This is a genomic window from Bradyrhizobium sp. USDA 4504, assembly GCF_054063995.1.
In genome coordinates this window covers 8,239,597-8,686,891 of record NZ_JBSSGV010000001.1, presented here as the reverse complement: position 1 = coordinate 8,686,891, position 447,295 = coordinate 8,239,597, and the positions used below count along the sequence as shown (strand labels likewise).

427 protein-coding genes, 3 tRNA genes, 1 other RNA gene, 8 pseudogenes and 2 riboswitches (2 of these 441 running past the window's edge) are annotated in these 447,295 nt (G+C 64.6%); of the genes and pseudogenes, 193 read left to right on the top strand and 246 right to left on the bottom strand.

Features of this window, described 5'->3' with window-relative positions:
- Positions 1–2,317 carry the 3' portion of a molybdopterin-dependent oxidoreductase gene (locus tag ACVMB1_RS40830; RefSeq protein ID WP_076827963.1) on the top strand. Its footprint begins 365 nt before the window's first position, so the window shows 2,317 of its 2,682 coding nt (coding positions 366–2,682); its start codon lies off the left edge, out of view; it ends in the stop codon at positions 2,315–2,317.
- Positions 2,314–3,237, top strand: coding sequence for an FAD binding domain-containing protein (locus ACVMB1_RS40825; protein WP_076827965.1), 924 nt, complete (start codon positions 2,314–2,316; stop codon positions 3,235–3,237). Before ACVMB1_RS40830 ends, ACVMB1_RS40825 begins: the two co-directional genes overlap by 4 nt.
- Positions 3,238–3,301: 64 nt before the next feature.
- Here the strand turns inward: ACVMB1_RS40825 and ACVMB1_RS40820 are convergent, their stop codons facing one another.
- The 4 genes from ACVMB1_RS40820 to ACVMB1_RS40805 all read right to left on the bottom strand — a co-directional run bounded on the left by ACVMB1_RS40820 (position 3,302) and on the right by ACVMB1_RS40805 (position 8,092).
- Complete coding sequence (locus ACVMB1_RS40820; RefSeq protein ID WP_229192665.1) at positions 3,302–5,017, bottom strand: adenylate/guanylate cyclase domain-containing protein; 1,716 nt, start codon at positions 5,015–5,017, stop codon at positions 3,302–3,304.
- Positions 5,018–5,240: 223 nt separating this feature from the next.
- Complete coding sequence (locus ACVMB1_RS40815; RefSeq protein ID WP_028333127.1) at positions 5,241–5,858, bottom strand: LysE family translocator; 618 nt, start codon at positions 5,856–5,858, stop codon at positions 5,241–5,243.
- 244 nt (positions 5,859–6,102) lie between these two features.
- On the bottom strand, positions 6,103–6,645 hold the full coding sequence (locus ACVMB1_RS40810) for a hypothetical protein (RefSeq protein WP_063790109.1): 543 nt from the start codon (positions 6,643–6,645) through the stop codon (positions 6,103–6,105).
- A 7-nt stretch (positions 6,646–6,652) separates the two neighbouring features.
- Positions 6,653–8,092 (bottom strand): LVIVD repeat-containing protein, encoded by a 1,440-nt coding sequence (locus tag ACVMB1_RS40805; protein ID WP_076827967.1) that lies wholly within the window; start codon positions 8,090–8,092, stop codon positions 6,653–6,655.
- 120 nt (positions 8,093–8,212) lie between these two features.
- Here ACVMB1_RS40805 and ACVMB1_RS40800 point away from each other — a divergent pair, with 120 nt between their 5' ends.
- Genes ACVMB1_RS40800 through ACVMB1_RS40785 form a run of 4 tightly spaced genes read left to right on the top strand, consistent with a single transcriptional unit; the run spans position 8,213 to position 9,992 of the window.
- On the top strand, positions 8,213–8,527 hold the full coding sequence (locus ACVMB1_RS40800; RefSeq protein WP_076827969.1) for an ArsR/SmtB family transcription factor: 315 nt from the start codon (positions 8,213–8,215) through the stop codon (positions 8,525–8,527).
- Positions 8,520–8,984 (top strand): SRPBCC family protein, encoded by a 465-nt coding sequence (locus ACVMB1_RS40795; RefSeq protein ID WP_076827971.1) that lies wholly within the window; start codon positions 8,520–8,522, stop codon positions 8,982–8,984. Before ACVMB1_RS40800 ends, ACVMB1_RS40795 begins: the two co-directional genes overlap by 8 nt.
- Complete coding sequence (locus tag ACVMB1_RS40790; protein ID WP_057018077.1) at positions 8,977–9,444, top strand: SRPBCC family protein; 468 nt, start codon at positions 8,977–8,979, stop codon at positions 9,442–9,444. The genes ACVMB1_RS40795 and ACVMB1_RS40790 overlap by 8 nt, the downstream gene beginning before the upstream one ends.
- Positions 9,445–9,476: 32 nt before the next feature.
- Positions 9,477–9,992, top strand: a complete 516-nt coding sequence (locus tag ACVMB1_RS40785) for an SRPBCC family protein (RefSeq protein ID WP_057018078.1) — start codon at positions 9,477–9,479, stop codon at positions 9,990–9,992.
- Positions 9,993–10,176: 184 nt separating this feature from the next.
- Here the strand turns inward: ACVMB1_RS40785 and ACVMB1_RS40780 are convergent, their stop codons facing one another.
- The 5 genes from ACVMB1_RS40780 to ACVMB1_RS40760 form a co-directional block, all read right to left on the bottom strand.
- Complete coding sequence (locus tag ACVMB1_RS40780; RefSeq protein ID WP_076827973.1) at positions 10,177–11,787, bottom strand: acyl-CoA synthetase; 1,611 nt, start codon at positions 11,785–11,787, stop codon at positions 10,177–10,179.
- Positions 11,788–12,058: 271 nt separating this feature from the next.
- Entirely contained in the window at positions 12,059–13,579 is a 1,521-nt protein-coding gene (locus tag ACVMB1_RS40775) for an FAD-dependent oxidoreductase (protein WP_076827975.1), read from the bottom strand.
- A gap of 27 nt (positions 13,580–13,606) precedes the next feature.
- A complete protein-coding gene (gene folE, locus ACVMB1_RS40770) occupies positions 13,607–14,224 on the bottom strand; it encodes a GTP cyclohydrolase I FolE (RefSeq protein ID WP_028333118.1) in 618 nt (205 codons plus the stop codon).
- A 119-nt stretch (positions 14,225–14,343) separates the two neighbouring features.
- Positions 14,344–14,799 (bottom strand): GatB/YqeY domain-containing protein, encoded by a 456-nt coding sequence (locus ACVMB1_RS40765; protein ID WP_028333117.1) that lies wholly within the window; start codon positions 14,797–14,799, stop codon positions 14,344–14,346.
- 58 nt (positions 14,800–14,857) lie between these two features.
- A complete protein-coding gene (locus ACVMB1_RS40760; RefSeq protein ID WP_141340933.1) occupies positions 14,858–15,559 on the bottom strand; it encodes an alpha/beta fold hydrolase in 702 nt (233 codons plus the stop codon).
- Between the two features lie 160 nt (positions 15,560–15,719).
- Here ACVMB1_RS40760 and carA point away from each other — a divergent pair, with 160 nt between their 5' ends.
- The 5 genes from carA (at position 15,720) to ACVMB1_RS40735 (ending at position 21,159) form a co-directional block, all read left to right on the top strand.
- Positions 15,720–16,913: a glutamine-hydrolyzing carbamoyl-phosphate synthase small subunit gene (gene carA / locus ACVMB1_RS40755; RefSeq protein ID WP_076827979.1), complete on the top strand. Its 1,194-nt coding sequence runs from the start codon at positions 15,720–15,722 to the stop codon at positions 16,911–16,913.
- Positions 16,914–17,017: 104 nt separating this feature from the next.
- A complete protein-coding gene (locus ACVMB1_RS40750; RefSeq protein WP_076827980.1) occupies positions 17,018–17,515 on the top strand; it encodes a PaaI family thioesterase in 498 nt (165 codons plus the stop codon).
- Positions 17,516–17,665: 150 nt separating this feature from the next.
- Positions 17,666–18,766, top strand: a complete 1,101-nt coding sequence (locus ACVMB1_RS40745; protein WP_158074194.1) for a mandelate racemase/muconate lactonizing enzyme family protein — start codon at positions 17,666–17,668, stop codon at positions 18,764–18,766.
- Positions 18,767–18,832: 66 nt separating this feature from the next.
- Entirely contained in the window at positions 18,833–19,354 is a 522-nt protein-coding gene (locus ACVMB1_RS40740) for a cupin domain-containing protein (RefSeq protein ID WP_076827984.1), read from the top strand.
- Between the two features lie 341 nt (positions 19,355–19,695).
- The gene (locus ACVMB1_RS40735; RefSeq protein ID WP_076827986.1) at positions 19,696–21,159 is read left to right on the top strand and encodes a DUF1254 domain-containing protein; all 1,464 of its coding nucleotides are present in this window, start codon (positions 19,696–19,698) and stop codon (positions 21,157–21,159) included.
- Positions 21,160–21,265: 106 nt separating this feature from the next.
- Here the strand turns inward: ACVMB1_RS40735 and ACVMB1_RS40730 are convergent, their stop codons facing one another.
- Positions 21,266–21,793: a Dps family protein gene (locus ACVMB1_RS40730; RefSeq protein WP_057017033.1), complete on the bottom strand. Its 528-nt coding sequence runs from the start codon at positions 21,791–21,793 to the stop codon at positions 21,266–21,268.
- Between the two features lie 123 nt (positions 21,794–21,916).
- Between ACVMB1_RS40730 and ACVMB1_RS40725 the strand changes: the two genes are divergently transcribed.
- The 5 genes from ACVMB1_RS40725 (at position 21,917) to ACVMB1_RS40705 (ending at position 27,965) form a co-directional block, all read left to right on the top strand.
- The gene (locus ACVMB1_RS40725; protein ID WP_057017034.1) at positions 21,917–22,606 is read left to right on the top strand and encodes a class I SAM-dependent methyltransferase; all 690 of its coding nucleotides are present in this window, start codon (positions 21,917–21,919) and stop codon (positions 22,604–22,606) included.
- Between the two features lie 77 nt (positions 22,607–22,683).
- Positions 22,684–22,759: transfer RNA gene (locus ACVMB1_RS40720), tRNA-OTHER, on the top strand.
- Between the two features lie 321 nt (positions 22,760–23,080).
- The gene (gene carB, locus ACVMB1_RS40715) at positions 23,081–26,545 is read left to right on the top strand and encodes a carbamoyl-phosphate synthase large subunit (protein WP_076827988.1); all 3,465 of its coding nucleotides are present in this window, start codon (positions 23,081–23,083) and stop codon (positions 26,543–26,545) included.
- 197 nt (positions 26,546–26,742) lie between these two features.
- Positions 26,743–27,216: a transcription elongation factor GreA gene (gene greA / locus ACVMB1_RS40710; protein ID WP_018269816.1), complete on the top strand. Its 474-nt coding sequence runs from the start codon at positions 26,743–26,745 to the stop codon at positions 27,214–27,216.
- 353 nt (positions 27,217–27,569) lie between these two features.
- Complete coding sequence (locus tag ACVMB1_RS40705; RefSeq protein ID WP_456849747.1) at positions 27,570–27,965, top strand: DoxX family protein; 396 nt, start codon at positions 27,570–27,572, stop codon at positions 27,963–27,965.
- 125 nt (positions 27,966–28,090) lie between these two features.
- On the opposite strand, the gene ACVMB1_RS40700 is transcribed toward ACVMB1_RS40705, so the two are convergent.
- Positions 28,091–28,570, bottom strand: coding sequence for an Lrp/AsnC family transcriptional regulator (locus ACVMB1_RS40700; RefSeq protein WP_016845095.1), 480 nt, complete (start codon positions 28,568–28,570; stop codon positions 28,091–28,093).
- 282 nt (positions 28,571–28,852) lie between these two features.
- On the opposite strand from ACVMB1_RS40700, the gene trxB reads away from it, so the two are divergent.
- The 3 genes from trxB (at position 28,853) to ACVMB1_RS40685 (ending at position 32,186) form a co-directional block, all read left to right on the top strand.
- Positions 28,853–29,818, top strand: a complete 966-nt coding sequence (gene trxB, locus ACVMB1_RS40695) for a thioredoxin-disulfide reductase (RefSeq protein ID WP_057017037.1) — start codon at positions 28,853–28,855, stop codon at positions 29,816–29,818.
- Between the two features lie 2 nt (positions 29,819–29,820).
- Positions 29,821–30,741, top strand: a complete 921-nt coding sequence (locus tag ACVMB1_RS40690) for a LysR family transcriptional regulator (protein WP_026192264.1) — start codon at positions 29,821–29,823, stop codon at positions 30,739–30,741.
- Positions 30,742–31,271: 530 nt separating this feature from the next.
- Complete coding sequence (locus tag ACVMB1_RS40685; protein WP_076827990.1) at positions 31,272–32,186, top strand: 4-hydroxy-tetrahydrodipicolinate synthase family protein; 915 nt, start codon at positions 31,272–31,274, stop codon at positions 32,184–32,186.
- 163 nt (positions 32,187–32,349) lie between these two features.
- Here ACVMB1_RS40685 and ACVMB1_RS40680 read toward each other — a convergent pair whose 3' ends face one another.
- Positions 32,350–34,743, bottom strand: coding sequence for a heavy metal translocating P-type ATPase (locus ACVMB1_RS40680; RefSeq protein WP_057017025.1), 2,394 nt, complete (start codon positions 34,741–34,743; stop codon positions 32,350–32,352).
- Positions 34,744–34,808: 65 nt separating this feature from the next.
- Here ACVMB1_RS40680 and ACVMB1_RS40675 point away from each other — a divergent pair, with 65 nt between their 5' ends.
- Positions 34,809–35,084 (top strand): metal-sensitive transcriptional regulator, encoded by a 276-nt coding sequence (locus tag ACVMB1_RS40675; protein ID WP_018269815.1) that lies wholly within the window; start codon positions 34,809–34,811, stop codon positions 35,082–35,084.
- 240 nt (positions 35,085–35,324) lie between these two features.
- Here ACVMB1_RS40675 and ychF read toward each other — a convergent pair whose 3' ends face one another.
- The 4 genes from ychF to ACVMB1_RS40655 all read right to left on the bottom strand — a co-directional run bounded on the left by ychF (position 35,325) and on the right by ACVMB1_RS40655 (position 38,408).
- Positions 35,325–36,422: a redox-regulated ATPase YchF gene (gene ychF / locus ACVMB1_RS40670; RefSeq protein WP_456849745.1), complete on the bottom strand. Its 1,098-nt coding sequence runs from the start codon at positions 36,420–36,422 to the stop codon at positions 35,325–35,327.
- Positions 36,423–36,481: 59 nt separating this feature from the next.
- Positions 36,482–37,096 carry an aminoacyl-tRNA hydrolase gene (gene pth / locus ACVMB1_RS40665; protein ID WP_076825517.1) on the bottom strand — a complete coding sequence of 205 codons (615 nt, stop codon included), beginning with the start codon at positions 37,094–37,096 and terminating at the stop codon, positions 36,482–36,484.
- Between the two features lie 55 nt (positions 37,097–37,151).
- A complete protein-coding gene (locus ACVMB1_RS40660; RefSeq protein WP_141340935.1) occupies positions 37,152–37,874 on the bottom strand; it encodes a 50S ribosomal protein L25/general stress protein Ctc in 723 nt (240 codons plus the stop codon).
- 273 nt (positions 37,875–38,147) lie between these two features.
- Positions 38,148–38,408 (bottom strand): accessory factor UbiK family protein, encoded by a 261-nt coding sequence (locus tag ACVMB1_RS40655; protein WP_028333099.1) that lies wholly within the window; start codon positions 38,406–38,408, stop codon positions 38,148–38,150.
- 177 nt (positions 38,409–38,585) lie between these two features.
- Between ACVMB1_RS40655 and ACVMB1_RS40650 the strand changes: the two genes are divergently transcribed.
- From ACVMB1_RS40650 to ACVMB1_RS40620, 7 genes are all read left to right on the top strand, one after another.
- Positions 38,586–39,320: a dienelactone hydrolase family protein gene (locus tag ACVMB1_RS40650; protein WP_057016608.1), complete on the top strand. Its 735-nt coding sequence runs from the start codon at positions 38,586–38,588 to the stop codon at positions 39,318–39,320.
- 15 nt (positions 39,321–39,335) lie between these two features.
- Positions 39,336–40,178, top strand: coding sequence for a prolipoprotein diacylglyceryl transferase (lgt, locus tag ACVMB1_RS40645; protein WP_057016609.1), 843 nt, complete (start codon positions 39,336–39,338; stop codon positions 40,176–40,178).
- A 99-nt stretch (positions 40,179–40,277) separates the two neighbouring features.
- Positions 40,278–41,336, top strand: coding sequence for a class I SAM-dependent methyltransferase (locus ACVMB1_RS40640; RefSeq protein ID WP_076825587.1), 1,059 nt, complete (start codon positions 40,278–40,280; stop codon positions 41,334–41,336).
- Positions 41,333–42,100, top strand: coding sequence for a peptidoglycan editing factor PgeF (gene pgeF, locus ACVMB1_RS40635; protein WP_076825521.1), 768 nt, complete (start codon positions 41,333–41,335; stop codon positions 42,098–42,100). Before ACVMB1_RS40640 ends, pgeF begins: the two co-directional genes overlap by 4 nt.
- 136 nt (positions 42,101–42,236) lie before the next feature.
- Entirely contained in the window at positions 42,237–43,169 is a 933-nt protein-coding gene (locus tag ACVMB1_RS40630) for a MerR family transcriptional regulator (RefSeq protein ID WP_076825522.1), read from the top strand.
- A gap of 102 nt (positions 43,170–43,271) precedes the next feature.
- Positions 43,272–43,892, top strand: a complete 621-nt coding sequence (locus ACVMB1_RS40625; RefSeq protein WP_076825524.1) for a hypothetical protein — start codon at positions 43,272–43,274, stop codon at positions 43,890–43,892.
- A gap of 179 nt (positions 43,893–44,071) precedes the next feature.
- The gene (locus ACVMB1_RS40620) at positions 44,072–45,025 is read left to right on the top strand and encodes a ribose-phosphate pyrophosphokinase (RefSeq protein WP_028344316.1); all 954 of its coding nucleotides are present in this window, start codon (positions 44,072–44,074) and stop codon (positions 45,023–45,025) included.
- A 100-nt stretch (positions 45,026–45,125) separates the two neighbouring features.
- Here ACVMB1_RS40620 and ACVMB1_RS40615 read toward each other — a convergent pair whose 3' ends face one another.
- The 3 genes from ACVMB1_RS40615 to ACVMB1_RS40605 all read right to left on the bottom strand — a co-directional run bounded on the left by ACVMB1_RS40615 (position 45,126) and on the right by ACVMB1_RS40605 (position 47,692).
- Positions 45,126–46,082 (bottom strand): DDE-type integrase/transposase/recombinase, encoded by a 957-nt coding sequence (locus ACVMB1_RS40615; protein WP_141342031.1) that lies wholly within the window; start codon positions 46,080–46,082, stop codon positions 45,126–45,128.
- A gap of 117 nt (positions 46,083–46,199) precedes the next feature.
- Positions 46,200–47,006: an SDR family NAD(P)-dependent oxidoreductase gene (locus ACVMB1_RS40610; protein WP_076825526.1), complete on the bottom strand. Its 807-nt coding sequence runs from the start codon at positions 47,004–47,006 to the stop codon at positions 46,200–46,202.
- 104 nt (positions 47,007–47,110) lie between these two features.
- Entirely contained in the window at positions 47,111–47,692 is a 582-nt protein-coding gene (locus tag ACVMB1_RS40605; RefSeq protein ID WP_057016614.1) for a 6,7-dimethyl-8-ribityllumazine synthase, read from the bottom strand.
- Positions 47,693–47,770: 78 nt separating this feature from the next.
- Positions 47,771–47,924, bottom strand: a riboswitch (FMN riboswitch).
- Positions 47,925–48,365: 441 nt separating this feature from the next.
- On the opposite strand from ACVMB1_RS40605, the gene ACVMB1_RS40600 reads away from it, so the two are divergent.
- A complete protein-coding gene (locus ACVMB1_RS40600) occupies positions 48,366–48,866 on the top strand; it encodes a type III secretion system chaperone family protein (RefSeq protein ID WP_016844492.1) in 501 nt (166 codons plus the stop codon).
- 179 nt (positions 48,867–49,045) lie between these two features.
- Entirely contained in the window at positions 49,046–49,876 is an 831-nt protein-coding gene (gene proC / locus ACVMB1_RS40595) for a pyrroline-5-carboxylate reductase (protein WP_076825528.1), read from the top strand.
- A 123-nt stretch (positions 49,877–49,999) separates the two neighbouring features.
- On the opposite strand, the gene ACVMB1_RS40590 is transcribed toward proC, so the two are convergent.
- The 4 genes from ACVMB1_RS40590 to ACVMB1_RS40575 form a co-directional block, all read right to left on the bottom strand.
- Positions 50,000–50,410 carry a thioesterase family protein gene (locus ACVMB1_RS40590; RefSeq protein ID WP_057016658.1) on the bottom strand — a complete coding sequence of 137 codons (411 nt, stop codon included), beginning with the start codon at positions 50,408–50,410 and terminating at the stop codon, positions 50,000–50,002.
- Positions 50,411–50,525: 115 nt separating this feature from the next.
- On the bottom strand, positions 50,526–50,729 hold the full coding sequence (locus tag ACVMB1_RS40585) for a tautomerase family protein (protein ID WP_018269806.1): 204 nt from the start codon (positions 50,727–50,729) through the stop codon (positions 50,526–50,528).
- A 119-nt stretch (positions 50,730–50,848) separates the two neighbouring features.
- Positions 50,849–52,363, bottom strand: a complete 1,515-nt coding sequence (gene hisS / locus ACVMB1_RS40580; RefSeq protein WP_076825529.1) for a histidine--tRNA ligase — start codon at positions 52,361–52,363, stop codon at positions 50,849–50,851.
- A 273-nt stretch (positions 52,364–52,636) separates the two neighbouring features.
- The gene (locus tag ACVMB1_RS40575; RefSeq protein ID WP_076825532.1) at positions 52,637–53,716 is read right to left on the bottom strand and encodes a branched-chain amino acid aminotransferase; all 1,080 of its coding nucleotides are present in this window, start codon (positions 53,714–53,716) and stop codon (positions 52,637–52,639) included.
- A gap of 330 nt (positions 53,717–54,046) precedes the next feature.
- Here ACVMB1_RS40575 and ACVMB1_RS40570 point away from each other — a divergent pair, with 330 nt between their 5' ends.
- The 3 genes from ACVMB1_RS40570 (at position 54,047) to ACVMB1_RS40560 (ending at position 56,818) form a co-directional block, all read left to right on the top strand.
- On the top strand, positions 54,047–54,595 hold the full coding sequence (locus ACVMB1_RS40570) for a MarR family winged helix-turn-helix transcriptional regulator (protein ID WP_038375766.1): 549 nt from the start codon (positions 54,047–54,049) through the stop codon (positions 54,593–54,595).
- A 19-nt stretch (positions 54,596–54,614) separates the two neighbouring features.
- Positions 54,615–55,319, top strand: coding sequence for a response regulator (locus ACVMB1_RS40565; protein ID WP_038377300.1), 705 nt, complete (start codon positions 54,615–54,617; stop codon positions 55,317–55,319).
- Positions 55,320–55,432: 113 nt separating this feature from the next.
- Positions 55,433–56,818 (top strand): ATP-binding protein, encoded by a 1,386-nt coding sequence (locus ACVMB1_RS40560; protein ID WP_057016618.1) that lies wholly within the window; start codon positions 55,433–55,435, stop codon positions 56,816–56,818.
- A 1-nt stretch (position 56,819) separates the two neighbouring features.
- On the opposite strand, the gene ACVMB1_RS40555 is transcribed toward ACVMB1_RS40560, so the two are convergent.
- From ACVMB1_RS40555 to ACVMB1_RS40545, 3 genes are all read right to left on the bottom strand, one after another.
- Entirely contained in the window at positions 56,820–58,955 is a 2,136-nt protein-coding gene (locus ACVMB1_RS40555; protein ID WP_244558687.1) for a TonB-dependent siderophore receptor, read from the bottom strand.
- 720 nt (positions 58,956–59,675) lie between these two features.
- Complete coding sequence (locus ACVMB1_RS40550) at positions 59,676–60,206, bottom strand: DUF3617 domain-containing protein (protein ID WP_057016619.1); 531 nt, start codon at positions 60,204–60,206, stop codon at positions 59,676–59,678.
- A gap of 43 nt (positions 60,207–60,249) precedes the next feature.
- Entirely contained in the window at positions 60,250–60,549 is a 300-nt protein-coding gene (locus ACVMB1_RS40545; RefSeq protein WP_028341043.1) for a hypothetical protein, read from the bottom strand.
- Positions 60,550–60,715: 166 nt separating this feature from the next.
- On the opposite strand from ACVMB1_RS40545, the pseudogene ACVMB1_RS40540 reads away from it, so the two are divergent.
- The 4 genes and pseudogenes from ACVMB1_RS40540 to ACVMB1_RS40525 all read left to right on the top strand — a co-directional run bounded on the left by ACVMB1_RS40540 (position 60,716) and on the right by ACVMB1_RS40525 (position 63,562).
- Positions 60,716–61,193, top strand: a pseudogene (locus ACVMB1_RS40540) (hypothetical protein).
- 113 nt (positions 61,194–61,306) lie between these two features.
- Positions 61,307–61,993 (top strand): ribonuclease T2 family protein, encoded by a 687-nt coding sequence (locus ACVMB1_RS40535; RefSeq protein WP_076825537.1) that lies wholly within the window; start codon positions 61,307–61,309, stop codon positions 61,991–61,993.
- A gap of 234 nt (positions 61,994–62,227) precedes the next feature.
- Entirely contained in the window at positions 62,228–63,088 is an 861-nt protein-coding gene (locus ACVMB1_RS40530; RefSeq protein ID WP_076825539.1) for a 23S rRNA (adenine(2030)-N(6))-methyltransferase RlmJ, read from the top strand.
- Between the two features lie 261 nt (positions 63,089–63,349).
- A complete protein-coding gene (locus ACVMB1_RS40525; protein WP_016844477.1) occupies positions 63,350–63,562 on the top strand; it encodes a cold-shock protein in 213 nt (70 codons plus the stop codon).
- Positions 63,563–63,835: 273 nt separating this feature from the next.
- Here the strand turns inward: ACVMB1_RS40525 and ACVMB1_RS40520 are convergent, their stop codons facing one another.
- Positions 63,836–64,459, bottom strand: a complete 624-nt coding sequence (locus ACVMB1_RS40520; RefSeq protein WP_016844476.1) for an outer membrane protein — start codon at positions 64,457–64,459, stop codon at positions 63,836–63,838.
- A gap of 266 nt (positions 64,460–64,725) precedes the next feature.
- On the opposite strand from ACVMB1_RS40520, the gene uvrC reads away from it, so the two are divergent.
- From uvrC to ACVMB1_RS40485, 7 genes are all read left to right on the top strand, one after another.
- On the top strand, positions 64,726–66,837 hold the full coding sequence (gene uvrC, locus ACVMB1_RS40515; protein WP_076825541.1) for an excinuclease ABC subunit UvrC: 2,112 nt from the start codon (positions 64,726–64,728) through the stop codon (positions 66,835–66,837).
- Between the two features lie 194 nt (positions 66,838–67,031).
- Complete coding sequence (pgsA, locus tag ACVMB1_RS40510; protein WP_057016624.1) at positions 67,032–67,646, top strand: CDP-diacylglycerol--glycerol-3-phosphate 3-phosphatidyltransferase; 615 nt, start codon at positions 67,032–67,034, stop codon at positions 67,644–67,646.
- Entirely contained in the window at positions 67,643–67,894 is a 252-nt protein-coding gene (gene moaD / locus ACVMB1_RS40505; protein WP_028333074.1) for a molybdopterin converting factor subunit 1, read from the top strand. The genes pgsA and moaD overlap by 4 nt, the downstream gene beginning before the upstream one ends.
- A gap of 67 nt (positions 67,895–67,961) precedes the next feature.
- The gene (locus tag ACVMB1_RS40500; RefSeq protein WP_076825543.1) at positions 67,962–68,429 is read left to right on the top strand and encodes a molybdenum cofactor biosynthesis protein MoaE; all 468 of its coding nucleotides are present in this window, start codon (positions 67,962–67,964) and stop codon (positions 68,427–68,429) included.
- Complete coding sequence (prmB, locus tag ACVMB1_RS40495) at positions 68,429–69,388, top strand: 50S ribosomal protein L3 N(5)-glutamine methyltransferase (RefSeq protein WP_076825545.1); 960 nt, start codon at positions 68,429–68,431, stop codon at positions 69,386–69,388. Before ACVMB1_RS40500 ends, prmB begins: the two co-directional genes overlap by 1 nt.
- 164 nt (positions 69,389–69,552) lie before the next feature.
- Entirely contained in the window at positions 69,553–70,965 is a 1,413-nt protein-coding gene (locus tag ACVMB1_RS40490) for an EAL domain-containing protein (protein WP_141342025.1), read from the top strand.
- A 15-nt stretch (positions 70,966–70,980) separates the two neighbouring features.
- Positions 70,981–71,835, top strand: a complete 855-nt coding sequence (locus ACVMB1_RS40485; protein WP_076825548.1) for a TIGR01459 family HAD-type hydrolase — start codon at positions 70,981–70,983, stop codon at positions 71,833–71,835.
- Positions 71,836–72,283: 448 nt separating this feature from the next.
- Here the strand turns inward: ACVMB1_RS40485 and ACVMB1_RS40480 are convergent, their stop codons facing one another.
- Entirely contained in the window at positions 72,284–72,679 is a 396-nt protein-coding gene (locus ACVMB1_RS40480; protein WP_016844467.1) for a response regulator, read from the bottom strand.
- 214 nt (positions 72,680–72,893) lie between these two features.
- On the opposite strand from ACVMB1_RS40480, the gene ACVMB1_RS40475 reads away from it, so the two are divergent.
- From ACVMB1_RS40475 to arfB, 8 genes are all read left to right on the top strand, one after another.
- Positions 72,894–73,865 carry a bifunctional riboflavin kinase/FAD synthetase gene (locus ACVMB1_RS40475; RefSeq protein WP_076825550.1) on the top strand — a complete coding sequence of 324 codons (972 nt, stop codon included), beginning with the start codon at positions 72,894–72,896 and terminating at the stop codon, positions 73,863–73,865.
- A complete protein-coding gene (locus ACVMB1_RS40470; RefSeq protein WP_200844658.1) occupies positions 73,862–74,413 on the top strand; it encodes a sugar O-acetyltransferase in 552 nt (183 codons plus the stop codon). The genes ACVMB1_RS40475 and ACVMB1_RS40470 overlap by 4 nt, the downstream gene beginning before the upstream one ends.
- 210 nt (positions 74,414–74,623) lie before the next feature.
- Complete coding sequence (gene ileS / locus ACVMB1_RS40465) at positions 74,624–77,638, top strand: isoleucine--tRNA ligase (protein ID WP_076825553.1); 3,015 nt, start codon at positions 74,624–74,626, stop codon at positions 77,636–77,638.
- A 149-nt stretch (positions 77,639–77,787) separates the two neighbouring features.
- Entirely contained in the window at positions 77,788–78,285 is a 498-nt protein-coding gene (gene lspA, locus ACVMB1_RS40460) for a signal peptidase II (protein WP_057016631.1), read from the top strand.
- 102 nt (positions 78,286–78,387) lie between these two features.
- The gene (locus ACVMB1_RS40455) at positions 78,388–79,119 is read left to right on the top strand and encodes a hypothetical protein (RefSeq protein ID WP_076825555.1); all 732 of its coding nucleotides are present in this window, start codon (positions 78,388–78,390) and stop codon (positions 79,117–79,119) included.
- A 151-nt stretch (positions 79,120–79,270) separates the two neighbouring features.
- Complete coding sequence (locus ACVMB1_RS40450) at positions 79,271–80,662, top strand: M16 family metallopeptidase (RefSeq protein ID WP_194295318.1); 1,392 nt, start codon at positions 79,271–79,273, stop codon at positions 80,660–80,662.
- On the top strand, positions 80,659–82,023 hold the full coding sequence (locus ACVMB1_RS40445; protein WP_194295319.1) for a M16 family metallopeptidase: 1,365 nt from the start codon (positions 80,659–80,661) through the stop codon (positions 82,021–82,023). The genes ACVMB1_RS40450 and ACVMB1_RS40445 overlap by 4 nt, the downstream gene beginning before the upstream one ends.
- 191 nt (positions 82,024–82,214) lie before the next feature.
- Positions 82,215–82,634: an alternative ribosome rescue aminoacyl-tRNA hydrolase ArfB gene (arfB, locus tag ACVMB1_RS40440; RefSeq protein WP_076825557.1), complete on the top strand. Its 420-nt coding sequence runs from the start codon at positions 82,215–82,217 to the stop codon at positions 82,632–82,634.
- Between the two features lie 264 nt (positions 82,635–82,898).
- Here arfB and ACVMB1_RS40435 read toward each other — a convergent pair whose 3' ends face one another.
- Positions 82,899–83,198: a hypothetical protein gene (locus tag ACVMB1_RS40435; RefSeq protein ID WP_057016634.1), complete on the bottom strand. Its 300-nt coding sequence runs from the start codon at positions 83,196–83,198 to the stop codon at positions 82,899–82,901.
- Between the two features lie 390 nt (positions 83,199–83,588).
- On the opposite strand from ACVMB1_RS40435, the gene ACVMB1_RS40430 reads away from it, so the two are divergent.
- From ACVMB1_RS40430 to ACVMB1_RS40415, 4 genes are read left to right on the top strand one after another with little or no spacing between them, the layout of a single operon-like run.
- Entirely contained in the window at positions 83,589–83,909 is a 321-nt protein-coding gene (locus ACVMB1_RS40430) for a c-type cytochrome (protein ID WP_076825591.1), read from the top strand.
- A complete protein-coding gene (locus ACVMB1_RS40425; protein ID WP_057016635.1) occupies positions 83,910–84,305 on the top strand; it encodes a VOC family protein in 396 nt (131 codons plus the stop codon).
- A 53-nt stretch (positions 84,306–84,358) separates the two neighbouring features.
- The gene (locus ACVMB1_RS40420; protein ID WP_076825559.1) at positions 84,359–84,907 is read left to right on the top strand and encodes a Twin-arginine translocation pathway signal; all 549 of its coding nucleotides are present in this window, start codon (positions 84,359–84,361) and stop codon (positions 84,905–84,907) included.
- Between the two features lie 17 nt (positions 84,908–84,924).
- Positions 84,925–86,493, top strand: a complete 1,569-nt coding sequence (locus ACVMB1_RS40415; RefSeq protein WP_076825561.1) for a GMC family oxidoreductase — start codon at positions 84,925–84,927, stop codon at positions 86,491–86,493.
- Between the two features lie 307 nt (positions 86,494–86,800).
- Here ACVMB1_RS40415 and ACVMB1_RS40410 read toward each other — a convergent pair whose 3' ends face one another.
- A complete protein-coding gene (locus ACVMB1_RS40410; RefSeq protein WP_016848007.1) occupies positions 86,801–87,121 on the bottom strand; it encodes a ribbon-helix-helix domain-containing protein in 321 nt (106 codons plus the stop codon).
- A gap of 233 nt (positions 87,122–87,354) precedes the next feature.
- Between ACVMB1_RS40410 and mutL the strand changes: the two genes are divergently transcribed.
- Positions 87,355–89,172: a DNA mismatch repair endonuclease MutL gene (gene mutL / locus ACVMB1_RS40405; RefSeq protein WP_076825563.1), complete on the top strand. Its 1,818-nt coding sequence runs from the start codon at positions 87,355–87,357 to the stop codon at positions 89,170–89,172.
- A 123-nt stretch (positions 89,173–89,295) separates the two neighbouring features.
- On the top strand, positions 89,296–90,471 hold the full coding sequence (locus ACVMB1_RS40400; RefSeq protein ID WP_057015551.1) for an IS481 family transposase: 1,176 nt from the start codon (positions 89,296–89,298) through the stop codon (positions 90,469–90,471).
- Positions 90,472–90,581: 110 nt separating this feature from the next.
- Here the strand turns inward: ACVMB1_RS40400 and rsmD are convergent, their stop codons facing one another.
- Both rsmD and ACVMB1_RS40390 read right to left on the bottom strand, forming a co-directional pair.
- Positions 90,582–91,136: a 16S rRNA (guanine(966)-N(2))-methyltransferase RsmD gene (rsmD, locus tag ACVMB1_RS40395; protein ID WP_076825565.1), complete on the bottom strand. Its 555-nt coding sequence runs from the start codon at positions 91,134–91,136 to the stop codon at positions 90,582–90,584.
- Positions 91,137–91,142: 6 nt separating this feature from the next.
- Positions 91,143–93,185: a pseudouridine synthase gene (locus ACVMB1_RS40390; RefSeq protein ID WP_456849743.1), complete on the bottom strand. Its 2,043-nt coding sequence runs from the start codon at positions 93,183–93,185 to the stop codon at positions 91,143–91,145.
- Positions 93,186–93,325: 140 nt separating this feature from the next.
- Here ACVMB1_RS40390 and ACVMB1_RS40385 point away from each other — a divergent pair, with 140 nt between their 5' ends.
- Complete coding sequence (locus ACVMB1_RS40385; protein WP_225163883.1) at positions 93,326–93,772, top strand: nucleoside deaminase; 447 nt, start codon at positions 93,326–93,328, stop codon at positions 93,770–93,772.
- Positions 93,773–93,977: 205 nt separating this feature from the next.
- Here ACVMB1_RS40385 and ACVMB1_RS40380 read toward each other — a convergent pair whose 3' ends face one another.
- On the bottom strand, positions 93,978–94,883 hold the full coding sequence (locus ACVMB1_RS40380; protein WP_076825569.1) for an alpha/beta fold hydrolase: 906 nt from the start codon (positions 94,881–94,883) through the stop codon (positions 93,978–93,980).
- A gap of 122 nt (positions 94,884–95,005) precedes the next feature.
- Between ACVMB1_RS40380 and ACVMB1_RS40375 the strand changes: the two genes are divergently transcribed.
- A complete protein-coding gene (locus tag ACVMB1_RS40375; protein WP_038388024.1) occupies positions 95,006–96,238 on the top strand; it encodes an acyl-CoA dehydrogenase family protein in 1,233 nt (410 codons plus the stop codon).
- Positions 96,239–96,373: 135 nt separating this feature from the next.
- Here ACVMB1_RS40375 and ACVMB1_RS40370 read toward each other — a convergent pair whose 3' ends face one another.
- Both ACVMB1_RS40370 and purD read right to left on the bottom strand, forming a co-directional pair.
- The gene (locus ACVMB1_RS40370) at positions 96,374–97,699 is read right to left on the bottom strand and encodes an adenylate/guanylate cyclase domain-containing protein (RefSeq protein WP_076825570.1); all 1,326 of its coding nucleotides are present in this window, start codon (positions 97,697–97,699) and stop codon (positions 96,374–96,376) included.
- A 46-nt stretch (positions 97,700–97,745) separates the two neighbouring features.
- Positions 97,746–99,023, bottom strand: coding sequence for a phosphoribosylamine--glycine ligase (purD, locus tag ACVMB1_RS40365; protein WP_057016645.1), 1,278 nt, complete (start codon positions 99,021–99,023; stop codon positions 97,746–97,748).
- Positions 99,024–99,188: 165 nt separating this feature from the next.
- On the opposite strand from purD, the gene xseA reads away from it, so the two are divergent.
- Positions 99,189–100,811, top strand: a complete 1,623-nt coding sequence (gene xseA, locus ACVMB1_RS40360) for an exodeoxyribonuclease VII large subunit (protein ID WP_076825572.1) — start codon at positions 99,189–99,191, stop codon at positions 100,809–100,811.
- A 16-nt stretch (positions 100,812–100,827) separates the two neighbouring features.
- Here the strand turns inward: xseA and ACVMB1_RS40355 are convergent, their stop codons facing one another.
- A complete protein-coding gene (locus ACVMB1_RS40355; protein ID WP_371852100.1) occupies positions 100,828–101,625 on the bottom strand; it encodes a dienelactone hydrolase family protein in 798 nt (265 codons plus the stop codon).
- Positions 101,626–101,844: 219 nt separating this feature from the next.
- Between ACVMB1_RS40355 and ACVMB1_RS40350 the strand changes: the two genes are divergently transcribed.
- Positions 101,845–102,072 (top strand): DUF2093 domain-containing protein, encoded by a 228-nt coding sequence (locus tag ACVMB1_RS40350; protein WP_016848019.1) that lies wholly within the window; start codon positions 101,845–101,847, stop codon positions 102,070–102,072.
- A gap of 14 nt (positions 102,073–102,086) precedes the next feature.
- On the opposite strand, the gene lpxK is transcribed toward ACVMB1_RS40350, so the two are convergent.
- The 6 genes from lpxK to ACVMB1_RS40320 form a co-directional block, all read right to left on the bottom strand.
- Positions 102,087–103,109 (bottom strand): tetraacyldisaccharide 4'-kinase, encoded by a 1,023-nt coding sequence (gene lpxK / locus ACVMB1_RS40345; RefSeq protein WP_076825575.1) that lies wholly within the window; start codon positions 103,107–103,109, stop codon positions 102,087–102,089.
- A complete protein-coding gene (locus tag ACVMB1_RS40340; RefSeq protein WP_141343023.1) occupies positions 103,102–104,436 on the bottom strand; it encodes a 3-deoxy-D-manno-octulosonic acid transferase in 1,335 nt (444 codons plus the stop codon). Before ACVMB1_RS40340 ends, lpxK begins: the two co-directional genes overlap by 8 nt.
- The gene (locus tag ACVMB1_RS40335; RefSeq protein ID WP_050384219.1) at positions 104,399–105,112 is read right to left on the bottom strand and encodes a lysophospholipid acyltransferase family protein; all 714 of its coding nucleotides are present in this window, start codon (positions 105,110–105,112) and stop codon (positions 104,399–104,401) included. Before ACVMB1_RS40335 ends, ACVMB1_RS40340 begins: the two co-directional genes overlap by 38 nt.
- On the bottom strand, positions 105,109–105,357 hold the full coding sequence (locus ACVMB1_RS40330; RefSeq protein WP_016848023.1) for a DUF4170 domain-containing protein: 249 nt from the start codon (positions 105,355–105,357) through the stop codon (positions 105,109–105,111). The genes ACVMB1_RS40335 and ACVMB1_RS40330 overlap by 4 nt, the downstream gene beginning before the upstream one ends.
- Positions 105,358–105,501: 144 nt before the next feature.
- Positions 105,502–106,311 (bottom strand): 3'(2'),5'-bisphosphate nucleotidase CysQ, encoded by an 810-nt coding sequence (locus ACVMB1_RS40325; RefSeq protein ID WP_076825579.1) that lies wholly within the window; start codon positions 106,309–106,311, stop codon positions 105,502–105,504.
- Complete coding sequence (locus ACVMB1_RS40320) at positions 106,298–107,686, bottom strand: TldD/PmbA family protein (RefSeq protein WP_076825581.1); 1,389 nt, start codon at positions 107,684–107,686, stop codon at positions 106,298–106,300. The genes ACVMB1_RS40325 and ACVMB1_RS40320 overlap by 14 nt, the downstream gene beginning before the upstream one ends.
- A gap of 274 nt (positions 107,687–107,960) precedes the next feature.
- On the opposite strand from ACVMB1_RS40320, the gene ACVMB1_RS40315 reads away from it, so the two are divergent.
- Positions 107,961–108,485 carry a DUF6101 family protein gene (locus tag ACVMB1_RS40315; RefSeq protein WP_057016649.1) on the top strand — a complete coding sequence of 175 codons (525 nt, stop codon included), beginning with the start codon at positions 107,961–107,963 and terminating at the stop codon, positions 108,483–108,485.
- Positions 108,486–108,710: 225 nt separating this feature from the next.
- On the opposite strand, the gene ubiA is transcribed toward ACVMB1_RS40315, so the two are convergent.
- Together ubiA and ACVMB1_RS40305 are read right to left on the bottom strand one after the other, a co-directional pair.
- Positions 108,711–109,643: a 4-hydroxybenzoate octaprenyltransferase gene (gene ubiA / locus ACVMB1_RS40310; RefSeq protein ID WP_057016651.1), complete on the bottom strand. Its 933-nt coding sequence runs from the start codon at positions 109,641–109,643 to the stop codon at positions 108,711–108,713.
- Positions 109,644–109,653: 10 nt separating this feature from the next.
- Positions 109,654–110,388: a hypothetical protein gene (locus ACVMB1_RS40305; protein ID WP_057016652.1), complete on the bottom strand. Its 735-nt coding sequence runs from the start codon at positions 110,386–110,388 to the stop codon at positions 109,654–109,656.
- A 449-nt stretch (positions 110,389–110,837) separates the two neighbouring features.
- Here ACVMB1_RS40305 and ACVMB1_RS40300 point away from each other — a divergent pair, with 449 nt between their 5' ends.
- The 7 genes from ACVMB1_RS40300 (at position 110,838) to ACVMB1_RS40270 (ending at position 118,448) form a co-directional block, all read left to right on the top strand.
- On the top strand, positions 110,838–111,614 hold the full coding sequence (locus ACVMB1_RS40300) for a 16S rRNA (uracil(1498)-N(3))-methyltransferase (RefSeq protein ID WP_076825582.1): 777 nt from the start codon (positions 110,838–110,840) through the stop codon (positions 111,612–111,614).
- Positions 111,615–111,937: 323 nt separating this feature from the next.
- Entirely contained in the window at positions 111,938–113,104 is a 1,167-nt protein-coding gene (locus tag ACVMB1_RS40295) for an ATP phosphoribosyltransferase regulatory subunit (RefSeq protein WP_076825593.1), read from the top strand.
- Positions 113,101–114,078: an ATP phosphoribosyltransferase gene (gene hisG / locus ACVMB1_RS40290; RefSeq protein ID WP_076825584.1), complete on the top strand. Its 978-nt coding sequence runs from the start codon at positions 113,101–113,103 to the stop codon at positions 114,076–114,078. The genes ACVMB1_RS40295 and hisG overlap by 4 nt, the downstream gene beginning before the upstream one ends.
- Before the next feature lie 141 nt (positions 114,079–114,219).
- Entirely contained in the window at positions 114,220–115,266 is a 1,047-nt protein-coding gene (locus ACVMB1_RS40285; protein WP_057016655.1) for a glycosyltransferase family 2 protein, read from the top strand.
- Positions 115,263–116,105, top strand: coding sequence for a ChbG/HpnK family deacetylase (locus ACVMB1_RS40280; RefSeq protein ID WP_076825586.1), 843 nt, complete (start codon positions 115,263–115,265; stop codon positions 116,103–116,105). Before ACVMB1_RS40285 ends, ACVMB1_RS40280 begins: the two co-directional genes overlap by 4 nt.
- A gap of 129 nt (positions 116,106–116,234) precedes the next feature.
- Positions 116,235–117,086, top strand: coding sequence for a DUF2076 domain-containing protein (locus tag ACVMB1_RS40275; RefSeq protein ID WP_076825594.1), 852 nt, complete (start codon positions 116,235–116,237; stop codon positions 117,084–117,086).
- Positions 117,087–117,284: 198 nt separating this feature from the next.
- The gene (locus ACVMB1_RS40270) at positions 117,285–118,448 is read left to right on the top strand and encodes an IS4 family transposase (protein WP_229193596.1); all 1,164 of its coding nucleotides are present in this window, start codon (positions 117,285–117,287) and stop codon (positions 118,446–118,448) included.
- Positions 118,449–118,644: 196 nt separating this feature from the next.
- Here ACVMB1_RS40270 and ACVMB1_RS40265 read toward each other — a convergent pair whose 3' ends face one another.
- Positions 118,645–119,448 carry a L,D-transpeptidase gene (locus ACVMB1_RS40265; protein ID WP_076827521.1) on the bottom strand — a complete coding sequence of 268 codons (804 nt, stop codon included), beginning with the start codon at positions 119,446–119,448 and terminating at the stop codon, positions 118,645–118,647.
- Positions 119,449–119,758: 310 nt separating this feature from the next.
- Here ACVMB1_RS40265 and ACVMB1_RS40260 point away from each other — a divergent pair, with 310 nt between their 5' ends.
- A complete protein-coding gene (locus tag ACVMB1_RS40260; protein WP_076827745.1) occupies positions 119,759–120,535 on the top strand; it encodes a protein phosphatase CheZ in 777 nt (258 codons plus the stop codon).
- A gap of 50 nt (positions 120,536–120,585) precedes the next feature.
- Positions 120,586–121,116, top strand: a complete 531-nt coding sequence (locus ACVMB1_RS40255; RefSeq protein WP_244558798.1) for a potassium channel family protein — start codon at positions 120,586–120,588, stop codon at positions 121,114–121,116.
- Between the two features lie 901 nt (positions 121,117–122,017).
- Here the strand turns inward: ACVMB1_RS40255 and ACVMB1_RS40250 are convergent.
- Entirely contained in the window at positions 122,018–122,461 is a 444-nt protein-coding gene (locus ACVMB1_RS40250) for a hypothetical protein (protein ID WP_083715002.1), read from the bottom strand.
- A 313-nt stretch (positions 122,462–122,774) separates the two neighbouring features.
- On the opposite strand from ACVMB1_RS40250, the gene ACVMB1_RS40245 reads away from it, so the two are divergent.
- The 3 genes from ACVMB1_RS40245 to ACVMB1_RS40235 all read left to right on the top strand — a co-directional run bounded on the left by ACVMB1_RS40245 (position 122,775) and on the right by ACVMB1_RS40235 (position 124,123).
- Positions 122,775–122,960: a hypothetical protein gene (locus ACVMB1_RS40245; RefSeq protein ID WP_141339601.1), complete on the top strand. Its 186-nt coding sequence runs from the start codon at positions 122,775–122,777 to the stop codon at positions 122,958–122,960.
- A 215-nt stretch (positions 122,961–123,175) separates the two neighbouring features.
- Positions 123,176–123,655, top strand: a complete 480-nt coding sequence (locus ACVMB1_RS40240) for a hypothetical protein (protein WP_244558799.1) — start codon at positions 123,176–123,178, stop codon at positions 123,653–123,655.
- A 189-nt stretch (positions 123,656–123,844) separates the two neighbouring features.
- A complete protein-coding gene (locus ACVMB1_RS40235; RefSeq protein ID WP_141339615.1) occupies positions 123,845–124,123 on the top strand; it encodes a hypothetical protein in 279 nt (92 codons plus the stop codon).
- 230 nt (positions 124,124–124,353) lie between these two features.
- On the opposite strand, the gene ACVMB1_RS40230 is transcribed toward ACVMB1_RS40235, so the two are convergent.
- Positions 124,354–124,872, bottom strand: coding sequence for a hypothetical protein (locus ACVMB1_RS40230; RefSeq protein ID WP_026192247.1), 519 nt, complete (start codon positions 124,870–124,872; stop codon positions 124,354–124,356).
- A 318-nt stretch (positions 124,873–125,190) separates the two neighbouring features.
- On the opposite strand from ACVMB1_RS40230, the gene ACVMB1_RS40225 reads away from it, so the two are divergent.
- The 3 genes from ACVMB1_RS40225 to ACVMB1_RS40215 all read left to right on the top strand — a co-directional run bounded on the left by ACVMB1_RS40225 (position 125,191) and on the right by ACVMB1_RS40215 (position 127,690).
- The gene (locus ACVMB1_RS40225; protein ID WP_018269780.1) at positions 125,191–125,487 is read left to right on the top strand and encodes a co-chaperone GroES; all 297 of its coding nucleotides are present in this window, start codon (positions 125,191–125,193) and stop codon (positions 125,485–125,487) included.
- A 175-nt stretch (positions 125,488–125,662) separates the two neighbouring features.
- Positions 125,663–127,309, top strand: coding sequence for a chaperonin GroEL (gene groL / locus ACVMB1_RS40220; protein ID WP_038388056.1), 1,647 nt, complete (start codon positions 125,663–125,665; stop codon positions 127,307–127,309).
- Between the two features lie 90 nt (positions 127,310–127,399).
- Positions 127,400–127,690, top strand: a complete 291-nt coding sequence (locus ACVMB1_RS40215; RefSeq protein ID WP_076827527.1) for a hypothetical protein — start codon at positions 127,400–127,402, stop codon at positions 127,688–127,690.
- A gap of 31 nt (positions 127,691–127,721) precedes the next feature.
- Here ACVMB1_RS40215 and ACVMB1_RS40210 read toward each other — a convergent pair whose 3' ends face one another.
- The gene (locus tag ACVMB1_RS40210; protein WP_076827529.1) at positions 127,722–128,090 is read right to left on the bottom strand and encodes an antibiotic biosynthesis monooxygenase family protein; all 369 of its coding nucleotides are present in this window, start codon (positions 128,088–128,090) and stop codon (positions 127,722–127,724) included.
- Positions 128,091–128,188: 98 nt separating this feature from the next.
- Here ACVMB1_RS40210 and ACVMB1_RS40205 point away from each other — a divergent pair, with 98 nt between their 5' ends.
- Entirely contained in the window at positions 128,189–128,665 is a 477-nt protein-coding gene (locus ACVMB1_RS40205; protein ID WP_057018090.1) for a MarR family winged helix-turn-helix transcriptional regulator, read from the top strand.
- A 108-nt stretch (positions 128,666–128,773) separates the two neighbouring features.
- Entirely contained in the window at positions 128,774–129,973 is a 1,200-nt protein-coding gene (locus ACVMB1_RS40200) for a hypothetical protein (protein WP_076827531.1), read from the top strand.
- An 18-nt stretch (positions 129,974–129,991) separates the two neighbouring features.
- Here the strand turns inward: ACVMB1_RS40200 and ACVMB1_RS40195 are convergent, their stop codons facing one another.
- Positions 129,992–130,189: a hypothetical protein gene (locus ACVMB1_RS40195; RefSeq protein WP_076827533.1), complete on the bottom strand. Its 198-nt coding sequence runs from the start codon at positions 130,187–130,189 to the stop codon at positions 129,992–129,994.
- A gap of 248 nt (positions 130,190–130,437) precedes the next feature.
- Between ACVMB1_RS40195 and ACVMB1_RS40190 the strand changes: the two genes are divergently transcribed.
- Complete coding sequence (locus tag ACVMB1_RS40190) at positions 130,438–130,902, top strand: ester cyclase (RefSeq protein ID WP_076827536.1); 465 nt, start codon at positions 130,438–130,440, stop codon at positions 130,900–130,902.
- A gap of 193 nt (positions 130,903–131,095) precedes the next feature.
- On the opposite strand, the gene ACVMB1_RS40185 is transcribed toward ACVMB1_RS40190, so the two are convergent.
- Together ACVMB1_RS40185 and ACVMB1_RS40180 are read right to left on the bottom strand one after the other, a co-directional pair.
- Positions 131,096–131,563, bottom strand: a complete 468-nt coding sequence (locus tag ACVMB1_RS40185; protein WP_076827538.1) for a PaaI family thioesterase — start codon at positions 131,561–131,563, stop codon at positions 131,096–131,098.
- A gap of 19 nt (positions 131,564–131,582) precedes the next feature.
- Positions 131,583–132,158 (bottom strand): bifunctional transcriptional activator/DNA repair enzyme AdaA, encoded by a 576-nt coding sequence (locus ACVMB1_RS40180; RefSeq protein WP_076827540.1) that lies wholly within the window; start codon positions 132,156–132,158, stop codon positions 131,583–131,585.
- Positions 132,159–132,364: 206 nt separating this feature from the next.
- Between ACVMB1_RS40180 and ACVMB1_RS40175 the strand changes: the two genes are divergently transcribed.
- A complete protein-coding gene (locus tag ACVMB1_RS40175; RefSeq protein WP_076827542.1) occupies positions 132,365–133,039 on the top strand; it encodes a hypothetical protein in 675 nt (224 codons plus the stop codon).
- Positions 133,040–133,099: 60 nt separating this feature from the next.
- Here ACVMB1_RS40175 and ACVMB1_RS40170 read toward each other — a convergent pair whose 3' ends face one another.
- Both ACVMB1_RS40170 and ACVMB1_RS40165 read right to left on the bottom strand, forming a co-directional pair.
- Positions 133,100–133,516: an META domain-containing protein gene (locus ACVMB1_RS40170; protein WP_076827544.1), complete on the bottom strand. Its 417-nt coding sequence runs from the start codon at positions 133,514–133,516 to the stop codon at positions 133,100–133,102.
- Positions 133,517–133,672: 156 nt separating this feature from the next.
- Positions 133,673–135,343, bottom strand: a complete 1,671-nt coding sequence (locus tag ACVMB1_RS40165; RefSeq protein WP_038380167.1) for an L-lactate permease — start codon at positions 135,341–135,343, stop codon at positions 133,673–133,675.
- A gap of 310 nt (positions 135,344–135,653) precedes the next feature.
- Between ACVMB1_RS40165 and ACVMB1_RS40160 the strand changes: the two genes are divergently transcribed.
- The gene (locus tag ACVMB1_RS40160; protein ID WP_057018098.1) at positions 135,654–137,399 is read left to right on the top strand and encodes an ABC transporter ATP-binding protein/permease; all 1,746 of its coding nucleotides are present in this window, start codon (positions 135,654–135,656) and stop codon (positions 137,397–137,399) included.
- 172 nt (positions 137,400–137,571) lie between these two features.
- Here ACVMB1_RS40160 and ACVMB1_RS40155 read toward each other — a convergent pair whose 3' ends face one another.
- The 5 genes from ACVMB1_RS40155 to ACVMB1_RS40135 all read right to left on the bottom strand — a co-directional run bounded on the left by ACVMB1_RS40155 (position 137,572) and on the right by ACVMB1_RS40135 (position 142,964).
- The gene (locus tag ACVMB1_RS40155; protein WP_057018099.1) at positions 137,572–138,567 is read right to left on the bottom strand and encodes a TorF family putative porin; all 996 of its coding nucleotides are present in this window, start codon (positions 138,565–138,567) and stop codon (positions 137,572–137,574) included.
- Positions 138,568–139,065: 498 nt separating this feature from the next.
- Entirely contained in the window at positions 139,066–139,476 is a 411-nt protein-coding gene (locus ACVMB1_RS40150; RefSeq protein ID WP_076827546.1) for a histone, read from the bottom strand.
- A 214-nt stretch (positions 139,477–139,690) separates the two neighbouring features.
- Positions 139,691–141,007, bottom strand: a complete 1,317-nt coding sequence (gene glcF, locus ACVMB1_RS40145; RefSeq protein ID WP_076827548.1) for a glycolate oxidase subunit GlcF — start codon at positions 141,005–141,007, stop codon at positions 139,691–139,693.
- Positions 141,004–142,242 (bottom strand): FAD-binding protein, encoded by a 1,239-nt coding sequence (locus ACVMB1_RS40140; RefSeq protein ID WP_076827749.1) that lies wholly within the window; start codon positions 142,240–142,242, stop codon positions 141,004–141,006. Before ACVMB1_RS40140 ends, glcF begins: the two co-directional genes overlap by 4 nt.
- 32 nt (positions 142,243–142,274) lie before the next feature.
- The gene (locus ACVMB1_RS40135) at positions 142,275–142,964 is read right to left on the bottom strand and encodes an ArsR/SmtB family transcription factor (protein ID WP_244558800.1); all 690 of its coding nucleotides are present in this window, start codon (positions 142,962–142,964) and stop codon (positions 142,275–142,277) included.
- 196 nt (positions 142,965–143,160) lie between these two features.
- On the opposite strand from ACVMB1_RS40135, the gene ACVMB1_RS40130 reads away from it, so the two are divergent.
- Positions 143,161–143,643, top strand: a complete 483-nt coding sequence (locus ACVMB1_RS40130) for a putative quinol monooxygenase (RefSeq protein ID WP_225162242.1) — start codon at positions 143,161–143,163, stop codon at positions 143,641–143,643.
- A gap of 143 nt (positions 143,644–143,786) precedes the next feature.
- Here ACVMB1_RS40130 and ACVMB1_RS40125 read toward each other — a convergent pair whose 3' ends face one another.
- A complete protein-coding gene (locus ACVMB1_RS40125) occupies positions 143,787–144,932 on the bottom strand; it encodes an acyltransferase family protein (protein WP_244558801.1) in 1,146 nt (381 codons plus the stop codon).
- A 320-nt stretch (positions 144,933–145,252) separates the two neighbouring features.
- Between ACVMB1_RS40125 and ACVMB1_RS40120 the strand changes: the two genes are divergently transcribed.
- A complete protein-coding gene (locus ACVMB1_RS40120) occupies positions 145,253–145,666 on the top strand; it encodes a hypothetical protein (protein ID WP_076827552.1) in 414 nt (137 codons plus the stop codon).
- Between the two features lie 285 nt (positions 145,667–145,951).
- Here ACVMB1_RS40120 and ACVMB1_RS40115 read toward each other — a convergent pair whose 3' ends face one another.
- Complete coding sequence (locus ACVMB1_RS40115) at positions 145,952–147,445, bottom strand: FAD-linked oxidase C-terminal domain-containing protein (RefSeq protein ID WP_076827554.1); 1,494 nt, start codon at positions 147,443–147,445, stop codon at positions 145,952–145,954.
- 235 nt (positions 147,446–147,680) lie between these two features.
- Between ACVMB1_RS40115 and cycA the strand changes: the two genes are divergently transcribed.
- Entirely contained in the window at positions 147,681–148,073 is a 393-nt protein-coding gene (cycA, locus tag ACVMB1_RS40110) for a cytochrome c-550 CycA (protein ID WP_018269764.1), read from the top strand.
- 90 nt (positions 148,074–148,163) lie between these two features.
- Here cycA and poxB read toward each other — a convergent pair whose 3' ends face one another.
- Both poxB and ACVMB1_RS40100 read right to left on the bottom strand, forming a co-directional pair.
- Positions 148,164–149,900, bottom strand: a complete 1,737-nt coding sequence (gene poxB / locus ACVMB1_RS40105) for a ubiquinone-dependent pyruvate dehydrogenase (RefSeq protein WP_057018106.1) — start codon at positions 149,898–149,900, stop codon at positions 148,164–148,166.
- A 111-nt stretch (positions 149,901–150,011) separates the two neighbouring features.
- A complete protein-coding gene (locus ACVMB1_RS40100) occupies positions 150,012–150,974 on the bottom strand; it encodes an alpha/beta fold hydrolase (RefSeq protein WP_057018107.1) in 963 nt (320 codons plus the stop codon).
- A gap of 359 nt (positions 150,975–151,333) precedes the next feature.
- On the opposite strand from ACVMB1_RS40100, the gene ACVMB1_RS40095 reads away from it, so the two are divergent.
- Positions 151,334–151,510: a hypothetical protein gene (locus tag ACVMB1_RS40095; protein WP_018269760.1), complete on the top strand. Its 177-nt coding sequence runs from the start codon at positions 151,334–151,336 to the stop codon at positions 151,508–151,510.
- Positions 151,511–151,607: 97 nt separating this feature from the next.
- Here the strand turns inward: ACVMB1_RS40095 and ACVMB1_RS40090 are convergent, their stop codons facing one another.
- The gene (locus ACVMB1_RS40090) at positions 151,608–152,276 is read right to left on the bottom strand and encodes a tetratricopeptide repeat protein (RefSeq protein WP_057018108.1); all 669 of its coding nucleotides are present in this window, start codon (positions 152,274–152,276) and stop codon (positions 151,608–151,610) included.
- A 123-nt stretch (positions 152,277–152,399) separates the two neighbouring features.
- On the bottom strand, positions 152,400–152,525 hold the full coding sequence (gene ykgO, locus ACVMB1_RS40085; protein WP_002718645.1) for a type B 50S ribosomal protein L36: 126 nt from the start codon (positions 152,523–152,525) through the stop codon (positions 152,400–152,402).
- A gap of 469 nt (positions 152,526–152,994) precedes the next feature.
- On the opposite strand from ykgO, the gene ACVMB1_RS40080 reads away from it, so the two are divergent.
- The 4 genes from ACVMB1_RS40080 to ACVMB1_RS40065 are packed head-to-tail and all read left to right on the top strand — an operon-like array spanning position 152,995 to position 155,974.
- Positions 152,995–153,879 (top strand): amidohydrolase family protein, encoded by an 885-nt coding sequence (locus tag ACVMB1_RS40080; protein WP_076827560.1) that lies wholly within the window; start codon positions 152,995–152,997, stop codon positions 153,877–153,879.
- Positions 153,880–153,915: 36 nt separating this feature from the next.
- A complete protein-coding gene (locus tag ACVMB1_RS40075) occupies positions 153,916–154,755 on the top strand; it encodes a dienelactone hydrolase family protein (RefSeq protein ID WP_057018110.1) in 840 nt (279 codons plus the stop codon).
- On the top strand, positions 154,752–155,495 hold the full coding sequence (locus ACVMB1_RS40070) for a haloacid dehalogenase type II (RefSeq protein WP_076827564.1): 744 nt from the start codon (positions 154,752–154,754) through the stop codon (positions 155,493–155,495). The genes ACVMB1_RS40075 and ACVMB1_RS40070 overlap by 4 nt, the downstream gene beginning before the upstream one ends.
- 5 nt (positions 155,496–155,500) lie before the next feature.
- Positions 155,501–155,974, top strand: a complete 474-nt coding sequence (locus ACVMB1_RS40065; RefSeq protein WP_050384246.1) for a YbaK/EbsC family protein — start codon at positions 155,501–155,503, stop codon at positions 155,972–155,974.
- Here ACVMB1_RS40065 and ACVMB1_RS40060 read toward each other — a convergent pair.
- From ACVMB1_RS40060 to ACVMB1_RS40045, 4 genes are all read right to left on the bottom strand, one after another.
- Positions 155,971–156,351, bottom strand: coding sequence for a hypothetical protein (locus tag ACVMB1_RS40060; RefSeq protein ID WP_168856521.1), 381 nt, complete (start codon positions 156,349–156,351; stop codon positions 155,971–155,973). The genes ACVMB1_RS40065 and ACVMB1_RS40060 overlap by 4 nt on opposite strands.
- Before the next feature lie 141 nt (positions 156,352–156,492).
- Positions 156,493–157,482: a tripartite tricarboxylate transporter substrate binding protein gene (locus ACVMB1_RS40055; RefSeq protein WP_076827566.1), complete on the bottom strand. Its 990-nt coding sequence runs from the start codon at positions 157,480–157,482 to the stop codon at positions 156,493–156,495.
- A 448-nt stretch (positions 157,483–157,930) separates the two neighbouring features.
- Positions 157,931–160,366 (bottom strand): Nal1-like putative serine protease, encoded by a 2,436-nt coding sequence (locus tag ACVMB1_RS40050; protein ID WP_456849740.1) that lies wholly within the window; start codon positions 160,364–160,366, stop codon positions 157,931–157,933.
- A gap of 172 nt (positions 160,367–160,538) precedes the next feature.
- Complete coding sequence (locus ACVMB1_RS40045; protein WP_016846155.1) at positions 160,539–161,453, bottom strand: LysR family transcriptional regulator; 915 nt, start codon at positions 161,451–161,453, stop codon at positions 160,539–160,541.
- A 116-nt stretch (positions 161,454–161,569) separates the two neighbouring features.
- Between ACVMB1_RS40045 and ACVMB1_RS40040 the strand changes: the two genes are divergently transcribed.
- From ACVMB1_RS40040 to ACVMB1_RS40010, 7 genes are all read left to right on the top strand, one after another.
- Positions 161,570–162,322: an SDR family NAD(P)-dependent oxidoreductase gene (locus ACVMB1_RS40040; RefSeq protein ID WP_076827570.1), complete on the top strand. Its 753-nt coding sequence runs from the start codon at positions 161,570–161,572 to the stop codon at positions 162,320–162,322.
- A gap of 75 nt (positions 162,323–162,397) precedes the next feature.
- A complete protein-coding gene (locus ACVMB1_RS40035; protein WP_057015482.1) occupies positions 162,398–163,096 on the top strand; it encodes a pirin family protein in 699 nt (232 codons plus the stop codon).
- A 149-nt stretch (positions 163,097–163,245) separates the two neighbouring features.
- Entirely contained in the window at positions 163,246–163,845 is a 600-nt protein-coding gene (gene wrbA, locus ACVMB1_RS40030) for an NAD(P)H:quinone oxidoreductase (RefSeq protein ID WP_076827573.1), read from the top strand.
- A 238-nt stretch (positions 163,846–164,083) separates the two neighbouring features.
- Positions 164,084–165,700 carry a B12-binding domain-containing radical SAM protein gene (locus ACVMB1_RS40025; protein ID WP_076827575.1) on the top strand — a complete coding sequence of 539 codons (1,617 nt, stop codon included), beginning with the start codon at positions 164,084–164,086 and terminating at the stop codon, positions 165,698–165,700.
- Positions 165,701–165,832: 132 nt separating this feature from the next.
- Positions 165,833–166,780 (top strand): DUF5996 family protein, encoded by a 948-nt coding sequence (locus ACVMB1_RS40020; RefSeq protein ID WP_456849738.1) that lies wholly within the window; start codon positions 165,833–165,835, stop codon positions 166,778–166,780.
- A 231-nt stretch (positions 166,781–167,011) separates the two neighbouring features.
- Positions 167,012–168,118, top strand: a complete 1,107-nt coding sequence (locus tag ACVMB1_RS40015; RefSeq protein WP_076827578.1) for a glycoside hydrolase family 5 protein — start codon at positions 167,012–167,014, stop codon at positions 168,116–168,118.
- 123 nt (positions 168,119–168,241) lie between these two features.
- Positions 168,242–169,729, top strand: coding sequence for a hypothetical protein (locus ACVMB1_RS40010; RefSeq protein WP_076827580.1), 1,488 nt, complete (start codon positions 168,242–168,244; stop codon positions 169,727–169,729).
- 48 nt (positions 169,730–169,777) lie between these two features.
- Here the strand turns inward: ACVMB1_RS40010 and ACVMB1_RS40005 are convergent, their stop codons facing one another.
- The gene (locus tag ACVMB1_RS40005) at positions 169,778–170,377 is read right to left on the bottom strand and encodes a 3-keto-disaccharide hydrolase (RefSeq protein ID WP_057015457.1); all 600 of its coding nucleotides are present in this window, start codon (positions 170,375–170,377) and stop codon (positions 169,778–169,780) included.
- Positions 170,378–170,629: 252 nt separating this feature from the next.
- Here ACVMB1_RS40005 and ACVMB1_RS40000 point away from each other — a divergent pair, with 252 nt between their 5' ends.
- The 3 genes from ACVMB1_RS40000 (at position 170,630) to ACVMB1_RS39990 (ending at position 171,777) form a co-directional block, all read left to right on the top strand.
- A complete protein-coding gene (locus ACVMB1_RS40000; protein WP_057015484.1) occupies positions 170,630–171,067 on the top strand; it encodes a cupin domain-containing protein in 438 nt (145 codons plus the stop codon).
- 72 nt (positions 171,068–171,139) lie between these two features.
- Complete coding sequence (locus ACVMB1_RS39995; RefSeq protein ID WP_076827582.1) at positions 171,140–171,379, top strand: DUF2171 domain-containing protein; 240 nt, start codon at positions 171,140–171,142, stop codon at positions 171,377–171,379.
- Between the two features lie 56 nt (positions 171,380–171,435).
- Positions 171,436–171,777: a hypothetical protein gene (locus tag ACVMB1_RS39990; RefSeq protein ID WP_076827584.1), complete on the top strand. Its 342-nt coding sequence runs from the start codon at positions 171,436–171,438 to the stop codon at positions 171,775–171,777.
- Here the strand turns inward: ACVMB1_RS39990 and ACVMB1_RS39985 are convergent.
- Positions 171,751–175,866 carry a bifunctional diguanylate cyclase/phosphodiesterase gene (locus ACVMB1_RS39985; protein ID WP_076827586.1) on the bottom strand — a complete coding sequence of 1,372 codons (4,116 nt, stop codon included), beginning with the start codon at positions 175,864–175,866 and terminating at the stop codon, positions 171,751–171,753. The genes ACVMB1_RS39990 and ACVMB1_RS39985 overlap by 27 nt on opposite strands.
- Positions 175,867–176,269: 403 nt before the next feature.
- On the opposite strand from ACVMB1_RS39985, the gene ACVMB1_RS39980 reads away from it, so the two are divergent.
- The 5 genes from ACVMB1_RS39980 (at position 176,270) to ACVMB1_RS39960 (ending at position 181,049) form a co-directional block, all read left to right on the top strand.
- Complete coding sequence (locus ACVMB1_RS39980; protein ID WP_057015461.1) at positions 176,270–177,322, top strand: Ldh family oxidoreductase; 1,053 nt, start codon at positions 176,270–176,272, stop codon at positions 177,320–177,322.
- Positions 177,323–177,346: 24 nt separating this feature from the next.
- Entirely contained in the window at positions 177,347–178,711 is a 1,365-nt protein-coding gene (locus ACVMB1_RS39975) for an LLM class flavin-dependent oxidoreductase (RefSeq protein ID WP_456849736.1), read from the top strand.
- Positions 178,712–178,723: 12 nt separating this feature from the next.
- Positions 178,724–179,509 carry a fumarylacetoacetate hydrolase family protein gene (locus tag ACVMB1_RS39970; RefSeq protein ID WP_076827590.1) on the top strand — a complete coding sequence of 262 codons (786 nt, stop codon included), beginning with the start codon at positions 178,724–178,726 and terminating at the stop codon, positions 179,507–179,509.
- A 483-nt stretch (positions 179,510–179,992) separates the two neighbouring features.
- Positions 179,993–180,868 (top strand): serine hydrolase domain-containing protein, encoded by an 876-nt coding sequence (locus tag ACVMB1_RS39965; RefSeq protein ID WP_244558803.1) that lies wholly within the window; start codon positions 179,993–179,995, stop codon positions 180,866–180,868.
- A complete protein-coding gene (locus tag ACVMB1_RS39960; RefSeq protein WP_244558804.1) occupies positions 180,804–181,049 on the top strand; it encodes a hypothetical protein in 246 nt (81 codons plus the stop codon). Before ACVMB1_RS39965 ends, ACVMB1_RS39960 begins: the two co-directional genes overlap by 65 nt.
- Before the next feature lie 54 nt (positions 181,050–181,103).
- Here ACVMB1_RS39960 and ACVMB1_RS39955 read toward each other — a convergent pair whose 3' ends face one another.
- On the bottom strand, positions 181,104–182,024 hold the full coding sequence (locus tag ACVMB1_RS39955) for a LysR family transcriptional regulator (protein WP_076827592.1): 921 nt from the start codon (positions 182,022–182,024) through the stop codon (positions 181,104–181,106).
- 131 nt (positions 182,025–182,155) lie between these two features.
- Between ACVMB1_RS39955 and ACVMB1_RS39950 the strand changes: the two genes are divergently transcribed.
- Both ACVMB1_RS39950 and ACVMB1_RS39945 read left to right on the top strand, forming a co-directional pair.
- Positions 182,156–182,569 carry a hypothetical protein gene (locus ACVMB1_RS39950; protein ID WP_244558805.1) on the top strand — a complete coding sequence of 138 codons (414 nt, stop codon included), beginning with the start codon at positions 182,156–182,158 and terminating at the stop codon, positions 182,567–182,569.
- Between the two features lie 57 nt (positions 182,570–182,626).
- On the top strand, positions 182,627–183,127 hold the full coding sequence (locus ACVMB1_RS39945; RefSeq protein WP_076827596.1) for a hypothetical protein: 501 nt from the start codon (positions 182,627–182,629) through the stop codon (positions 183,125–183,127).
- A gap of 299 nt (positions 183,128–183,426) precedes the next feature.
- Here ACVMB1_RS39945 and ACVMB1_RS39940 read toward each other — a convergent pair whose 3' ends face one another.
- Positions 183,427–183,882 (bottom strand): Lrp/AsnC family transcriptional regulator, encoded by a 456-nt coding sequence (locus ACVMB1_RS39940; protein ID WP_057015467.1) that lies wholly within the window; start codon positions 183,880–183,882, stop codon positions 183,427–183,429.
- 157 nt (positions 183,883–184,039) lie between these two features.
- On the opposite strand from ACVMB1_RS39940, the gene ACVMB1_RS39935 reads away from it, so the two are divergent.
- Positions 184,040–187,516 carry an indolepyruvate ferredoxin oxidoreductase family protein gene (locus ACVMB1_RS39935; protein WP_141339599.1) on the top strand — a complete coding sequence of 1,159 codons (3,477 nt, stop codon included), beginning with the start codon at positions 184,040–184,042 and terminating at the stop codon, positions 187,514–187,516.
- On the opposite strand, the gene mctP is transcribed toward ACVMB1_RS39935, so the two are convergent.
- The 4 genes from mctP to ACVMB1_RS39915 all read right to left on the bottom strand — a co-directional run bounded on the left by mctP (position 187,487) and on the right by ACVMB1_RS39915 (position 191,503).
- Positions 187,487–188,977: a monocarboxylate uptake permease MctP gene (mctP, locus tag ACVMB1_RS39930; protein WP_076827599.1), complete on the bottom strand. Its 1,491-nt coding sequence runs from the start codon at positions 188,975–188,977 to the stop codon at positions 187,487–187,489. The genes ACVMB1_RS39935 and mctP overlap by 30 nt on opposite strands.
- Positions 188,978–188,987: 10 nt before the next feature.
- Positions 188,988–189,173 (bottom strand): DUF3311 domain-containing protein, encoded by a 186-nt coding sequence (locus ACVMB1_RS39925; protein ID WP_076827601.1) that lies wholly within the window; start codon positions 189,171–189,173, stop codon positions 188,988–188,990.
- Between the two features lie 145 nt (positions 189,174–189,318).
- Positions 189,319–190,290: a tripartite tricarboxylate transporter substrate binding protein gene (locus ACVMB1_RS39920; RefSeq protein WP_076827603.1), complete on the bottom strand. Its 972-nt coding sequence runs from the start codon at positions 190,288–190,290 to the stop codon at positions 189,319–189,321.
- A gap of 301 nt (positions 190,291–190,591) precedes the next feature.
- Positions 190,592–191,503: a LysR family transcriptional regulator gene (locus ACVMB1_RS39915; protein ID WP_057015472.1), complete on the bottom strand. Its 912-nt coding sequence runs from the start codon at positions 191,501–191,503 to the stop codon at positions 190,592–190,594.
- A 142-nt stretch (positions 191,504–191,645) separates the two neighbouring features.
- On the opposite strand from ACVMB1_RS39915, the gene ACVMB1_RS39910 reads away from it, so the two are divergent.
- The 3 genes from ACVMB1_RS39910 to ACVMB1_RS39900 all read left to right on the top strand — a co-directional run bounded on the left by ACVMB1_RS39910 (position 191,646) and on the right by ACVMB1_RS39900 (position 195,249).
- Positions 191,646–192,794 carry an HlyD family secretion protein gene (locus ACVMB1_RS39910; RefSeq protein ID WP_076827751.1) on the top strand — a complete coding sequence of 383 codons (1,149 nt, stop codon included), beginning with the start codon at positions 191,646–191,648 and terminating at the stop codon, positions 192,792–192,794.
- A 352-nt stretch (positions 192,795–193,146) separates the two neighbouring features.
- Complete coding sequence (locus ACVMB1_RS39905) at positions 193,147–194,763, top strand: MDR family MFS transporter (protein WP_456849733.1); 1,617 nt, start codon at positions 193,147–193,149, stop codon at positions 194,761–194,763.
- 27 nt (positions 194,764–194,790) lie between these two features.
- Positions 194,791–195,249 carry a carboxymuconolactone decarboxylase family protein gene (locus ACVMB1_RS39900; protein ID WP_057015474.1) on the top strand — a complete coding sequence of 153 codons (459 nt, stop codon included), beginning with the start codon at positions 194,791–194,793 and terminating at the stop codon, positions 195,247–195,249.
- Between the two features lie 257 nt (positions 195,250–195,506).
- Here the strand turns inward: ACVMB1_RS39900 and ACVMB1_RS39895 are convergent, their stop codons facing one another.
- The 7 genes from ACVMB1_RS39895 to ACVMB1_RS39865 form a co-directional block, all read right to left on the bottom strand.
- Positions 195,507–196,367 (bottom strand): D-amino-acid transaminase, encoded by an 861-nt coding sequence (locus ACVMB1_RS39895; protein ID WP_057015475.1) that lies wholly within the window; start codon positions 196,365–196,367, stop codon positions 195,507–195,509.
- Positions 196,368–196,533: 166 nt separating this feature from the next.
- Positions 196,534–197,265, bottom strand: a complete 732-nt coding sequence (locus ACVMB1_RS39890; RefSeq protein ID WP_057015476.1) for an amino acid ABC transporter ATP-binding protein — start codon at positions 197,263–197,265, stop codon at positions 196,534–196,536.
- Positions 197,266–197,456: 191 nt separating this feature from the next.
- Entirely contained in the window at positions 197,457–198,149 is a 693-nt protein-coding gene (locus ACVMB1_RS39885; protein WP_057015486.1) for an amino acid ABC transporter permease, read from the bottom strand.
- Positions 198,150–198,151: 2 nt separating this feature from the next.
- Positions 198,152–198,883 carry an amino acid ABC transporter permease gene (locus tag ACVMB1_RS39880; RefSeq protein WP_050385176.1) on the bottom strand — a complete coding sequence of 244 codons (732 nt, stop codon included), beginning with the start codon at positions 198,881–198,883 and terminating at the stop codon, positions 198,152–198,154.
- Between the two features lie 151 nt (positions 198,884–199,034).
- Complete coding sequence (locus tag ACVMB1_RS39875) at positions 199,035–199,952, bottom strand: amino acid ABC transporter substrate-binding protein (RefSeq protein WP_057015477.1); 918 nt, start codon at positions 199,950–199,952, stop codon at positions 199,035–199,037.
- A gap of 30 nt (positions 199,953–199,982) precedes the next feature.
- The gene (locus tag ACVMB1_RS39870) at positions 199,983–200,846 is read right to left on the bottom strand and encodes an alpha/beta fold hydrolase (RefSeq protein WP_200844555.1); all 864 of its coding nucleotides are present in this window, start codon (positions 200,844–200,846) and stop codon (positions 199,983–199,985) included.
- Positions 200,843–201,259, bottom strand: a complete 417-nt coding sequence (locus tag ACVMB1_RS39865; RefSeq protein WP_076827607.1) for a hypothetical protein — start codon at positions 201,257–201,259, stop codon at positions 200,843–200,845. Before ACVMB1_RS39865 ends, ACVMB1_RS39870 begins: the two co-directional genes overlap by 4 nt.
- Positions 201,260–201,646: 387 nt before the next feature.
- Between ACVMB1_RS39865 and ACVMB1_RS39860 the strand changes: the two genes are divergently transcribed.
- The 3 genes from ACVMB1_RS39860 (at position 201,647) to ACVMB1_RS39850 (ending at position 204,765) form a co-directional block, all read left to right on the top strand.
- A complete protein-coding gene (locus ACVMB1_RS39860; protein WP_076827755.1) occupies positions 201,647–202,609 on the top strand; it encodes a Bug family tripartite tricarboxylate transporter substrate binding protein in 963 nt (320 codons plus the stop codon).
- A 155-nt stretch (positions 202,610–202,764) separates the two neighbouring features.
- Complete coding sequence (locus tag ACVMB1_RS39855; RefSeq protein ID WP_028332964.1) at positions 202,765–203,250, top strand: tripartite tricarboxylate transporter TctB family protein; 486 nt, start codon at positions 202,765–202,767, stop codon at positions 203,248–203,250.
- A 6-nt stretch (positions 203,251–203,256) separates the two neighbouring features.
- Positions 203,257–204,765, top strand: coding sequence for a tripartite tricarboxylate transporter permease (locus ACVMB1_RS39850; protein WP_028341157.1), 1,509 nt, complete (start codon positions 203,257–203,259; stop codon positions 204,763–204,765).
- 158 nt (positions 204,766–204,923) lie between these two features.
- On the opposite strand, the gene ACVMB1_RS39845 is transcribed toward ACVMB1_RS39850, so the two are convergent.
- From ACVMB1_RS39845 to ACVMB1_RS39835, 3 genes are all read right to left on the bottom strand, one after another.
- Positions 204,924–205,769 (bottom strand): IclR family transcriptional regulator, encoded by an 846-nt coding sequence (locus ACVMB1_RS39845; RefSeq protein WP_057015479.1) that lies wholly within the window; start codon positions 205,767–205,769, stop codon positions 204,924–204,926.
- Between the two features lie 247 nt (positions 205,770–206,016).
- A complete protein-coding gene (locus tag ACVMB1_RS39840) occupies positions 206,017–207,303 on the bottom strand; it encodes an MFS transporter (RefSeq protein WP_076827609.1) in 1,287 nt (428 codons plus the stop codon).
- A gap of 233 nt (positions 207,304–207,536) precedes the next feature.
- Positions 207,537–208,922: a M20 family metallopeptidase gene (locus tag ACVMB1_RS39835; RefSeq protein WP_076827757.1), complete on the bottom strand. Its 1,386-nt coding sequence runs from the start codon at positions 208,920–208,922 to the stop codon at positions 207,537–207,539.
- A 238-nt stretch (positions 208,923–209,160) separates the two neighbouring features.
- On the opposite strand from ACVMB1_RS39835, the gene ACVMB1_RS39830 reads away from it, so the two are divergent.
- Entirely contained in the window at positions 209,161–210,546 is a 1,386-nt protein-coding gene (locus ACVMB1_RS39830) for an LLM class flavin-dependent oxidoreductase (protein WP_076827611.1), read from the top strand.
- 246 nt (positions 210,547–210,792) lie between these two features.
- Here ACVMB1_RS39830 and ACVMB1_RS39825 read toward each other — a convergent pair whose 3' ends face one another.
- The 3 genes from ACVMB1_RS39825 to ACVMB1_RS39815 form a co-directional block, all read right to left on the bottom strand.
- Entirely contained in the window at positions 210,793–212,457 is a 1,665-nt protein-coding gene (locus ACVMB1_RS39825; RefSeq protein WP_141339597.1) for a thiamine pyrophosphate-binding protein, read from the bottom strand.
- A 130-nt stretch (positions 212,458–212,587) separates the two neighbouring features.
- On the bottom strand, positions 212,588–213,103 hold the full coding sequence (locus ACVMB1_RS39820) for a GFA family protein (RefSeq protein WP_076827615.1): 516 nt from the start codon (positions 213,101–213,103) through the stop codon (positions 212,588–212,590).
- Positions 213,104–213,165: 62 nt separating this feature from the next.
- Entirely contained in the window at positions 213,166–214,293 is a 1,128-nt protein-coding gene (locus ACVMB1_RS39815; RefSeq protein WP_076827617.1) for an alkene reductase, read from the bottom strand.
- 161 nt (positions 214,294–214,454) lie between these two features.
- On the opposite strand from ACVMB1_RS39815, the gene ACVMB1_RS39810 reads away from it, so the two are divergent.
- The gene (locus ACVMB1_RS39810) at positions 214,455–214,838 is read left to right on the top strand and encodes a winged helix-turn-helix domain-containing protein (protein WP_016846469.1); all 384 of its coding nucleotides are present in this window, start codon (positions 214,455–214,457) and stop codon (positions 214,836–214,838) included.
- A gap of 287 nt (positions 214,839–215,125) precedes the next feature.
- On the opposite strand, the gene ACVMB1_RS39805 is transcribed toward ACVMB1_RS39810, so the two are convergent.
- Complete coding sequence (locus ACVMB1_RS39805; RefSeq protein ID WP_057017888.1) at positions 215,126–216,622, bottom strand: aldehyde dehydrogenase family protein; 1,497 nt, start codon at positions 216,620–216,622, stop codon at positions 215,126–215,128.
- Between the two features lie 192 nt (positions 216,623–216,814).
- Between ACVMB1_RS39805 and ACVMB1_RS39800 the strand changes: the two genes are divergently transcribed.
- The gene (locus tag ACVMB1_RS39800) at positions 216,815–217,666 is read left to right on the top strand and encodes an SDR family NAD(P)-dependent oxidoreductase (RefSeq protein WP_076827619.1); all 852 of its coding nucleotides are present in this window, start codon (positions 216,815–216,817) and stop codon (positions 217,664–217,666) included.
- A 277-nt stretch (positions 217,667–217,943) separates the two neighbouring features.
- Here ACVMB1_RS39800 and ACVMB1_RS39795 read toward each other — a convergent pair whose 3' ends face one another.
- The 8 genes from ACVMB1_RS39795 to ACVMB1_RS39760 all read right to left on the bottom strand — a co-directional run bounded on the left by ACVMB1_RS39795 (position 217,944) and on the right by ACVMB1_RS39760 (position 224,837).
- A complete protein-coding gene (locus ACVMB1_RS39795; protein WP_024581255.1) occupies positions 217,944–218,150 on the bottom strand; it encodes a hypothetical protein in 207 nt (68 codons plus the stop codon).
- 82 nt (positions 218,151–218,232) lie between these two features.
- Positions 218,233–219,228, bottom strand: coding sequence for a nitroreductase family protein (locus tag ACVMB1_RS39790; protein WP_076827621.1), 996 nt, complete (start codon positions 219,226–219,228; stop codon positions 218,233–218,235).
- On the bottom strand, positions 219,225–220,346 hold the full coding sequence (locus tag ACVMB1_RS39785) for a GNAT family N-acetyltransferase (protein ID WP_076827623.1): 1,122 nt from the start codon (positions 220,344–220,346) through the stop codon (positions 219,225–219,227). The genes ACVMB1_RS39790 and ACVMB1_RS39785 overlap by 4 nt, the downstream gene beginning before the upstream one ends.
- A complete protein-coding gene (locus ACVMB1_RS39780) occupies positions 220,343–221,542 on the bottom strand; it encodes a hypothetical protein (RefSeq protein ID WP_076827625.1) in 1,200 nt (399 codons plus the stop codon). Before ACVMB1_RS39780 ends, ACVMB1_RS39785 begins: the two co-directional genes overlap by 4 nt.
- Positions 221,539–222,414: a HesA/MoeB/ThiF family protein gene (locus ACVMB1_RS39775; RefSeq protein WP_076827627.1), complete on the bottom strand. Its 876-nt coding sequence runs from the start codon at positions 222,412–222,414 to the stop codon at positions 221,539–221,541. Before ACVMB1_RS39775 ends, ACVMB1_RS39780 begins: the two co-directional genes overlap by 4 nt.
- A complete protein-coding gene (locus tag ACVMB1_RS39770; protein WP_200844554.1) occupies positions 222,411–223,478 on the bottom strand; it encodes a hypothetical protein in 1,068 nt (355 codons plus the stop codon). Before ACVMB1_RS39770 ends, ACVMB1_RS39775 begins: the two co-directional genes overlap by 4 nt.
- 304 nt (positions 223,479–223,782) lie before the next feature.
- On the bottom strand, positions 223,783–224,058 hold the full coding sequence (locus ACVMB1_RS39765; RefSeq protein WP_038384293.1) for a YiaA/YiaB family inner membrane protein: 276 nt from the start codon (positions 224,056–224,058) through the stop codon (positions 223,783–223,785).
- 83 nt (positions 224,059–224,141) lie between these two features.
- Entirely contained in the window at positions 224,142–224,837 is a 696-nt protein-coding gene (locus ACVMB1_RS39760; protein ID WP_456849731.1) for a PspA/IM30 family protein, read from the bottom strand.
- A gap of 112 nt (positions 224,838–224,949) precedes the next feature.
- Here ACVMB1_RS39760 and ACVMB1_RS39755 point away from each other — a divergent pair, with 112 nt between their 5' ends.
- From ACVMB1_RS39755 to ACVMB1_RS39745, 3 genes are all read left to right on the top strand, one after another.
- Positions 224,950–225,558 carry a TetR/AcrR family transcriptional regulator gene (locus tag ACVMB1_RS39755; protein ID WP_076827761.1) on the top strand — a complete coding sequence of 203 codons (609 nt, stop codon included), beginning with the start codon at positions 224,950–224,952 and terminating at the stop codon, positions 225,556–225,558.
- A 298-nt stretch (positions 225,559–225,856) separates the two neighbouring features.
- Positions 225,857–226,066, top strand: a complete 210-nt coding sequence (locus tag ACVMB1_RS39750) for a cold-shock protein (protein ID WP_028341292.1) — start codon at positions 225,857–225,859, stop codon at positions 226,064–226,066.
- A 190-nt stretch (positions 226,067–226,256) separates the two neighbouring features.
- Positions 226,257–227,432, top strand: a complete 1,176-nt coding sequence (locus ACVMB1_RS39745; RefSeq protein WP_371852130.1) for an acyl-CoA desaturase — start codon at positions 226,257–226,259, stop codon at positions 227,430–227,432.
- 26 nt (positions 227,433–227,458) lie between these two features.
- On the opposite strand, the gene ACVMB1_RS39740 is transcribed toward ACVMB1_RS39745, so the two are convergent.
- On the bottom strand, positions 227,459–227,830 hold the full coding sequence (locus ACVMB1_RS39740; protein ID WP_076827631.1) for a cupin domain-containing protein: 372 nt from the start codon (positions 227,828–227,830) through the stop codon (positions 227,459–227,461).
- Between the two features lie 189 nt (positions 227,831–228,019).
- On the opposite strand from ACVMB1_RS39740, the gene ACVMB1_RS39735 reads away from it, so the two are divergent.
- Positions 228,020–228,415: a hypothetical protein gene (locus tag ACVMB1_RS39735; RefSeq protein ID WP_244558806.1), complete on the top strand. Its 396-nt coding sequence runs from the start codon at positions 228,020–228,022 to the stop codon at positions 228,413–228,415.
- A gap of 50 nt (positions 228,416–228,465) precedes the next feature.
- Here ACVMB1_RS39735 and ACVMB1_RS39730 read toward each other — a convergent pair.
- A pseudogene (locus ACVMB1_RS39730) lies at positions 228,466–229,289 on the bottom strand (amino acid kinase family protein).
- 14 nt (positions 229,290–229,303) lie between these two features.
- Positions 229,304–230,117: pseudogene (locus ACVMB1_RS39725) on the bottom strand (amino acid kinase family protein).
- Positions 230,118–230,562: 445 nt separating this feature from the next.
- On the opposite strand from ACVMB1_RS39725, the gene ACVMB1_RS39720 reads away from it, so the two are divergent.
- Positions 230,563–232,563 carry a hypothetical protein gene (locus ACVMB1_RS39720; protein ID WP_245311534.1) on the top strand — a complete coding sequence of 667 codons (2,001 nt, stop codon included), beginning with the start codon at positions 230,563–230,565 and terminating at the stop codon, positions 232,561–232,563.
- A gap of 68 nt (positions 232,564–232,631) precedes the next feature.
- On the opposite strand, the gene ACVMB1_RS39715 is transcribed toward ACVMB1_RS39720, so the two are convergent.
- A complete protein-coding gene (locus ACVMB1_RS39715; protein ID WP_076827633.1) occupies positions 232,632–233,609 on the bottom strand; it encodes a zinc-dependent alcohol dehydrogenase family protein in 978 nt (325 codons plus the stop codon).
- Between the two features lie 126 nt (positions 233,610–233,735).
- Here ACVMB1_RS39715 and ACVMB1_RS39710 point away from each other — a divergent pair, with 126 nt between their 5' ends.
- Together ACVMB1_RS39710 and ACVMB1_RS39705 are read left to right on the top strand one after the other, a co-directional pair.
- A complete protein-coding gene (locus ACVMB1_RS39710) occupies positions 233,736–234,311 on the top strand; it encodes a TetR/AcrR family transcriptional regulator (protein ID WP_076827635.1) in 576 nt (191 codons plus the stop codon).
- Between the two features lie 142 nt (positions 234,312–234,453).
- The gene (locus ACVMB1_RS39705; RefSeq protein WP_057017927.1) at positions 234,454–234,810 is read left to right on the top strand and encodes a hypothetical protein; all 357 of its coding nucleotides are present in this window, start codon (positions 234,454–234,456) and stop codon (positions 234,808–234,810) included.
- Positions 234,811–234,842: 32 nt separating this feature from the next.
- On the opposite strand, the gene ACVMB1_RS39700 is transcribed toward ACVMB1_RS39705, so the two are convergent.
- From ACVMB1_RS39700 to ACVMB1_RS39680, 5 genes are all read right to left on the bottom strand, one after another.
- Positions 234,843–236,918, bottom strand: a complete 2,076-nt coding sequence (locus ACVMB1_RS39700) for an FAD-binding oxidoreductase (protein WP_076827636.1) — start codon at positions 236,916–236,918, stop codon at positions 234,843–234,845.
- 61 nt (positions 236,919–236,979) lie between these two features.
- A complete protein-coding gene (locus tag ACVMB1_RS39695) occupies positions 236,980–237,594 on the bottom strand; it encodes a glutathione S-transferase family protein (RefSeq protein WP_076827638.1) in 615 nt (204 codons plus the stop codon).
- Between the two features lie 199 nt (positions 237,595–237,793).
- On the bottom strand, positions 237,794–238,207 hold the full coding sequence (locus ACVMB1_RS39690) for a Rieske (2Fe-2S) protein (protein WP_141339593.1): 414 nt from the start codon (positions 238,205–238,207) through the stop codon (positions 237,794–237,796).
- 7 nt (positions 238,208–238,214) lie between these two features.
- Positions 238,215–239,327 (bottom strand): amidohydrolase family protein, encoded by a 1,113-nt coding sequence (locus ACVMB1_RS39685; RefSeq protein ID WP_076827642.1) that lies wholly within the window; start codon positions 239,325–239,327, stop codon positions 238,215–238,217.
- Positions 239,328–239,400: 73 nt separating this feature from the next.
- Positions 239,401–240,465: an amidohydrolase family protein gene (locus tag ACVMB1_RS39680; RefSeq protein ID WP_076827767.1), complete on the bottom strand. Its 1,065-nt coding sequence runs from the start codon at positions 240,463–240,465 to the stop codon at positions 239,401–239,403.
- Positions 240,466–240,701: 236 nt separating this feature from the next.
- Here ACVMB1_RS39680 and ACVMB1_RS39675 point away from each other — a divergent pair, with 236 nt between their 5' ends.
- On the top strand, positions 240,702–241,181 hold the full coding sequence (locus tag ACVMB1_RS39675; protein WP_076827643.1) for a hypothetical protein: 480 nt from the start codon (positions 240,702–240,704) through the stop codon (positions 241,179–241,181).
- A 6-nt stretch (positions 241,182–241,187) separates the two neighbouring features.
- Here ACVMB1_RS39675 and ACVMB1_RS39670 read toward each other — a convergent pair whose 3' ends face one another.
- Complete coding sequence (locus ACVMB1_RS39670) at positions 241,188–241,901, bottom strand: DJ-1/PfpI family protein (RefSeq protein WP_057017904.1); 714 nt, start codon at positions 241,899–241,901, stop codon at positions 241,188–241,190.
- Positions 241,902–241,965: 64 nt separating this feature from the next.
- Here ACVMB1_RS39670 and ACVMB1_RS39665 point away from each other — a divergent pair, with 64 nt between their 5' ends.
- Positions 241,966–242,961 carry a GlxA family transcriptional regulator gene (locus ACVMB1_RS39665; RefSeq protein ID WP_076827769.1) on the top strand — a complete coding sequence of 332 codons (996 nt, stop codon included), beginning with the start codon at positions 241,966–241,968 and terminating at the stop codon, positions 242,959–242,961.
- A 56-nt stretch (positions 242,962–243,017) separates the two neighbouring features.
- Here the strand turns inward: ACVMB1_RS39665 and ACVMB1_RS39660 are convergent, their stop codons facing one another.
- Both ACVMB1_RS39660 and ACVMB1_RS39655 read right to left on the bottom strand, forming a co-directional pair.
- Entirely contained in the window at positions 243,018–243,566 is a 549-nt protein-coding gene (locus ACVMB1_RS39660) for a carboxymuconolactone decarboxylase family protein (RefSeq protein ID WP_076827645.1), read from the bottom strand.
- A gap of 190 nt (positions 243,567–243,756) precedes the next feature.
- The gene (locus ACVMB1_RS39655) at positions 243,757–244,674 is read right to left on the bottom strand and encodes a LysR family transcriptional regulator (RefSeq protein WP_076827647.1); all 918 of its coding nucleotides are present in this window, start codon (positions 244,672–244,674) and stop codon (positions 243,757–243,759) included.
- A 114-nt stretch (positions 244,675–244,788) separates the two neighbouring features.
- Here ACVMB1_RS39655 and ACVMB1_RS39650 point away from each other — a divergent pair, with 114 nt between their 5' ends.
- The 3 genes from ACVMB1_RS39650 to rnk all read left to right on the top strand — a co-directional run bounded on the left by ACVMB1_RS39650 (position 244,789) and on the right by rnk (position 246,604).
- The gene (locus ACVMB1_RS39650; protein ID WP_076827649.1) at positions 244,789–245,355 is read left to right on the top strand and encodes a chromate transporter; all 567 of its coding nucleotides are present in this window, start codon (positions 244,789–244,791) and stop codon (positions 245,353–245,355) included.
- Positions 245,352–245,882, top strand: coding sequence for a chromate transporter (locus ACVMB1_RS39645; protein WP_076827650.1), 531 nt, complete (start codon positions 245,352–245,354; stop codon positions 245,880–245,882). Before ACVMB1_RS39650 ends, ACVMB1_RS39645 begins: the two co-directional genes overlap by 4 nt.
- A 299-nt stretch (positions 245,883–246,181) precedes the next feature.
- On the top strand, positions 246,182–246,604 hold the full coding sequence (rnk, locus tag ACVMB1_RS39640; protein WP_076827652.1) for a nucleoside diphosphate kinase regulator: 423 nt from the start codon (positions 246,182–246,184) through the stop codon (positions 246,602–246,604).
- 5 nt (positions 246,605–246,609) lie between these two features.
- Here rnk and ACVMB1_RS39635 read toward each other — a convergent pair whose 3' ends face one another.
- Both ACVMB1_RS39635 and ACVMB1_RS39630 read right to left on the bottom strand, forming a co-directional pair.
- Positions 246,610–246,804, bottom strand: a complete 195-nt coding sequence (locus ACVMB1_RS39635; RefSeq protein ID WP_076827654.1) for a hypothetical protein — start codon at positions 246,802–246,804, stop codon at positions 246,610–246,612.
- 141 nt (positions 246,805–246,945) lie between these two features.
- Positions 246,946–248,010: a ketopantoate reductase family protein gene (locus ACVMB1_RS39630; RefSeq protein ID WP_028332920.1), complete on the bottom strand. Its 1,065-nt coding sequence runs from the start codon at positions 248,008–248,010 to the stop codon at positions 246,946–246,948.
- Between the two features lie 245 nt (positions 248,011–248,255).
- Between ACVMB1_RS39630 and ACVMB1_RS39625 the strand changes: the two genes are divergently transcribed.
- The 6 genes from ACVMB1_RS39625 to ACVMB1_RS39600 all read left to right on the top strand — a co-directional run bounded on the left by ACVMB1_RS39625 (position 248,256) and on the right by ACVMB1_RS39600 (position 254,952).
- Positions 248,256–249,482, top strand: coding sequence for a TetR/AcrR family transcriptional regulator (locus tag ACVMB1_RS39625; protein ID WP_076827656.1), 1,227 nt, complete (start codon positions 248,256–248,258; stop codon positions 249,480–249,482).
- 391 nt (positions 249,483–249,873) lie between these two features.
- On the top strand, positions 249,874–251,112 hold the full coding sequence (locus tag ACVMB1_RS39620; RefSeq protein WP_057017914.1) for a branched-chain amino acid ABC transporter substrate-binding protein: 1,239 nt from the start codon (positions 249,874–249,876) through the stop codon (positions 251,110–251,112).
- 162 nt (positions 251,113–251,274) lie between these two features.
- Entirely contained in the window at positions 251,275–252,222 is a 948-nt protein-coding gene (locus ACVMB1_RS39615) for a branched-chain amino acid ABC transporter permease (RefSeq protein ID WP_016847025.1), read from the top strand.
- Entirely contained in the window at positions 252,219–253,511 is a 1,293-nt protein-coding gene (locus ACVMB1_RS39610) for a branched-chain amino acid ABC transporter permease (protein WP_076827658.1), read from the top strand. Before ACVMB1_RS39615 ends, ACVMB1_RS39610 begins: the two co-directional genes overlap by 4 nt.
- Complete coding sequence (locus ACVMB1_RS39605) at positions 253,508–254,257, top strand: ABC transporter ATP-binding protein (protein WP_028332917.1); 750 nt, start codon at positions 253,508–253,510, stop codon at positions 254,255–254,257. Before ACVMB1_RS39610 ends, ACVMB1_RS39605 begins: the two co-directional genes overlap by 4 nt.
- Positions 254,257–254,952, top strand: a complete 696-nt coding sequence (locus ACVMB1_RS39600) for an ABC transporter ATP-binding protein (RefSeq protein WP_076827659.1) — start codon at positions 254,257–254,259, stop codon at positions 254,950–254,952. The genes ACVMB1_RS39605 and ACVMB1_RS39600 overlap by 1 nt, the downstream gene beginning before the upstream one ends.
- A 291-nt stretch (positions 254,953–255,243) precedes the next feature.
- On the opposite strand, the gene ACVMB1_RS39595 is transcribed toward ACVMB1_RS39600, so the two are convergent.
- Positions 255,244–256,290: an AraC family transcriptional regulator gene (locus ACVMB1_RS39595; protein ID WP_246786772.1), complete on the bottom strand. Its 1,047-nt coding sequence runs from the start codon at positions 256,288–256,290 to the stop codon at positions 255,244–255,246.
- A gap of 316 nt (positions 256,291–256,606) precedes the next feature.
- On the opposite strand from ACVMB1_RS39595, the gene ACVMB1_RS39590 reads away from it, so the two are divergent.
- A complete protein-coding gene (locus ACVMB1_RS39590; protein ID WP_076827661.1) occupies positions 256,607–256,897 on the top strand; it encodes a hypothetical protein in 291 nt (96 codons plus the stop codon).
- A 17-nt stretch (positions 256,898–256,914) separates the two neighbouring features.
- Here ACVMB1_RS39590 and uca read toward each other — a convergent pair whose 3' ends face one another.
- The 7 genes from uca to ACVMB1_RS39555 all read right to left on the bottom strand — a co-directional run bounded on the left by uca (position 256,915) and on the right by ACVMB1_RS39555 (position 267,019).
- Complete coding sequence (uca, locus tag ACVMB1_RS39585) at positions 256,915–260,457, bottom strand: urea carboxylase (protein ID WP_141339591.1); 3,543 nt, start codon at positions 260,455–260,457, stop codon at positions 256,915–256,917.
- 3 nt (positions 260,458–260,460) lie between these two features.
- On the bottom strand, positions 260,461–261,099 hold the full coding sequence (locus ACVMB1_RS39580; RefSeq protein ID WP_141339589.1) for an urea amidolyase associated protein UAAP2: 639 nt from the start codon (positions 261,097–261,099) through the stop codon (positions 260,461–260,463).
- The gene (locus ACVMB1_RS39575) at positions 261,096–261,941 is read right to left on the bottom strand and encodes an urea amidolyase associated protein UAAP1 (RefSeq protein WP_076827665.1); all 846 of its coding nucleotides are present in this window, start codon (positions 261,939–261,941) and stop codon (positions 261,096–261,098) included. The genes ACVMB1_RS39580 and ACVMB1_RS39575 overlap by 4 nt, the downstream gene beginning before the upstream one ends.
- Positions 261,938–262,771, bottom strand: coding sequence for an ABC transporter ATP-binding protein (locus ACVMB1_RS39570; protein ID WP_057017920.1), 834 nt, complete (start codon positions 262,769–262,771; stop codon positions 261,938–261,940). The genes ACVMB1_RS39575 and ACVMB1_RS39570 overlap by 4 nt, the downstream gene beginning before the upstream one ends.
- Positions 262,768–263,586: an ABC transporter permease gene (locus ACVMB1_RS39565; protein ID WP_076827666.1), complete on the bottom strand. Its 819-nt coding sequence runs from the start codon at positions 263,584–263,586 to the stop codon at positions 262,768–262,770. The genes ACVMB1_RS39570 and ACVMB1_RS39565 overlap by 4 nt, the downstream gene beginning before the upstream one ends.
- A 46-nt stretch (positions 263,587–263,632) precedes the next feature.
- Positions 263,633–264,706, bottom strand: a complete 1,074-nt coding sequence (locus ACVMB1_RS39560; protein ID WP_057017922.1) for a putative urea ABC transporter substrate-binding protein — start codon at positions 264,704–264,706, stop codon at positions 263,633–263,635.
- Positions 264,707–264,784: 78 nt separating this feature from the next.
- A riboswitch (guanidine-I (ykkC/yxkD leader) is annotated at positions 264,785–264,895 on the bottom strand.
- A gap of 333 nt (positions 264,896–265,228) precedes the next feature.
- Positions 265,229–267,019 (bottom strand): peptidoglycan-binding protein, encoded by a 1,791-nt coding sequence (locus ACVMB1_RS39555; RefSeq protein ID WP_246786771.1) that lies wholly within the window; start codon positions 267,017–267,019, stop codon positions 265,229–265,231.
- A 544-nt stretch (positions 267,020–267,563) separates the two neighbouring features.
- Here ACVMB1_RS39555 and ACVMB1_RS39550 point away from each other — a divergent pair.
- The gene (locus ACVMB1_RS39550; protein WP_229193406.1) at positions 267,564–267,989 is read left to right on the top strand and encodes a hypothetical protein; all 426 of its coding nucleotides are present in this window, start codon (positions 267,564–267,566) and stop codon (positions 267,987–267,989) included.
- Between the two features lie 235 nt (positions 267,990–268,224).
- On the opposite strand, the gene ACVMB1_RS39545 is transcribed toward ACVMB1_RS39550, so the two are convergent.
- Complete coding sequence (locus tag ACVMB1_RS39545; protein WP_076827668.1) at positions 268,225–269,139, bottom strand: LysR substrate-binding domain-containing protein; 915 nt, start codon at positions 269,137–269,139, stop codon at positions 268,225–268,227.
- Between the two features lie 116 nt (positions 269,140–269,255).
- Between ACVMB1_RS39545 and ACVMB1_RS39540 the strand changes: the two genes are divergently transcribed.
- Complete coding sequence (locus ACVMB1_RS39540; protein ID WP_229193408.1) at positions 269,256–269,825, top strand: GNAT family N-acetyltransferase; 570 nt, start codon at positions 269,256–269,258, stop codon at positions 269,823–269,825.
- A gap of 507 nt (positions 269,826–270,332) precedes the next feature.
- Here ACVMB1_RS39540 and ACVMB1_RS39535 read toward each other — a convergent pair.
- Positions 270,333–270,407, bottom strand: a tRNA-Val gene (locus tag ACVMB1_RS39535).
- Positions 270,408–270,485: 78 nt separating this feature from the next.
- Positions 270,486–270,845, bottom strand: coding sequence for a cell cycle two-component system response regulator CpdR (gene cpdR / locus ACVMB1_RS39530; protein WP_016843340.1), 360 nt, complete (start codon positions 270,843–270,845; stop codon positions 270,486–270,488).
- A 305-nt stretch (positions 270,846–271,150) separates the two neighbouring features.
- Between cpdR and ACVMB1_RS39525 the strand changes: the two genes are divergently transcribed.
- From ACVMB1_RS39525 to ACVMB1_RS39515, 3 genes are all read left to right on the top strand, one after another.
- Positions 271,151–272,038, top strand: a complete 888-nt coding sequence (locus ACVMB1_RS39525) for an N-formylglutamate amidohydrolase (RefSeq protein WP_076827777.1) — start codon at positions 271,151–271,153, stop codon at positions 272,036–272,038.
- 570 nt (positions 272,039–272,608) lie between these two features.
- The gene (hisN, locus tag ACVMB1_RS39520) at positions 272,609–273,388 is read left to right on the top strand and encodes a histidinol-phosphatase (RefSeq protein ID WP_076827670.1); all 780 of its coding nucleotides are present in this window, start codon (positions 272,609–272,611) and stop codon (positions 273,386–273,388) included.
- 82 nt (positions 273,389–273,470) lie between these two features.
- Positions 273,471–274,439 (top strand): tripartite tricarboxylate transporter substrate binding protein, encoded by a 969-nt coding sequence (locus ACVMB1_RS39515; protein ID WP_076827779.1) that lies wholly within the window; start codon positions 273,471–273,473, stop codon positions 274,437–274,439.
- Between the two features lie 8 nt (positions 274,440–274,447).
- Here the strand turns inward: ACVMB1_RS39515 and ACVMB1_RS39510 are convergent, their stop codons facing one another.
- Positions 274,448–275,341 (bottom strand): LysR family transcriptional regulator, encoded by an 894-nt coding sequence (locus tag ACVMB1_RS39510; RefSeq protein WP_076827672.1) that lies wholly within the window; start codon positions 275,339–275,341, stop codon positions 274,448–274,450.
- 92 nt (positions 275,342–275,433) lie between these two features.
- On the opposite strand from ACVMB1_RS39510, the gene ACVMB1_RS39505 reads away from it, so the two are divergent.
- On the top strand, positions 275,434–276,186 hold the full coding sequence (locus ACVMB1_RS39505) for a sulfite exporter TauE/SafE family protein (protein WP_141339587.1): 753 nt from the start codon (positions 275,434–275,436) through the stop codon (positions 276,184–276,186).
- A 30-nt stretch (positions 276,187–276,216) separates the two neighbouring features.
- Here ACVMB1_RS39505 and ACVMB1_RS39500 read toward each other — a convergent pair whose 3' ends face one another.
- The gene (locus ACVMB1_RS39500; RefSeq protein WP_076827676.1) at positions 276,217–276,852 is read right to left on the bottom strand and encodes a LysE family translocator; all 636 of its coding nucleotides are present in this window, start codon (positions 276,850–276,852) and stop codon (positions 276,217–276,219) included.
- Between the two features lie 238 nt (positions 276,853–277,090).
- Here ACVMB1_RS39500 and ACVMB1_RS39495 point away from each other — a divergent pair, with 238 nt between their 5' ends.
- On the top strand, positions 277,091–278,890 hold the full coding sequence (locus ACVMB1_RS39495) for an adenylate/guanylate cyclase domain-containing protein (RefSeq protein WP_076827678.1): 1,800 nt from the start codon (positions 277,091–277,093) through the stop codon (positions 278,888–278,890).
- Positions 278,891–278,950: 60 nt separating this feature from the next.
- A complete protein-coding gene (locus ACVMB1_RS39490; protein ID WP_076827680.1) occupies positions 278,951–279,610 on the top strand; it encodes a hypothetical protein in 660 nt (219 codons plus the stop codon).
- A gap of 63 nt (positions 279,611–279,673) precedes the next feature.
- Here the strand turns inward: ACVMB1_RS39490 and ACVMB1_RS39485 are convergent, their stop codons facing one another.
- Positions 279,674–280,621, bottom strand: coding sequence for an alpha/beta fold hydrolase (locus ACVMB1_RS39485; protein ID WP_057016251.1), 948 nt, complete (start codon positions 280,619–280,621; stop codon positions 279,674–279,676).
- Between the two features lie 221 nt (positions 280,622–280,842).
- Between ACVMB1_RS39485 and ACVMB1_RS39480 the strand changes: the two genes are divergently transcribed.
- Complete coding sequence (locus tag ACVMB1_RS39480) at positions 280,843–281,319, top strand: Hsp20 family protein (RefSeq protein WP_076827682.1); 477 nt, start codon at positions 280,843–280,845, stop codon at positions 281,317–281,319.
- An 82-nt stretch (positions 281,320–281,401) separates the two neighbouring features.
- Here the strand turns inward: ACVMB1_RS39480 and ACVMB1_RS39475 are convergent, their stop codons facing one another.
- Positions 281,402–282,235: a hypothetical protein gene (locus tag ACVMB1_RS39475; RefSeq protein WP_076827684.1), complete on the bottom strand. Its 834-nt coding sequence runs from the start codon at positions 282,233–282,235 to the stop codon at positions 281,402–281,404.
- 470 nt (positions 282,236–282,705) lie between these two features.
- Between ACVMB1_RS39475 and gltB the strand changes: the two genes are divergently transcribed.
- Both gltB and ACVMB1_RS39465 read left to right on the top strand, forming a co-directional pair.
- Complete coding sequence (gene gltB / locus ACVMB1_RS39470) at positions 282,706–287,442, top strand: glutamate synthase large subunit (RefSeq protein WP_076827686.1); 4,737 nt, start codon at positions 282,706–282,708, stop codon at positions 287,440–287,442.
- A 136-nt stretch (positions 287,443–287,578) separates the two neighbouring features.
- Positions 287,579–289,036 carry a glutamate synthase subunit beta gene (locus ACVMB1_RS39465; protein ID WP_076827688.1) on the top strand — a complete coding sequence of 486 codons (1,458 nt, stop codon included), beginning with the start codon at positions 287,579–287,581 and terminating at the stop codon, positions 289,034–289,036.
- A gap of 176 nt (positions 289,037–289,212) precedes the next feature.
- Here the strand turns inward: ACVMB1_RS39465 and ACVMB1_RS39460 are convergent, their stop codons facing one another.
- Positions 289,213–290,901, bottom strand: coding sequence for an outer membrane beta-barrel protein (locus ACVMB1_RS39460; RefSeq protein ID WP_141342901.1), 1,689 nt, complete (start codon positions 290,899–290,901; stop codon positions 289,213–289,215).
- 260 nt (positions 290,902–291,161) lie between these two features.
- Between ACVMB1_RS39460 and ACVMB1_RS39455 the strand changes: the two genes are divergently transcribed.
- Positions 291,162–292,169 (top strand): KpsF/GutQ family sugar-phosphate isomerase, encoded by a 1,008-nt coding sequence (locus ACVMB1_RS39455; protein WP_057016246.1) that lies wholly within the window; start codon positions 291,162–291,164, stop codon positions 292,167–292,169.
- 100 nt (positions 292,170–292,269) lie between these two features.
- Here ACVMB1_RS39455 and ACVMB1_RS39450 read toward each other — a convergent pair whose 3' ends face one another.
- Positions 292,270–292,809: a carboxymuconolactone decarboxylase family protein gene (locus ACVMB1_RS39450; protein ID WP_076827692.1), complete on the bottom strand. Its 540-nt coding sequence runs from the start codon at positions 292,807–292,809 to the stop codon at positions 292,270–292,272.
- Between the two features lie 87 nt (positions 292,810–292,896).
- On the opposite strand from ACVMB1_RS39450, the gene ACVMB1_RS39445 reads away from it, so the two are divergent.
- A complete protein-coding gene (locus ACVMB1_RS39445) occupies positions 292,897–293,232 on the top strand; it encodes a winged helix-turn-helix transcriptional regulator (RefSeq protein WP_076827694.1) in 336 nt (111 codons plus the stop codon).
- Between the two features lie 189 nt (positions 293,233–293,421).
- Here the strand turns inward: ACVMB1_RS39445 and ACVMB1_RS39440 are convergent, their stop codons facing one another.
- From ACVMB1_RS39440 to hemH, 3 genes are all read right to left on the bottom strand, one after another.
- On the bottom strand, positions 293,422–293,868 hold the full coding sequence (locus ACVMB1_RS39440) for an NfeD family protein (protein ID WP_456849728.1): 447 nt from the start codon (positions 293,866–293,868) through the stop codon (positions 293,422–293,424).
- 41 nt (positions 293,869–293,909) lie between these two features.
- On the bottom strand, positions 293,910–294,914 hold the full coding sequence (locus tag ACVMB1_RS39435) for an SPFH domain-containing protein (RefSeq protein ID WP_076827695.1): 1,005 nt from the start codon (positions 294,912–294,914) through the stop codon (positions 293,910–293,912).
- Between the two features lie 198 nt (positions 294,915–295,112).
- Positions 295,113–296,150, bottom strand: a complete 1,038-nt coding sequence (hemH, locus tag ACVMB1_RS39430; protein WP_057016241.1) for a ferrochelatase — start codon at positions 296,148–296,150, stop codon at positions 295,113–295,115.
- 114 nt (positions 296,151–296,264) lie between these two features.
- Here hemH and ACVMB1_RS39425 point away from each other — a divergent pair, with 114 nt between their 5' ends.
- Positions 296,265–296,663 (top strand): MAPEG family protein, encoded by a 399-nt coding sequence (locus tag ACVMB1_RS39425; RefSeq protein WP_016842609.1) that lies wholly within the window; start codon positions 296,265–296,267, stop codon positions 296,661–296,663.
- A gap of 158 nt (positions 296,664–296,821) precedes the next feature.
- Here ACVMB1_RS39425 and ACVMB1_RS39420 read toward each other — a convergent pair whose 3' ends face one another.
- Genes ACVMB1_RS39420 through ACVMB1_RS39410 form a run of 3 tightly spaced genes read right to left on the bottom strand, consistent with a single transcriptional unit; the run spans position 296,822 to position 300,673 of the window.
- Positions 296,822–297,937, bottom strand: a complete 1,116-nt coding sequence (locus ACVMB1_RS39420; RefSeq protein WP_194295350.1) for a nickel/cobalt transporter — start codon at positions 297,935–297,937, stop codon at positions 296,822–296,824.
- Positions 297,934–298,572 carry a DUF1007 family protein gene (locus ACVMB1_RS39415; protein WP_076827781.1) on the bottom strand — a complete coding sequence of 213 codons (639 nt, stop codon included), beginning with the start codon at positions 298,570–298,572 and terminating at the stop codon, positions 297,934–297,936. The genes ACVMB1_RS39420 and ACVMB1_RS39415 overlap by 4 nt, the downstream gene beginning before the upstream one ends.
- 13 nt (positions 298,573–298,585) lie before the next feature.
- Complete coding sequence (locus ACVMB1_RS39410; protein ID WP_076827699.1) at positions 298,586–300,673, bottom strand: M3 family metallopeptidase; 2,088 nt, start codon at positions 300,671–300,673, stop codon at positions 298,586–298,588.
- Positions 300,674–300,803: 130 nt separating this feature from the next.
- Between ACVMB1_RS39410 and ACVMB1_RS39405 the strand changes: the two genes are divergently transcribed.
- The 6 genes from ACVMB1_RS39405 to ACVMB1_RS39380 all read left to right on the top strand — a co-directional run bounded on the left by ACVMB1_RS39405 (position 300,804) and on the right by ACVMB1_RS39380 (position 305,769).
- Complete coding sequence (locus ACVMB1_RS39405; protein WP_028332864.1) at positions 300,804–301,064, top strand: hypothetical protein; 261 nt, start codon at positions 300,804–300,806, stop codon at positions 301,062–301,064.
- A gap of 671 nt (positions 301,065–301,735) precedes the next feature.
- Entirely contained in the window at positions 301,736–302,878 is a 1,143-nt protein-coding gene (locus ACVMB1_RS39400) for a type III PLP-dependent enzyme (protein WP_057016239.1), read from the top strand.
- A 130-nt stretch (positions 302,879–303,008) separates the two neighbouring features.
- Complete coding sequence (locus ACVMB1_RS39395) at positions 303,009–303,626, top strand: GNAT family N-acetyltransferase (protein ID WP_076827701.1); 618 nt, start codon at positions 303,009–303,011, stop codon at positions 303,624–303,626.
- Positions 303,627–303,637: 11 nt separating this feature from the next.
- A complete protein-coding gene (locus ACVMB1_RS39390) occupies positions 303,638–303,805 on the top strand; it encodes a hypothetical protein (RefSeq protein WP_194295351.1) in 168 nt (55 codons plus the stop codon).
- Positions 303,806–303,896: 91 nt separating this feature from the next.
- Complete coding sequence (locus ACVMB1_RS39385; protein WP_076827703.1) at positions 303,897–304,286, top strand: RidA family protein; 390 nt, start codon at positions 303,897–303,899, stop codon at positions 304,284–304,286.
- Positions 304,287–304,326: 40 nt separating this feature from the next.
- Positions 304,327–305,769: a homospermidine synthase gene (locus tag ACVMB1_RS39380; protein ID WP_028341360.1), complete on the top strand. Its 1,443-nt coding sequence runs from the start codon at positions 304,327–304,329 to the stop codon at positions 305,767–305,769.
- A 126-nt stretch (positions 305,770–305,895) separates the two neighbouring features.
- On the opposite strand, the gene ACVMB1_RS39375 is transcribed toward ACVMB1_RS39380, so the two are convergent.
- The 13 genes and pseudogenes from ACVMB1_RS39375 to ACVMB1_RS39315 form a co-directional block, all read right to left on the bottom strand.
- On the bottom strand, positions 305,896–306,636 hold the full coding sequence (locus tag ACVMB1_RS39375) for an acetoacetate decarboxylase (RefSeq protein ID WP_076827705.1): 741 nt from the start codon (positions 306,634–306,636) through the stop codon (positions 305,896–305,898).
- Between the two features lie 119 nt (positions 306,637–306,755).
- Positions 306,756–307,088, bottom strand: coding sequence for a hypothetical protein (locus tag ACVMB1_RS39370; protein ID WP_168857865.1), 333 nt, complete (start codon positions 307,086–307,088; stop codon positions 306,756–306,758).
- 81 nt (positions 307,089–307,169) lie between these two features.
- Positions 307,170–307,886: an MgtC/SapB family protein gene (locus ACVMB1_RS39365; RefSeq protein ID WP_038384367.1), complete on the bottom strand. Its 717-nt coding sequence runs from the start codon at positions 307,884–307,886 to the stop codon at positions 307,170–307,172.
- Positions 307,887–307,984: 98 nt separating this feature from the next.
- On the bottom strand, positions 307,985–309,004 hold the full coding sequence (locus ACVMB1_RS39360; protein WP_076827707.1) for a WD40 repeat domain-containing protein: 1,020 nt from the start codon (positions 309,002–309,004) through the stop codon (positions 307,985–307,987).
- The gene (locus tag ACVMB1_RS39355; protein WP_076827709.1) at positions 309,004–310,062 is read right to left on the bottom strand and encodes a CobW family GTP-binding protein; all 1,059 of its coding nucleotides are present in this window, start codon (positions 310,060–310,062) and stop codon (positions 309,004–309,006) included. The genes ACVMB1_RS39360 and ACVMB1_RS39355 overlap by 1 nt, the downstream gene beginning before the upstream one ends.
- Before the next feature lie 109 nt (positions 310,063–310,171).
- Positions 310,172–311,044 (bottom strand): metal ABC transporter substrate-binding protein, encoded by an 873-nt coding sequence (locus tag ACVMB1_RS39350; RefSeq protein WP_456849726.1) that lies wholly within the window; start codon positions 311,042–311,044, stop codon positions 310,172–310,174.
- A 5-nt stretch (positions 311,045–311,049) separates the two neighbouring features.
- Positions 311,050–311,919, bottom strand: coding sequence for a metal ABC transporter permease (locus tag ACVMB1_RS39345; protein WP_016842589.1), 870 nt, complete (start codon positions 311,917–311,919; stop codon positions 311,050–311,052).
- 5 nt (positions 311,920–311,924) lie between these two features.
- Positions 311,925–312,680, bottom strand: coding sequence for a metal ABC transporter ATP-binding protein (locus ACVMB1_RS39340; RefSeq protein WP_028332852.1), 756 nt, complete (start codon positions 312,678–312,680; stop codon positions 311,925–311,927).
- 5 nt (positions 312,681–312,685) lie between these two features.
- Positions 312,686–312,877, bottom strand: a complete 192-nt coding sequence (locus tag ACVMB1_RS39335; protein WP_057016232.1) for a hypothetical protein — start codon at positions 312,875–312,877, stop codon at positions 312,686–312,688.
- Positions 312,878–314,172: 1,295 nt separating this feature from the next.
- Positions 314,173–314,956, bottom strand: a pseudogene (locus ACVMB1_RS39330) (LysR family transcriptional regulator).
- Positions 314,957–315,127: 171 nt separating this feature from the next.
- A complete protein-coding gene (locus ACVMB1_RS39325) occupies positions 315,128–315,868 on the bottom strand; it encodes a class I SAM-dependent methyltransferase (protein ID WP_057016230.1) in 741 nt (246 codons plus the stop codon).
- A 24-nt stretch (positions 315,869–315,892) separates the two neighbouring features.
- A complete protein-coding gene (locus tag ACVMB1_RS39320) occupies positions 315,893–317,380 on the bottom strand; it encodes a glycoside hydrolase family 71/99 protein (RefSeq protein ID WP_141343173.1) in 1,488 nt (495 codons plus the stop codon).
- Between the two features lie 446 nt (positions 317,381–317,826).
- A complete protein-coding gene (locus ACVMB1_RS39315; protein ID WP_076827714.1) occupies positions 317,827–318,744 on the bottom strand; it encodes a LysR family transcriptional regulator in 918 nt (305 codons plus the stop codon).
- A 252-nt stretch (positions 318,745–318,996) separates the two neighbouring features.
- Between ACVMB1_RS39315 and ACVMB1_RS39310 the strand changes: the two genes are divergently transcribed.
- Both ACVMB1_RS39310 and ACVMB1_RS39305 read left to right on the top strand, forming a co-directional pair.
- Positions 318,997–320,310, top strand: coding sequence for an MFS transporter (locus ACVMB1_RS39310; RefSeq protein ID WP_076827716.1), 1,314 nt, complete (start codon positions 318,997–318,999; stop codon positions 320,308–320,310).
- 21 nt (positions 320,311–320,331) lie between these two features.
- Positions 320,332–321,405 (top strand): tartrate dehydrogenase, encoded by a 1,074-nt coding sequence (locus tag ACVMB1_RS39305; protein WP_076827718.1) that lies wholly within the window; start codon positions 320,332–320,334, stop codon positions 321,403–321,405.
- A 238-nt stretch (positions 321,406–321,643) separates the two neighbouring features.
- Here the strand turns inward: ACVMB1_RS39305 and ACVMB1_RS39300 are convergent, their stop codons facing one another.
- The 8 genes from ACVMB1_RS39300 to ACVMB1_RS39265 form a co-directional block, all read right to left on the bottom strand.
- Positions 321,644–322,408 carry a serine O-acetyltransferase gene (locus ACVMB1_RS39300; protein ID WP_057016225.1) on the bottom strand — a complete coding sequence of 255 codons (765 nt, stop codon included), beginning with the start codon at positions 322,406–322,408 and terminating at the stop codon, positions 321,644–321,646.
- A 153-nt stretch (positions 322,409–322,561) separates the two neighbouring features.
- Positions 322,562–323,053, bottom strand: coding sequence for a DUF2852 domain-containing protein (locus ACVMB1_RS39295; RefSeq protein ID WP_076827785.1), 492 nt, complete (start codon positions 323,051–323,053; stop codon positions 322,562–322,564).
- A gap of 130 nt (positions 323,054–323,183) precedes the next feature.
- The gene (locus ACVMB1_RS39290) at positions 323,184–323,897 is read right to left on the bottom strand and encodes a TetR/AcrR family transcriptional regulator (RefSeq protein WP_050385230.1); all 714 of its coding nucleotides are present in this window, start codon (positions 323,895–323,897) and stop codon (positions 323,184–323,186) included.
- A gap of 258 nt (positions 323,898–324,155) precedes the next feature.
- A complete protein-coding gene (locus ACVMB1_RS39285; protein ID WP_057016224.1) occupies positions 324,156–324,521 on the bottom strand; it encodes a YciI family protein in 366 nt (121 codons plus the stop codon).
- Between the two features lie 87 nt (positions 324,522–324,608).
- Positions 324,609–325,034, bottom strand: a complete 426-nt coding sequence (locus tag ACVMB1_RS39280; protein ID WP_028332843.1) for a YciI family protein — start codon at positions 325,032–325,034, stop codon at positions 324,609–324,611.
- Positions 325,035–325,189: 155 nt separating this feature from the next.
- Complete coding sequence (locus ACVMB1_RS39275) at positions 325,190–325,606, bottom strand: YciI family protein (RefSeq protein ID WP_057016223.1); 417 nt, start codon at positions 325,604–325,606, stop codon at positions 325,190–325,192.
- Between the two features lie 136 nt (positions 325,607–325,742).
- Positions 325,743–326,114 (bottom strand): nuclear transport factor 2 family protein, encoded by a 372-nt coding sequence (locus ACVMB1_RS39270; RefSeq protein ID WP_076827720.1) that lies wholly within the window; start codon positions 326,112–326,114, stop codon positions 325,743–325,745.
- Between the two features lie 144 nt (positions 326,115–326,258).
- Entirely contained in the window at positions 326,259–326,924 is a 666-nt protein-coding gene (locus ACVMB1_RS39265) for a glutathione S-transferase family protein (RefSeq protein WP_076827721.1), read from the bottom strand.
- 512 nt (positions 326,925–327,436) lie between these two features.
- Between ACVMB1_RS39265 and ACVMB1_RS39260 the strand changes: the two genes are divergently transcribed.
- Both ACVMB1_RS39260 and ACVMB1_RS39255 read left to right on the top strand, forming a co-directional pair.
- On the top strand, positions 327,437–329,107 hold the full coding sequence (locus tag ACVMB1_RS39260; RefSeq protein ID WP_076827723.1) for a methyl-accepting chemotaxis protein: 1,671 nt from the start codon (positions 327,437–327,439) through the stop codon (positions 329,105–329,107).
- A gap of 286 nt (positions 329,108–329,393) precedes the next feature.
- Positions 329,394–330,182, top strand: coding sequence for an SDR family NAD(P)-dependent oxidoreductase (locus ACVMB1_RS39255; protein WP_028341382.1), 789 nt, complete (start codon positions 329,394–329,396; stop codon positions 330,180–330,182).
- Positions 330,183–330,391: 209 nt separating this feature from the next.
- Here ACVMB1_RS39255 and ACVMB1_RS39250 read toward each other — a convergent pair whose 3' ends face one another.
- Both ACVMB1_RS39250 and cobS read right to left on the bottom strand, forming a co-directional pair.
- Positions 330,392–330,958, bottom strand: a complete 567-nt coding sequence (locus tag ACVMB1_RS39250; RefSeq protein WP_057016219.1) for a histidine phosphatase family protein — start codon at positions 330,956–330,958, stop codon at positions 330,392–330,394.
- Positions 330,959–331,028: 70 nt separating this feature from the next.
- Positions 331,029–331,781: an adenosylcobinamide-GDP ribazoletransferase gene (gene cobS, locus ACVMB1_RS39245; RefSeq protein ID WP_076827725.1), complete on the bottom strand. Its 753-nt coding sequence runs from the start codon at positions 331,779–331,781 to the stop codon at positions 331,029–331,031.
- A gap of 178 nt (positions 331,782–331,959) precedes the next feature.
- On the opposite strand from cobS, the gene cobT reads away from it, so the two are divergent.
- The 3 genes from cobT to ACVMB1_RS39230 all read left to right on the top strand — a co-directional run bounded on the left by cobT (position 331,960) and on the right by ACVMB1_RS39230 (position 333,979).
- Complete coding sequence (gene cobT, locus ACVMB1_RS39240; protein WP_076827727.1) at positions 331,960–332,973, top strand: nicotinate-nucleotide--dimethylbenzimidazole phosphoribosyltransferase; 1,014 nt, start codon at positions 331,960–331,962, stop codon at positions 332,971–332,973.
- Positions 332,974–333,151: 178 nt separating this feature from the next.
- Entirely contained in the window at positions 333,152–333,478 is a 327-nt protein-coding gene (locus tag ACVMB1_RS39235; RefSeq protein ID WP_076827729.1) for a hypothetical protein, read from the top strand.
- A 78-nt stretch (positions 333,479–333,556) separates the two neighbouring features.
- Positions 333,557–333,979: a S49 family peptidase domain-containing protein gene (locus ACVMB1_RS39230; protein WP_057016263.1), complete on the top strand. Its 423-nt coding sequence runs from the start codon at positions 333,557–333,559 to the stop codon at positions 333,977–333,979.
- A gap of 187 nt (positions 333,980–334,166) precedes the next feature.
- Here ACVMB1_RS39230 and ACVMB1_RS39225 read toward each other — a convergent pair whose 3' ends face one another.
- The 5 genes from ACVMB1_RS39225 to ACVMB1_RS39205 all read right to left on the bottom strand — a co-directional run bounded on the left by ACVMB1_RS39225 (position 334,167) and on the right by ACVMB1_RS39205 (position 337,805).
- Complete coding sequence (locus ACVMB1_RS39225) at positions 334,167–334,577, bottom strand: VOC family protein (protein WP_028343957.1); 411 nt, start codon at positions 334,575–334,577, stop codon at positions 334,167–334,169.
- 118 nt (positions 334,578–334,695) lie between these two features.
- Positions 334,696–335,232, bottom strand: coding sequence for an SRPBCC family protein (locus ACVMB1_RS39220; RefSeq protein ID WP_076827731.1), 537 nt, complete (start codon positions 335,230–335,232; stop codon positions 334,696–334,698).
- 33 nt (positions 335,233–335,265) lie between these two features.
- The gene (locus ACVMB1_RS39215; RefSeq protein WP_076827733.1) at positions 335,266–335,676 is read right to left on the bottom strand and encodes a DoxX family protein; all 411 of its coding nucleotides are present in this window, start codon (positions 335,674–335,676) and stop codon (positions 335,266–335,268) included.
- Positions 335,677–336,162: 486 nt separating this feature from the next.
- A complete protein-coding gene (locus tag ACVMB1_RS39210) occupies positions 336,163–337,440 on the bottom strand; it encodes an RNA polymerase sigma factor (protein WP_076827735.1) in 1,278 nt (425 codons plus the stop codon).
- Positions 337,437–337,805 carry a YciI family protein gene (locus tag ACVMB1_RS39205; RefSeq protein ID WP_028332829.1) on the bottom strand — a complete coding sequence of 123 codons (369 nt, stop codon included), beginning with the start codon at positions 337,803–337,805 and terminating at the stop codon, positions 337,437–337,439. Before ACVMB1_RS39205 ends, ACVMB1_RS39210 begins: the two co-directional genes overlap by 4 nt.
- A gap of 528 nt (positions 337,806–338,333) precedes the next feature.
- Between ACVMB1_RS39205 and ACVMB1_RS39200 the strand changes: the two genes are divergently transcribed.
- Positions 338,334–339,299: a 2-hydroxyacid dehydrogenase gene (locus tag ACVMB1_RS39200; protein ID WP_076827737.1), complete on the top strand. Its 966-nt coding sequence runs from the start codon at positions 338,334–338,336 to the stop codon at positions 339,297–339,299.
- A gap of 108 nt (positions 339,300–339,407) precedes the next feature.
- Here ACVMB1_RS39200 and ACVMB1_RS39195 read toward each other — a convergent pair whose 3' ends face one another.
- Complete coding sequence (locus ACVMB1_RS39195) at positions 339,408–340,055, bottom strand: dihydrofolate reductase family protein (protein WP_076827738.1); 648 nt, start codon at positions 340,053–340,055, stop codon at positions 339,408–339,410.
- A gap of 90 nt (positions 340,056–340,145) precedes the next feature.
- Entirely contained in the window at positions 340,146–340,805 is a 660-nt protein-coding gene (locus tag ACVMB1_RS39190; RefSeq protein ID WP_141342872.1) for a TetR/AcrR family transcriptional regulator, read from the bottom strand.
- Between the two features lie 95 nt (positions 340,806–340,900).
- On the opposite strand from ACVMB1_RS39190, the gene ACVMB1_RS39185 reads away from it, so the two are divergent.
- Positions 340,901–341,545 carry a glutathione binding-like protein gene (locus ACVMB1_RS39185; protein WP_076827742.1) on the top strand — a complete coding sequence of 215 codons (645 nt, stop codon included), beginning with the start codon at positions 340,901–340,903 and terminating at the stop codon, positions 341,543–341,545.
- A gap of 278 nt (positions 341,546–341,823) precedes the next feature.
- Here the strand turns inward: ACVMB1_RS39185 and ACVMB1_RS39180 are convergent, their stop codons facing one another.
- The 10 genes from ACVMB1_RS39180 to ACVMB1_RS39135 all read right to left on the bottom strand — a co-directional run bounded on the left by ACVMB1_RS39180 (position 341,824) and on the right by ACVMB1_RS39135 (position 350,172).
- Positions 341,824–342,987: an IS4 family transposase gene (locus tag ACVMB1_RS39180; protein ID WP_229193596.1), complete on the bottom strand. Its 1,164-nt coding sequence runs from the start codon at positions 342,985–342,987 to the stop codon at positions 341,824–341,826.
- A gap of 79 nt (positions 342,988–343,066) precedes the next feature.
- A complete protein-coding gene (locus ACVMB1_RS39175; RefSeq protein WP_143270701.1) occupies positions 343,067–343,498 on the bottom strand; it encodes a hypothetical protein in 432 nt (143 codons plus the stop codon).
- 208 nt (positions 343,499–343,706) lie between these two features.
- Positions 343,707–344,174, bottom strand: coding sequence for a nuclear transport factor 2 family protein (locus ACVMB1_RS39170; protein WP_076825036.1), 468 nt, complete (start codon positions 344,172–344,174; stop codon positions 343,707–343,709).
- A 181-nt stretch (positions 344,175–344,355) separates the two neighbouring features.
- On the bottom strand, positions 344,356–344,805 hold the full coding sequence (gene ybgC / locus ACVMB1_RS39165; protein ID WP_076825034.1) for a tol-pal system-associated acyl-CoA thioesterase: 450 nt from the start codon (positions 344,803–344,805) through the stop codon (positions 344,356–344,358).
- Between the two features lie 100 nt (positions 344,806–344,905).
- The gene (locus ACVMB1_RS39160; RefSeq protein WP_076825032.1) at positions 344,906–345,523 is read right to left on the bottom strand and encodes a hypothetical protein; all 618 of its coding nucleotides are present in this window, start codon (positions 345,521–345,523) and stop codon (positions 344,906–344,908) included.
- Between the two features lie 189 nt (positions 345,524–345,712).
- Positions 345,713–346,630 carry a metallophosphoesterase gene (locus ACVMB1_RS39155; protein WP_141341961.1) on the bottom strand — a complete coding sequence of 306 codons (918 nt, stop codon included), beginning with the start codon at positions 346,628–346,630 and terminating at the stop codon, positions 345,713–345,715.
- Positions 346,631–346,868: 238 nt separating this feature from the next.
- On the bottom strand, positions 346,869–347,918 hold the full coding sequence (gene ruvB, locus ACVMB1_RS39150; RefSeq protein WP_057016206.1) for a Holliday junction branch migration DNA helicase RuvB: 1,050 nt from the start codon (positions 347,916–347,918) through the stop codon (positions 346,869–346,871).
- Between the two features lie 193 nt (positions 347,919–348,111).
- Positions 348,112–348,729 (bottom strand): Holliday junction branch migration protein RuvA, encoded by a 618-nt coding sequence (gene ruvA / locus ACVMB1_RS39145; RefSeq protein ID WP_038386561.1) that lies wholly within the window; start codon positions 348,727–348,729, stop codon positions 348,112–348,114.
- Positions 348,726–349,253, bottom strand: coding sequence for a crossover junction endodeoxyribonuclease RuvC (gene ruvC, locus ACVMB1_RS39140; protein WP_076825026.1), 528 nt, complete (start codon positions 349,251–349,253; stop codon positions 348,726–348,728). The genes ruvA and ruvC overlap by 4 nt, the downstream gene beginning before the upstream one ends.
- Positions 349,254–349,425: 172 nt before the next feature.
- Positions 349,426–350,172 carry a YebC/PmpR family DNA-binding transcriptional regulator gene (locus ACVMB1_RS39135; protein ID WP_028332817.1) on the bottom strand — a complete coding sequence of 249 codons (747 nt, stop codon included), beginning with the start codon at positions 350,170–350,172 and terminating at the stop codon, positions 349,426–349,428.
- A 212-nt stretch (positions 350,173–350,384) separates the two neighbouring features.
- Between ACVMB1_RS39135 and ACVMB1_RS39130 the strand changes: the two genes are divergently transcribed.
- Together ACVMB1_RS39130 and ACVMB1_RS39125 are read left to right on the top strand one after the other, a co-directional pair.
- Complete coding sequence (locus ACVMB1_RS39130) at positions 350,385–352,151, top strand: methyl-accepting chemotaxis protein (protein ID WP_076825024.1); 1,767 nt, start codon at positions 350,385–350,387, stop codon at positions 352,149–352,151.
- Positions 352,152–352,348: 197 nt separating this feature from the next.
- Entirely contained in the window at positions 352,349–353,773 is a 1,425-nt protein-coding gene (locus ACVMB1_RS39125; RefSeq protein WP_456849724.1) for a methyl-accepting chemotaxis protein, read from the top strand.
- A gap of 97 nt (positions 353,774–353,870) precedes the next feature.
- On the opposite strand, the gene ACVMB1_RS39120 is transcribed toward ACVMB1_RS39125, so the two are convergent.
- The 5 genes from ACVMB1_RS39120 to ACVMB1_RS39100 form a co-directional block, all read right to left on the bottom strand.
- Positions 353,871–354,695: a TIGR00282 family metallophosphoesterase gene (locus ACVMB1_RS39120; RefSeq protein ID WP_076825021.1), complete on the bottom strand. Its 825-nt coding sequence runs from the start codon at positions 354,693–354,695 to the stop codon at positions 353,871–353,873.
- Between the two features lie 2 nt (positions 354,696–354,697).
- A complete protein-coding gene (locus ACVMB1_RS39115; protein WP_057016202.1) occupies positions 354,698–355,276 on the bottom strand; it encodes a 5-formyltetrahydrofolate cyclo-ligase in 579 nt (192 codons plus the stop codon).
- A gap of 171 nt (positions 355,277–355,447) precedes the next feature.
- Positions 355,448–355,608: non-coding RNA, 6S RNA (gene ssrS / locus ACVMB1_RS39110), on the bottom strand.
- A 265-nt stretch (positions 355,609–355,873) separates the two neighbouring features.
- Entirely contained in the window at positions 355,874–356,257 is a 384-nt protein-coding gene (locus tag ACVMB1_RS39105; protein WP_028332812.1) for a cell division protein ZapA, read from the bottom strand.
- A complete protein-coding gene (locus ACVMB1_RS39100) occupies positions 356,254–356,574 on the bottom strand; it encodes a DUF4164 domain-containing protein (RefSeq protein WP_018269681.1) in 321 nt (106 codons plus the stop codon). The genes ACVMB1_RS39105 and ACVMB1_RS39100 overlap by 4 nt, the downstream gene beginning before the upstream one ends.
- Before the next feature lie 334 nt (positions 356,575–356,908).
- Between ACVMB1_RS39100 and tkt the strand changes: the two genes are divergently transcribed.
- The 8 genes from tkt to ACVMB1_RS39060 all read left to right on the top strand — a co-directional run bounded on the left by tkt (position 356,909) and on the right by ACVMB1_RS39060 (position 366,779).
- Positions 356,909–358,891, top strand: a complete 1,983-nt coding sequence (tkt, locus tag ACVMB1_RS39095) for a transketolase (RefSeq protein WP_076825019.1) — start codon at positions 356,909–356,911, stop codon at positions 358,889–358,891.
- A 160-nt stretch (positions 358,892–359,051) separates the two neighbouring features.
- Positions 359,052–360,059, top strand: coding sequence for a type I glyceraldehyde-3-phosphate dehydrogenase (gene gap / locus ACVMB1_RS39090; RefSeq protein WP_016842563.1), 1,008 nt, complete (start codon positions 359,052–359,054; stop codon positions 360,057–360,059).
- Between the two features lie 179 nt (positions 360,060–360,238).
- Entirely contained in the window at positions 360,239–361,435 is a 1,197-nt protein-coding gene (locus ACVMB1_RS39085) for a phosphoglycerate kinase (RefSeq protein WP_141341967.1), read from the top strand.
- 131 nt (positions 361,436–361,566) lie between these two features.
- Positions 361,567–362,634, top strand: coding sequence for a class II fructose-bisphosphate aldolase (gene fba / locus ACVMB1_RS39080; RefSeq protein ID WP_057016199.1), 1,068 nt, complete (start codon positions 361,567–361,569; stop codon positions 362,632–362,634).
- Between the two features lie 316 nt (positions 362,635–362,950).
- Complete coding sequence (locus tag ACVMB1_RS39075) at positions 362,951–363,976, top strand: class I fructose-bisphosphate aldolase (RefSeq protein ID WP_076825042.1); 1,026 nt, start codon at positions 362,951–362,953, stop codon at positions 363,974–363,976.
- The gene (locus ACVMB1_RS39070) at positions 363,977–364,666 is read left to right on the top strand and encodes a thiamine phosphate synthase (RefSeq protein WP_076825016.1); all 690 of its coding nucleotides are present in this window, start codon (positions 363,977–363,979) and stop codon (positions 364,664–364,666) included.
- 7 nt (positions 364,667–364,673) lie between these two features.
- Positions 364,674–365,756, top strand: coding sequence for a tetratricopeptide repeat protein (locus ACVMB1_RS39065; RefSeq protein ID WP_076825015.1), 1,083 nt, complete (start codon positions 364,674–364,676; stop codon positions 365,754–365,756).
- 228 nt (positions 365,757–365,984) lie between these two features.
- Entirely contained in the window at positions 365,985–366,779 is a 795-nt protein-coding gene (locus ACVMB1_RS39060; protein WP_076825014.1) for an inositol monophosphatase family protein, read from the top strand.
- Positions 366,780–366,793: 14 nt separating this feature from the next.
- On the opposite strand, the gene ACVMB1_RS39055 is transcribed toward ACVMB1_RS39060, so the two are convergent.
- The 3 genes from ACVMB1_RS39055 to ACVMB1_RS39045 form a co-directional block, all read right to left on the bottom strand.
- On the bottom strand, positions 366,794–367,933 hold the full coding sequence (locus tag ACVMB1_RS39055) for an AAA family ATPase (protein WP_141341970.1): 1,140 nt from the start codon (positions 367,931–367,933) through the stop codon (positions 366,794–366,796).
- Positions 367,934–368,049: 116 nt separating this feature from the next.
- Positions 368,050–371,205, bottom strand: coding sequence for a multidrug efflux RND transporter permease subunit (locus tag ACVMB1_RS39050; protein ID WP_057016195.1), 3,156 nt, complete (start codon positions 371,203–371,205; stop codon positions 368,050–368,052).
- A 6-nt stretch (positions 371,206–371,211) separates the two neighbouring features.
- Positions 371,212–372,417 carry an efflux RND transporter periplasmic adaptor subunit gene (locus ACVMB1_RS39045; RefSeq protein ID WP_141341973.1) on the bottom strand — a complete coding sequence of 402 codons (1,206 nt, stop codon included), beginning with the start codon at positions 372,415–372,417 and terminating at the stop codon, positions 371,212–371,214.
- 541 nt (positions 372,418–372,958) lie between these two features.
- Between ACVMB1_RS39045 and ACVMB1_RS39040 the strand changes: the two genes are divergently transcribed.
- The 3 genes from ACVMB1_RS39040 (at position 372,959) to ACVMB1_RS39030 (ending at position 375,761) form a co-directional block, all read left to right on the top strand.
- Positions 372,959–373,945 (top strand): hypothetical protein, encoded by a 987-nt coding sequence (locus tag ACVMB1_RS39040; RefSeq protein ID WP_057016194.1) that lies wholly within the window; start codon positions 372,959–372,961, stop codon positions 373,943–373,945.
- A 27-nt stretch (positions 373,946–373,972) separates the two neighbouring features.
- Positions 373,973–375,001: a peptidoglycan -binding protein gene (locus tag ACVMB1_RS39035; RefSeq protein ID WP_057016193.1), complete on the top strand. Its 1,029-nt coding sequence runs from the start codon at positions 373,973–373,975 to the stop codon at positions 374,999–375,001.
- A 484-nt stretch (positions 375,002–375,485) separates the two neighbouring features.
- On the top strand, positions 375,486–375,761 hold the full coding sequence (locus tag ACVMB1_RS39030; protein WP_141341976.1) for a hypothetical protein: 276 nt from the start codon (positions 375,486–375,488) through the stop codon (positions 375,759–375,761).
- A gap of 113 nt (positions 375,762–375,874) precedes the next feature.
- Here the strand turns inward: ACVMB1_RS39030 and ACVMB1_RS39025 are convergent, their stop codons facing one another.
- Complete coding sequence (locus tag ACVMB1_RS39025; RefSeq protein ID WP_076825009.1) at positions 375,875–376,195, bottom strand: PilZ domain-containing protein; 321 nt, start codon at positions 376,193–376,195, stop codon at positions 375,875–375,877.
- 321 nt (positions 376,196–376,516) lie between these two features.
- Between ACVMB1_RS39025 and ACVMB1_RS39020 the strand changes: the two genes are divergently transcribed.
- The 3 genes from ACVMB1_RS39020 (at position 376,517) to ACVMB1_RS39010 (ending at position 380,253) form a co-directional block, all read left to right on the top strand.
- Positions 376,517–378,031 carry an AMP-binding protein gene (locus tag ACVMB1_RS39020; RefSeq protein ID WP_076825041.1) on the top strand — a complete coding sequence of 505 codons (1,515 nt, stop codon included), beginning with the start codon at positions 376,517–376,519 and terminating at the stop codon, positions 378,029–378,031.
- Positions 378,032–378,175: 144 nt separating this feature from the next.
- Entirely contained in the window at positions 378,176–379,147 is a 972-nt protein-coding gene (locus ACVMB1_RS39015) for a S1C family serine protease (protein WP_057016190.1), read from the top strand.
- Between the two features lie 23 nt (positions 379,148–379,170).
- Entirely contained in the window at positions 379,171–380,253 is a 1,083-nt protein-coding gene (locus ACVMB1_RS39010; RefSeq protein ID WP_076825001.1) for a carboxylesterase family protein, read from the top strand.
- Positions 380,254–380,367: 114 nt separating this feature from the next.
- Here ACVMB1_RS39010 and ACVMB1_RS39005 read toward each other — a convergent pair.
- A pseudogene (locus tag ACVMB1_RS39005) lies at positions 380,368–381,269 on the bottom strand (SDR family oxidoreductase).
- A 56-nt stretch (positions 381,270–381,325) separates the two neighbouring features.
- Positions 381,326–382,066: an SDR family oxidoreductase gene (locus tag ACVMB1_RS39000; RefSeq protein ID WP_076824999.1), complete on the bottom strand. Its 741-nt coding sequence runs from the start codon at positions 382,064–382,066 to the stop codon at positions 381,326–381,328.
- Positions 382,067–382,186: 120 nt separating this feature from the next.
- Between ACVMB1_RS39000 and ACVMB1_RS38995 the strand changes: the two genes are divergently transcribed.
- Together ACVMB1_RS38995 and ACVMB1_RS38990 are read left to right on the top strand one after the other, a co-directional pair.
- Positions 382,187–383,071, top strand: coding sequence for a LysR family transcriptional regulator (locus ACVMB1_RS38995; RefSeq protein ID WP_456849722.1), 885 nt, complete (start codon positions 382,187–382,189; stop codon positions 383,069–383,071).
- A 63-nt stretch (positions 383,072–383,134) separates the two neighbouring features.
- On the top strand, positions 383,135–383,341 hold the full coding sequence (locus ACVMB1_RS38990; RefSeq protein WP_016841536.1) for a hypothetical protein: 207 nt from the start codon (positions 383,135–383,137) through the stop codon (positions 383,339–383,341).
- A 73-nt stretch (positions 383,342–383,414) separates the two neighbouring features.
- Here the strand turns inward: ACVMB1_RS38990 and ACVMB1_RS38985 are convergent, their stop codons facing one another.
- The 6 genes from ACVMB1_RS38985 to ACVMB1_RS38960 form a co-directional block, all read right to left on the bottom strand.
- Positions 383,415–384,092 (bottom strand): DsbA family protein, encoded by a 678-nt coding sequence (locus ACVMB1_RS38985; RefSeq protein ID WP_194295311.1) that lies wholly within the window; start codon positions 384,090–384,092, stop codon positions 383,415–383,417.
- A 36-nt stretch (positions 384,093–384,128) separates the two neighbouring features.
- Positions 384,129–384,866 carry a sulfite exporter TauE/SafE family protein gene (locus ACVMB1_RS38980; protein ID WP_051003131.1) on the bottom strand — a complete coding sequence of 246 codons (738 nt, stop codon included), beginning with the start codon at positions 384,864–384,866 and terminating at the stop codon, positions 384,129–384,131.
- Positions 384,867–385,082: 216 nt separating this feature from the next.
- Positions 385,083–385,805, bottom strand: a complete 723-nt coding sequence (locus ACVMB1_RS38975; protein ID WP_057016186.1) for an LrgB family protein — start codon at positions 385,803–385,805, stop codon at positions 385,083–385,085.
- Complete coding sequence (locus tag ACVMB1_RS38970) at positions 385,802–386,188, bottom strand: CidA/LrgA family protein (protein ID WP_057016185.1); 387 nt, start codon at positions 386,186–386,188, stop codon at positions 385,802–385,804. Before ACVMB1_RS38970 ends, ACVMB1_RS38975 begins: the two co-directional genes overlap by 4 nt.
- A gap of 403 nt (positions 386,189–386,591) precedes the next feature.
- Complete coding sequence (locus ACVMB1_RS38965) at positions 386,592–387,038, bottom strand: PaaI family thioesterase (protein ID WP_076824994.1); 447 nt, start codon at positions 387,036–387,038, stop codon at positions 386,592–386,594.
- A gap of 5 nt (positions 387,039–387,043) precedes the next feature.
- Positions 387,044–387,478, bottom strand: coding sequence for an acyl-CoA thioesterase (locus ACVMB1_RS38960; protein WP_057016296.1), 435 nt, complete (start codon positions 387,476–387,478; stop codon positions 387,044–387,046).
- Positions 387,479–387,685: 207 nt separating this feature from the next.
- On the opposite strand from ACVMB1_RS38960, the gene ACVMB1_RS38955 reads away from it, so the two are divergent.
- Positions 387,686–388,243 carry a TetR/AcrR family transcriptional regulator gene (locus tag ACVMB1_RS38955; RefSeq protein WP_028342569.1) on the top strand — a complete coding sequence of 186 codons (558 nt, stop codon included), beginning with the start codon at positions 387,686–387,688 and terminating at the stop codon, positions 388,241–388,243.
- Between the two features lie 81 nt (positions 388,244–388,324).
- Here ACVMB1_RS38955 and ACVMB1_RS38950 read toward each other — a convergent pair whose 3' ends face one another.
- Positions 388,325–388,810, bottom strand: coding sequence for a hypothetical protein (locus tag ACVMB1_RS38950; protein ID WP_076824984.1), 486 nt, complete (start codon positions 388,808–388,810; stop codon positions 388,325–388,327).
- Positions 388,811–389,018: 208 nt separating this feature from the next.
- Between ACVMB1_RS38950 and ACVMB1_RS38945 the strand changes: the two genes are divergently transcribed.
- The 3 genes from ACVMB1_RS38945 to ACVMB1_RS38935 all read left to right on the top strand — a co-directional run bounded on the left by ACVMB1_RS38945 (position 389,019) and on the right by ACVMB1_RS38935 (position 391,654).
- Positions 389,019–389,300, top strand: coding sequence for a PsiF family protein (locus ACVMB1_RS38945; protein ID WP_076824983.1), 282 nt, complete (start codon positions 389,019–389,021; stop codon positions 389,298–389,300).
- A gap of 328 nt (positions 389,301–389,628) precedes the next feature.
- Positions 389,629–390,714: an AbrB family transcriptional regulator gene (locus ACVMB1_RS38940; protein WP_141343460.1), complete on the top strand. Its 1,086-nt coding sequence runs from the start codon at positions 389,629–389,631 to the stop codon at positions 390,712–390,714.
- A 103-nt stretch (positions 390,715–390,817) separates the two neighbouring features.
- The gene (locus ACVMB1_RS38935) at positions 390,818–391,654 is read left to right on the top strand and encodes an IS5 family transposase (RefSeq protein ID WP_076824982.1); all 837 of its coding nucleotides are present in this window, start codon (positions 390,818–390,820) and stop codon (positions 391,652–391,654) included.
- A 201-nt stretch (positions 391,655–391,855) separates the two neighbouring features.
- On the opposite strand, the gene ACVMB1_RS38930 is transcribed toward ACVMB1_RS38935, so the two are convergent.
- Positions 391,856–392,428: a disulfide bond formation protein B gene (locus ACVMB1_RS38930; protein ID WP_076824981.1), complete on the bottom strand. Its 573-nt coding sequence runs from the start codon at positions 392,426–392,428 to the stop codon at positions 391,856–391,858.
- A 113-nt stretch (positions 392,429–392,541) separates the two neighbouring features.
- Complete coding sequence (locus ACVMB1_RS38925) at positions 392,542–392,886, bottom strand: hypothetical protein (protein ID WP_158074160.1); 345 nt, start codon at positions 392,884–392,886, stop codon at positions 392,542–392,544.
- Positions 392,887–392,954: 68 nt separating this feature from the next.
- On the opposite strand from ACVMB1_RS38925, the gene ACVMB1_RS38920 reads away from it, so the two are divergent.
- Positions 392,955–393,039 (top strand) — tRNA-Leu (locus ACVMB1_RS38920).
- 308 nt (positions 393,040–393,347) lie between these two features.
- Here the strand turns inward: ACVMB1_RS38920 and ACVMB1_RS38915 are convergent.
- The 4 genes and pseudogenes from ACVMB1_RS38915 to ACVMB1_RS38900 form a co-directional block, all read right to left on the bottom strand.
- Positions 393,348–393,917, bottom strand: a pseudogene (locus ACVMB1_RS38915) (type 1 glutamine amidotransferase domain-containing protein); the annotation flags it as partial.
- A gap of 64 nt (positions 393,918–393,981) precedes the next feature.
- Entirely contained in the window at positions 393,982–394,818 is an 837-nt protein-coding gene (locus tag ACVMB1_RS38910) for an alpha/beta fold hydrolase (RefSeq protein WP_076824979.1), read from the bottom strand.
- A 45-nt stretch (positions 394,819–394,863) separates the two neighbouring features.
- The gene (locus ACVMB1_RS38905; protein ID WP_076824978.1) at positions 394,864–395,772 is read right to left on the bottom strand and encodes an acetoacetate decarboxylase family protein; all 909 of its coding nucleotides are present in this window, start codon (positions 395,770–395,772) and stop codon (positions 394,864–394,866) included.
- Between the two features lie 153 nt (positions 395,773–395,925).
- Positions 395,926–397,164, bottom strand: coding sequence for an NADH:flavin oxidoreductase/NADH oxidase family protein (locus ACVMB1_RS38900; RefSeq protein WP_076824977.1), 1,239 nt, complete (start codon positions 397,162–397,164; stop codon positions 395,926–395,928).
- Between the two features lie 82 nt (positions 397,165–397,246).
- Here ACVMB1_RS38900 and ACVMB1_RS38895 point away from each other — a divergent pair, with 82 nt between their 5' ends.
- Positions 397,247–397,732, top strand: a complete 486-nt coding sequence (locus tag ACVMB1_RS38895; protein WP_076824976.1) for a MerR family transcriptional regulator — start codon at positions 397,247–397,249, stop codon at positions 397,730–397,732.
- A 202-nt stretch (positions 397,733–397,934) separates the two neighbouring features.
- Here ACVMB1_RS38895 and ACVMB1_RS38890 read toward each other — a convergent pair whose 3' ends face one another.
- From ACVMB1_RS38890 to dnaK, 22 genes are all read right to left on the bottom strand, one after another.
- Complete coding sequence (locus tag ACVMB1_RS38890; RefSeq protein WP_456849720.1) at positions 397,935–399,284, bottom strand: IS701 family transposase; 1,350 nt, start codon at positions 399,282–399,284, stop codon at positions 397,935–397,937.
- 101 nt (positions 399,285–399,385) lie between these two features.
- Positions 399,386–400,735: an IS701 family transposase gene (locus ACVMB1_RS38885; RefSeq protein ID WP_456849720.1), complete on the bottom strand. Its 1,350-nt coding sequence runs from the start codon at positions 400,733–400,735 to the stop codon at positions 399,386–399,388.
- A 738-nt stretch (positions 400,736–401,473) separates the two neighbouring features.
- Positions 401,474–402,292 carry a family 1 encapsulin nanocompartment shell protein gene (locus ACVMB1_RS38880; RefSeq protein ID WP_076825110.1) on the bottom strand — a complete coding sequence of 273 codons (819 nt, stop codon included), beginning with the start codon at positions 402,290–402,292 and terminating at the stop codon, positions 401,474–401,476.
- Positions 402,289–403,365, bottom strand: coding sequence for a Dyp-type peroxidase (locus tag ACVMB1_RS38875; protein WP_076825231.1), 1,077 nt, complete (start codon positions 403,363–403,365; stop codon positions 402,289–402,291). The genes ACVMB1_RS38880 and ACVMB1_RS38875 overlap by 4 nt, the downstream gene beginning before the upstream one ends.
- Positions 403,366–403,588: 223 nt before the next feature.
- A complete protein-coding gene (locus ACVMB1_RS38870; RefSeq protein ID WP_038387850.1) occupies positions 403,589–403,783 on the bottom strand; it encodes a hypothetical protein in 195 nt (64 codons plus the stop codon).
- 266 nt (positions 403,784–404,049) lie between these two features.
- On the bottom strand, positions 404,050–404,310 hold the full coding sequence (locus ACVMB1_RS38865; protein ID WP_233475597.1) for a DUF2171 domain-containing protein: 261 nt from the start codon (positions 404,308–404,310) through the stop codon (positions 404,050–404,052).
- A gap of 84 nt (positions 404,311–404,394) precedes the next feature.
- The gene (locus tag ACVMB1_RS38860) at positions 404,395–404,652 is read right to left on the bottom strand and encodes a DUF2171 domain-containing protein (RefSeq protein WP_244558670.1); all 258 of its coding nucleotides are present in this window, start codon (positions 404,650–404,652) and stop codon (positions 404,395–404,397) included.
- 42 nt (positions 404,653–404,694) lie between these two features.
- On the bottom strand, positions 404,695–407,301 hold the full coding sequence (gene clpB / locus ACVMB1_RS38855) for an ATP-dependent chaperone ClpB (protein ID WP_076825114.1): 2,607 nt from the start codon (positions 407,299–407,301) through the stop codon (positions 404,695–404,697).
- 215 nt (positions 407,302–407,516) lie between these two features.
- A complete protein-coding gene (locus tag ACVMB1_RS38850; protein ID WP_057016348.1) occupies positions 407,517–407,942 on the bottom strand; it encodes a thioesterase family protein in 426 nt (141 codons plus the stop codon).
- Between the two features lie 3 nt (positions 407,943–407,945).
- A complete protein-coding gene (locus ACVMB1_RS38845) occupies positions 407,946–408,542 on the bottom strand; it encodes a superoxide dismutase (RefSeq protein WP_076825237.1) in 597 nt (198 codons plus the stop codon).
- Positions 408,543–409,214: 672 nt separating this feature from the next.
- On the bottom strand, positions 409,215–409,406 hold the full coding sequence (locus ACVMB1_RS38840) for a hypothetical protein (RefSeq protein WP_057016349.1): 192 nt from the start codon (positions 409,404–409,406) through the stop codon (positions 409,215–409,217).
- Between the two features lie 60 nt (positions 409,407–409,466).
- Positions 409,467–409,859, bottom strand: coding sequence for a hypothetical protein (locus ACVMB1_RS38835; protein ID WP_141340224.1), 393 nt, complete (start codon positions 409,857–409,859; stop codon positions 409,467–409,469).
- 74 nt (positions 409,860–409,933) lie between these two features.
- Positions 409,934–410,131: a hypothetical protein gene (locus ACVMB1_RS38830; RefSeq protein ID WP_057016351.1), complete on the bottom strand. Its 198-nt coding sequence runs from the start codon at positions 410,129–410,131 to the stop codon at positions 409,934–409,936.
- 189 nt (positions 410,132–410,320) lie between these two features.
- Positions 410,321–412,348 (bottom strand): sensor histidine kinase, encoded by a 2,028-nt coding sequence (locus ACVMB1_RS38825; protein WP_076825117.1) that lies wholly within the window; start codon positions 412,346–412,348, stop codon positions 410,321–410,323.
- Positions 412,327–413,715 carry a sigma-54-dependent transcriptional regulator gene (locus ACVMB1_RS38820; RefSeq protein WP_076825120.1) on the bottom strand — a complete coding sequence of 463 codons (1,389 nt, stop codon included), beginning with the start codon at positions 413,713–413,715 and terminating at the stop codon, positions 412,327–412,329. The genes ACVMB1_RS38825 and ACVMB1_RS38820 overlap by 22 nt, the downstream gene beginning before the upstream one ends.
- 309 nt (positions 413,716–414,024) lie before the next feature.
- Positions 414,025–414,228 carry a hypothetical protein gene (locus ACVMB1_RS38815; protein WP_194295312.1) on the bottom strand — a complete coding sequence of 68 codons (204 nt, stop codon included), beginning with the start codon at positions 414,226–414,228 and terminating at the stop codon, positions 414,025–414,027.
- A 136-nt stretch (positions 414,229–414,364) separates the two neighbouring features.
- Positions 414,365–414,652: a chaperone modulator CbpM gene (locus ACVMB1_RS38810; protein WP_076825123.1), complete on the bottom strand. Its 288-nt coding sequence runs from the start codon at positions 414,650–414,652 to the stop codon at positions 414,365–414,367.
- Positions 414,652–415,557, bottom strand: coding sequence for a DnaJ C-terminal domain-containing protein (locus ACVMB1_RS38805; protein WP_076825125.1), 906 nt, complete (start codon positions 415,555–415,557; stop codon positions 414,652–414,654). Before ACVMB1_RS38805 ends, ACVMB1_RS38810 begins: the two co-directional genes overlap by 1 nt.
- A 74-nt stretch (positions 415,558–415,631) precedes the next feature.
- Positions 415,632–415,814, bottom strand: coding sequence for a hypothetical protein (locus tag ACVMB1_RS38800; RefSeq protein ID WP_076825127.1), 183 nt, complete (start codon positions 415,812–415,814; stop codon positions 415,632–415,634).
- Between the two features lie 25 nt (positions 415,815–415,839).
- Complete coding sequence (locus ACVMB1_RS38795; protein WP_206601502.1) at positions 415,840–417,138, bottom strand: YXWGXW repeat-containing protein; 1,299 nt, start codon at positions 417,136–417,138, stop codon at positions 415,840–415,842.
- An 11-nt stretch (positions 417,139–417,149) separates the two neighbouring features.
- Positions 417,150–417,638 carry a DUF992 domain-containing protein gene (locus ACVMB1_RS38790; RefSeq protein WP_057016357.1) on the bottom strand — a complete coding sequence of 163 codons (489 nt, stop codon included), beginning with the start codon at positions 417,636–417,638 and terminating at the stop codon, positions 417,150–417,152.
- Between the two features lie 171 nt (positions 417,639–417,809).
- On the bottom strand, positions 417,810–419,708 hold the full coding sequence (gene dnaK, locus ACVMB1_RS38785) for a molecular chaperone DnaK (RefSeq protein WP_076825131.1): 1,899 nt from the start codon (positions 419,706–419,708) through the stop codon (positions 417,810–417,812).
- 390 nt (positions 419,709–420,098) lie between these two features.
- Here dnaK and fdhD point away from each other — a divergent pair, with 390 nt between their 5' ends.
- Positions 420,099–420,902, top strand: a complete 804-nt coding sequence (gene fdhD, locus ACVMB1_RS38780; protein ID WP_076825133.1) for a formate dehydrogenase accessory sulfurtransferase FdhD — start codon at positions 420,099–420,101, stop codon at positions 420,900–420,902.
- Between the two features lie 60 nt (positions 420,903–420,962).
- Here fdhD and ACVMB1_RS38775 read toward each other — a convergent pair.
- Positions 420,963–421,794 (bottom strand): annotated as a pseudogene (locus ACVMB1_RS38775) (DUF5996 family protein).
- 709 nt (positions 421,795–422,503) lie between these two features.
- Here ACVMB1_RS38775 and ACVMB1_RS38770 point away from each other — a divergent pair.
- On the top strand, positions 422,504–422,770 hold the full coding sequence (locus tag ACVMB1_RS38770; protein WP_057016361.1) for an Hsp20/alpha crystallin family protein: 267 nt from the start codon (positions 422,504–422,506) through the stop codon (positions 422,768–422,770).
- Between the two features lie 69 nt (positions 422,771–422,839).
- On the opposite strand, the gene grpE is transcribed toward ACVMB1_RS38770, so the two are convergent.
- Both grpE and ACVMB1_RS38760 read right to left on the bottom strand, forming a co-directional pair.
- Entirely contained in the window at positions 422,840–423,385 is a 546-nt protein-coding gene (gene grpE, locus ACVMB1_RS38765) for a nucleotide exchange factor GrpE (protein ID WP_076825138.1), read from the bottom strand.
- Positions 423,386–423,573: 188 nt separating this feature from the next.
- Positions 423,574–424,101 carry an HdeD family acid-resistance protein gene (locus ACVMB1_RS38760; protein ID WP_083714899.1) on the bottom strand — a complete coding sequence of 176 codons (528 nt, stop codon included), beginning with the start codon at positions 424,099–424,101 and terminating at the stop codon, positions 423,574–423,576.
- Between the two features lie 7 nt (positions 424,102–424,108).
- Between ACVMB1_RS38760 and ACVMB1_RS38755 the strand changes: the two genes are divergently transcribed.
- Entirely contained in the window at positions 424,109–424,366 is a 258-nt protein-coding gene (locus ACVMB1_RS38755) for a hypothetical protein (protein ID WP_194295313.1), read from the top strand.
- A 43-nt stretch (positions 424,367–424,409) separates the two neighbouring features.
- Here the strand turns inward: ACVMB1_RS38755 and ACVMB1_RS38750 are convergent, their stop codons facing one another.
- The 10 genes and pseudogenes from ACVMB1_RS38750 to ACVMB1_RS38705 all read right to left on the bottom strand — a co-directional run bounded on the left by ACVMB1_RS38750 (position 424,410) and on the right by ACVMB1_RS38705 (position 434,345).
- Positions 424,410–425,519, bottom strand: a complete 1,110-nt coding sequence (locus ACVMB1_RS38750) for a mechanosensitive ion channel family protein (protein ID WP_200844596.1) — start codon at positions 425,517–425,519, stop codon at positions 424,410–424,412.
- Between the two features lie 190 nt (positions 425,520–425,709).
- Entirely contained in the window at positions 425,710–425,823 is a 114-nt protein-coding gene (locus ACVMB1_RS38745; protein ID WP_076825142.1) for a DUF2474 family protein, read from the bottom strand.
- Positions 425,823–426,827, bottom strand: a complete 1,005-nt coding sequence (gene cydB / locus ACVMB1_RS38740) for a cytochrome d ubiquinol oxidase subunit II (protein ID WP_076825144.1) — start codon at positions 426,825–426,827, stop codon at positions 425,823–425,825. The genes ACVMB1_RS38745 and cydB overlap by 1 nt, the downstream gene beginning before the upstream one ends.
- Positions 426,828–426,831: 4 nt before the next feature.
- Positions 426,832–428,244, bottom strand: coding sequence for a cytochrome ubiquinol oxidase subunit I (locus tag ACVMB1_RS38735; RefSeq protein ID WP_076825146.1), 1,413 nt, complete (start codon positions 428,242–428,244; stop codon positions 426,832–426,834).
- A gap of 15 nt (positions 428,245–428,259) precedes the next feature.
- Positions 428,260–430,569: an FdhF/YdeP family oxidoreductase gene (locus ACVMB1_RS38730; protein ID WP_076825148.1), complete on the bottom strand. Its 2,310-nt coding sequence runs from the start codon at positions 430,567–430,569 to the stop codon at positions 428,260–428,262.
- A 98-nt stretch (positions 430,570–430,667) separates the two neighbouring features.
- A complete protein-coding gene (locus tag ACVMB1_RS38725) occupies positions 430,668–430,877 on the bottom strand; it encodes a hypothetical protein (RefSeq protein ID WP_076825150.1) in 210 nt (69 codons plus the stop codon).
- A 218-nt stretch (positions 430,878–431,095) separates the two neighbouring features.
- A pseudogene (locus ACVMB1_RS38720) lies at positions 431,096–431,301 on the bottom strand (CsbD family protein).
- A 744-nt stretch (positions 431,302–432,045) separates the two neighbouring features.
- Entirely contained in the window at positions 432,046–432,942 is an 897-nt protein-coding gene (locus ACVMB1_RS38715; RefSeq protein WP_076825152.1) for a bestrophin family protein, read from the bottom strand.
- A 276-nt stretch (positions 432,943–433,218) separates the two neighbouring features.
- Entirely contained in the window at positions 433,219–433,428 is a 210-nt protein-coding gene (locus tag ACVMB1_RS38710; protein WP_410469738.1) for a hypothetical protein, read from the bottom strand.
- 341 nt (positions 433,429–433,769) lie between these two features.
- Entirely contained in the window at positions 433,770–434,345 is a 576-nt protein-coding gene (locus ACVMB1_RS38705; RefSeq protein ID WP_141340222.1) for a GNAT family N-acetyltransferase, read from the bottom strand.
- Between the two features lie 500 nt (positions 434,346–434,845).
- Between ACVMB1_RS38705 and ACVMB1_RS38700 the strand changes: the two genes are divergently transcribed.
- Positions 434,846–435,820 (top strand): LysR family transcriptional regulator, encoded by a 975-nt coding sequence (locus ACVMB1_RS38700; RefSeq protein WP_349629202.1) that lies wholly within the window; start codon positions 434,846–434,848, stop codon positions 435,818–435,820.
- A gap of 26 nt (positions 435,821–435,846) precedes the next feature.
- Here ACVMB1_RS38700 and ACVMB1_RS38695 read toward each other — a convergent pair whose 3' ends face one another.
- The 12 genes from ACVMB1_RS38695 to ACVMB1_RS38640 form a co-directional block, all read right to left on the bottom strand.
- On the bottom strand, positions 435,847–436,746 hold the full coding sequence (locus ACVMB1_RS38695; RefSeq protein WP_229189848.1) for an esterase/lipase family protein: 900 nt from the start codon (positions 436,744–436,746) through the stop codon (positions 435,847–435,849).
- Positions 436,692–437,489 carry an SDR family NAD(P)-dependent oxidoreductase gene (locus ACVMB1_RS38690; RefSeq protein ID WP_076825159.1) on the bottom strand — a complete coding sequence of 266 codons (798 nt, stop codon included), beginning with the start codon at positions 437,487–437,489 and terminating at the stop codon, positions 436,692–436,694. Before ACVMB1_RS38690 ends, ACVMB1_RS38695 begins: the two co-directional genes overlap by 55 nt.
- Positions 437,450–437,767, bottom strand: a complete 318-nt coding sequence (locus ACVMB1_RS38685) for a hypothetical protein (protein WP_076825161.1) — start codon at positions 437,765–437,767, stop codon at positions 437,450–437,452. Before ACVMB1_RS38685 ends, ACVMB1_RS38690 begins: the two co-directional genes overlap by 40 nt.
- Positions 437,767–438,363: an adenylate kinase gene (locus tag ACVMB1_RS38680; protein ID WP_076825163.1), complete on the bottom strand. Its 597-nt coding sequence runs from the start codon at positions 438,361–438,363 to the stop codon at positions 437,767–437,769. The genes ACVMB1_RS38685 and ACVMB1_RS38680 overlap by 1 nt, the downstream gene beginning before the upstream one ends.
- Before the next feature lie 94 nt (positions 438,364–438,457).
- Positions 438,458–439,792, bottom strand: coding sequence for an MFS transporter (locus tag ACVMB1_RS38675; protein ID WP_076825165.1), 1,335 nt, complete (start codon positions 439,790–439,792; stop codon positions 438,458–438,460).
- Between the two features lie 98 nt (positions 439,793–439,890).
- On the bottom strand, positions 439,891–441,438 hold the full coding sequence (locus ACVMB1_RS38670; protein ID WP_083714891.1) for a WS/DGAT/MGAT family O-acyltransferase: 1,548 nt from the start codon (positions 441,436–441,438) through the stop codon (positions 439,891–439,893).
- 129 nt (positions 441,439–441,567) lie between these two features.
- On the bottom strand, positions 441,568–443,277 hold the full coding sequence (locus ACVMB1_RS38665; protein WP_076825167.1) for a long-chain-fatty-acid--CoA ligase: 1,710 nt from the start codon (positions 443,275–443,277) through the stop codon (positions 441,568–441,570).
- A gap of 29 nt (positions 443,278–443,306) precedes the next feature.
- Complete coding sequence (locus ACVMB1_RS38660) at positions 443,307–444,074, bottom strand: SDR family oxidoreductase (RefSeq protein WP_057016377.1); 768 nt, start codon at positions 444,072–444,074, stop codon at positions 443,307–443,309.
- 38 nt (positions 444,075–444,112) lie between these two features.
- Entirely contained in the window at positions 444,113–444,553 is a 441-nt protein-coding gene (phaP, locus tag ACVMB1_RS38655; RefSeq protein WP_244558674.1) for a phasin family protein, read from the bottom strand.
- 60 nt (positions 444,554–444,613) lie between these two features.
- On the bottom strand, positions 444,614–445,423 hold the full coding sequence (locus ACVMB1_RS38650; protein ID WP_057016379.1) for an esterase/lipase family protein: 810 nt from the start codon (positions 445,421–445,423) through the stop codon (positions 444,614–444,616).
- Between the two features lie 182 nt (positions 445,424–445,605).
- Entirely contained in the window at positions 445,606–446,688 is a 1,083-nt protein-coding gene (locus ACVMB1_RS38645; protein WP_229189855.1) for an AraC family transcriptional regulator, read from the bottom strand.
- Positions 446,689–446,995: 307 nt separating this feature from the next.
- A protein-coding gene (locus tag ACVMB1_RS38640) for an AraC family transcriptional regulator (RefSeq protein WP_083714892.1) crosses the window boundary here: on the bottom strand, positions 446,996–447,295 show its final stretch. It continues 723 nt past the right edge of the window; only the last 300 of its 1,023 coding nucleotides appear in the window; its start codon lies beyond the right edge, outside the window — the gene reads right to left on this strand; the stop codon is at positions 446,996–446,998.

Here is a 447,295-nt window from a genome sequence, read left to right as displayed (position 1 = left end):
GCCGTCGCGCGAGGAGATTGGCGCGGCGCTGTCCGGCCATCTCTGCCGCTGCGGCGCCTATGACGGGATCTACCGCGCGGTGGCGGATGCCTGTGCCGGCCGCTTCGACGGCGATCACGTCACGGCGCCCCGCATCGAGGCGCGCGACAAGGTGACGGGCGCGGCGAAATACACCGTCGACATCCATCATGACGGCCAGCTCGAAGGCCTGATCCTGCGCTCGCGCGAGGCGCATGCACGCATCGCCACGCTCGATCTGGCGCCGGCACGCGCGCTGCCCGGCGTTAGTGCGGTGTCGCTGCTCGGCGACGACCACATCGTGCGCTATGTCGGCGAGCCGATTGCGGCGGTTGCAGCTCCGGACCGCAAGACGGCGCTGGCCGCGCTCGCCGCGATCAAGCTGACCAGCGAGCGCCTGCCCGCGGTGGTCGGGCTCGACGCCGGACGCAAGGATGATGCGCCCGTGGTGTTCGACAAGGCGAGCCGCAAGCGGGCCGGCAACGTCTCGGAGGCGGCCGGCGGGCCGGCGCCCTGGAAGCAGAACATCCGCGGGCCGACCGCTGTTTTCTCGACCCGCGCCAAGAAGGCCCGCAACTGGGTGGACGAGGCGCGCCAGGCCAACAACAAGCTACTCGTCGAAGCCACCTTCCGCACCGCCACGCAGCAGCATGCTTGTCTCGAGCCCCACGCCGCGGTGGCGCGCTTCGACGGCGACCGGCTGACCCTGCACGCCTCGACCCAGCAGGTGTTTCACCTGAAGGAGCAGATCGCAAAACGCTACAAGCTCGATCACGACAAGGTCCGCGTGATCGCGGAGCACGTCGGCGGCGGCTTCGGCTCGAAAGCGAGCCTCGGCACCGAGACGATCGCCGCGATCGAGCTGGCCCGCGCGGCGAAAGCGCCGGTGCGGGTCGCCTATGATCGCCAGGAAGAACTCTCGGTCGCCGGTTATCGGCCGGCCGCGGAGTTGAAGGTCGCGCTGCTACCTTCCGAGCAAGGCGGCCTGAAGGCGCTCTCGGTCACCGCGCATGCCGATACCGGGGCCGCGACCAACTCGACCATCGCGGGACTGGCGCGGCTGATCTATCCGGCCGAGGCGAAGGACCTTTCGGATTTTGACGTCATCAGCAATCTGCCGCCCGGCGCCGCCTTCCGCGGCCCCGGCGGTCCGCCGATGGCATTCGCCGTGGAGCAATCGATCGACGAGGCCGCGCTGCGGCTCAAGGTCGATCCGATCGCCTTGCGCAAGCGCTGGGATCCCGATCCCAACCGGCAGCGGCTCTACGATTGGGCATCAGGGCTCGAGATCTGGCGCAACCACAAGCCGGCGCAGAACGGGCGCTATCGCCGCGGCATCGGGGTCGCGACGGGCTACTGGCTCTATCTGTGGCAGCCGAAGGTGAAGGTCGAGGTCGCGGTCAGGGGCGGCCGCGTCGTTGCTAGCACGGCGACGCAGGACATCGGCACCGGCACCCGCAGCGTGCTTGCCGACGCGATCGCGCGCGAGTTCGATCTCGAACCCGGTGAGATCGATGTGCGGATCGGCGATTCCTCGCTGCCCGAAGGCCCCGGCTCCGGCGGCAGCCGCGTCACCGCCTCGGTGATGCCGCCGACGCTGCAGGCAGTGCGGAAGCTGAAGGACGCGATGCTCGAACAGGCCACGCGAAAGCCGGCGCCCGGCTCGAACGCGCCCTGGCGCGAGCTGATCGCGCGCTCGCCCGACATCGCAATGGTGGAGACGCGCGGCGAGGACGGCAAGAACACTGCGCCCGGCATCCGCTCGCCGCTGCGCGAAGTCGGCCTGATGGGCATGGTGTTCGGCTGGATGATGCGCCGCTTCTCGAACATCGCCGTCGGCGCCGGCGTGCCGAGCTCGGTGCAGGTGATCGAGGTGGAGGTCGACACCTGGCTCGGCCATGTCCGCGTGCTCAACGTGCACACCGGCATCGCGGTCGGCAAGATCGCAGCGCCCGCGCTGGCGCGCAGCCAGGCCTGCGGCGCGGTGATCCAGGGCCTCGGCTACGCGCTCTACGAGGCGCGCGAGCTTGATCCGACCAGCGGCGACGTCCTGACCGCGGGAATGGAGGATTATCGTATCCCTGGGATCGCCGACACGCCGGAGATCGAGGTCCATTTCGACGAAGCCGGCTTCGACCATGTGCTCGGCAACAGCGTCGGCATCGGCGAGGCGTCGACGGTGCCGACCTCGGCCGCCGTCGCCAACGCGATCCACAACGCGATCGGCGTCCGCCTCACCGAGATTCCGATCCGGCCCGACCGCATCGTCGCCGCGCTGAAGGGGAGGGACGCCGCATGAGTGTCGCGACTGCAGACGTCATCTCCGCGCCCGAATTCCGCGCCGCCGGCACCGATCTGTCGGAGCGCCGCCGCAGCGGCCTGTCGTGCGGCTCGATCATCGATCTCGCCGCCAGTCCCGATACGATCGGCGTTGCGTGGAATGCGGACGGCTCGGCCCGCATCGGCGCCCTGACCACGATCGCTGCGATCGCATCCGATCCGCGGCTCGCCGAGGCTTACCCCGGCATCGCCGTAGCCGCGCAGGGCCTCGCCACGCCGCAGATCCGGCACATGGCGACGCTCGGCGGCAACCTCGCCCAGCGCTCGCGCTGCTGGTATTTCCGCAATCCGCAGATCGCCTGTCTCAAGAAGGGCGGCCCCGACTGCCCGGCGCGATCCGGCAACCACCTCTATCACGTCGCGTTCGATCTCGGCCCATGCGTCGCGCCGCATCCGTCGACGATGGCGATGGCGCTGCTCGCCTATGATGCGAAGGTCACCACCGATCGGCGCAGCGGCTTGTCGATCTCCGAGCTGCTCGGCGACGGCAGCAACGGCGCGGCCGACAATCTGCTTGCACCGGGCGAACGCATCGAGCGGATCGAGCTCCCCGTTCCGCTGGCCGGCGAGCGCGCGCTGTACAAGCGCGCCATCAGCCGGACGCATGCGGAATGGCCGCTGGTCGAGATCTGCGTGCGTGCGGTGATCTCCGGCGGCGCGTTCCAGCAGGTCCACATCGCCGCCGGCGGCATCGCCCCGGTCCCGCTGCGTCTTGCCGCGTCCGCGGCGGCGCTGCAGGGTAAGCAGATTAACGCGGCGACCATCGCGCAAGCCACCGAGCTGGCGATCTCGGGAGCCAGGCCGCTGCCGATGACCGGATACAAGCTCGAGCTGCTGACGGGCCTGGTGCGCGACGTGGTCGAGCGGATCGTGGCGTAGGATCAAGCGCCCATTCGCGGCCTCGAGGCAACGTCGCGTCTAGAATGCATAGATCCAGGAATTCCTACGCCGGAATGCCGGCCTCACACAGCACGGCGACCATGCGTTCGCCCCATTCGACGGTCCTGGTCGGAAAATTCTGCCGCGCGTAGGACGTGCGGAAATCGGGTCGCAGCTTGAGCAGGCGGCCGGCGATGACGCGCGCCTCGTCGAGGCGCCCCGAGCCGACTTCGTTCATGATCAACGCGCTGAGCGTGTGTGCGTCTTCGCCGATCACCAGCGCCTTGGCGGCGGCCGCGCGGCCCTGCTCATACTGACCGAGCATGAAATGCGCGAAACTGATTCCGTTCCACATCGACGCACGCCCGGGATCGATCGGGCTGAGCCGGAGTCTGTGCTCAACACTTTCGATCGCGCGTGCCGGCTGGACGCACATGAGCGAAATCCAGCCACGATATCCCCATGCCGCAGCATCGTTCGAATTGAGCGAGATCGCCTCTTCGATCATGGTCTCGGCGCGATCGTAGTCGTGGCCGAGATAGGCAAACATGTGAGCCGCGCGCGCCAGCACGAACGGATCGTCGCTGGCCAGCACGCAGGCGAATTCGGCGATCCGCAGCGCCTCCGCCAACTCCTCCGCGCCGGGGGGCGTGCCGCGCGTGGTCTGTTTCAGCAGCGACGAATAGGCCAGCATGACCTGAGCGGCTGCATAGTTCGGATCAAGCCCGCAGGCCTTGTTGAACCACTCGCCGAGTTCAGCGTCGCCCCACTTGGAGCGATCTGCATAGGCCGCAATGCCTCTCAGAAAGAGATCGTAGCTATCGAGACGGTCGGTCGGCTTGGTTCGGGTTCGTTCGATTTCGCTCTGCTGGATCTTCGGAGCTATGATGCTGACGACATTCGCGGTGACCTGGTCCTGCAGGTCGAACACATCCCTCAGTTCGCCGTCGAACCTGTCCGCCCAGAGATGCGTACCGCTGCCGGCCTCGATCAGTTGCGCGGTGATCCGAACGCGCCCACTCGACTTGCGCACTGATCCCTCCAGCACGTATCGCACACCGAGCTCGTGCCCGACCTGCTTGATGTCGACGGACTTCCCCTTGTAGGTGAAGCTTGAATTGCGCGCGATCACAAACAGCGATCTGAAGCGCGACAGCGCGGTAATGATGTCCTCGACGACGCCGTCGGCAAAGTATTCCTGCTCCGGATCACCGCTCATATTCTGGAACGGCAGCACCGCGATGGAGGCCTTCTCGGCAATCGCGGCTGGGGAAGCCGGTGCAGTGAACGCGTGCTTCGCGATCGCGGCCGCTGCGGAGGCGCCGCCGACGCGAACTCTCCATGTCCGAATAGGCTCGGCAATATTCTTCAGGACCTGCGGCCCCATGTCCTCGAAGGTCGCATCGACCTTGCCGCGAATGTGCCGTTGCACGTCATCGGAAATGCAGACGCCACCCGGCTCGGCAATCCCCTCCAAGCGCGCTGCGATGTTGACGCCGTCGCCAAAGATATCGTTGTCGTCAAAGATGATGTCGCCGACGTGGATTCCGATTCGGAATTCGAGCCGCTGCTCCGTTGGCACGGCAGCATTCTGATCGGCCATGCGGCGCTGCACTTCGACGGCACTGCGCACCGCGTCGACGGCGCTGGCGAATTCAACGAGGATTCCGTCGCCGGTCGTCTTGACGACGCGGCCGCGATGTGCCGCCAGCGCTGGATCCAGCAACGCTCGCCTGACCGACTTCAGCTTGGCCAGAGTGCCTTCCTCGTCGATTCCCATCAGCCGGCTGTAGCCGGGGCGATATCGGCCGCCAGAACCGCTGCCAGACGCCGATCCATGCTATCGGTGGTCAAAGACATGCCCCCGGACGAGGGGTTAATTTTCGTCGCCGATCAAAGCACGGCTGACGGCCTCCGGGCTAGAGCAAACGTCTGCGCTGCTTGCCCAGGCTGGAAATCGGCGGCATTGTCAACGACGACCTTGAGGCTATCGCCCAGCGGGTCTATCGCGCCCGGGTCAGCGCCAGCCAGATGCCGCCGCCGATCATGAAGCCGCCCGAGATGCGCGACATCAGCCGGGTCCGCTCCTTGGAGAAGAATTTGCGGGCGCGGCCGGCCGCCAAAGCGTAGGCGGCGTCGGTCAGCACGGCGGTCGCCATGAAGGTGAGGCCGAGCAGCGCCACCTGCGGAACGTGCGGCTTGTCCATATCCATGAACTGCGGGATGAAGGCGCCGAAGAACACCAGCACCTTCGGGTTCGAGAGCAGCACCAGAAAGCCTTGCAGGAAGAAGCCGCCGCGCGGCGGCGGCGGCGTGTCGTCGGTGCTGACGCCCTCGACCGGAGAGCGGATCAGCTTGAAGCCGAGCCAGACCAGATAGGCGGCGCCGGCAAAGCGCACCCAGTCGAACCAGTAGCCCATCGTCGCCATCAGCGAGGTCAGCCCGACCGCGACGGTGCCGATCACGATCGCAAGCCCCACCTGCGCGCCCAGCACGTTGGTGAGCGCGGCGCGCGTGCCGTAGCGCAGCCCGTTGGCGATCACCATCGTGACGATCGGACCGGGCAGCAGCGCCAGCGCGATGCAGGCGGCGACGAAGGCGAAATAGGCTTGCAGGGACATGGGAGAGCTCGTTTGTTTCTTATCGTCATTATGCACGAGAGTGGCAGACATGGAAGCGCGTCTGCCCCCTCGCCCCGCTCTTCACCGGGTCGAGACGAGCGAAGCTCGCTCTTAGAGGGTGGCGTGAGAGGCTTTCTCCGCCAGGCGGTGCGAGTCGTTAGACCTGTACCCCTCACCCGGATCGCATCTGGCGATGCGATCCGACCTCTCCCCGCAAGCGGGGCGAGGTGAAGAGAGATCACGCTCAACGGCCTTCCATTGCCGCGATCATCCATGACCTGATCTCTCGCCCCTCCAGAAATTTCAACGTCGCCCGCTGCACCCCTGCGGCATCTCCCCTGCCCTGCGCCGCGACCGCCATCAGGTCGCAGCGATGCGATACCGCGATGCCGATCGCAGTGCGCTTCCCGTTGGGCATCTCGAGGTCATAGACCCTGATCCGCCCCGGCATATCGGCGACAGCAACGACATCGCCGGCCTTCAGCGGCACAAAGCGCGGGCTGATCATGTCGACGTCGGAAACGCGGTCGACCTCGTCGTCATCGGCGACGCCGCTGTCGCAGTTGCAGAAGCCGAGTTTTGGCCTGAGATAAACCTCGAGGTCGTCACCGCACTCCGCCGCGCCGCAACGGAAGGCGCGGCCGGCGGGCCAGCCGTCGCGCGGGAACGGCCAGCCGATCTCGTACCACGCGGCTGCGCGCGGCGGCGCCATCTCGTAGCCGGCGACGGCGGAGAGCCCGCCGAGCGCCAGGACCATCGCCGCGATGACCGGCCATGAGCGCATCATCGCGCGCTCACGGCAGACCGGCGATGGCGCGCGCCGCGCCGGTCAGTTCGAGGATGTGCAGGCCGGTGTTGGCGCGGTCGACCGCGTAGATGTAGCCGCGCTCGTCGGTCTCGACATTATTGGTCTGGATCGCGACCTTGCAGCGGTCCTTGCCGTCGATGGTGACGCATCGCTTGTCGGTCGCCGCCGTGATGGAGGGAATGAAGTAGCCGACTTCCCTGGGATGATAGGGATCGCGGATGTCGAGCGCGCGGACGCCGGCGTTGAAGAAGGCGATGAAGGCCAGCTTCTTGTAGTAGACCGGCGCCATGCTCTCGTTCGACGAATGCGAGCCGAACCGGCCGCCGCGCGCGCAGAACGCTCCGGAGGCCTCGGGCACCGTATAGCTCGAGATCAGCATCGGCCGCGCCTCGGTGGTGACGTCGGCGAACCACACCATCTGCCGGGCCTCGCCGCATTCGTTCTGGATCGCCTCGTCGACGATCATCACGATGTCGCGGCTCTTGCCATCCTTGTCGCGGGCGAACTCGGCGATCGGCATGCCGGGCATCGGAAACACCGTATGCGCGCCGTTCATGGCGGACAGCGGCATCCGCGCGATCTCCGGGAATTTCAGATTGTCCGGCGTCGGCTCCTTCGGTCCGTTCAACAGCTTGTCGCGGTCGACGATCTGCAGGAAGCCGCCCTTGTTGGTGCCGTAGCCGAAATAGACGCGATTGCCCGTTGGCCCGGTCGAGATCGGCCCGTGCAGTTCGGTCGGCACCGCGCCGGTCGCACCCGGCTCCTGCCCGGGCAGGCCGAAATCCCGGATCTTCTTTGGCTGCGCGGGATCGGAGAGATCATAGACCTGCGTCATGCGCCGCGTGCGCCAGTCCGGCGCGCCCGACACCAGAAAGGCGATGCCGGTGCCGCATTCCCAAAAACTCTTGTGCGTGTCCTTCAGGCCGCCGATCCGGGTGACGAGCGCCGGATTGGCGGGATCGGCGACGTTCCAGATCTCGTGCGCCTCGCTGCCGAAGGTGCGCAGCATGTAGACCGCGTTGCGATCGCCCTTCGGCAAATCCTTGCCGTCGCAGATCCGCACCATCTGCGCGCCGCCGGATTCATACTTGCCTTCCTGTCCGGGAATGTGCCGCAGATAATTCGGGTGCGCGGGATCGGTGACGTCGACGATCGAGGTGCCGTTCGGTTCGGCCTTGCCGGTCACCGGGTTGACGGGATCGGGAATGTCGTCGGTGCCGCCGTGATGACCGATATAGGCGATCCATCTGTCGCCCTGATGATGAATGGTCGGCTGATAGGCGCTGCGGGCCTGCAAATCGTTGGTTCCGACCAGCCTCATGTTGGAGGCCTCCGGCGGATCGCCGATCTTTGGCTGGGCACTCGCACCATTCGCGAGCAGGACAAGAACCAACCTGCAGCAAACTGCCGTAACGCGACCGCCCATGCGCACCACCCAATGTTCCACACCAATCTGCGTTGGCTGCCGGCAAGGCTAGCACGGCGCTGCCGATGCCAAAACACACGCTCTTGACATGCAACCATTTGGTTGCCTATTATCCGACCCATGGATGAAGTCTTCAAAGCCCTCGCGGATGCCTCACGGCGAACGCTGCTTGACCGGCTTCACGATCAGAACGGGCAGACGCTCGGTGAGCTCTGCGACGGCCTCGACATGACGCGTCAGGCCGTCACCAAGCACCTTGTGATTCTCGAGGAGGCCAACGTCGTCACCACGATCAAGCATGGCCGCGAGAAGCTGCACTATCTCAACCCGGTTCCGATCCATCAGATCGGCGAGCGGTGGATCAGGAAGTTCGAGCGCGGGAAACTCGCCGCGCTGAGCGAGTTGAAAAGACAATTGGAGAAGCGTGATGAGTAAACCGGACTACGTCTACGTCACCTATATCGAGACCACCGCCGACAAACTGTGGCACGCGTTGACCTCGAGCGAATTCACCGAACGCTTCTGGTTCGGCTATCGCGTCAGCTCCGACTGGAAGGTCGGCTCCCCCCACCACCTCACCAAGGACGGGCGACGCAGCGTGCAGGGCGAGGTGCTGATCGCCGATCCACCGAACAAGCTCGCCTACAGCTGGGACGTCGTGAAGGAAGGCGTCGAGCGCGAGCAGGTCTCGCGCGTGACCTTCGACATCGAACCGCACGGCACGGTCGTCAAGCTGACCGTGACGCACGACAATCTCGGCCCGAAGACGCTGCGCGACATCTCCGGCGGCTGGCCGATGGTGATCGCAAGCCTGAAGAGTTTCCTGGAGACCGGGCGCGAACTGCCGGCCGACCTGCTCACCAGCGGCGCCAGGGAGGCCTACCATGCCTAAGCCCGAATTCGCCTACGTCACCTACATCGAGACCACGCCGGACAAACTGTGGGACGCGCTAACCAAGAGCGCGTTCACGCGGCAATACTGGTTCGACACCGAGCTACAATCGGACTGGAAGGTCGGCTCGCCGCTCGCGCTGGTGATGGGCGGCAAGACCACCGACACCGGTGAGATCCTCGAGGCCGACCGGCCGCGACGCCTCGCCTACACCTTCAAGCACGTGCTCGACGAGGACATGCGCAAGGAGCCGGCAACCAAGGTGGTCTTCACGCTGGAGGCCCATGGCAAGATCGTGAAGCTGACCGTGACTCATGAGGGCTTCGGTGCGGGCAGCAAGCTGCTCGACGGCATTTCCAAGGGCTGGCCGGCGATCCTGTCGGGACTCAAGAGCCTGCTCGAGACCGGCAAGGCGGTCACGATCCCGCCGGCCGCGCTCGGGATCGACGGCTTCGAATGACAATGAAAATCTATCGACGGGTGCGTACAGACATGAACATCGAGAAATTCAAACCGGCAATCGTCTACGCGATCTACATCGCCGCCACGCCCGAGAAGGTGTGGCAGGCTTTGACGACTGCCGAACTCAGCCGGCAGTATTTCTCCGGCAACGCGGTCGAGGTCGACCTTCGGATCGGCGGCGCCTACGTCGTGCGGACGCCCGACGGCGCGCTGCACATCTCCGGCGAGGTGATCGAATGCGATCCCCTGAAGCGGCTGACCGTCACCTTCAACGTCAACTGGCCGCAGCTGGTCGAAAAGCTCGGGCCGACGCTCGTCACCTGGGAGATCGAACCGGCAGGCGACGGCGTGAAGCTGACGCTCCTGCAATCGCATGACCGTCCGATCAGCGACGACATTCTCGCAGGCGGCCGCACCGGCTGGCCGGCGATCCTCTCCAGCCTGAAGAGCCTCGTGGAGACCGGCAAGGCCATGGTGATCCCCATGCAGCCGCCAGCGCGCATGATGGCCGCGCTGAAGGAATTGGGAATTGCGATGCCGACGTGAGGTTGGCGATACAGCCGCTCCATACTCCGCTGTCGTCCCTGCGAACGCAATGCGAAAGCAGGGACCCATAACCACCGCTCCAAACGTTTAGAGTTCGCTGGGGCCATAGCGTCGCACAACAACTTTACCTTGTGTTATGGGTCCCGGGCCGCGCTGCGCTTGCCCGGGACGACGACGGAGAAAACTACCCCAGCGCCCTCAGCTCCCGGCGCAGCACCTTGCCCGTCGCCGTCATCGGCAGGCTATCGGCGAACTGCACGAAGCGCGGATACTCGTGGGCGGCGAGCTGGACCTTGACGAACTCCTGGATCTCGCGCGCCAGGGCATCGCCCGGCGCGTAGCCCGGCCGCAGCACGATCCAGGCCTTGATCGATTCGGTGCGGATCGGATCGGGGATGCCGACCACCGCCGACATCGCGACCGCCGGATGCTTCATCAGCGTGTGCTCGATCTCGGACGGGCCGACACGATAGCCGGCCGTGGTGATGACGTCGTCCTCGCGGCTGACGTACCAGAAATAGCCGTCCTCATCCTGCACGCCGAGATCGCCGGTCAGCAGGAATTCGCCGGCATATTTCTTCGCGGTCGCTTCCGGATTGCGCCAGTACTCGATCATGGTGCAGGGGCACGGTTGGCGCACGCCGATGATGCCGCGCTGGCCCCGCGGCAGCTCCTCGCCCTTCTCGTCGACGATGCGGACGTCGAAGCCCGGCGTAGCGCGGCCCATCGAGCCCGGACGGATCGGAAACAGATTGGAATTGCTGCCGATCACGAGATTGCATTCGGTCTGCCCGAACACCTCATGGGCGTCGATGCCGAAGGTGTCGCGCACCCAATCCAGCAATTGGCCGCCGAGCGACTCGCCGCCGGTGAAGATGCTGCGCAGCCTGACGCCGGAATTCTTTACATTGGCCTGCCGCATCAGCTTCAGCGCGGTCGGCGGCAGGAACACGTTGCGGATGCCGAGCTCGGCCATCATCCGCATCGCCGCCTGCGGCTCGAACTTGCGGGCGCGGTGTCCAACCATCGGGATGCCGTGGTACCAGAATGCGAACAGGCCGTTGATCAGGCCGCCGATCCAGGCCCAGTCGGCCGGCGTCCACATCAGGTCGCCGGGCCTCGGCAGGAAGTTGTGGCACATCTCGACATTGGGCAGATGGCCGAGCACGACGCGATGCGCATGTAGCGCGCCCTTCGGGTTACCCGTGGTGCCCGACGTGTAGATGATCAGCGCGGGATCGTCGGCCGAGGTGTCGACGGTCGCGAACTCGGGCGATGCCGACTTGACCGCGCTCCAGAACGGTTTCGTCCCCGCCGGCGTCTTATCGCCGACGATATAGACGCTCTTCAACTCGGGCAGACGATCGCGGACTTTCGCGATCTTCTCCCAGCCTGCTTCATCGGTGATCACGGCCTTGGCAGCAGAATTCGACAGGCGGAATTCGAGCGCATCCTCGCCGAACAGTGCGAACAGCGGGATCGAGATCATCGCTGCGCGAAACGCCGCGAGATGCGCGACCGGCAGTTCGAGCGATTGCGACAGGAACACCGCGACGCGGTCGCCGCGCACCAGCCCGTCGTTGGTCAGCACATTGGCGAAACGGCGCGAGGCGTCCGCGACCTCGTCGAACGAGGTGCGCGTGGTGCCGCCATCCTCGTCGACATAGACCAGCGCGAGCCGCCCGGTGCCGTCGGCATGGCGGTCGCAGCACGCGGTCGCCATGTTGAAGCGCGCGGGAACGTCCCAGCGGAAGTTGCGATAGAGTTCGTCGTAAGTAGCGGCTTCCTTGAGCATGGTGTGTGTTGCTTCCGTCCCTCGTCATGGCCGGGCCTTTCCCCTGCCATCCGCATTTGCTGCGGCAGATTGTAGAGACGTCGATGCCCGGGGACAAGCCCGGGCTGACGAAGAATGTGATGCCCGGATAAAGACCCCCGGATGGAGCGGTCGCGCGAACGCGCGCCCGATGACAGGCTCCGCGCAATCCGGGGTTCTCATCGAGTGGACAGACTCCCCCGGATTTCGCTTCACTGCATCCGGGCTACGAACATCCTTGAGGAGAAAGCCGTCAGGCTGACGCCCGCTCCATTGCGACCTCGGCCTTGAGGCTATCGAGGTCGCGATAGATCGACGCGACCGCGAGCACGCGCCCGCCGCGCTTGTAGCGCAGCACGCAATCCCTGCCGGCAATGCTGCCGTCCACCGCGATCTCGTCCCACTGCTCGGCATGGCCGACATAGTTGATCGGCACGTCGTAATGCTGGCTCCAGAAGAACGGCACCGCGTCGAACACCTCGCGCTGCCCAAGCATATTCCGCGCGGCGGTCTGGCCCTGGCGCTCCGCCACCACCCAATGCTCGACCCGGATCGTCTCGCCGCTGTGCGGATCGGGCCAGCGCGCGATATCGCCGGCCGCGTAGATGCCGGGAACGCTGGTCTCGAGATAGGCGTCGACTGTCACGCCGCGGTCGATGGCGAGCCCAGCCGCTTCCGCCAGCGCCAGCCGCGGCTTCACGCCGACACCGACCACGACGAGATCGGCATCGAGCACAGGCCCGCTCTTCAGGCGGGCTCGCTTGCCCTCGATCGCGGTCACCGTGTCGCCGAGGTGGAATACAACACCATGCTCTTCGTGCAGCGCACGGACGAAATCGCCCATCTCCGGCCCGAGTATGCGCTCCATCGGCCGCTGTTCCAGCCCGACCACGTGAACCTCGATCTGGCGCGCGCGGAGCGAGGCCGCCACCTCGAGACCGATGAAGCTTGCACCGATCACCACCGCGCGGCGCGCTCCGCTGGCCGCGGCGATGATGGCCCGGCAATCGTCGACGGTGCGTAGCACATGAACGTGGGGCTGGTCCGCGCCCGGGATCGGCAGCCGCACCGGCTCCGCGCCGGTCGCCAGCAGCAGCCGGTCATAGGCGAGCGTTTCGCCGCCGGCGAGCACGACGTTGCGGCGGCCGGTATCGATCGACTTGACCTCGGTCCTGAGTTTCAGATCGATCGCCGCGTCACGATAAAAATCGTCCGGCTTCAGCGGCAGCCAGTCTTCCGGCGCGCTGCCAGCGAGGAAGTCCTTTGACAGGTTCGGACGATCCACCGGCGGCGCGGCCTCGCCGCTCAGCATGACGATGCTGCCGCGATAGTCCTGCCGTCGCAGCATCTCGGCGGCGGCAAACCCCGCCCCGCCGCCGCCGACAATCACGATGCTGCCGGGCGCATCGACCGGGCCCTTGACGCGGAGTTTCGGCTGCGCGCGCTTCTCGCGCACGATGATGCGATCGCCCTCCCGCTCGACCTTCCAGACAGCGAGCGCGTTGAAGGCGGGCGCGGCGGTCGCTTCACCGGTGCGAATATCGAAGCAGGCGTGATGCCAGGGGCAATGGACGGTCTCGCCCTCAAGGAGGCCTTCGGCGAGCGGGCCGTGGTAATGGCTGCAATGCGCGTCGATGGCGAAGATATCCGCCCCCGAGCGCACCAGCAGCACGTCCTCGTCGCCGACATGGCCGAGCAACATCGCGCCCGTGAAGTCGGAGAGGGCAACGCCTTGTGTCAGATCCGGACCGGAAGGAGCTTGCTGATCGGCCATATCATTCCTCCATCGCCCTGTGACGCTCTAAACCGCTATGCCGAGGAATTCCTGGCGGGTTAGCGCATTGTCGCGAAAGCAACCCAGCATGCGGCTGGTCACGAGATCGGTATCCGGCTTGTGCACGCCGCGGGTCGTCATGCAGTGATGCGACGCCTTGATGATGACGCCTACGCCCTGAGGCTTCAAGACGTCGTTGATGGTGTTGGCGATCTGCGCCGTCATCTTCTCCTGGATCTGCAAACGCCTGGCATAGATGTCGACCACCCGCGCCAGCTTGCTGATGCCGACCACGCGGCCGTTCGGGATGTAGGCAACCCAGGCCTGACCGATGATCGGCGCCATATGATGCTCGCAATGGCTCTCGAAGCGGATGCCCCGCAGGGCAATCATTTCGTCGTAGCCTTCGATCTCCTCGAAGGTCTTTTCCAGGATCTCCGCGGGACGTTGGTCGTAACCCGCAAAGAATTCCTCGAACGAACGCGTCACACGCGCCGGAGTTTCAAGCAAACCATCCCGCTCGGGATCGTCACCAGTCCAGCGGATGATGGTGCGGACTGCTGCCTCGACTTCGGCCCGGGTCGGCTTGTCGGATTCGGTTTGAGCGGCTCTTGCACGATCCAGCGCATGCACAATCGGGTTCATCGGGGCCTTTCCTTTGCGGAGTCATCGCGAGGTCATGCCCGTCAGATGCTCCGTCAGCAGAAAGGTTCCCGCAATTCGGTCCGCGGCACTTTGCGCCGCAAGCCAGCCCGGACGAACGGCTAGCCCGTCAGCGCCGCCTTCACCAGGCCGCTGGCCTTGCCGAAATCCATCTGGCCGGCGTATTTCGCCTTCAACGCGCCGATCACCTTGCCCATGTCCTTGATGCCGGCGGCACCCGTCTCGGCGATGATCGCCGAGATCGCGGCCTTCACGTCGTCATCGGACATCTGCTTCGGCAGGTACGCCGAGATCACGGCGATCTCCTCGCGCTCCTGGGCCGCGAGCTCGGCGCGGCCGCCCTTGTCATAGAGCTCGACCGACTCCTGGCGCTGCTTGATCATCTTCTGCAGCAGGCCGAGCAGGTCGGCATCGGAGAGGGGCGGCTTGCCCTGCCCGCGCGCGTCGATGTCGGCGTTCTTGATGGTCGAATTGACCATGCGCAGCGTGGACAGCTTGCGCTCGTCCTTCGCCTTCATCGCTTCCTTGACCGCAGTATTGATGTCGTCGCGCAGCATTTCGTTGTCCTTGAGCCAGCAATCCCCTCATCTAGGCAGTTTGCACCGGCAGAACAACCTAGTTCCTCAGCCATTCGACCAGCGCATCGGCGCAGGCCTGCGGCAGTTCCAGCTGCGGCAGGTGACCGCAATTGGCGAGCACTACAAGTTTTGCGCCGGGAATGCCGTTGGCCATCTCGTCCGACAGCGAATTTGGCACGGTGTTGTCGGTATCCGACGTCAGCACCAAGGTCGGGCACTTGATCCAGGCCATGCTCGGCCGCGAATCCGGCCGGCTGAGCACCGCGTTCTGCTGGCGGATGAAAGCCTCGGCGCCGATGTCCTCGCTCATGTCGTCGACGATCCGGCGCAGGCTTGCATCGCCCTGCCGCGACGGATGCACGAAGCCCGGAAACAGCTCATCGACCACGCTGCGATATTGGCCGCTTCTGGCACGCTCGATCATGCCGCGGCGACGCGCGGTCGCTTCCGGCGTATCGGCCCGCGCCTGGGTGCTCATCAGCGCCAGCTTCGCAACCCGGTCCGGCGCCTGCCGCATGATCTCGAAGGCGATGTAGCCGCCCATCGAGTGCCCGGCGAGCGCAAAGCGCGGCGGCGCCTCGGCCAGGATCCGGCGGGCGATGGCCCCCATATTGTCGTCCCTGATATGGTTGGCGACCGTCACCGGCCCGCATCGCCACAGCGCCGGAATGACGGGGGCGAAAATCCGCGGCGAGCAGATGAGGCCCGGGACGAGCAGGATCGGCATCGTATTATCCATGCGGGAGCTCCGGAGGGGTCATTTTCGGCAAGCAAACGGCCGCTTCAGGGAACTTTAGATTAAAAGGCCGTTCGGGCCTGTCAAATCGGCCGGTATTGCCGTGTGAATCCGTGCCCTTTCGCTTTGACGCCGCCGGGTGCGGCGTCTATTTAAAGGGCTCATGACAACATCCGAAAACGCTCCCGCCTGGCCGGACCATAAACCGACCGCGCTCCTTGTGCTCGCCGATGGTACCGTGCTGGAAGGCTTCGGTCTCGGCGCGGAAGGCCACGCCGTCGGCGAGGTCTGCTTCAACACCGCGATGACCGGCTATGAGGAGATCCTCACCGATCCGTCCTATGCCGGCCAGATCATCACCTTCACCTTCCCGCATATCGGCAATGTCGGTACCAACGAGGAAGACATCGAGACGGTGAACATGGCGGCGACGCCCGGCGCGCGCGGCGTGATCCTGCGCTCGGCGATATCAGATCCCTCGAATTACCGCGCCACCCGCCATCTCGACCTGTGGTTGAAGGCGCGCGGCATCATCGGCCTCTCCGGTATCGACACCCGCGCGCTGACCGCGCTGATCCGCTCCAAGGGCATGCCCAATGCGGTGATCGTGCACGCCAGAAACGGCGAGTTCGACCTGCACGGCCTGAAGGAAGAAGCCCGCGAATGGCCCGGCCTCGAGGGCATGGACCTGGTGCCGATGGTCACCTCCGGCCAGCGCTTCACCTGGGACGAGACGCCCTGGGTGTGGGGCAACGGTTTCGGCCAGCAAACCGCGCCGGAATTCAACGTGGTCGCGATCGATTACGGCATCAAGCGCAACATCCTGCGCCTGCTCGCCGGCGTCGGCGCCAAGGTGACCGTGGTGCCGGCGACGACCGCCGCCGAAGACATCCTGGCGATGAAGCCGGACGGCGTGTTCCTGTCGAACGGCCCCGGCGATCCCGCCGCCACCGGCAAATATGCCGTGCCCGTGATCCAGAAGGTGATCGCGTCGGGGACGCCGACCTTCGGCATCTGCCTCGGCCATCAGATGCTTGGCCTTGCCGTCGGGGCCAAGACCATGAAGATGCATCAGGGCCATCACGGCGCCAACCATCCGGTCAAGGACGAGACCACCGGCAAGGTCGAGATCACCTCGATGAACCACGGCTTTGCCGTGGACCAGGCGACGCTGCCGAAAGGCGCGACCCAGACCCATATCTCGCTGTTCGACGGCTCCAATTGCGGCATCGCGCTTGAGGGCAAGCCGGTGTTCTCGGTGCAGTACCACCCGGAAGCCTCGCCCGGCCCGCGCGACTCGCACTATCTGTTCCAGCGCTTCGCCGATCTGATGCGGAAGAACAAGCAGGCCGCGTAGACACACCCGTCATTGCGAGGAGCGCAGCGACGAAGCAATCCATCTATCCCAGCCTGGAGCGATGGATTGCTTCGCTTCGCTCGCAATGACGGAGATTTTTCTCAATGACCGCCCCCGCCACCCCGAAGCCCGTCTACGGCGTCTCCTCGACGGCGGTGATGACGTCGATGCCGGGGCTCGACTTCGTGCGCGGCATCTTCGCCCGGACCCTGCCGGAGCCGCCGATCATGGAGAATGTCGAGCCGTTCGACTGCACCGCCGAGACCGGCCATGTGGTGATCCACAGCGTCCCGGGCCTGCGCCACTACAACCCGATCGGCTCGGTGCATGGCGGCTACGCCGCGATCCTCTTGGATTCCGCGATGGGGCTTGCGGTGCAGACCACGCTGCCGCAAGGCTTTGGCTACACCACGCTGGAGTTCAAGATCTCCTTCGTCCGCGGCATGAGCCAGGACACCGGCAAAATCCGCACCGAGGGCCATGTGCTCAACGCCGGCCGCCGGGTTGCGACGGCGGAAGCGCGGATTACCGACGACAATGGCAAGCTGCTCGCCCATGCCACCACGACCTGCCTGGTGTTCGAGTTGCCCAAGACGACCTGAAGGCAATCGCGTCTTGGCGCCAGATCTTGGCGCCAGATCTTGGCGCATTGGAGCCATGACGAAGCGCGCTGGATCGCGGCCTGCGCTCTGTGATTGAGTTTCGCTGTCCGAGATCAGGCAAACATGATCCGGCCTGGAAAGGAAACGCCGATGATTTCAGCCCATTCAGACATGACCATCCGCGACATCCGCGTGACGATGCTGCGGCTGCCCTGGGCCGACGATCCCTGGCTGAAAGGCGCGGCGCTCGGCGCGACGCGCGACATTCTGATCTGCGACGTCGAAACGTCCGGCGGCGTTACCGGCATGGGCTATCTGTTCGTGTTCAAGCCGGCGATGAAGTCGATCGCGGCCTGTCTCGAGGAATGCATCATCCCGCGCGTCATCGGCAAGGACGCCACCGCGATCGAGGCGATCTGGCGCGATCTGTGGACGGCGACGATGACCTATGGCCGCGGCGGCATCGCCGCGATGGCCATGTCGGCGCTCGACATCGCGCTGTGGGACGCGGTCGGGAAACGGGCCGGCCTGCCGCTGCACCGGCTGTGGGGGCACTATCGCTCGGAAATCCCGATCTATGGTTCCGGCTGCTTCCGGGGCGCCGGCGGCGACGGGATGATCGAGAAGGCGCTGCATTTCGTGAAGCAGGGCTACAAGGCGATCAAGATGCAGGTCGCGCACGTCCACACGCCGGCGCAGGACCTCGACAATGTGCGCCGCATGCGCGAGGCGCTCGGGCCCGACATCGACATCATGATCGACGTCAACATGGGCTGGAGCGCCGATGTCGCGATCGAGATGGGACGCAAGTTCGAGAAGTACGATATCTACTGGCTTGAGGAGCCGGTGCCGGCCGATGATTTCGCCGGCTATCAGCGGATCGCGGCGGCGCTGGACATGCGCGTCGTCGGCGGCGAGACGCATTTCACGCGCTACGATCTGCGGCCGTTCTTTCTCAATCCCTGCCTGCCGATCCTGCAACCCGACCCGATGCGCGGCGGCATGACCGACCTGCGCAAGATCGCGGCGCTTGCGGACACGTTCGGCATCACGATCGCGCCGCATCTGTTTCCCGAACTCAATGTGCACCTCTTGGCTTCGATTCCGAACGGGATCTGGTGCGAGAACATGGCGCTGATCGACGATCTCTGGGTCGACCCGCCCGAAATCGCCAACGGCATGATCACCGCGCCGGAGCGGCCCGGGCACGGGCTCAGGTTCAGGGAAGACGTGTTGAAGTTCAAAATCTAGCTGGAACGGTTTGCGGACCGACGGTTTGATGGTCTGGAGACCACCTCGCAGCGCTGGAGAGCCACCATGTCGGTCGTCCGTACCGATATCGAACCCCAGACCATCGTCTTCCGGGACGACGGCCTGGTGCCGAACAATCCGATGCCGTTCCTGGTCTACAAGGCCGCCGTCGACGTCAGCAAGAATCCTGAGGCCACCATCGAGCAGCTGTTCGGCGAGAACGGCTGGGGCGCGATGTGGCGCAACGGCGTCTACGACTTCGCGCATTACCACGCCACCGTGCACGAGGTGCTGGGCGTCGCGCGCGGCCGCGCGCGCGTGCAGTTTGGCGGCGAGCGCGGGCGAGCAATCGAGATCGCGGCCGGCGACGTTGCGATCCTGCCGGCCGGCACCGGGCATCAATGCCTGTCGGCGAGCGACGATTTCTGCGTCATCGGCGCCTATCCGCCGGGCCCGCCGATGGATCTGCAGCGGCTGACGCCGGAGAACCACGCCAAGGCGCTGAAGACGATCCCACAGGTTGCGACCCCCGCGACCGATCCGGTGATAGGCAAGGACGGGCCGCTGGTGCGGCTGTGGAAGCGATAAGATCTAGGATGGTCGAACGGGTTGCTCTTGCCCTGCCCCCTCGCGAGAGGTGACCGGATACAGGCAACCTGAATCGATCATCGGAATTGCAGGCCATTTCAATCAAGCCTGCCGGCTTCACATTTCCAAGCTCCTTGATTTAAGTCAGCATCGCTGCGGCGATTTATGCCGCCAATGACACCTTAAAGCGCGCGATTCATCTGCGGGAGTGACAGAGCTTCCGCGTCCGCTGCTGCTCTTTTTGCAGGAGCAATGGAGGTCATACACATCACCTGACGGCATCAGATGCTCCGCGCTTCCCACAAGCAACCGCAACAGAGATCAGGAGAGGAGAATTCGACATGTTTCGAGGAATTCTGACGCTGACATTGTCGCTCTGCATTGGCGCGGCTACCGCGCCTGCAGCGCTGGCCCAGACGGCGCCGGCAATCAACGAGCAGGAGGCACACGCGATCGCGGTGGACGCCTATATTTACTTCTACCCGCTCCTGACGATGGACATCACGCGAAAGCAGTTCACCAACGTCGAGCCCGGCAAGGATAACTTCAAGGGCCCGATGAATACCTTCGTCAACGTGCCCGAATACCCACCGGCGAATTTCAAGGGCGTGGTGCGGTCCAACTTCGATACGCTCTATTCCGTTTCATGGCTGGACATGACCAAGGAGCCGGTTGTCGTCTCCGTTCCCGATACCGATGGACGCTTCTATTTGCTGCCGATGCTGGACATGTGGTCGGATGTGTTCGCCTCGCCCGGCTGGCGCACCACGGGCACCAAAGCGGGGACCTTTCTGGTGACGGCTCCGGGATGGCGGCCTGATCTGCGCGACAGGTTTGCGGAGGAGTTCAAGCTTCCGAAGGATACCCAGCGCATCGACGCGCCGACGCCTTACGTCTGGGTCATTGGCCGCACCAAGACGGACGGCCCGCCGGACTACGATGCGGTCCACAAGATACAGGCCGGCTACAAGGTCACGCCTCTTTCCGAGTTCGGCAAGACTCAGAAGCCGACCGAGGTCAGGATCGATCCCAGCGTCGACATGAAGACGGCGCCCAAGGTGCAGGTCGACACGATGTCGGCCGGCGTCTACTTCGCGCAGGCCGCCGAGCTGCTCAAGCTTCACCCGCCGCACATCACCGATGAACCAATCATCGCGCAGATGAAGAGGATCGGCATCGAGCCCGGCAAGAGCTTCGAAATCAGCAAGGTGGACCCGGTCCTGCAACGGGCGCTGGAGACGGCGCCGCAGGACGGGCAGAAGCTGATGGCATGGAAGGTGCCGACGCTGGCGCGCGTTGCGAACGGCTGGTCGATGAACACCGACACGATGGGCGTTTACGGCAACTACTATTTGAAGCGTGCGATCGTCGCGCAGCTCGGGCTTGGCGCCAACCTGCCGGAGGACGCGATTTATCCGCTCAATCTCGCCGACAATACCGGCAAACCGCTCGACGGCGCCAACAAGTATACGATCACCTTTGAGAAGGGCGCGGCCCCGCCGGTCAATGCCTTCTGGTCGATCACGCTTTACGACCAGGAAGGATTCCAGGTCGGCAACGTGCTGAACCGCTTCGCTGTGTCCAGCTGGATGCCGTTCAAATACAACCCGGACGGCTCGCTCGATCTCTACTTCCAGAACGAAAGTCCGGGCGCGGACAAACAAGCCAACTGGCTCCCGGCGCCGAAGGGCGCTTTCAACCTGACCATGCGCCTTTACGGTCCGAAATCGGAGGCGCTGACCGGAAAGTGGAATCCTCCGCCGATCGTGCGATTGGAGACAGCGGTGGGTCTGTCAGCTCAGTAGGCTTCAACCGCACTGACCGCAGCCGGGGGGCCAGACCGCAAGCTTCGCGAAGCAGTCCGGAGCAAAGCAGCTCTGGATTGCTTCCTCGCGGGTGCGGCAACGCAGCTTACGCCGCGTTGCTGCCTTCCTGGCGGCTGGCCTCGAACAGGAACCAGGTGCGGCGCTCGGTTTCGTCGATGAAGGTTTCGAGCAGGCCTGCGGTGCCGGAGTCCTCCTGGTCGTCAGCCAGCTTGTGCGCCTTGCGCATCGCAGCCGCCATGTGCTTGTTGTCTTCCATCAACTCGCGCAGCATTTCGCGCGGCGGCACATAATCGTCGTCATTGTCCTTGATGGTCTGATGCTTGGCGATATCGCCGATCGACTTCAGCGTCGCGCCGCCAAGCTTGCGCACCCGCTCGGCGAGCTGGTCGGTGGTCGCGAAGATCGCCTCCGACTGCTCGTCCAGCAACAAATGGTAATCATGGAAATGCCGGCCGCTGACGTGCCAATGGAAATTCTTGGTTTTCAAATAGAGCGCGAAGGCGTCGGCCAGAAGCGTGTTGAGCGAGGCCGAGATCGTGTCCACCGCAGCCTGCGGCAGGTCGCTCGGCGTGTCGAGATCGGGCGAGATCTTGTCAGTCTTGGCTTTGCTCACGTTGGACCTTCCTGTTAGGAACCCGTATTTCGGCGCATTGAACATTGGCCGCCGGACCGCTAACGCATCATCAGCCCACCCGTTCCTGAGGCCAGGAACCCGTTCTGCCGGATACCAAACGCGATGGATGAATGGATCGATTATTACGATTCCACGCATACGATCTATGCGAGCCGACTGCACCGTGACCTGCATTTCCAGATCATCGCAAACGACATCATCGGCTACATCGCTTCGCCGGATGCCGTGGTGCTCGACTATGCCTGCGGCGAGGCGCTGTCGGCGGCGAAGGTCGCCAATGCCTGCGCCCAGCTCTATCTGGCGGAGCCGGCGCCCGGCGTACGCGGCCGTCTGGTCGCGCGCTTTGCGCCCGACACCCGCATCCGTGTCCGCTCGCTCGATGACCTGAAGCACATGGACGCGGACTCGATCGACCTCGTGGTGATGAACTCGGTGGCGCAATACATGACGCCGCAGGAGCTCGATTCCGCGTTCGACGTGATCCACCGCCTGCTGAAGCCCTCGGGCCGGTTCGTGCTCGGCGATATCCTGCGGCCTGAAGTCGGGATGGCGAGGGACGTCGCGGCCCTGCTGCGCTTCGCGGCGACCCACGGTTTCCTGCGCGATGCGCTGGTCGGGCTGGCTTCAACCGCGCTGTCCGACTACCGCCAGCTGCGCACCCGGATCGGACTGCAGCGCTACCGCGAGGACGAGATGATCGCCAAGCTCGGCGCCGCGGGGTTCAGCGCCCGACGCGCGCCGCGCAACATCGGGCACAATCCGTGGCGGATGACGTTCGTGGCGCACCACTGATCCTGGGTTGCGCCAGCTATTAACGTTACCCACCAGTAAACGTGGCGGCCTCTGAAATAATCAGCAATGATCCACTCGGCCCGGTGGCGGAAGCTTCGACGCGGCAGTGGTGCAACACTGTTTATCCTGGTTCAAATCCAGGCCGGGCCTCCAGCCTTCGCTGCTGACGCAGCTTCGGCTCGGCAGGCCTTCTCGTAGCGAAGGCTGCCGCGGCGTAGCCCGCAGGGCGAAGCCGGGCCGGTAGCCCCTCCCAATCCCTCACCCCCCAACCGGGCATACGCCGAATGCGGATTTTCCCCCAGAATCGCGGTTGATTGCGCGTTTTTGGGGGTTTCGCGGGTACGGAAACTGGTCTAAAGACCACCCGCGCGCGAGGGATCGCGCTTCCAGTGCTACAACATGTAGCGCATGGCTCGAGGGACGCGCGGGAAGCGCGCCCTTTTTTTGTGCCTAAATTCCAGTCCGCGAGAGCTGATGCCCAAAAGAACCGACATCTCCACCATCCTGATCATCGGCGCCGGTCCCATCGTGATCGGCCAAGCCTGCGAGTTCGACTATTCCGGCACGCAGGCCTGCAAGACGCTCAAGGAAGAGGGCTATCGGATCGTCCTGGTCAATTCCAACCCGGCGACGATCATGACCGACCCGGAGCTGGCGGATGCGACCTATATCGAGCCGATCACGCCCGAAATCGTCGCCAAGATCATCGAAAAGGAACGCCACGTCGTGCCCGGCGGCTTCGCGCTGCTGCCGACCATGGGCGGCCAGACCGCGCTGAACTGCGCGCTGTCGCTGCGCAAGCAGGGTACGCTGGAGAAGTTCGACGTCGAGATGATCGGCGCCACCGCCGACGCCATCGACAAGGCCGAAGACCGCCAGTTGTTCCGCGACGCCATGGAGAAGATCGGGCTGCAGACGCCGAGGTCGCGGCTCGCCAATGCGTCGGCGCTGAAGAAGTCCGACCGCGACAAATACCTCGCCGATCAGGCCAAGCTGTCCGGCCCCGAGCTCGAAGCCTTCGAACGGCAGTGGGAAGGTGGCGAGAACGAGCGGCGCAAGCGCTACCAGCAGCAGGCCTTGGCCGAAGCGCTGATGGCGCTGTCCGACATCGGCCTGCCCGCGATCATCCGCCCCTCCTTCACGCTCGGCGGCACCGGCGGCGGCATCGCCTACAACAAGGAAGAATATCTCGACATCATCGAGCGCGGCCTCGATGCCTCGCCGACCAACGAGGTGCTGATCGAGGAATCCGTCCTCGGCTGGAAAGAGTTCGAGATGGAGGTGGTGCGCGACAAGAAGGACAATTGCATCATCATCTGCTCAATCGAGAACGTCGATCCGATGGGCGTGCACACCGGCGATTCGATCACGGTGGCGCCGGCACTGACGCTCACCGACAAGGAATACCAGATCATGCGCGACGCATCGATTGCGGTGCTGCGCGAGATCGGCGTCGAGACCGGCGGCTCCAACGTGCAGTTCGGCATCAATCCGGACGACGGCCGCATGGTCGTGATCGAGATGAATCCCCGCGTGTCGCGCTCGTCGGCGCTGGCCTCCAAGGCCACCGGCTTTCCGATCGCCAAGGTCGCCGCCAAGCTTGCGATCGGCTACACGCTCGACGAGATCGCCAACGACATCACCGGCGGCGCGACGCCGGCCTCGTTCGAGCCGACGATTGACTACGTCGTCACCAAGATTCCGCGCTTTGCGTTCGAGAAATTCCCCGGCGCCTCCTCCACGCTGACCACCTCGATGAAGTCGGTCGGCGAGGTGATGGCGATCGGTCGCACTTTCCAGGAGAGCCTGCAGAAGGCCCTGCGCGGGCTCGAGACCGGGCTGACCGGCCTCGACGAGATCGACATCGAGGGCCTCGGCCGCAGCGACGACAAGAACGCGATCCGCGCGGCGCTCGGCACGCCGACGCCGAACCGCCTGCTGCAGGTCGCGCAGGCGATGCGGCTCGGCTGGTCCAACGAGGATATCTTCAATTCCTGCAAGATCGATCCCTGGTTCCTCGCGGAGCTGCGCGCCATCGTCGAGATGGAAGGCAAGATCCGCAGCAGCGGCCTGCCGACCAATGCGTTCGCCATGCGGATGCTGAAGGCGATGGGCTTCTCCGACGCACGGCTCGCCGTGCTCACGGAGACCACCGAGGCCGACGTCACCGCCAAGCGCCACGCGCTCGGGGTGCGCCCGGTATTCAAGCGCATCGACACCTGCGCGGCGGAGTTCGCTTCACCGACCGCCTACATGTATTCGACCTATGAGCGGCCGTTCGCCGGCGAATTTGCCGACGAGAGCGCGCCGTCGGACCGCAAGAAGGTGATCATCCTCGGCGGCGGCCCGAACCGCATCGGCCAGGGCATCGAGTTCGACTATTGCTGCTGCCACGCCTGCTTCGCGCTCGAGGACGCCGGTTACGAGACCATCATGGTCAACTGCAACCCGGAAACGGTGTCGACCGACTACGACACCGCCGACCGGCTGTATTTCGAGCCGCTGACCGCCGAGGACGTGCTCGAGATCATCGCGACCGAGCGCAAGTACGGCACGCTGCACGGCGTGATCGTGCAGTTCGGCGGCCAGACCCCGCTGAAGCTTGCCCGCGCGCTCGAAGCCGCCGAAGTGCCGATCCTCGGCACCTCGCCCGACGCGATCGACCTCGCCGAGGACCGCGACCGCTTCAAGCGCGTGCTCGACAAGCTGCGTCTCAAGCAGCCGAAGAACGGCATCGCCTATTCGGTCGAGCAGGCCCGCCTCGTCGCCGCCGATCTCGACCTGCCGCTGGTGGTGCGTCCGTCCTACGTGCTCGGCGGCCGCGCGATGCAGATCATCCGCGAGGAGAACCAGCTCAACGACTACCTGCTGGGAACGCTGCCCGAGCTGGTGCCCGCCGACATCAAGGCGCGCTACCCGAACGACAAGACCGGGCAAATCAACACCGTGCTCGGCAAGAACCCGCTGCTGTTCGACCGCTATCTGTCCGACGCAACCGAAGTCGACGTCGACTGCCTCTGCGACGGCAAGGACACCTTCATCGTCGGCATCATGGAGCACATCGAGGAAGCCGGCATCCATTCCGGCGACTCCGCCTGCTCGCTGCCGCCGCATTCGCTCGACGCCAAGACCATCGAGGAGCTGGAGCGGCAGACCCGCGAGCTCGCGCTCGGGCTCGACGTGGTCGGCCTGATGAACGTGCAATACGCCATCAAGGACGGCGAGATCTACGTGCTCGAGGTCAACCCGCGCGCATCCCGCACCGTGCCGTTCGTCGCCAAGGTGATCGGCACGCCGGTCGCCAAGATCGCGGCGCGGATCATGGCCGGCGAAAAGCTCGCCGACTTCAAGCTGAAGAAGAAGAAGCTCGGCCATGTCGGCGTGAAGGAATCGGTATTCCCGTTCGCGCGTTTCCCCGGCGTCGATACTGTGCTCGGACCGGAGATGCGTTCGACCGGCGAAGTGATGGGCATCGACCGCTCCTTCGAGGTCGCGTTCGCGAAGAGCCAGCTCGGCGGCGGCACGCGCGTGCCGCGGCAGGGCACGGTGTTCGTCTCGGTGCGCGGCGACGACAAGATGCGCATCGCGGATGCGGTGCGGCTGTTGCACTCGCTCGGCTTCAAGGTGATGGCAACCTCGGGCACGCAGCGCTACCTCAGCGACAACGGCGTGCCGACGGAAAAGGTGAACAAGGTGCTCGAAGGCCGTCCGCACATCGTCGACGCCATCACCAATGGCGACGTCCAGCTGGTCTTCAATACCACCGAAGGTCCGCAGGCGCTGGCCGACAGCCGCTCGCTGCGGCGGGCTGCCCTCTTGCATAAAGTGCCATATTACACCACTCTTTCGGGCGCGGTGGCGGCCGCACGGGGAATCCGGGCCTATCGGGCCGGGGACCTTGAGGTCCGCACGCTTCAGAGTTACTTTTCCGAAAGCTGACCGCTGCCCGGGCTGAAGGCCCGAAGCGGTCAATTAGCCGAATGGCTGGAACTCACCGCGCGATTGGATGTTGTCACGGCCCTTAGCGGGGCCGAATATCACTGGGCTTCCGGGCGCGTTGGCGCCCTGATTCCTGCGTTAGCTGAACTGGATATTCGTGCACGGCCGCCGGGCGCGCGCGATGAAGGACGAAGATGATGGATAAGGTTCCGATGACCGCGGGCGGATACGCCGCGCTGACGGACGAGTTGAAGCATCGCCAATCGGTGGATCGTCCGCGCATCATCGAACACATCGCGGAGGCGCGCTCGCACGGCGACCTCTCGGAGAACGCCGAGTATCACGCCGCCAAGGAAGAGCAGTCGCACAACGAGGGCCGCATCGCCGAGCTCGAGGACAAGCTCGCGCGCGCCGACATCATCGACATTTCGAAACTGTCAGGCGACACCATCAAGTTCGGCGCGACCGTGACGCTGATCGATGAGGACACCGAGAAGAAGGCGGTGTGGCAGATCGTCGGCGAAGTCGAGGCCGACGCCAAGAAGGGCCGCATCTCCATCACCTCGCCGCTCGCGCGCGCGCTGATCGGCAAGAAGAAGGGGACCACCGTCGAGGTGATGGCGCCGGGCGGCGCCAAGGCCTACGAGATCACCAAGGTCGAGTGGCGGTAGTTACCTTCACGTGACTGGTGCAGAAAAGCCGCGTCCCGCACGCGGCTTTTTTTATGCCCCGCGTTTCTCCCCGGTCTGACAGCAATGTGAATGGAGAGCCGCTGCACGCCATGCCAGTGAGGCCGTGACATGTTTATGCAGTATAATCATGTCGGGGGACGGAGTTCGGGCTGACGATTGCGTCGCAACACGCATCGCTGCGCGTCACCGTGTCACTGCCGCGTTCTCTCGCAACTGCCATCGCGCGAGGAATGATTCCAGGCGCAAGGTGTTGACATCACACTCCGGTGGCGGACACCGTGTGTTTCTGCATCTTGCAACGTTCCAGTGTGTCAAACAGGGGGTAAATGACAATGGACCAGATGTTCTCCAAGCTCCAGCCGGTGGCGCTCAGCCTGTTCCGGTTCATCACCGGACTGCTGCTGTTTCAGTTCGGCGTTGCCAAAATTTTCAAATTCCCACCCGGGACAATGTTCGAGAAGGTCGAGCTGTTCTCATTGATCGGCGCGGCCGGCGCCCTCGAATTGATGCTCGGCGGGCTCCTGATGATTGGCCTGTTCTCGCGGATCGTAGCCTTTATCCTGGCGGGTGAAATGACCTTCGCTTACTTCATCGGCCATTTCCCAAAAGGGTTCTACCCGCTGCTCAATAACGGCAGTCTGGCGATCGCGTTCTGCTTCGCCTGCCTCTACCTCGCGACCTCGGGTCCGGGTCCGATCAGCGTCGACGCTGCGATGGGGAAGAGGTAGCAGCGCTAGGCGCTTCCCACTCATTGACGACGTCATTCCGGGATGGCGCGTTAGCGTCAGACCCGGAATCTCGAGATTCCGGGCTCGATGCTAACGCATCGCCCCGGAATGACGCGCACGGCGCTCTAGCCGACCGCCTTCAATCCCAGCGGCACCGCGGCCTCATATTTCGAATTGTGCAGCACCAGTGACGTCCTGACGTTGCGCACATGCGGCGCCGCCGTCAGGTGGGTGACGAAATCCTGGAACGTCGCCATGTCGGGCGCGACGCATTTGAGGATGAAGTCGACTTCGCCCGACAGCATCCAGCATTCCCGCACCAGCGGCTCGGCGCGCACGAAATTCTCGAAGGCGCGGAGATCGGCGTCAGCCTGGCTCGACAGATGCACCGAGGCGAACACCGTGACGTCGTAGCCGAGGCGGCGCGGATCGAGCAGGCCGCGGTATCCCTGGATGTAGCCTTCCTCCTCCAGCGCCCGGACCCTGCGCAGGCAGGGCGGCGGCGAGATACCGACGCGTTTGGCCAGTTCCACATTGGTGATTCGGCCATCGGCCTGGATCTCGGCGAGGATTTTGAGGTCGATCTCGTCAAGGTTCTTCGACACGCGACTACAGTTCCCTAGGGGTTTGGAAGGCTTGGCGGGTCCGCCGGCAACTCTCATAGCGCAGCCCGCTGGCATTGCGCAATTTTATTGCGCGTGCAGCGCACGATTTCGCGAATGTGACTTCAGTTCCGGGGAAAAATCGCTGCCATGGATTGCAAATCTTGCATAGCTTCCCAGATATCTTAGACTTGGATTTGACACTTTCAGCACCGCCGTGACCTGCTTCCGGGGTGCTTCCCACACAAGTCCCCGTCAAAGTCCCCAGCAGAGAGGGATCAGCTAATGCCCGCGCCTGTCCACGCCAAGGTCGTCATCATCGGGTCCGGCCCCGCCGGTTACACCGCAGCGATCTACGCGGCACGCGCGATGCTCGAGCCGGTGCTGATCCAGGGCATCCAGCCGGGCGGGCAACTCACCATCACCACCGACGTCGAGAACTATCCCGGCTTCGCCGATGTGATCCAGGGCCCCTGGCTGATGGAGCAGATGGAGAAGCAGGCGGCCCATGTCGGCACCAAGATCGTCACCGATCTCGTCAACAAGCTGGAACTCGGCCAGCGCCCGTTTCGCCTGACCTGCGATTCCGGCGACGTCTATCTCGCCGAGACCGTGATCCTCGCCACCGGCGCCCAGGCGCGCTGGCTCGGACTGCCCTCGGAAGCAAAGTTCCAGGGCGGCGGGGTGTCGGCCTGCGCGACCTGCGACGGCTTCTTCTACCGCGGCAAGGACGTCGTGGTGGTCGGGGGCGGCAACACCGCCGTCGAGGAAGCGCTGTACCTGACCAATCACGCCTCCCAGGTCACCATCGTGCATCGCCGCGATCATTTCCGCGCCGAGCGCATCCTGCAGGAGCGGCTGTTCAAGAATCCCAAGATCAAGGTGGTGTGGGATTCGGCGATCGACGAAATCTGCGGATCGGAGAACCCGAACAAGGTCACCCATGTGCGGCTGAAGAACGTCAAGACCGGCGCGCTCACGAACCTCAAAACCGACGGCGTCTTCATCGCGATCGGCCATGCGCCGGCGACGGAGCTCGTCAAAGGCCAGATCAAGCTGAAACCGTCGGGCTACGTCGAGGTTGCGCCGAACTCCACCGCGACCTCGATGCCCGGCCTGTTCGCCGCGGGCGACGTGGCGGATGAAACCTTCCGGCAGGCGGTCACCGCCGCCGGCCTCGGCTGCATGGCTGCGCTCGAGGCGGAACGCTTCCTGGCTCTTCGCGCGAGCGATCGCGCAGCGGCGGAATAATCATGGCACGATCTCGCGACGGATTTACGGATATGGATTGGGACAAGCTGAAGGTCTTTCACGCAGCGGCGGAGGCGGGCAGCTTCACGCATGCCGGCGAACAGCTTGGCCTGTCGCAATCGGCAGTCTCCCGCCAGGTCAGCGCGCTGGAGCAGGAGCTCTCGGTGTCGTTGTTTCACCGCCACGCCCGCGGCCTGATCCTCACCGAGCAGGGCGACCTCCTGTTCCGCACCGCGCATGACGTGTTCATGCAGCTGCAGGCGGCCCGCGCAAAGCTCACCGACAGCCGCGAGCGGCCGAGCGGCGACCTCAAGATCACGACGCCCCCGGCGCTCGGCATCAACTGGCTGATCCCGCGGCTCGACGAGTTCACCGCGCTCTATCCCGACATCCGGATTTCGCTGATCGTCACCGACGAGGATCTCGACCTCTCGATGCGCGAGGCCGACGTCGCGATCCGCACCCGCAAGCCGACCCAGCCGGACCTGATCCAGCGCAAGCTGTTCTCGATCGGCTTCCATGCCTACTGCTCGCCGGAATACATCAAGCGCTTCGGCACGCCGCGCACGCTCGATGATCTCGACTCGCACCGCATCATCATGCTCGGCGACTCGCAGGTGCCGGCGCATCTGCAGAACCGCAGCTGGCTGATCGATGCCGGCCGCAACGGCTCCGGTCCGCGCGAGCCCTACTTCAAGGTCAACAACATCCTCGGCCTCGTGCGCGCCTGCCAGCAGGGCCTCGGCATCGCCGCGCTGCCGGACTATCTGGTCGAACAGAACAACCTCGTGCAGCTGTTCGGCGAGTCCGACTCGATCGCGCTCGACACCTACTTCGTCTATCCGGAAGAGCTGAAGACGGTGGCCCGGGTGCAGGTGTTCCGCGACTTCGTGGTCAGCAAGGCGCAGCGCTGGCCGTCGTGATTAAGCCGCCCTTATAGGGCTGCTTTATAGGGATATCCGTGCTGCCCCCGGTCTCCGCATGACTGACATGCGACCTGGATAGTTGCTGCAAGCCGTCGATGGGGATCATAGTGCTTACACGCTGAGCGTTCGCGTCGCGCATATGTCCCCCTCCTCCAGTGGCGCGGAAGTTCAGTAATCCCTCTTGGAAGGTGATTGTGTCGGCCTCACGTGGCCAATACCTTAAGCCGGGCTCACTCGAGCCCGGCTTTTTTTCATCGCCGTGCCTTTTCACCTCCATGGCATGCGCAAAACGCGCCGCACGCGCCGGTCAGCATGTGCATTGACAACAACCTCGCAGCGCAGCATCATTATCCCATGATCACGACTTCGTGCGCCGTTCTGTCGTCGAAAAAAGCTCCCCTCCCGGGGACACGAGATCGCGCGCGATAAGATCACCTTCGCATTCAGACCGATCCCGAAACCCCGCCGCCTGGACGGGGTTTTTTGTTGGTCCCGTCTCCGGCTTTGCCTTCTTAAGGAGATGGAACATGACCGATCTACATCAGCAATTGCAGGGCCTCTGGCTGCCTTTGATCACGCCATTCCGTAACGGCGAGCTCGACGTCACGTCGCTGCGGCGTCTCGTACGGCACTACGCCGATGGCCCCGTCGACGGGTTCATTCTCGGCGCAACCTCCGGCGAGGGCATGGCGCTCAGCGTGGACGAACTGGAGGGGCTGGTGAGCGTCGTGCTCGACGAGCTCAGTGCCAGCTCCCGCCATTTGCCGGTCTGTCTCGGGCTCTCCGGCGCCTCGACCGCCCGGATGAAGGAAGCGCTGGATGATACGGCCGACTGGCCGATCAACGGCTATCTGATCGCCAGCCCCTATTACATCAGGCCCTCGCAGCGCGGGCTCGTGCAGCACTTCAACGCGCTCGCTGATCACGCGTCGTGGCCGATCGTGCTTTACAACATTCCCTATCGCACGGCGGTGAACCTGACCAACGAGACGCTGCTGGCGCTCGCGGACCATCCGAACATCGCCGGCATGAAGGATTGCTGCGCCGACCGCGCGCAGTCGATCGACTTCCTCAACCGCCGGCCGGCCGGCTTTCGCGTGCTGACCGGCGAGGACGCGCAAACCTTCGATGCGCTCTCGGACGGCGCCGACGGCGCGATCCTGCTGTCCGCACATCTGGAAACAAACACCTTCGCTGCGATCCGCACGCTGCTGCAGCAGGGCCAGCGCGACGCGGCGCTGGCCGCCTGGCAGAGCGTCGTCGGCCTGACGAGGCTGCTGTTCGCCGAACCGAGCCCCGCGCCGGCCAAGCACTGGCTGTGGCGGCAGGGGCTGATCGACAGCCCCGAGGTGCGGCTGCCAATGGTCGCGGTCAGCGAGGATCTCGCAACCTGGCTCGACGCCGAGATGGAGCGCCGCGCGCAGCTGCTGCTGCCAGCGTGATCGCTCCGCTCCCTCTCCCCGTTCTTACGGGGAGAGGGCTGGGGTGAGGGGCTGCTTCCGCACAAAAGGCGAGAGACAGACTCGTGGAGAGTCCCCCTCACCCGGATCGCATTTTGCGATGCGATCCGACCTCTCCCCGCAAGCGGGGCGAGGTAAGAGACGCCTAGTCCAGCTTCACCTGCGAAAGCCGCAGCGCATTGCCGATCACGCTGACCGAAGACAGCGCCATCGCGGCGGCGCCGACCATCGGCGACAGCAGGATGCCGAACAGCGGATACAGCACGCCGGCTGCGATTGGCACGCCGGCGGCGTTGTAGACGAACGCGAACGCCAGGTTCTGGCGGATGTTGCGCATGGTCGCGACCGACAGCCGCCGCGCGCGCACCAGGCCCATCAGGTCGCCGGTGAGCAGCGTGACGCCGGCGCTCTCGATCGCGACGTCGGTGCCGCCGCCCATCGCGATGCCGACATCGGCGGCGGCGAGCGCCGGTGCGTCATTGACGCCGTCGCCGGCCATCGCGACGGTGCGCCCCTCGCCGCGCAGCCGCTGCACGACCTCGCTCTTGCGCTCCGGCAGAACGCCGGCCTCGACGTCGCCGATGCCGAGCGTCTTTGCCACCGCCCGCGCGGTGGTCTCGTTGTCGCCGGTCAGCATCACGATGCGCAGGCCCTCGGCACGCAGTGCCTGCAGCGCGCTGGTCGCGGACGGCTTCACCGGATCGGCAATCGCGATCACCCCGGCGATGCGGCCGTCGACCGCGACATAGATCGCCGTCGCGCCGTCCCGCCGTGCGGCCTCGGCCGCCTCGTCGAGCGCTGCCGTCGCGATCTTCAGCTCGGCCATCAGCACCGCGTTGCCGAGCGCAACCTGCCTGCCCCCGACCGTGCCGGTCGCGCCCTTGCCGGAGGGCGAGGCGAAATTGCTGACGGCGGACGATGCGAGCTTGCGCTCCCCGGCGGCGGCGATAATCGCCTGCGCCAGCGGGTGCTCGCTGCCCTGCTCGACACTGGCGGCAACGCGCAGCAGATCGCTCTCGTCGAATCCTTCGGCGGCAATGACGCGCACGACCTTCGGCTTGCCTTCGGTGAGCGTTCCGGTCTTGTCGATGACCAGCGTGTCGATCGCCTCCATCCGCTCCAGCGCCTGCGCGTCGCGGATCAGGATGCCGGAATGCGCGCCGCGGCCGACGCCGACCATGATCGACATCGGCGTCGCCAATCCCAGCGCGCACGGACAGGCGATGATCAGCACCGTGACGGCGGCGACCAGCGCGAAGGTCAGGCGCGGCTCAGGGCCGAACACCGTCCAGGCGATGAAGGCGAGCACGGCAGCGGCGATCACCGCCGGCACGAACCAGCCGGCGACGCGATCGGCGAGCCGCTGAATCGGCGCGCGTGAGCGCTGCGCCTTCGCCACCATGTCGACGATCCGCGACAGCATGGTGTCGCGGCCGATCTTCTCGGCGCGCATCACGAGGCCGCCGCTCTGGTTGACCGTACCGCCGATCACGCTCGCGCCTTCGGCCTTCGTGACCGGCATCGACTCGCCTGTGACCATGGACTCATCAATGACCGCACTGCCCTCGACGACGACGCCGTCGACCGGAACCTTCTCGCCCGGCCGCACGCGAAGGCGGTCGCCGACCTTGATCGCATCGATGTCGATGTCCTCGTCGCCATGATCGGTGATGCGCCGCGCGGTCTTCGGCGCGAGACCGAGCAGCGCGCGGATCGCGCCCGAGGTCTGCGCGCGGGCGCGCAATTCCAGCACCTGGCCAAGCAGCACCAGCACCGTGATCACCGCCGCCGCCTCGAAATACACCGCGACCGCGCCATGCATGTCGCGGAACGCGGGCGGGAATAGCTGCGGCGCCAGCGTCGCGACCACGCTGTAGACATAGGCAACGCCGGTGCCCATCGCGATCAGCGTGAACATGTTGAGATTGCGGGTGACCAGCGACTGCCAGCCGCGCACGAAGAACGGCGCGCCGGCCCACAGCACGACCGGCGTCGCCAGCACGAGTGAGACCCAGTTCGACCAGTGCTGCGGCACCAGCTGCATCAATCCGAGATGGCTGCCCATCTCGAGCACGAACACCGGCACGGTCAGCGCGAGACCGATCCAGAACCGCCGCGTCATGTCGATCAGTTCAGGATCGGGACCGTCGTCGAGCGAGACCTGCTCGGGCTCCAGCGCCATGCCGCAGATCGGGCAGCTGCCGGGGCCGACCTGGCGCACCTCGGGATGCATCGGGCAGGTGTAGATGGTGCCCGCGGGCGCCGGCGGCTCCTCTTCACGCGGCTTGAGATACTTCTGAGGGTCGGCCTCGAAACGCTCGCGGCAGCGGCCGCTGCAGAACAGGTACTCCTCGCCCTGGTAGCTGAAGCGATGCTTGGCGGTCGCCGGGTCGACCTTCATGCCGCAGACCGGATCGATCGCGAACGCCGTCTCGGCCGGCGGCGTGTCGTGATCATGCTTGCCGCCGCAGCAGGAATGCGCGGCCGCGCCATTGTGGTGATGATCCGCGTGCGAATGGTCGTGCTTTGCGTGTGCCACGAAACTCTTCCCGGCCGGTAATCCGACCTCTTGATTTAGATACCCTAGGGGGGTATATGAGACCTATGAGAGACGAGGTCAAGACATCCTGCTTAAAACGGCTCAAACGGATCGAAGGTCAGATCCGCGGATTGGCCGCCATGGTCGAGGACGACCGCTATTGCATCGACGTGGTGACGCAGATCGCGGCCGCGCGCGCGGCGCTGCGCCGCGTCGAGGAAGAGGTGCTGCGCGATCATGTGGCGCATTGCGTCGAGCATGCGATCTCGTCCGGCGACAAGGCCGACCAGCGGCGCAAGATCGCCGAGTTGATGGACGTGATCGGCCGTGCGGATAGGTGATCTAAGCGCCACCCCATACTCGATGTCGTCCCTGCGAAAGCAGGGACCCATAATCACAGGACGCCGGGATGGAGCGAGCTAGGCCACAGCTCGCTTCAACAACGCGACCCTGTGGTTATGGGTCCCGGGTCGCGCTTCGCTTGCCCGGGACGACGTGGGAAAGAGCGGCACCCGCACATTCAGCGTCGTCCCGGCCTTCGCCGGGACGACGTGGGGAAAAAGCTCTCTCGAAATCGATGCTCAGGTATTGAATCTGAAATGCATGACGTCGCCGTCGGCGACGACGTACTCCTTGCCTTCAAGCCGCAGCTTGCCGGCATCGCGCGCGCCGGCTTCGCCGTTGCCGGCGATGTAGTCGGCATAGGCGATGGTCTCGGCACGGATGAAGCCCTTCTCGAAATCGGTATGGATCACGCCGGCGGCAGCGGGCGCCTTGGTGCCGCGGTCGATGGTCCAGGCGCGGGCTTCCTTCGGGCCGACGGTGAAATAGGTGATGAGATCGAGCAGCCGGTAGCCGGCGCGGATCAGCCGATCGAGGCCGGCCTCTTCCAGACCCAGCGTCTCCAGGAAGTCAGTGCGTTCCTCACGCGACAACGTCGCGATTTCGGATTCGATCTTGGCCGAGATCACGACCGCGACCGCGCCCTCCTCCTTGGCGCGCTCGAACACTGCCTTGGAGAAATTGTTGCCGTCCATGGCCGAGCCTTCCTCGACGTTGCAGACGTAGAGCACGGGCTTCGAGGTCAAGAGCCCGAGCATGCGGAACGCACGCTCCTCCTCCGGCTTGCGTTCCAGTCCGCGGGCAGGCTTGCCGTCGCGCAGCAACACCAGCGCGCGGTTGACCAGCTCGAGCTGCTCCTTGGCTTCCTTGTCGTTGCCCTTGGCCTTCTTCGAGAGGTTGTCGACGCGCTTCTCGAGGCTGTCGAGATCGGACAGCATCAGCTCGGTCTCGATGGTCTCGACGTCGGCGAGCGGCGCGATCTTGCCTTCGACATGGGTGATGTCGGAATCCTCGAAGCAGCGCACCACATGGGCGATGGCGTCGACCTCGCGGATGTTGGCGAGGAACTGGTTGCCGAGACCTTCGCCCTGCGACGCGCCGCGGACGACGCCCGCGATGTCGACGAAGGTCAGCCGGGTCGGAATGATCTGCGCCGACTTCGCGACCGCCGCGAGCTTCTCCAGCCGCGGATCGGGCACCGCAACCTCGCCGACATTCGGCTCGATGGTGCAGAACGGATAGTTCGCCGCCTGGGCGGCCGCCGTCTCGGTCAGCGCATTGAACAGCGTCGACTTGCCGACGTTAGGCAGCCCGACGATCCCGCATTTGAATCCCATGTCTTCCTCAATAATCTCTGGTTCGTCATGGCGGGCTCGTGCCGATGACGAAAGGGAGATCAGGCCGGCTTCTCGCCGCCGTTCTCACCCTTGTCGAAAAATCCTTTGGCCTGCATCGTCAGATGCACCTTGTTGGCGAACGACGCGTCGTGCCCCGCAGCCAGCAGGCCGGCATTGTCGGCGACGGCCTGGCACAAGGCCTCCACCCACGCCCGGTCGCTCTTGGCGAAGTCCGACAGCACGTGGCTGTGCACGAGCTCCTTGACGCCGGGATGACCGATCCCGAGCCGCACCCGCCGATACTCGTTGCCGATATGCGCGGAGATCGAGCGCAGGCCGTTGTGGCCGGCGATCCCGCCGCCGATCTTGACCCGCACCTTGGCGGGCGGCAGTTCGAGCTCGTCCTGGAACACGATGATGTCGGAGGGCGCGAGCTTGAAGAAGTTCGCCGCTTCCTGCACCGCGCGCCCGGACTCGTTCATGTAGGTGGTCGGCTTCAGCAGCACGACCTTCTCGCGATCGACGACGCCCTCGGAGGTCTCGCCCTGAAAGCGACGGCGCCATGGTCCGAAACCATGACGCCGTGCAATCTCATCGACCGCCAGGAAACCGATATTGTGCCGGTTGCTGGCGTATTTCGCGCCGGGATTACCGAGACCGACAAAGAGGCGCATGGCGCGGCATCCCGCGTCGGCGCGCCATCAGACGATCGCGCGCCGACCTGATCGATTACTTCTTCTTGTCGCCACCGGCGGGAGCCTTGGCACCCGCGGCCGGAGCCGCAGCACCCGCAGCCGGAACCGCCGCAGCGGCCGGAGCTGCAGCACCCGCGGCCGGAGCAGCGCCACCGGCAGCAGCCGCAGCCGCGGCCTTCTGCTCTTCGGCGTAGCCGGACGGCGGCACGAGGGTGACCAGGGTCGCGTCCTCGCGGGTCAGCGACTTCACGCCCTTGGGCAGCTTGATGTCGGTGAGATGCAGCGAGTGGCTGATCTCGAGGCTGCCGACGTCGGCTTCGATGTATTGCGGAATGTTGTCGACCGCGCATTCGAGCTCGAGCGCGTGGGTGACGATGTTCACGGTGCCGCCGCGCTTGACGCCGGGGGCGGTTTCGGCGTTCACGACGTGCAGCGGCACGCTGACGCGGATGGTGGCGCCTTCGCCGAGCCGCATGAAGTCGACATGGACCGGGAAGTCCTTCACCGGGTCGAGGTGGTAGTCGCGCGGAATCACGCGATGCTTCTTGCCCTCGAGATCGATGTCGAACAGCGTGGTGAGGAACCGGCCCGCCAGGATGCGCTGGCGCAGTTCACGGTCGTCGACCGAGATGGTGACGGGGGGCTGGTTGTCTCCGTAGATCACTCCGGGAACTCTCCCGGCGCGACGCTCTGCCCGGGCGGCCCCCTTGCCGCTCTTCGGACGCGCGGTCGCCTTCAATTCCTTGACGGTCGCCATAGCGTTAAGTCCTTGTATTTAAAAAGTTAAAGGCCGCAGCGCGGCCCATGCTCAGGTCCACAGCAAGCCTCCAGGGGTGCGGGGGCCGCGGACGTGGCGGGCTTTTAGCCCCAAAGGGCCGAAATGACAAGGAAATGAAGGGATTTTTCTTGGGTTACCGAGCGAGGATCGTAGCCCGGATGGAGCGAAGCGAAATCCGGGACCACTGCCTCCGCGGGCCGGCCCCGGATTGCGCTTCGCTCCATCCGCTACGGGGCTGCGCTCCGGGCCGTATCAGCCGACCGTACCGCCGAGCTTGGCCTCCAGCGCCGCGATCCTCGCCTTCAGCGCCTCGTTCTCCTCGCGCGCCAGGCGGGCCATGTCCTTGACCGCGTCGAATTCCTCGCGCTTGACCACGTCGAGGTCGCGCAAGATCCGTTCCGCCTGGTTGCGCATGACCGTGTCGACCTCGCGCTTGACGCCCTGGGCGGCGCCCGCGGCATCGTTCATCAGACGGCCGATCTCATCGAAAAACCGGTTGCTGGTCTGGGTCATTTCGCAAAACTCTCCGCGTTCACTGCCTCGCGCCAAAGACAATGGCGATCTCAGCCATCCGGTTCAAGTCCGCCGCGAATGGCAGGCCTCCCGAGGCTTGCCTTGTCATGCTCCGGTTTCCTTGCAATCGTATGAACTCACAACAGAAATCGCACACATAACGCGAGCAGAAACGCCATGATCGACCAGACCGTCGAGATCCCGACCAAGGACGGCAAGACCACCACCTTCATCACCCATCCCGAGCGCGGCGGCCCCTTCCCCGTCGTCATCTTCTACATGGACGCGCCGGCGATCCGCGAGGAGCTGCGCGACATGGCGCGCCGGCTCGGCACGTCAGGCTATTATGTGATGCTGCCCAATATGTATTACCGCGCCGGCGTGATGGAGCTCGGCCCGATCAATCCCGATCCGGAATCGCCCGAGCGCAAGCGCATGTTCGAGCTGATGCACTCGCTCAACATCCCGCTGGTGATGGAAGACACCAAGGGCCTGCTCGCCTATGCCGAGACGCAGAAGGCCGCCAACACCAGGATCATCGGCACTGTCGGCTATTGCATGAGCGGCCGCTATGCGGTGAACGCGGCGACGCATTTCGGCGATCGCGTGAAGGCCGCCGCCTCGGTCTACGGCACGCATCTGGCGACCGACCAGCCCGACAGTCCGCATCTTGCCGCGCAAAAGACAAAGGCCGAACTCTATTTCGCCTGCGCCGAGACCGATATCTACGCGCCACAGGACATCATCGAGCAGGTGAAGGCCGGCATGAAGGGATCGAACAACGAGGTCGAGATCTATCCCGGCACGCATCACGGCTTTGCGTTCCCCAAGCGTCCGGTCTATGACCGCGACGCCGCCGAACGCCATTGGGAGCGGCTCCTCGCGCTTTACCGGCGCAACCTCGTGGGCTGAGCCTCAAGACGCACGATGCCGTTCCTGCTGATCGACTTTCCGGTGTTCAATCCCGTCGCGCTCTCGCTCGGGCCGATCGTGATCCGCTGGTATGCGCTTGCCTACATCGTCGGCATCGTGCTGGGCTGGATCTACGCTCGCTCGCTGATCAAGAAGGAGCGGCTGTGGGGCGGCCCGGCGCCGATCACGCTGCCGCAGCTCGACGATTTCATCCTCTGGGTCACCATCGGCATCATCGTCGGCGGCCGCACCGGCTATGTGCTGTTCTACAATTTGCCCTTCTTCATCGCGCATCCGGCCGAAATCCTCGAATTGTGGAAGGGCGGCATGTCGTTCCACGGCGGCTTCCTCGGCTGCGTCGCCGCGGTGATGCTGTTTGCCCGCCGCAACAACATCCCGATCCTGTCGCTCGGTGACATCACCACCGCGGTCGCGCCGATCGGGCTGTTCCTCGGCCGGCTTGCCAATTTCATCAACAGCGAATTATGGGGCCGTCACGCCGATCCGAGCCTGCCCTGGGCCATGATCTTCCCTAATGGCGGGCCGCTGCCGCGGCATCCGAGCCAGCTCTACGAGGCCGGGCTCGAGGGCATCGTGCTGTTCGCGGCGCTGGCGATCATGATCCGGATGGGTGCGCTCAAGCGTCCCGGCCTGATCCTCGGCAGCTTCATCACGATCTATGGCGTTGCCCGAATCATCGGCGAGCACTTCAGGGAGCCCGACCCGCAACTCGGATTCCTGTGGGGCGGACTAACCATGGGCATGCTGCTGTCGGTGCCAATGATCATCGTGGGCGTTATCATCATCACGGCCGCCGTCCGCCGCAGGGCGAACGGTCCGGCACCGAGTTCAACCTGAACAAGTTCAATCCAAAGCAAGTGCAATCCAAGGAAGGCCGTGAACGAACCCTCCCCGCTGCTGGATGAGATCAGGAAGCTGATCAAGCTGTCCGGGCCGATGCCGGTCTGGCGCTACATGGAATTGTGCCTGATGCATCCGCGGTACGGCTACTATCTGTCGCGTGATCCGCTCGGCCGCGAGGGCGATTTCACCACGGCGCCCGAGGTCAGCCAGATGTTCGGCGAACTGCTCGGGCTGTGGAGCGCCTCGATCTGGCGCGCGATCGGCTCGCCGGAGACGTTCCGCCTGATCGAGCTCGGGCCCGGCCGCGGCACCATGATGTCCGACGCGCTGCGTGCGCTGCGCGTGCTGCCGCCGCTCTACCAGTCGCTCAGCATCCACCTCGTCGAGGTCAACCCGGTGCTGCGCGAGAAGCAGTACGCCACGCTGACGGGCGTGCGCAACATCACCTGGCACGACAACATCGACGACGTGCCCGAGGGACCGGCGGTGATCCTCGCCAACGAATATTTCGACGTGCTGCCGATCCACCAGATGGTCCGCCGCGAGACCGGCTGGCACGAGCGGACGGTCGGGATGGATGCCAATGGCAACCTGTATTTCGCGCCCGCGCCCGAGCCGACACCGCATTTCGAGGTGCTGCTGCCGCCGCTGGTGCGCGCCGCGCCACTCGGGGCAGTGTTCGAATGGCGGCCCGACAACGAGATCATGAAGCTCGCCACGCGGCTGCGCGACCAGGACGGCGCCGCGCTGATCATCGATTACGGCCATCTGCGCAGCGACGCCGGCGACACCTTCCAGGCGATCGCGCGCCACAGCTTCGCCGACCCGCTGAAGAACCCCGGACAGGCCGACGTGACCGCGCATGTCGATTTCCAGGCCCTGGCGCGGGCCGCCGAGGATGTCGGCGCGCGCGTCCACGGACCGGCGACGCAGGGTGACTTCCTCAAGCGTCTCGGCGTCGAGGCCCGTGCGGCCGGGCTGATGGCGAAGGCAAGCCCCGAAGTCTCCGCCGACGTTGCCGGTGCGCTGAAGCGCCTGACCGATTCCGGGCGCGGCGGGATGGGCTCGATGTTCAAGGTCATGGCCATCTCCGACCCGCGCCTCACCTCGATCGCCGGATTGAGCGATCAGCCTGACGAGACCGAACAATGACATTGGGATCACCGCTGCTGTCGGCCATTCCGGGCCTGCGCCATGCCTTCTTCTCGCGCGAGGGCGGCGTGTCGGAGGGCATCTATGCCGCGCTGAATGGCGGGCTCGGCTCGCGTGACGATCCAGCCAAGGTCGCGGAGAACCGGCGGCGGATGGCGGCGCAGCTCGGCGTGCCGCTCGATCACCTCGTCAGCGTGCATCAGGTTCACTCGCCTGACGTCGTGGCCGTGACCGGTCCATGGAATGGCGCCGCGCGCCCGAAGGCGGACGCGCTCGTCACCCGCACCGAGGGCCTTGCGATATCGGTCACGACGGCCGACTGCGGCCCGATCCTGTTCGTCGATCCCAATGCGCGGGTGATCGGCGCGGCGCATGCCGGCTGGAAGGGCGCGCTGACCGGCGTGCTGGAATCGACCATCGACGCGATGGAGAAGCTCGGCGCCGAGCGCGGCGGCATCGTCGCCGCCATCGGCCCGCTGATCCGCAAGGAATCCTACGAGGTTGGCAACGAATTCGTCGAACGCTTCATCGAGGCCGATGCGGAGAACGGCATGTTCTTCATGCCCGCCGAACGCGACGGACACGCGATGTTCGATCTTGCCGGCTTCATCCGCATGCGGCTGGAAAATGCCGGCGTGCTGATGATCGACGATCTCGGCATCGACACCTATTCCGACGAGCGCTGCTTCAGCTACCGCCGCTCCGTGCACCGCAAGGAAGCCGATTACGGCCGACTCGTTCACGCCATCGCGCTGGAAGGCTGACGCCGGGCATCCAACGCGTTTTCCCGCGAAGTGGATACCGGTTCGCGGTGAAGAAAACGCGTCAAGATAAAATCTGGCGATTTTTGTGCGACAAGCGTCTTGACTCTCCACCTGCTGGAGACCGGACAAGCGGCGCATGACACAACGCACCTACAGCATCGGCGAGGCGGCACGGCTCAGCGGAATTTCCGTCCGCAAGCTCCGCTTCTATTCGGACCAGGGGGTGCTGCCGCCGGCCGGCCGCACCGCGAGCGGCTATCGCGTCTTCACCGACGACGAACTGGTTCGCCTCGACCTGATCCGCTGTCTGCGCGATGCGGGGCTCGGTCTCGATGCTATCCGCGAGGTCCTGACCAAGGAACTCTCGCTGGTCGAGGCGCTGCAGCTTCGCCTCGAGACGCTGGAAGCGGAGATCGCGGCACAGCGCCGCGTCGCCTCGGCCCTGCGGGCTGCGTTGCGTTCACCGCAACTCACCGAAGCAGACTTGAGGAGATTTTTGACCATGACGCAGCTGTCCCGCGCCGAGCGCCGCAACGTCGTCGAACGCTTTTTCGAGAAGGTGTCCGACGGTATCAACATCGACCGGAAATGGATCCGGCAGATGATCGAGACCAGCGTGCCCGAATTGCCCGACGAGCCGACGCCCGAGCAGTGCGATGCCTGGATCGAGCTTTCGGAGATGCTCAACGACCCTTCCCTCGTCGCCAACATCCGCGCCAACGCGGAGGACGTCTGGAATCACCACGTGCTGGATCTCACCGCCTGGCAAGCGGCCAACGAAACCGTGCTGGCGAGAGCCAAGGAGATTATCGCGACCGACCTCGGCCCGACGTCGGAGGTGGGCCAGGCGCTGGCCCGCGACTGGCTGGAAACATCGGCGCGATTGCTGAAGCGAAAACCTGATCTGGAATTCCGCAACTGGATCCGCGGCAAATATGCCCTGCACGACGCCCGTGCGGCGCGCTATTGGGAGCTCGTCGCCATCATGCGCGGGCAATCGCCGGACGCGAGCCCGAACCGCGAATGGGCCTGGATCACTGCAGCCATGCGGCACCATCTCTCTGACTGAGCAGGGAAATCCGAAACCTCGCGGCGCGCCGCCCGGATCGGTTAAGTGCTGTGGCCGTCCTGCCCTAGACGTTAAGCCGTTTTAACGATATCGCAGGACGCAATGAGGGAAGCGTCGAACCGCCAGTTTCAAACTGGGACAGCCGTGCGTGCCGCGATCGCATGCTCGTGGCTCGCGATCGCGTGCGCGCTTGGCGGCTGCGCGGCCGGCGGCAACGTGGCCGATTCCTACGCCATGGCCACGCCGGCAAGCAGCGGCGCAACGGTTGCGTTCGAATCGATCGACGGCCCGCCGCCCCAGGTGTTCGACCGCATGGTCGGCGTGCTCGACAGCGAGTCCAAGCTGCGCAGCCTGTCGATCGTGTCGCGCCAGGGCGCTGCCGCCTATCGCGTGCGCAGCTATCTGTCGGCTCAGGTGGTGCGCGGCCGCACCATGATCGCGTGGGTGTGGGACGTCTACGACAGCAACCAGCAACGCGCGCTGCGGCTCTCCGGCGAGGAGCCCGCCGGCAAGGCCGGCCGCGACGCGTGGGCCGCCGCCGACGACCTGGTGCTGCGCAAGATCGCCCAGGCCGGCCTCAGCGGCCTGTCCGGCATGATCAATGGCGGCCCGGCGGACGGCCCCGCGCCCGCCCCGGCACCGGACCTCCGCGGGCCCACGGTGGCAAGCGCCCCGGCCGCCGCCGCGCCCGAGACCGTGGCGCTCGGCTATTCCGCCGACTAAACCCCGTTATCGCCCGGGGAAATGCGTTTTTTGCCCAGGAAAACGGCGGCCAAGCCCGGCTAATGGGTTGCCATCGGATGCGCCTGCCTGATATTCCCTCGCGCACCGAAAACCCGCCGGTTCTGTAAGGACTTGAGATGCTGAACGTCGTATCCAGCAAGGCGCGGGGGGAAGCATCGATGTCGGCAAAGAACGGATCAATCAAACTCGTCGCCGGCAACTCCAATCCTGCGCTGGCGCAGGACATCGCCAAGGGACTTGGCATCGAACTGACCAAGGCCGTGGTCCGGCGCTTCGCCGACATGGAGATCTTCGTCGAGATCCAGGAGAACGTCCGCGGCTCGGACATGTTCATCCTGCAGTCGACGTCGTTTCCGGCCAACGACAATCTGATGGAACTGTTGATCATCACCGACGCGCTGCGCCGCTCCTCGGCGCGCCGCATCACCGCGGTGGTGCCCTATTTCGGTTATGCCAGGCAGGATCGCAGGTCCGGCTCGCGTACGCCGATCTCGGCCAAGCTGGTCGCCAACCTGATCTCGCACGCCGGCGTCGACCGCGTCATGACGCTCGACCTGCATGCCGGCCAGATCCAGGGCTTCTTCGACATCCCGACCGACAACCTGTTCGCGGCGCCCCTGATGGTGCGCGACATCAAAGAAAAGTTCGACCTCGCCAAGGTGATGGTGGTGTCGCCCGACGTCGGCGGCGTGGCGCGTGCCCGCGGCCTCGCCAAGCGCATCAACACCCCGCTCGCCATCGTCGACAAGCGCCGCGAGCGCCCCGGCGAGTCCGAGGTGATGAACGTGATCGGCGACGTCGCCGGCTACAACTGCATCCTGGTCGACGACATCGTCGATTCCGGCGGCACTCTGGTGAATGCGGCCGAGGCGCTGATCGCGCACGGCGCCAAGGAAGTCTCGGCCTACATCACCCACGGCGTGCTGTCCGGCGGCGCCGCCGCGCGCATCGCCTCGTCGCGTCTGAAGGAACTGGTCATCACCGACTCGATCCTGCCGACGGAAGCCGTCAACAAGGCACCGAACATCCGCCAGATCTCGATCGCCGGACTGATTGCCGAAGCGATCGGCCGCACCGCGGCGGAAGAGTCGGTTTCCAGCCTGTTCGATTAAGCCCCACTGTCGTCCCGGCGAAAGCCGGGACCCATAACCACAGGCCTCCATTGTGGAGAGCCACTGTGGCCCCAGCTTTCGTGACAACAAACATTCGTGGTTATGGGTCCCTGCTTTCGTGTTCGGTCCCGTGTGATTGGCGAGGGCCTGGATTGGCGCCAGGTAGCCGAGGCATTTGAGGCGGGTCCGATTGTAGTCGTGGACGAACTTGGCGATGAAGGTGTCGCGGTCGGCGTGGTTGACAAAGGTACGGCGCGCGCTGCCCCGTTTGTGTTTCGCGGCCAATGGCTTCGGCGATGCGCCGGTTGAAGCGTTCGACGAGGCCGTTGGTCTGCGGATGGTAGGGCTTGGTCAGGCGATGCTGGATGCCGCACTGTCGGCAGAGCCGATCAAAGGGGTGGTCGCCGGAAGGCTTCCCGACCGGTTTGTTCTTCTTGTCGACGGCGAAGCGGTCGGTGAACTCGGCACCGTTGTCGGTGAGGATAGTGTGAACCTGGTGCGGAAAATCAGCCAGGAAGCGCTTAAGGAAACCGGTCGCGGTCGCTCCGTCCCGCCTGGAATGGACCTCGACGAAGACGTAGCGGGTGGCGCGGTCGATGGCGACAAAGGCATAGCTGGTGCGGCGCTGCAGTGCCGGCAGATACTTCACGTCGATATGGATGAAGCCGATACTGGCATTCTCGAAGACGCCGGCTTTGGGCTTGTCAGGCTTGGCAAGCCGGCTGATGCCATTGCGCTGCAGGCAGCGGTGGATCGCACTACGGGACAGCTTGGCGTTGATGCATCGCCGCATCACCTCGACGATGTCGTCCAGCGGCAATTGGAGCGATGTCCGCAGCTCACACACTGCCCGTTCCTCAAGGGCGGACAGGCTGGTCGTGAGGTGCTTCGGCCGATGCGAGCGATCCTCGACCGTGCTGCGACCGCGCCAGCGATAGATTGTGGTCTCGCTGACCCCCAGCTCGGCCGCCAATTGGGCGACCGACTTCCTGCTGCGCTGGATGTAGGCACGCGTCTTCGGCGTCGTCGTGGCGTTCGCGTGCAAGCTCAGTTCCATGACACGAGGCGCTCCCTAACAAAGGCCACGCCTCGTTCTACACCGATTCCATCCAACCAATCTGCAGGGACCAAACACCTTCGCAGGGACGACACCAAGTATGTGGCGCCAGACGCGTTAGAACCCCGGCCGTGGAACGTGGCTCATCAGCGTCCGCGCATAGCCGCCATCGACGATGATCTCCTCACCATTGACGTATGACGAGCGGTCGCTGGCTAGGAACAGGGTCGCGTCCGCCATGTCCTGCGGTGCGCCGATCCGGCGCATCGGCACCACGGCGGTGCGCCGCTCGGTGACCCCTGGCGTGTCGTAGAAGGCCTGGCTCATCGGCGTCACGACAAGGCCGGGGCTCACCACATTGCTGCGGATGCCATGCGGCCCCCATTCGGCGGCGAGTTGCTGCGAGAGCATGACGACCGCGGCCTTGCTGACGCTGTAGGCGCCGCTCTGCCCCTGCGCATTGCTGGCAGCGATCGAGGCGACGTGGATGAGGCTGCCGCGTCCGGCCTTGCGCATCTGGTGGCCGAACGCCTGGGCGCAGATGAAATAGCCGGTGAGATTGACCGCCAGCACCGCATTCCACTCCGCGAGCGGCAGCGTGTCGAGCCCGCCCGGGCGCAGCACCGCCGCGGTGTTGACGAGGATGTCGCAAGCGCCGAGCGTGCGCGCGACGGCGTCGGCGGCTGCCGCGACATTGTCCTCGCTGGTCGTGTCGCAGGTCGCGACGAGATGACCGTCGCCGAACTCGCCAAGCTTTGCCTTGGTCTCCGCGAGGGAGCGCTCGTCGCGATCGAGCGCGGCGACCCTGGCGCCGGCCCGCGCGAAACTGACCGCGGTAGCGCGGCCGATACCGCCGCCTCCGCCGGTGACGACGGCAACGCGGCCCGACAGGCCGAGCCAGTCGGAGGAATGTTGTTCGGTCATGGGGCGCCTCCCGCGCGTTTTGGTTTTATGCCGCAAGCATAACCGAACGCGCCGCGGGCGAGAGCGATCCCGGCACGCATGCCGGAATCGCTTTTCCGCCGATGCTAGCCGGGAATCCCCGCCGCGACCTGGCCGCGCAGACGCTCGAGGCTGAGCAGCGTGTTGGCGCAGGCTTCCGCGACCTCGATCCCCTTGATGACGAAGTGCTTGCGGAAGAACTCGTAATGCACCTCGGTCTCGTGGAATTGCTGCGGCGTCAGCACCGCCGAGAACACCGGCACCTCGGTGCGCAATTGCACATCCATCAACGCCTTGATCACGGTGTCGGCGACGAATTCGTGGCGGTAGATGCCGCCATCGACGACGAGCCCGGCCGCGACGATCGCGGTGTAGCGGCGGGTCTTCGCCAGCAGCTGGGCATGCAGCGGGATCTCGAACGAGCCCGGCACCTCGAACACATCGACATTGGTGATGTGCCTCGCCTCGATCTCCTTCAGGAAGGAGATGCGGCACTCTTCCACCACGTCCCGATGCCAGGACGACTGTACGAAGGCAACACGCTGCGGCTTTGCGAAGTGCGGATGCTCCGGCGTCGGCGGAATGGCCGGCGTATCGGGAGCGCTTTCTGCCTGGGGGGTTTGGACTTGAGAAGCTTGAACGTCTTGGTCTTGCAACATCTGATTCATGGCTTTCCTCTTTCAGGACCAGAATCAGGGCACACGGACAACGACACGAGCCCACGCGAAAATCGCGTTGGCTGCCGCAACCGTTCTCTTTCATCCGGACTGTAACCGTCGGCTTCGGAATTGCACCGAATCTGCTGACCCTTCTCCCGGCTTCGCGGAGGAAGGCGCTCGCGGGCTTGGGCTCATCACCCTTACCGCCGGTGGGGATTTTCACCCCGCCCTGAGAACTCGGCACGCCCGGGATGGACGTGCCTGAGACGAAATATGACCAAAGCGCGACAGCCGGGCAAGGCCTTTGGCATGGGGAAACGGCATGTCCCCATGAGCGCGTTGCGGCTCTGCAAGGTTGATGCGAGGGCCCGACGGCTGATTCACGGGCGCGGCGAAGCGCCGGCAAATGGTTAACAAAGCGTTACGCGAACGCTTAGATTCCGATTTGTTCTCAAAATCACAGATGTGGCGGAGATCAGCTGTGGACGATGCGCGCTTTGGCTGTGGACGGACTCGGCGTGCGGTTGCGCGGATTCCGCAAATCACATCACTTCATCGGCGTCAGGTCCAGGGGCATCCGGAAGCCCGCATCAGGAACTGCACTCGGCCACGACGCAGTATGTCGCAAGTGCCGGCTTCCGTGTGCGTATCAAGCGATCATAAGAACAAGGTCCGAGACGGCATGTCCCTCCTCGAAAGCATTATCGATTCCCGGAATAACCCGCTTGCGGTGGTCGAAGATATCGCCACCGACAACAACTGGGCGTTCGAGCGTTCCGGCGAAGACGAGGTGACGATCGTCTCCAAGGGAGACTGGATCGATTATCAGCTCTCGTTCACCTGGATGGGCGAGATCGAGGCGCTGCATCTCGCCTGCGCCTTCGACATGAAGATGCCGCAGGCGCGCCGCGCCGAGGTGCAGCGGCTGGTCGCTGCGATCAACGAACAATTGTGGGTCGGCCATTTCGATCTGTGGACCCACACCGGCATGGTGATGCATCGTCAGGCGCTGGTGCTGCCCGGCGGCCTCACCGCCTCCACCGCGCAGTGCGAGGCCATGGTGGTCAACGCGATCCACGCCTGCGAGCGCTACTACCCGGCGTTCCAGTTCGTGGTGTGGGCCGGCAAGTCGACCGCCGAGGCGATGGCCGCGGCGATGTTCGATACCGAGGGCGAGGCGTAAGGATTTCGCTCCAGCGCTCCCACACGCTCGGCGTCGTCCCGGCGAAGGCCGGGACCCATACTCCGCGGCCCCTGGGCTTAAGCAAACTGCTTGTGGCTGATCGCGTGCCTCACTAGAACCGCCTGTGGTTATGGGTCCCGGCCTTCGCCGGGACGACGTGAGAGTTTGCGGAGTCACCTGTGAGCACATCCAGCAGCGCACTGACGAATACTTCCGGCACCATCGCGCTCGCGGGCGCGGGCAAGATGGGCGGCGCCATGCTGACCGGCTGGCTCGCGCAGGGCCTTGCACCCGAGCGCGTCGCGGTGATCGACCCGCATCTCTCGCCGGAGATTTCCGCGCTTGCCGCAAAGGGCGTGCGGCTCAATCCGCAGGCGAAGGATCTCGGCACGGTCGACACGCTTGTCGTCGCGGTGAAGCCGCAATCGTTCCGCGACGCCGGCGCCGCACTGAAATCCTTCGTCGGTCCCTCGACACTCGTCGTCTCGATCATGGCCGGCACGACCATGTCAGCGCTGGAAGAGGTTGTCGGCGGCGCGGTGGTGCGCGCGATGCCGAACACGCCGGCGGCGATCGGCCGCGGCATCACCGTCGCTGTACCGTCGAAGCACGTCACCGCCGCGCAGCGCGCGATGACCGATGCGTTGCTGAAAGCGACCGGGCTCGTCGAATGGGTCGACGATGAGAACCTGATGGACGCGGTGACCGCGGTCTCCGGCTCGGGCCCTGCCTATGTGTTCCTGCTCGCCGAGGAGCTGGCGCGCGCCGGCGTTGCGGCCGGCCTGCCCGAGCAGCTTGCGACCACGCTGGCGCGGGCGACCGTCGCCGGCTCCGGCGAGTTGCTGCATCGCTCGGATCTGCCGTCGGCGACCCTGCGGCAGAACGTCACCTCGCCCGGCGGTACCACCGCCGCGGCGCTCGAGGTGCTGATGGCCAATGACGGCATGCAGCCACTGATGACCCGCGCGATTGCCGCCGCGGCAAGGCGCTCAAGGGAATTGGCGAAGTAGCGCATGCACCGTCATTGCCGGGCTTGACCCGGCAATCCATCGAACAAGGACGCTTTCTTCCTTGATGGATGCGCGGGTCAGGCCCGCGCATGACGAGTTCGCCGGACCAACGACACAGGCCGCCTACTGCGCCGAACCCGACGTCCCGGCCAGCCGCTTGTTGAAGCTTTCGACATTGATCAGACCGCGGGCGTGGCGGCCTTCGCCGAGCTTGCGCGTGCCCTCAAAGGCCTCGACCTCGAAGCGGATCACGCGGCGCTCGACCGCGATCACTTTTGAGGTCGTCCGCACGGTGGCGCCGACCAGCGCGGCGGCGAGATGGCGGATATCGACCTCGGTCCCGACCGTGACCCAGCCGGGCTGCAGCGCGGCGCGAATGGCATCGCCCGACGCCATCTCCATTTCGAGGATCATCATCGGCGTCGCATAGACCATCGGCATGCCCGGCACGAAATGCCCGACGGTGCGCTCCGGCGGCACCACGAGCATGCGCTCGGCGCTCATGCCGATCCTGATGAAGTCGCGTGCGTCCATGGATGCCTTGCTCGTCATTCCGGGGCACGCGAAGCGTGAACCCGGAATCTGGAGATTTTGATCGAGATCCCCGGCTCGCGCTAATGCGCGCCCCGGGATGACGCGCTTTCGCGCGTCACTTCTTCGCCGCAGCCGCGCGCTCGACGAACGACTTGCCGCCCTTCATCTTGTGATGCAGCGGCGCTTCGTTGATCTGGATCACGACCGCGTCGGCATCGACGCCGAGATTCTTCACCAGTGCCTGGGTGATGTCGCGCATCATGCCGAGCTTCTGCTCGTCGGTGCGGCCGGCGGCCATGCTCACGGTGATCTCAGGCATTGTTGCTCTCCCTCTTGTTGTCGCCATGGCCGGGCTCCTCCCGGCCATTCACGTCGCCGCGCATCAAACAAGAGGTGGATGCCCGGCACAAGGCCGGGCATGACGTCACAAGCGAATGGCTATCCCCACGCCACGTCATGCCGCGCCAGGACCTCGCGGACCCTGGCGACCAGATCGGCCTCCGCGCAGGAGAACTGCGCCGGACGCGTCTCACGCCATTCCTGGTTGGAGGCGATCGCAGCTGCGGCCTTGGCGCCTTCGATCAAATCCTTGATCTGCACCTCGCCGCGCGCCTTCTCGTCCGAGCCCTGGATGATCACGCAGGGCGAGTTGCGGCGATCGGCATATTTGAGCTGGTTGCCCATGTTCTTCGGATTGCCGAGATAGAGCTCGGCGCGGATGCCGGCCTGGCGCAACTGCGCGACCATCTTCTGGTAGTCGGCGACACGATCGCGGTCGAACACGGTGACGACGACAGGGCCGAACTCGGCCCGCGTGTCGAGCTCGCCGAGCATCGTCAGCGCCGCCTGCAGGCGCGACACCCCGATCGAGAAGCCCGTTGCCGGCACCGGCTCGCCGCGGAAGCGCGAGACCAGGCCGTCATAGCGGCCACCGCCACCGACCGAGCCGAATCGCACCGGGCGCCCCTTCTCGTCCTTGGTGTCGAGCAGCAGCTCAACCTCGTAGACCGGGCCGGTGTAGTATTCGAGGCCGCGAACAACGGTGGGATCGATGCGGATGCGATCCGCGCCATAGCCGGACGCCGCGACCAGCTTGGCGATCTCCTCGAGCTCGCTCACGCCGGCCTGACCAACTTCGCTCTTCGCCAGATAGGTCTCCGCCGCAGCAATCGCCTCTCGCCAATCGTCGCGCTGCTGCGTGACGGCCAGGACGATATCGGCATCCGCGGGGCTCAGGTCGGCGCCCTTGGTAAAGTCGCCCTTGCCTTCTTCGCCGCCATCCCATCGTCCGGGACCAAGCAGCTTGCGAACCTCGTCGGCGGGAAATTTGTCCAGCTTGTCGATCGCGCGCAGCACCGTGAGACGGCGGCCCGCATTCTCCTCACCGCCGAGGCCGATCGCCTCGAGCACGCCGTCGAGCACCTTGCGGTTGTTCACCTTCACGACATAGGAGCCGCGCGGAATGCCGAGCGCTTCCATCGTGTCGGCCGCCATCATGCAAATCTCGGCGTCGGCCGCCGGCGTCGCCGAGCCGACCGTGTCGGCGTCGAACTGCATGAACTGGCGGAAGCGGCCGGGACCGGGCTTCTCGTTGCGGAAGACATAGCCGAACCGATACGACCGATAAGGCTTCGGCAGCGCGTCGAAGTTTTCCGCGACATAGCGCGCCAGCGGCGCGGTGAGGTCGTAGCGCAGCGATATCCACTGCTCGTCATCGTCCTGGAACGAGAACACGCCCTCATTGGGCCGGTCCTGGTCGGGCAGGAACTTGCCGAGCGCGTCGGTGTATTCCATCGCCGGCGTCTCCACCGGCTCGAAGCCGTAGAGCTCGTAGACGGCGCGGATCTTCTCGACCATCGCCCGCGTGGCATTGATCGCGGCCGGGCCGCGATCTTCCAGCCCGCGCGGCAGGCGCGCCTTCAGTTTCTGGGGTTTTTTGGGTTTCTCGGCCATGTCATGCGCTGCAAGGTCTGTAAGCCGCGGTAGCTTACAAAGATACGCCGGGTTACCAGCCGAGGCGGCGCGGAGCAAGGTATCCGGCCGCTCTTACCTCGCCCCGCTTGCGGGGAGAGGTCGGAATTCAAGCGTAGCTTGAATTCCGGGTGAGGGGGACTCTCCGCGAGCCGTGCTCTTACCATGTTTGCGCAAGCAGCCCCTCACCCCACCCTCTCCCCGCAAGAGCGGGGCGAGGGAGCGAGAGAGAGTGCCTACCGTACAGCCCGCGCGTCAGGCGACGTTCCTGATCCAGTTATGCGGGTCGTTGGTGCGACCGTACTGGATGTCGACCAGCTTCTTGCGCAGGCCCATGGCGACCGGGCCGGCCACGCCGCCGCTGATCTGGAAATCGCCGCTCGCCGAGCACACCTTGCCGATCGGCGAAATGACGGCCGCGGTGCCGCAGGCGAACGCCTCCTTCAGCTTGCCGCTGGCGGCGTCAGCGCGCCATTGCTGGATCGTATAGGGCTCCTCGCGCACACGCGTGCCGGCATCCTTGGCAAGCGCGATGATCGAGTCGCGGGTGATGCCGGGCAGGATGGTGCCGAGCGGCGGCGTCAGCAGCGAGCCGTCGTCGAACGCGAAGAACACGTTCATGCCGCCGAGCTCCTCGATGTAGCGGCGCTCGACCGCATCGAGGAACACGACCTGGTCGCAGCCCCGTTCGATCGCCTCGGCCTGCGCGCGCAGGCTGGCGGCGTAGTTGCCGCCGCATTTGACGGCGCCGGTGCCGCCGATTGCGGCGCGCGTGTAATTCTCCGACACCCAGATCGACACCGGCGCAGGGCCGCCCTTGAAATAGGAACCGACCGGCGAGGCGATGACCGAGAAGATGTATTCGGCCGACGGCTTCACGCCGAGGAAGACCTCGCTCGCGATCATGAAGGGCCGCAGATAGAGACTGCCCTCGCCGCCCGGGATCCAGGCGCGATCGATCCGCACCAACTGCTCGACCGCATCGATGAACAAATCCTCGGGCAACGGCGCCATCGCCATGCGCTCGGCCGAATCATGGAAGCGGCGGGCGTTGGCGTCCGGCCGAAACAGGTTCACGCCGCCGTCGTCGCGCTTGTAGGCCTTGAGGCCTTCGAAAATTTCCTGGGCGTAGTGCAGCACCGCGCCGGCCGGATCGAGCGGAAAATTGGCGCGGGCCTCGATGCGGGCGCTGTGCCAGCCCTTGCCCTGGCTGTAGCGGACGATCGCCATGTGATCGGTAAAGACCCGGCCGAAGCCGGGGTCCACGAGCTTCGCCGCGCGATCCTTGTCGGATGTCGCATTCGGCGAAGGCTGGATGTCAAATTTCAAAGTCATTTTTCTTGCTTTCCGCTGTCGGAACCGGCGCGATACCCGGCGCCGGCCTGTTTCCCCCGGAGCCATCAGGCTCGGCTGGCCCGAACTTCACCACCGCCGGCCGCGCCGCCGGCTTCCATCGCCAACATGCCGTTTAGACATGCTTTTGCGGAATGCTGAAGTCCAGTATGTTTGCCGAAATGCCGCTCGACAATCGCACGGTAGTCCAATTTGCGGCCCAAACCGCCTCACAGGCTCGTTCAGGCCGCCTTAAACGCTGTCGAGGACAAGACGACCTAATGTTTCGTCGTGACAGGCAGTTTTGTAACATTGAACCCAAGATACGTCAATATGACTGACATAAATTTCTCAGGCATGGCTGCCAAGCCCGATTCGCAGGGAGACGACAACGCCCCGGCGGCGGGGGCGCGCGACCTGCGCTGGGATATCATCGAGCTGTTGTTCTTCGCCTACCGCGACTTTGTCGGCGATGCCGACCAGGAGCTGGAGGCGTTCGGCTTCGGCCGCGCCCACCACCGCGTCATCCACTTCGTTACCCGCTATCCGGGGCTGAAGGTCGCCGACCTGCTCGACGTCCTGCGCATCACCAAGCAGTCGCTCGGGCGCGTGCTCAAGCAGCTCCTGGACGAGGGCTATATCGTGCAGAAGACCGGCAACAACGACCGCCGGCAGCGCCTGCTCTACGCCACACCGAAGGGCGAGGCGCTGGTCGCCAAGCTCGCGGGGCTGCAGACCGACCGCATCAACCGCGCGGTCGCCGGCATCGATCCGGCCGGCGTCGAGACGGTTCGCCAATTCCTCCGCGCGATGATCGACCGCGACGATCCCGACAAGGTGCTCGAAGCGATCTTCGGCGGCGGCAGAAAAACGAGGGAGTGAGCTGGTGCAGGCTGCAACCATGATGCGCGCGCCGGTCGAGCCGGCCGACGACGCGCCGCATCTTCTGCTGGTCGACGACGACCGCCGCATTCGCGACCTGTTGTCGCGCTTTCTCTCAGGCGAAGGCTACCGGGTCACGACGGCAATGAGCGCCACCGATGCGCGCGCCAAGCTGCTCGGGCTGCATTTCGACCTGCTGATCCTCGACGTGATGATGCCCGGCGAGAACGGCTTCGACCTCGCCCGCTTCATCCGCAGCTCCTCGACGGTGCCGATCATCATGCTGACCGCCCGCCACGAGGCGGAAGCCCGCATCGAGGGCCTGCAGATCGGCGCCGACGATTATGTCGCCAAGCCATTCGAGCCGCGCGAGCTGGTACTCCGGATCGGCAATATCCTCAAGCGCACCGCGCCGCCGCAGGTCGCGGTCGTCGAGCAGATCGCGTTCGGCCCCTATATTTTCCACATCGAGCGCAGCGAACTGCGTCAGGGCGAGGAGATCATCCATCTCACCGATCGCGAGCGCGAGATGCTGCGCATCCTCGCCAGCGCGCCCGGCGAGACCGTGCCGCGCGCCGAGCTGACCTCCGGCGGTACCGTCAACGAACGCGCGGTCGACGTGCAGATCAACCGCCTGCGCCGCAAGATCGAGCACGATCCTGCCAATCCGCTGTTTCTGCAGGCGGTGCGCGGCATCGGCTATCGCCTGGTGGCTTCGCCCTGAGCATGACCCAGAAAGTAGCCCGCATGAGCGAAGCGATATGCGGGGTTAGCAAGCCCCGGATATCGCTTCGCTCATCCGGGCTACGAAATCCCATCGCTCTATAAGTATCGAACATGAGCACGCTCGACTCCGGCCTGACCCTGATCCGCAACGCCTCGCAGCGCGTCTCGAAGGCGAACGGCTGGATGGGCAACGCGTTCAAGAGCTGGATGCCGACCGGCCTCTATGCCCGCGCGCTGTTGATTATGATCGTGCCGATGGTGATCCTGCAGACCGTGGTGGCGTTCGTGTTCATGGAGCGGCACTGGAACACGGTGACGCGGCGCCTGTCGGCCGCGGTGGTGTCCGATATCGCCGCGCTGATCGACGTCTACAAGAGCTACCCGCAGGACAAGGACCGCGCGCAGCTTCGCCGCATCGCCCAGAAACTGCAGCTGGTGGTCGACTTCCTTCCCGCCGGCGACATGCCGCCGCCGGGGCCGAAGCCGTTCTTCTCGCTGCTCGACCAGACGCTGTCGGTGCAGCTCGGCCGCCAGATCAGCCGCCCGTTCTGGATCGACACCGTCGGTAAATCCAATTTGGTCGAGATCCGCGTGCAGCTCGACGATTCGGTGATGCGGATCTTCGCCCAGCGCAGCGCGGCCTACGCCTCCAATTCGGAGATCTTCATCTTCTGGATGCTCGGCACCTCGACGATCCTCCTGATCGTCGCCGTGCTGTTCCTGCGCAATCAGATCAAGCCGATCCTGCGGCTCGCCGACGCCGCCGAAAGTTTCGGCAAGGGCCGCGAGGCACCGAACTTCCGGCCGCGCGGCGCGCGCGAGGTGCGGCGCGCGGCGCAGGCCTTCATCGAGATGAAGGCGCGCGTCGAACGTTCGATCGAGCAGCGCACCGCGATGCTCGCCGGCGTATCGCACGATCTGCGCACCATCCTGACCCGGTTCAAGCTCGAGCTTGCCCTGATCGGCGAAGGCCCCGAGATCGAGGCGATGCGCAAGGACGTCGACGAGATGTCGATGATGCTGGAGGATTATCTCGCCTTCGCGCGCGGCGATTCCGGCGAGGTCGCGCAGCCGACCGACATGGCGTTGGCGCTGGAGGAATTGCGCAGCGACGCCGAGCGCCACGGCCACACCGCGACCGTTGCGTTCCACGGCCTGCCCGTCGTCACGGTGAAGCCGGCCTCGTTCAAGCGCTGTCTCGCCAACCTCGTCTCCAACGCCGCGCGCCACGCCAACACGATCTCGATCACCGGCCATCGCGACCATCGCTATCTCAACGTCACGGTCGACGACGACGGGCCGGGCATCCCCGCCGACATGCGCGAGGAAGTGTTCAAGCCGTTCCTGCGGCTCGACGATGCCCGCAACCAGGACGAAGGCGGCACCGGGCTCGGGCTTGCGATCGCCCGCGACATCGCCCGCTCGCATGGCGGAGACATCATGCTCAGCGAAAGCCCGATGGGCGGCCTGCGCGCCGTCGTGCGGGTGCCGGTGTAACCTACCAGCGGTAGGACAAGGTGCCGATGACCTGCCGCCGTTCGCCGGCATAACAGTAACCGGACTGGCAGGTCTGGTAGTGCGTGTCGAACAGATTGGTCGCGTTGACGCGCATCGTGGCGCCGAGGAAGCGCCGGTCCAGCTTGCCCAGATCGTAATCGATCACCGCATCGAACAACGTCGTCGCAGCGTTCTGGAACGTGTTCTGGTCGTTGCCGAAGTTCGTGCCGATATAACGCACGCCGAGACCAAGCCCGAGGCCTTCGACGGGCACGCCGGACTGGAACGTATACTTGCCGAAGGCGGCGAAGGAATTCCCCGGAATGCCGGAGAGCTCATTGCCGGTCGTATCGGGATTGCCCTGCGTGATCACGACGTTGAGATGGGTGTAGGCGGCGGTGAGATCAAATCCCTGCTTGAGCGCGAGCTTCGCCTCGAGCTCCACACCCTTGGATTCGACCTGCCCGGTCGCTGCCTGGAATGCCATGTTGTTCGGATCGGTACGCAGCACATTGTCCTGCGTGATGTCGAACACCGCGGCGGTCAACAGCACCGGAACGTTCGGCATCTGGTACTTGATGCCCACTTCCTTCTGCTCGCCGGTGGTCGGCCTGAACGGCAGTCCGGATGCGTCGACGCCGACCTGCGGGGCGAATGCCGTCGCGTAGCTGATATAGGGCGCAATGCCGTTGTCGAAGACGTAGCTCAGGCCCGCACGGCCCGTGAAGGCGGTCGCCTTCTGCGTTGACGGCACGCCGTCGAGACCCGCGGTCGTGGTCTGCGACACCCAGCTCTGGCGGCCGTTGAGCGTCAGAATAAAGCCTCCGAGCTTGGCCTGCTCCTGCGCATAGACACCGACCTCGTCGGTCGACTGCTTGTTGAAGATCGAGAATGCCGGCGTCGCGATGGCCTGGGCGCCGTAGTTCATGCTCAGGAGATTGAGATCGGGCGCCGGGCCGTAACCGATCTTGTCGTTGTAGTAGGAGTGACCGTAGTCGACGCCGAACAGCACGGTATTCTTGATCGCGCCGAGCATGAACTTGGCCTCGGCCTGATTGTCGAGCGTCACCATGTTGAAGCTGTCCAGGATCCGCCACGCGGACCGCGACGCCAGATTGGTGCTGCTGTCGATTGAATCGATCTGGGTGTATTTCGCGTCGACGTCGACCTGATAGAAGCGGAAGTTCTGCCGCACCGTCCACACGTCGTCGACATTGTGCTCGAACGCGTAGCCGATGCGATATTGCTTCTGATCCATGGCGCTGAACGCCGGATCATTCGAATAGATGTTGGTCAACTGTCCGTCAGGCGTGCGGAAATTGCCGATGCTGGCGGCGGTTCGGCTCTTTTGATATTCGCTGAGGATGGTGAAGGACGTGTCGGCGTCCGGCCGCCAGGTCAGCGCCGGCGCGATATAGGCGCGATCGTCGTCGTTGCCGGGGTACCAGGTCTTTGCGTCGCGAAGCAGGCCCGTCAGCCGGTAGTACAGCTGATCGCTGCCGGGCACCGGACCACCGACATCGAAACTGCCCTGGTAACGGTCGTAGGTGCCGCCCTGCAGCTGCACCTCACCGAATGCCGTCAAAGGCGGCCGCTTGGTCGTGACATCCACGATGCCTCCCGGAGAGCCGAGGCCATAGAGGCCCGAGGCTGGTCCGCGGAGGATCGACACGCTGTCGAGACCGTAAGGTTCGATCTTGGGAATTGCGAAGTTGCCGCCGCCCTGGCGCAGGCCGTCGCGATAGATCCCTGTATAGGTCGCGTCGAAGCCACGGATGTAGAAACTATCGAACCTTGGATCATAGCCGAACGCCGTGGTCGTCACGCCGGGCGTGTAGCTGACGGCGTCCTTGAGCGTCTGAACGTTGCGATCCCTTAGCTCCTTTTGCGTCACGACCGAGAGCGATTGCGGCGTTTCGATCAGCGCTGTGCTGGTCTTGGTGCCGGCCGTGCTCGCGGTTGCGACGTACCCCGTGGTCGTACCGATCGCGCCTCCTGTGCCTTGCGACCGCGGAGCCTGGCTCCGGGCGGGCGCCGCGGCACTGCGGCGCCGGTTCGCCGCGACCGCGCGCGAAGTCCTGGTGTTCTGGCTTGAAACGACGGCACCGCGCTTCCTTGCGGCGCCAGGTTCATCCACCGTCACTGCGGGAAGTTCGCTGACATTGCTCTGCGGAGGACTTGTCTGCGCCTGAGCGCTGGCGACGTCTGCACCCATTGACACAAGTATGACCGAACCGAGTAGCGCCGCATTGATCGCAGCCGTTGATGCGAGCAAGCCGCGCTTGCTCCGCAACGAAGCCATTCCCACCGAACAAATCCCCACATTGCCTTACGCCGACATCGATCGAGCCGCGTTTGCGACAAGGCCGGCATCGATTGGGGCGGACTTCTATCGGCGGGATGATCGAAATTCCACACGCGCAAAATAGAATCGATGGAAGCAGAAACGAAGCGCAACACTGGAGTGATTCAAGATGCGCAACGCTGGAACGATTCAAAACGACATGTTGGCGCGTCAGGCTTTCGACACAACGAATGCGAATGCGATGCGCGTCGTCTCTCGCAGAGAGTCTCGAACGCGGGAGCACGCGGCGATCATTCGATGATGTTGCATCCGTCGACGTCATCGCGCGCCAAGGAGCGCACGAACGCGGTGAACCGTCATCTCCGCGCAAAGGCTTCGCCTTTGCGCGGAGATGACGGGGAGGGATCGGATGGATTTCACATCGCCTCAGCGCAAGATTGCTTTGCAATTTTGTCGCGAGCTACTCGAAGTGATGGTGGTGCAAGCTGCGCAGCCTCTCAGCATGCGAGGCGATGCATTCGGGCGCCCGGCAACAGCCGGATGCGCTGCGCGCTACTTCTGCTTGGGCATGAGGCCCTTCAGCTTTTCCATGTCCTTGACGTTCATCTTCATGCCGCCGGGCATGATGATGTCGCCGGCCTTCTGGTCGCTCTTGCAGGCGCCGAGCCATTTCGCCTCGATGGTCATCGTGGTGTCGCGCGAGCCGGCCGCGCCGCCCTCGGCATGCGAGGTGCTCTTCACCGTGTAGGCGGAATTGAAATCGCCGACGATCTCGGCATGGCTCTGCATCGTCATGCCGGCGACGCTGCAGACGCTGTCGCTGACATAGCCGGTCGCGGTCTTCTTGATATCCTGCTTCGAGCAGACTTCCTTGGCCATCGGCGAGGCCGCCGCGCTCATCTCCTTGTCGGTGGTCTCGTCGGTGCAGTGCTGCATGGTGATTTCGGGCATCGGCCCGCCGGTGCGCACCATCTTCATCTCCCACAGACCGGCCTTGCGGATCGGCAGGTCGACGGCACTTGCGGCGCCAGCGGACAGGACAAGGCACACAGCCGAACCAAGCAAGGCAAGCTGTCGGGTCATGCGGTCGGCTCCCGGCTGAACGATCGAAAGATCCGGTGCGCGCTCAGTAGAGCGTGCGCAGCGGCCTCTGGGCTGCGCCATAGGGCACCCAGCGACAGGCGAAAGAGATGTAGCCGCCCGGATAGTTCTGCATCGCAAGGAACTTAACCACCTTGCCGTAGGAGGCGCAGTGATCGACTGCGAGTTGCCGGGCGTCGCTCTGGGTCGCCAGCGTATAGGCGATGATACCGCCGGTATCATTGCCCTTGAACGGCGGTACCGGCTGCATCCAATCCGCCCGCGCCGGCACAACGGCCAGCATCCCGCAAACGGCAACCAGGCACGCGGCCAATTTCCTTCGCATCGCAGACTCCATTTCGCTTCGAGCCAACATAGAGTGCGCCGGCGACCGTGAAAAGAACGAGCCGGCTCCCCAAAGTGGACTTCTCCGCAGGTGTTGCCGCCCTGCACTTGACCTTGCCGGGGCTTCGCGGCACCGTCCGCGGCATCGGATAATCGGGTGGATTCCCATGCGCAACCTGTTCAACTCCCGCAATAAACTCGGCCGCAAGCTCGGCCTCGGCGCCGCACTCGTGGTCGGCCTGCTGGCTTTCGGGGGTACGGCCCAAGCCGCCAATCCGCTCGAAATGAACTTCTGGCTGTCCGGCCCGCGCTATGACGGCAATGTGGCCCCCATGCGAGAAGGCCCTGACGGTCATCAGCACGCAATTCCAGGAAAAGGAAGCCACCTTCTGGAATTCGCCGCTCGTGATCACCGGCTTCAACGGGATTCACGAAACCGCCTTCCGCCCCTGGCAGTCCGACAATATCCCGCGCCGTTATTGCACGGGCGAGGCGATGCTGAGCGACGGCAAAGTGCGCAAGGTGCACTATTCGATCATCGAGGACGGCGGCTTTGCCAGCATCAATCAGGGCGTCGAATGGTGCGTCGCGGGGCTCGACCGCAACTGGACCTATAACCCGTCCTGCAAGGCCGCGCGGCCCTGATCTCCGACCAGATTGCTAAAGCAGGAGCCGCCGCCATTTGGACGGCGGCTTTTTGTTCTTGAAATGTTCTCGCGGCCTGCTAGGCTCTGGGCGGTCGAGTGAGGGAGCGTTTGATGCCTCGGTTGGACACGATTTCCCGATTTTTGATTTCGGTTGCCATTATTCTGTGCGGTGCGGTCGGGGCGTCGGCCCAGGATCGCCGCCAGAATGCGCCCGGCGAGTTCGATTTCTATGTGCTGTCGCTGTCGTGGTCGCCCTCGTTCTGCGAGGCGGCGAGCGAGCGCGGCAACAACGGCCGCGGCACGCAGGCGCAATGCGGCGGACGGCCATATTCCTTCGTGGTGCACGGCCTGTGGCCGCAATATGAGCGGGGCTTTCCGGAATACTGCCAGCGGCCTTCGCCGCGACTCGCCCGCAGCATCATGAGCTCGATGCTCGACCTGATGCCGGCGCCCGGGCTGATCTACAACGAGTGGGACAAGCACGGCACCTGCTCCGGTCTCGGCGAGCGCGCCTATTTCGAAGCCATCCGCAAGGCCCGCGCCACGGTGAAGATCCCCGAGGAATTCCTGCAATTGTCGGAGCCGAAGACGGTCGCGCCCGACGAGCTGGAGACGGCATTCATCAAGGTCAATCCGGGCCTCAGCAACTCCGCGATCTCGGTGACCTGCGACAGCAAGCGGCTCAGCGAGGTGCGGATCTGCCTCAGCAAGGATCTGGAATTCCGCTCCTGCGAGGAAATCGACCGCCGCGCCTGCCGCCGCGATCAGGTGCTGATGCCGCCGGTTCGCGGCGGCTGAAACTCTGGGTCATGGCCGGCAGACCCGCGCTGCGCGTCGTCGCGCAGCTGTCCCGGCCACCTGCGCCATCGCGAAACAAGCAAGATAAGGCGCAGATGCCCGGGAGCCCCGGCTACGCCAAGGCTTCGCCGAGCTCGGACGTTACCCCCGCCGAAGCTTTAGCGAAGGCCGGGACAAGCCCGGGCATGACGAGTACAACATGCGCACCCTTTGGGAGCGCAGCACGATCATCACATGAACTACCGTCACGCCTTTCATGCCGGCAGCTTTGCCGACGTCATCAAGCACATCGTGCTGGTGCGCATGCTCACCTATCTGCAGGACAAGCCGGCGCCGTTCCGCGTCATCGACACCCATGCCGGCGCCGGTCTCTATGATTTGACGTCGAGCGAAGCGCAGCGCGGCGGCGAATGGCTCACCGGCATCGCGCGGCTGATGCAGGCGCGGCTCTCCGACCAGGCATTGCCGCTGATCGCGCCCTATCTCGACATCGTCAGAGCATTCAATCCGAAAGGCGAGCTGAAAGCCTATCCTGGTTCGCCGTTGATCGCGCGGGCGCTGCTGCGTCCGCAAGATCGCCTCACCGCCTGCGAGATCGAACCGTCGGCGCGCAAACAACTGATCGACGCGCTGCGACGCGACGCGCAAGCGCGCGTCGTCGATCTCGACGGCTGGATGGCGCTGCCCGCATTCGTGCCGCCGAACGAACGGCGCGGCCTGGTGCTGATCGATCCGCCGTTCGAAGCGAAGGACGAGTTCGAGCGGCTGGCCAGTGCTTTCACGGAAGCGTACGCGAAGTGGCCGACCGGCTCGTATCTTTTGTGGTACCCCGTAAAAACCCGGAGAGCCACCGATGAGCTAACGCGCAGTGTGGCTGCTGCAGCAGCAAGCAGCCGGCCCGCCGGCAAATGCCTGCGATTGGAATTCAGTGTGGCACCGCAAGAAGCAGGCGCAGGCCTCGTTTCCACAGGGCTTTTGCTGGTGAATCCGCCGTGGACGCTGGCGAATGAGTTGAAGGTCATCCTGCCCGAACTCGAGAAGCCGCTCGGTCAAGGCGGCGCGGGACGCTTCAGACTCGAGACGCCTAAACCATGATCGACAACCTCCTACTGAAAAGTTCAATTTTGAGCATAGGCAATTTGCGCGGAACCGTATTATGCTCATCCTGTTACGACTGGCTTTACGTTCCGCTTCCGCGAATGGTTGCGGCGGAGTGACAAGGCCGAAATAAATCCAGGCAGACCGGCGGCGTGACGCCGGCCTGTTCAGGTGGCCAAGCTTCCGACAAGCGAATGTCGGTCAACCGCTACGCGGCGTGCGCGTAGCGGTGGAGCAATACGGGGGAGGAGTTTCCCGATGGCCATGACTGGGACAGTCAAGTTCTTCAACGGAGAGCGTGGCTACGGCTTCATCAAGCCTGATGATGGCGGCCGCGATGTGTTCGTTCACATCACAGCTGTCGAGCGTGCAGGATTGAAGGACCTGACTGAAGGACAACGCATTACGTTCGAGGTTGAGCCCGACAAGAAGGGCAAGGGCCCGAAGGCGGTCAACCTGGTGGTCTCATGACGAGCGCTCGCGATGCGCGGCTCGGAATGAACACCGAATGAGGCGTTGCGTGTGAGTTGGCTGCCGAGCGCGTGGCTGGCGCTCGCTGGATGACCACCTGCATGATGCGGACGCGACCGGCGGAGCCGCATATCCCACACGTGCGGCCCACCGATTGGATTCGCGCACGCCGCGGCATGCATGTCGCATGCGCGACGTTGAGATCATCAACACAAAGAAAAACCCGGCCGCGCTAGGCGCGGCCGGGAGTTGATGGTCGACGTTTTCTTGTTCTCAGAAGTGATAGTTGATGCCGGCGCGAACCAGGCTGAAGCTGTAGCCGTTCGACACACCACCGGTGATCGTGAAATTGCTGTTGGCAAGGTCGACGTAGAGATACTCGATCTTGGCGCTCCAGTGCGGGGCAAAGCCCATTTCGGCGCCGGCACCGACGGTGAAGCCCGCATTGGTGTGGCTCTCCGTGATGCCGAACGTCTCGCCGCGCAGTTCGCCGAAGGCGAGACCGCCGGTCGCGTAGAACAGCACGTTATTGACCGCATAGCCGGCGCGGCCGCGCACCGTGCCGAACCACGGGTTGGAGAACTTCCACGGCGCGAACCGGTCGTCGGCTGTGGTGCCCTGGATATCGGCCTCGATACCGAACACCCAGGGGGAGCCGTTCTGGAAGTTGTAGCCGGCCTGTACACCGCCGACGAAACCGGACGGCTTGGTCGGGTTGTTCTCCACCGAGCCCCAGCCATAGCCGACATTGCCGCCGAGATAGGGGCCCGCCCAGCTATAGGCATTGAGCGGCTGATAGACGGTATAGGGCGATCCGTAATTGAGGTCGGCCGACGCGGCCGAGGTCGTCCAGCCTGCAACGATCAGTGCCAGCGCACGCGCAACAAACCGGGTCATTGGTACTCTCCAGAACGCAACTGCCGCAGCCCGCCGGCGAGGGCCGGCGTGGTTACGGAATTCCACTTTTTTCGCTAAGGTTTATCGAGAGTTTTAAGTTAAAGGGCTGTTAAGCCCGGTTACCGGCCCGCTCATCAGTCTTAACAAGGTGTTACGCACCCCTTCCCGGCGCCCGTGCGGGGCCGGTAACCTCCTGCAATCGAGGTGCTTTTTGTAGGTGCCGTCAACGCTGGCGACCGCTCGCCCAAGCACTTAGTTTACGGCCCATGGTTCACGATTCTCCCGAGCGCCCGACGCCGGCCCCCAAGGTTGACTCCAAGGTTGACTCCAAGGCTGCCCCCAAACCACGGCGCGGTTCGAAGTCCGACCTGCCGCAGGACGATCTGACGCTCGATACAAGTGACGTCGATCCCGAAACCTCCGCCGCCGAGGAGGAGGACGAGGCGCGCCTGCCCGAGACTTCGGAGGACGCCGCCGAGGCGGTCGCCGAGGGCACGCTCTCGGTCGGGCATGCCGCGATCGAGAACGCGGTCCGCCTCGCCCCGACCTCGCCCGGCGTCTACCGCATGCTCAACGCTGCCAACGACGTGCTCTATGTCGGCAAGGCGAAGAACGTCAAAAAGCGGCTGTCGTCCTACGCGCGGGCCAACGCGCCGCTGCCGGCGCGGATCCTGCGCATGATCGCGGCGACCACGCAGGTCGAGATCGTCTCGACCATGACCGAGACCGAGGCGCTGCTGCTCGAAGCCAATCTGATCAAGCAGCTCCGTCCGCGCTTCAATGTGCAGCTGCGCGACGACAAGTCGTTTCCCTACATTCTGATCACCGGCGACCATTGGGCGCCGCAGATCCTCAAGCATCGCGGCGCGCAGTCGCGGCCCGGGCGCTATTTCGGCCCGTTCGCCAACGCAGGCGCAGTCAACCGCACCATCACGGCGCTGCAGCGCGCGTTTCTGATCCGCTCCTGCACCGACGGCTTCTTCGAAAGCCGCAGCCGGCCCTGCCTGCTCTATCAGATCAAGCGCTGCGCCGGCCCCTGCACGCGCGAGATCGACTTCCCCGGCTACAGCGAACTGGTGCGCGAGGCGACCGAATTCCTCTCCGGCCGCAGCCACGCCGTGAAGGAGCTGCTCGCGGCCGAGATGGAGAAGGCCTCCGGCGAGCTCGAGTTCGAAACCGCGGCGCTGTACCGCGACCGTCTCGCGGCGCTGTCGGCAATCCAGTCGCAGCAGGGCATCAATCCGCGCACGGTCGAAGAGGCCGATGTGTTCGCGATCCACCAGGAGGGCGGCTATTCCTGCGTCGAGGTGTTCTTCTTCCGCACCGGCCAGAACTGGGGCAACCGCGCCTATTTCCCGAAGGCCGAGAAGAGCTTCACGCCCGAAGAAGTGCTGTCCTCGTTCCTCGCGCAATTCTACGACGACAAGCCGCCGCCGAAGCTGATCCTGCTGTCGCACGAGATCGAGGAAAGCGCGTTGCTCGCCGACGCGCTGTCGGTCAAGGCCGGATCCAAGGTCGAGGTCTCCGTGCCGAAGCGCGGCGAGAAGAAGGAGCTGATCGGCCACGCGCTCACCAACGCGCGCGAGGCGCTCGGGCGCAAGCTCGCCGATACCGCGACGCAAAGCCGGCTGCTGGAGGGCATGGTCTCGACGCTCGGCCTGCCGCACACACCCAAGCGGATCGAGGTCTACGACAACAGCCACATCCAGGGCACCAACGCGGTCGGCGCGATGATCGTGGCGGGACCCGACGGGTTCATGAAGAACCAGTACCGCAAGTTCAACATCAAGTCCGAAGGGCTGACGCCGGGCGACGATTACGGAATGATGCGCGAGGTGCTGGAACGCCGCTTCAAGCGGTTGCTGAAGCCGCCGGAGGGCGAGGCCGCAGCCAAGACGAAAGCGGATGACGATTCGTTCCCGCAATGGCCCGACCTCGTCATCATCGACGGCGGCCGCGGCCAGCTCAACGCGGTCCGGGAGATCTTCCAGAATCTCGGGCTGACCGAGGTCTCGCTGATGGCGGTGGCCAAGGGTCCTGAGCGCGATGCCGGGCGCGAAACCCTGTTCATGCCCGACCGCGAGGCCATCAAGCTGGAGCCGCGGGACCCGGTGCTCTATTTCATCCAGCGGCTGCGCGACGAGGCCCACCGCTTCGTGATCGGCTCGCACCGCAAGCTGCGCAAGAAGGACATCCGCGAGGCCGGACTGCAGGAGATCCCGGGCATCGGCCCGTCCCGCAAGCGTGCCCTGCTGCACCACTTCGGAACGCTCAAGGAGATCGAGCGGGCCTCGATCGCCGACCTCGGCAAGGTTCCCGGCGTCAGCGCCGAGAGCGCCCGCAAGATTTTCGAGTTTTTCCACGCCCAGCCGGGTTAAACCAAAGGCGAGTCATCAGGGCGTCGCCTGCGACAGGGGCATCTAGGGCATGATGCGGAAAAGTGTGAGGCAGTTATCCGAAAAGATCATGCTTAAACAACGAGCTAAGGCGCTATGACGATGCAGCGCAATCTGGTCGCGCTTGACGCGTCCGCACGGTTGACCTTCTCGCTTCAGCGGTATTGGTAGAACGGATGAACATCGCCACGACCCGGGGACAGACCAAGACCATGTCCCTCCCGAATATCCTGACCTACGCCCGGATCGCCGCGATCCCGGTGGTGATCGGCTGCGTCTACTGGCAATCGATCCTGGACGGCCCGTTGTGGCTGCGCTGGGTGGCGCTGGCCGTGTTCATTGCGGCGGGAATCACCGACTATCTCGACGGCTATTATGCCCGGATCTGGGACCAGCAGTCCGCCTTCGGCCGGATGCTCGATCCGATCGCCGACAAGCTCCTGGTCGCCTCCAGCCTTCTGATGCTGGCCGCCGACAATTCGATCCATGGCTGGACGCTGTGGGCGGCGATCGTGATCCTGTGCCGCGAGATCCTGGTCTCGGGCCTGCGCGAATATCTCGCAGGGCTCAGGGTCAGCGTTCCCGTCACCAAGCTGGCGAAATGGAAGACGACGATCCAGCTGGTGGCGATCGGCTTTCTGATTGCCGGCGAAGCGGGCGAGCAGGTCTTCCCGGCCACCACCCTGATCGGCATCGTGCTGCTCTGGATGTCGGCTATCTTCACGATCTACACCGGCTGGGATTACTTCCGTGCTGGCATCCATCACCTCATCAAGGAGGATGAGGGATGAAGCTGAAATATTTCGCATGGGTGCGTGAACGCGTCGGCAAGGCTGAAGAGATCGTCGAGCCGCCGGCTGAGGTGCGCACCGTCGGCGACCTGATCGGCTGGCTTGCGGCGCGCGACGATGCCTACGCCTATGCCTTCGAGAAGCCGACGGTGATCCGCGCCGCGATCGACCACGCCCATGTCAAATCGGACGCGGCGATCTCCGGCGCCCGCGAGATCGCGTTCTTTCCGCCAATGACCGGCGGCTAGGATAGCGTTTTCGAGCGAAGTGGGTACCGGTTCGCGTGAAGAAAACGCGTCAAGCAAAGAAGTCCACATGACCGTCGCAGCGACCATCCGTATCCAGCAAGCCGACTTCGACGTCGCGCAGGAGATCGCGGCCTTGAGCAGGGGCCGCACCGATGTCGGCGCGGTCGTCAGCTTCAGCGGCATCTGCCGCGGCAGCGAGCAGGGCGAGCCGATCGCGGCGCTGACGCTCGAACATTATCCGGGCATGGCGGAAGCCGAGATTGGACGCCACGCCGACGAGGCGCTGGCGCGCTGGCCGTTGCAGGGCCTCACCATCATCCATCGCTTCGGCCGCATCGCGCCGGGCGAGAACATCGTGCTGGTCGTGACCGCCTCGGCGCACCGGCAGGCCGCGTTCGAGGCCGCCGAGTTCCTGATGGACTATCTGAAGACCAGCGCACCGTTCTGGAAGCGCGAGGAAAGCGCGCGCGGCGCGAGCTGGATCGAGGCGCAGGGTCATGACGACGCGGCCGCCGCGCGCTGGACCAAATCCTGATGGCCAAGCGCAGCAAAGTGCCGGCCAGGCGCAGCCCCGCCGTGCCGAAAGCGCCGAAAGTCGGCGCCGGCGAGCTGCAGACCCTGTTTGATTTCCTGCGCTATGCGACGAGCCGCTTCAACGCGGCGAAGCTCGTGTTCGCGCACGGCACCACCGATCCGGTGGCCGAGGCCGCGTTCCTGATCTGCGAAACGCTGCACCTGCATCCCGACCAGTTCGAGACCTTCGCCACCGCGCGCGTCACCGTGGCCGAAGGCAAGCAGATCCTCGACCTGATCGAGCGCCGGATCGCGACGCGGAAGCCGGCCGCCTATCTCGTCAACAAGGTCTATATGCGCGGCCTGCCGTTCTATGTCGACGAGCGCACCATCGTGCCGCGCTCCTTCGTCGGCGAATTGCTGGATTCGCATTTCGGCGGCGACGAGGACGGCACCTCGCTGATCGGCGATCCCGAGGAGGTCGAACGCGTGCTCGACCTCTGCACCGGCTCCGGCTGCCTCGCGATCCTGGCCGCCCGGCATTTCCCCAACGCCGCGGTCGATGCCGTCGATATTTCAAAGGACGCGCTCGAGGTCGCCGCGCGCAACGTCGCCGACCACGGCCTCGACGGTCGCCTGACGCTGCATCGCGGCGACCTGTTCAAGCCGCTCGGCGGCAGCAGATACGATCTCATCATCTCGAACCCGCCCTATGTCGACGCCGAAGGCATGGCGGCGTTGCCGCGCGAGTGCCGTGCCGAGCCGAAGATCGCGTTCGATGGCGGCGCCGACGGGCTCGACATCGTCCGCCGCCTGCTCGATGAGGCGAGGCAACATCTGACCCCGCAGGGCGGGCTGCTCTGCGAGATCGGCCGCGGCCGCGACAATCTCGAGGCCGCCTATCCGAACCTGCCGCTGCTCTGGCTCGACACCGAGGACTCCGAGGGCGAGGTGTTCTGGATCGCTGCCGCGGACCTCTGACCGGCGTGCCGCCGCCGGCTCCGGCGCTTTACGGAGCCCGACCCCGGCGAAACGAAAATCGTGTGCAGTTCCAGCCGGTTCCGAAGATCGCTGGCCCGTCGAATCAACAATGGTGCTAAGGTCGCGGTCCGGGGACGTTCGGACAGAGGGCGCGGGCGCGCGACATGATTCGCATTTCGACGATCTTCATCGCCATCTGCATGGTGCTGGTCGCAGCCTCGCTCGGCTTCGTGCTGTATTCGGTGGCGGGCATCAGCGGATCGGAATCGGCGATCGTGGCGCTCACCGCCCTCACCTGCCTGATCCTCTACAACGCGGTCTCGATGCGGCTGCGTGACCGCAGCGACGTCGGCGGCCAGATCGCGGATCTGTCGCGCGGCACCGCCGACCTTGCCCGCCAGGTCGCCGAATTCGGCCGCCGGCTGGCCGCGGTCGAAGGCCGCGTCGCCTCGGCCAACTCCACCGGCGCCGACCGGATGCAGGGCATGGCCGGCGAGATCAGCGAACTCGGCGGACTGGTGCGGCAGCTCGCGGCATCCGTCGCGCATCATGAGGATCTGCTGGCGGCGGCTCCGGCGATGCAGCCGGTCGCGTCCCCGCGTGACGATGTGTTGCAACGGGTTGCGCCGGCGCCGACCGTCGTGGTTGCGCCTCCGCCGCCACCTGCGGCTCCGCCGGAGGTCTCGCGCAGCCAGACCCAGCTGATCGGCGCGATCAAGCAGGCCATCGACGAGAACCGCCTCGACATCTACCTGCAGCCGATGGTGACGCTGCCGCAGCGCAAGGTGCGCTACTACGAGGCGGTGACGCGGCTGCGCGACGAGCGCGACCAGGTGCTGGCCGCCGAGGATTTCATCGAGGCGGCCGAGGCCGGCGGCCTGATCGGCCGCATCGATCACATGGTGATGCTTCGCTGCGTCCAGGTGCTGCGCCGCCTGATGATCCGCAGCAAGGATGTCGGCGTGTTCTGCAACGTCTCGGCGGCGACGCTGTCCAACCAGGCGCATTTCACCCAGTGTCTCGACTTCCTCGAGGCCAACCGCGCGCTGGCGCCGTCCTTCGTGCTCGAGTTCAAGCAGGCGACCTTCCGCAATCTCGGCGGGACCGAGAGCGAAAACCTCGCGGCGCTGGCACAGCGCGGCTACCGGTTCTCGATCGACCATGTCAGCGACCTTCGCCTCGAGCCGCGCGAGCTCGCCGATCGCAGCGTCCGCTTCATCAAGGTGCCGGCGGCGCTGCTGCTCGACGCCAGGCAGATCGCGAGCACCGATATCCATCCGTCCGATCTGTCCGACCTGCTCGGCCGCTACGGCATCGACCTGATCGCCGAACGGATCGAGGGCGAACGCTCGGTGGTCGATCTGCTCGACTACGATGTCCGGTTCGGCCAGGGGTTCCTGTTCGCGCCGCCGCGGCCGTTGCGGCCGGAGGGGGCATCTGCTACCGCCGAGGCTCCGCAGACCAACCCCCAGGATCTTAATGGCGCCAGCACTTCAGCCCCCGCCTCCAGCCCCGCAGCTCCGCCGCGCGCAACCGGCAGCGCCGCGCTGGCGCGCCGCGCCCTCGGTCCAAATTAGCCGGCAATTTGCATCATGACCTCACTGCGTTTCGTGGAGCAGCTGCGCGACCTCGTCGGCGGCGTCGATGTGGTGCTGTCGGACATCTGGGGCGTCGTGCACAACGGGCTCGAGTCCTTTCCCGAGGCCTGCGAGGCCCTGCACACCTTCCGCCAGCAGGGCGGCACGGTCATCCTGATCACCAACGCGCCGCGGCCGGCCGATTCCGTGCAGCGACAACTGCGCAAGCTCGGCGTCGCCGACGAGACCTATGATGCGATCGTCTCCTCGGGCGACCTGACGCGCCACTTCGTGGCCGATCATCCCGGCCAGAAAATCTTCTGGATCGGCCCGGAGCGCGACAGCTCGATCCACCGCGGCCTCGACGCCACGCTGGTACCGCTGGAGCAGGCCGACTACATCATCTGCACCGGCCTGTTCGACGACGAGACCGAGTCGGCCGAAGACTATCGCGACACGCTGCTGAAGGCGCTCGAGCGCAAGCTCACACTGGTGTGCGCCAATCCCGATATCGTGGTCGAGCGCGGCGACCGGCTGATCTATTGCGCCGGGGCGGTCGCCGAACTCTATCGCGAGCTCGGCGGCGAGGTGATCTTCTACGGCAAGCCGCACCGGCCGATCTATGAGCGCGCCATGGCTCTGGCCACCGAACGCCGCGGGCGTCCGACCGAGCTCAGCCGGGTGCTCGCGATCGGCGATTCCGTGCGCACCGATCTCACCGGCGCCCTTGGCTTCGGCATCGATCTGTTGTTCGTTACGCGCGGCATCCATTCCGAACAGTTCGAGGGCATCGAGCAGCTCGATGCGGCCTCGATCAAGGAATTGTTCGGCCATCCGCCCCGCGCGCTGATGCGCGAGCTGAAGTGGTAGCGGCAAGCGACGCTGTCCCTCGCCCCGTTCTTCACCGGGTCGAGACGAGCGAAGCTCGCTCTTGGAGGGTTCGGTGAGCGGCTGCCTCCCCAGGCGCCGGATGCCGAGAGACCTGTACCCCCTCACCCGGATTGCATCTCTCGATGCAATCCGACCTCTCCCCGCAAGCGGGGCGAGGTGAAGGGGCGCGCCGCCAAAATATCGAAAACAACCCCATGCAAAGTAGCCCGTGGCGCGCGGGGTTCGCCAGTCGCCTTGACACGTCGGGCAACTCAGCGATACTCTTCTAATATTCCGAAATCGTGCAGCCGCCCTCCCCCTCGTGTTGCACAAGCGGGGCGGGTAAAGGGAAGCGTGATCAAATGCAAATGCCCGGGACACCTAGCGCGAAGACGCGCTTCTGCCCGGGCATGCGTGAATTTCAGCCGATGCGATCGATGTCGGGCGGTTATGCCGTCGCCATGTCCGGGAACACCGCCTCGATCTTGGTCTTCAGCGTGGCCGCATTGAACGGCTTGACGATGTAGTTGTTCACGCCGGCCTTCTTGGCCGCGATCACGTTCTCGGTCTTGGATTCCGCCGTGATCATGATGAAGGGCGTGGTCGCGAGGTTGGGATCGGCGCGGACTTCCTTGAGCAGGTCGTAGCCGGTCATCGGCTCCATGTTCCAGTCGGAAATCACCAGGCCATACTTCTTGCCGCGCATCTTGTTCAGCGCTGCGGAGCCGTCGGAGGCATCGTCGATATTTTCAAATCCAAGCTGCTTGAGAAGATTCCGGATGATGCGGATCATGGTGCTGTAATCATCAACCACCAGAACCGGCATGGACAAATCAACCGCCATCTTTCCCCCCAAAAACACAAACGCAACTTGGCTTCTGCACGAACGCAGCTTTCCGCCAACGACTAACAGCAGCCGTTAAACAGCGCGTTAACCGGCTGAATCCGGATTGTTACGGATTTGACGCGATTTTCGTTAGCCTTGACTTCCACGCCGCCGCCGCGTCACGGTCCGGCCCGCACCAATCATGCTTAAGAATCCTTGAAGAATACCGCTCATGAGCACCGGCTTTACCGTTATCCGCGACAACACCCCCGCAAGCGCCATTCCGAAAGGCGCCGTGGTCGCGATGGGGAATTTCGATGGCGTCCATCTCGGTCACCGCGCCGTGATCGGCGCGGCGCTTGCGATGGGCAGAGCGCGCGGCGTGCCCGCGCTCGCCGTGACCTTCGAGCCGCATCCGCGCAGCTTCTTCAGCCCGAACACTCCGCAATTCCGTCTCACGGACGAGACCAACAAGCTGCGGCTGCTCGCGGCCACCGGCCTCGCGGGCGCCGTCGTCATGACGTTCGACAAGGCGCGCGCCGGGACCACGGCACAGGATTTCATTCACCATGACCTGATCGGCCGGCTCGGCATCAGCGGGATCGCGGTCGGCTACGACTTCCATTTCGGCAAGGGCCGGGTCGGCTCGCCGAGCCTCCTGGTCAGCGAAGCACCGCGGCTCGGCATCGAGGTCGATGTGCAGGCCCATGTCGACATCGAGGAGCGTCCGGTTTCCTCCAGTGCCATCCGCATGGCGCTCGCCGAAGGCGAGATCGCGGATGCGACCACGATGCTGGGCGGACCGTGGTTCGTCACCGGCAAGGTGGTCCACGGCGAGAAGCGCGGCCGAGATCTCGGTTACCCCACCGCCAATATCCGCCTCGACAAGCATTGCGGCTTGAAGCACGGCATCTACGCGGTGCGGGTCGGCAAGGGCTCGCAACGGTTCGACGGTGTCGCAAGCTTCGGGCGCCGGCCGACCTTCGACAACGGCGCGCCGCTGCTCGAGGTGTTCCTGTTCGACTTCAAGGGCGATCTGTACGACGCGGTCCTTGATGTCGCATTCATCGGTTTCATTCGCGAAGAGCTGAAATTCGACACCATCGAGGCGTTGATACGCCAGATGGATGACGACAGCGCCAAGGCGCGCGCGGTGCTGGCCGCGGCGCCCGACGCGTTCCCGCAGCTCGGAGTGATTGGTTGAACCGGACTGAAAAGCAAAAGATGCTGGCGGGCGAGCTGTATCGCCCGGATGCGGAGCTCGCCGCTGAGCATACAGCGGCGGAACAATGGATGGCACGCTACAATGCGTCGGGCGCGTCGTCCGCGGCCGAGTTGCACGCGCTGCTCGGCGAGCGCTTCCGCAAGGTCGGCAGGGATGCCGTGATACGCCCGCCGTTCTTCTGCGATTACGGCAGCAATATCAGCCTCGGCGACGGCGTGTTCCTCAACTTCAATTGCGTCATCCTCGACGTCGTCGAGGTCGCGATCGGCGATCGGACCCAGATCGGACCCGCGGTGCAGGTCTATACCGCCGACCACCCGCGCGATGCCGAAACCCGCCGCGCCGGGCTGGAATTCGGCCGCCCGATCCGGATCGGCAGCGACGTCTGGATCGGCGGGGGTGCCATCATTCTGCCCGGCATCACGATCGGCGACGGCGCCCTGGTCGGGGCCGGCAGCGTGGTCACACGGAACGTCGCCCCCGGCGCGATCGTGGCGGGAAATCCGGCCCGGGCACGGCCGGCCTGAACCGCGCCATGCGCGGCCCTGCGAGCCACCGGGGGCTTTGCGATTTCCCCGTCCGGCTGCTATGGAAACCCCATGTTTTCGCGGCGCATCATACGGATTAGCGGCCCGGCTTCCGCCTGAGCCTGAAGGCTCGGCGCAAGACCGGGACTTCGTCGTTTCACCCGCGATTGATCGCGTATCCGCGCCCGCACCTGCCAAATCAGAGCTTTCATGTCCGACAAGCCGCAAAAGACCGACGCCCAAAAGACTGACGTTAGGGACTATTCCAAGACCCTTTACCTGCCGCAGACGGATTTCCCGATGCGCGCCGGCCTGCCCCAGCGCGAGCCGGAAATCCTGAAATACTGGAACGACATCGGCCTCTACGACAAGCTCCGCCGGGAAGCCGAGGGCCGCGCCAAATTCGTGCTGCATGACGGCCCGCCCTACGCCAACGGCAACATCCATATCGGGCACGCGCTGAACAAGATCCTCAAGGACGTCGTGACCAAGAGCCAGCAGATGCTCGGCTTCGACTCCAACTACGTGCCGGGCTGGGACTGCCACGGCCTGCCGATCGAATGGAAGATCGAGGAGGAGAACTACCGCTCCAAGGGCAAGCAGAAGCCCGACTTCCGCGACTCGGCGGCGATGGTCGCGTTCCGCAAGGAGTGCCGTGCCTATGCGACGCACTGGATCAACGTGCAGCGCGAGGAGTTCAAGCGGCTCGGCATCATCGGCGACTGGGATCATCCCTACCAGACGATGAGCTATCCGGCGGAGGCCCAGATCGCCCGCGAGCTGATGAAGTTCGCCGCCAACGGGACGCTCTATCGCGGCTCCAAGCCGGTGATGTGGAGCGTGGTCGAGAAGACCGCGCTGGCCGAAGCAGAGGTCGAATACGAGGACTACACCTCCGACATGGTGTGGGTGAAATTCCCGGTCACCTCGCCGGCGCATGGCGCGCTGGCCAATGCCTCGGTCGTGATCTGGACCACCACGCCGTGGACGCTGCCCGGCAACCGCGCCATCTCGTTTTCGCCGAAGATCGCCTATGGCCTCTACAAGGTGACGGATGCGCCGGCGGACAATTGGGCCAAGACCGGCGATCTCCTGATCCTGGCCGACGCGCTTGCCGCCGAGGTGTTCAAGCAGGCCCGCGTCACGTCCTATGAGAAGGTCCGCGATATTCCCGGCGACACGCTGGACGCCGTGGAATGCGCCCATCCGCTGCGCGGCTTCGGTGGCGGCTACGAATTCATCGTGCCGCTGCTGGCCGGCGAGCATGTCACCGACGACACCGGCACCGGCTTCGTGCACACCGCGCCGAGCCACGGCCGCGAGGACTTCGACGTCTGGACGGCCAACACCCGCGAGCTCGATGCGCGCGGCATCCCGACGGCGATCCCGTATACGGTCGACGAGAACGGCGCCTACACCGCGCAGGCTCCGGGCTTCACCGGCAAACGCGTGCTCAACGACAAGGGCGAGAAGGGCGATGCCAACGAGGCCGTGATCAAGGCGCTGATCGAGGCCGGCAGGCTGCTCGCGCGCGGCCGCCTCAAGCACCAGTATCCGCACTCCTGGCGCTCCAAGAAGCCGGTGATCTTCCGCAACACGCCGCAATGGTTCATCGCGATGGACAAGCCCATCGCCGAGAACGGCCATGCCAGGAAGGGCGACACGCTGCGCGCCCGCGCGCTGCACGCGATCTCGGTCACGCAATGGGTGCCGCCGGCCGGCGAGAACCGCATCAACGGCATGATCGCCAACCGTCCCGACTGGGTGATCTCGCGGCAGCGCGCCTGGGGCGTGCCGATCGCCGTGTTCGTGAGGGAGAACAGCGACGGCTCGGCCGAGATCCTGCAGGACGAGGTCGTCAACCAGCGCATCACCGAGGCGTTCATGGAGGAAGGCGCCGACGCCTGGTACATGGACGGCGCCCGCGAGCGCTTCCTTGGCAGCCGCGCGTCCGAGAACTGGAAGAAGGTCGACGACATCTGCGACGTCTGGTTCGATTCCGGCTCCACGCACGCCTTCGTGCTGGAAGACCGCCAGAACTTCCCGCAGCTCGGCAACATCGTCCGCAAGGTCGATGGCGGCAACGACACCGTGATGTATCTCGAAGGCAGCGACCAGCATCGCGGCTGGTTCCACTCGTCGCTGCTGGAAAGCGCCGGCACGCGCGGCCGCGCGCCTTATGACATCGTGCTGACCCACGGCTTCACGCTCGACGAGAACGGCCGCAAGATGTCGAAGTCGCTCGGCAACACCGTCGAGCCGCAGAAGGTGATCAAGGATTCCGGCGCGGACATCCTGCGCCTGTGGGTCTGCGCCACCGACTATGCCGACGACCAGCGCATCGGCCCGGAGATCCTCAAGAACACCATCGAGACCTACCGCAAGCTGCGCAACTCGATCCGCTGGATGCTCGGCACGCTGCATCATTTCAAGCCGAGCGAGAAGGTCGCCTTTGCCGAGATGCCCGAACTCGAGCGGCTGATGCTGCACGAGCTCGCCGGCCACACCGAGACCATCCGCAAGGCCTATGCCGACTTCGACTACAAGACCGTGGTCGCAAGCCTCGCGGCCTTCATGAACTCCGAGCTGTCGGCGTTCTACTTCGACATCCGCAAGGACACGCTGTATTGCGATCCGCCGTCCTCGGTGGCGCGCAAGGCGGCGCTGACCACGATCGATCTGCTCTGCGACGCGATCCTGAAATGGCTGGCGCCGATCCTCAGCTTCACCACCGACGAAGCCTGGCGGATGTATCGGCCGAACGCCGAGCCTTCGGTGCATCTGACTCTGTTTCCCGAAGGTCTCGAGCAGTTCCAAGACGACGCGCTTGCCGCGAAGTGGGAGACGGTCCGCAACGTCCGCCGCGTCGTCACCGGCGCGCTCGAACTCGAACGCGCCGCCAAGCGGATCGGCTCCTCGCTCGAGGCATCGCCGGTGATCTACGTCGCTGACAGGGAGATGCTGGCCACGCTGTTCGATATCGATCTTGCCGAAGTCTGCATCACCTCGAACTACGAGGTGCGCGAGGGCGAGGCGCCGGCGAACGCCTTCCGCCTCGACGCCGTGCCTGGCGTTGCCGTCGTGGTCGAGAAGGCGGTCGGCACCAAATGCGCCCGTTCGTGGAAGATCCTGCCGACGGTGGGCGAGGACGGCGAATATCCCGACGTCTCGCCGCGCGACGCGCAAGCGCTGCGCGAATGGAAGGCGCTGGGGGGCAGCGTCTAACGTCCGCTGTCGTCCCTGCGAAAGCAGGGACCCATAACCACCACTGCCTGGAATGGACTGAGGTTGATGACTCCGAGTCATTCAAGCAACACCCGACACGGGGTATGGGTCCCTGCTTTCGCAGGGACGACACCTTTGGTGGGCTGGCAATGAGCCCTCCCCTCCGCACCGGCGTGATCACGGCGATCATCACCCTGATCGCCGACCAGGCCTCCAAGCTCTGGCTGCTCCACGTCCTCGACATCGTGCATCACGCCCCGGTGCGGGTGACGCCGTTCTTCGACCTGGTGCTCGCCTGGAATCCGGGGATCAGTTTCGGCTGGTTCCAGAGCGAGACCCCGGCGGCCCAGATCCTGCTGATGGTGATCAAGGCCGCGGCCGTGATCGCGCTGGCGATCTGGATGGCGCGGTCGCGGACCTGGCTCGCGACGGTGTCGCTCGGCCTGATCATCGGCGGTGCCATCGGGAACGGCATCGACCGCTTTGCCTATGGCGCGGTGGTCGATTTTGCCCTGCTTCATGCCGAGATCGGGGGAAAAACCTTCAATTGGTACATCTTCAACCTTGCCGATGTAGCCATCGTTGCTGGCGTGGCAGCCCTATTGTATGATTCCGTGGTGGGGACCCCCGCCGTAAAAGCGCCCTGATCCCGGCCGATACGAGCCGGTCAGCGGCCCACACCTGTATCAAGCGGAACTGTGGCCTAAGCCAGTGATCGCTTTGGCGAATTTTGAGATGGGAATGGCGCAATGCGCAACACCAAAGCCCGCGGTTACCTGATCGAGACGTCCCGGCTGTCGCTGATGCGCGGCCTGCGCCTGGCGTTCGTCGCAGCCGGGATCGGCCTTGTCATGACGGCCGGCCCGGTGCGCGCCGGCGACGATGAAGATGACGGCGACGACGGCCTGACCTTCGAAGAGCGGATCGTCGACAATCTGATGACCGGGCTCGGCGCCAAGAGCGCGGCCAGCAAGGGCATCGACTACCGCGAGCGCTCGCCGCTGGTGGTGCCGCCGAAGCTGGATTTGCCCCCGCCGGCGTCGACCGCCCAGGTCAACGCGCCGAACTGGCCGAAGGACCCTGATATTGCGGCGCGCAAGGCTGCGATCGCGGCGCGCAAGAAGGAAGTCAAGAAGGAGCCCTGGCAGTCGGCGGTGGCGTTGACGCCGGCCGAGATCGAGGCGGGCCGCAAGCAGCAGACCGCCACCGACGGGCGCAAGGAGCCGCTGGAGCCCGGCGTGAGCACCAATCCATCGCTGATGCCGAGCCAGCTCGGTTACAACGGCGGCCTGCTTGGCATGTTCAAGGGGAACAGCAGCGAGTCCAAACCGTTCAAGGGTGAGCCGACGCGCGAATCCCTGACCGAGCCGCCGCCGGGCTACCAGACGCCGTCCGGGGGCTATGCCTACGGCACCGGCCCGCAGGCGCCGAAGGCGAAAGAAGGCCAGTACGACGTCATGACCGGAAAACCGGTGCAGTGATCGCCTGGCCTCCGCGGGCGAAGGCTGACATGAGCAAAGCTTAATGCGGGGCGGCGGGTGTCTCTCCGCTTCGTGACCATCGGCACGGGAACGACCGCGTACGATGGCTTGCTTTCGCGCCCCGGCCGGTGTCCGGGCTTTCATAAGGACCATGATGCGCTCTCGCCGATCGATCGCCCTGTTCGCTGCCGCATTCGTTTCCACCATCCCGCTGCCGGGTGCCAGCCTCCGCGCCCAGACCACCGTCACCTCGGAACGCCCCGCCAGTTTCACGCTCGACAACGGCCTGCAGGTCGTGGTGATCCCCGACCACCGCACGCCCGTGGTCACGCAGATGATCTGGTACAAGGTCGGCTCGGCCGACGAGACGCCCGGCAAATCGGGCCTCGCGCATTTCCTCGAGCATCTGATGTTCAAGGGCACCGCCAAGCATCCGGCGGGCGAGTTCTCGCAGACCGTGCTGCGCGTCGGCGGCAATGAGAACGCCTTCACCTCGGTCGACTACACCGGCTACTTCCAGCGCGTGCCGCGCGAGCAGCTGCCCACCATGATGGAGTTCGAGGCCGACCGCATGACCGGCCTGATCCTCAAGGACGAGAACGTGCTGCCGGAGCGCGATGTCGTGCTGGAGGAGTTCAACATGCGGGTTGCCAACAACCCGGATGCAAGGCTGACCGAGCAGATCATGGCCGCGCTTTATCTCAACCATCCCTATGGCCGGCCGGTGATCGGCTGGCATCAGGAGATCGAGAAGCTCGACCGCGAGGATGCGCTCGCCTTCTACCGGCGCTTCTACGCGCCGAACAACGCCATCCTGGTCATTGCCGGCGACGTCGACGTCAAGGATATCCGCCCGCTGGTCGAGAAGAACTTCGGCCCGATCCCGGCGCAGCATGCGATCCCCGAGAAGCGGGTCAGGCCGCAGGAGCCGACACCGGCCGCGCCGCGCACCGTGACGCTGTCGGATCCGCGCGTCGAGCAGCCGAGCCTGCGCCGCTATTACCTGGTGCCGTCGGCGACGACGGCGGCAGCGGGCGAGAGCCAGGCGCTCGATGTGCTCGCGCAGTTGATGGGCGGCGGCGCCAATTCCTATCTCTATCGCTCGCTGGTGATCGACAAGGGCCTCGCGATCTCGGCCGGCGCCGGCTACCAGGGCACCTCGCTCGATCCGTCGCAATTCTCGATCTCGGTGACGCCGAAACCCGGCGTCGAGTTCGCGCAGATCGAGGACGCGATCGACAAGGTGATCGCCGACCTCGCGCAGAACCCGGCGCGCGCCGAGGATCTCGAACGGGTCAAGACCCAGCTCATCGCGGAGGCGATCTACGCCCAGGATAACCAGGCGACACTGGCACGCTGGTATGGCGGCGCGCTGACCACCGGGCTCAGCATCGAGGATATCCGCAGCTGGCCGGATCGCATCCGCGCCGTCACTGCCGAGCAGGTGCGCACTGCTGCCGCCAGCTGGCTCGACAAGAAGCGGTCGGTGACCGGCTATCTGATCAAGGATACTGCGCCGAAACGCGAGGAGAAGCGCTCGTGATCTATTCCCTCACCCGCCGTGCGGCGCTGATCGGCGGCGCCTGCACCGCGCTGCTGACGCTGACGTCGGCGCCCTCGCAGGCTGCGGCCAAGATCCAGCGGCTGGTATCGCCCGGCGGCATCGAGGCGTGGTTCGTGCAGGACGCGACCGTGCCGCTGATCGCAATGGAATATGCCTTCAGCGGCGGCGCCAGCCAGGATCCGCCCGGCAAGCCCGGCGTCGGCAATCTGGTCGCCGACCTGCTCGACGAGGGTTCCGGCGATCTCGATTCCAAGACCTATCATGAGCGGCTCGAGCGCCGCGCCATCGAGCTCAGCTTCCAGTCGAACCGCGATCAATTCCGCGGCTCGCTGCGCATGCTCAAGGACAACAAGGACGAAGCCTACGACCTGTTGCGGATGGCGCTGACCTCGCCGCACTTCGAGCCGAAGGACGTCGAACGGATCCGCGCCCAGGTGATCGCCAATCTGCGCCGCGAATCGACCAATCCGTCCTCGCTCGCCGGCCGCAAGTTCCTCGAGCTCGCATTCGGCGATCATCCCTATGCCAGGACGGCCACCGGCACGCTCGACAGCGTGCCGACCATCCAGATCCCGGATCTCAAGGACTATACCCGCCGCATCATCGCCAAGGATACGCTGCGCGTTGCCGTGGTCGGCGACGTCGATCCCGATACGCTCGGCAAGCTGCTGGACAAGACCTTTGGTGGCCTGCCGGCGAAAGCCGAATTGACGCCCGTCCCCGACGTCGTGGCGACCAGGCCGCCGCAGCGCGCCTTCGTCCCGCTCGACGTGCCGCAGACCGTCGTCACCTTCGGCGGCCCCGGCATTGCCAGGCATGACCCGGACTTCATGGCGGCCTATGTGGTGAACCACATTCTCGGCGGCGGCGGATTGTCGTCGCGGCTCTACAAGGAAGTGCGCGAGAAGCGCGGGCTGGCCTACTCGATCTATGAAGCGCTGGTCTGGATGGATCACTCCTCGCTGTTCATCGGCAACACCGGCACCCGCGCCGATCGCGCCGGCGAGACCGTCGATGCGATCGAAGCGGAAGTGCGCCGCATCGCCGAGGAAGGTCCGACGCAGAAGGAGCTTGACGAGGCGAAGTCCTACCTGAAGGGCTCGCAGATGCTGGCGCTCGACACCTCCTCCAAGCTCGCGCAGGCGATGCTGCAATACCAGCTCGACAAGCTGCCGATCGATTACATCGAGAAGCGCAACGCCATCGTCGACGCGGTGACGCTCGACGATGCCAAGCGGGTCGCCAAAAAGCTCTGGGGCAACGGCCTACTCACCGCAATCGTCGGCCGCGCCCCGCAAGCCGCGGCGCAGCCGGTGTCGGCGCCGCCGAAGGCGAACTGACGCGTTTCGGCGGGCCACCTTCCCTCTCCAACCCCGAGAGCGAGCTTCGCTCGCCTCGGCCCCCGCAAGGGGGGAGAAGGGGGAGCCGCGCACTCGGACGCCGACGTAACAACCACTGCATCAACACCACCCAAGCAGACCCAAACCCGCTATCCTGCGGCCTGCCGATTCTTCCCTCCACGGGTGATGTCATGCTGCGGGTGTCCCGCGACCTTGCGATCGATGAGAACGACATTGAGATCGTCTTTGTCCGCGCCTCCGGCCCGGGCGGACAGAATGTCAACAAGGTCTCGACCGCAGCGCAGCTTCGCTTCGATACCAACAAGATTGCGTTGCCGGCGGACGCCGCGCAGCGGCTGGCGCGGCTCGCCGGCAGCCGCATGACCAAGGATGGCGTGATCGTGATCCACGCCTTCCGCTTTCGCACCCAGGAACGCAATCGCGCCGATGCGATCGAGCGGCTGCTCGAGATGTTGAGGGAGGCGATGATGCGGCCGACACCGCGGCGGCCGACCAAGCCGACGCTCGGCTCCAAGCAGCGCCGGCTCGAGGGCAAGAAGCGCCGCAGCGACATCAAGGCGGGGCGCGGCGCCCGCCGTTTCGACGATTAGATCATAATGCGTTTCCACGGAATCGCATCATGATCTCATCTCCTTGTTTGAGCATGATCTTTTCGGAAAACCGGTTTCCACTTTTCCGGATCATGCTCCAGGGAACGCCGGACGCAGCGCACGCGGCACTGCATCCGGGATCCGGTCAGCGTAACCAGAAGCGTTTTCGCGCGAAGCGGATGTCGGTTCGCGCGAAGGAACGCGTCAGAACAAGAAGCCTGAGCCTTGGTTCCGATTGATCAGAACCGCGAAGGCCCTCGTGCTTCAGTACTTCTTGGTTGCGGGCGCCATCTCGGAACCGCCCGACTTCGGTGCCGTGCGTCCGCTGCCGACCGTTCCCTTGCTGCCCGACTTGGCGGCGGCGCCGCTCTTCTGCGTCGTCGCGCCAGGTTGCGCCGTCATTTCCTCATCGCCGCTGCCGGACATGCCGCCGCCCTGCTGCATGGTACCTCTGCCCTGTGCACCGCCGCGGGTATCCGGTGCAGTCGTTCCCTGTGCCAGGACGGGGCCGGCCATCGCGGCCGAGATGGCAAGGGCGAGCACGCTGGTTTTTGCAAACGTCATCCATTTCTCCTGGGACTTTAATTGACGATGGAGGAGCGGCGCAGGTGGTGCGCCGTTTGCAGCGCCGACCCTGAACCCCATCGCGCAAGACTGCATTTTCCGCAAACGGCGCACGCGAGATGCAAGCTGCGTCGTGTGGTGATCGTGCAGGGATTTCGCGGTCATTTTGCGAAATTGTCGTCCGCATATGCGGCAACCACCGGTTCCGCGCCAGATCACCGCCCAGCTTTGTTCTGCTGTGAAACAGCCCGCTACTACCAACGGCGGATTTCAGCCTCCTACAGTCACCGCACAGAGGCGGTGATGTAGATGACAAAGCTGCGCGCAAGGTGGACGTTGGGGCTGGGATTTTGCAGCGCAATGCTTGCAGTGCAAATGGCCGGCGCGCAGATGCCCTTGCCCGCCGCCAAGCCGCCCGATGGGGCGACGCTGTTCAAGCAGCAATGCGCGACCTGCCACACCACCAACATGTCGGATGCCGTCCGGCAGGGACCGTCGCTCTACAAGGTCGTCGGCCGTCACGCCGGCAAGGCCGACGGCTTCAAATATTCCGCGGGCTTCGGCAAGGCCGATTTCGTCTGGGACGACGCCAGGCTCGATGCCTGGCTGACCAATCCGCAGGAGGTGATCCCGGGCTCCGTAATGGCCTATCGGCAGGCCAAGCCGGAAACCCGCGCCATGATCATCGCCTATCTGAAGGAGCTGAACTGAATGGCGAAACCCGTGCATTCGATGATCCGAGTGTTTGACGAAGGAAAAGCGCTCGACTTCTACCAGCGCGCGTTTGGCCTGGAGATCGCGGACAATCTGAGATTTCCCGATTTCGCGCTGATCTATCTGCGCCATCCCTCCTCGCCCTTCGAGGTCGAGCTCACGGTCAACTTCGATCGCAAGGAGCCCTACACGCTCGGCGACGGCTACGGCCATCTCGCCGTCATCGTCGATGACGTCGATGCCGAGCACGCGCGCTTCGAGAAGGAGAAACTGTCGCCCGGGCCGCTGCGCGACTTCAAGCACGACGGCAAGACGCTGGCGCGCTTCTTCTTCGTCTCCGATCCCGACGGCTACAAGATCGAGGTGATCCAGCGCGGCGGGCGCTTCGGCTAGAGCATGCTCAGACAACAAGGCAATTGCACAAATAAAAATTGACGGAGGAACCCATGAGAGAAATCGATCGACGCAGCAAATATGACCGGCGTGTCTTTCTCAAAGGCGCGGCCGTGACCGCACCCGCAGTCGCGATTGCGACCTCGACGGGGCTCGGCATCACCGATGCGTGGGCCGAAGGCGCCACGACGCTGACGCCGGCCACGATGAAGACGCTGCTCAAGATGGCGCGCGACATCTATCCGCACGATTTCCTCGGCGACAGCTACTACATAGCAGCGGTCAAGCCGTATGACGAGAAGGCCGCGAAGGATCCGGCGGTCAAGTCGCTGATCAATGACGGCGTCACGAGGCTCGATCAGGCGGCCAACGACCGCCACAAGATGCCTTATGTCCAGGTCGCCTGGGAAAACGATCGCGTCGCGCTGCTGCAACAGATCGAGCAAAGCGCGTTCTTCCAGAAGATCCGCGGCGATCTCATCGTCTCCATCTACAACAACAAGGAGGTGTGGCCGCGGTTCGGCTACGAGGGCTCCTCAGCCGAGCATGGCGGCTACATCAAGCGCGGCTTCGCCGATATCGACTGGCTGCCGAAGGTCTAACGGGTCGGGAGGAAACAATGGCAAAATTCGATCTGAATGACAGTGGCGTTGTGGTGATCGTCGGCTCCGGTGCCGGCGGCGGAACGCTCGGCAATGAACTGGCGCAGAAGGGCGTCAAGGTCGTGATCCTCGAGGCCGGCCCGCGCATCGAGAACCAGGACTTCATCAACGATGAATGGGATAGTTTTACCCAGCTCGCCTGGTCCGACGCGCGCTCGACCTCGGGCAGCTGGCGCGTCCACCAGGACTTTCCGGGCCTGCCGGCCTGGATCGTGAAGGCGGTCGGCGGCTCGACCACGCACTGGGCGGGCGCCTCGCTGCGCTTCGACGAGCACGAGTTCAAGATCAAGTCGGCCTATGGCACCATTCCCGGCGCCAACCTGATCGACTGGCCGATCACGCTCGCCGAGATGGAGCCGTGGTACGCCAAGGCCGAGGACAAGATGGGCGTCACCCGCACCAACGGCATCCCAGGGCTGCCCGGCAACAATAACTTCAAGGTGATGGAAGCCGGCGCGAGGAAGCTCGGCTACAAGGAGGTGCACACCGGGCGGATGGCGATCAACAGCGAGCCGCGCGACGGCCGCGGCTCCTGCCAGCAGATCGGCTTCTGCTTCCAGGGCTGCAAGTCGGGCGCCAAATGGTCGACGCTCTACACCGAGATCCCGAAGGGCGAAGCCACCGGCAATCTCGAAGTGCGCCCCGGCAGCATGGTGATCAAGATCGAGCACGACCAGTCCGGCAAGGTCACCGGCGTGGTCTACGCCGATGCGACGGGCGCGATGCAGCGCCAGAAGGCCCGCGTCGTCGCCGTCGCCGGCAACTCGATCGAGAGCCCGCGGCTGCTGCTCAACAGCGCCTCCAGCATGTTCCCGGACGGGCTCGCCAATTCATCCGGCCAGGTCGGCCGCAACTACATGCGGCACATGACCGGCAGCGTGTATGCGGGCTTCGAGAAATCGGTGCACATGTATCGCGGCACCACGATGGCCGGCATTATCCGCGACGAGGCCAAGAACGATCCGAAGCGCGGCTTCGTCGGCGGCTACGAGATGGAGACGCTGTCGCTCGGCCTGCCCTTCATGGCCGCGTTCCTCAATCCCGGCGCCTGGGGACGCAGCTTCACCAGCGCGATCGAGGGCTATCCGCGGATGGCCGGCATGTGGCTGGTCGGCGAGGACATGCCGCAGGAGACCAACCGCATCACGCTGGATCCGAAGATCAAGGACAAGTTCGGCATGCCGGTCGCCAGCGTGCATTTCGACGATCATCCGAACGACGTCGCGATGCGCGACCATGCCTACAAGCAGGGCTCCGCGGTCTATGAGGCGGTCGGTGCCATCGTCACCTATCCGACGCCGCCCTATCCCTCGACCCACAACATGGGCACCAACCGGATGAGCGAGAAGCCGCGCGACGGCGTGGTCAACAAGTTCGGCCAGACCCACGACATCAAGAACCTGTTCGTTTCCGACGGCAGCCAGTTCACGTCAGGCGCAGCGTGCAACCCGACGCTGACGATCGTGTCGCTGGCGATCCGCCAGGCCGACCACATCGCCGGCGCGATGCAGCGCAAGGAGATCTAGACCAGACGACCATTCGAACCGAGTCGCGGATTCCGCCTCACCTCGCCCCGCGCGCGGGGAGAGGTCGGAGCGCATCGTTAGATGCGTTCCGGGTGAGGGGGAGTCTCCGCAAACGCAGCTGTCACCGGATACGCGGAGACGGCCCCTCACCCCAACCCTCTCCCCGTAAGAACGGGGCGAGGGAGCGCAGCGCCGTCGTGGTCGCCACTGCGCTTTAGCAAGAAAATACAATTCCCCTCTCACTGAAGCGGCCTTGCCCAACTGGACAAGGCCGCTTTCTTCTTTGCGTGATGGACCGGTGCGAAATCTATTCCGCCGCATCCATGATCGCCGCCGCCCCGCGATAGTCCGGGACCACCGCCGGAGCATTGGCCTTGGCGCGGTAGATCAGGCAGGAGCAGCGCAGCAGCGACGCGAAATTGTTCACCTCGCCGTGATGATCGAGCACCTCGTTGTGCAGGGTGGTGAGGAACTTGGCCAGCGTCATGCCTTCCTTGGCCGCGATCTCCTCCAGCGTGTCCCAGAACGACATTTCCAGCCGGATCGAGGTGCAATGGCCGTCGATCCGCAACGATCGGGTCTGCGATTCATAGTCGCGTTGCGGCTGATGCGCGAAAAGATGGCACATGGCGTTCCTCCGGCGAGAACTTATAATTTTTCTAAACGATATACCTGTGCGCGCGGCCCCACAATCGGGACGTAGGGCGTGACGCGCCGGCCGCCGAAGCCAAGCGTCTTCAAGGCGATAGGCCGGAATCATCCCCAACCTGCTTGCGGCCGCCAGATCGGTCCCATGCATTTGCCGGCGCGGCGACTTATAGTAACGGCCAGCCTCGAATCGCTCCTCCGAACGTCCAATCCATGCCTGTCCGCCAGCTTCCCGAACAGCTCGTCAACCGCATCGCCGCCGGCGAAGTGGTCGAACGCCCCGCGAGCGTGGTCAAGGAACTGGTCGAGAACGCGATCGACGCCGGAGCCAGCCGGATCGACGTTTTCACCGATGGCGGCGGGCGGCGCCGGATCGGTATCACCGACGATGGCGGCGGCATGACCCGCGCCGACCTCGCGCTTGCGGTCGACCGTCACGCCACCTCCAAGCTCGACGACGAAGACCTGCTGCGCATCCGCACGCTCGGCTTCCGCGGCGAGGCGCTGCCCTCGATCGGGGCGGTCGCAAAGCTCGGCATCACGACGCGTCATGCCAGCGAGCCGCATGCCTGGTCGCTGTCGGTCGAAGGCGGCGAGAAGTCGGAGGTCATGCCGGCCGCGCTTGGCCAGGGCACCCGCGTCGAGGTCAACGAACTCTTCTACGCAACGCCGGCGCGGCTGAAATTCCTCAAGACCGACCGCACCGAGGCGGAGGCGATCCGCGAGGTGGTGCGCCGCCTCGGCATGGCGCGCCCGGACATCGCCTTCACGCTGGCCGGCGAAGAGCGCGCGCCGGTCACCTGGGCCGCAGCGCTGCCCGGCGCGGCCGGCCGGCTGACCCGGCTCGGCGACATCCTGGGTGCGGATTTTCGTGCCAGTGCGATCGAGGTGCGCGCCGGGCGCGAGGGCGTCGTGGTCGAAGGCTTTGCCGCCGCGCCGTCGCTGACCCGCGCCAATGCGCTCGGGCAATATCTGTTCGTCAACGGCCGCCCGGTGCGCGACAAGCTGATCCTCGGCGCCGTGCGCGCGGCCTATTCCGACTACCTGCCGCGCGACCGCCATCCCGTCGTGGCGCTGTTCGTGACCTGCGACCCGCAAGAGGTCGACGCCAATGTGCATCCGGCCAAGACCGAGGTGCGCTTCCGCAACGCCGGCCTGGTCCGCGCGCTCATCGTGCACGCCCTGAAGGAAGGCCTCGCGCGCGAAGGCAGGCGCACCGCGGCCAATACCGCCGACAGCGCCGCGCTCTCGGCCTTCCGCCCCGCCTTCACGCCGCCGCGCCCGAGCAATTGGGACTGGCGCGGCTCGCCGTCCTATCCGGCTGGTCCGCTGCGCGCGTTCGACGGTGCGGCGGCGCCCGCCTTCGCCGAGCCCGGACAGGCCGCCTTCGACGTCGGCGCGCCGACCGCCGATGTGCGCTTCGAAGCCGCGCCCGCGCCAGACCTGCTCGACCGGCCGCTCGGCGCCGCGCGCACCCAGATCCACGAGACCTACATCGTCTCGCAGACCCGCGACGGCCTCATCGTGGTCGACCAGCACGCGGCGCATGAGCGCATCGTCTATGAGAAGCTGAAGGCCTCGCTGGCGAAGAACGGCGTGCAGCGGCAGATCCTCTTGATCCCCGAGATCGTCGAGCTCGATGAGGCGACCGTCGAGAAGCTGCTCGACCGCGCCGAGGAGCTGGCGTCGTTCGGGCTCGCGATCGAATCCTTCGGCCCCGGCGCGGTCGCGGTGCGCGAAACGCCCTCGCTGCTCGGCAAGGCCAATGCGGCCGGTCTCTTGCGCGACCTTGCCGAGCACATGGCCGAGTGGGACGAGGCGCTGCCGCTGGAGCGCCGGCTGATGCACGTCGCCGCCACGATGGCCTGCCACGGCTCGGTCCGCGCCGGCCGCCGCCTCAAGCCGGAAGAGATGAACGCACTGCTCCGCGAGATGGAAGACACGCCGAACTCCGGCCAGTGCAACCACGGCCGCCCGACCTATGTCGAATTGAAGCTGAGCGATATCGAGAAGCTGTTCGGGCGAAGATAAGACCGCATACTCCGGTGTCATCGCCCGGCTTGATGTTTAGCCCGGACAGATCACTGACGGGTGTTCGGAGACATAGCTGACACATCAACATTGGCTGGATTGGTCCGATTCGGGAGGCCGTCCATGCCGTGGAGTGAGGTGTCAGTAATGGATCAGCGCCACGAGTTCGTGCGGCTGGCATTGCAGGAAGGCGCCAACCGGCGCGAGCTGTGTCAACGGTTCAACATCAGCCCTGACGTTGGCTACAAATGGCTGCGGCGCTGGCAGGCTGGTGATCGGGAACTGGCTGACCGCTCCCGGCGTCCGCATGCGATGCCCAAGCGCAGTGAGGCTGCCATCGAGGAGCAGGTGCTTGCGGTGCGCGACAAGCATCCGGTCTGGGGCGCGCGCAAGATCGCCCACTGCCTGAAGCGGGACGGCAAGACGGTGCCTGTGCCCTCGACGGTGCACCGGATCCTGTGCCGGAACGGCCGCGTCAAGCCGAGCGAGAACGCGCCGCCAAATCCAGGGCACCGCTTCGAGAAGGAAGCTCCCAATCTACTGTGGCAGATGGACTTCAAGGGCCACCTGCCGCTCGCCGACGGAACGCGGTGTCATCCGCTAACGATCGTCGACGATCACTCGCGCTATGTCCTGTGCCTGAAGGCCTGCGCCGACGAGCAGCGTTTCACCGTGCAGGATCACTTGACGACGACGTTCCGCTGCTATGGTTTGCCGGAGGCCTTCTACACCGACAACGGCTCACCATGGGGCGATACGTCCGGCATTCGCTGGACCGGATTGAAGGTCTGGCTGCTCAAGCTTGGCGTCAGGGTGGTGCATGCCAGGCCTTGCCACCCGCAGGCCCGCGGCAAGAACGAACGCTTCCATCGCACCCTGAAGGCCGAGGTCTTTGCGATGCGCCGCTTCCGCACCCTACCGGAAGTCCAGCGTGCCTTGGATGCCTGGCGGCCGATCTACAATCTGCAGCGCCCTCACCAAGGCCTTGATATGCACGTTCCCGCCGATCGCTTCCGACCCAGTGCCCGCGCTATGCCGGCCCGCGTCCCGAAAATCGAGTACGACAGCGGCGAGACCGTGCGCAGGGTCTCATCGACGAGGCCCTACATCTCCTTCAAGGGACGCTTCTGGAAGGTTCCACAGGCCTTCGCGCGCGAACGGCTTGCCATCAGGCCGCTGGATCGCGACGGCCATTACGGCGTCTTCTTCGCCAGCTGGCAGGTCGCATCAATCGACTTGACCAACCGCCAACCTGTCAGTGATGTGTCCGAACAGGTGTCAGCCATGTCCCCGGACTAAACACTTGACCGGGCGATCCAGTACGCCGCGGCGATCGTGATCAATCGAGAAGCCGCGGCGCACTGGATCACCCGCATGCGCGGGTGATGACAGCACAACAAGCGGCAATATTACGCCTTGCGAAGAAACACGAACTCCGTGTCGTCATACGCGCGCCGCTCGAGCTCCTCGAAGCCCTCGGGCGCCGCGAACGCCGCGGCCTTGGCCTCCTCCACCACGAGCAGCGCGCCCGGCGTCAGCCAGCCGCCGTCGCGCAGCGAGGCGAGCGCCTTGTCGGCCAGCCCCTTGCCATAGGGCGGATCGAGAAACACCAGCGAGAACGGCTCGACCGGATGCGCCGGTCCAAGATCGGTGGCATCGCGGCGATAGACCTTGGTCGTGCCGCCGAGGCCGAGCGACTCGACATTGTTGCGCAGCAGCGCGCGCGCCTCGGCGCCATTGTCGACGAACAGCGTGAACCTGGCGCCGCGCGAGACGGCCTCGATGCCGAGCGCGCCGGTGCCGGCAAACAGATCGAGCACGCGCGCGTCCTCAACCGGATTGTCGTAGGCGTGGATCAGAATGTTGAACACGGACTCGCGCAGGCGGTCCGCGGTCGGACGAATCTCGCGGCCCGCAGGCGAAGCGAGATTGCGGCCCTTCAGCCTGCCCCCGACGACGCGCATCGACCGTTACTCGTCCCGCGGCTTGAGATCGCGCTTGCCGTGATAGCCGCGCTTGGGACGGCGCGGCGGGCCGTAGCCGTTGGCCTCGTCTTCATTGCGGGCACGCGCTTCCTCGCTGCCGGCGCGCTGCACCAGCACGCGGCGGCCCTTGCGATCGTTGATGGTTTCGCGCTTGCTGGGCTTCGGCTTTCTGGCCGGCGCATCGTCGCCGTCGGCTGCGTCACGCTGCTCCGGCCGCGTGAAGTCGGCACCCGCGATCTTGGCGATCTTCTCGCCGAGCTGCTCGCGCAGCACCCGCGTCTTGACCTCCTCGACCTTGCCCTCCTCGAGCTCGCCGAGCTGGAACGGGCCGTAGGAGATCCGGATCAGGCGGTTCACCTCGAGCCCGAGATGCGCCATCACGTTGCGCACCTCGCGGTTCTTGCCTTCGCGGATCGCGAACACCACCCACACATTGGCGCTCTGGTCGCGTTCCAATGTCGCGTCGATCGGCCCGTATTTGACGCCGTCGACCTCGACGCCGCCCTTGAGCTGGTCGAGCTGGCCCTGCGTCACCTCGCCATGCGCGCGCACGCGGTAACGGCGCAGCCATCCGGTGTCGGGATGCTCCAGCGTCCGCGCCAGGCCGCCGTCATTGGTCAGCAGCAACAGGCCCTCGGTGTTGAAATCCAGCCGGCCGATCGAGATCAGCCGCGGCAGGCCCTCGGGCAGATTGTCGAACACGGTCGGCCGCCCCTCGGGATCGGCATGCGTCGTCATCAGCCCGCGCGGCTTGTGATACATGAACAGCCGCGTCCGCTCGCGCGGCGGCAACGGCTTGCCGTCGACGGCCACGACATCGTTGTCGGTGATATCGAGCGCCGGCGAGTTGATCACGCGTCCGTTGACGGTGACGCGCCCTTGCGTGACGATCTCCTCGGCATCGCGGCGCGAGGCAAGACCGGCGCGCGCCAATACCTTGGCGATGCGTTCGCCTGTCTTCTTCGGCTTCGGCTCGGGACGCTCGCGCCGGTCGTCGGTGGCGCGTTCGCGATAGGCACCGCGGCCGCCGAAGGCCGGGCGCTTCGCAAAGACCTTGCTGTCGTCCTCATTGTCGCGGCGCGGCCGGTCGGAGAAGCGGCCTTCGCTGCGCGGGTGCTCCTGCCAGTCGGTGCGGCCTTCGGGCCGCTCACGCCGGCGATTGTCGCGGCCACCATCTTCATCATGACGATCCCAGCGCGGCCGGCCGAACTTCGGACGATCACCCTGCTCGCGGTCGTCGCGTGACTTCGAGAACCGCGGACGTTCGCCGCCACCGCGATCGTCGCGCGACCGCGAAAAGCGCGGGCGCTCGTCGCCGCCGCGGTCGTCGCGCGGTTTGCGATCCCGCTTTTGCCAGGGCTTCTCGTCGCCGCGGTCGCGGCCCTCGAAGTCGCGGTCGCGCTTGAAGCGCGGCCGATCGCCGAAATCGCGGCGCGGTGCGTCGCCATCCTCGCGGCGGCGGAACGGGCGGCCTTCGCCCTTGTCCCCGAACGAGCGCTTGTCACGATCGCCGCGCGAAAACTTCCTGTCGTCGAATTTGCGCTCGGCGCGATCGCCGCGCGGCGCAAAGCTCCGCTTCTCGCCGTCGCGGTCGCCACGCGGCGTGTAGGGGCGCTTCTCGCGATCGCCATAGGACCGCTTTTCACCGAACTTGCGGTCGGATGAGCGGCCCTCCGAGCGCGCGCCACCGCGCTGCGGACGATCGCCCGCATCAAAGTCGCGGCGCTCGCCGCGCGGCTTGAACGGGCGCTTTCCGCCCCCCTCGCCGCCACGGTCGTCGCGCTTGAAGCGCGGCCGGTCGCCGTAATCGCGGCGCGGCGCATCGCCGTCCTCACGGCGGCGGAACGAGCGGCCCTCGCCCTTGTCGCCGAAAGAGCGCTTGTCGCGATCACCACCTTTGCCGCCGAAGCTGCGCTTGCCGAACGGCTTGTCCGATCCGCGGGAACCACTGGGCCGCCCCTTCCCGGGCGCCCCCCGGTCCCGCCGGCCGCGCGGGGAATCGTTGTTTTTGTCGCTGTCGCGGGGCATGAATGTTCTCGCCTGGAGGTTCAATTGGGGCGCAGGGCAACCGGCGATACGCGCGCCATCTGGGCGCGACTGGCGCAAAACCGGCATCCACTTCTGCTGAAGGCGACGCTACTAGCAGGTTTCTTCCGATGATACGAGGCATGTCTGCCCCTTCTTTCATGGATTTGGCGCTAAAAACCGCCGAAAGTGCCGGAAAAGCTGGCGAGGTTCCGATCGGATGCGTGATCGTGCGGGGCTACGAGGTGATCGCCACCGCCGGCAACCGCACCCTGACCGACCACGATCCGACGGCCCATGCGGAGATCCTGGCGATCCGGCAGGCCGCCGAGGCCATCGGCACCGAGCGGCTGGTCGATTGCGACCTCTACGTGACGCTGGAGCCCTGCACGATGTGCGCCGGCGCGATCTCCTTTGCCCGCATCCGCCGGCTCTATTACGGCGCCGCCGACCCCAAGGGCGGCGCGGTCGAGTCAGGCGTCCGGTTCTTCGCGCAGCCGACCTGCCACCATGTGCCGGAGGTCTATGGCGCGGTCGGCGAGACCGAGTCCGCGCGCCTGCTGCGCGAGTTCTTCAGGGAGCGTCGCTGAGGAATTCGTAGCGCGGGCGACCTGCAGCCCGGATGAATCCGGGGGATATCTCCGCGGAGACGATCCCGGATTTCGCTCCGCTCCATCCGGGCTACGAAGCTCTCAGCTGTTGATCCCGTCATCCTGAGGTGCGAGCGGAGCGAGGCTCCCACCTCCAGCGACAAAGGCGAAGCCTTTGCGCGGGGATGACGGCGCGCGAACGGAGTCATCCCGCCACGAAAAACTCCCGCAGCAGCTTCGCGGTCGCGTCCGGAGCTTCCTCGGGCAGGAAATGCCCCGACGCCACCGGCGCGCCGCTGACATTGGTGGCCCAGGTCTTCCAGGTGTCGAGCGGCGTTGTTGCCGCGCTGGCAACCCCGGCATCGCCCCACAGCGCCAGCATCGGGATCGTGATCTTCTTGCCGGCGTCGACATCGGCCTTGTCGATCTCGTAGTCGGCATAGGCGCCAGCGCGATAGTCCTCGCACATCGCGTGGATGCGCGCGGGATCACGGAATGGCGCGAGGTAGTGCTCGAGCGCGCGCGGATCGATCGCCTCCAGCGTCTTGCTCCTGGTCTGGCTCGCCATCTTCTCCTTGAGGAAGAATTCGCCATTGTTGGAGATCAGCGTCTCCGGCAGCGGATAGGGCTGCGCCAGGAACGCCCAGTGGTAGATCTTCAGCGCCGACAGGCGATTGAGCTTCTGCCAGTAATCATAGGTCGGCGCGATATCGAGCACCGCAAGCTTCGACAGCCGGCCGGGATGATCGAGCGCGAGCCGGTACGACACCCGGCCGCCGCGGTCGTGGCCGGCGAGCGCGAAATGCACGTGCCCGAGTTGCTCCATCACCTCGACCATGGTCTTCGCCCAGGCCCGCTTGGTGTAGGGCGTATGGTCCTTGTCGCTGTCGGGCATGTCGGACCAGCCGTAGCCCGGCAGGTCGGCGATGATCAGCGTGAACCTGTCGTCGAGTTTCGGCGCCACCGTGTGCCACATCACATGCGTCGAGGAGAAGCCGTGCAGCAGCAGCAATGGCGGGCCCTTGCCGCCGACGCGGGCGAAGATGCGGCCCTGCGAGGTGTTGATCCACTCGGACGCATAGCCGGGAAAAAGATCAGCGAGATCAGGCATCGGTAGCTCCTTCCCTGGGGCGGCCGCGCTGCTTCAAACTTTGTTCGGCGTTGCCGCTCGCTTTGGCGAGGTTTATGCCATCCTCAAGTCCTGCCAACAACAACATGAAACGAGGAAGTGCCATGTCGATCGACTTCGAAATTCCCGCCGAAGCCAAGGCGATCCGCGAGAAGGTTCGCAAATTCGTCCACGACGAATGCATTCCGGCGGAAAAGGAACTCGACACCAAGCCGCTTGCCGAGGTGCTGGGACCGCTGCGGAAGAAGGCCCGCGCGCAGGGCCTGTGGTGCCCCTTCGTGCCGAAGGAGTATGGCGGTATGGGCCTCGGCCCGCTCGCCAACGCCCTGGTGCAGATGGAGCTCGGCGAGAGCATGCTCGGCGCGCTCTCGATGAACACGCAGGGGCCGGACGACGCCTCGATGATGACGATCCTGGCGCATGGCACCGAGTACCAGAAGGAAAAATTCCTCAAGCCCCTGCTGAACGGCGAGAAGCGCATCTGCTTCTCGATGACCGAGAAGGCCGCCGGCGCCGATGCCACCGGCATGCAGACCACGGCGGTGAAGGACGGCAACGAGAACTACATCCTCAACGGCGAGAAATGGTTCTCCTCGTCGGCGAGCGTCGCCGACCTCGCGCTGGTCATGGCGAAGACCGATCCGAACGCGCCGCGCCACAAGCAATATTCGACCTTCATCGTCGAGCTGCCCAACCCCGGCTACCGCATCAAGCGCAACGTCGCCAACATGGCGATCGAGGGTCCGCATGACGACGTGATCCACGGCGGCCACTCCGAGATCGAGATCAAGGATCTGAAGGTGCCGGCCGACAACCTGCTCGGCGGCGAGGGCAACGGCTTCAACATGGGCCAGCACCGCCTCGCCTACGGCCGGCTGCGCCACGGCATGCACAACGTCGCCAAGGCGCAGCGCGCGCTCGACATGGCGGCCGCCCATGTCACCAAACGCTCGACCTTCGGCCAGTTGCTGGCCGACCGCCAGGCGGTGCAGTTCATGCTCGCCGACTGCGCGAGCGAGCTCTATATCGGCCGGCTGATGCTGCTGCACATCGCCTACAAGGCCGAGAAGGGCCTCGACATCCGCCAGGAGAACTCGATCGCCAAGATCTTCCACGCCCACATGGTGCACAAGGTGATCGATACCGCGATCCAGCTGCACGGCGCGCTCGGCTTCAGCCAGGATACGCCGCTGGCGAAGTGGTACACCCAGGTGCGCTCGCAGCGGCTGGTCGACGGCCCCGACGAGGTGCACAAGTGGAAGATCGGCAAGAACGTCATCAAGGCGTTCCGCGAGCACGGCACCACAGCGTCAGCGGCGGGCGGGGATTTGCTTTAGCCCACTTCGTCATTCCGGGGCGGCGCAACGCGCCGAACCCGGAATCTCGAGATGAGGTGAGAAGGTGTCCACAACATCGAGATTCCGGATCGACGCGCGATGCGCGTCGTCCGGAATGACGGCGTGGGGCCGAACCTAGCCGCTCGCCACAAACAGCTCCCATGTCCCGGGCAGTCCCTTCAGCTCGAACGCGCCGCGCTCGGCGAATTTCAACCCGGCGCCCGCGACCAGATCGGTCACCACGCGTGACACCAGCACCTCGTTCGAGCCGCACTGCGACATCACGCGCGCCGCGGCGTGGACCGTTATGCCGCCGATATCCGCCCCCCTCACCTCGATCTCGCCGGTGTGCAGGCCCGCTCGTACCGGCAGGCCGATCTGCCGCGCGGCCGAGCCGAACGCCAGCGCACAGCGTACGGCGCGGCCGGGACCGTCGAAGGTCGCCAGAATGCCGTCGCCGGTGCTCTTCACCAGATGGCCGCGATGGCGGCCGACCACCTGCTGCGCGAGTTGATCGTGATCGTCGAGCAGACGTCGCCAACGATGATCACCCATCGCGGCGGCGCTGCGGGTCGAATCGACGATATCGGTAAACAGCACGGTCGCAAGCACACGGTCGAGCTCGGCATCACCACCATCGCGATGGCCGGTAACGAATTCCTCGATATCGCCGAGCATCGCGTCGGTCTCGCCGACCCAATAGTAGTGATCGCCGCCCGGATATTCCACGTATTTCGCGCCGGGGATCGAGCGCGCGACGGCACGGCCGAGCGCCACAGGAACGCGGGCATCGCCGGTCCGATGCAGGACAAGCGTCGGAGTCTGGAGCATCGGCAGGATCGCCGTGACGTCGATCGCGCGATTGAGAACGAGCAGCGTCCGCAACGCTCCCGGACTGCTCGACAGCCGCTCGAATTTCGCGATCTGCGCGATCACTTCCGCATTCGTTGCCTGGCTCGGCGCGACAGTCTTGACCGTATCGCCAGAACCCCAGCTCTGCACGATCTCATCGCAGCGCAGCTGCCACACGTCATCCGGCAGGCGATCCTTCGAGCGGGCAAAACTGCCGAGCAGAACGAGATGCGAAACGCGGTCCGGATAGGTCGCTGCAAACAGCACACTCATCGGACAGCCCTCGGAGAAGCCGAACAACACCGCCTTCGCGGAGCCGATGGCATCCATGATGGCCCGGACGTCGTCCATGCGCTGCTCGAGGGAGGGCGCGCCGGTCATCCGATCCGACAATCCCTGTCCGCGCTTGTCGAAGGTCACGACCCGGGCGAAGCGCGACAGGCGGCGCAGCACGGCGGTGTAGCCGGGCATCTCGTGCATGAACTCGATGTGCGAGAACAGGCCGGGGACAAGGATGATGTCGACAGGACCATCGCCCATCACCTGATAGGCGATGCTCGCGTCGGCGCTTTGCGCGTAGTGCGTCTCGGGCGGTCTGAAATCGGTCATTCGAAGGCCCCGGGGCGCGCCATTGTCGCCGCTGAGGCCGGATCGATCAACCCTTCTCCGCCTCGACCGCCTGCCAGGCGATGTCGCGGCGGCAGAAGCCGTCCGGCCATTTGATGCGATCGATCGCCTGATAGGCGCGGTCGCGCGCCTCGGTGACCGTCTTGCCCATCGCGCAGACGTTCAGCACCCGGCCGCCATTGGCGATGATTGCGCCATCCTTCGCCACCGTGCCGGCGTGGAAGATCTCGACGCCCTCGACCTTGGCGGCGGCGTCGAGGCCATCGATCCGCGTGCCCTTGATGTAGTCGCCGGGATAGCCCTTCGCCGCCATCACCACCGTCAGCGCCGGGTCCGGATACCAGCGCAGATCGAAGTTCTTCAATTGCCCGTCGATCGAGGCGAGCAGCGCCGGCACGATGTCCGACATCATCCGCAGCATCAGCACCTGGCACTCGGGATCGCCGAAGCGGACATTGTACTCGAACAGTTTTGGGCCCTGCGCGGTCAGCATCACGCCGGCATAGAGCACTCCCTTGAACGGCGTGCCGCGGCTCTTCATCCCGGCAACCGTCGGCAGGATGATCCGCGCCATGATCTGGTCGTGCACCTCAGGCGTCACGAACGGCGTCGGCGAATAGGCGCCCATGCCGCCGGTGTTCGGCCCCTTGTCGTGATCGAACACCCGCTTGTGGTCCTGCGCCGACGCCAGCGGAATTGCGGTCTCGCCGTCGCACAGCGCGAAGAAGCTGATCTCGCGGCCCGACAAGAACTCCTCGATCACGACCTCGGCGCCGGCCGAGCCGAACGCGCCCTCGAACATCATCGCAATCGCGGCCTCGGCCTCGGGCAGCGTCTGCGCCACCACGACGCCCTTGCCGGCCGCAAGCCCGTCGGCCTTGACCACGATCGGCGCGCCCTGGGCACGGACATAGGCCACCGCGTCCTTCGCATTGTCGAAGCGGCGATAGGCACCGGTCGGAATGTCGAACTCGCTGCACAGGTCCTTGGTGAAGCCCTTGGAGCCCTCGAGCTGGGCGGCCTGCCGGCTCGGTCCGAACGCCTTGATGCCTTCAGCGGCGAGGTCGTCGACGATCCCGGCGGCGAGCGGCGTCTCCGGTCCGACCACCACCAGATCGACCGCATTGCCCCGGCAGAACTCGATCACCGCGGCATGGTCGGTGACATCGAGCGCAACGCATTCGGCCTCGCGCGCGATCCCGGCATTGCCCGGCGCGCACCAGAGTTTCGTGACCAGCGGGGATGCGGCGATCTTCCACGCCAGCGCATGTTCGCGGCCACCGGAACCGAGCAGGAGGATGTTCATCTGTGTCGCCGATCAGAGGGGTTGTAACGCCATTTCGTCCGGTTTAGCACGCTCCCGAACCGCGGCAACACGCGGTTCGATCAGATGTGGATATGTGATTCGACGCCTGAAACGCGGCGTCCGGACCTTGCACACGGGGTCGAAAACCCCGATTCTATAGATCAGATGACCGCTGCTCCGAATCTCGTCAACGCGCCCGAATTCACCGTCTCGGAACTCTCTTCGGCCCTGAAGCGGACGGTGGAGGACCGCTTCGGCCATGTCCGTGTCCGCGGCGAGATTTCGGGCTTTCGCGGCCCGCATTCCTCCGGCCACTGCTATTTCGCCCTGAAGGACGAGAGCGCCAAGATCGAGGCGGTGATCTGGAAGTTCGCCCATGCCCGGATGCGCTTCAAGCCGCAGGAGGGCCTCGAGGTCATCGCCACCGGCAAGCTGACCACCTATCCGAACTCCTCGAAGTACCAGATCGTCATCGATTCGCTGGAGCCTGCCGGCGTCGGCGCGCTGATGGCGCTGATGGAGGAGCGCAAGAAGAAGCTCGCGGCCGAGGGCCTGTTCGACGAGGCCCGCAAGCAGCTTTTGCCCTGGCTGCCCGAGGTGATCGGCGTCGTCACCTCGCCGACCGGCGCTGTGATCCGCGACATCCTGCACCGGCTGGAGGACCGCTTTCCCCGCCGCGTGCTGGTCTGGCCGGTCAAGGTGCAGGGCGACGGCTCGGCCGAACAGGTGGCGGCCGCGATCCGCGGTTTCAACGCGCTGCCGGAGGGCGGCAAGATTCCACGGCCCGATCTCTTGATCGTCGCGCGCGGCGGCGGCTCGCTGGAGGACCTCTGGTCGTTCAACGAGGAGATCGTGGTCCGCGCCGCGGCGGAGAGCCATATCCCGCTGATCTCGGCGGTGGGCCATGAGACCGACATCACGCTGATCGACTTCGTCGCCGACAAGCGCGCGCCGACGCCGACCGCCGCCGCCGAGATGGCGGTGCCGGTGCGCAGCGAGCTGTTCGTCGAGGTCGCGGCGCTCGCCCGCCGCACCATGGTGTGCTGGCAGCGTGCCCAGGAGGCGCGCCGCAACGAGCTGCGCGCCGCGGCGCGGGCGCTGCCGGCGGCGCACGAACTGCTGGCGATCCCGCGGCAACGGCTCGATCATCTCGCAGCAGGTTTGCCGCGCGGGCTGAAGGCCAATACGCACGCGCATTTCCGCCGCTTTGCCGCCAGCAGTTCGCGCCTCACCATCGGCGTGCTGCGCGGCCAGATCGCGCATGCGCGGCAGCGGCTCACCGCATCCGGCGAGCGCATCACGCTATCGGCGCGCGCGCTGCTGCATCGCCGCCGCGAGCGCTTCAGCGGGCTCGAGATCCGGCTCAAGGCCTCGAAGCTCGCCAACGCCAAGGCCCAGCGCAACGCCATCGCCCGCGACCTCGAGCGCACCCACCGCCTGGCCGAGCGCGCCCGCCGCGCATTGGTGACGACGATGCAGCGGCTCGAGGCGCGCGTCGCCCATAGCGGCCAGCTGTTGTCGGCGCTGTCCTATCGCGGCGTGCTGGCGCGCGGCTTCGCGCTGGTGCGCGACGCGCACGGCCACGCCCTGCACTCCGCCGCGGCGGTCGGCCCGAACGCCGGCCTGTCGATCGAATTCGCCGATGGCCGCGTCGCCGCCACCGCGAACGCCGATCAGCCCCCGGCGACGGTGGCGCCCGAGAGCCAGCCGAAGCCTCAGCCGCGCGAGGCGAAACCGGCAGCGCCGAAGCGCGTCACCAAGCCGGTCGATCAGGGTAGTCTGTTCTAGCCCGGCAACAGCTGTCTTAGCGCGACAGCCACTCGGCGACTTGCTTTTGCGCATCCTTGCGCGCGCCGGTATCGGTGCCGACGTGACCGCGCTCGGCGATCTCGGCATCGGAGGCCGCGACCGCGTGCAGCGGCAGGTTGGGCCGGTCGAAGTCGTGATAGGCCTCGGGATAGACCACGATCCGCGCCAGCGCGCTGCGGCCGCGGGCGCCGTCGACCATCTGGTGGCAGGCCGATGACGATGTCACGTCGTCGCGCGCGCCGATCAGCACCAGCGTCGGCACCCGCGCGCTCCAGCCGAGGCCGAACGAGGCGCGGCAATCCGGATAGAACGCGACCGCCGAGCGAAAATCCGGCTCGACGTTGCGCGACCACACCTGCGGCCGCACCGCCCACAGCAGGGCGGCGGCGCCGTTGCCCCAGCCGATCAGGCTGATGCGGCGCTTCGCCACCCATTTCTGCTGCACCAGCCACTGCCGCGCCGCGTTGATGTCGGCGACCCGCGCACGGCGGGTCTGGACCTGATGCTCTTTGATGCGACACTGCGGACCAAGCTCGCGCGAGCCGTAGCTGTCCGGCAGCAGCACCGCATGGCCGGTCGTCAGCAATTGCTCGGCCCAGTCGCGATAGCGCGGCAGCACCGGCTCGGACCGGCCGGCGAGACCGCCGCAGCCATGCAGCGCGATGACGGTCGGGAACGGGCCGTCGCCATCGGGCCGGTAGAGCTGCGCGTGCAGCGTGACGTTGCCTTCGGGGATCTCGACCTGATGCGGGTCCGGGAGCGGCGCCGCGGCCGCGGCCGGCACGGCAAGCATGGCGAGGCACATGAAAACTGACGTGAGGCGCATCCGATCCGGCCGGCTCGTTATGGCGCTGCAAACACAGCGGACCACACCTACAAGGCTACCATGCGCCTCCGCCGCCAAATCATCACAAGTCGGTGGTTTAACGGGCGGACATGACACCCTATCTGTGATAGACGGTTTCATCGACATCCAGATGGCCTCATTGGAGGCAAGGCGGAGAGCTCAATCGTGCTGAACAAGTTCGGTCCCTCGGGCCATGGCGAAGCGCAGGTGCAATATCTCGACGGCGATTTCCGCGTGATCTCGCCCGGCACCTTTGTGCGTTGTGCCATCACCGACGTCCGGATTCCGCTCGACGAGCTGAAGTACTGGAGCGTCGATCTGCAAGAAGCCTACGCCACCCCGACCGCCGTGCTGCAGCGCCACCATCCTGGCGTCCTCAAGCCGCAGGCCTAGGCTCAAGGCCGGGTTCATTTGGAGCGTCTCCTGTCCCGCGCCCTGAACAGCTGATCGGCCACCAGGCGCCGCAGCGCGTCGCCATCATCGAATTGCAGCGTCACCGCAAACGGCACGATCGCCTGTGCCCATGCCGGCATCCCGTCCGGACCACGCAACCGCGCGAGATCCTTTTCCGTCGTCACCAGCGTCAGTCCCTCGCGACGCGCGTCGGCAACGAGCGCTTCGATCTCCTCCTTCGTGAAGGCGTGATGATCGGCGAAAGCCTTGCTGCGCACGACGTCGACGCCGCTTGAGCGCAACGTGTTGAAGAAGCGCGCGGGATCGCCGATGCCGGCAAAGGCGAGCGCACGTGTTCCGTTCAGCGCCGCCAGCGAAGCCTGCTCCGGCTTCAGATGCGCCGACAGCACCGGCTTGCCGCGGGACGCGAGATCGGCCGCAATCCTTTGCGCCGCGCTCCCCTCGCCGACCACGATCAGCGCGTCGGTCCGTTGCAGCTGCGGCACCAGCGGCGCGCGCAGCGGTCCCGCAGGAATCACACGGCCGTTGCCGACGCCGCGCGTGCCGTCGATCACGATCAGGCAGACATCCTTGAGCACGCTCGGATTCTGGAAGCCGTCATCCATCAGGATCACGCTGGCATCCTGCGCGCGCGCCAGCGCCAGGCCCGCGGCACGGTCGCGCGACACCACGACCGGCAAGCTCGTCGCCATCATCAGCGGCTCGTCGCCGACATCGGCCGCCGTGTGGCTGTCGCGATCGACCTTGACCGGGCCAGCGAGCCTGCCGCCATAGCCGCGGCTGAGCACCACCGGCCGCTCGTCGAGCTCACGCAGCAATCTTGCCAGCGCCAGCACCGTCGGCGTCTTGCCGGCGCCGCCGACATGGTAATTGCCGACGCACACCACGGGAATGCCGGCATCGACGCCGGATTGCCGCATCCGCCGTGCGGCGACCGCGCCGTAAAGCGCGGCGAGCGGTTGGAGCAGTTGCGATAGGCAAGACGACGGCCGGTGCCAGAAGGCCGGCTCACGCATTGGCGGCTCCCATCTCGAGCCGCAACTGCAACAGATAGGGCTCGAGAGCGGTCACCGTGCGCTCCAGCGCGCCACCGAGCTGTTCGACGACGCGCTCGGAGGCCGCCAGCGAAGTGTCGCGGGCTGTGGAATCCGCAAGGAACTGGCCGAGCTGCTTGACCAGCGCTTCCCGATCATCGGCGCGGCGCGCGCCGCCGGCGCGATCGAGCGCCTCATAGACATCGGTGAAGTTGAACACGTGCGGGCCGTGCACGATCGCCGCGCCAAGCTTGATCGCCTCGATCGGATTCTGGCCGCCATGCGCAACCAGCGAGCCGCCCATGAACACGATCGGCGCGAGGCGATAGAACAGGCCGAGCTCGCCCATCGTATCGGCGACGTAGATATCTGTTGTCGCGACCGGCAGATCCTCATGCGAGCGCAGGCCGGGGCGCAGGCCGGCCTCCGTCACCAGCCGCGCCACCGCCTCGCCGCGCGCGGCATGCCGCGGCACGATGACTGTGAGCAGGCCGGGGAAGAATCCCGCGAGCGACTTGTGCGCCTCGATCAGGATCTCTTCCTCGCCGGGATGGGTCGACGCCGCAACCACGATGGCGCGGCCGCGGGTCACCGACATCAACCGCTCCAGCTTGGCCGGATCGGCCGGCGGCGCCGCGACGTCGAGCTTGAGGTTGCCGGTGACGACGACGTTGTGGCTGCCGAGCGCGACAAAGCGTTCGGCGTCGGTGTTCGACTGCGCGAGGCAGATGTCGAACCGGCCGAGCAACGCGCCGATGGTGTTGGAGACCCGGCGCCAGCGCGGGAAAGAGCGCTGCGACATTCGCCCATTGATCAGCACCATCGGCAGCCGCCGCGCGGCGCTCGACAGGATCAGATTCGGCCACAAATCGGATTCGATGAACAGCGCCAGCGACGGATGCCAGTGATCGAGGAAGCGCGTCACATAACGCGGCGAGTCGTACGGCACGTATTGATGGATGACGTCGGGCGGGAAGCGCTTGGCGACGATCGCGGCCGAGGTCACCGTGCCCGAGGTGAGCAGGATGCGCAAATTGAGCGCGCGCAGCCGCTCGATCAGGCCGGCCGCTGCCAGCACCTCGCCGACGCTGGCGCCGTGAATCCATACCAGCGGGCCCTGCGGCCTGGTATCGGCGCTCACGCCGCGCCGCTCGCCGACACGTTCGGGATCTTCCTTGCCGAGCTTGAGCCGCCGCTTGATCAGGGCAGGCGCGAGCGGCACCATCGCGGACGACAGCTTGCGGTACACACGCAACGTCATCGGTAGCGAGCTAGCCAAGCGCGGCCTCCGGCCGCCCGACCGCTGCATAGGCACGTCGGGTCGCTTCGTTGAGAAGTTCCTCCACGTGCTGCCGAAGCTTTTCCATCGTCGCGGCGTCGGCATCCGGCGGCACATAGACCGGCTCAATACCTACCACTGCGCCGCGCCCGAATGGCAAATTGATGGTGGTCGAATCCCAGTTTTTCAACCGGATGAATCGGCTGGTGACCATCGCAAAGGGGATGATCGGCCGGCCGGTCTCCCGCGCCAGCATAATGGCCCCGAGGCCCGCCACCCGCGCCCGCTTCGGCACGTCGGCGGTGGTGGCCATGTTGCAGCCGTCTTCCAGCGCCCGAACCATCTCCAGGAAGGCGCCGACGCCGCCCTTGCGATGGAACGCGCCGGAATGATCGCCGGAACCTCTGATGGTGCCGATGCCGAGCCGCTCCACCGCGAGGGCGTTGAACTCGCCGTCGCGGTGGCGGGAGATCAGGACCTTGGCACGGTAGCTCTCCTTGGTCTTGATGAACGGCGTCATGAAGTGCTGGCCGTGCCAGAACACGAAGATCGCCGGCATCAGGGGCTCGACGATCCCGTACACGTCATGCGGCTGGTAGCTGAAGCGGTTGGTGTACCACACCAGCCGCAGATACTCGGCCGCAAGCACACCCAGCGCGCGCTGCACGAAGCCGCTGCGCAGCAGATCGCGAAAAAGTCGTTTCAATGGGAATGCTTTGTGTCCTGCTCAGGATCGAGCAACCGGTGGAGGTGAACGACGAAGTAGCGCATCTGGGCGTTGTCCACGGTCTGCTGCGCCTTCGCCTTCCAGGCCGCATAGGCGGTCGCATAGTTCGGGTAGACGCCGACGATCTCGACTTCGTCCAGATTCTTGAAGGTGTTGTGCTCGAGATCGGTCAACTCGCCGCCGATCACGAGGTGAAGCAGCTGGGGCTGGGCATTGTCTGACATGATGGTGCTTTTCCTAACGAGATGCCCGGCAAACAAATGAAGTCGTGGTCGTCACAGGTCTGGTCGTCACAAGGCTAGTCGTCACAAGGCTGTCGCAACAGGTCTGGTCGTCACAATCGGAAAGCGGCGTGGATCGGCGAGGCCTCACGGCAAAGGACGGCTGCGAAAATGCTCGACAATGCGTGCATGACGTTCGCGTCCTGCTGCCACCAGCACCCCATGCGTCACCTCCCGGCGATTGTACTCAATCGCGTCCCCCGAGAGCGCGGTCATCTTACCACCCGCTTCCTGCACGATCAAATTCGCGGCGACAAGATCCCAGTCGCGGCTTTGCCCGCCCGCAAAGGCCGCGTCAAGTCGACCTTGTGCTACACGGCACAACCGCAGCGCCAGCGATCCGATGCGCGGATAGAGCGTGATCTCGTCCGGCGTCGGGCTGAGCCGCTGCACCAGCGGCTTCGGTCCCGCCATCCGCGGAAAGTTGAAATCGGTGCCTGCGGTTGCATGCACCGCGCCGTCGTTCAGGGTGGCGCCCTGTCCACGGGCGGCGAAGAAGAATTCCTCGCTGACCGGCGCATACACCGCCGCGAGCACCGGAGATGCATTTTCAACCAGCGCCACACTGACGCACCAGTCCTCGCGGCCGGCGAGATAGGCGCGGGTGCCGTCGATCGGATCGACGATCCAGGTGAAGCGCCTGCCGAGGCGGGTGTCGTTGTCGGCGCTCTCTTCCGACAGCCAGCCATAGCCGGGCGTTGCCGAACGCAGCTGCTGCTCCAACAGGTCGTTGACCGCGATGTCGGCCTCGGAGACCGGCGAGGACGCGCCCTTGATCCAGTTCTTCAATTCGGTGCGGAACAGTGACGATGCGAGCCGGCCCGCTTCCTGCACCGATCTGGTCAGCAAGGCGGCATCGCGCGCCTTGGTCCAGTCGTCCGTATCAGCGTCCGCCAAGCGTCAGGCCCTCGATGCGCAGCGTCGGCGAATTGACGCCGTAGCGGAATTCCAGATCGTTGGCGGCGACCAGCGACTTGAACATCGGCAGCAGATGGCCGGCGATGGTCACTTCGCTGACCGGATAGGTGATCTCGCCGTTCTCGATCCAGAAGCCGGACGCGCCGCGGCTGTAATCGCCGGTCACGCCGTTGACGCCGGAGCCGATCAGGTCGGTGACATAGAAGCCCTGCTTGATGTCGGAGATCAGCTCCTTCGGCGTCACCGCACCCGGCTCGAGATGCAGATTATACGTTCCGGGAGACGGCGAGGACGACACGCCGCGATGCGCATGACCGGTCGTAACAAGCCCGAGCTCTCGCGCGGTCGCCGAATCCATCACCCAGGTGGTGAGCACGCCCGCATCGATCAGCGCGGTCTTCTTCACCCTGACGCCCTCGGCGTCGAAGGTCTGCGAGCGCAGGCCGCGCACCCGCAACGGATCGTCGATGATGCGGATATCTTTCGAGAACAGTTGCTCGCCGAGCTTGTCCTTCAGGAAGCTGGTCTTGCGCGCGATCGAGGCGCCGTTGATGGCGCCGACGAGATGGCCGACGATCGAGCCGGCGACCCGCGGATCGAACACCACCGGCACCTTGCAGGTCTCGACCTTGCGCGGATTGCCCCGCGCCACCGCGCGCTCGCCGGCCTTGCGGCCAACGGAAGCAGGTGAATCGAGATCGGAGGCATGCGGCGCGCTGGTGAAATCGTAGTCGCGCTCCATGCCGGTGCCCTCACCGGAAATCGCCGTCGTCGAGATGCCGTGGCTGGAGCGCAGATAAGAACCGTGGAAGCCGGTCGACGTCACCAGCACCATGCCGCCGATCCCGGTCGAGACCGACGCGCCGCCGGACTTGGTGACACCCTTGACCGCGAGCGCCGCGGCCTCCGCTTCGATCGCGCGCTGCTCGAGTTCGGCCGTGCTCGGAACCTTGCGATCGAGCAGATCGAGGTCGGGGAAATCGTGGGCGTGGAGCGCCGGATCGGCGAGACCGACATATTTGTCGTCCGGCGCCACGCGCGCCATCGCGACGGCACGCTCGGCAAGCTTGGCGACCCCGTCGCCGCTGACGTCATTGGTCGACACCACCGCCTGGCGGTGGCCGACGAACACCCGCAGGCCGACGTCATCGCCTTCGGAGCGCTCGGTTTCCTCGACGCGGCCGTCGCGCACCTCGACGCCCTGCGAGACGCCGCGCACCGCGATGGCATCGGCCGCATCGGCGCCCGCGCGCCTGGCGGCATCGACCAGGCGCTGCGCAAGGTCGCTCAGGCCCGATTGGTCGAACAGATCGGAGCTATCGCCGTGTCGCGATGCAGATGGTGAAGAGTTCACGAACGAATTCCTGCGGATTGAGGGGGGCCCGGAACGAGGTCGACAGACCCACCAGATGTGCCGGTTTCACAGGGATTTCAAGCACTTTGCGCCGGCAGGCAACAAAGATTTGAGTGATCGGGGCAAGGCTTCGTCAATCATGCGGGCCAACCTCTTGTCAATCATGGCACGAGGTGAGGAGGGGTTAACCAGGCTTTTTAAGGGGGAACGGACATCGCTCGGCTAGGCTCTCACCCAACGACCGGGAACAAAATCCCGGCGGGGAGACAGAGCTTTGAGGCGTCAAACACCAACAAGCGGAATCAATTCCGCCGGGTCGAGCTGCGCGTTGCGGCTCGACCCACTTTCCCTTCCGCTCAGCTTCCACGCGCAGGACGCGCGCGCGGATGGCGGCATGCGGCAGGTCGAGCTTCATCGCGAACACGTCGTGCTGCGCCGTGCCGTTCTCGGCATGCGGATGGCGGTCAATGTTCGCGTCAGCGACTTTCTCGGCGTCGCGGTGCGCGGCATCGACGACGCGCAGATGCTGGTGCTGGTTCACCGCGATCCCGCGCTCAGCGTTCCGCTCGGCTCCAGTTCTGACGCCGAGGAGATCAGCTCCGCCTGGCAGATGTGGAGCGACATCTTCCGTCTCCCGCAACTGACCGAGCCGGCGCCGCGGACGCCCTCGCCGCGCCGCCGTCGCCGCAACGCGATCCGCGCGCGGAGACCCAAATTCCTGGTCCGCCGCCGCGCCGGTGTCAGCCTCAACGGCACCAGCATACATCGCGGCGAACGCGAGATCATCGCGCGGGATTAATCTGACCGTCTCGCTCCATTTGCCTCACAATCGGTGTCGTCCCGGCGAAGGCCGGGACCCATACGCCGCAGCAGATGTCGTTGACGGGACTCGTCGTTCCAGCGTCGCACAACAAGAAGCATTGGTGGTTATGGGTCCCGGCCTTCGCCGGGACGACGGCGAGTTTGTGGCGCGGCCGCCGAATCATGGGTTTGTACGCTTCGCTCCGCCCATCCTGCGAAGTCATCACGCCGCGCGCAGCACCGCGTCGACGACGAGGCTCGCGAACAGGATCAAGCCGGCGTCGCGGTTGGACTTGAAGATGCGCAGGCAGAGCGCGCCATCGCTGATGTCGAGCCGCCGGACCTGCCAGGCGAGATGCAACGCAAACGCCGCCAGCCCGATCCAGGCCGGCCAGCGCGCCCCTGCGAGTGCGAACGCCACGCCGATCAAGAGCACGGCGAGACCATAGAAGATCACGAGCGCACGATGGGTGCGTGCACCGAACAGGCGCGCGGTGGATTTGACGCCGATCAGCGCATCATCCTCGGCGTCCTGATGGGCGTAGATGGTGTCGTAGGCGATCACCCAGGCGATCGATCCGGCGTAGAGCGCAATCGCGGCCAGATCGATGCGCTCGAGCGTCACCGCAAATCCCATCAGCGCGCCATAGGAGAAGGCAAGGCCGAGCACGACCTGCGGCCACCAGGTGATCCGCTTCATGAACGGGTAGATCGCGACGATCAGAAGCGAGGCGATGCCGGTCATCACCGCGAAGCGGTTGAACTGCAGCAGCACGAGAAGCCCGATCAGCGCCTGCAGGACCATGAAGACCACCGCCTGCGTCACCGTGACCTGCCCGGCCGGGATCGGCCGCGACCGCGTGCGTTCGACCTTGGCGTCGAGATCGCGATCGGTGATGTCGTTCCAGGTGCAGCCGGCACCGCGCATCACAAAGGCGCCGATGAAGAACAGCAGGACCACGAGCGGCAGCGAACGCACATCATGCGCGACGCCGGCGGCGAGCGCCGCCGACCACCAGCACGGCATCAACAGCAGCCAGGAGCCGATCGGCCGGTCGTAGCGCGCAAGCCGCAGATAGGGCCGCGTCCAGACCGGCGCATGGGTATCCACCCAGTTGCCTGTGGAGTCGGCAACGCGGGTGGAGACATCGCTCATGGGTGATCCCTCAACGGGTGAGGACGTTGCCGTTCAGCGTATCGAAGGTGCTGCCGCCCTTCTTGGTCGGCGTCGCTTCCGGCAGCGAGGCGGACGAACCGAGTACGTCGCTCAAGCTCGGCCCCGCTGGCCCACGCGGCTGCGCCGCCGCCTGCTCCGCGACATTGCAGACCTTCTTCAGCAGCGCTTCGGTATTCTTGTGTCCGGCCTTGAGCTGGTCGGCGATCTGCGGCGGAATTCCGCACTTCTGTGCGTTGGTGTCGACATATTTAATCATCTTGATCTCGGCCTGGCTGTAATTGCCGATCAGCTTGCAGGCCTCCTGGGGGCTGGCGTGGCGATCGCTCGCCGCCTTGATCGCCTTGCCGCGCTTCTCCGCATCCTCGCGCAGCGGCGTGAAATTCTTCATGCAGGCGTCGGCGGCACCACCACCACCCGCACCCGGCGGGGGCGGCGACGACAGCCCGCCGCCGGCGATGGGGGCCGCGCCACTGCTCGGAAATGCCGACGGCGTGGCACCGACCCTGGCCGCCGGCGCGCCGTTGACCGGCGGGAATGCGGAATCCGAGGCGGTTCCGGCCTGGCTTGGACGCATGCCATTGACCGGCGGAAACGCGGGGTCGGACGCGGTGCCGGCCTTACCGGCCTGATTGGGCAACGGGGCCGGAAAAGCGCTCTGGGCAGCAGCTTGCCCCGCGGACAGGGCGGTCGCAGCAACGGTCAGCACGATCAGACGGCGGATCATCGAGGGTGTTTCTCCGGCAAAAGGTCCAGGCAACCCCAGCGCAACAAAAACGAAGCAACGAATTTTGGGGGCGTTTTACGATTCCTGTGAGGCCTTAACAACCCGTGGATTTGGGCGACAGCGCGGCGTAGGGCCACACCGGCCATATTAAATTGTTCCCCGATTCTAAGCCTTTAGGCTACGAACGGCGGTAAAATGGACCATCAAATTTGCCTGAACAGGATTTTCGGTAAGGCCCCGGTTTGGATTCATGGGCCGACGCCGCGGGCGACCGAACAGCAAAAGGGACCGCGTGCAAGCGGCCCCTTGGACTAAAGAAATGACTTGGTGACAGAAGCAATATATCGACGCTCAATATTGCCTGGCTGGCGAGTTCCTGAGGAGTCCGCGGGATTACGGTGTCGCGCAGTTTGGTAAACTGGCCACACCGCACTGAAGCCGCCTCGGATATGCCTGAACTCGATTTCCGCAGCCCCCGCCTGTTTGTCGACGCCCCGCTCGGCGCCGGCGCAACCGTTCCGCTCGAACGCGATCAGAGCAACTATCTCGGCAACGTGCTGCGGCTCGGCGCCGGCGACAGCGTGCTGGTGTTCAACGGGCGTGACGGCGAATGGCGCGCCGAGATTTCCGGCCGCAAGCGGGCCGACATGCTGACGGTCGCGGCACAGACCCGCGCGCAGGACCGGCTGCCCGACGTCACCTATGTGTTCGCGCCGCTGAAGCATGCGCGGCTCGACTACATGGTGCAGAAGGCGGTCGAGATGGGCGCCGCGCGGCTGGTGCCGGTGCTGACACGCTTCACCCAGGTGTCGCGGGTCAACGGCGAGCGGATGCGCGCCAATGCGGTCGAGGCCGCCGAGCAATGCGGGATCATCTCGCTCGCCGAAGTCGCCGATCCCCTGCCCCTCGAACGTTTCCTGGCGGGCCGCGATCCGGCGCGGCTGCTGGTGTTCTGCGACGAGGCGGCCGAGGTCGAAAGCCCGGTGCAGGCGCTGGCGGCGGCAACGGCTGCGAATGCCGGGATCGATGTCCTGATCGGTCCGGAAGGCGGCTTTGCCGAGGAGGAGCGCGCGCTGCTGCTGCGCCAGCCCGCCATCCTCCGCCTCGCCCTCGGCCCGCGCATCCTGCGCGCCGACACCGCCGCGGTCGCCGCGCTGGCGCTGGTACAGGCGGCACTGGGGGACTGGCGAGGAAATGGGCCACACACTCCCTCCCCGTCAACCTGAGGTGCGAGCCTCTTCGGCGAGCCTCGAAGGATGCACGGCCCGGCTGGTGGCCGTCGATCCTTCGAGGCTCGCTGCGCTCGCGCCTCCAGCGACAAAGGCGAAGCCTTTGCGCCGGGATGACGGAACCTGCAGCTCGCTTACCCGATGAAAGCCGAGGACAAACATCTGCCCCTAGCCAAGCCGTCGCAAAATCGTTAACGCACGCAATCATTAAGCCACTTGGCCGATCGCTGTCGAAACCCCGATCCGGCCATGGTAAGGGCTGCCCCGAACCACCCTTGGAACCCGCGCCGGAACCTGGTCCGGACCTATTGGACGTCGAGATGACCGAAGCTGCCGCACCACGATCCGCCGCCGGATCCGCCGTCTGGGCGGATGCGCTGCTGGCCTCGTTCGCGCAGGCCGGCTATCAGAGGTCCGAGCCCGCGATCCTGCAGCCGGCCGAGCCGTTCCTCGATCTCTCCGGCGAGGACATCCGCAAGAGCCTGTACCTGACGACGGACCCGAGCGGCGAGGAGCTCTGCCTGCGCCCGGACCTCACGATCCCGGTGGCGCGCGACTACCTCGCCTCCGCCCGCGCCGGCCAGCCGGCCGGCTTCAGCTATCTCGGCCCCGTGTTCCGCTATCGCGGCGGTGCGCCGAGCCAGTTCCTGCAGGCCGGCATCGAATCGTTCGGGCGGCAGGACCGCGCCGCGGCCGACGCCGAGATGCTGGCGCTGGCGCTGGAGGCGACCACGGCGTTCGGGTTGAAGGACGTCGAGATCCGCACCGGCGACGTCGCGCTGTTCAACGCGCTGATCGATGCGCTCGACCTCTATCCGGTGTGGCGGCGCCGGCTGATCAAGGACTTCAACCGCAAGGTCTCGCTGACCGACGACATCGAGCAGCTGACGCTCAAGACCGCGCCGGGCCGCAACGAATATGAGGGCGTGCTCGCCGCGCTGGCCGGCTCCGACCGCAAGGCGGCGCTGGCGCTGGTCACCGATCTGATGTCGATCGCCGGCACCACCAATGTCGGCGGCCGCACGGTGGCCGAGATCGCCGACCGTTTCCTCGAGCAATCGACGCTGAAGGGCGGCGCACTGCCGCGCGATGCGGTCGCGACCATCAAGCGCTTCCTGGCGATTGCGGGCGATCCCGACGACGCGGTCGCGCAATTGCGCGCGCTGGCTGGCGACGCCAAGCTGAACCTTGCAGTCGCGATCGACCAGCTCGAGAGCCGGATCGGCTTCATGGCCGCGCGCGGCATCGACATCCGAAAGACCCGGTTCTCCACCGCGTTCGGCCGCGGCCTCGACTATTACACCGGCTTCGAGTTCGAGCTGCACGCCAAGGGCAACGGCGCCGAACCGCTGGTCGCCGGCGGGCGCTATGACGGGCTGATGACGCAGCTCGGCTCGGCGGCTCCGATCCCCGCGGTCGGCTTCTCGGTCTGGATCGAGGCGATGACCCGGCATGGCCAGGCCACCTCCTTCGGAGCCGCCCAATGAGCACGCCCTTCGTCGTCGCCGTGCCCTCCAAGGGGCGGCTGCAGGAAAACGCCGAAAGCTTCTTCGCCCGCGCCGGGCTGACCTTGTCGAAGGCCGGCGGCGCCCGCGACTATCGCGGCACCATCTCCGGCGTCGACAATGTCGAGATCGCCTATCTCTCGGCGAGCGAGATCGCGGCCAATCTGGCTCGCGGCTCAGTGCATCTCGGTGTCACCGGCGAGGACCTGGTGCGCGAGAGCATTCCCGATGCCGACAAGCGCGTGCTGATGATCGAAGGCCTCGGCTTCGGCTTTGCCAATGTCGTGGTCGCGGTGCCGCAGGCCTGGATCGACGTCCGCACCATGGCCGATCTCGACGACGTCGCAAGCGGCTTCCGCGAGCAGCACAATCACCGCATGCGGGTGGCGACCAAATACATCAATCTGACGCGCGGCTTCTTTGCCAAACACGGCGTCGGCGACTACCGCATCGTCGAAAGCGCCGGCGCCACCGAGGGCGCGCCCGCCGCCGGAACCGCCGAACTGATCGTCGATATCACGACAACCGGGGCGACGCTTGCCGCCAACGGGCTCAAGGTGCTCGACGACGGCGTCATGCTGCGCAGCCAGGCCAATCTGGTGGCGTCCAAGGATGCCGACTGGTCGAAGGGCGCCCGCGAGACCGCGCGCGTGATCCTCGACCATATCGCTGCGCGCGCCCGCGCCAGCAAGTATCGCGAGGTCCGCACCCGCTTCGCCGGCTGCAACGATGCGCTGCTCTCCGAGGCGCATAACCGTTTCGGCGTGGTCGCCCCGTTCGGCGGCCCGACCTCGTCGGGCATGCTTACGCTGCACTGCCCACCGGGCAAGCTCTACGCGCTCGGCAGCTTCCTGCGCGAGCACGGCGCCGAAACCGTGTCGGTGGTGTCGCTGGACTATGTGTTCGACCGCGAGAACCCGCTGTTCGCCAGGCTCGAGGCGTTCCTGCGACAATGAGGCGGCCACGCCGTTCATGTTGGCGACAGCTACCCTGCGGTACCATATTGTGTTCGAGGGATCTCTCGTTTTGACGCGGTTTCTTCGTGCGAGGCGGAAGGTCATTTCGCTCGAAAACGCTCTAGTTCTGGAACCTGACCGATGATGCTGGGCTCTGACGTTTCCAGCCTGACCACGACCGCCAAGACCGCCGCCGGGCAGGGTCTGTCGATCGTCGTGCCCGTCTACAACGAGGCGGCCGGGCTTGCTGCGTTGCATGAGCGGCTGATCAACCTCGCCAGGACGCTGCGCGCCCGCTATGGCCTCGCCTGCGAGGTGATCTATGTCGATGACGGCAGCGCGGACAACACGCTGATGATCGCGCGCGGCCTGCCCGCCGACGGGCTCGACCTGCAGGTGGTGTCGCTGTCGCGCAATTTCGGCAAGGAGGCGGCGCTGATGGCCGGCCTCGACCACGCCCGCCGCGGCGCGGTGCTGTTCATGGATGGCGACGGCCAGCATCCGCCGACGCTGGTGGAGCAACTGGTCGCGCACTGGATCGATGACGGCTACGACGTGGTCTATACGGCGAAGGCGCATCGCGACAATGAATCGGCCGCGCGGCGGCTGGCCGTGCGCGGCTTCTACGCGCTGATCAACTGGGGCGCCCGGCAGCAGATCCCGGAGGATGCCGGCGACTTCCGTCTGCTGTCGCCGCGCGCGGCCGCGGCGCTGCGGCAATTGCCGGAGCGCAACCGCTTCTTCAAGGGCCTCGCCAGCTGGATCGGCTTCCGGCAGATCCGCGTCGACTACGAGCCGGCGCCGCGCGCGCATGGCGTCACCACCTTCAATGCCGGCCGGCTGATCGGCCTGTCGATCGAGGGCCTGACCTCGTTCTCGGTGGCGCCGCTGCGCTTCGCCAGCCTGCTCGGCGCGCTGCTCGCCGGCGTAGCGTTCCTGTTCGGCCTCTCGATCCTGTGGGAAGTGCTGACCACCGGCAAGCAGGTCCCCGGCTATCCGTCGCTGATGATCGGCATGATGACGATCGGCGGCGTGCAGCTGATCATGATCGGCATCGTCGGCGAATATATCGGCAAGATCCTCTCCGAGTTGAAGGCGCGGCCGATCTACTTCGTCGCCGAGCACACCGAGAAGCACGCCGACGGCGGCGCGGCGCAAAATGCCTCCGAGCGGACCGCCGCGGAATGAACACCGATACGCCGCGCCGGATCTGGCTGTGTGCTGACGATTATGGCTTGAGCGACGGCGTCAACCGCGCGATCCGCGACCTGATCGAGCGCGGCCGCCTCAATGCGACGTCGGTGATGACGGTGACGCCGGCGATCGGCCGCGATGCGGCCAGCGCACTCACGGCGTCGGTGGCGAACAGCCCGCGCTGCGCGATCGGGCTGCATGTGACGCTGACCGCGCCGTTCCGGCCGCTGACGATGCATTTCCGCCCGCTCGACAGCGACATGTTCCTGCCCTTCCCGCGGCTGCTGCGCGCCGGGCTGATGCATCGGCTCGACGCCGAACTGGTCCATGCCGAGGTGCTGGCGCAGCTCGACGCCTTCCATGATCTGTTCGGCCGCGCACCCGACTTCGTCGACGGTCACCAGCACGCGCAGCTGTTCCCGCAGGTGCGCGACGGCTTCCTGCGCGCCGTGAAGGAGCGCGCGCCGGGCGCCTGGGTGCGGCAGTGCGGCCGCGAAGGCCCGCTGGCGCGCCAGCTGGCGGCGCCGAAAGCGCTGGTGCTGAACGTGCTCAGCACGCAGTTCCGGATCAAGGCGCAGCGAGCAGGCCTGCGGTTCAATCCGGCCTTCGCCGGCGCCTATGATTTTACGCGCGGCAATGATTTCGCGGCGCTGATGCAGGGCTTCCTCGACGGCATGCCCGAGGACGGACTCGTGATGTGCCATCCCGGTTTCGTCGACGAAACGCTGAAGAGCCTCGACCCGCTGACGACGCAGCGCGAGATCGAGCGTGCCTATCTCGCAGGCGACGATTTCCCCGCGCTGCTGGCCCTGAATAAAGTTACACTGGCCTGACAAGGCTCATAGGAATCCGCCGGTCGTATTGTCGCATACATAAATTTAATTCTGGCCCCCACTCCTTGCGCCACAAACCCCGTCCTACATCTCGGACGCGCCGATTCGATCGACGCGATGGAGAACGCCATGACACCGCAAGAACGCCAACTGATCGACGATCTCTTCGACCGGCTCGCCAAGCTGGAGAATGCCCCGCGCGACGGCGAGGCCATGTCCGCGATCATGCAGGGCCTGCGCAGCGCGCCGAATGCGGTCTACGCGCTGGTGCAGACCGCGCTGGTGCAGGACGAGGCGCTGAAGCGCGCCCATGACCGGATTCAGGAACTCGAGGCCGCGGTCGGCCAGCAGCAGACAGCCCAGCAGCAGGGCGGCGGTTTCCTCGATTCGATGCGCGATGCGATCTTCGGCGGACAGGGCCAGCAGCATGGTTCGGTGCCGCCGGTGCGGGCACCCGACATGGGCGGCCGCGATCCGGGCAGCCGCCCGGTCTGGAACTCGGGCCAGGCGATGCAGCAGGCCGGCGGCGGCTATGGCCAGCCTTACGGCCAGCCCGCGCAACCCTACGGCCAGGGCTATGGCGGCCCGCAGCCGCCGGCACTCGGCGGCGCGCCGGGTGGCGGTGGCGGCTCGTTCCTCGGCACGGCGGCGGCGGCCGCGGCCGGCGTGGTCGGCGGCGGACTGTTGCTCTCCAGCATCCGCGGCATGATGGGTGGCGGCAGCCACCAGTCGATGGCCGATGCCGCCGGCCTCGGCGGCGGTTCGCGTCCCTGGGGCGGCGACCAGTCGTCGAGCGACCTCGCGCGCGACGCCGGGGTCAACGACATCGGCTCCAACCGCGACAGCGGCTCGCGCGCCGGCGCGTTCGACCAAGCGCAGGCCGACCGGGACAGTGACGATGATCAAGACGCCGACGACTTCGACAATGATGACGACGGCTTCGACGGCGGCGGCGACGGCGACGACAGCAATTACGCGTAAGCGTCTCACCTGAAACACAAACGGCCGCTCCATCGAGCGGCCGTTTTCATTTGATCAGTCGTAGCCTGGGCGGAAGCTGTTCTCCTTCCCCCTGAAAGGCAGGGGTGTCCGGGGAATGATTCACTGTGTCGCGGTGCATGCTCGGCAGGACCGAGGCAAATCGGTCTTTTCTGGTTGTCGAGACACAGAGGGCCGAGCATGCGATATCGCGGTAGCATTTTTGGAAGGCTGCTTGAACCGATCAATCGACGGCAGTTTCAGACGGTTGTGGATCGTCTGGACGGGGATGCCTACGACAAGTCGTTCAGGAGCTGGGATCATCTGGTGGCGCTGATCTATGCCCAGCTTAGCGGCAACAGCAGTCTGCGCGGGGTGGTGACTGGCTTCAACGCCAATTCGCAGCATCACTATCACTTGGGAACCGGCAAGCTGTCGCGCTCGACGTTGTCCGATGCCAATGCCCGCCGTCCGATCGGCATTTTCGCGCAAACCTTTGCGGCGCTGTCGGCGATGGCGCGTCGCCAGCTGCGGAGTGAAGGCATGGAGATGGTGCGTCTGATCGACGCCAGTCCGATCCCGCTCGGCAAGGTCTGCAGTTGGGCGACGTGGAACGGCCGCATCCGCGGCATGAAGCTGCATGTCGTCTACGACCCAAGGAGCGATGTCCCGACCTGCGTCGAGATGACGGCCGCGAACGTCAATGACATCGAGATCGGCCGACAGACCCCAATCCAGCCCGCCACCACCTATGTGTTTGACAAGGGCTATTGCCGTTTCGACTGGTGGCAGAAGATCAATGATAGCAAGGCTTTGTTCGTTACCCGGGCGAAGACGAGCATCCGTCTTCGCTCGCTCAGGCATCGCGCCATCCGCAAGCGTAACGGGGATGGCTTCGAAATCCTTGCCGATGACGAGGTGAAGCTCACCAGCAAGGGCGATTCGCGCCTTCCAATCCCGCTCCGCCGCATCAAGATCAGACGCGAGAAAGGCGGCAAGATCACACTCCTGACCAACGACCTTGCCCGTAGCGCCGTCGAGATCGCCGCCCTCTACAAGAGCCGATGGCAAATCGAGCTGCTGTTCCGCTGGATCAAGCAGCATCTCGATATTCGCAAGTTCCTCGGCGCCAACGACAACGCGATCCGCCTTCAGGTGCTCGCTGCGATGATTGCCTACCTGCTGCTGCGCATCGCCGCTCACACCAACTGCATCAAAATGCTCCCGCTCAGGTTCGCCGAACTCGTCGGCCAGCTCCTGCTCACGCGTCGATCCCTCGCTGCCATCGACAAACCTCCGCCCATCAACCCCAGCCGTCGGAAATCAACCATCTCACCTGACCAGATGGAGCTCCGCTATGCCTGAATTTCCCCGGACACCCCTGCCTGAAAGGGGGAAGGTCGGGATGGGGGTCAGCCACAAACGCCGCTGCTCGTGGAGAGAGATGATCCCCACCCGCTTTGCTCTGTTGAGCAAAGCGACCTCCCCTTTTCAAGGGGAGGTTGACGCATCGTGCGGCTCGCTGTCCCGGATTTCGCTTCGCTCCATCCGGGCTACAACTTCACATCACAACGACCCTGGCCCCGACATTGACGCGGCCGTAGAGGTCGATGACGTCCTCGTTGCGCATCCGGATGCAGCCGGACGAGACGTTGGTGCCGATCGTCCAGGGCTCGTTGGAGCCGTGGATGCGGTAGAGCGAGGAGCCGAGATACATCGCGCGGGCGCCGAGCGGATTTTCCGGGCCGCCCTCCATGTGCCGCGGCAGATCGGGACGGCGCGCCAGCATTTCCGGCGGCGGCGTCCAGGCCGGCCACTCCTTCTTCGCCGAGATCGTCTTGACGCCGGCCCAGGTGAAGCCGGGCCGGCCGACGCCGATGCCGTAGCGCAGCGCGCGGCCGTCGCCCTGCACCAGATAGAGAAACTTGTTCGGCGTATCGACGACGATGGTGCCGGCGCTTTCCTTGCCGCTATAGTCGACCAGTTGCTTCTCGTATCTCGGATCGAACGGACGCTGCGCCGGATCGCCCGCGGCCTCTTCCTGCTGCCGGAGCATCTGCTGCTGCGGATCCATCGGCGGCAGCTGACGGTTGCCATAATAGCCAGGCTGCTGCTGATACGGCTGTGGCGAATAACCCTGCGACGACGGCGCATCGCCGAACAGGAATTCGATGAAGCCGCCGCCCATGTTGGAGCGCTGCGGCTGCACATAGGCGGTGCGCATCGGCGGCTGCGGAGCGCCCTGATTGGCATAGATGACGGCGGGCCCGGCGGGCGCTGCCGCGTCGATCGCCATGGCGTGATGGGGAACGGCAATAAGAGAAGAAGCGCCGGCGAGCAGCGCAAGCGTGGTTTTCCTGAACATCGACGTACTCTGTACTGGTTTCGTCGTGACGTGATGCGCGCGGCGCCGACTTTGCGCCGTTGCACGTGGTCAATAAGCAATGAAAACCGCATCGGTTTGGTAAACGGATCGGCCGTTTCGATTCACCACATCGGCAATGGAGCGCGGTTTTCCCCGACAGCGTTTATTTTGCGTGAACGGCGCGGCAGCATGGTTAATCGCCGGTATCGCCGCGCTTGCGCGCTATCCGCGCAAACAGTTCCGGCGTGAACCTGACGTTAAATCCGCTCTGTCTAGAACGGACTTCAGTGAAGGGGCGGGAATGAAAATCATGTCAGTGAAGCGCAAGCGTTTTCGTGTCGAGCAGGCGATGGGCGAGGTTGTGATGCCGGAGCCGGATGTTACGGGCGGCGCCGATCTCGGTCCGATGCATCGCGAGATCATGGCCGAGCTTCGCTCGATCCGCGCCCAGATGGCCGCAGCCCCGGCACAGCGCACCGGCGACAGCGTCGATGCGGCGGTCGCCCGCGAAGTCGCCGAGACCCACGCGCTGCTCGAGACCTACCGTGCGCAGGTCGAACAGTGCGAGAAGCTCAAGGTCGAGCTCGACCTGATTCACGACGCGATCAGCCGCACCAAGCGCGAGATCGCCGTGCTGCACGGCAAGAGCTTCAACGGCGAGGAGATGGCCAAGGTCAATGGCGAGCTCGGCGCCGTGGTCGGCGGCACCGAACAGGCCACCCAGCAGATCCTCGAGGCGGTGGAGGCGATCGACCAGGCCGCGTCCGCGCTCGCCAACAACGTCACGCCCGACCAGCAGAAGCGGCTCAGCGAAGATATTCAGGAGCGTGTGGTCTCGATCTTCGAGGCCTGCAACTTCCAGGACCTCACCGGCCAGCGCATCAGCAAGGTGATGCAGACGATGAAGTTCATCGAACAGCACATCAACGAGATGATGAACATCTGGGGCGGCGTCGACGCCATCAAGTCGCACGTCCCGGCGATCGTCGACACCCGCGAGGGCGATGCCCGCCTGCTCAACGGTCCGAAGCTCGACGGCGACGCCGGCCACGCCTCGCAGGACGACATCGACGCGATGTTCAACTGAGGTTCGTCAGATCAACACGAAAAACGCCGGCCCTCGGGCCGGCGTTTTGTTTGAGCGATCGTGCAACTCCCGCGAGGATCGCCGCCTCGCCCTCCGCGCAAGCCGATGGTCGCAACGCGTCGGATCGGTCAAGGCGACTTACCAATCGCAGCATTCTTTATCCTCCGTCGCCATACAACATCGCCATACTGGCTGCCGGCTGGCTCGCCATCTCGCTCGCGCTCGGAGCGGTGGTTGCGCACGCCGTATTCCGGCGCGGTCGCGTCACCTATCATCGGATCATCGGCGCGGCCCTGCTGTATCTGCTGATCGGGCTCGGCTTCGGGACGCTATTCGTCTTCCTCGGGTTGTGGTTTCCGGACGCATTCAAGGGAATGAATTTCGAGGATGACTCAGCCCCTGCGAACTCGGTCTATTATCTCAGCTTCGTCACGCTCACTTCTACCGGCTACGGGGACATCATCCCTGTGCACCCGCTAGCGCGCAGCCTGTGCAATGTCGAGAGCGTGATCGGCCAGCTTTACCCGGCCACGCTGCTGGCGAGGCTCGTTACGCTCGAACTGAGAGGCCAGGGCTCATAAGGCTTGTATTTCACGCTGCGAACCCGGCTCGCGCTACTTCGGGCTTCGGGCGACCGAGCCTCGCTCCCTTGGCACAAACCGCCCTATCGCCTTCAAGTTTTCCGACGTAGATTAGGTGCCCGATGGAAGGGATCGTTCATGGCACCCGGGTGCTTAAAACCGAACCCGTCAAATCACGTCCTCTATGACGAGAAGAGCTTGCTGCGACATCGAGCCGCGGCACCTCCCATCGGCGCTGCAAAAGTCGGATCGGCTCGCCAACCACAACGCGCATTTCAATCGAGCAAATTGCCTCGTCAGCTCAGGCGTCGATGGGTCGAACCGTCGAGCGGTGACGTGGTGCTCCGCATCACTCTGGCTGCGAGCGCGCTCTGGCCGATCCTGCTGTTGACCGTCCTGTTGCTCGAAGCTCAGTAAGGCACGGCAGGCCCGACGGATTGTCGCCGCTGATTGTCATGGATGATTTAGAAGCGGCATTCGACCGGATGCACTACAGTACTGGCGCCCAGTCGCGACCTGAACGCCAGTAGAGTCGTTCATTCATACAAGGCGCAGACCCCTCCCTGCCAGCGCACGCATCTGCGAACGGCTCGGCGAGTTTGACGGACGGTCGTCCTTGCTACGCATACACCATTGATACGCGTCCGGCCCGGACCGCAGCCGACGGCCACCGGTATTGCCATTGTTTCCGTCTGGGGGAGCGGCGCGGGTGTCATGGCTTGCGCAGGTGCTCCAACACACAAAGCGAAGATAAAGACAGCAAACAAGCGGATCATTGTGTTCCTCCATTTAATCCTTTGAGGCACCACAGCTCCACTCCATAGCGATGGAAAGGCCCGGCCTTGACTTGCGTCAAGGCTCGCAGGCATGCGTCCCCTCACCGCAGGCATATGCTACCTGATCACCAGATGAAGTTGCCGAACCACCCATATCGCGGACGTCGCTCCGCAAAATGCGCATAAGGTGACGGCGCGTATCTCCTGGCATGGGCATACTTCCGAGGCGGCTTGGCTTCCCTCGCCTTGCGGCCCGACGATTTTGGCCGCTCGATTTCGGATTTCTGCATCTGGGCAAACGCTTCCCGCTCGCGAACGATCGGGGAAGGCCCGACAGTTTCGGCCGCGGCTGGAGCAGGAATTTCCGCGACCTGTTCAGGAACGATAGTCGGGAGACTGGTGTCGTAAACGACAAGGTCGGGCAGCTTTTCCATCGAACGGATGCGAATGGTCGGACGACTCGAGTCAGGCTGCTTTGCCAGTGGAGAATTGGGGATGGTGGCATCCAGAAGGAATAGCAGCGCGAGCAGCACTCCGCCGATATACAGGAAATACCGCGCCACTGGCATGGATCGCTCCATCCGCCATTGTGCACATCGCCAGGCTTCTTTGCCCAAGGGCACGCATCTGCGCTGAAGCATGGCTCAGCACCGCGTCAGGCGGCTACCGGCCGACGAGACCGCATTGACGTGCGCGTGGTCGACACCAGCGTCCCATTCAAGAACTTCAGGACCTTTGACATAGATCAACAGTATCGCGACAAGGATGAATCAGTCCGATCCTCCGTCTCGACAACATGCATCTTGTGCCAGCGTCGACGGTTGCAAATCCGCTGGCAGGTTTGTTGTCGCGGGTGCATATTACTGCGTGAGGGAAATTGTCATGCGTATGCCGGGAGCCAACATTGGGTGCCGGTTGCATGGGACTTCCGGAATCATTCCGGTCGCCCAGCGCGAGGATTCGCATTTTGGTCCAGCGCCGGATCATACATTCGCGGCCGGCTCGCTGCGTGTGACCAACGTGCAGAGCCTCCTATTAAAAATTGGCAAGCAGTTCGTATCGCAATAGCAATCGCCGCAAGTGCAACAAGCGGCGCGTGGTGGAAGCGAGCGTTTGAGCTTGTGGTGAGGACAGCCAACCGCCGGTAAGCACAGCGCGAGGTCGTCTTTGAAGGTGCGACGATGAGCGCCGGGCTTCTTTCAATCGCGCTGATGGCGTGCGCCTTGCTACCGGATCACTGATTGGGGCGGAGCCACTGGAGTACTCAACACTGGAGATTGAACATGACGCAAAGAATTGTCCGAAATACTGCAATTGCGCTTTCGACTATCGCTTGTGCGACACTGTTCTCCATCACCTGGTCCGAGCGGGGCGGTCTTTCGGCGTCGGTCGAAAGTGCCCAGGCGCGTGTGGGCCGGCCGCTGACGCCCGTGAGCGTCGCCGGCGTCGCGCGTCGTCAGACCCGGCGCGCCGCGTACGGGTACGGGGTGGGCGCGGGTGTCGCCGCTACGGCAGCGGTCGCTGCGGCCGCCGCTACCGCGCCGGCCTATTCCGGCTGGGGCACAAACGATTGGACCAATTCGTATGCCGCCCAGACGGATCCCTACTTTGGCCAGCCCTACTATCCGGCACGAGCCTACCAGAGGATCAGTCCGTATTACGGATATGCCGGATGGACGGAGTACAAGGCAGCCAATGGTATCGGCTGCGAGCCCGGCACGATGACCAAGATGGCTGACGGCCGCATGTACGTCTGTCAGTGAAGCCGGCGCAACGGCAGCGCAAGAGGGCGGCTCCCTGAGCCGCCCTCTTTCACGATGAAGCAGATCAATCCCACGCGGCGACGGGTCGCGCGCGGCGTTGATCTACGTCAACATCGCCTCCCCCTTTTGCCACTGACGATACCTTGGGCCGCATCTGAAGCGGGCTCCATCACCTTCAGTTCACGTGCGATGAGGAGGATCACCATGCGTCGGACGAACATTTTTCCAACCAAGTCAGTGACGGTTGCGGGAATAGCGGCGAGCCTGATGTTGGGGTTTGCAGGCGCCGCTCTCAGTCCAGCACCGGCCAACGCCGTGATTTACTGCACGTATGTCGGTTATCCGGCAGGCTGCGTGGCACGGGCAGGCGTTGTGCTCAGGCCTCGTCCGGTGGCGCGCGCTGCGGTCCGCCACAATGCGGGCGGCAATTTGAATGGCGGCGTCAATCGGGTTGGCGTGCGGCGATAAGGCCGTGTTTGCGGGTCTCCTTCCCTTCTCCCCTTGTGGGAGAAGGTGGCGCGGATGCAATCCGCGCCGGATGAGGGTTGTCGTCGCCTACTCAAATCTCGAAAGGGTCACTCGCGGAGGGAGACCCCTCACCCGGATTGCATCTGACGATGCAATCCGACCTCTCCCACAGGGGGAGAGGTGCGCCGACTATGCGGCGCTATGTCGGCAGATCGCTCGAAGTCCCGCCGTTACGCCCTTGGCGCGCAGCGGACATAGACCATGTTGCCGTAGCGGACCCCGGCGTCCTTGTCGACGAAGCGGGTGATCATGACGCGGCCGTCGAACGAGACGATCTCGCGGTCCTGCTCGCCGGGCGTCGGTCCAGGCGGGCCGATATAGTTCTTGCCACTCGGGGAACCCTTCAGCCGCAGTTCCTGCGGGGTGGCCTGGTCGGCCAGATGCATGATGACGCCGCCGTTCTGGCCGGCGCCGATCACGTAAGGCTGCTTGCACTGGCCGCGCGCGGCGGCCTCGGTGCGGGCGCGATCGGCGGGATTCTGGAACGAGGCGAGACCCCAGCGGCCGACGATCTCGTCGGCGCGGATGCTCGCGGGCATTTCGGGGGCGACCCCCGGCTCGGCTGGCGCCGGCTCAGGGTTCGACGACAACGACGGCAGGCTCATGCTGCCGCACGCCCCCAAGAGTGTCGTCAGCGCCGAAACAGCCGCGAACCGTGCGACCAATCGCGCGTTGAATGACCTGATCATATGCATCCCCCGACTATGTCCCGGCCGCACCCGTCCTGCAGCCAAGCGTAAAACTTAAGACGGAGCAATGACGTCTGACAAAATTACGTCATCGCTACGATTTGGTTTCTGGTCCACCATCCTATATTGGCCTCACCAAGGCCTTAACCCGTTTGCTTGACAGAAACTGCGCCAGGCCATATTTCCCGGCCCACAATTAGCACTCTCGCACCACGATTGCTAAGAGCGTCGGGCGTCCTGCCCAGCGCCGACCGGGCCGGCATCCAACGCCGGTCCCGATGAACCGGACCTGAAACCGAGCCTCCAAGAGGGAACGTCATGGCTAAATCCACCTTCCGCCCCCTGCACGACCGCGTCGTGGTCAAGCGTATCGATGCCGAGGAGAAATCCAAGGGCGGCATCATCATTCCGGACTCGGCGAAGGAGAAGCCGTCCCAGGGCGAGATCGTCGCCGTCGGCCCGGGTGGCCGCGACGAGGCCGGCAAGCTGATCCCGATCGACCTCAAGGTCGGCGACCGCGTGCTGTTCGGCAAATGGTCGGGCACCGAGGTCAAGCTCGACAACCAGGAGCTCCTGATCATGAAGGAGTCCGACATCATGGGCGTGCTGGCCTGATCGCCATTCAACCGCGCGACCGCACCACTCGCATCGTCATGCCCGGACTTGATCCGGGCATCCATCACGCTTCCGAAGAGTTCTTACCAAGGCGATGGATCGCCGGGTCAAGCCCGGCGATGACGAGCGCGGAAACGGCAAGCGCGTCTCTCAAAACTGACAGGAGTTCAAACCAATGGCTGCCAAGGACGTAAAATTCGCCGGAGAGGCCCGCGACCGCATGCTGCGCGGTGTCGACGTGCTCGCCAACGCTGTGAAGGTGACGCTCGGCCCCAAGGGCCGCAACGTCGTCATCGAGAAGAGCTTCGGCGCTCCCCGCATCACCAAGGACGGCGTCACCGTCGCCAAGGAGATCGAGCTCGACGACAAGTTCGAGAACATGGGCGCGCAGATGCTGCGCGAGGTCGCTTCCAAGACCAACGATACCGCCGGTGACGGCACCACCACCGCGACCGTGCTGGCGCAGGCCATCGTCCGCGAGGGCGCCAAGTCGGTCGCCGCCGGCATGAACCCGATGGACCTCAAGCGCGGTATCGACACCGCGGTCGCGGCCGTGATCAAGGACATCGAGAAGCGCGCCAAGCCGGTCGCCTCCTCGTCCGAAGTCGCCCAGGTCGGCACCATCTCGGCCAATGGCGATGCCGCGATCGGCAAGATGATCGCGCAGGCGATGCAGAAGGTCGGCAACGAGGGCGTGATCACCGTCGAGGAGAACAAGTCGCTCGAGACCGAGGTCGATATCGTCGAGGGCATGAAGTTCGACCGCGGCTACCTCAGCCCCTACTTCATCACCAACGCCGAGAAGATGACCGCCGAGCTCGAGGATGCCTACATCCTGCTGCACGAGAAGAAGCTGTCCGGCCTGCAGTCCATGCTGCCGGTGCTGGAAGCCGTGGTGCAGTCGGGCCGTCCGCTCTTGATCCTCGCCGAGGACGTCGAGGGCGAGGCGCTGGCGACCCTGGTCGTCAACCGCCTGCGCGGCGGGCTCAAGGTCGCCGCCGTCAAGGCGCCGGGCTTCGGCGATCGCCGCAAGGCGATGCTGGAGGACATCGCGATCCTGACCGGCGGTCAGCTGATCTCCGACGACCTCGGCATGAAGCTCGAGAGCGTCACGATCAACATGCTCGGCCGCGCCGGCAAGATCGTGATCGACAAGGAGAACACCACGATCGTCAAGGGCGCCGGCAAGAAGAAGGACATCGACGCCCGCGTTGGCCAGATCAAGGCGCAGATCGAGGAGACCACCTCGGACTACGACCGTGAGAAGCTGCAGGAGCGCCTCGCCAAGCTCGCCGGCGGCGTTGCGGTGATCAAGGTCGGCGGTGCGACCGAGGTCGAGGTCAAGGAGAAGAAGGACCGTGTCGAGGACGCGCTGAACGCGACCCGCGCCGCGGTGCAGGAAGGCATCGTGCCGGGCGGCGGCGTCGCGCTGCTGCGCGCCAAGAAGGCGGTCGGCCGGCTCACCAACCCGAATGCCGACGTCCAGGCCGGCATCAACATCGTGCTCAAGGCGCTCGAAGCTCCGGTCCGCCAGATCTCGGAGAACGCCGGTGTCGAGGGCTCGATCGTGGTCGGCAAGATCCTCGAGAACAAGTCGGAGACCTTCGGCTTCGACGCCCAGACCGAGGACTATGTCGACATGGTCGACAAGGGCATCATCGACCCCGCCAAGGTGGTGCGCACCGCCTTGCAGGACGCCTCCTCCGTGGCCGGTCTGCTCGTGACCACCGAAGCCATGGTCGCCGAACTGCCAAAGGACGCGGCGCCGGCAATGCCGGGCGGCGGCGGCATGGGTGGAATGGGCGGCATGGGCGGCTTCTAAGCCTCCCCCATCCCTATCGAGATCGAAGGCCGCCTCCGGGCGGCCTTCTTTTTTGCAGTTTGATTACGATCGGGATGCAAGGATCATCTGATGTCCCGCGACGCCAAATCACTGACGTCAACGCTCGTGCTGTTCTACGCGATCGGCGCACTGCTTGCGCTCGGCGCCTATGCCCTGGACAGCCTCGATGATCTTGCGGTCGTCTTGACGTTCTGGCTCAGGCAAACGCTGACGTTTGTCGTCCTCGGCGTGGGTTATGGCGTCTATTACGTCATTTCGGGTTCTGCCGGTCATCGTCCAAAAGCGCCGTTGCGATTTCTGGACATCTCGTTTCTGGCCGCTGCTTCCACGCTTGGGGTTGGCATCCTCGTGCACAGCTGAGCGATCCTTGACGCGACGGCCTGACAGTCCGTTACGCCACGCAGATGTCCGGCACCGCCACCTTCTGGAACAGGTGCGGCGAGGCTACCGCCGAGGCCGGATAGGCCGAGAGCTTGGCCCTGAACTCGGGGTTCATGAAGGCGGCGCGGAAGGCGGCGGTCGATTCCCAGACCGCGTAGTTCAGATAGGCCGGGCTCTCGCCGAGCGCGCGGTGCAGCTGGGTCGAGATGAAGCCCGGCTGCCGCTTCATGATGGCGGCGTCGTCCTGCCAGGCCTTGAGAAACGTGTCCTCGTCGGCCGCATCGAGCGTGAAGAGGTTGACGAGCACGACGTTGCTGGCATCGACCGCGAGCTGGCGGTCGATCGGGAAAGCGGGGTCCAGGGGGCGCATCTGCGGCATGGTTGGCTCCGTTCGATATGGTGTTATGATGTCATTCCGGACTGATGGATACATACAGAAATTGACATCATGGTGTCAATGCGTTTATATGGTGACAAATGCCGAATGCAAAACGAACGCCGGCGGGTGAAGCCCTGAGCACCCTGATTCCCGACCTGTTCAGGCTCAACAGCCTGCTGTTCACATCAGGCGACCGGCTGGTGGCCGGGCTCGGGCTGACCAGCGCGCGCTGGCAGATCCTCGGCGCCATCGTCGCCACAGAGCGCCCGCAACCGGTCGCATGGCTGGCGCGCGACCTCGGCGCTGCCCGACAGAACGTGCAGCGGATCGTCAACGACCTCGAACGGGACGGGCTCGTCGCCTTCGAAACCAACCCGCATCACCGCCGCGCCCAGCTCGTCGTGCTGACCGCCAAGGGGCGGCAAAGCTTCGACGCGGCCATGCGCCTGCAGCTGCCTTGGGTGAACGGCCTCGCCGACGGGCTGTCGATGAAGGACCTCGAAACCGTGAGCCGGGTCGTGACGGTGCTGCGCGGCCGACTGGAGGGCGGCGAGGAACCTGACGAACGCACATGACCGCGATCGCGGCGCGCGGCCGCCGTTAGGCGGCCTTCTTTTTTGGCCAATGACATGGAGGTTTGCTAGTTACGACGGAACCGATTCTGCCCTTCGAGGACTTATCGTATGCGCGCGCTCCCGCTCCTGCTGCTCGGTCTTGCCGTCACCTCGGCGCCTGCCCTCGCCCAGATGAAGCTGCAATCGAAGGCGGCTCCCGCCAATGGCCCCGAGACGCGCTATTTCACCTCGATCGACGGCCTGATGGACGGCAATGCCGACGTCGTGCTGAAGGAAACCCGCCAGGGCAAGACCGTGACCGCGGCCGTGCTCGACGTCTGCTATCCCGCCGACAAGAGCTCCGACCGCAAGGACCGCTTCGTCGCCAACCTGACCGTCAGCGGCCAGACGCTTTCCGGCACCGCCCAGAGCGTCGCCGACAAGCAGCCGGTCACCATCAAGCTGAACCGCAAGCAAACCGGCGACGGTTTTGAGTTCCGCGGCCAGATCACGATCGGCCAGACCGTGACCGAGGTCGCCTCGACGGACAATTCCGATCTCAGCGAGAAGGAATTCCAGGACAACCAGGCCACCGAGGACGGCATCACGCCGCAGCCGAAGGATTTCACCGACGTTTCGCCGGAATCGATCGGTGTGCGGGTGAAGCTCGATGCGGCGGCGGATTTCCTCAAGAGCCTGAAAGGCGAGGCCGTCGAGATCGGCACCTCCAGCCTTGCGGTGACCTGCGATGCGATGCGCTCCGGCGAGCAGACCATCAACCTCACCGTCGATCCCGAGCACGCCGGCGCGCTGCTCGCCAAGGCGAAATCCGCGCCCGGCGTGACCGCGGCCGGCTGGACCAGCGGGGTGGTCGAGATGGACCGCACCATCCGCTTTGCTGCCGCCGATTGGCGCGAGGGCGACAAACTCAACCATGACAAGCTGGCAACCGCGATCGCGGGCGTGCTGGCGAAGACGCTTGCCGCAAAGCCCGCCTCGGCGACGTGGAACGCGAACACCGGCAAGCTCAAGCTGGTGCTGAAGCGGCCCAGCGCGATTTACCCGGCACTCGGCCTCACCCAGAATTACGAGATCACTGCCCTGGTCTCACCCGACAAGCCCGGAAGCTCTGACCGGCTGATGCTGTGGGTCTCGAGCCCCACCGTTTCGACATCGGACGACAGCGCCGGCGCCAAGCTCAATCTGTCCGACGATTCCAGCAGCGACGAGGAAGGCAGCGAGACCAGGGACGACAACGGCGCGATCGACGCGCTGCTCAAGGAGTTCAAGGGCCAGCGCTGGGACGCCGACAAGTCGGTGTGGCGGTAAGGCCGCCGCTGTCGTGAGTTAAGCCGCCTTCGTCTTCAGCGGCACGACGTTGTCGCGCACCGCCTTCGGGGTGGCGTCCGGACCGGACTGAAGCATCCCGTCGCTTCTGACGAACAATTCGGAACGAGGCTCGATCGCAGCGCGATCGAGCAGCGCCCGCAGCTCGGGACGAAGTCCGTCGCCGCGCAGCGCGGCGATCGCATCGAAGTTGCGCATGATGTTCTCCTGCGTGATCGCAATCAGATTCTCGCATTCGTCTTTCGCGAGCCACCCGCTTCCCGATTCCGCGACGACGCTCGAGAAGCCGTGCTAAGCGCCATATCGACACAGCGGAATCTCGTTTGAAACTCGATCGCTCGCCCGATCTGAAATCGGGTGGTCCGACACGCATCTCAAAATGCCTAATGCGCGCATCGACACCGCGCCGGTCGCGATGCCGGCAACACGCAAATGGAGACGAAGAGATGTCGGAGGAAAACAAGAAGGTTGTAGGCCGCTGGTTCGAGGGCTTTTGGGGAAACCCGTGGAATCCGCGCATCATCGAAGAGCTCGCGACGCCAGACATTATCGTGCACTACCCGATGCATGAGCCGAAGAAGGGCCGCGCCGCGGTCACGCAATTCATCACCGAGTTTCGTGAGGCGTTTCCGGATCTGAATTTCTGGGGCGTCGGCGATCTCGTCGCGGAAGGCGACCTCGTGGTCGGCCGCTGGGAAGGCGGCGGCACCCACACCGGGCCTGCGTTCAGCGACTTCCGGCTCGGCTCGTTGCCCGCGGCCTCCGGCCGCAAGATGACGTTCGCCGGCACCACCGTGCTGCGCGTGCAGGACGGACGGATCGCCGAGGAGCTCGGCCAGGAAGATGCGCTGACCGCCATGTTCCAGCTTGGCCTCATTCGCTTGCCTGAACAGAGCGGCTACGCCGGTTGACCGGCGGCTTCATCGACGATCGCATCACGGCTACCCGAACGCACGTTTCGTGCGTTCGGGTAACGCAATCGAACAGCTCATTGAAATCGAAGCTCTCTAACGCGCAGGCTCGCTGGACAGATTCCAATGTAGCCGCGCCCGCACGGCATCTCGCGAGGCGGTGCCGGCGCATTCTCTCCACAGCAACTCAGCATCAAGGCGGAAAAATCAGGCACGTCGTCGTGCCGTGCGCGAGCAATCTTCCCTTCCCGTCGGTGACCCTGCCTTCGGCGGTGCCGATGCGACGGCCGCAATTGAGCACCCGGCCCTCGGCCCTGATCGGACCGGTGTCGGGCGTGATCGGACGCACCAGCGAGATCTTGAACTCCAGCGTGGTCTGGCTGGTGCCGGCATCGAGCATCGACTGCACCGCAAGCCCCATGCAGCTGTCGAGCAGCGTCGCGGTGAGGCCGCCATGCACGGTGCCCGCCGGATTGAGATGCGCGTCGGTCGGCACCAGCGTGACGACAACGCGGCCGCGCTCGGCCTCGGCGACGTCATAACCGAGTGTCCGCGCGATGGTGTTGAGCGGCAATGCGCCGCTGGCGAGGCCCTGCACGAATGCGAGGCCGCTCATCTTAAGCTTCTGTTCCGCGCTAACGGTACCGTAGCTCTTGGCCATTGCCGATCTCCATCGGGGTTTATTGGATCGCGACGGTTGGCCGCTTGCGCCGCAGCGATGCGGCGGAGCGGCCGTAGAGTTTTGCGAATGCGGCATTCATGCGCCGCGCGCTGGAGAAGCCGGCGCGCTGCGCCACCAACGCAAGCGGCAGCGCGCTGCCGTCGATCAGGCGCTTGGCGCGCTGCACGCGCAGCGACAGCGCGACCTGGAGCGGCGAGGCGTCGAGATGCTCGGCGAACAGACGCGACAGATGCCGCGCGCCGACGCCGAGCCGCCCTGCCAACGCCTCGACATTGCCGCGGTCGAGCGCGCCCTCCTCGATCAGCGCCAAGGCGCGCTCGACGGTGGTCCTGGTGCCTTTCCAGGCCGGACAGAACGGTGCCGCCTCGGGACGGCAGCGCAGGCAGGGCCGGAAGCCAGCACGCTCGGCTGACGGCGCGCTGCCATAGAACCGCACATTGCGCGCGAGCGGCGTGCGCGCCCGGCAGACCGGGCGGCAATACACGCCGGTGGTCTTGACCGCGACGAACACGACGCCGTCCCAGGCCGGGTCGCGGCGCTGAAAGGCTGCATATTGTGCGGCGAAATCGAGCATGCGACCGCTATAGCCCCGCCGGCGCGCCGCGACGACCCGCTTTGCGGAGACGACGTCCGGAAACGACCGCTGTATGCGGAAGATACCCGGGCATCTACGGGGCCTGCGACCAAAAGACTTCGTGCCGCCGCAGTTCGGTCACCGAAAATTAAGGCTCGATTTAGTTTCGAGGATCATGCTTCGCGCCATCGAACACAGGTCACGCCATGCAAGACCGCGAGCCGATCAACGCTGCGAGCATCTGGCCGACAGATGTGACGGAGGGTCATTCGCCGGCACAGACGGCGGACCTCTGGGATGTCACCGGCGAGAACCACGACGCCGCCCTGCTGCTGCGGGAGCCGTTTGCCGACCGCATCGGCACCGCGCTCTTGGCAGCGACCGCACTCGCCGCAAGCTTCGTGCTGGGATGGACCGGCGGAGCCAACTGGCACGACCTTGCAGCTCCCGCCCCGGTGCCGGTGGCCCAGAAGGAAGCGCCGGCCCCGCACATTGCGGAGGTGGCGCCGAGCCGAAAGAACGAGGGCCCGCGCCGGGCCGCGTCCAACGCCGACCCCGTCGTCACCGGCAGCATTCCCAAAACCACACCGGCCAGCCCGCGCCCGCTCGCCTTGGGCGCCGCGCCGACGACCTTGAATGCACAGGCCGCCGCATTGGGGCCGAAGCAGCCGGCGGCGGCGCCGGAGACGCGGCCGAGCACCATTCCCGGATGGTCGGTGGTCGAAGTCCGCGACGGCACCGCCGTGCTCGAGGGGCCCGAGGGCGTCAAGATGGCCGCGCGCGGCGATGTCGTGCCCGGCCTCGGACGGGTCGATTCCATCGTGCGCTGGGGCAACCGCTGGATCGTCGCCACCGCAAGCGGACTGATCGCAACGCCTTGAGCGTTTTGTCTTGACGCGTTTCCTTGACGCGAACTGCCGCCCGCTTCGCTCGATAACGCTTTAGTTGCTGTTGATCACGAAACGTAGCGACTTGCTGCCGGTGAAGGTCACCTCGTCACCGTGCCGCCGCCAGCCCGTCATGTCGCCGAGCGCCGCCAGCAGATCCTTGTCGGCCTGCGCCCGCTCCGGCGTGCAGGTGCGGTTCTCCATCGCGCCGGGAACGAAGACGATGGTATTGCCGGCCACCGAGAACTGGCCCTTGCCGCCGTCGCACCACAGCTCGAGGATCACCTCGCCATTGTCGCCGACCTCGATCGAGGGAATCCGCTTGGAGCCCGGCATGCGCGCGGCGTCGAGCGTCATCACGAAGCCGAACGGGAACTCCTCCTCGGCCCGCGCCGGCCCCGCGCCGAGAGCCGCGGCAACCAGCGCCAACGCGGCGATGCCGCCGTTCAAACCTCGCCTCATCGAAACCATGCCAATCCTCGAAATGCGACGCGCAACTGCGGGCCCCTTCTATGGGAGCAGAACGCGATTGGCCAGATTGGCAACGCCGGAAAATGTGCTTGAAAAGCAAATCCCCGCGAGCTGTCCGCTCGCGGGGATTCCTGGTTCGCCAAATGCGTCGTGGCGCTATTTCAGCACCAGCATCGTGAACGGATAGACATAGGCCTGCAGGGTCACGAACAGACCGACCAGACACGCCAGCACGATCGAGTGCAGGAACACGTAGCGCAGGATCGAGCCCTCGTGGCCGTACCAGTTGGTCGCGGTCGAGGCGACCACGATCGATTGCGCGTCGATCATCTTGCCCATCACGCCGCCCGAGGAGTTCGCCGCCGCCATCAGGATCGGCGACAGGCCGAGCTGCTCGGAGGTGATCTTCTGCAGATTGCCGAACAGCACGTTCGACGCGGTATCCGATCCGGTCAGCGCCACGCCCAGCCAGCCGAGCAAGGTGCCGAAGAAGGGATAGAGCACGCCGGTCGCCGCGAAGGCGAGGCCGAGCGTGGCGTCGACGCCGGACAGCCGGGTCAGCGTGCCGATCGCCAGCATCGCCGAGATCGTGATCAGCGAGATCGCGCAGATGCGGATGGTGCGGCCATACTCGGCGATCAGCTTGAGCGGCGAGAAGCCCATCAACAGACCCGAGATGATCGCGGCGATCAGCATGCCGGTGCCGGTGAACGACAGGTAGGTGAAGCCGAACACGGCGCCTTCCGGCGTCGGCTTGGCGGCCACCGGCGGCACCTTGAAGATCAGCTTGTCGAGCTCGGGGACCGGATAGTTCCAGACGAAGTTGGCGTTCGCCCAGGCCTTGAAGGCACCGTTGCCCCAGATCAGCATCAGGATGCAGACGATGATCCACGGCAGCAGCGCGCTCCACATTTCGCCCTGGGTCAGCGGCGTCTTGTCGAGCGGAGGTGCGGCGGCCATCGTCGCCGCCGATTCATCGCGGCCGCGCAGCGCCGGCGACAGCCAGAGCTGCCGCGGCTGCCAGACCTTCAGGAACAAGATCAGGGCGCCCATCGAAATCAGCGAGGCGCCGATGTCGACAATCCAGGGATTGATGTAGTTCGAGATCACGAATTGCGGGACCGCAAACGACACGCCGGTGACCAGGATCGCTGGCCATACCTCCTTCATGCCGCGCCAGCCGGCAAACGCCCACACCACCCAGAACGGCACGATCAGCGAGAACAGCGGCAGCTGCCGGCCGACCATCGCGCCGAGGATGTAGGGGTCGAGCCCGGTGACCGAGGCGAGGCCCTGGATCGGCGTGCCGAGCGCACCGTAGGCAACGGGTGCCGTGTTGGCGATCAGCGACAGGCCGGACGCAGCGAGCGGCGAGAAGCCGAGCCCGATCAGCACCGCGCCGGTGATCGCGACCGGCGTGCCGAACCCGGAGGCGCCCTCGAAGAAGGCGCCGAACGAGAACGCGATCAACAGCAGCTGCAACCGCCGGTCCTCGGTGACGCCGCCGACCGCGCGCTTGAGCAGCTCGAACTTCCCGCACCTCACCGTGACCTGGTAGAGGAAGATGACGTTGAGCACGATCCAGCCGATCGGGAAGAACCCGGTGATCACGCCGAGCAGGGTGGCGCGGATCGACATGTTGGCCGGCATGGTGAAGACGAAGATCGTGATCAGGTTGGTCACGATCACGGCGATGATGGCCGCAATGTGCGCCTTCACCTTGCCGCTGGCGATCAGCACCAGCAGCGTGACCACGGGAATGGCGGCCGCGACCGTCGACAGCGCCGCATTGCCCAGCGGGTTGTAGATTTGATTCCAGGTGTTCATCTCGGGATCCTTCCCACATTATTATGCAGCGCGCCGGCCTGCATGTGGGCAGGCGCGACTGGTGCGATTGCGGGAGTCCGTCGGAAAATCTGCAGCCCCGGCTCGCGAATGAACGATCGGTAAGGATCGCTCACATCCTCGCGAAAAATCGAAGGTCCCCCGCCCCTCGCCGTTGTCCTCATGCTAGGATTGACTCGATTGCCGGGACAAGCCAACGCTTGCATGCCAGAACTACGACTTTAGTCGAGGACTACCCCGATTGTCCCGATTCTTCAGGCCTTTGCGGCCCCTTCCCCGGAGACGATAATCTGTGAACAACATTCGCTCGACGCTCGCGACGGTGTGGCGCATCGCCTCGCCTTATTTCAACTCCGAGGACAAATGGGCCGGCCGGGGGCTGCTTGCGGCGGTCATCGCGATCGAACTGGCGATCGTGGGCATCAACGTTCTGATCACGCAGTGGAACAACCGCTTCTACAACGCGCTGCAGGAACGCAATTGGGATTCCTTCGTCAGCGAGATCATCTATTTCTGCGTCGTCGTCGCGTTCTTCATCCTGCTGGCGGTCTACCAGCTCTACCTCAATCAATGGCTGCAGATCCGCTGGCGGCAATGGATGACCACACACTATCTTGGGGACTGGCTGCATCAGGCCAATCACTACAGGATGCAGCTCCAGGGCGACGCTGCCGACAACCCCGACCAGCGCATGACCGACGACGTCAAGCTGTTCGTCGATCGCACGCTCACGCTCGGCCTCGGCCTGTTGAGCTCGGTCGTCACGCTGGCGTCCTTTCTCACCCTGCTGTGGGGCCTTTCCAATGAGGCGCCGCTGCATTTGTTCGGCACGGAATATTCAATTCCCGGCTACCTTGTCTGGTGCGCGCTGATCTACTCGGTGCTCGGCACCGTGCTGACCCATCTGATCGGCTGGCCGCTGGTCGGCATCGATTTCAAGCAGCAGCAATATGAAGCCGATTTCCGCTTCAACCTGGTGCGCGTGCGGGAAAACTCCGAGCAGATCGCGCTGCTGCAGGGCGAACCGGCCGAGCGCGAGCGCCTGCGCGTTCGCTTCGGACGCGTGGTGGAGAACTGGATCGCCCTCATGAACCGGACCAAGAAGATCACCGCGTTCACGGCGAGCTATAATCAGGCCTCGGTGATCTTCCCTTATGTGCTGGTGGCGCCGGCCTACTTTGCGCAAAAGATCCAGCTCGGCGGCATGATGCAGACCGCATCGGCGTTTTCGAACGTCCAGGGCGCGTTCTCGTACTTCGTCAGCATCTATCGTCAACTGGCCGAATGGCAGGCCGTGGTGAACCGGCTCGATGGATTCGAGGCAGGGATCGCGGCGGCATCAAACCTCGCCAAGCGCGACGACCGAATTCATGTCACGGCGACGCCGGGCGACGGCGCCGTCAGCCTAGAAAACCTAGTGCTGCGGCTGCCGGACGGCACGCCGCTGCTGAACGCGGACCGGTTCGGCTTCCGCAAGGGCGAGCGCACGCTGATGACCGGCCCCTCCGGCGCCGGCAAGTCGACGCTATTCCGCGCGATCGCCGGCATCTGGCCGTTCGGCGACGGCGCGGTCGAGATCCCGGCCAATGCCAGCCTGATGATGCTGCCGCAACGTCCCTATCTGCCGATCGGCTCGCTGCATGACGCCGTCGTCTATCCGGGCGAGGCCAGGCAATTCGATGCGGGACGGGTCCGCGAGGTTCTCACCGCCGTCGGGCTGCCGCAGCTTGCGTCGCGGCTCGAGGAACAGGCGCACTGGAACCGGATGCTGTCGCTCGGCGAGCAGCAGCGGCTCGGCATCGCACGGGCGCTGCTGCATGCGCCGCAATTCCTGTTCCTGGACGAGGCGACGGCCTCGCTCGACGAGCCGGCGGAAGCTGCGCTGTACAGGCTGATTGCCGAAAGGTTGCCCGGCACCACGGTGGTTTCGATCGGCCACCGCTCGACGCTCGACACCTTCCATCAGCGCAATGTCACGCTGGTCCGCGACGGCGACCGCTTCATCCTGCGCGACGCGGTCAAGGTCGCCGCGTCGTAAACGGCATTAGGGGTCAGCCGCGGCCACGGCTTGCCGCTGACCCCGGCGGGGGCAGCCCACAGGTCTCGCGAGCGCCTTTAGCTATTGTCCGCCTTGTGCCGATCAGACCTGGCCGGCCAAAAACAAAAGGGCGGCAGATTGCTCTGCCGCCCCTCGATCCCCGGAGGAGAGATTACTTCAGGTTGGACATCGCGGTCAGGTCGACCGAGAGCTTGGCGATGCCGGCCGCGCCGCACCAGTTGGAGCTCGTGCCACCCGGATTGATCGGGGTGACGGCAGTGGTTCCGCCCGCGGTGAAGTCGCTGGTGAAGGCGCTGCAATCACCCTTCGACATGTCGGTGTCGGAGTAGCGCAGATCGAGCGTGAACACCTTGTAGGTGAAGCCGATGCCGATGTTCCAGGTGTTGTAGTCGGCATACTTGATGCCGTTCGGAAACGCCGGGACGCCGTAGAAGCTGTCGGAGGTGCCGAGCCACTGCCGGCCGAACTCACCCGACACGTACATGCCGACGCCGCTGCTGCCGAACACGGTGCTCGGCGCAGTGTACTTGCCGATGATCGAGGAGTAGTTGCCCCAGGCGCCGGTGTTGAGGAAGTTCGGCGAGTAGTATTCGTTGATGGTGAACGCCCAGTTGTCGTTGATGGTCCAGGTCGCCTTGCCATAGACTTCGAAGAACGAGACGTCCTTCTTCATGACGGCGAGGTTGGTGAGGGTGTTGGCCTGGCAGTCGGCGCTCAGCGGATTGCCGGCGAAGTCGGCCACCGCACCGCCGCCGTAGTAGCAGGTCCCGCCCGGATACAGGTAACCCCAGACACCGATGTCGAAGGCGAAGGCGCCGAAGGTCGGGCGGATACCGCCGTAGACGTCGACTTCAGCCGCGGCGCGGTTGGCGAAGGAGATGCTTTCGGTCGACGTACCGACGTAGAGCTGCAGGTCCTTGCTGACGTTGTAGCGCGGCTCGAAATAGGCGGTGACCGACGGATTGTGGTTGGACTGGGTGACGCCGCGGAAGATGTAGTCGCTCATGATGCCGGCGCCAAAGGCGATGTCCCAAGGATCGAAGGGAGCCGGCGGCGGCGCCTTGACGGCCTTCACCGCCATGTCAGCTGCCATTGCCGAGCTCGAAATCATTGCTAGCGCCGTTGCTAACAAAGCCAGTTTCTTCATGACGATCCCCATCTACCTGTTCAGACAGCCCAGCTCCGGTGGCCCCCCAGGGCGCGCGATAACGGACTGCAACTAAATCGCGTGTGGCCAATCTGAGGCTCATGCACGGTACCGTGAAGCCAAAAAGACATGCATGTGCCGCCTTTTTAGGCGTTCTAGCCATCTTGCCGCATGTTGACTTGCCGGTGTTGCATTTGCACCACAATACCGCTGCTCTCGCACCGGTTGAACGTGTCCATCCGGACCGGGAAACGGCAACAGCCGGCTCGGCGGGAGAGCATCGGCGCGAATCGCCGTGCCCGTAAAAGCACGGATTATCGTCGCACCTACGGAAGAAGCCGCAGCGTGGCGCGCTGCGGCTTCGATCAGTTGAACCTCGGCAATGTGGCAGCGGCCTAGAGCATTTTTGGTTCTGATTGAATCAGAACCGAAGCTCTAGATTCTTGTTTTGACGCGTTTTCTTCACGCGAACCGGTGCCCACTTCGCTCGAAAACGCTCTAGTGGTGCTCGCCCCCGTCGGCCGACCCGGCAATCCAGCCCGGCGCCGGTTCGTGGCTCGGTGTGGCCCAGCTCGGCGCCGGCTGCGGCTCGGGCGCCGGAGGTGCTGCGACCGGAGCGGCCGGCTTCGGCGCGGCAGCCTTCTTCGGAGCAGCGGCCTTCTTCGGCGCGCTCTTCTTGGCAGCGGCTTTCTTCGCAGCCTTCTTCGGCGCAGCCTTCTTGGCGGCTTTCTTTGCCGTTTTCTTTGCAGCTTTCTTGGCCGACTTCTTCGCCGATTTCTTTGCAGCCTTCTTGGCGGATTTCTTCGCAGCCTTCTTGGCCGACTTCTTCGCGGACCTCTTCTTCGCCGCTACCACCTTCTTGGCCTTTTTGGCCTTCTTGCTTTTCTTCGCCTTCTTCGACTTCGCCATCGTGGTCCTCCTGTTGCCGCTATCTGAGTCCACCGGGCGTATTGAAGTGATCGCTTGCCGGACGTTGGCTGCACCTCGAAGAGAGGCACCCTCCACTTCGCTTGTCGGGCATGATGGCCGCGCGATCGCTTCGCGTCTGTGGCAAGGAAGCGCCGGTCCTTCACGTTGCGTCAGGGCAAGGCTGAGGTCCGGATCATGCTCGAGTGGCAGTCGATCAATTCAATCCTGGCCGGGGACCTCCTGTCGCCCAATCGAGAAGCTCAATCGTGTGCACCACAGGAACTGACGTACCGCCGGCAATCTGAACCATGCAGCCAATATTGCCCGCAGCGATCATGTCCGGTTTGACAAGCGCAATATTGGCGACCTTCCGATCGCGCAATCTGCTCGCAATGTCGGGCTGGAGAATGTTGTAGGTCCCCGCCGAACCGCAACACAAATGGCTCTCGGGCACATCTTTCACCACGAATCCATTCTTGGAAAGCAATTCTTTCGGAAGTTGAGTGATTTTCTGTCCATGCTGCAACGAACAAGCGGAGTGATAGGCGACGGTGACGTCGCCTTTCTGTATTGAAGGCGCGAGCTCGAGGCCAGCGAGATACTCGGTGATATCCTTTGCCAGCGCCGAGATTCGCTTGGCCGGCTCCGCGAATGTTTTGTCCTCGCGCAGCAGGTAGCCGTAGTCTTTGACAACTGTCCCACAGCCCGAGGTCGTCACCAGGATGGCGTCGAGCCCGTTCTGGTCCGCTTCCCTTTGCCACACCGTGATGTTGGCCCGCGCGCGCGCCAGCGCGTCGCCGTCCTGTCCCATGTGATGGGTCAACGCGCCGCAGCATTGCTCGTCCTTGACCAGCACCACCTCGACGCCGTGCCTGGTCAGGACATTGATCGCGGCCTGATTGATGCGTGGCGCCAGCACCTGCTGGGCGCAGCCCTGCAGCAGCGCGACCCGGCCGCGCCGCCGGCCGATCGGCGCAAACACGGTTCCCGCAGCCGGCCCCGGTTGCGGCAGGCCGCGCGGCGCGAGCGCCAGCATCGCCTTGATCCGCCGCAGCAGACCCGGGCTCGACGCACCGACCGATGGCGTCGGCAGCAATGCGGCGAACGGACGGGCGAGCCCGGCCAGGATCATGCTGATCCGGAATAGGCCCGGCCGCGGCAGCACGAGGGCGAGTACCCACCGCAGCAGCCGCTCGGTCAGCGGTCTCTGGTAATCCCGCTCGATCCGGACCCGGGCCTGGTCGACGAGGTGCATGTAGTTCACGCCCGACGGACAGGTGGTCATGCAGGCGAGGCACGACAGGCAGCGGTCGATATGCTTGACCACGTCGGCCGTCGGCGGCTTGTCTTTCTCCAGCATCTCCTTGATCAGGTAGATGCGGCCGCGCGGGCTATCGAGCTCGTCGCCGAGCAGCACATAGGTCGGGCAGGTCGCGGTGCAGAAGCCGCAATGCACGCAGGCGCGCAGGATCTTGTCGGCTTCCTTGATGTCGGGATCGGCGAGCTGCGCCAGGGAAAACTCGGTCTTCATGCAGCCCCGCCTCGCATCATCCGGCCGCGGTTGAGGACGGACCTCGGATCGAAGCTCGCCCGGACCCGTTCACCGAGCGCGGCAAGCCCGGCCGCCTGCGGCTGGAACACATCGACCGCCCGGCGCACATCCTCGGTGGCGCGGATCAGGGTGGCGTGTCCGCCAATCGCCTCGACCTGGCCGCGGACCAGCGTGGCCTGGGCGTCGGCGCCCGGCGGCACCGCGGCCCAGATCAGCCCCCCGCCCCAGTCGTAGATCACGTCGCCGCCGGTGGCGCGCGACAACGCCTGGCCCAGCGCGCCGCCAGAGGCCGGCGGGCAAACGATACGCCACACCGGCCAGGCCCCGAGCGCGCCGTTCGCCGCGAACGGCACCACGTCGCGCAGCGCACTCCAGATTGCGGCCGACCCGTCGTCGGCGAGGCTGTCGACCGTTCCATAGGACGAGAGCGTCTGGCTCAGCGAGGCCGCCCGATGTGCCGCCGACGCCGAAATCCCCTCGAGCCGCACCAGCGTGACCGGCTGGCCTGAGGCTGCAAGGCCGGCCAGCGCGCCGCCCCCGGTCCGCAACGCCGAACCCGGCAGATGCGCGGCGCCGGAGACGTCGAAGGGCGAACCCAGCGCCGCCGTCATCGCCTTGTTGGCGGTGACGTCGTCGAGCCCGCGCAGCAGCAGCGTCCGCTCGGCTTCCGGCTTCGGCATGACCTTAAGCGTGACCTCGGTCATGACCGCGAGCGTGCCCCAGGAGCCGGTCAGCAGCTTGCAGAGATCGTAGCCGGTGACGTTCTTCACCACCCGCCCGCCGGTCTTGAAGCTGTCACCGAACCCGGACACCGCGTGCGCCCCAAGCAGATGATCCCTGATACCGCCGGCCTTGATGCGGCGGGGACCAGCCAGTCCGGCGCCGATCATGCCTCCGATCGTGCCGGCGCCCGCGGTGCCGAGCAGCACCGAGGTGTCCATCGGCTCGAAGGCGAATTGCTGGTTCTTGGCGTCGATCAGGGATTGCACGTCGGCGAGCGGCGCGCCGGCCTGCACGGTGATGATCAGCTCGTTCGGCTCATAGGAGGTGACCGCATTCAGCGCCGAGACGTCGAGCAGCGCATTGGTCGCCATCGGATGGCCGATGGCGCGCTTCGATCCATGTCCAATGACCTCAAGCGGCTGCTCGCTGGCGACCGCCGCGCGCACCACTTCCTCGACGTCTTTTGCGTCTCTGACCTTGAGCGTATCCACGCCATAGCCGGTAGCCAAATTCGGCTCCGAAATCAAATGCGCGCGCCGAACAAATTTCTGAATGCGAGGAGTCCGGCGTCGGTGATTTCGACGGAGCGGCCCTGCGGCCGGCGCCGGATCCAGTCCCGTTGCAATGCAAGGTCGGCAACCGCAGCCCCCGCCCGCCCGGCCAGATGCGGACGCCGCTCGCTCCAGTCGAGACAGGGCCGGCACAAGATCCGCCGGCTCCGCGCCGGCGAACGCAGGTCGATGCCGAGATCGCCGAGAAAAGCACGGCCGCAAGCAGTCAGCTCGCCGGCCTCATGGTCGAGATTGAGATGGCCGCGATCCCGCATCGCGTCGGTGACGGCGACGCCGAGCTCGCCGGCAAGGTGGTCGTAGCAGGTCCGAGCCCGGCGCATCTCGGGATCGATGCGCGGCGGCGGCCGGGACGGCTGCGGATCGATCGCGGCAACCGTCATCATGCCCTCGAGCATCTGCGCAACCAGCGGCGTAGCCAGCCGGTAGAAGCGGCGCGGACCACGCCGCTCGACCTTGAGCAGCGCCCGCTCGACCATGCGCGAAAGGTGCCAGCTCGCGGTCTGGGGCGTCACGCCCGCGACCAGCGCCAGTTCGCTCGCAGTCTGCGGGCGTCCGTCCATCAGCCGCGACAGGATGCTGGCACGGCCGGGATCGGCGATCAGCCCGGCGAGTTCGGCAAGCTCCGGTGCGATGGTCTGCATGGCCGGCTCCGCATCGATCGAAATATGCCTCTTGCGCTTGTCGCACGTCATGCCGCTGCAACGCTTCGATCATGATCGAAATGTTCACGACATCGACAATTCGACCATCACCGAACTGGGACGCCGAACGATCGACTATCTCTCGCGTTGCGGTTCGGCCGGCAGGACGCTTGGCGCGAATCATCTGGAGGCGAACATGAAACGTTCGGAAGTTTCGACCACGACGATGATCCTCACCCGACGATCGGCCATCGGCTCGTTCGCGATCATGGCGATCGCCGGCGTCTCGCCCTGGGCCGGATCGCAAGCTCGATCGGAGCACAGCAACGGAGGAATGCCAATGAAGCACTACGCGATGAGCACGAGAACCATCAGCGACGCGATCAACACGTCAGGCCTTCTGGTTGTGGCGCAATGGGAAGCCAAGGAGGGACAGGCCGATAAGGTCGCGGAAATCCTCGACGGCTTCCTGCCCGAGGCGCAGAAGGACCCCGGCACCAAGCTGTTCCTGATCGGCCGCGGCAAGGATAATCCGGCGCAATTCCTGTTCTACGAATTGTTCCAGGACGAAGCCGCGTTCAAGGCACACCAGGACAGCGCGGCTTTCAAAACCTACATCGCGGAGCAGGCGCTGCCGCTGCTCGCCAAGCGCGAGCGGTCGCAATACGCGCTGCTGTGAAGAAAAGCGCGGCGGGGAGGATGCTAGAGCGTTTTCGAGCGAAGTGGACCCGGTTCGCGTGAAGAAAACGCGTCAAAACAAGAAGCGAGAGCTTCGGTTCTGATTCAATCAGAACCGAAGCTCGTCCTTCCCGCCGGCGCGGGTCAGATCGACGCGCCGCTGTTGCCGAGCGTTGCGCGCAAGCCGGCCCGCTCGGGCGGCCTGCGCCAGAAGCCGACGATCGAGATCCGCGACAGCACCGCCGCCTCGAGGCTCTCGACCTGGGTTCGGAGCCGAAGCGCGCGTTTCTCGACGAGATGCCAGGACACGACGGCGACGCCGAAGGCGAGCGGCAGGCTGATCAGGAGGTTCAGATACCAGTGCTGGACCGGCGGGCCGAAGGTGGCGACGCATTGCTGGATGACGAAACCGTAGAGATAAAGCCCGTAGGAGTAATCGCCTGACGACACGATCCAGCTCCGCCGCGGATTCATCAGGCCGAGATAGCATGCGACATAGGCGGCCGGCGCGGGAGCCAGCGCGTCACCGCGCCCGGTCGCCATGCCGGCGGCGCACAGCACCAGCGCCAGCAGGCACAGCGTGCGGTTGAACGGCACCTTGTCGCGCCAGAGGTAGCAGCCGACGCCGGCAAGGAAGCAGAACACCAGAAGGTGCGGGCGAAGCTGGATCGGCACCTCGTCCCAGCGCCAGATGTCGTAGACGATGAGCCCGATCTGGGCGATCACCATGAACCCGAGGAACGCCAGCCGGTTGAAGCAAATCGTGAGCACGGCGAGCAGCGCCAGGATGACGTAGCACCACAGCTCGTACGGCACGGTCCAGAGCTGGGCGTTCACCAGATCGGGCAGCGGATTGTGCAGGAATACGCCCGGCAGCTCGTAATGGATGTCGCCGACGATATTGAGAAAATAGGCGTGGAATTTCGGATCGGCGACATATTGCGCCAACGGCAGCGCGGTGAAGACCGAACCGATGATGATTGCCGATAGCGTGGTTTCGACCGCGAGCGCCGGTCCGATCCGCAGCACGCGCAGGCCGAGGAAGGAAATCAGGCTCTTGCACCGGAGCAGGCTTGCGGTCACCAGGAAGCCGCTCAACGCAAAGAACAGCGCAAGGATCATCGCGACGCCGATGCGCAGCGTGCTCTGGATTTCCAGCGCGCGGCCGAGCCCGAGCGTCACGTTCGTGCTGTGCAGGCCAATGATCGACGCCGCCAGCGCGATCCGCATGTAGTCGAAACCCGCGGGCCGATTGCGCGAAAGCGCCAGCTGATCGGCCAGGCTGGGCATCGATGTGCTCCCGAAGACGTGCATCTGCGGAAAATACCGAGCAACAGTCTAAGGCCGTGTAAATGGGTCCGCGCTGTAATTGCAGCGACGCACGGGCGCCGGCCACCGCGCAAGGATCGGTTAAGGTTATCGGCCGGCTAGGGCGATCTGTCGAATTGTATCGACCGGCCCTCGCGCGTTGGTGGCTCTGGGCGCACGTTCACGCATGTTAGCCTCGGGGCCAATAGCTGACGTGGCTCCTGATGCCCTGGAAGCAGACTTGTTATCGTCATTCGGCAACCATTGATTTGATCGCGGCTCCGCCGGGAGAAACCACCACGATGCACATCAAACTGACAGCCATCGCGCTGCTCGCGATCATCGCGCCGGGACAGGCGGGTGCTGCCATGCTCACCGACGCCGAGGCGACGTTCCTCGACCAGCTCGCGACCGCAGCCGCGGTGCTCGAACAACGATGCACCGGCTATGAGGCCAATGGTGCCGGCGGCGTTCAAACGGGCGCCAGACTTCTCGGCAGCCCCGACGCCGCGATGGCCATGATCAATGCGTTCGACGCGGCCATCAAGGCTCACGACGGCAATGACTACGATCCGCGCAAATTCCGCCCCGAGGTGTCCGAAGCGGTCGGCAAGACCTTCAAGCGAGTCCGGGCGGCGTTGATCAGAGACCCGGAAGGGGCCTGCGCCGCCTATGGCGATAGCGGCGCGGCGTCGGGGCTGCTCAGACGGTACTAAAGCGCGATGAGATTGGGTTGAATCGTCATCGCGCTTTAGCTCTTTGTTTGACCATGATCTCCGCGCAAACGCGTTCCGCGTTTGTCGCGAGGGAAAACCGCTTCGCACTTTTCCGGATCATGCTCTAGTGTGCTGAAGGCGAAGTTCGTGCGATTTCGCGGCAGCCACTTTCACGAACTTCGCATTCACAAAGCACACTAGAATCAGAAGTTTGCTAGTGTCCTTATCGAATCCGAAGTTCGCTCCGAAGGTGCGGCAAATGATGCGAACTTCGGATTCGGGACACTAGAACCGCGGGATATCCGGGAAGGCCAGCTTGCCGGCGTGGACATGGACACGGCCGAGCTCGGCGCAGCGGTGCAGGGTCGGAAACACCTTGCCGGGGTTGAGCAGACCCTCCGCATCGAAGGCGCATTTCAGCCGCTGCTGCTGGTTGAGGTCGATCTCGGTGAACATGTCCGGCATCAGGTCGCGCTTCTCGATGCCGACGCCGTGCTCGCCGGTGAGCACGCCGCCGAGCTCGACGCAGCAGCGCAGGATGTCGGCGCCGAACGCCTCCGCCTTTTCGATCTCGCCCGGCTTGTTGGCATCGTAGAGAATCAAGGGGTGCAGATTGCCGTCGCCGGCGTGGAACACGTTGGCGACGCCGAGGCCGTATTTCTCCGAGAGGTCGCGGATCCGCGCCAGGGCCTTCGGCAAGGCGCCGCGCGGGATGGTGCCGTCCATGCAGAGGTAGTCCGGCGAGATGCGCCCGACCGCGGGGAACGCCGCCTTGCGGCCGGCCCAGAACAGATTGCGCTCGGCCTCCGAGGTCGAGATCTGGCAGGAGGTCGAGCCGCAGCCTTGCGCGATCGCCTCGACCCGCTTGATCAGCTCGTCGACCTCGACCTGGGGGCCGTCGAGCTCGATGATCAACAGCGCCTCGACGTCCAGCGGATAACCGGCGTGAACGAACGCCTCCGCGGCGTGGATCGCGGGCTTGTCCATCATCTCCATGCCGCCCGGGATGATGCCGGCGCCGATGATCCGCGCGACGCATTCGCCGGCCGCCTCGACCTCGGCGAAGCCGACCATCAGCGCACGCGCCGTCTCCGGCTTCTGCAGGATGCGCACGGTGATCTCGGTGATGACGCCGAGCAACCCTTCCGAGCCGGTGATGATTCCCATCAAATCATAGCCGGCATTCTCGGCCGACTTGCCGCCGATGCGCAGGATCTCGCCACTCATCAGCACGATCTCGCAGCCGAGCACGTTGTTGGTGGTCATGCCGTATTTCAGGCAGTGCACGCCGCCGGAATTTTCCGCGACATTGCCGCCGATCGAGCAGGCGATCTGCGACGACGGATCGGGCGCGTAATAAAAGCCGGCATGCGCGACCGCCTGGCTGATCGCGAGGTTGGTGACGCCGGGCTCGGTGACCACGACGCGGTTGTCGAAGTCGATCTCGCGAATCCGCTTGAACTTGCCGAGCCCGAGCAGCACGCCGTCGGCAAGCGGCAGCGCGCCGCCGGACAGCGAGGTGCCGGAGCCGCGCGGCACCACCTTGATGCCCTGGCCCTGGCAATATTTGAGCACCTTCGACACCTGCTCGGTGGTATCGGGCAGCACCACGACCATCGGCGGCTGCCGATAGGCGGTCAGGCCGTCGGATTCATAGGCCAGCATCTCGGCGGCGCTGTCGATCACGCCCTCGCCCGGGACGATTGCGCGCAAGGCGGCCACGATTTCGGCGCGGCGAGCGAGGACGGCCTGGTCGGCCGCCGGCATCATGATGGACATCGTTGTTCCCTCGGCTGGGCTTTTGCCCTTCGCCGATTTGTTACGACAAATCAATCACGTCTGCACCTGTTTCAGTGCACCGGCCGAAGGTCGGATTGCCCCACCCCGCAATGGCGAGTTCTCTCTCGGACAAGCGGGCGGCCGCGAAACCTGTCAAAGTTTCGTGGCTTGTCCTGTCCAAGCCGGACATGCCACAAACGATCACTACCTCCCGGGACGAAACGAAGAGAACCCCATGAACCTAAAGACCTTGAGCGCGCTGGCGGTCGTCACATCGCTGGCTTCCGCATCCTCCGCGCTGGCGCAGGATGCCGCCGCCGGCAAGACCTCGTTCAATAAATGCCTCGCCTGCCACGCAATCGGCGAAGGCGCCAAGAACAAGGTCGGCCCCGAGCTCAACGGCCTCGACGGCCGCCATTCCGGCTCCGCGCCCGACTACAATTATTCCGATGCCAACAAGAATTCCGGCATCACCTGGAACAAGGAAACCTTCCTCGAATACATCAAGGACCCGAAGGCCAAGATCCCCGGCACCAAGATGGCATTCGCCGGCATCAAGAACGAGAACGAGGCCAACAACCTCTGGGCCTACGTCTCCTCGTTCGACAAGGACGGCAAGCAGAAGTAATCGGCGGTATCGGTCGCGCCGTCCGCCCGGCGCCTATGCCGGGGCGGACGTTAGAACGGGGATGGCCTTTCTTCGGAACGCCATCCCCTTTCAGCGCGGCAACAGATTGGTCTTGGCGAGATCGACCACCTCGTCGCCGCGGCCGCTCATCACCGCGCGCAGCACCCACAGGCTGAATCCCTTCACCTGCTCCAGCGTAATGGTCGGCGGCATCGACAGCTCCTGCGTCGCGGTCACGACGTCGAGCACGGCCGGGCCGTCATGCGCGAGCACGTCGCGGATCGCACCCTCGAGCTCGCCGGGATCCTCCACCCTGACGCCGTGAATGCCCATGGCGCGGGCCATCGCCGCGAAATCGGGATTCTTCAGATCGACCCCGGTCTCGATGAAGCCGGCGGCCTTCATCTCCAGCGCGACGAAGCCGAGCACGCTGTTGTTGAAGATCACGACCTTCACCGGCAGCTTGGCCTGGGTCAGCGTGATCAAATCGCCCATCAGCATGGCGAAGCCGCCATCGCCGGACATCGACACCACCTGCCGTCCGGGCTGCGCCGCCTGCGCGCCGATCGCATGCGCCATCGCATTGGCCATCGAGCCATGGACCCAGGAGCCCACCAGACGGCGGCGGCCGTTCATTTTCAGATAACGCGCGGCCCAGATCGTCGGCGTGCCGACGTCGGCGGTGAACACCGCATCCTCGCTCGCCTGCTCGCTGAGCAGGCGCGCCAGATATTGCGGATGGATCGGCTTCTGGCCCGGCTTGCCGCGGGCGAGATCGTCGAGCCCGGCGCGGGCGTCCTTGTAATGCGCGAGGCTGGCATCGAGATGCTTGCGGTCGGTCTTCACATGGAGCTTCGGCAGCAGCGCGGCGATGGTCTCGCCGACCTCGCCGACGATGCCGAGATCGAGCTTGCAGCGGCGGCCGAGATTTTCGGGGCGGATATCGACCTGCGCGATGTTGATGCCGGTCGGGAAGAACTGCTTGTAGGGAAAATCGGTGCCCAGCATCAGCAGCACGTCGCAGCCGTGCATGGCGGCATAGCCGGAGGAAAAGCCGATGAAGCCGGTCATGCCGACGTCGTAGGGGTTGTCGTATTCGACATATTCCTTGCCGCCGAGCGCGTGCACGATCGGGCTCTTCAGCGTCTCGGCAAGCTTGATCAAGCCGTCATGCGCGCCGGCGCAGCCGCGGCCGCAGAACAGCGTGACACGTCGCGCGCCGTTGAGCAGTGCCGCCAGCGCGTTCAACTCGGTGTCGGCCGGACGCACCACCGGCGCCGGCGGCAGCAAGCCGGCATTCGGCGCGATGTCGCGCTTCGGCGCCGTCCGCATCGCGACGTCGCCCGGCAGCACCAATACGGCGACGCCGCGCTTGCCGACCGCGGCGCGGATCGCGTTCTCCAGCATGTAGGGCAGTTGCGCCGGATCCGACACCAGTTCGCAATAATGGCTGCATTCGCGAAACAGGTCCTGCGGATGCGTCTCCTGGAAATATCCGCCGCCGATCTCGGCCGACGGGATCTGCGCCGCGATCGCCAGCACCGGCGTGCGGCTGCGATGCGCGTCGAACAGGCCGTTGATGAGATGCAGATTGCCCGGACCGCAAGAGCCCGCGCACACCGCGAGCGCGCCCGTGATCTGGGATTCGGCGGCGGCGGCGAACGCGGCCACCTCCTCGTGACGCACATGCAGCCAATCGATCGTGCCGCGCTTGCGCAACGCCTCGGTCAGGCCGTTGAGGCTGTCGCCGACGACACCGTAGATGCGTTTGACGCCGGCCTGGGCAAGGGTTTCAGCGATGAGGTCGGCAATGTTGTCGATCCGCATGAGAGGTGTCCTTTGCTGCAATCCGAAACCGCGTGGGCTGCATGATGTTCGGCGCCACGCGGCGGCGCAAGCCTTGCCGGATCACATTCGCGCGGCGCAAAGGCGCGGCAGCTATTGCGCCGTCACCGCGTCCCGCACCATCAGGCCGGCCATCGTCTCGATCTCGGACGCCACGAGATCGGGCACGACGTACTGCACCATGTGGCCTGTGTCCGGCAGCACGGTCAGCTTCGCGTTCGGCGCCGATGCGGCGAGCGGCCGCGAGTGGATGCCGGTCGAGACCGTCTTGTCGACGTCGCCCGAAATGATTGACAGCGGCGCCCTGATCTCGGCATAGCGCGGGGCCTGTTCGACAACGGCCGCCTTCAGCGTGACGAGGTCGCGCGCATTGGCGATGAACTCGCGCGGACGCAGCAGGAGCAACGACTGGCTGTCGCGGACGAAATCAGCCGGCACCGGCTGCGGCGCGAACACGCCGCGCGTAGCCGAATTGGCGACGAGGAAACCGAGCGGCAGCGTGATCGTGTGCGCAAGCAATGGTCCGATCAAAGGTGTCGAGATCGCATCATTGTAGCGTCCGGCGCCGCCGCGCCACGGATAGGCGACAGGGGCGAGCAGCACGAGGCCGGCGACGCGGTCCGGATGATCCAGCGCAATGCGCAAGGCGAGTGCGCCGGCCCAGGAATGCGCCACCACGATCGCCCGCTCGACGCCGAGCCTGGTCAGCGCCTCCACGATCATCCGGGCCTGGATCGCGGGCGTCGAATCCGCGACGCGCGCGCGGGTGCTCCAGCCGTGACCCGGCCGATCGATCAGGATCACCCGGCGCGCTTTGGCAACGCGATCGCCGAGCGGCTGCATCGCGCGGAGATTGGAGCTTGCACCATGCAGCATCACGACCGGCGGCCCGACCGCATCGCGCGGGCCGAGTTCGACCACATGCAGCCGCGCCCCGGCCACATCGATCATTCGCCCCTGCGGCGGGAAGGCCCGCTGGATCAGCAGGGCGCCGAGCTGTGTCACCAGCGCCAGGGCCAGCCCTGCGGCCGCCAGCGCAATGATTGCGGTCAACATCGAGGGGATCCGAAAGGTCTTAGGCACCTGATTGGGCACCTGACAATTACGACGAAGCCGAAATCAGGTTTCGCGCGGATGTGCCCCCTGCCAGGGCATGCTCTTGTTCGGAAAGCCAATTGTCGATTATCCGGCTCGCGCCCCGGCGCGGAGTTGTCCACAATGCGCCCAGCCTGTGGATAGCGGGTTCATACCTGCGTCATTAGTCATTTCATAGATTGGCGGTGGCAATTTCGCCATCAGACGCGAGGCTTCATCGAAACCGGGACGCCATTGGAATGCTTCCTGGTTTGTACACGGTATCCACAGGAACCGGCGTCCGCATGACGAGTTCAACGGGAAGTAATCGGAGGAGTACCATGATTTCCGACCCTAGCGATGCGGCCATCGATCAGATCGTGGCGAGCTGCAATGGCGACCTGCGCGGCGCCCTGAAGGCACTGTTGCTGGTGAATGAGCACCTGGAGGCGGAGCTTCAGCAATTCTATGCTGCCGTAGCCCAGGATACCGCGTCCCGCGGCAAGTTCTTGCACTAGCCTCCTGCGCCGGACCGGACCGCGAGCAAGCATCAAGCTCGCGAGCAACGTGCCCATTCGCGGCCATCGCCCCACGATCGCGATCAATCGCACGCAATCAGATATCGCGGCCTTCGACCTTTTCGGTCAGCTGCTTGACGATCTGCGGCACCTTCTCGAGGTAGGGATCGACAGCCAGCGCCTTGCGGAAGGCGTCGAGCGCACGCTTGTCGTCGCCCATGTCCTGCATGATCATGCCGACGCCCGCCAGCGCGCCGAAATGGCGGGGTTCGCGGGTCAGCACCTGCTGCAGGTCTCCAAGCGAACGAACGTAATCGTTCTTCAAATAGTAGATCGTCGCACGCCGGTTCCAGGCCTCGACATAGTCGGGGCGGAGCTTGATCACCGCGTCCAGCAGCTTCAGCGCGACATCGACATTCTGGGCGTCGATCGCCGCCTTGGCGCGCACCATCAACAGCGCCGCGGTATCGCTCGGGGTTTGCAGCCACAGCGCCCAGATCCGCGCCTCGACATGGCGGGCACTGTCCTCGTCGGGCGCGGCCTTCAGCGCGCCGAACAGGAAATCCAGCCCGCGGGTCCGGTCGGCCGGCACCTTCGGCAGCTTGGTCGGAGCTTCAGGTAGTTTTTTCTGGGCCCTGGGCGGCGGGACAACCCGCGGATCGTCCTGCGCGACGGCCGCAACGGGCAGCACCAGAAGCGCGGCGATCAGGATCGCCAGCCGGCGGTTGGTGGGCCCCAGGAACTTCAATCCGAGCTTTAATCCCATGGCCGAAGTCTAGACGCACAACGCCGCACTGCAAAGCAGCGCGGCGTCAAAGACCTGTGAAGGAAGGATCGGAATCGGCCGGCGATCCGGGCGGGATCAGCCTTGTCGATCAGATTTGTCGGATCAACCCTGGCGCGCCTTGAAGCGGCGCTGGACCTTGTTGATCACATAGACGCGGCCCTTGCGGCGAACCAGACGGTTGTTGCGATGGCGGCCGCGCAGCGACTTGAGCGAGTTACGGACCTTCATGGGACAATCCTGTTACTTCGAAAGGCCCGTGTTGGAGGCCGTACCTGATCAATGCCATTATTTGGCAAAATGGGATTTATCCCGACAAGCGGCCTGCCGCCCGGGACGGCCGGGTTCTAAGCCATCGGACCGTTAAATGTCAACCGAGATGGGCCGATTTTCGGGCCTGTCCCGGCCGGGAACCCGCGCCAGGCACCGCGCCACGCCATTGAGATCGCTTCGGAAACGGGGACAGCCACAATTATCCGAACCAGCGACGGACCCGCCGTCGCCCTTTGACGATGGCGCCGCGGCCGCCGAATCGAGTTTTCGTCCTCCTCGCGCCCGCCCCCGACCGTGACCGAACCGGACTTTGCGCTGGATTGAGCTCGGCGCGACCATAAGCCTTCAACGCTACGGCGCTTGCGAAAATCGTTATATCATATAATTATTTTCCATCACCCAATGAACAGGCCGCCGAGGAAACCGAATGCCCACGCTCAAACTGCCCGACATCGAAAAGGTCACCGCGATCGACATCCACACCCATGCAGAGGAGCCGTGCGGCATGCATGGCGACGACGGCTATGACGACTTCCAGGCGCAGATGGCCGACTACTTCAAGTCGCCGCACAAGCATCCGCCGACCGTGCCGGAGACCGCGGCCTACTACCGCGCCAAGAACATCGCCGCGGTGATCTTCCCGGTCGACGCCGAGCGCGAGACCGGCTTCCGCCGCTACAACAATTACGAAATGCTCGAGGTCGCGTCCGACCATCTCGACGTGCTGATCCCGTTCGTCTCGATCGACCCGCACAAGGGCAAGCTCGGCGTCCGCGAGGCCCGCAAGCTGATCGAGGAATACGGCGTCCGCGGCTTCAAATTCCACCCGACCATGCAGGGCTTCTACGCCAACGACCGCATGGCCTATCCGCTCTATGAAGCCATCAATGACGGCGGCGCGATCGCGCTGTTCCACACCGGCCAGACCGGCGTCGGCTCCGGCATGCCGGGCGGCATGGGGATGCGGCTGAAATATTCCAACCCGATGTACATGGACGACGTCGCGGCCGATTTCCCCGACCTCAAGATCATCCTCGCGCATCCCTCCTTCCCCTGGCAGGAAGAGGCGCTGTCGGTCGCGACCCACAAGCCGAACGTCTATATCGACCTGTCCGGCTGGTCGCCGAAATACTTCCCGCCGGTCCTGGTCCGCTACATCAACTCGATCCTGCAGGACAAGATGCTGTTCGGCTCCGACTGGCCGGTGATCACGCCGGACCGCTGGCTCGCCGACTTCGCCAAGCTCGACATCCGCGAGGAGATCCGGCCGAAGGTCCTGAAGGCCAACGCGCGGAAGATTTTGGGAATCTAAGGGAGTATTGTCGGCGGCAAGCTTCGGAGGTGGTTCATGACGAACTTCACCGGACTTGCCACCCTCTTCGCACTCCTGATCGGAAGCGCAGGGCTCTGCTGCGCGGAACGCGGCGGGCAGCCGCCCGCGTTCGTCGAATTCGAGAGCCCGCTTGTAAGTGCGCAGCCGCTGCAAGGCTATCTGCGAACACCCGATGGACCCGGCCCCTCGCCCGCCGTGGTGCTGCTGCACGGCTGCGGCGGCTTCTTCAAGCAACTCGACGAGCGCTGGGGCAAGCGGCTGGCGGCCTGGGGCTATGTCACGCTCACGGTCGACCGGTTCGGGCCGCGCGGCATCAGCAGCGCCTGCACGGGCGGCGCGCCGGCCGCAACCGTCCATGACGCCTATCGTGCGCTGAGCTATCTCGCGCGGCAATCGGCGGTCGATCCCGGTCGCGTCGCGGTGGTGGGGTTCTCGCAAGGCGCCTGGCTCGCCCTGCTCTCGGTCGAGCGTGGCGCGATCGAACATAACGCGGCAGAGAAATTCCGCGCAGCCGTTGCATTCTACCCGCCCTGCCTCAGCATCAAGGGCGACATGACGGTGCCGACGCTGATCATGGTCGGCGAGCTCGACGACTGGACGCCGGCCAAGGAGTGCCGGACCTTGGCCGAAGGCCGCGACGACTACGGCATCTCCCGGCAGAATAGTGCGGGACATCCGATCGAGCTGATTGTCTATCCCGGCGCCTATCACGGTTTCGACGTGCCGCATTACAGCACGCCGGTGCAGCTGCTCGGTCATCACCTCGAATTCAACGAGGTGGCCAGGGATCAATCCATCGACGCACTCAGGAAATTCCTGTATGCGACAATCGGCGGGCAAGAGAGATCACAATGACCATCAAGGCAATCGTCTTCGACGCCTACGGCACACTCTACGACGTCCAGTCGGTCGCCGACGTCACCGAGGATGCGTTTCCCGGCTATGGCGACATCATCACGCAGGTCTGGCGCATCAAACAGCTCGAATACTCCTGGCTGCGTTCGCTGATGCGGCGCTACCAGGATTTCGCCGTCGTAACCCGCGACTCCCTCGCCTACACGCTGCGCTGCCTCGGCCTGCAATATGACGCGGCGACCTTCGCCCGCATCATCGACAAATATCAGCATCTGGCGCTGTATCCGGATGCGGTCGGCGCGCTCGAGGCGATGAAGGACAAGAAGCTCGCGATCCTGTCCAACGGCAGCCCCGACATGCTGAATGCACTGGTGCGCAATTCAGGCCTCGACCGCGTGCTCGATGCGACCATCAGCGTCGATGCCCACAAGGTGTTCAAGCCGGCGCCGGAGGCCTACACGCTGATCGAGGAGGTGCTGAAAGTACCGCCGGCGGAGGTGCTGTTCATTTCCTCCAATCCGTGGGACGCCTGCGGTGCCAAGTCGTTCGGCCTCAACGTCGCATGGATCGAGCGGGTGACGCCGCAAGCGATGGCGCTGGCCTGCGTCGAAAGCGAGACGGTCGCCCCATTGACGATGTTCAAGGCGCTGCGTACCCAGATGGACGAGCTCGGCGTCGCACCCGATCACCGGATCCACGGTCTCTCCGAACTTCCCGCACTGGTGTCTGCAAGGTCCTGAACAACATGAGCCTCGAGTCTGTCCGCGCCTTCTTCGCCGAGAAGGCGCCCGAAATTTCCGTGATCGAATCTACCACGAGCTCCGCGACGGTCGTGCTGGCGGCGGAGGCCTATGGCGTCGAGCCGGCGCGGATCGCCAAGACGCTGAGCCTGCGGGTCGGCGACCGCGTGGTGCTCATCGTCGCCGCCGGGACGTCGCGAATGGACAACAAGAAGGTGAAGGCGGCGTTCGGCGGCAAGCCGAAGATGCTCGGCCTCGACGAGGTCGCCGACATCACAGGCCACGAGGTCGGTGGCGTCTGCCCGTTCGGGCTGAAGACGCCGCTGCCGGTCTATTGCGACGTGTCGCTGAAGGCGTTCGATGTCGTGGTGCCGGCGGCAGGCTCGACCCACAGCGCGGTCCGCATCACGCCCGACAGGATGGCGGAGCTGACTGCGGCCGAATGGGTCGACGTCTGCGAAGTCAGACCTGGGGATTAATCCTCATCGTCGAACGGCGGCCGCGATGGCGCGGGCTGCATCGGCTGTGGTGCGCGCGGCCGCTGCTGCATCTGCGGCTGCTGCGGCGCACGGCCCTGCGCTTGCGGCTGTTGGGCCCGCCCCTGGGTCTGCGACTGTTGCGCGTTTGATTCGAACACGGCGCGACAACTGTTGGAAAGTTGCGGCGTGTTCTGCCGCAGGCAAGCCACGATGCGCTGCACGTCGGGCACCTGGTCGCTGCAGAGCCGCCACACGTCCGGTGTGCACGCCATCTGCTGTTCCCAGGTTCCCCGATACTCCTCGGCGACGGCGGCCGTTGCCGTGACAGCTCCGCCGATCGCTATGGCAAGGCTCAGGACGATCCGCTGCGATCGCATGTCGGGCTCCCGTTGTTCCAGATACTGGCCCGCGCGCGCATGTTCCCGCGCCGCGATTTGCTCCAAAGCTGCCCAATGAATGCGGCCAAGGATCGTTCGCGCGGACAACTAAAAGTGAAGAGAGTTTGTCCCGGGAGTTCCCTATTCGACCTTGCCGATCTTCTTCACCGCCGCGATCAACCGCGCGCTGTCGTCTGCAACAAATTTTGAGAACGCCGGCGCGTCCATATAGGCGACAGGACTGCCCGCAGTCTCGAAAGTCTTGATCACCTCCGGCGCCTTCACGGCATCAGCCATCGCCGCGCGCAGCCGCTCCATGATCGGCGCCGGCAGCGCTGACTGCGCGAACAGTCCCGCCCAGATGTAGAACTCGACGTCCCTGTAGCCGAGTTCCTTGAAGGTCGGCAGATCGGGGAAGCTCGCGATCCGCTCGGCGCCCCAATTGGCGAGCACGCGCATCTTGCCGTCCTCGACCTGCTGCTTGAGCGTGCCCGGCGCCGACGCCAATGCCTGCACGGTGCCGGAAAGCAGTGCGGTGAGCGCCGGGCCTGCGCCGCGGAACGGCACATGCAGCAGCTTGATTCCTGCGCTCGCCGCGAACATCTCCATCGCGACATGCAGCGTGCCGTACGGACCGGACGAGCCGTAAGGAATCTGTCCCGGGCGTTTCTTCGCATCGTCGACGAATTCCTGCAGCGTCTTCCACGGCGCCGAGGCCGGCACCGCGAGCAGCGTCGGGTCGGCAAGCACACGCGCGATCGGCGCGAACTGCGACACCTCGTAGGCAACCGGACGATCGAACAGCCGGTCGGCCTCCGGCAGCACCGCGAGCGAGGACAGCGTCATCAACAGCGTATAGCCATCGGGCTCGGCGCGCGCGGCCTGCGCATTGCCGATCGATCCGCCCGCTCCGCCGGCGCGATTGTCGACGATCACGGGCTTGCCGAGGATACGCTCCAGCGCGAGCGCCACCGGTCGCGCCGCAAGGTCGGCCTGGCCGCCGGCCGGAAACGGCACGATCATCGTGATATTGCGGTTGGGATAGGCGGCTTGCGCAAACGCGGAGTTGGCGAGCGCAGCCTGCGCAAGCGGCAATGCGGCAGCGGCGCGCAGGAGTTCGCGGCGGTTCATCGAGAGTTTCTCCCCAATCATCTTTTTTGGCGATCGCAACCGATCGCGATGCCGCAGTCAGAGCCGCGGCTTGGTCGCATCGTGCAGGACCGGAGCGCTGATCTCAAGCGTCCCGCGCGTCGCACCTGACGCCGACTGACCGATGGGGAAGATCGAGCCTGGTCGGCCGAGTGCATGTTGAGATTCGATCGAATAACGACGGCGCTGTGCTCCCTCTCCCCGTTCTTGCGGGGAAAGGGTCGGGGTGAGGGGCTGCCTCCGCGTAAACGGCGACAGTTGGACTTGTGGAGGCTCCCCCTCACCCGGAACGCATCTAACGATGCGTCATAGCCGAAGCTCCGCTTCGGCGTTCTTGAGAACGGCCGCCAAAGGCGGCCTATACCTCTCCCCGCACGCGGGGCGAGGTAAAGCTGAATCCGCTGCGCGATGTGGTGTAAGTCATCTTGCTCTAGCGCTTGCGCGCCGCCCTGCGGGTCTTTCCGACCGACCGCTTGCTGGCCGCGCCGCGCTTGGTCGCGGTCTTCTTGCTGGCGGCCGCGCGTCGGACCGGAGCAGCCGCGGCCGGCCGCTTGCGCGCCGGCGCCTTCTTCGGCGCCTTCCTGGCCGTTTCCCTCACGGCTTTCCTGGCGGCCTTCTTCGCTGCTTGCGGACGCGCGCGTCGCGCGGTTGTCGCGCTGCGGCGCCGCGTGCTGCTGCCTCCGATCGGAACGAGGTGGTCGTTGGCATCCAGCGTGAGCTGCTGGAGCGGGAACGCCGGCAGGAAGCTCGGGTCGTTGTAGAGCTTGCTCAAACTGTCCTGGTCGAACTTGCCGCCCTGCCCGCGGTCCTCGCCCGCGCCGGCGCGCCAGGCCGCTTCCCAGACCCGGGCCAGGGTCTTGGCACCGTCCTGCATGCAGGCCGCGGTGGCGTCCTTCAGCTTCGACCACAGCGCCTCGACCTGTCCTCTGCCCATATGCGAATTGAACAGGTTGACGATGGTCATCGGCGGCAGCCGCTTCACGGTCCGCTGCATCAGCGCGACCACGGCGACCGCAGCGTCGCGCCCGGTCGGCGTGCCGCCCGGAGCAATCTCCGCGACGTCGCTGGTCCGGGCGTCAGGAATCATCTTGATGAGATCCTTGCCGTGGCGGCCGATCATCGTGGTCTCGTACACGCTGTGCACCTTGGCATGCGCCTTGTCGCTCGGATCGAGGCCATGGTGGAATTGCGAGATGTGCAGCGGCTGGCAGGCATCGCCGATGTAATGCGCGACGATGCCCGCGGCGCAGACGAATTCCAACTTCTTGTTGGCGGCGGCGTACTCGACCATCTCGTCGAAAATCTGCCAGACCCGGAACGGCAATGCGCCGCGCCGGTCCTCGCCGATCCCTTCGTAATAGTCGTTCCAGACCTTCGGATCGACGTTGCGCGTCGACTCCGCACAAAGATCGAGCAGCGTCTTGCCGTCCTTGCCCGGCTTGTCCATGTCGGCGAAATGGTTGCTTTCGTCGGTGTGCCGGGTGAAGCGCCAGACCAGGTCGGCGACGTCGGCCAGCGGCGAGAATGTCCCTCGCTGATGCGGCTTGAGGTCGGCAAGCAGCTTGTCGTCGAGGCCGATATTGTCGGAATTGGCGTCCATCATGGTGGCGAGCTTGGGCAACTTCGCATCGATCAGACTGGTCGCGTAGGCGCCGATCTTGACGTGGCCCCATTCGCCCCAATACTCGGTGTGACCGGCGTTCCAGTCGCCGATCAACTCGACATCGAGCTCACGGCACAGCGTCGACATGCAGATCCCGAGCGCGACCTGCATCGGGACCTTGCCGCTCGATCCGAACAATTCCTGGCCGCCCCATTCGAGCGCCAGAGGACTGAGGATCCGCGCGCCGCTGGGGTTCTTCTTGGCGTCCGGATCGTCGACAAACCAGACCGTGCCGGAGTCGCCCGGATAATTGTTGAGCGGCGTGTCGCCGTCGCGCGGGCCGATCACGAAATCGCTGACATATTCCACGCCGCCGACGGTCTTGTAGCGATAGAATAAGCCGAGGATCTTGCCCTTCATCAATCCGCTGGTCGCACCGAAGGCGATCAGCGGCTGGTTGATGATGTCGAGACGGAAGGTGCCGACATTGAGGTCGACGACGTCGCCGACCTGGCCGACGCCGTAGACCTGTGCGGTCCAGCCCTTGACGTCATCGACGCGGATCAGGCCGGCATCGAGATTGGCCACCACGCGCGAGCCGGGCCAGCCGGGATAGACCTCGCTGAAGGCGCGCTTGCCGAGTTGCAGCGCATCGCTGACGCCGAGGCGGCGGTCGGTGTTCTTGAAGCCGGCGAAGATCTCGCGGCCGGCGGCGCCGACCACGTGACGGTTGGACAACGCAAACACCGTCTCGCCATTGGTGACGAGACAGCCGATCGAGCCGCGGTGGATCTTGCCCTGGATCATGGTCTGCACCGGAAAGCCGCCGCCGACCAGATCGCTCTTGAACACCGGCGGATCGACGGTGCCGGGGCTGCCCTCGTTCGGATCGACCTTGACGACGCAGGTGGGCACGACGCGACCATCCGGCAGATAGAGGAATGGAGGCACCAGCTGGTCCTGCTTCTCGGGATGGTTCTTCAGCTCGGAGCGCTTCATCCAGTCGCGGACGAAGACGAGGATGCAGGGCCACGACCAGTCCTTGACCGACGAGTTGAACAGCGTGCGCGGTCCGAGCGCCTGCGGCTTGGAGTGCGCCTTTCTTTCCGTCGCGTTGCGGTCGTTGTCCCGGATCAGATAGCGGCCGATCGCCGTGGCGTAGACCGATTGCAGATGGGCCAGATGCACGTGATAGGCCTCGCGGGCATCGAGCAGATCCTTCACCGACAATGACGTGAAGTCATGCTTGGTCAGATCAATCATCTGGTTCCTCCGAAAATGCGCTTTGCGGCAACACCGGTGCAGGACGCAGAAATAGACGATCGCGGCAGCCCTCGATCGTGGGTTAGTTCACATAAGCAATACAATTTAAAAGGGATGACACGAATGTGACGGGGCGGGCCGGATGTCCCTCCACCGCTCCGCGTGCGGATTTCTATTTCCGCTGCGCACGCCCTTTGGCGAAATGCTTCGCCAGGAAATCCGCCAGCACCTCGACGCGCGCGGGCCGCGGGCCGCCGGGCGGGGTGACGAGATGCACGGCGCCCTCGGGCTGCTTCCAGCCTTTCAGGATCACCTCGACCTCGCCCCGCGCGATCGCGTCGCCGACGATGAAGTCGGGCAGATCGGCGATGCCGAGACCGGCGAGCAGCGCGGGCATCACAGCCTCGCCATTGTTGACCCGGAGCTGGCCGGCGGGACGCACGCTCGCCTGCTCGCCCGACGCGTTGGTGTAGTGCCAGACGCCCTGAGTCGAGAGATAGGCGTAGCCGAAGCATTTGTGCTCGGCGAGATGCATCGGATGGGTCGGCCGGCCGTGGCGCTTCAGATAGGACGGCGCGGCCACCGTGTAGCGCGGCATGCCGCACAGCCGCCGCGCGATCAGCGAGGAATCCGGCAACCGCGCGATGCGCAGGCCAGCATCAAAGCCCTCGCCGATCAGGTCGACCGTGGCATCGCTCAAGTGCAGGTCGATCGAAACCTCCGGATAGGCCTCCATGAATTCCGGCAGCAGCGGCGCCACTGTCTTGATGCCGAAGCTCATCGGCACCGCGAGCCGCACCAGGCCGCGCGGCGTGGTCGATTGCGCCAGCGCCTCATTCTCAGCCGCCTCGCCGTCGGCGAGCAGCCGCGCGGCGCGCTCCGACAATTTCTGGCCGGCATCAGTCAGCGCCAACCGCCGCGAGGTGCGGTTGAACAGCCGGGCGCCGAGCCGCTCCTCCAGCCGGCTGACCGCCTTGGACACCGTCGCCTTGGACAGCGAGAGCTCGGTCGCGGCCGCCGCAAACGACCGTAATTCCACGACTTTTGCGAAGATCGCGAGCGCCTCGAAGTCCGGCAGTTTCGACATGGGCCGCTGTCCTGATTGCTCAATACTGGAAACAATGAGTTTCAATAGTTTCTATTTCTATACCACAGCCGGAGGCATATCCAAGTGCCATCAAATTCAACCGATGGAGAAATCCAATGACAAAGAAGCTCTCAGGCAAGGTTGCCCTCGTCACCGGCGGCTCGCGCGGCATCGGAGCGGCCAGCGCCCGTGCACTCGCCGCGGAAGGTGCGAGCGTCGCGATCAGCTACGTCGCCTCTCCCGAGAAGGCCGAGGCCGTGGTCGCCGAATTGAAGGACAAGGGCGTCAACGCCCGCGCCTACAAGGCTGACCAGGCCTCGTCATCCGATGTCGATCAGCTGGTGAAGACCGTCGCCAAGGATTTTGGCCGGCTCGACATCCTGGTCAACAATGCCGGTGTCGCATCGGGCGGCGCGGTCGACGACCCCAAGGCCGACACCGCGACGCTCGCCCGCCAGGAGGCGATCAACATCAACGGCGTGATCACCGCGATCCGCGCCGCCTCCAAGCTGATGGGCGAAGGCGGCCGCATCGTCACCGTCGGCTCCATGCTGGCGGACCGCGCCTCGTTCCCGGGCCTTGCCGACTACGTCGCTACCAAGGCGGCCGTCGTCGGCTACACCAAGGGCGCGGCGCGCGACCTCGGACCGCGCGGCATCACGGTGAACGTGGTGCAGCCCGGCTCGATCGACACCGACATGAACCCGAAGGACGGTGGCGAGTTTGCCGAGACGCAACGCTTGCAGCACGCGGTGCAACGCTTCGGCCGCCCGGAGGAAGTCGCAGCGGGCGTCGTGTTCCTGGCAAGCCCGGAAGCCTCGTTCGTGACCGGCACCGTGCTCAACGTCGACGGCGGCTTCGGCGCCTGATCGCAAAATTTTCTGGAGACGCCGGGCGCGGTGCGCCCGGCCTGCTCCTCAACATCGACATCAAGGGGAATGACCATGATCGAACTCAGACCATTCGCAAAGCTTGGCGGCGCCGACCACGGCTGGCTGAAGGCCAAGCACCACTTCTCGTTCGCGAGCTACTACGATCCCGATAATGTCAGCCACGGCGCGCTGCGCGTCTGGAACGACGATGAGATCGCGCCCAACTCCGGCTTCCCGGCACATCCGCACGCCAACATGGAGATCATCACCTATGTTCGCGAGGGCGCAATCACGCACCAGGATTCGCTCGGCAATAAGGGACGCACCGAAGCCGGCGACGTGCAGGTGATGAGCGCCGGCAGCGGCATCCGTCACTCCGAGTATAATCTGGAGCCGGCGAAGACCAAGATCTTCCAGATCTGGATCGAGCCGACGACGAAGGGCGGCCACCCGACCTGGGGCTCGAAGCCGTTCCCGAAGGCGGACCGTTCGGGCAAGCTCGTCACCATCGCCTCGGGTATCGACGGCGACAATGACGCGCTGCCGATCCGCGCCGATGCGCGGGTGCTCGCCACCACGCTGAAGGCCGGCGAGAGTGCGGAATACGCCGCCGACAAGGCCCGTCACCTCTATCTGGTGCCGGCGGCCGGCAGCATCGAGGTCAACGGCGTGCGCGTCAATGCCCGCGACGGCGCCGCGATCCGCGACGAGGCCAAGCTGAAGATCACCGCGCTCGAGGATGCTGAGCTCGTGCTCGTCGACGCGGCCTGATCACCACATCCACACTCGTCATGCCCGGGCTTGACCCGGGCATCCATCGGGCTTCGCAAGGGTTCTCCGTTTGATGGATTGCCGGGTCAAGCCCGGCAATGACGGGGTTCCTTAACTTCACCCTACTGCCAAACCACAAGGAGGCCATCATGGCCAAGGTTCTCGTTCTCTATTACTCCGCCTACGGTCACATCGAAGCGATGGCGAATGCCGTCGCGGAAGGCGCGCGCGAAGCCGGCGCCACCGTCGACATCAAGCGCGTCCCCGAGCTGGTACCGGCCGAAGTCGCCAAGGCCTCGTACTACAAGCTCGACCAGGCCGCGCCGATCGCCAAGATCGACGATCTCGCCAACTACGATGCGATCATCGTCGGCACCGGCACCCGGTTCGGCCGCATGGCCTCGCAGATGGCCAACTTCCTCGACCAGGCCGGCGGCCTCTGGGCCAAGGGCGCGCTGCACGGCAAGGTCGGCGGCGCCTTCACCTCGAGCGCGACCCAGCATGGCGGCCAGGAGACCACGCTGTTCTCGATCATCACCAACCTCCTGCATTTCGGCATGACGGTGGTCGGCCTGAACTATGGCTTTGCCGGACAGATGAAGCTCGACGAGGTCACCGGCGGCGCGCCCTACGGCGCAACCACGATCACCGGCGGCGACGGCAGCCGCCAGCCGAGCGAGAACGAACTCGCCGGCGCCCGCTATCAGGGCCGCGCGATCGCGGAAACCGCGAGAAAACTTCACGGCTGATGCGATGGGGGCGGCATTCTCGTTCACGATTGCCGCCCCTGCCTAAGTCGCGACGTCGTTCCCGGACAACGGCGCAAGAGCGATCGCTGCTGGAACGCCAACAGACGCCAAGAAAGGCCGATAATCGACGTAATAGGCGTCCATGCCCAGGATTGCCTGACAATTGGCCGCGAATTGAGCCCTTGAGCGGCGACAAGCCGCGTGTCATCGTGCCCGTCAATATCCAGGCCGGAGCAACATGACGGTTCCCTGTCGCGTCCTAATGATCTATCCGAAGTTCGTTCAGGACTCCTTCTGGAACTATACGGAAGCTTGTGAACTCGTCGATGCGAAGTATCCGGCGGCGCCGCTCGGACTGATCACCGTCGCCGCCATGCTGCCGAAGCATTGGGATATTCGCCTCATCAACCGTAACACCGAGCCCTTGACGGACGCCGATCTCGACTCGGCCGATCTTGTCATGATCGGCGGCATGCTCAACCAGCAGCCTGATTTTCTCCACCTGATCGATCTCGCACACCGGCACGGCAAGCCGGTATGTGTCGGCGGACCTGACGTCTCCTCCAGCCCGCATCTTTACGCCGACGCGGACTTCCAGGTGATCGGTGAGGCAGAGCAAATCATTCAGCAATTTGTCGCCGCCTGGGAAAGTGGAGAGCGCAAGGGCGTGTTCATCGCCGAGAAATTCAAGATCGACGTCACGCTAAGCCCGATGCCCCGCTATGACCTGATCAAGTTCGAGCACTATCTCTTCATTGGCGTGCAATATTCGCGTGGCTGCCCGTTCACCTGCGAGTTCTGCGATATTATCGAGCTGTATGGTCGTGTGCCGCGCACCAAGACCCCCGATCAAATTCTCGCTGAGTTGCAAGCGCTCTACGATCACGGTTATCGCGGACATGTCGATTTCGTCGACGATAATTTCATCGGGAACAAGAAAAACCTCCGCATCCTGCTGCCGCAGCTCAAAGCCTGGCTGGAGGAGCGAGATTATCCGTTCGAGTTTTCGACGGAAGCCTCGATCAATATCGCTGACGACAGCGAGCTGTTGCAGGCGATGAAGGACGCGAACTTCTTCGGGATTTTCGTCGGCATTGAGAGCCCGGATCCGGAGACCCTCGTGCAGATGAAGAAGAAGCAGAACACCCGGCGCGACATCGCCGAATGCATTCACAAGATCTATGGCTACGGCATGTTCGTCACCGCGGGTTTCATCGTCGGGTTCGATACCGAGAAAGCCTCGATGGGGCACGCGATGATCGACTTCATCGAGGAGGCGAGCATTCCAGTCTGCATGGTTGGACTGCTCTATGCACTGCCGGGCACACAGCTGACGCGGCGGCTGGCGAAGGAAGGCCGCCTGCACGAAGGCCACGATCTCATGAAAGTCGAGCAGGCGGGCGACCAATGCACGCTCGGCTGCAATTTCGACACCATACGTCCGCTGCGTGACATCCTTGAGGACTACAAGGCCGTGATCGGGCACGTGTTCGACCCGACGGCCTATGCAGGACGGCTGTCGCGGCTCGCCGCCATGCTCGACCGGTCCGACCGGCGTCGCGACCTGCCGGATGGCGACATACGCAAGAGGCTTGGCGGCATCGAGGGCGTGCACACGATCATGCGTGCCCTGCCGGAGGTCCACGAACCGTTCTGGAAGACCTTCGTTGAGGTCGCGAAGTCCAATCCGGGCGCGCTTCGCTACATCGTGATGTTGATGGCGCTGTATTTGCATTTCGGGCCATTCTCGAAACACGTGATCCGTGAGATTGACCGCCGGATTGCCGCCCTCGACGATATGCCGCCGGTGAGGGCCACGGAGCTTGGGCCGCGAACTAACCTACGTGCGGTTTGACGGCAAAGCGCGTTCGTGCGCTTCGCCGACCAGAGCACGTCGCGCGGAACCAGAGGATCGGTTCCCCCGAGGTCATCGCGACCAATTCGTAATAGCCGAAACACTGTACGTTGCGCAGCCCAGAGGTTTGTCATGACCAACACACAGAAGACCCGCTGGCCGGAACTGCCGACCGCGGCGTGGAGCGACAGCTGTGCCACGCTCCAGCTCTTCACCCAGATCGCCGGCAAGATCCGGCTGGCGAAGTCGCCCTGGCTCAATCACTCCTGGCACGTCACGCTCTATGTCACGGCGCGCGGGCTGACGACCTCGCCGATCCCCGACGGCGATCGCACGTTCCAGATCGACTTCGATTTCATCGATCACGTGCTCCGCATCTCGACCAGCGACGGCACCGAACGGCAATTCGCGCTGGCCGGTCAATCGGTCGCAAGCTTCTACGCGGCGGTCATGAGCAATCTGAAGGACCTCGGCATCGACGTCGCCATTGACGAGATACCGAACGAAGTCGCCGATCCGATCCGCTTTTCGCAGGATACGCAGCATGCGTCGTACGACGCGGATGCCGTGCGCCGGTTTCACCAGATCCTCGTGAACTGCGATCGCGTGTTCAAGCAATTCCGGACCGGCTTCCTCGGCAAGGCGAGCCCGATGCATTTCTTCTGGGGCAGCTTCGATCTCGCGGTGACGCGCTTTTCCGGCAGAACCGCGCCGCGGCATCCCGGCGGCGTGCCCCATTTGCCCGACGAGGTGGCGCACGAAGCCTATTCGCACGAGGTCAGCAGCGCCGGCTTCTGGCCGGGCGGCGGCGCGATCGATTATCCGGCATTCTATTCCTACGCCTATCCGGAACCCGCGGGCTATCGCAACACGCCGGTACGGCCCGATGCTGCGTTCTTCAGCGAGGCGCTTGGCGAATTCATCCTGCCCTACGACGCCGTGCGGACGGCTGCCGACCCGGACAAGGCGCTGCTCGAATTCCTGCAATCGAGCTATGAGGCCGCGGCCATCAACGCGAACTGGGACCGTGCTGCGCTGGAATGCGCACCGGGCCAGCCGGGCGTGGTCCGAGGGATCTAGCGGCGCGCCGCACCGGCGGCTCAATCCTCTTCGCGACGGGTCGCCTTGGACAGTCGACGAAGGCGCATAGGTTAAATTTCGTGTTACGTCTTTACCGCATCGTTGCTTGGCCGAGCTATCTTTCGGACGACGCCCCGCGACCCCGGCCGGCTCGAACACTACAGGCAGTATATTCGTGAGCGCCCCGCAACCCGTCACGATCCCGCGACAACCATCGCACGCTGATCGGTCATGACGCGGCCATCGATCCTTGCCCTCGCGGTCAGCGCGTCGATTCTGCTGTCGGTCGCCGCGCGGGCCTGTCCCGCCTTGATCGAAGGCGTCCCGGCCGAGCGGCTCGAGGCGCTGTCACGCGGCGTCAATGCCGACGGCTGGATCGCCGATCCGCGGTCGGCGCCGCCCCGCGGCCTGCTGCGCGAGCTGCGCAAGGCCGGCATGACCCACATCCGGCTGCCGGTGCCCGCCGACTTCGTCATGCCGCGCTTCGCCGCGAAAGCCGAGATAGACGGCCGCCTGCGCACCGTCGATGCGACGCTCAAGACCCTGCTCGCGCTCGGCTATGCGGTGTCGATCGACTTGCACTCCGGCGAGCGCTTCAACGCGCTACACAAGGACGATCCGCCCAATGCGATGACCGAAATGAAGCGCGCCTGGACCGAGCTCGCACGGGTCATGCAGCGCTATCCGTCCGACCGTGTGTTTGCGGAACTGTTGAACGAGCCGGATGTCGAGGCCGCGCAATGGCAGGGCGAAGTCCGGGAGCTGGCCGGCTTCATTCGCGCCCTGCTGCCGCAGACCACACTGGTCACCGGGCCGGTCAACTGGCAGCGCGCGGATTCGCTGCCGGATTTCACTCCGCTCGACGATCCGAATGTCGTCTATGCCATCCACTTCTACGATCCGATGGTGTTCACCCATCAGGCCCATTGGGATCCGAATGAACCGCTGCACGACGTCACCGGATTGCCCTATCCGGTCCGCTCCGACGATCCCAAGGTTCAGCAGCTGCGGGAGCAACTCACCGCGCTGGACAGGCGCACGGCGCTCGCGATGGTGGACCGTGCCATTCCCGACCGCGGCATTGACAAATGGCTCGAACCGGCGGCCGCCTGGCAACGGCAATATTCGCGGCCGATCATCATCAATGAATTCGGTGTGCTCAAGGCCGGCGCGCCGCGCGATAGCCGGCTGCGCTGGCTCGCCGGCGTGACCGCCTACGCCCGGCAACAATGCTGGGGCTGGACTCATTGGGAGCTGTCGCAAGGCTTCGGCCTCGCCGACCCGGTCACTGGCAAGGTCGACCGCGAGGCGCTGAGGGCCTTGCTCGGGACCCGCTGACCCATCTGGTTAACCAGTTCTTACACAATGCGCGGCTAGATCGACGATGCGGTGTGGCACGCCCACACGTCCGGTCACGCTAGGTCAGAGCCTGTGCGAGCAGAGATAGCCCCGCGGCCGCTGTTGGCCGGCGATCTGATTCCTGCACTCGGCATCGCCGTGGCATCGATCGCATTCGCGCCGATCATGCAGACGGCCAACGCCGGGCTCGCGATCGTCGTCGAAAGCCTGATCGGCTGCGCCATCGTGCTCGCGGTGCCGGCCTACGCGCCGTCGATCGCCATCTTCATCATCTTCTTCCAGAACCTCTTCGTCTCGATCCTGTCGTCCTACATGACGACCGAGCAGGAGATGGATTTCGTCAAGGGCTACAATTTCCTGGTCATCGCGGTGATGTGGCTGGTCACGCTGGCGCTCTACGCGCTGCACGAGCGGAAACATTCCGCCGAGATCGACCAGATCATGAAATGGGGGTCGTTCACCCTCGCAACCGTGACGGCGTATTTCCTGCTCGGCGCCACGCAGGATTCGCACGCGGCCCTCGTCTATCTGCGCAACATTGCGCTGCCGCTGTTTCTGTTTCAGCTATCGCTGCTGACGGCCGCAACCTTCGAGATCCGCATCACGCCGTTCCTGGTGACGGTTGCGGCGCTGCTGATCGTCTGCGGATATGTCGAACTGCTGTTCCGCGATTTCTGGCTCTCCATCACCAACGGCTACACGTTCTGGCATTTCGACGAGCTGAAGGCGACCCGTTCCGGATCCTGGGAAGCCGAGATGCGCGCAACCGGCAGGGTGCCGGTGGATCTGATCGATCGCTTCCGTTTCAGCTTTCTCAACAGCCCGTTGTTCGAAGACCTCGGCCTCTCGTCGTTGCTGCGTATCTTCGGACCGAATATGAGCCCGATCAGCTTCGGTTACGGGATCGCCTTCTCCATCCTGTTCCTGTTCGCGGTCGGATATCGCTGGCTGGCCTTGGCCGCGATCCCGCTGCTGATTTGCTGTAGCGTAAAAGGCGCGCTCATCCTGGTCATCTTCGTGGCCCTGGCCTGGACGGCAACCTGGCTGCTCGGCGCCACCATCACCCTTGCCGTCGCGCTGGTCGGGCTCGTGCTGTACGCCATCGCGGCGATCTATATTGGACTCCAGATCGGCGACTTCCACGTGATCGGCTTCATGGGCGGGTGGGACGGCTTTCGGCAGAATCCGATCGGCCGCGGACTTGGCGTCGGCGGCAATCTCTCCGAAGGTTATTTCTCGATCGACTGGAACGCAGCGCAGGCGGCCGGCACGATGGACGGCGCGGTGGAGAGCGCCGTCGGCGTGCTGCTCTACCAGATGGGGATCGGCTCACTGGTGCCGCTTGGCTACTTCCTGGCGATGGCGCTGAAGGCCTGGCGGCTCTACGCCTCGTCGGGAATCCTCATCCAGGGGCTCGCCGCTTTCGGCACGATGGTCGTGCTGGTGAACGGCATCTTCCAGGAAGAGGCGCTGTTTGCGCCGCCGGCACTTGGGCTGTTGCTGTGCCTGACCGGGCTCGTGATCGGCCATCATCTGCGGACGCAGAGTGACGATCGGAAGGTCTCTGCGACCGACAGTGCTCCTCAATGAGGAGGGGCCCCGTCGCAGTGCGACCGAGGCCCCGCTCAACCCGCGCCGTCAGAGCGGCTTGATCTGCACCTTGCGGAACTTGACCACGCCCGAACCATACTGGAGCGCGATATAGCCGTTGGCGTGCTTGGAATCCTGGGCGTCGACGGTCTTCTGGCCGTTCAGCGTCACGACGAAATGCGGCCCCTGCGCCGTGATCTCGTAGACGTTCCATTTGCCGGCCGCCTTCGGCATCGGATCGACCTTGCCGACGTCGACAATCGCGCCGGTGCCGTAGGTCGGGTCCGGCCGCTTGTCGAAGATGTTGACCTCGTAGCAGACCTTGGAGTCGATCACCTTGTTGCCTTCGCAGCGGATGAAGATGCCGCTGTTGGCATCCTCGTCGGTCCAGAACTCCGCCCTGATCTGGAAATCCTTGTATTGGGTCTTGCTGACGAGATAGGAGAGATCCTTGCCGTCGAGCTTGTCGGCGACCAGCGCGCCGTCCTTCATCGCCCAATTGGCCTTGCCGACCTCGTCCCAGTCACCCTTCTTGGAGCTGTCGAGCAGCGTGACCCAGCCGTCGTCCCCCGAGGCGGCGGTGGAAAATTGCAGCGCGGCCGCACCGATCACAAGTCCCGCCGCCAGTATCGACAGATGCTTCTTCAAGGTTATCCTCCCGTCTTTTGGTTGGCGCGCAACCTATCATCGTCTGCGGCGGCGTAAATGCTTTTTCATATTGCAACTGCGTTGTGTCACGGATCGTTGCCGCAATCCTGAGATCAGACATGCACGGCGGCGTCTTGCCGGGCGGAAGCGAGGACGACTAGCATGGCGCGACGTACGGGCGCGGCAGTCGCCCGAGTAATCCGATCTGGGAGCATACCGATGACGGCGTCAAACCGACCTTGGCGATATCTGATGATGCCGTTGGCTTTTGCCGCGACGCTGAGCGTCAGCTCCGCGGCCGAGCTCAATCCGGCCGCCGTGACCTACAAGCTGCCTGATCAGATTCCCTGGAGCCCGGCTGACGCGCGCGGCGCACAGAATGCGGTCGTGGTCGGCGATCCCTCGAAGCCCGGCTTCTACATGGTCTACACCAAATGGACCAAGGGCAATCACTTCAGCCGTCCGCATTTCCATCCCAACGACCGCTACATCGTGGTGCTCAAGGGCACCTGGTGGGTGGGCTCGGGTCCAAAATTCGATCCCGATCACGGCACCGTGGCGATGCCGGCCGGCAGCTTCGTCACCCATTTCGGCAAGCAGGTGCACTGGGACGGCGCCAAGGACGAGGACGCCGTGCTGCTGATCATGGGCGAAGGCCCGGCCACCGCGACCGAGGTCGAGCAGAAGTAGCCGGAACCGGCTAGCAACCTTTGCATCCAGGCGGCGTTTCATCCCCTCATCATCATGACGAGGAAATGACGCATGGCAAACGCCGCTGATATTCGGGAAGATATGGATGTGATCTCGTCGGACAAGAAAACGGTCGGCAAGGTCGACCACATGGAAGGCACCGACCAGATCAAGCTGACCAAGCAAAGCTCGCCTGACGGTCAGCACCATCACCTCATTCCGCTGTCCTGGGTCGACCATGTCGACCAGCACGTCCACCTCAACAAATCGGGCTCCGACGTGACGGCGCATTGGCAGCACGGCCGCCAATAGCCGCGTTGCGCGAGGTGGGAGCGATGCTATCATCCCGGCCCAAGGAAGGGCCTTCGATGCATCCCGCCGCCAAGCTGCAATTTGCCCGCATCGTCGACGAGTTCGCGCGCTGGCGCGCCATTGCGGAACCGGAACGGCCGCCCGCTCCGGCCTGGTGGTGGGGGCCGGCATTCGAGATGCGCGATGCCGCCGAACCGCTGCCATCCGCCTGGAGCCGCCAGCTCCGCCTTGCCGACGGCGCGAGCTTTGCGGAGGCTGCCGTTGTGTTGCGCCAGACGTTGGCCGGCCAGGACATCCTGCCGTGGCCCTATGATTTCTCGCGCAAGGTCGCATCAACCGATTCCGACGTTCGCGACCTGCCCGTGCAGCCGTCAGACGACGGCGCGTTTCCGCCCTAGATCCGGCCCGGCCTCGCTGGTCGCCTCGCCATCCAGCGACGGCTGCAACGGCGGCGACGCCTCTGCCTGCGACGGCTTCAACAATTCGGCGAGATCGCGCGGCGGCAGCGGCCGGCTGAACAGGAAGCCCTGCATCTCGTCGCAGGCATGGGCGCGCAGGAACTCCTGCTGCTCGGAGGTCTCGACGCCCTCGGCGACGATGGTCATGCCAAGCGCCTTGCCCATCGAGATGATCGCCTGCGCGATCGCGACGTCCTCGGAATCATTGGGCAGGTCGCGCACGAAAGAGCGGTCGATCTTGATGGTGTCGATCGGGAACTGCTTCATCAGCGACATCGATGAATAGCCGGTGCCGAAATCGTCGATCGCCAGCCGAATGCCGCGATTCTGGATCGCGTCGAGCACGCGCACCGCACGCGTCACGTTGCGCATCACCATGCTCTCGGTGACCTCGAGCTGGAGCAACGCCGGCGACATGCCGCTCTCCTCCAGCGCCGCGTCGATGTCGTCGAGCAAGTTCGGATCGCCGAACTGCCGCGGTGAAAGGTTGACCGCCATCGTCACGGCCCTGAGGCCGCAGCGCTGCCACGCCATGTTCTGCCCGCAGGCTTCCTTCAACACCCAGCGGCCGATCGGCACGATCAGGCCGGTCTCCTCGGCAAGCGGGATGAACTGCCCCGGCGATACCTTGCCAAGCTCGGGATGGGTCCAGCGCAGCAGCGCCTCGACGCCGCTGATCTGCCCGCTCGCCATGTCCACCTTGGGCTGATAGTCGAGCGAGAATTGCTTGCGCTCGAGTGCGCGGCGCAATGCGCTCTCCATCGTCAAGCGCTCGATCGACTGCGCCCTGATCTCGTTGGAGAAGAAGCGGAAGCCATTCTTGCCGTCTTCCTTGGCGAGATACATCGCCATGTCGGCATTCTTGGTCAGCGTCTGCACGTCCGAGCCATCGGCCGGATACATCGCGATGCCGATCGAGGCCGTGGTGTGGCACTCATGCCCGCTGAGCTGCAGCGGCTGGCTGAGCGAAACCAGAAGATCGCCGGCGATGCGCTCGACGTCGTCGCGTTCGGCGGTTTCCTCGAGGATGACCACGAACTCGTCGCCGCCGAGCCGCGCCACCACGTCGCTCGCGCGCAACGATCCACGCAGCCGCTCGGCGATCGCCACCAGCAGCATGTCGCCGGCGTCGTGGCCGAGCGAGTCGTTGATCACCTTGAAGCGGTCGAGATCGATGAACAGCACCGCGAGCTGCCGGCGATGGCGATCCGCCGCCGAGATCGCGTGATGCAGCATCTCGTTGAACGTCTCGCGGTTCGGCAGATTGGTCAGGCTGTCGTGCGAGGCAAGATATTCGATGCGCTCGTCGGCCTTGTGTTTCTCATCGGCGCGATCGAAGCTCTCGAGCGCGAACGCCAGATTGTCGGCAAGGCGCTGCAGCAATTCGGCGAACTCCGGCGTGAACGTGTCCTTGTCGATCGCGACGAAGATCATGACCCCGACCACCTGCCCGCTGACAACAAGCGGAAACGAGGCGCTGGACTGCGTTCCATCGAGCCGCGCGCGCTCATGGAAAGCGGCGGTCTCGGGATCGGCAAAATAGTCGTTGATGATGCACGCCTTGCCGGAGCGGAACGCCCGACCGCAGGCGCCGCGCCCCTCGGGGTGCGCCTCGCTGGTCGAGAGCGTCACCTGGCGCGCGCCCTCCGCCGCCGGCCCCGCAATCGCGACGATCCGCAGATAGTCGCTTCCGGTCTGCGCCAGCGCGATCGTAGTCGAGGTGAACTTGCCGCCGGTCGCCGCCGCCGCGCAGACCAGTCGATACAATTCTGCGCGGGACTTCGCCCGCATGATCGCCTCATTGGTCGCGCTCAGCGCCGCGAACATCCGCGACAGCCGCTCCTTCTGCTCGTCGTCCCGCGCCTTCTCGTCGGCGCGATCGAAATTGGCAAGCGCGAACGACACGTTCTCGGCAAGCCGCTGCAACAGCGCCATCATCTCCGGGCTGAAGGTGCCGAACTCGCTGGAGAGAAACACCAGCGCGCCGATCGCCTCGCCGTTCTTGAGCAGCGGCAGGGCTGCGCCCGATTTGCTGCCGCTGTCGCGCACGGCCGGATAGACGTGCGATTCGGGGCCGAAATCGCTGAGATAGTCGTTGCTGATGCAGGGCCTGCGCGTGCGGATCGCAACGCCGGTCAGCGTCTGTCCCTCCGGACGCGTCGCGTCGGCCGACAGCTGAACCTCTCGGGCCCGCACCCGGTCCGGGCCCGAGGCGGCCACATTGTCCAGGAAGACCTCGCCCGGCCGCACCAGCCTGATCGTGGCCGAGACGAACTGGCCGCCGACCGCCGCGGCATCGCAGACCAGATCGAACAGTTCGCTGCGGGATTTCGCCCGCATGATCGCCTCGTTGGTCGCGCTCAGCGCCGCGAACATCCGCCGCAGCCGCTCCTTCTGCTCCTCGGTCCGCGCCTTCTCGTCGGCACGGTCGAAGCTGCCGAGCGCATAGGAGACGTTGTCGGCGAGCCGCTGCAGCAGCTCGGCGAATTCAGCCGAGAAGGTGTTGCGCTTGGCGGAGATGAACAGCATCACGCCGACCGGCTCGTCGTCGACGATCAACGGGAACGCCGCGCCCGATCGCGCATCCTCGCGGTCGATGACGTCGCGGAACGGATTGCTGGCGACGTCGCCCAGAAAATCGTTGTTGATGCAGGCGCGCCGCGAGCGGAACGCCCGGCCGCAGACGCCGCGCCCTTCGGGGCGAGCCTCGCTGCGCGAGACGTTGAGGCGGCGCGCATTTGCCGCGGTAGGCCCCGCGACCGCCATCATCTCCAGGAAATCGTCGCCGGGCTTCGCGATCAGGATGCTGGTGGAGTTGAATCCGCCGCCATGCGCCGCCGCCGCGCAGACCAGCTCGAACATCTCGAGCCGCGACCTCGCGCGCATGATCGCCTCGTTGGTCGCGCTCAGCGCCGCGAACATCCGCGACAGCCGCTCGCGCTCGGCGTCGGCCTTGGCCTTTTCGGTGGCACGGCCGAAATTGTCGAGCGCGACCGAGACATTCTCGGCGATCCCCGCGAGCAGCGCGATGATCTCCTCGTCGCGCGCCCAGGAATTGCCGGTGAAGAAAATCAGGACGCCGACGCTCTTGCCGAACCGGGTGAGCGGCAGCGCCACGCAGGCCATCAGGCCGCTGCCGCCGATCGGCATATGCGACGGGCCCATCGATATCGGGATGTCGTGCTCGACGCAGGGCCGCTGGGTCCGGAACGCCTCGCCGCAAATCCCCTTGCCATAGACGTTGTCCGGATCGGTCGAGAAGCGCGTCTGGGTGATCAGGTCGAGCGCCTCGCCGGTGCCGGCGACAGGCTCGAACCAGTGCGTGTCGGGTTCGGCCAGCAGCACCACCGTCGCGAAGGACTTTCCGCTGAACACCGCGGCATCGCAGACCCGCTGATAGAGATCGTGCTCGGTCTTGGCGCGAAGGATCGCCTCGTTGGTTGCGCTGATCGCACCGAACATGCGGTTGAGCCGACGCATCGCCCGCTCGCCGCTCTTGCGCGAGGCCTCGTGGTCGAAATTATCGAGCGCGAAGGACACGTTCGCGGCCATGCGCTCCAGCAGCGAAACGGCCTCGTCGCTGAGCGAATTGATCTCGCGCCGCGTCACCATGAAGACGCCGACGCTGCGCCGGTTGCAAACCAGCGGCACCGCGGCGGCCGCCCCGACGCCGGCCGCTGCCGCGCCGCTGCGCCAAGCCGCCGAAACAGCGTCGTTGACATAGTCGTTGCGGACGCAGGCCTTCTGGTCGCGGAACGCGCGGCCGGCCACGCCTTCGCCCTCCGGGGTGTTGGCGATCGCGGAAATGGTGATGCTGCATAGTCGCGCGACATCGTCGCCGTAGCCAGCCGCGAACCTCAAGAGACCGGTATCCGGCTCCAGCAAAAACACGGTCGCGGCCAGGAAGCTCCCGCTCGAGAACGCGGCTTCGCAGACCTTGCCGTACAATTCTTCTGGTGATTTCGCGTACAGGATCGCTTCGTTGGTGGCACTCAACGCCGCGAAGGTACGCCCGATGCTCGACTGCACGATTCCTGAAGGCCCGGGGGCCAACCCCTCCAATCTGGCAGGGAACATTGCCCGCGAGAGGCCTAAGTGGTGGTTAGCGTATCCGGCAAGTTGCACGACAAAGTAAACGGCTGACGAACGCCGGCGGCGGTTTTCCGGGATATTACGGACACCGGTGTGCCAGCCTGAGGCGGAGGGTGGCGAGGCGCGGATGGACGTCCTGCTCGCGCCGCCCGAGCAGCCAAATTCCGCATCGCGACCGCGCCCGTTCCACTCCGTGAAATCGCGGCGGCGAGCACCCTGCTGGCGGTATGGCCGCCCGGATTTTTCTGCCCTTGCTCGCCCCTCGGCGCTTTGAGAGCATGACGTCGACAACAGCAAGCACGACCCGCGCATCACGCGGGCAGACCGCGAGGAAAATCCCATGCCGATCGTCCAGGCCGACCGTCTCACGCGCATCGGCGCGGCACTCCTCAAGGGTGCCGGCGCATCGGAGGAGGAAGCCAGCGCAGTCGCCTCCGGCTGCGTCAACGCCAACCTCGCCGGCCACGACTCCCACGGCGTGATCGCAATCCCGACCTATATCGACCGCATCAAGGCCGGCCACATCGTGCCCGGCGCGAAATGGACCATCGTGCAGGAGACACCGACCACGACTGTGATCGACGGTCATTGGGGCTTCGGCTTCCACGTCAACGCCAAGGCGATGGAGATGACCATCAACAAGGCGAAGACCGCCAATGTCGCGGCCTGCACGGTGTTCCGCCAAAGCCACGTCGGACGGCTCGCGCATTACCCGATGATGGCGATGCGCGAAGGCATGATCGGGATTGCGGCCGCCGATTCCGGCCGCTCGCCGAAACACGTGGCGCCGTTCGGCGGCCGCGAGGCCCGGCTCGGCACCAACCCGCTCTCGATCGCGGTGCCCTCCGACCTCGAGGCGCCATTCTATCTCGATATGGCGACCTCGGCAGTCGCCGCCGGCAAGATCCAGCTCGCGGTGGCGCGTGGCGAGAGCATCCCGAAGGGTTGGATCATCGATGCCGAGGGGCGCGACACCACTGACCCGAAAGACTACCGCAAGGGCGGCGCGCTGCTGCCGCTCGGCGGCAGCGAAGGCTACAAGGGCTCGGGCCTTGCCGCGATGATCGAGGTGCTGTGCGGCCTCCTGACCGGGCTCGGCTTCGGCGTCGAGCCGACCGGCCGACACAACGACGGCTGCTTCATGGCGGTGTTCAACGTCGCCGCATTCCGTCCGCTCATGGACTTCAGGAAGGAGGTCGCCGACTTCGCCCGCTACCTGAAATCGACGCCGCCCTCGGAAGGGAGCCGCGGCGTGTTCTATCCCGGCGAGATCGAATATCTGCGCGAGCAGCAGCGGCGCAAGGACGGCATCGAGATCGAGGATGCGACCTGGGACAAGCTCAAGGCGCTCGCCGCCGATTACAAGCTCACCGATGAGCTCGACCTTCGCTGATAGTTGCGGACACAGGAGAACGACATGACACGGCAAATGGCGCTGGTTGGCTTTTTGCAGGCGCAGAACTGCACCAACCTGCCGAGCTCCTGGCGTCACCCGGAATCGCGCGACGATTCGATGTCGGCGGACTACTATCAGGAGATCGCGCGCATCCTGGAGCGCGGCAAGTTCCACATGGCGTTCTTCGACGATCGCCTCGCAATGCCCGATCGCTACGGCAACGATCACGCCCACACCGTCGAATACGGCATCCGCTGCGTGAAGATGGACCCGATCGTGGTGCTGACCACGATGGGCATGGTCACCACCAAGCTCGGCCTCGCCTCGACCGCCTCCACCACCTATTTCGAGCCGTTCGACGTCGCCCGCCGTTTCGCCACGCTCGACGTGATGACGGGTGGCCGCGCCGCCTGGAACGTGGTGACGTCGGTCAATGACGGCGAAGCGCTCAACATGGGCCGCGAGCAGCATCTCGAGCACGACCATCGCTATGACCGCGCCGACGAGTTCATGGAGGTGGTGCTCGGCCACTGGGACGCCTGGGAAGACGGTTCGCTGCTGATCGACAAGAAGAGCGGCCGCTTCGCCGATCCGACCAAGGTGAAGCGGCTCGACCACAAGGGCACATTCTTCACCTCGCGCGGCCCGTTCACGGTGCCGCGCTCGCCGCAGGGCCATCCCGTCGTGATCCAGGCCGGCGCCTCCGGCCGCGGCCAGCGCTTTGCCGGGCGTTGGGGTGAGGTGATCTTCACCGCGGCGCGCAACCTCGCCAATGCCAGGCAGGGCTATGACGCGATCCGGGGCGAAGCCGCCAAGGCCGGGCGCGATCCCGACCAGATGTTCCTCTGCAATCTGATCACGCCGGTCACCGGCGCGACCAAGGCCGAGGCCGAGGACCGGATGGCGGTGATCCAGAAGCTGCCGCTCGAGATCGACGCGTTGTCGCTGCTCGCCGAAGGCCTCAACTTCGATTTCGGCGCCAAACCGATCGACGAGCCGCTAACCACCGAGGAGTTGCAGGGCATGCAAGGCATGCTCGGCATCCGCGACGGCGTGCTGCGCACCTCCGGCAAGACCAATCCCTCGACCCGCGACTTCATCACCTTCTCCGGCCGCGGCCAGGTGCAGGACGCGATGGTCGGCGGCCCGAAGGAGATCGCCGACCGGCTGGAGGAGATGTTTGTCAATCGCGGCTGCGACGGCTTCGTCGTCGCGGCGAGCTACGTGCCGGGCTCCTATGCCGACTTCGTCAACCACGTGGTGCCCGAACTGCAGAAGCGCGGGCTGTTCCACAAGGACTACGCCGGCACGACGCTGCGCGAAAATCTCGGGCTCAAGCGCCCGGCCGCGGGCGCCTGGAAGACCCGCACGCAGGCCGCGGAATAGAGGGACATCATCATGCGCTGGCTGAAATTCACCGCCGCAGGCAATACATCCTGGGGCCTCGTCGAGGGCGACACCGTCACCACCGTCAACGGCGATCCGTTCGGCGAATGGAGCAAGACGTCGAAGACGCATGCGTTGAAGGACGTCAAGATCGAGCTGCCGCTGATCCCGCGCACCTTCTACTGCGTCGGGCTGAATTATTTGAAGCACCTCAAAGAGGCCGCCGACAAGGCCGGCACCGTGCCGAACGTTCCCGATCGTCCCGAGATCGGCTACCGCGCGCAGAACGCGCTGATCGCCCATGACGAGAACGTCGTGATCCCCGCGAGCGCGACCGAGAAGATCCATTACGAGGGCGAGCTCGTCGTCGTGATCGGCAAGACCGCCAAGCACCTGACCGAGGCCAACGCGATGGACTGCGTGTTCGGCTACACCATCGGCAACGACGTCTCCGAACGCAGCTGGCAGAAGGCGGATCGCGGGCTGTGGCGTGCCAAGAACGCCGATACCTTCAAGCCGATGGGCCCGTGGATCGAGACCGATGTCGACCTCGACCGCATGGAGACCGCGATCCGCGTCAACGGCAAGGAAACCGGCCGCTTCCACACCAACGAGATGATCTTCGGCATCGTCCCGTTCCTCGTCGAACTGACCAAATATTTCACGCTGTCGCCCGGCGACGTGATCTGGATGGGCACCGACGGCGCCTCGCCGGACCTGAAGGACGGCGACGTGGTCGAGATCGACATCACCGGCATCGGCACGCTGCGGAACAGGTTCGTGAGGGAGAAGGTGTGAGGCGGCTTGCACCACTTTAGAGCCGTCATCCTGAGGTGCTCGCGAAGCGAGCCTCGAAGGATGCACGGCCGCCGCTCCATCCTTGCGTCGAGAGCCGGGCCGTCGTGCTTCGAGGCTCGCTGCGCTCGCACCTCAGCATGACGGTGATGGACCGGGTCGCTTCTCTCTCCATTTGTCGTCCCGGCTTTCGCCGGCACGACGGCGAGTTTGTGGCGCCGCTGGTGGATCACACACTCGCATTCTCGCGACGGCATTTGCCCGACGGGCCATCGTGACGTGATCACACAGCCGTTCGCATCGTGACAACACAGGGCAAAGCGCAATAAGGTCCGCGCGCACTCATCAGACAAGTCAGCCATGCCACTTTCACGCCGAACGTTGCTTCAGGGCTCCCTGCTATCGGCCGCAGGGATCGTTTGCGGGCCGTCGACCGCCCTTGCCGAGCAGCCCGCGGAGCTTCCGACGTCGGAGCAACGCAAGCAGATGGCTGACCTGGCCGCCGACTTCATGAAGGACTACGATGTACCGGGTCTTTCGATCGCGATCGCAATCAAGGGAAAGCCGGCTTATGTCGAGGCGTTCGGGGTTGCGGATCGGGAGACCGGCGAAGCATTGACCCCGCAACACCGCTTCCGGATCGCGAGCATATCGAAGCCTGTGACCTCGACCGGGATCTTCACCCTGATCGAGGCCGGCAAATTGCGGCTCGGCGACTATGTGTTCGGCGCAAGCTCCATTCTCGGCAAGGACTATCCGACGACACCCACGCTGCCAAGCTTGATGCCACCCGGCTCGTCTCGCTCCCATGTCGAGCAGATCACGGTCGAGCATCTCTTGACCCACACCACCGGGACCTGGGGAAACCAGTCTCGCGATCCGATGTTCATGAACCAGAACCTGAAGCATCGCGAACTGATCAGCTGGACGCTGGAGCATATGCCGCTCACCAGTCCGCCAGGCGAAGCCTATGCCTATTCGAACTTCGGCTATTGCATCCTCGGCCGCGTGATCGAAAAGCTGAGCGGCCAGAGCTACGAGCAATACATCAAGGACGCCGTCCTGAAGCGATGCGGCATCACCGACATGCAGATTGCCGGCAATACGCTGGGCGAGCGCGCAAGCAACGAAGTGAAATACTACAGCCAGACCGGCGATCCGTACCGGATGAACGTCGCCCGGATGGATTCGCACGGCGGCTGGATTGCGACGCCGGGCGATTTGACGACGCTGTTCGTCCATATCGACGGCTTCAAGGACACTGAGCAGCTGCTGACCGACCGACAGCCTCCGCGTCATGAGCACCCCCAGCGCCATCAACCCCCGCTACGCCAAGGGCCTGTTCGTCACCGCGAACAATAATTGGTGGCACAGCGGCCTGTTGGACGGAACGACGACGATCTCGGTGCGAACCAGCGGCGATTTCTGCTGGTCGGCGTTCACCAATACCAGGTCGCGGGAAGGCATGACCCGCGCCCTCGACCTGCTGGTCTGGCACATGGTCAAGACGGTGCCTGACTGGCATCCTCAGAAGCGCGCCTAGACCCTCCCGTCATTCCGAGATGACGTGAACGAGCAATGCAAATCCGGGCTCTCCTCACCGCGCGGCCCGCGGCCTGCTCTTCACGTGATCGATGAAGGCGCGCAGCTTCGGCATGATCTGGCGATGGCCGGGATAGTAGAGGAACACGCCCGGCGTCGTCGGCGCGAATGGCTCCAGCACGCGGACGAGCTTCTTCTCCTTGACGGCGCCTGATATCAGCGGTGCGGGGACTTGCGCGAGGCCCACGCCTTCGATGGCGGCGCCGACCAGCGTCGGAAAATCATGGCCGATGAAGGATCCCGACACGGCAAGCTCGATCGAACGGCCATTGTCGTTCAGCGACCACGGCGCGAGCCCTCCGTTCGACCGCCGGAGCCGCAGGCACGCGTGCGCGCGCAGATCGTCCGGACGCTTGGGGCGGCCGCGGCGCGCGAGATAGTCCGGGCTGCCGACGATGGCGAACGGGAACGGCTTGGTCAGGCGCACCGCGACCATGTCCGGATTGATGAACTGGCCCATCCGGATGCCCGCATCGAAGCCGCCGGCGGCGAGGTCGACCAATTCCTCGCTGGCGGCGAGCTCGACCTCGATCTCGGGATAGGCCTTGCAGAACGAGGCGATCAGCGGCTCGAGCAGGATCGGCACCACCGAGCGCGGCACGGTGAGACGCAACAGCCCGGCGGGCTTCTGCCCGAGCTCCCGCGCCGCCCCGCTCGCCGCGACCAGCTCCTCGAATGCCGGTCTTGCGCGCGCCAGAAACCGTTCGCCGGCGTCGGTCAGTCCGACGCTGCGGGTGGTGCGGATGAACAGCACCGCGCCGAGGCGCGCCTCGAGGGCGCGCACCGCCTGGCTGATCGCCGATGGCGTGACGCCGAGCTCGGCCGCCGCACGGCGAAAACTGCGGTGCTGGGCGACGGCAAGGAATGCCTCGACGCCGTCGAGCGCGCCCTGCCGGACTGTGAAGTTCTGCTTCATGGCCCGTGAACATTATCGCGAATAGTCGCTCGCGGAAAGCTGCCTTACATCGGAGCCACAAGCGGCAGCAACGCGACGCGCGCTGCTCACGCGACATCACGACATCCGTCGTGAACGGAGACATGCGACCGATGCAAGCAATCCGTCACACAATCCTGGCTCTCACCCTCACTCTGACAGGCGCCACCATCATGACCGCTCCCTCCCCTGCTCAAGCCCAAGTACAGGCACAAGCCGCCTCCACCATCACCACAGGCGTGATGGTCATCCTCACTGCGAAAGCCGGCGTCACCCGCGATCAGGTGATGGCCGTGATGCCGGACGAAATCCGGCAGACCGTGCAGCTCTATCTCAACGGCAAGATTCGCGAATGGTATTCGCGCTCCGACGGGCGCGGCGTGGTCTTGCTGCTCGACGCCAAGGATGTATCCGAGGCGCACGCGATCATGGAAGGGCTGCCGTTGTCCAAGCTCGATCTGATGGATCACGAGTACATCGGGGTCGGCCCGCTGCTGCCGCTCCGCCTGCTCGTCGCCAAGCCCTGAGCGTCAAGGTCCTGAACGCAAGCCAACCGAACCGATCGACAACAAGGAAATCCGCCGATGCCCCCGGGCTTCAATCTTCCATTCGTCCTCAGCGTCGCCGGCGGGTTTCTGACAAGTGCCGTCGTGGCCGTCACCTACGTCTGGCCGGCGATCCGCGCGATGCCACGTGACAACGCGCTCCGACTGCTCGCAGCGTTCCATGCGTTCAGGTTCCTGGGCATGAACTTCATGGTGGCCGGGTTCGTGTCGCCGCAGTTGAGCACGGATTTCGCAAGCGAGGTCGGATGGGGCGATCTCGTCGCCGCCGTTCTCGCGCTGCTTGCGATGGCGGCGCTGTCCTGGCGGTGGGCGATCGCGATTCCGATCGTCTGGGTCTTCAACATCTGGGGCACGCTGGACCTTCTCAACGCCTATTACAACGGCGTGAAGATCGGCGATCCCGGCCTGTTCGGCGCCGGCATCTATATTCCGGCGCTCTATGTGCCGCTGCTGCTGGTCAGCCATGTCATGGTGTTCATGATTCTGTTGAAGACCAAGTCGACAGAACAGGCAGCATGACCCGTATCTTCGTAGGATGGGTAGAGCGTAGCGAAACCCATCAAGTCGAACCCGCGGCACCAGGATGGGTTTCGCTTCGCTCTACCCATCCTACCGACTGGTTCGACCGTCATCCCCGCGCAAAGGCTTCGCCTTTGTCGCTGGAGGTGCGAGCCTTGCGGCGCACTTGCGCCGCTGGGCGAGCCTCGAAGGATGCACGGCCGGGCTGGAAGGCCGTTCGCCCTTCGAGACGGCCGCTACGCGGCCTCCTCAGGGTGACGGGACAAAATTGAGCGCGCGGCCCCATCATCGTCGTCACCTCAAAACGGCAACGCCACGCCGGTCTTGATCTCCTTCAGGATCACGTTGGTGCGGACGTGGCGGATACCGGGAATGCGGAACATGAACTCGTCGAGGAATTTGTTGTAGGCGTCCATGTCGCGCACCACGACGCGCAGATGATAGTCGGCGTCGCCGGTGGTCGCGAAGCATTCCAGCACTTCGCGGCGCTTCATCACCCGCGCGACGAACTCGTCGACGAATTTGACGTCGTGGCGCTCGAGCGAAACGTGCAGGATCGCCGAGGTCGCAAAGCCTGCGCGCTCGCGCGCGACCAGCGCCGAATAGCCCGAGATGACACCGGACTCTTCCAGCGCACGAACCCGGCGCCAGCACGCCGAGGTCGACATCCCGACGGTTTCCGCAAGCTGCTGGTTGGTGGCGCGGCCGTCCTTCTGCAGTTCGGCGAGGATTTTCTCGTCCTGCTCTTCGACCATTGCGAGGCCCTCGATTTGGTAGATCCTACCGAACTACATCGTTCTCAGCAATATCCTGCCGATTTTTCCGCGACAAATGAATGGATAGGTAAGACCTACCACGCCCACAGGCATAGCCTTGTCGGATCAGACATCGCGAATCCCGGAGAGGTCAGTCATGGGCCAGATGCCGTTGCTCGACGCCTATCAGCTGTCCGAGCGCTACAGCCGCGACCGCGGCCGCGTCTTCCTCACCGGCACGCAAGCGATCGTCCGCATCGTGCTCGACCAGGCGCGGCGCGACCGCGCTGCCGGCCTCAACACCGCGGGCTTCATCTCCGGCTATCGCGGCTCGCCGCTCGGCGGCGTCGATCTCGAACTGTGGAAGATCGGCGAGCAGCTCAAGGACAGCCGCATCGAATTCCTGCCCGCGGTGAATGAGGACCTCGCGGCGACCGCCGTACTCGGCTCGCAGCAGGTCGAGACGCAAAGAGATCGCGAGGTCGATGGCGTGTTCGCCCTTTGGTACGGCAAGGGCCCCGGCGTCGACCGTTCCGGCGATGCGCTGAAGCACGGCAATGCCTATGGCTCCTCGCCGCGTGGCGGCGTGCTCGTCGTCGCGGGCGACGACCATGGCTGCGTGTCGTCCTCGATGCCTCATCAGTCCGACGTCGCCTTCATGAGCTGGTTCATGCCGACGCTGCATCCGGCCGATATCGGCGAATATCTCGCATTCGGCGAGTATGGGTACGCGCTGAGCCGGTTCTCCGGCATGTGGGTCGGCTTCAAGGCGATCTCGGAGATCGTGGAGTCCGGCGCCTCGGTCGAGCTGCGGCCGCCGCGCCGTTTCGTGCAACCGGATTTCGTGCCGCCGCCCGGCGGCCTGCATTATCGCTGGCCGGATCTGCCGGGCCCGCAGATCGAGGAACGGCTGGAGGCGAAGAAGCACGCGGTCTACGCCTTCGCGAAAGCCAATCCGATCGATCGCCACATCTACGACATCAAGGATGCGAGCTACGGCATCGTCACCACGGGCAAGGCGCATCTCGATCTGATGGAGGCGCTGCGGCTGGTCGGGCTGGATGAAGCCGCGTGCCGCCGCTTCGGCATCGACATCTACAAGATCGGCATGGTGTGGCCGCTGGCGCTGCACGATGCGATGGAGTTCGTGAAAGGCAAGCGCGAGATCCTCGTGGTCGAGGAGAAGCGCGGCATCATCGAGAGCCAGTTCAAGGAGTATTTCTACGACTATCCCGGCGCCAAGCCGGACCGGATGGTCGGCAAACATGACGAGAGCGGCGCGCGGCTGATCTCCTGGACCGGCGAATTGTCGCCGCGCATGCTCGCCGACGTGCTGGCGCGCCGGCTCGACCCGATGTTTCCGGAATTGCAACTCGCTCGCCGCGTTGCCGCGCTGGTGCCCGAACAGGACCGCATGATCGCGGTGCCGGGCGCGACCCGTACGCCGTATTTCTGCTCGGGCTGCCCGCATAACACCTCGACGAAAGTGCCCGAGGGCTCCAAGGCGCTGGCCGGCATCGGCTGCCATTTCATGGCAAGCTGGATGGACCGCGAGACCTCGTCGCTGATCCAGATGGGCGGCGAAGGCGTCAACTGGGCGGCGTCATCGAAATTCACCGGCAACAGCCACGTCTTCCAGAATCTCGGCGAAGGCACCTACTATCACTCCGGCTCGATGGCGATCCGGCAGGCGATCTCTGCGAAAGCCAACATCACCTACAAGATCCTGTTCAATGACGCGGTGGCGATGACCGGCGGCCAGCCGGTCGACGGCCCGGTCAGCGTGCAGGCGATCGCGCACTCTGTCCGCGCCGAGGGCGTCGCGCGGATCGCGCTGGTGTCGGACGATCCCGCGCATTTCTCGCCGGTGGATCTGCCCGCCGGCGTCACCATCCATCCGCGCGAGGCGATGGATGCCGTGCAGCGCGAGCTGCGCGCAATTCCCGGCGTCACCGTGCTGATCTATCAGCAGACCTGCGCCACCGAGAAGCGGCGGCGGCGCAAGCGCGGCACGATCGGGGATCCCGCGCGCTTCGCCTACATCAACGACCTCGTCTGCGAGGGCTGTGGCGACTGCTCGGTGGAATCCAACTGCCTCAGCGTCGAGCCGAAGGAAACGCCGTTCGGCCGCAGGCGCCGGATCAACCTCTCAACCTGCAACAAGGACTTTTCCTGTCTCAACGGCTTCTGCCCGAGCTTCGTCACCATCGAGGGCGGCAAGCGGCGGGCGAAGAGCGCGAGCGCGATCGATCCGCTGGCGCGCGCAGCCGCGCTGCCGGTACCGGAGCTTGCGGGACTGGAGCGGCCCTATGATCTCCTTGTCACCGGCGTCGGCGGCACCGGCGTCATCACGGTCGGCGCATTGATCGCGATGGCCGCGCATCTCGAGGGCCGCGGCGTCTCGGTGCTCGACTTCACCGGTTTTGCGCAGAAGTTCGGCCCCGTGCTGAGCTACCTGCGGCTGGCGGTTACGCCCGACGCGCTGCATCAGGTGCGGATCGACCAGGGCGCGGCTGACGCGCTGATCGGTTGCGACCTCGTGGTGAGCTCGTCGGCAAAAGCATCCGGCACCTATCGCAAGGGAATGCGCGCCGCGGTCAATATCGCCGAGATGCCGACCGGCGACGTGGTGCGCTTTCGCGATGCCGACCTCGCCTCGCCGGTTCGCTTGCGCGCGATCGAGCGAGTGATCGGGTCGGGCAACCTCACCATGATCGACGCCAACGCGCTGGCCGAGCGGCTGCTCGGCGACAGCGTCTTTGCCAACATCATGATGCTCGGCTTCGCCTGGCAGCAGGGCCTGGTGCCGGTCTCGCTGGAGGCGCTGACGCGCGCGATCGAATTGAACGGCGTCGCCATCGAGCGCAACAGGCAGGCGCTGGCCTGGGGCCGGATCGCCTTCGCCGATCCGGAGTTCTTGCCGAAGGCCGACGGTGCTGCGGCCGATGTCCCGGAGACGCTGGAGCAGGTGATCGCGAGGCGCGCCGATTTCCTCAGGGCGTATCAGGACGAGGCCTATGCCGCGCGCTATCGGGCGACAATCTACCGCGTGCGTCGCGCCGAAGTGGCGCTCAGCAGCGAGACCTTGACCGACGCCGTGGCCCGGTCGCTGTTCAAGCTGATGGCTTACAAGGACGAATACGAAGTGGCGCGGCTGCATATGCAGAGCGGCTTCCTCGACGAGCTCAGCCAGGAATTCGACGGCGACTTCACGGTGCAATATCACCTTGCGCCGCCGTTCCTGCCAGCGCGGCGCGATGCACGGGGACGGCCGAGGAAGCGCGCGTTCGGACAGTGGATCCAGACGCCGCTGCGGTTGCTCGCGAGCCTGAAAGGGCTGCGCGGCACACCCTTCGACCTGTTCGGCTACGCCGCGGAGCGCCGCACCGAGCGCGAGCTGATTACCTGGTATGAGGCGCTGATCGAGACCATGCTCGGCAAGCTCGACAAGGCACGGCTGCCCGATCTCGTCGCGCTGGCAAAGGCGCCGATGGAGATCCGCGGCTATGGGTCGGTGAAAGACGCCGCGATCGAAAAGACCAGGGCGGAGGTTGCGCGGCTCACCGCGCGACTTGCCTCCGCCCCGTCAGACCAAGGCGACGGCTCAGGCCGCCGCGCGGCGCTTGGCGGGTGATATCAGGCCGACCACGACAGTCGCGAGCACCGCCACGACGATGTTGAGCAGCAACGCGCCGAGGCCGACATAGAAGCTGTAGCTGGCATCGCCGAGCGAGATGCTGGCGAGCGGCTTCAGCCCGTTGCTCCACGCCGTATACGTGCCCCAGCCGATGCCGACCGCCCAGCCGAGCAGCAGCCCTTCGGCGCGGAACCAGACGGTGAACAGCCCGAACACCAGCGCCGGCAGCGTCTGCACGATCCAGAGGCCGCCAAGCAGTTGCAGGTCGAGCGCATATTGCGTCGGCAGGAACAAGATGAAGGCGAGCGCACCGACCTTGACCACCAGCGATGTGATCTTCGCCACCGACGCCTCACCGGCGTGCGAGATGTCCGGGTTGACGTAGGACTTCCAGACATTGCGCGTGAACAGGTTGGCGGCGCCGATGCTCATCACCGCCGCCGGCACCAGCGCGCCGATCGCGATCGCCGAGAACGCAAAGCCCGCGAACCATTCCGGGAACAGCGTCTTGAACAGCATCGGCACCACGTCGTTCGGCGAAGTCACCTTGATGCCGGCGGCATAGGCCATGTAGCCGAGCAGCGCGATCAGGCCGAGCAAGAGCGTATAGGCCGGCAGCAGGATCGCATTCTTGCGGATGGTATCCGCCGACTTCGAGGCGAAGATGCCGGTCAGCGTGTGCGGGTACATGAAGGCGGCGAGCGCCGAGCCCAGCGCCAGCGTCGCATAGGGCAGATACTGTCCGGGCTTCAACGTCAGGCCGGTGGCGCCGCCCTTCGCCGTGAAGGCGTCGTTGGCGGCCGAGAACACCGCGCCGTAGCCGCCGAGCTTCGCGGGCACCACGACCACGGCGGCCAGCACCACGATGTAGATCATGATGTCCTTGACGAAGGCGATCAGCGCCGGCGCGCGCAGGCCGGAGCTATAGGTATAGAGCGCGAGGATCACGAAGGCGGCGATGATCGGCAGTTCGCCGGATAGCCCCATCGCCTTGATCACGACCTCCATGCCGATCAGCTGCAACGCGATGTAGGGCATGGTCGCGACCAGGCCGGTCAGCGCCACCGCGAGCTCGAGCGCGCGCGAGCCATAGGCGCCGTGGACGACATCGGCGGCGGTGACGTAGCCGTTCGCATGCGCCTTCTTCCACAGCACCGGCATGACAGCGAACACGAAGGGATAGACGATGATGGTGTAGGGCAGCGCGAAGAAGCCGTAGGCACCGACCGCGTAGACCAGCGCCGGCACCGCGATCACGGTGTAGGCGGTGTAGAAATCGCCGCCGACCAGGAACCAGGTGATCCAGGTGCCGAACTGGCGACCGCCGAGGCCCCATTCGTCGAGATGCTCGCTGACCGGGCCGGATTTCCAGCGCGCCGCGAAGAAGCCCATCACGGTGACGAGCGCGAAAAAGAAGATGAAGACGGAGAGCGCCACCCAGGCGATGTGATCGGTCATGGCTGTCCCCTCACCGCGGCTCGTCGGTATCGGGCCGGCGGCTGCGATAGACCAGCCAGATCAAGAGCGAGGAGATCGGCACCCAGGCGAGCTGGTACCAGTAGAAGAAGGGAAAGCCGAACAGCGACGGCTCGACGAAATTATAGAACGGCACGCACAGCAAGCCGATGAACGGCAGCAGCAACAAAATCCACATGGCCTACTCTTTGACGCAAGACACAGCTCAAGGCGGGAGGTTCCGCTGATCATGGCAACGATCCAGGAACCGGTCCGTTGCGTCTAGAATCACGGTTACGGCAATGCGACGCAAAAAGATGTGATCGTCACCTGGCGCATGCCGCCTATTCGGCCTTGATGCCGGCGTCCTTTATCACCTTGCGCCAGCGCGCCTCCTCGCCGGCAAAGTAGCGGTCGAGCTCGGCCGGAGGAGAGGCCACCATCACGAGGCCCTCATTGACGCTGAGCTTCTTGAAGGCCTCCGCCTGCACGGCCTTGGCCGCCGATCTGTTGAGGCGGTCGATGATGTCGGTCGGCGTATTCGCCGGCACGTAGAGGCCGTACCAGGATTCGGCGACATAGCCGGAGGCGCCGGCTTCCGAGACCGTCGGCAATTGCGGGAACGCAGGCGAGCGTTCGGCCGACGTCACTCCGATCGCGCGCAGCTGCCCGGCCTCGACCAGCGAGGCGCAGCTTGCCACCGTGGTGAACATTACCTGGATCTGGCCACCCAAGAGGTCGGTGATGGCAGGCGCCGCGCCCTTGTAGGGAACGGTCGTGAGATTGACCCCGGCCATGTGCTTGAACAGTTCGCCGGCGAGATGCGCCGAGGTGCCGGTGCCATAGGTGCCGTAGGACAGCTTTTCCGGATCGGCCTTCGCGGCCGCGATCAGATCGGCAATCGACTTGATCGGCGAAGCGGGATTGACCACAACGACGTTGAAGGAGCGCGCCACCAGCGCCACGGGCGCAAAATCCTTGTGCGCATCATAAGGCAGCTTGCTGTAGAGGCTCGGATTGACCGCGTTGGCGAAGGTCGCCATCAGCAGCGTGTAGCCGTCGGATGGGCTCGCCGCGACGCTCTGCGTGCCGATGATGGTGCCCGCCCCCGGCTTGTTCTCGATGATGACGGTGACGCCGAGATCCTTCTGCATCTCCTGCGCCAGCGTCCGCGCCACGACATCGGTGCCGCCGCCCGGCGCGAACGGCACCACGATCTTGACGATGTGGTCGGGATAGGCGGCGCGCGCCGGCAGTTGCAGCAGCAGGTTTGCTGCGAGCGCGAACAGGAGTGATGCGAGGAGACGAAACGGCATGACGGACCCCGGCAGGTGAGGCGATCTTCATACACGCAACGGCTATGCAACGGCTGCCGGGTGGTCATGACGCGGAAGGAACGTCGTACTATTAGTCCCGTCATCCCCGCGCAAAGGCTTCGCCTTTGTCGCTGGAGGTGCGAGCGGAGCGAGCCTCGAAGGATGAACGGCCAGCAGCCGGGCCGTGCATCCTTCGAGACGCCGCTGCGCGGCTCCTCCAGCGACAAAGGCGAAGCCTTTGCGCGGGGATGACGGTGGATAAAGGGCGCACGCGTGCCATCATCGCAAGCGCCCGCGCCGCTCACGAATACGGATTGATCAGCTTCTGCTGCTCGGTGGCGTGATGGACCAGCAGGTCGATGAAGGTGCGGACCTTCGCCGAGAGATGATGGCGATGCGGATAGACAGCATTCATGGTGAGCTCGACCGGCCGGTATTCGGGCAGCAGGCGGACCAGTTGTCCCGACTCCAGCTCGTCGCGAACCAGGAAGCCGGCCGCGAGGAAGACGCCGACGCCGGCCAGCGCCGCGAGCTTCAGGGTTTCGCCGCTGTTGGAGATCAGATTTCCGGAGACGCGCACTGCGGCCGGCGTGCCCTTGCGGTCGGCGAAGCGCCACTCGTCGCCATAGGGATAGTTGGCGTGGCGCATGCAGTTGCGCGCGGAGAGGTCGGCCAGCAGCGTTGGCTTGCCGTGCTGTTCGATATAGCCGTGCGAGCAGCACAGCACGTGGCGCCAGGTCGCGATGGTGCGCACGATCAGGCTGGAGTCCGGCGGCGGCACCATGCGCACGGCGAGATCGTAGTTCTCGTCGATCAGATCGGCATTGCGCTCGCCGATCGTGAGATCGACCTTGACCTCGGGATAGGTGGCGAGGAACTCGGCCACCGCGGGCGACAGGAACTGGACGAGATGGGTGTTGGTGAAGATGCGCAGGGTGCCGCGCGGCACCGATTGCTGGGCGCCCGCGATGTCGTCGGCCTGCTCGATGTCGGCGAGGATCTGGACGCAGCGGTCGTAATAGGCCTGGCCGACCTCGGTGAGGCTGACCTTGCGCGTGGTGCGGTTGAGCAGCCGGGCGCCGAGCCGGTCCTCCAGCGACTGCACGTGGTTGCTCACCATGGTGGTGGACATGTTGAGCTTGCGGCCGGCCGCGGAAAAGCCGCCGGTGTCCACGACCCGGACGAAGGCGGTCAGGCTGGTCAGGCGATCCATGCGGCAAGGTCCGGATTATCAGCGCTGGGTTGATAATGCTTCCAGTTTTATCGGGATTATCACAGCGGGGAGGACATTGCATCTAAGGGGCGTACTGGGCGCCCTTTCTGGAAGGACGCGAATGTTCGACCCGGAGGATGCCATGTCGACCACCACTTATGTCCCTGAACAAGCAACAAAAATCGGCCTCCGCCCGTCGCGGAAAGCGGTCAAGCGGGTGGCGCTCGGGCTCGCCGCGATCATCGGCGTCGCCGTGGCAGCCGACTTTGGCTACGACTACGTCACCACCGGCCGCTACCTCGAAACCACTGACGACGCCTACGTGAAGGCGGACTCCACGATCATCGCCCCGAAAGTCTCGGGCTACATCGCCCGCGTGCTGGTCACCGACAACCAGCCGGTGAAGGCCGGCCAGCTGCTGGCCGAGATCGACGACCGCGATTACCGCACCGCGCTCGGCCAGGCCAAGGCCGATGTCGACGCCGCTACAGCCTCGGTACGCAACCTCGATGCCCAGCTCGAATTGCAGCAGCCGATCATCGACCAGAGCACGGCCGACGTCACCGCCGCCGAGGCCAACCTGAAATTCGCGCAGGAAGAGCAGACCCGCTACGACGGGCTGATGAAGTCCGGCTCCGGCACCATTCAGCGTGCGCAACAGACCGACGCGGCGCTGCGCGCCAACACCGCGCAATTGCAGCACGCGAAGTCGGCGCTGTCGGCGGCCCAGCGCAAGGTCGACGTGCTGACCACGCAGCGCGCCCAGGCCGCAGCGCAGGTGGACCGCGCTCGCGCGGTCGAGCAGCAGGCCGAGCTCAACCTGTCCTACGCCCGGATCACCGCGCCGGTCGACGGCACGGTCGGCGCCCGCACGCTGCGCGTCGGGCAATATGTGCAGGCCGGCACCCAGCTGATGGCGGTGGTGCCGCTGGACGCGGTCTATGTGATCGCCAATTTCAAGGAGACGCAGCTGACCCATGTGCGCAACGGCCAGCCGGTCGAGCTCACGGTCGACAGTTTTCGCGGCACCACGCTGAAGGGTCATGTCGACAGCCTGTCGCCGGCCAGCGGCCTCGAATTCGCGCTGCTGCCGCCCGACAACGCCACCGGCAATTTCACCAAGATCGTGCAGCGCGTGCCGGTCAAGATCGTGCTCGACGATCAGAGCCTCACCGGCCTCTTGCGCCCGGGCATGTCGGCGATCCCGACCGTCAACACCAAGGCGACGGTGCTGGCCGAGCGCGAGGAGAAGCGGCGGCTGGCATCAGCGACGCGGGCGAACGGCGGATAGGACCAAACGCTTCTTCGGCTGGCTCCGCGCGATCGATCACCCATCGGTGGTCGATCGCGTTTTGCTGTCTACGCCCTCTTCGCCTCTCCCGCTTGCGGGTGGGGGGCTCTCTCCGCGAGTCATCTTGTGGAGCCCCCGCAAGCGGGAGAGGGAGCTTGAGAGGCGTGCTCACCTCACTAGTCGACGGCACGCAGGCCAAACGCAGCCGTCGTGCCGTGGCCATAACCGCAGTCGCTCTCTCAGCCGCAACCGTTGATTATCAACCTCTACCGGACAATCCTTCCAGTCTTTCCCGGATTATCGAAAGCGACCGCCTAATACATTTTGCGTGTGTAAGCCAGAGAACACGCCGATGACCGCACTTCAGCCCACAGCCGACGCCCCGAACGCCACCGCGCTCCCCGCCCCCGCAGCGCCGGCGGCGCCGGCGATCCCCACGAAAACCTGGATCGCGGTGATCGGGGCGACGCTCGGCGCGTTCATGGCGGTGCTGAACATCCAGATCGTCAACGCCTCGCTCGCCGACGTGCAGGGCGCGATCGGCGCCGGGATCGACGACGGCGGCTGGATCTCGACCTCCTATCTGATCGCCGAGATCGTGGTGATCCCGCTCTCCGGCTGGCTCGCGCAGGTGTTCTCGGTGCGCATCTATCTGCTCACCAATGCGCTCCTGTTCCTGGTGTTCTCGGCGGCATGCGCGCTGGCGCAGGACCTGCCGCAGATGATCGCGCTGCGCGCGGTGCAAGGCTTCACCGGCGGCGTGCTGATCCCGATGGCGTTCACGCTGATCATCACGCTACTGCCGAAGGCCAAGCAGCCGATCGGGCTCGCGCTGTTCGCGCTGTCGGCGACGTTCGCGCCGGCGATCGGCCCGACCATCGGCGGCTATCTCACCGAGAACTGGGGCTGGCAGTATATCTTCTATGTCAACCTGGTGCCGGGCGCCGTGATGATCGCGATGCTCTACGTCTCGCTCGATCCGAGCCCGATGAAGCTGTCTCTGATCCGCCAGGGCGACTGGCTCGGCATCATCACCATGGCGGTCGGCCTCGCCGCGCTGCAGACCGTGCTGGAGGAAGGCAACAAGGACGACTGGTTCGGCTCGCCCTTCATCGTCCGCCTGTCGGTGATCGCCGCCGTCGCGCTGGCCACCTTCCTGATCGTCGAGTTCACCGTCGAGAAGCCGCTGCTCAATTTGCGCCTGCTCGCCCGCCGCAATTTCGGCTTCGGCATGCTGGCCAACTTCCTGCTTGGCATCGCGCTGTACGGCTCGGTGTTCATCCTGCCGCAGTACCTCGCGCGCATCCAGGGCTACAATGCCGAGCAGATCGGCATGGTGCTGGCCTGGACCGGGCTGCCGCAGCTCGCGCTGATCCCGCTGGTACCGCGGCTGATGCAGCGCTTCGACCCGCGCCTCATCATCGGCGTCGGCTTCGCGCTGTTCGCCGGCTCCAACTTCATGAACATCTTCATGACCAACGACTACGCCACCGACCAGCTGTTCTGGCCCAACATCGTCCGTGCCATCGGCCAGGCGCTGGTGATGGCGCCGCTGTCGGCGGTTGCGACCGCGGGCATCGAGCTGGAGAATGCGGGCTCGGCCTCCGCGCTGTTCAACATGATGCGCAACCTCGGCGGTGCGGTCGGCATCGCCGTGCTGCAGACGCTGCTGACCAAGCGCGAGCAATATCACTCCAACGTGCTGATGCAGTCGGTCTCGCTGCTGGAACAGGCCACGCGCAACCGGATTGAGCAGCTGACGCAGTATTTCATGAACCACGGCGTCGCCGACCAGGCCGCGGCCGCCCACCGCGCAATCGCGGCGATCGGCAAGGTCGTGCAGAAGCAGGCCTACATCCTCGCCTTCAGCGATACCTTCTACCTGCTCGGTGTCGCGCTGATCATCGCACTCGCGGCGACACTATTCCTGAAGAAGCCGGGCCACCTCGCTGGCGGCGGTGCGCACTAACCCAAACCACAACTACGGAGAACGACCATGAAACCCCGTATGAACTTCTACCAGGCCGCACCCGAGACCATCAAAGCGCTGGTCGCGGTCGAAAACCAGATTGCTGCGAGCGGCCTCGAGCAATCGCTGATCGAGCTGGTCAAGACCCGCGCCTCGCAGATCAACGGCTGTGCCTACTGCATCAACATGCACACCGAGGACGCCCGCAAGCATGGCGAGACCGAGCAGCGGCTCTATCTGCTCAACGCCTGGCGCGAATCCCCGCTCTACAGCGAGCGCGAGCGCGCGGCGCTAGCCTGGACCGAAGCGCTGACGCTGGTGTCCGAGACGCATGCGCCCGACGCCGACTATGAAGCCGTGCGCGCCCAGTTCTCGGACAGCGAGCTGGTCAACCTGACCACGCTGATCGGCGCGATCAACGCCTGGAACCGGATCGCCATCGGCTTCCGCGCGGTGCATCCGGTGAAGGCGAAGGCGGCGGCGTGAGCAGCGCGGACGATCCATCCCCGTCATCCTGAGGAGCCTGCGCAGCAGGCGTCTCGAAGGATGCACGGCCACAGTCGGGCCGTCGATAGTCGGGCCGTCGATCCTTCGAGGGCCGCTGAAGAAGCGGCCACCTCAGGGTGACGGTGCCAAGGCGATGCGCAGACCGTAGGGTGGGTTAGCCGAAGGCGTAACCCACCATTCTCTCCGTGGTGAGCAAAGTCGGTGGGTTACGCTGCGCTAACCCACCCCACCCAGTGTCAAACCGCCGTCGCCTTGGCGAACTCGACATAGATCTCGCGCAGGCGGTCGGTGATCGGACCCACCTTGCCGCCTCCGACCTTCTTGCCGTCGATCGCGACCACCCCCTGCACGAACACGGAAGCGCTGGTGATGAAGGCTTCCTTGGCGGCGAGCGCTTCCTCGATCGTGAAGGCGCGCTCCTCGATGCGCAGCTGGCGTTCCTCGGCGAGCTTGACCACCGCCTTGCGGGTGCAGCCGGGCAGGATCTCGTTGCCGTTCTGCCGGGTCACGATGACATCGTCCTGGGTGACGATGAAGGACGAGGACGAGCCGCCCTCGGTGACCTTGCCGTCCTCGATCATCCAAGCTTCGCCGGCGCCGGCCGCGGCCGCCGCCTGCTTGGCCAGCACCTGCGCCAGCAGCGCCACGCTCTTGATGTCGCGCCGTTCCCAGCGGATGTCGGGCACCGTGATGACGTTGATGCCGGTCTTGGCCGAGGGCGCGTTGATGATGTCCTTTTCCGAGGTGAACATCACGAGCGTCGGCTTGACGTCGGCCTTCGGGAAGGCGAAGTCGCGACCCTTGTCGGCGCCGCGGGTGACCTCGAGATAGACCATGCCGTTGACGAGGTCGTTGCGCGCAACCAGCTCCTTCTGGATCTCCTCGATCCGCTCCAGCGTCTCCGGCAGCGCGAGCTGGATCTCGCCGACCGAACGCTTGAGCCGCGCCAGGTGTGAGGCGTTGTCGATCAGCTTGCCCTCGAGCACCGCCGCCACCTCGTAGATGCCGTCGGCGAACAGGAATCCGCGGTCGAACACCGAGACCTTGGCCTCCGAATGCGGCACGAACGAGCCGTTGACATAAGCGATCTTTTCCACGCGAGTTCTCCTGCGGACGAAGGGGGGTTCAGGCCTTCGTATACGCAAATTGTTAACGGGGGAAAACCCTGTAGCAGCCGTCATTCCAGGGCGATGCGCAGCATCGAACCCTCAGGTGCGCCTCTTCGAGGCGCCCCGGAATGACAGGCGGAGAGGCTCCCTAAGCTCAGTGCTGCAGGATCTTCGACAGGAACTTCTGCGCGCGGTCGCTGCGCGGCGTGCCGAAGAAGTCGGCCTTCTTGGCATCCTCGACGATCTCGCCGCGGTCCATGAAGATGACGCGGTCGGCGACCTTGTTGGCAAAGCCCATTTCGTGGGTCACGACCATCATGGTCATGCCCTCGCGGGCGAGGTCGACCATCACGTCGAGCACTTCGCTGATCATCTCCGGGTCGAGCGCCGAGGTCGGCTCGTCGAACAGCATCGCGATCGGGTCCATCGCCAGCGCGCGGGCGATCGCGACGCGCTGCTGCTGGCCACCGGACAACTCCGCCGGAAACTTTTTGGCATGATCCTTCAGCCCGACGCGCTCCAGAAGCTTCATGCCCTTGGCGGTGGCGTCCTCAGACTTGCGGCCGAGCACCTTCTCCTGCGCGAGGCGGAGATTGTCGATGATGCGCAGATGCGGAAACAGCTCGAAATGCTGGAACACCATGCCGACGCGCGAACGCAGCTTCGGCAGGTCGGTCTTGGGATCGTTGACCTTGACGCCGTCGAGCGTGATGTCGCCGCCCTGGATCGGCTCCAGCGCATTGACGCATTTGATCAGGGTCGACTTGCCCGAGCCGGACGGGCCGCAGACCACCACCACCTCGCCCTTGGCGACGCTGGTGGTGCAGTCCTTCAGCACCTGGAAGCTCGGCCCGTACCATTTGTTGACGTGGTTGATCTCGATCATGCGTGACTCAGGCGTTGCAGCGAGCGCGCTTCCACCTCTCCCATCGGGAGAGGTCGGCGCGCAGCGCCGGGTGAGGGATTGCGGTCTATCGATGGAGCAAAACCCCTCACCCGGATCGCTGACGCGATCCGACCTCTCCCGATGGGAGAGGTGAAGGGGGCCGTGTCTTGAATGTTCGAAAGCATGACTGGCTACCGGACAATCGCGATGCGCGACTGCAGGCGGCGAACGCCATAGGACGCGACACAGGAAATGACGAAGTAGACCAGCGCGGCGAACAGGTACATTTCGACCAGGCGGCCGTCGCGCTGCGCGACCTTGCTGGCGGCGCCGAGGAAATCCGGGATCGACAGCACGTAGACCAGCGAGGTGTCCTGGAACAGCACGATGGTCTGCGTCAGCAGCACCGGCAGCATGTTGCGAAACGCCTGCGGCAGCACGACGTAGCGCATCGACTGCGCGTAGGTCAGGCCGAGCGCGCTGGCCGCGGCCGGCTGGCCCTTCGAGATCGACTGGATGCCGGCGCGCATGATCTCGGAGAAATACGCCGCCTCGAACGCGATGAAGGTGATCAGCGAGGAGGCGAAGGCGCCGACCGTGATCGGCCGCGACGCGCCGGTCAGCCACTGCCCGATATACGGCACCAGGAAGTAGAACCAGAAGATCACCAGCACCAGCGGCAGCGAGCGGATGAAGTCGACATAGAAGCCCGCGATGCGCCCGAGCACCTTGTAGCTCGACAGCCGCATCAGGGCGATCAGGGTGCCGAACACCAGGCCGCCGAACGCTGCGAGCGCGGTCAAGGTCAGCGTGAAGCGCATGCCCTCCAGGAACAGGTAGGGCAGCGAGCGGCGGATGACGTCGAAATCGAAACTGCCGATCATCGTCATTTGCCCGTGATGTAGCCGGGGATCGCGACATAGCGCTCGAGGAAGCGCATCGCGGTCACCACGACGAAATTGAGGAGCAGGTAGAGCACGGTTGCCGCCGTGAACGCCTCGAACACCTGGAACGAGAACTCCTGCATCGAGCGGGCCTGGCCGGTCAGTTCGATCAGGCCGATGGTGATGGCGACCGCGCTGTTCTTGATGGTGTTGAGGAATTCGGAGGTCAGCGGCGGCAGGATGATGCGGAATGCCATCGGCAGCAGCACGTAGCGATAGGTCTGCACCGTGGTGAGGCCGAGCGCGGTCGAGGCCTGCTTCTGCCCGCGCGGCAGCGAGGTGATGCCGGCCTGCAATTGCACGGCGACGCGCGCCGACATGAAGAAGCCGACGCCGATCGCGGCGGTCCAGAACGGCGCATTCGGCAGTTGCTTCAGCCACAGCCCGGCCGACCGCGGCAACAATTCGGGCAGCACGAAGAACCACAGGAACAGCTGCACCAAGAGCGGCATGTTGCGGAAGAACTCGACCCAGCAGAAGCCGATCCACGACGCGGTCCGCGACGGCAGCGTGCGCAGCACGCCGATCACCGAGCCGGACACCAGCGCGATGATCCAGGCCAGCACCGACACCTTGACGGTGACCACCAGCCCCGACAGCAACAGGTCGAGATAGGTGCCGGTCCCCATCGGGTTCGGCTCAAGGAAGATGTGCCAGTTCCAATTGTAGTTCACAGGTCCCCCACGCGGCCGTGCCGGTCACGGCATTACGCCGGCATCGCGCGCGGCGTCTATGCAAATGTCCGGCCATTCTCCTCCAAAAATGGCCGGACATGCTAACTTTCAGGACCCGCTCCCAAAAGGGACGACGGGTCATACACAGCGGTCAGTTGACTAGATAGGCATCCGGATCCGGAGAGTCCGACGGCTTCGCAAACTGCTTCTTCATCTCCGGTCCAGCCGGCGAGTTGAGATTAAGGCCCTTCGGCGGGATCTTTTGGGTGAACCACTTGTCATAGATCTTCTGGCCCTCGCCGCTGGTGTAGAGCGCGGCGGTTGCGGCGTCGACGACCTTCTTGAACGGCGCGTCGTCCTTGCGCAGCATGATGCCGTAGGGCTCGGGCTTGGAGAACGCGTCCTTGGAGATCACGTAGTCATCCGGCGACTTCGAGCCGGCGACGAGGCTCGCGAGCAGGATGTCGTCCATCACGAAGGCGACCGCGCGGTCGGTCTCGACCATCAAGAAGGCCTCGGCGTGATCCTTGGCCGGGATGATATTGACGCTCAGCCCGCGCGCGAGGTTGGCCTCGGTGAGCTGCTTGATGTTGGTGGTGCCGGCGGTCGAGACCACCGTCTTGCCCTTCAGATCGTCGATCGAATTGATCTTGCTCGCCTTCTTGGTGACGTAGCGGCTGGCGGTCAGGAAGTGGCTGTTGGTGAAGGAGACCTGCTTCTGGCGCTCGGCATTGTTGGTGGTCGAGCCGCATTCGAGGTCGACGGTGCCGTTGGCCATCAGCGGAATACGCGTCGCCGAGGTCACCGGGTTGAGCTTGACCTCGAGCTTGTCGAGCTTCAGCTCCTTCTTCACGGCATCGACGATCTTGTAGCAGATGTCCATGGCGTAGCCGACCGGCTTCTGGTTGTCGTCGAGATAGGAGAACGGGATCGAGGAGTCGCGGTAGCCGAGCGTGATCGCGCCGGTGTCCTTGATGTTCTTCAGCGTGCCGGTCGGCTCCTGGGCTTGCGCCTGGCTCGCGCCCAGCGCGGCGGCGAGCGCGAAGCCGATCAGATAGTTGCGTGTCATACGTCTACTCCTTGCGTGGAAACGGTCGTTCTAGTGCGTGAGAATATCAGCGAGGACGGGTGCGATATAGCGGCGAAACAGTTCCGGATTCTCGCTCATCGGAAAATGACCGAGCTGCTCCATGATCGTGACGCTGGCGCCCCCTATTGCCGCTGCGGTCCGCCTCGTATCCTCGGGCGTGCAGGAGAAATCATACTCGCCCGTAAGCAGATAGAGGTTGCATACTTTAGTATCGATTGACGCGACCCGGCCGCGCAGGTCGCCGTCGACACGGTAGAAATACAGGTCGCCCTTGAACACGCCGGGGCCGCCCTGCTTGTAGGCCCACAGCGTTTCCATCCGCGCAGGCTCCGGGCTTTGCGGGGCGATCAGCCCGGACACCAGCGCGGCGCAGACTTCGCCGCCGTGAACGTCCGGCCGGTTCAGCCAGTTCGTGTCATACCACGGCGCCTGGAAATCGGCAGCCTCGAGCCCGATCAGCGCGCGGAACTCGGCGGCATATTCGATCGCAAGGTTAAGCACGATGCGGCCGCCGATCGAGCAGCCCATCACGACAGGCTTCTCCAGCCGCAGCGCACGGCAGAAAGCGCGGATGGTCTCGGTGTAGCGCGCAGTGGTGAGTTGGTATTCATCGCCGGTCCAGCTCATCGGCGGATTCGACTTGCCATGCCAGGGCATATCGAAGGCAATGATGCGGAAATTTTCGGCAAATTGCGTATCCGCGAGCAGATGGCGCCACTGCCGCGCATCCGATCCCGCGGTGTGCAGGCAGACCAGCGGAATGCCCGTGCCGTTCTCCTCGAAATAGATCCGGTGCAGCTCGCCGCCGATCTCGACGTGAACGTAGCGGCCGACCATCGGCTCGATGTGGCCGTCCATGATCTTGCCGCTCATGATACGGCCGCCGCGAAATGCTGCCGCGGCAGCGCCAGCAGGTCCTTGAAGTATTGCAGATGCGCCATGAAGGGATGCAGGTCGCCTTCCAGCACGGCCTCGCCGCGCCTGGTCAACGCCAGCAGATCGTGCCAGCCGGGCTTCGGCTCGGCCTGCCAATAGGCGGACCAGGCCTGCGGCGTCGCGCGATAGGAAAAGCGCCAGGAGCGCATCAGGATCGGCGAAGGCGCAAGTTCGACGATGCGCCCGGCCCGGATCGCGGCATGAAACGGCCGCGCCATCGGGCCGATCAGGCAGTCGCAATCAAGCAGCCGCCCGCGCGCAAGCAGCCGAGGGGCCTCGTCGAGCAACGCGGGAAGGCCGGCAAACGCCCTCGTCACAGCGTCGTCGGTGGCGTCAGGCGATGGCGTCATCTGTCGGGCGGCGTTCCTGCAGCGGGCGGCGCCATGATGACGGCAAGCGCGCAATCCCGCAAGGCGCCGATGCCTTTGGGTTCCCTTGATTATTCGCTTGACCAAACCCGGCTTGCCGGTCAGGCGCGCACACCCCGCGCCCTCCCGGCACAGTGCCAGGAACGGCCAATCCGTCCGACCAAAGGCCGATTGAATTCCGCGGCTCGGCAGGTCGCGCCAAATCGCGGCAGACCAATTGTCGCAGCCGGCGCTTCGAGCGCAATTCGCGCTTCCGTTGCCCGCCCCGTTCTGTCCAATGCGCTCGGTCCCAGCATGACAGGGACGATCATTGCCAACACCGAACAAGACGCGGCCGCGATCGAACGCGGTCATAAGGGAGAGATCGAGATGTCGCACCGCAATCGCTTGATGGTCCTGCTCGCCGCCGGCATGCTGGTGTCAACAGCGGCGCTCGCGCAGGACTATCCGACCAAGCCGATCACGCTGATCGTGCCATGGCCGGCGGGCGGCTCGACCGATATCTCGATGCGCGCGATCGCCGAGAGCGCCTCGAAGGTGCTGGGCCAACCGATCGCGGTCGACAACAAGGCGGGCGGCGGCGGCACCGTGGGCCCCGCGACGATGGCCGCCGGCGCCAAGCCCGACGGCTACACCATCGCCCAGATCCCGATCACAGTGTTCCGCCTGCCCTTGATGCAGGAGGTGTCCTGGGATCCGGCGAAGGATTTCTCCTACATCATTCACCTCACCGGCTACACCTTCGGCGTCACCACCAACGCGGAGTCGCAGTTCAAGACCTGGCAGGACGTAGTCGATTTCGCCAAGAAGAACCCGGGCAAGGTGACCTATGCGACGCCCGGCACCGGCACCTCGCTGCATGTCGGCATGGAGCAGATCGCCCTGATGGCCGGGATCAAGCTGACCCAGGTGCCGTTCAAGGGCGGCGCCGAGACCAATGCGGCCGTGCTCGGCCAGCACACCATGCTGCAGGCGGATTCCACCGGCTGGCGGCCGCTGGTCGATGCCGGCAAGCTCCGCCTCTTGATGGTGTGGACCGGCGCGCGCTCGCCGAACTATCCGGACGTACCGACGCTGAAGGAGCTCGGCTACCCCATGGTCTATGACTCGCCGTTCGGCATCGCCGGCCCCAAGGGCATGGACCCCAAGATCGTCGCCAAGCTGCACGATGCCTTCAAGAAGGCGATCGAGGACCCGGCGGTGATCGCAACGCTGGCCAAATACGACATGGTGCCGAACTACAAGAACACCGAGGACTACAAGAAGTTCGTGGGGGAGGTCACCGAGTCCGAGCGCAAGGTGATCGACACGCTGGGGCTGGCGAAGAAGTAAGGACTGGCCGCGAAGTCTCCGTCCGTCATTGCGAGGAGCGAAGCGACGAAGCAATCCATCCCTCCGCACATGCGGTGAAATGGATTGCTTCGCTTCTCTCGCAATGACGGGGATAGGTCGATGCCCCACCTTGCGACTTGACGAGAGCACATCCCATGACAGACCAAACCAACGTCAAATTCCGCCTCAACAACTCCGAGCTCTGGGGCGGGCTGATCGGGCTCGGGCTCGGCGCCTTCGTGATCTGGTCGGGCCTCAAGCTGAAGCTCGGCACCATCAACGATCCCGGCTCCGGCTACGTGCTGTTCTACACCGGCATCCTGATGTGCGTGTTCGCGGCCTCGATCATGATCGCGGCGGTCACCGAGGGCGGCCCGACCTTCGCCTCGCGCTGGGAGAATGCGCGCTGGGGCAAGCCGGTGCTGGTCATCGTCTGCCTCACGGCGTTCGCCTTTGCGCTGGAGCCGCTCGGCTTCCTGCTGTCGGCGATTCCGCTGATGCTGTTGCTGCTCCGCGTGATCGATCCGGTGCGCTGGTCGCTGGCGATCCCGCTGTCCATCCTTGCCCCGCTCGGGATGTGGTGGGTGCTGAAGCACCTGCTCGCGATCCAGCTGCCGAGCGGCATGTTCGAGATCGGTTGAGCGCCCATGGATACTCTCGTCAACGTCGCCCACGGCCTCGGCGTCGCGCTGCTGCCGATCAACCTGCTCTACTGCTTCATCGGCGTGTTCATCGGCACGCTGGTCGGCGTGCTGCCCGGCATCGGCCCGATCTCGGCGATGTCGCTGCTGCTGCCGGTGACGCTGTCCGGCACGCCGGAATCCGGCATCATCATGATGGCCGGCATCTATTACGGCTCGATGTATGGCGGATCGACCACCTCGATCCTGGTCAATATCCCCGGCGAAGCGGCTTCCGTCGTCACCTGCATCGACGGCCACCAGATGGCCAAGCAGGGCCGCGCCGGCCCCGCGCTCGGCATCTCCGCCTTCGGCTCGTTCATCGCCGGCACCTTCGCGCTGATCGCCCTGATGCTGGTGGCGCCGTCGCTCGCCAGCGTCGCGATCGCGTTCGGGCCGGCCGAATATTTCAGCCTGATGGTGCTCGGCCTCGTGGTGCTGACCTTCCTCACCCAGGGCTCGATGGCCAAGGCGCTGTTGATGGCCTGCATCGGCGTCGTGCTCGGCCTGGTCGGGCTCGACAGCATCACGGCGCAGCCGCGGCTGACCTTCGGCCGCCTCGAGCTGATCGACGGCATCGGCCTGGTGCCGGTCGTGATGGGCCTGTTCGGCGTCGCCGAGGTGCTGCTCAACACCGAGCAGGCGATCAAGCGCGACATCATCAAGACCAGGATCAACCAGTTGCTGCCGAGCAAGGAGGACTGGAAGGCCAGCGCCGGACCGGTGGCGCGCGGCACGGTGCTCGGCTTCTTCCTCGGCATCCTGCCCGGCGGCGGCGCCGTGGTGGCATCGTTCGCCTCCTACGCGCTGGAGAAGCGGCTCTCGAAGCATCCGGAGCGCTTCGGCCACGGCGCGATCGAGGGCGTCGCGGGGCCGGAATCGGCCAACAATTCCGCGGCCGGCGGCGCCTTCATTCCGCTGATGACGCTCGGCATCCCACCGAACGTGGTGATGGCGCTGCTGCTCGGCGCCTTCGTGATCCACGGCCTGCAGCCGGGGCCGCTGATGATCTCGCAAAACCCGACGCTGTTCTGGGGCATCGTCGCCAGCATGTATATCGGCAATTTGATGCTCTTGGTGCTCAACCTGCCGATGATCGGCATGTGGGTGCAGCTGCTGCGGCTGCCCTACAACGTGCTGTTCCCGCTGATCATCCTATTCACGATCATCGGCGTCTACTGCTCCAGCAACAACGTGTTCGACGTCCACGTCATGATCGCGTTCGGCGTGATCGGCTATTTCATGCGCAAGCTCGGCTACGAGCCGGCGCCGCTGGTGCTCGCCTTCGTGCTCGGGCCGATGCTGGAGAACAATCTGCGCAAGTCGCTGATCCTCTCGCAGGGCGACCTCATGACCTTCGTGGAGCGGCCGATCTCGGCGATCTGCCTCGCCTTCGCGCTGGTGCTGCTGGTCGGCCCGCTGCTGCCCTCGCTGCGCAAGAAGCGCGAGCTGGTGGCGCTGGATGAGGGGGCGTAGGAGAGCGAGCCCGACTTCAGCCGCGCCGGCAGCGCGCCCCCTCGCCCCGTTCTTACGGGGAGAGGGTTGGGGTGAGGGGCTGCCTCCGCAAGCACGGTGATAGCAGTATCCGCGGAGGCCCCCCCTCACCCGCACGCGGGGAGAGGCGAAGCGGCAGCTCAACCGACCTTCGCCGCACGCCCGTTCTTCGGCGCCTGGGCGAGCGCGCGGGCCAGCACCTGGGCTTCCTTCTTCAGCATGTCGGCGAGCTCGCCTTCGCGGCGACGGATGCGGTCGGACGCGGCGCCGATCGAGAGTGCGGCGACCACCTCGCCGGCATCGTCGCGGACCGGCACGCCGACGCCGCCCATGCCGGGGAACGCGGCGTCGATCAGCACGGTGTGGCCGGCCTTGCGCGCCATGGCGATCCGCTCGCGCAGGAACTTTGGCGTGATGCGCGGCGATTTCGCCAGCCGCGGCACGATCACCTCGATCACAGCCTCGATCTCGGCATCCGGCAGCCAGACCAGCAGCGCCAGCGCGCCGGCGCCGACACCGAGCGGACGGCGGCTGCCGATCTGCAGATAGTTCGGCTGCAGCGGATGGTTGCCGACCGAGCGCGCCAGATAAAGCGCCTCGACGCCGGATCGCACCGACAGCAGCGCGGTATCGGCCGAGCGCTCCGACAGCCGGAGCAGGCTCGGCTGCGCCAGCTCGGCGATGTCGACCGAACGGCGCGCGCCGACCGCCATCACCCGCGCCTCCTGGCCGAGCTCATAGGTCTTGGCGCCGGCGACGCGGCTGACGAAGCCTTCCTCGATCAGCGAGTTGAGAATGCGCAGCGCGGTCGCCTTGTTCAGCGAGGTGGAGTCGGCGATGTCGGTGAGCCGCAACGGCGAGCGCTGCGCCAGCACGCGCAGGATCGCGCACACCTTCTGGATCGCGTTGAACTTGTCGGGTTGGCCCGGCTCCGGCAGTGGCCTCTTGCGGCTGGTCCGTGCGGTCGCAGTCGTGGAGGCGTTCATGCCCTGGCCTTCCTTGCCGTCAATTCCAAATCCTGAACCGGGCAGGACGAAGATGCGCGCCCGGCCGAAATCATCCTAGGACGGATGACGTGCGCCGGACACCGTATACTTTCGTCAGATGAAACTTTGATTTCGACTATCTACGCTGCTGTGCAACAATGAGGATATTTGAATTTCGCATCACGAAATCTGATGCGGTTAGCATGATCCTTTCGAAAAACCGCTTCGCACTTTTTCGGATCATGCGCTACGCCAGCCGCAGCCTGCGGATCGTGAACAGCGCGCAGAGGCTGAGGATGCAGACCGCGGTGAGATAGTAGCCCGGCGCGAGCTCGCCGATCGCCGCGAAGCCACCCATCCAGGTCATGATCGCCGGCCCCATGCCGCCGAACAAGGTGACGCCGATATTGTAGCTGAGACCGAGCCCGGTCGCACGCGTCGCCGCCGGAAACAGTTCCGACATCAGCGCGGCGAGCGGCCCGTAATACAGCGACTTGAGGACGCCGAGCCAGAGCACGCCGATCAGGATGATCATCGGCGTCGGCTTGCCGGTGAGCAGGAGGAAGGCCGGGAAGATCGACACCAGCAACAGCAGCGCGAACAGGATCATGTGGGTGGTGCGTCCGATCTTGTCGGAGACCATGCCTGCGATCGGCGCCAGCAGCGCAACCGCGGTCTGCGCGGCGAACGAGGCGATGAAGCCGACCGATGGCGCGAGGTTGAGCGTCTTCACCACATAGGTCGGCATGTAGACGATCAAATAGTTGACCGCGGTCGACACCGCGAGCGCGCCGATCGCGAGCATCGTGGCGAGCTTCTGCCGCGCGAACACTTCCCTGACCGGCGATTCCTTCTTCGCCGCCGGCGGCGGGGTCGCATCGTCGACGTGGTTGCGGATGTAGATGCCGACCGGGCCGATCAGGACGCCGAACAGGAACGGCAGCCGCCAGCCCCAGTACTGCAAATCCTCCGGGCTCATCAGCGAGGTCAGCAGTGCACCGAAGCCCGCGCCCAGCAGCCCGCTGACGCCCTGGCTCGCGAACTGCCAGCTCGCCACGAAGCCGCGCCGCTCCGGCATGTGCTCGACCAGGAACGCAGTCGAGGAGCCGAACTCGCCGCCGGCGGAAAAGCCCTGCACCAGCCGTGCCAGCAGCACCGCGATCGGCGCCAGGATGCCGATGGTCTGATAGGTCGGCATCAGCGCCAGCACCAGCGTGCCCAGCGTCATCAGCACGATCGACAGCATCAGCGAGGCCTTGCGGCCGTGCCGGTCGGCATAGGCGCCGAGCACGACGCCGCCGATCGGGCGGATCAGAAACGACAGGCCGAAGCTGCCGAAGGTCAGGAGCAGCGAGGTGGTCGGATCATTGGCCGGGAAGAACGCCTTGGAGAGATACACCGCGAAATAGGCATAGACCGAGATGTCGTACCATTCGAGCGCATTGCCGACCGAAGTCGCGACGATCAGGCGGGTGATGTTTTTCTTGTCGACCGCTGTTGCGCGCTGAGCGTCCGCCGAAGTTGATAGTGTCATTACATTTTCCTTGCCGGTGAAGGCACCAGCTTTTCAACTCGAAATGGCCGGCTTGACCCGGCCATCCACGTCTTCCCCGTCATCCGCGCGCAAAGGCTTCGCCTTTGTCGCTGGAGGTGCGAGCTCTTGCGAGCCTCGAAGGATGCACGGCCCCACTGGTGGCCGTCGATCCTTCGAGGGCCGCTGAAGAAGCGGCCACCTCAGAATGACGGGGAACAAGCGAGCCCAGCTCCTTATCCCTTGTGCTTTGCCTCGCCGAGGTCCCAGAACAGGCCGGCCATGATGGTCAGCGCCTCCTCGGTCACCGGCAGCAGGATGTGCTCGTCGGGGGCGTGCTGCGAGCAGCCCGGATAGGAATGCGGCACCCAGATCGTCGGCAGGCCGAGGCCTTCGGAGAACACGTCGTTCGGCAGCGAGCCGCCGAAATTCGGCAGCACCGCCGGCGCCTTGCCGGTGGTGGCGCGGATCGAGTTCGCCGCCCAGTCGATCCACGGGCTATCCATGTCGGTGCGCGAGGCGGCAAAGCGCTGCGTGCCCGAGACCTCGACCATCGGGAAACCGTTGTTGTGCAGATAGTCCCGCACCGCGTCGATCACCTCGAGATGCCGGGTGCCGACGACGAAGCGGAGCTGCAGCACGGCGTTGGCCTTGCCGGGAATCGCGTTGGCGGGCTTTTCGATATTGCCCGACGACATCGCCAGCACCTCCAGCGTGTTCCAGGCGTAGAGCCGCTCCGCCGCGGTCAGGCCCTCCTCGCCCCAATCTTCCGCCAGCGCCGGTTCGTCCGCCGTCGGCTTGATCTCGACGTCGGCGAGCGCGGCGCGGACGCGGTTCGAGATCGGCGGCGGTTTCAGGATCTCGAGCTTCATGCGGCCCTTGCCGTCGACCAGGCTCGCGATCGCGCTCGCCAGGATCGTGGCGGGGTTGGCGAGCACGCCGCCCCAATTGCCGGAATGGTTGCCGCCCTCGCGCAGATTGACGTCGAGATGGATGCGGTTGCCGCCGCGGCAGCCGAGGAAGATGGTCGGCCGCTCCGCCGACAGCCGCGGCCCGTCGGAGGCAATGAACAGGTCGGCCTTCAGCTCCTCGCGATGCGCCTCGCAGACCTCGCGCAGATCGGGCGAGCCGATCTCCTCGCCGGTCTCGATGATGAATTTGGCATTGAAGCCGAGCTTGCCGCCGCGCGCCTGCTTCACCGCGCGCAGCGCCGCCATGTTGATCGAATGCTGGCCCTTGTTGTCGGCGGTGCCGCGGCCATAGACGCGCTCGCCCTTGACCGTGGTCTGCCAGGGATTGAGCCCGTCGCGCCATTCGCCGACCATGCCGTCGACGACGTCGCCATGGCCGTAGGTCAGCACGGTCGGCCGCGAAGCGTCTTCCTGGTAGTCGGCAATCAGATAGGGCCCACGGCCGGTCGGCGACTCGATCAGGTGGGTCTTGAAATCGAGCTCGGCGAAGGCCGGTTGCAGATTCTCCACCAGATAGGCGCGCAGCGCATCGGCCTTGTCGGCATTCAGGCTCTCGGTCTGGTAGCCGACCCTGCGGTCCAGTTCCTTCAAGAACTCTCCCGATTGAAAATGCTCTCGCACCTTTGCGATTGCGTCGGCCCGTGTCGCCATGATTGTTCCTTCGTCCGGTCGCGTCTTGGCATGATCGCACCGGAACGCCATGCTTTGCGTCCCGATCATGCTTCTGGAGGGGCGCAACCTATCGGGATCGGCTCGCGACCGGAAGGGCGCGAAATGCGAATGGGCCTTGCCAAAACGTGGGAAGTCGCAACAAGTTGAAGCGGGACGCCCGGCATCGACCGGGCAGCATTCGAAGCGGCGCGCAAGGTTTCGACCAAGGTTTTCTACAATGACAAAACAAATCCGGCTCAACGCCTTTGCCATGAACTGCGTGGCGCATCAGTCGCCGGGTCTGTGGACCCATCCGCGCGACCGCACCAAGGACTACAACAAGCTGTCCTACTGGATCGATCTGGCGAAGACGCTGGAGCGCGGCCGGTTCGACGGCCTGTTCCTCGCCGATGTGCTCGGCGTCTATGACGTCTATGCTGGCAATCCGGATGCGGCGCTGCGCAACGCGGCGCAGACCCCGGCCAACGAACCGTTGATGCTGATCCCGGCGATGGCCGCGGTGACCGAAAATCTCGGCTTCGGCGTCACCAGCAATCTCTCCTTCGAGCCGCCCTACCCGTTCGCGCGGCGGATGTCGACGCTCGATCACCTCACCGGCGGCCGGGTCGGCTGGAACGTGGTGACCGGCTATCTCGATTCCGCCGCGCGCGGCGCCGGCAAGGACAAGCAGACCGCGCATGACGACCGCTACGAGCTCGCCGACGAATATATGGAGCTGGTCTACAAGCTCTGGGAAGGCAGCTGGGAGGACGACGCCGCGATCCGCGACGTCGCGCGCGGCATCTTCACCGATCCGAGCAAGGTGCATCCGGTACGCCATGACGGCAACAACTACCGGCTCAACGCGATCCACCTGTCGGAGCCGTCGCCGCAGCGCACGCCGGTGCTCTACCAGGCCGGCACTTCGCCGCGCGGCCGGCAGTTCGCCGCCGAGCACGCCGAATGCGTGTTCATGTCGGGACCGTCGGCGAAGGTGATCGGTCCGCGGGTGTCGGCGATCCGCGAGCTCGCCGCCGCGAAGGGCCGCAACGCGGCCGAGATCCTGATGTTCTCGATGATGTGCGTCGTGGTGGCGCCGACCGAGGCGGAGGCGCAAGCGAAGTACGCCGAGTATCGCAGCCATATCAGCCATGAAGGCGCACTGGCGCTGATGTCGGGCTGGACCGGAGTCGACTTCTCGACCTATTCGCTCGACCAGGAGGTCCGGCACGTGCAGAACGACGCCGGCCGCTCCGCGATGGACAACGTCACCCGCGCCGATCCCGACCGGGTCTGGACCGTGCGCGAGGTCGCCGAGCATGTCGGCATCGGCGGCGCCGGCCCCGTGGTGATCGGAACGCCGGAGCAGGTCGCCGACAAGATCGAGCAATGGTTCGAGGACACCGACGTCGACGGCCTCAATGTCGCGTTTGCGATCTCACCCGGCGATTTCGAGGACATCGCCGACATGCTGGTGCCGGAGCTCGTCAAGCGCGGCCGCTACAAGCGGGAGTATGCCAAGGGCACCTTGCGGGAGAAGTTGTTCGGCGCAGGGCGTGCGAGGCTGGACGCGACGCATCCGGCGACACGGTATCGGGTGAAGCGGAGTGCTGCGGCGGAATGATCCGCGCCGTCATTGCGAGCGAAGCGAAGCAATCCATCGTTCCGCATATGCGGGATCATGGATTGCTTCGTCGCTTCGTGCCTCGCAATGACGCGGCACACACATCTGCCCATCCCGTCATCCTGAGGAGCGCGCTCTTGCGCGCGTCTCGAAGGATCGACGGCCATCGGCCGGGCCGTGCATCCTTCGAGGCTCGCTCCGCTCGCACCTCAGGATGACGGTGAGAGGAGAGCGCATCGTGAAAAGTCAATTCACCGCATTGCTCACCACCACCTCGATCAGCTTCGCACCCGGGCGGCTGAACGCCGACTTCATCACGCTCTTCAGCTCTTGCGGGTCGGTGATCCTGATCGCCTCGAGCCCAAGCGAGCGTGCGACGCCGGTGAAATCGACCGGCGGGTCGATGAAATCCATGCCGACATAGTTGTCGTCGCCGTGGAAGGCGAGCAGGCGCTGCTTGATGATGCGGTAGCCGCCATTGTTGACGATGACGAAGGTCAGCGGCAGCTTGTGATTGGCGGCGGTCCACAGCGACTGGATCGAATACATCGACGAGCCGTCGCCGGAATAGCACACCACCGGACGCTCTGGATTGGCGAGGCTGACGCCGACCGCGGCCGGCAGGCCCCAGCCGATGCCGCCGGATGCCAGCGCGTGATAGCCGTAGCGGTCGCGATGCGGCCGCAAGCCAATGATCTGACGCGACGAGGTCAGGCCCTCGTCGACCAGGATCGCGTTGTCGGGCATCGCCTCCACGACCTGCAACGCCAGCCAGTCCGGATCGATCGGCGAGGTCTGACTCGCCTTCGAGATCTGTTCGACCAGCGCCTTGCGCTTCGCCGCCCAGTTCTTCGTCAACAAGGCCGCGAGTCCCTGCCTGGCACGCGTCTCCAGCGCGCCGCCGCCGGCCTCCTTCAACGCCGGCACCAGCGCGCGCAGCGTTTCCTTGACGTCCGCCTTCACCGCGATCTCGGCGCCATAGTTCCTGGCGAGGTCGCTGTCGACCAGGCCGACCTGCACGATCGAGAGGCCGTCCGGCAGCGGATCGACCTCGCTGTAGACCGACATCCGCAGCGGATCGCCGCCGAGCGCGATCAGCAGATCATGCGGCGCCAGCACGTCGCGCGCGACCTTCTGCAGCCGCGCGATCGCGCCCATGAAGCTCGGGCTTTCGGAGAGGAAGTGCGAACCATAAGGAGTCGGCGATTGCCAGGCCGGGCAGCCCAGCGTCTCGGCGAGATCGGCTGCCTCGCGCAGCGCATCGCTTTTCACGATCTCGTCGCCGACGACGATCACCGGTCGCTCCGCTTTCAGGATGCGCGCGGCCAGCGCCTTGAGCGAATCCTCCGACGGCCTCACCCGCGTGTCGATCCGGGTGGAGCGGCCGAGCTCGATGCCGGCTTCGGAATTGAGGATGTCGCCGGGCAGCGAGATGAACACCGGCCCGGTCGGCGGCGTGGTCGCGATCTTGGCGGCGCGGCGCACGATGCGCGGCAGGTCTTCGAGCCGCGTCACCTCGACCGCCCATTTCACCAGCGGCGTCGCCATCTGCACCAGCGGACCGTAGAGCACCGGTTCGGTCAGGCCGTGGCCCTGTTCCTGCTGCCCGGCGGTCAGGATCAGCGGCGTGCCGGTGAAGCTGGCATTGTAGAGCGAGCCCATCGCGTTGCCGAGGCCCGGCGCAACATGAACATTGCAGGCGACCAGCTTGCCGGAGGCGCGGCTGAAGCCGTCGGCCATCGCGACCACCAGGCTCTCCTGCATCGCCATCACATAGGTGAGATCGGGATGGTCCTTCAGCGCGTGCATGATCGGCAGTTCGGTGGTGCCGGGATTGCCGAACAGATGGGTGACGCCCTCATCCTTCAGCAGCGCCAGAAATGCCGAGCGGCCGGTAATGCGATTTTTCATGTTCCCTCCAGGCCTGTCGGCGCGTTGGCCGACGGGGATCAAGGGAGATGACCAAACTTGCGCGCGAGGGGCAATCGAGCGAGCGGTCATGGCCGCATTCCGCAGGCGCGCGCCTGAGGTGAAGCGCTCGCTAGAACATCCCCTCGCGCGCGCTGCGCTTCCTCTTTTTCGAGCGCTGCCAGACCACGCCGGGATAGCCCTTCAGCGGCACCAGCGGCTCGCCGGTGTAGGCCCATTCCTGCAGTTCCTCGATCGCGATGTGATAGAGCGGCTGCCGGCCGGTGCGCCCCGAGAACAGCGCGCGCGGGATGTTGACCATGTGCGGCGACCGCGCGCGTTCGTAGATGATGGGCGTGCCGCAATTGGCGCAGAAGCTGCGCGCGGTCTTGCTTTTCGCGTCCTCGTAGCGCGACAGCTCGCTTTCGCCTTGCGTAATGCGGAAGCGCTTCTTCCAGCTGCCGACATAGGTCGCATAAACCGCACCATGGGCGCGGCGGCTGGCGGCGCTGTGATCATGCCAGGCCCAGCGCGCCGGCACGTCGATCTCGAACCGCACCTTGCCGCACAGGCATTGGCCGGCCGCGGGCTTCGCCAGCGCCACCGGCTTTGGCTTCTTGGTCGGCTCGAACTCGTCGTCCGGAAACATCGCGGTCTCCCATCAAGGCGTTGTTGCCCGGACGAGCGAAGCGATATCCGGGCTACGAAGAGTTACGCCTGCGCCAGTTCGTCGTGCACGGGATAATCCGTGTAGCCCTTCTCCTCGCCGGCATAGAAGGTGGCGCGGTTGTACTTGGTCAAGGGATAGCCGCGCTGCAGACGGCGCGGCAGATCCGGGTTGGAGATGAAGTAGCGGCCGAACGCGATCGCATCGGCATGACCTTCGGCGACCGCGCTCTGCGCGGTTTCGCCGACGAAATTGCCGGCGGTGATCAGCACGCCGCTCCACATCGGGCGGTACAGCACCATCGCCGACGGCACGTTCTGCCAGTCGACCTCGGCACGCCCGGTGCCCGAGGCGCGCGGCTCGATGAAATGCAGATAGGCGAGCCCGAGCTTGTCCAGCGCCTTGATGGCGTGGCTGTAGAGCGGCATCGGGTCGGCCTCGCCGCTGCCATTGGCGATGCCGTAGGGCGAGAGCCGGACGCCGACGCGGCTGGCGCCCCAGACCTCGGTCACCGCCTGCGTCACCTCCATCAGGAAGCGGACGCGGTTCTCGATCGAGCCGCCATACCGGTCGGTGCGCAGGTTGCTGCGCGACTGCAGGAACTGCTCGATCAGATAGCCATTGGCGCCGTGAACCTCGACGCCGTCGAAGCCGGCGGCGAGCGCGTTCTTCGCGCCTTGCCGGTAGGCCTCGACCATCAGGGCGACCTCGTCGGTCTCGAGCGCGCGCGGCGTCTCGTAATCGACCACCTTGCCGTCCGCGGTCATGCACTTGAACTCGGAGGGGATCGCGACCGCCGACGGCGCCACCGGCAGCGCGCCGCCCGGCTGGAACGAGGAATGCGAGACGCGGCCGACGTGCCAGAGCTGCAGGAAGATCAAGCCGCCCTTGGCGTGCACGGCATCCACCACCTCGCGCCAGCCCGCGATCTGGGCCTCGCTATAGATGCCGGGAACACCGGGATTGCCGAAGCCGGTCGCGACCACCGGCGAGGCCTCCGCGATCAGCAAGCCGCCCGGGGTGGCGCGCTGCGCGTAGTATTCCGCGTTGATCGGCCGCGGCGCGAGGCTCGGCCGCGCCGCCCGCATACGCGTCAGCGGCGCCATCACGACGCGATGTTCGAGCTGGTAGGGACCGATCTTGAGCGGAGAGAACAGCGACGGAGGATTCATGCCTGCCCCAATTAATCTTGTGTCATTTCCCGTTGTAGTCCGGGCATGATCCGCCCGGAAAACCGGTACCCACTTTTCCGGATCATGCCCGTTATCTAACGAGTTCATCTTGTTCATGAAAGCGGGTAGTGGCAATCTGTTGCCACGAGAACAGGTCTCCCATGTCGAAATCGAGCGCCTCATCGCTCCCCTCCCTCAGCGTCCGCATCGACCTCGATGCCGAGGACCGGATCGGGCCGGGCAAGATCCTGCTGCTTGAGCGGATCAAGGAATGCGGCTCGATCTCCGCCGCCGGTCGCGCCATGGACATGAGCTACAAGCGCGCCTGGGACCTGGTCGACGAGATCAACCGCATCTGCCGGCAGGCGGCGGTGGAACGGCAGACGGGCGGCAAGAATGGCGGCGGCGCGGTGCTGACCCCGTTCGGCCTCTCCTTGGTGGCGCGCTACCGCAAGATCGAGCGCGACGCGGCAAGCGCCGTGCGCAAGGATCTCGAGGCGCTGCGCAGCGACATCGGCAAGCCGAAGAAGGCCGCGGGGCGGTGAACGCAGGAACCGGCGGCTGTCGCTGGGGCGCTTACGAAAATATCGAAAACAACCCCATGCAAAGGAGCCGGCGACGGCCGGCGTTCGACAACCCAACTTGACGCGTCGGGCAAATCAGGGGTGTTATTCTAATTTCCGAAATCATGCGGGCGTTGGAGCGGAGAGCTCCCCTCGGCGAACACGCCGAGCGTTGAGACCTGTACCCCCTCACCCGGATTGCATCTGGCGATGCAATCCGACCTCTCCCCGCAGGCGGGGAGAGGTGAAGAGAAACAGCGGGACCAGCCCTAAGCTGTCTTGATCCAGACCGCCTTGACGTTGAGATATTCCTCGACGTGCTGCTTGCCGGACTCGCGGCCGTAGCCGCTCATCTTGTAGCCGCCGAACGGCACCGCCGGATCCATCGCCTGGTAGCAATTGACCCAGACCGAACCGGCGCGCAGCGCCTTGGCGACCTGGTGCGCCTTGCTGACATTGGTGGTCCAGACGCCCGAGCCGAGGCCGAAGGTGGTGGCGTTGGCGCGCTTGATCAGTTCGTCCGGATCCCTAAACGAGATCGCCGAGATCACCGGGCCGAAGATCTCCTCCTGCGCGATACGCATGTTGTCCTGCACGTTGGCGAACACGGTCGGCTGCACGAAATAGCCCTTCGACAGCGCGCCCTCGGTGAGGCGGCCGCCGCCGGCAAGCGCCTTGGCGCCCTCCTTCTGGCCGATGTCGAGATAGCCCGACACGCGGTCCATCTGCTGCTGCGACACCAAAGGGCCGATCTGGGTGTTGGGATCGAGGCCGTTGCCGACCTGCAGCTTCCTGCCGAACTCGGCGACGCGGCCGACGAATTCGTCATAGACCTTCTGCTCGACGAACAGCCGCGTGCCGGCGCTGCAGATCTGGCCGGAATTGGCGAACACCGCCATCGCCGCACCGGGCACCGCGGCGTCGAGATCGGCGTCGGCGAACACGATGTCCGGCGACTTGCCGCCGAGTTCGAGCGAGACGCGCTTGAGGTTGCCGGCCGAGGCGCGGATGATCGACTGGCCCGTGACGTGCGATCCGGTGAAGGCGACCTTGTCGACATCCGGATGCGAGGCAAGCGCGGCGCCCGCGGTCTCGCCATAGCCCGGCACGACGTTGACGACGCCGGGCGGAATGCCGGCCTCCATGCAGAGTTCGCCGATGCGCAGCGAGGTCAGCGGGGATTCCTCGGCCGGCTTCAGCACCACGGTGCAGCCGGTCGCGATCGCCGGGCCGATCTTCCAGATCGAGGCGGTCAGCGGCCCGTTCCAGGGGATGATCGCGCCGACCACGCCGATCGGCTCCTTCAGCGTGTAGGAGAAGATCTCACCGGGCAGCGAGTTCTCGATGGTCTCGCCGTGGATCGCGGTCGCCTGGCCGGCATAGTAGCGCAGCATGCCGAGCGCGCGCAGGCGGTTGCCGCGGGTCCGGCTGATCGGTGCGCCCATGTCGAGCGTGTCGAGCTGAGACAGTTCCTCGAAATTGGCTTCGACCAGTTCGGCCAGCTTGAGCAGCATGTTCTGCCGCTCGAACGGCTTCACCTTGCTCCAGGGCCCTTCGAACGCGCGGCGCGCCGCCGCGACCGCACGGTTGATGTCCTCGGCATCGCCCTCGGCGACCGACGCGAGCAATTCACCGGTCGCGGGATTGTGCGTCTCGAACTTCTTGCCGGAGGCGGCGTCGACCCATTTGCCGTCGATCAGCATCTTCTTGTAGGAGCCATCGGCATAAGGATGGCGCGTGATCGGAACAGCCTGCGAAACAGCCATGTTTGCACTCCCTGTAAAATGTCGGCTGAGGTCTTTTGGAAGCGTTATATCCCGAATTCTACAGCGCGAACGCGAAACCGTAAAGCCGAGCCGGCGTTGATCAGGGCGGCACGCACGAAAACCTCCCATGCGCGTGCGTGCATGGTACGATAGCGACCGCACCTCAGCCACACATGTGTCCGGAGACCGCAGATGCCCCACCCCGTGATATCAGCCAATCATGTTGCCGTGATCACCGGCGGCGCCTCCGGCATCGGACTTGCCGCCGCATTGCGGTTCGCGCAGGCCGGCATGAAGGTCTGCATCGCCGACCTCGACGACGACCGGCTGAAGGATGCTGCGACAAAGCTGTCATCTGCGGCGCCGGGCGGCGCTGATGACATTATGACGGCGGCTGTCGACGTCAGCCGCGCCGACGCGGTCGCAAGCCTGGAGGCCGCGGTCGCGAAAAAGTTCGGCGGCACCGACATCCTGATGAACAATGCCGGCATCCAGCCCGGCAGTGCGATGTTCGGGCCCGCGGACAATTGGCAGCGCATCCTTGGCGTCAATCTGTGGGGCGTGATCAACGGCACCCAGGCGTTCGCGCCCAACATGATCAAGCGCGGCCGGCCGGGATTGATCATCAACACCGGATCCAAGCAGGGCATCACCACGCCGCCGGGCGATCCCGCCTACAACGTTTCCAAGGCCGGCGTGAAGGCATTCACCGAAGCGCTGCAGCACGAGCTGCGCAACACCGCCGGCTGCAAGATATCGGCGCATCTCTTGATCCCCGGCTTCGTCTTTACCGGGCTGACCGCGCGCGGCCGCACCGAGAAGCCGGCCGGCGCCTGGACAGCGGAGCAGACCATCGACTTCATGATCGAACGCCTCGATGCCGGCGATTTCTATATCCTCTGCCCCGACAACGACGTGCCGCGCGCACTCGACGAACGCCGCATCCTGTGGGCCGCCGGCGACATCGTCGAGAACCGCCCGCCGCTGTCGCGCTGGCATCCGGATTACGGCGATGCTTTCGCCGCGTTCGTGAAGGGGAGGTAGGGCCACCCGTCATTGCGAGGAGTTCGCGACAAAATTGCAAAGCAATTTTGCGCTGAAGCGACGAAGCAATCCATGGCACCGCATACGCGGAAGGATGGATTGCTTCGCGGAAGCCCGTCATCCGGCGGCGCTTCGCGCCGACCGGGTGGCTCGCAATGACGTGGAAGCGTCGTCGAGAATTGTAGCGAGCGGCCTCCGCACGCTGTCGTCCTGGCGAAAGCCAGGACGACGCTGAATACATTCACATTCTGTCAGGATGACGGGAGCGCGGCCCCGCTCACAGCGTTTCCTGCTTGTGGTCGCAGTTCTTGCAGGTGAACTTGACGCGGGACTGGCCCTTTTCCGCCTGCACCCGGTTCGGCGCACCGCATTTGCCGCAAACGGCCTCGATCCGGGTCGTGCCCTGCTTGATGACCAAGTTCCGCTTTTCCATGGTCTCGCGGATGAGGCGTTCGGCCTCCTCGCGCAGCGATTGCTTCGACATCATCTCCACCGGTCGTTGGTTAGCGGGCGGCGTCATAGCACGACCGCGTGAAGTTTTGACAGCGGGGATTGCAGCTTAATTTTCAGACAATGAGCCGGTCAACCGGCAACCGGAAATGCCGCGGTTTGATCGGTTTTGACGGCCGGCCGATGCGGAACACATTGACGAGGCGCAGATCGGCGCCAATTTTGCCGAGCTTTCGCAGCCGGTCGTTGAAGTCAGGATGATCTGATAGCGCCGAAATCGGGCACGCCGCGAAACCGGCGCGATCGATCTCCAGCCAGGCGCGGTAGAAATGGCGTCCGGTCGTGAGTGGATCCTCACCGACGGGACGGCAAAACAGCACGATCGCCGATGTCGACGCGGTCTTGGCGCCGTCGGCAAGCAACGACGCGGCGAGGCCGAGACGATCGAGCGGCTTGAACAGGCTGCCGAGCACGTAACGCGCGGCGGTGGCCTCGACCACATTCATGGCCAGCGCATCACGGTTGAGGCCATCGAGCAGATAGTGCGGATGGCCGGGCGACAGCCGCATCCATGCGAGCAGCTCGGCCCGGTAGTCGTCACCGCGGACAAAGGAGAATTCGGCCCGATCGGCCCAGCCGGCGATATCGGCAATCGCCCGGCGATCGCCAATGCAGATCACATCGTCGCGCGCGGCAACCAGCTGCGCCAGCGCCGCCGCATCATCAAGCGACGCCGCGAACTTGCCGCGCCACGACATGCGGCGCGCCACGAGGTCCGCCAGCAGATCGGGCTCGGCTCCTTGCTTGATCGCAAAGGAGCAGAGCACGGTAAGTTGCGGCGACAGCGGCTGCTCGAGCGTGGTGATGCCCGTGATTGCGAAGCCACGGCGGTTAAGCGCGAGACTCATACCCTCCAGCGCCGCGCCGTGCGACACCAGAACATCATGCCCCGCGGGATCGGCGACCGGGGCGCGGACGCGGGTCGCATCGACCAGCGCCAGCCGCCCGTCGCCGAGCAGGCGCCAGCGGGTCGGCTGGATGTTGTGGACGCTCGGCGCCAGCCGCGCCTCCGCGACCAGCTCGCGCAGCAGATCCGGCGTCAGCGCGCTCATGCTGCGGCCAGCCGCTTGGTGAACAGATGCAGCCGGTGCAGCGGCCTTGCGCCGACCTTCTCGACCTGGCGCAGCGACGGACCGTTGATATCGGCGATCCAGGTGCCGCCCAGCGTGCGGTAGCCCGCCTCCTGCAACGCCAGCGCGGTGCGGTAGAGCATCGCGCCGTTGAGGCCGCGATTGTGCAGGTCGCGGCAGACCGACTGATAGATCAGCACCGCGCGCCTGTTCATCACGCGGTGCTGCACGAATTTGAACGGCGCTGACAGCCCGACCCGGCCATCGATCGCCTTGATCAGCGGATTGAGGTCAGGGATCGCGATGATCGCGCCGGCGGGCCTGCCGCGGTGATAAACCACGGTCGAAATCCGGTTGTCGATGATCCACATCATGTCGCCGGCCTGGAACAGATATTCGGCGGCGGTCGGCGGCACGAACATCGGATTGTCGGCAAAGCCGTCATTGAGGATCAGCCGCGCATCCTCCAGCCGCACCTTGAAGGCGGAACGCTTGATCGGCTGCCAGACGAAATCCGGGTCAGCGAGCACGGCGCGCTGCTTGTCGCCGAGCAGTTGCTCCGGCTTGCCGCCGTCGAGCGCGATCTCGAACGTCGTCATCGGGAAGGTCGCGGCGTAGCCGGCGCGTTCGAGATGCTGTGCAATGTGCGGCGGCGACCACATCATGTCGGTGAAAGGCGCATGGTCGAACCCGTCGGTCATCACGCCGATCTGCTGCATCGCCGTGAGGTTGAAGTTGCCGGTGACGCGGCTCATGCCGCGCGCCGACAGCCATTGCTCGGCGGCGCGCAGCAGCGCATCGGCCACTTCGTCATCGTCGATGCAATCGAAGAAGCCGAATGCACCGTGGCGGGTGCCGTGCTTGCGGTTGGACGCGTCGTGGATCGAGGCGGCGATGCGGCCGACCGGCCGCCCATCGCGATGCGCGGAGAACAGCGCATAGCGGCCGTGGCCTTCGGTGACGAACGGGTTCTTCGCCGGATCGAACATCCGGTCGAAATCGCTCCACAGCGGCGGCACGTAAAGGCTGTCGGGCCCATAGGCGTTGAGCGCGGCGTCGAATGCCGCCCTGCGGTCGCCCTCGCGGATCTCTGATGTCATTTGGCCTCCGGGGTCAACGCCAGCAGCCGGCGCACCAGCGCCAGCGCGGTCTCAGTGGCGGGGTCGGCCGCGGTGACGGGCACCGCGAGCACGATCAGGTCGAGCGGATCGTGTCCGAGCACGATGACATGGGAGGCGTTGTTGGCTGCGATCAGCGACACGATGCGCTCGGCCGCGGGATCGGTCGGCGCCAGTCCCCACGGCGCGTCGGACCGCCGCAGCACACGCCGTGTCGACAGGAAGTCGTGCAGCAGCGGCGGATCGTAGAGCGCAAGCTCGTTCTCGCGGAAGCGCCGCGCGCTTTCGAAGATCGGGTGCCGCGCCAGCTCGGCGATCAACTGCTCCCTTGTCTGCGCCGGCGATGCCGCGACTGAGTTGAGCACGCCCGGCTCCTGCGATTCGAACAGCGCCCGCAGCGCGTCCGTCATCAACCCGATGGTCAGGACGCCGGCGATCGCAACCGCGACGAAACGGATCATCTGCGCGGCGTCGACGTCGGGCGCCATGAAGGCAGCGGCGAGGCCTAGCAGGCCCGACGAGATCAGCCGCAGCGCCATCATCGCAAGGCCGTGCCGGCGCGTCTCGGCGCCGCCGCCGGCGATCAGCATCACGGTCACGGTGAGCAGCGCGCCCAGCGCGCCGAGCCGCACGGGGATATCGGGAAACAGCGTGCGGAAATCGGTCAGGATGAACGGGATCACGACCAGCGCGCCAACCGCCATGCGGCCGATGCTGCGGTTCTCCGCAGCCATCAGCGAGGCGCGATCGCGCGTTGCCAACAGCAGCGCGCAGGTGGCGAAACCCAGCAGCTGGAACAGCGCCAGCGCGATCGCGTAAGGCATCGCCAGCCGTTGCAGTCCGAACAGGCCGCCGAGACCGAGCAGGATGGCGCCCGCGAGCGCCGCGATCTTGACCGCGCGCGGCGCGTGGCGCCGCAGGATGCCTTCGGTGACGATCAGGGCGCCGAGCGGGACCAGCGAGGCCGGGATCACCGAGAGGCGGTCGAGCAGGCGGCTTCCGGTCCACCAGGCAAGACCGCGGTCGAGGAACAGAATCGCGATCACGCCGAGCGCGAGCAGCAGGCGGCGCGTCAACGGGCTCCTCGGATCGCGCCGGTAGAACGTCATCATCGCCACGGCGAGCCCGATGGCGCCGCACAGATTGACGATGGAATCGGCGATCACCCCGGAGGTCATTTGCCGCCCGTCAGTTCATCGATGGCCCGCCGCACCAGCGGACGCATCAAGGCGGCGACCAGCGCATTGCGCGGCTTCTCGATCGCGGGCCGGTGCGGGTTGAGAAACCAGCCGCGACAATCGGTGCCGGAGGTGCGGCCGAGGATCAGCGCGACCGCCTCATAGGCCATCAGCATGCCGGTCGAGATCACCATCGGCGCAAACGACATCCGGCTGCGGCGGCCGGCGGCGACTTCGCCGGCGATGGCGAGGTCGACATAGTTGCGCGACGAGGAGTGCAGCATCACGTGCTCGATCTCGGCGCGCATCGCGGCGCGGCGGTCGTCCTCGGTGATTTCGGTCCAGTCCTTGCCAAGCGTCGGAAAGCCGAGGCGCTGCTCGGGCCGCGGATCGTGCGGGCGCACCACGATCACCGACGGCAGCGGCGACATATAGGCGTCGATCACCGTTGCATCGGCGCGCTTCGCGGTCCGGTACAGATGCACGCCGGCGGCGATATCGTCCATGCCGTTGACGATGACCGGGCACTGCGCGGCGATCCCGGCCAGCTCGCTGGTCCAGTTCTCGCCAAGCACCTCGATCTCGATGGTTGGATTGATCCGTTTTGCGGCTTCGGCGGCAACCGCCGCCTTCTCGCGCCCGACCTCGTCGGCGAAGGCGAACACCTGGCGGTTGAGGTTGGAGACCTCGAAGCGGTCGATGTCGGCGATCACGAATTTGCCGACGCCGGCGCGCGCCAGCGCCATGAAGGCCGCGCCGCCCATGCCGCCGACGCCGCAGACGAACACCCGCGCCTGACGCAGCAGCTGCTGCTCGTGCTCGTCGATGAAGCCGATATTGCGGCCGGTGAAGGAATAGTAGTCGAAATTCATCGCGCGGCCCCGTTATCCTGCTTGCGCGGACGCAGCGTGCCGAAGGCGCGGCTGTCGTCCATCCAGTAGACCACCGGCAGCACCAGCCGCTGCAGCGCCAGCATCGCGGACGCCGCGAGCAGCGACGGCAGCGAGCCCGAGGGCACCTCGCTCATGAGATAGCGGCGTGCGCCGGCAAGATCGACACGGCCGAGTTGCAGCACGTCGTCGCCGCGGCCGTAATCCAGCTCGCGTGCGCAGAACTCGTTGTAGATTGTGTTGCGATGTTTCGGGGCGATCTCGAAGGTCTTCTTCAGCGCGTCCGAGCCGCCGGTATAGGCGTTGGTGATGACCGAGCGCGCCTCGTCGAAGCCGGCCTCCTCGCCGACGCCGAACACCGCGCGATGCCTTGCCATGATGCCGCGCGCCAATTGGAGATGCGCAAAGCTCTGTCGCGCGCCCGGCAGCGGCGACGGGTAGACGTCCGAGAATGTATCACTGACCATGCCGACCACCGCCGGCACCTGGGTGACGTTGGAGATCCATTTCGGCCGCAGCCCGTCGCGGGCGAACAGCACCAGCGCGGTCAGGCCGTAGAGCACCCAGGACAGCCCCTGCCCGCGCACATCGGGATCGACCATGACGAGGCCGAGATGGGTGACCTCGGCCGGCTCGCCGTCGAGCGGCACGTCCATCACCGACAGCGCGTTGAAGGCGATCGGCCGCCCGGTGTCTTCCTCCGAGATCAGCGTGACGACGGCGCGCGACAGCCGCTCGGGTTCACCGGAGAAGATGCCGTAGGTCAGGCTCTCCTCGGGCAGCGTCTTGGCGGCGACGATGCGCAGCTGCTCGACCAGCGCGTCGAGCTCGTCCCTCGGCAGCGACAGACCGGGCGACTCGACGATCCGGGTGCGTTGGCCGGCCTGGGTGCGCAAGCTGAGATCGATGGTCGGCTGCGACAGCGCCTTCAGCCAGAAGCCGCCATGGCTGCGCAGACCGTCAAAGGCGGCGCGCGCCTTGCCGAGACTCTTGGCAAGGCTCTTGCTGCCGCGCGAAGCCGGCGTGGGATTGTCCGTGGACGCCATTTCTCTGTCCCTCGGGCGCGATCTCTGCACTCGCCCCTGTTAAGGAGCCATGAGCGCAACCTGACGCTGTTTGCCGCACGGTAAACAAGGCCTTCCGGAAACGGAACAAGTTGGCCGTAAGCGGTCGGCGGCCTATCCACACCGTCATTGCGAGGAGCGATAGCGACGAAGCAATCCATCGCTCGGCATACGCGGAAGAATGGATTGCTTCGCTGCGCTCGCAATGACGGCGGGGTCGGCCAAGTCCCCGGAACGACGAAAGCGGCGGGTGAGAAACCACCCGCCGCTTCGACTTGACTTCGGCTCACCCTGCCTTGGAGACCTCCATCAGCAGGCGCTCCGCCTTGGCGTCCTCGATGCGGTTGACGAACTTGCTGCTCTCGTAATTGTCGCGCACCGTCTTGGTGAGCGTGACGCAGGTCTGGATCAGCATCACGATGCCCATCGTGAGATAGCCCTTCATCCAGAGGTCGATCGGCAGGAAGAACACGCCGACGGCGACGAGGAAGGCGGAGGCTGCAAAGGACGCGTAGGTGAAGGTAACCCAGCTGCCGCTGTGGGGTTGGATGGTCTGGTTCATGGTCGTCTCCTTGATGATAGATGGTTTGAAATTGGCTTGGTTTCAGACTTGAAGTTCAGGCTTGAGGTTTCAGGCTTGGGATTTCAGGCTGCTGGCGGGCGCTTGGCTTTCAGCCGCGCCAGCACGTCGTTGGCGGTCGATTTCATGCGCGGGCCAAAGCCCTGCTCGGCGAGCTTCTCGGCGGTGGCTGATGGTCCCGAGGCGGCGTCGATCTCGACCAACGCCTCGTCGGCGGCCTGGATCTCCATCTGCCGCTCGCGCAGCCGCTTCAGCGTCGCCTCCGCTTCCGGCAGCGTCGACTCGTAGGGGCGCGCCGCCTCGATGCCGCTCCGGCGCAGCGAACGCACCGCTTCCGATGCGCGGGCCAGCCGGCGGCCGCGGTCGAGCTCGGCGATGCGCGCCTCGGCGGTGCCGACATGGCGCTTCAGCCGGGTGATCTCGGAAGCGAACAACGCGCGTGCGGTCATCGCGGCGTCGCGCTCGGCTTCGAGATTGGCGATCGCCTGCGCGGCTTCGCGGGCGAGGTCTTCCCGGCCGCCATTGAGTGCCGCCGACGCGCGCACCTCGAGATCGGCGATCCGGGCGTTGGTGGCGTCGAGCCGCCGGCCCTCCTGCTGGTCGCCGGCGATCGCCAGCGCCAGGGTCCGCTTCGAGCGGTCGACGGCGGCGGCGGCATCGCGCATCTGCTGGTCGAGGATGACCAGCGCGGTGCGGTCTTGAAGTTCCTCTTCGGCCACCGCAACGGTGCCGCGGAAAAGAGTGAAAACAGTTTTGAACATTTCATCGCTCCCTGTTATGAGCATCGCTCATGAATCTCTTGTACCATATAATGAGCATTGCTCAAAAATTATTTGAGCAACGCTCAAGACAATGGTTAACGAAGGATCGAAGATGTCCAAGGCATTGGAACGACGTGCAAAACTGCGGGAAGCGCTGATCGAGGCGGCGGAACGGGCGATTGCGGCAAAGGGTCTCGGTGGCCTGAAAACCCGCGAACTGGCCCAGGAAATCGGGGTCGCCAATGGCGGCGTCTACAATCTGGTCGAGGATGTCGACGAGCTGATCCTGCGCGTCGGCTCGCGCACGCTGGCGCGGCTCGATGCGTCGCTGTCGCTGGCCGAGATCGGCGGGGCTGCCGCGCCGCGCGAGCTGCTGGTGCGGATCGCGGTCGCCTATTGCGATTTCGCCGCCGACAATCTCGAACTGTGGCGCGCGCTGTTCGAGCATCGCATGCAGCCCGGCAAGCCGGTGCCGGAATGGGCAATCACCGAGCAGATGGAATTGTTCCGCCACATCTACAAGCCGCTCGCCGCGCTGTTTCCGCAGCGTTCGCCGGCGCAGCTCAGCGTCACTGCGCGCAGCCTGTTCTCCGCCGTGCATGGCATGGTCGCGCTCGGGCTGGAGCACAAGCTGATCGCGGTGCCGATCGGCGCGCTGCGCAGCGAGATCGCAACGTTGACGCGCGCAATGGTTGACGGGCTGACGGCGAAGAAGGAATAGGCCGCGTGGCCCCAAACCGCACGATGTCCCCGCCATCCGGTCAAGCAAAGTTGCCGCAGAGCACCGTGAATTGCAGCCGTTGCCCCAGGGGGACGCAGCGGTCGAGGTCAGAAAGGGGAGAAAGCCACTTGCGGAATCACCGAACCGTAGCTATCTACCGCTGATCGAATTTCGGCCGAACGACTTGGCCTCGCCGCTGATAGCGTGCCTGACTGACGACCCTCACCCCCTGAACTTCGAATTCGCCCGCTGCACTCGTGAGTGCGGCTCCAAACACGTATCTATAGGACGATTTTCCATGAGCATGGGAACTGTGAAGTGGTTCAACAGCCAGAAGGGTTTCGGCTTCATTCAGCCGGACCAGGGCGGCCAGGACGTTTTCGTTCATATCAGCGCAGTCGAACGCGCCGGCATGAGCACCCTCAACGAGGGACAGAAGGTCTCTTTTGAGATCGTTGCAGACCGCCGGACCGGCAAATCTGCTGCGGACAATCTGCGCGCGGTGTAAGCTGCGACAATTGGCCATGCTGCTTTGACCACGGATGAACTGGCAAAGCCTCTGGTTACGCGACCCCGCGACCGGTCACCCGGCCGCGGGGTTCTCTTTGTCAACACCGCGCGCAATGCCCGCCAGGACCAGGACTTGAACCGTCTGCCGGCGAAACGGCCCGCGCATCGAAGCAGCTGAGGTCGCGAGCGTGTCCACCAATATCGATCCAGCTCGGCAGCACGACGACATCATGTACCCGCAGGTCCTCCCGTTTCTGCTGGTCCACGCAGGGTGTCTGGCGGCGATCTGGACGGGCGTCTCATGGCAAGCGATTGCAATTTGCGTCGCCCTATACTGGCTGCGCATGTTTGCGATCACCGCCGGCTATCATCGGTACTTCTCGCATCGGGCCTACTCAACGAGCAGGGCGTTTCAATTCATCCTCGCATTCCTCGCCCAAAGCAGCGCTCAGAAAAGCGTCCTTTGGTGGGCCGCGAAACATCGACATCACCATCTTCATTCGGATACCGAGCAAGATGTGCATTCGCCGGGGCATAAGGGCTTCGTGCACAGTCATCTCGGGTGGATTTTTTATCGACAGCACGATGCAACTGATCTGACGAAAGTTGCGGATTTTGCCTCGTATCCGGAGTTGATGTGGCTTCACAGATTGGAGGTCTTGCCGGCGATCGTGGTCGCAGGTCTGTGCTTCCTCATCGCCGGATGGCCAGGGCTCGTGGTCGGTTTCTTCTGGAGCACCGTGCTGCTGTATCACGCCACGTTTTGCATCAACTCCCTCGCGCATGTTCACGGGCGCAAGCGGTACGTTACGGGCGATGACTCCCGCAACAATTGGCTGCTGGCTCTGTTTACGATGGGTGAGGGTTGGCACAACAATCATCACGCCTACCAAAGCAGTGCGCGGCAAGGCTTCCGGTGGTGGGAGATTGATGTGACCTATTATGTTTTGGTGACTTTGTCCTTGCTCGGTATTGTCTGGGATCTGAAGGCGCCGCCCACGCTGGTTCTCCGCAACGAGCAGCGCTTGGGATCGCGTGTGATAAGGCGAACGGCTGAACAACTCGCTGGTCGCTTCAATCCCGAGTACATCGCGCAGGCCATCAAATCGTCGGTCCACGACACCGGATTGTCGGTGCGGGAAGCGCTTGTTCTGTTACAACATCGCGCCGACTTGCATCTGCCCAGCATACCAACGCGCGACCGGTTGTTGGCTGAAGCCCAGGCCATGTTCGCGAAGACAAGTTCGTTGGACGACATTGTCGACCGTGCGCATGAACTCCTGGTGGAGTCGGTTTGCCTCCTGCTCGCGGTTCCACCTCGGATGGCCGGCGCAAGCCCGAAACCTCAGGTGAGCCAACCGTAACATTTTGCCTTGGCCTTTTCCCGACCTCACGGCTCCATCGCGTAGGCGCGCCCGGGCTCGAGCGCGTAGATCGTCAGGAAGCGCAGCGGCCGTTCCGGATCGCAATTGCGAAACAGCGTGTGCGGAACGTCAGGGCGATCCTGCAAGGTCTCGCCCGCCCGATACTGGCGCGGCGCCTCGTCGTCATACGCGGACTCGGCAACGCCTTCGACGATGAAGACCACGCCGCCAATGGGATGCCGATGCAGCGGGGCGACCCCGCCGGGCGGAAAGGTCACCTCGGCAACGACAAGCTCGCGATCATCGCCGGGCAAAGCGAGACGCTCAAGGGTCTTGCGGGTGACGCCGGCGAATCCGGCTTGTTGAGCTTTTGCCTGACCGTCGCTGCCCTCAGCCATTGGAACCCTTCCCTGTCACGCGCGCCTTTGCCCCATTCAGATCAAGGCTGCGGTGACTATGGGGGCGCTTCAACGACACAACAAGCGCCCAAGCATTTCAACACATGTCGCGCGGGCGAGGCGAAGCCCTTGCCACCCCTGCTCCCACGTTGCAGGATTCCTGCGAGAACCTTCAGCAGTGGGCCTTGCATGAAAACGAGTATCGTCACGACGCGGGCGTCGGGGATCGCCGCCCTGGCGCTCATCTTTGCATTAAATGTCACGCCGGCATCTTCGGCGCAGCCCGTGCCGGAATGCTCGATGTCGATGACATTGGCGGATTGGGGCGAGAATTCGAGCGGCGATATCGACGTCGCCTCGGGCCAAAGCTGCCAGATCCCGATCGGGATCCGCGGCACGGTGACGGACTCCGCGATCTCGCAGAAGCCGGCCTACGGCAAGCTGAAGAAGATCAACGCATCGACCTTCGAATACAGGGCGAAGGCCAAGTACAAGGGCAGCGACACCTTTGCCATCAAGGCAACGGGCCAGGGGCCGAAAGCATCCGGCACCTCGGTCATCACCGTGCACGCGACGATCAAGTAGTCCCTCGGTCGCGCGCCGCCTGCACGCGACGCGCGAGCATTACATCGGTATCAGGCCGGCCGCGCGCCGGTGCGGATGATCGACCCGACATGCTGGCCGCGCAGCGCCGCCGTGAGCCGCCGGGAACGAGGCCGTTCACGACCTGCACGCGTTCGATATGCCGCGCATTGGCCATCACCTCGAGCAGCGCGGGATCGAACGGCAGCGTGCCCTTCAGCTTGGCGAGGTCGGCGAGGCTGGCCTCGCGCAGCAGCTGCGCCTTCTTCCCCTCGGGACCATTCGGATCGTCGGTGTAGACGCCGTCGACATCCTCGACGATCGTCAGGCCGGCGGCACCGAGCGCATCGGCGATCAGGAACGCACCGGTGTCGGCGCGATGCAACGGGATGCGCGAGACCGGGAATTCATGATGGTGATAGGGCGGAAACGCGCTGCCCACCACGGCGCGGGCCGCGGAGAGATGGATCGCAAGCTGGCTCGCGATGGTCGGATGCTCGAGATAGGACACGCCCTCCGGCGCGAGCAGGCAGGCCAGGATGTGGCCGTTTTGGCCGGCTTCGCTTGCCGCGAGCGGCGCGAGCGAGCCGACCGGCAGGCCGAGATCGAGGCCGACGCTGTAGAGATGACGGGCGCGGATGCCGGCGCCGGTCAGGATCAGCAGGCGGTGCTCGGGCAGCAGCGAACGCAACTCGGCGACGATCGGCAGGATCGCCTCGTGGCCGCGATCCATGATGGAGCGGCCGCCGATCTTCACCACCTGCACCCAGGGCAGCAGCGGGATCGGGCGACCGCCGGCAACGGGACGGGTGAGATCGCTGTCGAGCAGGGTCTGGCGCGCGAGCGGCGAGGCGACGTGCTTGATGGTGTCGTCCATGGTCGTGTCCCTGCTCAGTTCGCGGTGATGATGGTGCCGACATGCTCGCCCGCAAGCGCACGGGTGAGGTTGCCGGGGACGAGGCCATTGACGACCTGCACCTGGCGGACATGGCGCGCGGTGGCGAGCAGATCGAGCACCGGGAATTCGAGGATCGAATCCTGCAACCCCTTGGCCTTCATCTCGGCGACCGAGATTTTCGGGATGAAGGTCGCGCCCTTCGAGGTCTTGGGGTTCGCGGTGTAGAGACCGTTTTCGTCCTTCACATAGATCATCGCCTTGCAGCCGAACTGTTCGGCGACCAGGAAGCATCCGGCGTCGGTGCGATAGGGCGGGATCATGCCCTCGGGTGCCGGCCGCATCCAGAGGCCGTAAGGCGGCATGCCGCTGAAGATCACGGCGTTCACCTCGGCGAGATAAAGCGGCACGGGCCGAAAGCCCGGCGCCGCTGACCGCGGAGATGCCGTGCCTGGCGAGCAGCTGGCCCAGCATCACCGCGTTCTGGTCGGCGACCGAGGCGCCGAGCTGCGACAGCACGCCGGCCGGCAGCCGCAGCCCGGCCGCGATCGAATAGAGGTGCCGGGCGCGGGTGCCCGCGCCGGTCCCGATCAGGATCTTGTGCGCCTTGCGGGCCGCGACGATCTCATCGACCAGTGGGTAGACGGCGGCGCGGCCGCGGTCGATGACGCTTTGCCCGCCGATCTTGATCACGGTGGCATCCGGCAGGATCCGGAAGTCCGATGCCGCCTCCGCCGTCGCCAGAAGCTGCGGATCGGTCAACGATCGCTGCATCAGCAGCGCTTCAAGCTCCGCCGTCGTATTCGCCATGAGAAACGTCCTTTCTCCAATGCGCCTGGCATTGCTTCCGTCGGCCCGCGATGTTCGATGTCTCCACCGGTGTCTCGCAAAGACCGGTGTTCGAATTGCACTGCTAACGGCAAGCCTGGCGCGTCTCAAGCCGCAACGGCGGGGATAGACCATCGCGAATGGCACCGGCGAGTGCGTGTCGCGACACCCGGTGCGAGGCCGCTCGGAACCGGATACCTATGACGTTTTGCCGCACGCGACCTGACCGATGGGTGTGACACCCATCATAGATGCTGCATTGAAATTCTGCGATCCTGAATTTGATATTAACGATTTCTTCGGAATGCGCTGATCTCAGCCGGACGATACTAATCTCAGCCTGGCCCGCCTCACGGGCCAAAATTGATTGCCTTGCACCTTGGAAATTAGCCGGTCTCGACCGGCGCACCCCACGAGGAAGCAAACCATGGCCAATTCCGCACCGGTCGTCACGATTGGTAACCACAGCCTGTTGTACAATCAGTGGCAAAAAATACAGCCATGGCTCACTTATGCCGACTCGGACGGCAATCCCGCGCAGAAATTTCAGTTCTGGGACGGCGGCACAGCTGCGAACAGCGCCTATTTCTGGACTTCCACCAACGACCATTGGGCCGCCAACACGACGATCGAAGTTTCGGCCTCTGACCTCTCCGACGTGTGGGTGCGTGCCGGCGCGGTCGGCGGCACAGAGACACTGTGGGTACGCGCTTTCGACGGGACCGATTGGGGTAACTGGACGTCTTTCACGCTCACGACGATTCCAAACACTGCGCCGGTCGTTACGGTCCCCGACGTGCAGCTGCACACCAATACATGGACGCAAGCCAAGAATTGGCTGACCTACTCCGATGCCAACGGGGATGCAGCCACCAAATATCAATTCTGGGACAGCGGCACCTCCGCAACAAGCGCCTATTTCTGGACTTCCACCAATGACCATTGGGCTGCCAACACGACGATCGAAGTGGCGGCCGCCGACCTGGCCGATGTCTGGATCAAGGGTGGCTCGACAACCGGTGCCGAGACGTTCTGGGTCAGAGCGTTCGACGGAACAGACTGGAGCAACTGGGACAGCTTCACGCTGACGTCGGCCAATACTCCGCCCGTCGTGACAGCCGGTGATCATTCCATACATATCGATCAATGGGTCACCGTCGACAACTGGTTGACCAAGACCGATGCCAATGGCGATGCGATCACGAAGTACCAGTTCTGGGATAGCGGCACCGCCGCCACCAGCGCCTATTTCTGGACACCCGACAATTCCCACTGGGCTGCCAACACGACGATAGACGTTTCGGCTGCGGACCTCGCCAATGTCTGGATCCATGGCGGCTCGACAACCGGTTCCGAGACGATGTGGGTAAGGGGATTCGACGGAACGGAGTGGAGCTCCTGGGACACATTCACCGTGACGTCGACGCCAAACACGGTCCCCGTCGCGACCATCAACGACCAGTCGCTACACGTCAATCAATGGGTCAAACCGCAAGGCTGGCTCACTGCCAGCGATGCCGAAGGTGACACGATCACCAAATACCAGTTCTGGGACGCCGGCGCGGGTGCGACCAGCGCCTATTTCTGGACACCCGACAATTCCCACTGGGCTGCCAATACGACGATCGACGTTTCAGCATCCGATCTGGCCAATGTGTGGATCAAGGGCGGCTCGACGACCGGTTCCGAGACGATGTGGGTAAGGGCATTCGACGGTACCGCCTGGAGCAATTGGGACAGCTTTAATCTGACGTCGACCAATACTGCTCCGACCGCGACGATCAACGATCAAACGCTGAACGCCGCGCAGTGGGCGCAGCTCGTCAACTGGACGACGGCATCCGACACTGACGGCGATGCAATCACCCAATACCAGTTCTGGGACGGTGGCGGGGCTGCGACCAGCGCCTATTTCTGGACGCCCGACAATTCACACTGGGCGTCCAGCACGGTCATCGACGTCTCGGCGTCCGACCTCGCCAATGTATGGGTGCGAGGTGGCACCGCGGCCGGTACCGATTCCATGTTTGTGCGCGCTTTCGACGGAACGAGCTGGAGTGCCTGGGACAGCTTCACCGTGACCAGCCTGGCAAACCACGCACCCGATGCCTCGATCAGCAATCAGACCTTGCATGTCAACGAGTGGAGCCAGGTCGGCAACCTGGTGTCCTATGCTGACGCTGACGCGAATCCCGCGGCCGCCTATCAGTTTTGGGATGGCGGCGGCAACGCCAACAGCGGCTATTTCTGGACCTCTGCGAATTCCCATTGGGCAGCCAGCACCGTGATCGACGTCAATGCCGCCGACCTCGATGATATCTGGATGCGTGGCGGCGCCACCACCGGCAGTGAGACGATGTATGTGCGCGCCTATGATGGTATTGACTGGAGTGCGTGGCACGCGTTCACGCTCTCGACCATCGTCTAGCTGTCCCGGCGTGACGTCGTGCGGACATGCGCCGGCGTGTCGCGCCGGCGAATATCGGGGGGTACGACCTAACTTGGCGTGAAGATCACCTTGCCCTTGAATGCCGCCGCCTGCGCGATCGCCTGTGAAAAATCCTCCAGGCGATAGGTGCCGACCACCGGCGCGCTGATCGCACCCGATGCGACCATCGGCACCAGATGGTCGTACATTCCGGCCAACGCTTCGTCCGTCGCAGTCTTGCCCCAATGACCGAGCCAGAAGCCGCGCACCGACACCTCGTTGAAGATCACGCTCAAGGCCGAGCCGGAGAACGGCTGTCCGCTCATCGCGCTGTAGATGACGAGCACTCCTTTTGGCGCGAGGCAGTTCATCAGGTTCAAGGCGGATGAGCCGCCGACCATGTCGAGCGCCAGCTGGATCGGCGCCCCACCCGTTTCCCTGGCGACGCGCTTGGCGAGATCCGGCCCGTCGAGCAGCACGATATCGCCGCCGACCGACTTGACCTCGTCCACGACGTCCTCGCGGCGGACGATGTTGACGGTCTTGAGCCCGAGCGACTTGGCGATGGCGATCACCGCGCGCGCCGTCGCCGAATTGGCGCCGTTCTGGATCACCCAGCCGCCGGGCGGCACTTTCACGAAATCGGTCAGCAAGAGATAGGCGGTGGCCGGATTGACCCCGATCATGGACAGTTGCTGGACATCGGCATTGTCAGGCAGCGCACGCTGCCATGATGCGGTGAATTTGACCCGCTCAGTCCAGGTCGGGACCGTGAAGGGAATCAGCGTGCGGTCGCCCTCCTTCAGATTCCTCACCTGCGATCCGGCGGCAACAACCCGCCCGACGCCCTCGATCCCGAGCGTGGCCGGCGGTGACGGCAGATAGCCGTAGCGCCCGGCGATGATCATGAAATCCGAATTGTTGATCGGCGCAGCCTCAACCGCGACCACGATCTCGTCGGGGCCGGGGCTGCCGACGTCCAGCACCTCGTTGAGCTTGACCACGTCCGCTGCACGTCCGAACGCAACGACCTGAACCGCTTTCATGGCGTCATCTCCCGATTTCGTTATGTACTTCTAAGTACAGAATATGGATTGCGTCAATAGCCGGACCTGCCTTCACAGCAAGTTGAAGGCTTCACATCCGACGCGGGAGTACATAAAAGATGGGATATGGCAAGGCCGCGCAGCTTCGATCCGGACGATGTCCTGGAAATCGCCCGCCAGATGTTCTGGCAGAAGGGCTTTCAGGCGACTTCGCTCGACGACATCACGGCGGCGAGCGGCGTCGCGAAACCCAGCCTCTATGCGGCGTTCGGCGACAAGAACGCGTTGTTCCTGAAGGTGCTGGACCGCTATCACGACGGCATCCTCGGCTGGGCCGAGCGCGTGCTGGCGCAGCCGGGGCCCACGCGGGACGTCATCAGGCAGTGGCTTACCGGCTTCATTCCCTATTGCTCGGGCGAGAAGGGACAGCGCGGCTGCCTGTCGATCAATTCCGCGACCGACGGCTCGCTCGACCAGGTCGAGCTCCGCAAGAGCATCGAGCGCTACAACCGGCGGCTCGAAGAGCTGCTGCGCGCGCGGCTGCGCACCGATCGCGTCCAGTTCAGGAAGGGCTTTGACCCCGACGTCACCGCCCACACCATCATGGTGGTGCATGCCGGACTGCTGGCGCTCGCGCACCAGAGGCCGGATTCGAAGCAGGTGAAGGCCGTGATCGACCAGGTGATGAGCCTGCTCGCCTGAGTTTGTCGGCACCCGGCCTTCCGGCAGCCCCCGCGCGCTCTCACGATTGTGATTATATGACGATTATCATCTGATTGATGTCCTGATCTCGATGACCATCTCCGGGCTGGCTGTCATGGGCTTTCCGGATTTTGGGGATCAGATGAACAAACGGTTTTGGCGTGCGGCAATCGTTCTAGTCACCGCCCTGCTGGCGAAGCCGGCGATCGGGCCGGTGCAGGCCCATGATCACGGGCATCCCGAATTGAACGCCTGGTATGAGAGCCTGCGCACCGTCAAGGGCCCCTGCTGCGACGGCAGCGACGCGAAGCGTGTCGATGACGCCGATTGGGACACCAAGGACGGCCACTATCGCGTCCGGCTCGAAGGCGAGTGGGTCGACGTTCCCGATGAGGCCGTCGTCGCCGGACCGAACCGTGCCGGCCGCACCATGGTCTGGCCGTATTATCTGGACGGGCACCCGAGGCCACGCTGCTTCATGCCGGGCAGCATGGGCTGAGTGCCCGCGAAAGCGCTATGCGCCCGGTTCGGTCACAGCGCGAGCTGGATCCGGTCCTCGCCATCGCCCTCCGGCTTCGCCGGCACGGCGCAGCAGATCAGCACCTCGTCATCGCCCACCTTTGCGGTGGGCTGCTTCACATAGGTCACGGCGCCTGCCAGCAACCGCGTTCGGCAGGTTCCGCAATTGCCCTCCCGGCAGCTGAAGGCGGGGCTAAGGCCGCGCGCTTCCGCCAGTTCGAGCAGCGTCCCCGCCTCCGGCGTCCAGCGCGCCTCCTTCAACGAAGTGGTAAAGGCGACCGGGACCGGCGTTGTCGCCGGCGGTCGCCGCGGCGGCGCTGCGGTGACGAGGTCGGGCTTCCGAACCAGCGATGAAGGACCGAATGCTTCGGCGTGAATCCTGCCGTCGGCAATGTTGTAGCCGCGCAGGGCGTCATAGAGCGATTGGGTGAACCGCGGCGGTCCGCACAGATAGAAGTCATAGTCGTTGAACGGCAGGACGCGCGACAACAGCGCCATGTCGATCCGTCCGGCCGCGTCGTAGTCTGTGCCCTGCTCGGCGCCGTCGACATCGCCGAGGACGCGGACGATCCGCACCGCGCCGCCGGCGGCATCCACCAGCTGCTGCAATTCATTGCCGAACGCGCGGTCCTGTTTCGCATGCGCGGCCTGGATCAGGGTCGTCGGCCGGATGCCGCGGGTGCGCAACCCTTCATAGACCACGTGGCGCAGCATCGCGAGCAGCGGCGTGATGCCGACACCGCCGGCGAGCAGCACCGCGGGCCGCTTCTCGCGCGCATCGATCGCGAAGGCGCCAGCCGGAGCGCGCGCTTCGATGATGTCGCCGACATGGATGGTGTCGTGGAGATGCTGCGATACGACACCGTCGCGCTTCACGCTGATCCGGTACATGCCGTCCGACGGCGCGACCGACAGCGTGTAGGTGCGGATGACCGGCTTGTCGATACCGGGCAACGAGAGACGAATCGGCAAATGCTGTCCCGCCCGGTGCGGAAGCAACCCCGCGCCGTCGTCCGGCTGCAAATGAAACGAGCGGATCGATCGGCTCTCGTCGACGATCCCAGTGACCTTGAACGGCCGCCACTGCGTCGCGCGCTCGGCGGCGCGGATTCGGTCGGCGGTCTGCACCCAGTCGCCGGTCATCAGCGAATTCGGCGACCAGCCTTCGGCCCGGAACGCCCAGCGCAGCGGCAGCGCGCCGCGCCGGCGCACCACGCGGCGGGCACGGAAGCTCCACAGCCGCTCGGCACCCTGAAACGCCGCGATCTCCGGCGAGTCCAGCATCACCTCAGCGTCACCGCTCAGCTGCAGCAGGTCGCCGGTTTCGAAATCGACAAACACCAGCCCGGCCTTGCCGTTGACGAGGATGTTGCCGAGCGTGTTGAAGAACAGATTGCCGGCGAAATCGGGAATCGTCAGCGTGCCGTCGTCGGCGACGCGGACGAAGCCCGCCCGGCCGCCGCGATGCGAGACGTCGACCTGGCGACGGTCCTCACGCTCGGCATAGGACGCCACGAAGAACGTGTCGGACGCCTTGATCATGTCGCGCGCGGCCTGATCGAGCGTCGTGCTCGCCTCGATCTCTCCCGCGAACGGTTCATCCGGCGCGCGCACGAAGGCGAAATCGCGCAGCTGGATGTACTGCGGGCAATTGCCAAAGCTCTGATCGAGCTCGAAGCTGAGCGCCTTGCCTGATGCCGCGCGCAGCAGCCCGTTCGCACGGTTGCGGCGCCGCGTGTGCAGTTCGATTCCGAGCAGTCCGATCGCATCGCCCGCGCGCATGCCTTCGCTGACGGGATCGCTGGCGTCAGGCCGCGCATCGATCTCGAGGCTGCGCGGCGTCGGCGAGGAGATGAAGCCCGGCCGGCCGGCCAGCAGCGAGGCCCAGGCGTCGCCGCTTCGGTCCACGCTGCCGACGACGATGAAGGGAATCTGCGCGAAGAAATCGCGATGCTGGTCGGGCATGAAGTCGCGCACCGCACGCTGGCCGACGGCCTCCATCTTCTCGGCGACACCAACCTGCTGCTGGATCGCCTTTTCGCCGGCATGCCAGGTCGCGAGCTTGCTCTTGGTTCGTCTGTCGCTCATCGTATCGCCCTCCCCTTCGGGGGTTGGACGGGCGCGCCCGACGGCACGCCCGGTCAGCAGGTCACGCGGCCGCCAGACCGACTGGGGTCTTGGCGAAGGCCACGAAGCCCGGCAGCGCCTCGATCCGGCGCAGCCACGCGTTGACGCGCGCATAGGCGGAGAGATCGACATTGCCTTCGGGCGCGCTGGACAGATAGCTGTAGAGCGCAACGTCTGCGATCGTCGGCGCCGCGCCGACCAGCCAGTCGCGCCCGGCGAGATGGGCTTCGAGCCGCTTCAGCAGAACATGCGCCCGCGCGATCACGTCGTCCGGATTGTGCTTCGCGCCGAACACGGTGATGAGCCGCGCCGCAGCGGGCCCAAACGCAAGATCGCCGGCAGCAACCGACAGCCAGCGCTGGACCGCGGCAGCGCCCCTTGCATCCTGCGGCAGCCAATCGGTGCGGCCGAGCTTGGTCGCGAGATAGACCAGGATCGCGTTGGAGTCCGGGATGATTACGCCGTCATCGTCGAGCACCGGCACCTGGCCGAACGGGTTGATCGAGAGATATTCCGGCCGCTTCTGCGCGGCGGACTTGAGGTCGACGTCGACCAGTTCGTGCGGAATTTCCAGCAGGGACAAAAACAGGCGCGCGCGGTGCGCGTGGCCGGAGAGAGCGAAGTGATACAGCTTCATGTGCCGTTCCTGATGTGGTGGACGGGTTCATTCCCGATCGCCAGCTCAAGGTGGCCCATTGCAGCGGTTATTATAATTGCCGTCGACGGTACTTCATTATTGCATAAATCGCAATAACACCTACTTGCGTCATGGCCGGGACTGTTCCTGCCACGACGAGGCCCTCGGCGGCGCACACGGTCGCGCGAACTGCGCCAACCTAAATCTCGACGATCACGTAGTTGTCCTCGATGTGCACCGGGAACGTCTCGGCAACATACGGCCCCTTCTGCAACTCGGCGCCGCTCTCGACCGCGACCGGATAGGAGCGGATCCTGAACCGCTTGGGATCGAACCAGGACTGCCCGTTGCGCATGTCGAATTCCCAGCCGTGCCACGGACAGCGCAGCATCTCGCCGACCCGGTCGCGCTGATAGATGCCGGGCTCCGGCGAGGTCAGGCGCGCGACGCAGGCCGCCTTCTCCAGCGGCGCGCCTTCATGCGGGCAGCGATTGAGCAGCGCGAAGAACTCGCCATTGACATGGAACACGACGATGTCGCGGCCCTCGATGCCGAACACCTTGTTGCCGCCGGCCGGAATCTCACTGGTGCGCGCGACGATGTGACGGGTCATCTGTGTCCTAGAATTTGTAAACCGCGCGGGCGTTGGCATTGAAGATCTTGCGACGCTCGGCGTCCGTCAGCGGCGTCTTGAAGGCGTAGCGCGCGTCGTCATAGTCCCAATGCGGATAGTCCGACGAGAACAACAGCCGGTCGATGCCGACCCATTCGATCAGCTGCCGCAGGTGCCTGGCTACATCCGGTTCGTCGATCGGCTGGGTCGTGAACCAGAAATGCTCCTTCACATATTCGCTCGGCCGGCGCTTCAGATGCGGCACCTCGCTGCGGAAGCGTTCGAAGTGCTGATCCATCCGCCACATCGTCGCGGGAATCCAGCCGAAGCCACCTTCGATGAACACGATCTTCAGTTTCGGGAAGCGCTCGGGAACACCTTCCAGCACCAGGCTGGTGAGGTTCGAGGCCACCGTGTGCGCGTTCGACTGATGCTCCTCGCAATAATAGGACGGCCAGCCGCCGCCGGTCGGAGCATGCCCGCCATAGCCGCCGACATGGATGCCGAGCGGCAGATCGAGCTCTTGCGCGCGTTCATAGATCGGCCAGTAGCGGCGGCGGCCGAGCGGCTCGTTGGCACGCGGCGAGACGTTGATCTGGATGTATTCGCCTGATTTGGCGCAGCGCTCGATCTCGGCGAGGCCGAGGTCGGAGCCATCCTGCCCGACCAGGATCGAGGCCTTCAGGCGCGGATCGCGATGCGCCCAGAACGCCAGTTGCCAGTCGTTGATGGCGCGCTGGATCGCGGCGCCGAATTCCAGATTCTGCTGCGAGAAGATGAAGAGATCGAGCACCTGCAGGATCCCGAACTCGACGTCGAAGGGATCGAGATGCTGCTTGCGCATGAAATCGAGGTCGGAGCCGGGCACGCCGCCGGTCGGCGGCCAGGCATCGCGCCGCGCGATCAGCGGCGAGGAGCGCGGATACGGCGTGGTGCCGATATAGGGCGTGCGCAGATGACTGCCATATTCCTTCAGATGCTGCTGCCAGCGTTTCGGCAGGAACTCGTTGAGGTCGCTGTGCGCGTGAAGGCTCGGATGGATGTCGCAGTCGATGATCTTCAGCCGCGTCGCCGCGGTCTTCTCCTGGTCGAGCATCGGGCGGTCGATGACGTCACTCATGCGATCCTCCTTCTTGTTTGCGCATGTTCTTGTCGGAAAACCGGTTCCCACTTTTCCGGATCATGCGCGCGAATTACGAATTCAGCTTCAAACGCGGGAACGTTTCAATCGGGTTGTCTTCGCACATCCGCTGGACGAGGCTTTTCGGCAGATGCGGCGGGATCGGATCGTCACCGTCGAACTGCCAGTGCGGATAGTCTGATGCGAACAGGAACATCTTGTCGGAGCCGATCTGATCGATGATGTCGGCAACGCTTGTAGCATCCAGCGGCGCGTCGAACGGCTGCATGGTGACGCGGAAATGGTCGCGGATGATCGCGGCGGGCTCGCGCTCCACCCACGGCACCTCGACGCGCACGCCGCGCCAGGTCTTGTTGGCGCGCCACATGAACGCCGGCAGCCAGCTGACGCCCGACTCCATCAGCACGACGGTCAATCCGGGATACTTCCCGAACACGCCCTCATAGATCAGGCTCAACGCCTGCGCCTGGAACGCCTGCGCCTCGGCGAGATAATATTCGTAGCGGTAGGACGGCCAGCCGATCGAGCTCGGCGCGCCCCGGTAGGCACTGCCGGCGTGGATCGCGATCGGCAGCTTGTATTTCTCCGCGGCCTGATAGATCGGCCAGTAATGCCGCCGCCCGAGCAGCGTCTCGCCCTGCGAGGGCACCAGCACCGAAACGAAGCGATTGTCGCCGGCCCTGCGCTCGATCTCCTCGACCGCAAGGTCCGGCGCCTGGATCGGCACCACGATCGAGGCGCGCAGCCGCGTGTCCTTGGCAAGCCATTCGGCCGCGATCCAGTCGTTGATCGCCCTGCAGAAGTCCGCGGCCATGTAGGAATCGAACACCGCCTGCGCGCCATAGACGACATTGCAGATCGCGTGGCTGGCGCCGAGCTGGTCGAATGCGCCGCGCTGCACCATGGCAAGATCGCTGCCGGGCTTGCTGCCGTCCGCCGGCCGCCAGTCGGCGCGGCCGGATAGCGGCATCGACGGCGGATAGGAATTGAGGTCGAGCCCGTCGATGGCACGGCTGACGACCTGTTCCTTCCAGTGATCACTCAGATAGGGCAGCAGCGTGGTGCGCGTTCCCCCCACCGCGGGATGGATGTCGCAGTCGATGCGCGTGGCCGCCATGGCGTTCCCCGGATTGATCTTCTTGTCGTCGTTGTTGGCGGCATCGCTGCCACGGATCGGACTGTGACGCCGATGGCGCGATCGTGCAAGCGGGTCCACGCGGGGCCGCCCTGCCCTGTGCGCATCCGCGCCTCACGCGAAGTTGCGGGATCGCGTGTGAATGGCGTCACCCCTTGAAGTCACGCGACATGCTAGCGATTCCGCGCCGCGGAAAGCGCGGGCACCGGGAGACGGGAATGAGACTGGGCCGACTGACGATCCTCGCATGTTCAATGTCGCTGGCCTCGTCGGCCGCCTGGGCCGCGCCTGCGACCACCTCCGGCTCGGTCGCGCTGGCGCTCGCCGGCGTGGTGGCGCCCTACTTGCCGCTGCCGGCCAAGGAGAAGAAGGCGGTCGCCGCATTCTTCAACGGCGACAGCAATGTCTCCTATGCCAGCAAGATCATCGTCACCGCCGACAAGGTGGTCTGCCGCGCCAGCAATGTCGACATCACCTCGCGTTCCTGCGCGCTGACCTTCGGCGGCAACACCCACACCGTGAAGGGCAGCGAAGCCAACGCGATCTTCGCCACCGAAGCGCTCGCCGGCGTGCCGCCCGACGGCGCCGCCGGCACGATCTACGAGACGCTGTCGAAACTGTCCTGCACGCTCGATCCGAAAGTGATCAACGACAAGGCCGGCGGCGGCGCCGACTGCAGCTTCGAGCCGGGAAATTAGCCCCACTCAATCTCCCTGCACGGCGACGCCCAGCCTCGCCGCGACACGGCGCGCAGTCTCTTCCCGCTGCTCCGTGATCGCGCGCACGGCCTGGCGCGACTGCTGCAGGATTTCGGGTGGCGCGGTCTCCGGCGTGCCGCTGTCGAACGGCGGCTCCGGCGCATACACCATATAGAGCTGGATCGCGCGCGCGGCATCGTCGCCGCGCAGTTCAGCCGCGAGCCGCAATGCGCCATCGATGCCTGCCGTGACTCCGGCGGCAAAGACGAAGCTTCCGTCCACCACCACGCGCTGGTTCACGGGCGTAGCGCCGAACAACGGCAGCAGATGAAACGACGCCCAATGCGTCGTCGCCCTGCGTCCCTTCAGCAGGCCGGCCGCTCCGCAGATCAGCGCGCCCGTGCAAACCGAGAAGATACGGCATGCCCCCGCCGCCTGCCGGTTGATCCAGCCGAGCACCTCCGTGTCCTCCATCAGGGCTTGCTGACCAAAGCCGCCCGGCACATGCAGCACGTCGAGCGGCGGCGCATCGGCCAGCGTCGCATCCGGTGTCAGCCGCAATCCCTTGATGTCGCGGACGGGATCGGCGGTCTTGCCGTAGATGCGGTAGGTCGAATTCGGAATCCGCGACAGCACCTCGAACGGCCCGGTCAAATCGATTTGATCGACGCCTTCGAACAGCAGCGAACCGATCCGGAGATGAACATCGTGAGCAATCATCGAACTTCCCTCGAACTTTCCTTGCGCTATGGACAAAGCGAATCTAGCGCGGCAGGTTTCGGCGATGACGCCAACCAGCCCACGTTTTTCGCCAAACCGCCGCCGCTCGATCGAAGTGCTGGCATATCCGGCTGTGCAATTGCTCGACGTCACCGGGCCATTGCAGGTGTTCGCGTCCGCCAATGCGCTGGCGGCCAAGGCTGGCAACGCCGAGCCATATGAAGTCCGCGTCGTTGCAAAGGATGGCCCGAACGTTGAGTCATCCGCCGGCGTCGGGCTCGCGGTGCATCCGCTGCCCGCCATCGACACCGCGGTCGACACGCTGGTGATTCCGGGCGGCGACGGCGTCAACGCCGCGACGGCCGATCCCGTCCTGGTGGACTGGGTACGCGAGCGCGCCGGGCAGGCGCGCCGCACCGCATCGGTCTGCACCGGCGCGTTCCTGCTCGCCGCATCGGGCGTGCTCGATGGCCGGCGTGCCGCGACCCATTGGGGATTTTGCGCAGAGCTCGCCGAGCGTTTTCCCGATGTCCGCGTCGAGCCCGATCCGATCTTCGTGCGCGACGGTTCGTTCTGGACGTCGGCCGGCGTCACCTCCGGCATCGATCTGGCGCTGGCGCTGCTGGAGGAGGATCTCGGCCGCACGGCGGCGCTTGCCGTCGCCCGCTATCTCGTGGTGTTCTTCAAGCGGCCGGGCGGACAGGCGCAATTCAGCGAAATCCTGTCGCTGCAAGCCACCGACGACAGGTTCAGCGCGCTGCACGACTGGATCAGCAACCATCTGGCCGGCGACCTCTCGCTGTCGACGCTGGCGAAACAGGCCGGCATGAGCGAGCGCAGCTTCAGCCGCCATTACGCCGAAGCGACCGGCTTGACGCCGGCACGCGCAATCGAGCGGCTCCGGGTCGAGGGCGCGCGGCATCTGCTCTCGGAAACGCGCCTGCCGATCAAGCGCATCTCACAGCGCTGCGGCTTCGGGTCGGAGGAAACGATGCGGCGCAGCTTCCTGCGCCTGCTGTCGACCACGCCGCAGGACTATCGCGCCAGGTTTGCGCTCTGACGTGCACGGCCGGCCGCGCGGTCGACGTGCAATGATTGACGCTAGGCGAGACCGTCTCAGCCGTTCCAGGCATATTCCTGCAACGCCGCCTCCAGCGGCGGATTGGTGACGCTGCCGGTGTAGTTGGTGATGGTCGACGCCGCCACGATGGTGATCACCTCAAGCACGAGATCCTTGTAGAACCCGGCTGCCAGGAATCGTTCGATCTCCTCGTCGTCGAGCCGCCCACGCTTTTCGATCAGCGACCGCGCCAGCGTCGAGAGCGCGCCGAGCGTCTTGTCGGCAGGCGAGCGGCCGGCACGCATCGCGTCGACATCGGCCGGATCGAGCCCAGCCTGCAAGCCGAGCGCGGAATGCAGCGCGACCGCCCAGGCGCAGCCATTGGTCACCGCGTCGGTGAGCAGCACGGTCTGGATCTGCTGCTCGGTGAAGCTGCCGCCGTGAACCTTGTCGAAGATGCCGATGAAGCTCTGGATCAGCACGGGCGAGGTCGCCATCGCCGCCGCAAGGTTCGGGATCATGCCAAACCGCGCCTCGACCTCGCGCAAAGTAGGCCTCGAGGCTTCGGGGGCAGACTCGAGCGTATGGACAGGAAAACGCGCCATTGGAAATGCCTTTCGCGGTGTTGATTGAACCCGAAGCCTCCGGTCGCAACCAGGCTGTTGCGATCCGTGCGCCGGCAATCGAGTTTGATGGAGCTGTCTAACCGCGCCCGGATATGCGCGTTCGCCAAACTCCCCACATTCCGCGCCACCAGCGGCAGCGGCGACGTTCAGCCTCGTCGCGCAGACTCCACTAGCCGCCGGCACGGTCCTTCACCCGTCGCGTCACGATCCCGAGCAGACGGCCGAGCGTGCCGGCGGCGGGGCCCTTCTTGCGCGCCAGCGCGAGCGGCGCGACGAGGCCGGTGGCGCGGTCGAGGCGGAGATAGGACACGCCGGCGGTCTCGAGCCGCGCCATCGATTCCGGCACGATCGAAATGCCGAGCCCCGCCGCGACCAGGCTGAGCGTCGACACCATCCGCGTCGCCTCCTGCGCCACTTTCGGGCTGAAGCCCGCGGCACGACAGGCCGCAATGATGCTGTCATAGAGGCCGGGCCCGGTCGGACGGCGGTAGAGGATCAGCGGCTCGTCGGCGAGCGAGGCCAGCGAAATCCGCCGCCGCGTATCCTTGCGGGCGCGCGGATGATGGTCGGGTAACGCGACCACCATCTCCTCGTCGAGCAGATGCGTGATCGTGAGGTTCTCCAGCCGCTCGCCTGGCGCACGCACGAATGCGGCATCGAGCCGATCGGCCTCGACGGCCGCGATCAGCTCGCCGGTCGAGGCCTCCTCGAGCGACAGCGTGATCGCCGGCGCGCGCTCGCGCATTTCGCGCATCACGCCGGTGACGAAAGGATGGAAGGCGGCCGAAGAGGTGAAGCCGATCGCAAGCTGGCCCTCCTGGCCGCGGCTCGCGCGGCGCGCGGCTTCAACCGCGAGGTCGGCGTCGCGCAGGATCGCGCGCGCCTTGCCGACGAAGGCACGGCCGGCCGCGGTCAGCTCGACCCCGCGCGGCTGCCGGCGAAACAGCGGGGCGCCGATCGCGACTTCCAGGGCGCGGATCTGCTGGCTCAGCGGCGGCTGCTGAATGCCGAGCCGCGCGGCGGCGCGAGTGATATGGCCTTCCTCGGCGACCGCGACGGCATAGCGGAGATGGCGCAGTTCGATCATCAGGGCAATCCATATGCAATAGATATGCAAATTCGCATATCCATATATTGGATATTTGGCACGCGGCCAACTAGAGTCGGCTCAACAACAAATCGAACCGGAGCCGCCCCGCCGATGGACGCCATCCCCGCAGCGCAAACCACTAAGCATCACGCACCTGACGTCGGCGAGTTGTTCACGGGCTTCTTCATCCTCGGACTGACCGGCTTCGGCGGCGTGCTGCCGCTGGCGCGCCACATGATGGTGGAGAAGCGCGGCTGGCTCACCGGCGCGGAGTTCACCGACCTGCTCGGGCTGTGCCAGTTCCTGCCCGGCGGCAACATCATCAACATGTCGGTCGCGGTCGGGCTGAAGTTTCGCGGCATTCCCGGCGCATTCGCAGCGATCCTCGGCCTGATCGCGGTGCCGACCGCGGTCGTGATCGGCCTTGGTGTGATCTATGGCCGCTTCGCCGACGACCCGGTCGTCCGTCATCTATTCGGTGGCCTCGCCGCCGCAGCAGCCGGGTTGCTGATTTCCACCGCGATCAAGATCGCCTGGCCGCTGCGGCGCGATGTGCTCGGCCTCTTCATCGGCGCGCTGTGCGTGCTGGCGATCGCCGTGTTCCGCTTGCCGCTGCTGCCGACCCTGCTGACGCTCGCGCCGCTCAGCATTGTTCTCCGGTCGAGGCAGGCGTCATGAGCGCAACCCTCGTCACGCTCGCGCTGATCTTCGCCGAGCTGTCGTTGCTCGCCTTCGGCGGCGGCAACACCATCCTGCCGGAGATGCAGCGTCAGGTGGTCGACGTCCATCACTGGATGACGGCGCAGGAATTCGGCGCGCTGTTCGCGCTGGCGCAGGCAGCACCCGGGCCGAACATGATGGTGGTGCCGCTGGTCGGCTGGCATGTCGCGGGCTTCTCCGGCGTGCTGGTGACATCGCTCGCCAAGTTCGGGCCGTCGTCGCTGGTGACAGGCTTCGCGCTGCGGCTCTGGGAACGCTTCAAGGACCGGCCCTGGCGCCGCACCGTGCAGGCGGGGCTGGTTCCGGTCACCGCCGGGCTCGTCACGGCCAGCGCCATCGTCATCACCCACGCATCGGCCTCGAGCTGGGGCACCATCCTGATCGCGACTGGCGTCGCGATCGCCACCACCACGACGCGCATCCATCCGCTTGTCGCGCTCGCCGCCGGCGCGGTGCTCGGCCTGTCCGGCATCGGACAGCCCTGACGCTCTGCTTGCGGCGATGGCGTCTCGTTCCACGCGGCGATGTGCGCGCTTTCGCCGCAATGGATGCGACGTCGCCAGCGGCTATGTTGATAATGCCATGATCGACACGCTCCGCATCGACACCCGTATTGCGCGCCGCGAATTGCGCGCCGGACGTCTGCACGCAGGCAATTAGCCGGCCGGCGATCGCGCGCCGTCCGGATTCCTCTACGTCACCAAATCATTTCAGTCCGTCGCGTCGCGAGATGTCCGCGCGCCGGCGCTCGTGCGCCTCCGATCAACCGCAAAGATCAACCCACATGACCCGAACCATTCAGAACAGCTTTACCGCCCCGGCATTGCCGCCGATCGTGATCACCGCGAGCGAGGCGCATCGCCTCAGCGCGCTGGCCGATTCCAGCATGGCGGTGTTTCCCCGCGTCGCCCAGTTCCTCGCACGCGAGACGGACCGCGCCCAGCTGGTCGCCGACGATGCCGATCGCTTGCATGACGTGGTCCGCATGGGCTCGCTTGTGCGCTACCGCGACGACGAGACCGGCGACGTCAGGGAGGTCGTGCTCGTCTATCCGCACGAAGCCGACATCGCGCTGCGGCGCATCTCGGTGCTGACGCCGGTCGGTGCCGCGCTGATCGGATTGTCGGTCGGCCAGACGATCGATTTTCAGACGCCGAGCCAGCAGACGCGTTCGGTGACGATCCTTGCCGTGACACATGAGGGCTAGCGGCTTTACGCCGCCTGATGACACTGTCCCATCTCGATCCCGTGCCGGCGCCCGCGCGCGATGCCCTCGGCGATCGCCTTCACGACGATCTCGGCGTCTTCGGGGGAGAGGTGATCGAGCGGCTGCCAGGCACGCATGATGTCGCGTGCGCGATCGAGGTCGCCGTAGATTGCAAGGAGAGGAAGCGATTTGCTCGGCATGTCCGTTGCTCCCAACCGCAGCTGAGCGAGTCTACCTCATCTGGACAGGTCGAGCCATGCGTCCGGCAACCGCGATTGCGTGCATTGCAGATCGCCGATGCATGGCGAGGGCGTTCCTGCCCCCGCCATCAACGCATTCGGTTACTCCGCGCCGGAGCCGCCCTGCACGATCTTCTCGTTCAGCTTCTGATCGACGGTCTCGACCGTGCGGTCGATCTCGGCGCTCGGCGTGCCGAGCTGATGCGAGATCAGCTTCACCAGCAGGTCGACGCGCTCGATGAAGGGCGCGCCGGCGGCGACCGCGCGGGCCGCCGATGACGGCTTGAGCAGGCTTTCCGCGGCCTTGGCGTATTTCGCGAACGGCACCTGGTCCGCGGGGTCGGCGCCGAGCTTGCGCGCGATGCCGTCGACGTGGTCATAGATCGCCTGCGAGCGCGTCAGGTCGCCATGCACGGCATCGCGGATCGATTGCGGCTCAGTCGGCGTGATGCAGCGATAGTTGCCGGTCAGCAGCATCGACCACTTCGCCAGCGGCACGAACAGCGAATCGAACACCTTCAGCTTCACCGGAACGTCCTGGCCGTCGAGCGTCACCGCGTCGATGTCGGCTTCGAGCTCGCGCAGCACCTTGTTGTGCTTGTCGTCGGCGAAGGCGGAGGCCTTGAAGTTGGTCGGCAGGCCGACATGCAGCACATTGGCCTTCTCCTCCGGCGGACGGAAGGCCTGCGGATCGGGCGAACACAGCGTGACGAGGCCCGGCTCGAAGCGCTCCCACACCTGCGCGTTGGTGTAGGCCTCCTCGAGGTCCATGCCGGCGAGTGCGGGGATCCGCTTCAGATACGGCAACGGCGGCATGTTCATGATCGACAGGCAGGGCAGCTTCGCCGCCGCGATCTTGATCATCAGCACGCGAACCGTGTGGTTGGTGTATTGCGGCTCCTGCATCGCAAGGCCGACCATGTCGTAGCGCGAGACGTCGACATCGGCAGGCGTGACGGCGTCGAGCTTGCCCGGCAGATCGCGCGAGAAGATCGAGCGGTGCTCCTTCTCGTCGCGCAGCTTGATCCGCACCTCGGTGCCTTCGCGGTTGATCAGGTCGGCGGTGTTCTTCCGGCACACCAGGGACACGTTGTGACCCGCCATCAACAGCTTGGTTCCCAGCAGGGAGCCGTAGGAAGCTCCCAAAATCAGAATGTTGCGCGCCATGCTCTCTCCAATAGCCCTTCTCGCGAAAGGCTTGCTCTCCAAAATCCTGTCCGAAGCTGCTGCCGAACCGATGCCCGGTCGATATTGGCCGTCCCGCATCCACGGGCCGACGGTCGCCAAATCACCAGACAATCAAGACCGCTGGTGTATGGTATGCCACCGTCTATCGCAGATCGACAAGCGGCTGCCAAGGGGATTATCTCGCGTGCGGACTTTCGTTCCGCGGTTAAGAAGGGCATTCGAGCTTGCAAGTCGCCGCCGACCCGACGGATCGGGCTGAAGAAATCCTCGTCTCAGCTTCCCGGCTGTTTGCCCGCCACTCCTATGCCAACGTGACGATGGAGCAGGTCGCAGCATCGGTGCAGGCCGTGCCGGGCGCGCTGTATCACTATTTCCGCGACAAGGAAGATCTGATCTTCCACTGCTATCTGCGCGGCCTTGCGATCTATCGCCACGAGATCGAGGCGGCCGCCGAGCCCGGCATCGACGGGCTCGAGATCATCAGGCGCTTCGTGCGCGGCAGGCTGAGGCCCGAAGGCCAGCGCATGATCCTGTTCAGCGATATCGATGCGCTGGCCGCGCCCTACAGCAGCGAGGTCCATGCCAAGCGCTGGCAGAACGCCGCGCTGCTGGCGGACATCCTCGATCGGGGCGTGGCGGACGGCTCGATCGCCTGCGACGAGCCGCTGCTCACGGCGGTGGCGCTGATCTCCATCCTCGACTGGGTTCCGTTCTGGCTGTCCGAACGCGACTACTACACGCGGCAACAGGCGATCGATGCCATCGACGACATCATCACGCATGGCGTCTACCGGCGCGAGATCGCGCTCCCCAAAATGCCCGAGCCGCTCAGCCTCGCCCCTTTTCTCGAGGCTCGCGCAGCGTTGAACAAGCGGGCCGCCAAGTTCGACAGGATGCTGTCGATTGCTTCCGACAGTTTCAACCGAAGGGGCGCCTCGGGCACGTCGCTCGAGAGCATCGCCGTGGATGCGGGCATGACGCGCGCCGGCATCTACTATCACTTCAGTGAAAAAGAGAGCCTGCTGCTGGCCTGCCTGCGACGCGGGCTCGCCGGCGAGGTCAGCATTCGCGAGCATCTGCAAGAGCACAGCCTTGGAGCATTCGATCACATCGTTCAGCGAATTCGCCTGCTGTTGATGCTGCACGACACGCCCTGCGGCCCAAAGGCGACCTACCACAACATCAACTATCTCAACGACGCAGACCGAAAAGCCTATGTCGGAGACGTGCTGGCGACGATCCGACAAGACCAGAACAGCTATCAGCGCTGGGTCGACGAGGGCCGTTTCCGCCGCATCGATACCTATTTCGCGGAGCGCATTCTCACCGGAATGGGCCACTGGTATCCGATCTGGTTCAAGACCAGGCGTGACTGGTCTCCAGCCGAGATCGCCGATCATTTCGCGCGGCTGTTCCTCGCGGGCCTCAAGCCGCGCCGACATCCAGGCTAGATCCGCCACGGTAGCGATCCCGGTTTCCCCTTCCCCCTGAAAGGGGGAAGGTCGGGATGGGGGTCAGCCGCAGGCGACGCTCCAAGTGGAGACAGCCGATCCCCACCCGCTTCGCTCTAACGAGCGAAGCGACCTCCCCTTTTCAAGGGGAGGTTTTGGAGACGGACGACGCCGGTTCGGAACCGAGAATAAGCGTGAGCCCCATCCAAAAGTTTACCTGTAATTCAAAACTGCGCCCGATTCCGGCGACATATGGCCTATAACATCATAATACCTTCTGCTAAAACTTGACGCAGTATTCAAAGCGAAAGTTGCGAAGGCTCGGCGATTGGGGTTATGAGACGGCCTCGATCGCTAAAGATCAAGAAACACGAGCAAGGGAGAACGCAGGATGCATAGGCTGATCGTTGCCGCCGCGGCAGCGCTGACGGTGTTGGGAGGCGCGGCGTCCGCGCAGGAATCCATCAAGATCGGCTATATCGATCCGCTCTCCGGCGGCGGCGCCAGCGTTGGCGAAGGCGGCCTGAAGACGTTTCAGTATCTCGCCGACGAGTTGAACGCCAAGGGCGGCATCCTCGGCCACAAGGTCGAGATCGTCCCACTCGACAACAAGACCAATCCGCAGGAAAGCCTGGTGCAGGCGCAGAAGGCGGTCGACGCCGGCGTCCACTACATCACCCAGGGCAACGGCTCGTCGGTCGGCGCGGCGCTGGAAGACTTCGTCACCAAGCACAATTCGCGCAACCCCGGCAAGGAAGTGCTCTACTTCAACTACGCCGCGGTCGATCCGGCGATGACCAACGAGAAGTGCAGCTACTGGCACTTCCGCTGGGATGCGAACTCGGACATCAAGATGGAAGCGCTGACCAACTACATGAAGGGCCAGCCGTCCATCAAGAAGGTCTACCTGATCAACATGGACTATTCGTTCGGCCAGTCGGTGCGCACCACGGCGCGCAAGATGCTGGGCGAAAAGCGGCCGGATATCCAGGTCGTCGGCGACGAACTGCACCCGATGCTCAAAGTCACCGACTTCTCGCCCTACATCGCCAAGATCAAGGCGTCCGGCGCCGACACCGTCGTGACCGGCAACTGGGGCCAGGACTTCGCGCTGCTGCTGAAGGCGGCGGCTGACGCCGGCCTCAAGGTCAACTGGTACACCTATTATGCCGGCGGCGCCGGCGGACCGACCGCAGTCAAGCAGGCCGGCCTCGAGGGCCAGGTGTTCCAGATCAGCGAAGGCGTCCCGAACTCCGGCAACAAGGCGGCGATGGATTTCGAGAAGGACTTCCGCGCCAAGACCGGCATTTCCGTCTGGTATCCGCGCGCGGTCAACGAGATGCGGATGTTCAAGGCGGCCGCCGAGAAGGCCAATTCGATCGATCCGGTGAAGGTCGCGGCCGCACTCGAAGGCATGAAGTTCGAAGTGTTCGACGGCGGCGAGGGCTTCATCCGCAAGGACGACCACCAGTTCTTCCAGCCGATCTACATCTCCTCGTTCGGCGCGCTGGCCGACAAGACCAAGGAGCCGTTCGACGAGGAAAACACCGGCTGGGGCTGGCGCATCGTGTCCAAGATCGACACCGCGCAGACGATGCTTCCGACCACCTGCAACATGAAGCGGCCCTGATCGGCCACATCAGTCATTCCGGGATGGTGCGCAAGCACCAGACCCGGAATCTCGAGATTCCGGGTTCGCCCGCTGACGCGCGCGCCCCGGAATGACGGGTAAGTTCCTTTCACTCGACAGGCTTTACTCACGTGAACCGTTCCAGTCTCAAGCGAGTGCGCCGTGGCTGAGCTGATCGTCATCTCGACGCTCAACGGCGTCCTGTTCGGCATGCTGCTGTTCCTGTTGTCCAGCGGGCTCACCGTCATCTTCAGCATGATGGGCGTGCTGAACTTCGCGCATGCCAGCTTCTACATGCTCGGCGCGTTCTTCGGCTTTCAGCTCACCCGCTGGATCGGATTCTGGCCAGCCCTGGTGCTGGCGCCGCTGCTAGTCGGCGCGGTCGGCATGGCGGTCGAGCGCTACGGTCTGCGCAACACCCACAAGCACGGCCATGTCGCCGAACTGCTGCTGACCTTTGGTTTAGCCTTCGCGATCGAAGAGATCGTCTCGATGATCTGGGGCAAGAGCCCGGTCGACTACCGCGTCCCGGCGGCGCTCGACTTCCCGGCCTTCACCGTGTTCTCCACCAATTACCCCGCCTACAAGATCTTCATGCTGGTGATCTCGGTAGTGATCTTCATCGCGCTGCTGGTCACCTTGAAGAAGACGCGCGTCGGCCTGATCGTGCAGGCCGCGCTGACCCATCCGAGCATGGTCGGCCATCTCGGCCACAATGTCGGACGCGTGTTCATGCTGGTGTTCGGCGTCGGCAGTGCCCTTGCGGGTCTCGCCGGCGTCATCGCCGGTCCCTCGCTGGTGACGCAGTCCGACATGGCCGCGCTGCTCGGCCCGATCCTGTTCGTCGTCATCGTGTTCGGCGGCCTCGGCTCGCTGCCCGGCGCCTTCATCGCTTCGCTCCTGATCGGCTTGATCCAGACCTTTGCAGTTGCTTTGAACGGCTCGCTCGCCAGCGTGTTCGGCCCGCTCGATCCGAGCCTCGGCCCCTCGCCGCTCACGGACATCTGGAACGTCACGATCGCGCAGATCGCGCCGATCCTGCCTTATGTGCTGCTGGTGCTGGTCCTGATCTTCCGCCCCATGGGCCTATTGGGGACGCGCGAGTCATGAGCAACGCTTCCACGCCCTCCATCGCTGCGGGCAAGCAGGAGCCCGGCAGCGCCTTGAGCTTCTATGGTGTCTGGCTGCTCGCCGCGGTCGCGCTGGTCGTGCTGCCGCTGGTGTTCGGCACCGGCGGCTCGCTGACCTCCTTCAGCCTGATCGGCATCGCGATCATCTTTGCGCTGTCCTACAACATCCTGCTCGGCCAGACCGGGCTGCTGTCGTTCGGACACGCGGTGCAGTACGGCCTCGGCGGTTTCCTCGCCGTGCATGTCATGAACGCGGTCGCGAGCCACAACTGGCCGATCCCGCTGCCGGTGATCCCGCTAGTCGGCGGCATCGGCGGCATGGCGTTCGCCCTCCTCGTCGGCTGGGTGATGACCAAGCGCGCCGGCACCGTGTTCGCGATGATCTCGCTTGGCATCGGCGAGCTGGTCGCCTCGTCGTCGCTGATCCTGCGTAGCGTGTTCGGCGGCGAATCCGGCATCACCACCGACCGCACCTCGCTGATGCCGATGTTCGGCTGGACCTTCGGGCCGCAGATCCAGGTCTATTACCTGATCGCGTTCTGGGTGATGGTGTCGGCGATCGCGATGTATGCGCTGACCCGCACGCCGCTCGGGCGGATCTGCAACGCGGTGCGCGACAATCCGGAGCGCGTCGAGTTCATCGGCTACGATCCGCATGTGGTGCGCTATCTCGCCTACATGTTCGCCGGCTTCTTCGCCGGCATCGCCGGCGGGCTGACCGCGATCAATTTCGAGATCGCCAACTCGGCCTATCTCGGCGCGACGCAGTCGGGCCTCGTGCTGTTCTCCGCGTTCATCGGCGGCACCGCCTATTTCTTCGGTCCGATCTTAGGTGCCATCCTGGTGACCTATCTGCAGCTCGGGCTGACCAGCGTCACCTCGGTCTGGCAGCTCTATTTCGGCATCATCTTCATCGGCATCGTGATGTTCGCACCCGGCGGCATCGCCGGCATCCTGATGAAGCACCGCCCGCTGATCCGCGCCGGGACCCTCGGCACCGTGATCCCGTCCTATCTGGTCGCGACGATCCCGACGCTGGCGCTGGCGCTCGGCATCATCCTGACCATCGAAACCGTTGCGCGCTTCTCGGGCGGCGATGTGATCAACCTGCTCGGCGTTCCCTTCGTCGCCACGGCGCCGACGACCTGGGCGGCCGCGGCGGTCCTGCTCGTCGGCGGCTTCCTGGTCGCGCGCATCACCTGGCGGCGCGTTGCGGAAGCCTGGGACCGCGCCGCGACGGTGGCCCGTGACCGGGGGTATCTCGCATGACCGCTGCCATCCAAGTCAACGCCGTCGAGAAGAGCTTCGGCAATGTCGCCATCATCCGCGATCTCAACCTGAGCGTCGCCAAGGGCGAGCGTCACGCCATCATCGGCCCGAACGGCGCCGGCAAGTCGACGACGTTCAACCTGATCAGCGGCCACATCAAGCCGACCTCCGGCGAGATCCGCCTCAACGGCGAGGTGACCTCGGGCTTGCGGCCCTTCGAGATCAACCGGCGCGGGCTGTCGCGCTCGTTCCAGGTCACCAACGTGTTCGCCCGCATGACGGTGTGGGAGAACGTCCGCTGCGCCGTGCTGTGGGCGACCGGCCACCGCTACGCGTTCTGGAAGAACGTCGACAATCTGCCCGAGGTGAAGCAGCGCACCGCGCAGATCCTCGACGACATCCATCTCAGCCACCGCCGCGACGTGCCGGCGGGCCTCTTGACCTATGCCGAGCAGCGCGAGCTCGAGATCGGCATCACGATCGCGGGCGGCGCCAGCGTCATCATGCTGGACGAACCGACCGCGGGCATGAGCCACGCCGAGACCGAGCGCGCCGTCGCGCTGATCCGCCGCCTCACCGAGGGACGCACGCTCGTCATCGTCGAGCACGACATGAGCGTGGTGTTCGGCCTCGCCGACCGCATCTCGGTCTTGGTCTACGGCCACATCATCGCCTCCGGCACACCGGAGGAGATCCGCGGCAACCCGAAGGTCAAGGAAGCCTATCTCGGCGAGGAGGTCGACTGATGCTCGAGGTCAGGAATCTTCACGCCTATTACGGCAAGAGCCACATCCTGCAGGGCGTCGATCTCGACATCGCGGCCGGCGAGGTGGTGAGCCTATTGGGGCGCAACGGCGTCGGCCGCTCGACCACCGTCAAGGCGATCATGGGCGAGGTGCCGCCGCAGGGCACCATCCGCTTCAAGGGCCAGGATATCGCGGGCCTGCCGAGCCACAAGATCGCACGCCTCGGGCTCGGCTATGTGCCGGAGCATCGCGACATCTTCCCGAGCCTGACGGTTCGCCAGAACCTGATCCTCGGCATCAAGGACCCGCGCCGCCCCGGCAAGTGGCGGCTGCAGGAGATGCTCGACATGTTCCCGAACCTCGCCGCGCGCGCCGACACGCCGGCGGGCGTGCTGTCAGGCGGCGAGAAGCAGATGCTGACCACCTGCCGCACGCTGCTCGGCGACCCCGAATTGATGATGATCGACGAGCCGACCGAAGGCCTGGCGCCACTGATCGTGCAGCAGGTCGGCGAGCTGATCTCGCGGATCGCGAAAGCCGGCGTCGCGATTCTCCTCGTCGAGCAGAAGCTGTCGATCGCGATGAAGATCTCCAACCGGGTCTACATCATGGGCCACGGCCGCGTGGTGTTCGAAGGCACCCCCGACCAGCTCAAGAGCAACGCCGCCGTTCGCGAGGAATGGCTCGAGGTGTAAGGCGGGTGACGGCGGATCGACGAAGCAATCGAACGTCGACGTAGCAGAGCCATCAGTCAGTTCGCGAACACGACCCAGACCAGCGCGACCAAGAGACTGTGGAAACAAATTATCGAAGCCAGGAATAGCCAGTCGTCCCCGGTCATGGGGCCGAAAACCACGGCCGAAGCGCGGCGACAGCGACACGCGAGCTGGGAAAAGAGGTTCGACTGCATGGGACTGCCCTAGCGGAGTACGCTCCGCCAGGTCTTGCTCGTCTGTGCCAGCTAGTTGAGAGCTGGTGTCAGCCCATCACCGATCGCCATTCGAGCTGCGATAGGCCCTCGGCGTGAGGCCGGTCCAGCGGACGAACGCATGCGTGAAGGAAGAGACCTCGCTGTAGCCCAATAGCCATGCGATCTTGGAAATCGGCAGCTCCTCATCTTCGAGGTAATGGCGGGCAAGGGCAATTCGAAACGCCTTGAGAACGTCTGAGAAGTCCACCCCCTCCGACGACAATGCGCGAGCGAGAGTTCTCCGGCTCATGCCAAGACGACGCGCGACCGCCTCGGCATTGGCTTTGCCGTGCGGAAGCAACTGGGCGATGTGTCCTTCGACGCGTGACTGCACGCTGCTTCGTCTCGGTGCCCGGTTAAGAAGCGCTTCGTCGGCATATTGAAGCAACATCCTGTTGAGATGCAAATCGGCCCCCACGACAGGCAATGCGCCGATCCGGGACGGAAACAAAAGCTCGTCGCTGTCCGCTGCAAATTCGATCTCGCATCCAAGAAGAGATCGCACATCCGACGGCGTTTCTCGTCTGGAGTGCTTCAACTTGATTTGCTTTGGGACCAGCCTGCCGTCAGTCAGTGCGCGGCAAATACGGATCAGCGCAACCAGCCAGAATTCCGCATGGTGACGATCCGACGACCGATCGATGTTGACATATTCGAACCCGATGGCGAAGCCGCGATCCAGAGAGCTTCGCAACCGCACACCCTCGTTGTTGATCGCGCAGTAGCGTCCGCCGATTTGCAAGGCGTCAACGAGATGCTCCGATGAAGCCATGACGTAGTACAGAAGCCCGATCTCGCCCAGCTCGAAGCCTTGAGCCAGATGGAGTCCGAAGCAGTCGTCCTGCAATTCCCTTGCGGCGAGTTCGAGCAGCCTGACCTGCGCTCGTGCATCGATGCGGCGCTTGTGGTCCTCGACGTCGTCGATTTCCAGGCCTGCAGCCGACACGATCGGGGCCGGATCAACCTGCGCATCGCGCAGCCGGGCACATGCGAGACGCGCGATTCCCCCGGCAGAGCTCGGTATCGACGGCAAGGCGCTAGCAACGCGTGTGGCGGCTTTCATTCGGCACCGAACTGTGTTCGTGGCTCAACGTCGGGAGCTTCCGGGATTGTATTTTGACCTATGTCAAACGAGCTCATGGGTACGAGGCATCCGGTCTGACACCATCTCGCAATTTAACGACCCAGGATCACAAGACGCAACGGGCGCAAATCGTCTAGCCGATTGCTCCGCGGCCACTCCATTTCTGCCTTGAAACGACGGCAGTCAGCTTCCAATGGGCCCGCGCAGGGGCGAACGCGTCATGGGCTTGGTCAACCATGCAAATTCGCTGGGGCAGGCGATTGGCGCCGAAGCGAACAGCTGTATGAGCTAGGTCGTGGTTGGACAAACACCTGCCCAGCATAGCGGCATTCATCGTTCAATTCATTACACGATCATTGAAGGCGAGACCGCCGGCACCTGGCGTTACTCGTTCTCCATCGGCGATCGCAACTATTCGGGAACGGTTCAGGCGGTCCTGGGATTGCTGGCGGCACGCCGCGTGAGGATGAAGATCGATCGGATGTTAAGGCAAAACGCGTCAATTGATCATCAAGGCCGGCAGCGGGTGGAGAAAGAAGTCGAGACGCCCACTCCGCTCGTCCCACCGGCCGATCCCAAGGACTAAGCGCGGCTGTAGCCGCGCTAGCCCGGCCGGAGCAACGCCACCACGTCGCCCGCGCGCAGCGTCTGGCCGGGCTTCACCGGCACCGAGGCGATGCGGCCCGCCGCGGGTGCGTGCACGGAGATCTCCATCTTCATGGACTCGATGATGGCCAGCACGTCGCCGGCCGCGACCTTGGCGCCTTCCTCGACCAGCACCTTCCAGATGTTGCCGGGCACTTCGGAGAACGCGCCGATCTGACCGTCGGGAATCCCCGTCGCGGCGGCTGCCGCATCGATCGTTTCAGCCGGCGCCTCGTCGAGCTTCATCTCGCGCCAGCGCTGGCGCTCGGCGTCGAACGCAGCCTGCTGCGTTGCCTTGAACGTGGCGATTGACGGCTTGGCGTCGGCCAGTGTCCTGGCGTAGTCGGCGTAGGAGAACTCGCCCTCTTCGATCATGATGTCATACTGCCCGTGCGGGAACGCGGCGCGGGCGTCGAGCAGTTCATCGGCGTCGACCGGGAAGAAGCGGATCTTGTCGAAGAACCGCAGCAGCCAGGGATGGCCCGGCTCGAACACCCGCGTGGTGCGCCAGGTGTTCCAGACCTGGATGGTACGGCCGAACAGCTGGTAGCCGCCCGGCCCTTCCATGCCGTAGATGCACATATAGGCGCCGCCGATGCCGACCGCGTTCTCCGGCGTCCAGGTCCGCGCCGGGTTGTACTTCGTGGTCACCAGCCGATGCCGCGGGTCGAGCGGCGTCGCCACCGGCGCGCCGAGATAGACGTCGCCGAGGCCGAGCACGAAATAATCCGCGTCGAACACGATGCGGCGGACATCGTCCTCGCTCGCAAGTCCGTTGATGCGCCGGATGAACTCGACATTCGACGGACACCATGGCGCATCGGCGCGCACCAACTCCTGATATTTGCGCATCGCAAGCTCGGCCTCCGGATCGCGCCACGACAGCGGCAGATGCACGGTGCGGCTCGGCACCCGCATCGCGTCGACCGGCGGCAATTCGCGCTCGATCCGCCTGAGCACGTCGAGCAGCTTCGTTCGCGACAACGCGGTGCCGTCATAATGGATCTGCAGCGAGCGGATGCCGGGCGTCAGATCGATCAGGCCACTGAGCTTCGCCTCTTCCAGCGCCTGCGCCAGCACATGCACGCGCAGCCGCAGCGCGATGTCGAGCTCCATCGGGCCATACTCGACCAGCAAATTGTCGTCGCCGGCGCGGCGATAGACCACCGGAATCGGGCCGGCGTCATTCCGACCGACGATCGCCGATCCGAGCTCAGGCGCGCGCAGCACCGTGGGGCCGGCCACCGGATCGTCGCGTTTGACCGGCACGAAGCGGACGGTGTCGCCCGGCCGGAGCTGGCCGACCTTCCATAGCTCGTCGCGGGCGACCACGGCCGGACAGACGAAGCCGCCGAGGCTCGGTCCGTCGGGCCCGAGAATGATCGGCATGTCGCCGGTGAAGTCGATCGAGCCGACCGCATAGGCGTTGTCATGGATGTTCGACGGATGCAGCCCGGCCTCGCCGCCGTCGGCGCGCGCCCAGCGCGGCTTCGGCCCGATCAGCCGCACGCCGGTGCGGGCGCTGTTGAAATGCACCTCGTAGCTCGCCGCGAACAGCGTCTCGATATCCTCGTCGAGGAAGAAATCCGGCGCGCCGTGCGGGCCGTAGACGACGCCGATCTGCCACGCCGATGTGAGTTGCGGCCGCTCGTGTTCCGTGGCGCGCCGCGGCGCCGCAAGGCCCGATGGCTCGGCACCGATATGCAAGACGTCGCCGGCCTTCAGCGATCCCGTCGCATGGCCGCCGAAGGCGCCGAGCGCAAACACAGCACGCGATCCGAGAATTTCGGGCACGTCGATGCCGCCGCGCACGGCGAGGTAGGTGCGCTGCCCAGGGCCCTTGATGCTGCCGATCGCGAGCGTCTGGCCGGCGCGTACCGCGAGAGGCTCGTCATACGCGACATCGGCGCCGTCGAGCGATGCCTTCATCAGCGCGCCCGAGAGCGCGACGATCGCGTCGGTGTTGAAGCGCAAGGTCGGCCCGTTGACCGTCAGCTCCAGTGCGGTCGTCGTCTCCGGATTGCCGACCAGACGATTGGCGAGGCGAAACGACCGTTCGTCCATCGGGCCGCTCGGCGGCACGCCGACATGCCAGAGATGCAGCCGGCCGGGCAATTCCTGCACCCCGCTCTGCGCGCCCGGCGCGACAACGTCGATGGTGCCGGGGCGATAGCCGAATTCGCCAAGCACACTCGTCGCCACCTGCCCGCTGCGGAACACGTCGGACGCCGCAATCGCGCGCAAATAGTCGAGATTGGTCTCGATGCCGGCGACGACCGTATCGTCCAGCGCTTTCGAAAGCCGCGCGATCGCGGCCTCGCGCGTCTCGGCTGAAACGATGATCTTGGCCAGCATCGGATCGTAGAACGGCGACACCTCGGTGCCGGTCTCGATCCAGCCGTCGATCCGCGCATCCGGCGAAAAGCTGACCTGCGTCAGGCGGCCCGCGCTCGGGCGAAAGCCCGCGCCCGGATTCTCGGCATAGAGCCGCACCTCGATCGCAGCGCCCTTTGGCGTGAGCGCGCCCGCCTGGCCGAGCACGTCCTCGCCGGCCGCCTGCCGGATCATCCATTCGACGATGTCGACACCGGCGACCTGCTCGGTGACGGGATGCTCGACCTGCAGGCGGGTGTTCACCTCGAGGAAATAGAAATCGTCGCGCTCAACGTCGTAGATGAACTCCACCGTGCCGGCGGACTCGTACGACACGGTCTTGCCGAGCGACACCGCGGCCGCGTGCAGCCGCCGGCGGATGTCGGCGGACAGCCCCGGTGCGGGCGTCTCCTCAAAGACCTTCTGGTTGCGCCGCTGCAGCGAGCAATCGCGCTCGCCGAGCGCGACCACGCCGCCCTTGCCATTGCCGAAGATCTGCACCTCGATATGCCGCGCGCGCGCAACGAACCGCTCGAGATAGACCCGGGCGTCGCCGAAGCTTGCCCGCGCCGTCCGCTGCACCGATTCGAAGCGTTCGCGCAGCGTCGCCATGTCGTGGCACAGCTGCATCCCGATGCCGCCGCCGCCCGCCGTGCTCTTCAGCATCACCGGGAAGCCGATCGTTTCGGCCTGCTGCACCGCCTCGTCGATGGTCTCCAGCAGGCCCGAGCCCGGCAGCAGCGGCACGCCGCTGCGCTCGGCGATCTCCCGCGCCTTGTGCTTGAGACCGAAGGCGTCGAGATGCTCAGGCCGCGGCCCGATGAATTTGATGCCGTGCCCGGCGAGCCGCTCGGCAAAGCGGCGGTTCTCCGACAGGAAGCCGTAGCCGGGATGCACCGCCTGCGCGCCGGTGGCAAGGCACGCCGCCATGATCGCATCGACATTGAGGTAGCTCTCCGCGGCGGGCGCAGGACCGATCCGCACCGCCTCGTCGGCGTCGAGCACCGGCCGGGTGAAACGGTCGGCGTCGGAATAGACCGCGACCGAAGAGATGCCCATGCGGCGCAATGTTCTGCCGATCCGCCCGGCGATCTCGCCGCGGTTGGCAATCAGGACCTTGCTGAACATGCCTCACGCCTCCGGCTCGAAGATCGTCACCTGAACCGGCGTCGGAAAGAATCCGTTGCAGGGGTTGTTGATCTGCGGACAGTTCGAGATCAGGCACAGCACGTCCATCTCGGCGACCAGCTCGATGGCGTCGCCCGGCTTGGAGACGCCATCGACCACGGTGAAATTGCCGGCGGGATCGATCGGCACGTTCATGAAGAAGTTGAGATTCGGCACGATGTCGCGCTTCGACATGCCGTATTTCGCGGCCTCGATCACGAAATTCTCGCGGCAGGCGTGCTGATAGCGGGTCTGGTGCCCGAACCGCACGGTGTTGCTTTCGCACGAGCAGGCGCCCGCCGAGGTGTCGTGCAGGCCGCAGCTGTCGGCCGTCACACGCAGCATCACGCGGCCTTCGTTGGACATGATCGTGGTGCCCAGCCCGACATAGGCCGAGCCCTGCGCGCGCAGCGTATCCTGGCCGCTGTAGCGCTCGCCGAAATCACTGGCGCAATAGAACAGCGTGTCGACCGCCTGCTGGCCATGGCTATCGGTGATCCGCAGCGTCTGCCCCTTGCGGATGATCGCCGACCACGGCTTGCGCGCGGGAATTTCGACATCGAGAACGATGCGGCCGGCGGTGCGAACAGGTTGCATGGTCATCGCACGGCTCCTTCCAGGGCTTCGCCGAGATACAGCGCATTGTTCTGATAGGCGCGGGCCGCTTCCGCGGTCGCAGTCCGGCACAGATCGTCGGCCGCCGGCGCGGCCGCGCGGTAGCGCACGATCTCCACGCTCGCCTGCGGATAGGTTTTGGCGGGATCGAGCGGATGCGGGCAGTTCGACAGCGCGACCAGAAGCTCCATCTCCGCGCGCAGATCGACGAAATCGCCCTGCTGCCGCCGCTGCTCCGACCAGACAAACTTGCCGTCGGCGTCGATCGCGACCGGTGCGAAGAAGCTGACGCAGGGATGCACGTCGCGGCGATCAAGGCCAAGCTTGGCTGCGGCGAGAATGAAATTGTCGCGCGTGTTGCGGAAATTCCCGTCGCCGTATTTGGCCACGTTGGTCGCCGCGGTCGAGCCGCCGACCACGGCATCATGTGCGGCGCTGCTGTCCTCGGTGATCCCGAGCAGCGCGCGCCCCATGTCGGACAGCAGCACCCGCCCCTTCTGCAACCGCGCCGCCCACTGCACCTTGATGGTGTCGGCGTGGTTGAGCCGTTCGGTGGTGTCGGCACTGTTCCAGGCGAGCAGGCTGACGGTCGACGTCCCCGACGTGTTGACGATGCGCAGCGTGTCACCGCGATTCAGCCGCGTAGTCCAGTACCAGCCGGATGGGATCGTCTCGCGGTGAATGACAGTGTCGGCATCGATCGACGCGGCGTCGCGCGCGGTCGGCGCCGGCAGTGCCCGCGGCGCGTGCTCCTGCCCCGCCGCCTTCAGCTCGTTATACCGCCGGGTATGCGCCGCGATCTCGGCCTTTTGTTCCTCTGACAGGATCATGGTTGCTCCTTCAAGACGAGAGCGCCGGGCCGTCCCGGCTGATGCTCCTTGCCTGACCGGGTCGTCCCGGTCGGAGCTGGTTGAACTGACGTCCGCAACTCCGCACTGCGGCGCGGGAAGATCTCGAGGTCGCGCGACACCGTGGCGCCGTAGCGCTCGCGCTCCTCGGGGCGGTTGCGCTGCCGCTCCAGCGCGATCACCCGCGTCGCAAGTCCGAAGGCCTCGCTGAGGTCATGCGTCACCATCACGACGGTGAGATGGGTCTCGTTCCAGAGCCGCTTCATCAGGAGGTGAATGTCGGCACGAATACCCGGATCGAGCGCACCGAACGGCTCGTCGAGCAGCAGGATCTTCGGGCCGCGCATGATCGCCTGTGCCAGCGCGAGCCGCTGCTGCATGCCGCCCGACAGCGCCGACGGATATTTGCTCTCCTGGCCGGCGAGCCCGACCTCGGCGAGCAGCTTCATCGCTTCGTCGGCGGCGGCGCGGCGCGCGGCGCCGAACAGCCGGCCGGTGAATTTGGCGTCGCGCAGTTCGCGCCCGAGCATGACGTTCTGCAAAACCGTCAGATGCGGAAACACCGAGTAGCGCTGGAACACCACGCCGCGGTCAGCGTCCGGCTCGCCAGGCAACGGCTTGCCGTCGACCAGGATCTGGCCGCGGGTCGGCTGCTCCTCGCCGAGCAGCATACGCAGCAGCGTGGTCTTGCCGCAGCCGGACGGGCCGACCAGCGCAATGAAGGCGCGCGGCTCGACCTCCATCGTGATGCGCTCGAGCACGATGTGGTCGCCATATTCCTTCCAGACGTCGTCGAAGCGGATCGCGCTCATTCCGCCCTCACCGAGGCAAACCAGGGAAACAGTTTTCGCTGCGTGACGCGCAGGCCGACATCGATCAGGAACGCCAGCAGCGTGATCCAGGCGACGTAGGGAATGATGACGTCCATCGCGAGATAGCGGCGCACCAGGAAGATCCGGTAGCCGAGCCCGGAATCGGAGGCGATCGCCTCCGCCGCGATCAGGAACAGCCACGCCGGCCCGAGCTGCAGGCGCAGCACGTCGATCAGCCGCGGCAGGGTTTGCGGCATCGCGACGCGCAGCGCGATCTGCCAAGTCGAGGCGCCGAGCGTCTGTGCCTTGACGATCTGCTCGCGCGGCAGCTCCTGCACCTTCATGGCGAGATCGCGGATCATGCAAGGCAGCGTCCCGATCACGATCAGCGCAATCTTGGAATTCTCCCCGAGCCCCATCACGATGAACAGGATCGGCAACAGCGCCAGCGGCGGCACCATCGAGGTCACCGATACGAACGGCCCGAGCAGGGCGTTGGCGCCCGGCAACAGCCCGATCACGATCCCGAGCACCAGCGCAGCCGCCGTCGAGATCGCCAGCGCCGAGCCCAGTCGCCCCAGGCTGGCGACGGTGTCGGAGGCCATCAGATAGCCGCCGGTGCGCGGGTCGACCTCGAACGCCATCTGCTTGACGGCCTGCACCATGCTCGGCAGCGCCGGCAGCAGCTTGTCGTTCGGGTTCTGCGCGAGCCGCGCGCTGGAGCCGGCGAAGTAGGCGATTGCGACCAATACGAACGGCAGCGCGAGCAGATAGAATCGCGTCTGCCGTCCCGGCCGTATGTTCACAAGTCGCATGGGCAGCTCCTGCTTGGGGCGACGCGCTGCGCGTCAGAGCTTGGCGTCAGAGCTTGCCCTTGGCGGCCTCGTCCATGTAGGTCGGGTCGAAGCGCAGCTTGACGTTCGACTTGTCGCCCAGCACCGATTTGTCGGCGAGCTCGATGCCGACGGCGTCGGCCGACTTCGCGCCCTTGCCGAGCAGGTCCTTCTCGAACAGGAACTTGCGCACGCGATCCATGGTCGCGCCGACGGTCTGGCTGCGCGTGAAGGCTTCGGCGTCGGTTGCCTTGTCGAACAGTTTTGTGGTCGAGAGCTGGCTGTCGAAGCCGGCGAGGTCGGTGCCGGAGGCCTTGGCCATCGCCTCCTTGGCGGCCTTCGCCGCGGCATCGTTCGCCGTCATTTTCGACAGCGTCTCGTACCAAATGCCGACCAGCGCCTTGGCGAAGTCCGGATTGTCCTTGGCGACTGCGGTGTTCACCACCATCAGGTCCATGATCTCGCCGGGGATTTGCGAGGAATCGAACACCTTCTTCGCATCGGGCGAGCCGAGGATTTCGGTTACGATCGGATTCCAGGTCACCACCGCACTGACGTCAGGCGTCTTGTAGGCGGCGGCGATATCGGCGTCGGAGGTGTTGATGACCTTGACGTCCTTCTCGCTCAGCTTGCTGGTCTCGAGCGCGCGCGCCAGCAGATAATGCGACACCGAGAACTCGACCAGGTTGACGGTCTGGCCCTTGATCGCGGCGAGATCAGACTTGTTCTTCAGGATCACCGCGTCGTTGCCGTTGGAGAAATCGCCCATCACGACCGCGGTGGTGTCGACGCCGCCGGCTGCCGGAATCGACAGTGCGTCCATGTTGGTGATGGTGACGGCGTCATAGCCGCCGGCGGTGTACTGGTTGATCGATTCGACGTAGTCGTTGAACTGCTTGACCTCGATCGCGATGCCGTATTTGTCGGCCCATTTCTTGACGATGCCGGTGTCGGCCGCATAGCCCCACGGCATCCATCCGACATAGATCGACCAGGCGACCTTGAAGCTTTTCTTCGGCGCGGCGTCGGCCGCAGGCGCAGCCGCCAGCACGACCGCGCAGCCGATGACAACAGAGCGAAGGAAGAAAACGAATTTGTTCATTGCCGATCCCTCTTGCGAAATTTCACAAAAAGGGACTGGCGAAAAGACCATCGCTCCGCCAATCCCTTGGCTGACGAGGTCTCCCGGGCTTTTATCCCGCCGTGCACCTGCGGGGATGTCTCCCCCGCAAGCGGCTGCTCTCGGACCAGCACCTTGCTTCGCAAGATCGGAACCCTAGCGGCCAACTCGACGCCATTGATGCACGAGGCGTGCCAGCGGGCCGGCAATTGAATCTCATGAGATTTTTCCGCGCGCGCGGCGCGGCCACGACAGTGTCTTGCTTAAAGATTGCGCAGATCTGCTCAGAATTGGCTCTGTCCTTTCGCCACCGGCATCAGCAGGATCGCACGATGGCTGATGTCGAGGGAGTTCGATGCGCAAGCTTCTGAGCGTTCTGTGCGCCGGCCTCTGGCGCGGATTGCACGGCCGGTTCGGCCTGGTGCCGAATTCCGAACTAAAAGACTGATCGCAAGATCGCAAAAAAAGAGCCCCGCTCTGCAGCGGGGCTCCTGCACAGAGATCCTATTTCCGATCGGAGTTTTGCGCCGGCGTCTGCGGGCTCTGGCCTGAGCCTGACGACGGCGGGTTGTTATTCTGGTTGGGCTGGCTGGACTGCGTGTCCCGGCCGGCATTTGACTGATTGCCGCTACCCTGACCGACGGTCGACTGGTTCTGCGGTGCAGCCTGGCCCGTCGTATTCTGCTGCGGGGCCTGCTGCTGAGCGGACGGCTGATTTCCGCTCTGGCCGGTTGTCGACTGGTTCTGCGGCGAGTTCGCCTGACCCGTGGTCTGCCCGGTCGTGTTCTGCTGGGCAGGCTGCTGAGTGCCGGTCTGGCCGGTCGACTGGTTCTGCGGCGCGTTGGTCTGACCGGTCGTCTGTCCAGTCGTGTTCTGCTGGGTGCGGCTCTGGCCGACCGTCGACGATGCGCCCGCGCCCTGACCGATCCGATCGGACAGGCCGAGTGCGGTCACCGTGCGCGTGTCGACGCTGCCGCTGGTCGTGATGCCCTCCTGACGCTGGAAGGTGATCAGCGCCTCGCGGGTCCGCGATCCCAATACACCGTCAGCCTCGCCGACCAGCAGGCCGCGGTCGATCAGCACCTGCTGCACCTCGCGGATCTGCTGCGGGTTCAGGTCCATCATCGCAACGCTACCGCCACCACCGCCACCGCCACCGCCGCGATGGCTGAAGCGCGTCCGCGGTCCGACCGGGACGACGTCGACGACACGGCGCTCGCGATCGAGAAACACGACTTCATCCTCGACGACGAAGAAGCTGTCGTCGCGATAATACGGGAACGCATCGATCAGCGCCGGGAAGGCGGCAACCGACACCGCGTTGAACCTCCGCGGCACCACCACGCCCGGATTGACCGCGAAGTTGATCGTACTGACATTGACACGCGGTGCGTTACGCGCCGACAGCACCGAGCGCTGGATCGTGCTCTGCTGCTGCGCGGTCACGGTGCGCCCGGCCTCGGTCTGGACCGTGGCGTTCGACTGCGCCTGGGTCTGAGCGGTTGTCCCGGCTTGTCCCTGAGCCTGACCGGTGGTCTGTCCGGAGTTCATCCGGTTTTGCGTCGTACCGGACTGCGGAGCGGCCGCGCCCGTGGTCTGGCCGGCTCGCGTATTCGGGGCTGCCGTTGTGCCCTGGCCGGTGGTCGTGTTCGCGCCCTTTGCCTGGCCCGTGGTCGTGCTCTGGCCGGTCGTCATGCCCGGCTTGCCTTGAGTCTTGCCTTGAGCCTTGTCCTGAGCCGTCCCCTGGCCGGTCGTGGTGCCCTGGCCGCGGTTCGCGGTGTTGGCGCGATTCTCCTGCTGCTGGCTTTGCCGCGTCGTGGCGCTGCCGCGTTCGCGGGATTCAGATCGCCCCATCTGCTCGCGCTGGTCTCGGCCCTGGCCGACGGTCTGCTCTTGCTTGCTCTGGCTGCGCTGACCCTGCTCGGCGCGGCCGCTCTCGCGGGCCTGGCCGGTGGTCTGGCTGCGCTCGGCGGCACCGCGGCCCATCTGTCCTTCAGCCCTGCCGGTTTCTCGTGCGCCGCCCTGGCCGCGACCGACCGTCATGCCTTCGCTTCGCGATGCCCCGGGACTGCCATGCATTGCGCCGCCGGAACTGCCGGCCGACGAGCCTGCGGAGCGGCCGTGTTCACCACCGCCGCCACCGCCCGCACCGACGCTTCCGCCGCCGCCCGGGCCGCCACCACCCATGCCGCCCCCGCCACCCTCGCGCATGCCCTGCGCCGATGCGAGGCTGACGCCTGCCAACAGCACGGCCGTCGTCAGCAGAAATTTGCTCTTCATCATCTTGCTCTGCATTACCGATTCCTCCTGCAGTTTGGCGGCTATCCGGATCGCGAAGCTGGCGCCGATGGCTGGCACGCTCCGCGCCGGGGCCGCGTTCCAACAAAGCCGGCGAGCGACGCGACGCAACGGCACGCGCGTCTCGCCGGTGAACTCTGAGAAAACAGCGGCGCCGCCCGCACCGTTCCTAGACACCGCCGCGACGCGACATTTCGCGCCAAGGGAACACCACACGTTCATCTTGAGTTCATCTTGAGCCAGCGGCCTGATGTCTGGTCACGCTTCCGGAACCGATGGCCACGCTTTCCCGTTTTCAATCGAAGTGTGCGTTCGTCGTCATGACGATGCTCAGCGAGCTCACGCGGATCATCGTCCGCTGCGACTGGCGGTGGATCGAAACAGGCTCCGTTCGGCTTTGAACATTGGATTCGCCGTCAACGGCAGCACCACTGCGCCCACCTCGCCGCCGGGCCCGGATCCCTTGCAGGCGCGCGGCCATACGCAACCAATGCCACTCTCCTCCGTTGACCGGCTGGGCATCATCATCGAGGAGGATCACATGCGGAAAACAGGGCTTGTTCTTGCAACCGTCGGTACGCTTGGGGTGAGCGCCATCGCGGCCCCGGCGCCCGCCGAAGCACGGTGGGGACACGGAGGGTGGGGGTGGGGTCCGGCGGTCGCGGGCGGATTGATTGCCGGCGCAGTCGTCGGCGGCCTCGCCTCGTCGGCCTACGGCTATCCCGGCTATTCCTATGGTTACGGCTACCCCGGCTACGGCTACGGTTATGGCTATTCGCCCGCCTATTACGGCAGCTATGCCTATGACGACGGCTATTACGCTGCGCCGTATCGTTGGGGCGGCGGCTACACGACGACATATTATAGCGGATACCGGCCGGCCTATTACGGCTACCGCTATCGTCACGTGGTGCGGCCGGCATACGCCTATTATCGCGGCGGCTATCCGCGCTGGCGTCATTGGTGAGATCGGCCAGAGCAACCCGGCGCGGCCAGCCGAGCTGACTGGCGCCGGCAAGAGGCCGACAAGGGTCGACCGGGTTGAGCGGCAGCGTTACCCGGCGACCCGCAGCGCGGTCACGGCGACGCAGGCGTTGCCTAACGGAATCAGCACCACCTGCGCGCCGTGCGGCAGCGCCATCGGCGCGATCACCGAGCGTGCCGGTCTGTCCGTTGAGCTTGGCGAGTTCGGCGGCCGGTGCTCAAGCCTGCACGCGCGCGGACTTCCTGTACTGCGCGGTTTCGGCGCGCAGCAGATCGCAGAATTGAAGTGCGAGACGGCTTCGCGGCCGCTGCGAAGGAAGCAGCAACATGGTGGCGATCTCCAGCCGTGGCACGAACGGCTTGAGTACAATTTTGGAGCTTGCAAAATCCCGGGCCACGATCGGGTCGACGATTGAGAAACCCAGTCCCTGCGCAACCAGGGCACAACGCTGCATGCTGTACTGGATCTCCGCGACCGTCTTGATCTCGACCTTGGCCTCATCGAGGACGCGCTCAAAGCGGGATCGATGCGGTGCGCTCGGGGAAGCTGCGATCATGGGCTCTCCCCGCAGATCTTGCGCTGCGATCGATCGCTTCGAGCGTAACCGGTGCTGGCGGGGCAGGACGCAGACCGCCTCCGTTGTCATGAGGAGCTCGTCGTCGACCGCGGCAAACCCCGCCTGCGGCCGCGCCAGCCCGACGTCGCATTGTCCCGAGGCCACCAGGCTCCAGACGCGCTCGGGGCTGTGGACGGCCACCGATACGACGATGTCGGGATTCTTCCTCAGGAAGCTGCTGACGATCTGCGGCATCAAGGAATAGGTGAACGCCGGAAGACATGCGATCCTGAGCGTCCCGCTGCCGCGCTCGCGAATGCCGCGCGCGGCGCGCGCCAGATACTCGAGGCCGGCCTGGTTTCTCTCGACCTCGCGCAGGAATATCTCGCCTTCCGGAGTCAGCGTGACGCCGCCTCGCCCGCGTTCGAACAACGCAAAGCCGATCTCGCGCTCGAGACGTGCGATCGCGCGGCTGATGAAAGGCTGTCCCACCCGAAGGCTCAAGGCGGCCTTGGTGATTCCGTTGTGGCGCACGACCTCTCGAAACAGGTCAACATGTCTTGGATTCAAGGGCATGACTAATTTGCATATGAACTGGCTTTCCGGTCATTTGACGGCATGCGCATCGGGTGCGTCAATACGGCATGTACCCGTCGAGCAACCATGCAAGCTTCGCCACCGACCGCATCCTGTTGACCAGGATCACCGGCCCGGAGTCTTCGCGCGCACAGCAGCTTCGCGAGGCAGCGATGCTGCGGCGGCTCGATCGCGGCACATCGGATCGGCCGAATGCCGCACGCCCGGCGGCGGCACGGGACCAGGTCGACACCGCGGCCGCGTTCGCAATCGAGGCCGCGGGATCGGGAGACCTGCTCGGCGTGTCCGGGTTCGGCACGATCGACCGGCACGAGAAGCGGGCTACGTTCGCTCCAATCTGGAGCATCGGACGACTGGACGAGGCCGTGCTCGTCAGTCACGTTGCGCATCTGATGACGCGGTATGCGTTCGAAGTGCTCATGGTCGAGCGGGCCGAGGTGCATCTGGACTGGCGCCTGAGGCACATGCTTGATCTCTACGCCGACCTCGGTTTCCGCCGCGAAGGCAGGCTTCGCGCATATTTCGCTGCCGATGAAGAGCCGTCCGCCGATGCTGCGGTCCTCAGCGTGGTTCGCTCTGAATGGCCCTCCGTTGTGCGTCGGCAGCGCGGGGTTCTCGCCGGCGAAACGTGGCGCTACCGGCTTCCATCCGACCGCCCTCCGTAGCGGCGGCCAAGCTCGGACAAAACGATGTCACGAGAATGCGGGCGTATGACTCAACGGTCGAGCCACCCACTCAGTGTCGTCCCCGCGAAAGCAGGGACCCATGACCACGAATGGTCATTGTTGCCCGATGGCTGAACGACGAATCCCTTCAACAGCATCCGCCGCGGAGTATGGGTCCCTGTTTCGCAGGGACGACGTGTGGAGGGAGCCGCAGTCCCTCGGTTCAAACACTGCTGTCTCTGGAATACTGGGTCACCCGCATGCGACGGGTGATGACACCAACAAGACAGGAAACCAACCACGTCATTGCGAGCGAAGCGAAGCTATCCTCCCACCCGCATATGCCGAGCGATGGATTGCTCGTCGCTTCGCTTTTCGCAATGACGGGTCGAGAGATTTATGGAGGTATCAAGAAACGGCTTGCCGAGCCGCAGCTCGCGGCCAAGGGCCCGCCTCCGCCCATTGGGCTTCGGCGCGGCATCCTTCTCTCGCTGCGCGAGCGAAGGATGGTGGGTGCGACAGGGATCGAACCTGTGACCCCTACCATGTCAAGGTAGTGCTCTCCCGCTGAGCTACGCACCCAAAGCGTATTTGGATCGGGTCCCTATAACGGACGGCGGCGGGGCAGGCAAGGATACAAAGTGAAGGTTTTTTGGCGAATCAGGCCGCCAGCAACTTGTTCACTTCGCTGACCAATTCCCTGAGGTGCACGGGCTTGGCCAGCACTTTGGCGTTTTTCGGCGCCTCCGAATCGGAATTGAGGGCCACCGCGGCAAAGCCGGTGATGAACATGATCTTGATATCGGGATCGAGTTCCGAGGCACGGCGCGCCAGCTCGATGCCGTCCATCTCGGGCATCACGATGTCGGTGAGCAGCATTTCGAACGGCTCCTCGCGCAGCCGCTGGTAGGCCGACATGCCGTTGTCGTGCGGCGAGACCTTGAAACCCGCGTTTTCGAGCGCCTTGACCAGGAAGCGGCGCATATCGGTGTCGTCTTCGGCGAGAAGTATTTTCGGCATGGCAGGAATCGTCGAATCCGGCTTGAGGAGCAGTCCGAACAGTAAGCCCGACAGACGGTAAATTTCGGGTGAAATTTGCGTCAAGCCAGCGGCAAATGCGCGCCATCCATTTGTGGACCGAACCGGACATCGAATCAACCGGGTGCCGCATTTGCTGCTTTTAAGACGCGTTCCAGCTGAAACCACACTCTTTTCACTTGGCAGAATGATCGCGATTACCGACAATGCGTGCCCATAAATCTCCGCTTTTCCGGCAGACTCAGTTGCTGCGGGGCAAGGCGGACGCAAGGGACGGCGCCAAGGGAATGACCGAATTTGCTGGCGAGTTGTCGCCCCCGTTCGAGATCGTTGAGCCGCAGGCCTGGCGCGCGCCGATCATCTTCAATTCCCCGCATTCGGGCTCGGTCTACCCGGCCGAATTCCTCGAGGCATCGCGAATCGATGTGGTGTCGCTGCGGCGCTCCGAAGACTCTTTCATGGACGAGCTGATCGCGGGCCTCAGCGATCGCGGCTTTCCGATCGTGCGGGTCAACTTCCCGCGCTCCTATGTCGACGTGAACCGCGAGCCCTACGAGCTCGACCCGCGCATGTTCACCGGGCGGCTGCCGAGCTTTGCCAATACGCGTTCGATGCGGGTGGCCGGCGGGCTCGGCACCATCCCGCGCGTGGTCGGCGACGGCCAGGAGATCTATCGCGAGCGGCTCGATGTCGACGATGCGCTGCGCCGGATCGAGGTGCTCTACAAGCCCTATCACCGCGCGCTGCGCCGGCTGATCAACAAGGCACACCAGGCGTTCGGCGCCGTGATCGTGGTCGACTGCCATTCGATGCCGTCGGTCGGCGTGTCGCGCGACGAGCCGCGCCGGCCCGACGTCGTGATCGGCGACCGCTACGGCACGAGCTGTGCGGCGCTATTGCCCGACCACGTCGAGGAGATCATGAGCTCGCTCGGCTATTCGATCGGCCGCAACAAGCCCTATGCCGGCGGCTTCATCACCGAGCATTACGGCAATCCGGCGAGCGGCCTGCACACCGTGCAGATCGAGCTCAACCGCGCGGTCTATATGGATGAGCGCCGCCGCGAGCGCGGCCCTCGCTTCGCGCAGGTGGCCGCCGACTTTGCGACCCTGGCGGATGCGCTCGCGAAAATCCCGTTCAGCGATCTCGGCCCGTTCCAGGCGGCAGCGGAGTAATCAATCCTTCGTCGGGCACTGCGATCCCGACGAAGTCATGAACCAGGAATTCAAGTTGGCGGCGCGATAAGCGCCGAACTGGATTCTCAGTTCACTTGCGGAAACGACGGCCCAAGAAAAAAGGGCCGCTTGAATGAACAAGCGGCCCAAGTCTAGGGAGGAAACGCCCAAGGAGGGCAGCGATAGCGCGAGGCGCTACCGCACCGCAACAATATGCGACCGCGCTGCACAAAACGCAAGAACTTTCGAAACATTTCTTGGGTAATGTTGGAAAGTCTGGCGAAACTGCAACAGGCCGGCAGGAGCGGCTTTCCGTATGTAGGATCAATATCTTACAAGGAAAGCCCCCGGGCGGGCAGCGCTCCGCGCATAGCTTGTATACCAGAATTCGCAACTTCGTGATCGAGACCGGGACCCGGGGCGCTTTCGAATCCGAAGCCAAATCGAAAGTCCGGAACCGCGTCATCGGGCTGGATAACACTCCGTTAATCGTGCGCGCCGCGCCGGATTGAGCTAGGCAAGACCGCATCCGATTTCTACCGCGTCGTTTGCGCAGTTCAGGGACATGCCGTGACGGTCATCGACTTTACCGCCTTCATCGGCCGCCTTGCGACCGCATCCGGCGAAACCATCCTGCCCTTCTTCCGCACCTCGCTCTCGGTCGACAACAAGAGCTCGAACGATTTCGATCCGGTCACCGAGGCCGACCGGGCGGCGGAAGCCGTGATGCGGCGGCTGATCAAGTCGAACTTCCCCCAACACGGCATCGTCGGCGAGGAGTTCGGCAATGAGCGCGAGGACGCCGACTATGTCTGGGTGCTCGATCCGATCGACGGCACGAAATCCTTCATCGCCGGCTTTCCGATCTGGGGCACGCTGATCGCGCTGCTGCACAAAGGTACGCCGGTATTCGGCATGATGCACCAGCCCTATATCGGCGAGCGCTTCTCCGGCGACAACGGCTCGGCGCATTACTCCGGCCCGTCGGGCGAACGGCGGCTCTCGGTACGGCGCTGCGCCTCGCTGAAGGAGGCGACCGTCTTCACCACGAGCCCGCTGCTGATGAATCCGGATGACCGCGCCCGCTTCGGCCGCATCGAGAATGCAGCGCGCCTGTCGCGCTATGGCGGCGACTGCTACTCCTATTGCATGCTCGCCGCCGGTCATCTCGACCTCGTGGTCGAGACCGAGCTGAAGCCTTACGACATTGCCGGCCTGATCCCGATCATCACCGGCGCCGGCGGCGTCGTCACCACCTGGGACGGCAAGCCGGCGCAAAGCGGCGGCCGAATCATCGCGGCCGGCGACCCGCGCGTGCACGAAGCGGCGATGAAGCTTTTGAACGCCTGAGTTCCCTGCCTGATTCTTGAGTTGCCGGGCGTCTGATCTGCGCCCATCCTGACCGCAACCAGAAAAGCCAGGGATGGGCGACATGACGATGCGCGGCAGGCTGCTGGCAGCCCTTCTCCTGCTTCTCGCGCCCGTCACGGCTTTCGCCCAGGATTTCCCGACCAAGCCGCTCCGGCTGATCGTGCCGTTCCCGCCCGGCGGGCCGAACGACATCATCGCGCGGGTGATCGGGCAGAAGATCTCGGAGCTCGCAAGGCAGCCCGTGATCGTCGACAACCGCGCCGGCCAGGGCGGCGTGCTCGGCACCGACGCGGTCGCGAAGGCGGCGCCCGACGGCTACACGGTGGCGATCGCGAGCGCCGGCGCGCTGGCGATCAGCCCCAACATGGAGAGGGTTGCCTACGACACGCTGAAGGATCTCGCGCCGGTGACGCTGGTCGCGACCGTGCCGGAGATGCTGGTGGTCGCCGCCAACGTGCCGGCGAGGAACATGAACGAACTGGTCGCGCTCGCCAGGGCGCAGCCGGGTAAGCTCAACTTCGCCTCCTCCGGCCCCGGCAGCCTGCCGCATCTCGCCTGCGAATTGTTCAAGCTGACGGCCAAGATCGACATCGTGCACGTGCCCTATCGCGGCGCCGCGCCGGCGGTGAACGACATGTTGGGTCAGCAGGTGCAGATGACCTTCCTCGACCTGCCGGTGATCCTGCCGCAGATCAAGGCGGGCGCGCTGCGGCCAATCGCGCTCGGTGGGCGCGAACGCGCGCCGACCGCACCCGACGTGCCGACCACCGCCGAGGCCGGCATGCCCGAACTGGTCATCGAGAACTGGTACGGCGTGGTCGCGCCCGCACGCACGCCGCCCGCGATCGTCGCAAGGCTGAACCAGCTCGCCACCGCGGCGATGGCCGATCCGATGGTCAAGCAGAAGCTCGCCGAGCAAGGCCTGACGCTGGCCGGCGACACGCCGGAGCATTTCCGCGACTTCATCGCCGCCGACATCAGGAAATGGGCGAAGGTGATCCAGGACGCCGGCGTGGTGACGACGAAATGAGCCAGCCGTCAGCGCTGCGCTTCGGCGCGCAGATAGTCCACAAGTTGCTTGGCCGCCCGCGGCAGCGCCTTGAAGCTGCGCGCGCAGATCGTCAGCCGGCGGTTGGCCCAGGCGTCGCGGATCCTTATCGTCGTGATCGGCATCGACGCCGCGCAGCGCCGCGCCGCGGTCTCCGGGATCACGGCGATGCCGACATCGGCGGCGACCATCTGGCAGATCGCGTCGAAGCCGCGCAGGCGGGCGCGGAAGCGCAGCCGCGCCCCGAGCTTTGCGGCATGCCGCGAGATATGAACCTGCAGCGCGGATGTTGCCGTGAGGCCGACGAAATCGCGGCCGACCACTTCCTGGAAGTCGATCTGGCGGCGGCCGCCGAGATCGCCGCGCCGCGACGCCACCAGCATCAAGCGGTCCTCGCTGAACAGGAAGCGCTCGACGCTGTCGGGCAGCGCGTGCTCCGCGGCGAAGCCGAGATCGGCGGCGCCGCTGGCGATCGCGGTCGCGATATCGGTGCTCTCGCGCTCCTCGACATCGACGCTGATATCGGGATGCTCGTGCAGGAAGGCCGCGAGCGCGCGCGGCAGATGCTCCGACAGGCCCGAGGTGTTGGCGAGCAGCAGCACGTTGGCGCGCACGCCGCTGGCATAGGCGGCGAGATCGCTTTGCAGCGCCTCGACATTGTGGATCACGATGCGGGCGTGGCCGAGCAAGCTCTCGCCCGCCGCAGTAAGTTCGACGCCGCGGCGGCCGCGCTTGAGCAGCGCGACGCCGAGCGCTTCCTCGAGGCCCTTGATCCGCTCGCTGGCCGAAGCCAGCGCAAGGTTCGCGCGCGCCGCGCCCTGGGTGATGCTGCGCGCATCGGAAACCGCGATGAACAATTGCAAATCGGTCAGGTCGAACCGCATGACGTTTCCCACCCCATACCTTCGGGTCGTCCGAAGGCTAACTCCGTAACCTCCAGATTGTGCCGTTCGCATCGATCGGTCAATGTGCCGCCATGGTCGACCATCTCCTGATCTTCATCGCTTTCGCGTTCCTGCTCGCCGGCTTCGTCAAGGGGACGCTCGGCCTCGGCCTGCCGACGGTCGCGATGGGGCTGCTCGCGACCACGATGGCGCCGGGCCAGGCGATTGCTATCGTGATCGTGCCGGCGATCGTCACCAATATCTGGCAGACCTTCGTCGGCCCCTATCTGCGCGACATCATCAAGCGGCTGTGGCCGTTGATGCTCGGCACCGTGGCGGGCATCTGGATCAATGCCGGGCTGCTGACCGGGCCATACGCGGCCTACGGCACCGTCGTGCTGGGCGTGCTGCTGGTGATCTACGCGATCGTCGGGCTGAGCAGGTTCAACTTCAAGGTCGCGCAGCGCGACGAGAAATGGATCGGCGGCATCGTCGGCGTCATCACCGGGCTGATCTCGGCGGCGACCGGCGTTCAGGTCATCCCCTCGATGCCGTTCATGCAGGCGATCGGCATGGAGAAGGACGAACTGGTGCAGGCGCTCGGCGTGTTCTTCACCACCGCGACCGTGGCGCTCGCCTTCAACCTCACGGCCTCGGGCCTGCTGACGGCAGCCACCGCACTGCCCGGCGCGGTCGCGATGGCGGCGTCGTTCACCGGCATGTTCATCGGCCAGGCGGTTCGCACACGGATGCACCCCGAGGTGTTCCGCCGCTGGTTCCTGATCTCGATGATCCTGCTCGGCATCTATCTCGCCGGCAGCGCACTGCTCAAGATCCACGGCTAGAGCGGCAAAGCGAGAGCCTCAAGGCGCGAGCTAGCGCGCCTCCAGCGTCGCGACGCGGACGCCGAGATAGATGAAGAGCGCGCCGAGCGAGCGGTTGATCCAGGCGATTACGCCGGCCGATTGCCTGATGCGGCCGGCAGCCCGCGCCGCGAAGGCCGCAAGACCAAGGCACCACAGCGTGCCGCCGGTGATGAAGATCAGCCCGAGCACCAGGAAGGCGAGCGTCTTGTGCGGCGAATCGGCCGCCACGAATTGCGGCAGGAAAGCCAGGAAGAACAGCGCCACCTTGGGGTTGAGGATATTGGTCAGCGCCCCCTGCCAGAACACACGCGAGATCGAGGTCTCGCCGCCCTGCCCCGTGATGTCAGCGACTGGCCTGGCGCGCGCCAGCAGCATCTGCAGACCGGTCAGCACCAGATAGGCCGCGCCGACCAGCTTGACGGCCAGGAACGCGGTCGACGAGGCCATCAGCAGCGCCGACAGTCCGATCGCCGCACCCAGCACATGAACCAGGCAGCCGCAGCTGATTCCGATCGCCGCAGCGGCTCCGCCGCGCCATCCGAGCTGAATCGTGCGCCCGATGATATAGGCGGTATCCGGCCCCGGTGTGACGTTGAGCAGCAGGCCGGACAGGACAAACAGCCAAAGTTCGTGAATTCCCAGCATGGCAGTGAGATTAACCTATGCAAGTAACCGCCCGGAAAGGATGATCAGCCAGCCGGCGCCATCCCAGCGACACACGAATTCAGTAGAGAAACCACTGTACGATCCGTTGGTCGCATGCCAATTCCTGCTACTATGCATTATAGGTGCCTGCAAACCGGGCTTCCGCCGGACCCGGCCTGTCTTGTAAGTATCGGATTCGGTCACCTCGGCTAAGTGGCCATTCCAGGGCACAGGAGACATGGAAAGACGGCTCGCTGCCATTCTTTGCGCTGACATCGCCGGCTATTCCCGCATGATGGGTGCCGACGAGGCGGGGACGCATGCCTCGTTCAAGGCGCACCGCAGCGCGATTTACCCGATCATCCTCAATCATGGCGGCCGAATCGTCAAAAACACCGGCGATGGCTTCCTCTTGGAATTTCCGAGCATCATCGGCGCGATCGAGGCCGCCGTCGCGATGCAGACCCTGATGGCCGAGCGCAACGAACATTTGCCGGCCGACCGCGCCATGCACTTCCGGATGGGCGTCCACATGGGCGACGTGATGGCCGACGAGGACGAGGTGTTCGGCGACGACGTCAACATCGCAGTCCGTCTCGAGACGGTCGCAACGCCCGGCGGCATCGCGGTGTCGGACAAGGCCCGCACCGAAGCGGGACGGCGGCTTGCCGTCACCCTCGTCGACGCCGGCCCGCACCGCTTCAAGAACATCGCCGAGCCGGTCAATGTCTGGACCTGGGCGCCGGCCGGATCCGATGCCCAGGAGCAGGTTCCGGACGACGGCCCGCATCTGCCGGGGCAATACCGGACCGCAATCGTCGGCGTGCTGCCGTTCGACAATCTGAGCGGCGGCGCCGACGAATATTTCTCGGACGGCCTGACCGAGGACCTGATCCACGCGCTGTCGCTGCAATCCTTCTACCGCGTGCTGAGCCGCAACTCGACCTTCGCCTACAAGGGCAAGAGCGTCTCGACGCGGCTGATCGCGCGCGAGATCGACGCGACCTATCTGATCCAGGGTTCGGTACGGCGCGCCGGCAACAAGATCCGCGTCTCCGCCGAGCTGATCGCGCCCGAGAAGGGCGAGCAGCTGTGGACCGGCCGCTACGACCGCGACATGGGCGACCTGTTCGCGATGCAGGACGAGATCACCGCGAATCTCTCCGCCGCCGTCGCGCAGGAGATCTATCGCGCCGAAGCATCGGCACCGGCGCGCTCGCCGAACGCCGAACTGACGGCGTGGGATCGCTTCCTGAAGGGGCTGTCGCACTACTACCAGCAGACCAAGGACGATTGCGAAACCGCGATCGCGCTGTTCAAGGAAGCGATCGAGCTCGACCCCGCGCTGTCGATCGCGCGCGCCTATCTGGCGCTGATTCAGATCCAGAGCATCCAGTTCGGCTGGATTCCGAGCACGCGCGAATTGTGGGCCTCGTCGGTCAGCCTGGCCGAGAGCAGCGTGCGGCTCGACCCGCGCTCCTCGTTCGCGTTTTCGCTGCTGGCCTATCTGCACGCGATGCAGGGCCATTACGAAGCCGCGATGGACGCCATCAAGCGGGCGATCGAGCTCAACCCCTACGACATGGGCGCGCGCGGCGTGCTGGGAATCTGCCACATGGTGATCGGCGATCATCGCAAGGCGGTCGATCTGTTCTCGACGGCGGTCCAGCGCGGCAACAGCGACCCGCGCTACCAATGGGCCGCGCTGAACGCATTCAGCCATTATCTGCTCGGGCAATATGACGCGTCGCTGTCGTGGTCGCGCGAGGGGCTGTATCTGAACCCGAACCATCTGCAGTGCCTTGCGGTGCGCACCGCAGCGCTCGCCCAGCTCGGCCGCGCCGACGAGGCCGCGCAGGCAGCCGAGGCCCTGCTCGCCAACCATCCCGAGCTGACGGTCGAGCGTCACTTGCGCAATTTCCACTGGAAGAACCCGGCCGACATCGCGCATTATCGCGACGGCCTCTTGAAAGCCGGGCTGCCGTTCGGCAAACTCGCTCTGGTTGCATCCACCTCGAAATTCGCCGTCGACTCCTGAGCGAATTCATCCACCGGTAATGGATGCTTTTTAAGCTGAAGCTTTTCAGGATGTGGTTTGATGTCCGATACGGCTGCAAGCGCGGCGCCCGCCCCGCGGATTTCTCCTGACAATCCGTGCCCGTTCCTGCGGGCGCTCGCCGCCGGCAACTATGTCGGCGGCCATATCGTGCCGCTGCCTGAACTGACCGGGACCATCGGGCGCGCAACCGGCAAGACCGGGTTCGAGGGATTCACCGCGCGGGCGAAGATCTTCATGGTGGCGCAGATCGCCAACGGCCTCGGTCCTTTCAGCCAGCTGCGCAGCCTGTTCCAGGGCGCCATTCTCGACGCGTTACGCAACGGCCCGCTCGACAAGCACGGCGCCGGCTCGCGCATCCTCGACCAGCACGCGGTGGTCCATGAGGACGAGATCGCGCGGCTCGCGACCTTCGGCAGCGACCACAAGGCACCCGACGGCAGCGTCGAACGCGGGCTGTCGGCCGCCGAGATCAAGACCTTCATGGCGGCGAACTTCCAGCGCGCCAAGGACGAGCATCCGCCGTCCTACGGCATCCTGCACTGCTACTATCCGCTCCTGATGCTAGGCGAGTGGCCGGTGCTGCTCGACATCATGGGCAAGGGCGAAGGCAAGGACCGCTATCTCAGCGTCGCCGAGGTCAGGACGCTGTTCGTGGACAAGCGCTTTCCTGACCGGATCGTCGCGCTGCTACAGCGCTAGATTTTTGTTGGACGCGTTTTCTTCACGCGAACCGGTTTCCCCTTCGCTCGAAAACGCCATGTTTCACTTGAACAGCGGCGTGCCCGGCACGAACGCATCGAACGCCGCCCAGAATTGGCCGCGGTAGCGGTCCTGCTCCTGCAGGATTTCGTGCTTGGAGCCGGCGATCACCAGATGCGAACCGGCGCGCAAGTGATAGGCGAACTCCTCGATCGCGGCCGTCGACACCACCTCGTCATTGCTCGCCGCCAGCATCAGGATCGGCTGGCGGATTTCGGACGGATACGACGTGCCGCGGAAGGTGCGCATCGCGGTGAACGCGGTGTCGGCCCATGCGATCGTCGGCGCCGCGATGCCGAGCGTCGGATCTTCTTCCAGGATCGCCGCGTTGCGGGCATGGCGCACCGGATCGCTGGTGACGGGATTGCCGATGAAGGGCGCGAGGCCGACCAGTTCGTCGCTACCGCCGGGAACATAGCGGCCGCCCTGCCCGGCCAGCCGCATGATCCGAAGCAGCGCGCTCGGGAAGAACGACACGCGGCGGCGCGGCAGGTCGATCATCGGCGCCGACAGCACCATGCGGTCGAACCAGCGCTTGCCGGCATGCGCGAGGCGCAGCATCACCGCACCGCCCATCGAATGCGCCAGCGCGAAATAGGGCGGCGGGCAATCCGGCAGCACCACCTGCTGCACGAAGGTCTCGACGTCGACCTCGTAGTCGGCGAAGTCGCGCACATAGCCCTTGCGGGGATCGCGCAGCCGGCGCGACGAGTGGCCCTGCCCGCGCCAGTCGATCATCGCCACCGCAAAGCCACGGTCGCGCAGATCGCGCACGGTCTCGAAATATTTTTCGATCATCTCGCCGCGCCCGCCGAACACGCAGACCGTGCCCTTGCGGCCGGGCGGCGGCGCCCAGCGCGCAAAGCGCAGCTCGGCCCCGTCTGGTGTCTTGATGGTACCACTGACAACGTCGTCCGGAACCGGGTTGGCGGGAATCGAGACGAGCGTCATGAAGGGGACCGGAGTGGTGAGACAGGGTGGAGATCAAGGACGCCGGCGCCGAAAAATGCGACGCGGTTTCCGCCTCTTGAACGCGACGTGACCCCTCCCATATCATTTCCGTGCAGGCCGCTACCAGTGCTTCGGAACCGAAACATCAGGCTGCACACATCTAAGCCCGGCCCGATGGCGGGCGGGTAACTGAAACAGTCGCTCAATGGAGGACTATTCCTATGCGTAGCTACGACCTCACTCCGTTCTATCGTTCCACCGTCGGCTTCGACCGCCTCTTCAACCTGCTCGATCAGGTGACCTCGGACGGCAGCCCCGGCTATCCCCCCTACAACATCGAGCGCACCGGCGAGAATGCTTACCGGATCAGCGTTGCGGTCTCCGGCTTCTCGCAGGCCGAGCTTTCGATCGTCGCGAAGGAGAACACGCTGACGATCAAGGGCGAGAAAACCGCCAACGAGAACTCCGGCAACGGCGCCGAAGTGCTCTATCGCGGCATCGCCTCCCGCGCCTTCGAGCGCGTCTTCCAGCTTGCCGACTTCGTGCAGGTGAAAAACGCTTCGCTCGAGAACGGTCTGCTCCACGTCGATCTCGTCCGCGAGATTCCCGAGGCCAAGAAGCCCCGCAGCATTCCGATCGGCGGCGGCGAGAAGGCTCCGCAGGTCGTTGACGGCTCGGCCGGCAAGGTCGCCGCCTAAGCAACAAACCCCGCGTCAGCAGATATTGGCTGATCGCGAAAACGCCCCGGGAAACCGGGGCGTTTTTTGTTGCCGGTAACCGCTACTCCAATCCCTGCACCTTGGGCATTGCCTGGGTCGGCAGGATCGCGGGAGCGGGCGCCGGCGGCGGCGCACCCTGACCGATGGTCGGAGCCTCGGCTTGCTGGACGGCTTGCTGCGCAGCCTGGGCCTCGGCCGGCTTCGGGGCTGCGGCCTGCTCGGCCGTCGCGGGTGCAGCTGCCTGGGCAGGCTGCGGCGTGGCCGCCTGCGGGACGGCGGCCTGGGCCGCCGGGGCGGGAGCCTGGGCTGCCGCCGGCGCTTGGGCTGCCGCCGGAGCCTGGGTCGCCGGAACCTGAGCCGCCGGAACCTGGGCTTTGGCCCCCAGCGGGTTCCGCTTCGGCACCGGCACGCGGCTGGCGACATGCGGGATCGGGAGTGGCGGGCGCGGCACCCGGGCCTGGATCGGCCGCGGCATCGGCCCGACGGGACCATCGGTCGCGCTCATTTCCTCTTCGTAATTGTCGCCGAGCCGGGAGGCCGGCGTGAAGCGGATGATGTGGCCGTCACGGGCATCGATCACCAGCCGGCCGTCGTCGCCGCCCTGGTCGATCACCGAGATCGTGTAGACGAACCCGCGCTGCCGGGGCGCGCCAAGTGGCAGATAGCCGTTCTCGCGGAGCACGGTATAGACCTCGACCGGCGGCAACAGGCTCGGGACCCGGCCAAAGCGCGGCGGCGGCGGAACCTCGGGCATGGCGGCATAGGGCCCGTCCATGTCGGATACCCTGACCAGAAGCGGGCTGCCGATCCGGGCGGACGTCGCCAGCTGGGCCTCGGCCGAGGCTGCGCTGAGCGCGAGGGCGGCGGCAGCAACCGAACCTGTGAACAACTTCATCGCCGTAACTCCTGTCTGCCCCGCCTTGGAGCGTTTCCGCTCTCTTGCCGGCTTGCCCGGGGCAAAACTTCAGTTTCAAATTCGGCGGTCCTTGGTCCCTCCTTGGGCCAGATCACGGCGTGTTTGCTTCGAATCGGGGGCGCCTCATGCCCGCCGAGCCGTTCGATCCGAGCATGCGGGCGAGGACTTCCTCGCGCTTGTGTGATAGACAAAAATTTGGCAAGGTCTAAGTTAGGACAGTAAAGCTGTCTCAATTTCGAGGCCATCCCGGCATAGGGATTGCAACGAGACCTCGGCGCCCCGAGCTCCGAGAATGCTGCAGGCAGGGCCGTCCCTCAGGGGACGTTGAAACGCCCGTCGTCTGAATTTAGGAAAATGCGGCTCGCGGCGGACGAGCGGTGGCCCGGTGGGTGCCGCAACGTCCAAGGTGCGCCAAATACGGTGGGGCCCTTACGAAAGGGAGAGGACACATGAGCGGGTCGGAATTCGAGCGCGAAAACATCGTGGCAGGAACGCTGTCGGCGACCGCGGACTCGAAAGCCGCCGAGCCCGCGCGTGAGTTGCATACTTGGCGCCCCGAAGCCGAGGGCCTGTACGATCCCAGCCTGGAAAAGGACTCCTGCGGCGTCGGCTTCATCGCCAACATCAAGGGCCAGAAGTCGCACCAGATCGTCTCCGACGCGCTAAACATCCTGTGCAACCTCGAGCATCGCGGCGCCGTCGGCGCCGACCCGCGCGCCGGTGACGGCGCCGGCATCCTGGTGCAGATCCCGCACGCCTTCTTCGCGCGCAAGACCGCGGAGCTCGGCTTCAAGCTGCCGCAGCCCGGCGAATACGCCATCGGCGCGCTGTTCATGCCGCGCGATGCCGCGTGGCGGAACGTGATCAAGAGCATCATCGCCGACGAGATCAAGAACGAGGGCTTCAAGCTGCTCGGCTGGCGCGACGTGCCCAGCGACAATTCATCGCTCGGCGTCACCGTGAAGCCGACCGAGCCCTACCACATGCAGGTCTTCATCGGCCGCAATGGTGCGGCCAAGACCGAGGACGATTTCGAGCGCCACCTCTACATCCTGCGCAAGTCGATCTCGCAGGCGATCTATCAGCGCCGCGACCGCGGCATGGCGGGCTACTATCCGTGCTCGCTGTCGTGCCGCACCGTGATCTACAAGGGCATGTTCCTCGCCGACCAGCTCGGCAAGTACTATCCCGACCTGCATGAGGCCGACTTCGACAGCGCGCTGGCGCTGGTGCATCAACGCTTCTCGACCAACACCTTCCCGACCTGGTCGCTGGCGCATCCCTACCGGATGATCGCCCATAACGGCGAGATCAACACGCTGCGCGGCAACGTCAACTGGATGGCGGCGCGACAGGCTTCCGTGCATTCGGAGCTCTACGGCAAGGACATCAGCCGCCTGTGGCCGATCTCCTATGAGGGCCAGAGCGACACCGCCTGCTTCGACAACGCGCTCGAATTCCTAGTGCAGGGCGGCTACTCGCTGCCGCACGCCGTGATGATGATGATTCCGGAAGCGTGGGCCGGCAATCCCCTGATGGATGAGCAGCGCCGCGCGTTCTACGAATATCATGCCGCGCTGATGGAGCCGTGGGACGGCCCGGCCGCGATCGCCTTCACCGACGGCCGCAAGATCGGCGCGACGCTCGATCGCAACGGCCTGCGCCCGGCGCGCTATCTCGTCACCAAGGACGACCGCATCGTGATGGCGTCCGAAATGGGCGTGCTGAAGATTCCGGAGGACCAGATCGTCACCAAGTGGCGGCTGCAACCCGGCAAGATGCTGCTCGTCGACCTCGAGCAGGGCCGCCTGATTCCCGACGACGAGATCAAGGCCGACCTCGCCAAGAGCCATCCCTACAGCGACTGGCTGCATCGCACCCAGATCCAGCTCGAGGAGCTGCCGGATGCGCCGGCCAAGGGCGTGCGCTCCAACCTGCCGCTGCTCGATCGGCAGCAGGCGTTCGGCTACAGCCAGGAAGACATCGCGATCCTGATGACGCCGATGGCGGCCACCGGCGAGGAAGCCGCGGGCTCGATGGGCAACGACACGCCGATCTCGGCGCTGTCGGACAAACCGAAGCAGCTGTTCACCTACTTCAAGCAGAACTTCGCGCAGGTGACGAACCCGCCGATCGACCCGATCCGCGAGGAAATCGTCATGAGCCTCGTCTCGATCATCGGGCCGCGGCCGAACCTGTTCGACCTGCAGGGCGTCGCCTCGACAAAGCGCCTCGAGGTGCGGCAGCCGATCCTGACCGACGCCGATCTGGAAAAGATCCGTTCGATCTCCGACGTCGCCGAGACCCATTTCAAGTCGCGCACGCTCGACACCACCTTCCACGCCGGGTTCGGCGCGGCGGGCATGGAGCAGGTGCTCGACGAGCTCTGCGCACGCGCCGAGGGCGCGGTGCGCGAGGGCATCAACATCATCATCCTGTCGGACCGCATGACCGGCACCGACCGGATTCCGATCCCGTCGCTGCTGGCCTGCGCCGCCGTGCATCATCACCTGATCCGCACCGGCCTGCGCACCTCGGTCGGCCTCGTCGTGGAATCCGGTGAGCCGCGCGAGGTGCATCACTTCGCCTGCCTCGCCGGCTACGGCGCCGAAGCGATCAATCCCTATCTCGCGTTCGAAACCATCCTCGCGATGAAGGACCGGCTGCCCGGCGCGCTCGACGACTACGAGATCGTCAAGCGCTACATCAAGTCGATCGGCAAGGGCCTGCTCAAGGTGATGTCCAAGATGGGCATCTCGACCTACCAGTCCTATTGCGGCGCGCAGATCTTCGACGCGGTCGGCCTGAAGGCCGACTTCGTCGCCAAGTATTTCGCCGGCACCCACACCCGAATCGAGGGCGTCGGCCTCGGCGAAATCGCCGAGGAGACCGTGCGGCGTCATACCGACGCGTTCGGCGACGGCCAGATCTACAAGAGCGCGCTCGATGTCGGCGGCGAATATGCCTACCGCACTCGCGGCGAGGACCATGCCTGGACCGCGGAATCGGTCTCGACGCTGCAGCATGCCGTGCGTGGCAATTCGCAGGAGCGCTACCGGGCGTTCGCCAAGATCCTCAACGAGCAGTCCGAGCGTCTCTTGACGCTGCGCGGCCTGTTCCGGATCAAGAGCGCCGAGGACGACAAGCGCAAGCCGGTCAAGCTCGAGGACGTCGAGCCGGCCAAGGACATCGTCAAGCGGTTCTCGACCGGCGCGATGTCGTTCGGCTCGATCTCGCGCGAGGCGCACACCACGCTCGCGATCGCGATGAACCGGATCGGCGGCAAGTCGAACACCGGCGAAGGCGGCGAGGAGTCCGACCGCTTCAAGCCGATGCCCAACGGCGACAGCATGCGCTCGGCGATCAAGCAGGTCGCCTCGGGCCGGTTCGGCGTGACGACGGAATACCTCGTCAACTCCGACATGATGCAGATCAAGATGGCGCAGGGCGCCAAGCCCGGCGAAGGCGGCCAGCTGCCCGGCCACAAGGTCGATGCCACGATCGCCCGCGTCCGGCATTCGACGCCGGGCGTCGGCCTGATCTCGCCGCCGCCGCATCACGACATCTACTCGATCGAAGACCTCGCCCAGCTGATCTACGACCTCAAGAACGTCAATCCGGACGGCCAGGTCTCGGTCAAGCTGGTGTCGGAAGTCGGCGTCGGCACGGTTGCCGCAGGCGTCGCCAAGGCGCGCGCCGACCATGTCACGATCGCGGGCTTCGAGGGCGGCACCGGTGCCTCGCCGCTGACCTCGATCAAGCATGCCGGCTCGCCGTGGGAGATCGGTCTTGCCGAGACCCATCAGACGCTGGTGCGCCAGCAGCTGCGCAGCCGCATCGCGGTTCAGGTCGACGGCGGCTTCCGCACCGGCCGTGACGTCGTGATCGGCGCGCTGCTCGGGGCCGACGAGTTCGGCTTCGCCACCGCCCCCCTGATCGCGGCGGGCTGCATCATGATGCGCAAGTGCCACCTCAACACCTGCCCGGTCGGCGTCGCGACCCAGGATCCGGTGCTGCGCAAGCGCTTCACCGGCCAGCCCGAGCACGTCATCAACTACTTCTTCTTCGTCGCCGAGGAAGTCCGCGAGATCATGGCGCAGCTCGGCTACAAGACGTTCGACGAGATGGTCGGCCAGGTCCAGATGCTGGACCAGACCGCGCTGGTCTCGCATTGGAAGGCCAAGGGCCTCGATTTCTCCAAGCTGTTCGTGCGGCAGAAGGAGGAGAAGGGCCAGACGATCTATCACTCGGAGAGCCAGAACCACCATCTGGAAGCCGTGCTCGACCGCCGGCTGATCGAGAAGGCGCAGGCCGCGCTCGATCGCGGCGCCCCGGTCAAGATCGAGGAAGAGATCAACAACACCGACCGCTCCGCCGGCGCGATGCTGTCGGGCGCGGTGGCCAAGATCTACGGCCATGCCGGCCTGCCGCTCGACACCATCCATGTCGGCCTGAAGGGCACGGCGGGACAGGCGTTCGGCGCCTGGCTCGCCAAGGGCGTCACCTTCGAGCTCGAGGGTGAAGGCAACGACTATGTCGGCAAGGGCCTCTCGGGCGGCTGCATCATCGTCAAGCCGCCGAAGATCTCCGGCATTGTGCCGGAAGAGTCGATCATCGTCGGCAACACCGTGATGTACGGCGCGATCGCGGGTGAGTGCTACTTCCGCGGCATCGCCGGCGAGCGCTTCGCGGTGCGCAACTCCGGCGCGGTCGCCGTCGTCGAGGGCGCCGGCGATCATTGCTGCGAGTACATGACCGGCGGCATCGTCGTGGTGCTCGGCAAGACCGGACGCAACTTCGCGGCCGGCATGTCCGGCGGCATCGCCTATGTGCTGGACGAGGCCGGCGACTTCGACAAGCTCTGCAATCTTTCGATGGTCGAGCTCGAGCCGGTGCTGTCGGAGGAGATGATCAACGCCGACACCTACCACCACTCCGGCGATCTCGAGGCGCATGGCCGGGTCGACGTGTTCCAGAACCTGCTCGACTCCGATGTGGAGCGGCTGCACGTCCTGATCACGCGTCACGCCAAGCTGACCGGCTCGAAGAAGGCGGCGGAGATCCTCGCCGACTGGAAGAGCTGGCTGCCGAAATTCCGCAAGGTGATGCCGGTGGAGTACCGCCGCGCGCTGAAGGAAATGAAGGCCAACGCCGACGCCGAGCCGAAGATCGCGATCGGCGCGTAGGGTTCATCACGCGTCATTCCGGGGCGCGCAAGGCGCGAACCCGGAATCTCGCAAGGCAACTTCAAGATTCCGGGTCCGCGCCTTCGGCGCAGCCCGGAATGACGGAACAACTGAGATGCAGGGGCATCGGGTTTCAATGGGTAAGATCACAGGTTTTCTCGAGATCGAGCGGCATGACCGCAAGTACGAGCCGGTCGCCGATCGACTCAAGAACTTCAGGGAATTCGTCATTCCGCTGAGCGAGAAGGACACGCGCGACCAGGCTGCGCGCTGCATGAATTGCGGCATCCCCTATTGCCACGGCACCGGCTCGACCGCGCCGGGCACGCCGGGCTGCCCGGTCAACAACCAGATTCCCGATTTCAACGATCTCGTCTATCAGGGCAACTGGGAAGAAGCCTCGCGCAATTTGCACTCGACCAACAATTTCCCCGAATTCACCGGCCGCATCTGCCCGGCGCCGTGCGAGGCGTCCTGCACGCTCAACATCGACGACAACCCGGTCACCATCAAGACCATCGAATGCGCGATCGTCGACCGCGCGTGGGACAATGGCTGGCTGAAGCCGGAGATCGCTGCCGTTAAGACTGGCAAGAAGGTCGCCGTGATCGGCTCGGGTCCCGCCGGCATGGCCGCCGCGCAGCAGCTCGCGCGCGCCGGCCACGAGGTGCACGTCTACGAGAAGTTCGCCAAGGCCGGCGGCCTGCTGCGCTACGGCATTCCCGACTTCAAGATGGAGAAGGGCATCATCGATCGCCGCGTGGCGCAGATGGAAGCCGAGGGCGTCACCTTCCACTACGGCAAGGCCGTGGGCGGCTCGACGCCCGGTGCGATCGATCCGCAAGAGCTCGCCAAGCAGTATGACGCCGTGGCGCTGACCGGCGGCGCGGAAGCCCCGCGCGACCTGCCGATTCCCGGCCGCGAGCTTTCCGGCATCCACTTCGCGATGGACTTCCTGCCGCAGCAGAACCGCCGCGTCTCCGGCGAGCCGCTGAACGGTGCCGCCGACATCCTCGCCGGCGGCAAGCATGTCGTCGTGATCGGCGGCGGCGATACCGGCTCGGACTGCATCGGCACCTCCTTCCGGCAAGGCGCAAAGTCGGTGACCCAGCTCGAGATCATGCCGGCGCCGCCCGAGCACGAGAACAAGGGCGTGACCTGGCCGAACTGGCCGCTGAAGATGCGCACGTCGTCGAGCCAGGCCGAAGGCGCGGTGCGCGAATTCGCCGTGCTGACGACCAAGTTCGAAGGCGTCGACGGCAAGGTGACGAAGCTGCATTGCGTCAAGGTCGACGATAAGTTCAAGCCGCTGCCCGGCACCGAGTTCACGCTCGACGCCGAGCTCGTGCTGCTGGCGATGGGCTTCGTCCATCCGGTTCACGAGGGCCTGCTCAAGACGCTGGGCGTCGAGCTCGACCAGCGCGGCAACGTCCGCGCCTCCCTGCAGGACTACCAGACCTCGCGCGCGAAGATCTTCTCCGCCGGCGACATGCGCCGCGGCCAGTCGCTCGTGGTCTGGGCGATCCGAGAAGGCCGCCTGTGCGCGCGCTCGATCGACACCTTCCTGATGGGGAAGACCGATCTGCCGGGGTAAGCGCGTCAGCCGCCACGCCACTGCACCCACACACTGAACTGTCATCGCCCGCGAAAGCGGGCGATCCAGTATTCCAGAGACGTCAAGGCTTGAACGGACAGGCCGCGGCGTACTGGGTGCCCCGCCTTCGCGGAGCACGACACCTCATTTGAGATGCGACTCGCGCATCCTCACCGCTAATTCTGCACCCGCACGCCGAGCATCACCACCGTCGACGCCGAGCTCTGTCCCGGCTGGTTGGAATCCAGCCAGTCGCGGCGCAGCGTGCCCTTGATCCAGAGGCTGCGGGTCATCTTGTAGATCAGGTCGCCTGACACCGAGTAGACCGTGTCGGTGCGGTTATCGCCCTGGTAATCGAGCGTGCCGTAGGTGAACTTGCCGATGCCGGTCAGCCAGCGACGGAAGTCGTGATCGACCTCGACGGTGTAGGTGCGTGACAGCACGCCCGAGGTGCCGGGCAGCGTGGTCTCGCCGATCTGGGTGTCGGAATAGAACTTTGCGGTGGTCAGCGGCGTCGCGGTCCAGGTCAGCGAGGCCGTGGTGAGCAGGCCTTCGAGTCGGCTAAGCCGCGGGTCGACATAGTCGCGCATCGCATAGCCGATCGAGATCTCACCGAACAACAGCCGGGTGAACTCGAACGACGTACCGACCTTGGCATAACCGCCCGACGAATTGCGCGCGTAACCGTTGCGGTCGAGATAGAGATCGTGGAAGCGACTGTCGCCCTCGACTTCGACAAAGGGCTTCACGGCTGGATTGAGCTCATAGCTGACACGGCCGACGCCACCGTATTGGGTGAAGTTGCGGTCGTCGTTCGACGAAGAGGTGCCGTCGGTGAGCTTCGACCATTGGTAGTCGGTGCGGTCGATGGTGCCGCCGAGCGAAACCTGCATGCGGTTGAAATGCTGGTCGATGCCGAAGGTGCCGCCGACCGTGGTGTAGATCGGATATCTGGCGAGGCCGGCCTGCACGTTCGGGCTGCCGGGATTGTCGGTCGAGACCAGCAGGCGGGCCTGCCCCAGCAGATGCGTGTCCTTGGTGACGTCGACACGGCCGTCGATATGGCCGGTGAAATTCGGACGGTCGATGTCGAGCGGCGCCGACAGCGGCGTGCCGTCGGCGTTCGGCGTCAGCCCGGAGCCATAGCCGTTGAAGGAGCCGCGCAAATCGGCGACGACGGCGTGACGCTCCCAGTCGGAGACCGCGAGGAATTCCGGCGCGACCATGTAGAACGCCCTGCCCTGCGGCGAGTAGAGCCGACCGGGGTTGGTGTCGTAGCCGGCCATCACCTCGACCGCGGTCTTGACCATGAACGAGCCGGCATAATCGCCGACCGCGCCGAACGGATCGTCGTCGATCTTGAGCCGCTTGCGCGGCGGCTGGCCGACGATGGTGCCGGCCATCGCCGGCGGCAGCGGCGTCTTGTTGGCGGTCTCCGAGGGCGGGATCGACAGCCGCAGCTGCCCCGTGGCGTTCAATGGCGCCGACGTCGGCGGCGGCGAGCCGGGTCCCGCCGGCGGCTTCGGTTTGGCCTGACCCGGATAGTATTTCGGCTTCTGGCGCTTGCGGTTGAGCGAGTCATAGCCCGACGTCGAGGCGCCGTTCGCCGCGGGGAGCCCGTAGGTCGGGACCTGCCCGATCCGCGTCGTCGATGTTGATGTCGATGAAGACGGGGAGGAACGGCGTTCGCGATCGGCGTCGGGCAGCCTCAGGCCGTTGAGCGGATCCATGGCGTCGGCCGTGGTCCGGCGCAGCGGCGAATCCTGCGTGATCACCTGGCTCTGGCGATTGGGGCTGAACAGATCGGGCGTCACGGTCTGGGCCGCGGCGAACCCGGTGGTCACGGTCAGCGCCAGGACGGTCACGGCAGGGCATGGCAAAACCGCGCGGACGAGGCGTCCACGCCGGTCTTGGCCGCTTGCTGGCCGCCGCAACACGATGGAAAAACTCCAACGAATTCACATACTTGTCGGACGAACTCCACCGGGCGGCGGAAAACGTCGTTAATGGAGTTAAAACAATTATGGTTAATGAGCCGTTGAGGATCGGCCGCCGCGCGTCGCATCGCGGAATCGAACGTGCTAAGGGAGACGCCCGGGTGCAAAACCCTCCCTTGGAATCCTAAATGGCCAAACCGAAACCGCTGATGACCAAATCATCCGGCCCCGATGACGGCGCCGTTCAATCGGCGCTCCGCACCCTCGATGCCGAAGCAAGCGGCGTCGCAGCCCTCTCCGCGGCACTGAAGTCCGACCTCGGCGCGCCGTTCGCCGCCGCGTCCGAGTTGATCGGCAATGCCAAGGGACGGCTGATCGTCACCGGGCTCGGCAAGTCCGGCCATATCGGGCGCAAGATCGCGGCGACCTTTGCCTCGACCGGCACGCCGGCGTTCTTCGTGCACGCAGCGGAAGCGAGCCATGGCGACCTCGGCATGATCACGATCGATGACGTGATCCTGGCGCTGTCATGGTCCGGCGAGCAGCCGGAGATGCGCAACCTGATCGCCTATGCCGCCCGCTTCGGCATTCCGCTGATCGCGATGACGGCCGACAAGGACTCGACGCTGAGCAAGGCCGCCGACGTGCAGCTGACACTGCCGAAGGCCCGGGAGGCCTGCCCGCACAATCTGGCGCCGACCACGTCCTCGCTGATGATGCTGGCGCTCGGCGATGCGCTGGCGATCGCGCTGCTCGAGGGCCGCGGCTTCACCTCGACCGATTTCAGCGTGCTGCATCCGGGCGGCAAGCTCGGCGCGCTCCTGAAATATGCCCGCGACCTGATGCATGGCGGCGACGCGCTGCCGCTGAAGCCGCTCGGCACCAAGATGTCGGATGCGCTGGTCGAGATGACCTCAAAGGGTTTTGGCTGCGTCGGCATCGTCGACCGCCACGGCCATCTCGTCGGCATCGTCACCGACGGCGATCTGCGCCGGCAGATGCGTCCCGACCTTTTGACGCTGTCGGTCGACGAGGTCATGACCAGGACGCCGAAGACGATCAGCCGCGACACGCTGGCCGGCGAAGTGCTGGAGCTGCTCAACGCCTCGAAGATCACGACGCTGATCGTGACCGACGCCAAGAAGCCGGTCGGCATCATCCATCTGCACGATCTGCTGCGGGCGGGCGTGGCGTAGAGCCGCGCTTTCTTCCGTCATTGCGAGCGAAGCGAAGCAATCCATCTCTCCCCGCGCGGAGACGTGGATTGCTTCGTCGCTTTGCTCCTCGCAATGACAACTATGCTGGAAATCTTGCCGCGGTTTCTTCCAGCGGCAGGGCCAGCGCGTTGGCGAGGTAGGAGACCGTGCGGTAGAAGCCGCACAAGAGGATGATCTCCAGGATCTGGTCCTCATCGTAATGCGCCAACAGCGCCGCGAATTCCGCGTCATCCAGCGTCGCGCGGACATGCAGCGCGTCGACTGCCGCGATCATTGCTTGTTCGGCCTGCGACCAGCAGCCGGCATCGGCCGCACCGCGCACGGTGGCGTGGACCTGCTGCTCCGTCAGTTCGGCGGCTGCGCCGAACGCTGTGACGTGGACGCCCCATTCGTATTCGCAGGCATTGAGTGCGCAGGTGCGGTCGATCACGATCTCCCGCTCCCTGAGCGACAACGGCCCGCGGTCCAACAGGCTGCCGCCGCGAAACTTCTCCCAGGCGCGCGGATGGCCCGCCATCACGCGGAACAGCATCAGCGGCGGCTTGCCGCGCATGATGCGGTCGAAATGCTGTTGAACGTCCGCCGGATAGGGCGGATCGAGCGGCGCGAGGCGTGACATGGCCTGATCCCGTTGCTACATTTAATGTAGCGATACGCTACAATATCTGTAGTGACTCGCAAGAGGGATTCGAAAGGATTTCGCGGCATGCCGAAGCAGGGCCCAGTCACAAGACCCGGCGTCCGCGGCTCGCGGTCCGGCCGCCCCATCATGGCGCTGCTCGATCTCTTGGGACGGCGCTGGACCTTGCGCATCATCTGGGAGCTGCGCGAGGGCGCGCTGACCTCGCGCGCGCTGCGCACGGCCTGCGACGAGGCCTCGCCGACGATCCTGCAGACGCGATTGACGGAGCTGCGCGAGGCCGGCTTCGTCGAGCTGACGGAGGATGGTTACGGCCTCACCGCGCTCGGCCGCGAGCTATTTGCGACATTCACGCCGCTCAACCGCTTCGCCGAGCGCTGGAGCAAGCAGGGCGGCAGCTAGACCTCGGCGGCCGTCAGTGTGTAGCCCGCATGAGCGGAGCGACATGCGGGATCGGTTTCCCCGGGTATCGCGGAGCCTGTCATCGGGCGCGCATACGCGCGACCCGTTGGCTCACCCGGGCTACGGATTACTCGCCCGAAGCAGCATCCGACGCTCGGGGCCGAGTCGTCGTCGATGGCTCAGGCCAGACTAAGCGATCGCCACCGTCAGGCTGGCGCCGTCGGCGCGGACGACCTTCACCCGGCTGCCGGCCGGCGCATCGGGGCCGGCGACGCGCCACACCGTATCGTCGATCCGCACCGTGCCTGATCCGTCAACGATCGGCTTCTCCAGCGTGAATTCGCGGCCGACCAGGGCTTCGTTGCGGCGGTTGAGGAAGGGATTGGTCTTGCTTGCCGCCGACGCGCCCTTCGCGAAATGCCGCCACGCCGGCACCGCCAGGGCGGCGAACACTGCGAACATCAAGAGCTGTATCTGCCAGGACGGCGTGAAGGCGAACGACAGCAGGCCGACCAGCAGTGCCGCGAGCCCGAGCCAGAACAGGAACACCCCGGGCGCCACAAGCTCCAGCGCCATCAGGATGAAGCCGAAGATCAGCCAGTTCCAGGTACCCAATGTCGAAAACATCTCGGCCATGACGTGACCTCTACCATTGCGGGCGCGACGCCGTCACGCCCTTACCGCTGCGGCGGCACCGGAGGCGGCGCCGTCGGGCCGGCCGGCGGCACTGAGCCGCCGCGCCGTGCTGCGGCCGTAGCGGACGCCGCACTCTCGCCGAAGGTAGCGCGGGCGATCTCGCCGATGCCGGCCAGCGAGCCCAGCACACTCGAGGTCTCGATCGGCAGCATCAAGACCTTCTGGTTCGGCGATTCCGCGAGTTGGCCGAACGCCTTGATATACTTGTCGGCGATGAAATAGTTCAGCGCGGCGACGTCGCCCTTGGCGATCGATTCCGACACCATCTGGGTAGCCTTGGCCTCGGCCTCGGCAAGCCGTTCGCGCGCCTCGGCGTCGCGGAAGGCGGCCTCGCGGCGGCCCTCGGCCTGCAGGATCTGACCCTGCTTGGCGCCCTCGGCGCGCAGGATTTCGGATTGCCGCTGGCCCTCGGCCTGCAAAATGTCGGCGCGCTTGACGCGCTCGGCCTTCATCTGCCGGCCCATCGCCTCGACGAGGTCGGCCGGCGGCACGATGTCCTTGATCTCGATGCGGTTGACCTTGACGCCCCAGGGCGACACCGCGGCGTCGACCACGCGCAGCAGCCGCTCGTTGATCTCGTCGCGATGCGACAGCACCTGATCGAGATCCATCGAGCCCATCACCGAGCGGATATTGGTCATCGTCAGGACGGTGATCGCCTGGTTGAGATTGGCGACCTCGTAGCTCGCCTTGGCGGCATCGAACACCTGGTAGAACGCGACGCCGTCCACGGTCACGGTGGCGTTGTCCTTGGTGATCACCTCCTGCTCGGGGATGTCGATCACCTGCTCCATCATGTTGATCTTGCGCCCGATGCGATCGAAATAGGGCACGATCAAATTGAGGCCGGGCGACAGCGTGCGGGTGTATTTGCCGAACCGCTCGATGGTCCAGTCAAAACCCTGCGGAACGGTCTTGATCCCGGCGAACAGCGTAACGATGACGAGAAGAACAAACGCGATCGCGAAAACGTCGAAGCCAGTCATAAAGTCCTCCAGGGCCGGCGAGACCGTCGCCAGTCACGGTCGTGCATTGGTCGGCAGGACCGCTCCGCCGGTTCAGCCGGCTGTTGTTCTCCCTAGCACATAGGAAGCTGCTGTCGGATGACCAGATGCCAACGAATGCCCGTGCCCGGTGTCACGGATCGTTAACAATCAAATCCAGCCTTGTTAAATCCAGCCTTGTTAGATCCAGCCTTGCAGCTCGCGCAGCACGAGCTGGCGGATCACGTCCATGCCGCCGTCGCTGTCGTTGAGGCAGGGGATCGCCGCGAATTGCTCGCCGCCATTGTGCCGGAAGATCTCGGCATTCTCCTGCGCGATCTCCTCCAGCGTCTCCAGGCAATCGGCGGAGAAGCCGGGCGTGACCACGGCAATGCGCCGCACGCCGTCCTTGGCGAGTTTCTCGACCGTCTTGTCGGTATAGGGCTGCAGCCACTCGGCCTTGCCGAAGCGCGACTGGAAGGTGAGGATCAGCCGGTTGGCATCGAGCCCGAGCCGCTTGCGCAGCGCATTGGTCGTGGCGATGCATTGCGCCTGATACGGATCGCCCTTGTCGACATACTCCTTCGGCATGCCGTGGAACGACGCGACGATGATCTCGGGGTGGAACGGCAATGTCGCGAGGTGCGCATTGATCGAGACCGCAAGCGCCTCGATGTAGTCGGGATCGTCGTAGTAAGGCGGCGTCACCCGCAGGATCGGCTGCGCGCGCATGCCGGCCAGCACGCGAAACGCCTCATCGCAGACCGTCGCCGACGTCGCGGCGGAATATTGCGGATAGAGCGGCACCACCAGCAGCCGGCCGCAGCCCTGCGCCGCCAGCGCCTCGATGCGCTGCTTGATCGAGGGGTTGCCGTAGCGCATCGCCCAGTCGACCACGACGTGGTCGTGATCGGCGATCGCCTCCGCCAGCTTGTCGGCCTGCGAGCGCGTGATGGTCTTCAGCGGCGACTCGTTCTTCTCGGTGTTCCAGATCTTCAGATAGTCGCGCGCCTTGCGGGCCGGACGGACCCGCAGGATGATGCCGTTGAGGATCAGCTTCCAGAGCAGGCCCTGATCCTCGATCACCCGCGGATCGGACAGAAATTCCTTGAGATAGACCCGCACGCCGGCGGCATCCGCCGTATCGGGCGTGCCGAGATTGACCAGCAGCACGCCGACGCGTTCCGGCTTCGGCGCCGCGGCAGACTTCGCGCTCTCGAAGGGGATCACCGTGCTCATGATGGCCTTGCGCTTGATATCCTTCGCCTGGGAGCTTTGGGCTTCGCGCGTTGCTCCAACCTTGTCAAGCCGAGTGCGGGTTGGCTACGTTCCCCTGCGGAATAAGGGGGAACCATGACGATCGCCGAATGGTGCGTCTTCGGGACGCTGATGCTCTCGCTGCTGACGATCGTGTCGGTGAAGTGGACCGGCTTCCGCAGCTTCGACAATGCCAGGCCGCGCGATCCCGACTTCTACGACGACCCGATCCGCTCGCGGGCGCTCGGCGCGCACCAGAACGGCATCGAGGCCTTCCCGTTCTTCGCCTTCGCCGTGCTGCTCGCCGAATTCCGCGTCGGCCCGCTGCGGCTGATCGACGAGCTCGCCGTGCTGTTCCTGATCGTGCGGATCGCCTACGTCTTCACCTATATCGGCAATCGCCCGACGCTGCGCTCGATCCTCTGGAGCATCGGTTTCGCGATCAACATCGCGATCTTCCTGCTGCCGGCGATCAGGGGCTATCTGACGAGTTGAGCCTGTTTCTTCTCCCTCTCCCCGTTCTTACGGGGAGAGGGCTGGGGTGAGGGACCGTCTCCGCAAATTCGATGGAAGCGAGCGTGCGGAGACTCCCCCTCACCCGAAATTCGCGCACGCGAATTTCGACCTCTCCCCGCAAGCGGGGCGAGGTGACTTCAAAGGCACGTCGCGCGCTCGGCCGCGATGTAGCCGAACAGCAGCCCGAGCCCGAACAGCAGCACAAGGCCCGCGGCGGCGAACTCCAGGCCGCGCATGATGACCATGCCGCCGCCGTCGCGCGCCGCGCTCAGCCGCTCCGCCACGCCGCGCGCCGACACCGCGACCAGCGCGATCGCCGCCACCGTGATGGCGGTGCCGAGCCCCATCACGAAGGTCGCGGCAATGCCGGCCCAGAACAGGCCCTGCGCCAGCGCGAACACCAGCACCAGGATCGCGCCCGAGCAGGGCCGGATCCCGACCGTGAGGATCGCGCCGAGCCCCCGCCGCCAGCCGCCAGGACCGGCGAGCTCGGCCGGCGTCGGCCCGTGCGAATGGCCGCAATGCTCGTCATGGACGTGCTGCGCGTCATGCCCGTGATCGTGACCGTGATCATGATGATGCCCGTGATCGTCATGCGCGTGACGGTGATGGTGATCATGGCGGTGGTCGTGGTGATCGTGATCATGGTGGTCGTGATGATGCGCGCCGGCCATCGCCAGCGCCGGCCGCGGCGCCTGCAGGGCGCGGAAGAAGCTGCCGCCCTTGACCCAGACCAGCCGGGCGCCAAACGCCGCGATCAGCGCGTAGCTTGCGATCTCGATCGCCTTCTCCGCCCCGCACATCGTCTTCGCGGTCGCGTTGAGCAGCCAGGCACAGATGCCCACGATGAGAACGGCGACCACCGACTGCATCAGCGCCGAGGCGAACGACAGCACGATGCCGCGCCGCGCGGTCTCGCGATTGGCGACCATGTAGGACGAGATCACCGCCTTGCCGTGGCCGGGGCCGGCGGCATGGAAGATTCCGTAGGCAAAGGAGATCGCAAGCAGGGTCCAGACCGCCGAACCGTCGGATTTCGCGGCGCGGATCGCCTGCGAAATCTCGCGATAGAACTCCGACTGTTTCGCCAACAGCCAGCCGACCAGCCCGCCCTGCGACTCCGCCGCGCGCGGCGCACCGAACGGATTTTGCGCCAGCAGCGCATGAACGGCGCCATCGAGCAGCGCAAACGCCGCCAGCACGGCCGCGGCCACGGCGAGGCCGCGCGTCACGCGCGAGACGATTGGCGTCATGGGCACTCCACCGAGACCTTGTTGGCGAACATCATGCCGAAATTGCCGTTGCCGCCGTCGAGAAAGGTCTGCTCGCCGAGCTTCTGCGCGGCGGCGGTGCCGTCGCTATTCGGCCGCTCGAACTGCATCTTGCAGCCCGCCGCGGCGCCGACCAGCTTGACCGGCTCCTTCTCGGCATACTGAAAGTCGATGAAATAGGTCGGGTCGAACACTTCGAGCGCGAGCTGCCGGGCCTTGAACGGCGTCTTCACCGGCAAGGTGAAGTGCAGCGTCAGCGCCGAATCCTTGTATTCGAGGAAGTAGTCGACCGGTTCGGTGAACTTCTGCTTCTTGCCGTCGCCCTTGGCGAAGGTGAAGTAGGCGTATTCCTTCAGCGACTCGACATTGGTCTGCGCCAGCGGCGCCAGCTCCTCGCGGCTGTAGGCGCCCTTCACCTTGGTCTCGATGCCCTGCAGCGCGTAGGTCGAGAACATGTCGTCAAACGTCCAGGCGTGGCGGACTCCGGTGATGGTGCCGTCGGGCGCGTAGATCAGCTCGCTCCTGGCGACGATCCAGACATGCGGATGAGCCTCGGCGGCCGCCGTGCCGAGCACGACGGACGCCGCAAGCACGAGCCAGCCGATCAGCCGGTTCAACGACGGCCGCACCTCAGGCCGCCTCGGGCGTTTCGAGCAGGCCGCGACGGCGCAGCAGCGCGTCCGGCTCGGGCTCGCGGCCGCGGAAGGCGACATAGGCCTCCTCCGGATCGCGCGAGCCGCCCGACGAATAGATGTCGTCATGCAGCCGCTTGGCGGTCGCGGGATCGAAGATGTCGCCGGCCTCCTCGAAGGCGCCGAAGGCGTCAGCATCCATCACCTCCGACCACATGTAGCTGTAGTAGCCGGAGGCATAGTGGTCGCCGGAGAAGATGTGGCCGAACTGGGTCGGCCGGTGCCGCAGCGATATCTCGGCGGGCATGCCGATCTTCTCCAGCTCCTTCTGTTCGAAGGCGCGGACATCCCAGCTCGCCGCTGCCGGCTGGGTGTGGAATTCGAGGTCGACCAGCGCCGAGGAGACGAACTCCACGGTGGCAAAGCCCTGGTTGAACTTGCGCGCGGCGAGGAAGCGCTTGAGCAGGTCGTCCGGCAGTGCCTCCCCGGTCTGGTAGTGGCGGGCGAAGCGCTGCAGCACCTCGGGCCGCTCCTGCCAGTGCTCATAGAGCTGCGAGGGCAGCTCGACGAAGTCGGTGAACACGCTGGTTCCGGACAGTGACGGATAGGTCACGTTGGACAGCATGCCGTGCAGGCCATGGCCAAACTCGTGGAACAGGGTCCGCGCGTCGTCGGGCGACAGCAGCGACGGCGCGCCATCGGCGCCCTTGGCGAAGTTGCAGACATTGATGACCAGCGGCGCGACGGCACCGTCGAGCTTCTGCTGGTCGCGCAGCGAGGTCATCCAGGCGCCGGAGCGCTTCGAGGGTCGCGCGAAGTAGTCGCCGTAGAACAGCGCCTTGTGCTGGCCATCGCGGCCCTTGACCTCCCAGACCCGGACGTCCGGATGCCACACCGGGATATCCTTGCGCTCCTCGAAGGTGACGCCGAACAGGCGGGTGGCGCAGTCGAACGCGGCCTCGATCATGTGGTCGAGCACCAGATAGGGCTTGATCGCGGAATCGTCGAAATTGGCGCGGCGCTGGCGCAGCTTCTCGGCGTAGTAGCGCCAGTCCCAGGACGCGAGGGTGAAATTGCCGCCCTCCTCCGCGATCAGCGCCTGCAGCGCGTCGCGGTCGGCGAGCGCCCGCGCTCGCGCCGGCTTCCAGACCCGCTCTAGGAGGCCGCGTACGGCCTCCGGCGTCTTGGCCATGGAATCCTCGAGGCGGTAGGCGGCGTAGGTCGGGAAGCCCAGGATCTTGGCGGTCTCCTCGCGGAGCCTGAGGATCTCCACGATGGTGGCGTTGTTGTCGTTGGCGTTGCCATTGTCGCCGCGCGCCGTGAAGGCCTTGTAGACCTTCTCGCGCAGGTCGCGCCGCGACGAGCTTTGCAGGAACGGCTCGACCGAGGAGCGCGACAGCGTCACGATCGCCTTGCCCGGCATGCCGCGCTCTTCCGCCGCAGCCGTGGCGGCCGCCACAAATGTGTCGGAGAGGCCGGCGCGGTCGTCCTCGCCGAGCTCCATGAACCACTCCTGCTCGTCGCCGAGCAGATGGTGGCTGAACGAGGTGCCGAGATGGGCGAGGCGCTCGTTAATCTCGGCCATGCGGGCCTTTGCCGCATCGTCGAGGCCGGCGCCGGAGCGGCGGAAGCGGGTGTAGGTGCGTTCCAGCAGCCGCATCTGCTCGCCAGTCAGGCCGAGGGAGGCGCGCTTCTCGTGCAGCATGGCGATGCGGCCAAACAGCACAGCGTTCATCATGATCGGATTCCAGTGCCGCGCCATCCGGGGCGACACCTCCTTGTCGATCTCCAGGATCGCCGGGCTCGAATGCGCCGAGACCAGGTCGTAGAACACCGCCGAGACCTTCGACAGCAGTTTGCCGGAGCGCTCCAGCGCGGTGATGGTGTTGTCGAAGTCGGGCAGCGCCGGATCGTGGGTGATCGCAGTCACTTCCGCGGAATGATCGGCGAAGGCCTGCTCGAAGGCGGGCAGGAAATGCTCCGGCTTGATCTCGGCGAACGGCGGCGTCTCGAGCGGCGTCCGCCATGCCTTCAGGAGGGGGTTGGCAAGAGCCTGAGCCTTGGCGTCTGCGCTGGTTTCTGACATCGAATGTCCCGTTTTTCGCCTTGAAAATGCTGCCCAATCTATATCACGCGATACGGCATTTTTGGGCCTTTTGCGCTTGATAGATGGGCACTTTTCGGAGAGATTGCGCCCCCTGAACAGGACCTATTTCATGACCATGCAGCCCTCCACCTCAGGCAACCGCACCATCGCCTGGCCAAGCGTCATCACCGTGATCTCGGCGGCGATCCTGATCGGCGCGGAAGTGTTCGGCGCGGCGTTCGCCGGCGGCTGGGCGCTCGCGATTCTGCTCGGGCTCGACGACGTCGCCGCACACATCCTGCAGGCGGTGCTGTTCGGCATCGGCGTGCTGATCATGATCGCCTTCATCCGCGCAGCTCAGCGCGTCGAGCCGTTCACGCGTCGCGCGTGAGTTTGAGCGATTCAAGAAAGCACTGCGGCACAAGGCTAAAACGCACACACGCTTCGTTAGTCATTCTTAACAGCCGTTCATCTTCAGCGCGTCCGACGCGTGCTGCGCGCGACATCGCAAGCACGCGTTAGGGAAATTTGCCGCTATCGCAAAAAAAATCTTGCGCCACGAAGTCAAAAGACTTATTTCCTGCCTTGCCCAATTTCGCACGTGCCTGTGGTCGTGTGTCAGTCGGTAGGTATCCGGACAAGAGGCCGGACAGCCGCCAAGGGGTGGAAGAACCGAGGGTCGCTTACGTCCATCAGGACACGAGGCGGCCAGCATCTCTCTCCAGGGATGCCGTTGAAGGTCTCACCACTCTTTGCAACCGTGACTGGCAGCCGGAGGCGAACCGGCGCACCCCGCTCTCAACGGGGGACGCGACTTAAAGCAACGACGGATCGGGCTTTTTTGGTCTCTACCGGCGGTCCAACGCCGGCCCGGGCTACTGAAAAGGCTTGTCCTTCATTGCCAGGTGATCGGGCGGGAAACTCTCCCAACCAATCCACGGCAGCACAGTCTGGTTTGAGTCTCTTGGCCTCAACGCGCCTCCATCGCGCGATGTGGCCGAAGCGCTCTTACCCGACGTCACGTTGATGCGGATCCCGTCGCTGGGGCCGTTGGAGAGTGCCATGACTGAACGTATCCAGGAATTCCTGCGCCACCGCCGCCAGGATGGTCTCGACACCGAGCCGTGCCTCGTCGTCGACCTCGAAGTCGTGCGCGACAACTACCAGACCTTCGCGAAGGTGCTGCCGGACAGCCGCGTGTTCTACGCGGTGAAAGCCAACCCGGCGCCCGAAGTGCTGTCGCTGCTGGCCTCGCTCGGCTCCTGCTTCGACACCGCGACGGTTGCGGAAATCGAGATGGCGCTGGCCGCCGGTGCGACGCCGGACCGCATCTCCTATGGCAACACGATCAAGAAGGAGCGCGACATCGCGCGTGCCTTCGCGCTCGGCATTCGCCTGTTCGCGGTCGATTGCGCCGCCGAGGTCGAGAAGATCGCCCGCGCCGCCCCCGGCGCCAAGGTGTTCTGCCGCATCCTCTATGACTGCGCCGGCGCCGAGTGGCCGCTGTCGCGCAAGTTCGGCTGCGACCCGGAGATGGCGGTCGACGTGCTCGACCTCGCCAAGCGCCTGGGCCTGGAGCCGTGCGGCATCTCGTTCCATGTCGGCTCGCAGCAGCGCAAGGTGAAGGCGTGGGACCGCGCGCTCGCGATGGCGTCGACCGTGTTCCGTGACTGCGCCGAGCGCGGGATCAACCTCACCATGGTCAACATGGGCGGCGGCTTTCCGACCAAGTACCTCAAGGACGTTCCTCCGGTCCTGCAATATGGCCGGTCGATCTTCCGCGCGCTGCGCAAGCATTTCGGCAACCAGATTCCGGAGACGATCATCGAGCCGGGCCGCGGCATGGTCGGCAATGCTGGAATCATCGAGACCGAAGTCGTTCTGATCTCGAAGAAGAGCGACGAGGACGAGGTGCGCTGGGTCTATCTCGACATCGGCAAGTTCGGCGGTCTCGCCGAGACGATGGACGAGTCGATCCGCTACGCCATCCGCACCCCGCATGACGGGGCGGACATGACGCCGTGCGTGCTCGCGGGCCCGACCTGCGACAGCGCCGACGTGCTGTACGAGAAGCTGCCGTATCCGCTCCCGGTGACGCTCGAGATCGGCGACAAGCTGCTGATCGAAGGCACCGGCGCCTATACGTCGACCTACTCGTCGGTGGCGTTCAACGGCATTCCGCCGCTGAAGACCTACCACATCTGACCCGCCTCGTTTTCGAGGCCCGATAAACCGGGAGCCGGCCCCGCCGGCTCCTCCCCGATCATTTTTGATTTTCCTGAACGACGCTTGCCGCGGCGTACGACATGCCGTTGCAAGCGGGGACTGACGTGCCATGACTGCAAAACGGAACACCCCCGTTGCCCTCATCCGAGATGCCGCCCCGTTCGCGATCCGTGCGGAGCGTGGCTCGGACGTCGTCGCACGCGAAGCGCTGCTGGATGCCTGCTTTGGCTGTAATCGCCATACGCGCACCTGCCAGCGCCTGCGCGACGGACGCGCGCCCGCCGAAGGCCTGAGCCTTGCGGCCGTGCGCCAGGACGGCCGGCTGGTTGGAACCGTGCGGTTGTGGCACGTCAGCGCGGGGGGCCGCAGCGCGCTGATGCTGGGGCCGCTGGCAGTCGATGACGACTGCCGCGGCCTCGGCGTCGGCGCCGCGCTGATGCGGCGTGCGCTGGCGGTGGCCAAGGCGCGCGGCCACGGCGCCGTGATCCTGCTTGGCGATGCGCCCTACTACGCCCGCTTCGGCTTCACGGTGGCCAAGACCGGCGAGCTGTCGCTGCCGGGCACGTTCGAGCGCGAGCGGCTGCTCGGCGTCGAGCTTGTCGCAGGCGCGTTGGATGGCGCCTGGGGCATGATCACGCCGACCGGCGCGCCGCTGCCCGAGGCCAAGGCACCGCGGACGCGATCCCGGACCCGGAAGGCACCGCTCGCCGTGCCGCACGCGGCGTAAGGCGGGCCGCCATGTCGGAGCACCTTCCCATCACCGATGGCGCGCGCCCGCGTTGGCGCGGCCTCGTCACCACGGTCATGCTGATTCTGATCTCGGTGATGATCGTCAGGGATATCCTGGGCCGGCGCTGGACCGGCACGCCGCCATCGCCGCCGGACAGCACGCTGCAGTCCCACTAGTGCCGGCCGCACCAGGCCTGAACCAAGGGGTTGCGCGGGCGCCAAAAATGTCCGTAAACCCCGCCAAAGCCATTTTCAGTCGAGGTCCAACATGTCCCGCCGCCTGATTTCTACCGGCTCGCCCTTTGAGAAGACCGCCGGCTACAGCCGTGCCGTGATCGATGGCGACTTCGCCTTCGTCGCAGGAACCACCGGCTATGACTACGCCACGATGACCATGCCGGCAGATGTCACGAGCCAGTCACGGAACTGCTTCAAGACCATCGAGGCCGCCCTCAAAGAGGGAGGCTTTGCGATGGCCGACATCGTCCGCGCGACCTACTACCTCACCGACGCCCGTGACGTGGATGCCCATTTCGCGGTCTGCGGCGAGGTCCTCGGCGACATCCGCCCGGCCGCAACGATGCTGATCGTCGCGGGGCTCTACAAGCCCGAGATGAAGGTCGAGATCGAAGTCACCGCGAAGCGTCGCAACCCCTGATCCACCCTATCCGCCGCTAGGCACTCTCCTGGAGAAAATGATGAGCCCCGCCTCGCAGATCTACGCGAAGATCACAGGTCCCATTGTTATGATCGGCTTCGGCTCGATCGGCAAAGGCACGCTGCCTTTGATCGAGCGGCATCTCGATTACGACAAGTCGCGCGTCACCGTGATCGACCCCAAGGACGAGGGCCGCAAGGCGCATTGCGAGAAGCACAACGTCAAATTCATCCAGAAGGCCGTGACCAAGGACAATTATCGCGACCTGCTGAGCCCGCTGCTCACTGAAGGCGGCGGCCAGGGCTTTTGCGTCAATCTGTCGGTCGATACCGGCTCGACCGACATCATGGAGCTGTGCAACGAACTCGGCGCTCTCTACATCGACACCGTCAACGAGCCCTGGCTCGGCTTCTATTTCGATTCCTCGAAGGGCCCGGAAGCGCGCTCCAACTACGCCCTTCGCGAAGTGACGCTGGCCGCCAAGAAGGCGCGCCCCGCGGGCTCGACGACGGCCGTCTCCTGCTGTGGCGCCAATCCCGGCATGGTCTCGTTCTTCGTCAAGCAGGCGCTGCTCAACGTCGCCGCCGATCTGAAGCTCAATGCCCCGAAGCCGAAGACCAAGGCCGAATGGGCGGACTTGATGCGGCAGGCCGGCGTGAAGGGCATCCACATCGCCGAACGCGACACCCAGCGCTCCAAGTCGCCGAAAGAGCCTGACGTCTTCGTCAACACCTGGTCGGTGGAAGGTTTCCTGTCGGAAGGCGTGCAGCCGTCCGAACTCGGCTGGGGCACCCATGAGAAATGGATGCCCGAGAATGCGCATACCCACGAAGCCGGCTGCGGCGCCGCCATCTATCTGATGCAGCCCGGCGCCAACACGCGCGTACGCACCTGGTGCCCGACCCGCGGCGCGCAGTATGGCTTCCTCGTCACCCACAACGAGTCGATCTCGATCGCCGATTACTTCACGGTGCGTGACGCATCGGGCACGGCGATCTATCGGCCGACCTGCCACTATGCCTATCACCCGGCCGACGACGCCGTGCTGTCGCTGCATGAAATGTTCGGCCGCGCAGCGAAGATGCAGGAAAAGCATCACATCCTCGACGAGAACGAGATCGTCGACGGCATCGACGAGCTCGGCGTGCTGCTGTTCGGCCATGACAACAATGCCTACTGGTACGGCTCGCAGCTCTCCATCGAGGAGACCCGCAAGCTCGCGCCCTATCAGAACGCCACCGGCCTGCAAGTGACCTCCGCCGTGCTCGGCGGCATGGTGTGGGCGCTGGAAAACCCGAACGAAGGCATCGTCGAGGCCGACGAGATGGACTTCGATCGTCTGCTGGAAATCCAGCTACCCTATCTCGGCCCCGTGAAGGGTTTCTACACCGACTGGACCCCGCTGACGGATCGTCCGGGACTGTTTCCGGAAGATATCGACACCAGCGATCCCTGGCAGTTCAAGAATATTCTGGTGCGCTGACAGGGTCATCCCGGGATGCGCGCTTAGGCGCGCAGACCCGGGATCTCGAAATCGTGGCGCGAGATTCGCAGGTGCGCGAGTGCGCACCATGGTCCATCGCCGACGCGATGCCCCGGAATGACTTCGTCATCTCGCCATGTAGTCGAACGCGACCGAGCCAAGGCCGAGGGTCAGGTCTGCCTTGAAATGCAGCGCCGAGACCACCTCGCGCACCGGCAGGCGGGCGACATCGCATAGCGCGTGCGGAAACAGGCCGAGCGCGGCGGGGCCGGTCCAGGCCTCCTTCAGCGTGATGTCTTCCAGATGAAACCGCACCAGCTCGCAGATCCGCGGGCTGCCGTCGACATGCGGGATGATCTTCAGAATGAAGTTCGGCGCCGTCATCGACTTCAAGACGGTGTCGTGGTCGACCTTGCGATGCTTGTAGCCCATGGTGGCGGAGGCGCAGAGCACCGAGCCGTAATGCAGCGAGCCGACCAGCACGTCGCTCTCGACCTCGATCCTGGGCTTTGCCAGCTTCTTCGGAAATCCCCACAGCTCGCGGCCGCCGGCGATCGGGCCTTCATCGTCGAGATACATCGCGTGGGTGTAGGCGCCCTCCTCGCCCCTGAAGCGAACCGGGATCACCTGCCCGGTCTCGGTGTAGTCGCCGAAACCGGTCGAGTCCGGCATGCGGATGAACTCGTACTTCACCACCGGCTCGGCGACCTCGAGCGGCTCCGGCACCACGGCGGCGAGCGCTTCCGGGTCGGTCTTGTAGGTGATGATGAAATATTCGCGGTCGAAGAACCGGTAGGGCCCCGGCGGAAACGACGGGTTGGTGAGCGGCATCGAATAGGCGGTGCGCCGGACGTCCTCGATCTTCATGGCAGGCCCCATCTGTCGTTGGCGAGACGACAGATTATGGAGTGTGCCGGTGGCGGAGGCGAGACCGTATAATCGGCAGCGTCCGTCAAATCCGCGTCACAATGCGGGCCGCGGCGCGCTTACTTTTTCTCGATCGGCGGCGCGGTCTTCTCCGCGGGCGCGGGCGGCAGCACCGGCTTGGCGCCGGCCTTCCGTGCCTCATCGTCGGGACGCGCCGGCTGCGGCGCCGGCGTGGTCGGCCGCTCGCCGCCCGGCTTCGACTCGGCCGGCGGCGCCGTCTGCTGCGGCTCCGGCGTCGGCGTCGGTTGCAGCGGCTGGGTCGCCTGCGCGATCTCCTGCGGCGGAGCGGCATAGATCGCGTGCAGCGAAAGCACCGCGATCGCAACGCCCGCTGCCACCAGCGTCGAGGCGATCAGCATGTCGATTCGCAACCTGGTCCGATCCACAGCCATCTCGTTCACCTGCGCCTTGTCCACGGGGTCAACGATCCCGCCACGGCATGGTTCCGAAGCGGTGCCTGCGGGAACCTCGGCTCAATCCGTGGTGCTGACTTCCCAGGTCGCGTGCCGCACGCCGGGCTGATGCTGCAGGTCGACCACCACGGCATTCAGCTCGTTGGGCTCGACCGCGGTCGAGACCAGCGTCGCCACGATCTCGAGGAAGTCGTCGCCGGCCTCGACCACGTCGACATCGGCAACAGGGTAGTTCGCGGCCTCCAGCTTCTCGACCAGGCGATCGCGCATGTCTGGCAGCGCTTCCGGGGTAACCGCGAGCTTGAAGTAGTAGGTCGCCTCCGAGGCCTTCTCGTTCAGCGGGATGCGGTTGATGGCGTTGACCAGCGGACGCAGCAGCGTGTTGCCGGCGATCACGAACACGGTCAGCGCCGCCGCCTGCGCCACGAGGTCGGCACCGGCGCAGGAGCCGACCGCGGCCGAGGCCCACAGCGTGGCCGCGGTGTTGAGGCCGCGCACATCCATGCCCTGCTTCATGATGACGCCGGCGCCGAGGAAACCGATTCCCGACACCACATAGGCGATCACCCGCACCGCGCCGTCGGCGCCGGCCAGATGCATCGCGAGGTCGACGAAGGCGGCAGCGCCGACCGCGACCAGCACATTGGTGCGCAGACCCGCGGTGCGCTGCCGGTACTGCCGCTCAGCGCCGATCAGGGTGCCGAATACAAAGGCCGTGGTCAGGCTGACCAGCGTGTCGATGAAGTCGGCGAGCTGGAACGTGGTGAGAAATCGCATGACGCTGCGGCCCCGGCGCGAGCTTCGTCTTTTGACGCGTTTTCTTCATGCGATCCGGTACTCACTTCGCTCGAAAACGCTTCGTCTGCCGCGATCTCTTACATTTCCACGATGCCCGCGTCACCATCTTCCGTGCCGAAGGCGAGCAGCGTGCCCTTGGCATTCCATCCGAGCGCCGACACCGCCGTGCCGGCGTTCCGGCGCACCAGGATCTCGGCGCCGTCCTCGAGCCGGACCATCAGCACGGTGCCGTCGGCATAGCCGACCGCCATGATGTCGTTCTTCGGATGGCAGGCGACCACGGCGACCCGCGCCGGCATCGGCGCCAGCATCGCCGGCTCCTTGCCCATCGGGCCGTCCTTGCTGGTGAACGGCCAGACGATCACGGTATCGGCGCCCGAGGTCGCGAGCCCCTTGCCGCCGACACTCCATGACATCGAGCGCACCCGGCCAGGATAGCCGCTCATCCGCATATGCCGGTTGTCGGCGAGCCGCCAGCCATGCATCGCGGGCTCGTGCATCGCGGTGACGAGGAATTTGTTGTCCGGGCTGAACATGACGGCGAGATGCGAGCCGGCCCATTCCAGAAACTCCGGATTGGCCGCCATGTTGGGAAACCACAAGGTCACGCCGTTGTAATGCGCGATCGCAAGCCGCAGGCCCTTCGGCGCAAAAGCAAGCCCGCCGACGGTCGACGGTACCTCGAAGGTTTTCTCCTCGCCCTTGGGATTGCGCACGAACGCGGTCTTGCCCGCCGACCATGCCAGCGTGCCCTCGCTGTGCAGGGCGACGTTGTCGATCCAGCGCCGCTTGGCGTCGGTCGCAATGACAGCGGTCTCGCCCTTGGCGTCGATCGCGACCAGCTTGCCGTCGTCACCGCCGGTGACGAGCCGCTTGCCGTCGGAGGCGGCGCACAGGATGGCGCCGAAATGCGTCTGCGTCCGTGTGATCTCGCCTTCGGCGGTCGCGATCGCAACACCCTCCTCGGCGCCGACGAAGAACGCGCGGTCGCCGAGGAAATGTACCGAGCTCACCGCCGCGCCGAGCGGCAGCGGCTTGACGCGGTCGGTGATCGAAACGATGGAAGAAGGGGCCTCGCCCGGATCGAACTCTTTCATCACGTGGTGATGCACTGCTCGAAGCCGTCGCGGATCACCTGCTCGGGCAGTTCACGACCGATGAACACGACGCGGCTCTCGCGCTTCTCGCCGTCCTTCCATTTCCGCTGATGGTCGCCCTCCAGCATCATGTGGACGCCCTGGAACACGTAGCGGTCGTCATCGCCGGTGAAGGCGAGGATGCCCTTCGAGCGCAGGATCTTCTGGCCCTCGGTGGCGACGAGCTGCTGCAGCCAGGGCATGAACTTGGTCGGGTCGAGCGGCTTCTCGGAACGCAGCGACAGCGATTGCATGTCCTCGTCGTGATAATGCTTCAACCCGCCATGGCCATGGTCGTGATCATGATGGTGGTGGTGATCATGGTCATGCTGATGATGATCGTGATCATGGTCGTGATCGTCGCCGGCCTCGAGGAAATCGGGCTCGATCTCCAGGATGCGGTCGAGATCGAACGCGCCGCGCTCCAGCACGTCGGTCAGCCCGACCTGGCAACGCTCGGTGCGGTGCAGCTTGGCATAGGGATTGATGCCGCGGATGCGGGCTTCGACCTCGGCGAGTTCGGGCTTTGAGACCAGGTCGGTCTTGTTCAGCACGATGACGTCGGCGAACGCGATCTGGTTCTTGGCTTCCGGCGCGTCCTTGAGGCGGTCGCTCAGCCATTTGGCATCGGCGACGGTCACGACCGCGTCGAGCCGGGCGTTCTTCTGCACGTCCTCGTCGACGAAGAAGGTCTGCGCGACCGGCGCCGGATCGGCAAGGCCGGTGGTCTCGACGATGATGGCGTCGAACTTGCCCTTGCGCTTCATCAGGCCGTCCATGATGCGGACGAGGTCGCCGCGCACCGTGCAGCACACGCAGCCATTGTTCATCTCGAACACTTCCTCATCGGCGCCGATGATGAGGTCGTTGTCGATGCCGATCTCGCCGAATTCGTTGACGATGACGGCGTATTTCTTGCCGTGGTTTTCCGACAGGATGCGGTTCAACAGCGTGGTCTTGCCGGCGCCGAGATAGCCCGTCAGCACGGTCACAGGAATTTTTTGCGAAGCTTCAGCCATAACAACTCCGAAGGAACTCTTTGTTTGAACATGATCTTATCGGAAAACCGGACCCCACTTTTCCGGATCATGCTGGTCCGCGCTCAACCCAGACAGGGAGGCCCCTGCCCTACTCGGCGAGCGCGCTGGTCAGGGCCTTTATATTGTGCCTGACCATATCAATGTAAGTGGGTGCATCGCCCTTTTCGGCCGTCAAACCGTCCGAATACAGGGTGCCGCCGACCCGGGCGCCGGTCTCGGCCGCGATCCGCTCGATCAGGCGGGGATCGCTGATATTTTCGAGAAAAACTGCCGGAATTTTCGCAACCTTGATCTGGGCGATGATGGCGGCGATATCGCGCGCGCTGGGCTCGGAATCCGTGGACACGCCGAGCGGCGAGAAGAACGTGACGCCGTAGGCGTCAGCGAAATAGCCGAAGGCGCCATGGGTCGAGATCACCTTGCGCCGCGCCTCCGGCACTTTCGCCACCGCCTCATGCACCTCGCGGTCGAGCGCCTCGAGCTTGGCCAGATAGGCGTCGGCATTGGCCTTGAAGATGGCTGTCTGGTCGGGGGCCGCGGCGATCAGCCCGTCGCGAATATTGACGACGTAGATCTTCGCATTGGCCACGGATTGCCAGGCATGCGGATCGTCATGGCCGCCCATCTTCCGTGGCATGATCCCCTTGGTCGCCACCGCGACCGGTGCCTTGCTGCCCGAGGCCTGCAGCAGCCGCGGCATCCAGCCCTCGAAGCCGAGACCATTAATCACCACGAGCTTGGCGTCGGCGACCTTCTTGGCATCCGCCGGCGTCGGCGCGTAGACATGCGCGTCGCCGTCGGGCCCGACCAGCGCCGTCACGTCGACATTATTGCCGCCGACATTGCGCACCATGTCGGCGAGGATCGAGAAGCTCGCGACGACATTGATGCGTTCGGCGGCGCGCGCCGGTCCACTCGCCAGCAGCAGCGCCAGACCAATCAAACCGAACAATCGCCGCATCGTACTCACGCCTCGAGATGGCGGCCGGGAAACAGCTGCCGCACCAGGCCGCTGACATTGCCGAACAGCAGCGACACAATATAGAGCCCCGCCGCAACCAGGATGATCGCGGGGCCTGAGGGAATCCGGGTCTGGTACGACAGCACGAGTCCGGCATAGCCCGACAGCATCGCGCTCGCCACCGCGATGCAGATCATGGTGGTGATGTCGCGCGACCAGAACCGCGCAATGCCCGCGGGCAGGATCATCAGTCCGACGCCGAGCAGCGTGCCGAGCGCGTGGAAGCCGTTGACGAGGTTGACCACGACCAGCGCGAGGAAGGCGAGATGCGCCGGCGCGCCGGCCCGGCTCACGGTGCGCAAAAACACCGGATCGACGCATTCGATCACCAGCGGGCGATAGATCACCGCGAGCACCAGGAGCGTGAGGGTGGCGTTGAACGCGATCACCAGCAGCGTCTGGTCGTCCATCGCCAGGATGTTGCCGAACAGCACGTGCAGCAGGTCGATATTGGTGCCCTTGATGGACACGATGGTGACGCCGAGCGCGAGCGAGACCAGATAGAAGGTCGCAAGCGAGGCGTCCTCCTTCAATTCGGTGGTGCGGGCGACGAGGCCGGCGAGCAGCGCCACGGCAAAGCCCGCGATCAGGCCGCCGGTCGTCATCGCGAACAGGTTGAGCCCGGACAGCAGGAAGCCGATCGCCGCCCCCGGCAGGATCGCATGCGCCATGGCGTCGCCGACCAGGCTCATCCGCCGCAGCATCAGGAACACGCCGATCGGCGCACCGCCGAGCGACAGCGCGATCACCGCCGCCAGCGCGCGGCGCATGAATTCGAATTCGGTGAAGGGCGTGACCAGCGCGTCGGATAGCATCGGCGTCAGGCGGCCCGCGAGCGTGGATCAGCGGCGCAGGCCGCGGCGCTATCGTCGAACGCCTCGCACATCCGCATCGCGACCATCAGATTGTCCGCCGTCAGCGCCTCGGCGGTCGGTCCCCATTCGACCGGGCCGCGCGCCAGCAGCAGCGTCTCCGGGAAATTGTTGCGCACCATGTCGAGGTCATGCAGCGCCGCCAGCACGGTGCGCCCCTCGCCGTTCCACCGCTTCACCAGCGCCAGCAGGTCGGCGGTGGTCTTGGCGTCGATGGCGTTGAACGGCTCGTCGAGCACGATCAGCCGGGCGTCCTGCAACAGCACGCGCGCGAACAGCATGCGCTGGGTCTGGCCGCCGGACAGCGTGCCGATCGGGCGGTTCTCGAATCCGTTGAGGCCGACGGCGGCGAGCGCCGCCAAAATCTTCTCGCGCGCGGCCTTGCCGATGCCGCCGAAGAACCCGGTGGAGCGCCACAGCCCGGTGCCGACGAAATCGAACACCGAGATCGGGAAGCTGCGGTCGATGTCGGCAGACTGCGGCAGATAGGCGATGTCGCGATGATCCAGCCCGTCGAGATCGATCACGCCGGACAGCGGCTTGAGCACGCCGGCGATGCCGCGCAGCAGGGTCGACTTGCCGGCGCCGTTCGGGCCGATCACGGCGAGCAGCGCACCGGCCTCGACGGCGCCATTGAGATGATGCACCGCCGGGTGGCGGTCATAGCCGAGCGTGACGTCACGGAAGGTAACAAGAGCAGCCACCGGTCTCACCTCATCGCCAGCCAGACGACAGCCCACAGGCAGGCACTGACCGCGAGCGCCGCGAGCAGTCGGCCCGGCACGGGCATGCGCAGGATCGACCAGTGCGCGGCCTGCGCCGGATGCGCGTGCGGGGCGTGGCTGTGCCCGTGGGGGGCGTGGCCGTGATGGTGGTCCTCGTGGGTATGCGTATGCGCCATGGAACGACTGTTATATTATAACATAACGCGAGTCTACAAAGGAGGAACTCATGGCGGACCCGCAAAACCGGGGAGATTTGAGCCGCGCCGGCAGAGTGACGTCCCGGTCGACAGCTTTGCCGGAAACCTGCCTGGATGGGAACCGTTGGCTACCTGCGCCGGAGCGAAGGCAGACCCGTGCGCAGTTCTCTCCGCGTCGTCCTGGCGAAGGCCGAGACAACGGCGAATCCGTGGTGCAGATTGCGAGGCCCGCCTGCGCGCCTCAAATTCAGTGTCGTCCCGGCGCAGGCCGGGACCCATGCGCCGCGGCGGGTGTTGTTGACGGGACTCGTTATTCCAACGGTGCGTAACAATCGGCATTTGTGGTTATGGGTCCCGGCTTTCGCCGGGACGACACTGAGTGTGTGGAGCCGCGAGTAAGACGAACTTCTGCGCTCTCGCGATATGAATTGCCCGAGCTTTGACTTTTCAATCCGCCCTCTCTTGAACTGAGGGCGCGCGGGAAAGCCGGGTGTCGATCGCCCCCATGGGCTCCGTGCGGGGACTTGACACGTTTTGCTGAGTTGTCCGTCGGCAAATCACCGATTGGCGTGGGGAAAATACCGGCGGAACGCCTTCGGCGACGGAGAGGCTGCCCTATGCGAAGAGGCAGCCCTATGCGACCAGCACATAGACCAGCATGGCAGCGGTGATCGCCATCCAGACGAGCGAGAGGCGGAAATACAGCAGGTCCCAATTCATGGGCGCGAGCGTACACGCCCGCGCTGACGCCAACCTTTCACCAGGTTAAAGCATCGCGGATTTATTAACTAAGCACGCCAGCGGAATGGATCAGTGGTTGGCACGCCGAAAGACACAGCCCTGGCCCTCAATTTATGAACATGGCAATCGCCACGAGGATGACCGGGCTTAGCCCCATCAGTACGACAAACACGCTGTAAAGTAGGTTGCCCATAACGCCGCCCTACGTTGGAAGGGGAAGCTATGCCGGGAGGAACTCGGCGAGCCAGTGCAGTTTGTGCCAGCGGTGTTCGAGCTTTGGGAATTACCCAGTTATCTCCGGGACCTAGCTGGACATCCCCGTAACACTACGGGGGCGACACAGCTCAGGCAGAGAAAAGGGCGACGAGCGCCACCACCGCCAAAGCGGTAGCGACGCACCCTGCGATCATGACCCAGTCCTGACGCTTCGCCATGCCGGGCACGCTCACCCTGGCCAGCGCAGGTCGTGTTGACCTAGGTCAACCGGCCAAAATCATTCATCGGCCGTCGAGGCATCACGCAACGAAGCGCCCTCACGCCTCGCGCGCGTAACTCTTCAACCGTGCCTGGAGCACAGCGATCGGGAGCCTTTCAGCCAGGCGGCGGCGAGCGGCAGGCGGCCGGCGCTGCTGCCGCGCTTCAGGCGGAGCGGCACAAAGCGGACGCCGGGGATCGCCATCCGTGCGGTCCAGCGCGGCACGATGGCGACGCCGAGCCTTGCTGCGACCATGTTGACGATGGTCTGCTTCTCGTCGGCGATCTCCTGGATACGCGGCGTCAGCCCGGCCTCGTCGAACAGCTTTGTCGTCAGATCGTGGCTGTGCGGCCGCGAGCGGCGCTCCGGCACGATCAGGGGCTGATCCGCGATGTCGGGCAGCACGATCTGCTTGCGCCGCGCCAGCGCGTGCTGGTGCGACAGCGCCACCACGGCGGTCTCCTGCAACAGCGGGACAAACTCGATGCGGCGGTCGGGCCGCTCCGGCGGGCGCACGAAGGCGAGGTCGAGCGCGCCAGACAGCAGCTTCGGCAGCAGGCGGATGGTCTTCTCCTCGAGCAGTTGCACGGCAACATCAGGATGGGCGGCGCGGAGGTCGCGCAGCAGCGGCGGCAGCAGGCCGGCCGCCGCGCTGTCGATCGCGCCGATCCGGAAGCGGCGCGCCTGTGGCTTGCGCAGCCGACGGCGAAAGCCGTTCTCGATCGCCAGCAGCTTGATGTGGCGGCCGAGCGCCGACGGCATCGTCTGCAGGCGCAGCGCCGCGCGCCCGAAACGCAGTTCTCAGCAGCCGCCACGAAGCAGCGAAGCTGGTGCAGTTCCAAGACGCGGGGATTCCTTTCGGCTCAGTCATCGTCATGGCCGGGCTCGTCCCGGCCGTCCAGGTCTTCCTTTTATGCAGCCAAGACGTGAATGCCCGGCGCAAGGCCGGGCATAACGCGTTGTGGGGGAAGCGATCGAGCTCGTGTGCTCTCCGGCAAGAGCCGGGCGCATCGTCACAGTGCGGGGGTCCACCTGTTGCGATGACGGTAGAGCTTTGACAGGCTGAAGTTTCCGACCTCTTGTTCGCCCTTGCGGAAAATGGCTATCGCCTTCTGAACGCTCATTTCCGAAATGATATCGGGCCGGCTCCCACAGAGCATGACGAGCTCGAAGATCAGATTGGTGAGGGCGGGCATATCGGTCCATTGCTGCGTCTGATAGGGCTCCTCCCAATGAGCCCAGGCCCAATCTTCGATCAGATAGAGACCATCGCTCTTGAGATAATGGAAGGACGCCTCGAAGCTTGCTCGCGAGAGCTCGTATTGATGCGAGGCGTCGTCGATAATCATATCTATTCGCTGGCCGGGGAATTCCGTCCTGATGATGGTCTGGACGCGCGCGGTGTCGCCTTGCGACGTATTGTAGTATAATTTGACGCGGTCCGTCAGACCGTGGTCGCGGATCAGGCCAAGCACCGCTGGGCTCGCAGGTCTGATATCGATCCCGACGAACTTGATACGTTCCTCGATCGCGGCAAGAAGCAAAGCCGAACCACCTTCGAAGATGCCGAATTCCAGGATATTGGTAACCCCGTTCTCGCGAATGAGGCTTTTGTAGCGATCAATCATCCCGCGGTTCTTGATGATCGCGATGGAATCCTTCGTCGTCCTGGCATCATTGAAGTTCTGCCTGATCAGGCCAAACTTCATGTTGTTGATCACGAAGGTATTCTCATCACTCCAGACTTCATCCATTGGGAACCCCCTGTCGATATTGACTCAATTAACTGATCGCTGCTGTTTGCCCTGTGGCGTGCAGAGCCTCTCCTGCCAGATAAGCGGTATTTTTTCTCCATCCTCCGACGGTGCTTGGCGCAATTCCTCGCCTGCAATCTGCATGCCTGGCGGACATGGCCACGCAGTTGTCATCGAATCACTGGCCGATTTGCATCCGGCGCCAGCCGTTGTAGTTGAGATCGATGACGAACCGACGGCACACGCCTTCGGATCGATCCGCGTCGGCCACACCAGCTTGAACGGCGGAAGTGTCGGGCGTCGGCCCGCCGCGTTGGCGATCACTTTGAGACGCCGCACGCCTTCAGACAGCGTCGGCTGAATCCAGCCGCCTTCGGAGCTCTCGTTCCAGGCATAGATCACAACGCTCTTGAAGCGACCGTTGCGCGGATTGTTGGCCGCCTGACTGATTGCAGCACGGATTTGCCGTGTCCATTCCTCATCGGTGGCAGGTTGACACCAGTCCGGATTCGGCTTGCGAGTTTTCAGTTCCTGAGGATCGCGCAAAGCCGGTCGATAATCCCAGCCAAGCGTCACGGTTGGCAGGAAGCCTCCAGAACCATTCTGGGCTTCGGCTTGCCAGGCTTTCTGTGCAAGAGCCGCGCAACTGGCGTACGGCAGGGATTTTCCATTCGACCCAAGGGCGGTCGCATATGTACTCGCCGCATCAAATCCTATCCTGTGAGCAACGGGCTCCGTCTCGGACAGGTTGAAGAGCAAGGCAACCAGGTAGAGATCTCGGCCGGTCGCGGCCTTGACCCGATCCCTCATATCCTTCAGGGCCGCCTTTGTACCCTCTTCACCCCCAAGCCCCTTTATCCACGGGGTCATCGTACCAAGCAGGAAGAACACAGGCGCCGAGCCGTCGCTCGCCCGCATGTAATCCGGCCCGGCTACCGCTTTGCTGATTGCATCACTCACCATCGGCACATCACGAGGGGGGAATGACAGGTTGAAATTCAGCGCGTATTTGATGCCGAGCTTGTCTGGAAGCCGAAGAAAATTTCCCAACGCCCGATTGAGCGCCACGGCTCGACTGGGATCGCGTCCCCAGGACGAACTCTCCAGGTAGTAGCCGAAGATGAAATAATCCAAGCCTGCGGACTTCGCGTAATGCACGTCCGCATTCAGTGCTCGTTCGGTGTTTCCGGGAAAACCGAGATTTCCGTTCGGCAGACGCTCTGTGTAATACGGAGCGCGCGCGCGCAATCCAGGGTCGGCTAGGACCTGCCCATAGGGACTGTCGAGACTCCAATTGTCCCACCGAATGGCACCTAATGAGACCTTGCTCGACGAGGCCGGTGCCGCAGTTGGTGCGGCGGGCGCTGCGGGTGCCACGGCGGAAGGACTGCCCTTGCTCACCTGAGCCATGGCTGGGAGTGAGGAGACTGCCGTCGCAAGCACAACAAGCAGACGGATCGAGCAGTGTCGGGCTGTCCACATCATCACTTTCCCTTGGTCCAAAGCCGCCATGATGCGGCTCGGGATTTCGGTTGTTACTCGACATGCATTCAAGAAGTAACAAAGGGCGCTTATGTGGCGGCGCACTGCAATCGTATCCGTTGAAGCGGAACATCGATGCAACAGCGTGAGATCAAACTGCTTTGGTTCTTGCAAGCATCGCGCCGCGATTCACATTAGGTCGAAACAGAACGGGATCGTGGTGGAACTTTCCGCACCATGCGTTTCAGTTGATCGAGGAACTTTCTGCCGCCGAAATGGGCACAGGCACTACCGCGCTCCACGCCTCGCGACGACACGGTTGAAAAATCGAATGATCCTTCCATTGGTTGAAGACAGAGGCTCCGCGTTTTGCAACACAGGTCCCGAATCCATCGATCCGCAAAACGCGTGGTGGAATGGATTCCGAGCTCGCGCTTCGCACGCCCCGGAATGAAGAGAGAGAGAGAGAGACGTGTTCACGCCTCGCGCGCGTAACTCTTCAACCTTGCCTCAAGCACCGCGATCACCTGGTCGCGTACCGGATCGCGGGAGCCTTTCAGCCAGGCGGCGGCGAGCGGCAGGCGGCCGGCGCTGCTGCCGCGCTTCAGGCGGAGCGGCACAAAGCGGACGCCTGATATCGCCATCCGTGCGGTCCAGCGCGGCACGATGGCAACGCCGAGCCTTGCTGCGACCATGTTGACGATGGTCTGCTTCTCGTCGGCGATCTCCTGGATACGCGGCGTCAGCCCGGCCTCGGCGAACAGTTTTGTCGTCAGATCGTGGCTGTGCGGCCGCGAGCGGCGTTCCGGCACGATCAGGGGCTGATCCGCGATGTCGGGCAGCACGATCTGCTTGCGCCGCGCCAGCGCGTGCTTGTGCGACAGCGCCACCACGGCGGTCTCCTGCAGCAGCGGGACAAACTCGATGCGGCGGTCGGGCCGCTCCGGCGGGCGCACGAACGCAAGGTCGAGCGCGCCCGACAGCAGCTTCGGCAGCAACCGGATGGTCTTCTCCTCGAGCAGTTGCACGGCAACATCAGGATGGGCGGCGCGGAGGTCGCGCAGCAGCGGCGGCAGCAGGCCGGCCGCCGCGCTGTCGATCGCGCCGATCCGGAAGCGGCGCGCCTGCGGCTTGCGCAGCCGACGGCGAAAGCCGTTCTCGATCGCCTCAGCGCGGCCGAGCAGCGCGCGGCCCTCGCGCAGCAGCACAGCGCCGTCCTCGGTCAGCGACACCGCGCGCGTGGTGCGCGCGAACAGCCGCACCCCGAGATCCTCTTCCAGCAGCTTGATGTGGCGGCCCAGCGCCGACGGCATCATCTGCAGGCGCTGCGCCGCGCGGCCGAAATGCAGTTCCTCGGCAGCCGCAACGAAGCAGCGAAGCTGGTGCAGTTCCAAGATGTCGCTTCCTTATGCCCCGCGTTCGTCATGGCCGGGCTTGTCCCGGCCATCCACGTCTTTCTTTGCCGCCAAGACGTGGATGCCCCGCACATGGCCGGGCACGACGCCAAGTGAGACCGGGTCCGATTATATCATTTTTTTGTATAAACCGGCGTGGGTTGAAGCGGAAGGGCGCGAGCTTCTAGGCTTTCCGATGGCGCGCGACAGGCGCCGTCCCAACAAACAAGACGAACCCGGGGGAAGAAGCCCATGGAAAGCCAGCTTGGCGCGCGCGTATTGCGCAAGATCTCACTGCGCATCGTGCCGTTCATCATGCTGCTGTACTTCGTGGCGTTCATCGACCGCGTCAATATCGGCTTCGCCTCGCTGACCATGAACAAGGACATCGGCCTGTCGCCGACCGTCTATGGCTTCGGCGCCGGTATCTTCTTCTGGGGCTACTTCCTGTTCGAAGTGCCCTCCAACATCATCCTGCACAAGATCGGCGCGCGGATCTGGATCGCGCGGGTGATGATCACCTGGGGCCTGGTCTCGGCGGCGATGGCGCTGGTGCAGGGCGCGACTAGCTTCTACGTGCTGCGCTTCCTGCTCGGCGCCGCCGAAGCAGGCTTCTTCCCCGGCATCATCCTCTATCTCTCCTACTGGTTCCCGGCGCGGCAGCGCGCCGCCGTCACCGCGCTGTTCATGGCGGCGGCGCCGCTGTCGACCGTGCTCGGCTCGCCGCTCTCCGGTGCGCTGCTGGAGATGGACGGACTGCTCGGCTTCAAGGGCTGGCAATGGCTGTTCGTGCTGGAGGCCGTGCCCGCCGTGCTGCTCGGCTTCGTCGTGCTGGGCTTCCTGACCGACCGGCCGGAGCAGGCCAGATGGCTGGCCGACGACGAGCGCGCCTGGCTGGTCAAGACCATGAAGGTCGAGAACGACGGCAAGGCCACGACCGCAAGCCACAGCATCTGGCGCGGCCTCGCCGACCCGCGGGTGCTGGCGCTGGCTCTGGTCTATTTCGGCACCTCGGCCGGGCTCTACACACTTGGGGTGTGGGCGCCGCAGATCATCAAGGCGTTCGGCCTGTCGTCGATCCAGGTCGGCTTCCTCAACGCCGTACCGGCGACGGTTGCCGTCATCGCAATGGTGCTATGGGCGCGACATTCCGACCGCACCGGCGAGCGCACCTGGCACGTGGTGCTGGCCTGCCTGATGGCCGCGGCGGGACTTGCGCTCGCCGGGCTGTGGACCGGCCTTGCCGCCGTGATCGCGGCGCTGACCCTGGTCAATATCGGCATCTCCTCGTCGAAGCCGCCGCTATGGAGCATGCCGACCATGTTCTTGTCCGGCTCGGCCGCCGCGGCCGGGATCGCCACCATCAACTCGATCGGCAATCTCGGCGGCTTCGTCGGGCCGGCGATGATCGGCTGGATCAAGGAACGCACCGGCAGTTTCGACGGCGGTCTTTATTTCGTCGCCGGCCTCCTGGTGCTCTCGGCCGTGCTCACGCTGCTGCTGTCGCGCGCGCAGAGCGCGCCGGCACAATCCGAACCGCAACCAAATCCCATGCGAACCCGCTAACCACTCATCCGGAGACAACCCATGCGTACCCATTCCATCGCCGCCATCCCCGCCGACGGCATCGGCCCCGAAGTGATCTCCGCGGGCGTCCGCGTGCTGGAGGCTCTCGCAAAACGCAGCGGCGACATCAGCTTCAACGTCAAGACCTTCGACTGGGGCTCGGACTATTACAAGAAGCACGGCGTGATGATGCCGGCCGACGGGCTCGCGGAGCTGAAGAAATTCGACGCGATCTATTTCGGCGCGGTCGGCGCACCCGATGTGCCCGACCACATCACGCTGTGGGGCCTGCGGCTGCCGATCTGCCAGGGCTTTGACCAATACGCCAATGTGCGGCCGACCAAGATCCTGCCCGGCGTCGCCTCGCCGCTGCGCAATGTCGGCGTCGGCGATCTCGACTGGGTGATCGTGCGCGAGAATTCCGAAGGCGAATATGCCGGCATGGGCGGCCGCGCGCACAAGGGCCTGCCGGAAGAGGTCGGCACCGAAGTCGCTGTCTTCACCCGGGTCGGCGTGACGCGGATCATGCGCTATGCGTTCCAGCTCGCGCAGTCGCGGCCGCGCAAATTCCTCACCGTGGTGACCAAGTCGAACGCGCAGCGCCACGGCATGGTGATGTGGGACGAGATCGCGGCCGAGGTAGCGAAGGACTTCCCCGACGTCACCTGGGACAAGATGCTGGTCGACGCCATGACGGTGCGGATGACGCTCAATCCGAAGAGCCTCGACACCATCGTCGCAACCAATCTGCACGCCGATATCCTCTCCGACCTCGCCGGCGCGCTGGCCGGTAGCCTCGGCGTGGCGCCGACCGGCAACATCGACCCGCAGCGCCGCTATCCCTCGATGTTCGAGCCGATCCACGGCTCGGCCTTCGACATCACCGGCAAGGGCATCGCCAACCCGGTCGCGACGTTCTGGACCGGTGCACAGATGCTGGAGCATCTCGGCGAGAAGGACGCCGCGGCGCGCCTGATGGCCGCGGTCGAGAAGGTGTGCGCGGCCGGCGTGCTGACGCCCGACGTCGGCGGCAAGGCGACGACGAAGGAAGTCACCGATGCGGTGACTGACGCGATCCATGGGTCGAATATGTAAGGCGGCGACGGTCCCGTCGCATCACGCAGTGAGGCGAGCGCGCTAGTCGGACTCCCTTCCCCCTTGTGGGGGAGGGTTGGGGAGAGGGGTACCGCTTGCTCCGCTCTCCATGAGGATTAGCGACGCCCGCTGCGCACGCTGATCAACGATTGCCCTATCTCTCGCCGTCTCGCCCGGGGCCACCCCTCACCCCACCCTCTCCCACAAGGGGAGAGGGTGCCTGAGAGGGGTGCTCACCTCACGAAAGCGTGCCCGCCTCCGCGCAATTGGTCAGCCGCGCGGGCACGCCGATGGCGGTGCAGCCGGCGGGCACATCCGTCGTCACCAGCGCGCCGGCGCCGATCCTGGCGAAATCGCCGATCGAGAGATGTCCGATCACCGTGGCGCCGGCGCTGAGCAGCACGCCGTGGCCGATCTTCGGCGCGCGGCGCGGATCATCCTGATGCCGCGCGATGGTGACGTTCTGCAAAATCGTGACCTCGTCGCCGACCGAGGCCAGCGCGCCGATGATGATGCCGGTGCCGTGATCGAGGAAAACCGCCGTTCCAATCCGGGCCGACGGGTGAATGCTGATCTGCAATTGGTCCGCCGTCGCGCTTTGCATCATGAGCGCAAGGTCGGGGCGGTCCTGGCGCCACAGCCAGTTCGACACCCGCCAGGCCTGCAGCGCGACGAAGCCCTTGAAGTTGAGCAGCGGCGGCAGGAAGCCCGTGATCGCGGGATCACGGCGCACGATGGCCGTGAGATCGGTGGCCGCGGCATCGACCAGCACGGGCTCGGCCGCATAGGCTTCGCGGGCGGTCCGCGCGAACTGTGCGCGATCCTCTTCCGCGCGGCTGATATGCCGGCCGATCAGAAAAGCGAGCGCCCCGCCGAGGTCGCCCTGATCGAGAATGAAGGCGGCCGACGCCTCGAGGAATGGATCGGCAGCGATCGCCGCCTCCGCCTCGCGCCGGATCGCAAGCCAGAGCTCGCCGGCCGTCACTGTCGCTGATCCCGCCATAGTCTTCACCTCATCGTCCGGATCCCAAACGATAGAGTGGGCGTCACCATCCCAAAATGCAAACCGCCCGCTTGCTCATCGCAAACGGGCGGCTCAGGGCCATCAGGTTCTATGGGGGCACATCGCCTGAAGGCTAGCGCTTGCCTCGCGCGATCAGCTCTGCGGCGGCTGGTCGGTCGGCGGGGTCGGACGGGTCTTGTGCTGCGCCATGAAGGCGTCGAACTCTTCCTTGTCCTTGGCGTGGCGCAGGCGATCGAGGAAGTTCTTGAACTCGACCTGCTCCTCCTCGAGACGGCGCAGCGTGTCCTGGCGGTACTCGTCGAAGGCACGGTTGCCGCTGGAGGGCGGACCGAAGCCGCCGAACGGGAAGCCGCGGCGCTCCATGCGGCTCTTCATCCGCTCCATCTTGTCCTGCATCCGCTCCATCTTGTTCTGCCAGCGATCCATGTCGTTGTGACTCCAACAGGCCATCTTTCTGCTCCCGAGTGTGAAAAAGAGAAGGGCGAGGCCGATCGGCCACCAGATCATGAAGCCGAGGATGATCCCGGCGATCTTCAGGGGATGCCACGGCGTCGCGTAGAAGTAGGGACGGTAGGGCTCTTCGACGGGGCCGCGCCAGCGATTGACATCAGCGGTGTAGGCCATTTCCTTCTCCATCACGGCATCACGCCGTTGTGAATGTAAATAACATTTACATAGGTAGCCGATCCCTTGGGAAAGTCAAGCAGCGCGGGTGACGCACCCCTCGGATTATTTTTGGCTTGGCCGTTGAACCTTATTTCGGCTTGCCCCAGGGACCAGACCTTTCGCCGGCCGGCTTGTCGTCGGCGGCCGCGGTTCCAGGCCGGCGGTCGGTCGGGAAGCCGAGGCCGCGCAGATAGATCAGCACTTCGGCCTCGAGCAGATCCTCCGGCGACATCGGCAGCTTGCGCCGCGCGGCATCGCCGCGGCCGAACAGCGAAGCGACGCCGTGCGACATCGCCCAGATGTGTAGCGCCATCATCATCGCCGGCGGACGCGGCATGCCGGGCGGCGCCAGTGCCGCGAGCCGCTCGGCGGCGGCGCGGATGATCGCGAAGGCGCGCTCGCTTGCGGCCATCAAGGTCGGATTGGAATCGACCGGCAGGCCGGATTCGAACATCGCGGAATAGAACGCGGGCTCCTCGCGGGCGAAGGCGAGATAGGCCTTGCCGACCCGCTCGAACGCCGTGACGGTATCGGGGCGGCCGTCGTCCCAGGCCTGCGTCAGCAGCGATTCGAACTGCTCGAAGCCGCGCTGCGCGATGCTGGCGATCAACTCGTCGCGGTCGCGGAAGTGGCGGTACGGCGCGGCCGGGCTGACGCCGGCCATCCGCGCGGCATCGGCGAAGGTGAAGCCGGCCGGCCCCTTCTTCGAGATCAGGTCGAGGGCGGCCTGCAGCAACGCCTCTTTGAGATTGCCGTGATGATAGCCGCGCTCGGCGCGGCCTTGGTCCTTGCGCCAGCTCATGTGAACGGCTTTTACATGAGCCCGCGGTAAAGGTCACTAGCGGGGCGGCGCCGCGTCAATCAAGATTAACGGGTGTGACGCGGCCTCGCTGCACGCGCTTGACGGCAGTAGCCCGGCTCAAGCATGGCTCGATCTTCTCCTTCCCCCTGAAAGGGGGTCAGCCGCAGTCGACGCTGTATGCGGGGAGAGCAGATCCCACCCGCTTTGCTCTGGCGAGCAAAGCGACCCCCTTTTCAAGGGGAGGTGAATTCTCCCGCCTTAGCGGCCCGGGATCGGTAGCACCGGCATGATCTCCACGGCCTCGCCCGGGAAGATCGAGAAATGCGGGTGGTTCTCGAACAGCTTTGCCGCCGCTTCATGCGAGGGCGCGCGCACCACGGTGAAACCGGTCATCAGATTGGCGATGTCGGTGACGCCGCCCTGCCCGACCTGCTTGGTCTTGCCGAGCGGTCCGCCCATCTCGACGATCACGTCATGATGCTTCTCGACCCAGGCGCCCCAGGCCGCCATGCCCTGCTGCTCCTTGGCACGGCGTTCGGCCTCGGGCAGCGCGTTCCAGGCTGCCATCCGCGAGCCGGTTTTACCGCCGCCGAGATAGACGGCGAGGAAGGTGTTGGTGCTCATGTTGCGTCTCCGTTGTGGTCGTTGTTGGTGGACGATGGTTCGGTGATACGGTGACGCTTTGAAGCGGCATCGTTTCTCGTTGAATGTTCAGCGCAGCGCCTTGCCCCAGCCGCCCTGCGGATGCTCGAAGGTGGCGGCCGCCTGCTGCACCTCTTCGGAGAAATCGGCCATCTCCTGCACCTGGCGGATCTCGATCATCTCGTTCGCGGTGGCCGGGCACTTCCTGGCCCATTCGATTGCCTCGGCGCGCGAGGCGACCTCGATCATCCAGAAGCCGCCGATCACTTCCTTGGCCTCGGTGAACGGGCCGTCGATCACGACCGGCACGCCGGTGTCGAACTTGACGCGCGCGCCGGCGGCCGGCGGATGCAGGCCTTCCAGCGTGATCAGCACGCCGGCGTCCTTCAGCGCCTGATTGTACCGCATCATCGCGGCGACCCGTTCGGGGTCGAGCTCGAGCTTGGCCGGCGCGGACTCGTAGCCGAGCGGGATCATCAGCATCATGAAACGCATTGGTCGGACTTCCTTGCCTGTTGAGTAACTCGCAATCTTCACCCTCGTCATGCCGGGAAGCCCCACGCGGCGCCGGCCCGGAATCCACGACTTGCGACGATGATCATGTATTCCGGGCGCATCGCCGGTGCGATATCGCGGAATGACGTCGGGTGTCATTTCTTGCCCACCTGCGCACGCAGGCGCTCTCCCCGCTCGCGCAGCTCGGGCGTCAGCGCCTCGCCGAAATCCTCCGCGGCAAACACCTGGCGGATTTCGATCTCGGAGCCGCCGTCGAACGGCGCGCGCTTCATCCAGTCGATCGCTTCATCGAGCGACTTGGTCTCGATCAGCCAGAAGCCGGCGACCAGATCGCTGCTCAGGCCGAACGGGCCGCGCGACACCGTGCTCTGCCCGCCGGCATATTTGACGCGGGCACCCTTGCTGGTCGGATGCAGCCCCTCGCCGGCCTGCATAACGCCGGCCTTGACCATCTCCTCGTTGAACTTGCCCATCGCCGCGAGCAGCTCGGTGCTCGGCATCACGCCGGCCTCGGTGTCCCTGTTCGCCTTCACGATCACCATGAACTTCATCGTCCTGCTCCGTTGTCTTGTATTCAGCTGCTTTGCCGGTATCTCCGGTGCTCGTCTCAAGGACGACGCGGGGCTTGCCACGCCGACAGGCCAAGCGAAATTATTTGGGAGGTCATTGCATCGCTCGCCACAGCCCTCAGCGGTCTTGCCTGACAAGTTCGCCGTCCTGGTGCGACGGGCCGAAATAGACGTCGATGCGCGACACCTTGTCGCCGTCGAACACGAAGAACTCGGTGTTGCGAAAGCTCTTGCCGTCGCGGGCGACGCAGCGATAGGTGACGAAGGCCTCGACGCCGTCGACCATGATGCGCTCGATCTCGTGGCGGCCGATCCAGCCGGAGTCGCGCCAGCACTTGGCGAAATAGGTCGGCTTGTCGATGTTCTCGCCATAGGGCGTCGAGAAGCGGAAATCCTCGGCGAACGCCGCCTCCACGCTCGCGCGGTCATTGGCGAGGTAGGCGGCGAAGAGGGAGCGGATGATCTCCGCCCTGTTGCCAGCTGCAGCCATGTCGTCTCCCACACGTATCGCCCGGGGCCCCGGAGCGGCCGGCGCTCCGGAAACCCGGGCCTCAGCGAGATGACGAACGGGGCGGCGCGAAAGCGACATCCCGCCACGATTTATTTTTGGAACCGGGTCGGAGGCCGGCTTGCGTCAGGTTTCCCGCGGGAACATGCCGAAATAGGGCTCGGCCTCCCTCAGCACGCGCGCGAAGGACGGCCGCGCCATCAGCCGCTCGAGATAGGCGGCCAGATGCCGATGGCCATCTCCGAACGGCTCGACCTTGTTGCCGTAGAACATCGTCGGCGCGGCCGCGCAATCGGCCAACGAGAAATGCTCGCCCATCATCCAGCCGCCACGCGCGCGTTGCGGATCGAGCTGCTGATCCAGGATCGCATAGGAGGTGCGGAGTTGCGCCCGCGCCTCGGCGACGCCATGCGGATCCTTGCTGTCCGCAGGCCGCAGCCGGTCGCCGACGACCTTCTGCATCGGCAGGTGGACATAGAGATCGAGGAAGCGATCGCGCAGCCGGATTTGCAGCGCGAGGTCCGGGTCCTCGGGGATCAGCCTGACGGCACCGGGATAATGCCGGTCGAGATATTCGATGACGATGCTCGATTCCGGCACCGTCTCATCCCGCGTCTCGTCGCGGAGCACGGGAAAGCGGCCGATCGGCGACAGCGCGAGCAGCGCCGCGCGCTCGGCAGGATCGCCGAGATTGACCACGTTCGGCGTGAATGGCGTGCCGTTCTCGTAGAGCGCAATCAGCGCCTTCCAGCAGAACGAGGACAGCGGATGGTAATGCAGGGTAAGCGACATCGGAACTCCATCATGGAATGAGTGACCGGAGGACGAGGCCGGGACCGCCCTTCCGACATCTCTTGCCGTGATATTTTTATGGCGATACTTATTGCGGTCGGCGGGCGTGGACCAAGCATCGAACGCGACGCACATTCATCGAGCACGCGAATCACGTCGCTGCATCGATCGGTGAAAAGCGGCCGGCGATATCAGGCTTCGTAATAGGTCCATCAGCATCGCTGAACTAGCCGCGTTTCAATCACCCCGCATCAGACGAAAGTCATCATCGATTTTCGTCCGTATGATTACGGTGAACATCGCGTGCTGCCCGTGGATGATAACGTGCACTCTGAAAAAAACCTTTGCGAATTGAGGCGGATGCATGCGCGGAACTTGGCGTTATGCAGTTCGTGCCAAGCGCGCGCGAGCAACAGGCTTTACCGATGCTAAACGGCTCGCTGCAACCTTTCCGTGAGTTGCCGCGATCCGCTTTTCCCCATCCCTTTTATTTGGACCTTCACGGAGCCCTGATGTTCAGTTTCAGCAACAAGGCCAAGATCGAGAATGCGCTGGCGCAGACTGCCGCGATCGGCAAGTCGCAGGCGGTGATCGAGTTCAAGCTCGATGGCACGATCGTCGACGCCAACGAGAACTTCCTGAATGCGATGGACTACACGCTCGATGAGATCAAGGGCAAGCACCACAGCATGTTCGTCGATCCGGCCACGCGCGACAGCCAGGACTATCGCGCGGTCTGGGCCGACCTGAACCGCGGCGAATTCCAGGCCGCGCAATACAGGCGCATCGCCAAGGGCGGCCGCGAGATCTGGATCCAGGCCTCCTACAACCCGATCCTTGACAAGGGTGGCAAGCCGGTCGGCGTGATCAAGTTCGCCACCGACATCACCGCACAGAAGATCCACAGCATGGAGGATGCCGGCAAGATCGCCGCGATCGGCCGGGCGCAGGCGGTGATCGAGTTCGACATGGACGGCACCATCGTCAATGCCAACGAGAATTTTCTAAGCGCGCTCGGCTACTCGCTCGCCGAGATCCAGGGCAAGCACCACAGCATGTTCGTGCCGCCGGCCGACCGCGACAGCGCGGCCTATCGCGACTTCTGGGCACGGCTGAACCGGGGCACGTTCGAGGCCGGCGAATTCAAGCGGCTCGGCAAGGGCGGCAAGGAAATCTGGATCCTCGCCACCTACAACCCGATCCTCGACGATCGCGGCAAGCCGTTCAAGGTCGTCAAGTTCGCCACCGACGTCACCCAGCAGAAGGTGAAAACCGCCGACAATGACGGCCAGATCGATGCGATCGGCAAGTCGCAGGCGGTGATCGAGTTCAACATGGATGGCACGATCCGCACCGCGAACCCGAACTTCCTCGCCGCGATGGGGTATTCGCTTGCCGAGATCCAGGGCAAGCATCACAGCATGTTTGTCGAGCCCACTGAGGCGAGCGCGGCCGGCTACCGCGAGTTCTGGGGCGCGCTGAACCGCGGCGAATTCCAGGCCGCCGAATACAAGCGTATCGCCAAGGGCGGCCGCGAGATCTGGATCCAGGCCTCCTACAACCCGATCCTCGATCTCAACGGCAAGCCCTACAAGGTGGTGAAGTACGCCACCGACATCACCGCGCAGGCGATCGGCCGCAAGAAGGCCGACAGCGCGCGCGGCCTGATCGAGGCGGTCGCCGCCGGCAGCGAGGAGATGAGCGCCTCGATCCGCGAGATCTCGGAAACCATGACCAAGTCGAAGCAGAACGCCGCGGTCGCCACCGGCCGGGTCGAGGCTGCCGACGGACAGGCGCAGAAGCTCAATGCGGCAGCTCAGGCGATGAGCGGCATCGTCGAGATGATCTCGAGCATCACCGGGCAAATCAACCTGTTGGCGCTCAACGCCACGATCGAGTCGGCGCGCGCCGGCGAAGCCGGCCGCGGCTTCGCGGTGGTTGCCTCCGAGGTGAAGAGCCTCGCCAATCAGGCCAAGCAGGCGACCGACACGATCTCCTCGGAAATCGACGCGCTGAACTCGATCGCCGCCGAAGTCGTGAGCTCGCTGTCCGAGATCAAGGCGGCGATCGCCGGCGTCAACGAATACATCACCTCCACCGCCGCCGCGGTCGAGGAGCAGAGCATCGTGACGCAGGACATGTCCACCAACATGCAGCGCGCCTCTGCCGAACTCGCAGCGTAAGCCACGGTGCGATCCTCGAAGGATGGGCGGCCCGGGCTGGGGGCCGTGCATCCTTCGAGACGCGCCGCTTTGCGGGCTCTTCAGGATTGCGGCGAGAGGGTCGGCGTGCCGTAGGAAGCCGATACTCCACACTCCCCGGCTGGTGGCCGTGCACCCTTCGAGGCTCGCTACGCTCGCGCCTCAGGGTGACGGAGAGAGAGCATGCCGCGTGTCGCCGTCGGGTTGACACGTCGGAGTAAAGGTCGCAGACGGTCGGGACTTCCTGCCCGAACCGATGGACCATCCGATGAATTCCGCTTCCCCCAAAGTCGCACTCGTGACCGGCGCCGCGCGTGGCATCGGGCTTGCCGCGGCGAAACGCTTTCTCGCCGACGGCTGGCGCGTCGCGCTGCTCGACATCGAGGGCGAATTGCTGCGCGCGGCGGTCGCGGCGCTGAAGCAGCCCGACGACACGCTGGCGCTCACCTGCGACGTATCAGATGCCGCTGGCGTGGCAGCCGCGATCTCTGCGATCACGGACCGGTTCGGCCGGCTCGACGCGCTGGTCAACAATGCCGGCATTGCCGTGTTCACGCCGGTGCTGGAGACCTCGGACGCCGACTGGAGCCGGATCATGGCGGTCAACCTCACCGGCCCGTTCCTGTGCACCAAGGCGGCCGCGCCGTTAATGCGGGAACATGGCGGCGGTGCAATCGTCAACATCACCTCGATCTCGGCGGTGCGCGCCTCGACGCTGCGCTCGGCTTACGGCACCAGCAAGGCCGGCCTCGCGCATCTCACCAAGCAGCTCGCGGTCGAACTCGCCTCGCTCGGCATCCGCGTCAACGGCGTCGCGCCCGGGCCGGTCGAGACCGCGATGGCCAAGGCCGTCCACACGCCGGAGATCCGCGCCGACTATCATGACGCCATCCCGCTCAACCGCTATGGGCTGGAGGAGGAGCTGGCGGAAGCGATCTTCTTCCTGTGCTCGGATCGCGCCAGCTACATCACCGGACAGATCCTCGCCGTCGACGGCGGCTTCGACGCCGCCGGCATCGGCCTGCCGACCCTGCGCGGCGCGCGACGGAATGGGTAACGGTTGATCGAACGAACTAATGTCACACCGCGACGGGACTGCACTCCCTCGCCCCGTTCTTACGGGGAGAAGGTTTGGGTGAGGGGCCCTCTCCGCGCGCGCAGTACCAGTTAGCCTCGCGGAGACTCCCCCTCGCCCGGAACGCATCTGTCGATGCGTTCCGACCTCTCCCCGCACGCGGGGCGAGGTAAAGCAGAGTCACTGCGCTATCAGCGCCCGTTCACCGCGACCACACGCCAGGCATCCGGCAGCCGGTCGATCCGCGTCAATGACAGCGGATCGATGACGAAGCGCAGCGCGAGCTCCGGGGCAAGCTCGAGCGCGATCGCAAGGATCGCGCGAATGGTGCCGGAATGCACGACCAGTACGACGTCGCCGGACGGCAGACGCGCGAGCCCTGCCCGCGCCCGCGCGATCTGATCGGCAAAGCTTTCGCCGCGCGGCGGCCGGTTGCTGCCCGGCGATTGCCAGAACGCGCGATAGGCCGCGCCGAGCTCGGCTTCGATCTCGCTGTGACGCCGGCCGGTCCAATCGCCAAAATCCTGCTCGCGAAAGGCGTCGTCCTCCGTTGCCGTGAGACCGAGCTTTGCTGCGGTCTCACGGGTGCGCCGCGCCGGACTGCAGACCGCGCGAGCGTGGGCCGGCAGTCTCGCCTGCAACGACGCGAATGCCGCGGCATCGCCGAGGTCGGCGGGCGCATCCGGCGCGTGGATCACGCCGCGCGGACCGTCCACCGGCGCATGACGGATCAGCCAGAAACGCGTTTCGCGATCCATGTTCCGCTCACGCTTTCATTTTGACGCGTTTTCTTCACGCGAACCGGTCTCCACTTCGCTCGAAAACGCTCTAACCTAACCGCGCCGCGAGCAGTACCAGGATCGTGGTTTCCGCTACCTGCTCCGCACCGCCAAGCACATCGCCGGTCTGGCCGCCGATCTGCCGCTTTGCCACGAGCGCCATGACCAGCGCGCTCACAGCGGCCGCGATCGCCCCCAGCAGCGCGCTGCTGAACGGCAAGGCGAGGATTGCGATCAGCAGCGCGATGCCGGCCGCGACCACGGCAATGGTCCCATCAGGCCTTCCGGCATTGGCGGCGAGCCCGTCCTTGCGCGCGTAAGGCTGGCTGATCGCAATCCATGGCAGCACGCCGCGGCCCAGCGCGTGCGCCGCGATCAGGCTCTGCACCACGAGACCATTCGGAATTGCCGCGAGAGCCGCGAGCTTGGCGGCAAAGCTCACCACCAGCGCCAGCGCGCCGTAAGTGCCAAGCCGGCTGTCACGCATGATCTCGAGCTTGGTCGCGACATCGCGGCCGCCGCCGAACCCGTCGGCGACATCGGCGAGCCCGTCCTCATGCAGCGCGCCGGTGAGCAGCGCACCGCCGCCGAGCGCGAGCGCCGCCGCGGCGAGATCCGGCACACCGATCGCCCGCAGCAGCAGGCAAAACAGGCCGATCGCCGCCCCGATGGCGGCCCCGACCAGGGGAAACAGCCGCTGCGCCCGCGCAAAGCTCTCCGTCCGCGCGCCGTCCGGATGCGGCATCGGCAGGCGGGTCAGGAAGGCGGTCGCGGTCCGGAGATCGTCGAGCCATTGATTCATGGTGAAGGCCTGGAAATTGGGCTAAAGCGCGACGAGATCGGGCTCGATCTGATCGCGCTTTAGCTTCTTGTTAGGGCATGATCTCCGCGCAAATGCTACGCATTTGTCGCGAGGGAAAACCGCTTCACACGTTTCCGGATCATGCATTAGCTTGCGGCCCGCTCGACGAGGGAATCGCATGCAGTTCAGTACTCTAGACGACATCCGCGGCTTTTGTCGCGACCTGCCGCAGGGCGACGAGGCCAGTGCCGCGGCCGCCACGCAGCGCCAGCAGAACCTGACCAAGCCGCCGGGAAGCCTCGGCCGCCTGGAGGAGGTTACGATCTGGCTGGCGCGCTGGCAGCGGCGTGAGATGCCCCGGCTCGACCACGTCACGATCGCCGTGTTCGCCGGCAATCACGGCATCGCCGAGCGCGGCGTTTCAGCCTATCCCTCCGAGGTCACCGCGCAGATGGTGGCGAACTTCGCCGCCGGCGGCGCTGCGATCAACCAGATCGCCAGGCTTGCCGGCGCCGAGCTGCGCGTCGAGCCGCTCGAGCTGGCGCGCCCGACCCGCGATTTCACGACCGGACCGGCGATGGACGCCGCCGATTTCCTCGTCGCGCTCGATACCGGCTGGCGCACGGTGCCCGAGCAATGCGATCTGCTCGTGGTCGGCGAGATGGGCATCGCCAACACCACGGTCGCCGCGACGCTGTGCGCCGCCTTGATGGGCGGGCGCGGAGTGCGCTGGGCCGGCCGCGGCACCGGCGTCGACGATGCCGGGCTGATACGCAAGCGCACCACGATCGATGCGGCGCTCAAGCTGCATCGCGGCGCGATCGACGATCCGCTCGTCACCGCGATGTCGCTCGGCGGACGCGAGCTCGCGGCGATCGCGGGGGCCGTGCTGGCAGCGCGCGCACGCTGCATTCCGGTGCTGCTCGACGGCTTCGTGGCGACAGCGGCGGTGCTGCCGCTGGCGCGGCTTGCGCCCGATAGCCTCGCGCATTGCCGCGCCGGACATGTGTCGGCCGAGCTTGGCCACCGCGAATTGCTGCGCGAGCTCGAGCTCGCCCCCTTGCTCGACCTTAACATGCGGCTCGGCGAAGGCTCCGGCGCGGGGGTTGCGATCCTGCTGTTGCGCGCGGCGCTCGCCTGTCATGGCGGCATGGCGACCTTTGCCGAGGCCGGCGTCTCCGACGCTGACTGAGGCTCCCGGGAGAGCCGGAGGGTTCCCTCAAAAAAGCCGGTGCATAGCGTCGGCGCGGGTTGACAATCTTCGCGTGTGTAGCATGACCTCTGCACGTTGGAGGCCTAACCTTCGCGGCGGTGGGACGCCGGCTGGCGTCTCAGCCGTGCTGAACCAGATACCGGGGAGAAATCACCTCATGTCGGGCGTTCTCATCAATCTGATCATTCAGGTCATCAGCGGAGCCGTCGGCGGCAATGTCGCGGCGGGAGCGGCCAAGAACATCGATCTCGGCACGCTCGGTAACACCATCGCAGGCGCCATCGGCGGCGGTGCGGGCGGACAGCTTCTGGGCATGCTGATCCCGCTGCTCGCCAATTCCGGCGCGACGCCTGACATCGGCAGCATCATCGGCCAGGTCGCCGGCGGCGGCGTTGCCGGCGCCGTGCTCACTGCGATCGTGGGGGTCGCTCAAGAACCGCGCGGCCTGAGCCACGTGCTGTCGCAACCGGGACATCGGTCTTGACGATGCCCCATTCCGGCGCGAGCCTTCCGGCTTCAGATGCGGCGGCACCTCGATCGCATCGTGGCAGGGATTGCGCGCATGAAAATACTTGTCGCGGCGGCAGCTCTCTGCGCAACGGTTAGCTGCGCGCAAGCCGATGTTCGTATCCTCGCCAGCCCCGGCGGGCAGGTCGGCCCGTTCATCGAGCTGTTCGACAAGGTGCGCGAGTCGGGCGAGCGCGTCGTGATCGACGGGCCCTGCTTGTCCGCCTGCACCCTGGTACTCTCGATGGTGCCGGGCGACCGCATCTGCGTGACGCGGCGCGCCGTGCTCGGCTTCCACGCCGCGCGCTCGATCGACCAGCGCGGCCGCACCTATGCAGAGCCGGAAGCGTCCGTGGCGGTGCTGCAAGCCTATCCGGCACCGGTGCGCGGCTGGATCGCCCGCCGCGGCGGCCTGACCTCGCGCCTGCTATTGCTGCGCGGCCGCGAGCTCGCGGCGATCTATCCGCGGTGCAGGTAGCGGCAAATTACACGGTCATTGCGAGGAGCGAAGCGACGAAGCAATCCATGTCCCCGCTTGCGGAGCGATGAATTGCTTCGCGGAGCCTGTCATCAGGCGCGCTTACGCGCGACCCGTGGGCTCGCAATGACGTGGATAGCCGGCACGCACAATCTCCGTGAGCGCGAGCGAACAGAACCTGCGCGGCCTACATCCCCTGCGGGCAGTTCACCATCCAGGGGATGCCGAACTGATCGACGCACATGCCGAAGCCGTTGGAGAAGAAGGTCTTGCCGAACGGCATCGTCACCGTGCCGCCCTCGGACAGCGCCTTGAAGCGGCGTTCGGCTTCCGCGGGATCCTCGACCTGCAACGCGACGTGGAAGCCCTGCGGCTTCTGGAAGTGGCCGGGCGGGGCGTCGGAGGCCATGATGATCTCGCCGTCGATCGTGAGGCGGGCGTGCATGATCTTGTCTTTCCAGCCGGGCGGCGTCTGCATCTCCGCACTGCCCTCGCCGTAGGGGAAGGTGTCCTCGATCCGGGCGCCGAGAACCTTCTCGTAGAATTTCAGCGCGGCGCCGCAATTGCCGTCGTAGGAGAGATAGGGGTTGACCTGCATTGCATGCTCCCTTGGGTCATTCGAGCCTCGCCCCGGTGGTACCGGAACGAGGGCTCCGGATTGTCATCTTGACGCGTTTTCCCGACACGAACCGGTAACCACCTCGCTCGAAAACGCGCTACTTTTCAGTCAGCTTCTTCAGATTGGCGAGACCGACCTCGAAATCCCTGCCGATCATGCGATCCAGGTTCATGAACACCTGCATCACCTTCGACATGAAGACGGCCGGACCATACATGGTCCATGTGACGCTGGTCGCATTTCCCTGCGGCAGCATTGTGAACTCGGCGGTGTTGTGGCCTTCGAACGGCTTGATGAAGTCGAGCTTGATGACGATCTTCGACGGCGCGGAGGATTGCAGGATCTCCATGCGGCCGGCGCCGACATTCTTGTTGCCGTCCCAGGCGTAGGCCGCACCCTGCCCGCGCCCGGCGCCGCTGTAGATGCGCTTCATGGCCGGATCCCGGTTCTCGTAGGGCGACCAGAGCGTCCACTGATGGAAATCGTCGATCAATGGAAATATCCGCTCGGCCGGCGCGTCGATGCAGATCGCACGCGTGACGCGGAGCGTGCCCGGCTTGGTTACCGCGAGGATGAGGATGACGGCGATCGCGACGCCGAGGACAATCGCGATGATGGCAATGGTCTCGAACATGTCAGTCTCCACAGGGATGGATTGAACAATACCTCACCGGCGAAATGGAAGCATTGCGCGCAGATTGCCGTCGCGCAGATAGAGCCCGCCCCACAGCATCAGGCCGAGATAGAGCCCGAACAGCGTGTGGGTGAACAGCGGGCTGCCGATCCGCACATGCGATGCGATCGCGCCGCCGAGATAGCCGGTGAGCAGGATGGCGCCGAGGATCGAGGTCGGCGGCACCGAGTAGAGCAGCGTGCAGACGATGGTGATGATGCCGAGGCTGCGCGCCAGCGCATCGCTCGCGCCGAAGCCCATCCTGTCCATGGTCTCGGTGACGACCGACAACGGCACCAGCTTGATCGCGCCGTCGAACAGCAGGAACAGGACGACCATGCCGCTCATGACACGGCCGGTGATGCGGGCGGGCTTTGAGACTTCGGTGTCGACGGTCGTCGGCATGACAGGCTCCGTAACGCTTGGTGATGCTCTCTGCCTTCATGACGAACGGCGGAGTACGCGGCCGACAAGGCGGGCGAAGATTTTTTCGGAAGTCAGGCAGAGTCGATTGAGAGCTGCGACAAGCTCCCTCTCCCGAACCAAGACGTGGATGCCCGGCACAAGGCCGGGCATGACGAGTTTGTGGAGCTATCGAGCCCATATGCGATTGCCCTGCACTCGCGGGGGAGGCGCGTTGCCAAAATATCGAAAACAACCCCATGCAAAGTAGCCGGCGGCCGACCGGGCTGCTTGACACGTCGGGCAACTCAGGGATATTTTTCCAATATTCCGAAATCGCGCAGACGCACGCTCGCCCCCCGGGGGCATACGGCATTCGCGCGCTTCTGTACGCGACGTTTCCACGTCGTCATGACCGCCAGCCATATGCGATAGCCCTGCGCTCGCGGGGGAGGTGCAGCGAGTATGCCGGTGCGCTGTTGCTGACCGCTACTTCGCCTTCGCGTTGCGCGGCTGGCTGTCGCGCATCAGGCGGTCGATATGCATGCGGATGTGGGCGGCTTCGGCTGTGGTGTTGGCGAGCGCGATGGCGCGGTCGAAGGCGATGCGGGCGTCCTCGTTGCGGCCGAGCTGCATCAGGAAGGCGCCGCGGACGCCGAAATAGTGGAAGTAGTTGGCAAGCCGCGGCGCCAAGGGCTCGATCATCTCGAGCGCGGCTTCCGGCCCCTTTACCTTGGAGACCGCAACGGCGCGGTTGAGCGTGATCACCGGCGACGGCTGCATGACCTCGAGCGCGCCGTACAGCAGATCGATCTGGGTCCAGTCGGTATCCTCGGGCTTTTCCGCACGGGCGTGCAGCGCTGCGATCGCCGCCTGCACCTGATACGGCCCGCTGCGGCGGTGGCGCATCGCCTTGTCGATCAGCGCGAGGCCCTCGGCAATCTGCTTCTGATTCCACAGGCTGCGGTCCTGGTCGTCGAGCAGGATCACCTGGCCATCGGCATCGAAGCGCGCCTCGGCGCGGGCATGCTGCAGCAACAACAACGCCGTCAGCCCCATGATCTCCGGCTCGCTCTGGAACAGCCGCAGCAGCAGGCGGGCGAGACGAATCGCCTCCTCGCACAGTGGCGCGCGGATTTCGGCGGTGTCGCCGCTCGCCGAATAGCCCTCGTTGAAGATCAGATAGATCATCGCCGCGACCGAGGCGAGCCGCTCGCTGCGCTCGACCGCGCCAGGCGTCTCGAACGGCACGTCGGCATCGGCGACGCGCGCCTTGGCCCGCGTAATGCGCTGCTCCATCGCGGCTTCCGAGACCAGGAAGGCGCGCGCGATCTGCTTCACCGTGAGACCTGAGACGATGCGCAGCGCGAGCGCGATCTGCTGCGTCGCCGGCAGATCCTTGTGACAGCAGATGAACAGCAGCCGCAGGATGTCGTCGCGGTAATGCGAGCCGTCGAGCCGCTCGGCGATCTCGTCCTCGGCGTCGTCGAGGTCGGAGATCGCCTGGTCGTCGTCGGGCAGCGGCTGCTGCTTCTTGTTGCGGCGGACCTCGTCGATCGCGACGTTGCGGCCGACCATGATCAGCCACGCCGCGGGATCGCGCGGCGGGCCGTTCTGCGGCCAGCTCTTGAGCGCCCGCAGGCAGGCGTTCTGGAACGCCTCCTCGGCGGTGTCGAGATTGCGGAAGTAGCGCAGCAGGGCGCCGACCGCCTGGGGACGCGCGGACGTCAACGCAGCATCGATCCAGGCGGTGTCGGTCACGCTCACGCCTTGGTACCTCCCTGATTGAAGTAGCCGACCGGGCGGATCTCATAGGTGCCGCCGGGATTGGCCTCGCCGAGGTCGCGCGCGATGTCGAGCACCTCGTCGAGGTTCTTGCCCTCGACCAGATAGAAGCCGAGCAGCTGTTCCTTGGTTTCGGCGAACGGGCCGTCCAGCACCAGCGGCGGGTTTTCCTTGCGCAGCGTGGTGGCCGCGGTGGTCGGCAACAGCCGCGCCACCGGGCCGAGCTTGCCCTGCTTGGCGAGCTTGTCCTGCACGACGGACAGTTTCTGCATGACGGAGGCGTCGTGTTCCTTGCTCCAGGAGCCGACCATGTCTTCGTCATGATAGCAGAGGATGGCGTACAGCATCGAAAAGGCATCTCCGTTCATTGCAAGAACGAACGATTATGCCCGCTGCCGACAGGGGGCGCGAAAGAAATTTAGGTTCCGGATGCCAACGGTGGATCTTGATCGCGGCTCCATGGCGCGCTTCGACGGACGGGACGTTTGTCGCGGCGGCGATGAACGTGCGGTTGCCGATAGACGCCGTAGCGGGCGGCGATCCAGCGCGCCTTGGCTTCATCGCTCTCGCGATGGCGGACGTGGCTCCTCGTCATCGGACGGGACGCCTGCTGCCGCGGAGACGCCACGGGTTGCGCCTGAGCCTGCGATCGGGCCGACCGGGCCTCGCCCTGCGTTGGAGCAACGGTCGGTTGAGCCTCAGCCGGCGTGTCAGCGTTTACGAGCACGGGCGTGGGCCGTGGCGCCGGCGGCGCGGATGAAAGCCGACGCCCGGATCAGTTTGCGCATGGAAGTTCTCCCCTGTTGATGGCAGGACATATGAGCGGGCCGGACCCGCTCTGTGACATGCATCACATAGACGTTGGAGGTATCGGGATGGGTAAGGGCGCGCTCGCGCTGCTGATCAATGGCGGCTCGGAAAACTGGTCGTCGGGGCGCTGGAAGGCGCGGTTCGACGCGGTCTGCCCGGACCGCCGCGTGGTGCTGCTGCCGGACGGCGCGCTCGATCCCGCCGAGGTGCATTACGCCGCGGTGTGGAAGCCGAAGCCGGGCGAGCTCGCGGCATTCAAGAACCTGCGCGTCATCTTCAATCTCGGCGCCGGGGTCGACGCGCTGATGGCTGATCGCTCGCTGCCCGACGTGCCGCTGGTGCGGGTCGCGGTCTCCGATCTCACCGACCGCATGACCGAATATGTCGTGCTGCACGTGCTGATGCATCACCGCCAGGAGCTCTATTTGCGCGAGTCGCAGCGGGTGAAGCGCTGGGCGCCGGACTATCAGTGGGCGGCGAGCGCGATCACCGTCGGCATCATGGGGCTCGGCACGCTCGGCGCCGCCGCGGCGCTGGCACTGCGCGCGCTCGGCTTCCGCGTCGTCGGCTGGAGCCGCAGCGAGAAGCGGATCGACGGCATCGCCTGCTATCACGGCGCGGACGGGCTCGACGCATTCCTGCGCGAGACCAACATCCTGGTCTGCCTGCTGCCGCTGACGCCGGACACAAGGCACGTGCTCAACCGCGACGCGTTCGCGAAGCTGAACCGCGAGAGCCCGCTCGGCGCGCCCGTCATCATCAATGCCGGCCGCGGCGGCCTGCAGAACGAGGCCGACATCCTGCGCGCGCTCGATGACGGCACGCTGGGCGCCGCCTCGCTCGACGTCTTCGAGACCGAGCCGCTGCCCGAGGCGAGCCCGTTCTGGAGCCATCCGAAGGTGGTGCTGACGCCGCACAACGCCGCCGACACCGACGCCGACGAGATCTCGAAATATGTCGCGCAGCAGATCGCGCGCTTCGAGGCCGGCGGCGCGCTGGAAAACCTCGTCGATCGCAAGCGGGGGTATTAGCGCCGCCGCCCATCCCGGCAACGAGTTCGGCGAGCCGGTCGGAGGCGAGCTCGACGCTCTTCTCGATGCCGGAATTGAGGTGACGCTGCTGACGCAGGCGTGAGCGGTTTAGGATTTGCGCGCGAAGGTGACGTGGGTCGCGTGCGAGCTCGCGACATGCGCGACGACGGCGTAGCCGAGGGCAGGCAGATCGAGGCCCGCGAACAAACTCTCGCCGGCGCCGAGCACGACCGGCGGCAGCACCAGTTGCAGCTCGTCGAGCAGACGCGCCTGCAGGAATTGCCGCACCACCGAGACGCCGCCGCCGACGCGGATGTCCTTGTCACCGGCAACCGCGCGCGCCCGCTCCAGCGCCGCGAGCATGCCGTCGGTCACGAAGTGAAACGTCGTGCCGCCTTCCATCTCGATGTCGGGCCGCGCGTGATGGGTCAGCACGAACACCGGCGTGTGGTACGGCGGATTGTCGCCCCACCAGCCTTTCCAGGCATGATCCGGCCACGGCCCGCGGATCGGGCCGAACATGTTGCGGCCCAGGATCCAGGCGCCGATCCCCTCCATCGACTTGCGCGCGATCTCGTCGTCGAGGCCGGTGGTGCCGCCGTCCTGGCCGAATGTCTGGCGGAACGTCCGTGTCTGGAGGAACCAGCCGGGCAACACCATGCCGCCTTCGCCGAATGGATTTTCGAGACTCTGACGCGGCGCCGCGCCGAATCCGTCGATCGATACCGAGAATGCTGAAGTCCTGACTTTTCCCATGATGTTCCGCTTCCGTGAGTGGGGGGACCTTACGGAAGACGGGCGGGAAAGCCAGCGCCCGACATTTGCCTGGCGAGAAAATTTGGACGGCTATTTCGCGCCGCACAGCACGTCGATGGCGCCCTTCACGATCGCCTCGAGCTCCTTGCGCGGCACCCGGGCGCGGGCGCGGATCGCGATGGTGTGGATGGTGGCGGACGCCAGATGCGCCAGCGACGCCGGATCGGTCTCCTCAGGCAGTTCCCCGCGTTCCCTGGCATGGCGGAAGCAGATGCCGAACGCCTTGTCGAGCTCGGTCAGGCCCTCGACCACCATGGTGCGGATGCCCGGATCCGACACCGCCTCGGACGCCGCCGTCATCACCGTGAAGCAACCGCGCGGGCCGGACTCGCCGGACAGATAGATGTCGAGCGCGATGCGATAGATGCGCTCGAGCCGCTCGCGTAGCGGCGCGTCGGCGCGGAAGATATCGACCATCGCGGCGCGCGCATCATCGCGATAGCGCTGGTAGCTCTTGATGTAGAGCTCGCGCTTGTCACCGAACGCGCCATAGAGGCTCGGCCGGTTCATGCCGGTCGCAGCGCTCAGATCATCGAGCGAGGTCGCGGCAAAGCCGTCGCGTCGGAACAGATCGAGCGCCTTGCCGAGTGCGACATCGGGCTCATAGGCGCGCGGCCGCCCGCGGCGCTTCGGCGCGATCGGCCCCGCGATTTTGGCAGCAGTTGGCGGCCTTTTACTTTTTTGTACCATTTCGCATTTAATTTCTTGACGCGACCAATATTATCCAAGACAGTACAAAAAAATCAACAACGGCCGGACCCCCGCGCCAGACCCTGGAGGCACCCATGGACCTTTATTTCTCGCCCCTCGCCTGCTCGATGGCGACCCGCGTCGCGCTCTATGAAGCGGGCCAGCCGGCCAACTATCTCGAGGTCGATCCGAAGACCAAGGCGGTGCGCAACGACGGCTCCGACTTCAACAAGGTTAACCCGCTCGGCCTGGTGCCGACGCTGCGCACCGACGACGGCGTCGTGCTGACCGAGAACGCCGCGATCCTGCAATATGTCGCCGACCAGTTTCCGCGCGCCGGCATCGGCACGGCGTCGAATGCCGAGCGTTCAAAGCTGCATCAGTGGCTGTGCTTCATCGGCACCGAGCTGCACAAGGGCCTGTTCCTGCCGCTGCTCGACAAGAAGGCGCCGCCGGAGGCCAAGACCTATGCCGTGGAGAAATACGTCTCGCGGCTCGACTATCTCGAGGAGCACCTGAAGGGCCGCGACTATCTGCTCGATCATTTCAGCGTCGCCGACGCCTATCTCGTCACCGTGATCAACTGGACCATGGCAACGCCACCGATCGAGCTCGCGAAATGGCCGGCGCTGAAGGCCTATTACGAGCGCCTGCGCGCCCGTCCCTCGGTCGCGAAGGCGATCGCGGAGGAGTTCGAACTCTACAAGGCCGAGATCGCGCGGCATAAGGCGGCGGCGTAAGGCTTCTTACGACGGAGGCACAGTCTTCTCTCCCTCTCCCCGTTCTTACGGGGAGAGGGTTGGGGTGAGGGGCCGCTTCCGCGAGTTGCGAATGCGGTGAGACCTGTACCCCCTCACCCGGATCGCATCTTGCGATGCGATCCGACCTCTCCCCGCAAGCGGGGCGAGGTGAAGGGGTGCCGCGGTCAGCATCCTCGGCAAATTGAAAGCTTGCGCTTATCGAGCTCCCCGGCTGCAGGCTTCCCCTTCCCGCCGGGAGCAGGGGTGTCCGGGGAAATTCAGGCATAGCGGAGCTCCATCTGGTCAGGTGAGATGGTTGATTTCCGACGGCTGGGGTTGATGGGCGGAGGTTTGTCGATGGCAGCGAGGGATCGACGCGTGAGCAGGAGCTGGCCGACGAGTTCGGCGAACCTGAGCGGGAGCATTTTGATGCAGTTGGTGTGAGCGGCGATGCGCAGCAGCAGGTAGGCAATCATCGCAGCGAGCACCTGAAGGCGGATCGCGTTGTCGTTGGCGCCGAGGAACTTGCGAATATCGAGATGCTGCTTGATCCAGCGGAACAGCAGCTCGATTTGCCATCGGCTCTTGTAGAGGGCGGCGATCTCGACGGCGCTACGGGCAAGGTCGTTGGTCAGGAGTGTGATCTTGCCGCCTTTCTCGCGTCTGATCTTGATGCGGCGGAGCGGGATTGGAAGGCGCGAATCGCCCTTGCTGGTGAGCTTCACCTCGTCATCGGCAAGGATTTCGAAGCCATCCCCGTTACGCTTGCGGATGGCGCGATGCCTGAGCGAGCGAAGACGGATGCTCGTCTTCGCCCGGGTAACGAACAAAGCCTTGCTATCATTGATCTTCTGCCACCAGTCGAAACGGCAATAGCCCTTGTCAAACACATAGGTGGTGGCGGGCTGGATTGGGGTCTGTCGGCCGATCTCGATGTCATTGACGTTCGCGGCCGTCATCTCGACGCAGGTCGGGACATCGCTCCTTGGGTCGTAGACGACATGCAGCTTCATGCCGCGGATGCGGCCGTTCCACGTCGCCCAACTGCAGACCTTGCCGAGCGGGATCGGACTGGCGTCGATCAGACGCACCATCTCCATGCCTTCACTCCGCAGCTGGCGACGCGCCATCGCCGACAGCGCCGCAAAGGTTTGCGCGAAAATGCCGATCGGACGGCGGGCATTGGCATCGGACAACGTCGAGCGCGACAGCTTGCCGGTTCCCAAGTGATAGTGATGCTGCGAATTGGCGTTGAAGCCAGTCACCACCCCGCGCAGACTGCTGTTGCCGCTAAGCTGGGCATAGATCAGCGCCACCAGATGATCCCAGCTCCTGAACGACTTGTCGTAGGCATCCCCGTCCAGACGATCCACAACCGTCTGAAACTGCCGTCGATTGATCGGTTCAAGCAGCCTTCCAAAAATGCTACCGCGATATCGCATGCTCGGCCCTCTGTGTCTCGACAACCAGAAAAGACCGATTTGCCTCGGTCCTGCCGAGCATGCACCGCGACACAGTGAATCATTCCCCGGACACCCCTGCGCCGGGAGGGGACGGCATCTCTAGAAACACCGGCATGAAGTATTTCCATTCATCGTAGTATTCGGCCGGCAAGGAATATGGCTGGCATAGCGTGATCGCTTGCAGCGCGCTCTTGCGATAGGCTTGGGAGTAGTCTGACACGGCCGGACTGTTCTGCGACGACACCGACGGTTGCTCCGCCAGCGAGCCCTCGCGCGTCAGCCTGATCTCGAGAACCAACTTTATGTTCGCTGCCTCGTCCCCAACGGGGGCAGGTTTACGCCAACACTTGGTGACCTGAGAGCGAAACAGCGGCCCCCATTTTGCGGAATGGTCTGCGCTGCTCTGCGCAGCCGCGGGCTGGGCAAGGATGAGAGCAGTCGCGAGCAAGAGGCCTGCCAGCACTACGGCTGTAGAACGTTCAATTGGCATGTAATGGATCCGGCGGACGCGGTGAGGTTGCAATCGCCGACCAGCATAAATCAGCCCTCTTCGAGACGCGCAAACGTTTTCGATGAGTCACCACAACGACCCGTAGCCCCGGATGGAGCGCAGCGCGATCCGGGATCGACCGCACAACAGGAGAGATCGTCCCGGATTTTGCTTCGCTCCATCCGGCTACAAGGCTACGGAGAGCCGATCAGAACGGCTCGTGCCCCAGGCCCGGCACGTCGGCCGGACGCGGGCCCGGGGCGGGCCAATGGAAGCGGCGGTCCTTCTCCGAGATCGCGATGTCGTTGATCGAGGCCTCGCGGCGGCGCATCAGGCCGTGCTCGTCGAACTCCCACTGCTCGTTGCCGTAGGAGCGAAACCAGTTGCCGCCGGCATCGTGCCATTCGTACTGGAAGCGGACCGCGATGCGGTTGCCGTCGAACGCCCAGAGATCCTTGATCAGGCGATACTCCTGCTCCTTTTCCCATTTGCGGGTCAGGAAGGCCACGATCGCTTCGCGGCCCTGAAACACCTCGGAGCGGTTACGCCAGCGGCTGTCCTCGGTATAGGCGCCGGCAACCCGAACCGGGTCGCGCGAATTCCAGGCGTCCTCCGCCATGCGCGCTTTCTGCGCGGCGGTCTCGCGGGTGAAGGGTGGCAGCGGCGGGCGTGACATTGGCGATCCCTCGTTGTTTACAGCGCAATCTAGCGCTGCGTCCCAAAGAGTCGATGGGGCGTTTCCTATCGCCCGATAGTTGGAGCCTATTCCGTTCCGATTGTATCGGAACGGGGCTCCGGATTCGTGTTTTGACGCGTTTTCTTCACGCGAACCGGTACCCACTTCGCTCGAAAACGCTCTAAGCCAGATCGGCCTTCATCAGCGCGCGAATAGCCTTCGGGATCGGCTGCGCGCGGCCGCCGCTGATGAAGGCGACGCGGACCTCGGCCTTCACAAGCACGTCATCGCCGCGCCGGACTTCCTGAGCGAGCATGATGGAGGCGCCCTTCACCGCGATCGGCCAAGTCACGACGTCGAGCACGTCGTCCATCCGCGCCGGCTTGAGGAAGTCGAGCGTCATCGAGCGCACGACAAAGGTGAAGCCGCCGGTCACCTCCTGCGCTTCATCGAACAGCGCCTGCTGCTCGGCGCCCATCAGGCGGAGATGATTGGTGCGGCCGCGCTCCATGAAGCGCAGGTAATTGGCGTGATAGACGATGCCGGAAAAATCGGTGTCTTCGTAATAGACGCGGACCTGCATATGGTGGCGGCCCTCGCGGATCTGGCCGTCGAGAATGGGTGAGGTCATTTGCAGCCCCCGATTGCGCAACACTTTGGTTCGTATTGCGCAAAATCGCCGGCCGACGCAAGCACGGTCGGGAAATCTTGGGATCGGCTGGCGATCTGGATCAGGCGACCTTCTGGAATACCTTGTTTCTGACGACCTCTTGGTACCGATGATCTGTTCTGACCAGGTCGTCAACGATCATCTTGACTTGAAAAGCGTCGATCTGCTCATCGGTATATTGATCGCCGATTGCCGGAATTTTCGTCGGATCGAGTGACGATCCCCTCAGACGCCATTCATAGTCGTCGAAATCCATGTAACCGCCAACCTTGAGCAGTTTGTCGCACAAGAAGTAGTTCAAAGCGTCGACTGCGACCGTGTGCGCGCCGTCGAGAAAGCAATAATCATAGATCGGAGCGCCCTCATACTGCCTGATCAGCTTCATGAGAGACCAGTTGTAGGAATCGTTGAACTTCTGGGTGTTGCCGAAATATGAGATCTTGTTGGGGTAGGCGCTGAGCTTTGTCTCCGCGCGCTGGACCGCATCGTTGAAATCGAAAAGATGCAGCTCACACTCGGGAAACAGCTGGCAGACGTTTCTTGCGGTATCCGCCATGTAGATTCCAAATTCGGCGTAACGGAACGGCTGCTCCCGGCCGAAAACGGTTTTCATGAACTCGTAGGTGCCTGTCGTCCCCTGAACGCCGACGACGAGCTTCTTGGGATACCAATCCTGCATTTTGCGCAATCCCTCCCGCTACCTTAGGGTGAAGGGTACCGCCCACAGAAATATGCGGCAACTTACCATCCTTCATCGCGGCCATGTCGAAAGGCGCCACTCCGGAACCGGAACGGATACAGCAGTTACTTTCGACGGAACCGCCGTCGGCCCGCATCCGATGCGCAGCTCTCGCCCACGCAAGCGCGCTCAGGACACCACTGGCCCCTTTGCGCCGAGCGTGACCTGCACGATCTCGGGCGGCACGCCGAGGCGGAACGGCATGATGCTGCAGCCGAGGCCGCCGGAGACGACGACGTCGCATTTCAGCTTGATATGGCCATACGCGAGCCGCATGCCGTGCTTCACCGGTACAGCCGGCGACCAGCCGAGCAGCCGGACCTGTCCGCCATGGGTGTGGCCGGACAGCTGCAACGCGACGCGCGAGGGCACCCGGAGCGCGACGTCGGGCTCATGCGCGAGCAGGATCACCGGCGCGTCGTCTGTGACCTTGGCAAGCGTCGCGTTGAGATCGTCGACGCCGATGCGCGTGACCTGGCGATAGGGCCGCGCCGCCATGAAGGCGAGCTGGTCGCCGAGACCGGCGAGCCAGAACGGACGGCCGTCCTTGGCGAGCCGCACCGCGTCGTTCTCGTAGACCGGAATCCCCGCCCCTTCCAGCGCGCGGCGCGAGAGCGGGATGCCGCGCCCCAGGCGCTGTACCGCCTTGTCTTCCCAGTAGTCGTGGTTGCCGAGCACGGCGTGTACGCCGAGCGGCGCCTTCAGGCCCTTCAGCACCGCGGCCCAGTCGGAGGCCGGAATGAAGCGGGTGACGTGGCGCAGCCCGGCGACATAGTCGCCGAGCAGCACGATGATGTCGGGGTTCAGACCGTTCGTCCGCTCGACGATCTCAGCGATGCGATCGAGCGACATCCAGGGATCGCAGGCGTGGATGTCGGCGAGCGCGGCGATCTTGAGCGGAAAATCCGCCGGCCATTGCCGCGGCGACAGATCGTAGCGCGTGAGCGCGAGGCGGACGACCGGCTCGCTCAAGCCATAGGCCGCGGTCGAAGCGGTGGCGGCGGTCAATCCGCCGAACCCGCGCAGAAAATGACGACGTGAAATCATGGACGTGTGATCGGTGATGCCTGGCGCTTGTCGAAAACACTCTGGGCTATCATAGGCCCTTTGATTGGAGCGAAATTGGGCCGTGCTTGTGCAGACAGCCTGCAGAGATGCCGCAATGGTTAGCAGGCAAGGTTACCGGCGGCGCGACGCGCCGCATCAACACGTCTCTTCACGTCTTCGAGAGCGGAGGGCTTTTGTTCGAGCATGAAAACCGCTTCGCCCTCTTCCGGATCATGCGTCAGTCCTCGTCGCCATTGCTGCCGAACAGGCCGAACTGCGAGGGATCGCGGTTCGGCTCGGCGAGGCCGAGATGGCGGAAGGCGTGCGAGGTCAGAAGCCGGCCACGCGGAGTACGCTGCAGATAGCCGCACTGGATCAGATAGGGCTCGATGATGTCCTCGATCGCATCGCGCGGCTCCGACAACGCCGCCGCCATGGTCTCGACGCCGACCGGCCCGCCGCCATAGTTCAAGGCAATGGTGGTGAGATAGCGCCGGTCCATCGCGTCTAACCCGGCGCTGTCCACCTCGAGCGCGCTCAACGCCCGGTCGGCGATGCCGCGGTCGACGGAATCGGCGTCCGCCGCGGAGGCAAAGTCGCGCACCCGGCGCAGCAGGCGGCCGGCGATGCGCGGCGTGCCGCGGGCGCGGCGCGCGATCTCGTTGGCGCCATCAGGACTCATGCCGATATTGAGCACGCGGGCACCGCGGGTGACGATCTTCTCGAGCTCTTCCTCGGTGTAGAAATTGAGCCGGATCGGAATGCCGAAGCGGTCGCGCAACGGATTGGTGAGCAGGCCTGCGCGCGTCGTCGCGCCGACCAGCGTGAACTTCGACAATTCGATCTTGACCGAGCGCGCCGCCGGACCCTCGCCGATGATCAGGTCGAGCTGGAAATCCTCCATCGCGGGATAGAGCACTTCCTCGACCGCCGGGCTGAGGCGATGGATCTCGTCGATGAACAGCACGTCGCGTTCTTCGAGATTGGTCAGCAGCGCCGCGAGATCGCCGGCCTTCGCAATGACAGGGCCGGAGGTGGCACGAAAGCCGACGCCGAGCTCACGCGCGACGATCTGCGCCAGCGTGGTCTTGCCGAGGCCGGGGGGACCGACGAACAGCACGTGATCGAGCGCCTCGCCGCGTTTCTTCGCAGCCTCGATGAAGATCGAGAGATTCTTGCGTGCCTGGGCCTGACCGACGAACTCCGTCAGCGACTGCGGCCGCAGCGCGGTGTCACCGACATCGTCGGAGCGGCGTTCAGGCGAGACCATGCGCGAGGGCGTATTCATGATGCGAGACTAACACGAGATTGTTCTCCCTCTCCCCGCTCTTGCGGGGAGAGGGTTGGGGTGAGGGGCTGCTTCCGCGAGCGCAATGTGTGTCGAGACCTGTACCCCCTCACCCGGATCGCATCGGCGATGCGATCCGACCTCTCCCCGCAAGCGGGGCGAGGTGAAGAACAGAGGCGCTCCAATCCACTGATCACTTCGACAGTTCCTTCAACCCCAGCCGGATCAGCTGCGCGGTCTCGGCCTTCTCACCGGCGCTGCGCGAGGCGGCGGCGATGGCGGCGGCGGCCTGCGGCTGGCCGTAGCCGAGATTGACCAGCGCCGAGATCGCGTCGGTGACAGGACGCGGCGCGCGGTTGTTGTCGATCGCGCCAGACAGTTGCACCACCGCGGGATCGACATCCGCAAAGCCCGGCGCCTTGTCCTTCAATTCGCTGACGATGCGCTCGGCGACCTTCGGCCCGACTCCCGGCGTCCGCGCCACCGCCGCCTTGTCGCGCAGCGCGATGGCGTTGGCGAGATCGGTCGGCGGCAGCGTGCCGAGCACCGCGAGCGCGACCTTGGCGCCGACCCCCTGCACGGTCTGCAGCAAGCGAAACCATTCGCGCTCGTGATCACTGCGGAAGCCGAACAGTTTGATCTGGTCCTCGCGGACATAGGTCTCGATCGAGAGCACGGCGGCGCCGCCCGGCGACGGCAGCGCCTGCAGCGTGCGGCTCGCACAATGCACCTGGTAGCCGACGCCGCCGACGTCGAGGATCACGTAATCCTCGCCATAGGAATCGATCAGGCCCTTCAGCTTGCCGATCATAGGCTCGCCACCCTGAGCCGCAGCGCGGTGCTCTGGCGGTGATGGGCGTGGGTGATCGCGACCGCGAGCGCGTCCGCGGCGTCGGCGGACGGCGGCTCGGCTTTCGGCAGCAGGATTTTCAGCATCACCTGGATCTGGTTCTTCTCGGCATGTCCGGCGCCGACCACGGTCTTCTTGACCTGGTTCGGCGCGTATTCGGCGACCGAGATACCGAACATTGCGGGCGCCAGCATGGCGACGCCGCGCGCCTGGCCGAGCTTCAGGGTGGCAACGCCGTCCTTGTTGACGAAGGTCTGCTCGACCGCCGCCTCCACAGGCTTGTAATCGCCGAGCACGGCGGCCAGCCCCTCATGGATTGCAAGCAGCCGGCTCGCCAGCGGCAGATCGTCCGGCGGCTCGACCGAACCGCAGGCGATATAGACGAGACGATTGCCTTCGGTCTCGATCACCCCCCAGCCGGTGCGGCGGAGACCCGGATCGATACCGATGATGCGGACGGGAGAGCGAATCGGCTGGGATGTCATGGGCTAGTGATACCGCCTGCGCCGGGAGAACGAAACACAAACGGAGCCTCATACCCGGGAAAGCACAATAGCCGCAATCGTCATGCGCGGGCTTGACCCGCGCATCCATCGATCATAGAAGCCTTTGCTTTTTGATGGATTGCCGGGTCAAGCTCGGCAATGACAAAGCAAACTACCCGCCCATCTTCGCGATCAGTGCGTCGGACACCTCGAAATTGGCGAACACGTTCTGCACGTCGTCATGCTCGTTGAGCAGGTCCATCAGCTTCAGCAGCTTTTCGCCGGTCTCGTCGTCGACCGAAACGGTGTTCTGCGGCTTCCAGGTCAGCGCCGCCTTGCGCGGCTCGCCGAACTTCGCTTCCAGCGCTTTTGCGACTTCGCGGAAAGTGTCCTGCGAGGCGTAGACCTCGTGGCCGCCTTCGCTGGAGACCACGTCGTCGGCGCCGGCCTCGATCGCGGCGTCCAGCATGGCGTCGTCGGAGGCGACCTTGGCGTCGTATTCGATGATGCCGGTGCGGTCGAACATGAAGGCGACCGAGCCGGTTTCGCCGAGATTGCCGCCCGACTTGGTGAAGAAGGAGCGGATATCGGAAGCGGCGCGGTTGCGGTTGTCGGTCAGCGCCTCGACGATGACGGCGACGCCGCCGGGGCCATAACCCTCGTAGCGGATCTCGTCATAGTTCTCGCCTTCATTGCCGGCGGCCTTCTTGATGGCGCGGTCGATATTGTCCTTGGGCATGTTCTCGGCGCGGGCCGCGACCACGGCGGCGCGCAGCCGCGGATTCATCGCCGGGTCCGGGGTGCCGAGCTTGGCCGCCACGGTGATTTCGCGGGCCAGCTTGCCGAAAAGCTTCGACTTCTGGGCATCCTGCCGGCCCTTGCGGTGCATGATGTTCTTGAATTGGGAATGGCCGGCCATGCGACGTCTCTTCGGAGCTTAGGGTCTGAACAGGGATGGAAAACGCGGCCTTATAGGCCCCTCACGGTCAAAATCAAAGGATCGGCGGGGCCCTCCGGCGGAGGAATACTACCGCAAGCCGGAATATGAGGCACTTGTTAACCATGACTTCATGCCCGGGTGCGAGGATCGCCCCGTCCCGCCGCAACTTTCCACAGCCCCAAAGAGCCCACATGGCGTTCGGTTTGTTTCGAAAGCAAGTGCCGGAGCCGGGTGCGCCGGCCGTCGCGCCGCAGGTTCCAACCGCGGCCGCAGCCCCTGAGGTCTCGACCGAGACTGATTCGGCCAAGGATTCCTCCAAGGAGATCCTGGAATTGCTGGAACTCGAGCTCGGCGCGATGATCCGCCAGCTCGAACGCGCCGCGAGCTCGGTCGCCGACGGCGCCGAGGCAACGGCTGCCAAGCTCGCTACGATCCGCGCCCGCACCGATGCGCTGACCGGCCGCAGCAGCGATGCGCAAAGCACCGCGACGACGTTCTCGCAAGCCGCCGACCGTTTCACCCATTCCGCCGAGGGCATCAGGGCGCAGGTGCGCAGCGCGAGCCAGCTCGCCGACGACGCCGCGGCCGCGGCGCGCGAGGCCACCGCCAATGTCGATCGCCTGCGCGAGTCTTCGGCCGCGATCGGCAACGTCGTCAATCTGATCGCACAGATCGCGCGGCAGACCACGCTGCTCGCGCTGAACTCGACGATCGAGCCGGCGCGCGCCGGTGCCGCCGGCAAGGGCTTTGCGGTGGTCGCAACCGAGGTCAAGGCGCTGGCGGTGCAGACCCAGAGCGCGACCGGGGAGATCACCCGCAAGATCGAGGCGTTGCAGAAGGACGCCACCGGATCGGCGGACGCGGTGCATCGCATCTCCCAGGCGATCGAAAAGATCCGCCCGGTGTTCGAGAACGTCAACGGCGCGGTTGCCGAGCAGAATGAAATCACCGGCGAGATGGGCCAGAACGCCGCCTCCGCCTCGCACTTCATCGTCTCGGTCGGCACCAGCGCCGGCGAGATCGACAGTGCAACGCGCGAAGCCGCCGCGCATGGCGACAATGTCGCCAGGGCCGGCAAGGCGGTGACCGCCTTCGCCCAGAAGCTGAAAGCGCGCTGCGCGGTGCTGCTGCGCCAGGACGAGCGCGGCGATCCGCGCAAGAACGAGCGCCTGCCCTGCAGCCTCAAGATCGAGATCACGACCGCGCGCGGCCTCGTCACCGCGCCGGTCTACGAGATCGCGATGGACGGCATTCTGATCGGCGGACCCGATGCCGGGAAGCTGCCGGTGCAGGAGACCCTGAACGCGACATTGCAGGAGATCGGCGCATGCCGGATCCGGGTCGGCGAGCGCTCCAAGGCAGGCAGCCAGGCCCGCTTCGAGGCGGCAACGGCCGAGCTGCGCGAAAAAATCGAAGACCGGATGTGGGCGATCCACGAGGAGAACGCCGAGCTCGTCACCCGCGCGATCGAAGCCGGCAGCACGCTGAGCAAGATGTTCGAGAACGGGCTGGCGAGCGGCGCGATTACAATCGCCGACATGTTCGACACCGACTATGTCGAGATCGCAGGCACCAACCCGGTGCAGTACCGCACCAAAATGCTGGACTGGGCGGAGCGCACCCTGCCGGCGTTCCAGGACGCATTCCTCGCCAGGGACAAGCGAATGGCATTCTGCGTGATGATCGACCAGAACGGCTATCTGCCGGTCCACAACAAGCTCTACTCGCAGCCGCAGCGGCCGGGCGACGTGGCATACAACACCGCCAACAGCCGCAACCGCCGCATCTTCAACGACGCCGCGGGCCTCGCCGCCGGCCGCAACCAGCGCGCCTATCTGATCCAGACCTATGCGCGCGACATGGGAGGCGGCAACACGGTGATGATGCGCGAGATCGACGTACCGATCCGCGTGCGCGGCCGGCACTGGGGCGGGTTCCGCACCGCCTACAAGCTTTGAACGCTTCGTAGCCCGGATGCAGCGAAGCGTAATCCGGGATGCATGTTTCCACGGGCAGGAGTCCCGGATTTCGCTGCGCTGCATCCGGGCTACACAGTGCGCGCTCAGGCAAGACCGGCAGCGCGAATCACGCTTTAGGGTTGGAATGGGGAATGCTGCGGCGGCCGACGAGCCGCTGTAACGGAGGAAGCGTCGACATGTCGGCCGCGCAGCTTGCAGTTCTGGATACGTCATCGGACCGAACGCTGGCCGAGCGGCTGGTGGACCAGCTCGCCGACCGCATCGGCGGCCTCGGGGTGGAACTCGCCGACATCGCCGGCAACGTCCAGGAGGTCGCGAACCGCGTCGGCAGCCAGTCCGAGCGCTTCCATCATTTGCAGACGACGGCCGAGACGATGGTCGCCGCCAATCACGACATCGCCAACGCATCGCAGGCGGTGCAAACGACCGCATCCGCCGCGGTCGGCCAGATCGCGGAGTCGCGCCATGTGGTCGAGACCGCGGTCAGCCATATCGCGGAGCTCGTCGCGGCGGTCGGACGGATCGAGGCGCGGCTCGCCGCGGTCGGCTCCGCGCTGAGCCAGGTCGCCAAGGTTTCCGGTTCGATCGAGGCAATCGCCAAGCAGACCAATCTGCTGGCGCTCAACGCCACCATCGAGGCGGCGCGCGCCGGCAATGCCGGCCGCGGCTTTGCCGTGGTCGCGAGCGAGGTCAAGAACCTTGCGGAAGCAACCCGCCAGGCGACGCATCAGATTTCCGACACCGTGCGCGATCTCGACGGCCAGATCGGCAGCCTGATCGGCGAGAGCAGCGATGCCTCGTTGCGCGCCAAGAGCGCCGGCGAAGGCGCCCAGCAGATTTCGGGCATCATCATGCGCGTGCAGGAAGGCTTCTCATCCGTCGGCGCCGAGATCGGCAGCGTGGCGCGCGCCGCGACCTCCAATCTCGGCCATTGCGACAGCGTGATCGCGGAGCTGAACGAGCTGGCGAAGGGCGTCGATCTCTCCTCGCGCGACCTCAAGCACGCCGACAGCCGCGTCGCGAAACTGCTCGAGCTCTCCGAGAGCCTGATCGTGACCATCGCCGACAGCGGCGTGCAGACCAGCGACACGCCGCTGATCCGCGTCGTGATCGACACCGCAAGGCAGATCTCGGAGCTGCTCGAGAATGCCGTGGCGCGCGGCGAGATCACGCTCGCGCAATTGATGGACGAGAATTATCGCGAGATCGCCGGCACCAATCCGAAGCAGTATCTCACCGACTACGTCGCCTTCACCGACCGCGTGTTGCCCGCGATCCAGGATCCGATCCAGAAGAGCGATCCGCGCATCGTGTTCTGCGTCGCCTGGGCGCGCAGCGGCTATCTGCCGACCCACAATCCGAACTACCGGCAGCCGCAGGGGCCGGACCCGGTGTGGAACAACGCCAATTGCCGCAACCGCCGCCTGTTCAACGATCGCGCGGTGAGCAAGGTCGCGGCCAACACAAAACCGTTCCTGTTGCAAACCTATCGCCGCGACATGGGCGGCGGCAATTTCGTGCTGATGAAGGACCTGTCATCGCCGATCGTCGTGAACGGCCGCCACTGGGGCGCATTCCGGATGGGTTTTCGGCAGTCGTAGTTCGTAGCCCGGACGCAGCGAAGCGCAATCCGGATCAATGCGACCGCGGAGAGATTCCCGGATTTCGTTTCGCTGCATCCGGGGCTACGTTTCCTCGCTAGGTCCAAAACCCCGGCACCGCAGGCTCGAGCCGCCCGCCGGCGCGCACCGGCGCGACCTTCACCGCGAGCCCGGTCGCATCGTCGGTCTCGACCGCGATGCCGCTCAGTGTTGCCACGCCGCCCGCCGGCTCGAAACGGCCGGAGGGAATGCCGGTGAGGAAGCGCTGCAGCGGCTCCTCCTTCTGCATGCCGATCACCGAGTCATAGTCGCCGGTCATGCCGGCATCGCTCATATAGGCGGTGCCGCCCGGCAGCACCTGATGATCGGCGGTCGGCACGTGGGTATGGGTACCGACCACGAGGCTGACGCGGCCGTCGCAGAAGAAGCCGACGCCCTGCTTCTCGCTGGTCGCCTCGGCATGGAAATCGAGCACGATGGCATCACAGCCCTCGCGCAGCGGGCAGGCCTCGAGCTCGCGCTCGATGGCGCTGAACGGATCGTTCGAGGACGGCTCCATGAAGACGCGGCCGATCGCGTTGAGGACCAGCGCGCGCTTGCCGCTCTTGGTATCGACCAGCGTGGCGCCGCGGCCGGGCGAATGGCGCGGAAAATTCAGCGGGCGGATCAGGCGCGGCGCGCGCTCGATGAAGACCAGCGCCTCCTTCTGATTCCAGGCGTGGTTGCCGAGCGTGATCGCATCGGCGCCGGCGTCGAGCAGCTCCTGATAGATCGCCTCGGTGATGCCGAAGCCGCCGGCGGAATTCTCGCCATTGACGACCACGAGATCGAGCGACCAGTCCCTGATCATGCCGGGAAGGTGGTCGGCGATGGCGGTGCGGCCGGTCCTGCCGACGACGTCACCAACGAAGAGAATTCGCAAGGCTAGCTACTCCGGAAATCGAACGTCTTGCGCTCCGTTAGCACAAAATCGAGCGGGACGTCGTGCGACAGCGCCGGAATCGCCTTGGTTTCCTGTGCAGCAAAGGCAAGTCCGACCCCGATCACATGCTTGGCCTTGCGCAGATGCGCGAAGGTATAGTCGTAATAACCGGCGCCGTAGCCGATGCGGTGACCGAGCTTGTCGAATGCCGCGAGCGGCACCAGCATCACGTCCGGATGCACCTCGGCGGCGGCCGGCGACGGCTCGGGAATGCCGAGCGGCCCGAGCATCAGCCGGTCCTGCGGCGACCAGCTGCGGAAGGTCAGCGACTGGCCGCGCGCATTGATGCAGGGCAGCGCGAGCCGCGCGCCCCTGTCGGCAAGCTTCTTCATCAACGGCGCCGGATCGAGCTCGCTGCGGATCGGCGCATAGCCCGAGACGATCATGCCCGGCGCGATCTCGAACGGCGCGCCGCGCTTGGCGAGCGCTTCGGCAGCCGTCGCGCGCTGCTCGTCGCTCAGCGCATCGCGCTTGGCGAGAGCAAGTGCCCGGAGCTCGGCCTTCGATGGAGATGCGTGCATGATCCATCTTCCGCTGTCGTCGTCCGCGACAACGGACGATCCATCATCCCAGAGACGCTAGCTTTCGTTAAGGCCAGGCCGCGGTGCGCTGGACGACCCGTATCGCGGGGCACAACACTGCTAGACAATTCAACCGCCGCAGCGCGACGACAAGGCAACAGCAAAAATCAGTGCGAAGCCGCAGAGGCCGTTGGAGCGCTCGATCCCGGAGTTCCCTACGAAAGTAGGTGGGCACCATATGTCCGGGTCCACGGACCCGGCCAGGGACAGTTCCCTAAAGGATCGATAAGGCCCCGGGGATATATGGCTCCTGACGCACGACGCAGCTTCGCGGGGGCTAATCTAGCCATCGTTGCCCCAATCCGCCAGCGGTAAGGAAGACGCAGCCGAGACTCATGCACTTCTCTCCACCCTCCCCTGGAGGGGGAGGGTCGGTACGCATGAAGCGTAGCGGAATGCGAACCGGGGTGGGGTGATCTCTCAACGCGGGCGCTACACGTGTGGAAAGACCGTCACCCCACCTCGCCGCTCATTTCATGAGCGTCGATCCTCCCCCTCCAGGGGAGGATAAGATCACCCGATGCCGGAAAATATAGATCACCCGATCGCGATGCCGCCGCCGATGGTGCGGTTGAGCACCTGCGTGGTGCGCTCGATCCGCTCCGCGGCGGCGTTGAGCGCGTTGGAGACCGCGGTCTGGGTCGCGCGGGCGCGGTCGATGGCGGCAACGCGCGCGTTGCGCAGCTGCTCGACCTCTTCCTCGAGGCTGCGGATGCGTGCGCTGGCGTCGACCAGTTCGTCGCAGGCGGTGAGCGCCGCCATCACCGTCAGCCGCGCATCGCCGATCTCGCCGAACTTGCCGCGCAGCGATTCCACGCGCTGCTGGAGATTTTCCGCGAGCTTTAGGAGCCGCACCTCCTGGCCCTCCTCGCAGGCCATCCGGTATTGCCGGCCATTGATGGTGACGTTGATGTGGCTCATCTGCTGTCTCCGCCGTCGAGCACGGCGCGAATGCTGCCGATTGCCGCGTCGAGTTTTTCCGCGATCTCGCGATTGGCGCGCTCGAGCTTGCGCGTCTTCACCAGCGATCCGTCGAGCTCGTCGGCAAGCCTGGAGCGATCGGCGCCGAGCGCCTGGATGCGGCTCGCCAATTCGTTCTCGTCGCGGTCAGCCTCGCGGCGCCGCTCCACCGAGCTTTCCAGCGCATCAAGCGCTGCCATCAGCCGCTTGGTCGCAGCATCGATATCGGCAAGCGGTGCCTCGGTATTGCCAGACCCGTTGGCGAGACGATCACTCATGACACGCGGCGTGGACCTTTCAAGTCGGTTGGCCTTGGTAGCCTGCGGAAGACAGGCCTGCCGCACGGCAAAACAGGCGGTTCGGCAAGCGTTTACGGGACGAAATTTACGTGGCAAGCGAGCCCAGCGCAACGGCGGCGCAGAACTATGCACCGTTGAATGAAATAGGGCGATTTCGGGCAACTTTTCCCCGTTTTGAGGCGTTCCATCGCCTTGGACTTGCGGAATTGAGGTGCTAATCCACCCCCAACCCGTAAGGCCATCCACGCGCGTATCGCGGCTGCCCGCCCGATGCGTCCAGCATCAGCTCCTCATTTTAGGCGGACTTTTCATCATGACGCAGGTCGATCACACCCGTATGGCCAATGCGATCCGTGGCCTTGCCATGGACGCCGTCGAAAAGGCGAATTCCGGCCATCCCGGCCTGCCGATGGGCGCCGCCGACATCGCGACCGTCCTGTTCACGAAATTCCTGAAATTCGATGCGGCCGACACGGCGTGGCCCGATCGCGACCGCTTCGTGCTCTCGGCCGGCCATGGCTCGATGCTGCTCTATTCGTTGCTGTACCTCACCGGCAACAAGGACATGACGCTCGACCAGCTCAAGCATTTCCGCCAGCTCGGATCGCTGACACCGGGACACCCCGAGAACTTCCACACCAAGGGCATCGAGACCACCACCGGTCCGCTCGGCCAGGGCATCGCGACCGCGGTCGGCATGGCGCTCGCCGAGAAGATGCTGGCCGCCGAGTTCGGCAAGAAGATCGTCAACCACCACACCTATGTGCTTGCCTCCGACGGCGACCTGATGGAGGGCATCTCGCAGGAAGCGATCGCGCTCGCCGGTGTCTGGCGGCTCAACAAGATGATCGTGCTGTACGACGACAACGGCATCTCGATCGACGGCCCGACCTCGATCTCCGATTCCGTCGATCAGGTGAAGCGCTTCAAGTCCGCAGGCTGGGCCGCCGAATTGATCGACGGCCACGATCCGCAGGCGATTGCCGCTGCAATCACCCGCGCGCAGAAATCCAACAAGCCCTCGATGATCGCCTGCAAGACCACGATCGGGTACGGCGCGCCGCACAAGGCCGGCACCGCCAAGGCGCATGGCGAAGCGCTCGGCGCCGACGAGCTCAAGGCGGCCAAGGAGAAGCTCGGCATCTCGCTCGAGCCGTTCTCGGTGCCCGACGATGTGCTGAAGGCCTGGCGCGAGGCAGGCGCCCGCGGCGCCGCCGAGCACAAGGCTTGGGACGAGCAGTTCGCGCAGCTCGGCAGCCGCAAGCGCGCCGAGTTCGAACGCCGCATTCGCCACGAGCGGCCGCAGTCGCTCGCCAAGGGGCTGCGCGCCTTCAAGAAGGGACTCCTGGAAAATCCGCTCAACGTCGCGACCCGCAAATCGTCGGAAGCCGCGATCGAGGTGATTGCGGCTGCGATGCCGATGGAATTCGTCGCCGGCTCCGCCGACCTCACCGGCTCCAACAACAACAAGGCGAAGTCGGCGACGGCGTTCGGCGCCAAGACGCCGAAGGGTCGCTTCATCCATTACGGCGTCCGCGAGCACGGCATGGCGGCGTGCCTCAACGGCATCTTCCTGCATGGCGGCTTCGCGCCGAACGGCGCCACCTTCCTGGTATTCACCGACTACGCGCGCGGCGCGATGCGGCTGTCGGCGCTGATGGGCACCGGCGTCGTCTATGTCATGACCCATGACTCGATCGGCCTCGGCGAGGACGGCCCGACGCACCAGCCGGTCGAGCATCTCTCCGCGCTCCGCGCGATGCCCAACATGCGCGTGTTCCGTCCCTGTGACGCGGTCGAGACCGCCGAGTGCTGGGAACTGGCGCTCAACCGCGTCGACGGACCGACGGTGCTGGCGCTGACTCGCCAGAACCTGCCGCAGCTCCGCACCACGGCGCCGAACGACAACCCGTGCAGCCACGGCGCCTATGAGCTGGTCGCGGCGCAGGGTGACGCAAAAGTGTCATTGTTCGCGTCGGGTTCCGAGGTCCAGATCGCGGTCGAGGCGCAGAAGCAGCTCGCCGGACGCGGCATCGCGACGCGGGTGGTCTCGGTCCCGTCGCTGGAATTGCTGCTGGCACAGCCCGCCGAACGGCAAAATGCCATTATCGGCAACGCCCCAGTCAAGATCGCGATCGAGGCCGCGGTGCGCTGGGGCTGGGATGCCGTGATCGGCCATGACGGCGAATTCATCGGCATGCACGGATTCGGCGCCAGCGCCCCGGCGAAGGACCTTTTCCCGCATTTCGGCATTACTGCTGAAGCCGTCGTTAACGCTGCCACGAAGCGCGTCTGACGCTGGCCTGACACCTGTCGGCCAAGGTTGAGCTTGTCGCAAAAAAGGATTACCTAAGCTCCATCTTTTCCGTACGCGCCCGGCCGAACCGGGCGTTCCGCCGTAAAAACCTCGTGGGAGCGCTCCCGCGGGGCTGACAACAGCATTAGAGGAGACGAGCATGGCAATCCGCGTCGCGATCAACGGGTTTGGGCGTATCGGCCGCAACATTCTGCGCGCCATCGCCGAGTCCGGCCGCAAGGACATCGAGGTGGTCGGCATCAACGACCTCGGCCCGGTCGAGACCAACGCACACCTGCTGCGCTTCGATTCCGTGCACGGCCGCTTCCCCGGCACCGTCACGGTCGACGGCGACACGATCAGCCTCGGCGACAACAAGATCAAGGTTTCGGCCGAGCGCGATCCCTCCAAGCTGCCGTGGAAGGCGCTCGGCGTCGACGTCGCGCTGGAATGCACCGGCATCTTCACCGCGAAGGACAAGGCCTCCGCGCACCTCACAGCCGGCGCCAAGCGCGTGCTGGTCTCGGCGCCCGCCGACGGTGCTGACGCCACCATCGTCTACGGCGTCAACCACGACACGCTGACCAAGGATCACCTGGTGATCTCGAACGGCTCCTGCACCACCAACTGCCTCGCGCCGGTCGCCAAGGTCCTGAACGACACCGTCGGCATCGAGACCGGCTTCATGACCACGATCCATGCCTATACCGGCGACCAGCCGACGCTCGACACCCTGCACAAGGATCTCTATCGCGGCCGCGCTGCGGCGATGTCGATGATCCCGACCTCGACCGGTGCCGCGAAGGCGATCGGCCTCGTGCTGCCCGAGCTGAAGGGCAAGCTCGACGGCGTCTCGGTCCGCGTTCCGACCCCGAACGTTTCCGTGATCGACCTCAAGATCGTCGCCAAGCGCGCAACCGACGTCAAGGAGATCAACGAGGCGATGAAGCGTGCGTCCGAGCAGCAGCTCAAGGGCATCCTCGGCTACACCAACGCGCCGAACGTCTCGATCGACTTCAACCACGATCCGCACTCGTCGACCTTCCACATGGACCAGACCAAGGTGCAGAACGGCAACTTCGTGCGCGTGATGTCCTGGTACGACAATGAGTGGGGCTTCTCGAACCGTATGGCGGACACCGCCGTCGCGATCGGCAAGCTGGTTTAAGTTCGACTGTTCGCGATGCCCGGCTCACCGCCGGGCATCTGCGTGTTTGCCGCTCCGTCATTCCGGGATGGTCCGCAGGACCAGACCCGGAATCTCGAGATTCCCCGATGCGCAATTGCGCATCTGAGGTTCGATGCTCCGCATCGCCCCGGAATGACCCCAGGAGTTCGACACCCCCCATGACAAAATCGTTCCGCACCCTCGACGACGTCAACGTGAAGGGCAAGCGCGTGCTGCTGCGCGTCGACCTCAACGTCCCCATGGAAAATGGCCGCGTCACCGACGCCACCCGGCTCGAGCGCGTGGCCCCCACCATCACCGAAATATCCGACAAGGGCGGCAAGGTGATCCTGCTGGCCCATTTCGGCCGCCCCAAGGGACGCGATCCCAAGGAATCGCTGAAGCCGGTCGCGGAAGCGCTGTCGAAAGTGATCAAGCGCCCGGTGGCCTTCGCCGAGGACTGCATCGGCGAGCCCGCGGCCGCCGCTGTCGGGGCCCTCAAGGACGGCGACATCCTCTGCCTGGAAAACACGCGTTTCCATAAGGAGGAAGAGAAGAACGACGCCGGCTTCGTTGCAGAGCTCGCCAAGCTCGGCGACATCTGGGTCAACGACGCCTTCTCCGCCGCGCATCGCGCCCACGCCTCGACCGAAGGCCTCGGCCACAAGCTGCCGGCCTATGCCGGCCGCACCATGCAGGCCGAGCTCGATGCGCTCGGCAAGGCGCTGGAAGCGCCGACCAAGCCGGTGATCGCGATCATCGGCGGCGCCAAGGTCTCGACCAAGATCGACCTCCTGGAAAATCTCGTGAGCAAGGTCGACGCGCTGGTGATCGGCGGCGGCATGGCCAACACCTTCCTGCACGCGCAGGGCGTCGCCGTCGGCAAGTCGCTCGCCGAAAAGGATCTTGCCCCGACCGCGCTGCGGATCATGGAGAAGGCCAACGCGGCCAACTGCGCCATCATCCTCCCCGTCGACGCTGTCGTCGCCAACCAGTTTGCCGCCAACGCGCCGTCCCATGCCTATGGCCTCGATGCGATCCCGGCCGACGGCATGATCCTCGACGTCGGTCCGCAATCGATCGCGCGCATCCATGCCGCGATCGACGACGCGGCGACGCTGGTCTGGAACGGCCCGCTCGGCGCCTTCGAGCTGACGCCGTTCGACCGCGGCACCGTGGTATCGGCCAAACATGCCGCCGAACGCACCAAGGCCAGGAAGCTGATCTCGGTCGCCGGCGGCGGCGACACCGTCGCGGCGCTGAACCAGGCGGGCGTGGGCGGCGATTTTTCCTACGTCTCGACCGCGGGCGGCGCGTTTCTTGAATGGATGGAAGGCAAGCCGCTGCCGGGCGTCGAAGTTCTGAAAAACCGTTGATCCAGAGCATGATCCGGAAAAGTGTGAAGCGGGTTTCCGAAGAGATCATGCTCAAACAAAGAGCAAAAGCGCGATGAAAATGAGCTCATCGCGCTTCACATCCACGAACTTGCACTACAGGGAGAAATGGAATGGCTCGCATAACGTTGCGGCAACTCCTCGACCACGCGGCCGAGCATGATTACGGCGTACCTGCCTTCAACATCAACAACATGGAACAGGCGCTGTCGATCATGGCGGCAGCCTCCGAGGTCGACGCGCCCGTCATCATCCAGGCTTCGCGCGGCGCGCGGTCCTACGCCAACGACGTCATGCTCAAGCACATGATGGACGCCGTCACCGAGATCTACCCGCAGATCCCGGTCTGCGTGCATCTCGACCACGGCAACGAGCCCGCCACCTGCATGACCGCGATCCAGGCCGGCTTCACCTCGGTCATGATGGACGGCTCGCTGAAGGCCGACGGCAAGACCCCCGGCGACTGGGACTACAATGTCGGCGTCACCAAGACCGTGACCGGCATGGCCCATCTCGGCGGCATCTCGGTGGAAGGCGAGCTCGGCGTGCTCGGCTCGCTCGAGACCGGCATGGGCGACAAGGAAGACGGCCATGGCGCCGAGGGCAAGCTGTCGCACGACCAGCTGCTGACCAACCCGGACGAGGCCGTGAAGTTCGTCAAGGAGACCAAGGTCGACGCGTTGGCGATCGCGATGGGCACCTCGCACGGCGCCTACAAGTTCACCCGCAAGCCCGACGGCAACATCCTCGCCATGAACGTGATCGAGGAAATCCATCGCAAGCTGCCGAACACGCATCTGGTGATGCACGGCTCCTCGTCGGTGCCGCAGGAGCTGCAGGAGATCATCAACGCCAATGGCGGCAAGATGAAGCCGACCTGGGGCGTGCCGGTCGCCGAGATCCAGCGCGGCATCAAGAACGGTGTGCGCAAGATCAACATCGACACCGACAACCGGATGGCGATGACCGGCCAGATCCGCAAGGTGCTGAAGGACAATCCGGAAGAGTTCGATCCGCGCAAGTACCTGAAGCCCGCGATGGAGGCGATGACCAAGCTGTGCAAGCAGCGCCTGCAGGAGTTCAACACCGCGGGCCAGGCCAGCAAGATCAAGAAGGTGCTGACCACCGCGGAAATGGCCAAGCGCTACGCCGCGGGCCAGCTCGACCCCAAGGTCGCCTGACGTATCTCTCCCTCTCCCCGCCCTTCGCGGGGAGAGGGTTGGGGTGAGGGGCTGCTTCCACGAGCCGCGAATGCGGCTAGACCTGTACCCCCTCACCCGAATTGCATCTAGCGATGCAACATAGCCGAAGCTCGACTTCGGCGTTCTTTGCCGACGGCCGCCGAAGGTGGCCTGTGCCTCTCCCCGCAAGCGGGGCGAGGTGAACAGAACAAGCCAAATCTACGCGCGATCTCAGCCGCGACGAACGTTTTCTAGGCATTTGCCCGAGAACCGCCTATTTTGGTTTGCAAAGGCAATGGCTCTGGAGGACGCCCCGATGAACCTCTCCGACCTCAACAAAATCGCGCTTGCCATGGTCACCCCGGGCAAGGGCATTCTCGCCGCCGACGAATCCTCCGGCACCATCAAGAAGCGGTTCGACGCCATCAAGGTCGATTCGACGGAGGACAATCGCCGTGACTATCGCGAGATGCTGTTCCGCTCGCAGGAGGCGATGAGCAAGTACATCTCCGGCGTCATCCTTTACGACGAGACGATCTGGCAGAATGCCAAGGACGGCACGCCGCTGGTCAAGCTGATCGAGCAGGCCGGCGCGATCCCCGGCATCAAGGTCGACGAGGGCACGCAGGCGCTGCCGAACTGCCCAGGCGAACTCGTCACCGTCGGCCTCGACAAGCTCGCCGAGCGGCTGAAGAAATATTACGAGCGCGGTGCGCGCTTTGCGAAGTGGCGCGCCGTGATCGATATCGGACCGCGAATCCCGACCCAGACCGCGATCCGTGCCAACGCCCATGCGCTGGCGCGCTACGCCGCGCTGTGCCAGGCCGCGCAGATCGTCCCGATCGTCGAGCCGGAGGTGCTGATGGACGGCGATCATGACATCGACCGCTGCTACGAGGTGACGCAGCGCGTGCTGAACCGCACCTTCCAGGAATTGCGGGTGCAGCGCGTCGCGCTCGAAGGCATGATCCTGAAGCCGAACATGGCGATCTCGGGCAAGAAGTGCCCGAAGCAGGCGCCGGTGCAGGAAGTCGCCGAGAAGACCATCCGCCTGCTCAAGAGCTGCGTGCCGGCCGCGGTGCCCGGCATCGCCTTCCTCTCCGGCGGCCAGAGCGACGAGGAAGCGACCGCGCATCTCGACGCCATGAACAAGATCGGCAATTTGCCCTGGCGGCTGACCTTCTCCTACGGCCGCGCGCTGCAGGCGGCGCCGCAGAAGGCGTGGTCCGGCAAGCCCGACAACGTCCCCGCAGGCCAGCGCGCCTTCTCGCATCGCGCCCGGATGAACGGGCTCGCGAGCACCGGCAATTGGGAAGCCGGCCTCGAGAAACAGGCGGCATAGTTGGCGACCAAGCCCGTTCCGCCGCGGCCGACGCCGCGCCTCTATCTGGCAACGCCGGCGGTCGATGAGCCTGCGCGGCTTGCGGCCGAGCTCACCGAGCTGCTTGCCGCGGCCGATGTCGCGGCCGTGCTGGTGCGGCTGCGCGAGAGCGATCCGCGCAGCATGATCTCCACCATCAAGGCGCTGGCGCCTGCGATCCAGCACGCCGGCGCGGCGCTGCTGATCGACGGCCATCCCGATATCGTGGCCCGCGCCGGCGCCGACGGCGCGCATCTGACCGGCGTCGCCGCGATGGAAGAGGCGGTGCCGTCGCTGAAACCCGACCGCATTGTCGGCGTCGGCGGGCTCGCGACCCGCCACGATTCCATGGCCGCGGGCGAAGCTGGTGCCGACTATGTGCTGTTCGGCGAGCCCGACGCCAACGGACAGCGGCCCTCGCGCGAGGCCATCGCCGAGCGGCTGGAGTGGTGGGACGAATTGTTCGAGCCGCCCTGCATCGGCTTTGCAACCTCGCGCGAGGAAGCCGAGACGTTCGCGGCGGCCGGCGCGGATTTCGTGCTGGTCGGAAACTTCATCTGGTCCGATCCGCGCGGCGCCAAGGCGGCGCTCGCCGAGATCGGCGACGCGATTGCGCGGGCGCATGCCGGCACATTCGGCAAGGCCAAGGCCGACGGAAGGGCCGAGGGATGACGCCGGAATGAAATGCCTGCGTCCGATAGGTGTTGCGCTCGGCTGCACGATGCTGGCGAGCGGCGCGATGGCGCAGCTCTCGATCACGCCGCCGGCACAGACGCCGCCCGCGAAGAAGGACGCTGCGAAGCCGAAGGTGCATTCGCCGGTCGCGAAGAAGCCGGCGCCCAAGCCCGCCGCCTCAGCGACGCCGAAGCCTGCCGCATCTCCGACGCCCTCGCCGACCCCGACCCAGGCCGTCGACGATCCCAATGTCGACCTCGTCTACGGCGCCTATCAGCGCGGCATGTACAAGACCGCGTTCGATCTCGCGACCGCGCGCGCGCAGAACAACAACGATGCCAAGGCCATGACGATGCTGGGCGAGCTCTATGCCAATGGGCTCGGCGTCAAGCGCGACTACGTCAAGGCCGACGAGTGGTACAAGCGCGCCTCCGATGCCGGCGACCGCGAGGCGATGTTCGCGCTCGCCATGATGAAGATCGCCGGCCGCGGCGGCGCCGTGGACAAGGATGCCGCGGTCAAGCTGCTGGCGTCGTCGGCCAAGCTCGGCGAGCCGAAGGCGGCCTATAATCTCGCGCTGCTCTATCTCGACGGCCAGACCCTGCCGCAGGACCTCCGCCGCTCCGCCGAGCTGTTGCGCATGGCCGCCGACGCCGGCAGCCCCGAGGCGCAATACGCGCTCGCGACCTTCTACAAGGAAGGCACCGGCGTGCCGAAGGACCTCGAGAAGGCGGCGCGGCTGCTGCAGGCCGCCTCGCTGGCCGACAATGTCGATGCCGAGGTCGAATATGCCATCGCCCTCTACAACGGCTCGGGCACGCCGCGGAACGTGCCGGCGGCGGTGGCGCTGCTGCGCAAGGCGGCCCGGCAGAACAGCGCGATCGCGCAAAACCGCCTCGCCCATGTGCTGGCGACCGGCGCCGGCGCCCCGGTGGACAAGGTCGAGGCGCTGAAATGGCACACGGTCGCCAAGACCGCCGGCAAGGGCGACCCCGATCTCGACGACATCCTCGCCGATATGAGCCCGGAAGACCGCGCCAAGGCCGAGGCAGCCGCGCGAAAATGGATCGGAAACAACGTCAAATGACGCCTTGACGGCGCCACTTCCAGAGGGCACCCAGTCCGAAACCCAGGGCGCCACAGGCCGTTTCCCGTCATCCTGAGGTGCGAGCGGAGCGAGCCTCGAAGGATGCACGGCCCCGGACCGGGCCGTCGATCCTTCGAGACGCGCGTTCCGCGCTCCTCAGGATGACGGGCAGGGTCTTGCTACGCTGCCCGATCGATTTCCAACGCTCGAAAGCCACCAGCTTCCATCATGCTCTATTCCGCTCTCATCAATGTCATGGTCAAGGCCGCGCGCCGCGCCGGCCGCAGCCTCAAGCGCGACCTCGGCGAGATCGAACATCTCCAGGTGTCGCTGAAGGGGCCGGCAAACTTCGTCTCGCTCGCCGACAAGCGCGCCGAGGAGATGCTCTACACCGACCTCGAGAAGGCCCGGCCCGGCTACGGGTTCCTCGGCGAGGAAGGCGGCAAGCGCGAAGGCTCTGACAAGAGCCACACCTGGATCGTCGATCCCCTGGACGGCACCACCAACTTCCTGCACGGCATCCCGCAATTCGCGATCTCGATCGGGCTGAAGCGCGAGGACACCGTGATCGCCGGCGTGATCTACAATCCCGCCAATGACGAGCTCTACATCGCCGAGCGCGGCAAGGGCGCCTTCCTCAACGACCAGCGGCTGCGCGTCGCCGGCCGCCGCCAGCTCAACGAATGCGTTGTCGCCTGCGGCCTGCCGCATATCGGCCGCGGTAGTCACCAGCTGGCGCTGCAGGAGATGGCTGCGCTGCAGAACAAGGTCGCGGGCTTCCGCCGCTTCGGCGCCGCCTCGCTCGACCTCGCCTTTGTCGCTGCTGGCCGGCTCGACGGCTATTGGGAGCGCAATCTGCAGGCCTGGGACGTCGCGGCCGGCCTGCTGATGGTCCGCGAAGCCGGCGGCACCGTCTCCGGCATCCAGGGCAATGACGACCCGCTGCAGACCGGCCACATCGTCTGCGGCAACGAGTTCGTGCACGGCGAGCTGATCAAGATCCTGAAGCCGCTCGGGCAGTAACGCGACGGCGCGATTTAATCGTCGTCGTCATCGTCATCCTGGTCGTCCTCGCGGTCACGAAATTCACCGCCCGCGGTCAGGCCCTCGATGGTGGTGGCGCCCTTCGTCTTGATCACCCGGCGCAGCGGCACCGCGCTTTCGCTGCGCAGCGCTTCCATCAGAGGCTCCGAATGGGTGACGATCCAGATGTCGGCACGGCGCGATGCCTTGGCGATCAGCCGCGCCAATGGCGCCAGCAGCGAGGGATGCAGGCTGGTCTCGGGCTCGTTCAGCGCGATGAACGGCGGCAGCCGATAGCCCATGAACACGGCGAGCAGGCAGATATATTTCAGCGTGCCGTCGGATAGTTCGTGCGCCTTGAACGGGCGCGGCACGTCAGCCTGCTGCAGCTCGAATTCGCACCGTCCGTTTTCCGCCCATGCCTGGAGCTCGGCGCCCGGGAACGCGTCCTCGATCGCATCCTGCATGTCCACCGCATCTTGCCTGATCGCGCTGAGCGTTGCCAAGGCGGCGGCCAGGTCGCTGCCATCGGCGCTCAGCGACGGTGTCGTGATCGCCAGGCAAGGCTTTCGGATCGGCGAGCCCGGATCGGTGCGGAAATCGTGATAGAAGCGCCAGCTCTGCAGCGCGTTTCGGATCAAATCGATCTCGGGACACGCCTTGCCGTCGGGGAAATCCGCCAGCACGGTTTCCGATGGCAGCACCGCATTCTTGTGCTCGCTCCAGGCGCCGCTCTCGCCGCGGACGCTGACGTGTGAATTGGTCCGCTCCATCATCAGGACTTTGCGCTTGCCGTGGATCGCCTCGACGCGTTCGGATTTGATCATCGGCTCGCCGGGAAACGCCGCCTCAAGCGGGCCGGGATGCCCGAGCTCGATGGCGTATTTGACGTGATCGAACCTGACCTCCAACCGCAGCCTTGCATCCTCGCCGCGCTTGCGCAGGCCCGACCAGTAGACCGAGTTCAACCCGCCTTCGTCGGAGATCGTGCGCGTGATCCGGCCGGTCGCAGCATCCCGCAACAGCGACAGCGACTTGTAGAGATTGGATTTGCCGACGCCGTTCTCGCCGACGAAGACGGACAGCGGCTGGATGGGCATGAAGAGCCGCCGGATCGAGCGATAATTCGAGATCGCAATATCGCTCGGCCGCATCGCATGCCCTCAATCCCCGGGTTGCCCAAACGCTTCCCGTTCAATCCAGAGCTGCAATCTGGATTGGTCAGCTTGCGAAAGCAAGCTGCTGATCTGAGCAGCACCGGTCCCTGATGTCAGTGACCGATCCTTGCCGGCGCGGGCGGGCCATATACCTCACCCTGCCCCGGCGCCGTTTCGCGATCGCCGGCCAGCACGCGCTGCACGCTGACGAAGAACACCGGCACCAGGAGCAGCGCGAGGATCACCACCGCGATCATGCCGCCCATCACTGACGTGCCGAGTGCCTGCTGGCTGGCGCCGCCGGCGCCGGTCGCGATCGCCATCGGCAGCACGCCGCAGACGAAGGCCAGACCGGTCATCAGGATCGGGCGGAATCTGAGGCTGCACGCCTCGATTGTCGCCTCGACCAGCGGCTTGCCTTGCGCGCGCAGATCCTTGGCAAACTCGATGATCAGGATCGCGTCCTTGGCGGCAAGACCGATGATGGTGATCAAACCGACGGTGAAATAGACGTCGTTGGAGAGCCCGCGCATCGTCGCCGCCACCACCGCACCGAGAATGCCGAGCGGAATGGTGAGCAGCACCGCGAGCGGAATGGTCCAGCTCTCATAGAGCGCGGCGAGCAGCAGGAACACCACCAGCACCGACAGCGCGAGCAGGAACGGCGCTTGCGAGCCCGACAGCTTCTCCTGCAGCGACTGGCCGGTCCATTCATAGCCGAAGCCACGCGGCAGCTTGTCGGCGAGCCGCTCCATTTCGGCGATCGCATCGCCCGAGGTGAAGCCCGGCCGCGCCTCGCCGGAGATGCGCACCGCCGGATAGTAGTTGAAGCCCGCGATCTGCGTCGGCCCCTTCGTCCACTCGATGGTGGCGAAGGCCGAGAACGGCACCAGCTGGCCGCGGCTGTTCTTGACGTTGTAGTTGAGAATGTCGTCCGCGTTCATGCGGCTGGTCTTGTCGGCCTGCACGATGACGCGCTGCATGCGCCCGCGGTTCGGGAAGTCGTTGATGTAGTTCGAGCCGAGATTGGTCGAGATCGTGTTGTTGATATCCTCGAAGGTGAGGCCGAACGCGCCCGCCTTCTCGCGGTCGATCATCAGATTGACCTGCGGCGCGGGCGGCAGGCCTTCGACATAGACCTTCTGCAGGATCGGGCTGGCATTGGCCTCCGCGATCAGGCGATCGGACGCGGCGATCAGCGCCGAATAACCCTTCTGGCCGCGGTCCTGCAGGCGGAACGAGAAGCCCGAGGAATTGCCGAGGTTGTCGATCGGCGGCGGCTGCAACGCCGAGATCCTGGCGTCGCGGATCGACGACAAATCGCGGTTGATGTCGGCAACGATGGCGGCGGCGGAATCCTTCGGGCCGCGCTCCGACCAGTCCTTCAGGGTGATGAAGGCCTGCGCGGTGTTCATGCCCTGGCCGAGGAAGCTGAAGCCGGTGAGGAACGTGACGTTCTCGATGCCGGCGCGGTCCTTGAGGTACTTCTCGACCTGCTCGACCGCGGCTTCGGTCCGGGCATAGGACGATTCCGACGGCGTCTGCACGTCGGTCGTGATGAAGCCCTGGTCGTCGACCGGCAGGAAGCCGCCGGGCAGCCGCACGAAGCCGTAGGCGACGCCGAGGAACAGCACGAGGTAGATCAGCATCAGGCGGCCGGTGCGCTTCAGCGAGCCCTGCACGGTGCGGGTATAGCCCGCGCGGCTGGTGTCGAGCACGCGGTTGAACCAGCCGAACACGCCCTTGCTGGCATGGCCGTGGCCCTTCTTGACCGGCTTGAGCAGCGTCGCGCACAGCGCCGGCGTCAGCGACAGCGCGAGCAGCGCCGAGAACGCGATCGCCGCCACCATGGTGACCGAGAACTGCCGGTAGATGATGCCGACCGAGCCGGGGAAGAACGCCATCGGCACGAACACCGCCATCAGCACCAGCGTGATGCCGATGATGGCGCCGGTGATCTGCGACATCGCTTTCTTGGTGGCTTCCTTCGGCGGCAGGCCCTCCTCCGCCATGATGCGCTCGACGTTCTCGACCACGACGATGGCGTCGTCGACGAGGATGCCGACCGCCAGCACCATGCCGAACATGGTCAGCATGTTGATCGAAAAGCCCGCGATCATCAGCGTAGCGCAGGCGCCGAGCAGCGCCACCGGAACCACGATGGTCGGGATGATGGTGTAGCGGATGTTCTGCAGAAACAGGAACATCACGACGAACACCAGCACCACGGCCTCGACCAGCGTCGTCAACACCTTCTTGATCGAAGCCTCGACCACCGGCGTGATGTTGTAGGGGATTTCGTAGGAGATGTTGGCCGGGAAGAAGCGCGACAGCTCCTTCATCTTGGCTTCGACCGCGCTCGCGGTCGCCAGCGCATTGCCCTTCGGCGACAGCAACACCGAGAGGCCGGCGGTCGGCTTGCCGTCGAGGCGGGTGTTGAACTGGTAGCTGAGGCCGCCGATCTCGATCCGCGCGACGTCGCGCAGGCGGACCGTCGAGCCGTCGGCGTTGGCGCGCAGGATGATGGCGCCGAACTCGTCGGGAGAGGACAGCTGGCCCTTCACCAGCACCTGCGCGGAAATCTTCTGGGTATCGGTGCTCGGCTCGGCGCCGATGCTGCCGGAGGCGACTTGGGCGTTCTGCGCGGTGATCGCCTTGTTGACGTCGTCGGCGGACAGGCCGTAGCCGACCAGCTTGGCCGGATCGATCCAGATCCGCAAGGACCGCTCGGTCGAATACAGCGTGGCGCGGCCGACGCCGGGGATGCGGCGCACCTCGCCCAGCACGTTGCGGATCATGAAGTCGCCGAGGCCCACTTCATCCAGCGAGCCGTCGGTCGAGTTCAGCGTGATGATCTGCAGCACGGCGGACGAGGCTTCCTCGACCAGGATGCCCTGCTGGATCACGGCGCGCGGCAGCCGCGCCTCGACGCGCTTGAGGCGGTTCTGCACCTCGACCGAAGCCTGGCTGGTGTCGGTGCCCGGCTTGAAGTTGGCGATGATCTCGACCTGGCCAAGCGAGTCGGAGGTCGATTCGAAGTTCAGGATGTTGGCGGCGCCGTTGAGCTCCTCCTCGATCAGCCGCGTCACGCTGTTGTAGAGGTTCTCCGGCGACGCGCCGGGATAGCTGGTCGAGATCGAGATCGAGGGCGGCGCGATGATCGGATATTGCGCGACCGCGAGCAGCGGAATCGAGATCGCGCCGATCAGACAGATGAACAGCGCGACGACCCAGGCGAAGATCGGCCTGTCGATGAAGAAGCTAGGCATGCCGGATCACCGCACTGCGTGCGCGGTCTGGTGCGGATCCGTCGGTGCTGCAGCTGCGTCGACCTCGCGCCAGGCTTGCGGCCGGACTTTGTCGCCGGCGGCGAATTTCTGGAACCCCTCGACGACGACCTTGTCGCCGGCCTTCAGGCCGTCAGTCACGAACCAGGAACCACCCTGCAGCGAGCCGGTGCGCACCGGCTGCACCGCGACGTGATTGTCGGCCTTGACGACGAACACCTCGCTGCCGCCGCCGCCATTGCGCTGGATCGCCTGCTGCGGCACGGCAATCGCATCGCTGTCGATGCCCTGCTCGATCAGCACGCGCACATACATGCCCGGCAGCAGGATGCGATGCGGGTTCGGGAACTCGCCGCGCAACGTCACCTGCCCGGTATAGGCGTCGACCTTGGCGTCGGAGAACAGCAGCTTGCCCGGCAGCGGGTAGATCGAGCCGTCGTCGAGCACGAGGCGCACCTTCATCGCGTCGGGCGCGATGCGGTCGAGATCGCCGCTCTCGAAGGCGCGGCGGAGCTGGTTCATCTCGGTCACGGACTGCTGGAAGTCGGCGTAGATCGGATCGAGCTGCTGGATGGTCGCAAGGCTCGCGGCGTCGTTCTGCACGACGAGCGCGCCCTCGCTGACCAGCGCCGCGCCGATGGTGCCGTCGATCGGCGCGCGGATCGTCGCATAATCCAGATTGAGCTTGGCTCGCGCGACTTCGGCCTCGCGACCCTGCACGTCGGCTTCGGCCTGCTTCAGCGTCGCGATCGCCTTTTCGTTCTCGGCTTCCGGCGCCGCGCGCTGGCTGGTCAAGGTGGCGATACGGCGGGCCTGCAGCGCGGCCTGTTCGAGCACGGCCTTGGCGCGCGCCAGCGCCGCCTCGGTCGACTGCAATTCGACTTCGAACGGGCGCGGATCGATCTGGTACAGGGGATCGCCGACCTTCACCTCGCTGCCCTGATGGAACATGCGGTTGACCACGATGCCCGAGACGCGCGGGCGTACCTCGGAAACACGGGTCGGCGCGATGCGGCCCGGCAGCTCGCGCAGCATCGCGCGCGCCTGCGGCTTCACGGTGACGACACTGACGTCCGGCTCGGGTGCTTGCACGGCGGCGGTTGCGGTGTTCGGCTCGTCGCAGCCTGCAAGCAGTGGCGCCGTCACGGCCAGCATCAGAGCAATGCATGCCGATTGCGCGCGAAGTCCAGACATTGAGATAATCGCCCCTGAAAGGTTTGAACAAACGAACGGCGGTGTCACGGCGACACCGCTCGCGTTGCTGCGATGAAAATAAAATCTGCTTGCTGCGACGCAATGCGTTTTTGGGCGGCTCAATGTCACAGAATGCTATCACTCTGATTTCGCGGCATCTTTTGTCTTGTCACCGCATTGTGAGCGGGTTCCATCGCAGGCTGTGGGAATGCATTAAGGTCTGCGTGAGCGGGAACCCCGCCATTTTGCCTGCGCGGAATGCCGCACCTTGCAACATCGAGACAATCGGACCGAATCACCATCGTCGCGTTCGCCTCACCGAATGACGCGTGCAAGCCGACCTCATTTCGCGATCTGCGGGTGGGGTGTGCAGTTCAGCGGATGGTGATGCGCCGAGCGGTCGGAAAGCCGTGCAAAGCGGCAACGGCCCACGAGATTCCAACTCAAGGTCCTGTTTGCTGCCCCTGGAATCGGCTTTCCTCACTCCGCCGCTGTGCCATATTGCTCGCAGATGCGGCCTTCGCGAACGGATGACCCGGCAATGCCTCCTTCCCGCTCCGACATGGAGATCGAATTGAGCAAGCTGTCCTCGCCTCGTATCTTCCTGGTGCGGATGCTGGTGTTCCTGGTGCTCTGCGGCCTGGTCGGGGTCGTGCTGTACAAGCAGATCGTCACCGCCTTCTTTGCCAATCCGGGGCTGAACGCCCTGATCGGGGCGGTGCTGCTGATCGGCATCATCCTGGCGTTCCGCCAGGTGATCCGGCTCTATCCCGAGGTCGCCTGGGTCAACAATTTCCGCATCGCCGATCCCGGCCTTGCGATCGAGCGCCGCCCGACGCTGCTTGCCCCGATGGCCGCGATCCTCGGCGGCGAACGCTCGGGGCGGATGTCGATCTCGCAGCAGACCATGCGACATCTGCTCGATTCGATCGCAACTCGCCTCGATGAAGCCCGCGACATCTCGCGCTACATGACCGGCCTGTTGGTGTTCCTCGGCCTGCTCGGCACCTTCTGGGGCCTGATCGAGACGGTGGGCTCGGTCGGCAAGGTGATCGACGGGCTCAAGGTCGGCGGCGACTCCGGCGCGCTGTTCGATACGCTGAAGGAGGGCCTCGCCGCGCCGCTCGGCGGCATGGGCATCTCGTTCTCGTCCTCGCTGTTCGGCCTCGCCGGCTCGCTGATCCTCGGCTTCCTCGACCTGCAGTCGAGCCAGGCCCAGAACCGCTTCTACACCGACCTCGAGGACTGGCTCGCCGGCACCGTGCGCGGCATTTCCGGCGATGAAGCCGGCGTCTCCGGCGACATGCAGGGCGCGATCGATCGGCTCCGCACCGCGCTCGAGGAAGGCGGCGGCGGCCGCAGCACCACGGCCGCGATGGCCAATCTTGCCGAGGCGATCCAGGGACTGGTTGCGCATATGCGCACCGAGCAGCAGATGATCCGGGAATGGGCCGACGGCCAGGGCGAGCAGAACCGCGAGATCAAGCGGCTGCTCGAACGCCTCGCCCGCCAGCCCGAGAAAAGCTAGCCGGGGAGCAAGCCCAAGGAGACACCCATGGCCCTCGCCCGCTCGCGCCGCAGCGAATCCGGCTTCAACTACTGGCCCGGCTTTGTCGACGCATTGTCGACGCTGGTGCTGTCGATCGTGTTCCTGCTGTCGGTATTCCTCGTCGTGCAGTTCTTCCTGTCGCAGGAGGTCACCGGCAAGGACAAGGCGCTGGAACAGCTCACCGCCAAGATCGCCCAGCTCAACGACCTGCTGTCGCTGGAGAAGCTCTCCAAGCTGACGCTCGACGACCAGGTGGCGCAGCTGCGCGCCGGGCTCGCTTCCGCCGAAGGCGAGCGCGACCGCATGAAGGGACTCTATGAGGGGCTCGCGAGTTCCGGCAGCGACGCGCAGGGCCGCGCCAACGAACTCAACAAGGCGCTGGAGTCCGAGAAGGCCGTATCGTCGCGCGCACTTGCGCAGATCGAGTTGCTGAACCAGCAGATCAGCGCGCTGCGCCGCCAGCTCGCCGCGCTCGAGGAGGCGCTCGACGCCTCCGAGAAACGCGACAAGGAATCGCAGAACCGCATCGCCGATCTCGGCCAGCGCCTCAATGTCGCGCTGGCGCAGCGGGTGCAGGAACTGTCGAAATACCGCTCGGAATTCTTCGGCCGGCTGCGTGCGATCCTCGGCAACCGTCCCGATATCCGCGTCGTCGGCGACCGCTTCGTGTTCCAGTCGGAAGTGTTCTTCGACACCGGCCAGGCGACGCTGCTGCCCGAGGGCAAGACCGAACTCGAAACTGTCGCGAGCGCGCTGATCGATCTCGACAAGCAGATTCCGCCCGAGATCGCCTGGGTGCTGCGCGTCGACGGCCACACCGACGTGCGGCCGATCAACAGCCCGCTGTTCAAGTCCAACTGGGAGCTGTCCTCGGCGCGCGCGATCTCGGTGGTGCAGTACCTGGTCTCGCTCGGCGTGCCGGCGCAGCGCCTGGTCGCCGCCGGCTTTGCCGAATTCCAGCCGCTCGACACCGCGCAGACCGAAGAGGCCTACAAGCGCAACCGCCGCATCGAGCTGAAGCTGACAGAACGCTAGGACGACGGCGCCTGGCCAACCAGTCGTCATTGCCGTGTTTGCGTGAACCCGTGAGGACGGGCACACGGCGCTATCCGTTCGTCGTCCTGGCGAAAGCCAGGACCTATAACCATCCCACTTGATCCTGGACGGGATCGTGGCCCCAGCGTCGCGCAACAATTGAGATTTGGGGTAATCGGTCCTGGCTTTCGCCATGACGACATTGAGTGTGTGGCAAGGTCAGTGAGTCACACGTCCGCATTCTCGCGACATGAATGTCCAAACTTCATGTCGAAAGATCCGCAACACCGGCGAGGCGTCGCCGCGATCGGTGGAGACCGTTCATTACACGGATATTTGCTTCGTCCTGGCGAGGCTTCCGGGAACGCATCAAATGCGGCGGACGTTATGTTGGTATCGCAATCTCGCGGGCTTGGCGGATGTCTCGTCTCCGTCGCGGCTGTGCCTGTCGCTCAAGCCTCACCGCGCCATCTCGGACCAGCACATGTTCAAGACCAAATTTGCCATCGTCGTCGCCGCCGGCCTCATCCTCGCACCGGCCCCGCTTCTCGCGCAGAACACCGGCGGCACCCCGCTGCCGCCGAGGCCTGGCGACCGCGCCGCACCGTCGAACGGCGTCGGCGGCACTGCGCTCCCGACCCAGTCCGGCCAGCGCGTCGCACCGTCTTCGGGCACCGGCGGCGGCAGCGCCGCACCGGCGCTTCCGGGAGGCCCGACGGGCACCACCACCGGCAATGCCGACAATCCGCAGCGGCGATGACGCGAGCGACGCTTGCGCGGGAAGTCCTGCGTGAACAATTGAACGCGCGGCCGATGTGATCGGCGATGGCCTGCGCCGAACGTCCATTCGATCATTGATTGATGAACGCCGCGCTAGGTCGCGCCGGCCGGCTCCGCGGCCGGTTCAACCGGCTCGGCTTCGGCCGTCACGAATTTGAGCCCGTAGGTCTTGCCGCGACGCCAGACCACCTCGCACGGATAGCGCTTGGCATGATCAGCGAGTAGCGTCAGCGCGAGGCGGTCATTCACCTCGAACTCGACCTCGGTGGTGATCTTGGCGCCGCCCGGCGAAATGTCGACCACGGCGCATTCGCTCTCGGTCGCGCCGTTGTCGACCGTGATCCAGGCCGCACGATTGTTGAGCTGGCGCCGCGGCTCGCGACTGACCTTGGTCCGTGCTCCATTGCTCGCCATCGTCGCCGTCCTTGAAGCCATTGGTCATTGAAAGACATTGCACGCCGTGCACGTCGCTCGACGCGCCCGGCACAGAACCGCAACGGCCACAATGCCGGCCCCCCGTAAAGCCTGGCTTAGCGCGATCGCTTGAACTTTACCGGAATCTTGACGGGGCTTTTAGCGAACAGGGATTCTGCAATTCCATCAGCGGGATACCGGCCGCGTCGGCAGCCATCGGCTTGACACGGAGACTGCACTCTTGGTGAAGTGGCGGCCGTGGCCTTGGCCACATCCCTGCAACAAGAGCGCTTCAAGCCGCCTTTTCCGACGGAAACGACCATGCTGATCCCCCTCGCCGACGTGCCGCGCTGGTATGCCGAACGCAAGCCCACGGATGCGATCGCCATCAGTCATGGCGCGGATGCGCTGACCTGGCTCGAGCTCGAGCGCCGCGCCAATGCACGGGCGCGCGCCTTCGCCGCCAAGGGCGTCAAGCCCGGCGACTTCGTCGCGATCGGGCTGCCCAACAGCAACGCGTTCTTCGAGACGACCTTCGCGGTGTGGAAGTGCGGCGCGACGCCGACCTCGCTGTCATGGCGGCTGCCGCGCGGCGAGGCCGCTGCCGTGCTCGAGATTCTGAAACCGTCGCTGGTGGTCGGCGGCGAGGCCGACTGGAATGCGCCGAATTCGCTGCCGGTGAATTTCGTGCCGGACGGATTCTCCGAGGAGCCGCTCGATGCGCCGGTCGCGCGCTACTGGAAGGCGATGACGAGCGGCGGCTCGACCGGGCGGCCGAAGGTGATCCTCGATCACAACCCCGCGGTGATCGAGACCACGGCCGAGGCGACGCTCGGCATTGCGCGCGACACCTCGCTGCTCAATCCGGGGCCACTGTATCACAATGCGCCATTCATCCTCTCGCACTTTGCGCTGTTCGGGGGCGGAAGGGTCACCGGCATGGTGAAGTTCGACGCCGAGGAGACGCTGCGGCTGATCGAGCGCGAGCGCGTGCAATGGGTGAACTTCGTGCCGACCATGATGCACCGGATCTGGGCGCTGCCCGAGGAGGTGCGCAACCGCTACGACGTCTCCAGCCTGAACATCGTGTTTCACATGGCAGCGCCGATGCCGCCCTGGCTGAAGGAGAAATGGATCGAATGGCTCGGCCCCGAGCGGATCTGGGAGCTCTATGGCGGCACCGAGCGGCAGGGCGCCTGCGTGATCTCAGGCACCGAATGGATGGCGCACAAGGGCTCGGTCGGCAAGATCGGCGAGACCGCGAAACTGCGCATCATCGGCGAGGACGGCAACGACGTCGCGCCCGGCGAGACCGGCGAAATCTATTTCCTGCCCAATGACGGCGCCGGCTCGACCTATCACTATCTCGGCGCAACGCCGAAGCGGCGGCCGGATGGCTGGGAGTCGCTCGGCGACATCGGCCGACTCGATGAAGAAGGCTATCTCTATCTCGGCGACCGGCTCGCCGACATGGTTCTGCGCGGCGGCGCCAACATCTATCCGGCCGAGGTCGAGGCCGCGGTCAGCGAGCATCCCGAGGTGCGCTCCTGCGTCGTGGTCGGACTGCCCGATCCGGAATTCGGCCAGCGCGTGCATGCAATCCTCGAGCTCGCCGACAGCGCCGATGCGCAAGCGATCGCCGACGGCATGGGCGATTTCCTGAAGGACCGGCTCAGCCGCTACAAGCATCCGGAAAGTTTCGAGCGCGTCGGCACCGCGCCGCGCGACGATTCCGGAAAGGTTCGCCGCACCATGCTGCGCGACGAGCGCGCCGCGTGGATCAAGGACAACCGCGCCTTCCGCATCATGCCGGCGCGTGCGGCAAAAACCGAATAGGTTCAATTATCTTGCGAGGGGCAGGTCTGCACGCCACATGAGCTGTGCAGGCTGCCCTGCAAGGTATATCATTCCATCTTCCCTGCCGGCAGAACCTCGGTCTACCTTGAGGTTCCAGCGCCCTGCACGCCAGGAGATCCCTTGATGCCCTCCACGACCGAATGGAAAGTGCCCGCGGCCTTTCAGCCTCGCCCCGAAGATTACCGCTACGATCTCGATCGCGCGCTGATGAGTGTGGTCGGGCTGCACTCGATCATTCCGCCGGATGCTTTCAGCGCCGAGACGCTCGGCACCGAGCGCGCCGGCAATGGCGTCCTGATCGACGACGGGCTGGTGCTGACGATCGGCTATCTGATCACTGAAGCCGCCACGGTGTGGCTGCATCTCGGCGACGGCCGCGCGGTCGAGGGCCACGCGCTCGGCTTCGATTTCGAATCCGGCTTCGGCCTGGTGCAGGCGCTCGGCCGGGTCGATCTCGAGCCGCTGCGGATCGGCTCGTCCGCGGCGACGCAGGTCGGCGACAATGTGGTGCTCGGCGGCGCCGGCGGCCGCACGCGCTCGGTCGCAAGCCAGATCGCGGCGAAGCAGGAATTCGCCGGCTACTGGGAGTATCTGCTGGACGAGGCGATCTTCACTTCTCCGTCGCATCCGAACTGGGGCGGCACCGGGCTGATCAACAATGCCGGCGAGCTGATCGGCATCGGCTCGCTGCAGCTCGAACGCGAGCGCTCGGGCCACGCCGAGCATGTCAACATGATCGTGCCGATCGATCTGCTCAATCCGGTGCTGGACGATTTGCGCAAGTTCGGCCGGGTCGACAAGCCGGCGCGGCCGTGGCTCGGCATGTTCACGACCGAGATCGACAACCGCCTCGTGGTGGTCGGCGTCGCCAGCAAGGGACCGGCGGCGCGCGCCGAACTGAAGACCGGCGACGTGATCCTCGCGGTCGACGGCGACAAGGTGACGAGCCAGGCCGGCTTCTACCGCAAGCTCTGGTCGCTCGGCGCGGCCGGCGTCGACGTGCCGCTGACCATCTATCACGAGGGCGTCACCTTCGACGTCACGCTGACCTCGATCGACCGCATAAAGCTGTTGAAGGCGCCGCGGCTTCATTGAGGCAAAGGGAAGAAGCAGCGGCGATGAGCGAGGCGGTGGTTGACGACATCGTGGCCGTGCTGCCGCCGCTGTTGCAGACGCTGGAATCGCTGTCCTTCGTCGCGCGCAACCTCAATCCGCCGGACTTCGATCGCGTGATGCAGATTGCGGGCGAGCCGGAGGAGGCCTTGCAGGCGGTGCGGCCGCGGCTCGCCGACTGGCCGGAGAGATTCGCGCACATCAAGACCGCGCTGGAAGCCGCGATCGAACCGGCGCTCGCCGGCTACGCAGGGCTGCGCGCTGTGCAGAACGGCGAAGGCGATCTGGTCAACGTATTCCGCGCGCTGCGCTATCTGCCGCGGGCGCAGGAGGCGCTCTATCCCTTGACCGAGTTGCCGCCGGTCAGCGGCTTCTTCATCGCGCCCGATCTGCGCGAGGATACCGAGCTGCAGGCGAAGCTCGCGGCCAAGCCCAACGCCGACACCGGAATCTTCCACGAGCGCAACGAGCCGGGCAGCCGCGGCGGCTTCTCGATGTACGTGCCGGAGTATTACACGCCCGACCGCGCCTGGCCGCTGGTGATGGCGCTGCATGGCGGCAGCGGCAATGGCCGCGGCTTCCTGTGGAGCTGGCTGCGCGATGCGCGCAGCCGCGGCGCCATCCTGGTGGCGCCGACCGCGACCGGCCAGACCTGGGCGCTGATGGGCGAGGACACCGACACGCCGAACCTGAACCGCATCATCGACCAGGTGCGCGCGCACTGGACGGTCGACGAGACGCGCACGCTGCTCACCGGCATGAGCGACGGCGGCACCTTCAGCTATGTGAGCGGGCTCGACGGCGCCTCGCGCTTCACGCATCTGGCGCCCGTTGCCGCGACCTTCCATCCGCTGATGGCGGAGATCGCCGACGCGGAACGGCTGCGCGGCTTGCCGATCTTCATCACCCACGGCCGGCTCGACTGGATGTTCCCGGTGCAGACCGCGCGGCAGACCCAAGGCCTGCTGTCGGCCGCCGGCGCGAGGGTGACCTATCGCGAGATCGACGATCTCAGCCACACCTATCCGCGCGAGATCAATGCGGAGATCATGCAGTGGATGAATGGTGAGCGAGCCGACAGCACCTGAGGGATCGTATCCCGTCATTGCGAGCCAAGCGAAGCAATCTATTGTCACCGAGCACGCGGGCAGATGGATTGCTTCGTCGCTGTCGCTCCTCGCAATGACGTTGCGGGGAGAAGATTACCCGTTCACTCGCGGCTTGAGCAGGTCGGAGAAGCCGACCCGGTGCAGCATCTCGTTGCGGACGCGGTCGATCACGCCGAATGCGACTTCGGCGCCGTCCTGCGTCGGATCGATGTGGACGCGGAACGGCCGCTTGCCGAACGTCGTATCGACGACCTTGACGATCGCGTCGGCGACCGACGAGGCGTCGGCATCCTCGGGCACGATCGCCGCGAACGCCTTCATGATCTCCTCGCCGAAGCCGGCATAGGGACCAGCCTCATATTCGGCGACGCGGGCCTCGTCGGCGGGACGGCCGGAATGCGCAAAGTGGTTGGTGCCGCCGGTGAAGGCGCCGGGCACGATGATCGAGGTCTCGATGCCCCAGCGCGTAAGCTCCCGGGCATAGATCACGGCCATCGCATCCATGCCGGCCTTGGCCGCGAAATACGGCGCGAGATAGGGCGGCGTGTGCCGCCGGCCGAAGAGCTGCTCGACACCCAGACCACGAGTCCCCTGCCCTGTTTGCGCAGTTGCGGCAGCGCCGCGCGATTGACGCGCTGTGTCGACAGCACGTTGACGTCGTAGAGCTCGGCAAGCTGCTCGGGCGTGAACGCCTCCGCCGGGCCGAACACCATGTGGCCGGCATTGTGCATCACGACGTCGAGGCGGCCTTCCTCGGCGACGATCTGCGCAATCGCCGCATCGACCGACGCCTGCGAGCCGACATCGAGCTCGAGCGCGCGCAGGTCGACCTTGTTGTCGCGCGCGAACTCCTCGATATCGGCGACCGCGGAGGCGTTGCGGCCGGTGGTGTGGCGCATCGAGGCATAGACGGTGTGGCCGGCCCTGGCGAGCGCGTTGGCGGTGAGGCGGCCGAAGCCGCTCGAAGCGCCGGTGATGACGATGACCTGTTTCATGACACGTATCCTTGTGAAGTCGGTTGAATGCGAGTTGGGTTGGAGATGTGCGGGCGTCAGACCAGGCCGCCATTGGCGCGGAGCGCCTGGCCGTTGATCCAGGAGCCGTCGGGGCCGGCGAGGAACGACACGACATTGGCGATGTCATCGGGCGTGCCGAGCCGCTCCAGCGGCACCATCTTGGCGAAGCGGTCGATCAATTCGTCCGACTTGCCGTGCAGGAACAGGTCGGTCGCGGTCGGCCCGGGCGCGACCGCATTCACCGTGATGCCGCGGCCGCGCAACTCCTTGGACAGGATCGCCGTCAACGACTCGATCGCGGCCTTGGTCGCGACATAGATGCCGTAGGTCTCGAGCTTGGTGCCGACGACGCTGGTTGAGAAGTTGACGATGCGTCCGCCGTTGCGCAGGCGGCGCGCCGCCTCGCGCATGGTGTTGAAGCTGCCCTTCAAATTGACCGCGACCTGCTGGTCGAACGCGGCATCGTCGCTGTCGGCGATCTTGCCGAGCTTCATGATGCCGGCATTGTTGACCAGCACGTCGACGCCGCCGAAGGCGGCTTCCGCCGCGTCGAACATGCCGCGCACCGCGTGGGCATCGCTGACATCGGCCTTCGCGGTCAGTGCCCGGCCGCCGGCGGCCTCGATCCTGTCGGCCACCGCCTGGGCGGACTTGGCGTCGCCGGAGTAGTTGACGACGACGGTGAAGCCGTCCTTGGCGAGGCGTTCGGCCACCGCCGCGCCGATCCCGCGCGAGGCACCCGTCACCAGAGCTACCTTGTTGGTTTGGTTGGTCATTTTCAGTCTCCCATCAGGTTGTGCGGCCGCGCCGCGTTCGTTGGGAGGACACTATGTCTTGGCACCTGCCGGATAATCGTACATGATCCGACATCACTATTCGTTAATACCGGATAATAGATGGACCGTTTCGACGCGATGCGCGTGTTCACCCGGGTGGTCGAGCGGCGCAGCTTTTCGCTCGCCGCCGAGGATCTGGGGCTGCCGCGCTCGACGGTGACGGACGCGGTGAAGGGGCTGGAGGCGCGGCTCGGCGTGCGGCTGCTCGAGCGCACCACGCGCACGGTCCGCCCGACGCTCGATGGCGAGGCGCACTACCGCCGCTGCCTGTCGCTGATCGCGGACCTCGAAGACGCCGAGGGCGCGTTCGGCGGCGCGCGGCCGAAGGGGCTGCTGCGGCTCGAGGTGCAGGGCACACTGGCGCGGCACTTCCTGCTGCCGAACCTGCCGGGCTTCCTCGCCGAATATCCTGATATCGAGATCAACATGAGCGAGAGCGACCGCTGGGTCGATCTGATCCGCGAAGGCGTCGACTGCGTGCTGCGCTTCGGCAAGCTGCCCGACAGCGACATGATCGCGCGGCAGGTCACGATGCTGGAGCGGCTGACTTGCGCGACGCCGGATTACCTTGCGCGTTTCGGCACACCGGTCGACCCGTTCGCACTCGATGGCCATCGCATGATCGGCATCCGCTCGCTGACGACCGGACGCCTGCGGCCGATCGAGTTCGTGATCGACGGCGCGCTGAAGCAGTTTCCGCTGCCGGCGCCGATGTCGGTGACCGGCCCCGAGAGTTACCTGGCGAGCGCCAAACTCGGCCTCGGCCTCGTGCAGGTGCCGCGCTTCCACGCCGAAGCCGATCTGACAAACGGCACGCTGATCCCGGTGCTGCAGCAATGCCCGCCGCCATCGGTGCCGGTAAACCTGCTCTATCCGCGCAACCGCCACTCGCCGCGCGTGCGCGTGTTCATCGATTACGTGATGCGGGCGTTCGCGCGCAGTTGATCGATCGCCGGAACCACAGCGAGCCCGGCGACGTTATGCTTCCGACACCGGAGGGATTGAGCGATGCGGACCTTTTTCGGCATGATTTTGGGCGCGCTGCTGCTGATATGCGGCGTCTACGTCTACGATTCCATGCGGACATCGAGCGTCGCCAATGGCGAGGTGGCGCAGGACACGCGCACCATCGTCAATTGGGACGTCGCAGCGCATGACTGGAACCTGCTGAAGACGCGCACCCGCGAGCAGTGGGACAAGATCGCGGCGAAGTAACGATTGTTTTCAAGCCGACACAAAAGCAAATGGCCTCTCGCCGGAGAGGCCATTTTCGTTGCAGGAAGCGCGATCAATTCTGCTCGGTCTTGCGACCCATATTGGCCTTGCGGGCGTCGGCGATCACCTGCTCGAACTGATCCATGCTGAGCACGCCTGGTACGCGGTACTTGCCGACGATGAATGACGGCGTGCCGTTGAAGCCGAACGCCAGCGCCTGCTCGTTGTTGCGGGAAAGGATCGCATCGATCGCCTTGGCGTTGGCGTCGTGATCCTTCTTCAGGCGGTCCATGTCGAGGCCGGCGCCCGAGAGCAATTCGGCGATGCGCGGCTCGGTGATGCGCGAATTGACCGAGATCATCGCCTCATGCGCGACGTCGAACTTGTTCTGGTACTTCGCCGCCAGCGCCATCCGCGCCGCGACCTTGGAGACCGGTCCGAGGATCGGCCAATCCTTCAGCACGAGGCGGACCTTGCCGTCGTCCTGCACCACCTGGCGCAGCTCCGGCGCGAGCTTGCGGCAATAGGGGCAGTTGTAGTCGAACCATTCGACGATGGTGATGTCGCCCTTGGGGTTGCCGATGTCAGGAATATCCGGATCGCGCAGCACCTGCTCCTCGGTCAGGACATTGTCGTCCTCGGCGCGTGCGGCGCCCGCGGCCATGAGCGCGATGCCGGCACCGAACAGGCCGAGCGCGCCGCGGCGGGTGGCACCGGCGTTGATCAGGGGCGATTTCGTCATTTGGTTCATGGCTGGCTTTCGCAAGAGCTCTGCGCCCTTCTTCGTTCAGGACACATTGATGTTACGCAGCAGCATATAGATCGCCACCACGATAATCACAGTCGCAAACACGATATTAAGCGCGCCGCGCCGTTCCGACAGGTGGCGGGCGCTGCTTGTGCCGAGCAGGCCGCCCGCGATGCCGCCGGCGACGAATAGCCCCGCCAGGCCCCACGACACCAGCCCGGACCACGCATAGCTCAGGGCCGTGGTCATGCCGAACGCGGTGACGGCCACCAGCGAGGAACTGACCGCGTTCATGATCGGCATCCCGGTCGCCAGCATCAGCGCCGGCACGATCAGGAAGCCGCCGCCGATGCCGAAGAAGCCGGACATGGTTCCGGTGGCAAGTCCGAGGCCGATGATCGCGGGCATGTTGGACATCGAGATCTTGACGTCGGTCAGCCCGACCCGCGCGCGGTTCTTCAGCATCAGGCCCGCGATGACCAGCATCACCAGCGAGAACAGCGCGAGCAGCTTCTGCCCCTCCAGCATCTTGCCGAGGATGGAGCCGCCGAATGCGCCCAGCATGCCCGACAGCGCGAACACCAGCGCGCAGGACCAGATCACGGTGCCGCCGCGGGCGTGGTTGGAGAGATTGACCGCGGCGTTGGCGGCGACCGCGATCGCCGAGGTGCCGATCGCGACATGCGGCTCCGGCACGCCGACCACGTAGACCATCAACGGCACGGCAAGGATCGAGCCGCCGCCGCCGACCAGGCCCAGCGAAAAACCGACCAGCATGCCCGATGCCAGCCCAAGCACGCTTTGAGTTGCGGAGAAGACCAAGGGGAACAGACTCGCGTTTGAGCCGGCGACCCTAGAAGGATTTGCTGCTCAACGCCATACCAATAGCACAAAACTGCCCTGCAGCCGAACTCTCTATATCAGCATGATCTCCACGCAAACGCGTTGCGTTTGTCGCGAGGGAAAACCGGTTCCCACTTTTCCGGATCACGCTCAGCGCAGCAGATATGTCACAGCCAGCGGCACCAGCAGCGAGGTGACCAGCGCATTCAGGCTCATCGCGATCCCGGCGAAGACGCCGGCGACCTCGTCGACTTGGAAGGCGCGCGCGGTGCCGATGCCATGGGCGGCGATGCCCGCCGCAAAGCCACGGGCACGGAAGTCCGTGATGCCGGTGAAGTTCATCAGGGGCGTGACGATGATCGCCCCCATGATGCCGGTGAGGATCACCGACACCGCGGTCAGCGAGGGATCGGCATGCAGGGATTCGCTGATGCCCATCGCGACGCCGGCGGTGACCGATTTCGGCGCCAGCGACAGGATGACGTCGCGCGGCAGCCCGAACGCCTGCGCCAGCAGCACCACCGAGACGATCGCCGTCAGCGAGCCGATCGCGAGCGCAACCAGCATCGGCAGGATCGCCGCCGCGACCCGCCGGCGATTCTCGTAGAGCGGCACCGCGAGCGCCACCGTCGCCGGCCCGAGCAGGAAGTGCACGAACTGCGCACCGGCAAAATAGGTGGTGTAGGAGGTCCCGGTCAGCAGCAGGAATACGCCGATGATCCACACCGAATGCAGCACGGGATTGGCGAGCGGGTGCCGCCTCGTCTTCAGCGACACCGCGTCGGCCGCCGCATAGGTCAACAGCGTCACCGTCAGCCAGAGCAGCGGCGACTGCGAGAGATAGACCCAGAGCGAGAACGAATTGTCGTTCACGGCCTCTCCTCCTCGCTCGAAAGCAGGCTGCTCGCCGCAACGAAGGTCGCAACCGTCGCCAGCAGGGTGACGATGACGGACACCGCGAGGATCACTAGGACCGCGATACCGTGCTCGGCGAGCAGATCGAGCTTCTGCACCACGCCGACGCCGGCCGGAATGAACAGCAGCGAGAGATTGGCAAGCATGCCGCGGCTCGCGCTCTCGACGCCGTCATCGCCGAGCGGCCCGCGCGCCAGCGCCGGAAAGCGGTCGCGCGCCAACAGCAGCAACAGCAGCAGCACGAGGCCAACCACCGGGCCCGGCACCGGTACCGCCAGCGCGCGCACGGCGACCTCGCCGACCAGCTGGCAGAGCAGGATCAGGCTGAGGCTGGCGATCATGGCAGGAAGCTCACGCGAGACATCCGCCTATCAGGTCGGTGTGGCGGGACCTTGTCAATGCGTGGGTCTTGGATGCATGCGCAGATCTTGGGCGCCGCCGCCTTCAAATCCGTCACACTTTCTCAGACCGTCATCCCCGCTTGTCGTCCCTGCGAAAGCAGGGACCCATAACCACCGCGCTCGGTGATGACCGGGATCGTGGCCCCAGCCAGCGCAACAATTGAGATTCGGGGTATTGGGTCCTGGCTTTCGCCAGGACGACACGGGGTGTGTGGCGCGGCCTGCATCCACAATCGTCGTCCCTGCGAAAGCAACACGCGCTTCGACCAGCTCCGTCCTCCCGAGGTGTGTGCCTTGCGCCGCAAGGCTCGCACCTCAGGGTGACGGGGAGAGAGTTAGCCTTCTACGACTCCCGCCGTGCCAGCGCCATCAGCGTGCCGCTCATGGTCGCGACCAACGTCTCGGCGCCGTCCTGGATCGCATAGGCGCGGCCGTCGCAGACGGTCAGCGTGCGGCCGGGCTTGACCACGACGCCGCGGAACACGAACCGCTCGCCGCGCGCCGGCGCCAGCAGGTTGGTCTTGAACTCCACGGTGAGGATGTCGGAGCCTTCGGGCATCAGCGTGAAGGCGGCGATGCCGCAGGCATTGTCGAGGCCCGCGGTGATGATTCCGGCATGCACGAAGCCGTTCTGCTGGCAGAATTCCGGCGCGTAGGGCATCGCGAGATCGACCTCGCCGGGCTCCATCCGCGCGATTGAGATACCAAGCGTCTGCATCGCGCGCTGGCGTGCGAATGTATCGGTCGCGACCGCACGGTAATCGGGATTCTTCGGCTCGAAGCGGGGCATGGCGGTTACGCGATTGCGGGCTCGGACGGCACAAGATGCGGCATCGCCGCGTAGCGGATCGCCGGCGCAAACGGCGTCGATCTGCGCGCGGCACGGTCGATATGCACGGCCGCGATCTCGCAGGTCGCTGCGATCTCGCCGGTCTCCGCATTGCGCATCTCGTGCAGGATACGGATCGACTTGTCGCGGAACTCGACCAGCCGGCTCTTGACCTCGACGAGGTCGCCGGCGAGCAGCTCGCGCTTGTAGGAGATGTTCTGCTGCACGGCGGCCATGCCGCGGCCGGACTCGCGCAGATAGCTCGGCGTCAGGCCGAGCCGCGCGAACATGTTCCAGCTCGCCTCGTCGAATTTGCCGACATACCACATGACGTTCATGTGGCCGATATGGTCGCAGTGCCAGGGATAGACCGTGCCGCGATAGGTCGCCTCGCCCTCCATCGGATCCCTCCTTCGATTTTTGATACGGTAGCGTATCAGGGACGAAGCAGGCTAGCAATACGGTACCGTATCAAAGCATGATCCGGAAAAGTGCGAAGCGGTTTTCCCTCGCGACAAACGCAACGCGTTTGCGCGGAGATCATGCACAAACAAGCGATTAATGCGCGATGACGATCCCATCGCGCACTATGGATGCGCGGAGATCGCATGACTGAAAGCAAAGGCGACGTCTGGGTCGCGGCCGGCTTCGCCGAACTCGCGCATAGCGGCGTCGACGGCGTGCGGGTCGAGGTACTGGCGAAGAATCTCGGCGTCACCAAGGGCGGCTTCTACCGCCGCTTCAGGGATCGCGCCGCGCTGCTCGAGGCCATGCTGACGCGCTGGCGCGACGGCCGCATCGCATCGATCGAGAAGCACACCGCGCTCGACGGCGCCAGCGCGCGCGAGCGGCTGAAGGCGATCATCACGCTGTATTCGGAGCGCATGAACACCGAGGCGATGGCGGTCGAGCTCGCGATCCGGCAATGGGCGCGCACCGATGAGGCCGCTGCCGCCGCCGCCGCGAGCGTCGATGCCGCGCGGCTGAAGAATGTCGCCCAGCTCTATCGCGCCACCGGGCTGCCGACTGAAGAGGCCGATGCGCAGGCCTTCCTGTTCTACTGCTTCATCTTCGGCCAGAGCCTGCTGTTTCTCGAGCGCGGCCCGCGCAAGCGCGCGCAATTGCTGGCGCAGTCGGCGGACAAGCTGCTGACGGAAAACCCGTAGAGAGAGTTGCAGCCAATAGAGCCGGTGTAAACGGAAAGCGGCCGGCTTACGCCGGCCGCTCGCCAAACTCGGTCGGCTCGCTCAGGCGCCCTTCAGGCGCTTGTTGCATTCGCTGTAATAGCCGCCGCCCTTCTGGATCCACTTCAGGCCGCCATTGCCGCCGGTGGCCTTGTTGGCGTTGTACTGGTCGACGCAGGTGTGCATGCGTCCCTTGCCTTCGGACTCCTTGGCGTATTTGGGATCGATGGCGTTCGGAAATACGGCGGGTCCTGCCGGCGCCGCCGGTGCCGCGGCGGGCGCCTGCTTGGCTTCCTTCGGCGCGGCCGGAGCGGGCGCGGCGGCTGCCGGCGGCGGAGCGGCGGGCGCCGCAGCCGGGGTCGCGTCGGCTCCGCACTGCGCCTTGCGGAAATCATTCCACTTCTGGCCGCCGAGGGTGCCGGCCGACTTGGCCGCCTGGTACTTGGCGCTGCATTCCTGCGCGGTCAGGGCCTGCGCCGGCGCGCTCGCCGCAAAGGCTGCAAAGCCCGACACCGCAAGCACGCACAACAATCTGGTCTGAATGGTCATCCCTGGTCTCCCGTCATCCCTGGTTTCCCGTTGGTTTCCCGTGGGGAGCATTGGCGTAAGACCATTATCCTAGCTCAACCCCGACTTGCGACAACGCGCCAGCGCGCCTGTGCGTTAAAATATTGTGGCGGCGGGACCGCTGCATGTTCATCCACGGTTCAGCATCGTCGCGCGACGTTTCGGCCCTCTTTACCTCACGAGGTGCCCCATGAAGACGATTTCCACGCTCGCGTCCGCAACCGCCCTGGCCTCCCTGCTGCTGATGGGCGGAGCTTTCGCGCAAACGGCCGCGCCCGCCGCCAAGGACGCCGCTCCGAAGGCCGAGACCAAGGCGCCGGCCGAGAAGAAGCCGCGCACCGCCCAGTCGCTGGAATGCTCGAAGGAAGCCGACGCCAAGGGGCTGCACGGCAAGGAGCGCAAGAAATTCCGCTCCGAGTGCAAGAAGGAGAAGTCGGACGGCGCCGCCGCTGCGCCCGCGGCGACGAAGTAACGTCCGGACAGGCTTGATGCGATTCGCTCTCCCCATCGGGGAGGGCAATCGCAAATGCGCTCGATCGCTCGACGAACCCGTGATGCCCGGCCTTATGCCGGGCATCATGGGTGTTGGCTGGCACGTGGAAAAGACGTGGATGGCCGGGACACCTGCGCGAACACGCGCTTCGCGCTTCTGCCCGGTCATGACGAGTTTGTGGCGACACTGATCGCAATCCCCGGCGCGTTTCGAAGGGTGAAAAATCCGTGCGCCGGGCGAGCCGCGGCGCAATGCTGCAATCGCGAGATGCATTTGTCGCGTTCACGCGAATTTGCCATAAGGCGGCGTGACCCTGATCCGCGCTTCGATGGCAACGGCCATTCCCGACCGCAGCAAAGTCCTGAACGGGCTCGAGACCCTCGTCATCGGCACCGTCGGCGGCTTGCTGTTTCTGTGGGCAGAATTGCCGGGCGGCCTGATCTCGGGGGCGATGGTCGCGGTCGGGATCGCCGCATTGGCCGGACGGCCGCTCGCGGTGCCGGCGGTGCTGACGCAATCGGTGCTGCTGTTGCTCGGCATCTCCCTCGGCTCGCTGATGTCGCAGCAATTGCTGCAGCACATGAGCTCCTATCCGCTCACCATCGGCCTGCTGGCCCTGGCGACGTTCTGCTCGACCTTCGGCTCGAGCCTCTATCTGCAACGCATCCATGGCTGGGACCAGACCTCGGCTTTCCTTGCCGGCAGCCCGGGCGCGCTGTCGCAGATCACGATCCTCGCCGCGGAAAAGGGCGCCGACGTCGCGGCGATCGCGGTGGTGCAGACCATGCGCGTGATCATCTTGACCGCGGCGCTGCCGCTGGTGCTGGCGCTGACCGGGGTGACGCATGCAGCGCCGCCGCCATTGCCAACCTCAGTCGCCTCGCCGTTCGGCCTCGTCGCGCTGGTCGCCTTATCGATCGGCGTCTCGCTGCTGCTGCGCTGGATCAAATTCCCCGCCAGCTGGATGTTCGGCGCGATGCTCGCCTCCAGCCTGCTGCACGGCTCCGGGCTGGTCGATGGCGGCCTGCCGCCCTGGCTCCGCAACGTCGCGCTGGTCGGCATCGGCGCCATCATCGGCACCCGCTTCGCGCGGATGAAGACCTCGACGCTGCTCAGTCACGTCAATGCCGGGCTCGGCTCGTTTGCGATTGCCATCCTGATCTCGGCCGTGTTCGTCGCGGTGATCGGCTTCACCACCCATGTGCGGCTCGCGGACGTCGTGGTCGCCTTCGCGCCGGGCGCGATGGACGCGATGCTGGCGCTGGCGTTGACGCTGCACATCGACCCGATCTTCGTCGGCGCGCATCATCTGTCGCGCTTCCTGTTCGTCACCATCTCGACGCCGGGCATCATCCATCTGTTCGGCCGGCCGCAGGACGACGTCGACGATTAGGCCCCCTTTGTCCCGTCATCCTGAGAGCCTGACTGAAAAATGGGTGAGTGATCTCAGTGGGGTGTGATTCCATCGGATTTGCAAAGATTCGAGGGAGAGCACGATGCCCTGGACCAAGATCACTCGGGAGCAATATCGGCGGGACGATCTGCGTTATGCAAGCGATATGACCGATGCGGAGTGGGCGGTGATCAGACGCCTGTTGCCGCGAGCGAACCGGCGCGGCCGGCCGCGTAAGACGGAGCTGCGTCGTGTGATCGAAGCGATCCTCTATATCGTTTCGACCGGCTGCCAGTGGCGGGCGTTGCCGCAGGAGTTCCCGCCCTATTCGACGGTGCAGGGCTATTTTTATAGATGGCGGGATACAGGCCGGTGGCAGAGGATTGTCAGCGTGCTTGTCCGACGGGCGCGAAAAAAGCTTGGACGGACACCGAAGCCGACGGCAGCCGTGATCGACAGTCAAAGTGCGCCAACCACGCAAGCTGGCGGACCGCGCGGCTACGATGCAGGCAAGCGCATCTACGGCCGCAAGCGGCACATTGTGACGGATACCAATGGCCTCCTCCTCGGGGTTCATGTTCATCCCGCCAACGTTCAGGACTGCCATGGCGCCGTACCGCTGCTGAAGAACGTGCGGATGAACTTCCCCCGGCTGCGCCACGTCTTTGCCGACCGGATCTACCGCGGAAATCAACTCCTCGACGCGCTCTCAGACTGCGGTCCATGGACTGTCGAGATCGTCGAGCGGCCTCAAGGCGTCAAAGGCTTCCAGCTTCTGCCGAGGCGGTGGGTGGTTGAACGCACATTCGCTTGGTTCGGCAGATGCCGCCGCCTCGCCAAGGACTTCGAGGCGACGGTGGCAACCGAAGCTGCCTGGCTGCTGATTGCACACATCAGGCTCCTGACCCGCAGACTCGCGGCTGCAGCTAAGGTTGGGTGATTTATGAGTCAGACTCTGAGGAGCGCCACCGGGTCCGCGCGAAGCGCGGCCCGATGACAGGCTCCGCGCGTCTCGAAGGATGAACGGCCCGGCTGGTGCCCGTCCATGCTTCGAGAGGGCCGCTTCGCGGCCTCCTCCAGCGGCAAAGGCGAAGCCTTTGCGCGGGCATGACGGATAACGGGAAAACCGTACGGCCCGACCTCAGGCCCTCGCGGCCTTCATCACGCCCCAACCGGCGATCGCGGCCATCACGAGCGAGATCAGCGCGTTGTAGCCGGCGAGCGAAATGCCGAGGAAGCGCCACTGCACCTCGTCGCAGCGCACCACCTTGACCTTGTCGAGCTGGTCCAGCAGCGAGCCGGCCTTGCCGAAATCCACCATCGGGCCGGTGCAATCGGTCGGCCCCGGCCAGAACCCCCATTCGACACCGGCGTGATAGGTGCCGAGCCCGGCATTGGCGAGCGCGGCGAGGCCGAGGATCACAAGGCCCGCGAGCAGCACCGGACGCGGCGCGTCGCGGGCGGCCGCGAGCGCCACCACGGCGCCGAGCGGCACCGCGAGGTAATAGGCATAGCGCTGCTCGAGGCAGAGCGGACAGGGCATGATCTCCAGCACGAGCTGGAAGAACCAGGCGCCGGCCAGGGTCGCCGCCGCGATCACGGCAATCGCCAGCGCCGAGGTCAGCGCCGGATTGCCGGCGGCGGAAGCATGCGACGGATGGGCGGTGGCAATCGTCACGTCGGTCCTCCTGCGAGCATCGTTCGGGAGGGTCATGGGCCCTGCTCCAAGGTCGTCGATTGCGGTCGTATCGCGTGAAAATACCGCTGTCGAGGCGCGGGACAATCACATCCGCGCGGGTTGACCGTGACGGCCACCGTCCGCCGCGGTCAGATCGCGTTCAGTCGGTGATGCATGGGAACGCGCAGGCCCCACTGGGTCATCGCCGCCTGCAGCTCATCGGAAAAGAAAAGGCTCGGATTGAGCAGCCTGCGTTCATGTACGTCATCGAGATCGACGAACCGGACAATACCGTTACGCTCGCGCCTCCGTCTCGAAGTAGGTTGCCGCAGCCGCGGCCAGGCTTGGGGACGGTGGCAGCGGCTGCCGCCGCCGGGCAAACTCTTCCGTGACTGCCATACGGACGGCAACGGCCTTGCGTCGTCCTCGGGGTCACGCCCACCGGAAATTCCGCTGCCGGGGCGCGGGACATCCCGCCCGTGCGGGTTGACCATGACGGGCCGCCCGCTATAGTCCGCCGCGCTTCGCGACCCCGGCCTTCCCGGCCGGGACCGTTGCGAATGCCCCTGTGGCGGAACTGGTAGACGCGCTCGACTCAAAATCGAGTTCCGCAAGGAGTGCTGGTTCGATTCCGGCCAGGGGCACCAACTGGGCTGTTCGCATCCATTCGCAAGCGTTCGCAGCCGTCCGCGCGGCGCTTCAAACCCTTGAAAAATAGGCACTTCTGCATAACTCGGTGATCGTCACCGTTTGTTCTCATCCGATCCCAGCCGTTCGATTTGTTGGTATTTCTGTTGGTATCGGGAGAACAGACGTTCACGGCGACTTCCGTTATTCCAAACTAGGAAATTGAGCAGATGGCCCGCAAGAGCGACGGCGCGCACGCAAATCCAAAGCAGATCAGGACTGACGTTGACTGCCGAGCTGCCCGCCCGAAATTCGGCGGGGACGCGTGGTAGCGCGCTCCGCGCCGCTTCATCTCGGCCTCAGCATTATAGGGCATGTATTTCGCAACTCCGGCCAGCACTTCTTCGCGCCACGAAAAACCGGTGATGCGCTTGCCGGCGACCAGCAGCTTGCCATCCGAGAGTTTTGTGTTGAGCAGGCCGCAATAGCCGTGGCAGACGGCGGAGACGATGCCGCCACGCTCCCAGATGACGCGAGTGATCTCTTGCAGCCCTTCGCTGTCCGGAAAATCCCACATGACTGCGTGACCGCCGGTGAAATAGATCACATCGTAATCCGCTGGGTCGATCTCATCAGGCCGCGCCGTCGCCGACAGAAGCGCCATGCGGCTCTTGTTCGCCAGCCACGCCTTTGCCGAGGCGTCCAGGAGCGGCCATTTGAGCGCGCGAGGTTCGAGCGGAGACGATCCGCCCTTCGGGCTCACGATCCTCTGTTCGTAACCTTTTTCCGCGAAGACATCGAAGGCGTGCGTCAGTTCGGACAGCCACAACCCGGTCGGGTGCGACCGATCGTCATAGTAGGCGACGTTGCTGACGACATGGAGAACACGCCTACTCATTGTTGCAATACCTTCGAAAAGCCCGAAGAAAGGAGCGCGCCGGAGATAGTCCGGCGCGCGTCATTCATCCACGGATGAACGCGAGAAGATCGGCGTTGATCACATCTGCGTTGACCGTGAGCATCCCGTGCGAGAAACCGGGATAAATGATCAATTTGCTGTTTTGCAGCAGCTTGTCCTGCATGAGCGCTGCCGCCTTGTAGGGGACCACCTGGTCGTCGTCGCCCTGCATCACGAGAGTCGGGACGGTGATCGCCTTCAAATCCGCGGTCTGGTCGGTTTCCGAGAACGCCTTGATGCCTTCGTAGTGAGCCTTCGCGCTTCCCATCATGCCTTGCCGCCACCAGTTCTCGATGCCCCCCTGCGAGGGCTTGGCGCCCGGCCGGTTATATCCGTAGAAGGGACCGGCGGGCACATCGAGGAAGAACTGAGCGCGGTTGGCGGCAAGCGCCGCGCGGAAACCATCGAACACGGCGATTGGCGTCCCCTCGGGATTCGCGTCGGTTTTGACCATCAGGGGTGGCACTGAGCTGACCAGCACCGCCTTGGCGACGCGCCCTTGTGGTTGGCCATGCTGCGCAACATAGCGCGCAACCTGCCCGCCACCTGTCGAGTGGCCGATATGGATGGCGTTTCGAAGATCAAGATGCTCGGCGACCGCCGACGCATCGGCGGCATAGTGGTCCATGTCGTGGCCTTCGCTGACCTGGCTTGACCGTCCATGGCCGCGCCGGTCGTGCGCGACGACGCGAAAACCCTGCTTGAGAAAGAACAGCATCTGGTTGTCCCAGTCGTCGGCGCTGAGCGGCCAGCCGTGGTGGAAATGGATAGGCTGCGCGTCCTTTGGCCCCCAATCCTTGTAAAAGATGTCGGTCCCGTCCTTTGTTTTAACAAATGCCATGACGACTTCTCCTTTGTTGACAGGCCCAATCCGGTGATGTCGCTTTCAAATCGCGGGCAGAGCGTTCAATGAACGCGGCAGGTACAAGACCATCTGCGCGTCTTTGACGACATCGAACCGCAAGATGGTGCCCACGCCTAACCCGTTCAGCAACTGGCTGATCGGACCGCCGGCGCGCGACAGTTTAACATCGCGCGGAAACAGCGTCTGTGCGAGTTCGATAGGGTTGGTAACAAACTGTGTCTGCCGCCACTCGCCATCCACCAGCCCGATCGACGTGTTAGTTGAGAGGCGCGACTGCGATGTTATCCGGCGAAGCGTCGGCAGTGGTGCGGTCAACGTCACGTCCGATTTTCCGTCGGTCGCTGCGATGCTGGCCGTGATGCCGTTCGACGAGACATCAAGCCTTATATCGGTCAGCCATTTCGGTAGTTGATAGCCATAGACTCCGCGCACGCGGGCGATCTCGGTATCTACCGGCAACGCCAGCACATGCGCGAAGAAGCTCTGCCGCCGTATCGAGTCGAGCAGTTCCAGCACGTGTGGTCCACGCGCGCCTGGCCGGCGGATGACGATGGCGACCGATACCTCGTTATAAGGATCGTTGTCACAGACCGCGTAGGAGAAGAAAGTGAGCGCTACGAGTCCGTATCCGGGCAGCGCATGCAGCGGCTCAAGCGGCGACGGCAACATCGAACGCAGCTTCTTGAGCGGCGCGAGCATCAAAGCCTGCACGTTGCTGGTGCGGTAGTAGAAGTTGGGCGCCCACGTCGGGCCGATCCGCGACGGAACCATCACTTTCGGGATGCGCCGGAAGAAATCGATATTGCCGGCGGTTGGATCTTTTGCCACCTCGTCGAGCTCGGGATTGGAGCGAAAGCGGTCATAGTAGCCGCCTTTCGGCACCATGACCTTGTGACCGGCGAACTCGACTTCCGTTAGGTCTTTAGCCATGAACGATGACTTTCGTCGATAAGCGAGGCCGGCGGACGGCCCATGGTATGCCGCTCGTCCCGCCAGCGGACGGGATGGTAACGTTGAAGTCCAGTTTAAGCTCAAGCATTAATTGCGGTTCCCTCCGCTGGTTGCGATCCCGGCGATCTGCCATCAAGCCGCCGCCTTTCGTTCCGTCACCCAGCGGCGATATTGGCGCGCGCTGCGCTTTGCCTGCATCTGCGAGGTAAGCAACGCCCAGACCGGCGATACGTTAGGCGCGCTGCGCCGGTTTCGGCTAAGGCGGACTAACTGGTAGCGGACGGCGGCCATATACGCCGAAGACGCGACCGGCTTGTTCTTCCAGGTGATCGGCTTGAGCTTTGGAGCGTCCGATTTGCCGAGCCGCCAGTTGTGCGGCAGGTTCGGCTCGATCGCGAGTGCGGTCGCGATTCCTGCCATGGCCACCCCACTCTTGATCACGTTTTCCGCCACTTCACGGCGCCGGATGCCGCCCGTGACCATCAACGGCATCGTTGCGACCGCGGCGATCTCGCGCGCGAATTCGAGAAAATAGGCTTCGCGCGCCAGTGTGCGTTCGTCGCGCGCCGAGCCTATCATGGCAGGCGCCTCGTAGCTGCCGCCCGATAGCTCCACGAGATCGACGCCGAGCGGCGCAAGCATCGCAACCACGGCCTGAGCATCCTCCGGCGAGAAGCCACCGCGTTGGAAGTCGGCCGAATTCAACTTGACCGACACCGCAAAGCCAGACGACACCGTCGCCCGCACGCCGCGCACGATATCGAGCAGCAAGCGTGCGCGATTCTCCAGATTGCCGCCCCATTGATCCGTGCGGTGGTTCGCGAGCGGCGACAGGAACTGGCTCAGCAAATAGCCATGCGCCGCGTGGATCTCGACACCGGTGAAGCCCGCGCGTTCCGCGAGGGCTGCGGTGGCCACGAAGCGGCGTTCCACCTCGGCAATGTCGGTCGCTGTCATCGCACGCGGCATCGGGAAGACCTTGGACTGCGCGCCAAGGTCGAGCGGAATCGCGGATGGCGCCAACGTCTCCTGTCCGAGTCCCGCCGGCATCTGGCGGCCGGGATGATTGATCTGCATCCAGACCTGGCCGCCGCCCGAGCGTGCGGTGTTCGCCCACGTCTTGAAGCGATCGAGGAAGCGATCGTCCTCCAGCACGACCCCGGCCGGACCGGTCATCGCGCGCGCATCGACCATCACATTGCCGGTGATGATCAGGCCCGACCCGCCCGCGGCCCAGGCCTGGTACAGGCGGATCAGTTCGGCCGATGGCGCATGATCGGCATCGGCCATGTTCTCTTCCATCGCCGCCTTGGCGACGCGGTTCGGGATCACGGCGCCACTAGGCAGCGCCAGTGGGGAAAACAGCGACATTATGGATCTCCAGCAGAAAGTTAGACAGACCATAACCTTTGAGTTAAGTTGAAGGTCAACCCTTTTTCGAGGATTGTTCGCGATGAATATCGGGGAACTGGCGAAGCGAACCGGGCTGACCAACTCGCGGATCCGCTTCTATGAGCGCGCCGGGCTTTTGAAGACGGTCGAACGGCTGCCGAACGGCTATCGGACCTATCCTCCGGAGGCGGTGCTGATGCTCGAATTGATCACAACTGCGCAGAACGCTGGATTCAGCCTCGACGAAATTCGTTCGCTGCTGCCGTCCGATCTCGAGCAGTGGGATCATCCTGTGCTAATCGACACACTCCGTCGCAAGGTGGCGGATATCGGGAGATTGGAGGCGCGGCTCGCGCAGAGCAAGGAGCAACTGGTTGCGCTTATCAAGGACATCGAAGCGAGGCCTGACGACATCGACTGCGCTGCCAACGCACGGCGGGTGCTGTCGCAATTGCTAGGCAAGGAGATGGAGAGACCAACAGTGACGGTCGGTGACGTGAAGCTTTTCGGCAAAACAAGGCGTCGTCGACGTCCCAGAGCCGGCTAAATGCACTGGAATCATCATCGACCGCGCGGGCGGCGATGTGCGCCTTTTTGAACTGAGCTAACATCGTTGGCTGTTGGCCCATCGCGATATTTTCTGCGGTTGCGCAAAGGAGGTCCGTATTGAAGCCACGCGGACTTCGCCGCCGGTTTATGAGTACACGGCCTAGCACTACTTTGGCAGATTGTGTTTTCGCCGCTGTTTTTCACGGATTTGCTTTCGGCAATATGGGCACTGCTGAGACGGCGGCCGAAGGATGAGATCGACGATGGCGTGACGTACGGCTGGCATGGTTGGCTGAGGCGGAGGCCCGTTGATTCTTTTTTTTCCGCCCCGCGTATGCGAGGCGACGATGTTGCAGGAAGGCGTAGGCAATCATTGTCATCAAGGCGTGGCGATGAAGACCTTGCCATGATCGCCCTTCGAAGTGATCAAGTCCAAGTTCCTCCTTCAACTGCTGATGCGCCTGCTCACAAATCCACCGTGCCTTGATGGTGGCGGCCAGCGTGCGCAGATCCGTCGCCGCCGGAAGATTGGCCAGATAGTATTTCTTCTCCCCGGACGCACGTTGCTCGCCAATGAGCCAGGCTTCGTCGCCTGGGAGATGCTGCTGACCTTTATCCCATATCCGCTGCGGAGGGCCGTCGGCGGTCCGGACACGGAGAGCAGCAAATTGGGCTTTCAGCCGACCTTTCGTCCCGCTACGCCAACTCACGGTTTTCCATTTGGCGCTGGCGAGCATTTGTTCTGCGGCAATCGATAAGATATCGGGCACGTGGTGCTTTCGTGGTTTTCCGCGGACCTTGGTAATCGGCCAAATGAGCTTCACATCGACCGGATACACTTTCTGGTGCCGAGGGATGCCGACAGCCCAGGTCAGCCCGCGCTCTGTTAGCCCTTGTCGAAACGGTGCGCTGAGGCCGTATCCTGCATCCGCCAGCACACATCCAAAGCGCACGTTGGCTGCCATCGCGCGGTCAATCTCGGCTAGAGCAATCTCGGGCTTGGACCGTGCCGTTCGATGTTCGACTGGCACGCGAGCGCGCTTCAAACGAGATATGTCGCTTGTCCAACTGTCAGGCAGAAAGAGACGTAACGCGACCATCACGGGCACTTCGCCGCGAGCAAGCGTCAAAGACACCAGCGTTTGGCAATTTGCCGTTTTACCGAGAGCCGACGCGTATTGAGCCGCAACACCGACCGAGCGCTCACCCTTCTTGGGAAGTGAGGTGTCATCAATAACCAGCACCGCATCCCTGCCGCCGACAAGTCGGTCCGCCTGGTTGAGCAGCTCTGTCTCCAGCGGCGTCGCGTCCCAGACACCGTCCGCAATGAAATGGTGCAACTGGTCGTAGTTGCTCGCGGCAAGGCGTTCCGCCATCGGCTGAACGCTCTTGCGATCGCCCGGACCGATCAATCCCGCAACATACAGAGAACACATCCGCTGCCGGGTCTTATGACCCAGCCGGTCCAAGAACGGCATCAGCCAGCGTTCGAGTTCGTCTTCCCATCCGGGCATGGTCAGCCCTCCAAGAGCCGACCACCCATGAATCATTGAAAAATTGATTCGGGAATCCTATAAAACGCGGCAAAATCAACAATCTGCCAAAGTAGTGCTAGCACTACTTTGGCAGATTGTGTTTTCGCCGCTGTTTTTCACGGATTTGCTTTCGGCAATATGGGCACTGCTGAGACGGCGGCCGAAGGATGAGATCGACGATGGCGTGACGTACGGCTGGCATGGTTGGCTGAGGCGGAGGCCCGTTGATTCTTTTTTTTCCGCCCCGCGTATGCGAGGCGACGATGTTGCAGGAAGGCGTAGGCAATCATTGTCATCAAGGCGTGGCGATGAAGACCTTGCCATGATCGCCCTTCGAAGTGATCAAGTCCAAGTTCCTCCTTCAACTGCTGATGCGCCTGCTCACAAATCCACCGTGCCTTGATGGTGGCGGCCAGCGTGCGCAGATCCGTCGCCGCCGGAAGATTGGCCAGATAGTATTTCTTCTCCCCGGACGCACGTTGCTCGCCAATGAGCCAGGCTTCGTCGCCTGGGAGATGCTGCTGACCTTTATCCCATATCCGCTGCGGAGGGCCGTCGGCGGTCCGGACACGGAGAGCAGCAAATTGGGCTTTCAGCCGACCTTTCGTCCCGCTACGCCAACTCACGGTTTTCCATTTGGCGCTGGCGAGCATTTGTTCTGCGGCAATCGATAAGATATCGGGCACGTGGTGCTTTCGTGGTTTTCCGCGGACCTTGGTAATCGGCCAAATGAGCTTCACATCGACCGGATACACTTTCTGGTGCCGAGGGATGCCGACAGCCCAGGTCAGCCCGCGCTCTGTTAGCCCTTGTCGAAACGGTGCGCTGAGGCCGTATCCTGCATCCGCCAGCACACATCCAAAGCGCACGTTGGCTGCCATCGCGCGGTCAATCTCGGCTAGAGCAATCTCGGGCTTGGACCGTGCCGTTCGATGTTCGACTGGCACGCGAGCGCGCTTCAAACGAGATATGTCGCTTGTCCAACTGTCAGGCAGAAAGAGACGTAACGCGACCATCACGGGCACTTCGCCGCGAGCAAGCGTCAAAGACACCAGCGTTTGGCAATTTGCCGTTTTACCGAGAGCCGACGCGTATTGAGCCGCAACACCGACCGAGCGCTCACCCTTCTTGGGAAGTGAGGTGTCATCAATAACCAGCACCGCATCCCTGCCGCCGACAAGTCGGTCCGCCTGGTTGAGCAGCTCTGTCTCCAGCGGCGTCGCGTCCCAGACACCGTCCGCAATGAAATGGTGCAACTGGTCGTAGTTGCTCGCGGCAAGGCGTTCCGCCATCGGCTGAACGCTCTTGCGATCGCCCGGACCGATCAATCCCGCAACATACAGAGAACACATCCGCTGCCGGGTCTTATGACCCAGCCGGTCCAAGAACGGCATCAGCCAGCGTTCGAGTTCGTCTTCCCATCCGGGCATGGTCAGCCCTCCAAGAGCCGACCACCCATGAATCATTGAAAAATTGATTCGGGAATCCTATAAAACGCGGCAAAATCAACAATCTGCCAAAGTAGTGCTAGTAGGAGGGGCGCGTCCGATCACGAAGTGCCCAGCCACCCCGGTGACGTGCATCTCCCAGATACCCCACTCACCGATGGAAAGGCTGGATTCCGGAGGGCTGGATGCAACTCTGATACTGTCTCTGTTGTCATCGGGTCACGCCATAAGCGGCGCTGGTCGCGGTTTCGCTCATGGAGATACCATGCCGGCCACTCGCCAAGTTGGTATGCCCAGGATTCGGCACGAGCGTAACACCTACTCGCGATGGCCAAGCATTCTGAAGCGGGTGGAACTGCTATTGAGATACGGAAGTTGGGGCCTGGCTGATCTTCGGGTGGTATGAGATATGCGTAGTTCTTTGTCTGCTTGACCAGCGTCCATCCCCGCCTGGGAAGAACCACGCTTAGCGTGAGGGAAGCTCCGAACCGATAGGCGTTCGGTCCAAATTTCTTTGGCGCCTTTCCACTCGCACTGAACTCGATCACTTCGATCGGCCAGCCTACAGGGGTGTGAGAGCGTGCCCTGGCGCGCGCGAGGGGCAGCGCCCCTGAGATCTCAACTATGAGGATGGCGGGCAGCTTGAGAGAGAAGAATCACAAGGCAACAGTGAGAAAGATCAAGAAGGCAGCCGCCGGGCCAGGTTGTCCATTGATTGCTAACTCCTTGTCTACCTGACATGGCCAGCAGGACTCGTTATTTCAACATTTGCTTCTCGGCTGCGGCGAGTACCACCGAAGCTTCAGTGGTCAGCACCCGGAAGGTAAAAGCCTCCTGGAAATAGAGATCGACCGTTGTGTCGGTGTGGTTGAGGTAGCCGATCGAGAGGTCCTGGCCGATATCCAGTTCGAAATCACCTCCTCGCGTCGTCAGGACAAAGGCGCCGCTGATGGCAGGCGCCCAGACAACGCCGCCGTCGACGATCCGTTCGAGGTGGTGAAAAACGGGGTATCCTTCGTCACTTCCGCCGCTGGCGCCCGTGTACGCCTCTGCCCCAAGGACGAGGGCATATGGCCCATTGCAGCCGGCAAGTCTGAGTTCACTGACCGCTTGCGCGACGGCACTGGGATAGGCTTTCGCATTTGTCGGAAGAATGCATCCTGCATTGCTGCTGGCCTGGCGAATGCCCTCGATCCCTGCAGCCGCATATCCATCGAAAATCGCGCGGTCTTCGGCAAATGCGATTCTGCGGGCAGCATCCTTGACCGGCGTCCAGTCGGCGTCCAGGGCGCCACGCTCAACGTCATCGATCTGCCGACGCGAGAGCTGGAATGGAACGCGCAGTTCGACGAGCGCCCTCGCCTCGCGCTGTTGCGCCATCATTCCCTCGCCTGGAGCCGGAAGTTGTTTGACATGGCCAGTGCCCACCGCCGAGAAGCCACTCCCCTTGGCTTCGGGGACGTCGACCACGCGCCGCCCGGCAAGGTGCCGCTTCAGGGTACGGGAAGCCTCCTCCTCGATTTGAGCCCAGGCCGCGTCGGATATGGGAGCGAGTTGGCGGTGAAGATTATTCATGGTTCGCCTTCTTGTTTTAAAGACCCAATTCCAAGCGACCCGTCGTTGACGGGCGGATATGTGCGAGCTGTATCTGACGAGCCTGCTCCACGCTGCTCAGCGCAAACCGGCGCTTCCCCGCTGGCTGCCGCGGCGTCATTGTCTTCAGGCGAAACGTCGTCAAGAAATGTCGCTGACGGTACGAAGAACAGCGCCCCCGTAACGGCGCGGCTGACATCCAGCAGCCGGTCGTAGTTGCCGGGCGGCCGACCGACAAACATGTTCTCTAGCATCTGCTCGATCCGGTGGGGCGAGCGCGCATAGCCTATGAAGTACGTGCCAAATTCACCCTTGCCGATCTCACCGAAAGGCATGTTGTCGCGCACGATCTCAAGCTGCTCGCCGTCTTCGACGACCGTCGTCAGAACATTATGTGCATAGGGCGCCTTGGCCGCATCGTCCTGCTCGATGTCCGACAGTTTGTGACGACCGATGATATTTTCCTGCTCCGAGGTTGATATCGCATTCCAGCGCTGCAGATCGTGCAGATACTTCTGGGTGATGACGTAGCTTCCGCCGGCGAATGCAGGGTCCTCCTGTCCGATGGTCGTCGCGTCAACCGCGTCCTGATCGGACGGGTTCTCGGTTCCATCGACAAATCCAAGCAAATCGCGATCGTCAAAATATTTGAACCCATGAACCTCGTCGATCGCCGTCACAGCCTTGCCCAGCCGGGACATGATCTGTGAGGCGAGCTCGAAGCATAGATCCATGCGGACAGACCGGATATGAAAAAGGATGTCGCCCGGCGTGGAGACTGCGTGATGCACCCCATGGATTTCCCTGAAAGGATGAAGATACTTGGGCCGCGGATCACCGAACAGTCGGTCCCAGGCATCGGAGCCGAGAGCCATCACACATGATAGCCGCGCTTCCGGATCGCGAAATCCGACGGCTCGCAGGAGTGCCGACAGAAGGGCACATAGACCGCGCACCGCATTCTCGCTGTCCTTTCCGGGATTGATCCGGACGACGAGAAATATCGCGGCACGCGTCAGTCTTGCGACGACGGGTTGTGGGACGACAGCTGACACAATCACTCCTTGGCGGCCTGCTCGGCGCACTTGATGCTCCGGGCTGGCCCGTCCGGCTGAACACGGCCCGCGCGTTCGGCGCGGCCAGCGGTCGTTGGCATCGACGAGCTTCTCGAACGAGGCGTCGTGCGGAAATCACCGGCAGGGCGATCGGGATAACGAACACACAAGGCCGCTGGCATCCCTTGAGATGTTCACTCCGACCAATCAGGCCGAGGGCCGGTCAATCCATGTCCCGAAAGGCATGGCCATCGGCCTTGACACCTTCGATCACGCTCGGCGGCAAAAGATCCTGAGCGGAGGTCCCGTCAAAAACCCAGTCGCCCTTGTCCGCGAGGTCCGGGAGCTGCGCGCCCTTGCGGACGTAGATCCCGATCGCCGGCTTCTTCACATTGATGTAGAGATCGTATTCTTCCATCGCGTCGATGCTTTCCCTCTTGCTCTATCGAGCCATTCATCGGCTACGGAGCAACCGCCATGCCAATTTGGGTGCATCGAGATATCAAGAGCTTACGCCGACCTGACCGACCGGATCTGACAAACTGTCCGATCGAGCATGGACAAATTGTCCACGCTGCGGGCGCAACGGGCTCGCGCAGCGTCGAGCCCGTTGTCGCCTCTGTGAAATCGAAACGTCTTGCCCCAGACAACAGCGGCCGCAGCGGTCCCGCTGCACTATCCCGGCTATCCAAGATCGACAGGACGTCCTGACGGCTCTTCTTCCAGTGTCACCGCAATGTCTGCGTTGGCGGACAAGCGCACCTTGTTACCCTCGACGCCGGCGACGAATCCCAGCTCGATATAGTGCTGATGTCCTTTGTGGTGCCCGAAACTGTCGCTCTTCCTGAGCCTGATACGATCACCTTCGACCTGATCGACCGTGCCGACATGCACTCCGTCAGCGCCGATTACTTCCATACCGCCGTTGATCTTGTTCATGGCCATACCTTTCTCCCTGAAATCCATTGCAGCGGTCACGCGAGCCATAATCCATATCGACTGCGTAACCGCGGACCACGCGCAACCAAATCACTTGACCGGGCGGCCCGACTTTTCTTCCTCAAAGAGTTCGACGATATCGGCGTCAGAGCAGAGCCGCACCTTGTGATCCGTGACGCTGTCGACGAAATCCATGCCGATATAGTGGTGATGTCGTCTGTGCCGGCCGCCGCCAGTTTCGCTTTTCTTCAGCCTGATACGGTCGCCCTCGGTGCTATCGACGACACCGATCTGCACACCGTCAAACCCGACGACCTCCATGCCTTCCTTGATCCGATGCTTCTTCAAGAATTGCACCTGCTCGTTCCATGTCTTTCTCAAGCCTGACGCTCAGATCGCTTCGTCCTCATCCGGAGGCTTCACTGTCTTCCCGTTGAATGTCAGACCGTCTTTCCCCGACGAGATCTGCATGGTCGAGCCGTCGCGGACGTCGCCCGCGAGCAGCATTTCGGCCAGCGGATCCTGTACATATCGCTGGATGACCCGCTTTAATGGCCTGGCGCCATAGGCGGGGTCCCAGCCCTTCTCGGCGAGCCAGGCTTGGGCCTTGGCGTCGAGCGACAGTGTAATTTTGCGATCGTCGAGGAGCTTGCGGAGACGCGCGAACTGAATGTCGACGATTCGGCCCATGTCGTTCTTCTGCAGCCGCTGAAACAAGATGATCGCATCGATGCGGTTGAGAAATTCCGGCCGGAAATGCGCGCGGACCATCTCCATCACCTTGTCGCGAACGGCACTCGTCTTTTCGCCTTCCACCTGATTGACGAGGTATTCCGCTCCGAGGTTTGAGGTCATGATGATGAGCGTGTTGCGGAAATCCACTGTCCGCCCTTGGCCGTCGGTCAGGCGTCCGTCGTCCAGCACCTGCAGCAGCACGTTGAACACATCCGGATGCGCCTTCTCGATCTCGTCGAACAAGACGACCTGATAGGGTCGTCGCCGCACGGCTTCCGTGAGCACGCCGCCCTCGTCATAACCGACATAGCCCGGAGGCGCACCGATGAGCCGTGCGACCGAGTGCTTCTCCATGAACTCCGACATGTCGATGCGAAGGATGGCGTGCTCATCGTCGAACAGGAATTCCGCAAGGGCCTTGGCCAGTTCCGTCTTGCCGACGCCGGTCGGGCCAAGGAACATGAATGAGCCCATCGGCCGGTTCGGGTCCTGCAATCCCGCGCGGGCCCGTCGCACGGCCGTTGACACGGCACGAACCGCTTGTGTCTGTCCGACAACGCGTTTGGCGATCATCTCCTCCATCTGGAGGAGTTTCTCCCGCTCGCCCTCGAGCATCTTGTCGACGGGAACGCCGGTCCAGCGCGAAACTACCTGGGCGATATTGTCGGCCGTGACCGTCTCGCTGATCGAACTGCTCTCGCTGGCCTCGACGGCAGCCAGTTTTTTCTCCAGTTCGGGAATCGTGCTGTAAGACAGCTCGCCTGCCCGCTGGTATTCACCTTTTCGCTGCGCGTTCGCCAGTTCCGTACGAAGCTGCTCGAGTTGCGCTTTCATCTTCTGGGCGTCCGAGAGCTTGCTCTTTTCGGCCTGCCATTTCGTCGTCATGTCGGCGGAGCGCTTCTCGAGATCGACCAGATCCCCGTCGAGCGTCTTCAGACGGCTCTTCGACCCGGCATCGCTTTCCTTCTTGAGTGCCTCCTGCTCGATCCTGAGACGCACGATTTCGCGGTCGAGCGAATCCAGTTCCTCCGGCTTGGAGTCGACCTGCATCTTGAGCCGTGCGGCAGCTTCGTCGACGAGATCGATGGCCTTGTCGGGAAGGAAGCGGTCGGTGATGTAGCGGTTGGATAACGTTGCGGCGGCGACCAGCGCGGCGTCCGAAATCCGTACGCCATGATGCTGCTCGTACTTGTCCTTGAGGCCGCGCAGGATCGAGATCGTGTCCTCCACCGTGGGCTGCGACACGAAGACCGGCTGGAAACGGCGGGCAAGCGCGGCGTCCTTCTCGACATGCTTGCGGTACTCGTCGAGCGTGGTCGCACCCACACAGTGCAACTCGCCGCGAGCCAGCGCGGGTTTGAGGAGATTGGAAGCATCCATCGCACCGTCTGTCTTGCCAGCACCGATGAGCGTGTGCATCTCGTCGATAAAGAGGATGATACCACCATCCGCGGATGTCACCTCGGAGAGCACGGCCTTCAATCGTTCCTCGAACTCGCCGCGATACTTGGCACCGGCAATCAGCGCGCCCATGTCGAGCGCGAGCAGCTTTTTGTCTTGCAGGCTCTCGGGAACATCGCCGTTCACGATCCGCAAGGCGAGCCCCTCGACGATGGCGGTCTTTCCGACACCCGGTTCACCGATCAGGACCGGATTGTTCTTGGTGCGGCGCGACAGCACCTGGATTGTGCGACGTATCTCCTCGTCGCGACCGATCACCGGGTCGAGTTTGCCGTCACGCGCGGCCTGCGTCAGATCGCGGGCGTACTTCTTCAGTGCGTCATATGCATTCTCGGCTGACGCGCTGTCTGCGGTGCGGCCCTTCCGGAGCAAATCGATCGCGGTGCCAAGAGCCTGGGCATTGACGCCGCCTTGCGCCAGGATCTTCGCCGCGTCGCTGCTCTTGTCCGTGGACAAGGCCTGCAGCAGGCGTTCGACGGTGACGAAACTGTCGCCCGCCTTTTCCGCTAGCTCCTCCGCAGCGGTGAACAGGCGCGCGGTGTCGGGCGCCATATAAACTTGTCCCGCACCCGAACCGGACACCTTCGGCAGTTTTGCCAAAGCCGCTTCCGTCGCGTGCAGGATCGCCCGCGAGTTTCCACCCGCCCGATCAATCAGACCGGCGGCCAAGCCTTCGTTGTCGTCGAGCAACACCTTGAGCACATGGAGAGGCGTGAACTGTTGGTTACCCTCCCGTGTTGCCAGAGACTGCGCCGACTGGATAAAGCCCCTCGCGCGGTCGGTATATTTTTCGGAATTCATGGAGCCCCTTTCAAACGCGCGGTCTGTCGTCAATGGTCAGGAACGGAATTACGATCCGGCCGGCGTCGGCGCAGCGTGTTGCGCGCCTGGAAGCTTCTGCCTGATCCCTTCGGCTTTGCCCTCGGTGGGATGGACGATGAGGTCGAACATGGCTATTGCCCATGGTTGATGATCAATTCCGGCTCTGGACGACTGCAGTATGAAGCGCCCCGGTCTCAGCGCGGCGTGGCGCGGGTGGCCGCGGATCGCGCGACCTTTTCGTCAAGGCGTTTTCGCAGTTTGGCGAGCTCAACGACCATCCGCTCGTGAGTCCCCTTGCCAATTTCCTCGATTTCATCGGAGGCGCGGACGGAAAATGCGATCCGGCGGCCGTCGACCGCTGTGACTTCGGCCATGGCGGTAACCGTCTGTCCAACCACAGTCGCAGCAAGATGCTGCACGTTGACCATGGTGCCGACCACGCTCTCGCCCGGCTCGAGATAATCACGAACGGCATTGAGGGCAGCATTCTCCATCGCCATGATCATGACCGGTGTCGCCAACACCGGCGGCAGGATGCTGTCCTTGAACCGGTTGGCCAGATGTTCGGGCTTCACGACGAGCGTGAAGCGTCCGGTTGTGCCAGTCGATATGCGCTTCATCGGTCACGCTGCCCTCTTGAAGAGATCCTCGACATACTCCCAGTTCACGAGGTGCTCGAGAAACGCCCGAATGTAGTCGGCCCTTCGATTGCGGTAATCGATATAGTAGGAGTGTTCCCAAACGTCACAGCCCAGTATGGGCTTTGCACCATAAACGAGCGGATTCTCGCCGTTGGGCGTTCTCATAACAATTATCTTGCCGTTCTGCACTGCAAGCCAACACCAGCCAGAGCCAAACTGCCCGACGCCGGCGGCGATGAACTCCTCTTTCATCTTCTCGATCGAACCGAAGTCCGCCTTGATTTGCCGCTCCAGGATTCCCGGCAGCGCGCTTCCGGCATGCGGCTTCATCCATTTCCAGAAGTAGGTATGGTTCAGGTCCTGGCTCGCATTGTTGAATACAGGAACGTTGCTTCCAAAGGAGCCGATGACGACATCCTCCAGGCTCATTCCCTCCCATTCGGTGCCTTTGATAAGGGCATTGAGCGCATTGACATACGCGGCGTGGTGCTTGTCGTGGTGATATTCCAGCGTTTCCCCGGACATGTAGGGAGCGAGCGCGTCATGCGCGTAGGGCAGATCAGGAAGCGTGAAGGACATGGACATCTCCTCTGGAGAGAACATTCGCGACGGTGCACCGCCTGGTGCTTGCGACAAACGCGCGTCGCCGTGGATCTCGTGGTTCAGATGTCACCGGCTGTTTTCTCTTCGACCTCGGTTCTTCCGAGCAGAATGCAGTCATGCAACGGATGAAACGCCATGGGGTCCTCTCTCGGGGGTGAACGGCGGTGCCAAAATGCGATCCTTGCCGATATCGGGCCGGAGGCCGGCAGTACGTGACGGATAGTCGTTGCCGCTGCGGCCCCCAATCCTGATCCTGAGCAACTCATGTGCCACATCGGAAGCTCTACGATATCAATCAGTTGCGTCGTAGGAGGGAAGCGCTATCGGACAACTTGTCGAAAGCAAAACGGACAAAATGTCCTGCGTGTCGCTTTGGGGCACTACTCACCAAACTGAGGGTGAAAGATTGCCTGTCAAAACTACCGTCCGATATGGTCGAAATCGATGAGGGCGATCGGCGATAACCCTCGAGAACGTCTAGCCTTCCAAGAACCGGCACGCCCAGATCAGGCTGCGTCGATCATTCACCTACGTCAGCCATGGCCGGCTATTTCGCTAGATTGGGCTAAGGGACGCAAAGTTCCGGTATGAGCTCTTTAAGCGAGCTCTGGAAGCGTTTCGGAACAACACATCGAGACGACGGCGCGGCTAGTCGGCCTCATCGAGTGACGGCCGGGCTGCACGAAATCCGTGCGCGTCCGCAAAACGTAGCGCCTCGACGATCATCGTCTTCACGACCTTGGGCTCATCATCGTGATTGAGCTCGTACTCCAACAGCATTGAGGCAAACGCCTCCTCGTCAACCTTTTCCAGCGCATCAGCCAGTTCATTCAGCGTCATCACGCATCCCCTCGTTCGCGATCTCGCCCTGCCGCTGGTACAGCGGGGCGCCCAGCTCGCCTAGTTCCCCTGACCATACATGATCGCGAGGGCGGCAAGGGCAAGCAGGATGTACTCGCCATTGTAGTCGGCGTCATCGTCGGTAGAGAGATCGAATTGCTTCCACACGCCGTCCAGCTTTCCAGCGTCATGCTCAGCAACGACTTTGACGGCGACCTCGCGGATGGCATCGAATTGCGAAAAGTCGAAGTGCAGCCCCTGATCGTCCATGAACAGCCCGTGGTTTTGCAAAAAGGCCGCCATCGGCATCGTCGTCTCACTGATATAAAAGAGCAGGTCGTCCGCTTCCAACGGCCGATCCTGTGCCTGCGGCATGAGACCGACCTGATTGATGAGCAGATGCGCCTTGGCCTGCATATCTTTCGATAGCTGCTGGTTGGACACAACGGTCATTTCTGGAGCTCCTCGCTCTTCACACCAGGCTGGGAGGTGTCACCAACGGCCGGAAAACATCGGCCTGCCTGGCATCATTTGATGCGGCGTCCCTGGAAGTAGCCCTCGTTGGTGGTGTTCTCGCGGATGTTTGCTGTATCACCCTGTTCCGCGTAGTTGTCTTCGCGCTTCTTCGACGACGTATCTTTCTTGACTTCGGGGTCACCGCCGGTGCCCTTCGGGCTACGGTTGGCCGGCGGAACAGGGGGCATCTTCCCATGATGACGTGGCATCGCTGCGTCTCCTTGACCTCAGACTCATTGTTGCACGCGGTTGAAGCTCCTGCCGCCCTTGGCGATTCCAGCAACAGCCATGCCAAGCGAGGCTTCACGCGATATCAATCGCTTGATGACCGCGGCCAGGGGCCGATGGACAATTTGTCTTTGCAGCGGGACGAAATGTCACCGGCTCTTCGGTCGCCATCAGTCCTCCGCAGGCAGCCAGACCGTAAATGTCGTACCCTTGCCGGGTTCGCTCTCAACGGAAATCTTACCACCCTGGCGGGTTACAAGCATCTGGCTGATGGACAGCCCCAAGCCGGTTCCCTCCCGCCTCTTGGTGGTGAAGAATGGATCGAAGATCCGCTGAATTACGTCCGGCGTCATACCGCCGCCGGTGTCCGTCACATCGATCATGACGCCACGGCGCCTGCCCTCATCCCGATCAAAGGTTCGAATCGTCAAACGCCCGCCTCCGGACGTCGCGTGAATTGCGTTGACAAGGAGATTGACCAGCACCTGCTGCAATTCAGTGCGATTCATTGAGACCAGGCGTGAGGCGTGATATTCCGTTTCGATGCTGATCGTTGTCTTGTTCAGCAGATGTTGAACGAGTGGCAACGTGTCGGTGACGACGACGGCTGGATCATATTGATCGGTAAAGCCGGCATACTCCTGCGGCTTGGCGAATTGCAGAAGCCTCGTCACAATTTCACTGACGCGATGCATCTGCTCGTCGATGAGCCGAAACTCCGTTTTTGCTTCGTCGGCCTTGGCGCCCATCATATCCCTGATGATCTCCAGGTTGCCCTGCATCACCGCGATGGGATTGTTGATCTCATGGGCTACACCAGCGGTGATTTCGCCAATTGCAGCGAGCTTTTCGGACATGATCAACTGCCTGGTTGTTGCTTCGAGCTGCTGGTTCGCATGCAGGAGCTTGTTTGTGCGCTCCTCGACGCGCTGGTTGAGCTCCTGGTTCCATTGCCGCAGCTGGGCGTCGCGCTCGTGGATCTGATCGAGCAGTCGATCCAGATGAACCGCAACCTGCTCGATCTCGTCGCGCCCATCGACGGGTCCCGTTCGTGCGCCTAGTTCGCCGCTTTCCACTTTCGAAATCGTCGTCGTCATCCGCTCAAGAGGCCGGAAGATACTTGCCGCCCACGTCAAGAACAGTGGAACAGTCAGTGCAACCGCGACGGCAAATGCCAGCGCGATTTCCAGAACCGTACCGCGCTTCGCTGCGGTGAACGGTTGCCGAAGATAGCCGGCGTAGAGCATTCCGACGCGACGATCATAGCTGTCACGGATCGGCTCATAGGCAGAGATGTACCAGTCGTTGACGACGAATGCGCCATCGAGCCAGGTCTGGCCACGATCGAGAACCGCATCTCGAACTTCCGCAGAGACGCGCGTGCCAATTGCACGCTGCCCCTCGAACATCCTCACATTGGTACTGATACGCACATCATCGAGGAAGAGCGTCACGGTCCCGCGACTGCCTTCCGGCAAACCCGCCCCGAAGTAGATCAGATCATTGATCGTGTCGACAAAGGCGAGGTTCTGATTGAGCAGCATTCCACCGACCAACGCGGCCTTTCGTCCGTTCGGCAGCGAAACCGGCGTCGCCGATTGCAGTACCAGCCCCCGGCTCTCCTGCGTCCGCGTGGTCGGCGCGCTTCCGGGTGTCGCGACGATGTCGATCTGAGCGCGCTTCGCAAGATCGGCGGAGATCGCCGCGAGCTCCATGGATTGAAACACATCAATCGCGGTTCGTGCCCGTCCCTCAAGCGCCGAGCTGATGACGGGCCAATTCCATCGTGGCGCGGCCGCCATCTGATATTCACTCGCGATCACCGCGCCATCGTCAGCGATAATGTAGAGAAAATCGAAGCCGCGAGCCTGCGCGATGTCCTTGAGATAATCGCTCAGGGCTCCACGCTCATAGCCCGGGGTTTGCACAATCGACTGAAAGAGCGCGGAATTCACCGACGATACCAGATAGTCCTCCGTGTTCTCGAAAATTCGTCCGAGATATTGCCTGGCGATCGTCAGGTCGTCATGGACCTTGGACGTCAATACTGCGTCGAACCTCACGTTCCAGCGATAAATGCTGATCGCAAGAAGCAACGGAAGAATGACGAGCATCGGCAAGAGTGCCATCGCCAGCAGGCGATACCGCACGGAGGCCCTTGGAGAAAAACTCGTTATCAGAGTTGCCAACTTGCGCATTTGCGATCGATCGTTTTGCGCGAGATGCCGAGACGGCGTGCCGCTTCCTCACGGTCGCCTCTCGACTCGCGAAGCACAAAAAGGATGTGTCGCCGCTCCACATCGGCGAGTGTGACATCACTGGTCGATCTTTCGGCTCGTGACTTGAGATAGTCCTCCCGGAATTCACCGAGGATCACCGTCCGCTCAATCAGATTGCGCAGCTCCCGTATGTTGCCTGGCCAATCGTACTGCAAAAGGAAGGTACGCATTCCGACGTCGATTGGAACGCGCGGCATACCAAGCTGATCGGAAATCTCACGCATGAAGATATCGGCGAGCTCGAGCACATCCTGATCGCGCTCCCGAAGGGACGGAAGATCGATCTGCATGACGTTGATGCGAAAATAGAGATCCGCGCGAAAGGTGCCGGCTGCAACCCGCTTCTGCAGATCGGCGTTGGTCGCGAAGACATACCGGGCGTCGATCGGCACCTCTCGCTCCGAGCCGACGGGACGCACCCGACGATCCTCAAGCACACGCAACAGCTTGCTTTGCAGATGGTAGGGGAGCTCGCCAATCTCGTCCAGGAAAAGAGTGCCGCCTTGCGCGAACATAAAAAGACCCTCTCGGGTCTTCCCTGCGCCGGTGAATGCCCCCCTCACATGGCCGAAGAGTTCGCTTTCGATCATTTCTGAAGGGATTGCGCCGCAGTTGACCGGCACGAACAGCTTGTCCGCTCGGTTGGACAGCGAATGGAGCGATCGAGCGGCAACCTCCTTGCCTGTTCCGGACTCGCCAGTAAACAGAACCGGCGTCGGCAACGGCGCCACCCGGGCGATAGTCTCCCGTGCCTTTTGAATTGCTGCGGATGCTCCGAGGAGCTTGTTTCGCAGATACAGCTGCTGCGAGGACGACTTCAGCTCATGGCGCAGTACGAAATTCTCCCGCTGCAGTCTCGCCCGGTCAAGGCAACGCGCAACCGCATTCAGCAATTGATTGGATCGAAATGGCTTGATCACAAAATCGATGACGCCGATGCGCAGTGCGCCAATTGCTGTATCCAGATCAGCATAGGCTGTCATAAGGATGACATCGGTGAAGAACCCGATCGCTCGCTGCTCCGCAAGCCAGTCCAGGCCACTCTTTCCAGGCATGACATTGTCAAGGATGACGACGTCGAAATGCTGCCCATCGAGTTTCCGCGACGCATCCCTGGCGTCCGCGGACTCCTCGATCAGCCTGCAGCGAGGTCGCAGGAGCTTGACGAGGAAATTGCGTATGCCGGGTTCGTCGTCAACGACAAGAATCGAGGCTTGCGCAAGCCAAGGTCCAAATTCCGGGTCGACCACCGGTTCGGCAACGTCACGCGGGGTTTCCTCAGACATTCATATCTCTCCCGACACCGCTCTTGACGACCACCATCTCAACGCAGGGCGATGGCCTTCTCCAGCGCCATGAAAAAAGCGAAGGCAAAACAATATGCCTACCACAGGCCACGCCAGGCCATAAGCCATTCCGCTCCTCGGCTGGATCGCGAACATCGCAGGATGCCCAAGCCAGCGCTTGAAGCCGTTGTCGGCGACCGTCAATTCGGCGATAGAGAAAACGCCCTGACGTTGGCATAGTGTTCCCCACCCATCGCTGGGGTTGTTCTCCAAGGCGACGGCGCGCTCGCGTTAACGCTCGCGCGCGGGTTACTTTTCTTCGGTCGGTGTCGAGATGAACGAGGACTTCCCGAAGTGCGGATCGATCGACGCTTTCTTGTCGTCACCAAGGAAGACGGGTGCCAGATCCTCATCGACCATGATCTTCGCTGCCTGCGGCGTTTGCGGGTCCCCGTCAACGTCAAGGCGCGTCGCCGCCTCAAGGAGCAAGGCCCACACGTCATCGGACGACAAGACGTTCTTCACGAGGAGCGTGCCGGACCAGGGCCTCAAGCACCAAGCCAACAATCGGTCCGTTGCCGAGCGTGCGTTCCATCGAATAGCTGCTCCCTAATGCCTGTCCCCCGATCGACCGTGGTCACCCGTTCTGTCAAACCGTTCGTGAATCGTCGTCAAGTGCGGTACGCATCAGCGCGAAAGCCTGTCGAACACCATGCAGCTGATCGATGAGATGGAGGATGACGTGGATCCCCTCATCGTTGACACCTAGATCGCTCTTGAGATCGCGGATCAGGTGCGCGCGGGCGACGTCCGCGTCAGAGAATTGCGCGCCTGAAGCCGCCTCGGTTGGAATCAGCCATCGTTGCTCCAGCCAGAACTCGAGTGTCTGCACCCGCAGTCCCGACGAGATCAGAAATTCCTGTTTGTTGAGGGTCATCACAAGGTGCCTTCGCGCGGATCGAACTCTCTCCCCTTGGCCCAGTTCTCGACGAACGCTTCCAATTCCGGATCCGGCGATTTCGGCAGGACGATCGTCAGCTTCACCAATTCGTCTCCGGCACTTCCCCCTCGGCGCGGGGCGCCCTTTCCTCTGAGGCGCAGTGTCGTGCCTGTGTTCGATCCCTTCGGCACCGCCATCGTAACATCACCGGTCGGTGTCGGCACCCGGATTTGACCGCCCAGAACGGCCTCGGTCAACGAGATCGGCACTTCGAGCAGAATGTTGTCGCCGTCCCGCATGAAGCGCCGATCCGGCATGACCTCGACTTCGATGAGGGCATCGCCTGGTCCGCCTTTGCCGGCACCGGGAGCTCCCTTGCCCTTCAAGCGCAAAACCTGCCCATCTACCAGGCCCGGGGGAATTTTCACTTCCAGCGTCCCGCCATCCGGCAGTGTGATTCGCTTGGTTGCACCGCTGATCGATTCGACGAACTCGATAGGCAGGCGATAATGGAGATCTTCACCGCGCCGGTTTGCGCGTGCGCGCTGCCCGCGCCTTAGCAGCTCGGCAAGCGCATCGTCCGAATTCATGAAGTCGGCAAAGCCGGCCCCGCTCGTGTAAGCATGCGGGTCTCCAGCATCGGCGTAGTCGCGATAGAAGTGATGCTGCGGCCGCTCAGCTCCCGTCGCGTCGATCTCACCATTATCGAAGCGCTTGCGCTTGTCGGCATCGCTAAGCAGGTCATAGGCGCCGGCCGCCTCTTTGAACTTTTCCTCCGCAGCCTTGTCGCCGGGGTTGAGGTCAGGATGCAGCTTCTTCGCAAGCTTGCGATAGGCCTTTTGTATCTCGGCAGCCGAAGCTGAGGAGGACACTCCCAACACATCGTACGGGTTCTTAGCCAATTGCCGCTCCCGACTTGAAGATGGCAGAGATCGGCCTTTCCCGTAGCGGGGAACGGCCGCGAGCCGGGTCCCGATTATTCAACATGACCGGGATCCACGTATTTGGGGTAATTCTTCAGTTGCTGAGGCGTCATTCGTGCGGGATCCGGTGCTCCAGGAACACCGCGCGGACCTAGCTGCGCCCGCACGATGTCGTCTTCCGTTAGACGCGGCTTGCCGTCGTCGAGTTGTCCATTGCCTCCGAGACTCGTTGTCATCGCCTTCCAATCGTCCGCGTCACGCCTAGCGTTGCTCGGGCCGCCGCTCCTCGGGTCTTTCACCGGAACGCTGCTGTTCCGGGGGCCCGCGGCGCGGAGGCGCTCCCATTTCCTCCCTCTGCGGTTCTGTTCTCGCAGCGGGTGCGGCAGGTCTGGCTTCGATTTCCGGCCGCGCCGCCGGACGAGCCATGGGTTCGGGGCGAGGCTCCGGCCTCGGTGTGGACTCTGGCCGTGCTTCCGGCACGCGGATGTCCTCACGCTTTCGTTCTTCCGGAGGAAGAGGTCCTGGGGCCGCCTCGGGCCGCGGCGTTCGTTCACGCTCAAGTTCGCGAGGTGCGGCTTTTCCGGCTTCATCCGCTGGCGACTTGCGCGCCGGCGCGGACCCCTCCGCTGGACGTCGAGCGTCTTCGAGCCGCTGCCGCGAGGGGTCCTGGGGACGCGCGCCCTTCAGCTCTTCGGGTCGATGTTTTTCCGTATTCGACGGCATCACCTCGGCGGGCGCGTGTGGTCGAACAATGTCCCGCCCGTTCAGGATCGATGGGCGTGGCGTAGCCATCACGGGCGGTGCGCCAGCGTTTGCTCTGTTAAACAGACGGGTGTCGTGGCTCGCGACCTCGACGTGTTTGCGTTGCAACGGCGTGGGTGCGAAATGTTGTTCCTTGGCGACGGCTCTGTCCGCAGCGGTCGGACGAGCCTCGACGCCGCCTCGTCCGCCATTGTAGCTGACGTTGTTCACCGTCTCATTGACGACGACGGTTTTCTGATAGACGTTTCTAATCGTCACACTCCGCACGTTGTTGACCGTGCTGTTGTAGAAGAATTGGCCACGATCCCAGCGGCCACCTTCGTAGCCAATGCCCGAATAGCCGAAGCCATAGTTGACGCTGCCATAAAAGCCGACGCGCTCACCCCAATAGCCCGGGTGGAAAATGTAGGCTCCCGCAAGCCGCCCCCAGTAGCCCGGGGTCCATAACAGGCCCGGTCGCGGTGGTTGCACCCAGGTTCCCGGCACCCAATAGTAGTCACCGGCATCCTCATCCCACGACCAATATCCCGGAGACCAGAGATAGCCCGGCGCAGGCACAGGGGGCTGTTCGTATCGAGGCAACGGCGGCGGCGGCGTTTCCACCGCCGTGACTTGAGAGCAAGCTGCTTCCTGGGACAACGCGGCCGCCGGCATTACGCATGCGCTTCCAAGCAGCAATACGGCGAGAACTACGGGAGATGTCGTCGTCAACAGTCGCTTCAACATATGAGAACCTTCGCGAGAAAGCGTTGCTATTCGCGTGATGACGACACCGTTCGCGGCGGCGAACGGTGTCAATTTCGGTACCCCTAGCGACCCGGCTGCAGCGTCATGCTCTCCAATCCTGCTGCGACGATCAGGCCGGTTTCCGCCTGCACGCTCAGGGGTTGCAGCGCGATGCTGTTGTTCGAACCGCCCAGCAGCACATTGCCGCCCACACCGACGATTGCCGCAGCCATCGCGTCGACGCCGACATAAGTCCCGGCGATATCGCCGCGGCCAGGCTGGGAAACGGGCGCGAACACCGACCAGGCAAGCGCGGTGCTCTCGGTAATGCCGATATCGAGACCAACCTTCTGAATCGTGGCGATATAGTAGTCCTCGGGCAGTCCGTTGATCCGCAAGACGCACGCCAGATTGGTTACCGCGCCGACGATAAAGCCAATGCTCGGTCCACCCTTGCATTCAAGTACGCCGACTTGCACCTTTTGGGCCGGCTGCTGGCCTTGCGCGCTTGATACCAGGGCGGCCAGCATTGCTCCGGCAAAGCCAGTGAGGACCGTCGAACGTCGTCGCATAAGAAAGCTCCTACAAAATGAAGGCGGGATGCCTTCAAGACTTCTGCTGATGGAGTAAAAGGAAGTTACCGGGATTGCATCCCAGCACTTGAGAGCCGGAGTTTCGTCCCGACGGCGGCGCAAAGCACGACTGGTAGCCGCGAGCTCGCGCCCGCACTTGCAGGGGGCGTGCTATTTCGAATTCTTCTTGTCGTCGCCGATTTCCGTGAATTCGGCGTCGACGACATTGTCGCCGCCTGAACTCGGTGCAGAACCAGGAGCCGCGTGCGAGGAACTCTGCATGGCTTCCGCAAGCTTCATCGAGTGCTGCTGCAAGGCATTCACTTTCGTGGTGATCGTCGTGGCATCGTCGCCCTTCAACGCTTCGCGCAAATCGGACATGGCACTCTCGACTGCGCTACGATCTGATGCCGCGAGTTTTGAGCCATGCTCGGCAACCGTTTTCTCCGTTGCATGCAGCAGCGCCTCGGCGGCGTTCTTCGCCTCGACTGCTTCCTTTCTCTTCTTGTCCTCCGCAGCATGCGCCTCGGCATCCTTGACCATCTTTTCGATGTCGCTCTCGGACAGGCCGCCGGATGCCTGAATCTGAATGTTCTGTTCCTTGCCGGTGCCCTTGTCCTTGGCCGAAACGTTGACGATGCCGTTGGCATCGATGTCGAACGTCACCTCGATCTGCGGTACGCCGCGCGGCGCCGGAGCAATGCCGACGAGATCGAACTGGCCGAGAAACTTGTTGTCGGAGGCCATCTCGCGCTCGCCCTGGAAGACGCGGATCGTCACCGCGCTCTGGTTGTCCTCGGCGGTGGAGAAGACCTGGCTCTTCTTCGCCGGAACCGTCGTATTCCGCTCGATCAGCCGGGTGAACACGCCCCCCAGCGTCTCGAGGCCGAGTGAAAGCGGCGTCACGTCGAGCAGCAGCACGTCCTTGACGTCGCCCTGCAGGACGCCGGCCTGGATTGCCGCGCCGACGGCGACGACCTCGTCGGGATTGACGCCCTTGTGCGGCTCCTTGCCGAAGATCTTCTGCACGACCTCCTGGATCTTCGGCATACGGGTCTGGCCGCCGACGAGCACGACTTCGTCAATGTCCGTGGCCGTGAGCCCGGCGTCCTTCAGGGCGTTGAGGCACGGCTCGATCGTCCGCTGAACGAGGTCCTCGACCAGGGACTCGAATTTGGCGCGCGTGATCTTGACCTGAAGATGCTTTGGGCCGGAGGCGTCCGCCGTGATGAACGGCAGGTTGACCTCCGTCTGGGTGACGGTGGAAAGCTCGATCTTCGCCTTTTCGGCCGCTTCCTTGAGGCGCTGAAGGGCGAGCTTGTCGTTGCGCAGATCAATGCCTTGTTGCTTCTGGAACTCGTCGGCGAGGTAGTTGACCAGCCGCATGTCGAAGTCTTCGCCACCCAGGAAAGTGTCGCCGTTGGTCGCCTTCACCTCAAACACCCCATCGCCGATATCGAGAACGGAGATATCGAAGGTGCCGCCGCCGAGATCGTAGACGGCGATCTTGGCCTGCTTCTTCTTGTCGAGACCGTAGGCAAGTGCCGCCGCGGTGGGTTCGTTGATAATGCGCAGGACCTCGAGACCAGCGATCTTGCCGGCGTCCTTGGTAGCCTGGCGCTGCGCATCGTTGAAATAGGCGGGAACAGTGATGACGGCCTGCGTGATCTTCTCACCGAGATTGGCCTCGGCTGTTTCCTTCATCTTCTGCAGGATAAAAGCCGATATCTGGGAGGGCGAATACGGCTTGCCCTCAGCCTCGACCCAGGCGTCGCCATTGGACGCCTTGATGATCTTGTAGGGTACGAGCGTCTTGTCTTTCTCGACCGTCGGATCATCGTAGCGGCGGCCGATCAGGCGCTTCACGGCAAAAATGGTGTTGGTCGGGTTGGTCACCGCCTGCCGCCGGGCCGGCTGCCCGACCAGACGTTCGCCATCGGACGTGAACGCCACGACGGAAGGTGTGGTGCGCGCCCCCTCCGCGTTCTCGATGATGCGCGTGTTCTTGCCGTCCATGACCGCGACGCAAGAATTGGTCGTTCCGAGGTCGATTCCGATCACCTTTGCCACGTCGCGCTCCTCTACTTTTTAATTGATCGACAATGTGCGGTTTGCGTCCCTGCGCCAATACCGTTGAGCAACAGATGTGCCACATCACAGCTCGCGTGATTTCAACGACTTACGCCGCGAGATCACGACACGTCGGACATTTTGTCCGGAGCGCCTCGGACAAAGTGTCTATTGGCTTAGGCACGCGTGACGGGCCTCGGTCTGTCCTGCTGCAACCGACGCTATGGAAAGATCGTCGATTATCGCTGGACGGGTTGTTCGTCGATCCACCGAAGCCGCGTCGTAAGCTACTGACGTCGTTCAGTCAGCCGGGTGGCACGGATGTTGCGACGGGACTTCCGATAACGTTCACCCGAACGGTCCAGATCGTCGGCTAGCGCGAGCAATGACATGACCAACCAAACCCTGAGTATTTCGGCACGACGCCTTGCGTTCAACGATCGCAATGACGGCGATCTCGTTCGTGCTGTTCCCGTTGAAACGCCCGTCGCAATCGAGGTCTGTGGGATAGGCTATGCCGTGATGATGGCAACGCCGTCCGACCTTCGCGACTACGCGGCGGGATTCGCGTTGGCCGAGGGCCTTGTCAAGCATGTCCGGGACCTCAGCGACATCATCGTCCACGAGACGGAAGGCGGCTGGATCATCCGGCTCACCTTGCCTGCAGAAGGCACGGCAATCGCACTGGAGCGCGCTCGCAGGCGCGTTTCGGAGAGCAGCTGCGGGCTGTGCGGATTGGAAAATATCCAGCAGGTGCTGCGCCCGTTGCCGCCGATACGTGGGCTCATCACCACGAGCCGGGAAGCCATCGCTGACGCGCTAAACGCCCTACAACACCATCAGACGCTCGGCCGATCCACCGGCGGAACACATGCGGCGGCATTCTGCCGCCCCGACGGATCAATCCTGTGTGTTCGGGAGGACGTCGGTCGACATAATGCGCTCGACAAACTGATCGGCGCGCTGGCGCTGTCCGACATCCCGGCGTCCGGTGGTTTTCTGCTGCTCTCTGCCAGATGCAGCTATGAACTTGTTGAGAAGGCCGTTCGCGCGGGCTGTCCGATGCTCGTCACCATTTCAGCACCTACGAGCCTTGCGGTCGAACGCGCAGAGCAAGCGGGACTCACGCTCGTCGCACTGGCTCGCCCGGACTCCGCCCTGATCGTTTGCGACGTGCACCGAAACATCTCGTAAGGAAGCCTGTGCACATCCATGGACAATGCATCCGCCGTCGTGCATGCATCCATCGGAGATCTACTCCGGATGACCGCTGCCCAGCAGGGCGGACTCCCAGCCCGCCGCGGTCGCACCGGCGTTGTAGGTCGATTCCAGGAAGGCAAGCAGATCGCCGTCAGGATCGCCGGACTGGCGCAGGTCGTCGTAATCGAGGAGAAACTCGCCCAGGCCGGCGTCCCATCGCGCAGCGCTTGGCCCGATCTTCGCACTCTCGATACTTTGTGGCTGCGGATAGGTGAAGGACTAGAATGCGGGTCTGGGACACGAGGGATCACCCGGCCACCACCCCATCTCCATCAACTCCGCATTCATTGTATTGCGCCGGACAAAACCGGCGTTCGGCGCCGGTGATGCAGGTTTGCCGTTATAGCGGCAAACGAATGTCGAACGTCCCCCACATCAGACCGATGGGTTGCGTCTTGCCCGTGAACCTTCCCTGAAAGACCTGCATGACGCGTTGCGTACTGAGAAGAATGCGCCACCAGGCGTTGACCATGTCGCGGTCGTATGGGCGTTGTTGCCTATCCTCGTCGAACGGGATCGGGTTGGACACTTCCTGCGGCATGAGCGTAATGGCAGCATCTATTCCCGCATGACGTAGCCGGTCGAGGAATGTGTCGACCAGCACTGCGACCGATGTCGGGCCCAGCGGCAGTTGTCCCGATCCGCCCGAACTCGTGAACCACTGCAACTCGTGCGAGACGAAGTCGGCGCGGACCTCGTAGACGCCGCCAGCGCAAGGGATCGGACCTGTGGTCGGGCCTCTCGCGCCGAGCCACAGCGGAACCCCAGCCCATTGCGCCTGGAAAGGTCCGGCCAGCTTGAGCTTGCCAACCGCCTGCAACACCATGTGGAGAAGATGTCGCGTCTGCTCGAAGGCCTGGCAGGACAGAGCCGGCCAAAGATCGCCAGAAGGAGCATTGGAAGATGACTGGCCGGTATTCATGGCATGTCCTCGCACAGTTGTTGGCGGGGGAGAATTTGCGCCTTGGCTTCAAGACAAGATCTGATCATGGCGGGCTCGATCAACCGTTCAACGCATGGAAAGCCGAAAGCCATCATTCGCCTATTGCAAGCCACGCCAAGGCTTGACGCCCCCCGCTTCGAGAGCTCTTCGACGAACTGAAACCGCTGTGTATAGCTGCGAAATCCTGATCACGTTCGATCGGTCAAATACCATTTCTTGGTCTAGATCCCTGAATTGCACGCTCGAAACGCTTCCGTCGCCACGCCTCAACGCGACGCAATCGCTCCACAAGAAGTCGGACGTCAGCGATCTCGGACGCGGCCTGTTCGATGTTGCTCGACACTCGACACCTCCCCAGCCTGCATGATCAATGCTAGCGCCATTTTTGGAGACGTCCAGAGCGTACAAGTGGCGATCGCGCCAGACTTGCATCAGACAACTTGTCCGATCGACTTTGACAAAGTGTCTGCGGGCTCACTGATCAACACCTTAAGCCGTTGATATGACTTGCCGCGCGGATGGCACGCGTATTGCTGCCGGTTGATCCGGTCGATGGGCTATGCCGTCGCATGTACGACCAGGATGGTTCACGATGCTGAATGTTGACGTGAACGAGACAGATGACGAACTCCAAATCGTTGCAGAGCTGCATGGTCTAACGGCAAACGACATAGACGTGTCCGTTGAGCGTGGTGTACTCACCATCATCGCTGAGCGGCAGGTGAACGACGGCCGTGGTGCCGAACGGACAATCAGAGTCTTGAGCTCGATGCTATTACCCAGTTCGGTCGATGCTCATAAGATAAACGCGTATTTCGACGACGGCGTGATGACCGTGACGTTTCCCAAGCACAGGTAGTCGATCCGAGCCGACACTGCTAAAGCCATCGAGGCCATCGCGCGGCACGCCCGGAGGCGAGCGGGCATTTCAGCTCGCGACGCCGACTTTCGCGGACCTCAACGAACGCGATCCGATCGCGTAACCGGCCTGCACGACCGTCGTGACGGTGCCGCTTGGCACTGACGGATCTTTGACCTGGAACATGGCCTCGTGAAAGTGAGGATCAAACCGGCTTCCGGCCGGATCGAGCCTCTTGACGCCGTGCGCTTCCAGCGATCGCAACAGCTCCTTTTCGGTAAGCTCCACCCCCTCGACAAACGTCTTGAAGGGGCCGGCATTGTCGCGCAGCTCCGCAGGAAGACTGGACATCGCACGTTCCAGATTGTCCGCGACATTGACCATATCGCCCGCGAACTTGGTTACGGCGTATTGCCGCATGTCGTTCAACTCACGCTCGGAGCGCCGGCGTACATTTTCGGCATCCGCGAGCGCCCGAAGCAGCCGGTCTTTGAGATCGACATTCTCCGCCACGAGTCGCGCAATGGCCTCATGCACGTCTTCTGCGGCGCTTGGCGGCGTGTCCGCAGCATCTGGCGATCCGGAGGTTGTTTCCCTTGCAGAGCCCTCAGGCATCACCTTCTCTACACCTTGCTCCGCCTGATGAGTCCCTCCTTGAGGGCGGTGTGAGTGAATCTGTCTGCTGTGATGAGGATCGTTGGGCGGGCCGTTATTAGTCATGGCAGCTCTCTTATCTCGCCGTTGATATGACGTTTGAAGGTCGGCCGGACAAGCGGCGTTCTTCGCTCGCCCGAGCCGGCCGTCTACCGCGTACCGCGGAGCTGCAGGCCCAGACCAAGCAGCGTGCAGCCCTGGAAAACCAGGTCGATCGACAACAACAGGCCAAGCAGCCAGAGACTGTTGAGTGGCCAACCTAACAGAAACGCCAATCCTGCGATCGCGGTGAGCAGTCCAGAGGCAAATAGCCAGCCCCAGCCGCGATCTCCCTTTGCTCTAAAGCTGAGCAACAGGCGCATGACGCCGGACGCGATCGTGCAAACGGCCAATATGAGAGTCAAAACAAGTGAAGCGATTGCTGGATCCAGAACGATTGTCGTACCGGCCGCAGCATAGAAAAAGCCTCCCAGACCCCAAAGAAAGAACCCGCGCCAGTTTTTGACCCTAAACGCATGGACGATCTGAAAGGCGCCCGCGATGATCATCAAGACGCCGATGTAGAAGATCGTTGCGATGGTCGCCAACAGCAGATTGCTGAGAGCTCCGAAGCCCAGCACAATAAAGAGAATGCCCAGGGCGACGAACCAACCCCACTTCCCTCGCGCTTCGGTCATCAATCCCGTGAACGCCCGCCTCGGTTCCGGCATTCCAATTGTTTGCGCCATGATGAATTGCCCAGAGATTGAGTTGTTGGTGACTCGCTGCACATGGGCCGTGCCCCGCGATGCAGACGACGACATTCTCGCAACTGACGACAACGCAATCGACGTGCCAGACCGCAATCGACGTGATTTCAATCAGTTATGGCAATCGATGTCGCTGAAAGGTCATTTTGTCCGGAATCGTTGGGACAAAATGACCGAAGCGCCGAAAGGCTAATTCGCCGGCACGAGCGTCCACGAAGCAAGAATGTTGCTGGGATTCATGCCACGCCGCCTTTCGGAACGGCCTTGCCCACCACCCCCGTCCCGTTCGTCGGATCACTGCTCGGCGCCGTATTGTGAGGAAAAAGCTCGATCCCTGTCGGGACGGCCTCCACGTAGAGCGACTGACTTGGAAAGGCGAAATCAGATCCCGCCTTTTTCACGATCGCCTTGATGGCATACGCCAGCTCCTCCTTGATCTTCAGCCAGTCACCCCAGACCGTGGTGCGGGTGAAGCAATAGACCATGACATCGATCGACGATTCATTGAACTTGTCGACACGTACGAACGCGACGGCTTCAGGAGGATGAACGAAATCTTGACTGCCGAGGATGTACTCCTCGATTGCATCACGGACATCGCGGAGCTGGCCGATCGTCGTGCTGTAATCGAGGCCGATGATCCAGGAAATGCGGCGAAACCTCATCTGCGAGAAGTTGGTGACGGCATTGTCCGCCAAATACGAATTCGGAACGAATACGGGTGCTTGATCGAACCGGCGGACTTTCGTTGTCCGCAGACCAATGGTTTCCACCGTTCCCTCGACGATGCCCTCGGCGAGGATCCAATCGCCGTTCCGAAAGCGCTGCTCGCCAATGATGAAGATTCCGGAGATCAGATTCTTGAACAGATTCTGGGCGCCCAGCGCCACCGCGACGCCGACGAGGCCGAAGCTCGCCAGTACGGGCCCGACGTGAATGCCCCAGACCTCCAGGACGGCGGTCGCACCGAGCGCCACGATGATGGCGCGTCCGACCCTGACCGTCCAGCCGATCATGGCCTGACTGAAGATCGGCGTCCGGCCATCCAGAACCGCGCATAGGGGCCCGATCACCTCGAACAGTGCCCAGAAGATTGTGAATGCGGTCAACGAACGATCAATCTGGAGGAGCCCCTCCTTGAGCCTCTGATTGGTCAGCACGCATTCGCCGATAATAAATACGGCCAGGACGATCGGAATAAACTGAATCGGCGGAGCAAGTGCCTCGACGATCGTGCGGTTGAGGCCGACCTTGCTCGACGACCAGGAGTGGATACGGGAGACGATAAAGCGGCTGAAAAGCCGCCGGATCAGCACTGCGATCGCGAGAATGACGATCGAAACCATGAAGTGTCCGACGGTTAGGTCCAAGACGCTTCGCTGCCAGAACGAAAGCACGATTGTCCAGAGCGCGGTCAGTTCGCTATTCGGAGCATGTGTCATGCAGGAACGTGCCAGAGACTGCGGTGCTTTCCGACGGAACCTGCGGCTCCGCGACAAACGAGGCGGTCAAATGACCCGGCTGACCGGAACTGATTTAACGTAACCACTGTCTGATCACGCCCGAGACGAGGCCGACCGCCACAACGCTTGCGATCCAGATCGCGGCCATCCACGCGAGCCGTTGCCATAGCGGAAGCCGGGCCTGCATCAGTGATACCCTGCGGTGCCGGCCTTGCCGCGAAACACCCAGTACGCCCAGCCTGTGTATGCGAGGATGAGCGGAATAATCACGCAGGCGCCCACCAGCATGAACAACTGGCTTTCGACCGGTGCCGCGGCATCCCAGATCGTAATCGCGCGTGGAACGGCGTAAGGATAGATGCTGATTCCGAGCCCGATGAAGCTCAGCAGGAAAAGTGCCAGCGCCATGAGGAACGGCAACCGCTCGAACTCTCGCTTCAGACTCCAGAAGAAGGTTACCGCGGAGATCAGCACCAACAGCGGCACCTGGGCCGTCAACAAGACGCCGGGCATTGCGAACCACCGCCGCCAGTAGTCATAATCGAGAAACGGCGTCACCGCGCTGACGGCCCCCAGCGCCAAAAGCGTGCCGGCGCCGAGCCAGAAGGCGGCACGGCGCGCGTGACGTTGGCTCGTCCCCTCCGTCTTCCAGATCAGCCACGTTGCGCCGAGCAGCGCATAGCCGATCACAACCGCGACGCCGGTCAGGATGCTGAATTGGCTTAGCCAGTCGAGCCAGCCGCCGGCATAGGCATCATTGACAACGTGGATACCCTGCAGAATTGCCCCGAGAGTAACACCTTGCGCAAAGGCGGCCACCAGGGAGCCCAACCAGAACGCAATGTCCCATAATGGCCGATGCCCTGGATCGCGCCAGCGGAACTCAAAGGCGACGCCGCGGAAGACGAGCCCAAGCAGCATGGCGATCATCAACGGATAGGTGGCTGGAAGGATGATCGCATAGGCGAGCGGAAACGCCGCCAGCAGACCGCCGCCGCCCATCACCAGCCACGTCTCGTTGCCATCCCAGACCGGCGCGATCGAATTCATGGCCTGGTCGCGCTCGTCGCCGACCGCAAAGCTCGGGAACAGAATTCCGATGCCAAGGTCGAACCCGTCCATGACGACGTAGGCCATCACCGCAAATCCGATGATCGCAGCCCAGAAGGTCGTAAGGTCGATGCTGGACATGGCCTCACTCCGCCGCAGTCAGAGGCACGCCGACACTGCCCGCCGGCGTAATGCCTGCGGCGCGCTGCGGCACCTTGGGCGGCTCCTTCTCGCCCGGCGCGGGCGGCTTCGCCATCAGTCGCAGGAGATAATAGGTGCCGGCGCCGAACGCGGCGAAGTACACCAGCACGAAAGCGACAAGCGAGGCCGCCACAGCCGGCGCAGCCAGCGGCGAATGTGATTCCGCCGTTCGTAACAGTCCATAGACCGTGAAAGGTTGCCGACCGACCTCCGTCGTCACCCATCCAGCGATCACAGCGACAAGGCCGGCCGGTCCGAGGACGACGCACGCGCGATGCAACCAGGCCCAGTCGTAGAGCATTCCCCGGAAGCGCGCGAGCAGGCTCCAGATACCGACAGCGAGCATCGCAAATCCAAGGCCGACCATGATCCGGAACGACCAGAACACAATCGGTACCGGCGGCCATTGATCCCGCGGAAAGTCGCTGAGTCCCGGTAAAGGTGCATCCGGATCGTGTTTGAGGATCAGTGACCCCAGGCGAGGCACTTCGAGCTTATGATGGACCTGCGCTGTCTCGTTGCTGGGGAAGCCGAAGAGGATAAGCGACGCGCCATCGGGGCTGGGTTCGTAGTGCCCTTCCATGGCGAGAACCTTGGCGGGCTGGTGTTCCAGCGTGTTGAGGCCATGGGCATCACCCGCGAGAATTTGGATCGGAGTCACGATCGCGGCCATCCACATCGCCATCGAAAACATCTTGCGTGCGCCGGCATTGCTGCGGTCTCGCAGCAGATGCCAGGCGCCCACACCGCCAACCACGAACGCCGTCGTCAGATAGGCCGCGATCACGGTGTGAACGAGGCGATACGGAAAACTGGCGGTGAAGATGATCGGCATCCACGATCCGGCGGGCACAAACTGGTCCTTCGCATTGATCGCGAAACCCGCCGGCGTCTGCATCCAGCTGTTCACGGCGATGATCCAGGTTGCCGAGATCAGTGTGCCAAGCGCGACCATGCACGTTGCGAAGAAATGAAGGCCTTTCCCGACCTTGCTCATGCCGAACAGCATGACGCCGAGGAAGCCGGCCTCCAGAAAGAAGGCCGTCATCACCTCATACGCCATCAGCGGCCCGATGATCGGCCCGGCTCGCGTGGAGAATACCGACCAATTCGTACCGAATTGATATGAGAGCACCACCCCCGAGACGACGCCCATGCCGAACACAACGGCGAAGATCTTCAGCCAGTAGCGGAACAGGTTGGCATAAACGCCTTGCCCCGTCTTGAGCCACAACGCCTCGAGCACCATCAGATAACTCGCAAGCCCGATCGAGAAAGATGGAAATATGAAATGGAACGAGACGGTGAACGCAAACTGGGCACGTGCCAGAATCACCGCATCGAGATTGTCCAGCAATGTCCCCTCCTTGCCTCAGGATATGCGTCCCGGCACTTCGTCTCCGGCATCCGGCCGACAAGCGGCAACAACTCGCACCGGAATGGACTTGGCTGCCGGCGTCCCGCTGATCTTGTCGTAGTAGTCGAGAGGCAGCAGCGGATTGAGCTCGGGGTAATATCCCGCAACCGATCCGCGCGGCATCGGATAGTCCAACACCCTCAGTCCGCTCACGCGCCGCTGTATGCCATCATCGCTGATCGTCTCGAGCGCAATGCCCGAGCCGTCCTCGAGCCCTCGCGCCGCGCGGTCCTCGGCGTTCATGAACAGAACCATTCGGTCATTGTAGACACCGCGATAGCGGTCGTTGTTGCTGTAGATCGTCGTGTTGAATTGATCGTGCGAGCGAATGGTTGCCAGTCGCAGCATGTCGGGATCTGAAACGGATGCGTTCACTTCCAGACCCGGCAGAAGCAGAAAGTTCGCCTTGCCGTTCGGCGTCGGCCAGACCAGTTCGCGCGGCGGCACGTCGAGGTGAAAGCCTCTCGGGCTTTCGATCCGCTCGGAGAAGTCGCTGTAGATCGCCGGATAGACCTCCGCGATCTTGTCGCGGATCAAGCAGTAATCCTCGCTGTAGCTTCTCCAGTCGACCTTGCTGTTCGGCAACGTCGCTTGCGCGATCCGGCAGACGATTTCCACCTCGGGCAGGAGATGCGGGCTCGCCGGTTGCAACACGCCGCGAGACGCGGTGACGTTCGACATCGAGTCCTCGATTGTCACGAACTGCTCACCGGCTGCCGTCCGGATGATCTCCGAGCGCGCGATAACGGGCAGCATCAAGGCGTCACGACCATGAACCAAATGTCCGCGATTCAGCTTGGTGGTAATGGCGACCGTCAGCGCGAGCTTTCGCATCGCCGCGTACGACCGTTCGGTATCGGGCACGGCACGAACGAAATTGCCGCCGAGGCCGATGAATACCTTCGCCGTGCCCGCCTGCATCGCCGCGACGGACTCGATCGTGTGATGACCATGTTCGCGGGGCGGCTCGAACCCAAAGACATCGCGAACACGATCGAGATAGTCCTGGCTCGGCTGTTCATCGATGCCGACGGTGCGATCTCCCTGCACATTGGAATGACCGCGAATGGGCGATATTCCGGCGCCCGGCTTGCCGAAATTGCCCTTGAGCAGGAGCAGATTGACCAGCTGCTGCACCAGCCGCGACCCCTCCTGATGCTGCGTGATCCCCATCCCGTAGCAGATGATCGTCGCGCGCGAGCGAATGTAGATTTCGGCGCATCGCCGAATCTGCGATTCCTCAAGCCCGGAGGCCCTCTCCAATTCCGGCCATGTCTCCGCCATCGCGTCGTCCCGGACCGCATCGAGGCCGACGGTATGCTCGCGGATAAACTTCCAGTCGACGATCTTCTCGCCGGATTCCTCGCGTTCGAAAATGACCTTCATGACCCCCTTGAGGAAGGCGAGGTCACCGCCGATGCGGACATGAACGAACTCGCTGGCAATCTTGGTCGAACCGAACGTTGCCATCTGAATGACATCCTGCGGATCGGCGAAGCGCACCAACGCACGTTCGGGCATCGGATTGACGGCCACGATCGGAACCCCGCGCTTGCTCGCTTCGACCAGATTGCTCATCATCCGCGGCGAATTCGTTCCGGTGTTCTGCCCGATGACGAAAATCGCTTCGGCGTGCTCGAAATCATCGAGGATAACGGTGCCCTTCCCGACACCGATCGAGGGCGGCAAGCCCCGGCTGGTCGGCTCGTGGCACATGTTCGAGCAGTCGGGGAAATTGTTGGTTCCGAACTCCCGGACAAATATCGAGTAGAGAAACGCCGCTTCGTTGGGTGTGCGGCCGGATGTATAGAATTCGGCCTGGTGCGGACTTTCAAGAGCCCGCAAATGCTTGCCGATCAGGGCGAACGCGTCGTCCCAGCTGCAAGGCACGTAGCGATCCGACGATGAATCATAGCGCATCGGCTCCGTCAAACGTCCTTGCATCTCGAGCCAGTAGTCCGGCCGCTCCATGAGTTCGGACACGGTGTGCCGTTCAAAGAACTCTCGTGTGACCCGAAACTTCGTTGCCTCAAACGCCAACGCCTTGGCGCCGTTCTCGCAGAAATCGAGCGTTTTCTTGCATTCCGCGTCGGGAAACGCGCAACTCGAGCACTTGAATCCGCCGGGTTGGTTCATCGACAGAAGCGCGCGCGATCCCTTCGTCACCACACTCTGCTCGAGAAGAATCTTTGCAGTCGCTGCGGCGGCACCCCAACCGCCGGCGGGATGATGATACGTCTTGAAGCGCGGCTTACCGTCCAACATAAATCAACTCCGCAATTGCCAGATCTTCAGTAGGGTCTTCAGCTGAGTGACCTGAATAAGATCACCCGCAGCACGCTGGGCCGCGTTTCCGGCTCGCTTTATCGATCCTCATCGAGGTTGGCGACGATCACCTTGTCGATCAGACCTTCGTTGTGCCGGATGAAGTCGTCGCGCGTCATGCCGGAAGCACGCCACGCATCCTGAAGGCCCGCGTCTCTGTGAAGCCACTCGTTTCGCGTTTGATGATCGATCTTGTGACGTCGCGCGTCCTGCGATCCGTGCGACGCCTTGTCGTGGTCCTTCGACATTGTATCTCCTCATGTATCCTGTCGTAGCTTGGCACACTCGTCGAGGCGCAGATCTCCGCAGTCCAAGAGAGTCTTGAAGCCGCACTCCGCCGATCAGCGCTGCGCAGCGACCTGTTGTGATGGCGTTCGGCGTCCAATTGCGCGCGAGCTCTACGAACAATCGGGCATCGATACTGCTTCGCAGCAGCCGTGGATCCGCCGGGGTCAATCAATCGGGATCAATCCCAATTTGCTTCCTTGGCCCACTTGTCGACCTCTTTGCGGACCTGGTTTTTGTCAATGCCGTAGAGATCTTGCAGCTTGCCCTCCAACCGCTCTCTGTCACCGTTGATGACATCAATGTCGTTGTCGGTCAGCTTCCCCATGTTGCCTTGAGCGCACCCTTTGCAGCCTTCCAGTTTCCTTCGATGCGATCCCAGTTCATTTTCATCTCCTTCTTTTGCCCAACCGTGAAACGTGCATCGAGGAAAGGTTAGCAACAGGCGTGCCAGTCTGAGCGCATCGTCATATCAATGAGTTAGGCGGTCTTGGCTACCGGCAATGGACAATTTGTCACGACAGATTTGGCCAAGTTGTCCACCGAGAACTGCCGCGCCGGCGCGGCGCCGATGCCAACCAGCCTGAACGCGTTACTATTGGGCGTGGGATGGGTTCAGCGCCGACAGACATTTGCCTGACGCAATGAACGACGTGAGCCACGTGATGACAAATGACTTCAACGCCGCTTTCGTTTAACCTCACGTGAGTTGAAACTCGTTGATTGTTCGCGCCAATGAGGGATCGAGATGAAGCGCGCCTTGAGAGATCGGCGACCAATCCATCATTCTCCCATTTTCTGGATCGGTATCGCCTTATGTCTGGCAGCCATAGCCATCTACGTCTGGTCCAATGATCTTTCCTGGCGACCCGCCGCCACCCCACACTGAATCGTTGGAGCGATTAGAGCGCACTTCGCCCTTTCCGGCGGGAGCGTTACTTTCGGCACCTTCCGTGCCGTTGAGCATTGAATGACATTCGGTACGCCAGCGCGGAGTAAGCGCGGCCCCGGCCACCCTTAGACTACCCCAGGCCGGGGTCGCGCCCTCCACGCGAGGCATGTCGCGTCCGTCTGCGCGACTAGCCCTGACGCCACCGCGCCGTCAGCATGCGCTATGCCACTTGTTTAGCATTACATCAGCACATTCTGAACAGGCTCCATGGGAGCGGGCAGATCGCGCTCACCGAGCAGAGCGAGCAGCTCGCGCTCGAGGGCTCGTCTCATTGCGTCAAGCGGGAGCGCATTCGGCTCCAACCCGAAGGGCGCCTCAAGCTGATGGCCAAGCGCGTCGAGACCGAAGAAGGTGTAGGCGACGAGCAGGACGGGCAGCAGCGTCCACCAATCGAGCGATCCGGCAAGCGCGAACGGCAACGTCACGCAGAAGATCAGCGCGGTCCGATGCAGCAGCAGCGAATAGGCGAATGGCACCGGGGTGGACGCGATGCGCTCGCAACCGCCCTGGACGTCGGAAAGCGCGGTGAGTTGCCTTTCCAGAACGGCGTAGTGGATCGGCTCGATCCGATCCCGCTTCATCAGCATCAAACAATGCAGCCCGATCTGGTTGAGCACGGCATTGGTGGGGTTGGGACCGCCTGAAGCAGCGTCGATCTCACTCCACGGTTTGATTGCCGCCACTTCGTCTTCACCCCGAAGGCGTGCCGTTAGCCCGCAGCAAAAGCCGCACAGGCCGCGGAGCAGGACGCGCCGGTCGTCGTCTTCGAGGGTGGAGATCTGACGCGCGAACGAGCGGCTGGCGATGATCAGCTTGCCCCAGAGTTCGCGTCCCTCCCACCAGCGGGCGTAACATGTGCTGTTTCGGAAGCTCATGAAGACCGACAGCGCTATGCCGATCAGCGTGAACGGAACCGCACTGATGCGCGCGAAGATGCCCGGATGCTCCATGGCAGCAAAAATCGCCAACACACTGATCAGAGCAATCGCGACCAGATGCGGCGCGATCCGCGGCAAGATCGATCCATTGACGGCAAACGCAACGTCCCAGAAGCCGGGCTTGGAGCGCACGATCATTGCAGCCTCCCCGACATCCGGGGCTGCTTCTCATGCCCGGACTGCAAAGCTGCGCTAGTCCGAGTTTCGCTGCCTCGGGCAGGCCGGAGCAGATACTTTGACCATCGAACAATTGGATTGGCTCGGGAAATGCCCGAGAGCACGCCGAGTGTCCAACAACCGGACCTGATCGCTGTGGACATCGATGCTTTGTATCCGGGAGGACTTCCCTGTGACGGAGCAGGGAACGCGGCCGCTTTGTCGAGTTGTAGCATCATTTATAAAGCTGAGTTTGGCTCAGAAATCCACGTCGAACCGATCGAGCGAAACCACGCGGGTGGCGCTGGACTGACGGTTTTCAAACTTGTCGCTGGCGGCGCGTTCGATTCGCGCTCGACGCATAAGGAAGAATTCCTCCGCGCTTGGAATGGGATGAAACCGAACGCGCATCACGTTGAGAGCTCTGCGCGCGATCATGCACGTGACCTCGGAATTATCCTTGTACATCACGAAAAAGATTCCATGACGGTGAACCTCATACTGACCATCGGGATCTCGCGCGAGCGCCATTTGACAGTCCTCAAACGATGGTCGCGCCCGGATCAACCCGGACCGAGCGGCCATACGATCATTGACCCGATCACTCCCAGAGCAAAGAGCACGCCAAATCCCAAGACGACGCAAATTCAATGAATTAGAGCGCGATGGCCGCCTTTAAGGCAGACATTTTGTCCCTTGCGGCGGACAAGTTGGGACCAGGGGCCTCTCCGAGGCACCTACCGTCGGCGGATTGTCGATGCCTCGAGGAGGGTGGCGCGACTGCCGAACCCAAAGCCCGTGAGGTCGCTTCATAGATCTCGAACCATGAGAGTTGCATCGACGCCCCTCCAATTGGTGCGATCGGCGGTCGACCATCCGAGCCGCGCATAGAAGCCGGTTGCCTCTGACGTATAGAGGTTTAGCCGCGAAAATCCGCGCTGCCGCGCTTGATCCTCAATCGCCCGCACCAAGATGGTGCCCACTCCTTCATTGCGATGTTCGGGGACAACGAACAGACCTGTGAGCCATGGTGCGACATCGTGATTCGGCTCGAACTCGGACTCAACCAAAAGGCAGGCGCCTATCGGCGCACCATCTGCTTTCGCGACGAGCAGCACGCCAAGGCTCCGATCGGCAGCAAATTGTTGCAATGATCCTAGCTCTTCCTCGAAGGAAGTACGAAGCATTGAAAATGAATTGACGCGCCAACGCGCGCAGATAGCCACTTCGATCGCTCCTGGCTCTGCGGTGAGTATTCGAATATCTGTCATCGCAAAACAATCAACTTCGTGAAGCGATCGAAAGCGTTCCGAGCAATAGATGGACCATTTCCGGTGTGCAACAATGCCGGCGATCCAGAAGGAGCATCGAACGACAACGGACAATCTGTCTGTGTTGTTATGGACAACTTTTCTATCACCTTTGCGTGGAGCACCCTGCTCGCCGCACTCAGTGAGTCAAGGCACGATTGCGCGACATGAGATGTTCCGCCAGATTGGAGCAAGCGGCTGATCTGCGGACGAAGTCCGGACAGATACTGCGCCAAGCGACACATTGCTTATGCAACGGACTTGAAGAGACGATCCTGGTTCGACGAGGGAGGGGCCGCCGCCGGTCACGTCGGAAAGCTTGGCAGGACTTCAGGCGACACGTTCGAATCTTCGAGTTTTCGCTGTTCCGAAGGCTGGAAGCGTCTGGGAAAAAATCCAGACGATCCTGTCTCGACGCCATGCCAAACCGCCAAGGCTCAACGGTCCGCCACGGCAGGATCGCCTTGAAGTTCGCCGAAACCTGCGGGCGCGAGCGAGCCGGCCAATCCCGGATCGCGAATACGATTTCCGACGCTGATCCGTTGTCGCGCGCCCACATTCACGTACTTGCATAAATGGCCATGCCATTGAATATTCGTTGCGCGACTTGCAACGATCAGGACATGCCGATGAATGCGAAGCTGGAGCCGCGCCGACTGCACTATTTCATGGAAGTGCTCAATAGCGGCTCCGTGCGCGGCGCCGCCGGCGCGCTCGGCATGGACGCCTCTGCGGTCAGCCGGGCGCTAGGCCTGCTCGAGAAGGAATGTGGCGCGCGCCTGCTCGAACGACGGGGCCGCGGCGTCGCGCCGACCGACGCCGGCCAACTGCTGGCCGCCTACCTGCAGCGCCAGCAGGGCGAACGACAGGCGCTGCTGGCGCAGATAGACAGCATTCGCAAAGTTGAGTCGGGTCATATCGATCTCGTGACGGGCGAAGGTTATGTCGACTGGCTGGCCAAGAGCAGCCTGTGCCGCTTCATGCAAAGCCACCCGAAGATCACGATCAGCCTCGACATCGGCAGTACCGACGAGATCGTCCAGCAAGTCGTGGGAGAACGCGCGCATATCGGCGTCCTGTTCAATCCGCCTCGCGACGATCGGCTGCGCTCGCATCATTCGCAGCCGCACCCGATCAAGGCTATCGTACCGCGCGGGCACCCGCTGACCCAGCTGGGCCGGCCGCTCAGGCTCGCCGACCTCGCGCCTTACCCAGGCGCCGCGATGCATCCGAATTTCGGCCTGCGCCAGCATGTCCAGGCCGCCGAGATCAGCGAAGGCGTTCGCCTCAATTTCGCGTTCACGACCGCCTCGTTCGATGCGCTCGCCCATTACGTGACCGCCGGACTTGGTTATGCGCTGGCGTCGCGCCTTGCGATGACGGAGGCTGATGCCGCCAAGGTGGTGGCGCTCCCGATGAAGAACGCGCTGCTGCATCGTGGCCGCACCCACGTGGTCTCCCGTCAGGGACGCACGCTGCCGCCCGCCGCAATGCAGCTGCTGCGGATGATGGTCGCCGAGATGCGGTCACCGGGAAGCGCTGCGCGGTAGCCTCAGGCAGCTGCGCCCTTTCGATCTCAATCGCGGCGCGTCGCTGTCGGAAACCAGATTCCGACCTGCGGAGGCGCACGAAACGGCTTCCAGGTTCCCGCCGGCTGGGCGAGGCGATCGGCAATCACCCACAGCGCCGGCGCGTGAAAGCCAAGCCCCAAATGCGTCGTGTTCACTTCGACGTTCTCGCGCTCTCCGCCCTCCTGCTCCAGGCAGGCGCGCCACGCCACCACGCCATCGGTGCGGGTATAGATCGATGTTGACGGCACGGGAATCGGTTGCGCGAGGCGGCTGATCCGTTCGGCCGTCGGCGGCTGGTATTTCTGGCCGGTCAGAAGCCGCCAGATCGCGCGAACATTGCTCGCCCCCGGCGCCGCGAAAGGACTGCCGAGCGTGATGACCATCCGCACCGCCGCCGGGATTTGCCGGGCAACCTCGCGCGCAATGATGCCGCCACGGCTCCAGCCGACCAGGCTGACCTTCGAGCCGCCCTGCTTTTCGAGTTCGAGGACTCGCGCCACCACGGCGGCGAGGTCAGCATCCGGCGCGCGCACATTGCGGCCGCGGCCCCATCCATGAACCTGATAGCCGAGGAACTCGAGGAACGAGCGGATGGCCAAGGTCGACCGGTCATCGGCGCCCAACCCGGGCAGAACCATCACCGGATGGCGTTGCCCCCGCGGCGCGGTCGCCAGAAGCGGCGCCGCCACGGCAATCAGCGCCGGGATGTCGAGAAAGCCGCGCCCTTCCGCGGCAAGCAGCGCGAGCGAGGGTGGTTCGACGGTCTGCTCGTCACGTCCCATGGGTAGCGTCCGTTGTTGATGGTCAAGAATGGCCCGTGCAGCCGTGCATTGCCGGCGAGCACGAAACGTCAGTTCGGCGGTGCGGCCTTTCCGAACACACCGCCGATGGCCCGCAGCAGCCAACTCGGCTGATACTTGATCCATTGGACCGCCAGCTCGTTGGCAAGCCCTGCGACATGCACCGGCTTGCCTGCCATGCAGGCGCGGTAGCCCTCCTGTGCGACGGTCTTCGCATCCATGATCATCATGCTTGGCATGTTGCCGAGATTGGTGCCCTGGACCATTCCGGTGTCCGTCACGCCGGGACACAATGTCGTCAGCGTGATCTTGCTGCCGCTCAACTCCTGCGACAACGCCTCGCCGAACGACAGCACATAGGCCTTTGACGCGGCATAGACCGCAAGATTCGGCACCGGCATGAAGGCCGCGACCGACGCAACGTTCAGGATCCGTCCACTGTTGCGCTCGAGCATCGGCGCGAGGAACAGACGGGTCAATGCCGTCATGGCCACGACATTGACCTGCAGCAGCCGCAACTGATCGTCGAGGCCGATTGTGCCGACGCGTCCTTCGAGCAAGAGACCGGCATTGTTCACCAGCAGGTCGACCCGCACGCCGGCGTCGTCAAGCGAATCGAACACCGCCTGCGGCGCCGCCGGCTCGCTCAGATCGGCGGCCACGATGGTCACCTTGGCGCCATAACTTGCCTCGAGCTCGCGCGCGAGCTTCTGCAGCTTGTCGCGGCTGCGCGCCAGCAGCACGAGGCTGAGGCCATTGGCCGCGAGCACGCGCGCGAGCTCGAGCCCAATGCCGCCCGATGCTCCGGTCACCAGCGCGCATTGACCTTCATTTCCGCTCGCCGACATGAGGCGCCTCCCTTCGTTGCCAGAACGGTTCTGCGCAATCCACGAACGGCGCGTGCGACAAGCCGCCGCCGCGCCAGCTCGGCGGGTGCACCGCCGCAGTTCCGGTCGGCAGCATATCTGCGCGAGAACCGTTCGATCGCCCGCAACAACAGCTGGGCCTGCTCGAACTGGTCGGCCGTCTCCTTCACCTCGCCAAGCGACTTGCGCAATGGCTCCAGCACCTCGATCCGGTCGGGATAGCCGGACAGCCGAGGGTCGCGACTTTGCGTCGTCGGCATCACATCACCGACCGATCTTGGCCGATCGCCTTGACGACGGCGAAGGCGACCGCATCGACCGGCTGCAGTCCGTCGACGGTTCGAAGGATGTTTCGCGATCGATAGTAGTCGACCAGCGGCGCGGTCTGCTCGTTATAGGCATCGATACGCAGCTTGAGCGTCTCGTGATTGTCGTCGGCGCGCACCGCGCCACCTTGCGCTCTCGCCTCGCGGGCCCGCGTCTCGATCCGGTCCAGCAACACCGTCTCGTCGGCCTTGAGCTCGACGACATGGTCGATCGCAAGACCCTCGGTATCGAGCAGATCGTCGAGGCCGACCGCCTGGGCCATCGTTCGCGGGAAGCCGTCGAGCACAAAGCCATGCTTGGCATCGGCTTGCGAGATGCGTTCGATCACCGCGGCGATCACGAGCTGATCGGGAACGAGCCCACCCCTCACCATGGTATCCTTGACTTTCCGTCCGATACTGGTGTCCGCGTCAACCGCAGCACGCAGCATGTCGCCGGTCGAAAGGTGCGGTATGTCGTACTCCTCGACCAGGTGCTTCGCCTGTGTTCCCTTGCCCGCGCCAGGCGGCCCCAGCAGAACGATCCTCATCGCATGTGTCCCAATATTCGCTCGATCACCGGCAGCATTCCCGCGGAGCGTCGAGCGACCCGGCTCCGTGCGGGCCGGGCCGCTCGTTTCGTCCTCACGCCATCGCCAGGCGCGCACTGGGCGCAGGCCGCATCGACAGCAGCAACAGCAATCCCGACAGCACGTAGAGCGCCATCACGAAGTACATGCTGTAGATGTTGTCGCCGGTACTCCGCACGATCAGGCCGTTGATCGAGGGGCTGATGGCCGGGCCTAGGTTTCCAAGGCTGCTGATCAGTGCAAGCCCGCCGGCGGCGGCACCGGTGGAGAGGTATTCGCTGGTCAGCGCGAAGAACAGCGGCGTCGCCGACGCAATGCCGATCACCGCAAAGGACAGCGCAAGGATCGATCCGACGAGGTTGCCCTGCAGCATCGTCGTGACGAACAGGCCGAACGCGGCGATCGCGACGCAGGCGGCATAGTGCCAGCGGCGCTCGTGCCACTTGTCGGAGTGACGGCCGATCAGGATCATGCCGATGACGCCGGCGGCATTCGGGATCGCGGCATAAACACCGACAAGGAACAAATCCTTGACGCCCCAGCTCTGGATCAGGGTCGGCATCCAGAACACCATCGTGTAGGTCGCGCCGAGCAGCAGCAGATAGACGAACGACAACACATAGACCTTGGGGTCCCTGAGCATCTGCCCGAACGTTCCCGAGGGTTCGCTCTCGATGTCCTTCTCATCGTGCTGGAAGGTGTCCTCGAGCAGGGCTTTCTCGTCCTTCGAGAGCCACGCGGCCTGCGCGGGCTTGTCCTCGAGCAGGACGTAGACCAGGATGCCGAGTATCAGCGCCGGCAGACCCTGGACGAGGAACAGCCACTGCCAGCCATGAAGGCCGCCGGCACCGTCGAAATACTTCAGGATCGAGCCGCACAAGGGACCGGCGATCACGGACACGATCGTTGTCGCCGACATGAAGGTGGCGATCACCTGCCCGCGCCGCGCCGACGGATACCAATAGGTGAAGTACAGGATTACGCCGGGAAAGAAGCCGGCCTCGAACACGCCGAGCAGGAACCGGACGACATAGAACTGGAACGGCGTCGACACGAACATCATGGCGGATGCCGCGAGTCCCCACAGCACCATGATGCGCAGCAGGGTCTTGCGCGCGCCGATCCTCTCCAGCAGCAGGTTGCTCGGCACCTCGAACAGAAAATATCCGACGAAGAAGATGCCCGCGCCGAGACCGTAGACCGCATCGTCGAACGGTAATGTCTGCTTCATCTGCAGCTGCGCGTAGCCGATATTGATGCGATCGAGATAGGCGATCATGTAGGCGATCAGCAGAAGCGGGATCAGGCGCCAATCGATCTTCGAGAACAGGGATTTATGCGCCGGACTTTCCAATACCGACAGCGATCCCTTTGCGGCGGGTGGGTGCATCCTAGTTTCCTCCAAATGTTCTTTTGATTCCGGCGCCGGGCGGGAGACCGCGGTGGCGTCCCGGCTCCGGCGATGTGAAGCGTTGAAGGCCTCCGCGCCTAGCTGGCCCGGCTCGCCTTGTCGTTTGCGGCGGCCGGTGGCACCTCGTCGGTCTGGATGACCGTCACCGACGCCGCGGTCGCGGATGGCGCCTTCGCTTGAGCCGCAGGTTGCAGCTCGACGATCTCGGCCTCGACCGACGGCAGAGCCTCGATCTCGCGCAGGGCGGCGCGCAGGTGCTCGATCATCTCGTAGGACTCGTCCTGCGAGAGCACGCGCCGGCATGCGGTCAGACCGAACTCAAGCAGTCCCGCATAGCTGTGCACCGTGATGTTCAGCGCGCTGCCGTGATAGGGGATCGAAACCGGGAAATAATGCACCATCCGTGCGCCGGCCATGTAGAGGTGCTGCCCCGGTCCCGGCACGTTGGAGATCAGCACGTTGCCCGCTGCCGGCATGCGGCTGGCGAGGTTGGAGCGGCCAAGCAGCGAGGCGAGCCCCGTCATCAGCCACGGCGACCCCGTGATCGGCACATCGACGCCGAGCACCGGCTTGAGCTCGCGCACGACTGCCTTGGCCGCCTCGGATGACGCGTGGATTGCCTTGAACCGGGTCGGCAGGTCATCGATATCGGTCGCCAGGTCGACGCGTACCGCCGAGACCTGGTTGTTCATCGCCTTGTCGCCTTCGGCACGCAGGCTGACTGGCACCATCGCGATCAGGGCTTCCTTGGGCAGCAGGCCGCGCTCGGCGAGAAAGCGTTGCAGCGCGATGCTGCACATCGCCATGACGATGGTGTTGACGGTGCCGCCGACACGTTTGCCCAGGACCTTGATGTCGGCAAGTGGCAGCGACATCGTGCTGTAGGAGCGCTGGTTGGTGATGGAATCGTTGAACACCGTCTTCGGAGCCAGTCCAAGGCTGAGCGAGCGCTCCCCCTTCTGTGAGCGCTGGCTGGCCATCACGGTGGCGGCGGTGCCGAGCGCCTTGGCCGCCGTCGGCAGCAGCTCCGCGAGCTTGCGGTATTGCTGGGCCGCATTGTTGGCCGCCGCCTGCAGTAGCTCGGTCACGCCGAGCTGGTATTGCCCGGAGGCGCGCTTGCGCCGTGGCGGCGGCACCTCGCGCATCTTGGGCGAGACATCATAGAGCACCTTGGCGAGCTCCACACCGGCCTTGCCGTCGACGCCGCTGTGATGCGCCTTGGTGTAGAACGCGACCTGGCCGTTCTCGAGGCCATCGATGACATACATCTCCCACAGCGGACGGCTGCGATCGAGCAGCGAGGCATGCAGCCGCGCGACCAGTTGCTCGAGCTGCGCCATGGTGCCTGGACGCCGCAAGGTGACGGTCCGCACGTGGTAATCGAGCTCGATATCATCGTCCTCGGTCCAGACCGGCTCGGCGAGCTGGAACGGCATCTGCGCCAGTTTGCGGTTCAGCAATGCCGAGAGATGGAGACGCTTGCCGAGCATCTCCTTGACATCCTCGTAGTAGTCGCCCTGATAACCCTCGGGGAGATCGAAGATCATCAGGCTGCCGACATGCATCGGCGTCTCCGGCGTTTCGAGATGCAGGAACGATGCATCCATGCTGCTGAGTTGATCCATTCTTCCCTCCCTTGACGTTGTGACGGCGATCGCCGTCTTGATGACGGCGTGCCGATATCTGGCGCGTCGCGGTCATTGCCCAGGCGCGACACCTGTCCGCCGCTGCCGATCCGGTTCGCGCAGGCGATCTCAGGCCTGCGCCCGGGCGGCGCGCTCCTCCTCGTCGTACAGCTCCTTCTTCGATAGCTTTCCGACCGCGGTCTTCGGCAGTTCGGCGCGGATTTCGAGCGCCTGCACCATCTCGTGCTTGCCGAGCTTGTCCTTCAGGAACGCCTGCAGCTCTTCCAGCTTGAACGGCTTGGCATCCGCCTTCAGCTTGATGAAGGCCTTCGGCGACTGGCCGCGATACTCGTCGCGGATGCCGATCACGGCGACCTCCTCGACCGCCGGATATTTGTAGATCGCCTCTTCGAGCACGCGCGGATACACGTTGTAGCCGCTGCACAGCAGCATGTCCTTGGTGCGGTCCACGATGAAGATGAAGCCGTCCTCGTCCATGTAGCCGACGTCGCCCGTGCGCATGTAGCCGTCTGCAGTAGTCACCTCGGCCGTCGCGTCCGGCTTGTTCCAGTAGCCCTTCATCACGTTCGGGCCCTTGATGCAGATCTCGCCGCGTTCGCCGAGCGGCACATAGCTGCTGCTGTCGTCGACATTGAGGAACTTGATGACGATTCCGGGCATCGGCATGCCGCAGGAGCCGGCCTTGCGCATGGCGCCGTGCTGCGCCGGCGTGTAGGTGCCGCTCGGCGAGGTCTCGGTCATGCCCCAGCCTTCGCTCAAATTGCAGCCGGTGATCGAGGCGAATTGCTGCGCCACCTCGAGCGGCAACGGCGCGCCGCCGGATCCGCAATATTTCAGCGCGCGCAAGCTATGCTTCGGCGTCTCCGGATGGTTGATCAGCGCGGTGAACATGGTTGGCACCCCGCAGAAGACACTGACCGACTTGGTCGAGATTTCCTCCAGCGCGGCCTTTGGATCGAAGCGGACATGCTGGATGATTTCCGCGCCCATCAGGACGCCGAACAGCACATTCACAGAAAGCGCATAGATGTGGAACGGCGGCAACACTGCCAGGAAGCGCTCCTGCCCGTCGACCAGCACCGGTGGCGAGCCGGCCGTCGTCGCCCGGTACTGCTGGCACGCGCTGGTCAGATTGGCGTGGGTGAGCATCGCCCCCTTCGGCAGCCCCGTCGTCCCGCCGGTGTATTGCAGCACGGCGATGGTCTCGCGCGGATTATCGATCGGATAGGCCTGGTAGACACCATCATTGTGCGTCAGCTGGCCGAAGCTGATGTGATGATCGTCCCAGGCGACGTCGCTCAGCTGCTTGGCCGCCTTCATCTGGTTGACGACGGTGTCGGGGTCAGCCGTGATCTCGCCGAGCGACCCGACCACCAGCTTCTTCAATCTTGTCTTGCCCAGCATCGCCGCCATCTGCGGATAGAGCGAAACCATGTCGAGCGTGATCAGGATATCGGTCTTGCTGTCCTCGATCTTGTGTTCGAGCACCTTGGCAGCGTCCAGCGGCGAATAGTTCACCGCCGTGCCGCCTGCCTTGAGGATGCCGAAAAACGAGATGATGTAGTGCGGCGTGTTGGGCAGATAGAGGCCGACATGGACGCCCGGCTTGACGCCGAGGAGCTGCAGGCCCTTGGCCACACGATCGGTGAGCCGCCCGAGCTCGGCATAGGTGATCCGCTTGCCCATGAAATCGATCGCGGGACGATCCGGCCATTTGGCAACGGCGTCGCCCAATATCTTCTGCACTGGTCCGGGAGCTATCTCGACGTCCCAACGCACGCCGTCGGGATAGGATCGGATCCAGGGCATATCGTTCATGAGATCTCTCCCTTCTATGGTCTTGCGGATCAGACGGCGGTCACGCCGCCATCGACCGCAATGGTCTGGCCGGTGATGAATGCACAGGCATCGGAGGCGAGCAGCGCGGCGACGCCCTTGAGGTCCTCCGGGCCACCCTCGCGATTCATCGGCGCCATATGCGCGGTCGCGCTCTGGTCGAGCTGTGCGGTCATCTTGGTCGGGAAATAACCTGGCGCGATCGCGTTGACGTTGATGCCGAGCGGCGCCCATTCATTGGCAAGCGTGCGGGTCAGGTTGACGACCGCGCCCTTGCTCGCGTTGTAGGCCAGCGTCGGGGTGCCTTCCGGATAGCAGCCGGTGAGGCCCTGGATCGAGGCGATGTTGATCACTTTTCCGCTCCGCCGCGGTACCATGCAGCGCCGGCCGACCTCCTGGGTGGCGACGAAGATCGCGGTCACATTCAGGTTGATCACCTTGTTCCAGCCGTCGAGCGTATGCTCGATCGTGGCGGCGCCCCAGGACGTACCGGCATTGTTGACGAGGATGTCGATCGGGCCCAGCGCAGCCACGACCTGCTCGATCATCGGCGGGATTGTCTCCAGCCTGCCCATATCGCACACCACCGGAAGCGCCTCGATGCCAAGCCCCTTGAGGTGAGCAGCCGCGGCATCAAGCTCATCCCGCTTTCGCGCGGTGATCGCGACCTTGGCGCCGAGTTCGCCCAGCACCTCGGCGATCTGAAGACCGAGACCCCGCGATCCGCCCGTAACGAGCGCAACGCGCCCCGTCAAGTCCTGCAACTTGGCCAGACTCATGGCTTTCCCCCGATGGTTTACGCCTCACACGCGCAGCGCTATTTCGGCTGCAACAGCGTCTGAAGGTTCGCGAAGTTCTCCTGCATGCGGTCCTGCATGACCTTCCAGGCGTTGTTGCGCGCCTGCGCTTCCAGCTGCGACAGCTCGCGGAAATCCGCGACCGCCTTCTCGACCTGCTGCTTGGCAGTCTCCGTCTGCTTCGTCATAGCTTCACCGCTTGCGAAGCCCTGCATCGCCGCCTGCCACTGCGCGAGCGTCTCTTGCAGGATCTCGTTGCGCCGGCTGACCAGCGCCTGGACGCCTTCGTAGGCCTGTCTGTTGGCCTCAACCAACGCCTCCATGTCCTTGCGCTGCCACTCGACCAGGGCAGCAATATCGAACCCGGGCAGCGTGAACTTTTCGGCCATTTTCTTCAGGTCCCCGAGCCACGGCATCGCTCCCGTGCCGGCTGTGTCGGATTGCCTGTCATCGGTCCCCATCGACGTCCTCCTTGCGGTACTTGGCTGGCGGCGGCGAAACGCCGTCCCGTGGACTGCGCGTCAGGCGGCCGCCCAGCGCGGCCGGAACAGGGCGGCGCTGTCATCGGCTCGATCCGGATCCGGGTACACCATGCCGCGAAGACCGCTGCGGTCGAATGGCGACCATTCATCCTCCCCGAGCGCGAGGCGGTCCGCGATCGCATAGAGCACGGCCGGATTGTGCCCGAGCCCGCAATGACTGCCTTCGACCTCGATGTTCTGTGTCCGCTCGGCATGCTGCTCGCGGCACCCCCACCACGAGACGATGCCGTCGGTGCGTGAGTAGATCGCCGTGCTCGGTACCGGCGGCGGCAACTTCATGATGTCCCTGTCGGGCCAGTCGTCGACCTGGCGCTCGCTCAGGATCTCGTAGAGACGCCAGGCATTGCTTGCCTTCGGCTCATTGGCGAACGGGCTGCCGAGCGTGATCACCTGGCGGACCAGATCGGGCGCGCGCCGTGCAATCTCGCGCGCAAACACACCGCCGAGGCTCCAGCCGATCAGGCTGACCTTGCGACCGTATCGCTCGGCGAGCTCGGCCAGCCTTGCGTCCATGGCAGCCTCGACGCCGGGACGCGGTCCGCGATTGGGTCCGAGCTTCCAGCCGTGGACCGCATAGCCTTGCGCCTTCAGGTAGGCGCGCAACGGTCGCGTCGAGATATCGCTGGCGGAGAGCCCCGGCAAGACGAGGACCGGATGTCCGTCCCCGCGCGGCGCGCGGCGAAGCAGCGGATAGCTTGCGAAGAACGCCTGCAGCTCCCAGATCCCGCGCACCTCGAGCGCGAGCAGCAATTGCGACGGCGGCGCAGAGCGGTCGACGACCATATTCATGTCAGAATGTCCCCTCCCGGATCACGCGGTGTGTCCCGCACGACCCGACATTTTATGATTACTGCCCGGCGCCGCGAGCGGCGCCATGCAGACCCCGATCGCGCAACCGCGCATCTTCTTGGTCTCAAAACGCTATCGAGCAGGTCAGACCCGTAAAAGGTGCAATTGGCCCGCTTGACCGGTTAGTTTGGGACATCCGCCAATGAATCTTGCGCGCCTGCTGCGATGCCTGGCGCCCGGCCGTCGCGGAAGTCCGACGGGCTTTTGCCGGTCCAGCGGACAAAGGCGTGGCGAAAGTTCGCCGCGTCGCTGTAGTCAAGCCGCGCGGCGATCTCGTCATTGGTCATTTGCGTGTTGCGCAGATAACCGACCGCGAGCTGCATGCGGACCTCGGAGACGATCTGCCGGTAGGTTTTCCGCTGCAGCTGCAGCCTGCGGCGGAACGTCCGTGGATGGATTGCAAGCTCCGCCGCCATCGCCTCGATACTCGGGAAGCGGCCGGGATGCTCGACGAGCCGTCGCCGGATGTCGGCAGCAAGACCGTCGTCCCGCGCGACAGGATCGAGAAGCTGATCATAGATTCGGCCGGCCATCGCCCTGGTCATCTCGTCGGGGCAGACCGCCGGACGGTCGATCCAGGCAGTGTCGAATTCCAGCGCGTTCCTGCGCTGGCCGAACTCGACCGGACACTGGAAGATGCGGTCGTAGGTCCCGGCGTGCGGCGGCGACGCATAGGCGGCGCTCAGCTTCGAGAAGCGGAACGAGTTGCCATAGACGTCGCGGCTCAGCGTCTGATAGGTCGCAAAGGCGAACTCAAGCGCGAACCGATAGACGTCATCGGCCGGATCGCGCGAAAGCAACGGCTCGAGCAGACAGCTCACCGTATCGCCCTTGCGGGTGAAGTCGATGTCGGCGACCGTTCCGAGGATCCGACCATACTTGGCCGCAAAGTCAATGACTCCGGCCCGCGTCGGGCTGCTCAGCATGGCATAGCCGTACATGCCGTAAGCCATGACATGCATTCGTTCTCCGGCGCGAAACGCGATCGCCGGATTCCGTGACAGCCGCATCGCATTGCGAAATACCGTCTCGACCTGCCGGTAGGAGACACGTACCGACGAATCCCTGAGGTCAGCACGCCTCAAATTGGTCGCGCCGAGCGCGCGCGACGCTGAGATCCCCTCCTCGGCCAGGACGTGCACCACCGCCGCGATCCGTTGCGGCGAATAGAGACACTGCAGGAGATTTGGTGACGGGTGATACACGAGCGTCCTCGTCCGCCTTCCGCGCCTGCTTCGGGTCCCGCAATCCGGTGCCCGCAAGCTGAAGTGAGGCTAGTCAGCCGGACCGGGCAGCAGAAGGTTCGATTGGTCGCGTTTGCAGGTGAGTTCCGGACAAGACCGGCCAAAAGAAAGACCGCCGAGGGAGGGCGGTCCAGGTTGGGAGAACGCGATCGTGAGCGCAACCACGGTGCCGAGCTTACGCGCGCTTCGGTCGCACAAAAGGTTCGATTGAACCAATTTGGCGGTGAACTCCGGACACAGCTGGCGAAGCCCCCCAGATATCTCGGGGTCAAAGACCCTCCTCGCCGCGGAATTCGGATGGATTCCTGCCGGTCCAGCGCGAGAAGGCGTGGCGGAAGTTAGCCGCGTCGCTGTAGCCGAGGCGGCTTGCGATCTCCTCATTGGTCATGCGCGTCTTGCGCAGATACTCGATCGCGAGCCGCATGCGCACCTCGGAAAGCAGGCTGCGATATGAGGTTCCCTCCGCCTCGAGCCTGCGCCGCAGCGCGCGGGGATAGATATCGAGCTGTTCGGCGATCGCCTCGATGCTTGGGTAACGACCCGGCTGCTCGATCAGTATCCGGCGGAT

Bases quoted from the DNA above. Each gene is read 5' to 3' on its own strand.
- ACVMB1_RS38715 (WP_076825152.1), bottom strand. From the start codon at position 432,942: ATGATCGTGCGCTCCAAGCCCGGCTTCTGGGACGTTGCGTTTGCCGTC.
- ACVMB1_RS38665 (WP_076825167.1), bottom strand. From the start codon at position 443,277: ATGAACGATATGCCCTGGATCCGATCCTATCCCGACGGCGTGCGTTGG.
- ACVMB1_RS39365 (WP_038384367.1), bottom strand. From the start codon at position 307,886: ATGCGATTTCTCACCACGTTCCAGCTCGCCGACTTCATCGACACGCTG.
- ACVMB1_RS39900 (WP_057015474.1), top strand. From the start codon at position 194,791: ATGAAACCCCGTATGAACTTCTACCAGGCCGCACCCGAGACCATCAAA.
- ACVMB1_RS39835 (WP_076827757.1), bottom strand. From the start codon at position 208,922: ATGGCGACACGGGCCGACGCAATCGCAAAGGTGCGAGAGCATTTTCAA.
- purD (WP_057016645.1), bottom strand. From the start codon at position 99,023: ATGAACATCCTCCTGCTCGGTTCCGGTGGCCGCGAACATGCGCTGGCG.
- ACVMB1_RS38700 (WP_349629202.1), top strand. From the start codon at position 434,846: ATGGCCATGCCATTGAATATTCGTTGCGCGACTTGCAACGATCAGGAC.
- ACVMB1_RS39765 (WP_038384293.1), bottom strand. From the start codon at position 224,058: ATGAACCAGACCATCCAACCCCACAGCGGCAGCTGGGTTACCTTCACC.
- ACVMB1_RS38670 (WP_083714891.1), bottom strand. From the start codon at position 441,438: ATGGATCAACTCAGCAGCATGGATGCATCGTTCCTGCATCTCGAAACG.
- ACVMB1_RS39770 (WP_200844554.1), bottom strand. From the start codon at position 223,478: ATGGCGTCCACGGACAATCCCACGCCGGCTTCGCGCGGCAGCAAGAGC.
- folE (WP_028333118.1), bottom strand. From the start codon at position 14,224: ATGAACCCGATTGTGCATGCGCTGGATCGTGCAAGAGCCGCTCAAACC.
- ACVMB1_RS39840 (WP_076827609.1), bottom strand. From the start codon at position 207,303: ATGACACTATCAACTTCGGCGGACGCTCAGCGCGCAACAGCGGTCGAC.
- ACVMB1_RS40760 (WP_141340933.1), bottom strand. From the start codon at position 15,559: ATGGATAATACGATGCCGATCCTGCTCGTCCCGGGCCTCATCTGCTCG.
- ACVMB1_RS39265 (WP_076827721.1), bottom strand. From the start codon at position 326,924: ATGTCGCTTACCCTGCATTACCATCCGCTGTCCTCGTTCTGCTGGAAG.
- ACVMB1_RS38865 (WP_233475597.1), bottom strand. From the start codon at position 404,310: ATGGCCATGAACAAGATCAACGGCGGTATGGAAGTAATCGGCGCTGAC.
- ACVMB1_RS39905 (WP_456849733.1), top strand. From the start codon at position 193,147: ATGACCGCACTTCAGCCCACAGCCGACGCCCCGAACGCCACCGCGCTC.
- ACVMB1_RS39970 (WP_076827590.1), top strand. From the start codon at position 178,724: ATGCGCTGGCTGAAATTCACCGCCGCAGGCAATACATCCTGGGGCCTC.
- wrbA (WP_076827573.1), top strand. From the start codon at position 163,246: ATGGCCAAGGTTCTCGTTCTCTATTACTCCGCCTACGGTCACATCGAA.
- ACVMB1_RS40520 (WP_016844476.1), bottom strand. From the start codon at position 64,459: ATGACCCGGTTTGTTGCGCGTGCGCTGGCACTGATCGTTGCAGGCTGG.
- ACVMB1_RS40020 (WP_456849738.1), top strand. From the start codon at position 165,833: ATGACCAACACACAGAAGACCCGCTGGCCGGAACTGCCGACCGCGGCG.
- ACVMB1_RS39555 (WP_246786771.1), bottom strand. From the start codon at position 267,019: ATGCAGAGCAAGATGATGAAGAGCAAATTTCTGCTGACGACGGCCGTG.
- ACVMB1_RS38820 (WP_076825120.1), bottom strand. From the start codon at position 413,715: ATGTCTGAGGAAACCCCGCGTGACGTTGCCGAACCGGTGGTCGACCCG.
- ACVMB1_RS39825 (WP_141339597.1), bottom strand. From the start codon at position 212,457: ATGAAAAATCGCATTACCGGCCGCTCGGCATTTCTGGCGCTGCTGAAG.
- ACVMB1_RS40750 (WP_076827980.1), top strand. From the start codon at position 17,018: ATGACCGCCCCCGCCACCCCGAAGCCCGTCTACGGCGTCTCCTCGACG.
- ACVMB1_RS39250 (WP_057016219.1), bottom strand. From the start codon at position 330,958: ATGGATCGCGAAACGCGTTTCTGGCTGATCCGTCATGCGCCGGTGGAC.
- ACVMB1_RS40415 (WP_076825561.1), top strand. From the start codon at position 84,925: ATGGCAAAATTCGATCTGAATGACAGTGGCGTTGTGGTGATCGTCGGC.
- ACVMB1_RS38890 (WP_456849720.1), bottom strand. From the start codon at position 399,284: ATGATTCATGGGTGGTCGGCTCTTGGAGGGCTGACCATGCCCGGATGG.
- ACVMB1_RS39195 (WP_076827738.1), bottom strand. From the start codon at position 340,055: ATGGGAAAAGTCAGGACTTCAGCATTCTCGGTATCGATCGACGGATTC.
- poxB (WP_057018106.1), bottom strand. From the start codon at position 149,900: ATGCGGATCGACAACATTGCCGACCTCATCGCTGAAACCCTTGCCCAG.
- ACVMB1_RS39710 (WP_076827635.1), top strand. From the start codon at position 233,736: ATGGCAAGGCCGCGCAGCTTCGATCCGGACGATGTCCTGGAAATCGCC.
- ACVMB1_RS40245 (WP_141339601.1), top strand. From the start codon at position 122,775: ATGCGTATGCCGGGAGCCAACATTGGGTGCCGGTTGCATGGGACTTCC.
- ACVMB1_RS38980 (WP_051003131.1), bottom strand. From the start codon at position 384,866: ATGCTGGTCGGTTTTTCGCTGGGCCTGGTCGGCGGCGGCGGCTCGATC.
- pgeF (WP_076825521.1), top strand. From the start codon at position 41,333: ATGACATTGGGATCACCGCTGCTGTCGGCCATTCCGGGCCTGCGCCAT.
- ACVMB1_RS39490 (WP_076827680.1), top strand. From the start codon at position 278,951: ATGTCCGATACGGCTGCAAGCGCGGCGCCCGCCCCGCGGATTTCTCCT.
- ACVMB1_RS39345 (WP_016842589.1), bottom strand. From the start codon at position 311,919: ATGCTATCCGACGCGCTGGTCACGCCCTTCACCGAATTCGAATTCATG.
- ACVMB1_RS40420 (WP_076825559.1), top strand. From the start codon at position 84,359: ATGAGAGAAATCGATCGACGCAGCAAATATGACCGGCGTGTCTTTCTC.
- ACVMB1_RS40040 (WP_076827570.1), top strand. From the start codon at position 161,570: ATGACAAAGAAGCTCTCAGGCAAGGTTGCCCTCGTCACCGGCGGCTCG.
- pth (WP_076825517.1), bottom strand. From the start codon at position 37,096: ATGCGCCTCTTTGTCGGTCTCGGTAATCCCGGCGCGAAATACGCCAGC.
- ACVMB1_RS38745 (WP_076825142.1), bottom strand. From the start codon at position 425,823: ATGCAGGCCCGGCTTCCGCTATGGCAACGGCTCGCGTGGATGGCCGCG.
- ACVMB1_RS40550 (WP_057016619.1), bottom strand. From the start codon at position 60,206: ATGACCCGACAGCTTGCCTTGCTTGGTTCGGCTGTGTGCCTTGTCCTG.
- ACVMB1_RS39735 (WP_244558806.1), top strand. From the start codon at position 228,020: ATGAAAACGAGTATCGTCACGACGCGGGCGTCGGGGATCGCCGCCCTG.
- ACVMB1_RS38895 (WP_076824976.1), top strand. From the start codon at position 397,247: ATGAATATCGGGGAACTGGCGAAGCGAACCGGGCTGACCAACTCGCGG.
- ACVMB1_RS39425 (WP_016842609.1), top strand. From the start codon at position 296,265: ATGACGATCGCCGAATGGTGCGTCTTCGGGACGCTGATGCTCTCGCTG.
- ACVMB1_RS40725 (WP_057017034.1), top strand. From the start codon at position 21,917: ATGGATGAATGGATCGATTATTACGATTCCACGCATACGATCTATGCG.
- ACVMB1_RS40195 (WP_076827533.1), bottom strand. From the start codon at position 130,189: ATGCGCAACTTCGATGCGATCGCCGCGCTGCGCGGCGACGGACTTCGT.
- ACVMB1_RS40690 (WP_026192264.1), top strand. From the start codon at position 29,821: ATGGCACGATCTCGCGACGGATTTACGGATATGGATTGGGACAAGCTG.
- ACVMB1_RS39175 (WP_143270701.1), bottom strand. From the start codon at position 343,498: ATGCCAATTGAACGTTCTACAGCCGTAGTGCTGGCAGGCCTCTTGCTC.
- moaD (WP_028333074.1), top strand. From the start codon at position 67,643: ATGAAGCTGAAATATTTCGCATGGGTGCGTGAACGCGTCGGCAAGGCT.
- ACVMB1_RS40375 (WP_038388024.1), top strand. From the start codon at position 95,006: ATGTCGATCGACTTCGAAATTCCCGCCGAAGCCAAGGCGATCCGCGAG.
- ACVMB1_RS40210 (WP_076827529.1), bottom strand. From the start codon at position 128,090: ATGCCGCAGATGCGCCCCCTGGACCCCGCTTTCCCGATCGACCGCCAG.
- ACVMB1_RS40410 (WP_016848007.1), bottom strand. From the start codon at position 87,121: ATGTGCCATCTTTTCGCGCATCAGCCGCAACGCGACTATGAATCGCAG.
- ACVMB1_RS38965 (WP_076824994.1), bottom strand. From the start codon at position 387,038: ATGCCCCGCTTCGAGCCGAAGAATCCCGATTACCGTGCGGTCGCGACC.
- ACVMB1_RS40370 (WP_076825570.1), bottom strand. From the start codon at position 97,699: ATGACCGATTTCAGACCGCCCGAGACGCACTACGCGCAAAGCGCCGAC.
- ACVMB1_RS39570 (WP_057017920.1), bottom strand. From the start codon at position 262,771: ATGAGCGCGATCCGCTTCGACGACGTCTGGAAGGAATATGGCGACCAC.
- ACVMB1_RS40795 (WP_076827971.1), top strand. From the start codon at position 8,520: ATGAGTAAACCGGACTACGTCTACGTCACCTATATCGAGACCACCGCC.
- ACVMB1_RS39875 (WP_057015477.1), bottom strand. From the start codon at position 199,952: ATGACACGCAACTATCTGATCGGCTTCGCGCTCGCCGCCGCGCTGGGC.
- ACVMB1_RS39115 (WP_057016202.1), bottom strand. From the start codon at position 355,276: ATGCACGCATCTCCATCGAAGGCCGAGCTCCGGGCACTTGCTCTCGCC.
- ACVMB1_RS38650 (WP_057016379.1), bottom strand. From the start codon at position 445,423: ATGAATATGGTCGTCGACCGCTCTGCGCCGCCGTCGCAATTGCTGCTC.
- ACVMB1_RS38750 (WP_200844596.1), bottom strand. From the start codon at position 425,519: ATGGTTTCGATCGTCATTCTCGCGATCGCAGTGCTGATCCGGCGGCTT.
- ACVMB1_RS40655 (WP_028333099.1), bottom strand. From the start codon at position 38,408: ATGACCCAGACCAGCAACCGGTTTTTCGATGAGATCGGCCGTCTGATG.
- ACVMB1_RS39940 (WP_057015467.1), bottom strand. From the start codon at position 183,882: ATGGTCGAAGAGCAGGACGAGAAAATCCTCGCCGAACTGCAGAAGGAC.
- ACVMB1_RS39025 (WP_076825009.1), bottom strand. From the start codon at position 376,195: ATGGCGAGCAATGGAGCACGGACCAAGGTCAGTCGCGAGCCGCGGCGC.
- ACVMB1_RS39370 (WP_168857865.1), bottom strand. From the start codon at position 307,088: ATGGCTGTGGATCGGACCAGGTTGCGAATCGACATGCTGATCGCCTCG.
- ACVMB1_RS39580 (WP_141339589.1), bottom strand. From the start codon at position 261,099: ATGACCATGCAACCTGTTCGCACCGCCGGCCGCATCGTTCTCGATGTC.
- ACVMB1_RS38850 (WP_057016348.1), bottom strand. From the start codon at position 407,942: ATGAAGCGCATATCGACTGGCACAACCGGACGCTTCACGCTCGTCGTG.
- ACVMB1_RS39360 (WP_076827707.1), bottom strand. From the start codon at position 309,004: ATGAAAGAGTTCGATCCGGGCGAGGCCCCTTCTTCCATCGTTTCGATC.
- ACVMB1_RS39755 (WP_076827761.1), top strand. From the start codon at position 224,950: ATGTCCAAGGCATTGGAACGACGTGCAAAACTGCGGGAAGCGCTGATC.
- ACVMB1_RS38800 (WP_076825127.1), bottom strand. From the start codon at position 415,814: ATGACAACGAGTCTCGGAGGCAATGGACAACTCGACGACGGCAAGCCG.
- ACVMB1_RS40115 (WP_076827554.1), bottom strand. From the start codon at position 147,445: ATGTCCATCATGATGCCGGCGGCCGACCAGGCCGTCCTCGCTCGCCGC.
- fdhD (WP_076825133.1), top strand. From the start codon at position 420,099: ATGACCAACCAAACCCTGAGTATTTCGGCACGACGCCTTGCGTTCAAC.
- ACVMB1_RS39410 (WP_076827699.1), bottom strand. From the start codon at position 300,673: ATGTCAGAAACCAGCGCAGACGCCAAGGCTCAGGCTCTTGCCAACCCC.
- ACVMB1_RS40490 (WP_141342025.1), top strand. From the start codon at position 69,553: ATGATTCGCATTTCGACGATCTTCATCGCCATCTGCATGGTGCTGGTC.
- ACVMB1_RS40155 (WP_057018099.1), bottom strand. From the start codon at position 138,567: ATGAAGAAACTGGCTTTGTTAGCAACGGCGCTAGCAATGATTTCGAGC.
- ACVMB1_RS40380 (WP_076825569.1), bottom strand. From the start codon at position 94,883: ATGCCTGATCTCGCTGATCTTTTTCCCGGCTATGCGTCCGAGTGGATC.
- greA (WP_018269816.1), top strand. From the start codon at position 26,743: ATGGATAAGGTTCCGATGACCGCGGGCGGATACGCCGCGCTGACGGAC.
- ACVMB1_RS38810 (WP_076825123.1), bottom strand. From the start codon at position 414,652: ATGACCCTCAACAAACAGGAATTTCTGATCTCGTCGGGACTGCGGGTG.
- ACVMB1_RS39290 (WP_050385230.1), bottom strand. From the start codon at position 323,897: ATGAGCTGGCGCAAGGACCAAGGCCGCGCCGAGCGCGGCTATCATCAC.
- ACVMB1_RS40450 (WP_194295318.1), top strand. From the start codon at position 79,271: ATGATGCGCTCTCGCCGATCGATCGCCCTGTTCGCTGCCGCATTCGTT.
- ACVMB1_RS40790 (WP_057018077.1), top strand. From the start codon at position 8,977: ATGCCTAAGCCCGAATTCGCCTACGTCACCTACATCGAGACCACGCCG.
- ACVMB1_RS39620 (WP_057017914.1), top strand. From the start codon at position 249,874: ATGCATAGGCTGATCGTTGCCGCCGCGGCAGCGCTGACGGTGTTGGGA.
- ACVMB1_RS39610 (WP_076827658.1), top strand. From the start codon at position 252,219: ATGAGCAACGCTTCCACGCCCTCCATCGCTGCGGGCAAGCAGGAGCCC.
- ACVMB1_RS38990 (WP_016841536.1), top strand. From the start codon at position 383,135: ATGCGGACCTTTTTCGGCATGATTTTGGGCGCGCTGCTGCTGATATGC.
- ACVMB1_RS39775 (WP_076827627.1), bottom strand. From the start codon at position 222,414: ATGAATTTCGACTACTATTCCTTCACCGGCCGCAATATCGGCTTCATC.
- ACVMB1_RS38985 (WP_194295311.1), bottom strand. From the start codon at position 384,092: ATGAACCAAATGACGAAATCGCCCCTGATCAACGCCGGTGCCACCCGC.
- ACVMB1_RS40815 (WP_028333127.1), bottom strand. From the start codon at position 5,858: ATGTCCCTGCAAGCCTATTTCGCCTTCGTCGCCGCCTGCATCGCGCTG.
- ACVMB1_RS40235 (WP_141339615.1), top strand. From the start codon at position 123,845: ATGAGGAGGATCACCATGCGTCGGACGAACATTTTTCCAACCAAGTCA.
- ACVMB1_RS40605 (WP_057016614.1), bottom strand. From the start codon at position 47,692: ATGAATCAGATGTTGCAAGACCAAGACGTTCAAGCTTCTCAAGTCCAA.
- arfB (WP_076825557.1), top strand. From the start codon at position 82,215: ATGCTGCGGGTGTCCCGCGACCTTGCGATCGATGAGAACGACATTGAG.
- ACVMB1_RS40565 (WP_038377300.1), top strand. From the start codon at position 54,615: ATGATGCGCGCGCCGGTCGAGCCGGCCGACGACGCGCCGCATCTTCTG.
- ACVMB1_RS39870 (WP_200844555.1), bottom strand. From the start codon at position 200,846: ATGAGCGGCAAGATCATGGACGGCCACATCGAGCCGATGGTCGGCCGC.
- ACVMB1_RS40180 (WP_076827540.1), bottom strand. From the start codon at position 132,158: ATGCTCGATTTCGCCGCACAATATGCAGCCTTTCAGCGCCGCGACCCG.
- ACVMB1_RS39685 (WP_076827642.1), bottom strand. From the start codon at position 239,327: ATGAGTGACGTCATCGACCGCCCGATGCTCGACCAGGAGAAGACCGCG.
- ACVMB1_RS38900 (WP_076824977.1), bottom strand. From the start codon at position 397,164: ATGTCGCTGTTTTCCCCACTGGCGCTGCCTAGTGGCGCCGTGATCCCG.
- ACVMB1_RS39935 (WP_141339599.1), top strand. From the start codon at position 184,040: ATGGGCCAGATGCCGTTGCTCGACGCCTATCAGCTGTCCGAGCGCTAC.
- ACVMB1_RS39750 (WP_028341292.1), top strand. From the start codon at position 225,857: ATGAGCATGGGAACTGTGAAGTGGTTCAACAGCCAGAAGGGTTTCGGC.
- ACVMB1_RS40685 (WP_076827990.1), top strand. From the start codon at position 31,272: ATGACCGATCTACATCAGCAATTGCAGGGCCTCTGGCTGCCTTTGATC.
- ACVMB1_RS39065 (WP_076825015.1), top strand. From the start codon at position 364,674: ATGAAATGCCTGCGTCCGATAGGTGTTGCGCTCGGCTGCACGATGCTG.
- lspA (WP_057016631.1), top strand. From the start codon at position 77,788: ATGAGCCCTCCCCTCCGCACCGGCGTGATCACGGCGATCATCACCCTG.
- ACVMB1_RS38835 (WP_141340224.1), bottom strand. From the start codon at position 409,859: ATGACCGTTGTGTCCAACCAGCAGCTATCGAAAGATATGCAGGCCAAG.
- ACVMB1_RS39560 (WP_057017922.1), bottom strand. From the start codon at position 264,706: ATGAACAAATTCGTTTTCTTCCTTCGCTCTGTTGTCATCGGCTGCGCG.
- grpE (WP_076825138.1), bottom strand. From the start codon at position 423,385: ATGCCTGAGGGCTCTGCAAGGGAAACAACCTCCGGATCGCCAGATGCT.
- cobT (WP_076827727.1), top strand. From the start codon at position 331,960: ATGCAGTTCAGTACTCTAGACGACATCCGCGGCTTTTGTCGCGACCTG.
- groL (WP_038388056.1), top strand. From the start codon at position 125,663: ATGGCTGCCAAGGACGTAAAATTCGCCGGAGAGGCCCGCGACCGCATG.
- ACVMB1_RS39385 (WP_076827703.1), top strand. From the start codon at position 303,897: ATGTCCCGCCGCCTGATTTCTACCGGCTCGCCCTTTGAGAAGACCGCC.
- ACVMB1_RS40590 (WP_057016658.1), bottom strand. From the start codon at position 50,410: ATGGACGCACGCGACTTCATCAGGATCGGCATGAGCGCCGAGCGCATG.
- ACVMB1_RS40545 (WP_028341043.1), bottom strand. From the start codon at position 60,549: ATGCGAAGGAAATTGGCCGCGTGCCTGGTTGCCGTTTGCGGGATGCTG.
- ACVMB1_RS39630 (WP_028332920.1), bottom strand. From the start codon at position 248,010: ATGGCGCGCAACATTCTGATTTTGGGAGCTTCCTACGGCTCCCTGCTG.
- ACVMB1_RS39405 (WP_028332864.1), top strand. From the start codon at position 300,804: ATGACCATGCAGCCCTCCACCTCAGGCAACCGCACCATCGCCTGGCCA.
- ACVMB1_RS40200 (WP_076827531.1), top strand. From the start codon at position 128,774: ATGCGCGCGCTCCCGCTCCTGCTGCTCGGTCTTGCCGTCACCTCGGCG.
- ACVMB1_RS40475 (WP_076825550.1), top strand. From the start codon at position 72,894: ATGAGCACCGGCTTTACCGTTATCCGCGACAACACCCCCGCAAGCGCC.
- ACVMB1_RS40025 (WP_076827575.1), top strand. From the start codon at position 164,084: ATGACGGTTCCCTGTCGCGTCCTAATGATCTATCCGAAGTTCGTTCAG.
- prmB (WP_076825545.1), top strand. From the start codon at position 68,429: ATGGCCAAGCGCAGCAAAGTGCCGGCCAGGCGCAGCCCCGCCGTGCCG.
- ACVMB1_RS40250 (WP_083715002.1), bottom strand. From the start codon at position 122,461: ATGCCAGTGGCGCGGTATTTCCTGTATATCGGCGGAGTGCTGCTCGCG.
- ACVMB1_RS39445 (WP_076827694.1), top strand. From the start codon at position 292,897: ATGCCGAAGCAGGGCCCAGTCACAAGACCCGGCGTCCGCGGCTCGCGG.
- ACVMB1_RS39000 (WP_076824999.1), bottom strand. From the start codon at position 382,066: ATGACCAACCAAACCAACAAGGTAGCTCTGGTGACGGGTGCCTCGCGC.
- ACVMB1_RS39085 (WP_141341967.1), top strand. From the start codon at position 360,239: ATGACAAAATCGTTCCGCACCCTCGACGACGTCAACGTGAAGGGCAAG.
- ACVMB1_RS40675 (WP_018269815.1), top strand. From the start codon at position 34,809: ATGAGAGACGAGGTCAAGACATCCTGCTTAAAACGGCTCAAACGGATC.
- ACVMB1_RS39220 (WP_076827731.1), bottom strand. From the start codon at position 335,232: ATGTTCGAGACCATTGCCATCATCGCGATTGTCCTCGGCGTCGCGATC.
- ACVMB1_RS39545 (WP_076827668.1), bottom strand. From the start codon at position 269,139: ATGCCCTTGAATCCAAGACATGTTGACCTGTTTCGAGAGGTCGTGCGC.
- ACVMB1_RS39815 (WP_076827617.1), bottom strand. From the start codon at position 214,293: ATGAATCCTCCGTCGCTGTTCTCTCCGCTCAAGATCGGTCCCTACCAG.
- ACVMB1_RS40640 (WP_076825587.1), top strand. From the start codon at position 40,278: ATGCCGGTCTGGCGCTACATGGAATTGTGCCTGATGCATCCGCGGTAC.
- ACVMB1_RS38690 (WP_076825159.1), bottom strand. From the start codon at position 437,489: ATGTCGGCGAGCGGAAATGAAGGTCAATGCGCGCTGGTGACCGGAGCA.
- ACVMB1_RS40190 (WP_076827536.1), top strand. From the start codon at position 130,438: ATGTCGGAGGAAAACAAGAAGGTTGTAGGCCGCTGGTTCGAGGGCTTT.
- ACVMB1_RS40485 (WP_076825548.1), top strand. From the start codon at position 70,981: ATGACCTCACTGCGTTTCGTGGAGCAGCTGCGCGACCTCGTCGGCGGC.
- ACVMB1_RS39690 (WP_141339593.1), bottom strand. From the start codon at position 238,207: ATGACCCGTCACATCGTCGCGCGCACCAGTGAGATTCCGGCCGGCGGC.
- ACVMB1_RS40820 (WP_229192665.1), bottom strand. From the start codon at position 5,017: ATGGGAATCGACGAGGAAGGCACTCTGGCCAAGCTGAAGTCGGTCAGG.
- ACVMB1_RS39395 (WP_076827701.1), top strand. From the start codon at position 303,009: ATGACTGCAAAACGGAACACCCCCGTTGCCCTCATCCGAGATGCCGCC.
- ACVMB1_RS39510 (WP_076827672.1), bottom strand. From the start codon at position 275,341: ATGCGGTTCGACCTGACCGATTTGCAATTGTTCATCGCGGTTTCCGAT.
- ACVMB1_RS39020 (WP_076825041.1), top strand. From the start codon at position 376,517: ATGCTGATCCCCCTCGCCGACGTGCCGCGCTGGTATGCCGAACGCAAG.
- ACVMB1_RS38730 (WP_076825148.1), bottom strand. From the start codon at position 430,569: ATGTTGGACGGTAAGCCGCGCTTCAAGACGTATCATCATCCCGCCGGC.
- ACVMB1_RS40265 (WP_076827521.1), bottom strand. From the start codon at position 119,448: ATGTTCAGGAAAACCACGCTTGCGCTGCTCGCCGGCGCTTCTTCTCTT.
- ACVMB1_RS39965 (WP_244558803.1), top strand. From the start codon at position 179,993: ATGGCTGACCTGGCCGCCGACTTCATGAAGGACTACGATGTACCGGGT.
- ACVMB1_RS39790 (WP_076827621.1), bottom strand. From the start codon at position 219,228: ATGAGCGCGCTGACGCCGGATCTGCTGCGCGAGCTGGTCGCGGAGGCG.
- ACVMB1_RS40800 (WP_076827969.1), top strand. From the start codon at position 8,213: ATGGATGAAGTCTTCAAAGCCCTCGCGGATGCCTCACGGCGAACGCTG.
- ACVMB1_RS40535 (WP_076825537.1), top strand. From the start codon at position 61,307: ATGCCTCGGTTGGACACGATTTCCCGATTTTTGATTTCGGTTGCCATT.
- ACVMB1_RS40045 (WP_016846155.1), bottom strand. From the start codon at position 161,453: ATGTCGAAACTGCCGGACTTCGAGGCGCTCGCGATCTTCGCAAAAGTC.
- ACVMB1_RS39740 (WP_076827631.1), bottom strand. From the start codon at position 227,830: ATGGCTGAGGGCAGCGACGGTCAGGCAAAAGCTCAACAAGCCGGATTC.
- ACVMB1_RS40530 (WP_076825539.1), top strand. From the start codon at position 62,228: ATGAACTACCGTCACGCCTTTCATGCCGGCAGCTTTGCCGACGTCATC.
- ACVMB1_RS39650 (WP_076827649.1), top strand. From the start codon at position 244,789: ATGGACGCCATCCCCGCAGCGCAAACCACTAAGCATCACGCACCTGAC.
- ACVMB1_RS40660 (WP_141340935.1), bottom strand. From the start codon at position 37,874: ATGGCGACCGTCAAGGAATTGAAGGCGACCGCGCGTCCGAAGAGCGGC.
- ACVMB1_RS39550 (WP_229193406.1), top strand. From the start codon at position 267,564: ATGCGGAAAACAGGGCTTGTTCTTGCAACCGTCGGTACGCTTGGGGTG.
- ACVMB1_RS39100 (WP_018269681.1), bottom strand. From the start codon at position 356,574: ATGAGTGATCGTCTCGCCAACGGGTCTGGCAATACCGAGGCACCGCTT.
- ACVMB1_RS38970 (WP_057016185.1), bottom strand. From the start codon at position 386,188: ATGATCGCCAGCCTCAGCCTGATCCTGCTCTGCCAGCTGGTCGGCGAG.
- ybgC (WP_076825034.1), bottom strand. From the start codon at position 344,805: ATGACCTCACCCATTCTCGACGGCCAGATCCGCGAGGGCCGCCACCAT.
- ACVMB1_RS40080 (WP_076827560.1), top strand. From the start codon at position 152,995: ATGCCCACGCTCAAACTGCCCGACATCGAAAAGGTCACCGCGATCGAC.
- ACVMB1_RS39565 (WP_076827666.1), bottom strand. From the start codon at position 263,586: ATGCGACTTGTGAACATACGGCCGGGACGGCAGACGCGATTCTATCTG.
- ACVMB1_RS39350 (WP_456849726.1), bottom strand. From the start codon at position 311,044: ATGCGGCGATTGTTCGGTTTGATTGGTCTGGCGCTGCTGCTGGCGAGT.
- ACVMB1_RS39160 (WP_076825032.1), bottom strand. From the start codon at position 345,523: ATGCAGGATTGGTATCCCAAGAAGCTCGTCGTCGGCGTTCAGGGGACG.
- ACVMB1_RS39450 (WP_076827692.1), bottom strand. From the start codon at position 292,809: ATGTCACGCCTCGCGCCGCTCGATCCGCCCTATCCGGCGGACGTTCAA.
- ACVMB1_RS40425 (WP_057016635.1), top strand. From the start codon at position 83,910: ATGGCGAAACCCGTGCATTCGATGATCCGAGTGTTTGACGAAGGAAAA.
- ACVMB1_RS40785 (WP_057018078.1), top strand. From the start codon at position 9,477: ATGAACATCGAGAAATTCAAACCGGCAATCGTCTACGCGATCTACATC.
- ACVMB1_RS39285 (WP_057016224.1), bottom strand. From the start codon at position 324,521: ATGAGCACCAACACCTTCCTCGCCGTCTATCTCGGCGGCGGTAAAACC.
- tkt (WP_076825019.1), top strand. From the start codon at position 356,909: ATGACGCAGGTCGATCACACCCGTATGGCCAATGCGATCCGTGGCCTT.
- ACVMB1_RS39295 (WP_076827785.1), bottom strand. From the start codon at position 323,053: ATGGCCTACACCGCTGATGTCAATCGCTGGCGCGGCCCCGTCGAAGAG.
- cydB (WP_076825144.1), bottom strand. From the start codon at position 426,827: ATGTCCAGCATCGACCTTACGACCTTCTGGGCTGCGATCATCGGATTT.
- ubiA (WP_057016651.1), bottom strand. From the start codon at position 109,643: ATGAGCGATGTCTCCACCCGCGTTGCCGACTCCACAGGCAACTGGGTG.
- uca (WP_141339591.1), bottom strand. From the start codon at position 260,457: ATGTTCAGCAAGGTCCTGATTGCCAACCGCGGCGAGATCGCCGGGCGG.
- ACVMB1_RS40745 (WP_158074194.1), top strand. From the start codon at position 17,666: ATGATTTCAGCCCATTCAGACATGACCATCCGCGACATCCGCGTGACG.
- ACVMB1_RS38960 (WP_057016296.1), bottom strand. From the start codon at position 387,478: ATGGAGGGCGAGGCGACCTATCGCGGCACGGTCTATCCCTGGCACTGC.
- ACVMB1_RS38935 (WP_076824982.1), top strand. From the start codon at position 390,818: ATGCCCTGGACCAAGATCACTCGGGAGCAATATCGGCGGGACGATCTG.
- ACVMB1_RS40280 (WP_076825586.1), top strand. From the start codon at position 115,263: ATGAACACCGATACGCCGCGCCGGATCTGGCTGTGTGCTGACGATTAT.
- rnk (WP_076827652.1), top strand. From the start codon at position 246,182: ATGACCCGAACCATTCAGAACAGCTTTACCGCCCCGGCATTGCCGCCG.
- ACVMB1_RS39845 (WP_057015479.1), bottom strand. From the start codon at position 205,769: ATGAACGCCTCCACGACTGCGACCGCACGGACCAGCCGCAAGAGGCCA.
- ACVMB1_RS40400 (WP_057015551.1), top strand. From the start codon at position 89,296: ATGCCGTGGAGTGAGGTGTCAGTAATGGATCAGCGCCACGAGTTCGTG.
- ACVMB1_RS40825 (WP_076827965.1), top strand. From the start codon at position 2,314: ATGAGTGTCGCGACTGCAGACGTCATCTCCGCGCCCGAATTCCGCGCC.
- ACVMB1_RS39375 (WP_076827705.1), bottom strand. From the start codon at position 306,636: ATGAAGATCGAGGACGTCCGGCGCACCGCCTATTCGATGCCGCTCACC.
- ACVMB1_RS38930 (WP_076824981.1), bottom strand. From the start codon at position 392,428: ATGACCCTCCCGAACGATGCTCGCAGGAGGACCGACGTGACGATTGCC.
- ACVMB1_RS39595 (WP_246786772.1), bottom strand. From the start codon at position 256,290: ATGAAAGCCGCCACACGCGTTGCTAGCGCCTTGCCGTCGATACCGAGC.
- ACVMB1_RS39720 (WP_245311534.1), top strand. From the start codon at position 230,563: ATGGCCAATTCCGCACCGGTCGTCACGATTGGTAACCACAGCCTGTTG.
- ACVMB1_RS39050 (WP_057016195.1), bottom strand. From the start codon at position 371,205: ATGCCTAGCTTCTTCATCGACAGGCCGATCTTCGCCTGGGTCGTCGCG.
- ACVMB1_RS40390 (WP_456849743.1), bottom strand. From the start codon at position 93,185: ATGCCCCGCGACAGCGACAAAAACAACGATTCCCCGCGCGGCCGGCGG.
- ACVMB1_RS40120 (WP_076827552.1), top strand. From the start codon at position 145,253: ATGCACATCAAACTGACAGCCATCGCGCTGCTCGCGATCATCGCGCCG.
- ACVMB1_RS39185 (WP_076827742.1), top strand. From the start codon at position 340,901: ATGGACCTTTATTTCTCGCCCCTCGCCTGCTCGATGGCGACCCGCGTC.
- ACVMB1_RS40070 (WP_076827564.1), top strand. From the start codon at position 154,752: ATGACCATCAAGGCAATCGTCTTCGACGCCTACGGCACACTCTACGAC.
- ACVMB1_RS39320 (WP_141343173.1), bottom strand. From the start codon at position 317,380: ATGGCGGCTTTGGACCAAGGGAAAGTGATGATGTGGACAGCCCGACAC.
- ACVMB1_RS39300 (WP_057016225.1), bottom strand. From the start codon at position 322,408: ATGGCGGGATCAGCGACAGTGACGGCCGGCGAGCTCTGGCTTGCGATC.
- ruvC (WP_076825026.1), bottom strand. From the start codon at position 349,253: ATGACATCCCAGCCGATTCGCTCTCCCGTCCGCATCATCGGTATCGAT.
- fba (WP_057016199.1), top strand. From the start codon at position 361,567: ATGGCTCGCATAACGTTGCGGCAACTCCTCGACCACGCGGCCGAGCAT.
- ACVMB1_RS39130 (WP_076825024.1), top strand. From the start codon at position 350,385: ATGGCGTTCGGTTTGTTTCGAAAGCAAGTGCCGGAGCCGGGTGCGCCG.
- ACVMB1_RS40330 (WP_016848023.1), bottom strand. From the start codon at position 105,357: ATGTCAGACAATGCCCAGCCCCAGCTGCTTCACCTCGTGATCGGCGGC.
- ACVMB1_RS40705 (WP_456849747.1), top strand. From the start codon at position 27,570: ATGGACCAGATGTTCTCCAAGCTCCAGCCGGTGGCGCTCAGCCTGTTC.
- ykgO (WP_002718645.1), bottom strand. From the start codon at position 152,525: ATGAAGGTCCGTAACTCGCTCAAGTCGCTGCGCGGCCGCCATCGCAAC.
- ACVMB1_RS39325 (WP_057016230.1), bottom strand. From the start codon at position 315,868: ATGGATGAAGTCTGGAGTGATGAGAATACCTTCGTGATCAACAACATG.
- ACVMB1_RS39980 (WP_057015461.1), top strand. From the start codon at position 176,270: ATGCCGATCGTCCAGGCCGACCGTCTCACGCGCATCGGCGCGGCACTC.
- ileS (WP_076825553.1), top strand. From the start codon at position 74,624: ATGTCCGACAAGCCGCAAAAGACCGACGCCCAAAAGACTGACGTTAGG.
- ACVMB1_RS40560 (WP_057016618.1), top strand. From the start codon at position 55,433: ATGAGCACGCTCGACTCCGGCCTGACCCTGATCCGCAACGCCTCGCAG.
- ACVMB1_RS39715 (WP_076827633.1), bottom strand. From the start codon at position 233,609: ATGAAAGCGGTTCAGGTCGTTGCGTTCGGACGTGCAGCGGACGTGGTC.
- ACVMB1_RS40215 (WP_076827527.1), top strand. From the start codon at position 127,400: ATGTCCCGCGACGCCAAATCACTGACGTCAACGCTCGTGCTGTTCTAC.
- clpB (WP_076825114.1), bottom strand. From the start codon at position 407,301: ATGAATTCCGAAAAATATACCGACCGCGCGAGGGGCTTTATCCAGTCG.
- ACVMB1_RS38680 (WP_076825163.1), bottom strand. From the start codon at position 438,363: ATGAGGATCGTTCTGCTGGGGCCGCCTGGCGCGGGCAAGGGAACACAG.
- ACVMB1_RS40575 (WP_076825532.1), bottom strand. From the start codon at position 53,716: ATGACTTTGAAATTTGACATCCAGCCTTCGCCGAATGCGACATCCGAC.
- ACVMB1_RS39915 (WP_057015472.1), bottom strand. From the start codon at position 191,503: ATGGATCGCCTGACCAGCCTGACCGCCTTCGTCCGGGTCGTGGACACC.
- ACVMB1_RS39695 (WP_076827638.1), bottom strand. From the start codon at position 237,594: ATGAAGCTGTATCACTTCGCTCTCTCCGGCCACGCGCACCGCGCGCGC.
- ACVMB1_RS39475 (WP_076827684.1), bottom strand. From the start codon at position 282,235: ATGAAGTTGTTCACAGGTTCGGTTGCTGCCGCCGCCCTCGCGCTCAGC.
- ACVMB1_RS38685 (WP_076825161.1), bottom strand. From the start codon at position 437,767: ATGCCGACGACGCAAAGTCGCGACCCTCGGCTGTCCGGCTATCCCGAC.
- ACVMB1_RS39515 (WP_076827779.1), top strand. From the start codon at position 273,471: ATGACGATGCGCGGCAGGCTGCTGGCAGCCCTTCTCCTGCTTCTCGCG.
- ACVMB1_RS39700 (WP_076827636.1), bottom strand. From the start codon at position 236,918: ATGAGCGACAGACGAACCAAGAGCAAGCTCGCGACCTGGCATGCCGGC.
- ACVMB1_RS40650 (WP_057016608.1), top strand. From the start codon at position 38,586: ATGATCGACCAGACCGTCGAGATCCCGACCAAGGACGGCAAGACCACC.
- lgt (WP_057016609.1), top strand. From the start codon at position 39,336: ATGCCGTTCCTGCTGATCGACTTTCCGGTGTTCAATCCCGTCGCGCTC.
- uvrC (WP_076825541.1), top strand. From the start codon at position 64,726: ATGGTTCACGATTCTCCCGAGCGCCCGACGCCGGCCCCCAAGGTTGAC.
- ACVMB1_RS40125 (WP_244558801.1), bottom strand. From the start codon at position 144,932: ATGCCCAGCCTGGCCGATCAGCTGGCGCTTTCGCGCAATCGGCCCGCG.
- ACVMB1_RS40285 (WP_057016655.1), top strand. From the start codon at position 114,220: ATGATGCTGGGCTCTGACGTTTCCAGCCTGACCACGACCGCCAAGACC.
- ACVMB1_RS40065 (WP_050384246.1), top strand. From the start codon at position 155,501: ATGAGCCTCGAGTCTGTCCGCGCCTTCTTCGCCGAGAAGGCGCCCGAA.
- hisG (WP_076825584.1), top strand. From the start codon at position 113,101: ATGAGCACGCCCTTCGTCGTCGCCGTGCCCTCCAAGGGGCGGCTGCAG.
- ACVMB1_RS39680 (WP_076827767.1), bottom strand. From the start codon at position 240,465: ATGGCGGCCACGCGCATCGACTGCGACATCCATCCCGCGGTGGGGGGA.
- ACVMB1_RS39975 (WP_456849736.1), top strand. From the start codon at position 177,347: ATGACACGGCAAATGGCGCTGGTTGGCTTTTTGCAGGCGCAGAACTGC.
- carA (WP_076827979.1), top strand. From the start codon at position 15,720: ATGACAACATCCGAAAACGCTCCCGCCTGGCCGGACCATAAACCGACC.
- ACVMB1_RS38840 (WP_057016349.1), bottom strand. From the start codon at position 409,406: ATGACGCTGAATGAACTGGCTGATGCGCTGGAAAAGGTTGACGAGGAG.
- ACVMB1_RS40055 (WP_076827566.1), bottom strand. From the start codon at position 157,482: ATGAACCGCCGCGAACTCCTGCGCGCCGCTGCCGCATTGCCGCTTGCG.
- ACVMB1_RS39230 (WP_057016263.1), top strand. From the start codon at position 333,557: ATGAAAATACTTGTCGCGGCGGCAGCTCTCTGCGCAACGGTTAGCTGC.
- ACVMB1_RS39135 (WP_028332817.1), bottom strand. From the start codon at position 350,172: ATGGCCGGCCATTCCCAATTCAAGAACATCATGCACCGCAAGGGCCGG.
- ACVMB1_RS39670 (WP_057017904.1), bottom strand. From the start codon at position 241,901: ATGATTGCTCACGATGTTCATCTCCGGATCGGTTCGCTGCTGTTCGAA.
- ACVMB1_RS39035 (WP_057016193.1), top strand. From the start codon at position 373,973: ATGGCCCTCGCCCGCTCGCGCCGCAGCGAATCCGGCTTCAACTACTGG.
- ACVMB1_RS39015 (WP_057016190.1), top strand. From the start codon at position 378,176: ATGCCCTCCACGACCGAATGGAAAGTGCCCGCGGCCTTTCAGCCTCGC.
- ACVMB1_RS39200 (WP_076827737.1), top strand. From the start codon at position 338,334: ATGGGTAAGGGCGCGCTCGCGCTGCTGATCAATGGCGGCTCGGAAAAC.
- ACVMB1_RS38880 (WP_076825110.1), bottom strand. From the start codon at position 402,292: ATGAATAATCTTCACCGCCAACTCGCTCCCATATCCGACGCGGCCTGG.
- ACVMB1_RS40480 (WP_016844467.1), bottom strand. From the start codon at position 72,679: ATGGCGGTTGATTTGTCCATGCCGGTTCTGGTGGTTGATGATTACAGC.
- ACVMB1_RS40000 (WP_057015484.1), top strand. From the start codon at position 170,630: ATGATGCCGTTGGCTTTTGCCGCGACGCTGAGCGTCAGCTCCGCGGCC.
- ACVMB1_RS39760 (WP_456849731.1), bottom strand. From the start codon at position 224,837: ATGTTCAAAACTGTTTTCACTCTTTTCCGCGGCACCGTTGCGGTGGCC.
- ACVMB1_RS38885 (WP_456849720.1), bottom strand. From the start codon at position 400,735: ATGATTCATGGGTGGTCGGCTCTTGGAGGGCTGACCATGCCCGGATGG.
- ACVMB1_RS40630 (WP_076825522.1), top strand. From the start codon at position 42,237: ATGACACAACGCACCTACAGCATCGGCGAGGCGGCACGGCTCAGCGGA.
- ACVMB1_RS38725 (WP_076825150.1), bottom strand. From the start codon at position 430,877: ATGTCGAAGGACCACGACAAGGCGTCGCACGGATCGCAGGACGCGCGA.
- ACVMB1_RS39665 (WP_076827769.1), top strand. From the start codon at position 241,966: ATGACGCCAACCAGCCCACGTTTTTCGCCAAACCGCCGCCGCTCGATC.
- trxB (WP_057017037.1), top strand. From the start codon at position 28,853: ATGCCCGCGCCTGTCCACGCCAAGGTCGTCATCATCGGGTCCGGCCCC.
- pgsA (WP_057016624.1), top strand. From the start codon at position 67,032: ATGAACATCGCCACGACCCGGGGACAGACCAAGACCATGTCCCTCCCG.
- ACVMB1_RS39305 (WP_076827718.1), top strand. From the start codon at position 320,332: ATGCGTACCCATTCCATCGCCGCCATCCCCGCCGACGGCATCGGCCCC.
- ACVMB1_RS39190 (WP_141342872.1), bottom strand. From the start codon at position 340,805: ATGGTACAAAAAAGTAAAAGGCCGCCAACTGCTGCCAAAATCGCGGGG.
- ACVMB1_RS38925 (WP_158074160.1), bottom strand. From the start codon at position 392,886: ATGGTCAACCCGCACGGGCGGGATGTCCCGCGCCCCGGCAGCGGAATT.
- ACVMB1_RS38910 (WP_076824979.1), bottom strand. From the start codon at position 394,818: ATGGCATTTGTTAAAACAAAGGACGGGACCGACATCTTTTACAAGGAT.
- ACVMB1_RS39820 (WP_076827615.1), bottom strand. From the start codon at position 213,103: ATGTTTCCGGACGACGAGTTCGAGCCGACCAAGAAGCCAAAGCCGGTG.
- ACVMB1_RS40570 (WP_038375766.1), top strand. From the start codon at position 54,047: ATGACTGACATAAATTTCTCAGGCATGGCTGCCAAGCCCGATTCGCAG.
- ACVMB1_RS39170 (WP_076825036.1), bottom strand. From the start codon at position 344,174: ATGTCACGCCCGCCGCTGCCACCCTTCACCCGCGAGACCGCCGCGCAG.
- ACVMB1_RS40095 (WP_018269760.1), top strand. From the start codon at position 151,334: ATGATTTCCGACCCTAGCGATGCGGCCATCGATCAGATCGTGGCGAGC.
- ACVMB1_RS38950 (WP_076824984.1), bottom strand. From the start codon at position 388,810: ATGACCATTCAGACCAGATTGTTGTGCGTGCTTGCGGTGTCGGGCTTT.
- ACVMB1_RS40270 (WP_229193596.1), top strand. From the start codon at position 117,285: ATGCGATATCGCGGTAGCATTTTTGGAAGGCTGCTTGAACCGATCAAT.
- ACVMB1_RS38770 (WP_057016361.1), top strand. From the start codon at position 422,504: ATGCTGAATGTTGACGTGAACGAGACAGATGACGAACTCCAAATCGTT.
- ACVMB1_RS39785 (WP_076827623.1), bottom strand. From the start codon at position 220,346: ATGACATCAGAGATCCGCGAGGGCGACCGCAGGGCGGCATTCGACGCC.
- ACVMB1_RS39125 (WP_456849724.1), top strand. From the start codon at position 352,349: ATGTCGGCCGCGCAGCTTGCAGTTCTGGATACGTCATCGGACCGAACG.
- ACVMB1_RS40740 (WP_076827984.1), top strand. From the start codon at position 18,833: ATGTCGGTCGTCCGTACCGATATCGAACCCCAGACCATCGTCTTCCGG.
- ACVMB1_RS40355 (WP_371852100.1), bottom strand. From the start codon at position 101,625: ATGCTTGCCGTGCCGGCCGCGGCCGCGGCGCCGCTCCCGGACCCGCAT.
- ACVMB1_RS39440 (WP_456849728.1), bottom strand. From the start codon at position 293,868: ATGGCCGAGATGTTTTCGACATTGGGTACCTGGAACTGGCTGATCTTC.
- ACVMB1_RS39255 (WP_028341382.1), top strand. From the start codon at position 329,394: ATGAATTCCGCTTCCCCCAAAGTCGCACTCGTGACCGGCGCCGCGCGT.
- ACVMB1_RS39420 (WP_194295350.1), bottom strand. From the start codon at position 297,937: ATGACGCCAATCGTCTCGCGCGTGACGCGCGGCCTCGCCGTGGCCGCG.
- ACVMB1_RS40615 (WP_141342031.1), bottom strand. From the start codon at position 46,082: ATGGAACTGAGCTTGCACGCGAACGCCACGACGACGCCGAAGACGCGT.
- ACVMB1_RS40175 (WP_076827542.1), top strand. From the start codon at position 132,365: ATGCAAGACCGCGAGCCGATCAACGCTGCGAGCATCTGGCCGACAGAT.
- ACVMB1_RS38660 (WP_057016377.1), bottom strand. From the start codon at position 444,074: ATGAGTCTGGCCAAGTTGCAGGACTTGACGGGGCGCGTTGCGCTCGTT.
- ACVMB1_RS39885 (WP_057015486.1), bottom strand. From the start codon at position 198,149: ATGATCGGCAGTTTCGATTTCGACGTCATCCGCCGCTCGCTGCCCTAC.
- ACVMB1_RS40225 (WP_018269780.1), top strand. From the start codon at position 125,191: ATGGCTAAATCCACCTTCCGCCCCCTGCACGACCGCGTCGTGGTCAAG.
- ACVMB1_RS39010 (WP_076825001.1), top strand. From the start codon at position 379,171: ATGAGCGAGGCGGTGGTTGACGACATCGTGGCCGTGCTGCCGCCGCTG.
- ACVMB1_RS40430 (WP_076825591.1), top strand. From the start codon at position 83,589: ATGCCCTTGCCCGCCGCCAAGCCGCCCGATGGGGCGACGCTGTTCAAG.
- ACVMB1_RS39075 (WP_076825042.1), top strand. From the start codon at position 362,951: ATGAACCTCTCCGACCTCAACAAAATCGCGCTTGCCATGGTCACCCCG.
- ACVMB1_RS39600 (WP_076827659.1), top strand. From the start codon at position 254,257: ATGCTCGAGGTCAGGAATCTTCACGCCTATTACGGCAAGAGCCACATC.
- ACVMB1_RS40625 (WP_076825524.1), top strand. From the start codon at position 43,272: ATGAGGGAAGCGTCGAACCGCCAGTTTCAAACTGGGACAGCCGTGCGT.
- hisS (WP_076825529.1), bottom strand. From the start codon at position 52,363: ATGGCCGAGAAACCCAAAAAACCCCAGAAACTGAAGGCGCGCCTGCCG.
- gap (WP_016842563.1), top strand. From the start codon at position 359,052: ATGGCAATCCGCGTCGCGATCAACGGGTTTGGGCGTATCGGCCGCAAC.
- ACVMB1_RS39505 (WP_141339587.1), top strand. From the start codon at position 275,434: ATGGTCGACCATCTCCTGATCTTCATCGCTTTCGCGTTCCTGCTCGCC.
- ACVMB1_RS40090 (WP_057018108.1), bottom strand. From the start codon at position 152,276: ATGGGATTAAAGCTCGGATTGAAGTTCCTGGGGCCCACCAACCGCCGG.
- ACVMB1_RS39990 (WP_076827584.1), top strand. From the start codon at position 171,436: ATGCATCCCGCCGCCAAGCTGCAATTTGCCCGCATCGTCGACGAGTTC.
- ACVMB1_RS40600 (WP_016844492.1), top strand. From the start codon at position 48,366: ATGTCCCTCCTCGAAAGCATTATCGATTCCCGGAATAACCCGCTTGCG.
- ACVMB1_RS40525 (WP_016844477.1), top strand. From the start codon at position 63,350: ATGGCCATGACTGGGACAGTCAAGTTCTTCAACGGAGAGCGTGGCTAC.
- ACVMB1_RS39235 (WP_076827729.1), top strand. From the start codon at position 333,152: ATGTCGGGCGTTCTCATCAATCTGATCATTCAGGTCATCAGCGGAGCC.
- ruvB (WP_057016206.1), bottom strand. From the start codon at position 347,918: ATGAATACGCCCTCGCGCATGGTCTCGCCTGAACGCCGCTCCGACGAT.
- ACVMB1_RS39335 (WP_057016232.1), bottom strand. From the start codon at position 312,877: ATGGCGCATACGCATACCCACGAGGACCACCATCACGGCCACGCCCCC.
- ACVMB1_RS39810 (WP_016846469.1), top strand. From the start codon at position 214,455: ATGTCGAAATCGAGCGCCTCATCGCTCCCCTCCCTCAGCGTCCGCATC.
- ACVMB1_RS39060 (WP_076825014.1), top strand. From the start codon at position 365,985: ATGCTCTATTCCGCTCTCATCAATGTCATGGTCAAGGCCGCGCGCCGC.
- ACVMB1_RS39910 (WP_076827751.1), top strand. From the start codon at position 191,646: ATGTCGACCACCACTTATGTCCCTGAACAAGCAACAAAAATCGGCCTC.
- ACVMB1_RS40765 (WP_028333117.1), bottom strand. From the start codon at position 14,799: ATGCTGCGCGACGACATCAATACTGCGGTCAAGGAAGCGATGAAGGCG.
- ACVMB1_RS39830 (WP_076827611.1), top strand. From the start codon at position 209,161: ATGACAAAACAAATCCGGCTCAACGCCTTTGCCATGAACTGCGTGGCG.
- ACVMB1_RS40130 (WP_225162242.1), top strand. From the start codon at position 143,161: ATGAAACGTTCGGAAGTTTCGACCACGACGATGATCCTCACCCGACGA.
- ACVMB1_RS40775 (WP_076827975.1), bottom strand. From the start codon at position 13,579: ATGGCCGATCAGCAAGCTCCTTCCGGTCCGGATCTGACACAAGGCGTT.
- ACVMB1_RS39950 (WP_244558805.1), top strand. From the start codon at position 182,156: ATGCAAGCAATCCGTCACACAATCCTGGCTCTCACCCTCACTCTGACA.
- ACVMB1_RS40305 (WP_057016652.1), bottom strand. From the start codon at position 110,388: ATGATCCGCCGTCTGATCGTGCTGACCGTTGCTGCGACCGCCCTGTCC.
- ACVMB1_RS39865 (WP_076827607.1), bottom strand. From the start codon at position 201,259: ATGACGCCATCGCCTGACGCCACCGACGACGCTGTGACGAGGGCGTTT.
- ACVMB1_RS38995 (WP_456849722.1), top strand. From the start codon at position 382,187: ATGGACCGTTTCGACGCGATGCGCGTGTTCACCCGGGTGGTCGAGCGG.
- ACVMB1_RS38870 (WP_038387850.1), bottom strand. From the start codon at position 403,783: ATGGAAGAATACGATCTCTACATCAATGTGAAGAAGCCGGCGATCGGG.
- ACVMB1_RS38675 (WP_076825165.1), bottom strand. From the start codon at position 439,792: ATGCACCCACCCGCCGCAAAGGGATCGCTGTCGGTATTGGAAAGTCCG.
- ACVMB1_RS39030 (WP_141341976.1), top strand. From the start codon at position 375,486: ATGTTCAAGACCAAATTTGCCATCGTCGTCGCCGCCGGCCTCATCCTC.
- ACVMB1_RS40150 (WP_076827546.1), bottom strand. From the start codon at position 139,476: ATGGCGAAGTCGAAGAAGGCGAAGAAAAGCAAGAAGGCCAAAAAGGCC.
- ACVMB1_RS38955 (WP_028342569.1), top strand. From the start codon at position 387,686: ATGACTGAAAGCAAAGGCGACGTCTGGGTCGCGGCCGGCTTCGCCGAA.
- ACVMB1_RS39215 (WP_076827733.1), bottom strand. From the start codon at position 335,676: ATGCCGACGACCGTCGACACCGAAGTCTCAAAGCCCGCCCGCATCACC.
- ACVMB1_RS39525 (WP_076827777.1), top strand. From the start codon at position 271,151: ATGACCGAATTTGCTGGCGAGTTGTCGCCCCCGTTCGAGATCGTTGAG.
- ACVMB1_RS40455 (WP_076825555.1), top strand. From the start codon at position 78,388: ATGCGCAACACCAAAGCCCGCGGTTACCTGATCGAGACGTCCCGGCTG.
- ACVMB1_RS40050 (WP_456849740.1), bottom strand. From the start codon at position 160,366: ATGATTGATCTGACCAAGCATGACTTCACGTCATTGTCGGTGAAGGAT.
- ACVMB1_RS40780 (WP_076827973.1), bottom strand. From the start codon at position 11,787: ATGCTCAAGGAAGCCGCTACTTACGACGAACTCTATCGCAACTTCCGC.
- xseA (WP_076825572.1), top strand. From the start codon at position 99,189: ATGACCGCTGCTCCGAATCTCGTCAACGCGCCCGAATTCACCGTCTCG.
- ACVMB1_RS40170 (WP_076827544.1), bottom strand. From the start codon at position 133,516: ATGGTTTCGATGAGGCGAGGTTTGAACGGCGGCATCGCCGCGTTGGCG.
- mctP (WP_076827599.1), bottom strand. From the start codon at position 188,977: ATGACCGATCACATCGCCTGGGTGGCGCTCTCCGTCTTCATCTTCTTT.
- ACVMB1_RS39675 (WP_076827643.1), top strand. From the start codon at position 240,702: ATGAGACTGGGCCGACTGACGATCCTCGCATGTTCAATGTCGCTGGCC.
- ACVMB1_RS39575 (WP_076827665.1), bottom strand. From the start codon at position 261,941: ATGATCCTGTCAGAGGAACAAAAGGCCGAGATCGCGGCGCATACCCGG.
- ACVMB1_RS39180 (WP_229193596.1), bottom strand. From the start codon at position 342,987: ATGCGATATCGCGGTAGCATTTTTGGAAGGCTGCTTGAACCGATCAAT.
- cpdR (WP_016843340.1), bottom strand. From the start codon at position 270,845: ATGCCGAAAATACTTCTCGCCGAAGACGACACCGATATGCGCCGCTTC.
- ACVMB1_RS38945 (WP_076824983.1), top strand. From the start codon at position 389,019: ATGAAGACGATTTCCACGCTCGCGTCCGCAACCGCCCTGGCCTCCCTG.
- ACVMB1_RS40035 (WP_057015482.1), top strand. From the start codon at position 162,398: ATGATCGAACTCAGACCATTCGCAAAGCTTGGCGGCGCCGACCACGGC.
- ACVMB1_RS39855 (WP_028332964.1), top strand. From the start codon at position 202,765: ATGACAGACCAAACCAACGTCAAATTCCGCCTCAACAACTCCGAGCTC.
- ACVMB1_RS39270 (WP_076827720.1), bottom strand. From the start codon at position 326,114: ATGGCTGCAGCTGGCAACAGGGCGGAGATCATCCGCTCCCTCTTCGCC.
- ACVMB1_RS40260 (WP_076827745.1), top strand. From the start codon at position 119,759: ATGTCAGTGAAGCGCAAGCGTTTTCGTGTCGAGCAGGCGATGGGCGAG.
- ACVMB1_RS40205 (WP_057018090.1), top strand. From the start codon at position 128,189: ATGCCGAATGCAAAACGAACGCCGGCGGGTGAAGCCCTGAGCACCCTG.
- hemH (WP_057016241.1), bottom strand. From the start codon at position 296,150: ATGAGCACGGTGATCCCCTTCGAGAGCGCGAAGTCTGCCGCGGCGCCG.
- cobS (WP_076827725.1), bottom strand. From the start codon at position 331,781: ATGAATCAATGGCTCGACGATCTCCGGACCGCGACCGCCTTCCTGACC.
- ACVMB1_RS38830 (WP_057016351.1), bottom strand. From the start codon at position 410,131: ATGCCACGTCATCATGGGAAGATGCCCCCTGTTCCGCCGGCCAACCGT.
- ACVMB1_RS39995 (WP_076827582.1), top strand. From the start codon at position 171,140: ATGGCAAACGCCGCTGATATTCGGGAAGATATGGATGTGATCTCGTCG.
- ACVMB1_RS39455 (WP_057016246.1), top strand. From the start codon at position 291,162: ATGGCCAAACCGAAACCGCTGATGACCAAATCATCCGGCCCCGATGAC.
- ACVMB1_RS40135 (WP_244558800.1), bottom strand. From the start codon at position 142,964: ATGCAGACCATCGCACCGGAGCTTGCCGAACTCGCCGGGCTGATCGCC.
- ACVMB1_RS38710 (WP_410469738.1), bottom strand. From the start codon at position 433,428: ATGTACAAGGATAATTCCGAGGTCACGTGCATGATCGCGCGCAGAGCT.
- ACVMB1_RS39280 (WP_028332843.1), bottom strand. From the start codon at position 325,034: ATGCGTTTCATGATGCTGATGATCCCGCTCGGCTACGAGTCCGCGCCG.
- ACVMB1_RS38790 (WP_057016357.1), bottom strand. From the start codon at position 417,638: ATGCGACGACGTTCGACGGTCCTCACTGGCTTTGCCGGAGCAATGCTG.
- ychF (WP_456849745.1), bottom strand. From the start codon at position 36,422: ATGGGATTCAAATGCGGGATCGTCGGGCTGCCTAACGTCGGCAAGTCG.
- ACVMB1_RS40620 (WP_028344316.1), top strand. From the start codon at position 44,072: ATGTCGGCAAAGAACGGATCAATCAAACTCGTCGCCGGCAACTCCAAT.
- ACVMB1_RS38760 (WP_083714899.1), bottom strand. From the start codon at position 424,101: ATGACCGAAGCGCGAGGGAAGTGGGGTTGGTTCGTCGCCCTGGGCATT.
- ACVMB1_RS39645 (WP_076827650.1), top strand. From the start codon at position 245,352: ATGAGCGCAACCCTCGTCACGCTCGCGCTGATCTTCGCCGAGCTGTCG.
- ACVMB1_RS39945 (WP_076827596.1), top strand. From the start codon at position 182,627: ATGCCCCCGGGCTTCAATCTTCCATTCGTCCTCAGCGTCGCCGGCGGG.
- ACVMB1_RS39890 (WP_057015476.1), bottom strand. From the start codon at position 197,265: ATGATCGAGATCAACCACGTCAACAAATGGTACGGGCCGAGCTTCCAG.
- ACVMB1_RS39205 (WP_028332829.1), bottom strand. From the start codon at position 337,805: ATGCTGTACGCCATCCTCTGCTATCATGACGAAGACATGGTCGGCTCC.
- gltB (WP_076827686.1), top strand. From the start codon at position 282,706: ATGAGCGGGTCGGAATTCGAGCGCGAAAACATCGTGGCAGGAACGCTG.
- ACVMB1_RS38825 (WP_076825117.1), bottom strand. From the start codon at position 412,348: ATGCGCAAGTTGGCAACTCTGATAACGAGTTTTTCTCCAAGGGCCTCC.
- ACVMB1_RS40060 (WP_168856521.1), bottom strand. From the start codon at position 156,351: ATGCGATCGCAGCGGATCGTCCTGAGCCTTGCCATAGCGATCGGCGGA.
- lpxK (WP_076825575.1), bottom strand. From the start codon at position 103,109: ATGCGTGAGCCGGCCTTCTGGCACCGGCCGTCGTCTTGCCTATCGCAA.
- ruvA (WP_038386561.1), bottom strand. From the start codon at position 348,729: ATGATCGGCAAGCTGAAGGGCCTGATCGATTCCTATGGCGAGGATTAC.
- ACVMB1_RS39310 (WP_076827716.1), top strand. From the start codon at position 318,997: ATGGAAAGCCAGCTTGGCGCGCGCGTATTGCGCAAGATCTCACTGCGC.
- cycA (WP_018269764.1), top strand. From the start codon at position 147,681: ATGAACCTAAAGACCTTGAGCGCGCTGGCGGTCGTCACATCGCTGGCT.
- ACVMB1_RS39480 (WP_076827682.1), top strand. From the start codon at position 280,843: ATGCGTAGCTACGACCTCACTCCGTTCTATCGTTCCACCGTCGGCTTC.
- ACVMB1_RS39660 (WP_076827645.1), bottom strand. From the start codon at position 243,566: ATGGCGCGTTTTCCTGTCCATACGCTCGAGTCTGCCCCCGAAGCCTCG.
- ACVMB1_RS39400 (WP_057016239.1), top strand. From the start codon at position 301,736: ATGACTGAACGTATCCAGGAATTCCTGCGCCACCGCCGCCAGGATGGT.
- ACVMB1_RS38905 (WP_076824978.1), bottom strand. From the start codon at position 395,772: ATGGCTAAAGACCTAACGGAAGTCGAGTTCGCCGGTCACAAGGTCATG.
- ACVMB1_RS39920 (WP_076827603.1), bottom strand. From the start codon at position 190,290: ATGCCGTTTCGTCTCCTCGCATCACTCCTGTTCGCGCTCGCAGCAAAC.
- ACVMB1_RS39260 (WP_076827723.1), top strand. From the start codon at position 327,437: ATGTTCAGTTTCAGCAACAAGGCCAAGATCGAGAATGCGCTGGCGCAG.
- ACVMB1_RS39500 (WP_076827676.1), bottom strand. From the start codon at position 276,852: ATGCTGGGAATTCACGAACTTTGGCTGTTTGTCCTGTCCGGCCTGCTG.
- ACVMB1_RS39955 (WP_076827592.1), bottom strand. From the start codon at position 182,024: ATGAAGCAGAACTTCACAGTCCGGCAGGGCGCGCTCGACGGCGTCGAG.
- ACVMB1_RS39155 (WP_141341961.1), bottom strand. From the start codon at position 346,630: ATGATTTCACGTCGTCATTTTCTGCGCGGGTTCGGCGGATTGACCGCC.
- ACVMB1_RS39850 (WP_028341157.1), top strand. From the start codon at position 203,257: ATGGATACTCTCGTCAACGTCGCCCACGGCCTCGGCGTCGCGCTGCTG.
- rsmD (WP_076825565.1), bottom strand. From the start codon at position 91,136: ATGCGCGTCGTCGGGGGCAGGCTGAAGGGCCGCAATCTCGCTTCGCCT.
- ACVMB1_RS40015 (WP_076827578.1), top strand. From the start codon at position 167,012: ATGACGCGGCCATCGATCCTTGCCCTCGCGGTCAGCGCGTCGATTCTG.
- ACVMB1_RS39355 (WP_076827709.1), bottom strand. From the start codon at position 310,062: ATGGCTGAAGCTTCGCAAAAAATTCCTGTGACCGTGCTGACGGGCTAT.
- carB (WP_076827988.1), top strand. From the start codon at position 23,081: ATGCCCAAAAGAACCGACATCTCCACCATCCTGATCATCGGCGCCGGT.
- ACVMB1_RS40585 (WP_018269806.1), bottom strand. From the start codon at position 50,729: ATGCCTGAGATCACCGTGAGCATGGCCGCCGGCCGCACCGACGAGCAG.
- ACVMB1_RS40100 (WP_057018107.1), bottom strand. From the start codon at position 150,974: ATGTTGACCGCAATCATTGCGCTGGCGGCCGCAGGGCTGGCCCTGGCG.
- ACVMB1_RS38845 (WP_076825237.1), bottom strand. From the start codon at position 408,542: ATGTCCTTCACGCTTCCTGATCTGCCCTACGCGCATGACGCGCTCGCT.
- ACVMB1_RS40075 (WP_057018110.1), top strand. From the start codon at position 153,916: ATGACGAACTTCACCGGACTTGCCACCCTCTTCGCACTCCTGATCGGA.
- ACVMB1_RS39960 (WP_244558804.1), top strand. From the start codon at position 180,804: ATGAGCACCCCCAGCGCCATCAACCCCCGCTACGCCAAGGGCCTGTTC.
- ACVMB1_RS40805 (WP_076827967.1), bottom strand. From the start codon at position 8,092: ATGGGCGGTCGCGTTACGGCAGTTTGCTGCAGGTTGGTTCTTGTCCTG.
- ACVMB1_RS39435 (WP_076827695.1), bottom strand. From the start codon at position 294,914: ATGACTGGCTTCGACGTTTTCGCGATCGCGTTTGTTCTTCTCGTCATC.
- mutL (WP_076825563.1), top strand. From the start codon at position 87,355: ATGCCTGTCCGCCAGCTTCCCGAACAGCTCGTCAACCGCATCGCCGCC.
- ACVMB1_RS40435 (WP_057016634.1), bottom strand. From the start codon at position 83,198: ATGACGTTTGCAAAAACCAGCGTGCTCGCCCTTGCCATCTCGGCCGCG.
- ACVMB1_RS39795 (WP_024581255.1), bottom strand. From the start codon at position 218,150: ATGTCGAAGCAATCGCTGCGCGAGGAGGCCGAACGCCTCATCCGCGAG.
- ACVMB1_RS39380 (WP_028341360.1), top strand. From the start codon at position 304,327: ATGAGCCCCGCCTCGCAGATCTACGCGAAGATCACAGGTCCCATTGTT.
- ACVMB1_RS40610 (WP_076825526.1), bottom strand. From the start codon at position 47,006: ATGACCGAACAACATTCCTCCGACTGGCTCGGCCTGTCGGGCCGCGTT.
- ACVMB1_RS40735 (WP_076827986.1), top strand. From the start codon at position 19,696: ATGTTTCGAGGAATTCTGACGCTGACATTGTCGCTCTGCATTGGCGCG.
- ACVMB1_RS40165 (WP_038380167.1), bottom strand. From the start codon at position 135,343: ATGAACACCTGGAATCAAATCTACAACCCGCTGGGCAATGCGGCGCTG.
- ACVMB1_RS40300 (WP_076825582.1), top strand. From the start codon at position 110,838: ATGCCTGAACTCGATTTCCGCAGCCCCCGCCTGTTTGTCGACGCCCCG.
- ACVMB1_RS40500 (WP_076825543.1), top strand. From the start codon at position 67,962: ATGACCGTCGCAGCGACCATCCGTATCCAGCAAGCCGACTTCGACGTC.
- ACVMB1_RS39635 (WP_076827654.1), bottom strand. From the start codon at position 246,804: ATGCCGAGCAAATCGCTTCCTCTCCTTGCAATCTACGGCGACCTCGAT.
- ACVMB1_RS39390 (WP_194295351.1), top strand. From the start codon at position 303,638: ATGTCGGAGCACCTTCCCATCACCGATGGCGCGCGCCCGCGTTGGCGC.
- ACVMB1_RS39495 (WP_076827678.1), top strand. From the start codon at position 277,091: ATGGAAAGACGGCTCGCTGCCATTCTTTGCGCTGACATCGCCGGCTAT.
- ACVMB1_RS40185 (WP_076827538.1), bottom strand. From the start codon at position 131,563: ATGGCCAAGAGCTACGGTACCGTTAGCGCGGAACAGAAGCTTAAGATG.
- ACVMB1_RS39105 (WP_028332812.1), bottom strand. From the start codon at position 356,257: ATGAGCCACATCAACGTCACCATCAATGGCCGGCAATACCGGATGGCC.
- ACVMB1_RS39655 (WP_076827647.1), bottom strand. From the start codon at position 244,674: ATGATCGAACTGCGCCATCTCCGCTATGCCGTCGCGGTCGCCGAGGAA.
- phaP (WP_244558674.1), bottom strand. From the start codon at position 444,553: ATGGGGACCGATGACAGGCAATCCGACACAGCCGGCACGGGAGCGATG.
- ACVMB1_RS39925 (WP_076827601.1), bottom strand. From the start codon at position 189,173: ATGTGGATTTTGTTGCTGCTGCCGTTCATCGGCTTGCTGTGCGTGCCG.
- ACVMB1_RS39465 (WP_076827688.1), top strand. From the start codon at position 287,579: ATGGGTAAGATCACAGGTTTTCTCGAGATCGAGCGGCATGACCGCAAG.
- ACVMB1_RS39860 (WP_076827755.1), top strand. From the start codon at position 201,647: ATGTCGCACCGCAATCGCTTGATGGTCCTGCTCGCCGCCGGCATGCTG.
- ACVMB1_RS39605 (WP_028332917.1), top strand. From the start codon at position 253,508: ATGACCGCTGCCATCCAAGTCAACGCCGTCGAGAAGAGCTTCGGCAAT.
- ACVMB1_RS40810 (WP_063790109.1), bottom strand. From the start codon at position 6,645: ATGATGCGCTCATGGCCGGTCATCGCGGCGATGGTCCTGGCGCTCGGC.
- ACVMB1_RS39705 (WP_057017927.1), top strand. From the start codon at position 234,454: ATGAACAAACGGTTTTGGCGTGCGGCAATCGTTCTAGTCACCGCCCTG.
- ACVMB1_RS40240 (WP_244558799.1), top strand. From the start codon at position 123,176: ATGACGCAAAGAATTGTCCGAAATACTGCAATTGCGCTTTCGACTATC.
- ACVMB1_RS40385 (WP_225163883.1), top strand. From the start codon at position 93,326: ATGTCTGCCCCTTCTTTCATGGATTTGGCGCTAAAAACCGCCGAAAGT.
- ACVMB1_RS40230 (WP_026192247.1), bottom strand. From the start codon at position 124,872: ATGATCAGGTCATTCAACGCGCGATTGGTCGCACGGTTCGCGGCTGTT.
- ACVMB1_RS39805 (WP_057017888.1), bottom strand. From the start codon at position 216,622: ATGGCTGTTTCGCAGGCTGTTCCGATCACGCGCCATCCTTATGCCGAT.
- ACVMB1_RS39485 (WP_057016251.1), bottom strand. From the start codon at position 280,621: ATGACGCTCGTCTCGATTCCCGCCAACCCGGTTCCGGACGACGTTGTC.
- glcF (WP_076827548.1), bottom strand. From the start codon at position 141,007: ATGAAGACCGAGTTTTCCCTGGCGCAGCTCGCCGATCCCGACATCAAG.
- ACVMB1_RS39045 (WP_141341973.1), bottom strand. From the start codon at position 372,417: ATGTCTGGACTTCGCGCGCAATCGGCATGCATTGCTCTGATGCTGGCC.
- ACVMB1_RS39800 (WP_076827619.1), top strand. From the start codon at position 216,815: ATGCCCCACCCCGTGATATCAGCCAATCATGTTGCCGTGATCACCGGC.
- ACVMB1_RS39040 (WP_057016194.1), top strand. From the start codon at position 372,959: ATGCCTCCTTCCCGCTCCGACATGGAGATCGAATTGAGCAAGCTGTCC.
- ACVMB1_RS39780 (WP_076827625.1), bottom strand. From the start codon at position 221,542: ATGACCTCCGGGGTGATCGCCGATTCCATCGTCAATCTGTGCGGCGCC.
- ACVMB1_RS40295 (WP_076825593.1), top strand. From the start codon at position 111,938: ATGACCGAAGCTGCCGCACCACGATCCGCCGCCGGATCCGCCGTCTGG.
- ACVMB1_RS39055 (WP_141341970.1), bottom strand. From the start codon at position 367,933: ATGCGGCCGAGCGATATTGCGATCTCGAATTATCGCTCGATCCGGCGG.
- ACVMB1_RS40275 (WP_076825594.1), top strand. From the start codon at position 116,235: ATGACACCGCAAGAACGCCAACTGATCGACGATCTCTTCGACCGGCTC.
- ACVMB1_RS39275 (WP_057016223.1), bottom strand. From the start codon at position 325,606: ATGAAGTTCATGGTGATCGTGAAGGCGAACAGGGACACCGAGGCCGGC.
- ACVMB1_RS39225 (WP_028343957.1), bottom strand. From the start codon at position 334,577: ATGCAGGTCAACCCCTATCTCTCCTACGACGGCAATTGCGGCGCCGCG.
- ACVMB1_RS40340 (WP_141343023.1), bottom strand. From the start codon at position 104,436: ATGCAGCGGTCGGGCGGCCGGAGGCCGCGCTTGGCTAGCTCGCTACCG.